The organism is Mycobacterium cookii (genome assembly GCF_010727945.1).
In the GTDB taxonomy this organism is placed as follows: domain Bacteria; phylum Actinomycetota; class Actinomycetes; order Mycobacteriales; family Mycobacteriaceae; genus Mycobacterium; species Mycobacterium cookii.
In genome coordinates this window covers 1,832,065-2,293,437 of the sequence record NZ_AP022569.1, presented here as the reverse complement: position 1 = coordinate 2,293,437, position 461,373 = coordinate 1,832,065, and the positions used below count along the sequence as shown (strand labels likewise).

The 461,373-nt window shown below is 66.2% G+C and carries 409 protein-coding genes, 3 tRNA genes, 3 rRNA genes, 4 pseudogenes and 1 riboswitch (2 of these 420 cut by a window edge); of the genes and pseudogenes, 235 read left to right on the top strand and 184 right to left on the bottom strand.

Going from position 1 to position 461,373, the window contains the following annotated elements:
- The 3 genes from rfbF to G6N27_RS10680 all read right to left on the bottom strand — a co-directional run.
- Positions 1-198, bottom strand: the 5' end (the start) of a protein-coding gene (gene rfbF / locus G6N27_RS10690) for a glucose-1-phosphate cytidylyltransferase (RefSeq protein ID WP_163776312.1). 579 nt of this gene lie to the left of the window's left edge; 198 of the gene's 777 nt are visible here — the first part of the coding sequence; it begins with the start codon at positions 196-198; its stop codon lies off the left edge, out of view.
- 22 nt (positions 199-220) lie between these two features.
- The gene (locus G6N27_RS10685) at positions 221-1,063 is read right to left on the bottom strand and encodes a glycosyltransferase family 2 protein (protein ID WP_163776311.1); all 843 of its coding nucleotides are present in this window, start codon (positions 1,061-1,063) and stop codon (positions 221-223) included.
- A gap of 345 nt (positions 1,064-1,408) precedes the next feature.
- The gene (locus tag G6N27_RS10680; protein ID WP_163776310.1) at positions 1,409-3,268 is read right to left on the bottom strand and encodes a putative bifunctional diguanylate cyclase/phosphodiesterase; all 1,860 of its coding nucleotides are present in this window, start codon (positions 3,266-3,268) and stop codon (positions 1,409-1,411) included.
- 201 nt (positions 3,269-3,469) lie between these two features.
- On the opposite strand from G6N27_RS10680, the gene G6N27_RS10675 reads away from it, so the two are divergent.
- The 6 genes from G6N27_RS10675 (at position 3,470) to G6N27_RS10650 (ending at position 11,390) form a co-directional block, all read left to right on the top strand.
- Positions 3,470-5,566 (top strand): Rv1355c family protein, encoded by a 2,097-nt coding sequence (locus G6N27_RS10675; protein ID WP_232064943.1) that lies wholly within the window; start codon positions 3,470-3,472, stop codon positions 5,564-5,566.
- Positions 5,567-5,591: 25 nt separating this feature from the next.
- Positions 5,592-7,436, top strand: a complete 1,845-nt coding sequence (locus G6N27_RS10670; protein ID WP_163776309.1) for a putative bifunctional diguanylate cyclase/phosphodiesterase — start codon at positions 5,592-5,594, stop codon at positions 7,434-7,436.
- Positions 7,437-7,666: 230 nt separating this feature from the next.
- Positions 7,667-9,376, top strand: a complete 1,710-nt coding sequence (locus G6N27_RS10665) for a fatty acyl-AMP ligase (RefSeq protein WP_163776308.1) — start codon at positions 7,667-7,669, stop codon at positions 9,374-9,376.
- The gene (locus tag G6N27_RS10660) at positions 9,373-10,236 is read left to right on the top strand and encodes an acyl-CoA desaturase (RefSeq protein WP_163776307.1); all 864 of its coding nucleotides are present in this window, start codon (positions 9,373-9,375) and stop codon (positions 10,234-10,236) included. Before G6N27_RS10665 ends, G6N27_RS10660 begins: the two co-directional genes overlap by 4 nt.
- On the top strand, positions 10,233-11,108 hold the full coding sequence (locus tag G6N27_RS10655; RefSeq protein WP_232064941.1) for a class I SAM-dependent methyltransferase: 876 nt from the start codon (positions 10,233-10,235) through the stop codon (positions 11,106-11,108). The genes G6N27_RS10660 and G6N27_RS10655 overlap by 4 nt, the downstream gene beginning before the upstream one ends.
- A gap of 39 nt (positions 11,109-11,147) precedes the next feature.
- Entirely contained in the window at positions 11,148-11,390 is a 243-nt protein-coding gene (locus G6N27_RS10650; protein WP_163776305.1) for an acyl carrier protein, read from the top strand.
- Here the strand turns inward: G6N27_RS10650 and G6N27_RS10645 are convergent.
- On the bottom strand, positions 11,387-12,127 hold the full coding sequence (locus G6N27_RS10645) for a hypothetical protein (RefSeq protein ID WP_163776304.1): 741 nt from the start codon (positions 12,125-12,127) through the stop codon (positions 11,387-11,389). The genes G6N27_RS10650 and G6N27_RS10645 overlap by 4 nt on opposite strands.
- A 552-nt stretch (positions 12,128-12,679) precedes the next feature.
- Positions 12,680-12,751, bottom strand: a tRNA-Gln gene (locus G6N27_RS10640).
- 153 nt (positions 12,752-12,904) lie between these two features.
- Between G6N27_RS10640 and G6N27_RS10635 the strand changes: the two genes are divergently transcribed.
- On the top strand, positions 12,905-13,498 hold the full coding sequence (locus G6N27_RS10635) for a TetR/AcrR family transcriptional regulator (protein WP_163781626.1): 594 nt from the start codon (positions 12,905-12,907) through the stop codon (positions 13,496-13,498).
- Positions 13,499-13,566: 68 nt separating this feature from the next.
- Here the strand turns inward: G6N27_RS10635 and lysA (G6N27_RS10630) are convergent, their stop codons facing one another.
- Positions 13,567-14,913 (bottom strand): diaminopimelate decarboxylase, encoded by a 1,347-nt coding sequence (gene lysA, locus G6N27_RS10630; protein ID WP_163776303.1) that lies wholly within the window; start codon positions 14,911-14,913, stop codon positions 13,567-13,569.
- Positions 14,914-15,018: 105 nt separating this feature from the next.
- Between lysA (G6N27_RS10630) and mfd the strand changes: the two genes are divergently transcribed.
- The 7 genes from mfd to G6N27_RS10595 all read left to right on the top strand — a co-directional run bounded on the left by mfd (position 15,019) and on the right by G6N27_RS10595 (position 23,982).
- Positions 15,019-18,639 (top strand): transcription-repair coupling factor, encoded by a 3,621-nt coding sequence (gene mfd / locus G6N27_RS10625; protein ID WP_163776302.1) that lies wholly within the window; start codon positions 15,019-15,021, stop codon positions 18,637-18,639.
- Positions 18,636-19,625 carry a nucleoside triphosphate pyrophosphohydrolase gene (locus G6N27_RS10620; RefSeq protein WP_163776301.1) on the top strand — a complete coding sequence of 330 codons (990 nt, stop codon included), beginning with the start codon at positions 18,636-18,638 and terminating at the stop codon, positions 19,623-19,625. The genes mfd and G6N27_RS10620 overlap by 4 nt, the downstream gene beginning before the upstream one ends.
- Before the next feature lie 174 nt (positions 19,626-19,799).
- A complete protein-coding gene (locus tag G6N27_RS10615; RefSeq protein ID WP_163781623.1) occupies positions 19,800-20,531 on the top strand; it encodes a lytic transglycosylase domain-containing protein in 732 nt (243 codons plus the stop codon).
- Between the two features lie 52 nt (positions 20,532-20,583).
- Entirely contained in the window at positions 20,584-21,864 is a 1,281-nt protein-coding gene (eno, locus tag G6N27_RS10610) for a phosphopyruvate hydratase (RefSeq protein ID WP_163776300.1), read from the top strand.
- A 21-nt stretch (positions 21,865-21,885) separates the two neighbouring features.
- Positions 21,886-22,554 (top strand): FtsB family cell division protein, encoded by a 669-nt coding sequence (locus G6N27_RS10605; RefSeq protein WP_163776299.1) that lies wholly within the window; start codon positions 21,886-21,888, stop codon positions 22,552-22,554.
- Complete coding sequence (locus G6N27_RS10600; RefSeq protein ID WP_179963371.1) at positions 22,547-23,038, top strand: DUF501 domain-containing protein; 492 nt, start codon at positions 22,547-22,549, stop codon at positions 23,036-23,038. Before G6N27_RS10605 ends, G6N27_RS10600 begins: the two co-directional genes overlap by 8 nt.
- Positions 23,035-23,982 (top strand): Ppx/GppA phosphatase family protein, encoded by a 948-nt coding sequence (locus tag G6N27_RS10595; protein WP_232064940.1) that lies wholly within the window; start codon positions 23,035-23,037, stop codon positions 23,980-23,982. Before G6N27_RS10600 ends, G6N27_RS10595 begins: the two co-directional genes overlap by 4 nt.
- 1 nt (position 23,983) lies before the next feature.
- Here the strand turns inward: G6N27_RS10595 and G6N27_RS10590 are convergent, their stop codons facing one another.
- The 15 genes from G6N27_RS10590 to G6N27_RS25505 all read right to left on the bottom strand — a co-directional run bounded on the left by G6N27_RS10590 (position 23,984) and on the right by G6N27_RS25505 (position 43,354).
- Positions 23,984-25,357 (bottom strand): PPE family protein, SVP subgroup, encoded by a 1,374-nt coding sequence (locus tag G6N27_RS10590; protein WP_163776296.1) that lies wholly within the window; start codon positions 25,355-25,357, stop codon positions 23,984-23,986.
- A 53-nt stretch (positions 25,358-25,410) separates the two neighbouring features.
- On the bottom strand, positions 25,411-26,820 hold the full coding sequence (locus tag G6N27_RS10585; protein ID WP_163776295.1) for a PPE domain-containing protein: 1,410 nt from the start codon (positions 26,818-26,820) through the stop codon (positions 25,411-25,413).
- Between the two features lie 618 nt (positions 26,821-27,438).
- Positions 27,439-29,193, bottom strand: coding sequence for an NAD-binding protein (locus G6N27_RS10580; RefSeq protein WP_163776294.1), 1,755 nt, complete (start codon positions 29,191-29,193; stop codon positions 27,439-27,441).
- Positions 29,194-29,432: 239 nt separating this feature from the next.
- Positions 29,433-30,113: a response regulator gene (locus G6N27_RS10575; protein WP_163776293.1), complete on the bottom strand. Its 681-nt coding sequence runs from the start codon at positions 30,111-30,113 to the stop codon at positions 29,433-29,435.
- On the bottom strand, positions 30,110-32,698 hold the full coding sequence (locus G6N27_RS10570) for a sensor histidine kinase (RefSeq protein ID WP_232064939.1): 2,589 nt from the start codon (positions 32,696-32,698) through the stop codon (positions 30,110-30,112). The genes G6N27_RS10575 and G6N27_RS10570 overlap by 4 nt, the downstream gene beginning before the upstream one ends.
- 23 nt (positions 32,699-32,721) lie before the next feature.
- Entirely contained in the window at positions 32,722-33,657 is a 936-nt protein-coding gene (locus G6N27_RS10565) for a potassium-transporting ATPase subunit C (protein WP_163776292.1), read from the bottom strand.
- A complete protein-coding gene (gene kdpB / locus G6N27_RS10560) occupies positions 33,657-35,735 on the bottom strand; it encodes a potassium-transporting ATPase subunit KdpB (protein WP_232065055.1) in 2,079 nt (692 codons plus the stop codon). The genes G6N27_RS10565 and kdpB overlap by 1 nt, the downstream gene beginning before the upstream one ends.
- Positions 35,736-35,835: 100 nt before the next feature.
- Positions 35,836-37,497 carry a potassium-transporting ATPase subunit KdpA gene (kdpA, locus tag G6N27_RS10555; RefSeq protein WP_163776290.1) on the bottom strand — a complete coding sequence of 554 codons (1,662 nt, stop codon included), beginning with the start codon at positions 37,495-37,497 and terminating at the stop codon, positions 35,836-35,838.
- On the bottom strand, positions 37,498-37,587 hold the full coding sequence (locus G6N27_RS10550; RefSeq protein ID WP_163776289.1) for a potassium-transporting ATPase subunit F: 90 nt from the start codon (positions 37,585-37,587) through the stop codon (positions 37,498-37,500). It abuts the gene before it with no gap.
- A 334-nt stretch (positions 37,588-37,921) separates the two neighbouring features.
- Entirely contained in the window at positions 37,922-39,427 is a 1,506-nt protein-coding gene (locus tag G6N27_RS10545; RefSeq protein ID WP_163776288.1) for a sensor histidine kinase, read from the bottom strand.
- 7 nt (positions 39,428-39,434) lie between these two features.
- Positions 39,435-40,208: a response regulator transcription factor gene (locus G6N27_RS10540; RefSeq protein WP_163776287.1), complete on the bottom strand. Its 774-nt coding sequence runs from the start codon at positions 40,206-40,208 to the stop codon at positions 39,435-39,437.
- Between the two features lie 220 nt (positions 40,209-40,428).
- Positions 40,429-40,713: a WXG100 family type VII secretion target gene (locus tag G6N27_RS10535; RefSeq protein ID WP_163776065.1), complete on the bottom strand. Its 285-nt coding sequence runs from the start codon at positions 40,711-40,713 to the stop codon at positions 40,429-40,431.
- Positions 40,714-40,749: 36 nt separating this feature from the next.
- Positions 40,750-41,046, bottom strand: a complete 297-nt coding sequence (locus tag G6N27_RS10530) for a WXG100 family type VII secretion target (RefSeq protein WP_163774793.1) — start codon at positions 41,044-41,046, stop codon at positions 40,750-40,752.
- 124 nt (positions 41,047-41,170) lie between these two features.
- A complete protein-coding gene (locus tag G6N27_RS10525; protein ID WP_163776286.1) occupies positions 41,171-42,358 on the bottom strand; it encodes a PPE family protein in 1,188 nt (395 codons plus the stop codon).
- 75 nt (positions 42,359-42,433) lie between these two features.
- Positions 42,434-43,354 (bottom strand): PPE family protein, SVP subgroup, encoded by a 921-nt coding sequence (locus G6N27_RS25505; protein ID WP_163776285.1) that lies wholly within the window; start codon positions 43,352-43,354, stop codon positions 42,434-42,436.
- Between the two features lie 242 nt (positions 43,355-43,596).
- Here G6N27_RS25505 and G6N27_RS10515 point away from each other — a divergent pair.
- Positions 43,597-43,670, top strand: a tRNA-Leu gene (locus G6N27_RS10515).
- Between the two features lie 147 nt (positions 43,671-43,817).
- Here G6N27_RS10515 and G6N27_RS10510 read toward each other — a convergent pair.
- Positions 43,818-44,360: a GNAT family N-acetyltransferase gene (locus G6N27_RS10510; protein ID WP_163776284.1), complete on the bottom strand. Its 543-nt coding sequence runs from the start codon at positions 44,358-44,360 to the stop codon at positions 43,818-43,820.
- 52 nt (positions 44,361-44,412) lie between these two features.
- Between G6N27_RS10510 and G6N27_RS10505 the strand changes: the two genes are divergently transcribed.
- Entirely contained in the window at positions 44,413-45,195 is a 783-nt protein-coding gene (locus G6N27_RS10505) for a glycosyltransferase family 2 protein (RefSeq protein WP_163776283.1), read from the top strand.
- Between the two features lie 11 nt (positions 45,196-45,206).
- On the opposite strand, the gene G6N27_RS10500 is transcribed toward G6N27_RS10505, so the two are convergent.
- The 3 genes from G6N27_RS10500 to G6N27_RS10490 form a co-directional block, all read right to left on the bottom strand.
- Positions 45,207-45,347, bottom strand: coding sequence for a hypothetical protein (locus tag G6N27_RS10500; protein WP_163776282.1), 141 nt, complete (start codon positions 45,345-45,347; stop codon positions 45,207-45,209).
- A gap of 101 nt (positions 45,348-45,448) precedes the next feature.
- Positions 45,449-46,219, bottom strand: a complete 771-nt coding sequence (locus G6N27_RS10495; RefSeq protein WP_163776281.1) for a hypothetical protein — start codon at positions 46,217-46,219, stop codon at positions 45,449-45,451.
- Positions 46,209-47,450: a class I SAM-dependent methyltransferase gene (locus G6N27_RS10490; protein WP_163776280.1), complete on the bottom strand. Its 1,242-nt coding sequence runs from the start codon at positions 47,448-47,450 to the stop codon at positions 46,209-46,211. The genes G6N27_RS10495 and G6N27_RS10490 overlap by 11 nt, the downstream gene beginning before the upstream one ends.
- A gap of 557 nt (positions 47,451-48,007) precedes the next feature.
- On the opposite strand from G6N27_RS10490, the gene G6N27_RS10485 reads away from it, so the two are divergent.
- The 6 genes from G6N27_RS10485 (at position 48,008) to G6N27_RS10460 (ending at position 54,066) form a co-directional block, all read left to right on the top strand.
- Positions 48,008-49,039: a YncE family protein gene (locus G6N27_RS10485; protein WP_163776279.1), complete on the top strand. Its 1,032-nt coding sequence runs from the start codon at positions 48,008-48,010 to the stop codon at positions 49,037-49,039.
- Positions 49,040-49,147: 108 nt separating this feature from the next.
- On the top strand, positions 49,148-50,779 hold the full coding sequence (locus G6N27_RS10480) for a long-chain fatty acid--CoA ligase (RefSeq protein WP_163776278.1): 1,632 nt from the start codon (positions 49,148-49,150) through the stop codon (positions 50,777-50,779).
- Positions 50,780-50,789: 10 nt separating this feature from the next.
- Entirely contained in the window at positions 50,790-51,848 is a 1,059-nt protein-coding gene (locus G6N27_RS10475) for an NAD(P)H-dependent amine dehydrogenase family protein (protein WP_163776277.1), read from the top strand.
- Positions 51,849-51,857: 9 nt separating this feature from the next.
- Positions 51,858-52,343 (top strand): SRPBCC family protein, encoded by a 486-nt coding sequence (locus G6N27_RS10470; protein ID WP_163776276.1) that lies wholly within the window; start codon positions 51,858-51,860, stop codon positions 52,341-52,343.
- A gap of 2 nt (positions 52,344-52,345) precedes the next feature.
- On the top strand, positions 52,346-53,209 hold the full coding sequence (locus G6N27_RS10465) for a class II glutamine amidotransferase (RefSeq protein WP_163776275.1): 864 nt from the start codon (positions 52,346-52,348) through the stop codon (positions 53,207-53,209).
- Positions 53,206-54,066: a patatin-like phospholipase family protein gene (locus G6N27_RS10460; protein ID WP_163776274.1), complete on the top strand. Its 861-nt coding sequence runs from the start codon at positions 53,206-53,208 to the stop codon at positions 54,064-54,066. The genes G6N27_RS10465 and G6N27_RS10460 overlap by 4 nt, the downstream gene beginning before the upstream one ends.
- Here the strand turns inward: G6N27_RS10460 and G6N27_RS10455 are convergent.
- Together G6N27_RS10455 and G6N27_RS10450 are read right to left on the bottom strand one after the other, a co-directional pair.
- The gene (locus G6N27_RS10455; protein ID WP_163776273.1) at positions 54,059-55,063 is read right to left on the bottom strand and encodes a patatin-like phospholipase family protein; all 1,005 of its coding nucleotides are present in this window, start codon (positions 55,061-55,063) and stop codon (positions 54,059-54,061) included. The two genes, G6N27_RS10460 and G6N27_RS10455, sit on opposite strands and share 8 nt — an antisense overlap.
- Before the next feature lie 73 nt (positions 55,064-55,136).
- Positions 55,137-55,565, bottom strand: a complete 429-nt coding sequence (locus tag G6N27_RS10450; protein WP_163776272.1) for a lipoprotein LpqV — start codon at positions 55,563-55,565, stop codon at positions 55,137-55,139.
- Between the two features lie 171 nt (positions 55,566-55,736).
- Between G6N27_RS10450 and G6N27_RS10445 the strand changes: the two genes are divergently transcribed.
- Entirely contained in the window at positions 55,737-56,318 is a 582-nt protein-coding gene (locus tag G6N27_RS10445) for a cysteine dioxygenase (protein WP_163776271.1), read from the top strand.
- Entirely contained in the window at positions 56,315-56,701 is a 387-nt protein-coding gene (locus tag G6N27_RS10440; protein WP_163776270.1) for a rhodanese-like domain-containing protein, read from the top strand. The genes G6N27_RS10445 and G6N27_RS10440 overlap by 4 nt, the downstream gene beginning before the upstream one ends.
- Here the strand turns inward: G6N27_RS10440 and G6N27_RS10435 are convergent.
- The 4 genes from G6N27_RS10435 to G6N27_RS10420 all read right to left on the bottom strand — a co-directional run bounded on the left by G6N27_RS10435 (position 56,698) and on the right by G6N27_RS10420 (position 60,624).
- Positions 56,698-56,985, bottom strand: coding sequence for a hypothetical protein (locus G6N27_RS10435; RefSeq protein ID WP_163776269.1), 288 nt, complete (start codon positions 56,983-56,985; stop codon positions 56,698-56,700). The genes G6N27_RS10440 and G6N27_RS10435 overlap by 4 nt on opposite strands.
- 112 nt (positions 56,986-57,097) lie before the next feature.
- Positions 57,098-58,792, bottom strand: coding sequence for an alpha/beta hydrolase (locus G6N27_RS10430; protein ID WP_163776268.1), 1,695 nt, complete (start codon positions 58,790-58,792; stop codon positions 57,098-57,100).
- Between the two features lie 9 nt (positions 58,793-58,801).
- Entirely contained in the window at positions 58,802-59,575 is a 774-nt protein-coding gene (locus G6N27_RS10425; protein ID WP_163776267.1) for an enoyl-CoA hydratase, read from the bottom strand.
- Between the two features lie 11 nt (positions 59,576-59,586).
- Entirely contained in the window at positions 59,587-60,624 is a 1,038-nt protein-coding gene (locus G6N27_RS10420; RefSeq protein ID WP_163776266.1) for an enoyl-CoA hydratase/isomerase family protein, read from the bottom strand.
- Between the two features lie 175 nt (positions 60,625-60,799).
- Between G6N27_RS10420 and G6N27_RS10415 the strand changes: the two genes are divergently transcribed.
- Both G6N27_RS10415 and G6N27_RS10410 read left to right on the top strand, forming a co-directional pair.
- On the top strand, positions 60,800-61,651 hold the full coding sequence (locus G6N27_RS10415; protein WP_163776265.1) for a Bax inhibitor-1/YccA family protein: 852 nt from the start codon (positions 60,800-60,802) through the stop codon (positions 61,649-61,651).
- A gap of 147 nt (positions 61,652-61,798) precedes the next feature.
- Positions 61,799-62,653 carry an endonuclease domain-containing protein gene (locus G6N27_RS10410; protein WP_163776264.1) on the top strand — a complete coding sequence of 285 codons (855 nt, stop codon included), beginning with the start codon at positions 61,799-61,801 and terminating at the stop codon, positions 62,651-62,653.
- A gap of 54 nt (positions 62,654-62,707) precedes the next feature.
- Here the strand turns inward: G6N27_RS10410 and G6N27_RS10405 are convergent, their stop codons facing one another.
- Together G6N27_RS10405 and G6N27_RS10400 are read right to left on the bottom strand one after the other, a co-directional pair.
- Positions 62,708-63,925, bottom strand: a complete 1,218-nt coding sequence (locus G6N27_RS10405; protein ID WP_163776263.1) for an acetyl-CoA C-acetyltransferase — start codon at positions 63,923-63,925, stop codon at positions 62,708-62,710.
- A 70-nt stretch (positions 63,926-63,995) separates the two neighbouring features.
- Complete coding sequence (locus tag G6N27_RS10400) at positions 63,996-64,937, bottom strand: SGNH/GDSL hydrolase family protein (protein WP_179963392.1); 942 nt, start codon at positions 64,935-64,937, stop codon at positions 63,996-63,998.
- 221 nt (positions 64,938-65,158) lie between these two features.
- Between G6N27_RS10400 and G6N27_RS10395 the strand changes: the two genes are divergently transcribed.
- The 4 genes from G6N27_RS10395 to G6N27_RS10380 all read left to right on the top strand — a co-directional run bounded on the left by G6N27_RS10395 (position 65,159) and on the right by G6N27_RS10380 (position 70,033).
- Entirely contained in the window at positions 65,159-66,211 is a 1,053-nt protein-coding gene (locus G6N27_RS10395) for an alpha/beta hydrolase fold domain-containing protein (protein WP_163776261.1), read from the top strand.
- 104 nt (positions 66,212-66,315) lie between these two features.
- Positions 66,316-67,710, top strand: a complete 1,395-nt coding sequence (locus G6N27_RS10390; RefSeq protein ID WP_163776260.1) for a cystathionine beta-synthase — start codon at positions 66,316-66,318, stop codon at positions 67,708-67,710.
- Positions 67,711-67,774: 64 nt separating this feature from the next.
- Entirely contained in the window at positions 67,775-68,413 is a 639-nt protein-coding gene (locus G6N27_RS10385; RefSeq protein ID WP_163776259.1) for an RDD family protein, read from the top strand.
- 465 nt (positions 68,414-68,878) lie between these two features.
- Complete coding sequence (locus G6N27_RS10380) at positions 68,879-70,033, top strand: cystathionine gamma-synthase (RefSeq protein WP_163776258.1); 1,155 nt, start codon at positions 68,879-68,881, stop codon at positions 70,031-70,033.
- 10 nt (positions 70,034-70,043) lie between these two features.
- On the opposite strand, the gene G6N27_RS10375 is transcribed toward G6N27_RS10380, so the two are convergent.
- The 3 genes from G6N27_RS10375 to G6N27_RS10365 form a co-directional block, all read right to left on the bottom strand.
- On the bottom strand, positions 70,044-71,558 hold the full coding sequence (locus G6N27_RS10375) for a hypothetical protein (RefSeq protein ID WP_163776257.1): 1,515 nt from the start codon (positions 71,556-71,558) through the stop codon (positions 70,044-70,046).
- Positions 71,559-71,778: 220 nt separating this feature from the next.
- Positions 71,779-72,273 carry a transcription elongation factor GreA gene (gene greA / locus G6N27_RS10370; RefSeq protein WP_163776256.1) on the bottom strand — a complete coding sequence of 165 codons (495 nt, stop codon included), beginning with the start codon at positions 72,271-72,273 and terminating at the stop codon, positions 71,779-71,781.
- 245 nt (positions 72,274-72,518) lie between these two features.
- Positions 72,519-72,950 carry a DUF4307 domain-containing protein gene (locus tag G6N27_RS10365; protein ID WP_163776255.1) on the bottom strand — a complete coding sequence of 144 codons (432 nt, stop codon included), beginning with the start codon at positions 72,948-72,950 and terminating at the stop codon, positions 72,519-72,521.
- A gap of 104 nt (positions 72,951-73,054) precedes the next feature.
- On the opposite strand from G6N27_RS10365, the gene mca reads away from it, so the two are divergent.
- From mca to G6N27_RS10345, 4 genes are read left to right on the top strand one after another with little or no spacing between them, the layout of a single operon-like run.
- On the top strand, positions 73,055-73,921 hold the full coding sequence (mca, locus tag G6N27_RS10360) for a mycothiol conjugate amidase Mca (RefSeq protein ID WP_163776254.1): 867 nt from the start codon (positions 73,055-73,057) through the stop codon (positions 73,919-73,921).
- A 5-nt stretch (positions 73,922-73,926) separates the two neighbouring features.
- Positions 73,927-74,181 (top strand): hypothetical protein, encoded by a 255-nt coding sequence (locus G6N27_RS10355; protein WP_163781621.1) that lies wholly within the window; start codon positions 73,927-73,929, stop codon positions 74,179-74,181.
- Positions 74,178-76,175 carry a thioredoxin domain-containing protein gene (locus tag G6N27_RS10350; protein ID WP_163776253.1) on the top strand — a complete coding sequence of 666 codons (1,998 nt, stop codon included), beginning with the start codon at positions 74,178-74,180 and terminating at the stop codon, positions 76,173-76,175. The genes G6N27_RS10355 and G6N27_RS10350 overlap by 4 nt, the downstream gene beginning before the upstream one ends.
- 10 nt (positions 76,176-76,185) lie before the next feature.
- Positions 76,186-76,557 (top strand): nuclear transport factor 2 family protein, encoded by a 372-nt coding sequence (locus G6N27_RS10345; protein ID WP_163776252.1) that lies wholly within the window; start codon positions 76,186-76,188, stop codon positions 76,555-76,557.
- 15 nt (positions 76,558-76,572) lie between these two features.
- Here G6N27_RS10345 and trhA read toward each other — a convergent pair whose 3' ends face one another.
- Complete coding sequence (trhA, locus tag G6N27_RS10340; RefSeq protein ID WP_372513028.1) at positions 76,573-77,322, bottom strand: PAQR family membrane homeostasis protein TrhA; 750 nt, start codon at positions 77,320-77,322, stop codon at positions 76,573-76,575.
- A 76-nt stretch (positions 77,323-77,398) separates the two neighbouring features.
- Between trhA and G6N27_RS10335 the strand changes: the two genes are divergently transcribed.
- The 3 genes from G6N27_RS10335 to G6N27_RS10325 all read left to right on the top strand — a co-directional run bounded on the left by G6N27_RS10335 (position 77,399) and on the right by G6N27_RS10325 (position 80,139).
- Positions 77,399-78,193 carry a (2Z,6E)-farnesyl diphosphate synthase gene (locus tag G6N27_RS10335; protein WP_163776251.1) on the top strand — a complete coding sequence of 265 codons (795 nt, stop codon included), beginning with the start codon at positions 77,399-77,401 and terminating at the stop codon, positions 78,191-78,193.
- A 20-nt stretch (positions 78,194-78,213) separates the two neighbouring features.
- Positions 78,214-79,578: a KOW domain-containing RNA-binding protein gene (locus G6N27_RS10330; protein ID WP_163776250.1), complete on the top strand. Its 1,365-nt coding sequence runs from the start codon at positions 78,214-78,216 to the stop codon at positions 79,576-79,578.
- 141 nt (positions 79,579-79,719) lie between these two features.
- The gene (locus tag G6N27_RS10325) at positions 79,720-80,139 is read left to right on the top strand and encodes a hypothetical protein (RefSeq protein ID WP_163776249.1); all 420 of its coding nucleotides are present in this window, start codon (positions 79,720-79,722) and stop codon (positions 80,137-80,139) included.
- A gap of 67 nt (positions 80,140-80,206) precedes the next feature.
- Here G6N27_RS10325 and coaA read toward each other — a convergent pair whose 3' ends face one another.
- Positions 80,207-81,145, bottom strand: coding sequence for a type I pantothenate kinase (coaA, locus tag G6N27_RS10320; RefSeq protein WP_163776248.1), 939 nt, complete (start codon positions 81,143-81,145; stop codon positions 80,207-80,209).
- Positions 81,146-81,211: 66 nt separating this feature from the next.
- On the opposite strand from coaA, the gene G6N27_RS10315 reads away from it, so the two are divergent.
- The 6 genes from G6N27_RS10315 to G6N27_RS10290 all read left to right on the top strand — a co-directional run bounded on the left by G6N27_RS10315 (position 81,212) and on the right by G6N27_RS10290 (position 88,498).
- Positions 81,212-82,423, top strand: coding sequence for a DUF885 domain-containing protein (locus tag G6N27_RS10315; protein ID WP_163776247.1), 1,212 nt, complete (start codon positions 81,212-81,214; stop codon positions 82,421-82,423).
- 103 nt (positions 82,424-82,526) lie between these two features.
- Positions 82,527-83,801 carry a serine hydroxymethyltransferase gene (gene glyA, locus G6N27_RS10310; protein WP_163781618.1) on the top strand — a complete coding sequence of 425 codons (1,275 nt, stop codon included), beginning with the start codon at positions 82,527-82,529 and terminating at the stop codon, positions 83,799-83,801.
- A gap of 105 nt (positions 83,802-83,906) precedes the next feature.
- Positions 83,907-84,737 carry an acyl-ACP desaturase gene (locus G6N27_RS10305; protein WP_163776246.1) on the top strand — a complete coding sequence of 277 codons (831 nt, stop codon included), beginning with the start codon at positions 83,907-83,909 and terminating at the stop codon, positions 84,735-84,737.
- A gap of 399 nt (positions 84,738-85,136) precedes the next feature.
- Positions 85,137-86,435 (top strand): PhoH family protein, encoded by a 1,299-nt coding sequence (locus G6N27_RS10300; RefSeq protein WP_179963390.1) that lies wholly within the window; start codon positions 85,137-85,139, stop codon positions 86,433-86,435.
- A gap of 97 nt (positions 86,436-86,532) precedes the next feature.
- Positions 86,533-87,336: a polysaccharide deacetylase family protein gene (locus tag G6N27_RS10295; RefSeq protein WP_372513029.1), complete on the top strand. Its 804-nt coding sequence runs from the start codon at positions 86,533-86,535 to the stop codon at positions 87,334-87,336.
- Positions 87,293-88,498, top strand: a complete 1,206-nt coding sequence (locus tag G6N27_RS10290; protein WP_163781616.1) for an MFS transporter — start codon at positions 87,293-87,295, stop codon at positions 88,496-88,498. Before G6N27_RS10295 ends, G6N27_RS10290 begins: the two co-directional genes overlap by 44 nt.
- A 116-nt stretch (positions 88,499-88,614) precedes the next feature.
- Here G6N27_RS10290 and G6N27_RS10285 read toward each other — a convergent pair whose 3' ends face one another.
- The 4 genes from G6N27_RS10285 to glpX all read right to left on the bottom strand — a co-directional run bounded on the left by G6N27_RS10285 (position 88,615) and on the right by glpX (position 94,816).
- Positions 88,615-91,785 (bottom strand): ATP-binding protein, encoded by a 3,171-nt coding sequence (locus G6N27_RS10285; protein WP_163776243.1) that lies wholly within the window; start codon positions 91,783-91,785, stop codon positions 88,615-88,617.
- Positions 91,786-91,881: 96 nt separating this feature from the next.
- Positions 91,882-92,346 carry an ester cyclase gene (locus G6N27_RS10280; protein ID WP_163776242.1) on the bottom strand — a complete coding sequence of 155 codons (465 nt, stop codon included), beginning with the start codon at positions 92,344-92,346 and terminating at the stop codon, positions 91,882-91,884.
- A 2-nt stretch (positions 92,347-92,348) separates the two neighbouring features.
- Complete coding sequence (locus tag G6N27_RS10275; protein ID WP_232065051.1) at positions 92,349-93,710, bottom strand: class II fumarate hydratase; 1,362 nt, start codon at positions 93,708-93,710, stop codon at positions 92,349-92,351.
- 74 nt (positions 93,711-93,784) lie between these two features.
- The gene (glpX, locus tag G6N27_RS10270) at positions 93,785-94,816 is read right to left on the bottom strand and encodes a class II fructose-bisphosphatase (protein WP_163776241.1); all 1,032 of its coding nucleotides are present in this window, start codon (positions 94,814-94,816) and stop codon (positions 93,785-93,787) included.
- Between the two features lie 55 nt (positions 94,817-94,871).
- On the opposite strand from glpX, the gene G6N27_RS10265 reads away from it, so the two are divergent.
- On the top strand, positions 94,872-95,528 hold the full coding sequence (locus G6N27_RS10265; protein ID WP_232064938.1) for a DUF4245 domain-containing protein: 657 nt from the start codon (positions 94,872-94,874) through the stop codon (positions 95,526-95,528).
- Positions 95,529-95,543: 15 nt separating this feature from the next.
- A complete protein-coding gene (locus G6N27_RS10260) occupies positions 95,544-96,341 on the top strand; it encodes a dienelactone hydrolase family protein (protein ID WP_163776239.1) in 798 nt (265 codons plus the stop codon).
- Here the strand turns inward: G6N27_RS10260 and G6N27_RS10255 are convergent.
- The 7 genes from G6N27_RS10255 to G6N27_RS10225 all read right to left on the bottom strand — a co-directional run bounded on the left by G6N27_RS10255 (position 96,322) and on the right by G6N27_RS10225 (position 102,206).
- On the bottom strand, positions 96,322-97,155 hold the full coding sequence (locus G6N27_RS10255; protein WP_163776238.1) for an SDR family NAD(P)-dependent oxidoreductase: 834 nt from the start codon (positions 97,153-97,155) through the stop codon (positions 96,322-96,324). The two genes, G6N27_RS10260 and G6N27_RS10255, sit on opposite strands and share 20 nt — an antisense overlap.
- Positions 97,152-97,907, bottom strand: coding sequence for an SDR family NAD(P)-dependent oxidoreductase (locus G6N27_RS10250; protein WP_163776237.1), 756 nt, complete (start codon positions 97,905-97,907; stop codon positions 97,152-97,154). The genes G6N27_RS10255 and G6N27_RS10250 overlap by 4 nt, the downstream gene beginning before the upstream one ends.
- Positions 97,904-98,959, bottom strand: a complete 1,056-nt coding sequence (locus tag G6N27_RS10245) for an NAD-dependent epimerase/dehydratase family protein (protein WP_163781612.1) — start codon at positions 98,957-98,959, stop codon at positions 97,904-97,906. Before G6N27_RS10245 ends, G6N27_RS10250 begins: the two co-directional genes overlap by 4 nt.
- 49 nt (positions 98,960-99,008) lie before the next feature.
- Complete coding sequence (locus tag G6N27_RS10240; protein WP_163776236.1) at positions 99,009-100,127, bottom strand: 3-beta-hydroxysteroid dehydrogenase; 1,119 nt, start codon at positions 100,125-100,127, stop codon at positions 99,009-99,011.
- A 63-nt stretch (positions 100,128-100,190) separates the two neighbouring features.
- Positions 100,191-100,418 (bottom strand): exodeoxyribonuclease VII small subunit, encoded by a 228-nt coding sequence (locus G6N27_RS10235; protein ID WP_163776235.1) that lies wholly within the window; start codon positions 100,416-100,418, stop codon positions 100,191-100,193.
- A complete protein-coding gene (gene xseA / locus G6N27_RS10230; protein ID WP_163776234.1) occupies positions 100,408-101,646 on the bottom strand; it encodes an exodeoxyribonuclease VII large subunit in 1,239 nt (412 codons plus the stop codon). The genes G6N27_RS10235 and xseA overlap by 11 nt, the downstream gene beginning before the upstream one ends.
- Complete coding sequence (locus G6N27_RS10225) at positions 101,643-102,206, bottom strand: lipid droplet-associated protein (RefSeq protein ID WP_163776233.1); 564 nt, start codon at positions 102,204-102,206, stop codon at positions 101,643-101,645. Before G6N27_RS10225 ends, xseA begins: the two co-directional genes overlap by 4 nt.
- A gap of 66 nt (positions 102,207-102,272) precedes the next feature.
- Here G6N27_RS10225 and G6N27_RS10220 point away from each other — a divergent pair, with 66 nt between their 5' ends.
- Positions 102,273-103,313, top strand: a complete 1,041-nt coding sequence (locus tag G6N27_RS10220) for a 4-hydroxy-3-methylbut-2-enyl diphosphate reductase (protein ID WP_163776232.1) — start codon at positions 102,273-102,275, stop codon at positions 103,311-103,313.
- A gap of 32 nt (positions 103,314-103,345) precedes the next feature.
- Here G6N27_RS10220 and G6N27_RS10215 read toward each other — a convergent pair whose 3' ends face one another.
- Entirely contained in the window at positions 103,346-104,413 is a 1,068-nt protein-coding gene (locus G6N27_RS10215) for a DUF6542 domain-containing protein (protein ID WP_163776231.1), read from the bottom strand.
- Between the two features lie 100 nt (positions 104,414-104,513).
- Between G6N27_RS10215 and ychF the strand changes: the two genes are divergently transcribed.
- The 3 genes from ychF to G6N27_RS10200 all read left to right on the top strand — a co-directional run bounded on the left by ychF (position 104,514) and on the right by G6N27_RS10200 (position 107,478).
- Complete coding sequence (ychF, locus tag G6N27_RS10210; protein ID WP_163776230.1) at positions 104,514-105,611, top strand: redox-regulated ATPase YchF; 1,098 nt, start codon at positions 104,514-104,516, stop codon at positions 105,609-105,611.
- Between the two features lie 41 nt (positions 105,612-105,652).
- Positions 105,653-106,675 carry a DUF6670 family protein gene (locus G6N27_RS10205; RefSeq protein WP_163776229.1) on the top strand — a complete coding sequence of 341 codons (1,023 nt, stop codon included), beginning with the start codon at positions 105,653-105,655 and terminating at the stop codon, positions 106,673-106,675.
- Positions 106,676-106,836: 161 nt separating this feature from the next.
- Positions 106,837-107,478, top strand: a complete 642-nt coding sequence (locus tag G6N27_RS10200; RefSeq protein WP_163776228.1) for a TIGR03085 family metal-binding protein — start codon at positions 106,837-106,839, stop codon at positions 107,476-107,478.
- Positions 107,479-107,552: 74 nt separating this feature from the next.
- Here the strand turns inward: G6N27_RS10200 and G6N27_RS10195 are convergent, their stop codons facing one another.
- Both G6N27_RS10195 and G6N27_RS10190 read right to left on the bottom strand, forming a co-directional pair.
- Positions 107,553-108,041: a DUF2781 domain-containing protein gene (locus tag G6N27_RS10195; RefSeq protein ID WP_163776227.1), complete on the bottom strand. Its 489-nt coding sequence runs from the start codon at positions 108,039-108,041 to the stop codon at positions 107,553-107,555.
- A 166-nt stretch (positions 108,042-108,207) separates the two neighbouring features.
- A complete protein-coding gene (locus G6N27_RS10190; RefSeq protein ID WP_163776226.1) occupies positions 108,208-108,702 on the bottom strand; it encodes a nitroreductase family deazaflavin-dependent oxidoreductase in 495 nt (164 codons plus the stop codon).
- Between the two features lie 169 nt (positions 108,703-108,871).
- Between G6N27_RS10190 and G6N27_RS10185 the strand changes: the two genes are divergently transcribed.
- A complete protein-coding gene (locus G6N27_RS10185; RefSeq protein ID WP_163776225.1) occupies positions 108,872-109,093 on the top strand; it encodes a hypothetical protein in 222 nt (73 codons plus the stop codon).
- A 6-nt stretch (positions 109,094-109,099) separates the two neighbouring features.
- Here the strand turns inward: G6N27_RS10185 and G6N27_RS25500 are convergent, their stop codons facing one another.
- A complete protein-coding gene (locus tag G6N27_RS25500) occupies positions 109,100-110,062 on the bottom strand; it encodes a peroxiredoxin (RefSeq protein WP_163776224.1) in 963 nt (320 codons plus the stop codon).
- A gap of 156 nt (positions 110,063-110,218) precedes the next feature.
- Between G6N27_RS25500 and G6N27_RS10175 the strand changes: the two genes are divergently transcribed.
- Both G6N27_RS10175 and G6N27_RS10170 read left to right on the top strand, forming a co-directional pair.
- Entirely contained in the window at positions 110,219-110,644 is a 426-nt protein-coding gene (locus tag G6N27_RS10175) for a limonene-1,2-epoxide hydrolase family protein (RefSeq protein WP_163776223.1), read from the top strand.
- Between the two features lie 96 nt (positions 110,645-110,740).
- Entirely contained in the window at positions 110,741-111,697 is a 957-nt protein-coding gene (locus tag G6N27_RS10170) for a DUF1214 domain-containing protein (RefSeq protein ID WP_163776222.1), read from the top strand.
- 1 nt (position 111,698) lies between these two features.
- On the opposite strand, the gene G6N27_RS10165 is transcribed toward G6N27_RS10170, so the two are convergent.
- Positions 111,699-112,199 carry a nitroreductase/quinone reductase family protein gene (locus G6N27_RS10165; RefSeq protein WP_163776221.1) on the bottom strand — a complete coding sequence of 167 codons (501 nt, stop codon included), beginning with the start codon at positions 112,197-112,199 and terminating at the stop codon, positions 111,699-111,701.
- 131 nt (positions 112,200-112,330) lie between these two features.
- Here G6N27_RS10165 and G6N27_RS10160 point away from each other — a divergent pair, with 131 nt between their 5' ends.
- From G6N27_RS10160 to G6N27_RS10135, 6 genes are read left to right on the top strand one after another with little or no spacing between them, the layout of a single operon-like run.
- Positions 112,331-113,764: a flavin-containing monooxygenase gene (locus G6N27_RS10160; RefSeq protein WP_232064937.1), complete on the top strand. Its 1,434-nt coding sequence runs from the start codon at positions 112,331-112,333 to the stop codon at positions 113,762-113,764.
- Positions 113,765-113,768: 4 nt separating this feature from the next.
- On the top strand, positions 113,769-114,209 hold the full coding sequence (locus tag G6N27_RS10155; RefSeq protein WP_163776220.1) for a VOC family protein: 441 nt from the start codon (positions 113,769-113,771) through the stop codon (positions 114,207-114,209).
- Positions 114,206-114,940, top strand: coding sequence for an SDR family NAD(P)-dependent oxidoreductase (locus tag G6N27_RS10150; RefSeq protein WP_163776219.1), 735 nt, complete (start codon positions 114,206-114,208; stop codon positions 114,938-114,940). The genes G6N27_RS10155 and G6N27_RS10150 overlap by 4 nt, the downstream gene beginning before the upstream one ends.
- A 38-nt stretch (positions 114,941-114,978) precedes the next feature.
- Positions 114,979-115,497, top strand: a complete 519-nt coding sequence (locus G6N27_RS10145; protein ID WP_232064936.1) for a restriction endonuclease — start codon at positions 114,979-114,981, stop codon at positions 115,495-115,497.
- A 37-nt stretch (positions 115,498-115,534) separates the two neighbouring features.
- Complete coding sequence (locus tag G6N27_RS10140) at positions 115,535-115,873, top strand: hypothetical protein (RefSeq protein ID WP_163776218.1); 339 nt, start codon at positions 115,535-115,537, stop codon at positions 115,871-115,873.
- Between the two features lie 41 nt (positions 115,874-115,914).
- Entirely contained in the window at positions 115,915-116,313 is a 399-nt protein-coding gene (locus G6N27_RS10135) for a VOC family protein (RefSeq protein ID WP_163776217.1), read from the top strand.
- A 15-nt stretch (positions 116,314-116,328) separates the two neighbouring features.
- Here the strand turns inward: G6N27_RS10135 and G6N27_RS10130 are convergent, their stop codons facing one another.
- Entirely contained in the window at positions 116,329-117,024 is a 696-nt protein-coding gene (locus G6N27_RS10130) for a guanylate cyclase (protein WP_232064935.1), read from the bottom strand.
- A 59-nt stretch (positions 117,025-117,083) separates the two neighbouring features.
- Here G6N27_RS10130 and G6N27_RS25055 point away from each other — a divergent pair, with 59 nt between their 5' ends.
- Entirely contained in the window at positions 117,084-117,242 is a 159-nt protein-coding gene (locus tag G6N27_RS25055; protein ID WP_170308165.1) for a hypothetical protein, read from the top strand.
- Positions 117,243-117,246: 4 nt separating this feature from the next.
- Here G6N27_RS25055 and G6N27_RS10125 read toward each other — a convergent pair whose 3' ends face one another.
- Entirely contained in the window at positions 117,247-118,056 is an 810-nt protein-coding gene (locus G6N27_RS10125; RefSeq protein WP_179963369.1) for an adenylate/guanylate cyclase domain-containing protein, read from the bottom strand.
- A 250-nt stretch (positions 118,057-118,306) separates the two neighbouring features.
- Here G6N27_RS10125 and G6N27_RS10120 point away from each other — a divergent pair, with 250 nt between their 5' ends.
- Both G6N27_RS10120 and gnd read left to right on the top strand, forming a co-directional pair.
- Positions 118,307-119,710 carry a glucose-6-phosphate dehydrogenase gene (locus tag G6N27_RS10120; RefSeq protein WP_163776215.1) on the top strand — a complete coding sequence of 468 codons (1,404 nt, stop codon included), beginning with the start codon at positions 118,307-118,309 and terminating at the stop codon, positions 119,708-119,710.
- Between the two features lie 14 nt (positions 119,711-119,724).
- A complete protein-coding gene (gene gnd / locus G6N27_RS10115; protein WP_163776214.1) occupies positions 119,725-120,753 on the top strand; it encodes a phosphogluconate dehydrogenase (NAD(+)-dependent, decarboxylating) in 1,029 nt (342 codons plus the stop codon).
- Between the two features lie 7 nt (positions 120,754-120,760).
- On the opposite strand, the gene G6N27_RS10110 is transcribed toward gnd, so the two are convergent.
- Positions 120,761-121,624 (bottom strand): alpha/beta fold hydrolase, encoded by an 864-nt coding sequence (locus tag G6N27_RS10110; protein WP_163776213.1) that lies wholly within the window; start codon positions 121,622-121,624, stop codon positions 120,761-120,763.
- Positions 121,625-121,727: 103 nt separating this feature from the next.
- Here G6N27_RS10110 and G6N27_RS10105 point away from each other — a divergent pair, with 103 nt between their 5' ends.
- Genes G6N27_RS10105 through G6N27_RS10085 form a run of 5 tightly spaced genes read left to right on the top strand, consistent with a single transcriptional unit; the run spans position 121,728 to position 124,563 of the window.
- The gene (locus G6N27_RS10105; RefSeq protein ID WP_163776212.1) at positions 121,728-122,201 is read left to right on the top strand and encodes a VOC family protein; all 474 of its coding nucleotides are present in this window, start codon (positions 121,728-121,730) and stop codon (positions 122,199-122,201) included.
- Positions 122,202-122,222: 21 nt separating this feature from the next.
- On the top strand, positions 122,223-122,750 hold the full coding sequence (locus G6N27_RS10100; protein ID WP_163776211.1) for a mammalian cell entry protein: 528 nt from the start codon (positions 122,223-122,225) through the stop codon (positions 122,748-122,750).
- Positions 122,747-123,247 carry a hypothetical protein gene (locus tag G6N27_RS10095; protein WP_232064933.1) on the top strand — a complete coding sequence of 167 codons (501 nt, stop codon included), beginning with the start codon at positions 122,747-122,749 and terminating at the stop codon, positions 123,245-123,247. The genes G6N27_RS10100 and G6N27_RS10095 overlap by 4 nt, the downstream gene beginning before the upstream one ends.
- Before the next feature lie 19 nt (positions 123,248-123,266).
- Complete coding sequence (locus tag G6N27_RS10090) at positions 123,267-124,166, top strand: alpha/beta fold hydrolase (RefSeq protein ID WP_163776210.1); 900 nt, start codon at positions 123,267-123,269, stop codon at positions 124,164-124,166.
- A gap of 46 nt (positions 124,167-124,212) precedes the next feature.
- On the top strand, positions 124,213-124,563 hold the full coding sequence (locus G6N27_RS10085) for a DUF732 domain-containing protein (RefSeq protein WP_163776209.1): 351 nt from the start codon (positions 124,213-124,215) through the stop codon (positions 124,561-124,563).
- Positions 124,564-124,593: 30 nt separating this feature from the next.
- Here the strand turns inward: G6N27_RS10085 and G6N27_RS10080 are convergent, their stop codons facing one another.
- Positions 124,594-125,955, bottom strand: coding sequence for an HNH endonuclease signature motif containing protein (locus tag G6N27_RS10080; protein WP_163776208.1), 1,362 nt, complete (start codon positions 125,953-125,955; stop codon positions 124,594-124,596).
- A 105-nt stretch (positions 125,956-126,060) separates the two neighbouring features.
- Here G6N27_RS10080 and G6N27_RS10075 point away from each other — a divergent pair, with 105 nt between their 5' ends.
- On the top strand, positions 126,061-127,287 hold the full coding sequence (locus tag G6N27_RS10075) for a WS/DGAT domain-containing protein (protein ID WP_163781602.1): 1,227 nt from the start codon (positions 126,061-126,063) through the stop codon (positions 127,285-127,287).
- Here G6N27_RS10075 and G6N27_RS10070 read toward each other — a convergent pair whose 3' ends face one another.
- Both G6N27_RS10070 and G6N27_RS10065 read right to left on the bottom strand, forming a co-directional pair.
- Entirely contained in the window at positions 127,288-127,869 is a 582-nt protein-coding gene (locus G6N27_RS10070) for a MarR family transcriptional regulator (protein ID WP_163776207.1), read from the bottom strand. It abuts the gene before it with no gap.
- Positions 127,870-127,915: 46 nt separating this feature from the next.
- Complete coding sequence (locus G6N27_RS10065; protein WP_163776206.1) at positions 127,916-129,493, bottom strand: pyruvate, phosphate dikinase; 1,578 nt, start codon at positions 129,491-129,493, stop codon at positions 127,916-127,918.
- A 153-nt stretch (positions 129,494-129,646) separates the two neighbouring features.
- Between G6N27_RS10065 and G6N27_RS10060 the strand changes: the two genes are divergently transcribed.
- Complete coding sequence (locus G6N27_RS10060; RefSeq protein ID WP_163776205.1) at positions 129,647-130,156, top strand: DoxX family protein; 510 nt, start codon at positions 129,647-129,649, stop codon at positions 130,154-130,156.
- On the opposite strand, the gene G6N27_RS10055 is transcribed toward G6N27_RS10060, so the two are convergent.
- On the bottom strand, positions 130,149-131,549 hold the full coding sequence (locus tag G6N27_RS10055) for a short-chain fatty acyl-CoA regulator family protein (protein WP_163781600.1): 1,401 nt from the start codon (positions 131,547-131,549) through the stop codon (positions 130,149-130,151). The two genes, G6N27_RS10060 and G6N27_RS10055, sit on opposite strands and share 8 nt — an antisense overlap.
- 127 nt (positions 131,550-131,676) lie before the next feature.
- On the opposite strand from G6N27_RS10055, the gene prpD reads away from it, so the two are divergent.
- The 3 genes from prpD to G6N27_RS10040 are packed head-to-tail and all read left to right on the top strand — an operon-like array spanning position 131,677 to position 135,196.
- Positions 131,677-133,182: a 2-methylcitrate dehydratase PrpD gene (gene prpD, locus G6N27_RS10050; RefSeq protein ID WP_163776204.1), complete on the top strand. Its 1,506-nt coding sequence runs from the start codon at positions 131,677-131,679 to the stop codon at positions 133,180-133,182.
- Positions 133,179-134,069, top strand: a complete 891-nt coding sequence (prpB, locus tag G6N27_RS10045; protein WP_163776203.1) for a methylisocitrate lyase — start codon at positions 133,179-133,181, stop codon at positions 134,067-134,069. The genes prpD and prpB overlap by 4 nt, the downstream gene beginning before the upstream one ends.
- Positions 134,066-135,196, top strand: a complete 1,131-nt coding sequence (locus G6N27_RS10040) for a bifunctional 2-methylcitrate synthase/citrate synthase (RefSeq protein ID WP_163776202.1) — start codon at positions 134,066-134,068, stop codon at positions 135,194-135,196. The genes prpB and G6N27_RS10040 overlap by 4 nt, the downstream gene beginning before the upstream one ends.
- Here the strand turns inward: G6N27_RS10040 and G6N27_RS10035 are convergent.
- Positions 135,180-136,037, bottom strand: a complete 858-nt coding sequence (locus G6N27_RS10035; protein WP_163776201.1) for an SDR family NAD(P)-dependent oxidoreductase — start codon at positions 136,035-136,037, stop codon at positions 135,180-135,182. The two genes, G6N27_RS10040 and G6N27_RS10035, sit on opposite strands and share 17 nt — an antisense overlap.
- Positions 136,038-136,087: 50 nt before the next feature.
- Here G6N27_RS10035 and G6N27_RS10030 point away from each other — a divergent pair, with 50 nt between their 5' ends.
- The 4 genes from G6N27_RS10030 to G6N27_RS10015 are packed head-to-tail and all read left to right on the top strand — an operon-like array spanning position 136,088 to position 139,405.
- On the top strand, positions 136,088-137,167 hold the full coding sequence (locus G6N27_RS10030; protein WP_163776200.1) for an NAD(P)H-dependent amine dehydrogenase family protein: 1,080 nt from the start codon (positions 136,088-136,090) through the stop codon (positions 137,165-137,167).
- A complete protein-coding gene (locus G6N27_RS10025) occupies positions 137,164-137,937 on the top strand; it encodes an SDR family NAD(P)-dependent oxidoreductase (RefSeq protein WP_163776199.1) in 774 nt (257 codons plus the stop codon). Before G6N27_RS10030 ends, G6N27_RS10025 begins: the two co-directional genes overlap by 4 nt.
- Complete coding sequence (locus tag G6N27_RS10020) at positions 137,934-138,530, top strand: TetR/AcrR family transcriptional regulator (RefSeq protein ID WP_163776198.1); 597 nt, start codon at positions 137,934-137,936, stop codon at positions 138,528-138,530. The genes G6N27_RS10025 and G6N27_RS10020 overlap by 4 nt, the downstream gene beginning before the upstream one ends.
- Entirely contained in the window at positions 138,530-139,405 is an 876-nt protein-coding gene (locus G6N27_RS10015; protein WP_163776197.1) for a DUF1295 domain-containing protein, read from the top strand. The genes G6N27_RS10020 and G6N27_RS10015 overlap by 1 nt, the downstream gene beginning before the upstream one ends.
- Here the strand turns inward: G6N27_RS10015 and G6N27_RS10010 are convergent.
- Together G6N27_RS10010 and G6N27_RS10005 are read right to left on the bottom strand one after the other, a co-directional pair.
- Positions 139,402-139,779, bottom strand: coding sequence for a thiol-disulfide oxidoreductase DCC family protein (locus tag G6N27_RS10010; RefSeq protein WP_163776196.1), 378 nt, complete (start codon positions 139,777-139,779; stop codon positions 139,402-139,404). The genes G6N27_RS10015 and G6N27_RS10010 overlap by 4 nt on opposite strands.
- Entirely contained in the window at positions 139,776-140,204 is a 429-nt protein-coding gene (locus G6N27_RS10005; protein ID WP_163774182.1) for a hypothetical protein, read from the bottom strand. Before G6N27_RS10005 ends, G6N27_RS10010 begins: the two co-directional genes overlap by 4 nt.
- Positions 140,205-140,349: 145 nt before the next feature.
- On the opposite strand from G6N27_RS10005, the gene G6N27_RS10000 reads away from it, so the two are divergent.
- Positions 140,350-142,074 carry a DUF3556 domain-containing protein gene (locus tag G6N27_RS10000; protein WP_163776195.1) on the top strand — a complete coding sequence of 575 codons (1,725 nt, stop codon included), beginning with the start codon at positions 140,350-140,352 and terminating at the stop codon, positions 142,072-142,074.
- A gap of 51 nt (positions 142,075-142,125) precedes the next feature.
- Here the strand turns inward: G6N27_RS10000 and metE are convergent, their stop codons facing one another.
- Positions 142,126-144,399 (bottom strand): 5-methyltetrahydropteroyltriglutamate--homocysteine S-methyltransferase, encoded by a 2,274-nt coding sequence (gene metE / locus G6N27_RS09995; protein WP_163776194.1) that lies wholly within the window; start codon positions 144,397-144,399, stop codon positions 142,126-142,128.
- A gap of 136 nt (positions 144,400-144,535) precedes the next feature.
- Positions 144,536-144,746: riboswitch (cobalamin riboswitch) on the bottom strand.
- Positions 144,747-144,821: 75 nt separating this feature from the next.
- Positions 144,822-145,475, bottom strand: a complete 654-nt coding sequence (locus G6N27_RS09990; protein ID WP_163776193.1) for an SDR family oxidoreductase — start codon at positions 145,473-145,475, stop codon at positions 144,822-144,824.
- 168 nt (positions 145,476-145,643) lie between these two features.
- On the opposite strand from G6N27_RS09990, the gene G6N27_RS09985 reads away from it, so the two are divergent.
- On the top strand, positions 145,644-146,798 hold the full coding sequence (locus tag G6N27_RS09985; RefSeq protein ID WP_163776192.1) for a thiolase family protein: 1,155 nt from the start codon (positions 145,644-145,646) through the stop codon (positions 146,796-146,798).
- Complete coding sequence (locus tag G6N27_RS09980) at positions 146,795-147,583, top strand: crotonase/enoyl-CoA hydratase family protein (RefSeq protein ID WP_163776191.1); 789 nt, start codon at positions 146,795-146,797, stop codon at positions 147,581-147,583. Before G6N27_RS09985 ends, G6N27_RS09980 begins: the two co-directional genes overlap by 4 nt.
- A gap of 55 nt (positions 147,584-147,638) precedes the next feature.
- Here G6N27_RS09980 and G6N27_RS09975 read toward each other — a convergent pair whose 3' ends face one another.
- From G6N27_RS09975 to G6N27_RS09965, 3 genes are read right to left on the bottom strand one after another with little or no spacing between them, the layout of a single operon-like run.
- Positions 147,639-148,652 (bottom strand): NAD(P)/FAD-dependent oxidoreductase, encoded by a 1,014-nt coding sequence (locus G6N27_RS09975; protein WP_163776190.1) that lies wholly within the window; start codon positions 148,650-148,652, stop codon positions 147,639-147,641.
- Positions 148,642-149,151 (bottom strand): isoprenylcysteine carboxyl methyltransferase family protein, encoded by a 510-nt coding sequence (locus G6N27_RS09970; protein WP_163776189.1) that lies wholly within the window; start codon positions 149,149-149,151, stop codon positions 148,642-148,644. The genes G6N27_RS09975 and G6N27_RS09970 overlap by 11 nt, the downstream gene beginning before the upstream one ends.
- 3 nt (positions 149,152-149,154) lie before the next feature.
- A complete protein-coding gene (locus tag G6N27_RS09965; protein WP_163776188.1) occupies positions 149,155-150,195 on the bottom strand; it encodes a type III polyketide synthase in 1,041 nt (346 codons plus the stop codon).
- Positions 150,196-150,435: 240 nt separating this feature from the next.
- On the opposite strand from G6N27_RS09965, the gene G6N27_RS09960 reads away from it, so the two are divergent.
- Both G6N27_RS09960 and G6N27_RS09955 read left to right on the top strand, forming a co-directional pair.
- Positions 150,436-151,575: an NAD(P)H-binding protein gene (locus tag G6N27_RS09960; RefSeq protein WP_163776187.1), complete on the top strand. Its 1,140-nt coding sequence runs from the start codon at positions 150,436-150,438 to the stop codon at positions 151,573-151,575.
- Between the two features lie 24 nt (positions 151,576-151,599).
- Positions 151,600-152,316 (top strand): CPBP family intramembrane glutamic endopeptidase, encoded by a 717-nt coding sequence (locus G6N27_RS09955; protein WP_163776186.1) that lies wholly within the window; start codon positions 151,600-151,602, stop codon positions 152,314-152,316.
- 18 nt (positions 152,317-152,334) lie between these two features.
- Here the strand turns inward: G6N27_RS09955 and G6N27_RS09950 are convergent, their stop codons facing one another.
- Positions 152,335-153,147, bottom strand: a complete 813-nt coding sequence (locus G6N27_RS09950; protein WP_163776185.1) for an enoyl-CoA hydratase — start codon at positions 153,145-153,147, stop codon at positions 152,335-152,337.
- Between the two features lie 90 nt (positions 153,148-153,237).
- Here G6N27_RS09950 and G6N27_RS09945 point away from each other — a divergent pair, with 90 nt between their 5' ends.
- Together G6N27_RS09945 and G6N27_RS09940 are read left to right on the top strand one after the other, a co-directional pair.
- On the top strand, positions 153,238-154,311 hold the full coding sequence (locus tag G6N27_RS09945) for a CaiB/BaiF CoA transferase family protein (protein ID WP_163776184.1): 1,074 nt from the start codon (positions 153,238-153,240) through the stop codon (positions 154,309-154,311).
- Between the two features lie 59 nt (positions 154,312-154,370).
- Entirely contained in the window at positions 154,371-155,123 is a 753-nt protein-coding gene (locus G6N27_RS09940) for a 3-hydroxyacyl-CoA dehydrogenase (protein WP_163776183.1), read from the top strand.
- Positions 155,124-155,253: 130 nt separating this feature from the next.
- Here the strand turns inward: G6N27_RS09940 and G6N27_RS25495 are convergent, their stop codons facing one another.
- Complete coding sequence (locus G6N27_RS25495) at positions 155,254-155,385, bottom strand: hypothetical protein (RefSeq protein ID WP_264072926.1); 132 nt, start codon at positions 155,383-155,385, stop codon at positions 155,254-155,256.
- A 304-nt stretch (positions 155,386-155,689) separates the two neighbouring features.
- Between G6N27_RS25495 and G6N27_RS09935 the strand changes: the two genes are divergently transcribed.
- From G6N27_RS09935 to G6N27_RS09925, 3 genes are read left to right on the top strand one after another with little or no spacing between them, the layout of a single operon-like run.
- Positions 155,690-158,068, top strand: a complete 2,379-nt coding sequence (locus tag G6N27_RS09935; protein WP_163776182.1) for an MMPL family transporter — start codon at positions 155,690-155,692, stop codon at positions 158,066-158,068.
- Positions 158,061-158,771 carry a TetR/AcrR family transcriptional regulator gene (locus tag G6N27_RS09930; protein WP_170308151.1) on the top strand — a complete coding sequence of 237 codons (711 nt, stop codon included), beginning with the start codon at positions 158,061-158,063 and terminating at the stop codon, positions 158,769-158,771. The genes G6N27_RS09935 and G6N27_RS09930 overlap by 8 nt, the downstream gene beginning before the upstream one ends.
- Positions 158,768-159,409, top strand: a complete 642-nt coding sequence (locus G6N27_RS09925) for a class I SAM-dependent methyltransferase (RefSeq protein ID WP_163776180.1) — start codon at positions 158,768-158,770, stop codon at positions 159,407-159,409. Before G6N27_RS09930 ends, G6N27_RS09925 begins: the two co-directional genes overlap by 4 nt.
- Here the strand turns inward: G6N27_RS09925 and G6N27_RS09920 are convergent.
- Positions 159,406-160,119, bottom strand: a complete 714-nt coding sequence (locus tag G6N27_RS09920; protein WP_163776179.1) for an NAD-dependent deacylase — start codon at positions 160,117-160,119, stop codon at positions 159,406-159,408. The two genes, G6N27_RS09925 and G6N27_RS09920, sit on opposite strands and share 4 nt — an antisense overlap.
- 208 nt (positions 160,120-160,327) lie before the next feature.
- Here G6N27_RS09920 and G6N27_RS09915 point away from each other — a divergent pair, with 208 nt between their 5' ends.
- Positions 160,328-160,693, top strand: coding sequence for a GntR family transcriptional regulator (locus G6N27_RS09915; RefSeq protein ID WP_163776178.1), 366 nt, complete (start codon positions 160,328-160,330; stop codon positions 160,691-160,693).
- On the opposite strand, the gene G6N27_RS09910 is transcribed toward G6N27_RS09915, so the two are convergent.
- A complete protein-coding gene (locus G6N27_RS09910; protein WP_163776177.1) occupies positions 160,681-161,223 on the bottom strand; it encodes a DUF1697 domain-containing protein in 543 nt (180 codons plus the stop codon). The genes G6N27_RS09915 and G6N27_RS09910 overlap by 13 nt on opposite strands.
- A gap of 53 nt (positions 161,224-161,276) precedes the next feature.
- Here G6N27_RS09910 and G6N27_RS09905 point away from each other — a divergent pair, with 53 nt between their 5' ends.
- Both G6N27_RS09905 and G6N27_RS09900 read left to right on the top strand, forming a co-directional pair.
- A complete protein-coding gene (locus G6N27_RS09905; RefSeq protein WP_163776176.1) occupies positions 161,277-161,720 on the top strand; it encodes a PPOX class F420-dependent oxidoreductase in 444 nt (147 codons plus the stop codon).
- 38 nt (positions 161,721-161,758) lie between these two features.
- Positions 161,759-161,929: a DUF5302 domain-containing protein gene (locus G6N27_RS09900; protein ID WP_163776175.1), complete on the top strand. Its 171-nt coding sequence runs from the start codon at positions 161,759-161,761 to the stop codon at positions 161,927-161,929.
- Here the strand turns inward: G6N27_RS09900 and G6N27_RS09895 are convergent.
- Positions 161,926-162,327, bottom strand: a complete 402-nt coding sequence (locus G6N27_RS09895; RefSeq protein ID WP_163776174.1) for a DUF4345 domain-containing protein — start codon at positions 162,325-162,327, stop codon at positions 161,926-161,928. The genes G6N27_RS09900 and G6N27_RS09895 overlap by 4 nt on opposite strands.
- Positions 162,328-162,409: 82 nt before the next feature.
- Here G6N27_RS09895 and G6N27_RS09890 point away from each other — a divergent pair, with 82 nt between their 5' ends.
- From G6N27_RS09890 to G6N27_RS09880, 3 genes are read left to right on the top strand one after another with little or no spacing between them, the layout of a single operon-like run.
- The gene (locus G6N27_RS09890; protein WP_163776173.1) at positions 162,410-162,805 is read left to right on the top strand and encodes a hypothetical protein; all 396 of its coding nucleotides are present in this window, start codon (positions 162,410-162,412) and stop codon (positions 162,803-162,805) included.
- Between the two features lie 9 nt (positions 162,806-162,814).
- The gene (locus G6N27_RS09885) at positions 162,815-163,405 is read left to right on the top strand and encodes an HhH-GPD-type base excision DNA repair protein (RefSeq protein WP_163776172.1); all 591 of its coding nucleotides are present in this window, start codon (positions 162,815-162,817) and stop codon (positions 163,403-163,405) included.
- On the top strand, positions 163,402-163,548 hold the full coding sequence (locus G6N27_RS09880; RefSeq protein ID WP_163776171.1) for a DUF1059 domain-containing protein: 147 nt from the start codon (positions 163,402-163,404) through the stop codon (positions 163,546-163,548). Before G6N27_RS09885 ends, G6N27_RS09880 begins: the two co-directional genes overlap by 4 nt.
- A gap of 66 nt (positions 163,549-163,614) precedes the next feature.
- On the opposite strand, the gene G6N27_RS09875 is transcribed toward G6N27_RS09880, so the two are convergent.
- The gene (locus G6N27_RS09875) at positions 163,615-164,589 is read right to left on the bottom strand and encodes an Rv1157c family protein (protein ID WP_163776170.1); all 975 of its coding nucleotides are present in this window, start codon (positions 164,587-164,589) and stop codon (positions 163,615-163,617) included.
- A 67-nt stretch (positions 164,590-164,656) separates the two neighbouring features.
- Positions 164,657-165,397, bottom strand: a complete 741-nt coding sequence (locus G6N27_RS09870; RefSeq protein ID WP_163776169.1) for a hypothetical protein — start codon at positions 165,395-165,397, stop codon at positions 164,657-164,659.
- A gap of 169 nt (positions 165,398-165,566) precedes the next feature.
- On the opposite strand from G6N27_RS09870, the gene G6N27_RS09865 reads away from it, so the two are divergent.
- Complete coding sequence (locus G6N27_RS09865) at positions 165,567-166,793, top strand: mannosyltransferase (protein WP_163781598.1); 1,227 nt, start codon at positions 165,567-165,569, stop codon at positions 166,791-166,793.
- On the opposite strand, the gene G6N27_RS09860 is transcribed toward G6N27_RS09865, so the two are convergent.
- Positions 166,780-167,064: a 4a-hydroxytetrahydrobiopterin dehydratase gene (locus tag G6N27_RS09860; protein WP_163776168.1), complete on the bottom strand. Its 285-nt coding sequence runs from the start codon at positions 167,062-167,064 to the stop codon at positions 166,780-166,782. The genes G6N27_RS09865 and G6N27_RS09860 overlap by 14 nt on opposite strands.
- Positions 167,052-167,627, bottom strand: coding sequence for a DUF4352 domain-containing protein (locus G6N27_RS09855; RefSeq protein ID WP_163776167.1), 576 nt, complete (start codon positions 167,625-167,627; stop codon positions 167,052-167,054). The genes G6N27_RS09860 and G6N27_RS09855 overlap by 13 nt, the downstream gene beginning before the upstream one ends.
- A gap of 133 nt (positions 167,628-167,760) precedes the next feature.
- Between G6N27_RS09855 and G6N27_RS09850 the strand changes: the two genes are divergently transcribed.
- The 3 genes from G6N27_RS09850 to G6N27_RS09840 all read left to right on the top strand — a co-directional run bounded on the left by G6N27_RS09850 (position 167,761) and on the right by G6N27_RS09840 (position 172,079).
- Positions 167,761-168,144 (top strand): (deoxy)nucleoside triphosphate pyrophosphohydrolase, encoded by a 384-nt coding sequence (locus G6N27_RS09850; protein WP_163776166.1) that lies wholly within the window; start codon positions 167,761-167,763, stop codon positions 168,142-168,144.
- A gap of 63 nt (positions 168,145-168,207) precedes the next feature.
- The gene (typA, locus tag G6N27_RS09845) at positions 168,208-170,097 is read left to right on the top strand and encodes a translational GTPase TypA (protein WP_163776165.1); all 1,890 of its coding nucleotides are present in this window, start codon (positions 168,208-168,210) and stop codon (positions 170,095-170,097) included.
- A gap of 137 nt (positions 170,098-170,234) precedes the next feature.
- Positions 170,235-172,079, top strand: a complete 1,845-nt coding sequence (locus G6N27_RS09840; protein WP_163781596.1) for an ABC transporter family substrate-binding protein — start codon at positions 170,235-170,237, stop codon at positions 172,077-172,079.
- 319 nt (positions 172,080-172,398) lie between these two features.
- Here the strand turns inward: G6N27_RS09840 and G6N27_RS09835 are convergent, their stop codons facing one another.
- Complete coding sequence (locus G6N27_RS09835; protein WP_163776164.1) at positions 172,399-172,995, bottom strand: TetR/AcrR family transcriptional regulator; 597 nt, start codon at positions 172,993-172,995, stop codon at positions 172,399-172,401.
- Positions 172,996-173,117: 122 nt separating this feature from the next.
- On the opposite strand from G6N27_RS09835, the gene mshB reads away from it, so the two are divergent.
- From mshB to G6N27_RS09820, 3 genes are all read left to right on the top strand, one after another.
- Positions 173,118-174,026 (top strand): N-acetyl-1-D-myo-inositol-2-amino-2-deoxy-alpha-D-glucopyranoside deacetylase, encoded by a 909-nt coding sequence (gene mshB / locus G6N27_RS09830; RefSeq protein ID WP_163776163.1) that lies wholly within the window; start codon positions 173,118-173,120, stop codon positions 174,024-174,026.
- A 94-nt stretch (positions 174,027-174,120) separates the two neighbouring features.
- Positions 174,121-174,582: a hypothetical protein gene (locus tag G6N27_RS09825; RefSeq protein ID WP_372512966.1), complete on the top strand. Its 462-nt coding sequence runs from the start codon at positions 174,121-174,123 to the stop codon at positions 174,580-174,582.
- A 130-nt stretch (positions 174,583-174,712) separates the two neighbouring features.
- Positions 174,713-177,316 (top strand): bifunctional FO biosynthesis protein CofGH, encoded by a 2,604-nt coding sequence (locus tag G6N27_RS09820; protein WP_276044572.1) that lies wholly within the window; start codon positions 174,713-174,715, stop codon positions 177,314-177,316.
- On the opposite strand, the gene G6N27_RS09815 is transcribed toward G6N27_RS09820, so the two are convergent.
- Positions 177,317-179,335: an NADPH-dependent 2,4-dienoyl-CoA reductase gene (locus G6N27_RS09815; protein ID WP_163776162.1), complete on the bottom strand. Its 2,019-nt coding sequence runs from the start codon at positions 179,333-179,335 to the stop codon at positions 177,317-177,319.
- Entirely contained in the window at positions 179,332-179,901 is a 570-nt protein-coding gene (locus tag G6N27_RS09810) for a PadR family transcriptional regulator (protein WP_163776161.1), read from the bottom strand. The genes G6N27_RS09815 and G6N27_RS09810 overlap by 4 nt, the downstream gene beginning before the upstream one ends.
- Before the next feature lie 193 nt (positions 179,902-180,094).
- Between G6N27_RS09810 and fdxA (G6N27_RS09805) the strand changes: the two genes are divergently transcribed.
- The 6 genes and pseudogenes from fdxA (G6N27_RS09805) to G6N27_RS09780 all read left to right on the top strand — a co-directional run bounded on the left by fdxA (G6N27_RS09805) (position 180,095) and on the right by G6N27_RS09780 (position 189,947).
- A complete protein-coding gene (gene fdxA, locus G6N27_RS09805) occupies positions 180,095-180,421 on the top strand; it encodes a ferredoxin (protein WP_163776160.1) in 327 nt (108 codons plus the stop codon).
- Positions 180,422-180,444: 23 nt separating this feature from the next.
- Positions 180,445-181,533 carry a succinyldiaminopimelate transaminase gene (gene dapC / locus G6N27_RS09800; RefSeq protein ID WP_163781591.1) on the top strand — a complete coding sequence of 363 codons (1,089 nt, stop codon included), beginning with the start codon at positions 180,445-180,447 and terminating at the stop codon, positions 181,531-181,533.
- A gap of 9 nt (positions 181,534-181,542) precedes the next feature.
- Positions 181,543-183,333, top strand: a complete 1,791-nt coding sequence (locus tag G6N27_RS09795; protein ID WP_163776159.1) for an acyl-CoA dehydrogenase family protein — start codon at positions 181,543-181,545, stop codon at positions 183,331-183,333.
- Between the two features lie 164 nt (positions 183,334-183,497).
- Positions 183,498-185,426: pseudogene (locus tag G6N27_RS09790) on the top strand (APC family permease); the annotation flags it as partial.
- A 130-nt stretch (positions 185,427-185,556) separates the two neighbouring features.
- A pseudogene (locus G6N27_RS09785) lies at positions 185,557-187,497 on the top strand (APC family permease); the annotation flags it as partial.
- 122 nt (positions 187,498-187,619) lie between these two features.
- Positions 187,620-189,947 (top strand): amino acid permease, encoded by a 2,328-nt coding sequence (locus tag G6N27_RS09780; protein ID WP_163776157.1) that lies wholly within the window; start codon positions 187,620-187,622, stop codon positions 189,945-189,947.
- Positions 189,948-189,954: 7 nt separating this feature from the next.
- On the opposite strand, the gene G6N27_RS09775 is transcribed toward G6N27_RS09780, so the two are convergent.
- Positions 189,955-191,418: a flavin-containing monooxygenase gene (locus G6N27_RS09775; RefSeq protein WP_163776156.1), complete on the bottom strand. Its 1,464-nt coding sequence runs from the start codon at positions 191,416-191,418 to the stop codon at positions 189,955-189,957.
- 66 nt (positions 191,419-191,484) lie between these two features.
- Here G6N27_RS09775 and G6N27_RS09770 point away from each other — a divergent pair, with 66 nt between their 5' ends.
- Both G6N27_RS09770 and G6N27_RS09765 read left to right on the top strand, forming a co-directional pair.
- A complete protein-coding gene (locus G6N27_RS09770) occupies positions 191,485-192,435 on the top strand; it encodes a class I SAM-dependent methyltransferase (protein ID WP_197746533.1) in 951 nt (316 codons plus the stop codon).
- 115 nt (positions 192,436-192,550) lie between these two features.
- Positions 192,551-193,798 (top strand): alpha/beta hydrolase fold domain-containing protein, encoded by a 1,248-nt coding sequence (locus tag G6N27_RS09765; protein WP_170308164.1) that lies wholly within the window; start codon positions 192,551-192,553, stop codon positions 193,796-193,798.
- On the opposite strand, the gene cysC (G6N27_RS09760) is transcribed toward G6N27_RS09765, so the two are convergent.
- The 4 genes from cysC (G6N27_RS09760) to G6N27_RS09745 form a co-directional block, all read right to left on the bottom strand.
- Entirely contained in the window at positions 193,799-195,715 is a 1,917-nt protein-coding gene (cysC, locus tag G6N27_RS09760) for an adenylyl-sulfate kinase (protein ID WP_163776154.1), read from the bottom strand. It abuts the gene before it with no gap.
- A 151-nt stretch (positions 195,716-195,866) separates the two neighbouring features.
- Positions 195,867-196,787 carry a sulfate adenylyltransferase subunit CysD gene (gene cysD / locus G6N27_RS09755; RefSeq protein WP_163776153.1) on the bottom strand — a complete coding sequence of 307 codons (921 nt, stop codon included), beginning with the start codon at positions 196,785-196,787 and terminating at the stop codon, positions 195,867-195,869.
- Positions 196,784-197,587: a trehalose 2-sulfotransferase gene (stf0, locus tag G6N27_RS09750; RefSeq protein ID WP_163776152.1), complete on the bottom strand. Its 804-nt coding sequence runs from the start codon at positions 197,585-197,587 to the stop codon at positions 196,784-196,786. The genes cysD (G6N27_RS09755) and stf0 overlap by 4 nt, the downstream gene beginning before the upstream one ends.
- 110 nt (positions 197,588-197,697) lie before the next feature.
- A complete protein-coding gene (locus G6N27_RS09745) occupies positions 197,698-199,284 on the bottom strand; it encodes a PucR family transcriptional regulator (protein WP_163776151.1) in 1,587 nt (528 codons plus the stop codon).
- An 84-nt stretch (positions 199,285-199,368) separates the two neighbouring features.
- Between G6N27_RS09745 and pruA the strand changes: the two genes are divergently transcribed.
- The 7 genes from pruA to G6N27_RS09710 all read left to right on the top strand — a co-directional run bounded on the left by pruA (position 199,369) and on the right by G6N27_RS09710 (position 209,427).
- Positions 199,369-201,000, top strand: coding sequence for an L-glutamate gamma-semialdehyde dehydrogenase (gene pruA / locus G6N27_RS09740; protein WP_163776150.1), 1,632 nt, complete (start codon positions 199,369-199,371; stop codon positions 200,998-201,000).
- Positions 201,001-201,969: a proline dehydrogenase family protein gene (locus G6N27_RS09735; protein ID WP_163776149.1), complete on the top strand. Its 969-nt coding sequence runs from the start codon at positions 201,001-201,003 to the stop codon at positions 201,967-201,969.
- A 117-nt stretch (positions 201,970-202,086) separates the two neighbouring features.
- A complete protein-coding gene (locus tag G6N27_RS09730) occupies positions 202,087-202,902 on the top strand; it encodes a universal stress protein (protein WP_163776148.1) in 816 nt (271 codons plus the stop codon).
- A 12-nt stretch (positions 202,903-202,914) separates the two neighbouring features.
- Positions 202,915-203,895: an Acg family FMN-binding oxidoreductase gene (locus G6N27_RS09725; RefSeq protein ID WP_163776147.1), complete on the top strand. Its 981-nt coding sequence runs from the start codon at positions 202,915-202,917 to the stop codon at positions 203,893-203,895.
- An 81-nt stretch (positions 203,896-203,976) separates the two neighbouring features.
- Positions 203,977-206,772 carry a cation-translocating P-type ATPase gene (locus tag G6N27_RS09720; RefSeq protein ID WP_163776146.1) on the top strand — a complete coding sequence of 932 codons (2,796 nt, stop codon included), beginning with the start codon at positions 203,977-203,979 and terminating at the stop codon, positions 206,770-206,772.
- A 33-nt stretch (positions 206,773-206,805) separates the two neighbouring features.
- Positions 206,806-207,600, top strand: a complete 795-nt coding sequence (locus G6N27_RS09715) for a ribosome hibernation promotion factor (protein WP_163776145.1) — start codon at positions 206,806-206,808, stop codon at positions 207,598-207,600.
- Between the two features lie 12 nt (positions 207,601-207,612).
- Entirely contained in the window at positions 207,613-209,427 is a 1,815-nt protein-coding gene (locus tag G6N27_RS09710) for an AMP-dependent synthetase/ligase (protein ID WP_163776144.1), read from the top strand.
- A 12-nt stretch (positions 209,428-209,439) separates the two neighbouring features.
- On the opposite strand, the gene G6N27_RS09705 is transcribed toward G6N27_RS09710, so the two are convergent.
- Complete coding sequence (locus G6N27_RS09705) at positions 209,440-210,288, bottom strand: universal stress protein (RefSeq protein WP_163776143.1); 849 nt, start codon at positions 210,286-210,288, stop codon at positions 209,440-209,442.
- Positions 210,289-210,414: 126 nt separating this feature from the next.
- Here G6N27_RS09705 and G6N27_RS09700 point away from each other — a divergent pair, with 126 nt between their 5' ends.
- Positions 210,415-211,137, top strand: a complete 723-nt coding sequence (locus tag G6N27_RS09700) for an SRPBCC family protein (RefSeq protein WP_308207523.1) — start codon at positions 210,415-210,417, stop codon at positions 211,135-211,137.
- On the opposite strand, the gene G6N27_RS09695 is transcribed toward G6N27_RS09700, so the two are convergent.
- The 6 genes from G6N27_RS09695 to G6N27_RS09670 form a co-directional block, all read right to left on the bottom strand.
- Complete coding sequence (locus tag G6N27_RS09695) at positions 211,112-212,503, bottom strand: bifunctional lysylphosphatidylglycerol flippase/synthetase MprF (RefSeq protein WP_163776142.1); 1,392 nt, start codon at positions 212,501-212,503, stop codon at positions 211,112-211,114. The two genes, G6N27_RS09700 and G6N27_RS09695, sit on opposite strands and share 26 nt — an antisense overlap.
- 26 nt (positions 212,504-212,529) lie before the next feature.
- A complete protein-coding gene (locus G6N27_RS09690) occupies positions 212,530-213,411 on the bottom strand; it encodes a slipin family protein (protein WP_163776141.1) in 882 nt (293 codons plus the stop codon).
- Positions 213,408-213,872, bottom strand: coding sequence for a hypothetical protein (locus G6N27_RS09685; RefSeq protein WP_163776140.1), 465 nt, complete (start codon positions 213,870-213,872; stop codon positions 213,408-213,410). The genes G6N27_RS09690 and G6N27_RS09685 overlap by 4 nt, the downstream gene beginning before the upstream one ends.
- A gap of 108 nt (positions 213,873-213,980) precedes the next feature.
- Positions 213,981-214,796, bottom strand: coding sequence for a universal stress protein (locus G6N27_RS09680; protein ID WP_163776139.1), 816 nt, complete (start codon positions 214,794-214,796; stop codon positions 213,981-213,983).
- Positions 214,797-214,825: 29 nt separating this feature from the next.
- Positions 214,826-215,716 (bottom strand): universal stress protein, encoded by an 891-nt coding sequence (locus G6N27_RS09675; RefSeq protein ID WP_163776138.1) that lies wholly within the window; start codon positions 215,714-215,716, stop codon positions 214,826-214,828.
- Positions 215,717-215,867: 151 nt separating this feature from the next.
- Positions 215,868-216,674 (bottom strand): lysophospholipid acyltransferase family protein, encoded by an 807-nt coding sequence (locus G6N27_RS09670; protein ID WP_163776137.1) that lies wholly within the window; start codon positions 216,672-216,674, stop codon positions 215,868-215,870.
- Between the two features lie 138 nt (positions 216,675-216,812).
- Here G6N27_RS09670 and G6N27_RS09665 point away from each other — a divergent pair, with 138 nt between their 5' ends.
- Positions 216,813-217,277 (top strand): pyridoxamine 5'-phosphate oxidase family protein, encoded by a 465-nt coding sequence (locus G6N27_RS09665; protein ID WP_163776136.1) that lies wholly within the window; start codon positions 216,813-216,815, stop codon positions 217,275-217,277.
- A gap of 35 nt (positions 217,278-217,312) precedes the next feature.
- Here G6N27_RS09665 and G6N27_RS09660 read toward each other — a convergent pair whose 3' ends face one another.
- The 3 genes from G6N27_RS09660 to G6N27_RS09650 form a co-directional block, all read right to left on the bottom strand.
- A complete protein-coding gene (locus tag G6N27_RS09660; RefSeq protein ID WP_163776135.1) occupies positions 217,313-217,453 on the bottom strand; it encodes a hypothetical protein in 141 nt (46 codons plus the stop codon).
- A gap of 184 nt (positions 217,454-217,637) precedes the next feature.
- Positions 217,638-220,037, bottom strand: a complete 2,400-nt coding sequence (locus G6N27_RS09655) for an HAD-IC family P-type ATPase (protein WP_163776134.1) — start codon at positions 220,035-220,037, stop codon at positions 217,638-217,640.
- Positions 220,038-220,095: 58 nt separating this feature from the next.
- Positions 220,096-220,989 carry a universal stress protein gene (locus G6N27_RS09650; protein WP_163776133.1) on the bottom strand — a complete coding sequence of 298 codons (894 nt, stop codon included), beginning with the start codon at positions 220,987-220,989 and terminating at the stop codon, positions 220,096-220,098.
- Positions 220,990-221,225: 236 nt separating this feature from the next.
- On the opposite strand from G6N27_RS09650, the gene G6N27_RS09645 reads away from it, so the two are divergent.
- Positions 221,226-222,218, top strand: a complete 993-nt coding sequence (locus G6N27_RS09645; protein ID WP_163776132.1) for an Acg family FMN-binding oxidoreductase — start codon at positions 221,226-221,228, stop codon at positions 222,216-222,218.
- A gap of 27 nt (positions 222,219-222,245) precedes the next feature.
- Here the strand turns inward: G6N27_RS09645 and G6N27_RS09640 are convergent, their stop codons facing one another.
- From G6N27_RS09640 to G6N27_RS09590, 11 genes are all read right to left on the bottom strand, one after another.
- On the bottom strand, positions 222,246-223,076 hold the full coding sequence (locus G6N27_RS09640; RefSeq protein WP_163776131.1) for a universal stress protein: 831 nt from the start codon (positions 223,074-223,076) through the stop codon (positions 222,246-222,248).
- Positions 223,077-223,087: 11 nt separating this feature from the next.
- Positions 223,088-224,065: an Acg family FMN-binding oxidoreductase gene (locus G6N27_RS09635; protein WP_163776130.1), complete on the bottom strand. Its 978-nt coding sequence runs from the start codon at positions 224,063-224,065 to the stop codon at positions 223,088-223,090.
- A 114-nt stretch (positions 224,066-224,179) separates the two neighbouring features.
- The gene (locus G6N27_RS09630; RefSeq protein WP_163776129.1) at positions 224,180-225,067 is read right to left on the bottom strand and encodes a universal stress protein; all 888 of its coding nucleotides are present in this window, start codon (positions 225,065-225,067) and stop codon (positions 224,180-224,182) included.
- Positions 225,068-225,164: 97 nt separating this feature from the next.
- Positions 225,165-225,779, bottom strand: a complete 615-nt coding sequence (locus G6N27_RS09625; protein ID WP_163776128.1) for a TetR/AcrR family transcriptional regulator — start codon at positions 225,777-225,779, stop codon at positions 225,165-225,167.
- Positions 225,780-225,790: 11 nt separating this feature from the next.
- The gene (locus G6N27_RS09620; protein WP_179963367.1) at positions 225,791-226,960 is read right to left on the bottom strand and encodes a lipid-transfer protein; all 1,170 of its coding nucleotides are present in this window, start codon (positions 226,958-226,960) and stop codon (positions 225,791-225,793) included.
- The gene (locus tag G6N27_RS09615) at positions 226,957-227,412 is read right to left on the bottom strand and encodes a MaoC family dehydratase (RefSeq protein ID WP_163776127.1); all 456 of its coding nucleotides are present in this window, start codon (positions 227,410-227,412) and stop codon (positions 226,957-226,959) included. The genes G6N27_RS09620 and G6N27_RS09615 overlap by 4 nt, the downstream gene beginning before the upstream one ends.
- A complete protein-coding gene (locus tag G6N27_RS09610; RefSeq protein ID WP_163776126.1) occupies positions 227,409-228,521 on the bottom strand; it encodes an acyl-CoA dehydrogenase family protein in 1,113 nt (370 codons plus the stop codon). Before G6N27_RS09610 ends, G6N27_RS09615 begins: the two co-directional genes overlap by 4 nt.
- 1 nt (position 228,522) lies before the next feature.
- On the bottom strand, positions 228,523-228,921 hold the full coding sequence (locus tag G6N27_RS09605; protein ID WP_163776125.1) for a Zn-ribbon domain-containing OB-fold protein: 399 nt from the start codon (positions 228,919-228,921) through the stop codon (positions 228,523-228,525).
- Positions 228,921-229,388: an FAS1-like dehydratase domain-containing protein gene (locus G6N27_RS09600; RefSeq protein ID WP_408632615.1), complete on the bottom strand. Its 468-nt coding sequence runs from the start codon at positions 229,386-229,388 to the stop codon at positions 228,921-228,923. The genes G6N27_RS09605 and G6N27_RS09600 overlap by 1 nt, the downstream gene beginning before the upstream one ends.
- A 71-nt stretch (positions 229,389-229,459) precedes the next feature.
- Positions 229,460-230,665 (bottom strand): acyl-CoA dehydrogenase family protein, encoded by a 1,206-nt coding sequence (locus G6N27_RS09595; RefSeq protein ID WP_163776123.1) that lies wholly within the window; start codon positions 230,663-230,665, stop codon positions 229,460-229,462.
- Positions 230,666-230,668: 3 nt separating this feature from the next.
- Complete coding sequence (locus tag G6N27_RS09590) at positions 230,669-231,886, bottom strand: cytochrome P450 (protein WP_163776122.1); 1,218 nt, start codon at positions 231,884-231,886, stop codon at positions 230,669-230,671.
- A gap of 167 nt (positions 231,887-232,053) precedes the next feature.
- Between G6N27_RS09590 and G6N27_RS09585 the strand changes: the two genes are divergently transcribed.
- The 3 genes and pseudogenes from G6N27_RS09585 (at position 232,054) to G6N27_RS09580 (ending at position 235,948) form a co-directional block, all read left to right on the top strand.
- A complete protein-coding gene (locus tag G6N27_RS09585) occupies positions 232,054-233,517 on the top strand; it encodes an aldehyde dehydrogenase family protein (RefSeq protein ID WP_163776121.1) in 1,464 nt (487 codons plus the stop codon).
- A gap of 26 nt (positions 233,518-233,543) precedes the next feature.
- A pseudogene (locus G6N27_RS25675) lies at positions 233,544-233,614 on the top strand (hypothetical protein); the annotation flags it as partial.
- A 69-nt stretch (positions 233,615-233,683) separates the two neighbouring features.
- Positions 233,684-235,948 carry a CaiB/BaiF CoA-transferase family protein gene (locus G6N27_RS09580; protein WP_163776120.1) on the top strand — a complete coding sequence of 755 codons (2,265 nt, stop codon included), beginning with the start codon at positions 233,684-233,686 and terminating at the stop codon, positions 235,946-235,948.
- Positions 235,949-235,971: 23 nt separating this feature from the next.
- On the opposite strand, the gene G6N27_RS09575 is transcribed toward G6N27_RS09580, so the two are convergent.
- The gene (locus tag G6N27_RS09575; RefSeq protein WP_232065047.1) at positions 235,972-236,763 is read right to left on the bottom strand and encodes a universal stress protein; all 792 of its coding nucleotides are present in this window, start codon (positions 236,761-236,763) and stop codon (positions 235,972-235,974) included.
- Positions 236,764-237,111: 348 nt separating this feature from the next.
- Between G6N27_RS09575 and dosR the strand changes: the two genes are divergently transcribed.
- From dosR to G6N27_RS09550, 5 genes are all read left to right on the top strand, one after another.
- Positions 237,112-237,759, top strand: coding sequence for a hypoxia response regulator transcription factor DosR/DevR (gene dosR, locus G6N27_RS09570; RefSeq protein WP_163776118.1), 648 nt, complete (start codon positions 237,112-237,114; stop codon positions 237,757-237,759).
- 97 nt (positions 237,760-237,856) lie between these two features.
- Positions 237,857-238,201 carry a ferredoxin gene (gene fdxA, locus G6N27_RS09565; RefSeq protein WP_163776117.1) on the top strand — a complete coding sequence of 115 codons (345 nt, stop codon included), beginning with the start codon at positions 237,857-237,859 and terminating at the stop codon, positions 238,199-238,201.
- A 93-nt stretch (positions 238,202-238,294) separates the two neighbouring features.
- A complete protein-coding gene (locus tag G6N27_RS09560; RefSeq protein WP_163776116.1) occupies positions 238,295-239,719 on the top strand; it encodes a WS/DGAT/MGAT family O-acyltransferase in 1,425 nt (474 codons plus the stop codon).
- Between the two features lie 16 nt (positions 239,720-239,735).
- Entirely contained in the window at positions 239,736-240,203 is a 468-nt protein-coding gene (locus tag G6N27_RS09555; protein ID WP_197746532.1) for a pyridoxamine 5'-phosphate oxidase family protein, read from the top strand.
- 115 nt (positions 240,204-240,318) lie between these two features.
- On the top strand, positions 240,319-241,992 hold the full coding sequence (locus tag G6N27_RS09550) for a sensor histidine kinase (RefSeq protein ID WP_372512965.1): 1,674 nt from the start codon (positions 240,319-240,321) through the stop codon (positions 241,990-241,992).
- A gap of 14 nt (positions 241,993-242,006) precedes the next feature.
- On the opposite strand, the gene G6N27_RS09545 is transcribed toward G6N27_RS09550, so the two are convergent.
- The 3 genes from G6N27_RS09545 to G6N27_RS09535 all read right to left on the bottom strand — a co-directional run bounded on the left by G6N27_RS09545 (position 242,007) and on the right by G6N27_RS09535 (position 244,431).
- Positions 242,007-242,453 (bottom strand): AMP-binding protein, encoded by a 447-nt coding sequence (locus tag G6N27_RS09545; protein WP_232064930.1) that lies wholly within the window; start codon positions 242,451-242,453, stop codon positions 242,007-242,009.
- Positions 242,446-242,691, bottom strand: a complete 246-nt coding sequence (locus G6N27_RS09540; protein WP_163776115.1) for a hypothetical protein — start codon at positions 242,689-242,691, stop codon at positions 242,446-242,448. The genes G6N27_RS09545 and G6N27_RS09540 overlap by 8 nt, the downstream gene beginning before the upstream one ends.
- Before the next feature lie 246 nt (positions 242,692-242,937).
- Positions 242,938-244,431, bottom strand: a complete 1,494-nt coding sequence (locus tag G6N27_RS09535; protein WP_163776114.1) for a bifunctional aminoglycoside phosphotransferase/ATP-binding protein — start codon at positions 244,429-244,431, stop codon at positions 242,938-242,940.
- 193 nt (positions 244,432-244,624) lie between these two features.
- On the opposite strand from G6N27_RS09535, the gene G6N27_RS09530 reads away from it, so the two are divergent.
- Together G6N27_RS09530 and G6N27_RS09525 are read left to right on the top strand one after the other, a co-directional pair.
- A complete protein-coding gene (locus tag G6N27_RS09530) occupies positions 244,625-245,512 on the top strand; it encodes a universal stress protein (RefSeq protein WP_163776113.1) in 888 nt (295 codons plus the stop codon).
- A gap of 205 nt (positions 245,513-245,717) precedes the next feature.
- On the top strand, positions 245,718-246,134 hold the full coding sequence (locus tag G6N27_RS09525; RefSeq protein WP_232065046.1) for a hypothetical protein: 417 nt from the start codon (positions 245,718-245,720) through the stop codon (positions 246,132-246,134).
- Between the two features lie 56 nt (positions 246,135-246,190).
- Here the strand turns inward: G6N27_RS09525 and G6N27_RS09520 are convergent, their stop codons facing one another.
- Genes G6N27_RS09520 through G6N27_RS09510 form a run of 3 tightly spaced genes read right to left on the bottom strand, consistent with a single transcriptional unit; the run spans position 246,191 to position 249,094 of the window.
- Complete coding sequence (locus G6N27_RS09520; protein ID WP_163776112.1) at positions 246,191-247,003, bottom strand: universal stress protein; 813 nt, start codon at positions 247,001-247,003, stop codon at positions 246,191-246,193.
- A 27-nt stretch (positions 247,004-247,030) separates the two neighbouring features.
- Positions 247,031-248,173 (bottom strand): site-2 protease family protein, encoded by a 1,143-nt coding sequence (locus tag G6N27_RS09515; protein WP_163776111.1) that lies wholly within the window; start codon positions 248,171-248,173, stop codon positions 247,031-247,033.
- 18 nt (positions 248,174-248,191) lie between these two features.
- Positions 248,192-249,094: a universal stress protein gene (locus G6N27_RS09510; RefSeq protein ID WP_163776110.1), complete on the bottom strand. Its 903-nt coding sequence runs from the start codon at positions 249,092-249,094 to the stop codon at positions 248,192-248,194.
- A gap of 371 nt (positions 249,095-249,465) precedes the next feature.
- On the opposite strand from G6N27_RS09510, the gene G6N27_RS09505 reads away from it, so the two are divergent.
- The 3 genes from G6N27_RS09505 (at position 249,466) to G6N27_RS09495 (ending at position 253,763) form a co-directional block, all read left to right on the top strand.
- A complete protein-coding gene (locus tag G6N27_RS09505) occupies positions 249,466-251,502 on the top strand; it encodes an erythromycin esterase family protein (protein WP_163776109.1) in 2,037 nt (678 codons plus the stop codon).
- A 114-nt stretch (positions 251,503-251,616) separates the two neighbouring features.
- The gene (locus tag G6N27_RS09500; RefSeq protein ID WP_163776108.1) at positions 251,617-252,003 is read left to right on the top strand and encodes a SpoIIAA family protein; all 387 of its coding nucleotides are present in this window, start codon (positions 251,617-251,619) and stop codon (positions 252,001-252,003) included.
- An 89-nt stretch (positions 252,004-252,092) separates the two neighbouring features.
- Entirely contained in the window at positions 252,093-253,763 is a 1,671-nt protein-coding gene (locus G6N27_RS09495; RefSeq protein ID WP_163776107.1) for a GAF domain-containing sensor histidine kinase, read from the top strand.
- Between the two features lie 31 nt (positions 253,764-253,794).
- Here G6N27_RS09495 and G6N27_RS09490 read toward each other — a convergent pair whose 3' ends face one another.
- The 5 genes from G6N27_RS09490 to G6N27_RS09470 form a co-directional block, all read right to left on the bottom strand.
- Positions 253,795-254,682 carry a universal stress protein gene (locus G6N27_RS09490; protein ID WP_163776106.1) on the bottom strand — a complete coding sequence of 296 codons (888 nt, stop codon included), beginning with the start codon at positions 254,680-254,682 and terminating at the stop codon, positions 253,795-253,797.
- A gap of 18 nt (positions 254,683-254,700) precedes the next feature.
- On the bottom strand, positions 254,701-255,285 hold the full coding sequence (locus tag G6N27_RS09485) for an Rv1733c family protein (RefSeq protein WP_163776105.1): 585 nt from the start codon (positions 255,283-255,285) through the stop codon (positions 254,701-254,703).
- 7 nt (positions 255,286-255,292) lie between these two features.
- A complete protein-coding gene (locus tag G6N27_RS09480; RefSeq protein ID WP_163776104.1) occupies positions 255,293-255,667 on the bottom strand; it encodes a SpoIIAA family protein in 375 nt (124 codons plus the stop codon).
- Between the two features lie 24 nt (positions 255,668-255,691).
- Positions 255,692-256,678, bottom strand: coding sequence for an Acg family FMN-binding oxidoreductase (locus G6N27_RS09475; RefSeq protein WP_163776103.1), 987 nt, complete (start codon positions 256,676-256,678; stop codon positions 255,692-255,694).
- 112 nt (positions 256,679-256,790) lie between these two features.
- Complete coding sequence (locus G6N27_RS09470) at positions 256,791-257,321, bottom strand: Rv1733c family protein (RefSeq protein ID WP_163776102.1); 531 nt, start codon at positions 257,319-257,321, stop codon at positions 256,791-256,793.
- A 217-nt stretch (positions 257,322-257,538) separates the two neighbouring features.
- Here G6N27_RS09470 and G6N27_RS09465 point away from each other — a divergent pair, with 217 nt between their 5' ends.
- Entirely contained in the window at positions 257,539-258,957 is a 1,419-nt protein-coding gene (locus G6N27_RS09465) for an acyl-CoA synthetase (protein ID WP_163776101.1), read from the top strand.
- A 107-nt stretch (positions 258,958-259,064) separates the two neighbouring features.
- On the top strand, positions 259,065-260,333 hold the full coding sequence (locus tag G6N27_RS09460) for an MFS transporter (RefSeq protein WP_163781573.1): 1,269 nt from the start codon (positions 259,065-259,067) through the stop codon (positions 260,331-260,333).
- A 5-nt stretch (positions 260,334-260,338) separates the two neighbouring features.
- Here G6N27_RS09460 and dapD read toward each other — a convergent pair whose 3' ends face one another.
- Positions 260,339-261,292, bottom strand: coding sequence for a 2,3,4,5-tetrahydropyridine-2,6-dicarboxylate N-succinyltransferase (gene dapD, locus G6N27_RS09455; RefSeq protein ID WP_163776100.1), 954 nt, complete (start codon positions 261,290-261,292; stop codon positions 260,339-260,341).
- A gap of 25 nt (positions 261,293-261,317) precedes the next feature.
- On the opposite strand from dapD, the gene dapE reads away from it, so the two are divergent.
- A complete protein-coding gene (gene dapE, locus G6N27_RS09450) occupies positions 261,318-262,382 on the top strand; it encodes a succinyl-diaminopimelate desuccinylase (RefSeq protein ID WP_163776099.1) in 1,065 nt (354 codons plus the stop codon).
- Positions 262,383-262,495: 113 nt separating this feature from the next.
- Positions 262,496-262,774, top strand: a complete 279-nt coding sequence (locus tag G6N27_RS09445) for a hypothetical protein (protein ID WP_163776098.1) — start codon at positions 262,496-262,498, stop codon at positions 262,772-262,774.
- Between the two features lies 1 nt (position 262,775).
- On the opposite strand, the gene G6N27_RS09440 is transcribed toward G6N27_RS09445, so the two are convergent.
- Positions 262,776-264,998, bottom strand: a complete 2,223-nt coding sequence (locus tag G6N27_RS09440; protein WP_232064928.1) for an ATP-binding protein — start codon at positions 264,996-264,998, stop codon at positions 262,776-262,778.
- Between the two features lie 91 nt (positions 264,999-265,089).
- Here G6N27_RS09440 and G6N27_RS09435 point away from each other — a divergent pair, with 91 nt between their 5' ends.
- The 7 genes from G6N27_RS09435 (at position 265,090) to G6N27_RS09405 (ending at position 270,779) form a co-directional block, all read left to right on the top strand.
- Positions 265,090-265,653, top strand: a complete 564-nt coding sequence (locus G6N27_RS09435; RefSeq protein ID WP_163776097.1) for a TIGR00730 family Rossman fold protein — start codon at positions 265,090-265,092, stop codon at positions 265,651-265,653.
- A 63-nt stretch (positions 265,654-265,716) separates the two neighbouring features.
- Entirely contained in the window at positions 265,717-267,498 is a 1,782-nt protein-coding gene (gene fadD6 / locus G6N27_RS09430; protein WP_163776096.1) for a long-chain-acyl-CoA synthetase FadD6, read from the top strand.
- 265 nt (positions 267,499-267,763) lie between these two features.
- Positions 267,764-268,588 carry a dihydropteroate synthase gene (folP, locus tag G6N27_RS09425; RefSeq protein WP_232065045.1) on the top strand — a complete coding sequence of 275 codons (825 nt, stop codon included), beginning with the start codon at positions 267,764-267,766 and terminating at the stop codon, positions 268,586-268,588.
- Positions 268,585-269,559 (top strand): glucosyl-3-phosphoglycerate synthase, encoded by a 975-nt coding sequence (locus tag G6N27_RS09420; RefSeq protein ID WP_163776094.1) that lies wholly within the window; start codon positions 268,585-268,587, stop codon positions 269,557-269,559. The genes folP and G6N27_RS09420 overlap by 4 nt, the downstream gene beginning before the upstream one ends.
- 33 nt (positions 269,560-269,592) lie before the next feature.
- Positions 269,593-269,934 carry a DivIVA domain-containing protein gene (locus G6N27_RS09415; protein ID WP_163776093.1) on the top strand — a complete coding sequence of 114 codons (342 nt, stop codon included), beginning with the start codon at positions 269,593-269,595 and terminating at the stop codon, positions 269,932-269,934.
- A complete protein-coding gene (locus tag G6N27_RS09410) occupies positions 269,921-270,508 on the top strand; it encodes a DNA-3-methyladenine glycosylase I (protein WP_163776092.1) in 588 nt (195 codons plus the stop codon). Before G6N27_RS09415 ends, G6N27_RS09410 begins: the two co-directional genes overlap by 14 nt.
- Before the next feature lie 103 nt (positions 270,509-270,611).
- Positions 270,612-270,779, top strand: coding sequence for a DUF3117 domain-containing protein (locus tag G6N27_RS09405; RefSeq protein ID WP_003406247.1), 168 nt, complete (start codon positions 270,612-270,614; stop codon positions 270,777-270,779).
- Between the two features lie 8 nt (positions 270,780-270,787).
- Here the strand turns inward: G6N27_RS09405 and glgA are convergent, their stop codons facing one another.
- Complete coding sequence (glgA, locus tag G6N27_RS09400) at positions 270,788-271,951, bottom strand: glycogen synthase (protein WP_163776091.1); 1,164 nt, start codon at positions 271,949-271,951, stop codon at positions 270,788-270,790.
- A gap of 171 nt (positions 271,952-272,122) precedes the next feature.
- Here glgA and glgC point away from each other — a divergent pair, with 171 nt between their 5' ends.
- Positions 272,123-273,337 (top strand): glucose-1-phosphate adenylyltransferase, encoded by a 1,215-nt coding sequence (gene glgC, locus G6N27_RS09395; RefSeq protein ID WP_163776090.1) that lies wholly within the window; start codon positions 272,123-272,125, stop codon positions 273,335-273,337.
- A 3-nt stretch (positions 273,338-273,340) separates the two neighbouring features.
- On the opposite strand, the gene G6N27_RS09390 is transcribed toward glgC, so the two are convergent.
- From G6N27_RS09390 to G6N27_RS09370, 5 genes are all read right to left on the bottom strand, one after another.
- The gene (locus G6N27_RS09390; RefSeq protein ID WP_163776089.1) at positions 273,341-274,015 is read right to left on the bottom strand and encodes a methyltransferase family protein; all 675 of its coding nucleotides are present in this window, start codon (positions 274,013-274,015) and stop codon (positions 273,341-273,343) included.
- A gap of 10 nt (positions 274,016-274,025) precedes the next feature.
- Positions 274,026-275,660, bottom strand: a complete 1,635-nt coding sequence (locus G6N27_RS09385; protein ID WP_163776088.1) for an ABC transporter permease — start codon at positions 275,658-275,660, stop codon at positions 274,026-274,028.
- On the bottom strand, positions 275,657-276,556 hold the full coding sequence (locus G6N27_RS09380; RefSeq protein ID WP_163776087.1) for an ABC transporter ATP-binding protein: 900 nt from the start codon (positions 276,554-276,556) through the stop codon (positions 275,657-275,659). The genes G6N27_RS09385 and G6N27_RS09380 overlap by 4 nt, the downstream gene beginning before the upstream one ends.
- Positions 276,543-277,187 (bottom strand): TetR/AcrR family transcriptional regulator, encoded by a 645-nt coding sequence (locus tag G6N27_RS09375; protein ID WP_163776086.1) that lies wholly within the window; start codon positions 277,185-277,187, stop codon positions 276,543-276,545. The genes G6N27_RS09380 and G6N27_RS09375 overlap by 14 nt, the downstream gene beginning before the upstream one ends.
- 73 nt (positions 277,188-277,260) lie before the next feature.
- Positions 277,261-277,929 carry an O-methyltransferase gene (locus G6N27_RS09370; RefSeq protein WP_163776085.1) on the bottom strand — a complete coding sequence of 223 codons (669 nt, stop codon included), beginning with the start codon at positions 277,927-277,929 and terminating at the stop codon, positions 277,261-277,263.
- A gap of 211 nt (positions 277,930-278,140) precedes the next feature.
- Here G6N27_RS09370 and sigE point away from each other — a divergent pair, with 211 nt between their 5' ends.
- The 4 genes from sigE to tatB all read left to right on the top strand — a co-directional run bounded on the left by sigE (position 278,141) and on the right by tatB (position 281,449).
- Positions 278,141-278,905 (top strand): RNA polymerase sigma factor SigE, encoded by a 765-nt coding sequence (gene sigE, locus G6N27_RS09365; protein ID WP_163776084.1) that lies wholly within the window; start codon positions 278,141-278,143, stop codon positions 278,903-278,905.
- Positions 278,906-279,015: 110 nt separating this feature from the next.
- A complete protein-coding gene (rseA, locus tag G6N27_RS09360; protein ID WP_276044318.1) occupies positions 279,016-279,483 on the top strand; it encodes an anti-sigma E factor RseA in 468 nt (155 codons plus the stop codon).
- Between the two features lie 86 nt (positions 279,484-279,569).
- A complete protein-coding gene (gene htrA, locus G6N27_RS09355) occupies positions 279,570-281,072 on the top strand; it encodes a serine protease HtrA (RefSeq protein ID WP_163776083.1) in 1,503 nt (500 codons plus the stop codon).
- Positions 281,073-281,098: 26 nt separating this feature from the next.
- Positions 281,099-281,449, top strand: coding sequence for a Sec-independent protein translocase protein TatB (tatB, locus tag G6N27_RS09350; RefSeq protein ID WP_232065043.1), 351 nt, complete (start codon positions 281,099-281,101; stop codon positions 281,447-281,449).
- Between the two features lie 3 nt (positions 281,450-281,452).
- On the opposite strand, the gene G6N27_RS09345 is transcribed toward tatB, so the two are convergent.
- From G6N27_RS09345 to G6N27_RS09325, 5 genes are all read right to left on the bottom strand, one after another.
- On the bottom strand, positions 281,453-282,184 hold the full coding sequence (locus G6N27_RS09345; RefSeq protein ID WP_163776081.1) for a DUF5642 family protein: 732 nt from the start codon (positions 282,182-282,184) through the stop codon (positions 281,453-281,455).
- A gap of 42 nt (positions 282,185-282,226) precedes the next feature.
- Positions 282,227-283,357 carry an Mrp/NBP35 family ATP-binding protein gene (locus G6N27_RS09340; RefSeq protein WP_163776080.1) on the bottom strand — a complete coding sequence of 377 codons (1,131 nt, stop codon included), beginning with the start codon at positions 283,355-283,357 and terminating at the stop codon, positions 282,227-282,229.
- Positions 283,358-283,437: 80 nt separating this feature from the next.
- The gene (locus tag G6N27_RS09335) at positions 283,438-284,805 is read right to left on the bottom strand and encodes a lytic transglycosylase domain-containing protein (protein WP_372512927.1); all 1,368 of its coding nucleotides are present in this window, start codon (positions 284,803-284,805) and stop codon (positions 283,438-283,440) included.
- 145 nt (positions 284,806-284,950) lie between these two features.
- Positions 284,951-285,484, bottom strand: coding sequence for a DUF1003 domain-containing protein (locus G6N27_RS09330; RefSeq protein ID WP_163776079.1), 534 nt, complete (start codon positions 285,482-285,484; stop codon positions 284,951-284,953).
- Positions 285,481-286,776, bottom strand: coding sequence for a magnesium transporter MgtE N-terminal domain-containing protein (locus G6N27_RS09325; RefSeq protein WP_163776078.1), 1,296 nt, complete (start codon positions 286,774-286,776; stop codon positions 285,481-285,483). Before G6N27_RS09325 ends, G6N27_RS09330 begins: the two co-directional genes overlap by 4 nt.
- Positions 286,777-286,811: 35 nt before the next feature.
- Between G6N27_RS09325 and G6N27_RS09320 the strand changes: the two genes are divergently transcribed.
- A complete protein-coding gene (locus G6N27_RS09320; RefSeq protein WP_163776077.1) occupies positions 286,812-287,783 on the top strand; it encodes an HpcH/HpaI aldolase/citrate lyase family protein in 972 nt (323 codons plus the stop codon).
- A gap of 69 nt (positions 287,784-287,852) precedes the next feature.
- On the opposite strand, the gene G6N27_RS09315 is transcribed toward G6N27_RS09320, so the two are convergent.
- On the bottom strand, positions 287,853-288,404 hold the full coding sequence (locus G6N27_RS09315) for a DUF4190 domain-containing protein (RefSeq protein ID WP_179963365.1): 552 nt from the start codon (positions 288,402-288,404) through the stop codon (positions 287,853-287,855).
- 213 nt (positions 288,405-288,617) lie between these two features.
- Positions 288,618-289,583: a PE-PPE domain-containing protein gene (locus G6N27_RS09310; RefSeq protein ID WP_232064926.1), complete on the bottom strand. Its 966-nt coding sequence runs from the start codon at positions 289,581-289,583 to the stop codon at positions 288,618-288,620.
- Between the two features lie 180 nt (positions 289,584-289,763).
- Between G6N27_RS09310 and G6N27_RS09305 the strand changes: the two genes are divergently transcribed.
- From G6N27_RS09305 to G6N27_RS09280, 6 genes are read left to right on the top strand one after another with little or no spacing between them, the layout of a single operon-like run.
- Positions 289,764-290,294 (top strand): general stress protein, encoded by a 531-nt coding sequence (locus G6N27_RS09305; protein WP_163776075.1) that lies wholly within the window; start codon positions 289,764-289,766, stop codon positions 290,292-290,294.
- Between the two features lie 3 nt (positions 290,295-290,297).
- Positions 290,298-291,704 carry an extracellular solute-binding protein gene (locus G6N27_RS09300; RefSeq protein WP_163776074.1) on the top strand — a complete coding sequence of 469 codons (1,407 nt, stop codon included), beginning with the start codon at positions 290,298-290,300 and terminating at the stop codon, positions 291,702-291,704.
- Positions 291,701-292,579 carry a carbohydrate ABC transporter permease gene (locus tag G6N27_RS09295; RefSeq protein WP_232064924.1) on the top strand — a complete coding sequence of 293 codons (879 nt, stop codon included), beginning with the start codon at positions 291,701-291,703 and terminating at the stop codon, positions 292,577-292,579. Before G6N27_RS09300 ends, G6N27_RS09295 begins: the two co-directional genes overlap by 4 nt.
- 4 nt (positions 292,580-292,583) lie before the next feature.
- Complete coding sequence (locus G6N27_RS09290; protein WP_170308194.1) at positions 292,584-293,408, top strand: carbohydrate ABC transporter permease; 825 nt, start codon at positions 292,584-292,586, stop codon at positions 293,406-293,408.
- A gap of 4 nt (positions 293,409-293,412) precedes the next feature.
- The gene (locus tag G6N27_RS09285; RefSeq protein ID WP_163776072.1) at positions 293,413-294,591 is read left to right on the top strand and encodes an ABC transporter ATP-binding protein; all 1,179 of its coding nucleotides are present in this window, start codon (positions 293,413-293,415) and stop codon (positions 294,589-294,591) included.
- Positions 294,588-295,178 carry a suppressor of fused domain protein gene (locus tag G6N27_RS09280; RefSeq protein WP_163776071.1) on the top strand — a complete coding sequence of 197 codons (591 nt, stop codon included), beginning with the start codon at positions 294,588-294,590 and terminating at the stop codon, positions 295,176-295,178. Before G6N27_RS09285 ends, G6N27_RS09280 begins: the two co-directional genes overlap by 4 nt.
- A gap of 4 nt (positions 295,179-295,182) precedes the next feature.
- Here the strand turns inward: G6N27_RS09280 and corA are convergent, their stop codons facing one another.
- Positions 295,183-296,304 carry a magnesium/cobalt transporter CorA gene (corA, locus tag G6N27_RS09275; RefSeq protein WP_163776070.1) on the bottom strand — a complete coding sequence of 374 codons (1,122 nt, stop codon included), beginning with the start codon at positions 296,302-296,304 and terminating at the stop codon, positions 295,183-295,185.
- Positions 296,305-296,514: 210 nt separating this feature from the next.
- Here corA and G6N27_RS09270 point away from each other — a divergent pair, with 210 nt between their 5' ends.
- The gene (locus G6N27_RS09270; RefSeq protein ID WP_163776069.1) at positions 296,515-297,504 is read left to right on the top strand and encodes a malate dehydrogenase; all 990 of its coding nucleotides are present in this window, start codon (positions 296,515-296,517) and stop codon (positions 297,502-297,504) included.
- Between the two features lie 9 nt (positions 297,505-297,513).
- Here the strand turns inward: G6N27_RS09270 and G6N27_RS09265 are convergent, their stop codons facing one another.
- Complete coding sequence (locus G6N27_RS09265) at positions 297,514-298,887, bottom strand: 13E12 repeat family protein (protein ID WP_163776068.1); 1,374 nt, start codon at positions 298,885-298,887, stop codon at positions 297,514-297,516.
- A gap of 137 nt (positions 298,888-299,024) precedes the next feature.
- On the opposite strand from G6N27_RS09265, the gene G6N27_RS09260 reads away from it, so the two are divergent.
- A complete protein-coding gene (locus G6N27_RS09260; protein ID WP_163776067.1) occupies positions 299,025-300,215 on the top strand; it encodes an NAD(P)-dependent malic enzyme in 1,191 nt (396 codons plus the stop codon).
- On the top strand, positions 300,212-301,069 hold the full coding sequence (locus tag G6N27_RS09255) for a glycine betaine ABC transporter substrate-binding protein (RefSeq protein WP_372512928.1): 858 nt from the start codon (positions 300,212-300,214) through the stop codon (positions 301,067-301,069). The genes G6N27_RS09260 and G6N27_RS09255 overlap by 4 nt, the downstream gene beginning before the upstream one ends.
- A 13-nt stretch (positions 301,070-301,082) precedes the next feature.
- On the opposite strand, the gene G6N27_RS09250 is transcribed toward G6N27_RS09255, so the two are convergent.
- The 5 genes from G6N27_RS09250 to G6N27_RS09230 all read right to left on the bottom strand — a co-directional run bounded on the left by G6N27_RS09250 (position 301,083) and on the right by G6N27_RS09230 (position 304,239).
- Complete coding sequence (locus G6N27_RS09250) at positions 301,083-301,913, bottom strand: SDR family NAD(P)-dependent oxidoreductase (protein ID WP_163776066.1); 831 nt, start codon at positions 301,911-301,913, stop codon at positions 301,083-301,085.
- A gap of 141 nt (positions 301,914-302,054) precedes the next feature.
- Complete coding sequence (locus G6N27_RS09245; RefSeq protein WP_163776065.1) at positions 302,055-302,339, bottom strand: WXG100 family type VII secretion target; 285 nt, start codon at positions 302,337-302,339, stop codon at positions 302,055-302,057.
- A gap of 36 nt (positions 302,340-302,375) precedes the next feature.
- Entirely contained in the window at positions 302,376-302,672 is a 297-nt protein-coding gene (locus G6N27_RS09240) for a WXG100 family type VII secretion target (protein WP_163774793.1), read from the bottom strand.
- Between the two features lie 54 nt (positions 302,673-302,726).
- Positions 302,727-303,929: a PPE family protein gene (locus G6N27_RS09235; RefSeq protein ID WP_163776064.1), complete on the bottom strand. Its 1,203-nt coding sequence runs from the start codon at positions 303,927-303,929 to the stop codon at positions 302,727-302,729.
- A gap of 7 nt (positions 303,930-303,936) precedes the next feature.
- On the bottom strand, positions 303,937-304,239 hold the full coding sequence (locus G6N27_RS09230; protein ID WP_163776063.1) for a PE family protein: 303 nt from the start codon (positions 304,237-304,239) through the stop codon (positions 303,937-303,939).
- A 335-nt stretch (positions 304,240-304,574) separates the two neighbouring features.
- On the opposite strand from G6N27_RS09230, the gene G6N27_RS09225 reads away from it, so the two are divergent.
- The 8 genes from G6N27_RS09225 (at position 304,575) to G6N27_RS09190 (ending at position 334,439) form a co-directional block, all read left to right on the top strand.
- Positions 304,575-305,279, top strand: coding sequence for a thioesterase II family protein (locus G6N27_RS09225; protein WP_232064923.1), 705 nt, complete (start codon positions 304,575-304,577; stop codon positions 305,277-305,279).
- Positions 305,280-305,939: 660 nt separating this feature from the next.
- On the top strand, positions 305,940-307,685 hold the full coding sequence (locus G6N27_RS09220; RefSeq protein ID WP_163776062.1) for an AMP-binding protein: 1,746 nt from the start codon (positions 305,940-305,942) through the stop codon (positions 307,683-307,685).
- Between the two features lie 292 nt (positions 307,686-307,977).
- Positions 307,978-313,227: a type I polyketide synthase gene (locus G6N27_RS09215; RefSeq protein WP_163776061.1), complete on the top strand. Its 5,250-nt coding sequence runs from the start codon at positions 307,978-307,980 to the stop codon at positions 313,225-313,227.
- Positions 313,228-313,273: 46 nt separating this feature from the next.
- Positions 313,274-318,031: a type I polyketide synthase gene (locus G6N27_RS09210; protein WP_163776060.1), complete on the top strand. Its 4,758-nt coding sequence runs from the start codon at positions 313,274-313,276 to the stop codon at positions 318,029-318,031.
- 5 nt (positions 318,032-318,036) lie between these two features.
- Positions 318,037-323,340: a type I polyketide synthase gene (locus tag G6N27_RS09205; protein WP_163776059.1), complete on the top strand. Its 5,304-nt coding sequence runs from the start codon at positions 318,037-318,039 to the stop codon at positions 323,338-323,340.
- Entirely contained in the window at positions 323,340-328,748 is a 5,409-nt protein-coding gene (locus tag G6N27_RS09200; protein ID WP_269474252.1) for a type I polyketide synthase, read from the top strand. Before G6N27_RS09205 ends, G6N27_RS09200 begins: the two co-directional genes overlap by 1 nt.
- Before the next feature lie 44 nt (positions 328,749-328,792).
- Positions 328,793-333,148, top strand: coding sequence for a type I polyketide synthase (locus G6N27_RS09195; RefSeq protein ID WP_232065039.1), 4,356 nt, complete (start codon positions 328,793-328,795; stop codon positions 333,146-333,148).
- A 31-nt stretch (positions 333,149-333,179) separates the two neighbouring features.
- Entirely contained in the window at positions 333,180-334,439 is a 1,260-nt protein-coding gene (locus G6N27_RS09190) for a phthiocerol/phthiodiolone dimycocerosyl transferase family protein (RefSeq protein WP_163776057.1), read from the top strand.
- Here the strand turns inward: G6N27_RS09190 and G6N27_RS09185 are convergent.
- Positions 334,432-335,262 carry a class I SAM-dependent methyltransferase gene (locus G6N27_RS09185; protein WP_163776056.1) on the bottom strand — a complete coding sequence of 277 codons (831 nt, stop codon included), beginning with the start codon at positions 335,260-335,262 and terminating at the stop codon, positions 334,432-334,434. The genes G6N27_RS09190 and G6N27_RS09185 overlap by 8 nt on opposite strands.
- Positions 335,263-335,358: 96 nt before the next feature.
- Here G6N27_RS09185 and G6N27_RS09180 point away from each other — a divergent pair, with 96 nt between their 5' ends.
- The 6 genes from G6N27_RS09180 (at position 335,359) to G6N27_RS09155 (ending at position 342,840) form a co-directional block, all read left to right on the top strand.
- Positions 335,359-336,057: a flavodoxin family protein gene (locus G6N27_RS09180; protein WP_163776055.1), complete on the top strand. Its 699-nt coding sequence runs from the start codon at positions 335,359-335,361 to the stop codon at positions 336,055-336,057.
- Positions 336,058-336,558 carry a DUF2505 domain-containing protein gene (locus tag G6N27_RS09175; protein WP_163776054.1) on the top strand — a complete coding sequence of 167 codons (501 nt, stop codon included), beginning with the start codon at positions 336,058-336,060 and terminating at the stop codon, positions 336,556-336,558.
- The gene (locus G6N27_RS09170; RefSeq protein ID WP_232064922.1) at positions 336,555-337,286 is read left to right on the top strand and encodes a nitroreductase family protein; all 732 of its coding nucleotides are present in this window, start codon (positions 336,555-336,557) and stop codon (positions 337,284-337,286) included. Before G6N27_RS09175 ends, G6N27_RS09170 begins: the two co-directional genes overlap by 4 nt.
- A gap of 166 nt (positions 337,287-337,452) precedes the next feature.
- Positions 337,453-339,012, top strand: a complete 1,560-nt coding sequence (locus G6N27_RS09165) for a hypothetical protein (protein ID WP_163776053.1) — start codon at positions 337,453-337,455, stop codon at positions 339,010-339,012.
- 245 nt (positions 339,013-339,257) lie between these two features.
- Positions 339,258-340,940 carry a hypothetical protein gene (locus tag G6N27_RS09160; RefSeq protein ID WP_163776052.1) on the top strand — a complete coding sequence of 561 codons (1,683 nt, stop codon included), beginning with the start codon at positions 339,258-339,260 and terminating at the stop codon, positions 340,938-340,940.
- A gap of 244 nt (positions 340,941-341,184) precedes the next feature.
- Complete coding sequence (locus G6N27_RS09155) at positions 341,185-342,840, top strand: hypothetical protein (RefSeq protein ID WP_163776051.1); 1,656 nt, start codon at positions 341,185-341,187, stop codon at positions 342,838-342,840.
- Position 342,841: 1 nt separating this feature from the next.
- Here the strand turns inward: G6N27_RS09155 and G6N27_RS09150 are convergent, their stop codons facing one another.
- Positions 342,842-343,672, bottom strand: a complete 831-nt coding sequence (locus tag G6N27_RS09150; protein WP_163776050.1) for an SDR family NAD(P)-dependent oxidoreductase — start codon at positions 343,670-343,672, stop codon at positions 342,842-342,844.
- A gap of 18 nt (positions 343,673-343,690) precedes the next feature.
- Positions 343,691-344,977 (bottom strand): PE-PPE domain-containing protein, encoded by a 1,287-nt coding sequence (locus G6N27_RS09145; RefSeq protein WP_232064921.1) that lies wholly within the window; start codon positions 344,975-344,977, stop codon positions 343,691-343,693.
- Positions 344,978-345,127: 150 nt separating this feature from the next.
- Between G6N27_RS09145 and G6N27_RS09140 the strand changes: the two genes are divergently transcribed.
- Together G6N27_RS09140 and G6N27_RS09135 are read left to right on the top strand one after the other, a co-directional pair.
- A complete protein-coding gene (locus tag G6N27_RS09140) occupies positions 345,128-345,934 on the top strand; it encodes an SDR family NAD(P)-dependent oxidoreductase (RefSeq protein ID WP_163776049.1) in 807 nt (268 codons plus the stop codon).
- 80 nt (positions 345,935-346,014) lie between these two features.
- The gene (locus G6N27_RS09135) at positions 346,015-346,800 is read left to right on the top strand and encodes an alpha/beta hydrolase (protein ID WP_163776048.1); all 786 of its coding nucleotides are present in this window, start codon (positions 346,015-346,017) and stop codon (positions 346,798-346,800) included.
- 11 nt (positions 346,801-346,811) lie between these two features.
- Here G6N27_RS09135 and G6N27_RS09130 read toward each other — a convergent pair whose 3' ends face one another.
- From G6N27_RS09130 to G6N27_RS09120, 3 genes are all read right to left on the bottom strand, one after another.
- Positions 346,812-348,128, bottom strand: a complete 1,317-nt coding sequence (locus G6N27_RS09130) for a cytochrome P450 (RefSeq protein ID WP_163776047.1) — start codon at positions 348,126-348,128, stop codon at positions 346,812-346,814.
- Positions 348,129-348,186: 58 nt separating this feature from the next.
- Positions 348,187-349,023 carry a phthiotriol/phenolphthiotriol dimycocerosates methyltransferase gene (locus G6N27_RS09125; RefSeq protein ID WP_163776046.1) on the bottom strand — a complete coding sequence of 279 codons (837 nt, stop codon included), beginning with the start codon at positions 349,021-349,023 and terminating at the stop codon, positions 348,187-348,189.
- 142 nt (positions 349,024-349,165) lie between these two features.
- Entirely contained in the window at positions 349,166-350,185 is a 1,020-nt protein-coding gene (locus G6N27_RS09120; RefSeq protein WP_179963388.1) for an AurF N-oxygenase family protein, read from the bottom strand.
- A gap of 497 nt (positions 350,186-350,682) precedes the next feature.
- On the opposite strand from G6N27_RS09120, the gene G6N27_RS09115 reads away from it, so the two are divergent.
- Positions 350,683-352,176, top strand: coding sequence for a flavin-containing monooxygenase (locus G6N27_RS09115; RefSeq protein ID WP_163776045.1), 1,494 nt, complete (start codon positions 350,683-350,685; stop codon positions 352,174-352,176).
- Between the two features lie 6 nt (positions 352,177-352,182).
- Here the strand turns inward: G6N27_RS09115 and G6N27_RS09110 are convergent, their stop codons facing one another.
- The 3 genes from G6N27_RS09110 to G6N27_RS09100 are packed head-to-tail and all read right to left on the bottom strand — an operon-like array spanning position 352,183 to position 355,172.
- Positions 352,183-352,989: a phthiotriol/phenolphthiotriol dimycocerosates methyltransferase gene (locus G6N27_RS09110; protein WP_163776044.1), complete on the bottom strand. Its 807-nt coding sequence runs from the start codon at positions 352,987-352,989 to the stop codon at positions 352,183-352,185.
- Positions 352,990-353,019: 30 nt separating this feature from the next.
- A complete protein-coding gene (locus G6N27_RS09105; protein ID WP_163776043.1) occupies positions 353,020-354,390 on the bottom strand; it encodes a cytochrome P450 in 1,371 nt (456 codons plus the stop codon).
- Positions 354,391-354,398: 8 nt separating this feature from the next.
- Entirely contained in the window at positions 354,399-355,172 is a 774-nt protein-coding gene (locus tag G6N27_RS09100) for a phthiotriol/phenolphthiotriol dimycocerosates methyltransferase (protein WP_163781551.1), read from the bottom strand.
- A gap of 541 nt (positions 355,173-355,713) precedes the next feature.
- Here G6N27_RS09100 and G6N27_RS09095 point away from each other — a divergent pair.
- The gene (locus tag G6N27_RS09095; protein ID WP_163781549.1) at positions 355,714-356,148 is read left to right on the top strand and encodes an MmpS family transport accessory protein; all 435 of its coding nucleotides are present in this window, start codon (positions 355,714-355,716) and stop codon (positions 356,146-356,148) included.
- The gene (locus G6N27_RS09090) at positions 356,145-359,066 is read left to right on the top strand and encodes an MMPL/RND family transporter (protein ID WP_163776042.1); all 2,922 of its coding nucleotides are present in this window, start codon (positions 356,145-356,147) and stop codon (positions 359,064-359,066) included. Before G6N27_RS09095 ends, G6N27_RS09090 begins: the two co-directional genes overlap by 4 nt.
- A gap of 22 nt (positions 359,067-359,088) precedes the next feature.
- On the opposite strand, the gene G6N27_RS09085 is transcribed toward G6N27_RS09090, so the two are convergent.
- The 3 genes from G6N27_RS09085 to G6N27_RS09075 form a co-directional block, all read right to left on the bottom strand.
- On the bottom strand, positions 359,089-362,772 hold the full coding sequence (locus G6N27_RS09085; RefSeq protein WP_163776041.1) for a multifunctional oxoglutarate decarboxylase/oxoglutarate dehydrogenase thiamine pyrophosphate-binding subunit/dihydrolipoyllysine-residue succinyltransferase subunit: 3,684 nt from the start codon (positions 362,770-362,772) through the stop codon (positions 359,089-359,091).
- A gap of 52 nt (positions 362,773-362,824) precedes the next feature.
- Positions 362,825-363,001 carry a hypothetical protein gene (locus G6N27_RS09080; protein WP_163776040.1) on the bottom strand — a complete coding sequence of 59 codons (177 nt, stop codon included), beginning with the start codon at positions 362,999-363,001 and terminating at the stop codon, positions 362,825-362,827.
- Positions 363,002-363,067: 66 nt separating this feature from the next.
- On the bottom strand, positions 363,068-363,823 hold the full coding sequence (locus G6N27_RS09075) for a hypothetical protein (RefSeq protein ID WP_163776039.1): 756 nt from the start codon (positions 363,821-363,823) through the stop codon (positions 363,068-363,070).
- A gap of 89 nt (positions 363,824-363,912) precedes the next feature.
- On the opposite strand from G6N27_RS09075, the gene G6N27_RS09070 reads away from it, so the two are divergent.
- Positions 363,913-364,554 carry a PadR family transcriptional regulator gene (locus G6N27_RS09070; RefSeq protein WP_163776038.1) on the top strand — a complete coding sequence of 214 codons (642 nt, stop codon included), beginning with the start codon at positions 363,913-363,915 and terminating at the stop codon, positions 364,552-364,554.
- Positions 364,555-364,556: 2 nt separating this feature from the next.
- On the top strand, positions 364,557-366,689 hold the full coding sequence (locus G6N27_RS09065) for an MFS transporter (protein ID WP_372513010.1): 2,133 nt from the start codon (positions 364,557-364,559) through the stop codon (positions 366,687-366,689).
- Here the strand turns inward: G6N27_RS09065 and G6N27_RS09060 are convergent.
- Both G6N27_RS09060 and G6N27_RS09055 read right to left on the bottom strand, forming a co-directional pair.
- A complete protein-coding gene (locus tag G6N27_RS09060) occupies positions 366,686-370,096 on the bottom strand; it encodes a TM0106 family RecB-like putative nuclease (RefSeq protein ID WP_163776036.1) in 3,411 nt (1,136 codons plus the stop codon). The two genes, G6N27_RS09065 and G6N27_RS09060, sit on opposite strands and share 4 nt — an antisense overlap.
- A 99-nt stretch (positions 370,097-370,195) precedes the next feature.
- Positions 370,196-370,780 (bottom strand): LppP/LprE family lipoprotein, encoded by a 585-nt coding sequence (locus G6N27_RS09055; RefSeq protein WP_179963363.1) that lies wholly within the window; start codon positions 370,778-370,780, stop codon positions 370,196-370,198.
- Between the two features lie 86 nt (positions 370,781-370,866).
- Here G6N27_RS09055 and G6N27_RS09050 point away from each other — a divergent pair, with 86 nt between their 5' ends.
- Positions 370,867-372,573 (top strand): DEAD/DEAH box helicase, encoded by a 1,707-nt coding sequence (locus G6N27_RS09050; protein ID WP_163776035.1) that lies wholly within the window; start codon positions 370,867-370,869, stop codon positions 372,571-372,573.
- Entirely contained in the window at positions 372,570-373,706 is a 1,137-nt protein-coding gene (locus G6N27_RS09045; RefSeq protein ID WP_163776034.1) for an acyltransferase family protein, read from the top strand. Before G6N27_RS09050 ends, G6N27_RS09045 begins: the two co-directional genes overlap by 4 nt.
- Here the strand turns inward: G6N27_RS09045 and G6N27_RS09040 are convergent.
- The 5 genes from G6N27_RS09040 to G6N27_RS09015 form a co-directional block, all read right to left on the bottom strand.
- On the bottom strand, positions 373,687-374,280 hold the full coding sequence (locus G6N27_RS09040; protein WP_163776033.1) for a TetR/AcrR family transcriptional regulator: 594 nt from the start codon (positions 374,278-374,280) through the stop codon (positions 373,687-373,689). The two genes, G6N27_RS09045 and G6N27_RS09040, sit on opposite strands and share 20 nt — an antisense overlap.
- Positions 374,281-375,441, bottom strand: coding sequence for a cytochrome P450 (locus tag G6N27_RS09035; protein WP_276044852.1), 1,161 nt, complete (start codon positions 375,439-375,441; stop codon positions 374,281-374,283).
- 504 nt (positions 375,442-375,945) lie between these two features.
- The gene (locus tag G6N27_RS09025; RefSeq protein WP_197746531.1) at positions 375,946-376,848 is read right to left on the bottom strand and encodes an SDR family NAD(P)-dependent oxidoreductase; all 903 of its coding nucleotides are present in this window, start codon (positions 376,846-376,848) and stop codon (positions 375,946-375,948) included.
- On the bottom strand, positions 376,845-377,294 hold the full coding sequence (locus tag G6N27_RS09020) for a hypothetical protein (RefSeq protein WP_163776031.1): 450 nt from the start codon (positions 377,292-377,294) through the stop codon (positions 376,845-376,847). Before G6N27_RS09020 ends, G6N27_RS09025 begins: the two co-directional genes overlap by 4 nt.
- 68 nt (positions 377,295-377,362) lie before the next feature.
- On the bottom strand, positions 377,363-378,961 hold the full coding sequence (locus tag G6N27_RS09015) for an MFS transporter (RefSeq protein ID WP_232064920.1): 1,599 nt from the start codon (positions 378,959-378,961) through the stop codon (positions 377,363-377,365).
- Between the two features lie 76 nt (positions 378,962-379,037).
- Here G6N27_RS09015 and G6N27_RS09010 point away from each other — a divergent pair, with 76 nt between their 5' ends.
- The 3 genes from G6N27_RS09010 to G6N27_RS09000 all read left to right on the top strand — a co-directional run bounded on the left by G6N27_RS09010 (position 379,038) and on the right by G6N27_RS09000 (position 380,871).
- The gene (locus G6N27_RS09010; RefSeq protein ID WP_163781538.1) at positions 379,038-379,772 is read left to right on the top strand and encodes a TetR/AcrR family transcriptional regulator; all 735 of its coding nucleotides are present in this window, start codon (positions 379,038-379,040) and stop codon (positions 379,770-379,772) included.
- A complete protein-coding gene (locus tag G6N27_RS09005; RefSeq protein ID WP_170308150.1) occupies positions 379,687-380,322 on the top strand; it encodes an oxidoreductase in 636 nt (211 codons plus the stop codon). Before G6N27_RS09010 ends, G6N27_RS09005 begins: the two co-directional genes overlap by 86 nt.
- 165 nt (positions 380,323-380,487) lie before the next feature.
- Positions 380,488-380,871 (top strand): hypothetical protein, encoded by a 384-nt coding sequence (locus G6N27_RS09000; RefSeq protein WP_197746529.1) that lies wholly within the window; start codon positions 380,488-380,490, stop codon positions 380,869-380,871.
- Between the two features lie 61 nt (positions 380,872-380,932).
- On the opposite strand, the gene G6N27_RS08995 is transcribed toward G6N27_RS09000, so the two are convergent.
- Complete coding sequence (locus G6N27_RS08995; RefSeq protein ID WP_163776029.1) at positions 380,933-382,300, bottom strand: FAD-binding oxidoreductase; 1,368 nt, start codon at positions 382,298-382,300, stop codon at positions 380,933-380,935.
- Positions 382,301-382,325: 25 nt separating this feature from the next.
- On the opposite strand from G6N27_RS08995, the gene G6N27_RS08990 reads away from it, so the two are divergent.
- Together G6N27_RS08990 and G6N27_RS08985 are read left to right on the top strand one after the other, a co-directional pair.
- On the top strand, positions 382,326-383,210 hold the full coding sequence (locus G6N27_RS08990) for a uracil-DNA glycosylase (protein ID WP_179963362.1): 885 nt from the start codon (positions 382,326-382,328) through the stop codon (positions 383,208-383,210).
- 7 nt (positions 383,211-383,217) lie between these two features.
- Positions 383,218-384,255, top strand: a complete 1,038-nt coding sequence (locus G6N27_RS08985) for an LLM class flavin-dependent oxidoreductase (protein ID WP_163776027.1) — start codon at positions 383,218-383,220, stop codon at positions 384,253-384,255.
- Here the strand turns inward: G6N27_RS08985 and G6N27_RS08980 are convergent.
- Complete coding sequence (locus G6N27_RS08980; protein ID WP_163776026.1) at positions 384,252-384,701, bottom strand: nitroreductase family deazaflavin-dependent oxidoreductase; 450 nt, start codon at positions 384,699-384,701, stop codon at positions 384,252-384,254. The two genes, G6N27_RS08985 and G6N27_RS08980, sit on opposite strands and share 4 nt — an antisense overlap.
- A 5-nt stretch (positions 384,702-384,706) precedes the next feature.
- Complete coding sequence (locus G6N27_RS08975) at positions 384,707-385,141, bottom strand: HIT family protein (RefSeq protein WP_163776025.1); 435 nt, start codon at positions 385,139-385,141, stop codon at positions 384,707-384,709.
- A gap of 38 nt (positions 385,142-385,179) precedes the next feature.
- Here G6N27_RS08975 and G6N27_RS08970 point away from each other — a divergent pair, with 38 nt between their 5' ends.
- Positions 385,180-386,571 (top strand): amidase, encoded by a 1,392-nt coding sequence (locus G6N27_RS08970; protein ID WP_163776024.1) that lies wholly within the window; start codon positions 385,180-385,182, stop codon positions 386,569-386,571.
- On the opposite strand, the gene G6N27_RS08965 is transcribed toward G6N27_RS08970, so the two are convergent.
- Positions 386,513-387,055: a DNA-deoxyinosine glycosylase gene (locus G6N27_RS08965; protein ID WP_163776023.1), complete on the bottom strand. Its 543-nt coding sequence runs from the start codon at positions 387,053-387,055 to the stop codon at positions 386,513-386,515. The genes G6N27_RS08970 and G6N27_RS08965 overlap by 59 nt on opposite strands.
- Before the next feature lie 38 nt (positions 387,056-387,093).
- On the opposite strand from G6N27_RS08965, the gene G6N27_RS08960 reads away from it, so the two are divergent.
- Both G6N27_RS08960 and G6N27_RS08955 read left to right on the top strand, forming a co-directional pair.
- Positions 387,094-388,218, top strand: a complete 1,125-nt coding sequence (locus G6N27_RS08960; protein ID WP_163776022.1) for an adenylate/guanylate cyclase domain-containing protein — start codon at positions 387,094-387,096, stop codon at positions 388,216-388,218.
- Between the two features lie 58 nt (positions 388,219-388,276).
- Positions 388,277-388,831 (top strand): hypothetical protein, encoded by a 555-nt coding sequence (locus tag G6N27_RS08955; RefSeq protein WP_163776021.1) that lies wholly within the window; start codon positions 388,277-388,279, stop codon positions 388,829-388,831.
- On the opposite strand, the gene G6N27_RS08950 is transcribed toward G6N27_RS08955, so the two are convergent.
- The gene (locus tag G6N27_RS08950; protein WP_163781537.1) at positions 388,828-390,723 is read right to left on the bottom strand and encodes an ABC transporter ATP-binding protein; all 1,896 of its coding nucleotides are present in this window, start codon (positions 390,721-390,723) and stop codon (positions 388,828-388,830) included. The two genes, G6N27_RS08955 and G6N27_RS08950, sit on opposite strands and share 4 nt — an antisense overlap.
- Before the next feature lie 8 nt (positions 390,724-390,731).
- On the bottom strand, positions 390,732-392,477 hold the full coding sequence (locus G6N27_RS08945; protein WP_163776020.1) for an ABC transporter ATP-binding protein: 1,746 nt from the start codon (positions 392,475-392,477) through the stop codon (positions 390,732-390,734).
- Between the two features lie 139 nt (positions 392,478-392,616).
- Between G6N27_RS08945 and G6N27_RS08940 the strand changes: the two genes are divergently transcribed.
- The 3 genes from G6N27_RS08940 to G6N27_RS08930 all read left to right on the top strand — a co-directional run bounded on the left by G6N27_RS08940 (position 392,617) and on the right by G6N27_RS08930 (position 394,433).
- Complete coding sequence (locus G6N27_RS08940; RefSeq protein ID WP_232064918.1) at positions 392,617-393,165, top strand: DUF3558 domain-containing protein; 549 nt, start codon at positions 392,617-392,619, stop codon at positions 393,163-393,165.
- Positions 393,162-393,716 carry a DUF3558 domain-containing protein gene (locus tag G6N27_RS08935; RefSeq protein WP_163776018.1) on the top strand — a complete coding sequence of 185 codons (555 nt, stop codon included), beginning with the start codon at positions 393,162-393,164 and terminating at the stop codon, positions 393,714-393,716. The genes G6N27_RS08940 and G6N27_RS08935 overlap by 4 nt, the downstream gene beginning before the upstream one ends.
- A 126-nt stretch (positions 393,717-393,842) precedes the next feature.
- Entirely contained in the window at positions 393,843-394,433 is a 591-nt protein-coding gene (locus tag G6N27_RS08930; RefSeq protein ID WP_163776017.1) for a hypothetical protein, read from the top strand.
- A 1-nt stretch (position 394,434) separates the two neighbouring features.
- On the opposite strand, the gene G6N27_RS08925 is transcribed toward G6N27_RS08930, so the two are convergent.
- On the bottom strand, positions 394,435-394,941 hold the full coding sequence (locus G6N27_RS08925) for a SixA phosphatase family protein (protein WP_179963361.1): 507 nt from the start codon (positions 394,939-394,941) through the stop codon (positions 394,435-394,437).
- A 193-nt stretch (positions 394,942-395,134) separates the two neighbouring features.
- Between G6N27_RS08925 and G6N27_RS08920 the strand changes: the two genes are divergently transcribed.
- Positions 395,135-396,301, top strand: coding sequence for a metallophosphoesterase family protein (locus tag G6N27_RS08920; protein ID WP_163776015.1), 1,167 nt, complete (start codon positions 395,135-395,137; stop codon positions 396,299-396,301).
- Positions 396,298-398,910: an AAA family ATPase gene (locus G6N27_RS08915; RefSeq protein WP_163776014.1), complete on the top strand. Its 2,613-nt coding sequence runs from the start codon at positions 396,298-396,300 to the stop codon at positions 398,908-398,910. The genes G6N27_RS08920 and G6N27_RS08915 overlap by 4 nt, the downstream gene beginning before the upstream one ends.
- Before the next feature lie 3 nt (positions 398,911-398,913).
- Here G6N27_RS08915 and G6N27_RS08910 read toward each other — a convergent pair whose 3' ends face one another.
- The 5 genes from G6N27_RS08910 to G6N27_RS08890 are packed head-to-tail and all read right to left on the bottom strand — an operon-like array spanning position 398,914 to position 405,663.
- Entirely contained in the window at positions 398,914-400,281 is a 1,368-nt protein-coding gene (locus tag G6N27_RS08910; RefSeq protein ID WP_163776013.1) for a cytochrome P450, read from the bottom strand.
- Between the two features lie 37 nt (positions 400,282-400,318).
- Positions 400,319-401,977: an ABC transporter family substrate-binding protein gene (locus G6N27_RS08905; protein ID WP_163776012.1), complete on the bottom strand. Its 1,659-nt coding sequence runs from the start codon at positions 401,975-401,977 to the stop codon at positions 400,319-400,321.
- Positions 401,970-403,820: a dipeptide ABC transporter ATP-binding protein gene (locus G6N27_RS08900; RefSeq protein ID WP_163776011.1), complete on the bottom strand. Its 1,851-nt coding sequence runs from the start codon at positions 403,818-403,820 to the stop codon at positions 401,970-401,972. Before G6N27_RS08900 ends, G6N27_RS08905 begins: the two co-directional genes overlap by 8 nt.
- Entirely contained in the window at positions 403,817-404,689 is an 873-nt protein-coding gene (locus G6N27_RS08895) for an ABC transporter permease (RefSeq protein WP_163776010.1), read from the bottom strand. The genes G6N27_RS08900 and G6N27_RS08895 overlap by 4 nt, the downstream gene beginning before the upstream one ends.
- Complete coding sequence (locus G6N27_RS08890; protein ID WP_163776009.1) at positions 404,686-405,663, bottom strand: ABC transporter permease; 978 nt, start codon at positions 405,661-405,663, stop codon at positions 404,686-404,688. The genes G6N27_RS08895 and G6N27_RS08890 overlap by 4 nt, the downstream gene beginning before the upstream one ends.
- Before the next feature lie 200 nt (positions 405,664-405,863).
- Here G6N27_RS08890 and G6N27_RS08885 point away from each other — a divergent pair, with 200 nt between their 5' ends.
- The 5 genes from G6N27_RS08885 (at position 405,864) to G6N27_RS08865 (ending at position 410,537) form a co-directional block, all read left to right on the top strand.
- A complete protein-coding gene (locus G6N27_RS08885) occupies positions 405,864-406,355 on the top strand; it encodes a beta-class carbonic anhydrase (RefSeq protein WP_163776008.1) in 492 nt (163 codons plus the stop codon).
- A gap of 141 nt (positions 406,356-406,496) precedes the next feature.
- Entirely contained in the window at positions 406,497-407,450 is a 954-nt protein-coding gene (cysD, locus tag G6N27_RS08880) for a sulfate adenylyltransferase subunit CysD (RefSeq protein WP_163776007.1), read from the top strand.
- Complete coding sequence (cysC, locus tag G6N27_RS08875; RefSeq protein ID WP_163776006.1) at positions 407,450-409,303, top strand: adenylyl-sulfate kinase; 1,854 nt, start codon at positions 407,450-407,452, stop codon at positions 409,301-409,303. The genes cysD (G6N27_RS08880) and cysC (G6N27_RS08875) overlap by 1 nt, the downstream gene beginning before the upstream one ends.
- Positions 409,300-410,028 (top strand): 3'(2'),5'-bisphosphate nucleotidase CysQ, encoded by a 729-nt coding sequence (locus G6N27_RS08870; RefSeq protein WP_163776005.1) that lies wholly within the window; start codon positions 409,300-409,302, stop codon positions 410,026-410,028. The genes cysC (G6N27_RS08875) and G6N27_RS08870 overlap by 4 nt, the downstream gene beginning before the upstream one ends.
- Positions 410,029-410,057: 29 nt before the next feature.
- Positions 410,058-410,537 carry an Rrf2 family transcriptional regulator gene (locus G6N27_RS08865; RefSeq protein ID WP_163776004.1) on the top strand — a complete coding sequence of 160 codons (480 nt, stop codon included), beginning with the start codon at positions 410,058-410,060 and terminating at the stop codon, positions 410,535-410,537.
- Here G6N27_RS08865 and G6N27_RS08860 read toward each other — a convergent pair.
- On the bottom strand, positions 410,534-410,923 hold the full coding sequence (locus G6N27_RS08860; protein ID WP_163776003.1) for a VOC family protein: 390 nt from the start codon (positions 410,921-410,923) through the stop codon (positions 410,534-410,536). The two genes, G6N27_RS08865 and G6N27_RS08860, sit on opposite strands and share 4 nt — an antisense overlap.
- 63 nt (positions 410,924-410,986) lie before the next feature.
- On the opposite strand from G6N27_RS08860, the gene G6N27_RS08855 reads away from it, so the two are divergent.
- The 5 genes and pseudogenes from G6N27_RS08855 (at position 410,987) to G6N27_RS08835 (ending at position 416,340) form a co-directional block, all read left to right on the top strand.
- Complete coding sequence (locus G6N27_RS08855; RefSeq protein ID WP_163781535.1) at positions 410,987-411,871, top strand: LLM class flavin-dependent oxidoreductase; 885 nt, start codon at positions 410,987-410,989, stop codon at positions 411,869-411,871.
- A complete protein-coding gene (locus G6N27_RS08850; RefSeq protein WP_163776002.1) occupies positions 411,864-412,250 on the top strand; it encodes a DUF2237 family protein in 387 nt (128 codons plus the stop codon). Before G6N27_RS08855 ends, G6N27_RS08850 begins: the two co-directional genes overlap by 8 nt.
- Positions 412,251-412,307: 57 nt before the next feature.
- Positions 412,308-412,895: pseudogene (locus tag G6N27_RS08845) on the top strand (cupin domain-containing protein); the annotation flags it as partial.
- Between the two features lie 39 nt (positions 412,896-412,934).
- On the top strand, positions 412,935-413,630 hold the full coding sequence (locus G6N27_RS08840; RefSeq protein ID WP_163781532.1) for a cupin domain-containing protein: 696 nt from the start codon (positions 412,935-412,937) through the stop codon (positions 413,628-413,630).
- Between the two features lie 76 nt (positions 413,631-413,706).
- Positions 413,707-416,340 carry an FAD/NAD(P)-binding protein gene (locus tag G6N27_RS08835; protein WP_163776000.1) on the top strand — a complete coding sequence of 878 codons (2,634 nt, stop codon included), beginning with the start codon at positions 413,707-413,709 and terminating at the stop codon, positions 416,338-416,340.
- A gap of 22 nt (positions 416,341-416,362) precedes the next feature.
- Here G6N27_RS08835 and G6N27_RS08830 read toward each other — a convergent pair whose 3' ends face one another.
- Complete coding sequence (locus tag G6N27_RS08830; protein ID WP_163775999.1) at positions 416,363-417,757, bottom strand: DUF2254 domain-containing protein; 1,395 nt, start codon at positions 417,755-417,757, stop codon at positions 416,363-416,365.
- A 143-nt stretch (positions 417,758-417,900) separates the two neighbouring features.
- Between G6N27_RS08830 and G6N27_RS08825 the strand changes: the two genes are divergently transcribed.
- Positions 417,901-418,422: a DUF4232 domain-containing protein gene (locus G6N27_RS08825; RefSeq protein ID WP_163775998.1), complete on the top strand. Its 522-nt coding sequence runs from the start codon at positions 417,901-417,903 to the stop codon at positions 418,420-418,422.
- Between the two features lie 5 nt (positions 418,423-418,427).
- On the opposite strand, the gene G6N27_RS08820 is transcribed toward G6N27_RS08825, so the two are convergent.
- Entirely contained in the window at positions 418,428-419,270 is an 843-nt protein-coding gene (locus tag G6N27_RS08820) for an FkbM family methyltransferase (RefSeq protein WP_163775997.1), read from the bottom strand.
- Between the two features lie 60 nt (positions 419,271-419,330).
- On the opposite strand from G6N27_RS08820, the gene G6N27_RS08815 reads away from it, so the two are divergent.
- Both G6N27_RS08815 and G6N27_RS08810 read left to right on the top strand, forming a co-directional pair.
- Complete coding sequence (locus G6N27_RS08815; RefSeq protein ID WP_163775996.1) at positions 419,331-419,654, top strand: hypothetical protein; 324 nt, start codon at positions 419,331-419,333, stop codon at positions 419,652-419,654.
- 21 nt (positions 419,655-419,675) lie between these two features.
- Positions 419,676-420,548 carry an FkbM family methyltransferase gene (locus G6N27_RS08810; RefSeq protein WP_163775995.1) on the top strand — a complete coding sequence of 291 codons (873 nt, stop codon included), beginning with the start codon at positions 419,676-419,678 and terminating at the stop codon, positions 420,546-420,548.
- Positions 420,549-420,558: 10 nt separating this feature from the next.
- On the opposite strand, the gene G6N27_RS08805 is transcribed toward G6N27_RS08810, so the two are convergent.
- Together G6N27_RS08805 and G6N27_RS08800 are read right to left on the bottom strand one after the other, a co-directional pair.
- Positions 420,559-421,104 carry a PAS domain-containing protein gene (locus G6N27_RS08805; protein WP_163775994.1) on the bottom strand — a complete coding sequence of 182 codons (546 nt, stop codon included), beginning with the start codon at positions 421,102-421,104 and terminating at the stop codon, positions 420,559-420,561.
- A 248-nt stretch (positions 421,105-421,352) separates the two neighbouring features.
- Positions 421,353-421,428, bottom strand: a tRNA-Arg gene (locus G6N27_RS08800).
- A 113-nt stretch (positions 421,429-421,541) separates the two neighbouring features.
- On the opposite strand from G6N27_RS08800, the gene argS reads away from it, so the two are divergent.
- The 22 genes from argS to G6N27_RS08690 all read left to right on the top strand — a co-directional run bounded on the left by argS (position 421,542) and on the right by G6N27_RS08690 (position 444,763).
- A complete protein-coding gene (gene argS / locus G6N27_RS08795) occupies positions 421,542-423,194 on the top strand; it encodes an arginine--tRNA ligase (RefSeq protein ID WP_163775993.1) in 1,653 nt (550 codons plus the stop codon).
- A gap of 83 nt (positions 423,195-423,277) precedes the next feature.
- Entirely contained in the window at positions 423,278-424,633 is a 1,356-nt protein-coding gene (gene lysA, locus G6N27_RS08790) for a diaminopimelate decarboxylase (protein ID WP_232065031.1), read from the top strand.
- Positions 424,634-424,778: 145 nt separating this feature from the next.
- Entirely contained in the window at positions 424,779-426,104 is a 1,326-nt protein-coding gene (locus G6N27_RS08785; protein WP_163775991.1) for a homoserine dehydrogenase, read from the top strand.
- Positions 426,101-427,183, top strand: a complete 1,083-nt coding sequence (gene thrC / locus G6N27_RS08780) for a threonine synthase (protein ID WP_163775990.1) — start codon at positions 426,101-426,103, stop codon at positions 427,181-427,183. The genes G6N27_RS08785 and thrC overlap by 4 nt, the downstream gene beginning before the upstream one ends.
- Before the next feature lie 5 nt (positions 427,184-427,188).
- Positions 427,189-428,124: a homoserine kinase gene (gene thrB / locus G6N27_RS08775; protein ID WP_163781531.1), complete on the top strand. Its 936-nt coding sequence runs from the start codon at positions 427,189-427,191 to the stop codon at positions 428,122-428,124.
- A gap of 261 nt (positions 428,125-428,385) precedes the next feature.
- Positions 428,386-430,200, top strand: coding sequence for a transcription termination factor Rho (gene rho / locus G6N27_RS08770; protein WP_163775989.1), 1,815 nt, complete (start codon positions 428,386-428,388; stop codon positions 430,198-430,200).
- A gap of 120 nt (positions 430,201-430,320) precedes the next feature.
- Positions 430,321-431,934: a fatty-acid--CoA ligase FadD1 gene (gene fadD1, locus G6N27_RS08765; protein ID WP_163775988.1), complete on the top strand. Its 1,614-nt coding sequence runs from the start codon at positions 430,321-430,323 to the stop codon at positions 431,932-431,934.
- 110 nt (positions 431,935-432,044) lie between these two features.
- Positions 432,045-432,287 carry a 50S ribosomal protein L31 gene (gene rpmE, locus G6N27_RS08760; RefSeq protein ID WP_163775987.1) on the top strand — a complete coding sequence of 81 codons (243 nt, stop codon included), beginning with the start codon at positions 432,045-432,047 and terminating at the stop codon, positions 432,285-432,287.
- An 81-nt stretch (positions 432,288-432,368) separates the two neighbouring features.
- Positions 432,369-433,445, top strand: coding sequence for a peptide chain release factor 1 (gene prfA / locus G6N27_RS08755; protein ID WP_163775986.1), 1,077 nt, complete (start codon positions 432,369-432,371; stop codon positions 433,443-433,445).
- A complete protein-coding gene (gene prmC / locus G6N27_RS08750) occupies positions 433,442-434,296 on the top strand; it encodes a peptide chain release factor N(5)-glutamine methyltransferase (RefSeq protein ID WP_163775985.1) in 855 nt (284 codons plus the stop codon). The genes prfA and prmC overlap by 4 nt, the downstream gene beginning before the upstream one ends.
- Positions 434,293-434,946 (top strand): L-threonylcarbamoyladenylate synthase, encoded by a 654-nt coding sequence (locus G6N27_RS08745; protein ID WP_163775984.1) that lies wholly within the window; start codon positions 434,293-434,295, stop codon positions 434,944-434,946. The genes prmC and G6N27_RS08745 overlap by 4 nt, the downstream gene beginning before the upstream one ends.
- Before the next feature lie 52 nt (positions 434,947-434,998).
- Positions 434,999-436,189 (top strand): glycosyltransferase family 4 protein, encoded by a 1,191-nt coding sequence (locus G6N27_RS08740; protein ID WP_163775983.1) that lies wholly within the window; start codon positions 434,999-435,001, stop codon positions 436,187-436,189.
- 224 nt (positions 436,190-436,413) lie between these two features.
- A complete protein-coding gene (locus G6N27_RS08735; protein ID WP_163775982.1) occupies positions 436,414-436,863 on the top strand; it encodes an ATP synthase subunit I in 450 nt (149 codons plus the stop codon).
- Positions 436,856-437,608, top strand: a complete 753-nt coding sequence (gene atpB, locus G6N27_RS08730; RefSeq protein WP_163775981.1) for a F0F1 ATP synthase subunit A — start codon at positions 436,856-436,858, stop codon at positions 437,606-437,608. Before G6N27_RS08735 ends, atpB begins: the two co-directional genes overlap by 8 nt.
- Positions 437,609-437,685: 77 nt before the next feature.
- A complete protein-coding gene (locus G6N27_RS08725) occupies positions 437,686-437,931 on the top strand; it encodes a F0F1 ATP synthase subunit C (RefSeq protein WP_163775980.1) in 246 nt (81 codons plus the stop codon).
- Positions 437,932-437,938: 7 nt separating this feature from the next.
- The gene (locus tag G6N27_RS08720; protein ID WP_163775979.1) at positions 437,939-438,442 is read left to right on the top strand and encodes a F0F1 ATP synthase subunit B; all 504 of its coding nucleotides are present in this window, start codon (positions 437,939-437,941) and stop codon (positions 438,440-438,442) included.
- A gap of 6 nt (positions 438,443-438,448) precedes the next feature.
- The gene (locus G6N27_RS08715) at positions 438,449-439,789 is read left to right on the top strand and encodes a F0F1 ATP synthase subunit B/delta (protein ID WP_163775978.1); all 1,341 of its coding nucleotides are present in this window, start codon (positions 438,449-438,451) and stop codon (positions 439,787-439,789) included.
- A gap of 48 nt (positions 439,790-439,837) precedes the next feature.
- The gene (gene atpA / locus G6N27_RS08710; RefSeq protein ID WP_163775977.1) at positions 439,838-441,493 is read left to right on the top strand and encodes a F0F1 ATP synthase subunit alpha; all 1,656 of its coding nucleotides are present in this window, start codon (positions 439,838-439,840) and stop codon (positions 441,491-441,493) included.
- 6 nt (positions 441,494-441,499) lie between these two features.
- The gene (locus G6N27_RS08705) at positions 441,500-442,408 is read left to right on the top strand and encodes a F0F1 ATP synthase subunit gamma (protein WP_163775976.1); all 909 of its coding nucleotides are present in this window, start codon (positions 441,500-441,502) and stop codon (positions 442,406-442,408) included.
- A gap of 24 nt (positions 442,409-442,432) precedes the next feature.
- The gene (gene atpD, locus G6N27_RS08700; protein ID WP_163775975.1) at positions 442,433-443,893 is read left to right on the top strand and encodes a F0F1 ATP synthase subunit beta; all 1,461 of its coding nucleotides are present in this window, start codon (positions 442,433-442,435) and stop codon (positions 443,891-443,893) included.
- 48 nt (positions 443,894-443,941) lie between these two features.
- Positions 443,942-444,307, top strand: coding sequence for a F0F1 ATP synthase subunit epsilon (locus G6N27_RS08695; protein WP_163775974.1), 366 nt, complete (start codon positions 443,942-443,944; stop codon positions 444,305-444,307).
- 12 nt (positions 444,308-444,319) lie between these two features.
- Positions 444,320-444,763 carry a DUF2550 domain-containing protein gene (locus tag G6N27_RS08690; RefSeq protein ID WP_163775973.1) on the top strand — a complete coding sequence of 148 codons (444 nt, stop codon included), beginning with the start codon at positions 444,320-444,322 and terminating at the stop codon, positions 444,761-444,763.
- Between the two features lie 9 nt (positions 444,764-444,772).
- On the opposite strand, the gene G6N27_RS08685 is transcribed toward G6N27_RS08690, so the two are convergent.
- A complete protein-coding gene (locus G6N27_RS08685) occupies positions 444,773-445,363 on the bottom strand; it encodes a cob(I)yrinic acid a,c-diamide adenosyltransferase (protein WP_163775972.1) in 591 nt (196 codons plus the stop codon).
- 70 nt (positions 445,364-445,433) lie between these two features.
- Here G6N27_RS08685 and murA point away from each other — a divergent pair, with 70 nt between their 5' ends.
- From murA to G6N27_RS08660, 5 genes are all read left to right on the top strand, one after another.
- Entirely contained in the window at positions 445,434-446,687 is a 1,254-nt protein-coding gene (murA, locus tag G6N27_RS08680; protein ID WP_163775971.1) for a UDP-N-acetylglucosamine 1-carboxyvinyltransferase, read from the top strand.
- A 274-nt stretch (positions 446,688-446,961) separates the two neighbouring features.
- Positions 446,962-448,494, top strand: a 16S ribosomal RNA gene (locus G6N27_RS08675).
- 307 nt (positions 448,495-448,801) lie between these two features.
- A 23S ribosomal RNA gene (locus tag G6N27_RS08670) occupies positions 448,802-451,915 on the top strand.
- Positions 451,916-451,992: 77 nt separating this feature from the next.
- Positions 451,993-452,105 (top strand): 5S ribosomal RNA (rrf, locus tag G6N27_RS08665).
- Together the 16S, 23S and 5S rRNA genes form the textbook arrangement of a ribosomal RNA operon.
- 396 nt (positions 452,106-452,501) lie before the next feature.
- Complete coding sequence (locus G6N27_RS08660; protein ID WP_163775970.1) at positions 452,502-452,954, top strand: DUF732 domain-containing protein; 453 nt, start codon at positions 452,502-452,504, stop codon at positions 452,952-452,954.
- 9 nt (positions 452,955-452,963) lie between these two features.
- Here G6N27_RS08660 and G6N27_RS08655 read toward each other — a convergent pair whose 3' ends face one another.
- The 4 genes from G6N27_RS08655 to G6N27_RS08640 form a co-directional block, all read right to left on the bottom strand.
- Entirely contained in the window at positions 452,964-453,461 is a 498-nt protein-coding gene (locus G6N27_RS08655; protein ID WP_163775969.1) for a methylated-DNA--[protein]-cysteine S-methyltransferase, read from the bottom strand.
- Entirely contained in the window at positions 453,458-454,945 is a 1,488-nt protein-coding gene (locus G6N27_RS08650; RefSeq protein WP_163775968.1) for a DNA-3-methyladenine glycosylase 2 family protein, read from the bottom strand. The genes G6N27_RS08655 and G6N27_RS08650 overlap by 4 nt, the downstream gene beginning before the upstream one ends.
- A gap of 68 nt (positions 454,946-455,013) precedes the next feature.
- Positions 455,014-456,606, bottom strand: a complete 1,593-nt coding sequence (locus G6N27_RS08645) for a chloride channel protein (protein ID WP_232064916.1) — start codon at positions 456,604-456,606, stop codon at positions 455,014-455,016.
- 91 nt (positions 456,607-456,697) lie between these two features.
- On the bottom strand, positions 456,698-457,153 hold the full coding sequence (locus G6N27_RS08640; protein WP_163775967.1) for a PAS domain S-box protein: 456 nt from the start codon (positions 457,151-457,153) through the stop codon (positions 456,698-456,700).
- 127 nt (positions 457,154-457,280) lie between these two features.
- Between G6N27_RS08640 and G6N27_RS08635 the strand changes: the two genes are divergently transcribed.
- The gene (locus tag G6N27_RS08635) at positions 457,281-457,892 is read left to right on the top strand and encodes a TetR/AcrR family transcriptional regulator (protein ID WP_163775966.1); all 612 of its coding nucleotides are present in this window, start codon (positions 457,281-457,283) and stop codon (positions 457,890-457,892) included.
- On the opposite strand, the gene G6N27_RS08630 is transcribed toward G6N27_RS08635, so the two are convergent.
- Complete coding sequence (locus tag G6N27_RS08630) at positions 457,889-459,493, bottom strand: adenylate/guanylate cyclase domain-containing protein (protein ID WP_163775965.1); 1,605 nt, start codon at positions 459,491-459,493, stop codon at positions 457,889-457,891. The two genes, G6N27_RS08635 and G6N27_RS08630, sit on opposite strands and share 4 nt — an antisense overlap.
- Positions 459,494-459,542: 49 nt before the next feature.
- Between G6N27_RS08630 and nucS the strand changes: the two genes are divergently transcribed.
- Together nucS and G6N27_RS08620 are read left to right on the top strand one after the other, a co-directional pair.
- Entirely contained in the window at positions 459,543-460,223 is a 681-nt protein-coding gene (nucS, locus tag G6N27_RS08625; protein WP_163775964.1) for an endonuclease NucS, read from the top strand.
- Positions 460,224-460,245: 22 nt separating this feature from the next.
- Positions 460,246-460,542, top strand: coding sequence for a hypothetical protein (locus G6N27_RS08620; protein ID WP_163775963.1), 297 nt, complete (start codon positions 460,246-460,248; stop codon positions 460,540-460,542).
- Here the strand turns inward: G6N27_RS08620 and mce are convergent.
- Positions 460,539-461,018, bottom strand: coding sequence for a methylmalonyl-CoA epimerase (mce, locus tag G6N27_RS08615; protein WP_170308193.1), 480 nt, complete (start codon positions 461,016-461,018; stop codon positions 460,539-460,541). The two genes, G6N27_RS08620 and mce, sit on opposite strands and share 4 nt — an antisense overlap.
- A gap of 79 nt (positions 461,019-461,097) precedes the next feature.
- Here mce and G6N27_RS08610 point away from each other — a divergent pair, with 79 nt between their 5' ends.
- Positions 461,098-461,373 carry the beginning of an acetyl-CoA C-acetyltransferase gene (locus G6N27_RS08610; RefSeq protein ID WP_163775961.1) on the top strand. 906 nt of this gene lie beyond the right edge of the window, so only the first 276 of its 1,182 coding nucleotides appear in the window; the start codon lies at positions 461,098-461,100; the stop codon falls past the right edge of the window.

The window sequence follows — 461,373 nt, the reverse complement described above, 5'->3', positions numbered from 1 at the left end:
GTTGCAGAAGTAGTTCTTGACGTATTCGCTCTTGTACCCCGTACACACCACGAATTCGGAAATGCCATGATGGCCAAGGATTTTCATGATGTGCCACAGCACCGGCCGACCGCCCACCTCGACCATTGGCTTGGGGCGGAACTCGGTCTCCTCACGCATTCGCGTGCCGAGACCACCTGCGAGCAGAACGGCTTTCATCGTCAGTCGTCCAATCTTGAGGTCATGCCGCGGTGGGTCGTTTGGCGGCGTTGCGTGCGGCTTGGTAGAGGTGTCCGGTGAGTCCGGTGCGGTGGTGGCGTAGGACGGTGCGTAGGACGCGGATGCCGTCGCGGATGGCGTGCAGGTTGGAGGTGCCGGTGCGGCGGGGCAGTTCGAGGCTGGGGACTTCGGCGATGCGCAGGCCGGCTTGCATGGCGCGCACGGTCATTTCGGCTTCGATTTCAAAGCCGGTGGCCGTGAGGCGGAGGTGGTCGAGGTAGCGGCGGTGAAAGGCGCAGTAGCCGTAGCACAGGTCGGTGAGGTGGGCGTGGTAGGCGGTGTTGAAGACGGTGAGCAGAAACCAGTTGCCCAGTCCGCGGAACGGGGTGATGTCGAGTGATCCGCCGCCGCTGATGAAGCGGGATCCTTTGACGAAGTCGTAGCCGTTGTTCAGGAAGTGCAGGTAGTGGCGGATTTCTTGGGGGGACATGCTGCCGTCGGCGTCCATCATGACGATGATGTCGCCGGTGGCGGCCAGAAAGCCGGTGCGTAGGGCGCTGCCTTTGCCGGGGCCTTGTTGGGGTATGACGCGGATGTCGGGGCGGGCGTGGCGGGCGGTGATGAGGGTGACGTCGGTGGAGTCGCCGTCGACGAGGATGATTTCGTCGATGTCGTGGGCGATTTGTTCGAGGACCCAGCCGACGTTGCGGGCTTCGTTGCGCACCGGGATGACCAGGCTGACACTGGGCCGGGTGGGCGATGCGACAGGGGCGGGTTTGACGTGCGCTGTCGGGGTGGCACTGGCCAGACGCAGCGTGGCGCCGTTGTCAGTGGGTTGGCCCGAGGCCGGGACCGTCGTCGTCATAGTCAGCTGCCAATCTGCTCGTGATGTGTTGGGGGTTTAGCGCTCGTGGTCTAGGCGCGCTCGGGATCAAGCCGACGGTGCCCGGGCGATGTCAAAGGAGTGGGGTGCAGGTTGACGGTGAGCAGCGCAGACTCAGTGACGGCCCTGTCGCAGATAATCGTGCCGACCAGCGATAACGTTGGCCAGAGCATATCGCTCTCCCTCATAGGGGGAGTATTCCATACAGAAAGAACGATACGCAACCGTTTTGTCGACTATTGGTATAACTGCTCGAATCTTCCCGGCTGCGGGGGGTCCGCCGGTCCTCGAGATGCTGGGCAGAGGGGCGTCACCGGTGCGCGCGCGTCAGGTCATCTCCGTCGTCAGCGCCTTGCTGTTGGCGAGAAACGGCATCGGCAGCCCGCGCGACGACAACAGCGACGCCATGACATCGCCGGTGACGGGCCGGGAGATCAGGTACCCCTGGGCCCGTCGGCAACCATGCCGCATCAGCTCCAAAGCCGCCGCGGGGGTCTCGACACCCTCGGCGATCAACTGGAGGTCGAACGCCTCGGCAAGCCCGATGATCGCTCGGACAACCGCCAGATCGTTGGCGTTGGTGCCGAGCTCGCGGACGAATCGCGGGTCGATCTTGAGCGCGTCAACGGGCAGCGTCTGCAGGTGCGACAAGACGGCGCGACCGCTGCCGAAGTCGTCGATGGAGGTCTGGACGCCAATGTCCTTGAGCTGACCGAGTGTTCGCGTCGTGTTGTCGATGTCGTGGACCACCGCCCGCTCGGTGACCTCGAGGCACAGGGAACCGTCAGCCATGTCGAAGTCGGCGATGGTTTCGGCAACCATGCCGATGAAACCGGGAGTGGTCAGCTGCAGCGGAGACACGTTGACCCGTAACGACGTACCTTGCCCGAGGCCGCGCGACCGCCACGTGCCGAACTCCTCGCATGCGGTTCGCAGGACCCAGCGGTCCAACTCGGCCGCGAGGTCCATCGATTCGGCCACGCCGATGAACGAATCCGGTAACAGCACTCCCCGATCGGGGTGCCGCCATCGCACGAGTGCCTCGGTGGCGACGATGGCGCCCGTCCACAGGTCGACCTCGGGCAGATAATGCAGCAGCAGGGAATCGTGGTCGATGTCGCCTTGCAGATGTCTTTCGATGTCGCTGCGGAATCGCTGCTTCAGCGAATTGGCGCTCGCCATCGTGAACCGGTCGCCGCCTGCGCGCTTGGAGGCCAGGACGGCTTCGTCGGCACGACGCAGCAGATCGCCGCCGTCGTCGCGGCCCGGTGTGCCGGCCGCCACGCCGACGCTCACGGTCCGGGTGACGGTCTGGCTCTCGATCACCAGACGACCGTGCAGAGTTCTGCACATCCGGTCTGCCAGCGATGCGGCGGCATGAGCGGACATCGGCTCATCCGGAACCACGACGAACTCGTCGCCGCCCAGCCGGGCAACCATGCTCTGGCTTCCGGCGCAGTCGCGCAGCCGGTCGGCGAAGTCCCGGATGAACCAGTCGCCGGCGGTGTGGCCGAAGGAATCGTTGATCGCCTTGAGGTGGTCCAGGTCGATGTACAGCAACGCGACCGGGCCCGGCCGCTGGACGGCCAGTCGGTCCGAAAGGTAGGCGAGCAGCGATCGTCGATTGCGCAGACCAGTCAGATCGTCGTGTTCGACGAGATGCCGCAGCCGTTGCTCGGCGGAGATGCGCGCCTGGAACTGCGCGAAGAGCGACGCGGTTGTCTCGAGTGTGTTGATCGCCCCCGACTTCCACTTCCGGCTACGGCCTTTGACGAAGCCGAGAACGCCGACGGTCATGGCGCCGGCGATCAGCGGGGCCGCGGCCACCGCCGGCGCACCGCCGGGGCCGCGCTGGACCAGCGGGCACGGGGAGGCGCCGTCGTCGAAGTCGTGGTGAACCGTCACCAGGTCCTTACCGTTTTCGCACAACGCCAACACCGGGTGGCTGCTGGCGAAGGGAAGGACCGCGAATGGATCCGGGTCGGCTACATCGGGCCGCGGTGGCCACTCCGCTGCCAGCACCGAAGTCCGCTTGTCGTGGTCGCTGTAGCGAAGGAACGCGTAGCGCAGATCGAAATGGTCGACGAGCTGGGCCAGCACCTGTTCGCTGGCCTGAGTTGCGGTTGTCGCGGTCGCTTCCAACAGCCGGTTGGCGATCGACGTGATGAGGCCCAGATTCCCCGCCATGTGGGTCCTCCGATCTGGGCACGATGCAGATCCGGGACGTCGCGCGTGCGAAAGTTCTATGGGCGTCGCAAATTTCCGCTGTGACTTCGTCGTGATTTCAGACCTTGGATAATACAGAATTTGGGCTATCGCGAAAGGCGTCGAGTTGACACCTCGATTACATCACCGAACGGGGAGGCGGCCATCGCAGAATTCGCGGCATTGATTCTCGACGCCGGGAACCCCGCCGACAAATTGACGTTGGAGCAACTCCGTGCCGACCCCGTCGTCGAGTTCGTCGACGAAAGCGCGAATCAAATCGCCGAATTGCGCGGGCTGCTGCCGCCGCCCAGCGCCGAGCTTGTCGACGAACCTTGCCGATGGGCGTATTACCCGTGGCGCCGGACGGTCGTCGCGGTGCTGGGTCCGCGGGGTTTCCGGGCGACGCGGCTGGACCGCAACCGCAACGTCGTCACCGCCGACGAGCAGGCGCGGCTCGGCGCATTGAAGATCGGTGTCGCCGGTCTGAGCGCCGGGCATGTCATCGCGCACTCGCTGGCGGCCCAGGGCCTGTGCGGCGAACTTCGGCTGGCCGATTTCGATCACCTTGAACTCACCAATCTCAATCGGGTTCCGGCGACCGTTTTCGACATCGGGCTGAACAAAGCGGAGGCGGCGGCCCGCAGGATCGCCGAGCTCGATCCGTACCTTTCTGTCACGATCATGAATGGGGGTTTGACGCTGGACAACATCGACGATTTTCTGGACGGGCTGAATATCGTTGTCGAGGAATGCGATTCGCTGGACATGAAAGCCACCGTGCGTGAGCGTGCCCGCGCCCGCGGGATTCCGGTGTTGATGGCCACCAGCGACCGCGGTCTGGTCGACGTGGAGCGGTTCGACCTCGAGCCCGGGCGGCCGATCATGCACGGACTGCTGGGCGACGCGGATCCCGCTTCGCTGTCCCGGATGACGAGCAGGGACAAAGTTCCGCTGCTGCTGCGTTTCCTGGAGGCGAAAGACATGTCGGCGCGCGGCGCAGCGTCGTTGCTGGAAATCGACCACACCTTGTCGACGTGGCCGCAGGTATTCGGGGATGTTGCGGCAGGAGCGCCGGTGATCGCCGAGGCCGTGCGACGAATCGGGTTGGGCGAACATCTGCCGTCGGGCCGGACGCGTCTCGACATCGGCGGAGCGCTCGATCGCGTGCGCGAGCCGGAGTTGCCTGAAGAACACGATGAAGAGGCGGACACGTATTCCGATCCGGTGTTTCCGGATGCGGCCGGCAGAATTGTTGCGGCGGCCATCAGAGCGCCGTCGGGCGGAAACTCACAGCCGTGGCGAATCGACGCCGACGCCGACCGCATCGCCATTCACCTTGTGCCCGAACACAGTTCGATGATGGACATCGGATACCGGGGTAGCGCCGTCGCGCTCGGCGCGGCCCTGTTCAATGCCCGGGCCGCGGCCGCCGCTTTACAGCTGCTGGGGCCGGTGGCTTTCACCGAAGATCCGACCTCCAACGCCGGGCCACTGCAGGTGACATTGCAGCTCGGCGACGGCGCTGACGCACAGCTCGCCGCGCTGTACGAAGGAGCCCTCGGGCGAGAAACCAATCGCCACGTGGGAGCGGCGCAACCGATCGCCGATGACACCGCTCGATTCCTGCGTGATGCTGCCGAGCGGGAAGGTGCACACCTGCACCTGTTGACCGAGCGGGCCGACATCGACAGGCTGGCAACGATTCTCGCCGCGTCGGACCGGGCTCGCTATCTGACCGCGGACCTGCACGCCGAGATGATCTCCGAACTTCGCTGGCCAGGTGATCCGTCACCGGACACCGGTATCGATATCCGAAGCCTGGAAATGGCGCCCGGCGATCTCGCCGTCGTGGACATCCTGCGGCGACCGGATGTGATGGCTAATCTCGCCCGCTGGAACGCGGGATCGGCCCTGGGCGAGGACACCCGCAGAAGTGTTTCGGCGAGCTCGGTGATGGCGATCATCTCGGTGGCCGGCGATTCGCTGACCGACTATGCGCGCGGCGGTTGCGCTGTCGAAGCCGTCTGGATCACCGCGCAGCAACAGGGATTGGCGGTGGCCCCGATCTCGCCGATCTTCTTGTACGCCCGCAGTGCCGCGGACCTCGTCGAGGTGTCCCCGGCTTTCAGCGACGACTTGCTGAATCTCCAAGACGAATTCGAGCGGCTGGCCGGGATAGCGACGGGTGGTGCCGCTGTTTTGGTGCTCCGGCTGGCAAACGCCGAACCGGCAACCGTGCGCAGCCGGCGCGATCCCGGCCGCGTCTATTTGCGGTAGCGTCAATCGGGGCTACCGTATTGGCATGTCGGGCGGCCTCGATGACCTGGTGACCGGTGCGGCTGCCGCGCTGATGGCAGCCTCCTCGGCCACTCATGTCTCGATCAGCGAACGAGTGATCGCTGATTTGGTCAGTCATTTCGGCGTGGACTTCGGATTCCTGCGGCACAATGACCACACCATTCACGCGACCGTCCTTGTCGCTGAATATCCGGTGCGCGAGAACGTTCCAGACCCCGACCCGATCGGGGTGGTCTACTTCGCCGGAGCTGATTCCATCTTCGCGCAGGCGGAAAACCTCAAGTTGCCCGACGTGGTTCGGCCCGACGCCGCGAACGAGGATTATCAGCGGCGGGTCGAAGAGGGTAGTGCCATTCCGCAGACCTCGCTGGCCTGCGTGCCGCTGCTCTCCGGGGACGTCACCACCGGCACGCTGGGCTTTGTCAAGATCGGCGACCGCGAATGGTTGCCGGAAGAACTCAACGCGCTCAAAGCGATCGCCTCATTGTTCGCGCAGCTGCAGGCCCGCATCGTCGCCGAGGACCGGGTGCTGTATCTCGCCGAACACGACGACCTGACCGACCTCCTCAATCGCAGAGCGCTGATCGCCCACCTCGACGAGCGACTGGTCGCCGGAGCTCGGGGCCCAGTTTCGTTGTTACTCCTCGATATTGATCGTCTCAAGGTGATCAACGACCATCTCGGTCATCACGTGGGCGACAGCTTCCTCAAAGCCTTCGTCGAGCAGCTCAAAGAGGCCGTCGACCTTCCCGCTGTCATTGCCCGGTTCGGCGGTGACGAGTTCACCGTTGTCCCCACCGCGGCGATGGAGATCGAGGCGGCCGAGGCCTTCGCCAAGCGGTTACAGGCCATGCTGCACAAACAGGTCGTGATCGACGGTGAATTGCTCGCCCGCACCGTCAGCATCGGTGTCGCGGTTGGCGAGCCCGGGCGCGACCGGGCGTCGGATCTGCTGCGCCGCGCCGACGAAGCGACCAGTGCGGCAAAGTCGTCTGGTGGAAGCAAGGTCGCCCCGTACAACCGCGAGATGTCGCAGCGATACGCGGTCCGCGACGACATCGAATTGCATCTGGAAGAAACCATCGACGGCAACACTGACGCGCTGGTGGTGCATTACCTGCCTGAGTTCGACCTCCGGACCGGCGAGGTGCTCGGGGCCGAAGCGCTCATCCGGCTGCAACACCCCACCCAGGGCCTGCTCATGCCCGACTCGTTCATCGGTGTCGCCGAGTCGATCAACCTCGCGGGAAAACTCGGTCGACTGGTCATGCGGTTGGCCTGTGCGCAATTCAGCCAGTGGCGCTCGCGCGGCGTCGGGTTGAATGCCGTACTGCGGGTGAATGTTTCGCCGATTCAGCTCGTCGCCGACGGGGTTGTCGAAACGGTCGCCACCACCCTCGATGAGTTCGGTCTGAACTCCGATGCACTGTGTCTGGAAATCACCGAAAGCGTTGTCGTTCAAGACATCGATGCCACGCAGAAGACCCTCACCGAACTCAAGAACCTTGGCGTGCACATCGCGGTGGACGATTTCGGCACCGGATACAGCGCACTGACGTACCTGAAATTCCTTCCTGTCGACACCCTCAAGGTGGACAAGGGATTTGTCCGTGACCTCGGCACGGATTCGGGTGATCTGGCGATCGTGCAGTCGATCATGGCTCTGGCGGACGCCTTTGGGCTTGACGTGGTTGCCGAGGGTATCGAGAGTCCGGACGCGGCCAAGATTCTGCTCGATCTGGGATGTCACCGAGCACAAGGCTTTCTGCTGTCTCCGCCGCTCGATGCCGCGGCCATGGAGTCATTGCTGACCAAGGGCGCTGTGCAGCTGGACTTCTCGAACGGATGATCCACCTGGTCGTGTGAGGCCCTCGAAGCCGAGTGCTCGACGCGGCGTGTAGCAATCCCACACCGGGTGGCATGGTGTTCCCGACCAGGCATACCATCGGTATGGACAATGACCGCAAACCCTGCTGGGGTATGTTCGAATTGTTAAGATGTCAAATGATTCGGGCCCCTTCAGCTCGGACGCGCGGTGGCTCGCGTCGACAGTTTTCCGACAGTTCGGGGGGGAGGGTGATGACGAATTTGGCTTGGGTAGGCGAACCGGACGCCTGCATAGAGAGCGCAACGCTTGCGCATCGGTTGCAGAGCCATGCCCGCACCAGGCGCGACGACCGCGCCTTCTCCTTCCTCGCAGATGACGGCGCCGTCGACATCCGGACCTGGGGCCGTATCGACGCCGGCGCGCGCGCCGTGGCAACCGTGCTGAACGACCTTCCGGCTAGCGGGAAGCAGCGGCGCGCTCTGTTACTCCTGCCCCAGGACGCATCGTTCCTCGACGCGTTGTTCGGTTGCTTTTACACCGCCACCTGCGCCGTTCCGGCGCATGTGCCGATCCCGTCGCGACTGGGCCAGACATTGCCGCGGCTGCGTGCGATCGTCGCCGAAGCGCGACCGGACGTCGTGCTCACCACGCAGGAGATACTGCCGGCCCGCGATCTGGTTCCCGAGCTCGCAGACACGACGTGTATCGCGGTGGACGAGCTCGTCCCCACCGACGCACCCTTGCTCGCATCGGCAGCCACCATCGATGACCTGGCGATCCTGCAGTACTCGTCGGGCTCGACCGGCTCGCCGCGCGGCGTCATGGTCAGCCACCGGAACCTGATGGCCAATGAGGCGTTGATCGAGGACGCTTTCGAGCACACCGCATCCACCGTGGTCCTCGGCTGGCTGCCTTTTCAACACGACATGGGGTTGATCGGCAACGTGCTGCAGCCGGTATTCACCGGGGCGGAATGCGTGATGATGACGCCGCTGCAATTTCTCAAGCATCCGCTGCGCTGGTTGCGAGAAATCAGCCGCCACGGCGCCACTACCAGTGGCGCGCCGAACTTCGCCTACGAGATGTGCGCCGCCGCTGCCCGGCGACGCGGCGGTGCCGGCCTCGACGAACTTGACCTGTCGAGTTGGAATCTCGCGTTCGTCGGCGCCGAACCGGTGCGCGCAGCCACGCTGGATCGGTTCGCGGAGACGTTCGCCGGCGTCGGATTTCGTCGCGAGGCGTTCTACCCGTGCTACGGGCTCGCGGAAGCGACGCTGATGGTGACCGGTGGGCAGCGCAGCCAATCGCCTACGCTCTGGCGTGACCCGCGCGGGATCACCCGGGTGAGCTGTGGCTACCCCCGCGGCGGCCTCGACGTCGCCATCGTCGACCATGCCGGAGCACGCTGCAACGACGGTGCCGAGGGCGAGATCTGGGTGCGGGGGAGCAGCGTCGCAGGCGGCTACTTCGGCCAACCGCAGGCCTCGCGCGACACGTTCGAGGCCACTTTGGACAGCGCATCATGGCTGCGTACCGGCGACGTGGGCAGCATCGTCGACGGCGAGTTGTACATCACCGGCCGAGAGAAGGACATCGTGGTCAAGAACGGCGTCAAGTACGCGGCTGAGGACCTCGAGCACACCGTCGAGCAGCTGCACGTCGAATCGCTGCATCCCGGCGGATGCGCAGCGTTCGGACACGACGACGGTAGCCGTGAGCGCCTGGTGATCGTCCAGGAGATCGGTCGCGACGCTGCCGACGACTGGGGCGATGTGGCCGACCGCATCGTGAGTGCGGTGGCGGCAGAGCAGGGGACGCCGCCCGACGTCGTTGTGTTAGTCCGGCGTGGCAGCATCCCGCGGACTACCAGCGGCAAGATCCGTCGCGGTGAGTGCCGCTCGGTCTATGGACGCGGCGAACTCGCCGAAGTCCACCACCACGGCGTCGGGCGAAGCGCATGACTCGTGAACGCGTCCTTGCGGCATTCGTCGTCGTCGCTCCGGCCATCGCGCTGATCACGGCAACGGCACTCTGGGCGAACGGAATCGGGCCGTCTCGGACGGATCTGATCGTCTTGGCGGTCGGCACGCTGGCAACCATGGCGGGCGTCGAGCTCGGCTATCACCGGTATTTCGCACACCGCGCGTTCACCGCGGCGCCTGTGCTGGTCTGGTTGCTCGGTGGGCTGGGATCGAGCGCGTTTCTCGGCCCGGTGATGTGGTGGGCGACCACCCATCGCCGTCACCACTCGGTCACAGATCGTGAAGGCGATCCGCACTCGCCGCACTGGCCGCACGGCGGCACCCGCGGCTTCGTGCATGCCCACGCCGGCTGGCTGTTCCATTCCGAGTACACCGGGATGACGGTGACCGCAGGTGAGGTCAAAGACCTGTGGCAGAACTCGCGGACGATCACGCTGCACCGCACGTACCTGGTGTGGGGCGCGCTGGGACTGGCGATCCCAACGCTGATCGGCTTCGCCGCAGGCGGAGCGCGTGGCGCGCTCACCGGCTTCCTCTGGGGCGGGATGGTGCGGCTGTTCCTGGTGAGTCACCTTGTCTGGGCAGTGAATTCGTTCGGTCACCTGCTCGGCGGTCCCGCACGGCTGGCGCATTCCGGGCAGGCCCGCAACAGCGTGTGGCTGGCGCTGCCCGCGTTCGGCGGCGGCAATCACGCCAACCACCACGACGCGCCGCGGGTGTACACCACGCGGGTGCGATGGTGGCAGATCGACATCGGCGGCATGCTGCTGCGCGGGCTGTCGATGCTTGGGCTGGTCAGCGACCTCAAGCGGCCTGTGAGCAAAGTGAGTTCCGATTGAGCGATACATATCTGGGCGCCAGTCCGTCCGCGATTCGCCATCACTACGACGTTGGAAACGACTTCTGGCGGATCTGGCTTGATCCGACGATGGCTTACTCATGCGCCATGTGGGAAGGCCCCGACGACGACTTGGAGCGCGCGCAGCGACGCAAACTCGACTACCACGTCCAGCAGGCAGGTGCGGCCGGCGCCGCGCGAGTGCTCGACATCGGTTGTGGCTGGGGTGCGCAGATCATGCACATGGTCGGCTCCCACGGCGTACAACACGCCGTGGGACTGACCCTTTCGGATGCGCAGGCCCAGTACCTCCGCGGTATTGCACCGGCGAATGTCGAGATCCACGAGCGCGGTTGGAGTGGCTACGAGCCGGCCGAGCCTTTCGACGCGATCATCTCGGTCGGTGCGTTCGAGCACTTCGCGCGTTTCGGGTTGTCCGGCGAGGAGCAGGTCGAGGCGTACCGCCAGTTCTTCAGCGCGTGCCGCGGTTGGCTCAAGCCGGGTGGCCGCCTGTCGTTGCAGACCATCGCCTATGGCGACATTCCGCGGGATCGACCGCTGCGCGACCGCTTCATCGTCGACGAGATCTTCCCGGAGTCGGAACTGCCGCGACTTGCCGATATCGCCCGCGCCGCGGAGATGGAGCTCGAAATCGAACGAGTGCGAAACGATCGCGATGACTACGTCAAGACGCTACGGGCGTGGTTCGATCGCCTGCGGGCACGGCGGGACGAGGCGGTCGCGGTGTCCAGCGAAGAACTCGTCGCCCGCTACGAGCGTTACCTGCGGATGTTCGCGTACTCGATGGAACTCGGCGCGTTCACGCTGCTGCGGGTGACCATGCGCCGGATCGACATGCCGGGCCGCTGGTGAGCTGGGACGGACGCGATTGGTAATCCAGGAGAGGTTGCGGTGAAGAGCTACGACGAGATCGAAGCGATGCTGGCCGAGCAGGTTGCCGACCGGACTGGCACGCCGGCCAACGAGGTCGATCGCACACGGCGTTTCGACAAACTGGGTCTGGATTCGGCGGACGCGGTCAGGCTGGTTGGCGAACTGGAAGACTTCGTCGGCCGCCCGCTGTCCGCCGCGCTGCCGTACAACTATCCGACGATCGAGCAGCTCGCCCGCTGCATCGCGAACGGCGACGACTAGCCCGACAACAACCTTCTCCCGCGACCCTGGTCGAATGCGTGGGCCAATCGGCTTGTCTCGGTGAGGATTTTCGCGACCTGAGCCGGCTCGGCGTGCGGCACGAAATCGCGCCGGTTCCACCAAATCATCTTGGTCTGATAGCGCTCGTCGGGGTAGGGCGTCGCGGGGATCCCCGCCACCAGCCCGCCAGAGCTGCGCCACCGGTTGAGTACGTAGGCTGCCGCTGTCGCCATGCAGAATTGCACATCGATCAGGGTCATCATGTGAAAGGCGCTGCGGGCCAGCGGGGTGGTCAGGTCGAGATCCCGATCCGCGTCGTCGGCCACCCACCCCGACTTCATCTCCAGGACGCCGAACGGTACGCGGGTGTTGATCATGTCCCGGACCGCTTGCTGGCTCGGCTGGCCGGCCCATTCGATGACAGCGTGCGATTCGTCTGCGGAGTGCAGCGGCCCCTTGGCGCGCAGCCCCGCCAGCATGCGGCCGGCGTCGTCGAGCACCGCGAAGAACATCACGGTGTCGGACCCGGTGCGCATCACGTCGATGTCCAGCGCGGCCTCTACGCCGCGCTTGCAGTAGCTGCGGTGTGCGCCCGCGACGAATTCCGACCACAACGCGCGGTCGGTAGATGGCTGTGCAACGACCAGCGTGCAGTTGATGTGGGTGTCTCGCCAGCTGAGGCTCTTGGGCAGAATGAACTCATCAGCGGACGTGAAATCCAGCGAAACAGTGGTCATGTGGGTCCCTTCCCTCGCGAGGGCGCCAACTTCCAGTTTGTTTCGTGGCACTTTTGGTGCTCATTGAATGAGTTCCGGCTGCTTCATGAACCTGGTACTCACAAACTCACTAGAAACGATATTCAATTATTGGAATAAGCCATTTGGAGAACGCAGGCGATCGTCGTCGCCAGCCAGGCTCAGGTCATAGTATTACACTTTCCACCCGCTGACCTGCAACGTAACGCCGAAATCGGCAATGCTGTGTCGCAGCTGAGAGCGCTGGCCCAGGCTTGGGAGCACGGTCCGCGCGCCTGCCGATTATCGCGCATTAGAACTACCGAATTTGCTCGGCAAATAGGCACAATTTCTCGTGGGCGCCAAGCTAACCGGTCTGCTGGGCGATACAAATGATCCACAGGTTGCAGTAATTCTCAATTGCTCATCAGCAATGCCTGAGAAAGGGCAAGGGCTATGTTCGAATTGAATTGACAGCGCTCGTAGTCAGCCTTTGCAGGGCGGGGAGCGGCTCGTGAACTATCTGAATCGGAGTGGTCGAGCTCACATGGGGAGCTCCGTCGCCAGGACTCGAACCTGAACTGTCTGAACCAAAATCAGAAGTGCTGCCGATTACACCACGACGGATCGTTACGACCAGCGGTTAAACCGCGTCCACTCTAGACGACCGGGCGGCCCAATCGCGGACCGCAGCCAAGGCGTCCGCTCCGGCGGGTTCGACCCGATAGCCTGTTAGGCGTGGCCGCGCCGGACAAGGAAACGCGGGCGCCCCGCACCAGGATGACCGGTAGCGAGCGCCGCCACCAACTCATCGACATCGCGCGATCGCTGTTCGCCGAGCGCGGTTACGAAGGTACATCGATCGAGGAGATCGCCCTTCGCGCGAACGTCTCCAAGCCCGTCGTCTACGAGCACTTCGGCGGCAAAGAAGGCCTTTATGCGGTCGTCGTCGACCGGGAGATGTCGGCGTTGCTGGACGGGATCACGTCCTCGCTGACCAACAACAGATCGCGGGTGCGGGTCGAACGGGTGGCGCTGGCGTTGCTCACCTATGTCGAAGAACACACCGACGGCTTCCGCATCATGATCCGCGACTCACCGGCGTCGATCAGTTCGGGCACGTACTCGAGCTTGCTCAACGACGCGGTCAGCCAGGTCAGTTCCATTCTGGCCGGTGACTTCGCCCGCCGCGGCCTGGACTCCGACCTCGCCCCGCTCTACGCCCAGGCGCTGGTCGGGTCGGTGTCGATGACCGCGCAGTGGTGGCTCGACACCCGGGAACCGAAGAAAGAAGTCGTCGCCGCGCATCTGGTCAATCTGGTGTGGAACGGGCTGACCCATCTGGAAGCCGACCCTCACCTGCAGGACGAGTAGTTCGGCGACGATGCGGGCCGCGAGCGGCCCGAGGAGAAGCCGAACAGTTAGACGACGGAGCGCAAATGTCAGCCACGGTCGCGGGACAACACGTCGGCCGTCGTTTCGCGGCGGACCAACTCGCGGGCCCGGCCGTCCTTGACCGCAATCAGTGGCGGCCGGCCGACCATGTTGTAGTTCGAGGCCATGCTGTGGTGATAAGCGCCGGTGCAGGCCACCGCGAGCAGGTCGCCCGGCCGCACATCGGCCGGTAGCTCGATGTCGCGGGCGATCTCGTCGCCCGCCTCACAATGCCGCCCCGCTATGGTGACCCGTCGTCTTGGCGCGAGGGAATGGCGATTGGCAAGCGCAACAGTGTATTTGGCCCCGTACAGCGACACCCGTGGGTTGTCACTCATCCCCCCGTCGATCGCGACGAAGGTGCGTCCGCCCGGCTGTGATTTGACGCCGCGCACCTGATACACCGTGACGCCGGCGCGCGCGCTGATTGCCCGGCCGGGTTCCACGACGATCGTCGGGCGCGGAAATCGCTCAGCAGCACAGGCCGAGTCCAGTGCGTCGTCGATCACCCGGGCCAGCTCGTCGAGGTTGAGCTGCGGGTCGCCGGCCAGATACGGAACTCCGTGGCCACCACCGATGTTCAGCTCGGTCAGGATGATTCCGTGCCGGGCCCGGACGTCGGCCATGGCGGCGATCATCCGGCGGATCGCCTCGGCGTAGATCGCCGCATCGGTGACCTGTGAGCCGAGGTGGCAATGCAATCCGATCAGCCGCAGGCTGGGGTGCGAGAGCACTCGCGTGACGGCGTCGGCGGCGTGACCACCGTCGAGGGCGAACCCGAACTTCTGGTCACTGACCCCAGTCGTGACCGCGCGGTGACCGTGGATGTCGAGATCGGGCGTCACCCGAATCAGAACTCGCTGCCGTTGCTCCGCCAGACCGGCGAGGTCGGTGATCTCGATGCTCGAATCGAGCACGACGCGCCCGACTCCGAAACGCACCGCGGCGCGTAGATCTTCGTGCGACTTCGCGTTGCCGTGCATGACGATGCGGGACTTTTCCACCCCGCCTGCCATTGCGACGGCCAGCTCGCCGGCCGAGCACACGTCGAGTCCCAGCCCTTCCTCGTGCACCCAGCGCGCCACGGCGATGGTCAGCAGGGACTTGCCGGCATAGAGCACCTCGATACCGCCCAGCGCTGCGCGATAGCCGCGGGCACGGCTCCGAAAGTCGGCCTCGTCGATCACATGGGTCGGAGTGCCGAACTCGTCGGCGATGTCGGTGAGAGGTATCTCACCGATGCAGAGGCGTCCGTCGTCATCGGCGTGGGCGGTCAGCGGCCAGATCGCCGGGTGAAACCGCGGCGGCGCCGCAAAACCTAAGCAGGGCAGTATGTCGGGCAAAGTCGATGTCATGACTTCAGCCTCCGCGCGGTGCGCTGGAATGTGGCGTCCCTTACGCGTCCTTGACGAAGCACGGCCGAAATTTGACGATCTCGTAACCCATACAATGGCGGCATCATGACCGCACCGGGGCCGGATTGCGTAGTTACCCCGATCGCGGGGTTGGTGGAGTTGGCGCTGCGGACGCCGACGCTCCAGCAGCTCGTCGACCTTTCCGCAGCTCAACCCGATGATTTGACGTTGGTCGGGCCGGCCAGCGCGCGGCTGTTCGTCACCTGCGCGTTGGCCCGGCGGGGCCCGTTGCTGGTGGTCACCGCCACCGGCCGCGAAGCCGACGACCTCACCGCGGAGCTGCGCGGTGTCTACGGCGACGCCGTAGGGATGTTCCCGTCCTGGGAGACGCTGCCGCACGAACGGCTGTCACCTGGTGTCGACACCGTCGGCGCACGAATGATGTTGCTGCGCAGGCTTGCCCATCCGGACGACACCCGGCTGGGCCCGCCGCTGCAGGTGGTGGTCACCGCGGTGCGCTCGTTGTTGCAGCCGATGGTGTCCGGGTTGGGCCGGCTGGAGCCGCTCACTATGACCGTCGGCGACGAGATGGTCTTCGAAGACGTCATCTCGAGACTGGTCGAGCTCGCCTACACCCGGGTGGACATGGTCGGCCGACGGGGCGAATTCGCAGTACGCGGCGGCATTCTCGACGTCTTCGCACCGACCGCCGAGCACCCGGTGCGCGTCGAGTTCTGGGGCGACGAGGTCAGCGAGATGCGGATGTTCGCGGTCGCCGACCAGCGTTCGATCCCGGAAATCAGCATCGACACCGTGATCGCGGTCGCCTGTCGCGAAGTGTTGCTGACCGACGACGTGCGGGCGCGGGCCGCCGAACTGGCCGGACACCAGCCGCCGGCCGAACACGGCGTCACCGGCGGCGTCGGCGACATGCTGGCCAAGCTGGCCGAAGGTATCCCGGTCGACGGCATGGAGGCCCTGCTGCCGGTGCTGCGGCCCGACGGTGTGGCGTTGCTGACCGATCAACTGGCGGAGGGCACGCCGGTGCTGGTCTGCGACCCGGAAAAGGTCCGCACCCGCGCGGCCGACCTGATCAAGACCGGCCGCGAATTTCTCGACGCGTCGTGGTCGGTGGCGGCGGTCGGCGGCGATTCGCCCATCGACGTCGAGCAACTCGGCGGCTCGGGTTTCCGTGAACTCGACGAGGTCCAGGCCGCCGCGCGGCAATCCGGTCACCCGTGGTGGACGCTGAGCCAGCTGTCCGACGAGTCGGCGATCGAGTTGGACATCCGGACCGCGCCGTCAGCCCGCGGCCACCAGCGCGACATCGACGAACTCTTCGCGATGCTGCGCGCGCACGTGTCGACCGGCGGGGTCGCCGCCGTGGTCGCGCCCGGTACCGGAACCGCGCACCGCGTCGTCGAGCAGCTGGCCGAATCCGAGACTCCCGCAACGATGTTGGAGCCGGGAGCGGAGCCCCGACCGGGAGTGGTCGGTGTGCTCAAAGGCCCGCTGCACGCCGGGGTGGTGTTCCCGGGTGCCGGGCTGGTGATCGTCACCGAGACCGATCTGACCGGCAACCGGATGGCCGCTTCCGAAGGCAGGCGCCTTGCCGCCAAACGTCGCAACACCGTCGACCCGCTGGCGCTGACCGCGGGTGACCTGGTGGTGCACGACCAGCACGGCATCGGGCGGTTCGTCGAGATGACCGAGCGCACCGTCGGCGGTGCGCGGCGCGAGTATCTGGTGCTGGAGTACGCGTCGAGCAAACGTGGCCAGAACCAGACCGACAAGCTCTACGTGCCGATGGATTCCCTGGATCAGCTGTCGCGCTACGTCGGTGGCCAGGCGCCCGCGCTGAGCAGGCTCGGCGGCAGCGACTGGACCAACACGAAAACCAAGGCCCGCAAAGCGGTCCGGGAGATCGCGGGCGAACTGGTGTCGCTGTACGCCAAGCGGCAGGCGAGCGCGGGCCACGCGTTCGGTCCGGACACTCCGTGGCAGGCCGAAATGGAAGATGCGTTCGGCTTCACCGAAACGGTGGACCAGCTGACCGCGATCACCGAGGTCAAGTCGGACATGGAGAAGCCGGTGCCGATGGACCGGGTGATCTGCGGCGACGTCGGCTACGGCAAGACCGAGATCGCGGTGCGGGCGGCGTTCAAGGCCGTGCAGGACGGCAAGCAGGTCGCGGTGCTGGTGCCGACCACCTTGCTCGCCGACCAGCATCTGCAGACTTTCACCGCGCGGATGGCCGGCTTTCCGGTCCGGATCAAGGGCCTGTCCCGGTTCACCGAGGCGACCGAATCCCGCGCCGTGCTCGACGGTATGGCCGACGGCACCGTCGACATCGTGATCGGCACGCATCGGTTGCTGCAGACCGGGGTGCGATGGAAGGACCTCGGGCTGGTGGTCGTCGACGAGGAGCAACGCTTCGGCGTCGAGCACAAGGAACACATCAAGTCGCTGCGCACCCACGTCGACGTGTTGACGATGAGCGCCACCCCGATTCCCCGCACGCTGGAGATGAGCCTGGCCGGGATCCGGGAGATGTCGACGATCCTGACCCCGCCCGAAGAGCGCTACCCGGTGCTCACCTACGTCGGCCCGCAGGACGACAAGCAGGTCGCCGCGGCCCTGCGCCGGGAACTGCTGCGCGACGGGCAGGTCTTCTACGTGCACAACCGGGTCAGCTCGATCGACGCGGCGGCGGCGCGGGTGCGCGAGCTGGTGCCCGAGGCCAAAGTCGCTGTCGCACACGGCCAGATGCACGAAGAGCTGCTGGAGACCACCGTCGAAGGATTCTGGAACCGTGAGTTCGACATTCTGGTCTGCACCACGATCGTCGAAACAGGCCTGGACATCTCCAACGCCAACACGCTGATCGTCGAGCGTGCCGACACCTTCGGGCTGTCGCAGCTGCACCAGCTGCGCGGGCGGGTCGGCCGCAGCCGGGAACGCGGCTATGCCTACTTCATGTATCCACAGCACGTGCCGCTGACCGAGACCGCCTACGACCGCCTCGCCACGATCGCGCAGAACAATGAGCTGGGCGCTGGAATGGCCGTTGCCATGAAAGACCTCGAGATCCGCGGCGCGGGCAACGTGCTCGGCGTCGAGCAGTCCGGGCACGTCGCCGGCGTCGGCTTCGACCTCTACGTCCGTCTGGTCGGCGAGGCGGTCGAGGCGTACCGAGCGGCGGCCGACGGGCAGACCGTCGTCAGCGCCGAAGAGCCCAAAGACGTCCGCATCGATCTGCCGGTCGACGCGCACCTGCCGCCCGATTACATTCCCAGCGACCGGCTACGGCTGGAGGGCTATCGGCGGCTGGCGGCCGCAGCCGACGACGCGGCCGTCGATGCCGCGGTCGAAGAGCTGACCGACCGCTACGGCGCGTTGCCGGAGACCGCCGAGCGGCTGATCGCCGTCGCGCGGCTGCGGCTACTGTGCCGGGCGGCCGGCATCACCGAAGTGTCGGCGCCGTCGGAGGCCACGGTGCGACTGGCACCGATGACGCTGCCCGACTCCGCTCAGGTGCGCCTGGCGCGGATGTATCCGGGTGCGCGTTACCGCGCCACCACCTCGACGGTGCTGGTTCCGATTCCGCGCGCCGGCGGTGTCGGCGCACCCCGAATTCGTGACCTCGAGTTGGTGCGAATGGTGGCTGATCTGGTGTCGGCGCTGGATGCTAAGCAAGGAGAACAGACGGCGAGGAGGGGCTCTTGACCGTCATTTTGGTCGACCCGCGGCGCCCGTCGCTGGTTCCGGTCGAAGCGATCGAGTTGCTCACCGGTGAGGTGCAGTACACCGAGGAGATGCCCGTCGCGGTGCCCTGGTCGCTGCCGGCGGCGCGCTCGGCGCACACCGGCGAGGATGCTCCGGTGCTGCTGTCCTCGGACCCCGACCATCCATCGGTCACCGCGCGACTGGCCGCCGGGGAGCGCCTGATAGCCGCGCCCGGCCAGCAACCCGGGGAGCGCCTGGTCGACGCCGTCGCGATGATGGACAAACTGCGAACCGCGGGCCCATGGGAGAGCGAGCAGACACACGATTCGCTGCGCAGGTTTTTGCTCGAGGAGACTTACGAGCTGTTCGACGCGGTGCACAGCGGCGACGCCGATGCCTTGCGGGACGAGCTCGGCGACGTCCTGCTGCAGGTGCTGTTCCACGCCCGGATCGCCGAAGATGCACCGCAACATCCGTTCACCATCGACGACGTCGCCGACGCGCTGCTGCGAAAGCTGGGCAACCGGGCTCCGGGAGTTCTTGCCGGCGAATCGATTTCACTCGACGACCAGCTCGCCCAGTGGGAAGAGCGCAAGGCGCTGGAGAAGCCCCGCACCTCGGTGATGGACGACGTGCCCACCGGCCAGCCCGCTTTGGCATTGGCGCAGAAGGTGATCCAGCGTGTCACTCGGGCCGGTCTCCCCATCGATCTGATTCCGGGCGAACTCACGTCGATCACCGTGACAGCTGAGATCGATGCCGAGAACTCCTTGCGCACAGCCGTTTTGGAATTCATGGACACCGTCCGCGGCGTCGAGAAGGCGATCACCGTCGAGCGACGGGCAGGTGACATCGCCGCAGACTTGGAGATCGCCCCGGCCGGTGCGATCAGAGAGCAGGAGTGGCGCGAACACTGGCCGGCGGTGGACGCCGACGACGAGGTGGCCGGTGAAGCCGGGGTTTCAGACGTCGGATCCGCGGAATGACGGTGATGTCCGACACGCCCGGGGCGCGTCCAGACCAGGGCTGAATACCGCCCCGGCGCTGATCATCGCTGCTGGATAGCCCCCATATCGCCGACATCGGCCGCCCGGGTGGCGGTGACCTGCTCGATTCGCGTGGGACCATGGTCGAGGAATCGTGTTTTAGGGGTGTTTGAAGTGTCGGCGGTCCGTTGGCTGCGCACGTTGGCCGTCTTAGGCGCAACGGCGCTGCTGTTGGCATCCAGCTGCAGCTGGCAGCTGGGCCCCTTCATTCCCAAAGGGGTTCCGCCACCACCGGGCGCCGCGGTCCCGCCGGTCGACACCCACGCCAAGGGACGACCCGCTGACCAGCTGCACGAGTGGGCGGCCGCTCATTCCGCCGCCCTGAAAATTCCGGTGACCGCGCTCGAGGCCTACGGCTACGCGGCCCGGGTCGCCGAGGTGGAGAACCCCAACTGCCACATCGCGTGGACGACGCTGGCCGGCATCGGTCAGGTCGAAAGCCATCACGGCACTTACCACCACGCGATCCTGTCTCCCAACGGCGACGTGCGTCCGCCGATCAGAGGTGTGGTGCTGGACGGCACCAACGGCACCATGCGCATCATCGACAGCGATCCGGGTGCCATGGGCAGCGAGTCGGACACCGTTCGGGCGATGGGACCGATGCAGTTCATTCCGGAGACCTGGCGGGAATACGGGGTGGACGCCAACAACGACAACAAGGCCGACGTCGACAACATTGACGACGCCGCGCTGTCGGCCGCGGGATACCTGTGTTGGCGAGGCAAGGATCTCGCCACACCACGGGGCTGGATAACGGCGCTGTGGGCCTACAACGACTCCGACGAATATGCTCGCGCCGTTCGTGACTGGGCCACCGCGTACGCGGCGGGACACCCCCTCTGACGCGCAGGCCTTAGGCTACTGGTTGCAGTGACGGACGACGCAAGGAGAACCAGTGCCGATTATCGAGCAGGTCGGGGCCCGCGAGATCCTCGATTCGCGCGGCAACCCCACGGTCGAGGTCGAGGTGGCCCTGATCGACGGGACGTTTGCCCGGGCCGCGGTGCCCTCCGGCGCGTCGACCGGTGAGCACGAGGCCGTCGAGCTGCGCGACGGCGGCGATCGGTACGGCGGTAAGGGCGTCAAGAAGGCCGTACAGGCCGTGCTCGACGAAATCGCTCCGGCCGTGATCGGGCTCAACGCCGACGACCAGCGGCTGATCGATCAGGCCCTGCTGGACCTCGACGGCACCCCGGACAAGTCCAGGCTGGGCGCCAACGCCATCCTCGGCGTCTCACTGGCGGTGGCCAAGTCCGCCGCCGACTCGGCCGAGCTGCCGCTGTTCCGCTATCTGGGCGGCCCGAACGCGCACATCCTGCCGGTGCCGATGATGAACATCCTCAACGGCGGCGCACACGCCGACACCGGCGTCGACATCCAGGAGTTCATGGTGGCCCCGATCGGGGCGCCCAGCTTCTACGAGGCGCTGCGCTGGGGCGCCGAGGTCTACCACGCGCTGAAGGCGGCGCTGAAAAAGCAGGGCCTGTCCACCGGACTGGGTGACGAAGGCGGATTCGCCCCCGACGTGCCGGGGACCAGGGCCGCGCTCGACGTGATCAGCCAGGCGATCGAATCGGCGGGATTCAAGCTCGGTGCCGAGGTGGCGCTGGCGCTCGACGCCGCGGCCACCGAGTTCTACACCGACGGAACGGGTTACGCGTTCGAGAAGCAGAATCGCAGCGCCGATCAGATGACGCAGTTCTACGCTGAGCTGCTCGACTCGTACCCACTGGTGTCGATCGAAGATCCACTCGCCGAAGATGATTGGGACGGGTGGGTGGCCTTGACGACAGCTATCGGCGACCGGGTGCAGATTGTCGGCGACGACCTGTTCGTGACCAATCCCGAACGCCTCGAAGACGGCATCGAGAAGGGTGCCGCAAATGCGTTGCTGGTCAAGGTCAACCAGATCGGCACGCTGACCGAGACGCTCGACGCGGTGTCGCTGGCGCACCACAGCGGATACCGGACGATGATGAGCCACCGCAGCGGTGAGACCGAGGACACCACGATCGCCGACCTGGCGGTCGCGGTCGGCAGCGGGCAGATCAAGACCGGTGCGCCGGCGCGCAGCGAACGCGTCGCGAAGTACAACCAGCTGCTGCGGATCGAAGAAGCCCTCGGCGACGCCGCGCGCTATGCCGGCGATCTGGCATTCCCCCGATACGCGCCGTAAACCGGATAGCCCCTAGCCCCGATGCCCGAATCCAAACGGCCAGAACCGAAGCGGCGCTCACCGGCCTCACGGCCGGGCCGAGGCGGCGATTCGGTTGCCGGGCGGCCGCGCAAGTCCGCGGGGGCCCGTCGCGCGCCCGGTACGGCGCGGGCCGCGCCGGAAGTCATCGAACCGATCAAGCAGGCGCTTGCGGAATCGGCCGAGCAGCGGTCCGACCAGCGACTCGGCCTGACCGCGCGGCGGGCGGCGATCCTGGCCGCCGTTGTCTGCGTGCTGACGCTGACCATCGCGGGCCCGGTCCGGACCTACTTCGCGCAGCGCACCGAGATGAAGCAGCTGGCCGCCTCCGAAGCCGCGCTGCGTGGTCAGATCACCGACCTCGAACAGCAGAAGGTCAAACTCGCCGACCCCGCATATATCGCGGCGCAAGCCCGCGAACGCCTTGGCTTCGTGAGGCCGGGGGAGATTCCGTATCAGATTCAACTGCCGCCGAATGCGGCGCTGCCCGCCGAGCCGGGGTCGACGCCGACCGCGGCGACCACGAACGACCCGTGGTACACGTCGCTGTGGCACACCATCGCCGACAACCCGCACGGGCCTCCAACGCCACCCGCATCCGATGCGCCGCCGCCACCGGTGCCTGGCCCGCCGGCTCGGCAGCCTAGTCCGGGGCCGCCGCCCGGTGGTTGACCGTGCTGACCTCGACGCGGTGGCCCGCCAGCTCGGTCGCGAGCCGCGAGGAGTATTGGAAGTCGCCTACCGGTGTCCCAACGGCGAACCCGGCGTCGTCCGAACAGCGCCGAAACTGCCTGACGGAACGCCGTTTCCGACGTTGTACTACCTGACTCATCCGGCGCTGACGGCCGGCGCCAGCAGACTGGAGTCGACCGGCATGATGCGGGAGATGACCGAGCGGCTGCACCGCGAACCCGAACTGTCCGCCGCGTATCGGCGAGCTCACGAATCGTATCTGGCCGAGCGCAACGCGATCGAACCGTTGGGCACCAACGTCTCCGCGGGCGGGATGCCTGATCGGGTCAAGTGTCTGCACGTGCTGATCGCGCATTCGCTGGCCGCAGGACCGGGAACGAATCCCTTCGGCGATGAGGCGCTGGCGGTGCTGGCCGCCGAGCCGGCGATGGCCGGAATCCTGACGCCGGGGGAGTGGATTTGAACGCGCGCGTCGCCGCAATTGACTGCGGCACCAACTCGATTCGGCTTCTGATCGCCGAGGAGGTCGACGGACGGCTGCACGATGTGCATCGCGAGATGCGCATCGTCCGACTCGGCCAGGGCGTCGACGCCACGGGCCAGTTCGCGCTGGAGGCGTTGCAGCGCACCCGTTCTGCGTTGGTGGATTACGCCGCGCTTTGCAGCTCCCACGGTGTCGGCCGGATACGCATGGTCGCGACCTCGGCCACCCGCGACGCCGCCAACCGCGACGTCTTTTTCGCGATGACCGCCGACGTGCTCGGCCACGTGGTCGAGGGCGCGATCGCCGAGGTGATCACCGGAGTGGAAGAGGCCGAGCTGTCCTTCCACGGGGCGGTCAACGAATTGGACTCCGCCGCGGGACCTTTCGTCATCGTCGATCTGGGCGGCGGGTCGACCGAGGTGGTGCTGGGCACCGACACCGTCACCGCGAGCTTCTCGGCCGACATCGGCTGCGTGCGGCTGACCGAACGCTGCCTGCATTCCGATCCGCCGACAGCCGCCGAGGTGGCCGCCGCCCGTGAGCTCGTTCGCGAGCGGCTCGGCGAGGCGCTGCGGGTGGTTCCGGTGGAGCAGGCCCGCACCTGGGTCGGGGTGGCCGGAACGATGACGACGGTCGCGGCACTTGCACAGGGCATGACGGCCTATGACTCTGCGGCCATCCATCTCCTCCGGGTCGGCAGCGAGCGGCTGCTGGAAGTCTGTGACGGTCTGATCGGGATGAGCCGGGCTGCGCGGGCCGCACTGGGGCCGATGCACGAGGGCCGGGTGGACGTGATCGGGGGCGGGGCGATTGTGATCGAGGAACTGGCGTTCGCGCTACGCGACCGGGCCGGCATCGACGCGCTGACCGTCAGTGAGCACGACATCCTGGACGGCATCGCGCTCTCGATCGCCGACGGTTAGCTCACGGTCGGTGCCGGACCGAGATTTCCAGCAGACGCTGCTTCTGCTCGTCGTATTCGCGTTCGCTCAGCAGGCCTTCGTCTCGCCGTCGGGCGATCTCGCGGATGGCGGCGGCCACCCCGGTGACCACCGTCCGGGGTGCCGGCGACGCCTCGACGTCGTCCGCGCCTGCTGTGCCGCGATTCGTCAGGCGGGGGTCGGTCACCGCCTTGCCGCTGTTCTGGCCGGCAGCCGGGTTGCCGGCCATGGCCTGCCCGGCCATACCCGCCAAGCCCAGCTGGCTGGACATGTTCGGCGGAGGCGCTTCCAGCGGTGTCGCCGCGGCGATGGCACTGGAATTGGCGATCGGGGAAACCTTTGCGACAGAGCGTATCTCCGGCGCGGCGACGGTCCAGTTGGACGGCACCGACAACGCCCCGATGGTGTCGGCCTGCCCGATGCTGGCCGACAGGCTCGGCGCCGCCGACCCGAGCGGGCCCGGATTGGTGACGATCGCCGGGAATTCCTCGGCGGGTGTCACGCCGGTGCCCGGCCAGTCGTCGACGCCTGCCCAGCCGCTGATGGTGTCGTCCGTGCGGGTACTGGTGATGCTGCTTATGTAGGCGGGAACAATGTCGACCGGACCCGACAGCGCATCCATCGGGATGATCAGGAACAAGGTCGCCAAGTCGGTTGGCGCACTGAGGAATACGCTGATCAGGTCGGCCAGCGTCGTCAGCGGGCTAGTCGCGGCCGGCGTGGTGGCACCCGAAACCGCTTGCGAAGCAGCCGATACGGTGCTCTGCGCGGTGCCCGCTGTCGAGCTGCCGGCCTGGCTCACCGCGGCGGCTTGGCCGCCGGCGGCGCCCGGGTCGGTGTTCTGATCCGGCGAGGTGAACGGTGTCAACACACTTGCCGTGGCGGAGGAAGTGGCGTAGACGTACATTGCGACCGCGTCCTGGGCCCACATCTCCCCGTACTGGGCCTCGGTCGCTGCGATCGCCGCGGTGTTCTGGCCGAAGAAGTTCGTCGCCACCAGGGTCATCAGCAAGCTGCGATTGGCCGCGATCACCGGCGGCGGCACCGTCGAGGCGAACGCTGCCTCGTAGCCGGCGGCTGCGGCTTTGGCCTGGGCCGCGGTTTGTTCGGCCTGCGCTGCAGTGGTGCTGAGCCAGGTCACGTAGGTTGCGGCCGCCGTCGACATCGACGCTGCCGACGGCCCAGACCAGGGCCCGCCGGTCAGCTCCGACGTCACCGACTGATACGAACCGGCCGCGGTGTACAGCTCATCGGCGAGCGCATCCCAGGCTTGTGCAGCGGCCAGCATCGGCCCCGATCCGGGTCCGGCGTACATCCGACCAGAGTTGATCTCCGGTGGATAAAGCCCGAAATCCATTGCTGCATATCCCCTTGCAGATAACTGGCGCGCTCGGTGAGGGCGGTATGTGGTCAGCGCCCGAGCAGGCGGTTCTTCTGTTCGGTGTATTCCTCGTCGGTCAGAATTCCCTCGTCACGCAGCTTGGCGAATTCGCGTAGCTCCGCGGCGACTCCGGTCACCACGGCGCGCGGTGTGGTTGGCTCGGCGTCACCGTCGGTCGCGGCAGGGGCACCGGCACGGCCGGTGCCTGCCGGGCGAGCCGCAGCCGGAGCGCCGGCGCCTTTGCCGCCGCCGGCGCTCAGCGTGCCGCCGATCGCACGTCCGGCCATGCTCGCCACGGCCATGTCGGCGAACACGCCGCTCGAGCCGGCTTCGCTGACTTCCGCGGCGGCCATCGCGGGCGCTGCGGTGTTCGGCGGCAGCGCGGGCAACGTCATCGCGACCGGGCGGACGGCGGGCGTGGCGATGGTCCACGTCGGTGGCACCGACAACGCCCCGACGGTGTTGGCCTCGCCGAGGTTCGCCGACAACGCTGCCGGTTCGATTGGGCCGGTGATTCTTGCGGGGAAGGCTGTGGGTGGCTGATATCCATCTCCCGGCCAGGCATCTTGACCTGCCCAGCCGCTGACGATCTTGTCGGTGTGCAGACCGGTTCCGGCCCCGACGATGTCCAGCGGCAGCGCCGTCACACCGACCACACCGAACGGGATGTCGGCGCCGAAGGTGGCGACAGCCGCGGGCGCATCGAGAAAAATGGCGATCAAGTTGCTCAATGTGCTCAGCGGGTCGGAGGCCGCGGGCGTGGCAGCTGCCGGCGCCGCGGTGGACAGGCTCTGCAAGGCGTTGGGCACCCCGGAGAAGGCCTGCTGAATCGACGAGACAGTGCTTTGCACATTGCCCGCCGACGAGCCGGTCGCGTTGCTGACCGCCGCGGCCTGGCCGGCCTCGCCGCCGGGGTTGGTGTTCTGCTGGGGCGGGGTGAACGGCGACAGCGACGTCGCGGCCGCCGACGACGCCGCGTAGCCGTACATCGCCGCGGCGTCCTGGGCCCACATCTCGGCGTACTGCGCCTCGTTGACCGCGATCGCCTGGGTATTGCGGCCGAACACGTTCGTCGCCACCAGCCTGGTCAATTGAGCGCGGTTGGTGGCGACCGTCTGCGGCGGCACCGTGGCGGTGAACGCCGACTGGTAGGCGCTGACGGCGGCTTTGGCCTGAGCCGCCGATTGTTCGGCCTGAGTGGCGGTAGTGCTCAGCCACGCGGCATAGGACGACGCCGCCGCGGCCATCGACGCCGACGACGGCCCCGACCACGATCCGCTGGTCAGACCGGAGACCACCGATCGATATGAGTTGGCCGCCGATTGCAGTTCGGCGGCCAGACTTTGCCAGGCTTCGGCGGCGGCGACCAACGGTCCCGATCCAGGACCGGTATACATTCGGCTGGAGTTGATCTCAGGCGGCAGAACCCCGTAGTCCATCGCTATGCAACTCCTCTAGTTCACCGCGATCGGGCAGGGCCTGTCGGGAGTGCCTTTCTTCCCGACTCGGGTTTGCGTGGTGGCCGGTATTGGCTCACGCCCTGTTGTGGTCACGCGACTGGCTATCGGGTGAATGCTGGCAGGCGTTACGGCCGTTGTCGCTTGCCGGTCCGGCGCGTCGGAGCGTGGAGTCGGCCTGCCTGCGCAGATCGTGCGCGGCGGAGTTGACGATCGGTGCCGTCGACAGGCGGGCTCAACACTCCCCGAAAGCATCGCGATCCCCTTCCGAAAATGGTCGAGTCGGCCACCCAATTTCGCGCGCTTATTTGTTGCCCAGATCACCCACCTGCAGAGCGTCTCGGCAGGTAGGCGACCTCATTATGAGCGATTAACGGGAGGCATACAAATCTATAACGCACCCTAAACAGCAATTTCGAGCGCAGCTCATGCTGATTTCTCAGGATCGCCACCCGAATTTCTCAGGTTCAGCGATTTGGTGGACACCCGCATGAGTCGGACCTCGATATTGCTACCGCACCGACCCCCTCGTCGATTTCGTCGATCGAGCGTATCGGCGGTGGCTGTGGAGTTGCTGTGGGTGCACCCGATCGACGGGGCTCAGCCCGCCCGCATTTCCCGCGCGACCTCGACCTGATGTTCGCCGGCGACGGGTTCCTTGGGCGGTAACCCTCGGCGCAGCATGTCCAGCAGCTCCCGGTGCGGGCCGACGAGGTAGACGGTGTCGCCGGCACACAGCCGCGCGTCGCGTTGCGGATGGAGCTGAATCTCGGCGTCCGCTCGGGTGACCGCGATGACCCGGGTGTTGGTCTCCACGTCGAGCAGTTGCTGCCCGTCGAGCTCGCTGCCCTGGGCGACGCACATCGCACCGATCATGAAGGAGCTCTGCCGGATCGAGAACGTGCCGAGCACGTCGAGACCCATCGCAGCCCCGACGAACCACGGCGCTGCGAGCGCGACGGTGGAGCGGACGTTCTCGAAACCGAATCGCTGTGCGACCGCAAAGCTGAGCGCGCGGTCGTACACCCGGAGCACCACCGAAACGTCGGCGCGTCGGCTGATCTTCGGCACCACTCGCGGTCCGAGCAGCTCGGCCAGCACGATCCCGGTCTCGATGTTGATCATGTCGTCGCGGGTCAGCACCGCCACGGCGCGGGCGCGGTCGACGCGCGCCAAGAGCAGAGTCTGCACCAGCGTCGCGTCGCCGAAAATCACCGGCACGTCGAGCTCCTGCGCCGCGGACAAGAACCGGTTGTCCTCGTTGATCTCGATGACCGCGACGTCGTATCCGGCCGCGACCAGATCGGTGACCACGCGCATCCCGAGTGCACTGAGTCCGACGACGATCACGTGGTTGCGCAGATGGCGCACCCGTGGGCGGGCGGCCGCGAAGACGAACCGACGCGACAGCAGCACGTCGGCAATGAAGGCCACCAGCAGGGCAATGGTCGTCGCGCCGCCGAACATCAGACCTGCGGAGAACAGCCGCAGCCACGTCTCCTGGTGGGCGAAGCTGAAGTCACCGTATCCCGTCGTCGTGATGGTCTCGATGGTGAAGTACAACGCGTCCACCCAGGTCATCCGCGGGTGCCGGTAGTTGTAGTGCAACAGCAGCATGGAGATGATGATCAGCGTCGAGGCTGCTGCCAATGCCGGATAGAACGCCGGGTTGAAGTCGTTGACGACGGTGCGCAGCGCGTCGAAGAATCGCCGGACCCGGGCTCGGCGTGACCGGGTGGCGACGGGACGGCGGGTCCTGATCCCGTGCTGAGCCGATTCCTCGGCGGTGCCGATCAGGACGGCTCGGTCGCCGGTGCGCACCTGCTGCTCCCGGCTGGGGCAGACGTCCATCTCGCCGGGCGTCGGCGAGTCGGGCCCGTGAATCACCGCGACCGGGGTGAGCTCGCCGAAGATCTCGCGAAGGGTCGCATCCTGGGGTGCCTCGGTGCCCGCGACCACAAACTGGATACCGGCCGCCTCGAACGGATGCGTCGGCTGCGCCAGACACGCTTCGACGACCGAAGACGCGGTCAACTCGGCGACATCCAGGATCGCGCCCGGCCCGTTGTCGGTGGCGACCGCCATCCGCAACACGTCGTTGGAGATGCGGGCGACAACGCGCACAGTGGGGTTGGCTCTTCTTGCCAGCAAAGCGATTTCGAGGTTCGCGGCATCATCGTCGCCGGCGCAGATGACGGCCTGCGCCTTGGACACCTCGGCGCGGCCGAGCTCCCGCGCGACCCCGGTGAAGTCGCTGCTACCCAGTCTGACCACGCTCGCGCCAGCGCTTTTCAACTCTCCGATGATTGTGGTGGCCAATGCATCGTCACCGCTGACAATGATGTGCTGATGCATGCTCTCGTCCGCCACTGAAGGTTATCTGCTCGCGATCGAGTCCGAGACTCCGCGCGGGTGGGCACCCGCTTTGCCGATGCCGTTAGGTTTAGAGGCTACACCACGGCCTGATCGCACTGGGCTTCTACGCTTAATTTTGCTGCCACGGAAAGCTACTCGTTACATCGCCGTTGTTACCCTGACTTCCCGACGCAGTAAGAATCATTGAGAAACTCTCTTGCGCACCGGCTTTCGAGCGGTCATTGCTCGAATCGATAGCCCATGCCCGCTTCGGTCAGCAGATGGTGGGGATGTGACGGGTCGTCTTCGAGCTTGCGGCGCAACTGCGCGAGAAAGACACGCAGATAATGAGTTTCCTTCGCGTACTTCGGTCCCCAGACCTCTTTGAGCAAGTCCTCGCGGCTGACCAGCTTGCCGCGGTTGCGCACCAGCATCTCCAGCATCCCCCACTCGGTCGGGGTCAGATGAACCTCCGCGCCGTTCTTGATCACCCTTTTCGCCGCGAGATCGACGAGAAACGACTTGGTCTCCACGACGGGGTTGTCCGCGCCGGTGGCCACCGTGGCCCGTCGCACCGCGGCACGCAACCGCGCCAGCAGCTCGTCCATGCCGAACGGCTTCGTCATGTAGTCGTCGGCGCCGGCGTCGAGCGCTTCGACCTTGTCGGATGAATCCGTGCGCGCCGACAGCACGATCACCGGCGCCGTCAGCCAGCCGCGCAGACCTGCCAGCACTTCGATACCGGGTATGTCGGGCATGCCCAAATCCAGGATCACCGCCTGCGGCGGGTGCTCGGCGGCGGCCGCCAATGCGCGCGACCCGGTGGCGGCGGTGATCACTTCGTAGCCGCGCACCGACAAGTTGATGCGCAGCGCACGCAGCAGTTGGGGATCGTCATCGACCACGAGCACGCGATTCATGGGCGCCGCTCCTCGTCATCACCACGCCCGTGGTCCGGCGCGGCCAGGTCGACGACAATGGTCAGGCCGCCGCCGGGGGTGTCGCTCGCCGTGACGGTGCCGTCCATCGCCTCGACGAAACCCTTGGCCACCGACAGGCCGAGGCCCAGGCCGGTCGTGGTGTCGAAATCACCGAGCCGCTGGAAGGGCTGGAACATCTGTTCGGCGGCACCTTTGGATACTCCCGGTCCTTCGTCGACGACGTTGATCAGCACCCGCGAGCCGACCTGACCCGCGTTGATCCGCACGACGCTGCCCGGCGCGTAGCGCAGCGCGTTGTCGATGAGGTTGGACAGCACCCGTTCCAGCAAGCCGGCGTCGCCCATCGCGATCGTTCCGCCGACCTCGACCTTGACCCGGTCCAGATTGCCCCGGCCGAACATCGTGCTGCGCCCGCCGATGCCGACGAGTGCGCGTTGCACCACCTCTTCGAGATAGACCTCGGTCAGCTCGGGTTTGACCACGCCGGCGGCCAGCCGTGACGAGTCCAGCAGGTTGGCCACCAGCAGCGTGAGCTGATCGAGTGACTCTTCCACGGTGGCAAGCAGCTCGCTGGTGTCCTCCGGCGAGAACCACACGTCTTCGGCCCGCAGGCTGGACACCGCGGCCTTGGCGGCGGTCAACGGAGTCCGTAGATCGTGGCCGAGCGCGGAGAGCAACAGGCGGCGCAGCTCGTCGGCTTCGGCAAGCGATTGCACCTTGCTGGCCTCTTGGGCGAGCTCACCGCGTTTGACCAAACCCGCGGCCTGCGTCGCGACCACCGACAGCACCCTGCGGTCGCGGCCGGTCAAGCCGCGACCGGACATCAGCAACCAGAATTCCTCGTCGCCGACCTTGACCGCGGTGTCCGCGGAATCGACCTTCGTGCAAGGATTTACGCCCACTCCCGCGACCACCTCGGGGTGGCCGTCGACGTCGCGCACGAGGCATACCGCGCGCTGCGAATAGGCTTCCCGCACCCGCTCCAGCAGCGTGTTGAGATCGGCGCCACGCAACACCGACGCGGCGAACAGCGACAGCAGCTCGGCCTCCTGGCCCGCCCGCCTCGCCTCGCGGGCCCGGCTGGCCGCCGCATCCACCAGGACGGCGATCCCCATCGCGACCCCGAGCAGGATCACGATGGTCAAGGCGTTACTCGGGCTGGCGACGGCGAAGGAATTGCGCGGCTCGGTGTGGAAATACACCAGCAGCGCACCCGATAACAGCCCCGCCAGCACGGCAGGAGCGACACCACCGAACAGCGCGACGGCGATCACGCCGGCGAAGAAGATGGCGGTCTTGCCGCCTACGTCGAGCGTCGGGTCCAGCCAACGCGACGTGATCGCCAGGATGGCCCACGGCAGCGTGAGCGCCGCCAGCCATGACACCACCTGGCGAGCACGCGGCGAGATCGACGAGAACGGCAAGCCGCGGTTGGCCTGCTCGTGGGTGACCATGTGGACGTCGATCTTGCCGGAGTTGTTGATGGTGGCCGCGCCGATTCCCTCACTGAACACGCTCGCCCACCTCGACCGCCGCGAGCTGCCGAGTACCAACTGGGTGGCATTGGTTTCGCGGGCGAAGTCGAGCAGCGCAGTCGGCACCTCGTCACCGACTACGACGTGCACCGAGGCGCCCAGGCTGGCCGCGAGTTCGCGGACCTTGCCCATTTCGCGCGGGGATGCGCCAGACAGCCCGTCGCCCCGCGCCACGTGCACCACCATGAGTTGTGCACTGGACTTCGATGCGATGCGAGACGCCCGGCGCACCAGCGTTTCCGACTCCGGACCGCCGGTGACCGCGACGACGACTCGTTCGCGCGCCTCCCAGGTGTCGGTGATGTTCTTGTCGGCGCGGTATTTCGCCAACGCCGCATCGACCTGGTCGGCGAGCCAGAGCAGTGCGATCTCGCGCAGTGCCGTGAGGTTGCCGGTGCGGAAGTAATTGGTCAGCGCCGCGTCGATGCGTTCCGACGGATAGACGTTGCCGTGTGCGAGCCTGCGCCGCAACGCTTCCGGCGTGATGTCGACCAACTCGATTTGAGCCGCTTTCCGGACGATTTCGTCGGGCACGGTCTCGCGCTGCTCGACGCCGGTGATCTGGGCGACGACGTCGTTGAGGCTCTCCAGGTGCTGGATGTTCAGGGTCGAGATCACCGTGATCCCGGCGTCGAGCAGCGTTTCGATGTCCTGCCAACGCTTCTCGTTGGTGCTGCCCGGAATGTTGCTGTGCGCGTATTCGTCGACCAGCGCCACTTCCGGTTTACGCCGCAGCACCGCCTCGATGTCGAGCTCCGGGAACATCGTTCCGCGGTAGGAGATGTAGTGCGGCGGAATGACTTCGATGCCCTTGATCAGCTCGCCGACTTTCTTGCGGCCGTGGCTCTCTACCACCGCCGCGACGACGTCGGTACCACGCTCCAGCCTGCGATGCGCCTCACCGAGCATGGCGCAGGTTTTGCCGACGCCCGGAGCCGCACCGAGGTAGATGCGCAGATCACCGCGGCGCTGCACCCGGTGGGCCAGCGGATCGTCGGCGCGTGCTGCCGTTTCTTCGGTCGAGGTCACATGGACATCATCCACCGGAGAGTTCAAGACTTCACCGGGGACTCGCGATCTAGCTCGAGATTCACGGCCAGCACGTTGACCACCGGCTCGCCCACAACGCCGAGTAGCCGGCCGTGCTGGTTGTGGCGCACCGCGTCACGCACCTGCCCGACGCTGATCCCTCGCGCGCGGGCCACGCGGGCCACCTGGATTTCGGCGTAGGCGGGAGAGATGTCGGGGTCCAGTCCGCTGGCGCTGGCGGTGACGGCGTCTGGCGGTACCTCCGGTTGATCCGGCGCCGAGCCGCGGATCGGCACAACCTGTCCGATTGAATAGTCTTGGCCGTACTGCGCGCACTGCACGCGCACGCCCTCGTAGAACTGCTGGAACACCGATGTCGACGCGCTGCCGGGCCGCGAGCAGGGCTCGTTGATGCTGATCACCTGGGTCGGATGTACGACGCGGCCGGACCGATCGCGCGGCCCGATCGCCGACAGCACCGCGCCGACGCCGCCGCCGGTGCAGAACGGGCGTGAGCCATCGACCTTTTCGAGTTGGCCGATCGCGATGCTGCGCGAGCACACCTGGGTGAGCAGGCTCGGCTTGAACCCTGCGGTGGTCGGATCGGCACCCGAGGCCAACTTGGCCGGGTCCGCCGGCGTATCGACAATGCTTTCCGGCCCCAGGTTGGTGGCGCCCGATGAAGTCGGGTCGTAGCCCGCTCCGGCGGCCGACGGTCTGCTCTGGAAATACCGCGGCAACGGGTTGCCGTCCTTATCGGTGAACGACTGCCCAATCAGCTTGCTGCCGACAGGCTTTCCCGAGGCATTGATGATCGATCCCTGTGCCTTGGCGTTCAATCCGGGGAGAAACGCGATGCCCCAGATGACCAGCGGGTAGAGGAAGCCGGTGATCACGGTCAGCGCCAGCAGCGCTCGCAGCGCCGCCCAGTGTTGGCGGATCAGATTCGAGAAGTTCATCAGCCCATCCCCGGAATGAATTGCACGAGTAAGTCGATCAGCTTGATACCGATGAACGGGGCGACAACGCCGCCCAGCCCGTAGATGTAGAGGTTGCGGCTCAACAGTTTTGACGCGCTACTCGGTGTGTATTGAACACCGCGCAGCGCCAATGGGATCAGCGCGATGATGACCAACGCGTTGAAGATCACCGCGGACAGAATCGCAGACTGCGGACTGTGCAGCCGCATCACATTGATCAGGCCGAGGCCGGGGAACAGCCCGACGAACATGGCCGGGATGATCGCGAAATACTTCGCGATGTCGTTGGCAATCGAGAAGGTGCTCAACGCGCCGCGCGTGATCAACAGTTGCTTGCCGATTTCGACGATCTCGATGAGCTTGGTCGGATCGGAGTCGAGGTCGACCATGTTGCCGGCTTCTTTGGCCGCGCTGGTACCGCTGTTCATCGCCACCCCTACGTCGGCCTGGGCCAACGCCGGCGCGTCGTTGGTGCCGTCGCCGGTCATGGCGACCAGCCGGCCACCCTCCTGTTCGCGCTTGATCAGCGCCAGCTTGTCTTCTGGCGTCGCTTCGGCCAAAAAGTCGTCTACCCCGGCTTCGTCGGCAATAGCCTTGGCGGTCAATGGATTATCGCCGGTGATCATCACCGTCCTGATGCCCATCTTGCGCATCTCGTCGAAGCGGTCACGCATGCCGTGCTTGACGATGTCTTTGAGGTGGATGACACCGAGCACATCGGCTTTCTTTGCCGCAGCACCGTCATTGCCGTTGTTGACCACGCCGACGACCAGTGGCGTGCCGCCGGCAGCCGAAATGCCGTCGACGATGTCGCCCAGCCCGGTCGGAATGGTGCCACCCTGTTCGCGGATCCAGTTGGTGACGGAGTTCGCCGCGCCTTTTCGCAGTTGCCGTCCGTCGAGGTCGACGCCCGACATCCGGGTTGTCGCGGTGAACTCGATCCACTGGGCGTGGTTGAGTTCACCGGGCGAGCGCTCCCGCAACCCGAAGGCCTGCTTGGCGTACACGACGATCGAACGGCCCTCCGGAGTTTCGTCGGCCAAGCTGGACAGCTGCGCGGCGTCTGCCAGTTCCTCGGGCGTAACCCCTTGCACCGGAATAAATTCCGATGCCTCGCGGTTGCCCAGCGTGATCGTGCCGGTCTTGTCCAGCAGCAGCGTGTCGACGTCGCCGGCGGCTTCGACCGCGCGACCCGACATGGCGAGCACGTTGCGCTGGATCAGCCGGTCGATGCCGGCGATGCCGATCGCGGACAGCAACGCGCCGATCGTGGTGGGAATCAGGCAGACCAGCAATGCGACCAACACAATGCCGGCGACGCCGTTGTTGGTCAGGGCCGAGCTGTCGTCCACACCGGGGTTGCTGATCTTGGAGTAGATCGCCAGCGGCTGCAGCGTTGCCACCGCGAACAAGAAGATGATCGTCAGCGCCGCGAGCAGAATGTTCAGCGCGATCTCGTTGGGGGTCTTCTGCCGGTTGGCGCCTTCGACGAGAGCGATCATCCGGTCGATGAAGCTCTTGCCAGGCTCTTGAGTGATCCGAACGACGATGCGGTCGGAGAGCACGGTGGTGCCGCCGGTAACCGCGGAGCGGTCGCCGCCGGATTCCCGGATCACCGGTGCTGATTCGCCGGTGATCGCCGATTCGTTGACCGACGCAATGCCTTCCACGATGTCGCCGTCGCCCGGGATCGTCTCGCCGGTCTCGACGACGACGATGTCGCCCTTTTGCAGTTCCGGTGCGCGGACGTCTTCCTCGGTACCCGGGTTGTCGGGCGACCAGCCGCGCAGCCGGCGAGCGATGGTGTCGGCCTTCGTCTTTCGCAAGGTGTCGGCTTGAGCTTTGCCCCGGCCCTCAGCGACCGCCTCGGCGAGGTTGCCGAAAAGCACGGTCAGCCAGAGCCAGAACACCACAAGCCAGCCGAACCACGACGAGTCGCGGGCCGTCAGCACGGTCGACCAGAGCGCACCGATCTCGACGACGAACATCACCGGGTTGCGCCACAACGTGCGTGGGTCGAACTTGCGGAAGGCGTCGGGCAACGCCTTGGCCAGCATGGCGGGGTCGATGAGCCCGGCCCGGACCGGCGCGTGTCCGCCGTGCGGCTGGCGCGGTGGCCGGATGGGCTGGGCCTTGGGTGCCGTTGATGTCGCCATGTCAGTGGATTCCTTCAGCGAGAGGTCCGAGCGCTAGAGCCGGCAGGAACGTCAGCGCGCACAGAATCACTGTGACGGCCGCGACCAGGCCGATGAACTGCGGTCGGTGGGTCGGTAGCGTCCCCGGTGACTCCGGCGTATGGCCTTGCCGGGCAAGGGAACCGGCCAACGCCAGCACCAGAATCATCGGCAGGAATCTGGCGAACACCATCGCCAGGCCCAGCGCGGTGTTGTACCAGGTGGTGTTCACCGAGAGTCCGGCGAACGCGGAGCCGTTGTTGTTGGACGCGGAGGTGAATGCGTAGAGCACTTCGGAGAGCCCGTGCGGTCCGGTGTTGTTCATCCCGGCTCGTGGGCCCGGCAAGGCCATCGCAAAGCCGGTGCCGAACAGCACCAGTAGCTCTGTCACCGGGAAATAGCTTGCGGCGAGCTTCATTTCGCGGGGCCGGATCTTCTTGCCGAGGTACTCCGGGGTGCGCCCGACCATCAGGCCGGCGACGAACACCGTGATGATGGCCATGATCAACATGCCGTACAGGCCCGAACCGACTCCGCCCGGGGCCACCTCGCCGATCTGCATGTTGAACATTTGGATCAGGCCGCCGAGGCTGGTGTAGGAGTCGTGCGCCGAATCGACCGCGCCGGTCGAGGTGAGCGTGGTGGCGTCGGCGAAGACCGCGGAATTGGCGACGCCGAACCGCTGCTCAACCCCCTCCATGGCCGCTCCGGTCGCGGTGGGCACCGTTCCGTGGTGGCTCAGCTGGAACAGCTCGGACAGGGTCAGGCTGACCACCGCCAGGAATCCCATCACCGCGGCGATGGCGAAGCCCTGCTTGGTGTTCTCGACCATGCGGCCGAATGTGCGGGGCAGCGAGAAGCTGATGGCCAGCAGCAAGAAGATCTCGACCCAGTTGGTCAGCCTGGTCGGATTCTCGAAGGGGTGAGCGGAGTTGGCGTTGAAGAACCCCCCGCCGTTGGTGCCGAGCTCCTTGATGGCCTCCTGGCTGGCGACCGGACCCCCGGTGATGGTCTGCTGCGCGCCGCTCAGCGTCGTGACGACCTGGTCGTGCAGGTGGAAGTTCTGGATCGCGCCACTGGCGATCAGCACGATCGCGCCGATGATCGAGATCGGCAGCAGGATGCGGATAGTTCCGCGGACCAGATCGACCCAGAAGTTGCCGACTTCGTTGGTCCGGTTGCGGGCGAAGCCGCGAACCAGGGCGACCGCCACGGCGATACCTGCCGCAGCGGAGACGAAGTTCTGCACGGTCAGACCGGCCATCTGCACCAGGTGGCCCTGGGTGGACTCACCGGAGTAGGCCTGCCAGTTGGTGTTGGTGACGAAGCTGATCGCGGTGTTCCATGCCAGTGCCGGCGTCATCTTGGTCGACGGATCATGCAGGTGCAGCGGGAGTTTGTCCTGCACCAGCTGGAAGAAGAACAAGAACAGCACGCTGACCGCCGAGAATGCCAGCAGGCTGCGTGCGTAGGCGTACCAAGGCTGTTCGGCTTTGGGGTCGGCGCCGATGATCCGGTAGACGAGCTTCTCCACTCGCCAGTCGCGCTCCGATGTGTATACGCGGTACATGTAATCGCCCAGCGGTACGTGCACTGCCACCAGTGCGAGTATCAGCAAGGCGATTCCGGCGGTTGCGGTGCTCACCTAAAACCTCTCCGGGAAGTACAAGGCCGCGACCAGGTACACGACGAAGACCGCCGAGAGCACAAGACCGATGCCGTTGTCGAGGCTCACAGTTTTTCGACCAGCTTCTGCGCGAGGCCCAGGACGGCGAACACAGCCACCGTCAGCAGGACGTAGCCGACCACTGCCATCACTTCTCCGTTCGTGACAAGCCGGTCAGATCGATCGGCGATCGAATCGTGGTACCGGCATGCAATTTAGCCCTCTCGATGAGGTCTGGAAAGAAGTTAAGCGCGCCCCGGGCGTAACGGACCACCCCTGACGTTTTCTTTACAGTGACGTAGCTTTCCCCGCTTTGCCAAGCGTATCGATCATGAGCGTACGGGCACTGATCTATCGAGTTCAACGAGCCGAGATGGCTGATTGGAGGACTGAATGTGCTTTGCTATTCGGAATGTGATGCAGCCAACTCGGCGAGCGGAAGGCGCACTCGGAAAGTCGTTTGGCCGTGGGCGGATTCGACCGCTACCGAACCGCCGTGCGCTTTGACGATCGAGTCGACGATGGCCAGGCCCAGTCCACTTCCGGATCCGTTATTCGGGGCGCCCTTGGCTCGCACGAACCGGTCGAAAAGGTGGGGGAGCAGATCGGGGTCGATATCGGGACCGTCGTCGGCCACTGTCAATTCCGCGTACGACGGGTCGGCTGTCGGGTGATGGCAGCTGATTGCCGTCGTCACCGTCACGCCGGGTGGGGTGTGCAGCCAGCCATTGGTCAGCAGATTGCTGACGAGTTGGTGCAGTCGGTCCGGATCGCCTCGCACCCACACCGGTTCGTCGGGCAGATGTCTGACCCACTGGTGGTCCGGTGCCGCCACGGCTGCGTCGTTGACCGCGTTGAGGACGACATCGCCCAGATCGACATCTTCGGTGCGCAGATCTTCGCCCTCGCCTAACCGGGACAGCAGCAGGAGTTCGTCGACGAGTGAGGTCATCCGCGTGGCTTCCGACTCGATGCGGGCCAACGCGTATTCCGTCGTGGGTGGAAGGTCGGCGCTGTCTTGGCGGGTGAGCTCGGAATAGCCCTGGATCGCCGCCAGCGGAGTGCGCAGTTCGTGGCTGGCGTCGGTGATGAATTGCCGCATTCGCCGGTCGGATTCGGCTCGATGCGCGAGTGCGCTGTCGACGTTGTCCAGTAGTTGATTCAAGGTGTATCCCACGATTCCGACCTCGGTGTCGGGATCGGTGTCGGCCGGCTGCACCCGGGTGGTGATGCGATGGTCGTCACCGGTCAGGCGGGTGCCGGCCACTTCGGCCGCGGTCGCCGCCACGCGACGCAACGGGCGCAGCGCGTAGCCGACCACCAGCGCGGTCAGTCCGCCTGTAATCAGCAGAGCAGCCACCAAAAGCACTACGGTACTGAGGATTCGGCGGTTGATCGTTCTGTTCGCCAGGTCCAGCGAGACCCCGACCACGAGTTGGTCGTCGGCGCCGACGTTTTGGCTGCTGACCCGGAACTCACCGAGTCGGGCCAGCTTTACCGTGCGAAGCTGCCCGTCATGCCAGGGCTGTGCTTTGAGCGTGGCGACGACATCGGGTGAGGCGGGACGCGGATCGTCTTCGAAGAAGACGGCCGAGCCGATCACGTCGCCGCGGTGGATCACGGCGATGATGTTGCCGGCGTTCTGTCCGGTGAATCCCAGCAGAGCGTGCTCGATGTCGCCGCGGTGGCCCGGTTCGCTGTTGTGATACCGGGCGTACGAATGCACAAGCGCGTCAAGGGATTCGTCGACCTCGGCGTCGTTCATCGCATTGAAATAGGTGCGCAGGCTCAGTATGGAGACGATGCCGACAGCCAGCACCACAATCGTGACGACCGTCGAGACACCGATGACCAGTCGGCGGCGCAAGGTGCGTGGGCGCCACCACGAAGTGTTCCGCGGCCCGGTCATCTCGGTGCTATGCCGGCGGGCGCAGCATGTATCCGACACCACGCACGGTGTGGATCATCGGCGCTCGGCCGGCGTCGATCTTCTTGCGCAGATACGAGATGTACAGATCGACAATGCTTGTGCGCCCGGCGAAGTCGTAATTCCACACTCGGTCCAGGATCTCGGTGCGGGTCAGTGCCCGGCGCGGGTTGCGCATCAGGAAACGCAGCAGCTCGAATTCGGTCGAACTCAGCGAGATCTGCGTGCCCGCGCGGGATACTTCGTGGCTGGCAACGTCGATCTCCAGGTCGCCGACCTTCAGGCTCTCTTCCGCGGGCGGAGCGAGCTGGTTGGATCGGCGCAGCAGCCCGCGTAAGCGAGCGACCAACTCCTCCAAGCTGAATGGCTTGGTCATGTAATCGTCGGCACCCGCGGTCAAGCCGGTGACCCGATCCATCACCGAGTCGCGCGCGGTGAGGAACAAGGTGGGCGTGTACGGCTCCGATTCGCGGATCCGCTGCAGGATCTGCAGGCCGTCGACGTCGGGCAACATGATGTCGAGGACCAGCACGTCGGGCCCGACTTCGTCGAACTTGCTGACGGCCTCTCGGCCGTTGTGTGCGACGTCGACGGTCCAGCCTTCGTAATGCAATGCCATCTTCACCAGGTTGGTCAACGCCGGCTCGTCGTCGACGAGCAACACCCGGATCGGTGACCCATCAGCCCGGGTGATCCGGGGTAGCTGACCGAGGATGGCTTGTCGCGGCCGTTGTTCGCGCGCAGTTCCCGACACGATTGACACGCTTCCTCATTCTTCCCGGCGCATACCCGATTGTCACCATGCTCATATCGTTCTCACATGTGTCGGCTATGTGGCGAACGCTGCGGATGTAGCGGGAACGTGGGCTGCGAATCGGATTGAGCCGCAACGTGCTTCTGCAATCGAGGGGTGATAGGACGGCTCGGAAATGGTTGTGGCCCGCACACCCTTTGGGTGTGCGGGCCACATGTACTCGTGGGTGTCAGGCCCAGCTGGAGCCGACCGCGGAGTCGGTGCTGCTCATGTTGTTGCCGGCGGTCTGCACCTTCTGGCCGTGGGAGTTGGCTTGTTCGTAGATGACCTGGAAGTTGCGACCCAACTGGGTGATGAACTCCTGGCAGGCCACCGAACCCGAGCCACCCCAGAAATCACCGGCAGCCAGCACATCGCGCACGATGGCTTGGTGCTCGGCCTCCAGGGAGGCGGCCTGGGCGCGGATCAGCGCGCCGTGGGCGTCGACATCGCCGAACTGGTAACTGATCGACATAACGTTCTCCTTTTACAAAGTCTGGTCGGTGGTGGGCTAGCTGGACAGGATCTGCTGCGAGGCCTGCTCTTGGCTCTCGTAGTTGTTGGCGTCGCGGATCAGTCCGTCGCGCACCCCGTGCAGCATGTTGACGATGTTGCGGAACGCGGTGTTCATCTGGCCCATGGTGTCGTAAGAGGTGGCCTGAGCGGTACCGCTCCAGCCGGCCCCGGCGATGTTCTGAGACGACGCCCACATCTTGCGGGCCTCGTCCTCCACCGTCTGCGCGTGCACGTCGAAACGGCCCGCCATCGACCGCATCTCGTGCGGGTCAGTCATAAAACGAGTAGGCATAGCTCTCTCCTTATTCTGTGAATTGATGGTACTGGTCGAGACGTCGTCGGCCGGTTAGGTCGAGGCGGCGGCGTCGAAATCAGCGGTCGGTCTCAAGCGGGCGGCACCGTCCCCCTCCCCGTCATCAGACGAATACCTGCTTCGGCATGACCTTGGGCTTGACGCCGTAGCGCGGCCCACCGATTCCCATGCCCGACTTGCCGCCGGCGGAAGCCATGCCCGGCATGATGCCCGGGGCGCCTCCGGCGCCGGTAGCGGCTTCGTCAACGGCGGAAGTCCAGCCGCTGCCCGCCAATGTCGCCTCGCTGGCTGTGGCAGCCGGGGCGGCCGCGCTCCACCCGGCCGGCACCGACATCCCGCCGATCTCGGCCGCGCCGCCCATGCCGGCGACCATCCCGCCGCCGCCGGACGTCGCGCCCGCCAGCGTCGTGCCGAAGCCCAAGCCCGCACCGAGTGGCTGGACATCGCCGATGGTGATACCGAAGGGGGCGCCCGCCACGAAGTGGTTCAAGGTGCCCATCGCAGACGCGAGCATCATGATGCACCAGGACAGTGTCACGTCGAGGGTGTTGACCGTGTCGCCGACCGCACCGATGCCCCAGAAGTTCTGAATGGCGCCGTACAGACTGCTCAGCGGGCCGCTGGCCGCACTGCTGGCCGCCGGAGTCGCGGCAGCACTCGACGTGCTCTGCAGGCTGCTGAGGATCCCGTTGAGCCCGGAGTTCGACGCGTTGCTGTTGACGGCGTTGGCGACCGCGGCCGACTGTGCGCCGGCGCCGCCGGGGCTGGTGCTCTGAGCCGGCTCGGTCAACGGCGTCACCTGAGCGGCTGTCGCCGCGTTGGCGGCGTAGGTGCTCATCGCGGTGGCGTCCTGCGCCCAGAACTCGCCGTACATCGCCTCGTTGGCGGCAATCGCCGGCGTGTTCTGTCCGAGGATGTTGGTCGCGACCAACGCCGCCAACTGTGCCCGGTTGGCGAACACCACCGGCGGCGGGATCGACGCCGTGAACGCCGCCTCATACGCCGCGGCCGAAGCGCTGGCCTTCGCGGCGGCTTCAGCCAGCTGCGCCGAGGTGGTTTGCAGCCATTCGATGTTCTGCTGGGCAGAGGCGGCGGCCGCGGTGGCGGATGTCCCCGTCCACTCCGAGCCGAGCTCCTGGATCACCGACTCGTAGGCGGCCGCGTTGGTGCTCAGCTCCGAACTCAGGGCGCTGAACGAGGACGCGGCGGCCATCAGGGGCCCCGCCCCGGCGCCGGAGTAGATGAGTGTGGAGTTGACCTCCGGGGGCCGCGCTGCGAAATCAAAAACCATTTCCTAGTTCCTGTCTATTAAGTGGTGTGAAAGCGCTTGGGTGGCTTGGCCGGCCAGCACTGGCCGCCTGGGTGGCTAGGTGAGCGTCGGCTTCGGGATAGCCGGCATGACCTTGGGCTTGACGCCGTAGCGCGGTGCTCCGAAGCTCGAGCCGCCGCGACCGCCGCCGTTGGCGACCGCGGGCATCCCGGCGATGCCGTTCGTCCCCATTCCGCCGGTGGCCGGCGGGGCGGTCCAACTCTGCGAGGCCAGCGTCACGGGCCCGCTCGCTGCCGGGATACCGGCGCCGGCTCCGCCTGCCCAGCTGGGCGGCACCGACAGGGCGCCGATCGACGACCCGCCGCCGGCAGAGGCCAGCACCGGTGCAGCGCCCATGGCGCCCGCTCCGCCGATGCCCGCTGCGGGGGTGACGTTGCCGGCCAGCGCCGAGCCCAGGCCGCCGATGTCGGCACCCGCCGTCGACGGACCGGCCAGCGCGGTCAACAGACCACCACCACCGAGGCCGATGAGGTCCGAACCGGCCGATGCCCAGTTACCGACCTGGATGTTGCCCAGGTTGACGATGTTGCTGTTCAGCATCGAACCGGTCAGTGCGCTGTTCAGGCTGCTGATCCAGCCGGTCAGGGTGTCGATCGGGTTGCTGGCTGCCTGGCTCGCGGCCGACCCGGCGTTCTGCGAGGCCCCCGACAGCGAGTTCGCGGCGGCGCCGGCCTGGTTGGCCTGCTCAGTGGCCTGGTACGAACCGGAGCTCTGGTTCAGCAGCTGGTTGTACTGCTGCTGAATGGCCTGGAACTGGGCGCTGACCGACTGGTAGAGCTGGCCATAGGTCGAGAACACCCCCGCCTGCATGATCGACACCTCGTCGGAGGCGGCGGGCACGACGTCCGTGGTCGAGGCAGCAGCACCTGTACTCGCCGCTTCGAACGAGTTGGTTATGCCCTCGAGCTGGGTGGCTGCCGCGCTGATCGCTGCGGGTTGTGTATTCAACAACGACATATGTCTCTCCTGGTGGCAAGAAACCGACCCCGCGAGGGGTCGGCCACGTTGGTCACTATCAGTGGATGCACGAAACCGGCGGCGGTTCCATGCGACTACCTTGGCGTAACCTGAGCGCCCCCGCATACCTCGTTAATGGCTTCTTAACGTGAGGTCCGAATTTTTAACACGCGACTTTCCGCGACCGGCCGATTCAGGCTCCCCATCAGGTCGTGGTCGTCGACGCGCTAAGTTCGTCGCTGGCCCCCATAGCCCAATCGGCAGAGGCAGCGGACTTAAAATCCGTCAAGTGTCGGTTCGAATCCGACTGGGGGCACCGTACGGGGCGAGCAGGCTTTCTCAGGTTTGATTCAGGTTTCTCTCAGGTCCTAGATGTCGAGGATGTGGACAACGATGTCCACCAATCCACCCTGAACCCGCCGTGGTGGGCGTGCTACCGCCCTAACGGTTTTTTAACGGCCGCTCACTCGATCGGGCGGGGCGCCCCGTCCGGTTCGCCGTCGTCGAGCAGATCGCGCTGCATCCACGCCACGTCGTGCCAGCCGCCGAATTTCCACAGCACCCGCCGGTACAAGCCGGCGTCGTCGAACCCGAGCGATCGATGAAAGGCGTTGCTGGCCTCGTTGGGTTGGGTGATGCCCGCGACTGCGCGGCGATAGCCGCGCCCGGCGAGCCGCCGCAGCAGTTCGGTGTACAGCGCGACGCCGCCACCGATGCGGTGCTGGGCGGCGTCGACGTAGATGCCGGTCTCGGCCGACCACTGCAGGGCGGGCAGTCGCTTGAGTGGCTGTGCGTACGCGAAGCCGACGACCCGATCGTCGTGCTCGAGGACAAGCCATTCGTGGGTGTCGCGCAGTCCGGTGATCCGCGCGGCCATCTCGCTGACCGTCGGAACGTCGATTTCCCAACTGATCGCGGTGTCCTCGACGTACGGACGGTAAACCGCCACGCACGCGGCGGCGTCCTTCGCCGATGCGCCGCGCACGCTGACGTCGCCCGCTCGCATGCCCGCAGCTTTCCAGCCGTGAGCCCTCACGTCGACGGCTTATAGTCGACCGGTGTTTGATCCGCTTCCGGGGACGGACCCCGCCGCTGGGCAAGCGCAGGGTTCAGGTCCGGCCGCGCCAACCGTCTTCATCGCCACACCCATGTACGGGGGAATGGCGATGGCGACCTACACCTATTCGCTGGCGCAAACACCCGCCGTCTTCATCCGTAACGGGCTCGGCCTGCTCTACCAGTACCGGATGAATGACGCTCTCGTGGCGAACGCCAGGAATCAGCTGACTCGGCAATTCCTGGAGTCCGAGGCCACTCATCTGATGTGGATCGACGCCGACATCGGATTCAACGCCCTCGACATCGTCGGCATGATATTGGCTGATCAGGACGTCGTTTGCGGCATGTACCCGATGAAGGCCATCGATTGGGAGCGGGTCGCCCAGGCCGTCAACGAGGGCGTCCCGGCCGCGGAGTTGAAGAGCCACGTCGGGTCATTCGTGGTCAGGCCGATGGAAGGTGCTGACGGCAGTGCGTCTGCTAACTCCGACGGTTTGGTGGAGGTCGCCGCCGGGGGCGCCGGATTCATGTTGGTCAAGCGCGGGGTGTTCGAGGCCTTGTCCGACCAGGTGTCGACGTATGTGGTCGACGGGATCGCCGTCAAGGAGTTCTACACGACGGGCATCGACGCCGAGACGAGCGAGCTGGTGGGGGAGGATTACTACTTCTGCAGGCTCGCCCGCAGCCACGGGTTCAAGGTGTATGTGGCCCCATGGGTCCGCCTGACCCATACCGGGCCGTACGTGTACGACAGCCAGCTCGAGCCGAACTGGCTGACCTAGGGCGAGCGGACTTAGCGGCCGCCGCCGGCGCCACCGCCGTAACGGCCGCCGCCGGCTCCGCCACCGAAACGGCCACCGCCGGCGCCACCGCCGTGGCGGCCGCCACCGGCTCCACCGCCGAGAATGATCGCTGCGCTGCTGGTCTGAGTCATGACGCCGATTTTATCGCCGAATTCGCCGTTGCGGCAATGCGATTCGTGGTGAACAACTACCTGTCTTTTAGGTGAACGGCGGCTTAAGACTTCGTCGGGGGTCAGGGGCCCGGGGGGCCGCTCGGATTGCCGAATATGTACGTCCCCATGTGGTTCAGGCGCACCCAGGGTGCGGCATAGATCTTGATGCCCCGGTCACGCGCCAGTCTGCAGAAGTGATAGTCCTCGGACAGCAAGCTGTTTGCCGAATCGGGGTCGATGCTCACGGCATAGAACGCCTTGAGCGCGATACCCGGCGTCGACCCGTCCGCGTAAGACGGCACGTCATCGGACAACGCTTCGAAAACGCCTCGCTTGATCAACATGAATCCGGTTCCCGCATTTGCGATTTCGACCAGGCCATCATCGCTTATTCGATCGGGGGAGTCGTCGATGAGGTTCACCACGTATGCGCGCTCGTGGTCACGCAGGCGCTCCGCCGGTACACCGTCGCGGGCGGCTTGCGCCACTTGCTGCCAGTGGATCTCTTTCTTCGGGTAAATGCCGCAGACGATGTCTTTGTCGGCCTGCACCATCCGGACGATGTCGACGGGGTCGAATCCGATGTCCGCATCGATCCACATCAGATGAGACGCCGGCGATTGCAGGAATTGGTAGGTGAGGTAGTTACGCGCGCGGGTGACGAGGCTGTCGTTCAAGACGCAGCTGTAGTACAGGCCGACCCCGTTCTTGAAGAAGGCGGCCGGCGTGTGGGCGAGCGCCATCGTGTATGTGCCCGCAGCCATCCCCCCGTACATCGGCGTGGCTATGAAGACGCTCGGGCCGGCGCCGACGGGGCCCATATCGAGGTTCTGCCCGCCGTCAGCCGTCACGCGTATCCTCCTGCGAGTCGGCGGTCAGGGCCATCGCAACAAAGTCGACGCGCCACAGCGCCTGAAACAATTCGCAAGCGAAGCCCTCCAGCTCGGGCGTCTGCGCGTCGGGCACCTCATGCTGCCGGATGACCTCCCAGATGATCTCGCGGATCGAGCGGCGGCCGTCGACGAGTTGAATGAAGGGCACCTGAGCCGGATTGAGGCTTGCACGCAAGCCGGGCCACACCATGTCCGTGCCGGACAACCCGCAACGGTAACGGAACACCGGTACGTAATCGAAGGCGGCCGAGCTCGAAAAGTCAATGCGATAGCCGTCTTTCGGACGTTCTGGATGGCACGCCATGAAGAAATGGCAGCCGTTCATTGTTTGCAGACGCTCCATCACCGACCAGATCGTGTTCTCCGGCAACGCATTCAGGGTCGAGAAATAACCTCCGGGCTGACCGCTCACATCTTGCGGATAATACGGCGTCTTGTGAAACCAGCCCTGGAATTCCAGGCCCGCGGCATGGACGAAGTCGATGCATTCGTCGACGGTGTAACTCCGCGCGCGACCGTGCAGAAATGTGTCCACCAGGGCGGCGTCGTCCTGTAGGTCGCGCGCCCGACTGAGGTAGCCCTGGACCGGGTGGTCCGGCGGTAGTGCAGCGATGGTGTCCTTGACGATCCGCACCGACTCCTCGTCCTGGCCGAGACCCATGTCGCGAAAAGCCGTCTCCAGCAACTCAACTCCGATCCGCCCGTGCTTGCCGTACAGCATCAAAGCCATGGCGCCGTCCGGACGCAGGCAGTGCGCAAGGGCTTTCAAGCCGGCCAGCGGATCCGCCATGTGATGCAGGACGCCGGTCGACACGACGAGGTCGAACTGGCGCCCCAGCGTCGGCAGCTCCTCGATCGGAAGCAGATGCAGCCGCAGGTTGTGCAGGCCGTGTTTGGTTTTCAGATAGTCCTGGTGATCCAGCGACGGCTGGCTGATGTCGACCGCGACGACGTTGGCGGCGGGGTTGTTGTAGGCGAAGACCGCGGCCTGGTTGGTGCCGCACCCGGCAATCAGGATGTCGAGGTCCGGGCGGTAATCCCGGTCGGGCCAGAGCACCCGGTGGGCATGCGTCGGATCGAACCACTCCCAGTTGGTGAGTGTCCACGTGGCGAGGTCGCGGATGGGAGGTGGATATCTCCACCGTTCGTATTGGCGACTGACAACATCGGCGCGTGCGTCGTCACTCACGTCTGCGGTGACTCCTTCGCGTGCACCGGGGAATTATCGGTTACCCCTGGTCGGCAGGCAATCCGGCAATTTCAGCGTCGCGGCGGCGGTCCGCATACGAACTCACTGTGATTCGCGACTCCTCCGGTGCGCAAAGGGTAAGAATTCCTTATTCGCAAGCAATGCGGCGCCGGATTGCACGCGGTTAGCGAACGGCGGAAACCGGCTGGCGAAACCGGTTGCAGTGTTTGCTGTTTGGCGCTCTGAATAATGTTCGAAGAATATTGTTTAAGGACACCCTGAGGTAATGACGTGACGTAGGCAACAATCGCTCGTGTCGCGCTATTTCGCGGCAATTTCCGTCGCTAGACTCGGCCGGAAGCGGCGCCCGAGCGCGCCATCCCAGGTGTCAGGGTCACGGTCTGCGGAACTATTGGACCGCTCGAAGTGTTGAACCGCCCAGATGCCGATGTCCGCCCACCACGGACCAACGAGTAGAGGCTGGTACCAGTGTGAGCGATGTTAGCCGTGTGAACGGAAATAAGGACTCTGCCAGAGGGTCGGTCGCCCCCCCGGGTTTGACACCGGTCACTGAGATCGCGGTCGAACGCGGCGCGGTCAGCGGTCTCGCCATCAGTGCGGACGGCGCCCTGATGATGGTCACGCATTACGGCGACGACAGCTTCTCGGTGATCGACGCCAACAGCGGCGCGGTCGTACAGACCGTCGTCGACGTCGACGAACCATTCGCCATCGCCATTTCCGACACCTCGGGCCGCGCCTATATCAGCAGTGCGTCGGCTGCCTACGACTCGGTGCTGGCCTTCGACATCGCGGCCAACCGGGTCCTCGAGACATACCCGCTGGCCTACAGCATCAGCGACCTGACCGTCAGCCCGAATGGGCGGTGCGTCTACGCCGGCCGCACCGGTGCCGACGGTGCCGACGTCGCGATCCTGGATACCGCGAGCGGTGCCGAACACGCGCTCAGCATCGCCGGTACTGGAACCGTCACCGAGCGCCTGCTGCTGAGCCCGGACGGCCGCCGACTCTATATCGCCGTCAACGGGGTCTCCGCCGCGGAGCTGGTCGTGGTCGATACGCGACGCAATCGGGTGCTGAGCCGCGTCGAAATCGGTTCTGCTATTCGGGATATCGCGCTCAGCCCGGACGGCGCCACCGCCTACGTCGGCAGTTGCGGCCCGGACTTCGGCACGGTGCTCGACGTGATCGACGTGCGGGACGCGCAGAAGTGCGCGATCACCGACACCCTCAAGATCGGCGATGCCGCCGGGATGCTGAGCGGGCTGGCGGTCAGCCGCGACGGCAGCCGGGTCTATCTGGTCGGCGACGCCGGCGTGACGGTGCTGGCCACTGCGACGCACGACGTCGTCGGCAGCATCGAGACCGGCGCGCAGCCGTCGTGTGCGGTCGAGAGCCCGGCCGGAAACCGGCTGTACATCGCCGACTACGCCGGCACGGTCGCCGTCCTGGCCGTTGATGCGGCAGGCACCCCCGCCACCGCGCCGGCATCGGACGACGCACCGACCACTCCGCACCCGTGGGCGGCGTTCGCCGACCTGCTGGCGTTGGAACCGACGCCGGCTTAGCCCCATCGCCGCCCGCGCGATTGAACGCGCGTGGAATGATCGCCACGAGGGCCGGCATCTGGCCGGCCCGCCCTGGCTAGTGGCGGCGCGACGTGAGGCGGTCCAGCGATGTACAGCACCATGCACAGCTTCCCCTTGACGATCACCGCCATCCTGCGGCACGCCTGCAACGTCCACGGCGCGCGCAAGGTCACCACCGCGACCGACGACGGCTACCGCGACTGCACCTACGCCGAGCTGGGTCGGCATGCGGCGCAGCTGGCGAACGCATTGCGCCGCATCGGCATCACCGGCGATCAGCGGGTCGGCACCTTCATGTGGAACAACACTGAACACCTGACGGCGTACCTTGCGCTGCCGTCGATGGGGGCGGTGCTGCACACCCTCAACATCCGGCTGTTTCCTGAGCAGATCGTCTACGTCGCCAACGAGGCCGAAGACCAGGTGGTGCTCCTCGACGTGTCGCTGGCCAAGCTGCTGGCGCCGGTACTGGCCGAGCTCGAGACCGTGCACACCGTGATCGCGGTCGGTGACGGCGACGTGGCAGAGCTCGAGAACTCGGGCAAGACGGTGTTGCGTTACGCCGATATCGTGGCCGGCGAATCCACCGAGTTCGACTGGCCTGACATCGACGAAGACTCCGCCGCCGCGATGTGCTACACCAGCGGCACCACCGGCAACCCCAAAGGCGTTGTCTACAGCCACCGTTCGAGCTACCTGCACACCATGGCGACGTGTACGACCAACGGCATCGGCGTCGGGACCAGCGACTGCGTGCTGCCGATCGTGCCGATGTTCCACGCCAACGGGTGGGGCCTGCCCTACGCGGCGCTGATGGCCGGCGCCGACCTGGTGCTACCCGATCGCCATCTGGATGCCGAGTCGCTGATCGACATGATCGAGAAGTTGCGGATCACCGTCGCCGGCGCGGTGCCGACCATCTGGAACGACGTCATGCACTATCTGGACAAGCATCCCGGCCACGACATCTCATCGCTGCGGATCGTCCCGTGCGGAGGATCGGCCGTGCCGGTATCGATGATGCGCACCTTCGAGGAAAAACACGGCGTCCAGATTCGCCAGCTGTGGGGGATGACCGAAACCTCGCCGATGGCCACCATGGCATGGCCGCCGCCCGACGCCTCGGAGGAGGAGCACTGGACGTTTCGCGCCACACAGGGCCAGCCGATCTGCGGCGTGGAAGCCCGGATCGTCGCTGACGACGGGCAGGTGCTCCCCAACGACAACAAAGCCGTCGGCGAGGTGGAGGTCCGCGGCCCATGGATCACCAGTTCCTACTACCGGGGCCAGGACGAGTCGAAATTCGACAACGGCTGGCTGCGCACCGGCGACGTGGGGCGCATCGACGACCGGGGCTTCATCACCCTGACCGATCGCTCCAAAGACGTGATCAAGTCTGGTGGCGAATGGATTTCGTCGGTCGAGCTGGAGAACTGTCTGGTCGGGCACCCGGACGTGATCGAAGCCGCTGTTGTCGCAGTTCCCGACGAGCGCTGGCAGGAACGGCCGCTGGCCGTCGTCGTCGCCCGGGAAGGAACCGACGTCAAACCTGAGAAGCTGCGAGAGTTCCTGGCCGACAAGGTCGTTCGCTGGTGGCTGCCGGAGCGATGGACCTTCGTCGACGAAATCCCCCGCACCAGCGTGGGCAAGTACGACAAGAAGACCATCCGGTCCCGATACGCCGACCACGAGTACGAGGTCAGCGAAGCGCGAGATTGAGTGGTGAGCGATGAGCCTGCGGGTCGTGCAATGGGCGACGGGATCGGTCGGTGTGGCCGCCATCAAAGGTGTACTCGAGCATCCTGAGCTGGAACTCGTGGGCTGCTGGGTGCACTCAGAAGCCAAGAGCGGCAAGGACGTCGGCGACATCATCGGCACGCCTGCGCTCGGTGTGACCGCGACGAACAGCGTCGACGAGATCCTCGCGCTCGACGCCGATGCGGTGATCTACGCGCCGCTGCTGCCCAACGCCGACGAAGTCGCGGCGTTGCTACGTTCGGGCAAGAACGTCGTCACGCCCGTCGGCTGGTTCTATCCCACCGAGAAGGAGGGCGCGCCGCTGGAGGTCGCCGCCCAGGCCGGCAACGCCACGCTGCACGGCGCGGGCATCGGCCCGGGCGCGGCGACCGAGCTGTTTCCGTTGTTGCTCTCGGTGATGTCGACCGCGGTCACTTTCGTTCGGGCCGAAGAGTTTTCCGATCTGCGAACCTACGGCGCCCCGGATGTGCTGCGCTATGTGATGGGCTTCGGCGGAACACCCGACGAGGCGCTCACCGGGCCGATGCAGAAGATTCTGGACGGCGGATTCTTCCAGTCCGTCCGGCTCTGTGTGGACCGGCTGGGCTTCGCCGCCGACCGCGAGATCCGCTCATCCCAGGAGGTCGCGGTCGCGACCGGTCCGATCGACTCGCCGATCGGGCTCATCGAGCCGGGCCAGGTGGCGGGCCGGCGCTTTCACTGGGAAGCGCTGGTCGGCGACACCGTCGTCGTCCGGATCACGGTCAACTGGTTGATGGGTGAGGAAAACCTTGATCCGCCATGGTCTTTCGGGCCGGCCGGAGAACGCTACGAAATCGAGGTTCACGGAAACCCGGACACCTTCGTCACAGTCAAGGGCTGGCAGCCGGAGAGCGTAGAAGCCGGGCTGAAGAGTAATCCCGGAATCATCGCGACGGCGGCGCACTGCGTCAACGCGGTCCCGGCCACCTGCGCGGCGCCGTCGGGTATCCAGAGCTTCTTCGACCTGCCGCTGATCACCGCCCGGGCTGCCCCGGGCCTGTCGCGGTAGCCTGCCCGCATGGCGAGAACACTGGCGGTCCACGAGTCCCACGACATCGATATGAAGTCCGACGATGTCTTCGCCCGCACCCTGCCGGTGCCGCTCACCACGATTTTCAGCCAGTGGTACGGACCCATACCGCCGGTTGCCGAAGTGCGCGAACAGCAAGGGCAGTGGGGCACCCCCGGGCAGACCCGGGTGGTGGTGTTCAAAGGCACCGGCGCCATGAAGGAAACGCTGACCAGTGTCGACCCGCCTCGGTCGTTCGCTTACACCATCACCGGTATCACCGGCCCGCTCGGGCTGCTGGTTGGCAAGGCAGAGGGCGAATGGTTCTTCACGCCCTTCGGGTGTACCAACGAGGAAACGCAGGTCACCTGGCAGTGGACCATTCACGCGGCCTCGGCGCTCACCGCGCCGCTGCTGCCGCTGTTGGGTGCCGTGTGGCGGGGCTACGCACGTCAGGCGCTGAAGAGCCTCGAGACCGAACTGCGCCACCGCTGACGATGTGTCGACTTTTCGGGCTGCACGCCGGGACCGACGTTGTCACCGCGACGTTTTGGCTCCTCGACGCTCCGGACAACCTGGCCGAGCAGAGCAGGAGAAACCCCGACGGCAGCGGTCTGGGCGTCTTCGACGGCCAGGGCCGCCCGCAGGTGGACAAGCAGCCGATCGCGGCGTGGCAGGACGTCGAATTCGCCACCGAGGCCCACGATTTGACCGGCACCACGTTCATCGCACATGTGCGCTACGCGACCACCGGATCGCATGAGGTGGTCAACGCCCATCCGTTCTTGCAGGACGGCCGGATCTTCGCGCACAACGGCGTGGTGGAGGGTCTCGACCTGCTCGACGAGCGACTGGGTGAACTGGGCACTGCGGACTTGGTTTTGGGGCAGACCGATTCCGAGCGGGTGTTCGCGTTGATCACCGCGTCGATCCGGAAGCGCGGCGATGTGACCGTGGGACTGGTCGACGCCATGCGGTGGCTGGCCGCCAATGTGCCGATCTATGCGGTCAACATTCTGCTCAGCACAGCCACCGACATGTGGGCCCTGCGATACCCGGAGTCGCACGAGTTGTATCTCTCCGACCGCCGGAACTTCCCGCCGGAACACCGATTCAACCTGCGCACCAACCGGATTCGGGCGTACTCGGAACATCTGCACACCAAGCCGTCGGTGGTGTTCGCCACCGAGCCGATGGACGGTGCGTCACGCTGGCAGTTGTTGGAACCCGGCGAACTGGTGCACGTCGACGCCGACCTGCAGATCCACCGCGACCTGGTGCTGCCCGATCCGCCGCGGTATCTGTTGCGTCCCGAGGACCTGACCGCAGCCGCGCAGGCGTCGCTGCACCCGTCGGTATGAGGGGGCAGCGCGCGCTGGTGCTCGGCGGCGGCGGGGTAGCCGGAATCGCATGGCAGACAGGGATTCTGCTCGGTATTGCCGACGAATCGCCCGCCGCGGCGCAGGCACTGCTGGAATCCGATGTGCTGCTTGGCACCTCAGCCGGCTCAGCCGTGGTCGCGCAGATCAGCAGCGGCCGTAGCCTTGCCGATCTGTATGCGCGCCAGGTGGCTGAGGAGTCGGCCGAAATCGATCCCGGCGTCGCCGTCGATGCCGTGACCGACCTGTTCCTGGCCGCCCTGTCGGATCCGGACGCCACGGTCCTGGAAAAACGGCAGCGGATCGGACAGGTCGCCCTGAAGACCGACACAGTCGACGAACCGGTGCGGCGCAACGTGATTGCGCAGCGACTACCGTTACACAGCTGGCCCGACCGGGTGCTGCGGGTGACCGCCGTCGACATCGCCACCGGCGAACTTGTGGTGTTCGACCGCGACTCCGGAGTCGACCTCGTCGACGCGGTGGCCGCCAGTTGCGCCATACCGGGAGCATGGCCGCCGGTGACGATCGGAGACACCCGTTACATGGACGGCGGCATCGGCAGCACGATCAACCTCCACCTCGCCCATGATTGCGGCGTCGCCGTGGTGCTGGTGCCCGCGGGCGAATCGGCCCCGTCGCCGTTCGGTGCCGGATCGGCCGCCGAGATCGACGCATTCCCCGGTGCGGCCCTCGGGGTGTTCGCCGACGACGAGTCGCTGGCGGCGTTCGGGGCCAATCCACTGGATCCGCGCTGCCGGCGAGGTTCGGCGGCGGCCGGGCGCGCGCAGGGCCGGCGGCAGGCGGCGCACGTCGCCGACTTCCTCGGTCTCAGGTGATCGGCGGCGGCGGCCAATCGAGGTTGTCCAGCGCTTGGGTCGCCAGCTCGCGGCCGATCTCGATCACCTCGGCGGCACGATGGAATTCCAGGCTGCGGCAGGCCGAGCGCGGAACCTCGATCAACAAATCCGGCGGGTAGGCGGCCAGGGTGTGCCGCGCCAGCGCGGCCTGGGCGATGTCGATGGTGCGGTTCATCACCTCGAAGCTGCCCAGCCTGGGCACCTCGGGTTCGTCGTCGGACACGTCTTCCGGTGTTTCGTCGACGTCGGCCTCGACGTCCTCGGCGTCCGAGGCCCCGAACCGACTGAACAGCGAGCGGGCCGATGCGCTGTCGAACAGCGCCGACGTGCTGCGCAGCATCCGGTTGAGCCAGTCTGTCGACAATCGGGATTCGGACTCGGAGTCGGCGATGGTTTCGCTACCGGACAAGCTGACCGCGATGGTCAGGTCGGCGTTGACAGCGGCGATGGGCGCCATCGGCAGCGGGTCCAGGATTCCGCCGTCGGCGAGCAGTCTGCCGCCGACGACGTGCGGCGCGATCACCCCAGGGATCGCGATCGATGCCCGGATGGCTTCGTCGACCGGCCCGCGCTGCAGCCACACCGACTTGCCGGTCAGCAGATCGGTGGCCACTGCGGTGTAGGGAATCGGGAGCTCCTCGATGCAGACGTCGCCGAGGATGTCGCGCACCGCGTCGAGGATCTTCTCAGCCCGCAGCACGCCGGCCGCCATGATCGACGGATCGAGTAGGCGCAGAATGGCGCGCTGCGTCAACGACCTTGCCCAGTCGGCGAATTCGTCGAGATGATCCGCCGCCTGCAGACCGCCGACGAGCGCGCCCATCGACGAGCCGGCGATTCCGGCGATCTGGTAGCCGCGGTCGCGCAGCTCGTGAATCACCCCGATGTGGGCGTAGCCGCGGGCTCCGCCGCTGCCGAGAGCCAACGCCACCCGGGGCGCATTGCCGGACGCGGGCAGCGGGTCGGGATCGGTCATGGGTCCATCTTGGCGGGTGGCGACCGGGTTTTCTCAACCGTGATCCGAATTGCGGTGCCGGCAGCGCGGGCGCTCAACCGCACTCGTCGTTGGCGGCCGCTTTGGCCGCGACGATCACCCCGGCCTGTTGCGGCAGCGACAGCGCCGCCCAAGGGGTGTTCCAGGTGCCCGGACCTACGGCACCCGGCTTCTGCACCGCGGCCAAGTAGGTCTCGACCAGCAGCCGGCGGTCGGCCGGATGACCCTTCATCCAGATAGACGCCGCGTGACAGGCCTGGAAGTACTCCTCTTCGGTCGAGTGCGCGGGCACGTCGATCTTGGTCGTGACGCCGGCAGGTGACAGCGAGACGGTGCCGGGCCGTGCCGGAGCGGCAGCGGTCAGCCCGGCCGCGGACGTTACGGCGGCCGACGGGGCGTTCTTCCCGCCGGTCGAGCAGCCCGGCGCGGCACCGATCACGGCGACCGCGCCCCAGACCAGGAGACGACGAGGGGCCGACCGCATGCGGTCAATCTATGCAACACTGGCGGCCGTGATGCTGCGAACCGGGTTTTGGGAGTGTTGTCGGCCCTGACCTCGGCGACGATGCGGGCCGCAACGGCCTGCGGAGGAGCCGGGAGATAGGGCCCATGCCGCCGTCCCCATCCTTCGCCCGTTCGCTTTGGAGATTCCTGAATGGTTTCCGCCAACCTGGTTTCCGCCCCTGCGCGGTCCGGCCCGCCTGCGCTGCGATCGGTTCCCGGTCCCACCCGGCTGCGGCTCGCCGACCTGTTGCACATCACGGACCGAACCGCCGACGACGTCCTGCGGGGCCGTTACGACCATGTGGTCCCGCCGGGCGGTGTGCCCACCGACGACCGGTGGTTCGCCCGGCTGCACGGCGACGACGAGGTCGACGTCTGGCTGATCAGCTGGGTGCCCGGGCACCGCACCGAATTGCACGACCACGGCGGGTCGCTGGGCGCACTGACCTTACTGTCCGGGTCACTGGACGAATTCCGTTGGGACGGTGAAAGATTGCGCTGCCGACGGTTGAAAGCCGGGGATCAGGCCGCGTTCCCGCTGGGCTGGGTGCATGACGTGGTGTGGGCGCCGACAGGTCCGCGTTCTTCGTCGCTGACCGACATCCGGGGGCCGTCGCTGAGCGTGCACGCGTATTCGCCTCCGCTGACCGTGATGTCGTACTACGAGGTCACCGCCGAGCAGCGGCTGCGCCGGCAGCGAACCGAGTTGACCGACCAACCGGAGAATCTATGAGCCGCATCGATCAGATCCTGGACACGGCACGTACCCGGTTGCACCGTCTGGCCGCCGAAGACGTGCCCGCGGCGGTGCGGCGCGGCGCGTTGCTGGTCGACATCCGACCGCAGGGCCAACGAGCGAAGGAGGGGGAGGTGCCCGAGTCGCTGCGGGCGATCGTCATCGAACGTAACGTGCTGGAGTGGCGCTGCGACCCGACCAGCGAAGCCCGACTGCCCCAAGCCGTCAGCGACGACGTGGAATGGGTGGTGCTCTGTTCGGAGGGCTACACGTCGAGTCTGGCCGCGGTTGCGCTGCAGGACCTGGGGCTGCACCGCGCGACAGACGTCGTCGGCGGCTTCAAGGCGCTGGCCGCCGCCGGAGCGCTGGCAGCGACTTAGCCGCCGCCTCCGCCTCCGCCACCTCCACCGTCGGAGCCCATGTTGTACCAGTCGTTGTAGTCCTGGGGGTTGTAGTACTCGCCGTGCCCGGGAGGCGCAGGGGGCGCAGGCGCAGGAGGCGGATCTGCCGGCGGCGCCGCCGGCAGCACGTTCGGTGTGTCGGCGAAGCCAGTCGCCGCGAACGCCGGTCCACCGAGCGCGGCGACGGGCGAGGCAAAAAGAACGCCTGCCGCCGCGACCTTGGTCACAGCGCGGCCCACTCCCGATGGAATAGTCCAGGTCATCGATCACTCCCCTTCATGGGATCCGATGACGGAGATATTGCCACTTGACTGATCGCGGTGCTAGGTATCCGCGCCAACCCTTGGCTCACTCACAGCGCCCGTTCATCTGGCGTTAGCCATCGCTGGCGCGCAGCATCGGGCGCAGCCTGGCGGTCTTGTCCGGCGTCCAGCCCGGCGGCCGCAGCACCGCCGCCCACCCGTCGGCGACGTCGGCGACATACACATGGCCATGGCCCTGGGGGACATCGGTCGCCACCGCCATGTCGGCCGAAACCTGCAGAAACGTCACTACCGGAACCCATTCGGTCTCGGGAAGCACGTCATAGCCCCGCTTTTCGCTGAGCCAGTCCGGTTTGCGGAACAACAAGCCGGGATTCCACCACGCGATCGGATCAGAGGCGTGCTGCAGATATACCACCCGTGGCGAATTCCACTGCGGATCAGGGCGATTCAAATCGACGGGCCGTGCCACAAAGCGGGCGTAGTGGCCGCGGTCGTAAATCGGAAGCCACTCCGGGCTTCCGCGGTCGCGGGTCGCGGTCAGATCGGTCCAGATGGTGTTCTTGAACGTCGGCCCGGAGAACAGCGCACCGTCGGTGCGGGCCAGCACGTTGTTGAGACTCATGAACGGGGCCTCGCCGCCGAACGAGCCGAGGCTTTCGCCGAACACAACGATCTTGGGGCGCTGGGCTTCTGGCAGCTGTCGCACCAGTCGGTCGACCGCTTCGAACAACGCCTGGCCGGCCTGGCGGGCGTTCTCCTTGTCCACCAGGAATGACAGCCAGCTGGGCAGGAACGAGTACTGCATGCTCACGACCGCGGTGTTGCCGTTGTACATGTACTCCAGTGCGTCGGCTTCCGCCTCGTTGATCCACCCGGTACCGGTGGTGGTGCCCACCGCGACGACGGCGCGACGTAATCCGCCCGTGCGCTGCAACTCTCGCGCAGCCATTTCGGCGGCCGCGGTGATGCCGTCTGCGGTATTCAGTCCCGCGTAGGCGCGGATCGGCTCGGTCGCCGGGGCACCGTTGAACGCGGTGAGCTGAGCGACGGTGGGTCCGCCCTTGATGAAGATGCGTCCCTGGTGTCCCAGCGATTCCCACGACACCAGAGATTGCGGCCCACCGGAACGCAGGGTGGTCTTGGGCGCGGCGGTGTCGGGATCCATTTCGTTGTTCACCGACGCGAAGGTGTTGTTCATGGTGCGCATCGCGAACTTCACCACCACGCCGTTGAGCAACGCGATGGTCAGCGCCACCAACAACGAGACCACGATGACGGCCGAAACCCGTGGCGGCGCGAAGCGATCCAAGCGCAGATCCAGAAAGTGCACCAGCCGTCGAAGGAGCTGGCCGGTTTCGACGACACCGAACAACACGATCAACGACAACGCGGCGCTCAACGGATAGTCCAGCGGTACCAGGTGTTTGACTCCCATCAAGTCGCGCACCCGGTCCTGCCAGACGTGAAACCAGACCACCATCGCGACCATGCTCACCGCGCCGACGCCGATCAGCACCAGCCACGCGGCTCGCGGTGCCGGCGGGCTGGAGTCGCGCGACAGCATGAAACGGACCAGCCAAACCGCGAAAACCCCGATGGAATAACCGAACGCTCCGGCGAAGCCGCTGACCAAACCTTGGAACAACGGCCCGCGCGGCAACAGCGACGGCGTCATCGACAACCAGATGAACACCAGCCCGGTCGCGGTGCCGGTGAAGGTGTAGTGCCGCACCCACCATGCTTCTGGACCGGCGGCCCGGGTGGGTTCCTCCGGGGCGGTGGTCTGGTCGGCGGGCGCGGTCACCGTGGCTCGCTAGCGGTGGGTGAAGTTCGGCGCCCGCTTCTCGACGAACGCGGCCATGCCTTCGGACTGATCGTCTGTCGCGAAAGTCGAATGGAACAGCCGACGTTCGTATAGCAGACCCTCGGCCAAGGTGGATTCGAAGGCGCGGTTGACCGCCTCCTTGGCCATCCGGGAAGCCGAGCGCGACATCTGCGAAATGGTGGTGGCGACGGCCTTGGCCTCGGTCAGCAGGTCGTCTGCGGGTACCACCCGGGAGACCAGTCCGCTGCGCTCGGCCTCTTCGGCGCCGATGGTGCGTCCGGTCAGGATCAGGTCCATCGCTTTGGCCTTGCCGATGGCCCGGGTCAGTCGCTGCGAGCCGCCCATGCCCGGCAGCACGCCGAGCTTGATCTCGGGCTGGCCGAATTTGGCTGTGTCGGCGGCGATCAGCAGATCGCACATCATCGCGAGTTCGCAGCCACCGCCGAGCGCATGGCCGGCCACCGCCGCGATCGTCGGCGTCCGCACCGCGGCCAGCTTGCCCCACGGCGCGAAGAAGTCGGCGTCGAACGCGTCGGCGAAGGACAGGCTGGACATCTCCTTGATGTCGGCGCCGGCAGCGAACGCTTTCGCCGAACCGGTGATGATGATCGCCCCGATGCCGGTGTCGCCGTCGAATTCGGCTGCTGCGGCGGTGACTTCGTGCATCACCTGGCTGTTGAGCGCGTTGAGTGCCTTGGGCCGGTTCAGCGTGATGATGCCGACGCGATCCTCGCGCTCGACCAGGATGGTCTCGTAACTCATGTGCTCTCCTCTTAGAACGTCAGTTCGTCTTCGACGGGTGCGAAGTACGCCTCGATGTCCGCTGCGGTGACCGCGGCCAGCGAAACCGGCGACCACTTCGGGTTGCGGTCCTTATCGACCAGTTGGGCGCGGATGCCCTCCACCAGATCGTGCGAGCGCAGCGACGCCGACGACACCCGATAGTCTTGGGCCAGAACGTCTTCCAGTGAGTCCAGCTTCGCGGCGCGGCGCACCGCCTCCAGCGTCACCGACAGCGCGATGGGGGAGCGGGTTTCGATCAGATCGGCGGCGTCGTCGGCGGGCCCCGCGCCGTGTTTCCGCAGCGCCGTGACGATGTCGGCAACGGTGTCGCCGGCATAGCACTCGTCGATCCAATCCCGTTGCGCGGCAAGCGCACTGGCTGGTGGCTCGATGGCGTGGGTGGCGATCGCCTGCGCGACGCCGTCGGCGGCGATCGCTTGGCGCAGCTCGTCCAGCTTGTCATGCGGCACGTAGTGGTCGGCAAAACCCAGCGCGATCGCGTCGGCGCCGGAGAACGGCGCGCCGGTGAGCGCGGCGTGCAGGCCCAACGCTCCCGGTGCCCGCGAGAGCAGGTAGGCGCCGCCGACGTCCGGGATGAAGCCGATCCCGACCTCCGGCATGGCCACCTTCGACGTGTCGGTCACCACCCGGGTGTTGGCGTGTGCGCCCACCCCCACGCCGCCGCCCATCACGATGCCGTCCATCAGCGACACGTACGGCTTGGGGAAGCGGCCGATCTTGGCGTTCAGGAGGTACTCGTCGTGCCAGAACCGTCTCGCCTCGACGCCGTCGGCGCGTGCGCTGTGGTAGATCGCCACCACGTCGCCGCCCGCGCACAACCCGCGCTCCCCGGCCCCGGACAGCACCACCGCGCCGACCGTGGCGTCCTGCTCCCACGCCGCGAGGACGACGCTGAGCTCGTCGATCATGGTCTGATTCAGCGAGTTGATCGCCTTCGGGCGATTGAGCGTCACGAAGCCGACACCGTTGTCGACGTGGCCGAAGACCTCGCCGGATTCGTCCGTCACTCGCGTGTTCTCCCCTCGACGTGGACTTGACCAGCAATCTAGATCGTTACCCGCATCACGACGCTCGCGGGTAAGGTCTTGGCAGGATGGCGCCCGGCCGGGAACCCGGCCGGACTGTTGTTCGTTGTCGATGTATTCGCAAGCTCGAAGTCACAGCTCAGGAGAGGAACCGACGGTGCGGGAGACTAGCAACCCGGTATTTCGCTCGCTGCCCAAGCAGCGCGGCGGATACGCGCAGTTTGGCAGTGGCGTCGCGGGAGCCGCGACTCAATACGGGCATCAGACGGATCCCTATGCCCCCTACACCGACCAGCGGGCCGGTGTTTCCCGCCCGCTGACCATCGACGACGTCGTCACCAAGACCGGTATCACCCTGGCGGTGCTGTCGGTTGTTGCCACCGTCTCCTACTTCATGGTGGCGGGCAACATGGCGCTGGCCGCCCCGTTCACGTTCGTCGGCGCGTTCGGCGGTCTGGCGCTCGTGCTGATCGGGACCTTCGCGCGCAAGCAGGACAGCCCGGTGCTCGTCCTGAGCTACGCGGCTCTGGAGGGGCTGTTCCTCGGGGCGTTTTCCTTCCTGCTGGCCCACTTCACGGTCTCCAACACCAGCGCAGGCACGATGATCGGGCAGGCGATTCTGGGCACCTTCGGCGTGTTCGCGGGCATGCTCGTGGTCTACAAGACCGGTGCCATCCGCGTCACCCCGAAGTTCACCCGGATGCTGGTAGCCAGCATGTTCGGCGTGCTGGCTCTGATGCTGGGCAACCTGGTGCTGGCGATGTTCGGCGTCGGCCACGGCGAGGGCATGGGACTGCGCAGCGGTGGTCCGGTCGCCATCATCTTCTCGCTGGTCTGCATCGGCATCGCGGCGTTCAGCTTCCTGGTCGACTTCGACGCGGCTGACCAGATGATCCGCGCCGGAGCCCCGGCCAAGGCCGCGTGGGGCATCGCATTGGGCCTGACCGTGACGCTGGTCTGGCTCTACATCGAGATCCTGCGGCTGCTCAGTTACTTCCAGAACGACTAGCTGCACAACGAAAAGCCGGCGCGTATGCAACGCGCCGGCTTTTTCGTTTTTGCGTTGACTCTGCGCTGACGGCGCATGTCACTCGTACTCTGCCGCCGCAGCCGCAGAGTCAACGGCGGTGTCGGTCCACGGTGTCACCATGCCCGCATGAGGCCCCGTCATGAACCCTTCATCGGCAGTGAAGCACTTGCCGCGGGCCAACTCAGTCGGCATGAGCTGCGCACCTACCACCGCGCGATCATGCCCAACGTCTACATCGACAAACGTGTGCAGCCGTCGCTGCGGCAGCGCACCGCAGGCGCGTGGCTGTGGTCGCGGAGGGAAGCGGTCATCGCCGGAGCCGCCGCGGCTGCGCTGCACGGAAGCAAGTGGGTCGACGACGACACGCCAGTCGAATTGATCTGGCGCAATGCACGGGCGCCTCACGGCGTCGTCACGCGCGACGAGTTGCTTTCCAGCGAGGAGATTCAGCAGCGCGACGGTCTTTTCGTCACGACACCGGAGCGCACCGCCTTCGACATCGGGAGGCGCGGCACCGTGGGCCAAGCAGTCGCCGGTCTTGACTCCCTTTGTGCCGCAACCGACTTCAAAGTGCGACATGTCGAAGAGTTGGCCGGCAACCATTGTCGTTCGCGTGGTCTGCGTCAATTGGAGGTGGCGCTGAATCTTGTTGACGGGGGAGCGCAATCACCGAAGGAAACGTGGCTGCGGATGCTGTTGATCGCTTCGGGGTTCCCAAAGCCGCGGACACAGATTCCGGTGCCGGATGCCGACGGCTTCCCCCGCTATTTCCTCGACATGGGTTGGGAGGAAATCCAGCTCGCCGTCGAATACGACGGCGCGCAGCATTGGACCGATCCGCGGCAATACGCGCACGATGTGGCCCGCCAGGAACACGTCGCCGGGCTGGGCTGGACGGTTGTCAGAGTGGTCTCGCAGCATCGTCCGGGCGACGTCGTCCGGAGAGTTCAGAATGCGTGGAACGCGTTGACTCTGCGCTGACGGCGCACGTCACTCGTACTCTGCCGCCGTAGACGCAGGGTCAACGCCGCAAAGTCAGCTGAGCCGTTCGATGATCAACGCCATGCCCTGGCCACCGCCTACGCACATGGTCTCGAGGCCGAACGTCTTGTCGTGGGTCTGCAAGTTGTTGAGCAGCGTGGTGGCGATGCGCGCACCGGTCATGCCGAACGGGTGGCCGAGGGCGATCGCGCCGCCGGAGACGTTCAGCTTGTCCTCGTCGATGCCCAACTCGCGGGCCGAGCCGAGCACCTGCACCGCGAACGCCTCGTTGATCTCGAACAGGTCGATGTCCTTGACCGACAGGCCCGCCCGCTGCAGGGCCATCTTGCTCGCCTCGATCGGACCCAGGCCCATGATCTCCGGGGACAGCCCGCTGACGCCGGTGGACACGATGCGGGCCAGCGGCTTGAGGCCGAGTTCCTTGGCCTTGGTGTCGCTGGTGATCACCACCGCGGCGGCGCCGTCGTTCAGCGGGCAGGCGTTGCCGGCGGTGACGGTGCCGTTGGGACGGAAGACCGGCTTGAGCTCGCTGATCTTCTCGTAGGTGGTGCCCGGACGTGGGCCGTCGTCGGTGCTGACCGTGCTGCCGTCGGGCAGGGTGACCGGCACGATCTCACGCTCGAAGAAGCCGCTCTTGATCGCTTCCTCGGCCCGGTTCTGGCTTCGCACACCCCAGTGGTCCTGGTCTTCGCGGCTGATCCCGGTCATGATCGCGACGTTCTCGGCGGTCTGACCCATCGCGATGTAGACGTCGGGGATGTTGTGGTCTTTGCGGGGGTCGTGCCAGTCCGTCGCGCCCTCGGCGGCCGTCGCAGTGCGCTGCGCGGCCTCGTCGAAGAGCGGGTTCTTGGTGTCCGGCAACGAGTCCGAGTTGCCCTTGGCGAACCGGGACACGGTCTCGACGCCGGCCGAGATGAAGGCGTCGCCCTCGCCGGCCTTGATGGCGTGGAAAGCCATCCGGATGGTCTGCAGCGACGACGAACAGTACCGGTTGACGGTGGTACCGGGCAGGAAGTCGTAGCCGAGCTCGATGGCGACGACGCGGGCCATGTTGAAGCCCTGCTCACCGCCGGGCAGACCGCAGCCCAGGATCAGGTCGTCGATCTGGTGCGGGCTGAGCGCCTCGACCTTGTCGAGTGCGGCGCGCACCATCTGCGTGGCCAGGTCGTCGGGCCGAATGCTGACCAGCGACCCCTTCATGGCGCGCCCGATGGGCGAACGGGCTGTTGAAACGATGACGGCTTCCGGCATGACGACTCCATCTTCTGCGAATGACTCGGCCCCGAATCTAGTCGCGTCGTGGAGCAGGCCGGTAAACGGCCTAGCCGGAGGCGTTGACGACGATCGGCGCGGGCACCCCGGTCGTCGGGCGTCGCCACAGCCGGGAGATCACTCGGAGCAACGTGAAACCAGGGCCGGCCTCGGTGGCCGACGACGACGGCAGCGCGGGCGTCGGCGCGTCGGGCCAGTCGCCGAGGCTGCTGCACAACGCCGGCAGCAGCTGGCTTGCGGCCAGCGCGTATCCGGCCGCCGACGGATGGAACTGGTCGTCGGACAGCATCAGATGCGGCGAATGCCGAAACTCGTCGTTGACCAGCGAGGCCAGCGGCACCGGCACGCCGCCGGCGGACCGGACCGCGCCGGCCTGGGCCCGGGCGAGTCGTAGTCCCAGGGTGCGCACCGTCCATCGCAGCGGCTGCGGAATCGCCTTCACCACACCGAAATCGGGGCATGTGGCGACGACGACCTCCGCGCCGCTGGCTCGCAGCCGTCGCACCGCTTCGCCCAGCCGGCGCGACGAGGCGCCGATGCCGTTCAGCTTCGTGACGTCGTTGGCGCCGATCAGGATGACGGCGGCATCGGGCGGCGGTCCGGCCACGAACATCGCGTCGACCTGCCCGGACAATCCCTTGGACGTCGCACCGACGATCGCCTTGGTGCTCAACCGGACTCGTTTCCCGCTCTGTTCGGCCAGCCCGCGGGCGATCAGCACGCCGGGAACCTCGTCAGCGCTGCGGCAGCCGTACCCGGTGGCCGTCGAGTCCCCGAAGATCATCAGGTGCAGGTCGACGGGCATCCCCCGTTGCCAGCGCTGCACCGGACCGCCGCCCGCGACGTACACGCCGTCGGCCCGCGGCGGGACGTCCCACGACTTCGGGATGAGGCTGCGGGCCTTCTCCGCCTGGCTGATCAGCAGGTTTCGTGCCCCTACATAGGCTGTGCCGGTCGATGCCAGCGCGCCTGCCGCGGCCAGCGCAACCATCGAACCCCGCGGTGCGCGTCGTACCACGCGAACAGTTTATGTTGCGGATCGTCGACCTTTCCGACGCCGGTCACCTGCGCGATCACGGGTCGGATCAAATTGGGTATCAAATCAGACTCTTTGATTGTTGAACATCTTTACAGTGTCAAGCTAAGTTCTCGAGGTTGGCTGAGCGCCATGACGCCTCGTCGACAGGACTACAACGACGTAGGAGTGTTGGCATGACTGCACCGAGCAAGGTTTCGGGCTCGCCCCGGGCCGCAATTCGCACCCGCGATGTGCTGCGGGCCCGTCGATTTCCAGCCAGCGACGGGGTGCCCGTCGAGGTCGTCGAAAGTGGACCCAGTCTTCCCGGGATGGCCGCGTCGCTGGCCTGCCGGCTGACCATCCGTCCGGCCCTGGGCATCGTCAGCCACATCCCGCACGTCCCTTTTCCGTTCGGCGTCATCGACTTCGCTGCCCGGGCGCTGCTGCCCCGCCCCGGCACCGTCCGCAAGACCGTCGGGTTGCCGCACGCCACCGCACAACTGGTGCGCGCGCCCGGCGTGCTGCCGGCGGACGGCAACCGCCGGGTAGTGCTCTACCTGCACGGTGGCGCCTTCCTGACCTGTGGGGCCAACTCGCACAGCCGAATCGTCAACTCGCTGTCGAAATTCGCCGACGCTCCGGTGCTGGTGGTCAACTACCGGCTGATCCCGAAGCACTCCGTCGGCATGGCGCTGGACGACTGTCACGATGGCTACCGATGGCTGCGGCAGCGCGGATACTCCCCGGAGCAGATCGTGCTGGCCGGCGACTCGGCCGGCGGCTACCTGGCTCTCGCTCTGGCACAACGCCTTCAGCAGGCCGACGAGGAGCCGGCGGCGCTGGTCGCGATCTCGCCGCTGCTGCAGCTGGCCAAGGAGCCCAAGCAAGCGCATCCGAACATCAACACCGATGCGATGTTCCCCGCCAAGGCATTTGACGCGTTGTTCACCCTGGTCGCCAAGGCCGCGCGCAAGCATGTCGTCGACGGCAAACCGGAGCAGCTCTATGAGCCGCTCGACCACGTCGAGCCGGGACTGCCCCGGACCTTGATCCACGTATCGGGCTCGGAGGTGCTGCTGCACGACGCGCGCGCCGCGGCTCGGGCCCTCGCCGCCGCCGGAGTGCCCACCGAGGTTCGGGTCTGGCCCGGGCAGATTCACGACTTCCAGCTCGCCGCGCCGATCGTGCCCGAGGCCGAGCGGTCGCTGCGCCAGATCGGCGAGTACATCCGCGAAGCGACCGGCTAAGCGAGACGGGCTGCGCGAGGTCGCGGCTCATGGCCCGCCTCCTCCGCGGGCCGCAATGCGGCCCGCATCGTCATCGGGCGGGCGGCACCTGAGACGATCTACGCATGCGGATCGCGCAGCACATCAGTGAAATCATCGGAAACACTCCACTGGTTCAGCTGAACTCGGTTGTGCCGCCGGGGTCCGGCCGGGTCGTCGCGAAGGTCGAATACCTCAACCCGGGTTTGAGCAGCAAAGACCGGATCGCGGTGAAGATGATCGACGCCGCCGAGGCCAGCGGAGAGCTCAAACCGGGCGGCACCATCGTCGAGCCGACGTCGGGGAACACCGGCGTCGGCCTTGCTCTGGTCGCCCAGCGTCGCGGCTACCGGTGCGTGTTCGTCTGCCCCGACAAGGTCAGCGAGGACAAGCAGAATGTGCTGCGGGCCTACGGCGCGGAGGTGGTGGTGTGCCCGACGGCGGTGCCACCCGAGCACCCGGACAGCTACTACAGCGTCTCCGACCGGTTGGTCGGTGAGATCGACGGCGCCTGGAAGCCCGACCAGTACTCCAACCCCCAAGGCCCGGCCAGCCACTACGAAACCACCGGTCCGGAGATCTGGGCCGACACCGACGGTCAGGTCACCCACTTCGTCGCCGGCATCGGCACCGGCGGAACGATCACCGGCGCGGGCCGCTACCTGAAGGACGTCTCGAACGGCCGGGTGAAGGTCGTGGGCGCCGACCCCGAAGGTTCGGTGTACTCCGGCGGCACCGGCCGGCCCTATCTGGTGGAGGGCGTCGGCGAGGACTTCTGGCCCGCGGCCTATGACCGGGCCGTGCCCGACGAGATCATCGCGGTCACCGACTCCGACTCGTTCAACATGACCCGGCGACTGGCCCGCGAGGAGGCCATGCTGGTCGGCGGCTCGTGCGGAATGGCGGTGGTGGCGGCCCTGAAGGTGGCCGAGCAGGCCGGGCCGGACGCGCTGATCGTCGTGCTGCTGCCGGACGGCGGCCGTGGCTACCTGTCGAAAATCTTCAACGACGCCTGGATGTCGTCCTACGGTTTCCTGCGCACCAGGCTGGACGGCTCGATCGAGCAGCCCACGGTCGGCGACGTGCTGCGCGGAAAGTCCGGTCATCTACCCGACCTGGTGCACACCCATCCGTCGGAGACGGTCCGCGACGCGATCGGCATTCTCCGCGAGTACGGGGTGTCGCAGATGCCGGTCGTCGGCGCCGAGCCGCCGGTGATGGCCGGCGAGGTGGCGGGCAGCGTCTCTGAACGCGAACTGCTGTCGGCCGTCTTCGAGGGCCGCGCCAGCCTGGCCGACGCCGTGGGCATGCACATGAGCCCGCCGCTGCCGATCATCGGTGCCGGTGAACAGGTCAGTGCGCTGGCCAAGACGTTGCGGGACCTGGACGCCGTGATGGTTGTCGAGGAAGGCAAACCGGTCGGGGTGATCACCCGGTACGACTTGCTGGGCTTCCTATCCGACGGCGCGCCCCGCAAGTAGCCGGACGCGTCGCGGGCAAATTAGTTCGAGTAGCAAATATCACTGTGCAGAGGGAAAGCCACGTATGACCGACCACATCCCACCTCCGCCCGGCGAGGCTCACATGCCGCCCCCGCCGCCGCCACCGCTGGGGGGTGGTGGTTATCCGCCACCGCCTCCGCCGTCGGGCGGATACGCGCCCCCGCCGCCCGGGCCGGTGCTCCGGGGTCTGGCCACCGAGTCCTACACGCCGTGGATCACCCGGGTCGCTGCGTACGTCATCGACCACCTGCCCGTCGCGCTCATCGTCGGCGTCGGGTTCCTGGTCCTGCAGAACTCCGTCGAGAGTGTCTGCCTGACCGATGTCACCCCGCACACCATCGACCAGATCTGCTCGGTCGGCCCGTCGTCGCTGGGCGTGGCGGTGATGTGGGTTGCGGCGTTGCTCGCGCTGGGTTACCTGATCTGGAATCTCGGCTACCGGCAGGGCACCACCGGATCGAGCGTCGGCAAGTCGCTGCTGAGATTCCAGGTCGTGAGCGAAAACACCGGCAAGCCAATCGGTTTCGGGTTGTCCGTGCTGCGCGAGATCGCTCACGCGGTCGACGCCGCGATCTTCTACATCGGCTACCTGTTTCCGCTCTGGGACGCCAAGCGTCAAACGCTGGCCGACAAGATCATGGCCACGGTGTGCCTGTCGATCGACCGGACGGCCGAGGCGTAGTCAGCTCACGGACACCACGGCGGGATTGGGCAGAAATTCAGGCCCGGCGGCGGCGGAGCCGGCGGCGGGGGCTGGTCGCCCTCCCAGATGGTCCGGGCGACGTTGCCCCCACCTCCGACGTACCAGTAGGTGTGACACACGGTTGCGTCCCAGCGGACCGGGTCCACTCGGAGGTTGCCCGTCTGCACCGGAGGATCGCCGGGGCACCAGCGGCACGGTCCTTCCGGGTGATCTGGAGGACAGCCCGGCCAAGACTGCGGCGCCGGGCCGGGGCGGGCCCCGGCGAGAGCCGAACCGACCACTCCCGCGACATTGCCGCACAGCAGGACAGCCGTTGCGGCACCTACAATCAATCGCCTCATAAATCTGCGATTCTGCTCTCCCGCAGGCTGCGTGCGCATGGGGCGATTGACCTAACTTTGCGCCGTTCGGTGCGACCTGATCGGATGGCTAGGCTGATCGTCGATGAGCAAACACTTCGAAGCAGCCGGACTTGCCACCAAGGCCATCCACGCCGGCTACCGGCCCGATCCGCAGACCGGAGCGGTCAACACGCCGATCTATGCCAGTAGCACCTTCGCCCAGGACGGGGTCGGCGGTCTGCGCGGCGGATTCGAATACGCCCGTACCGGCAACCCCACCCGGGTCGCGCTGGAAACCGCGCTGGCGGCGGTCGAAGACGGCAGGTTCGGCCGCGCGTTCGGCTCCGGCATGGCGGCCGGTGATTGCGCGCTGCGCGCGGTGCTGCGTCCCGGCGATCACGTGGTGATCCCTGACGACGCCTACGGCGGAACGTTCCGGCTGATCGACAAGGTCTTCACGCAGTGGGGTGTGCAGCACACCCCGGTCGCGCTGTCCGATCTCGACGCGGTCCGTGCGGCTGTCACGCCGAGCACCAAGCTGATCTGGGTGGAAACGCCCACCAACCCGCTGCTGTCGATCGCCGACATCGCCGGCATTGCCCAGATTGGTGCGGACAGCTCAGCAATAGTGTTGGTGGACAACACGTTTGCATCGCCAGCCCTGCAGCAGCCGCTGACGCTCGGCGCTGACATCGTGTTGCACTCGACGACGAAGTACATCGGCGGACATTCCGACGTCGTGGGCGGCGCGCTGATCACCAACGATGCCGAACTGGACGAGGCCTTCGCCTTCCTGCAGAACGGGGCCGGCGCTGTGCCCGGCCCGTTCGACGCCTACCTGACCATGCGCGGCTTGAAGACGTTGGTGCTGCGGATGGAACGGCACAGCGAAAACGCCGCTGCGATAGCCGAATTCCTGACCGGGCATGCCTCGGTGGACACCGTGCTGTATCCGGGTCTGGCCGACCATCCGGGCCACCAGATCGCCGCGCGGCAGATGCGCGGTTTCGGCGGCATGGTGTCGATGCGGATGAAGGGTGGACGACGTGCGGCCGAAACGTTGTGCGCCAACACCCGGTTGTTCATTCTGGCCGAGTCGCTCGGCGGCGTGGAGTCGCTGATCGAGTATCCCGGCGCCATGACCCACGCGTCGACGGCCGGTTCCCAGTTGGAGGTTCCCGACGATCTGGTCCGGCTCTCGGTGGGCATCGAAGACCTCGCCGACCTGATCGCCGATCTCGAACAGGCGCTGGGTTGATCGGTTGGCATCACCCTGCAGCCGGCGGGATGTGCCATTCCCACACGCCGCGGTAACTGGGGACGTCCAGCCGCAGAACGGCAGCATCGCTGGGTGCGCTCACGACCAAAGCCGTACTGGTGTGGGCACCGGCGACAATCGGTTCGGAGATCGCCTCGGTGCCGCGACCGCACTTCGCGTGCAGGTAGAGGCTCCCCGTGGAATTCCCGTGCGTATCGCGAACACTCCAGTGCGGCAGCGCCAGCGCGTGTGCGGTGGCGGGGTTGGCGAATTGATCGACGTCCGACCACACTTCGAGGTCGAACCGTAGATACTGCGGGTGGTCGATGAGTAGCCCGTGTGGTTCGACGCATTGCACATCTTGCTGGATGTTCGTCACCAGAAAAGACAACTGATTGGTGAGCCAGCCCCGTGCGTGGTCGCTGTCGTCGGGCTTAGGCGGGTACGTCGCGACCTCGCGTTGCCAGAAGTTGTTCTCGCGGTTGTGGATTCGTTCCCAGATCGGAAGGCTGACGAAGAGACTCGCCGACAAGACGGTCACCACGGCGAACGAAATTCGGGTGGCACGACTACGGCAATGAGCGGTGCCGTTACGGCGTTCGTGATAGCAGGCGCCCAACTCGATTCCGGCGAGCATCGTCAGCGCGACGGCGATGGCGCCGATCAGTACGCTGGCCGAATTCACCGAATGTGTTGCGAGGAACTGTGTCACGGCTTGCGTCACTGCTGCGACACCGAGCAGGGCGACTGCCGGAATCAGGAGCAGGCGGACAATCAGGTCGAGTTCGACGTCGTGGACGGTGCGAGCGCCGACGGCGCTGAATGCGCTGTTTTCCAGGTCGGCCAGCTGTGCTTTCTTGCGGCGGACGACGTAGAACGCAGGAAGCAGTGGCAGGATCGCCACAACAGCCGACCAGGCAACGATCATCGCCGCCCCCGCGAAAAAGTAAGCTTCGAGCGGGTGTTGTAACACCGCCAGGCGGTAGGCATTTTGAAAGGCAGCGATTGCGGCGGACCGGCTGACGCTGATAGCGGCGGCCATGAGATCTCCGAGCAGATTGCGGTAGCCGGCGTGGCACAACCATGCCAGTAGATAGGCAACGGCCAGGACCACCATCAATCCCGGCGCCACGAAGAGTGCCAGTCGTCGCCTTGGGGGCAGCGACTGTTCGAATTGCTCGAGCATCTCGAGGTTGCCGCGTTGTTCGTCCGCAGCGCCGGTCACAACGCCCAGCATCATCACGCCGGATTTGAGGGCGTCGACGCGTCGATACAGGTAACGCACGAAAAGGGTGGACACAAAATAGCGTAGGGCTGGAAACGCCAGCCAGCTTGGCAGCCTTGAGTTTTCGGGCTTCACCCAAGTGAGGACCGGCGCATCGTCGACGCTGTCCAGCGCATCGGTGTAGCCGGCGAGCAGAGCGCGCAGCGCCAGTGGGATGCCGGCGTGTCCGGGAGTATCAGCTTCGTACTCGGAGGCTCGCGCGGCAGACGTCGTGTCGGGGTTGCTGATTGTCGTGGTCATTGCCGGTTCCCGGGGGGTGCGTTCGAGTGATTTCGCGAGCGTATGGCGCGTGCTCTCGCACCAGCACCAGTAGCGGACTACTCAACTTTCGGCGCTATCGGCTCATCACACGCGCGCGACAAGGCCGCTACTCGTGCACGATGCGGGCGGATGCCCACGACAATCGAATCCTTGAACGTCCCAGTACGAGAACGGGCAGCGTTCCCGGCCCACTACCCGATCAGGAGTGGTACGGCTCCGCGCTGACCAGCGTGACCTTGACGGTGTTGCCGTTGGGCACGGTGTAGCTGCGGGTCTCGCCCTCTTTGGCGTCGATCAGGGCGCCGCCCAGCGGTGAGTTCGGCGAGTAGACCTCGAGCTTGCCGTCGTTGACGGCCTGCTCGCGGGTACCGATCAGGAACGTCTCGGTGTCGGACTTGTCGCCGTCGTAGTAGACCTTCACCACCGAGCCGGGCAGCGCAATGCCCGACTGCTTGGGCACCTCGCCGACCTTGGCGTTGTTCAGTAGGTCCTGCAACTGGCGGATGCGGGCCTCTTGCTGGCCCTGCTCTTCGCGTGCAGCGTGGTAGCCACCGTTCTCGCGGAGGTCGCCCTCCTCGCGGCGGTCGTTGATCTCCGCGGCGATGACCGGACGATTCGCGATCAACTGATCGAGCTCGGCCTTCAGTCGATCGTGTGATTCCTGGGTCAACCAGGTCACTTGGGTGTCCGTCATCTCGTCGTGCTCCTTGTGGTGTCGGTCAGGCGGTATCCGCCCCGGCAGTTGTCGGGCTGCTGCGGGCGGGTCCACACCTGTACTGCCGACCCCAGTAGTCGGGTGTACCCCCTGCGCGGCGGATCTGGCCGCTAATGCAGCAATACACGGTCCCAGCCGGAACCGTGCATCCGACGATCCTACACCTCTGCTGCGGATGCCGAGGACATTTTCCGCAGGCCGGTGTTTGCCAGAGCCGGCCCGCGTCAGGGCGCGCGAAGGTAGCCGGGAACGTCTGTGCCGCAGCCGTAGATGTCGCCGACCATCGGCGGCTTGCTGGACTTCACGATCGCCGTCACCTGCACTGTTGTCTGAGTCGACGGCGGAACCAGCACTTCACGTCGGCCCGTCTCGCTGCCGTCTTTCGCGCGCACCCGCACGATGCAGTCGACCGGCCGCGACGGGTCGGTTCGCGTCACGCTGATCGTTACTGACACGGTCTGGTTGTCGACCAACTGATAGCCGCCGAGCGTGCCCTCGACGTCGCTGCGGCCCAGTGATCGATAACCGATGACAGCCAGCGCGACCCCGACCGCGACCACCGTGACAGACAGCGCGACGAACCAGCGCCGGGACGGGCGGACCGGCCGGACACGTCCATAGCGGGACTGCGGCGGCGGCTGTGAACGTTCGGTCATGGTGTGGTGGGTTCGGTGCCGGGGGTTTCGGGACCCGGCGGCCGGGATGGAACTATTAGACCTGGAACTATAGGGCCCAAGAACAGCGGATAGTCAGGGAGCACGTGAGCGAGCTGCGGTTGATGGCGGTGCACGCCCACCCGGACGACGAGTCCAGTAAGGGCGCCGCCACCCTTGCCCGCTACTCGGACGAGGGCCACCGCGTGCTGGTGGTCACCCTGACCGGCGGCGAACGCGGTGACATCCTCAACCCGGCGATGGACCTGCCCGAAGTGCACGGGCGCATCGCCGACGTCCGCCGCGACGAGATGGCCAAGGCCGCGGAGATTCTGGGCGTCGAACACACCTGGTTGGGTTTCGTCGATTCCGGGCTGCCGATGGGAGATCCGCCGCCACCCCTGCCGGAGGACTGCTTCGCGCTGACGCCGTTGGAGGTGTCCACCGAGGCGCTGGTGAAGGTGGTGCGCGAATTCCGGCCGCATGTGATGACGACCTACGACGAGAACGGCGGATACCCGCATCCCGATCACATCCGTTGTCATCAGGTTTCGGTCGCGGCGTACGAGGCGGCCGCCGACCACCGGCGCTTCCCGGACGCCGGGCCGGTGTGGTCGGTGGCCAAGCTGTACTACAACCACGGGTTCCTGCGTCAGCGGATGCAGATGCTGCAAGACGAGTTCGCCAAGCGCGGGGAGACCGGGCCGTTCGAAAAATGGCTGAAGCATTGGGATCCGTCGCACGACGTCTTCGCCGGTCGGGTGACCACCAAGATCGAGTGCTCGGCGTACTTCAGCCAACGTGACGACGCGCTGCGGGCGCATGCCACCCAGATCGATCCCAAGGGCGACTTCTTCGCCGCACCGATCGAGTGGCAGCAGCGGCTCTGGCCGACTGAGGAATTCGAGCTCGCTCGCTCGCGCATTCCGGTGCGTCTTCCGGAAACCGATCTGTTCGCCGGAATCGAGGCATAGCCGTGATGCACGTTCACATGGCCGCGTGGGCGCTGCTCGCCGAGGGCGGGCCGCATAACAGCGGGCCGGACTTCGGCAAAGCCAGCCCGTTCGGGTTGCTGGTGGTGGTGCTGCTACTGATCGGCGTGCTGTTCCTGGTCCGCTCGATGAACCGGCACCTCAAGAAGCTGCCGGAGTCTTTCGACCCGCAACACCCCGAGCCCGATCAGGCTGTCGACGACGGAACGATCGACCAGCCGCCGCACGAGCCGCGCCCGTGAGTCCGGCGGGAAACCAGCTCGCCGGGGCCGCCAGCCCCTACCTTCGCCAGCACGCCGACAACCCGGTGCACTGGCAGCAGTGGTCGCCGCAGGCACTGGCCGAAGCCGCGCAGCGCGACGTGCCGATCCTGCTGTCGATCGGCTACGCCGCCTGCCACTGGTGCCATGTGATGGCGCACGAGTCGTTCGAGGACGACGAGGTCGCCGCCGCGATGAACGCCGACTTCGTCTGCATCAAGGTCGATCGCGAAGAACGTCCCGACATCGACGCGGTCTACATGAAAGCCACTGTCGCGCTCACCGGGCAGGGCGGTTGGCCGATGACGTGCTTCCTGACGCCCGACGGGCGACCGTTCTTCTGCGGTACGTTTTACCCGAAAGACGGTTTCCTGCAGCTACTTTCGGCGGTGTCGAGCACCTGGCGGGATCGTCGTGACGAGGTCGAGCAGTCGTCCGATCAGATCGCCGGCGAACTGCGCACGACGGCCGCCGTATTGCCCGGCCAAAGCCCGCCGGTGGGCCCCGCGCTCTGTGACCACGCCGTGGCCGCGGTCCTGCGAGACGAGGACACCGTTCACGGCGGCTTCCGCGGCGCACCGAAATTCCCGCCGTCAGCGTTGCTGGAAGCGTTGCTGCGGCACTGGGAACGGACCGGCTCAGCGCAGTCGCTGGATGCGGTCAGCCGTACCGGTGTCGCCATGGCCCGCGGCGGAATGTACGACCAGCTGGCCGGGGGTTTCGCCCGCTACAGCGTCGACGATGCTTGGTTGGTACCGCATTTCGAGAAGATGCTGTACGACAATGCGCTGCTGTTGCGGGCCTATGCGCACTGGGCCCGCCGCACCGGCGATCCGTTGGCGCGACGGGTCGCCGCCGAGACCGCGGGCTTCTTGCTCGAAGAGTTGCGGGCGGGCGACATGTTCACCTCGTCGCTGGACGCTGACGCCGACGGCAGCGAAGGCTCCACCTATGTGTGGACGCCCGCGCAGCTGACCGATGTGCTTGGCGGCGACGACGGGCGTTGGGCCGCTTCGTTTTTCGGCGTGACAGCGGCCGGCACGTTCGAAGCCGGCGCGTCGGTGCTGCAGCGATCCGGCGATTCGGACGACTCGGAGCGATTCGATCGGGTCCGGACCGCGCTGCTGAGCGCCAGGCGGACGCGACCTCAGCCGGATCGCGACGACAAGGTCGTCACCGCCTGGAACGGGTTGGCGATCACCGCGCTGGTCGAGGCCGGAATCGCGTTGGATTCGCCCGAATTACCCGACGCCGCAGCGCATTGCGCGGCGGCGCTGTTGCGGTTGCACATGGTGGACGGCCGGCTGCGTCGCGCCAGCCTCGGCGGACGGGTCGGCGAGAGCGCGGCGATCCTGGAAGACCACGCAATGCTCGCCACCGGTCTGCTCGCGCTTTATCAGCGGACCTCCAACGATGCCTGGTTGACCATCGCCACCGGGTTGCTCGATATCGCGTTGGCGCACTTTGCCGATCGAGACCGGCCGGGTCACTGGTTCGACAGCGCAGACGACGGCGAGCAGCTGGTGCTGAGGCCTGCCGACCCGTATGACGGCGCCACCCCGTCGGGCGCCTCGTCGATGGCCGAGGCGTTGCTGACCGCGGGATGTCTGACCGGCGCGGAGCGTTACACGCGAGCGGCCTCCGCCACGCTGCAGGCGCATTCGGTACTACTGGCCCGCGCGCCGCGCTCGGCGGGGCACTGGCTCGCCGTCGCCGAAGCCGCTGTGCGCGGGCCGTTGCAGATCGCCGTCGCGTGCGCTGACGGAAGCTCGTCGCTGCTGGCCAGTGCGCGCCGGCTGGCGCCCGGCGGGGCGCTCGTCGTCGGCGGCGCCGTGGACTCCTCGAAGCTGCTGGTCGGCCGCGACCGGATCGATGGTGGCGATGCGGCCTACGTGTGCCGCGGCCAGGTGTGCGATCTGCCGGTGACGAGCGCGGAAGCCTTGGCGGCATCAGTGGCGGTCAAACCCGCCCGGTAGCGTGCCTGATATGCCCAGCGCTGAGCACATCACCGAGACCGTCAACCGCTACATCAGTCTGGTTGCCAAGGGGACCGCGGACGACATCGTCGAGTTGTACGCCGACGACGCCACCGTGGAGGATCCGGTCGGCGCGGAGACCCACATCGGTCGGCAGGCGATCCGCGGCTTCTACTCCACCTTCGAGAACATGGAACGCGAGAACGAGCTGACGTTGCTCCGCGTGGCGGGCAACGAGGCGGCGTTCGGATTCCGGTTGACGGTGAAGGCGGGCGACGGCGGGATGGTCATCGAGCCGATCGTCGTGATGGCGTTCAACGACGAGGGCAAAGTCGCCGCGATGAAGGCGTACTGGTCGCCGGAGAACGTCACCCAGCTCTAGCGCGGGTAATCAGCTCTAGAAGACCGCGAACCAGATCGCGATGTAGTGGCAGATCGCGGCCACCGCAGTGCAGGCGTGGAAAAACTCGTGATAGCCGAATGTGTTAGGCCACGGGTCCGGCCAACGCAGGGCATAGAGAATGCCGCCGATGCTGTACAGGGTGCCGCCGACGGCCAGCAACACCATCGCGGTAACCCCGGCGTTGTGCAGGATCACCGCGATGTAGAACGCCGACACCCAACCGAGGATCAGGTACAGCGGCACGCCGACCCAGCGCGGTGCGGTCGGCCAGCACATCTTGAGCAGCACTCCGGCAAGCGCGCCGCCCCAGACGATGTAGAGCACCAACGTCCCTTGCTGCGGGGACATCGCCAGCAGCGCGAAGGGCGTGTAGGTGCCGGCGATCAGCACGAAGATCATCGAATGATCGAGCCGCTTCATCCATATCCGGGCCGTCGCCGATTTCCAGTGAACCCGGTGATACGTGGCACTCACGGTGAACATGCCGACCACCGCGCCGGTGTAGATGAAGGTCGCCAGGCCCGCTTTCAGCCCGGCCAGCGGCCAGGACACCGAGATCAGCGAGGCGCCTGCGGCGACGGCGACGACCGCCGACACCAGGTGAATCCAGCCGCGCGCCCTTGGCTTGACCAGCGCCTGGGCGGTGTCCTTGACTCCTTCGACGAAGTGCTCGGCGGCTCCTCCGGCGGCACCTGCTGCCTCGGTTCGGCCGGCCTTGGTGGCCACGTCGGTCTCGTGACTCACTGTCGCTCCTCATCGCTCCGGGCCGTTACAGCAGGATCGCCGATAACCAGTTGGACCCACAGTAATCTTGATCCCTGTGGAGATCATTCCGCCGCGCTTAAAGGAACCCCTGTATCGGGTTTACGAGTTGCGGCTGCGGCAAGGGCTTGCCGCATCGAAATCCGCGTTGCCGCGTCACATCGCGGTGCTGTGTGACGGTAACCGGCGCTGGGCGCGCGACGCCGGCTACGACGACGTCAGCTACGGCTACCGGATGGGTGCGGCCAAGATCGCCGAGATGCTGCGCTGGTGTCAGGAAGCCGGCATCGAAATGGCAACTGTCTACCTGCTTTCCACCGAGAACCTGCGCCGCGATCCGGCCGAGCTGGCCGCGCTCATCGAGATCATCACCGACGTCGTCGAGGAGATCTGCGCGCCCGCCAACCAGTGGAGTGTGCGCACGGTCGGCGACTTGGAGTTGATTGGCGTCGAGCCTGCGCGACGGCTGCGCGATGCCGTCCAGGGCACCGCCGCAACCGGAAACGGCAGCTTTCATGTCAACGTCGCGGTCGGCTACGGCGGCCGCCAGGAGATCGCCGACGCCGTGCGCGCGCTGCTGGCCAAGCAACTTGCCAACGGCGTCAGCGGCGAGGAATTGATCGAAGCCGTCACCGTCGAGGCGATCTCGGAGAACCTTTACACCTCCGGGCAGCCCGATCCCGATCTGGTCATCCGGACATCGGGGGAGCAGCGGCTGTCCGGATTTCTGCTGTGGCAGAGCGCCTACTCGGAGATGTGGTTCACCGAGGCGCACTGGCCCGCCTTCCGTCGCGTCGACTTCCTGCGGGCGCTGCGGGATTACAGCCAGCGACACCGTCGCTACGGGGTATGACCCCGTGCCACACTGAAAGCATGGCTGCGCTTTCGGCGTTGGTGTTTTCGCTGAGCTGGTGGCTGGGGCTGTATCTGTTGGCCCGCAACCCACGCAAGCCGGTGCTCGCCTTCTCCGCGGTCGGCCTGTGCAGTTTCGCCACGGCGGTGGCTCTGGACGCGGTGCGGACCGTGACGCACTCGGTGCTGCTTGGCCACATCGAGATCTACCTCGTCGCTGTCCCAGGGGTCGCCTGGTTCGCGGTGCTCCTCGAGATAGCGGGGGCGGGCGACACCGGGCGGTCACGCGCCGGCGAGCTGGTCGCCGTCGGTGGCGCCGGTGCGCTCACGTTGGTCGGTGCGGCGCTGGCCGGCACGGTCGAAGGGCCGCTGCGGCTCGGCCATGTGGTGATGTGCGCGGTGATCTCGACATCCACGCTGGGCGCGATGGTGTTGGCGCTGCGACGGCGTGCGCAGAAGATCCCACTGGTCGGGCTGATCATCACCGCGACGCTGTTCTTTGCGCTCGCGAACGCGATCCTGATCATTCCGCTGGGCGTGGTGCCGAGTTGGTTGGCGTTGGCGTCGACGAGTTGCGACGTGCTGGGACTCGGTGTGGCAGTGGCGCTGTGGGACGCTTTCGACGAGGGTCAGGCATTGCGCGCCGACATGCTGCGCTCGTTCACCGGGACCGGATTGGTGGTGTTGCTGCTCGGCGGCCAGATGCTGGTCGGTCTCGCATTGACCGCCCATCAGCCCACGGCACAGACCGCGTTGACGGTGCTGCTGTTCACCAGCTTGGCGGTCGTGGCTGCGGTGCAGGTGCTGGCCGACCCACTGGCCGGCCTGCTGGACCGGATGGTGTTCTCGCGGGCACCGGTGCTGCGTGCCTACCGGGCGACGTTGCGGCGCACCGAATCTGCGCTGCCGCTGCGGTCGGCCGATCCGCTCGACGACTTCGACGACGAGACGTTCGCCCGGCTGACCCGCCGCGCGCTGGGCCACTACGGCGACCTGTCCAAGCTGGTCGCCAACCCGTTGACCGCGCTGCCGGCCATCGACGAGCGACTGGCCGCCCGCGGCGCCCCGGACCAGCCGCTGGAGCGGGCGACCGAGCTCAAAGCCCTGCTCGCAGACCGCATCGCGCAACTGAAACCACGCGACGGCGGCGACTTCGGCACCACCGAGCAGTGGCGTCACTACAACGCGCTGTACTTCCCGTACGTCGTCGGCGTCCGGGCTTACGCCCAGAACGCCACCGCAGCCGGCCTCGACCCGACCGCCCGGCAGGCGTGGCAATGGTTCGTCACCGAGGTGCCGCAGCGTTCGCTGCACAACTGGCAGAACGCCGCGGCCCGGCTGATCGCCGCCGATCTGCGCGGCAGGGTGATGGTTTCCAGCGACTAGCTCGGCTAACCATGGAATACGTGGTGTAGATCACGTCGTTGAGCAGCGCATGGCAGTGCTTGGCAGTGCCTCGCGTCGATCTGGCAGGCCCGGAGCGGCACGCTCAGAAGTGTTCGACCCGACACCGCAAGGAGTTCCGACATGACCGCCATCACCGGACTGTCCACCCGACCCTTCGCCGATTCGACTGACTCACTGTTGCGGTTCGCCATGCGGCTCGACGCAACGCTGACCGGCCTGACCGGACTGTTCATCGCCGTCGTCGCCGACCCGCTGTCGTCGCTGACCGGCCTGAGTTCGCCGGCTGAATACGGTTTCGGAGCCTTCTTCGTGTTCTATGGGCTGGCCGTATTCACCTTGGCTGCAGCACCCGACCTGCGCCGCGCCGGTATTGCCGTCATCATCGCCAACATCGTCTTTACCGTCGCGGCGGTCGTGGTGGTCGTAGTGGGCGCGCTGCCGCTGACCGAGACGGGGATCAGCCTGATGCTGGCCAGCGGCTGCTACACCGCCGCGATCGGCTACCTGCAATACCTCGGAGTGCGCCGCCTGCCGGCGTGACTCCCATCCCGCCGGTGCGGGGCGCCACTGTCAGAGGTTGCGGTGTGCGTCTCCGCATCGGCTTGTGTCAGAGTTTGCGGAGCCGCAGCCGGTTGATGGAGTGATCGGCGTCCTTGCGCAGCACCAGGGTGGCGCGCGGCCGGGTGGGCAGGATGTTCTCGATCAGGTTCGGCCGGTTGATCGAACGCCAGATGTCGCGCGCGGCGACGTTGGCCTGCTGGTCGGTCAGCCCCGCATAGTGGTGAAAGTGCGACGCCGGGTTGGCGAACGACGTCGATCGCATCGCCAGGAATCGGGAGACGTACCACTGCTCGATGTCTTCGATGCGCGCGTCCACGTAGAGCGAGAAGTCGAACAGGTCCGACACCATCAAGGTCGGCCCGGTCTGCAATACGTTGAGCCCCTCGAGGATCAGGATGTCGGGGTGGCGGACGACCTGCTTGGCGCCGTGCACCCGGTCGTAGCGCAAGTGGGAATACACCGGCGCGCAGACGTAGTCCGAGCCCGACTTGACCGACGTGACGAACCGCATCAACGCCCGGCGGTCATAGCTTTCCGGAAAGCCCTTGCGGTGCATCAGGTTTCGACGGCTGAGCTCGGCGTTGGGGTAGAGGAAACCGTCGGTGGTGACCAGATCGACGCGCGGGTGGTGGTCCCAGCGGGCCAGCAGCGCCTGCAGCACACGGGCCGTGGTCGACTTACCCACGGCGACGCTGCCGGCCACCCCGATGATGAACGGCACCGGTCGGTCGGGGTGTTGTTGCGGCTCTCCGAGGAATTCGGCGGTGGCGGCGAACAATCCCTGCCGGGCGGCTACCTGCAGATGCAGCAGACGGGCCAGCGGCAGATAGACCTCTTCGACCTCGAGCAGGTTGATCTGCTCACCCAGACCACGCAAGCCGACGACTTCTTCTTCGGTCAGCGGCTGCGGTGTCGACATACGTAGCTCGCGCCACTGACGTCGATCGAACTCCACATAGGGGCTCGGCTCGCTGAGTCGCGGCATGACAGTCAGTGTGGCAGCCTTCGGCGCGCTGTGAGTGGCTGGGGCGAGCAAATAGACTCGGACCCTGTGGAACCTGCTGCGCTGATCCGCGAGTACCTCTTACTGGGTTTGCGCTTCGACCGGATCGAATCAGGCTACGTCGACGCCTTCACCGGCGATCCCACGCTGCGCCAGGCGGTGGCCGCCGAGCCCGCGCCCGACCCTGCGGACCTGGTCCGCCAGGCCCGTCGCTTGATCGACGCATTGCCAGATGTGCCGCGCCGCAACGGTTTTGATGATCAGCGCGCCGACTATGTTGGCGCTCATCTGCGCGCACTGGAATGCGCCGGTCGCAAGTTCGCCGGAGAACAGGTCGGTTTCGTCGACGAGGTGCACGACTACTTCGACGTGCGCATCAGCAAGGGCGACGACGAGACATACCGGCAGGCCCACATCCGGCTCGACGAGGCCCTGGGCGGCTCCGGCCCGCTGGCCGACCGGATGGCGGCGCACCGCAGAGCCGAGGAAATCCCGCCCGACCGGCTGGCCGAATGCATCGAGGCGTTCTCCAGCGCGCTGCGCGACCGGGTCCGCGCCGAGTATCCGCTTCCCGACAGCGAAACCGTCGAGTATCAGGTGGTGACCGACAAGCCGTGGTCGGGCTTCAACTACTACCTGGGCGACTACCGCTCCACGGTCGCCGTCAACGCCGACATCAAACAGTTGACGTCGAACCTGCCGCGGCTGGTGGCGCACGAGTCGTATCCGGGTCACCACACCGAGCACTGCCGCAAGGAGGTCGGGCTGGTCAACGGCAAAGGCCACGACGAGCAGACCATCTTCCTGGTGAACACCCCGCAGTGCCTGCTCGCCGAAGGTCTGGCCGACCTGGCGTTGTATGCGGCGATCGGCCCGCGCTGGGGACGCTGGGCCGCCGACATCTACGCCGATCTGGGACTGCGCTTCGACGGCGAACGGGCCGAGGCGGTATCCGAGGCGTCCTCAGCGCTGGCCGGCGTGCGTCAGGACGCGGCATTGATGCTGCATGACGAACACCGCGACGCCGACGAGGTCACGGGCTTCCTGCGGCACTGGCTGCTGGTCGACGACGTTCGCGCGAAGCAGATGCTCCGGTTTCTGTCGTCGCCGCTGTGGCGGGCCTACACCAGCACGTACGTCGAGGGATACCGGTTGTTGCGCGGGTGGCTGGACGATCGGCCGGCCGGGACGAGCGTCGTTGAACGGTTCGGCCGGTTGCTCGACGAGCCGCTGATCCCGTCGACGATCCAGAGCGCGTAGCGCGATGGGGAGGAGGCGGGCACATCGACCTAGCCCGTCGAGGTTGCCCGTTTAGACTGGCCGGGTGACTGCCGCACCGGACGCCCGCACCCAATCCACCGTGATGTCGGCCTCGTTGGCCGAGGTCGACCCCGATATCGCCGAGCTGCTCGGCAAGGAGCTCGGCCGGCAACGCGACACCCTCGAGATGATCGCGTCGGAGAACTTCGTGCCGCGCGCGGTGCTGCAGGCGCAGGGCAGCGTGCTGACCAACAAGTACGCCGAAGGTCTGCCCGGCCGGCGCTACTACGGCGGCTGCGAATACGTCGACGTGGTGGAGAACATCGCCCGCGACCGGGCCAAGGCGCTGTTCGGCGCCGACTTCGCCAACGTGCAACCACATTCGGGCGCCTCGGCCAACGCCGCGGTGCTGCATGCGCTGATGTCGCCGGGGGAGCACCTGCTGGGCCTGGACCTGGCCAACGGCGGACACCTGACCCACGGCATGAAGCTCAACTTCTCCGGCAAGCTCTACGACGCCGGCTTCTACGGTGTCGACTCGACGACGCACCGGGTCGACATGGATGCGGTCCGGGCAAAGGCGCTCGAGTTCCGCCCGCAGGTGATCATCGCCGGCTGGTCGGCCTACCCGCGAATCCTGGACTTCGCGGCGTTCAGGTCGATCGCCGATGAGGTCGGCGCGAAGCTCTGGGTAGACATGGCGCACTTCGCGGGCCTGGTCGCCGCGGGCCTGCACCCGTCCCCGGTACCGCACGCCGACATCGTGTCGACCACCGTGCACAAGACGCTCGGCGGCCCGCGGTCTGGTCTGATCATCGGCAAGCAGGAGTACGCGAAGTCGATCAACTCCGCGGTGTTCCCCGGCCAGCAGGGCGGACCACTCATGCACGTCATCGCCGCCAAGGCGGTCGCGCTGAAGATCGCGGGCACTCCGGAGTTCGTCGACCGGCAGCAGCGCACGTTGTCCGGCGCCCGGATCATCGCCGAACGCCTGTCGGCCCCCGACGTCGCCAAGGCCGGTGTCTCGGTGGTCAGCGGTGGCACCGACGTCCATCTGGTGCTGGTCGACCTGCGCGACTCGCCGCTGGACGGCCAGGCCGCCGAGGACCTCTTGCACGATGTCGGCATCACCGTCAACCGGAACGCGGTACCCAACGACCCGCGCCCGCCGATGGTGACGTCCGGCCTGCGGGTCGGCACTCCGGCGCTGGCCACCCGGGGTTTCGGCGACGCGGAGTTCACTGAGGTCGCCGACATCATCGCCGCCGCATTGGCAGCCGGTAGCGGCGCTGACGTTTCAGCGCTGCGCGAGCGGGTGACGCGACTGGCCCGGGCATTCCCGCTGTACGAGGGCCTGGAGGACTGGTCGCTGATCTGACCGCGTCTGACGACGATGCAGGCCGCGCAGCGGCCTCAGGTGGAGTCAGGCAAACAGCGCGCGTCAGATTTTACGGAACCTGTGTCTACGGGTTACAGTAACCGCATGGCACAGAAAACTGTCCCTAATGCGTTGATCCTCGAACTCGAGCCGGTCGTCGGCGAGAATCTCGACCGCCACCTGGCTACCGAGCAACTCTGGTACGCCCACGACTTCGTTCCGTTCGAGCAGGGCGAGAACTTCGCCTTGCTCGGCGGGCGGGACTGGGACCCGTCACAGGTGACGCTCCCGAAAACGATCACCGACGCATGCGAGATCCTGCTCATCACCAAAGACAACGTGGCGGGCTACCACCGGGAACTCGTCGAGCACTTCATCCTCGAGGACAACTGGGCCCAGTGGCTGGGCCGGTGGACCGCCGAGGAACACCTGCACGCGATCGCACTGCGCGAATACTTCGTCGTCACCCGCGAGGTCGACCCGACCGCCAATGAGCAGGTTCGGTTCGAACACGTATCGACCAAGGGTTATCGCGCCGACCAGTACTCCCAGGTTGAGACCCTGGTGTTCATGGCGTTCTTCGAGCGGGCCCATGCGGTGTACTGCAACAACCTCGCCGCCGAGATCGAAGAGCCGGTGCTGGCTGGACTCATCACCCACATCGCTCGCGACGAAGAGCGGCACGAGGAGTTCTTCGCGAACCTCGTAACGCACTGCCTGACCTTCACCCGCGACGAGACGATCGCCGCCATCGCCGCCCGCGCGGCCGAGCTCGACGTCATCGGCGCCGACATCGACGCCTACCAGGACAAGGTTCGAAGCATCGCCGAGGCAGGCATTTTCGGCCCGGACCAACTGCGCCGGGTGATCTCGGACCGCATCACCGCGTGGGGCGTCGCCGACGAACCCGCGCTGCGTCACCTCGTCATCAGCTAGCCCTCTGCATCGGCCGTCGTCGGCGCGCCTGCGCGGCGGACATGCGCGTACGGGAGTAGCGTCGTTTCCGATGGCTAGCGACATGCTCTGCTATCCGGGCGGCGCCTTTCGTCACTACTACGACAGGACCGCCGGCCCCGGTCCTGGCGCCGCGGCCCCCGCCGATTCGACCGTGCGGGCCGCACGGGTTTCCACCCGGCGACAATTCGGTTTGTCCATCAGGCAGCTGAAAAGCCGGATCATTCCACCCGCCCGGCGACAATGCGGCCCGTCCAACGGGCGGTTGAGGAGACGGGCAATCAAAACGAGTCCGGTGCTGTCCGCGCGTGCGGCAGCGAACCGGGCGATGAGCTCGAGGAGCCCTTCGTGACTGATTCCCCGGCGGTTTCCCAGGACAACATCAGGACCTACGTGCTCGACACGTCGGTGTTGTTGTCCGACCCGTGGGCCTGCTCCCGCTTCGCCGAACACGAAGTGGTGGTGCCGTTGGTGGTGATCAGTGAGTTGGAGGCCAAGCGCCACCACCACGAGCTGGGTTGGTTCGCCCGCCAGGCGCTGCGCTTGTTCGACGATCTGCGACTCGCGCACGGACGTCTCGATCAGCCCATTCCTGTTGGGACACAAGGCGGTACGCTGCACGTCGAGCTGAACCACAGCGACCCGTCGGTGCTGCCCGCCGGATTCCGCACCGACTCCAACGACTCGCGCATCCTGTGCTGTGCCGCCAACCTCGCCGCCGAAGGCAAGCGAGTGACGTTGGTGAGCAAGGACATTCCGCTGCGCGTCAAAGCGGGTGCGGTGGGCCTGCCCGCCGACGAATACCACGCGCAGGATGTCGTCACCTCCGGCTGGACCGGGATGACGGAGCTGGAAACCACCGCCGAAGACATCGACGCGTTGTTCGCCGACGGCGAGGTCGACTTGGCGTCGGCGCGAGATCTGCCCTGCCACACCGGCATTCGGCTGCTGGCGGGTAGCTCTCACGCGCTGGGACGGGTCAACGCCCACAAGCAGGTGCAGTTGGTTCGCGGCGATCGCGAAGTGTTCGGACTGCGCGGTCGCTCCGCCGAGCAGCGGGTGGCCCTGGATCTGCTGCTCGACGAGTCGGTCGGCATCGTGTCGCTGGGCGGCAAGGCCGGCACCGGCAAGTCGGCGCTGGCGCTGTGCGCCGGTCTGGAAGCCGTGCTGGAGCGACGCACCCAGCGCAAGGTGGTCGTGTTCCGTCCGCTGTACGCGGTCGGCGGCCAGGAACTGGGCTACCTGCCCGGCAGCGAAAGCGAAAAGATGGGCCCGTGGGCGCAGGCCGTCTTCGACACCCTCGAAGGACTGGCCAGCCCGGCGGTGCTCGAAGAGGTGCTCTCCCGCGGCATGCTCGAGGTGCTGCCGCTGACCCATATCCGCGGCCGGTCGCTGCACGACTCCTTCGTGATCGTCGACGAGGCGCAGTCGCTGGAACGCAACGTGCTGCTGACCGTGCTGTCGCGGCTGGGCGCGGGTTCGCGGGTGGTGCTCACCCACGACGTCGCCCAGCGGGACAACCTGCGGGTGGGTCGTCACGACGGCGTTGCGGCCGTCGTCGAAAAGCTCAAGGGTCACCCGCTGTTCGCACACATCACCCTGCTGCGCAGCGAGCGCTCGCCGATCGCGGCGCTGGTCACCGAGATGCTCGAGGAGATCAGCCAGGCCCCGCTGCCTTAGTCGGTAGGCTGTCGCCGTGCCGAGACGACCAGACAACCAGGCGTGGCGGTACTGGCGTACCGTCGCCGGCGCGGCGGCAGCGGCCCTCATCGTGGCGATCGGCGCGTTCACCGGGCATGTCAGGTTCGCGCACGCCAACGAAGTGGTCGACTGCACGCAGGTCAAATGTGTGGCGCTCACCTTCGACGACGGTCCGACGCCGTTCACCGATCGACTGCTGGGCATCCTGACCGCCAACAACGCCAAGGCGACGTTCTTCGAGATCGGCAACAAGGTCGCCGCCAACCCGGCCGGAGCGAAGCGTGTCGTCGACGCGGGCATGGAACTGGGCAGCCACTCTTGGGAACACCCGAACATGACCACGCTGCCGGCGGTCGACGTGCCGGCGCAGTTCTCGCGGGCCCGCGACGCGATCGTGGCCGCCACCGGTGTGACACCGAAGTTATGGCGACCGCCGGGCGGCCTGACCGATCCGGCAGTCAACGAGCAGGCCGCGAAAGCTGGGCTGGCCGGAATCCTCTGGGACGTCATCCCTTTCGACTGGATCAATGATTCCAACACCGCGGCCAGCAGGGCTCTGCTGATGAGCCAGATCAAACCCGGATCGGTGGTGCTGCTGCACGACACCTACTCCAGCACAGTCGATCTGGTGTACCAGTTCATTCCGGTGCTCAAGGCCAACGGCTACCACCTGGTGACGGTCAGCCAGCTGCTCGGGCAACGCGCCCCGGGCAGCGTCTACGGCGGTCGCGAGAATGGGCCGCCGGTCAACGACCTGCGCGACATCCCAGCGTCGGAGATTCCGTCGCTGCCCAATACGCCGTCGCCGGCGCCGATGCCCAACTTCCCGATCAATGATGTCCCCGGCCAGAATTCGGGTGGACCGAACAACGGGAGCTAGGCCGTGGGTGACACTTGCGGTCAGCGTCGCGGCGACGTCGTGTTCCTTTCTTTTCATCAACTGCGGGGTGTTCTTGATCCCGGCGCTGGAGACCAGCCGCCACACCTCGCTGACGGCGGCGGGTCTGTTGTCGTCGATGCCGAGTTTCGGCATGGTGCTGACACTGGTCGCCTGGGGTTACCTGGCAGATCGGCTGGGTGAGCGCGTAACACTCGCGTTGGGTACCGGTTTGGCGGGCGCCGCCGCATTCGCCGCTGCACCCATGCACTCACTCGTGGCGATCGGCGCATTGCTGTTCGTCGGCGGAATGGCGGCCGCCAGTAGCAATGTCGCCGGTGGCCGGCTGGTATCCGGGTCGTTCCCGCCACAAAAGCGTGGCTTGGCGATGGGAATCCGGCAGACCGCGCAACCGCTGGGGGTCGCGGTCGGCGCTGTGGCGATGCCCGAGCTGACCGAAATCGAGAACGGTTTCTTCGCCGCATTGTTGTATCCGGCGATCGCGTGCGCGGTGGCGGCGCTGGCCAGCTTCATCTTCTTGACCGATCCGCCCCGACTGCCTCGGGCGGCGGCGACCGCCGAACAGCTGGCCAGCCCCTATCAGGGCGCAAATGTGCTGCGGCGCATCCACTTCGCGTCGGCGTTGCTGATGGTGCCGCAGTCGGTGACCGTGACCTTCATGCTGGTCTGGTTGATCGTCGACCATCACTGGTCGGTCCCGGCTGCCAGTCTGCTGGTGACCGTCGCGCAGTTGATCGGTGCGGCAGGCCGCATCGTGGTGGGCCGGTGGTCGGATTACGTCGGTTCGCGGTTGCGGCCCAACCGGACTGTCGCCGTCGCGTGCGGCGTGGCGCTGTTGGTACTGGCGCTCACCGATTACCTGACGTCACCGCTCGCCGAAGCCGCGATGGTCGTCGCCACGGTGATCGCGGTGGGATACAACGGCTTGGCGGCGACTGCGATCACCGAGTACGCCGGACCGTTCTGGAGCGGACGGGCGCTGGGTGTACAGAACACGGCGCAACGGGTGATGGCGGCCCTGGCGCCCCCGGCGTTCGGCGCGTTGATCACCGCGGTCGGTTACCCGGTCGCTTTCGCCGTGTGTGCGTTTTTCCCGCTGTTGGCCGTCCCGGTGGTGCCGGTCACATCCGAGCGGACCGAATGAGCGGCAGTCGATCTGCCCGCCTCACAGCGACAATCGCGCCGCTACGGCAGAGTTGTCGCTCAGAGGCGGGCACAACGAACACGGCCGCCGGTCCGTTGAATGCGACCCCTCATGGGTCACTTCATCGCCTCGGCCCAAGCGATGTGCCCGTCGAAGCCAAGCGTTTTGGCCATGTCGCGGTAGCGATCCCGGAATTCCGCGTATGCGACAGCATCGCCGTGAGCCCGCGCCAGTAGGGCTTGTAGTCGCAGCAGCCAGATGTCACGAGTAACCCAACCCCCATCGGCTGGCGCAGTCGCTAACCGCTCGATGACGGCCTCGGCTTCGGCTACGTCACATTCGGCCCCGCGATCGAACAGTGTCTGCGCCAGAACACCCGTAGCCGGAATGCCCCACGCCAGCAGTTGTCCCTCGCGAGCCAGATGATCGGTGGCGGCGCGCATCAGCGGTATCGCCTCGTCGAGATCCCCGCGCCGAGCTTGTTCCCGTGCCATGTAGACCTCGACCAGCGGTCGATCCCCAAGGTTGTGCGCGTCGCGCGCGAACACATCGCTGACCTCCGCCATGAGCGTCAATCCTCGGTCACGTTCGGCAGCCGTCTGACGATGCACCAATGCAACGCCCAGCGCCATCCGGGCGAATGACGGCGCCATGTCGTTACCGGCTCGTTCGGCAATTCCCAGCGCATCCTCGATCTCATGCACCGCGCGGTCGTCGGCAGCCAAGGCACCACTCGATACTCCCGGGAAGTAACCCACAGCGGCCACCCCGGAGTAGGTCAGCGGGTCGGCACTGCGGGCCATCTCCAGGCCGTGGCGCAGATCCTCGCGCCAGCCGGGGTGTCCCAACGAATAACGGGCCGTGCCCCGCGCCGCCAAGGCCAGTGCCAACGGAGATCCGAAGATGAAGTTGCCCTTGAACGGATCACCGTCGGCCAGCTCGATAACCCTTTGCGACCACCGCAGCGCGTCAGGCCAACCACCACGTTCGATCTTGGCGTAGAGCGCCGGGAAGGACAGCCCCACAATCAAAGTCGGATCGCCAAGCGACTCGATGAGAGCCATGGCCTCCGATGCCAGCTTCGACGCCTCGCGAATCCGGCCCCGATAGGCGTGATCCATCACCAGTCCCGCCATGGCGACGGCCAGTGGCGCCTTGTCCCCTGTGACGGCGCACAACTCCCGCAATTCGTCGAAGCGGGTGCCGGCGTCGTTCGGATGGACCCGATAGGCGGTCCCGCACAGCATGGTGCGAGGGGCGATGCGCATGGCTACCTGGTTCGGGTCGTCGGTGGGCAATGTGTCGGCGATCGTTCGGGCGCGCTCCCAACTGGTTCGCGCTGCGGCCATGTTTCGGCTGGTTGCCCACGCCCCGGCGCGCAGGTGCCAGCCGTACGCGGCGTGCAGATCGGCGGCGGCCTCCAGATGTTCGGCGATCAAAGCGGCATGTTCCTCAGCCGCTGTCGGGTCACGTGCTTCGATTGCGGCTGCGACGCGGCGGTGCAGTTCGGCACGATCGGATTTGAGCTGTGACTCGTAGGCCACCGTCCGGATCAGCGGATGGTGAAACACATACTCCGGTGCTCCGGTAAATCGCACCTGATCGACAAGTTCGGCCAGCACAAGGTCCTCGACGATGGGTTCAATGCCGAGCGTTTCGAGCAGGTCCGGGTCGAATCGCGAGCCGATGACCGCCGCGGCACTCAAGGTGCGCTTTGCCACTGGGTCAAGGCGGTCGATCCGGGCGGCGATCGTCGCCTGCACGGTGGCGGGCATGCTGACCCGGGCCACACCGGCCGTCGAGACGTAGGCGCCGCGGTTGCCGCGCAGCACACCTCGCTCGGCCAAGTCGCGCACCATCTCCTCGGCGAAAAATGGATTACCGGCGGCCCTCTCGACGATCTGCCGGCCCAGCGTGTCAAGGGAGGGGTCGTTCCCGAGCAGCTCTGAGACCAGTGCGGCGGTTTCCGAATCGCTCAGCGGCACAAGGGCGATGCTCTGAGCACCGGGCACCCGGTTCAACGCGCCGGAATACTCGGGGCGGTAGGTGGTCAACACCACCGACCGCGTCTGCGGAATCACCGAGAGAAAATTCGCGAGTAGAGACTCGCTGGCCTCGTCAACCCAGTGGACGTCCTCGACGACATAGACAGCCGGGGCTTGGCGGGCCAGCGACGCCGAATTGACCAGCGCGGTCAACCGCCGTCGCCGAGCATCCGGATCGATCTTGGGCAGCTTCACGTCGGGATCGGCGATGCCCAGCAGGTCATCGAAGAGCAATAGGTCTTCCGGGTCGGCCTCGGGCACGCGGGTCCGAAGCTGCGTTCGGGCGGCCGCGGCGTCCAGTTCACCCACGCCGAAGGCTGCCCGCAATAGTCGCGCGACGGCATAAAACGGGATATCACTGGCGTGCGATTCGCAGAAGGCGACGAAAACGTCGACACCGCGGGCTGCTGCCATCGCGGCGACCTCACGCACCAGACGGCTCTTGCCGATGCCCGGTGATCCCACCACGCCAACCACTGCGCCGTGGCCCTCGACGGCACGGTCCAACACGCCCTCGACGGCGGCCATCTCCCAGCGCCGACCGACAAGATTGGATTCAGCACGTCCGGCAGCAGGTCGTTCGGCCATGCCCAACAACCGACGAGCAGGCACCGGATTCTCGGCGCCCTTGATGCGCACCATCTCGGTCTCACCCAATAACGCCCGACCCGCGACCAGCCGTGCGGTGGATTTGCTGAGCATCACCCCGCCCGCCGGCGCGACGGATTCCATCCGCTGAGCCAGGCCTACCTGCTGCCCGATCGCGGCGTAACCGAAAGCGCCCGAACCGATCTCACCGGCGACGACCTCACCGGAGTTAAGCCCCACGCGCAACCGCAGATCCAGGCCGTCCCGCTTTTTGACGTCGACGGCTAACCGGGCGGTCTCCGTTTGAATGTCCAGCGCCGCACGACAGGCGCGAACGGCGTGGTCTTCGAACGCCACCGGCGCACCGAACACCGCCATGATCCCGTCGCCGGTGAACTGTGCGACCGCGGCGCCGTAGCGCTGGACCACCTCGGCAGCGCGGTCGGCGAGCTCGGTCATGATCTCCCGCAGCCGCTCTGCGCCGACAGCCGCGGCGATGTCCATCGAGTGGACCACGTCGGCGAAGAGAACCGTTACCTGCTTGTACTCGGCGTGCGCGTCGCTGTCGTCGACTGGTGCGCCGCACGCGTGACAAAACCGGGCGCTCGCGATGGGCTCGGCGCCACACGTCCTGCACGCCGCTCCGGTCGCCATCCGACCTCCGCCTGTCCTGCCCCCAGCCTTCACAGAATAGGCCGTCGGGCAGTCCCACGAGGGGCTCTTGGCTCAGTGCGGGTCTTACCCCGACGGTTACTGCCCCGGTAGCTCGCCGGTCGCGGCCAGGGCCAACAGCTCCCCACGGCCGATCTGCGTCACCAGGCTCGCGCTGTCAAAGTAAATGCGCTCGTTGATGATTCGCTCGCCGTCGAAGAAGAACACCGCGATGATCGGCACCCGAAACGCTTTGCCGGTGGGTGGCATCCCGTAGAACTCGCCGAGATTGGTTCCCAGCAGATCGAATTCGGTGATCACCGCGTCGTCGCTGAAGTGGTAGCGCACGTTTTCGTGGCGCTGGTCGGGGAACGCGGTCCTGGTGGTGCGGTAGTAGTTCATCACCTCGTCATCGCCGTCGAAAACCTGCCCGGTGGCCATGATTTCGTAGCGAGGATGCCCGTTGAAGGTCGCGAGGGTGCGATCGAACTCCTTGGTCACCTCGGTGTTCATGTGCTCTTCGATGAGCGCGAGGCGCCGCTGGCGGAGTCCGTCGTCAAGCATGACTACTCCTCGCTGACCTTGGCCATGGCGAGCACGTCGAGGCGACGGTCGAGTTCTTCTTCGGACAGCTTGTCGCCGATCAACCCGCGGTCGATCACCGTTTGCCGAATTGTCTTGCGCTCCTTCAAAGCCTGCTTGGCCACCGCAGCCGCTTCCTCGTATCCGATCGCCGAGTTCAGCGGCGTGACGATCGACGGCGACGACTCGGCCAGCTCGCGCAGGTGCTCGACGTTGGCGTGCAACCCGGTGATGCATCGTTCGGCGAACAGCCTCGAGACGTTGGTGAGCAGCTTGAACGACTCGAGGATGTTGCGGGCCATCATCGGGATGTAGACGTTGAGCTCGAACGCGCCGGACAGCCCGCCCACCGCGACGGCGGCGTCATTGCCGATCACCTGTGCGGCGACCTGGGTAACCGCTTCGGGCAGAACGGGATTCACCTTGCCCGGCATGATCGAGCTGCCTGGCTGCAGATCCGGCAGCTGGATCTCGGCCAAGCCGGTCAGCGGGCCGGAGCCCATCCAGCGCACATCGTTGGCGATCTTGGTCAGCGACACCGCGATGGTGCGCAGCGCGCCGGACGCCTCGACCAGCCCGTCGCGGGCAGCCTGGGCTTCAAAAGAATTTGTCGCCGTCCGCAATTCGCTCAAACCGGTGTCGGCGACCAGCACCTCGACCACTTTGGCGCCGAAGCCGTCGGGGGCGTTAAGGCCGGTGCCGACCGCGGTGCCGCCGATCGCCAGCTCGCCCAGCCGGGGGAGGGACCCGCGCACCCTTTCTATGCCGGCTTCGATCTGCCGGGCGTAGCCGGAGAACTCCTGGCCCAGCGTCACCGGAACGGCGTCCATCAGGTGCGTGCGACCGGACTTGACCACGGTGTGCCATTCGCGGGCCTTACCGGCCAGCGCGTCATGCAGCACCTGCAGCGCCGGGATGAGATGGCGCACAGCGGCTTCGGTGGCCGCGATGTGGGTGGCGGTGGGGAAGGTGTCGTTGGACGACTGCGACATGTTGACGTCGTCGTTGGGATGCACGGTCACACCATTGGCGGCCGCGATGCTGGCGATCACCTCGTTGGTGTTCATGTTCGAGCTGGTGCCCGACCCGGTCTGGAAGACGTCGATGGGGAACTGGTCGTCGTGCTTGCCGTCGGCGATCTCGGCGGCCGCGGCGATGATCGCGTCGGCCTTATCGGCGGCCAGCAGCCCGAGGTCCTTGTTGACCTGGGCGCAGGCGCCCTTGAGCAGGCCCAGCGCGCGGATCTGGGTGCGCTCGAGGCCACGGCCAGAGATCGGAAAGTTCTCCACCGCACGCTGAGTCTGGGCGCGCCACAGCGCTTTTGCCGGTACCCGGACCTCGCCCATGGTGTCGTGTTCGATGCGGTATTCGGTGTCTTCTGCCACGGGCAGATCCCTCGCTATCCGTCGCTGGTTAGTGGTTACGGCAGTGGGTACGCGGCGGTGCTGTCGCCGGTGAAGTCGATGGCCGAGTACTCGTTGAGCTTGGTCAACCGGTGAAAGCCCTCGACCATCCGCAGCGTGCCCGACTTCGATCGCATCACGATCGACTGGGTGGTGCAGCCGCCCGGCTCGTAGCGGACGCCCTTGAGCAGGTCGCCGTCGGTGACGCCGGTGGCGCAGAAGAAGACGTTCTCCCCGGACACCAGGTCATATGTGGTGAGGACGGCGTCGAGGTCGTAGCCGGCGTCGATCGCCTTCTGTCGTTCTTCGTCGTCCTTCGGGGCCAGCTGCGCCTGGATCTCGCCGCCCATGCAGCGGATCGCTGCGGCGGTGATGATGCCCTCCGGCGTGCCGCCGATACCGGCCAGCATGTCGGTGCCCGAGCCCGGTCGGCACGCCGAGATCGCGCCGGCGACGTCGCCGTCGGTGATCAGCCGGATCCGGGCGCCGGTGTCGCGCACGTCCCCGATGAGCTGGGCGTGCCGCGGCCGGTCCAGGATGCAGACCGTCATGTCCGGCACGGACAGCCCTTTGACTTTGGCGACCGCCCGGATGTTCTCGGCGATCGGGGCGGTGATGTCCAGCACGTGCGCCGCGTCGGGTCCCACCGCGATCTTGTTCATGTAGAACACCGCAGACGGGTCGAACATCGCGCCGCGGTCGGCCACCGCGAGCACCGAGATCGCGTTGGGCATGCCCTTGCTCATCAGCGTGGTGCCGTCGATCGGGTCGACGGCGAAGTCGCACTCCGGCCCGTCGCCGTTGCCGACCTCTTCGCCGTTGTAGAGCATCGGCGCGTGGTCCTTCTCGCCCTCGCCGATCACCACCACGCCGCGCATCGACACCGAGTTCACCAGCTGGCGGATGGCGTCGACGGCCGCGCCGTCACCGCCCTCTTTGTCGCCGCGACCGACCCAGCGACCCGCGGCCATTGCGCCTGCTTCGGTGACCCGGACGAGCTCAAGGGCGAGGTTGCGGTCCGGGGCTTCGCGACGAGAACCTGCGGTCATGGTTGCCGATTGTCCCAGAGGCAGGTTGCCGCTCGGGAGCTGGGATACTCGTGCTGTGACGACGCAGCCGCAGCCTCCGGCAAAACAGCCTGAGCCGACGGCCAAACCGGCCAAGCCCCGGCTGCTCCAAGACGGCCGGGACATGTTCTGGTCGATCGCCCCGCTGGTGGCGGCCTGCATCCTGTTGGCCGGTGTGGTCGGGATGTGTTCGTTCGCCCCCAGCGGAGTCGAGCGCGGACCGGTGCCGTCCTACAACGCCGCGAGCGCGCTGCGGGCCGACGCGCTGACACTGGGCTTCCCGGTCCGGTTGCCGAAGCTGCCCGACGGCTGGCAGGCCAACTCCGGCGGCCGCGGCGGTATCCAGGACGGCCGGACCGACCCGTCGACCCGGCAGCGGCTGCACGCCGCCACCTCGACCGTCGGCTACATCAGCCCCAAGGGGATGTATGTGAGCCTGACTCAGAGCAATGCCGACGAGGACAAGCTGGTCGGCTCGATCCATCCGTCGATGTATCCGAGCGGAACGGTCGACGTGGACGGCACCAGGTGGGTCACCTACCAGGGCGACGGAACCGAGCCGGTGTGGACGGCGCGGCTGAACAGCCCGGCCGGCCCCGCTCAGGTTGCTGTCACCGGCGCAGGCAACGCCGACGAGTTCCGTACGCTGGCAGCGGCCACCCAATCGCAGCCGCCGTTGCCGGCGCATCGGTAGAAGGGAATCTCGGACATGGGCGCACCGGAGGCAGACCTCACTGGCTGGTCAGCGGCACCGTTCACCGGCGGCGGATACACCCACGACGTGTACCGCAAGGGCGAGGGGCCCGGTGTGGTGCTGATCCCCGAGGTCCCGGGCATCCACCCCGGCGTGCTCGCTCTGGGAAATCATCTGGTGGACAACGGTTTCACCGTGGCGATCCCGTCCCTGTTCGGCGAGCCCGGCCGCCCGGTCTCGGTCGGCTACACGGTCGATACTCTGCGACGTGTCTGTGTGGCAAGGGAGTTCGCGGCGCTTGCGACCAACAAGCACCGGCCGGTCGCAGATTTCCTGCGCGCGTTGGCAAGCGATCTGAACAAGACGACGCCCGGCAAAGGTGTCGGGGTGATCGGCCAGTGCTTCACCGGCGGCTTCGCGCTGGCCGCCGCGGTCGACGACAGCGTGCTCGCGCCGGTGCTCAGCCAGCCGTCGACGCCGTTCCCGTTCACCCCGCGCCAGCGGCGCGATGCCGGACTCAGCGACGTCGAGCTGAACGCGTTCAAAGACCGTGCCGCCACCGACGGCGTGTGCGCGCTTGGCCTGCGGTTCAGCAAGGACCTGATGTCGCCCGGCGAACGGTTCACCACGCTCAAAGAACGGCTCGGTGACGCGTTCGAGGTGATCGAGATCGACTCCGGCCCGGGCAACGAGCACGGCTTCAGCCGGGCGGCCCACTCGGTGCTGACCCTGGAGGTCCGCGAGGTCGACGGTCACCCCGCCTACGAGGCGCGCAAGCGGGTCGTGGAGTTCCTCAACGCGCGGCTGCGCTAGCGGCCTGCCTTCTTCGCTGATCGGTGATGAACCGAATCGACATGCGCTGTAACAGGTTTGGCGCCAGCCGGGCGAACACCCAGGACACGTAGGCCTGCCTGGGCTTCACCAGCAGTGCCTTGTTGCGACGGATCGCCTGCAGCGTGTCGCGGGCCAACCGGTCGGCGCTGTAGGCGTTTTTCATGCCCTGCCCGCGCAGGTAATAGTCGCGGCCGACGAAACCGCCGACCGCCCCCTTGTCCAGAATCGGCGTCTCGACGGCGCCCGGACACACCGCCAGCACACCGATCCCGCGGGACGCCGCCTCTGAGCGCAGCGCCAGCGACAGCCCTACGATCGCGTGCTTGGTCATCACGTAACTGGTGATCTGGCCGGCAGCCGCCAGCCCGGCCATCGACGAGGTGTTGACGATGTGGCCGTGGCCCTGCCTCAGCATCACCGGGTAGGCGGCGGACACGCCGTGCACGACGCCGCGGATGTTGACGTCGATGATCGCGTTCCACTGCTCCAGCGTCAGTAGTTCGGTGTCGCCGCCCCAAGCGATTCCGGCGTTGTTGAACATCAGGTCGAGCCGTCCGGTGCGCTCGACGACGGCGTCGACAGCGGCCTTCACCGCGGCCGGGTCGGTGACGTCGAGCGTGGCTGAGGTCGCCGTGCCGGGTCCGTGCAGGCTTTCCGCGGTGCGGGCGGCCGCCGCACCGTCGACGTCGGTGCAGACCACGTCGGCGCCCGCGGCGACCAGCGCGCGGCACAGCGCGGCGCCGATGCCCGAGCCCGCACCGGTGACGATCGCTTGCTTGCCGGTGAAATTCATTGCGCTGCAAGCTTCATGACGTGACTCATCAGATCGGGGTAACGCATCATGTGCGCGCCGCCGTTGAGGTCGAGCACTTCACCGGTCAGCCACGGCGCCTTGCACAAGAACAGCACCGCGTCGGCGATGTCCTCCGGAGTCCCGGCCCGGCCCAGCGGCGTGTTCTCCACGTATTCGTCGACGACGCCGGGAATGTGGGTGGCCGGCTCGGTCAGCGGGGTGTGCACGAACCCGGGTGCGACGGCGTTGACCCGGATGCCCCGCGGCGCCAATTCGAGAGCGGCGACCTGGGTCAGCATCGACAGCCCGGCCTTCGCGGCGCAGTAGGCGCTCATCGCCGCGGCGGGCTGGCGGCCGTTGAGCGAGCTGATCGACACCAGCGCCCCGCCGTCGTGCAGCCGCGGCGCGCCGTGCTTGATCACCAGGAAGCTGCCGGTGAGGCAGACGTCGACGACGGACCGGAAATCCTCCACCGGCAATTCGGTGATCAGCCCGAGCGAGCTGAAACCGGCGGTGTTGACGACGATGTCGAGTTCGCCGGCGCCGTCGAACAGGGCGCCCACCGAATCCTCATCGGTGACGTCGACGGTGGCGGCGCTGTGGGGTTCGCCGAGTTCGGCAGCCACGGCGTGGGCGCCGTCGGCGTTCCGGTCGGCAACGACCACCCGGTGGCCGTCGGCCGCCAGGGCGTGCGCCACCGCTTTGCCGATACCGGAGGCGCCGCCGACGACGACAGCGGATTGTTCGGTCATTCCGGTCTGAACCCTTCCCATTTGCGGCCAATCACGCTCCATAGGTCGGCGTAGCGACCGGGGTAGCGGTAGTACGGCGAGCGGCGCTTGAGCAGGGCGTGGGCCAGCGGTGCCCCCAGCCGCGCCGGGTAGCGACGCCAACCCATCCGGTTGGCGGTCTCGGCGAGCATCTGCGACCACGAAATCCGTTGGAAATCAAGCGCTTCGACCGAACGTTTGGTGTCCATCCAGTCGGTGCCGAACCAGTCGGTGTCGCTGTCCGGGTTGCCTTTGCGCCCAGCGGGTATGCCGCCGACCAATCCCATCGCGGCGGCCATCGACGGGGCGAGATCGCCCTGGACCAGTCGGTGCGAGTCGTCGCCGCCGATCAACAGTGTCTCGCCGACCACCGGCGCCGTGGTGGCCGCGATGAATGCGCGCGCGACGTCGCGCACGTCGACGGTCTGGATACGGCCGTCGACGGGCAGCGACGCCTCGAAGTAGATGGTGTCCAAGTCGAGGTCGAAGCGCGGCTCCGCGGTGAGCACGCCGCCGAGTCGCAGTATCACCCAGTCCAGCGCCGAGCCGCGCACCAGCTTTTCGGCTTCGACCTTGTGGGCGCCGTAGTTGTCGGAAGGCCGCAGCGGGGTGTCGGCGGTGAGCACGCCGCTGACGTGGTGCGGGTTGCGGGCGCCGTAGGTGGCGACGCTGGAGGCCTGGACGAAGCGCGGCGGCTGCGGCAACGTTGCGGCGGCCTCGAGCAGGTATCCGGTCGCGTCGACGTTGACGCGGCGGGCCAGCGCAGGCCGGGCGTAGCAGGCCGGCGGAATGATCGCGGCCAGGTGGATGATCACCGTCGGCGCAACCTTCTGCAGCAGCTCGGTGACCGCACCCGGGTCGGTGAGGTCGGCCCAGCGCACCGCGTCGGGTGGCAGCAGCCCGGCGGCGGCTTTGCGGTTGGCCGGCAGGTCGAGATCGGTGGCGATGACGCGGCGGCCACCGGCCTGCAATTGCCGCACGGTTTCCGAGCCGACAAGTCCGAATGCCCCGGTGACCAGAACAGTGTCGGTCATCGGCGAGTTCATGGCGGATTACGCTACACGCCGACGCGGAATGTCTTGGCTACTCGGCGACGACGGGTGCGACGACGGCCACCGGGTGCGGATGCGCGGTGGCCCTCATCTGGTCGAACAGCTCGACGTAGTAGGGCAGACATTCCTTCATCGCCTCTTCGGTGGTGAACAACGGCCGGTAGCCGAGATCGCGGGTGGCCTTGGCCACCGAGAAGTAGTTGTCCAGGTACAGCCGCTCGACGGCCAGCGGCTCCAGCGGCGGCTGCGGCAGCCCGAACCGGAAATGCAGCCGCTGCCAACCCAACATCACCGCACGGACCGCGGCGCCGGAGATCCGCAGCCGGGGCAGGCGCTCGCCGCACGCCGCGATCACCGGGCGGGCGAACTCGAACATGTTCACCGGTTCGGCGTCGTTGATGAAGTACGCCTGGCCGGGCGCGGTGCCACCCGGCACCAGGTGTTCGGCGGCCAGGATGAAGCCGTGAATCAGGTTGTGTACGTAGGAGTTATCCAAGCGGGCGGACTTGCGGCCGACCAGCACCTTGACGTGGCCGGCCAGCACGGATTCGAACACCTTGCGGAACATCGTCTGATCGCCGCGGCCCCAGATTCCGCTCGGGCGTATCGAGCAGGTCAGCAGTCCGTCAATCCCGTTCTGCGACAACACGAATCGCTCGGCGACGACCTTCGTCTCGGTGTAGAGGTCGTTGAATCGGTCGGTGTATGGCAGCGTCTCGTCGCCACCGGCGATGGGCTTGCCGCCCATCACCACGCTGTTGGACGCGGTGTAGACGAATCGCTGGACGCCGGCGCGTTGTGCGGCGTGCACCAGGTTCTTGGTTCCCTCGACATTGACGGCGAAGCTGCGCTGCCGGTACTCGTCGGTGACCGATGCGCCTCCCATCAGCTCGATCAGGGCAGCGGTGTGGAAGACGGTGTCGATGCCGTCGACTGCCCCCGCGACGACGTCGCGGTCGCAGATGTCGCCTTGCAGCACCTCGAGCCCGGGCTGGGCGGGCAGCGGGGAGGGCGCCCGGTCGAAGGAGCGCACCTGATAGCCGCGGTCGAGCAGGGTGGTGACGAGGTTGGCGCCGACGAATCCCGAGCCGCCGGTGACCAGCACCCGGCCCAGTTGGGTGGTCGGCGATTGTGCAGAGTTCTCAACCATGCCGCAGAGGATAACTGAAACGTGTTCCAGTTCCGAACAGATCCCCGAGAAATAGTTGCGCTGTCAAGAATCCTGCGGATCGCCGGCGGCGAGCGCGTCGGTAACCCGCTTACGGGCGCCGGCTAAGTGCTCTTCGCAGCGTTTTGCCAGCTGCTCGCCCCTTTCCCAGAGCGTCAGCGACGCATCGAGGTCCAGCCCGCCCTGCTCTAGCAGCCGCACCACCTCGATCAGCTCGTCGCGGCATTTTTCATACCCGAGCTGACTAATAGGCGTAGCCTCGTCACTCGCCATCGGCAGGTCCTTCGCTCACCGCCGCGATCGCGCCGTCGCCGACCCGTACCCGCAGCGCCGTCCCGGCCGGCGCATCGGCGGTGCTACGTAGCACCGCCGACCGACCCTCGGGCGTCACCGCCTGCACCACCGCGTAACCGCGCGCAAGGGTGGCCGCCGGACCCAACGTAGCCAGCCTGGCCGACAAGTGTCCGACGCGTTCGGTTTCGGCATCGATCACCCGGTTGATGTCGCGGCGAACCGCGGACCGGGCGCGGTGAATCTCGTCGGCCCGCGCCGTCAGCGCCGTCAGCGGTTCGGCCAGCACCGGACGGCTGCGCAGCTGGGCGAGTATCCGCTCCTCGCGCGTCACCCAGTGCCGCAGTGCCTGGGCGCTGCGCCGCCGCAAGTCGTCGAGCAGGTGCTGCTCGGCCGCGGTGTCCGGGACGATGCGTTTGGCGGCATCGGTGGGCGTGGCGGCGCGGACGTCGGCGACCAGGTCGCACAGCGGGTTGTCGGGCTCGTGGCCGACCGCGCTGACCACCGGTGTGCGGCACGCGGCGATCGCGCGGCACAGCGTCTCGTCGGAGAACGGCAGCAGGTCCTCCACGCTGCCGCCGCCGCGGGCCAGCACGATCACGTCGACGCACGTATCGGCGTCCAATTCCTTGAGCACAGCGACGATCTGGGCCACCGCGGTGGGACCCTGGACGGCGGTGTTCCGGACGGCGAACCGCACCGCGGGCCAGCGCGCGGCGGCGACGGTCGTCACATCCCGCTCGGCCGCGCTGGCCCTACCGGTGATCAGCCCAACGGTGTTGGGCAGGAACGGGATCGGCCGTTTGAGCCGCAGGTCGAACAGCCCTTCGGCGTCCAGCAGCCGGCGCAACCTTTCGATCCGGGCCAACAGCTCTCCGATGCCCACGGCGCGAATCTCGCTGAGCCGCAACGTAAGCGTGCCACGGCCGGTGAAGAAGTTCGCCTTGCCGCACACCACCACCTGCACGCCTTCGGCAAGCTTGACCGGTGCGCTCTCCACCAGGTCGCGCGGAGCGGTGACCGTCAGCGACATGTCGGCGGCCGGATCACGCAACACCATGAAGACGGTCTTGGCGCCCGGTCGGATGTTGATCTGGGTCAGCTGGCCTTCCACCCAGACCGTGCCCAACTTCTCGATCCAGCCGGCGATCCGGATCGCAACCGCGCGAACGGGATACGGGTTCTCGGCCGAATTGGCGTTGGCGGTCACTTCGCTGTCGCGCGCGTGATCCTGTTGGCGAGCAGCGTCTGGAACGGCGCACGGCCTTTGGTGGATTCCTCGTAGGCCAGCAGGGCTTCGAGCTCGTCGAGGTCGAGCGACTGCAGCCGGGCCCGCAGCTGTGCCAGCGTCAGCTGTTCGTAGTCCAGCTCCTCGACCACCGCGGGTGCGGGCGCGGCCTGCTGGCCCGGTGTGGCGGCCACCCGCGCCCAGTCGTCGCCTGCGCCTGCTTCAGGGGACGAATACAGCGCGAACCGTCCTTCGCCGCGACTCTCGGTGTCGATGGCGTCGTCGTCACCGTCGGCCAGGTCCTCGTCGAACGTCGCCCACTCCGGCTGCTCGTCCTTGGGCGGGAAGATGTGCTCCAGGGTGGAATCACCCTTGATCACCAGCTCGGCCACGTTCTGCTGGAATCGCATCACGACATGCGCGGCCGTGCTAACCAGCGTCATCGGATACATCAAGATCGTTTTCGGCAGCTTGATGGTCTCCTCGACGGCCATCGTCGCCGCTCCCACCAGCAGCCGGACCCCGTATGGTGCAGTAGCCATGCGGTCCAGCCTGCCCTAACCTGCGGTCAACTCCAAGCTGAGCGCGCGGGCAGTAGCCTGGTTGGCATGCCACCAACCGTCAATATGGGGCCTCATATAGGGATGAGGGCGGGCGCAACCAGGTCGGCGATCGAGCCGGTGACCGGTAAGCGTGTGCTGCTGGCCGAGCCGCGCGGTTATTGCGCCGGCGTGGATCGCGCTGTGGAGACAGTCGAGCGTGCGCTGGAAAGGCACGGCGCACCCGTCTACGTCCGTCACGAGATCGTGCACAACCGCCATGTGGTGGACACTCTGGCCAAGGCCGGCGCGGTATTCGTCGAGGACAACGACGAGGTGCCGGAGGGCTCGATCGTGGTGTTCTCCGCCCACGGCGTCGCGCCGACGGTGCACACGACCGCCGCCGAGCGGCAGCTGAAGGTCATCGATGCGACGTGTCCGCTGGTCACCAAGGTGCACAACGAGGCCAAGCGATTCGCCCGCGACGACTACGACATTCTGCTGATCGGCCACGAGGGCCACGAGGAGGTCGTCGGGACCGCCGGTGAGGCCCCCGACCATGTGCAGCTGGTCGACGGGCCCGAGGCTGTCGAGGGTGTGACGGTCCGCGACGAGAACAAGGTGATCTGGTTGTCGCAGACCACGCTGTCCGTCGACGAGACCATGGAGACCGTCCAGCGGCTGCGCGCGCGTTTCCCGAAGTTGCAGGACCCGCCCAGCGACGACATCTGCTACGCCACGCAGAATCGCCAGGTCGCGGTCAAGGCGATGGCGCCGGAATGCGAGCTGGTGATCGTCGTCGGATCGCGCAATTCGTCGAACTCGGTGCGGCTGGTCGAGGTCGCGCTAGGCGCCGGGTCGCAGGCCGCGCATCTGGTCGACTACGCCGACGACATCGATCCGGCGTGGCTGGACGGCGTCACCACGGTCGGGGTCACGTCCGGGGCGTCGGTGCCGGAGGTGCTGGTGCGTGGCGTGCTGGAGCGGCTGGCCGAGTACGGCTACGGCACGGTGCAGCCCGTGACGACGGCCAACGAGACACTGGTGTTCGCGTTGCCTCGGGAAATCCGGCCGGCGCGCGGCGACGATGCAGTCCGCGCAGCGGACTGAGGAGAAGCCGCGCCATTAGGCCCCGCAGCTAGTTAGCGGTCGTAGTCCCAGTTCTCGCCGGCGGCCTTGCGTGGCCGCGGTGGACGCGATGTGGGCTCGTCCTGCGATTCGTCATTCCGGTAACGCACCCGCGAGATCGGGTGGTGGGTTGCGGTCGCGCGCGATGACCCGTTCGGCCCGGGCCTGCGGCGCGGCGGCGGGGTGGCGTCGTAGGGCTCGACGGGCTCCCGCGGTTCGAAGCGACTCGTCGGCCGACCCCGGCGGGCCTGGGTTTCACGGCGCACTTCCCAGGGCGGCCGACCACGCTGTTCGAGGTCGCGGGGCAATCTGCCGCGGCGAGGCGGCTCGGGTCCGTCGATTTCGTGGGTGGGACGGCGACGCCGGGCACGGTCGCGGGCCGGGTCTGCCGCCTCGCCCAGCGGGGGCCGCGGGCGACGGGTGCGCGATGCTTCCGGACGGCCGCCGGTCCTTCGGGCGGAGGCGGACCTGGTCGAACGCTCGACAGCGTGGGTTCGCCGGGTGCGCTGCCGGGCGGGCTTCTCGACCGCCTCGTCGTCGTCGGACTCGCGGTTGAACAGCGCCGACAGCCGCGCCACCAATCCGAACGCTCCGCCGGTGCTCGAGGTGTCCTCGGCGGCAGCGTCGTCGGACGCGGACGACGAGCGGTGGACCACCCGGTCGAGGCCCCACCGGACCAGGCCGATCAGCAGCACCGCCGCCGAGGTGAACAACATCAGCGGGAAGCGCTCGATCAGCGGGTAGCCGCAGTTGATCAGGAGGTCCTTGATTCCGGTGAACTTCGCCCCATGGAAGAGGAAGTAGGCGCCGGGCACCGCGCAGAACAAGATCAGCGGCGGCTGGATCACCGCGGTGAAGATGCCGGCCTGTCGCACGGCGAGCACGGCAGCGAGGCAGCCCACCACGTAGAGCCCGGAGAAGACGCTGGTCAGCTCCTTGCCGGAGCCGGCGTCGAACGCGAAGCCGACGGCGGCTCCGGTCACGGCGATGACCACCGCGGCCCACCACGGCAGACCAGGAACCGACGGAACGATCGAGCGGTGATCTGCCGTTACCGCCGACCGCGTCTGCTCTGCTGACACACGTCGACCGTACCGGCTCAGCGCCGAAAGACGCGTAACGACCTCGTTAGCGTTTGCGCGGGCGTGCCACACGCGCGCCTTCTCCTACACTTGGTTCCCTGTGAGCCTGAGCCTCGGGATTGTGGGTCTGCCCAACGTCGGTAAATCGACCCTGTTTAATGCGCTGACCAGAAACAACGTGGTTGCCGCCAACTACCCGTTCGCGACCATCGAGCCCAACGAGGGCGTGGTGCCGTTGCCGGATCCGCGGCTGGCCACCTTGGCGGAGATGTTCGCGTCCGAGAAGATCGTCCCGGCGCCGGTGACCTTCGTCGACATCGCCGGCCTGGTCGCCGGTGCGTCCGAGGGAGCGGGCCTGGGCAACAAATTCCTCGCCAACATTCGCGAGTGCGACGCGATCTGCCAGGTGGTCCGGGTGTTCGCCGACGACGACGTGACCCACGTCGCGGGCAAGGTCGACCCGAAGTCGGACATCGAGGTCGTCGAGACCGAGCTGATCCTGGCCGATCTGCAAACCCTCGAGCGCGCGGTGCCGCGGTTGGAGAAAGAGGCCCGCAATAACAAGGAACGCAAACCGCTGTTCGATGCCGCCGTGGCCGCACAGCAGACGCTCGACGGCGGAACTACGTTGTTCGCCGCGGGCGCCGATGCGGCACTGCTGCGGGAATTGAATCTGCTGACAACCAAACCCTTCCTGTACGCGTTCAACGCCGACGAGTCGGTGCTGACCGACGCCGACCGGGTCGCCGAGTTGCGTGCGCTGGTGGCGCCGGCGGATGCGGTGTTCCTGGACGCCAAGATCGAGGCCGAGCTCATCGAGTTGGACGAGGAGTCGGCCGCCGAGCTGTTGGAGTCGATTGGCCAGACCGAACGCGGCTTGGATGCGTTGGCGCGGGCGGGTTTTCACACTCTGAAGCTGCAGACCTACCTGACCGCCGGGCCCAAGGAGTCACGCGCCTGGACCATCCACCAGGGCGACACCGCGCCGAAGGCGGCCGGGGTGATCCACACCGACTTCGAAAAAGGCTTCATCAAAGCCGAAATCGTGTCCTACGACGACCTGGTCGCCGCCGGATCGATGGCCGCGGCGAAGTCCGCCGGCAAGGTCCGCATGGAGGGCAAGGACTACGTGATGGCCGACGGCGACGTTGTCGAGTTCCGGTTTGGAACGACGTCTACATCGAAGGCCAAGGCATAGGGGAACGGTCGTCTAAGGAGCGAGCCAGTAGCGTCGGCGCCATGATTGCATCGGCGGTGTCTGCACTCGCCAAGCGCCTCAACCGGAACGGTCGGCGAATCGGCCGCCCGTTCGACCCGAGTACCCAGCTGACGCCTCCCCACGGTCTGCGGTCGAGTTGGGTGCATTACGGAGTGATGGTGCCCGATCTTCCCGAGCCGCATCGAACGTTCGGGGTGATGTCGATCATCGGGACGCCGGGAATCGCGATCTTCTCCAACGATCACGCGATTGTCACCAGCGCGAGCGATACCGCCTACCTGGTGTCAGCCACCGCTGCCATGCGGGGCGAGGGTTTGCACACCTACTCGATCGCACGGGACTGCGAAATTCTCCCAGACGGCAGCCTCGTTCGCCTCGGCGACGATCTCACCATCGAGGGCAGTTATCCCGACTTCCGGCTCCAGCGGTTCCACCGTGATGTTGTGGTGGACCTCGACATCCAGGCAACGGATAAGGTCACGTACTTCGTTGACCTCCCTGGTGGCCTTTACACGCACTGGAGCCTTTTGTGTCGGTACAACGGTGCGGTCGGCGGCCTTTTAGTCGCCGGGTTGTGCACGCTCGAATACGCCAGCGGAGTTGGGCTGCACTCGATCCCGATACCCGGCACCCCCAACCTTCCGGTGCCGTTCTTCACCTACCACGTTCTGAACATCGACGAGCGCACACAGGTTTTGACGTCAAAGGTGTTGGGTGCAGGCGGGATTGAACTCATTTCCGCGACATGGGTTCGGGGCCTGGACGACTACGGGAGCGAGTTGCTCGATACCAGGTTCGACGTCGAGGAATACGAGCCCGCCCCGCGATCAACGCCAAGCGGCCGCGACATGCGACTGCCCGCCACGCTGACGTGGTCGGCGTATCTCCGGGGATCCGAGGTCATCAGCATCACTGGACGATGTCACGGGGATTGGGTGTACGGGCTGGGAGCCGGATTCGTAGGCAGCTACCACTACACCGGAAGCTTTCGCGGCAAAGCGATCGAAGGTATTGCGTATATCGAATACATCGACCTCCGATAGAAGATGGCCGATTGCGACGCGGTGGAGTTCCGGTTCCAAACAACGTCTCGTGGCAAGTCTGCTGGTCACTAGCAACTGCTCTTTGCGAGATGTCGTTCGTTCTTTACGCATTCGGCCCAATCGGACCGCTGCCTTCCGGGTCGTCGGTATGCTCCGGCGACATGGCCGACCCGCTCTTCGACGCCATCGAGCGAAAGCGGCTCGCCAACCTCCTCGATGAACTCGGTCCCGATGCGCCGACCCTCCTGGACCCTTGGACGACGCGCGATCTGGCCTCGCACCTTGTGCTCCGAGAGCACGACCTCATCGCGGCACCTGGGCTCGTCATCCCGGGTGCGTGGAGCCGCTTCGCCGAACGGCGCAGAAATGCACTCGCACACAGGGATTTCTCCTGGCTCGTTGACACGATCCGATCGGGGCCGCCACGGGGCTTCTTCCGCATCAATTGGGTGCGGCGATTACCCAACCTCAATGAGTTCTTTGTCCACCATGAGGACGTGCGTAGAGCCAACGGCCTTGCCCCGCGGGCGAACTCCCCCGCGATGGACGCGGCTCTGTGGCGCAACGTCAGTTTCGCGCCATGGTTGCTCGCTCGGCGACTACGCGATACTGGCCTTGAGCTCGAGTGGGCTGGGACGGGAAAGACCCTAAGGGTCCGGCGAGGGAAACCCGCGGCTCGCATCGTCGGACTGCCGGGCGAGCTGCTGTTGTATCTCTTCGGTCGTCAGCGCGCAGCGCGAGTCGACGTCAACGGGCCGGCTTGCGCGATCGAAGCCGTCGGGCGCGCGCAATTCGGCATGTAAGGGAGTCTCGACCGTCGGCATGAGGATCTCGCTGGCGGAGCCGACGGAGACGTCGTGGAGTTCCGCTTAAACGTCTAGGTCGAAGCAGTAGCAGGCGGCGCCTTGGCTGCGAACTCGCTTCTTGGAGTTGATCCGTTGGCTCGTACCTGCTGCACAACGACCCAGATTGCCGCAAGTATGGGGACCAACGTGTAGGGCACGTTGAAGATGTAGAACCAGGTGAGATTTATCGGTGGGACATCGCCCGATAGGTCCTCGATCAGGTAGATGCCATTCGCCACGACGGCCATCCCGACAAGCGGGAGTACGACATAGGACAGCCAGGGTGACTTCCGGAATAGTCCGTACGCTGCTAGGCCATAGAGAGGTCCGAACGCGAAGCCAAACCAGCCGGAGGTGACGAGCCACGATGGCGGGTTGCGGAATATCGGGTCAACTTCGTTCGCATACCAACCGGTGGACCTGTCGATGAGGCCGAACGTCGCCCCACCGTCCGATCCGAGCCATCCGATGAACAGCGCCGCGAACAGAATCGCCAGGGCGCAATCGATTTTCCGGCTCATACGTTGCTCCTCGGACGATGATCTCGCTCGACAAAGCATGCAGCGATGGTCGAGTTTACGAAGAGAAATCCCGCGACTGGTACCGGCGGCTCGCGTCGAATAGCCGGTTGCCGACGGCGACGTGGTGGAGTTCCGCTTCAACGTCTGGTGGCAGGGCGGCGGGGCGCTAGCGGGGGTTGAGTCGGAAGAGCGGAATCTGGCGTCCGACCGGTGCGGTCTTGGCGCGATAATCGCGGTAACCGGCGTAGACGTGCTCTGCGAGCGCGTAGAGGCGGCGATACTCGTCGGCATCGGTTACCTCGGTCGCCACAAAGCTCTCGCCGCCAAACTCGCACTCCGCGTGCGCCTTGAGGTTGTAATACCACTGCGGGTGTTTCGCGCCGCCGTAGTTGGAGGCCATCAGGATCGGATCGCGCCCATCGTGAAAGTAGGTGAGCTGAACCACTCGTGGCTGACCAGACTTTGCACCCGTGGTCTTCAGAGGTGCGTTGATAACCAATCCCATATTCATCCGTCCTGCAGTTGCCCGATGCAGCCACGGGTCGACGCGAGGTGCAAGGTGGCGCGCAAGAGACTGTCCCGGACGGGACCGGCCGAATCGCACATTGGCCTCATAGATGCGGCCACGTTTCTTGTGGGGATCCACGTAACGCAGCGGCATGCGTTGACCATATCCCGCTTCAACGTCTAGTCAGCCGCACAACGACCTTCCCGAACTCCGGTGGGTGGGCGTAGCGTCAGAGCCCAGTGAGAGATCAGCCCGGTGAAGGGAATGATCGATGCCTTGGACAATGTCATCCGGCCTACGCAGCAACGTCAGGAAGATCGCCGTGGCGGGGGTGCTTATCGCCGCGCCCATGGCCGCAGTGAGCATCCCGGCGTACGCGACGCCCGTCGGCACGCCGACTCCGCAGGCTGTCCGCCCGGCGCCGCTGCCGGCGGATCCGCCACAGCCACCTCCTCCGCCGCCGGCCCAACCGTCAAATGGTGAGTACTACAACCCGAATGACTCAGAAGACTGGTGGCCGTACGCCGGCACTGGCAGTTTCTGAACTAAATCAAGCCGTGCCGCGGAGTGCCCGGAGGCCACGCACGGTCTTGCTGATCAGTTCGCGTCGTTCGTCGATGGTCATCGAATCACCGCGGGGGGCGTGCACCCGCAGATAACCCTGTGTCACCAGGTCGTCGACCAGGAACCGAGTCGCGCCGAGTGGCAAGGACAGCTGCGAGGCGATCTCGGCGACCGAGGGGTTGTGCGCGCACGACGTCAGGATCTGGCCGCGCACATCGTTTTTCGGCCATCGCGGCGGCTTTGCTGTGGTGTCCAGCGCTTCGACCGGTGCCTCGAGTGCCAGGTCGATACCTGCGTCGGTGCGGCCGGCCGTCAGCGTGTACGGCCGGACCAGGCTCGGCTCGTCCGCGGCTTCCGGCCCGGTGAACCAGTCGCCCTCGGAGTGCGTCGGCCGGACAGGCGGCGAACTATGCGACACCGCGCGGTTCTTCAAGAACCACAAGGTCTGGTCGGCGTGCACCATCGCGCGCACCTCGCTGGAGACGACCTTGAGGATGGTGCGGTCGGTGTCGATGACGAACGTGGTCCGTCTGACCGGCAGCAGCCGGGCCAGCAGGCCACGGCGCCGCGTGTGCCGGCCACGTAGGGCCTCGTCACGCGCCAGGACGGATCTACGCAGCGTGGCGATCCTGCCGCGGCGCACCCCGAACAGTTCGGACACCACCCCGTCCGCGTCGGAGAGCAGCGGATAGTCGAACGCGCGCTGTCGGGCGAAGTGGGCCTGCCTGTCGACGGTGTCGGTGCTGATGCCCACCCGCTGGGCGCCCACCCTGGCAAATTCGTCGCTCAGATCCCGGAAGTGACACGCCTGGGCCGTGCAGATCGGTGAGGACGCCAGTGGGAAGAAGAACAGCACGACCGGACCCTCGGACAGCAGCGCCGACAGCGTCCGAGGCCGACCGGTGTGGTCGTACAAAGTGAAGTCAGGCGCCTTCTCGCCCGCGAACATCAGCAAAGATTAACGCGGCGAAGCTCTGCCGCGGCACGACTCGGATAATTCGGTCGTTGACGCCGGCCACCGGCCTGTTAAGCGCGCCGTGTAACTGGACCCGGCAACCCATCGGTCGGTTTACCTTGAGGGTTTCGAGTGATCAGGAGCGGATCGATGAGCGCTGGAAACGAAAAGATCGTGCTCGACTTCGTGCATGCGGCATACGGCGAGCACATGGACGTCGAGGCCATGGCCGCGCTGATGGCCGAAGACTTCGAATGGCAGCTCAATGTGCCGCTTTCGCCGGTCATCCGCGGACGCGACGCGGCACGCGCGGAGCTGGAGAAGCACAACCAGCTGGCTTCGGGAATGGTCGACGGCAGCGAGATCCGGACGGTCGTATCCAACGACGACACCGTCGTGGTGGAGCGGCTCGACGTGAACCTGATCGCGGGCAAACGGGTCACGTTTCACGTCACGGCGATTTTCGACGTCCGTGACGGGGCGATCACCTGCTGGCGGGAGTACTGGGATACCGGCGACATCGCTCGCCAGCTCGGCAGCGATCCGGGTCAGATGTTCGACCAGATCGGGTCCTGATCTACGCTCCGGATCATGAGCTGGACACCTGAGCAGCGGGTCCCTGGCGACCAGGCCGCAGTGACGACGCTTCGGTTACGTGCGAGCTGAACTCCCATGTCGATCCCGGTCAACGCAGACAACTTCGTGAGGGCGGAGACGCACCGGATGTTCGCCGACATCCAAGCGGTCGCAGGGGGTGTCGGGATCTTTCGGCACAACCGGACACCCGCCCGCATCGACGAACAAACGGTCATCCGCCTCAACCGGGACACGTTGTACAGCTTCGCGGTCGTCGATCTTGCCCAACCCGCTCGCCTGACCTTGCCGGACGCGGCCGGCCGGTATCTGTCGGCCATGGTCGTCAACGAAGACCACTACGTGAACGGCGTCATCCACGAAGCCGGTGAACACATACTCACCAAGGAGGACTTCGGTTCTCGCCACATCTTGGTCGGCGTCCGAATTCTGGTGGATCCCAACGACTCTGCGGACGTTGACGCTGTCGCGGCCTTACAGGACCGTCTCACGATCGAGGCGGGATCATCTGACCCCTTTGTCAAGCCGGACTACGATGCCGACAGCCTCGGCGCAACCCGCGACGCGTTACTCGCGCTGGCCCGCGGGCTCAACAACTTCGACCGGACCTTCGGTACGCAGGCGGACGTCGACCCGGTGCGTCATCTGATCGGAACCGCAGCCGGTTGGGGTGGGCTGCCCACGTCTGAGGCGACGTACTTCGGTGTGGACCCGAACCTTCCGCCCGGCGAGTACCAGCTCGTATTCAAAGATGTTCCGGTCGATGCGTTTTGGTCGGTGTCGGTGTACAACGCGAAGGGATACTTCGAGCCGAATGCGAAGGGCCTGTACTCGGTCAACAGCGTGACCGGCCAACCCAACGACGACGGCTCGATCGCCGTCCGCTTCATCGCCACCACCGACGGCGAGGTCCCGCCGAACGCGATCGTCACGCCGGAGGGCTGGAATTACCTGATCCGTTTCTACCGGCCGCGGCCGGAAATCCTCGATGGCAGTTGGACGCCGCCGCCGGTGCACGCAGCCACGGCGACCTGAGTTAGTGCGCGTCGTCGGCAGAGAAGACGTCGATCGGCCGCCCAATCGTCAACATCACCAGCGGGATCTGGCGGCTGGTCGACTGCTGATAGGTGAGGTAAGGCGGATACAGGTGGGCCATGTACGACCACACCTGATGGCGCTCCTCGGCTTCGGGTTCCCGCCAGGTTGCCTCGAACGCCTGCGTCGCGATCTGCACACCGATCGTGTTGCTCTGCAAGACATTCAAGTACCACCCGGGATGCGTGTCGGCGCCACCCTTCGAGGCGACGATGACGATCTCGCCGCCGACGTTGCCGTAGATCAGCGGCTTGACGTACACCTTCCCGGACGTACGGCCGACGACCTTGATCAGGCAGTGCGTGGTCAGCTCACGCCCCCCGACCTCGGTCAGGTCCAAGATGTGGCCGCGGGTGCCGCCGGAGGTCAGATAGTCCTCGAGGTGCTCGCTGATCCAGTCACCTCGCGCCGCTCGGATCGCAGCGGCATCGGCGTCGGCCATAGGTGACTCCTGAACGTAGACGGGGCGAAGTCATGTAACCACACGCCCAACCAACTGGTCAGGGCAGCCGTTGCCGGCGATGTCGTCGAATTGCACATCAACGTCCGGGTTATCACGGCACACTCACTGCTGTGAGAGTCGCCGTGGTCGGAGCCGGGCCTGGTGGCATCGCGATGGGGATCCAACTCGCGGACGCCGGCCACGACTTCACCATCTTCGATCGTGCCGACGGCTTCGGCGGCACCTGGCGCAACAACACCTATCCCGGTGCGGCCTGTGACGTTCCGTCGCACTTCTACTCCTACTCGTTCGCGCTCAACCCGCGGTGGAGCAAGACCTTCGCCAACCAGCCGGAGATTCTCGCTTACCTGGAGAAGGTCGCCGCCGAATACGGGCTCGGCGGACATCTCGTCGCACACTCGCGCGTCACCGAATTGCGTTGGGCCGACGAGATACAACGCTGGCACGTCACCACCGCGGATGGAACCACCAACGAGTTCGACGCCGTCGTGACCGCAGTCGGCATGCTCGACGTGCCCAACATTCCCGAGATCCCCGGCGCCGACCGATTCCGCGGCCGCACATTCCATTCGTCGGAATGGGATCACACGAAATCGACCGCGGGAGAACGTGTGGCGTCGATCGGCACCGGCGCCAGCGCGATCCAGTATGTCCCCGAGATCGCCGCCGAAGCCGCGCACCTGACCGTCTTTCAGCGCACGCCGATCTGGGTCAGCCCCCGCTACGACGAACCGTTCACCCCGGAACAACAGGCGCTCTTCGAGAGCGACCCCGACGAGGCGCGCAAAGTCCGCCACGAGGCCTTCATCGCATACGAGTCCGCGAACTTCGACGCCGACTCCGAGATGACCCACGGCCTCACCGACATGGCCCGCGATTACCTGGCCCGCAAGGTCACCGACCCGGAACTGCGCGCCAAGCTCACGCCGTCGTATCCCGTCGGCTGCAAGCGGCCCCTGCAATCGCGGGCGTGGTTCCCGACGTTCGCGAGGCCGAACGTGACCCTGGAAACGACGCCGATCGACGCGTTCACCGAACGCGGCCTGTGCACCGCCGACGGAGTCGAGCACGAATTCGATACCGTCATATACGGCACCGGCTTTCACGCCGCCGACTACCTGCTCAGCCTCGATGTGTACGGCATCGGCGGCCGCCGATTGTGCGATGACTGGCGCGAGGGCGCCGAAGCGTATCTCGGCACCGTGGTCCCCGGCTACCCGAACCTGTTCACCTTGTATGGACCCAACACGAACGGGGTCACATCCATCATCTACATCCTGGAAGCGCAGGCCGAATTCGTCCGCCGGATCCTCGACGAGATGGCGGCGGCCGGGGTGCGTGCCATCGACGTCCGCCGCGACGTCCACGACGACTACAACGACGAGATCCAGCGGGCGATGCAGGGCACCGTGTGGATGGCGAACTGCAACAATTACTACCGGCACGCCAACGGCAAGGTGGTGACCCAGTTTCCCTACAGCGGAACCACATTCGTGGATATGTTGGCGCGGGTCAAACTCGACGAATTCGACCGGAAGGGATGATCGCGTGCAGGGAATTCACCACGCGGCGATAGTCACCGCGGACGTCGACGCCGCTATGCGGTTCTGGCGCGACGGACTGGGCTTTACCGAGTTGTTCGACCACACCTTCACCGGCGACTGGCAGACGCTGTTCGCGGCGCAGACCGATCAGCTGCGCTCGATCTTCCTCGGCGATCCCCAGAATCCGGAGACCGGCATCGTGGAACTCGTCGTACTGGAAGGAAGCGAGCAGGCTCCGCCAAAGCCGGACCGTCCGGCGTTCGGCTTCTTCCTGTTGTCGTTGCAACGCGACGTCGACTCGACGCTGACGACGTTGGCGGGCTTGGGATTCGACGATGGGGTGCGGCGGATCGTCATGCCCGCCCCCGGTGGGAAGCGGGTGGACATGGCCGTGCTCGACGCCCCCGACGGCGTCCGCGTCGAGTTGATCGGCCCGCCGCGATGACCGCCGTCGTCACCGGTGGCGGCTCCGGCATCGGCCGCGCGGTCGTCCAGCGGCTGCGTGCGGCCGGGGGAGATGTCGTGGTCTGGGACATCGACAGCGGTGACATCGATTGCGACATCAGCGATCCCGAGTCCGTGTCGGCGGCCATCGACCGCACCATCGCCGACCATGGTGCGCCGGACCGGCTGGTGGCCTGCGCGGGAGTCGGCGCATCGGGTCTGCTGCTCGACCAGACGCCCGCCGACTGGCAGCGGGTGATCGACACCAACCTGACCGGGATGTGGCTGACCATGCGCGCGGTCGCCCGAGCGATGGTCGATCAGGGTTCGGGCGGCTCGATCGTCGCGGTGTCCAGCATCAGCGGCACGCTTGCCGACCGGGACATGGGCGCCTACTGCGTGTCCAAGGCGGGCATCGACATGCTGGTGCGGGTTGCGGCGCAGGAGTGGGGCGGGCACGGCATCCGCGTCAACGCCGTGGGCCCCGGCGTGACTCGCACACCGATGCTGGCCAACCCCGAGCAGTTGCCCGGCTGGGTTGAGGGATTGACCGAACGCACCGCGTTGGGCCGGCTGGGCGAGGCCGACGACGTCGCTGAAGCGATCGTTGCGGTGCTCGAAATGTCGTGGGTGACAGGACAGACCGTGTTCGCCGACGGCGGACTGGCGTTGCACAGTCCCATCGACTCGTACGGCCAGCTGCAACGCGTGATGGCCCGCCGGAGTCGTTGAACCGAATTGTCGGTCGGCGTCTTTACGATCAGCACATCGTGAAGATCACCTACCTGTTCCTCCCGGTCTACTTCGGTCTGATCGCGGGCCTGCTCGGACACGGCGTCTGGACGGGTGCGGCCGGCGCCGTCGTCGGCGGCGTGCTGGCCGTGGTGTTGTCGGCCGAGGCCATCCGGCGGCCGGGGTCGAGCATGGCCTCGATCGACGCCATGACCGGGGTCGAATTCGAGGACTACGTCGCCGCGCGGTTGCGACGGGCCGGCTGGCAGGTCGACTTCACCTCGGCGACCGGTGATTACGGCGTCGACCTGATCGCAGTGAAAGACGGTAGGTCGGTGGCGGTGCAGTGCAAGCGTTACGGCAGCCCGGTCGGAGTGGCGGCGGTGCAGCAGGTGGTCTCCGGTGCCCGTCACCACGACTGCAACAAGAGCATCGTCGTGAGCAATCAGGAGTTCACCCAGGCGGCCAAGCGACTGGCGTACACCCATGGCTGCCAGTTGATCGGCCGCAAGACGCTGGAGTCCTGGGTGCCGCCTCCCGCGCGACGCGCGGTTTAGGCCATACCGGCGTGAAAGCTGAGGCACACTCGGGGACATGGCCCGACGAGCGAGCACCCTGACGGTCGCGCTGTCCGCACTGTGTTTGGCGGGCGGCGTGGCTCACGCGGCCCCGGCGCCCACGTATCACTGGTGCCCCGGCCAGCAATGGGATCCGGGCTGGAGCCCGGTGCTCGACTGGGACTGGAATCAGTGCCACGACTGGCAGCGCGCGGGTGGACCGGCCCCGTTCAGCGCGGGGCCCTGGGGACTTCCGCCGCCGTGGGCGCCGCCGGCGCCGGCCCCGCCATCGTGGGCGCCCGGAGCCAACGTGATGTGGAATCAGACCGCTCGCGCCTGGGGCTTCTGGAACAACGGCATCTGGATGACGATCTGACCCAGGGCATTCTTGTCGGAGGTGTTGCTTAGCATCGCCCCATGAGATTCGTTTCGACCAGGATCATCACCGGTGACGTCCCACGGCTTGTTGGCTTCTACGAGAGAGTGACCGAGACCGCGGCGGTCTGGGGCAACGAGCTGTTCGCTGAGATTCCAACGCCGGTAGGCACTTTGGCCATCGGCAGCGATAAGACCGTGCCGCTGTTCGGCGCAGGATCCGCTGAGCCGGAAGCAAACAGAAGCATGATCGTCGAGTTCATCGTCGACGACGTGGACGCCGAGTACGAGCGATTGCGTGCGCACGTCGGCGAGATCGTGACGGCGCCGACGACGATGCCGTGGGGTAATCGCGCATTATTGTTCCGAGATCCGGATGGCAACTTGGTCAACCTCTTCACACCCGTCACTGAGGAGGCGCGTGCGAAGTTCGGGGTGTGATCGCTGGCTGGACAGTCAGCCTGAAACGACGGCGATCTCGGCACCCAACTGGTACGGCGCAACCAATGGAAGGCCGTCTCCACTCCAAAACCGGCCAGGGTCAAACCAATTAGACCGCTTCTCGGTTTCGATCAGGCCCATCTCCTCATAGGTGACCGCGACGGTCTCGGCGCAGTACGCCGACTCGAAGCCGCCCTTGCGTTGTTCGGCGCGGCGTCGACGCGTCGCTTCGCGAACCTTGCCGTCTATGACCGGAATTCCGCGGACCCAGTCGTACCTCGTCGGGAGCTGACCACGTAGCCATCGCAGCGTCAGCCGAGTGGTGGACGGAAACGGCGTACCGTCCATCCGGGCGATGACGCGCAACAGCCGGTTTTCCTGCTCGTGGTCCGCGTGCGGGGTCAGTTGGCGAAACCAGCATCGTTGCCCGTAGCGAGTCAGCCAGCGCTCGACGGCTTCCCGTGCGTCGTTGAGCTGCACGCCGCGGTGATTGGTGCCGGTCCAGAAGTCGGTGAGTTTGTCGCCGAGTTCGGCATGCCACATCAGCGGCGGCAGATCCTCGATCGCGACCGTCATACCGACGTGGTTGACCGGGCTGTTCGACATGGTCTGAATCGCGCGGTCCGGTCCGGAGTGTCCGCGAAACAGCCAGACGTCGCCGGTCCTGGTCTCCTCCAGCGCCTGGTCCAAGGTCACCGTGTGCGTATCCACCAACGAACCATATGCAGATACCGCCGCTGTCGGCATGCACTCGCGAATAACCTGAGCCGATGCGCACGATCTGGAAGTTGCTGGGATTGGCCGGGGTCGTCGGGGTGGCGGCCGGGGGAGTGCTGGTGGTTCGCGACCAGCGGCGACGGCGTGCCTACACGCCCAACGAGATCCGCGAGCGGCTGCACCAACGGCTCGCCGAGGCTGGGGAAGCCTGACCGGTCAGGCGACGGCGTAGAGCCGGTGCTTGCCGGCGAAGCCTTTCAACTCGGCGTCCCGGCCGTCGTCGAAGGAGATGTCCTCGCAGTTCTTGAGGGCGTCGCGCACGGCATCGCTCACCAGGATTTCGCCGCCGCCGGCTTCCGCGGCGACGCGTGCCGCCATCGCGACGTTACGACCAAAGAGGTCGTCGCCGCGGCGCACCGATCGACCCGTGTGGACGCCGATCCTGACCCGAATCCCGTTGTTTCGCTTACGTTGCGCGTCTTTCTGCAGCGCGTCCTGCATGTCGATGCCGCATCGCACCGCCTGCTCGGCGCGGGCGAACGCGATCATGAACCCGTCGCCCTGACTTTTCACCACGTGGCCGTCGCGCTGCTTGACCAGCTTGCGGACCAGTTTGTCGTGTTCGCCGATCAACTTCACCCAGGCGCGGTCGCCCACGCGCTCGTTGAGTGCGGTCGACTCCTCGATGTCGGAGAACAGGATTGCCACCTTGCCGTCTGGTGTCACCCTGGCCAGGTCGGGCCGTTCGACCTCGGCCCAGTCGGCGAGGTCCTCGATGGAGCTGCGCACCGCGGCGCCGAAGCCCTCTTTGCGGACCAGGTTCGCCGTCTGCCACACCGTCTTGACCGCCTCGCGACCGCTGGAGATCAGCCAGCTGCGATTGTCGGCGGTCCGCCGTAGTTCGTCGGCTTCGCGGCGAAGACGGGTCAGCAGCACCCACCCGATGGCCAGGGCTACGGCTTCGATCAATGCGATGCCGGCCAGCCCGTATACCGCCGTCAACAGGTGGTCGTGCATGTCACGCATCTTCCCTGATCGTGGCGCGGCGAAATAGCATGCCCTCCCTGTGTTTCCGGCGGGGAATCGAAAGATCAACTGCGAGTGTATGTTCCGATAACCGGATCGGCGGGTGTTTGTCCGGTTGCGTGAGCGGCTACATATCTGCTCTGTTCTGGTTGTCGGGCCGAAGTGCAGTGTTTAGGGTTGAGGCTGGCCGCGGGATCGTTTGCAAGTGTGCAGTCCGTGCTGACTAGTCGACTTTTCGTGGAGGTCCCGATTGGCCGAAGGCGGCGATAGCGACTCAGACCTGCTGGTGATCTTCGGGATCACCGGCGACTTGGCCCGCAAGATGACCTTCCAGGCCCTCTACCGCCTCGAGCGCCGGGGATTGCTGCAGTGTCCGATCGTTGGGGTGGCCAGCGACGACATCAGCAAGGACGAGTTGGTCAAGCGGGCCCGCGAGGCGATCGCGGGGGCCGGCGAGAAGATCGACGACAAGGTGTTCGACAAGTTGGCCGGCAGGTTGTCCTACCTGCACGGTGACGTCGTCACCGACAGTGCACTGTACGACGCGCTGGCCAAGCAGATCGGTTCGAAGCATCAGTGCCTCTACTACCTGGAGATGCCGCCCTCGCTGTTCGCGCCGATCGTGGAGAACCTGGGCAAGGCCGGCCTGCTGAAGCGTTCCCGCGTCGCGGTGGAGAAGCCCTTCGGTCACGACCTGACCTCTGCCCGCGAACTCAACGCCCGGCTGCGTGCCCTGTTGGGCGAAGAGCAGCTCTTCCGGGTGGACCACTTCTTGGGCAAAGAGCCGGTCGTCGAACTGGAGTACCTGCGCTTCGGCAACCTGGCCCTGGTCGAGTTGTGGAATCGCCACGTCATCTCCGAGATTCAGATCACCATGGCCGAGGACTTCGGCGTCGACGACCGCGGCAAGTTCTACGACGGGGTCGGCGCGCTGCGCGACGTCGTGCAGAACCATCTGCTGCAGGTGCTTGCCGGCGTGGCGATGGAGCCGCCGGTCGGCCCGAGCGCTGACGACCTGAACGACAGGAAGGCCGACGTGCTGCGGGCGATAGCGGCGGTGGACCCGGACCGCTGCGTCCGGGGTCAGTACCGCGGCTACACCGACGTGGACGGCGTCGCCAAGAATTCGCAGACCGAGACCTTCGTCGCGATGCGGGTGGAGATCGACAACTGGCGATGGCACGGTGTGCCGATCTTCCTGCGAGCGGGCAAGGCGATGACGGAGCGCGTGACCGAGGTGCGGTTGTTCACCCACCGCGTCCCGTCGCTCAGTTTCCTGCCGGAGCGCAGGCGGGCCGAGCCCAACCAGATCATCCTGCGCATCGACCCCGATCCCGGACTGCGCATCCAGTTGACGGCACTGGACGGCGACCGCTGGCGCGACCTGCACCTGGATTCGTCGTTCATGGCCGACCTGGGCGAGCCGCTGCTGCCATACGAGCGGCTGCTGCACGGTGCGCTGACCGGGGATCACCAACTGTTCGCCCGCGAGGACGCCATCGAAGAGACCTGGCGGATCGTGCAGCCGTTGCTGGACAACCCCGGCGAGATCCATCGCTACGAACCGGGCTCGTGGGGGCCGGACGCGGCGCGCGATTTGTTACGCGGACATCGCAGCTGGCAACAGCCGTGGCTAGCCGACAACCACCACTAAGGAAGCGAGACACCATGCAACTAGGGATGATCGGTTTGGGCCGAATGGGCGGCAACATCATCCGCCGAGTGGTCGATGCCGGACATGAGGGCGTGGTCTACGACCATGATCCGGACGTGGTGAAGTCCTTCGCCGGCGTCGACAACATCACCGGAGCGTCGTCGCTGTCGGATCTAGCCGAAAAGCTCAGTGCGCCAAGGGTTGTCTGGGTAATGGTGCCCGCCGGCACAATCACCACCGGGGTGATCGACGAGCTGGCGACGACGCTGGAGAAGGGCGACATCGTCATCGATGGCGGCAACTCGTATTACCGCGACGACCTGAAACACGCGAAGACGCTGTCCGAGAAGGGCATTCACCTCATCGACTGCGGCACCAGCGGTGGCGTGTGGGGCCGCGAGCGCGGCTACTGCCTGATGATCGGCGGCGATGACTACGCCTTCGAGCATGCCGAGCCGTTGTTCTCGATCATCGCGCCGGGCGTGGACGCCGCACCGCGTACCCCCGGCCGCGAGGGGGAGGTCGCGCAGCCAGAGAAGGGTTATCTCCATTGCGGTCCGACCGGCGCCGGGCACTTCGTGAAGATGGTGCACAACGGGATCGAATACGGAATGATGGCCTCGCTCGCCGAAGGGCTGAACATCCTGCGTAATGCCGACATCGGCAAGCGCATCGAGGCCGGCGACGCCGAGACCGCGCCTCTGTCGAACCCCGAGTGCTATCAGTACAACTTCGACATCGCCGACGTCGCCGAGGTGTGGCGGCGGGGCAGCGTCGTCGGTTCGTGGCTGCTGGACCTGACCGCGATCGCGTTGCACGAATCGCCTGAGCTGAAGGAGTTCTCCGGGCGGGTCTCTGACTCCGGCGAGGGCAGGTGGACGGCGATCGCGGCGATCGACGAGGGCGTGCCCGCACCAGTGCTGACGACCGCGCTGCAGTCCCGTTTCGCCTCGCGGAGTCTCGACGACTTCGCCAACAAGGCGCTGTCGGCCATGCGCAAGCAGTTCGGTGGGCATGCCGAGAAGCCGGGCGTGGGCGGCTAAACAGTCGCTAACGCGTCGCGAATGCCACCACGACGTCGCTGAAGGCATCGTTGTCGTCGCCCGCCGCGGTGTGGCCTGCACCGGACAACTCGACGAACTCGGCGTTGGGCACGGTCTCCAGAAAGTGCTGGACGCCTTCCGGGCTGACCACATCGGAGAGCTTGCCGCGGATCAGCAACACCGGAATCGTCAGGCCCGCGGCGGCGTGCTCGAACTTCTCGGTTCGCAATTCCGGGTCGTCGCCGGGCTTGGTCATGAAGGCAGGATCCCAGTGCCAGTACCAACGGCCGTCGCGCAGCCGCAGGTTCTTCTTCAGTCCCTCGGGGCTACGCGGCTTCTTCCGATACGGGAGATAGGCGGCGACGGCGTCGGCTGCCTCGTCGAGTGAGCCGAAACCGTGCAGGCCGCTGAACATGAAGTCGCGGATGCGGGCGCTGCCGTTCTTCTCGAACCGTGGCACGACGTCGACCAGCACCAACCCCGTGATGCGGTCGGGTCCGGCCTGATCGGCGGCCAAGATGCCGGTCAATCCGCCCATGCTCGCTCCGATCAGCATCACCTGCCGGTCGATGGCGTCGAGCACCTGCATGACGTCGGCGGTCATCGTGTCGACGTCGTAATCGGCGTCGGGCGCGCGATCGCTGTCGCCGTGGCCCCGGCTGTCCAGCGCGACCACGTGGAAGCCCTCGTCGGCCAGGATCTGGCCGGTGTTCTTCCAGGAATGCCGATTCTGGCCTCCGCCGTGCAACATCAGCACGGTCGGCCGATCGGCCGCCGCGTCGGCGCCGCGATTCCACTCGTCGGCGATCAGGGTGAGCCCCTGAACACCGGAAAACTCGACTGTCTGCGGAGCGCTGCTCACGGTTGTCACGGGCGGTCCTCTCGTCGATCGCACTCTGACGTTACCGAGATGACTTTTCGCCGTCGCCGGGGTCTACCCATGAGACATATCCGACGATGAACAGGAGGCGGTAATGCCCGCGATCACGCCCTCGCTGTGGTTCGACCACAACTTGGAGGAGGCGGCGACGTTCTACACGTCGATCTTCCCGAACTCGAAGATCGAGTTCCTCAACCGAAGCACCGACGCCGGACCCGGCGAGCCCGGCTCGGTCCTGTCCGGCACCTTTGTGCTGGACGGCAACCGGTTCATCGGGATCAACGGCGGCCCGCACTTCACGTTCAACGAGGCGGTGTCGTTCACCATCAACTGCAAGGACCAGGACGAGGTCGACTACTACTGGGACCGGCTCACCGACGGCGGCCAGGAGTCGCAGTGCGGCTGGTGCAAGGACCGATTCGGTCTGAGCTGGCAGGTCGTTCCCAACCGGCTGTATGAACTGGTCAGCCACCCGGATCCGGCACGGGCCACCGCCGCCACCCAGGCGATGTACGGCATGCGCAAGATCGTTATCGCAGATTTGGAGAGCGCCGCCGCATCGGTCTGAGCGGTCGGTACGTTAGGACGTATGCCCGATGATGGCCCGGCAGACGTCGTATACCTGCGGCCGATCCGATCGCCGGGTCATGTTGAGCGGATCGCCCTCGTCATCGGTCTCGTGGCGGGCGTGGTGTTGGCCGGGTTGGTTGGCTGGCTGGGTTTCCGGACCTACGAGGCCGAGCACCGGGAGGCGCATCGCAACCTCTTCGTCCAGACAGCGCAGGACGTCGCGGTCAACCTCAGCACCGTCGACTACGAGCACGCCGATGCTGATGCGCAACGGATCGCGGACTCGGCGACCGGCGGGTTCGCCGACAGCTTCGCCCGTCGGCGGCAGGCGTACGTCGATAGCGCGAACCGGAGCCGGTCGCGGCTGCTGGGTACCGTCACCGACGCCGGGCTGGAATCGCAGACCGGCGACCAGGGCCGGGTGCTGGTTGCGGTAACGGTGAAGTCCGCCGATCCCGCGCACGAGCCGCGGTTCCTGCGGATGCGGGTAACGGTGCAGAAGGTGGGCGACGTCGCCAAGGTCTCCGACGTCGCGTTCGTGTCATGACACAACGTCGGTCGATCAATTGGTCGCGCGTGCTGGTTTACGGCTTGCTTCCGGGTTTTGCGTTGCTGCTGGCGATGTCCGCGGGCTTGTTGAAGTGGAAAGACTCATCGATTCGCGGTATCGATGATGCCCGGAGCCAATCTGTCACGGCCGCAACGGATTCGACGGTCTCGGTGCTGACATTCCGATTCGACACCGTCGACCACGATGTGGCGGTCGCGCGGGAGAAGTTGACCGGCGAGTTCCTCGACACGTACACCACGCGGACGCAGCAGGAGCTGATTCCCAACGCGAAGCAGCGACACGTCGCCGCGAGCGCCCACGTGGCCGCGGCCGCGCCGGAGGCGGTGACGCCGAACAAGGCGACCGTCCTGTTGTTCGTCGACCAAAGCGTCAAGATCGGCGACGCTGCCCCGGAAGCAACCGAATCCAGTGTTCGAGTGACCCTCGACAAGGTCGGCGAACGCTGGCTGGTCTCCGACTTCGACCAGTACTAGCCACGTGAAGGATCAGGTGATGACCCGACCCGGCTGGATCGACGTTCACACTCCTGCTGTCGAATTGAAGGCGCTGACCTGGGGTCCGCCCGACGGCCCAATCGCGTTGTGCCTACACGGCTTTCCTGATACCGCCTACGGCTGGCGCAAGTTTGCGCCGCGATTGGCGGGAGCGGGCTGGCGAGTGGTGGCCCCGTTCATGCGTGGCTACGCGCCGTCGTCGATACCGTCCGACGGCAGCTACCACGTCGGGGCGCTGATGTACGACGCGCTTCAGGTGCGCTCGGCGGCGGGCGGTACTGACCGTGACGTGGTGATCGGCCACGACTGGGGTGCGATGGCGGCGAACGGGCTGGCTGCGATCCCGGACAGTCCCTTCGTCAAGGCGGTGATCATGTCGGTGCCGCCTGCTGCGGCGTTTCGCGGGAAGGTGCCCGATGCGGGCAGGTTGCTGGCCCAGATCCCACCCCAGCTGCTGCGTAGCTGGTACATCATGTACTTCCAATTGCCCTGGCTGCCAGAGCATTCCGCGTCCTGGGTGTTGCCGCGGCTGTGGAAGCGCTGGTCGCCGGGCTACGACGCGAAAGAAGATCTGCGCCACGTCGACGCCGCGATCGGCACGCCGGAGAGCTGGCGCGCGGCCCTGGGGCCGTACCGGGCGACGATCCGAAATACCCGACCGCCAGCGCAGTACCGCGAGTTGCATCGGCAGTGGACGTCGGCGCCCAAGCTGCCGAGCCTGTACTTGCACGGACGCGACGACGGCTGCATGACATCGGCGTTCACCCACTGGACGGGCAGGGCGCTGCCGGAGGGCAGTGACGTGACGGTGGTCGACCATGCCGGTCATTTCCTGCAACTCGACCAACCGGACCGGGCGGCCGACTTGGTGCTGGACTTCATCGGCGCCGCTGGGTAACGGCACTTGGACTCGCGTTCCGCCGTGATCGGTGTCACTCTTAGCCATGACTGTCCGTCCTTTTCTTCCGGCCCTCGCCGTCGCCGCTGCGCTGATGACGGGAGCTGTTGCCCAGGCTGACCCGCAGGACGACCAGTTCTTGGCGCTGCTGGCAAGAGACGGAATACCCGGCGGCCCGCCGGATCAGTTGATCGCTCTGGCGCATGAACGGTGCAATGACGACAGCCTTCCCCGCTCGGCAATATTCACCCTCCACTTCGGCGCGCAGCCAAGCCCTTTCAGCAGTGCCATGTTGCAGCTGGCCGCGAAGCTGGAAGGCCAAGGCGTGCCGGGTCCGCAGGTGCGGCCGTTCTTGCTGGACGCCATCAGCGTCTACTGTCCCGACGCGCACAGCTAGTCGCGCGCCGGACTTCATCGGCCCAGCCTGTTAGGCCGCCTCGTCGTCTTCTGCCCGCAGCAGCTTTTCGGGATGGTGGAAGTTATTGACGCGGGGTTGTCCGCCGTCGAGGTGTGGTGGTGGGATCCATTCGGTTTCTCCGCGTTGGTTTTTGCGGGTGATCCAGCCGTTGTCGAGGAGTTTGTGGTGGGGTCCGCAGGCCAGTGTCAACTCGCGGATGTCGGTTCGCTTGGACTTGGCCCACGGGTCGGTGTGGTGCACTTCGGTGAGGTAACCGGGCACGTCGCAACCGGGGAAAGAACAGCCGCGGTCCTTGCCGTAGAGCACGATTCGTTGCCCGGCTGAGGCCAGCCGCTTGGTGTGGTAGAGCCCGACGGCTTTGCCTTTGTCGAAGATCGCGAGGTAGTGGTGCGCATGTCGAGCCAGTCGGATGACGTCGGCCATCGGTAGCAGCGTGCCGCCGCCGGTGAGTGCTTTGCCGCAACCGGCCTCGAGGTCTTGCAGCGTCGTCGTGACGACGATGCTCGCCGGTAGCCCGTTGTGCTGTCCGAGATCACCAGAGGCCATCGCTGCGCGGGCCAGCGCGAGCAGCGCGTCGTGGTTGCGTTGGCCGGCGGAGCGGGTGTCACCCTCAATGGCGGCCTGCGACGGAGTGCCGCTGAGGCACGGCGACTCATCTGCGGAATTGCACATTCCCGGCGCGGCCAACTTGACCAACACGGCATCGAGGGTGGCGCGGGCCTCCGGTGTCAGGTAGCCGGTAATAGGTGACATCCCATCGATGTCCTGCTTGCCAATGGTGAGACCCCGCCGCCGGGCTCGGTCGTTCTCGGTGAAGTCGCCGTCAGGGTTGAGGCAATCGGTGAGCTTGTCGGCCAGCTTGCTCAGTTCGTCGGGGCGATGCTCGCCGGCCAGCCGGGCCAGTTGCGCCTCGGCCCGCTGGCGGGTCTCGATGTCGACAAAATCGGGAAGCCGGTGCCAGAAACCGCGAATGACCGCGACGTGGCCGGGCCCGATCTTGCCGTTGCGCTGCGCTTCGGCGGTCGCCGGCAACACGGGTTCCAAAGGTTCGCCGGTCAGCGCTGTGCGCTCGCCAAGTTCGGCGGCCTCGTGGATGCGCCGCGATGCCTCGCCGCGGCTGATCAGCAGCCGGTTGGCCAATGCCGGCGCCAGTTTGCCGCCCAACTCGGTCTCGTCGGCCTGCCCGGCGAGCTGGTTGATCAACGAATGTTCGACCGCCGGCAACTGGCGGCGTAGCTCCTCGCAGCGCTGCAACAATGCCAGCCGTTCCGGGGTGGTCAGTGCGTCGAAACGCAGGTCCAGGGCACGCTTGAGGTATGACCGAAGCCCGTCGAACATCTCGACGATCTCCTCACGGCTATTCGAACGCATGTTCGAATTATAGCGAGAGGCGCCGACAGGAGGCCACCGGCAATCTCCGGTCTGTGGATAAACCCTCGACTGTGGATTGCCTAGGATGCAGAGATGCCGGCCCGCATGACCGCGGTCGACGCGCAGTTCTACTGGATGTCGGCCAAGGTTCCGAGCGACCAGTTCCTGCTCTACGCATTCGACGGTGTGCCAACAGATTTCGAGCGCGCCGTCGATGAAGTGAAGCGACGCGCCCAAGAGTGCCCAGCTTTAAGGCTTCGCATTGAGGACGGATCGCCGCTGACCTACCCGCGATGGGTACCGGCAACCGTCGGGCCCACGCGGCTACAGCGCCACCGACTTGACGACGATAGCTGGCAGGGCTGCCTCGACGCGGTGGTCCGGCTCGCCGATGATCAGCTCGATATTCGCCGGGCGCCGTGGCTCCTGCACATCTTCACGCCGGTTCAGGGCGTGCCGAAGAGCACCGGACCGGGCACGCTCGCCGTCGTGCAAGTCGCGCATGCGCTGGCGGACGGCACCCGCGCTTCGGCGTTAGCCGCCTGGCTGTTCGGCCGCCCCACGCCGGTACCCGAGATCAGCCCCGCGGCCACCGGCTTCCTGCCGCGGCGAGCCGTCGCCGCCGCCCGCGCCCATCGTCGACTCACCCGCGACATCGACGCCGGCTTGCTGATCGCGCCGCCGCGGCCGCGTCCTCCGCTGCCCACCAATGCCCGGCCCGGCAGCACCCGCGCCCTGCGTACGCTGGTGCGACAACGCTCGCCGCTACCCGGCCCCACTGTGACCGTGGCGGCGCTGGCCGCGGTGTCCGACGCCATATCCGCCCGCCTGGGTGACGAAGTGGCATCGCTGGCCGCCGAGGTGCCGATGGCCAAACCTGGTGCGCCGCAAGCCAACAATCACTTCTTCAACGCAACGGTCGGTTTGTATCCGAAGCTGGACCGGCCAGCCCGTGCCGAACGGATCGCCGCCGACCTCGCCCAGGCCCGTCGGCGCTCGCAACATCCGGCCGCACGCGCAGCCGACCGGGCGTTCGCCGCGGTGCCGGCTCCGCTGTTGCGTTGGGGGGTTGGCCATTTCGATCCCGACGTTCTTCCGACACAGGTATCCGGAAATACCGTGATCTCGAGCGTGAACCGCGGCGCCGCAGACCTGAGTTTCGGTGGCGCGCCGGTGCTGCTGACCGCGAGCTACCCTGCGCTGTCGCCGGCGATGGGGCTCACCCACGGTGTGCACGGGATCGGCGACACCATTGCGATCAGTGTGCATGCGGCGGAGTCGGCGATCGGCGACATCGACGACTATGTTGCGCTCCTAGACGCTGAGTTGTGATCAGGCGTCGTCGTTTTCGCGGGTCAGACCAGCGGCGAGGATCAGCTCTTCATGGAGTTCGAACCACACGGTGTGGTAGGAGTCGATCAGCGGGCGGGACAGCCATAGCGTCTCGCCGGCATGCACATTGTCCAGCGCTGTCTGCAGCTTCGTCGAGTAGCGGCTCAGTCGGGGGAGTTGGGCAGCCGCGGCGGCGACGATCGGCGTAACCCGTTGGTGTACAACGTCGAGCCGGGCCAGCACGGCGGCGTCGTAGTCGGGGTCGTCATGCGCGTTGGGCTGACCACTCCTGAGCTGCCAGTCGGTGACCAGCGCTTTGAATTCACCGTTCACGGCTCGAAAGTCGTTATATACAGCTGATATTGCGTCCTGGTCGACATGCGTGCGTTCGGCGGTCAGCAACTCGTCGAGTCGAACGCGGCCCTCAGGACTGAGGCGTAGCGCCGGACCGTCCAGCAGCAGACCCGCCGCGATGAGATCGCCTACCAGCTCACCCGGATCCTCAGCCAGCGTGGCGGCCAGGTCGGCGCGGCTCACCCGGCCCTTCAGCCGAACCGCTTGCAGCACAGCCAGGTCGGTCATCGGCGCCGCTCCTCAGCATCGGTTCGCTCTGCATCGTCGCCGGCGGTCACGACACCTCGTTGAGCCGTATCGCCTCCAGCATCGCCAACAACGGAGTCGCGGACACCACGTCGCACTGTCCACTGGCCAGCGCGGTCCGCACCGCGGCCTCGGAATGCCGGTCCAGCCGTGGGAAGTCACCGCGGGTATGCGCCCGTAATGGGCTGACGCGTCGAGCGATATCGGCCAGCTTCCGCAACTCGGGCGTGTTGTCCTCGGACCAGGCGGCCAATGGCAGGCTACCGTCGCGCACTTCGCCCGCACTGCCGTCGACGGTAACCATCTTGCCCGCCAGCGCTTCTGCCACGCCGCTGCCGCAGCCGACCACAGCCGGTCGGCCGAGTTCACGGCTGACGACCGCCGCGTGACTGGTGGCACCGCCGGTCTCGGTGACGATGCCGCGTGCGACCAACATGCCGTGAATGTCGTCGGGGCTGGTGTGGTTGCGTACCAGGATGACGTCCTCGCCCCGGTCGGCGGCGTCGATCGCGGCGTCCACCTCGGTGTAGGCCCGCCCGGATGCGATGCCGGGGCCGGCCGGCAGGCCCTGCGCCAAAAGCGGCGCAGCCAGCCGGGTTTCCGGCTGCAGCGACGGCTGCAGCAACGCTTCCACATGTGACGGCGTAACCCGCCGGAGCGTCTCGGCCTCGTCGATCAGGCCGTCGTGATGCAGTTGCAGCGCCAGCCGGACCGCCGCCTGTGCCGAGCGTTTCGCGGCGCGGGTCTGCAGCAGCCACAGCGTGCCGTCTTCGACGGTGAATTCGATCTCCTGAACGTCGGCCGCCAGTCGCTCCAACGAGCGGGCGGCGGCGATCAGCTCGTCGTAGACACCCGGCAGCCGGGCGCGCAGGGCGGCGATCGGCTCGACGTCGAGGGTGCCCGACACCACGTCGTCACCCTGGCCGCCGGGCAGCCACTCGCCGAACTCAGCGCGGGCCCCGGTCATCGGGTTCCGCGAAAACACCACGCCAGCGCCGGAATTCGCGTTGACGTTGCCGAAGGCCATCGCCTGCACCACCGCGGCGGTGCCGCCGCGATCGTCGATTCCGTGGTGCGCGCGGTAGGCCGCCGCCCGCGGGGAGCCCCACGACGCGAACACCGCCTCGATCGCGGCGCGCAGCTGACGGTAGGGGTCGTCGGGGGGCTCGGTCCCCACGATGCGCTGATACCAACTCGAGAACCGCTGTCGGGTGTCACGGGCGAATTCGGCTGTGCGCTCGCGGGCTAACGCGTCCTCGACGGTGTCGGTGAAGCCGAGATCCAACAAGGTGTCCATCATCCCGGGCATCGACACCGCGGCGCCCGAGCGCACGCTGACCAGCAGCGGACGCGGCCCGCTGCCGAACGTGCGGGACGTCGCCGCCTCCAGGGTGCGAATTCCGTCGAGCACGTCAGGCCAGACCGCGTCCATCGTCGCCTTGGGAGCGGTGCGATAGCGTGCGCCCACCTCGGTGGTGATGCAGAACGCGGGCGGCACCGGCAGACCGCTGCGCCGCATCGCATCGATGCCGTGCCCTTTGTGGCCCAGAATGTCGGACGGCGACGCGGCGTCACCGTCCAGCAGTACGACAGGCTGTGTGGACATGCGGATGGTCAAGCTCGACCGCGCAGCAGGCCAAGCCCGACGTTGCCGGCTCCGATGATCGCGATCTTGATGTGTGGCTCCTTTGCGGTCGCGTGCCGGGTCGCAGGATACCTGTGCTGATCCGTGCGTACCTGATGATCTAGGTTGACGTCTATGACTGCCTACGATGTCGGTTTACTGATCCTGCGGCTGGTACTGGGCTTGACTCTGGCTGCTCATGGCTTCAACAAGTTCTTCGGTGGCGGACGTATACCCGGAACTGCGGGCTGGTTCGAGAGCATCGGGATGAAGCACGGCAAATTTCAGGCTGTGGTCGCGGCCAGCACCGAGATCAGCGCCGGCCTCGGGCTGGCTGCGGGGCTGCTGACGCCGATCACCGCTGCCGGCTTCGTCGCACTGATGCTGGTCGCGGCCTGGACGGTGCACCGCAAGAACGGCTTCTTCATTGTCAAAGAGGGCTGGGAGTACAACCTGATCCTGGCCGCCGCGGCGGTCGCGGTCGCAACGACCGGGCCTGGGCAGTACAGCCTGGACTGGCTGATCTTCGGGCACAACTGGCACGACGGCTGGCATGGCCTGTTCGGTTCGCTGCTGTTGGGCCTCGGAGGTGCGCTCGGTCAGCTGGTGCTCTTCTACCGGCCGCCGGCTAAGCAAGTTAACTAGCCGGCGTGTAAGGCAGGCCGCTGCCGGTGTTCTCGTCGACGGCGACCCGCTCGCCGAGATAGGGAAACGCGCGCTGCGCGCAGACGGTGCGGTTGCAGATCTTGCAGCCCGCGCCGATCGGCACCGCGGTGCTCGGGTCGTGCAGGGCGACCCCGGTGGAGTACACCAGCTTGTCGGCGTGCATCAGGTCGCAGCCCAGCCCGATCGCGAAGCTCTTGTGCTGGCCCAGATAGCTCTGGCCTTCGGGTGCGGTGGTCTTGGCGAGCCAGAAATACGAACGGCCGTCCGGCATCTGGGCGACCTGCGTGACGATCCGGCCCGGCTGGGCGAAGGCATCGTGTACGACCCAAAGCGGGCAGCTGCCGCCGACCCGGCTGAAGTGAAATGCGGTGGCGGACTGACGCTTCGAGATGTTGCCGGCCTTGTCGGTGCGGACGAATATGAACGGCACGCCGCGTAGTTGCGGCCGCTGCAATGTCGAGAGTCGGTGACACACCGTCTCGAAGCCGACCTCGAAGCGCCGCGCCAGCAAGTCGATGTCGTACTGCAATTCGGCTGCTGCGCTGTGGAAGTCGCGGTACGGCAACAAGAATGCGCCGGCGAAGTAGTTGGCCAGGCCGATCCGTGCGACGCCGCGGGATTCGGAGCTGAGCTGGTCGTCGGTGGCCAGGATCGCCGACAGCAGTTCCCGCTGGCTGATCAGGGCCAGCTGGGTGGCGATCTGAAAGGCCCGCTGGCCCGGCAACAGCCAGTGCGCGATGCGCAGCACTTTGGCGCCCGGGTCATACGATCGCTTGGCGTGCTCGGCGAGCCCGGTGTCGATCACCACCCGCACCCCGAACCGGTCGTGCATCAGCCCCGACAGCTGGACGTCCAGCCCACCGACGGCCATCCCGTTCTCGACGAACATCTGCTCGGCCGCGATGTCGAGCTCGCCGATGTAGTTGTTGCGGTCGTAGAAGAAGTCCCGGACTTCCTCGAACGGCATAGGGCGCTCGGCGGGCAGCGACGTCTCGGTGGTCGCGTGCGAGCGATACGCCTCCAGCTCCTCGGTGGCGTCGCGCAGTCGGCGGTAGACGGCGACCAGGTTGCGGCCGACGTCCGGCATCCGGGCGGCCAGTTCCTCGATGTGCGCGGCGCTGACCGAACCGTCGGTGGCGGTGAAGACGTCGGACAGGTCGGCCACCAGCCGGGCGTCGGAGTCGGAAGAGAAGTAGTGCGAGGGCAGGTCGAACCGCTCGGTGAGGGCCAGTAGCACCGGGACCGTGATGGGCCGCTGGTCGTTCTCCAGTTGGTTGACGTAGCTCGTCGACAGGTCGAGCGCCCTGGCCAATGCGACCTGGGTGAGTCCGCGCTCTTCGCGTAACCGTCTCAGCCGCGCCCCGGAGAACATCTTCGCCACCGGGGAGATGCTACTCCGAGGCCTTTCGCAACATTCGCAAAATCAGCGGTGTAAGGACGCAGAATTACACACTTGCTGGGGGTTTTCTTTGCCGGACGGGTTGCATAGTGTGCGAATTATGTTGATCCACTTCGTCCGGACCCACCGCAGCGCCGACGACTTTCCGGTCACCGAGCACCTGGCCTACACGATCGCGCAGGTCGCCGCGGACCCGGTCGCGGTGCCGGCGGAGACCGAGGCCATGGTGATCAACCGGATCATCGACAACGCCGCGGTCAGCGCCGCGTCCGCGGTGCGGCGGCCGGTCGCCACCGCCCGTCAGCAGGCACTTGCACACCGGGCCCGCCCGGGCGCCACGGTGTTCGGCGTCGACGGCGGCTACTCGGCCGAATGGGCGGCCTGGGCCAACGGCGTCGCGGTGCGCGAGCTGGACTTCCACGACACATTCCTGGCCGCCGAGTACTCCCACCCCGGCGACAACATCCCGCCGCTGGTGGCGGTGGCCCAGCAGCTCGGCGTCCGCGGCAGTGACCTGATCCGCGGCCTGGCCACCGCCTACGAGATCCAGGTCGACCTGGTCAAGGGGATCTGCCTGCACGAGCACAAGATCGACCACGTCGCGCACCTCGGCCCTTCGGTGGCCGCCGGACTCGGGACCATGCTGCGGCTCGACGTCGACACCATCTATCAGGCGATCGGCCAGGCGCTGCACCTGACGACGGCGACCCGGCAGTCCCGCAAGGGAGCGATCTCCAGTTGGAAGGCCTTCGCACCCGCACTGGCCGGCAAGGTGGCCATCGAAGCCGTCGACCGGGCGATGCGCGGCGAGGGCTCGCCGGCACCCATCTGGGAGGGCGAGGACGGCGTGATCGCCTGGCTGCTGTCGGGTCCCGAGCACACCTACCAGGTGCCGCTGCCCGCGCCCGGCGAGCCCAAGCGCGCCATCCTGGACACCTACACCAAGGAACACTCCGCCGAATACCAGAGCCAGGCGCCGATCGACCTGGCCCGCCGATTGCGGGACCAGATCGGCGACCTCGACCAGATCGCGACGATCGTGCTGCACACCAGCCATCACACCCACCATGTGATCGGCAGCGGCTCGGGTGATCCGCAGAAGTTCGACCCGGACGCCTCGCGGGAGACGCTGGACCACTCGCTGCCGTATATCTTCGCCGTCGCGCTGCAGGACGGCACGTGGGATCACGAGCTGTCCTACGCCCCCGAGCGCGCCCACCGGCCGGACACCGTCGAGCTGTGGCACAAGATCTCCACTGTCGAGGATCCGGAGTGGACCCGCCGTTACCACTCGAACGATCCGGCCGAGAAGGCGTTCGGCGCGCGCGCCGAGGTGACGCTCAAGAGCGGTGAGGTGATCACCGACGAGCTGGCCGTCGCCGACGCACATCCGCTGGGCGCCAGGCCATTCGAGCGCGAGCAGTACATCGGCAAGTTCACTCACCTCGCCGACGGGGTGGTGGACCCGGCTGAGCAGCAACGCTTTCTGGACGCCGTGCAGCACGTCGGCGACCTGAAGGGCGATCAGCTGGTCGCACTGAACGTGCGGGTGCTGCCCGAGGTGCTGGATAAGGCGCCGACGATTCCGTCCGGGATCTTCCGGTGACCGGGCTGCTGGGGTCGGCGGCCAGCGCCGCCGACAAGCGGGCCGCGTTTCGGGCCGGGCTGAATTCGGGTCAACTGCAACGCTTCCCGGGCGCATTCTCACCGTTGGTGGCCAAGCTGGTCGCGGAGATCGGGTTCGAGGGAGTGTATGTGTCGGGTGCGGCGTTGTCCGCCGAGCTGGGATTGCCCGATATCGGGTTGACCACGCTGAGCGAGGTTACCGCGCGCGGCGGGCAGATCGCTTCGGTCACCGATCTGCCCACGCTGATCGACACGGACACCGGCTTCGGCGAACCGATGAGCGCGGCCCGCACCGTCACGCTGCTCGAGGATGCCGGGCTGGCGGGCTGCCACCTCGAAGACCAGGTCAACCCCAAGCGGTGCGGCCATCTCGACGGTAAGGCCGTGGTTCCGGCCCCGGAGATGGTCAGGCGGTTGCGGGCCGCCGTGGCTGCGCGCCGCGACCCCGGCTTCGTCATCTGTGCCCGCACCGACGCCGCCGGCGTCGAGGGCTTGGACGCCGCGGTCGATCGTGCCCGCGCCTACGCCGACGCCGGCGCCGACCTGATCTTCACCGAGGCCCTGAGGCGTCCGGCGGATTTCGAGAAATTCCGCGCCGCGGTGGACATTCCGCTGCTGGCCAACATGACCGAGTTCGGCAAGTCGGAGCTGCTGACCGTCTCGCAGCTCAGCGATATCGGCTACAACGTCGTGATCTACCCGGTGACCACGCTGCGCCTGGCGATGTTCGCCGTCGAAGAAGGCCTGCGCGAAATCGCCTCCAAGGAAACGCAAACCGGGCTATTGGACCGCATGCAGCACCGGTCAAGGCTGTACGAACTGCTGCGGTACGCCGACTACAACCAGTTCGCAGGAGGCAACCAATGAGCACCGCAGCGATTCACAAAGGACTGGCTGGCGTCGTGGTCGACACCACCGCCATTTCCAAGGTGGTGCCCGAGACCAACTCGCTGACCTACCGCGGCTACCCGGTGCAGGATCTGGCCGCGCACTGCAGCTTCGAGCAGGTCGCCTGGCTGCTGTGGCACGGCGAACTACCCACCGACGGCCAGCTTGCACTGTTCAGCCAGCGTGAGCGCGCCAGCCGCCGGTTGGACCGATCGATGCTGTCGTTGTTGGCCAAGCTGCCGGACAACTGCCATCCGATGGACGTGGTGCGCACCGCGATCAGCTATCTCGGCGCCGAAGACCCCGAGGAGGACGACAGCGCCGAGGCGGCCAACTTCGCCAAGTCGCTGCGCATGTTCGCGGTGCTTCCGACCATCGTGGCCGCCGACATGCGTCGCCGTCGGGGCCTGCCGCCGGTCGCGCCGCACAGTCACCTCGGCTACGCCGAGAACTTCCTCAACATGTGCTTCGGCGAGGTTCCCGACCCACTCGTCGTTTCCGCCTTCGAACAATCGATGATCCTTTACGCCGAGCACAGTTTCAACGCCTCGACCTTTGCCGCGCGGGTGGTGACGTCGACGCAGTCGGACATCTACAGCGCGGTGACGGCGGCGATCGGCGCCTTGAAAGGTCCATTGCACGGCGGGGCCAACGAGGCTGTGATGCACGACATGATCGAGATCGGCGATCCGTCGAAGGCCTCGGAGTGGTTGCACGGCAAGCTGTCTCGCAAGGACAAGGTGATGGGTTTCGGGCATCGCGTCTACAAGAACGGTGACTCCCGGGTGCCGACGATGAAAGCCGCGCTGATCCGCATCGCCGAGGCGCGTGGCGGCCGGCGCTGGCTGGACATCTACCGGACCCTGGAGGCCGAGATGTTCGCGGCCACCGGGATCAAACCCAACCTGGACTTTCCGACCGGCCCGGCCTACTACTTGATGGGCTTCGACATCCCCAGCTTCACACCGCTTTTCGTGATGAGCCGCGTCACCGGGTGGACCGCCCACATCATCGAACAGGCCGCGTCCAACGCGTTGATCCGCCCGCTCAGCGAATACTCTGGCCTGCCGCAACGCACACTCCGCGGAACTACAGCAGGTCGGTGATGGTCTTGAGGCCGGCGTCGTAGAGCACCCCGGGCAGCATGCCGCCGTCGCATTCGATGGTGGTGCCGTTGACGAAATCCGCCCCGCCGCCGGCCAGGAAGACGCATACCCGGCCGACTTCCGCGGGCTCACCCGCGCGGCGCAATGGCACCGCGGCGAAGTACTTTTCGCCGGCCGGATCGTCTTTCGGCAGCACGAACGAGCGGAAGTTCTCGGTCATCGTCGGGCCCAGCGCGATGCAGTTGACCCGGACCTTCGGGCCCCACTCCTGCGCGAGCGATCGGGTCAGCTGGTTGAGGCCACTCTTGGCCGCCCCGTAGGACACCAGGGTCGGTGAGCCCGCCGGATGCCCTGCCCCGCTGGAGATATTGATGATGCAGCCGGAGCTGTCCTGGACGGCCATCTGCCGATACACCCGGATCGCGAACCAGAGCGGGCTGATCAAATTCATCTGCACCGCGAAGGCGTGGAACAGTGCGGTCCGCTCGAAGTCGTCATCGCTGCGCGGAGCGCCCTGAATCCGTTGCACCAGTTCGGGAATGCATTCGGCGTGTGGAGCCGGGACCGTCCCGCCGGCATTGTTCACCAGGATGTCGATGCGGCCGTGGCCGGCCGCGACCTCGGCGACGAAGGAGTCGATCGAGTGGTAGTCGCCTTGATCGCAGACCTTTTGGGACGCCCGCGGAGCCCACTCGGCATCGATACCCGGGATGCCGTCCAACGGTGAACGCGAGCAGCCGACGACCGTGGCGCCGGCGCGCAGCAATTCGTGGGCGATGCCGACACCTACACCCCGGCTGGTTCCGGTGACGATCGCGACCTTGCCGTCCAGCACACCCATGAGCCGACCTCTCGTTGACAGTCACTGTCAGGAAGTCATACTGTGCCACGATGACCAATCTGTCCAGGCTTCGTGTCGTGCAATGGGCGACCGGAGGCGTCGGCAAGGCCGCCATCGAATGCGTGCTCAACCATCCGCAGCTCGAGTTGGCCGGCTGCTGGGTGCACAGCGCGGACAAGAACGACCGCGACGTCGGGGAGATCCTCGGGATCACTGAATCGATTGGCGTCACAGCGACTTCGAGCATCGACGACGTGCTGGCTCTCGACGCCGACTGCGTAGTGTACAGCCCGCTGATTCCCAACGACGACGAGGTCATCGCGATTCTGCGGTCCGGCAAGAACGTGGTCACCCCGGTCGGCTGGGTGTATCCGGACTTCAGCCACCCCGCCGTCGCCGCGATCGTCGACGCCGCCGTCACAGGCGGGGTGACGCTGCACGGATCGGGCATCCACCCCGGCGGCATCACCGAGCGTTTCCCGCTGATGGTGTCGTCGCTGTCGTCGGCGGTCACCCACGTGCGCGCCGAGGAGTTCTCCGACATCCGCACCTACAACGCGCCCGACGTGGTGCGCCACATCATGGGCTTCGGCGGCACTCCCGAGGAAGCCATCGGAGGCCCGATGGCCAGCCTGCTGGAAAACGGCTTCAAGATGTCGGTGCGAATGATCGCCGACCACATGGGATTCGACATCGAACCCAACATCAGGACTATTCAAGACATCGCCGTCGCGACCGCGGACATCGACTACGGGCCGTTCACCATCGAACCCGGGCAGGTGGCGGCGCGCCGATTCCGCTGGCAAGCCCTGTCCGGCGGAGAGCCGGTGATCACCGCGGCGGTCAACTGGTTGATGGGCGAGGAGAACCTGGAACCGGCGTGGGATTTCGGCGGGATCGGCGAACGCTTCGAGGTCGAGATCACCGGCGACCCCACGGTCAGCCTCACCTTCAAGGGCCTGCAACCCCCGTCGGTCGCCGAAGGGCTGCAACGTAATCCGGGTGTGGTCGCCACCGCCAACCACTGCGTCAACGCCATCCCGGACGTGTGCGCGGCCGAACCCGGCATCAAGACCTACCTGGACCTGCCGTTGTTCGCGGGCCGTCCAGCGCCGGGTCTGCAGTCGTGACCTACACGCATCGGGATTCGATGCGCGGCCACGTCGCGATCGTCACCGGGGCGGCACAGGGCGTCGGTAAGGGTATCGGCGAAGCGCTGCTCGAACGCGGAGCCGCGGTCCTGCTGGTCGACATCCAGGAGGACAAGCTTGCGGCGGCCACCGACGAGCTCAAGGCTTTGGGTTGCGTCGAGCAGGTCGTCGCCGATCTGCGCGATCCGCAAGCCGCTCAACGGATCGTCGCGGCGGCGGTGGATGCCTTCGGCACGGTGCACGGCCTGGTCAACAACGCCATCGCCACCAACGAGCCCAAGGCGTTCGTCGACATCACCACCGAGGACTTCGCCCTCGGTCACGACGTCGGACCGCGAGCGACATTTCTGCTCATGCAGGCCGTGTACCCGTTGATGGTCGCGGCGGGCGGTGGTTCCATCGTCAACCTCGGCTCTGGTACCGGAACCGGCGGCGAACCCAAATGGGGTGGTTACGCGGCAGCCAAGGAGGCCATCCGCGGGCTGTCCAAGGTCGCCGCACTGGAGTGGGGCCGCGACAACATCCGCGTCAACGTCGTCTGCCCGTTCGCCGAATCCGACGGTGTCCAGCTGTGGAAAGAGTTCGCGCCCAAGGATTTCGAGAAGTCGCTGCGACGGGTGCCGATGAAGCGGATCGGCCACGTGCGCGACGACGCGGGCGCGTTGGTGGCATTCCTGCTCGGCACCGACGCGACCTTCATCACCGGGCAGACCATTCACGTCGACGGCGGGATCGGCTCGTTCCGATGACCGAGTCGCTGCGCGATCGGCAGCGGGCGCAGGTCCGCGCCGACATCCGGCGCGCTGCCTTCCGGCTGTTCGTCGAACACGGATACGACGCGGTGACGACCGAGGAGATCGCTGCGGCCGCAGGTGTTTCGCCGCGGACATTCTTCCGGCACGTGCCGACGAAGGAAGAATTGTTGCTGGCACCGGTGCGTCACGGCGGAACCGCCATCGTCGGGCTTCTCCAAGACCGGCCCGCCGCCGAATCGCCCGACGAAGCACTGATCAACGCGATCGTCACCCGGACCCGTTCGTTCGGCGAAGCCGACACCGAGGACTGGCGCGCGGCGCTGCTGGTGGCACCGGACCTGCTCGGCAAGCTGACCGTGCACCTGCCCGCCGACAAGGAGCGGGCGACCAAGCTGATCGCCGCGCGGATGGGCGCCAATCCCGGCACCGACATCCGGCCCGGCCTGCTGGTCCACCTCGCCTTCGCAGCAGCGGATTTCGCGTTTCAGCAATGGGTCCGCCAATCGACGAAGAGGCCGAAGGCGCTGGATCGCTATGTCACCGAAGCGCTCGACGCGGTCAAGAGCCCGCATTGGAGGAGGCGCTGATGACCATGAGTAAGACGCGATCCCTGGCGCTCGTCACGCTCGCGTATGTCGTTGCTTTCGTGGTTGCTGCCGCGTGGCTGCTCTGGGGCGTGCACACCGGGCGGCTCTGGCTGGACACGTTGATCGCCGACGTGCTGGCCACTTTGGTGATTTTCGTGTTCAGCCGGGGGTACGGCAATTCCAGCTTCTACGACGCATACTGGAGCGTGGTGCCGCCGGTGATGTTGTTCTACTGGTGGAGTCAGTCTGGTCTGCAGCAGCTGCGTTGCTGGCTCATCTCAGCGGTGGTCCTGGTGTGGGCGATACGCCTCACCGCGAACTGGGTTTATGCGTTTCCCGGCCTGCACCATGAGGATTGGCGCTATCCGATGTTCCGGGAGAAGGCCGGGCGATGGGAGTTCATCGTCGACCTGGTGACCATCCACCTCATTCCGACGTTGCTGGTTTTCGCCGGCATGCTACCGGCGTACGTCGCGGTGACCAGACCTGGCGCCGACATCGGTTGGCTCACCGGCTTTGCGACCGTGCTGGGGTTGGCGGCGGTGGCTCTCGAGTTGATCGCCGACGTGCAGATGCACCGGTTCGTCGGGCGTAAAGCCGAGGGTGAGGCGATGGATCGCGGATTGTGGTCCTGGTCGAGGCATCCCAATTATTTCGGCGAATTCAGCTTCTGGGTTTCGTTGGCGCTGTTCGGTATTGCCGTCGCGCCGTCGGACGCGTGGTGGCTGGGCCTGGGAGCACTCGGGATGTTGGGTATGTTCCTCGGCGGCAGCATCCCGATGATGGAAACACGCAGCCTGGAACGACGTCCGGGGTATCAGGACGTCATCGACCGCGTGTCGCGGTTCGTGCCCAGGCCGCCGCGCAAGGCCTAACAGGCGGTCGGGTGCGTCTCGCAGTACGGCGTCGCGCCCGGAAAGCGGTAGCGGTGGGCGGCGACCCAGGTGTAGACGGCGTCCTCGATGAACCGGATTCCGGGAATCCGGTAGATGGCCAACGGGATTCGGGTCCCGACAGCCGCGCCGACCGCGGCGTTGGCGGCCTCCGCGCCGGAATAGACGGCGCCGGTGGCATCCAGCCAGCGCACCGAATCCAGCAGGCGTGCCGGCGCGACACCCAACCGGTCCGCGGCGCCGCGGCTTTGCAACGGCTCGGTGTGCACGTTGCCGGTCCGATCGAACTTCAGCAGGAAATCCCTGGAGCGAGTGCACATTCCACACGCTCCGTCGAAGAACAACGTGCCCTTCATCGTGCCACCTCCTCGACGGTCCGGCTGGCCCGCAGACCTGCCACGGCGAACACGATGCCGGTGCCGATCTCGGCGACCGCGCTCAGCCAGGAAAACCATGTCACGTTGATACGCGGGCCGGAGACGAAGCTGTCTTGGTAGGCCGGCCAGAACGACGGCAGCAGATGTGCGTAGGTGAACAGGATCGCGCTGCCGAAACCGACCACGATCGCGGTGCGGGGCGCCCACTGGTTTTGGGCGAGCGCCAGGACGACGGCGGCCACGACGAACAGCCCCTGGATCATGCCGCCGATCATGATTGCGTGTGGTGAGGCCGACATGCCTCGGCGCAGATGGTCGAGGACGTGAACGCCCCAGCCCCCGACGAATAGTATTGCCGCCCAACGCAGAGACCGGACCGCGGGTTGCGAGAGCTCGGTTGTCATCGCGGATCACCGTCCTTGATGCGGCTGATGATGTGAAGGCACCCCTAAATTCTGTTCTACTACTACGTCAAGTAGTAGTCAAGGGTGATGCCGCGATCCGGCGAACCGGAACCATCCGGCTAGAACACGTTCTAATCTTGCCGCCATGGGATTTCTCAAACAGGAAACTCCGCAGATCGATTTCGAGGAATGGAGCAAGGGCACCCGCGCAGAGAAGATCATCCCGATGGCCCGACATTGGGCGGAGGTGGGCTTCGGCACCCCGGTGTTGCTGCACCTGTTCTACGTCGTCAAAATTGCGCTCTACATCCTGGCGGCCTGGCTGCTGGCGCTCACCACGACCGGAATCAACGGGTTCACCAACGTCGTCCATTGGTACGCCGAGCCGATCGTCTTCGAGAAGGTGGTGCTGTACACCATGCTGTTCGAAGTCGTCGGCCTCGGTTGCGGATTCGGACCGTTGAACAACCGGTTCTTCCCGCCGCTGGGCTCGATTCTGTATTGGCTGCGGCCCGGCACCATCCGGTTGCCACCCTGGCCGGGACGCGTTCCGTTGACCAAGGGGGATAACCGGACGCCGCTCGACGCGGTGCTCTACGGCGCACTGCTGGTGCTTCTCGTCGTCGCGATCTTCTCCGACGGCACCGGCCCGGTTCCGGCGCTGCGAACGACGGTCGGCGTGTTACCGGCCTGGCAGATCTGGGCGGTGCTAGGCGTGCTCGCTGTCCTCGGCCTGCGCGACAAGGTGATCTTTCTGGCCGCGCGCGGCGAGGTCTACGCCTCATTCACCGTCGCGTTCCTGTTCGCCGGCTACGGCGTGGACATGATCATCGGCGCCAAGCTGGTGTGCCTGGTCATCTGGCTGGGCGCGGCGACATCCAAGCTGAACAAGCACTTCCCGTTCGTCATCTCGACGATGATGAGCAACAACCCGGTATTTCGGCCACGGTTCATCAAACGCAAGTTCTTCGAACACTTTCCAGACGATCTGCGACCGGGCCGGGCTTCGCGCTGGCTCGCGCATTTCAGCACCGCGATCGAGGGTCTGGTGCCGCTGGTGCTGTTCTTCAGCCACGGTGGCTGGCCGACGGCGATCGCGGCATTCGTCATGCTGTGCTTCCACTTCGGCATCCTGTCGTCGATCCCGATGGGTGTGCCGCTGGAGTGGAACGTCTTCATGATGTTCAGCGTGCTCGCGCTGTTCGTCGGGCACGCGTCGATCGGGCTGAGCGATCTGACCACCCCGCTGCCGCTGCTGTTATTCCTCGTCGTTGCAGGCACCGTCGTCACCGGAAACCTGTTCCCGCGCAAGGTGTCCTTCCTACCGGGCATGCGGTATTACGCGGGCAACTGGGACACCACGCTGTGGTGCATGAAGCCGTCGGCCGACGAGAAGATCGCCAAGGGTGTGGTCGCGATCGCGAGCATGCCCGCCGCGCAACTGGAGAAGTTCTACGGCAGCAAGGAGGCCGCGCAGATCCCGATGTACATGGGATATGCGTTCCGTGCCTTCAACACTCACGGCCGCGCGCTGTTCACCTTGGCGCATCGCGCGATGGCCGGCCAGAACGAGGACGACTACGTCCTGACCGACGGTGAACGCATCACCAGCACCGCCATCGGATGGAACTTCGGCGACGGGCACTTCAGCAATGAGCAACTCGTTGCGGCGCTGCAGAGACGCTGCCACTTCGAGCCGGGTGAAGTGCGCGTGGTGATGCTCGACGCGCAGCCCATCCACCGGCAGATGCAGCGGTACCGGCTGGTGGACGCCGCCACCGGGGAATTCGAACGCGGCTACGTGCGCGTCGCCGACATGGTGACCCGGCAACCCTGGGCCGACGACGTTCCCGTCCACGTGCAGTCGTAAAGACGAAAAAGCCGGGCGCACAAGCGACGCCCGGCCGTTTCGATCGCGTAACTACGCGTTGGCGCGAACTTCCCTGGTCGCCGCGACCAGGTTGGTCAGCGACGCGTTGACCTCTTCGGGGTTGCGCGTCTTCAGGCCGCAGTCCGGGTTGACCCATAGTCGCTCGGCCGGAACGGCTTTCAAAGCAGCGCGCAGCGACGCGGCGATCTCGTCGGTGCTGGGCACCCGCGGCGAGTGAATGTCGTAGACACCCGGCCCCACGCTGTTGGCGAAGCCGGCCGCGTTGAGGTCGTCGAGTACCTCCATGTGCGAGCGGGCCGCCTCGATCGACGTGACGTCGGCGTCAAGGTCGGCGATCGCACCGATCACCTCACCGAACTCCGAATAGCACAGGTGCGTGTGGATCTGCGTGGAGTCCGAAACACCCGAGGTCGCCAGCCGGAACGAGCCGACCGCCCAGTCCAGGTAAGCCTGCTTGTCGGCGTCGCGCAACGGCAACAGCTCACGCAGCGCCGGCTCGTCGACCTGGATCACGGCGATGCCGGCCTCCTGCAGGTCCACCGTCTCGTCTCGGATCGCCAGCGCCACCTGGTTTGCGGTGTCGGCCAGCGGCTGGTCGTCGCGGACGAACGACCACGCCAGAATCGTCACCGGACCGGTGAGCATGCCCTTGACCGGCTTGTCGGTCAACGACTGCGCGTACGTGATCCACTCGACCGTCATCGGCTGCGGCCGGGTCACGTCGCCGTAGAGAATCGGCGGGCGAACGCAGCGGCTGCCGTAGGACTGCACCCAGCCGTTGTCGGTGGCGAAGAAACCTTCCAACTGCTCGGCGAAGTACTGCACCATGTCGTTGCGCTCCGGCTCGCCGTGCACCAGCACGTCGAGGCCGAGATCCTCCTGCAGCTTGATGACGTCGGCGATCTCTTTGCGCATCCGCTTCTCGTATTCGGCTTGGTCGATCTCGCCGGACCGTAATGCCGCACGCGCCTTGCGAATTGCCGATGTCTGCGGGTAGGAGCCGATGGTCGTGGTCGGCAGTGGCGGCAGATGCAGCCGCTCGGTCTGCTCCTCGCGACGCTTGTCGGCCGGTCCACGCTCGGTGCCGCCGGACTTGGCGATCGAGTCGATCCGTTCGCGTACCTTGTCGACGTGCAGGCGCGGGTCGGCCGCACGCGACTTCACCGCGGCGTTGGACGCCTCGATCTCCTTGGCCACCGCGTCGCGACCGTCCTTCAACGCCCGCGCCAAAGTGGCGACCTCGTGCACCTTTTCGGCGCCGAACGCCAGCCAGCTGCGCAGCGCGTCGTCCAGGTCGGTTTCCGGCTCCAGCGAGTAGGGCACGTGCAGCGTCGAACACGATGTCGAAACAGCCACCGCGCCCACGCTTCCGACCAGGCCGGCCAGCGTGCTCAGCGCACTGTCCAGGTCGGTGCGCCAGATGTTGCGTCCGTCGACGATCCCGGCCACCAGCGTCTTGTCGGCTAAATCGGGAACCGTGGCGATGGCAGCGTCGGCACCGTAGACCAGATCGACCCCGATCGCCTCGACCGGTGTGCGTGCCAGCGCCGCCAACGCCGCGCCGGGGTCACCGAAGTAGGTGGCGACGTGAATCGCGGGACGCTTGGCCAGCCCGCCGAGCGTGTTGTAGACGCGTTCGGCCAGCGCGGGGGCGTCGGGGGAGATGTCGGTGACCAGAGCAGGTTCGTCGATCTGCACCCACTCCACGCCCTTGTCGGCCAGCTGGTCGAGCAGGTCGGCGTACAGCGCAGTCAGCTCGTCGATCCGTCCGATCGGTGCGTCCCCGCCGTCGACGGCCTTGCTCAGCAGCAGGAAGGTGATCGGACCGATGACGATCGGGCGCGCCGGAATACCTTGCTGCTGAGCCTCTTTGAGCTCCGACAGCACCTTCTCGGGATGCAGCGAGAACGTCGTCTTCGGCCCGATCTCGGGGACGATGTAGTGGTAGTTGGTGTCGAACCACTTGGTCATCTCCAGCGGCGCGACGTCTCCCGTGCCCCGCGCGGCGGCGAAATAGCGGTCGAGGTCGTCGGAGACGGCCTGCACCCGCGCGGGCAGCGCGCCGAGCAACACGGCGGTGTCCAACATTTGGTCGTAGTAGGAGAACGTGTTGATCGGTACCGAGTCCAGGCCGGCGTCCGCCAGCTGGGCCCAGGTGTCGTGGCGCAGGGTCGCAGCGATCTTCTCGAGCTCTGATCGGCTGGTCTTGCCCTTCCAGTAGCTCTCGGTGGCGCGCTTGAGCTCGCGTTTCGGGCCGATGCGCGGGGAGCCGGTGACGGTGGCGGTAAACGGTTTTGCGGTCACAATGGTTCTTCGTCCTTCAATCGACGGGGTGGTCGCCGCCAACGGACGCAGAACCGGTCCGGTGCAGCGCGCACATAGCCACTGCAACCGTTACGGCCAGACGCCCATTCCACGAGGCGGTGAACCGCCAGGCGCGGCGCACCCGGCACAGCCGGCAGGTCTTCGGACTCACAGGCGCGCACCGCGTGGTGCTCCTAATGGCCGTCGCTTCCCAGTCTTGCGACCAGTGCTGATGACGGCGGTCGTTCCTGCATACCGCTGCGGGACAGTCCCGGACTCCCACCGGGTTCCCTCTTACGAAGCACATCTAACATGCTTCGTTCGATGCCGACGGCGCCATCTACGGCGTTGCCGGCAAACCAGCTGCGGCGCTGAGATTACCCGATTGATGGCGGCGACCCGCCGCGCCCGGCTTCGCCGCGCTAGCGATCGCCGCTGCTAGCAAGCGCTTCAGGGATAAGCAGGTCACCGTTGTTGAAGTCGATGGTGCGCCGGATCGTCGCGTCGTCGTTCAGCACGGCGGCCGCCACCAACGCGACGTCTTCGCGTGAGACTTCTCCCTTGCCGGCGCCGACCGCGATCCGGCCGGTCGCCGGCTCCAGCGTCAGACGGCCCGGCCCCAGCACGGTCCAGTCCAGTTCGCTGGCACGCAGATGGGCGTCGGCCGCCGCTTTCGCCTCGGCATACGGGAAGAACGAATTATCCTGTGAGACGCCGTGATGCGGGCCAGCGCCGAAGTAGGACACCATGACGAAGCGCCGCACGCCAGCCCGGCCGGCGGCGTCGATCACCCGGATCGCGGCGTCGCGGTCGACGGCGTACGTGCGGGCCGGGTCACCGCCACCCGCGCCGGCGGAAAACACCACCGCGTCGTGGCCGGCGAGCAGATCGGCGAGCGCGCCGGTGTCCAGGTGCTCGACGTCGGCGACGGCCGGACGGGCCCCGGTGGCGGTGACGTCGTCGGCGTGGTCGGGGTTGCGGAACACCGACGTCACCTGGTCTCCGCGGTCGGACAGCATGCGGGCCAGGTGCAGGGCGACCTTGCCGTGGCCGCCGATGATGACAATGCGCGACATGTCTTCCAACGTACGGAGCGCGACGCTACCCGCCGGTAGGGCACCCCGGCGGCGGCCCAACTAAGCGGTTGGTCAACAATCGAGGGAAAGTACCGCGCGACGACGATGCGGGCCGCTGGGCCCGAGGCGGAGTCGGGCACAAAGGCCTGAGTTCAAAGGAGATACGTCATGGCTGAAGCCGTCATTGTCGAGGCAGTTCGTTCACCGGTCGGAAAGCGGAACGGCGGCTTGTCCGGCGTGCACGCCGCCGACCTGTCGGCCCAGGTGCTCAACGGGCTGGTCGAGAAAGCCGGCATCGATCCCGGGCTCGTCGACGACGTGATCTGGGGTTGCGTCATGCAGGCCGGGGAGCAGTCGATGGACATCGGCCGCACTGCGCTGTTGGCCGCGGGGTGGCCGGAGACCGTGCCCGGCGTGACCGTCGACCGGCAGTGCGGATCCAGTCAGCAGTCGATTCACTTCGCCGCTGCGGGCGTGGTTGCCGGGCATTACGACGTGGTGGTCGCCGGTGGCGTCGAGTCGATGTCGCGGACGCCGATGGGTGCCTCACTGGCCAACGGCGGCAACCCGTTCTCGCCGGGCTTCAAGGCCCGCTACGACCGGACGCCCAACCAGGGCATCGGCGCGGAGATGATCGCCGAGCAATGGGGATTCGATCGGACCGCGGTCGACCAATTCTCCCTCGGCTCTCACGAAAAGGCTGCGGCCGCACAGGATTCCGGTGCCTTCGATGACCAGATCGTCGGCATCAAGGTTACGGATGGCTCGGAGAGCTCAGTCGTGCTGAAGGATGAGGGCATCCGTCGCGGCACGCCGATCGAGAAGATGGCACAGCTCAAGCCTGCCTTCAAGGAAGACGGCGTGATCCACGCCGGCAACTCCAGCCAGATCTCCGACGGGTCGGCGGCGCTGCTGTTCATGACGGCGGAGAAGGCGAAGGAACTGAAGCTCACGCCGATCGCGCGGGTGCACACCGCGGTGCTGGCCGGCGCCGACCCGGTGATCATGCTGACCGCACCGATCCCGGCCACCCAGAAGGCGCTGAAGCGCTCCGGTCTGTCGCTGGACGACATCGGTGTCTTCGAGGTCAACGAGGCGTTCGCGCCGGTGCCGCTGGCCTGGTTGAAGGACATCGGGGCCGACGAGAAGAAGCTCAACCCCAACGGCGGCGCGATCGCGCTCGGTCACCCGCTCGGCGGATCCGGTGCCCGGATCATGACGACGATGCTCTACCACATGCGGGACAAGGGAATTCGTTACGGGTTGCAGACGATGTGTGAGGGCGGCGGCCAGGCCAACGCCACCATCGTGGAGCTGCTGTGAGCGAACCCGCGGTGCTCACCGAGCGCCGGGGCAACGTCCTGGTCATCACGATCAACCGGCCGGAGGCGCGTAACTGCGTCAACGGCGCGGTGAGCATCGGCGTCGGCGACGCGTTACAACAGGCCCAAGACGACGCCGACGTGCGGGCGGTGGTCATCACCGGCGCCGGCGACAAATCGTTTTGCGCCGGAGCGGATCTCAAGGCGATTTCGCGTCGGGAGAACCTGTATCACCCTGATCACGCGGAGTGGGGCTTCGCCGGTTACGTCCACCATTTCATCGACAAGCCGACCATCGCCGCGGTCAACGGCACCGCACTCGGTGGCGGCACCGAGTTGGCGTTGGCCAGTGATCTCGTGGTCGCCGAAGAACGCGCGCAGTTCGGTCTGCCCGAGGTCAAGGTCGGACTGCTGGCCGGCGCCGGTGGCGTGTTCCGCATCGCCGAGCAACTGCCCCGCAAGATCGGAATGCAGATGCTGCTCACCGGAGAGCCGATCAGCGCTGCCGAGGCCGCCAACTGGGGATTGATCAACCAGGTCGTCCCGGACGGCACCGTGCTGGACGCCGCGTTGGCCCTGGCCGAGCGGGTGACCGTCAATGCGCCGCTGTCGGTGCAGGCGAGCAAGCGGATCGCATGCGGCGCCGACGACGGCGTCATTCCCGACGAGGAGCCGAGCTGGGCCCGCACCGCCCGTGAATTCTCGACGTTGCTGCGGACCGAGGACGCCAAGGAGGGGCCGTTGGCGTTCGCAGAGAAGCGCAAGCCGGTCTGGAAAGCGCGCTAACGCGATCGTAAGCGCGGCGAAGCCGGGCGCAGCGGGTCGCCGGGTTGAGCCACGCTTAGCGTGCCAGTGCGTTGACCGCACGGCCGAACACGCTTGGCAGGCCGCACGACGCCGGGACGATCGCACGCCGCCCGGCACGGGTCGCGGTAGCCAAAACCAGGGCGCGGGTCAGTATCCGGTAGTCGCGGGTGATCCGGCGCCACTCCGCCTCGTACGACTGCGGGGCGTCGTTGACGATCGCAGCTACGGCCGCGCCGGCCTGCTTGACGGCCAAGCTGATGCCCTCGCCCGTCAACGCGTCCTCATACCCTGCTGCATCGCCGACCAAGAGCACCCGGCCGGCGACTCGACGCGAAATCACTTGTCGCAGTGGGCCGCAGCCCCGCGCCTGTCCGCGGTCGGCGTCGGCAAGGCGCTGCGCCAGCCGCGGGAACCAGGCGAGGTCGGGTTGGCCACCCGACAGGATCGCCACGCCGACCAGGTCGGGCTCGACCGGCGTCACGTAGGCCTCGCCCAACGGCGACCAGTACACCTCAACGAATTCCGACCATGCGGGCACCGAAAAGTGCCACCGGACGCCGTACCGTCGAGGCCTGCCCGCTGCCGCGCCGATACCGACGGCGGAGCGCACCGTCGAATGCAGGCCATCCGCCGCCACCAACCATTTCGCGCGCACCCCGGCCGCGGTGACGCCCGCTGCGTCTTGCTCAACGGTCGTAACTCGGGTCGAAATCCATTCGGTGTCTTGCTCTTTGGCGCGCGCGGCGAGCGCAGCATGCAGAGTGGTCCGCCGCACGCCGCGGCCCGGACCGGTCTGAATGCGCGCCTCGGCGCGTCGGCGCCCGTCCAGGTACGCGATGCCCCGAATCGGCAGGCCGGCCGGGTCGACGCCCAACGACGTCAGTTCGGCAAGACCGCCGGGCATCAGCCCTTCACCGCATGCCTTGTCGACCGGCGTGCCCCGCGGCTCGGCGACGATCACCGAAAGTCCTTGCCTGCGTGCGTATAACGCGGTGGCGAGGCCGCCGGGCCCACCACCGACAATCAACAGGTCGGCGTCATACGGCATGGGTGTAACCCAGCGCCGCGTTCTCCACCCGGATGCGCACCGTCAGCAGCAGCGCATTGGCCAGTGTGAAACAGAGCGCGGTCAGCCACGCGGTGTGCACCAGTGGAAGCGCGACACCTTCGGTGACGACAGCCAGGTAGTTCGGATGATGCAGCCATCGATACGGTCCCCGTCTGACCAACGGTGCCTCGGGGACCACGATCACGAGCGTGTTCCATCGCGGGCCCAGGGTCGTCACACACCACCAACGCAGCACCTGGGTCAACGCCACCAGTGCGAGCATCGGCCAGCCCAGCCACGGGATGAACGGCCGGTGCAACGCCCAGACCTCGAGGACGCATCCGAGCAGCAGCGCGGTGTGGATCGTGACCATCACCGGATAGTGTTGATGGCCGAATTCCTTGCCGCCCTGGGCAAACGCCCACCGCGCGTTGCGTTTGGAGACGATCAGCTCGGCGAGGCGCTCGAAGCCGACCGCCAGAATCAGCAGGTAGTACACGGCCTACCAGCCGAGCAGTACGAGTTCCGAGCAGAACGCCGGTCCCATCGCGATCATCAGCCCGAACGATCCGGGTGCGGGCGGGTCGGCCAGGTTCGCCCGGAGCACATCGAGCACCGACACCGACGACAAGTTGCCGTTGTCGCGCAACGATTTCCGGGTGTGGTCGAGGGCATTCTCGGGCAGGTCAAGTGTGTGTTCGATGGCCTCGATCACCTTGGGCCCACCGGGGTGGCAGATCCATGTCCCGATGTCTGCGGTGGTCAGGCCGTGATCACTGAGAAAGTTCCGGACGTCCTCGCCCACATACTTTTCGGCGACGTTGGCTACCTCGGTGGACAGCTTGATCTTGAAGCCGGTGCTGCCGATGTCCCAGCCCATCACGTCTTCGGTGTCGGGGTAGATCCGGCTGCGGGTGTCCAGCACCGTGGGACCGGCGGGCGTACGGTTGGCCCCCTTGGCGACGACTGCCGCCGCCCCGTCACCAAACAGGCTGGCGGCCACCAGATTGGCGATCGAGTAGTCGTCGCGCTGCAGCGTCAACGAACACAGTTCGACGGCGAGCAACAGCCCCACCTGATCGGGGAAAGCCAGCAGGTAATCGTGCATACGGGCCACGCCGGCGGCACCGGCGACGCAGCCGAGTCCGAACAGCGGCACCCGCTTGACGTCGGGCCGCATGCCGAGGCGCGTCGCCAACCGGGCCTCGATGGTGGGCACGGCCAGGCCGGTCACCGTCGTCGAGAAGACGACATCGACGTCGGTGGGTGTGATGTTGGCGGCGTCCAGTGCCGCGAGGATCGCGCGCTCACCGAGCGTCAACGCGACGTCGATGTAGGTGTCGTTGGCTTCAGTGAAACCACTCAACTTGCCGTACTCCGGCAGCGGTATCGCAAGGCGGCGTCTCTCGACTCCGGCGCTAGCTGCGAAACGGTCGAATTGCGGGCCGCCGAACCCGGTCAGGCCGGACAGTGCTTCCTGCTGGCCGACCTGGTGCGGCGGAAACTCGACGGCTACGGCCGCGATGGACGGGTTCGATGTCATGGCGTCACCACCTGCCGAAAGGGGTAGACGGGCGTTCGGTATTCGTGTTCATGTGCCTAGTGCGGGCTACGCCGCGGTCTTGATTGATCCGGTCAATTGGAACATAACAACAATATGCCGGAAATCTGAAGCACCTTCCGCCGGTCGGTGTGACGACCGACACTTCGGTTTGCCCAACTGGTCGCCGGGCAACAACTGAACGAAGTGTTCGGTACACATCACAATCGTTAGGTTGAAACTGTGCGCATTCTTGTGACCGGCGCGACCGGGTATGTGGGATCGCGGCTGGTCACGGCGCTTCTGGCGGCAGACCATGAGGTCCTCGCCGCCACCCGCGACCCCGCGCGGCTCGGCGATTTCGGATGGTTCGACGACGTCAAACCCCTACACCTAGATGCCTCCGATGCGGAGTCGGCTCGCGCGGCCCTGGCTGTGGCCGGCCCGGTCGACGTCATCTACTACCTCGTGCACGCCATCGGCCAGCCGGACTTCCGCGATGCCGACCGCATCGCGGCCGGCAACGTCGCGGCCGCGGCGAAAGATGCCGGCGTCCGTCGCATCGTGTACCTCGGTGGCTTCGTTCCCTCGGGCGAGGATTTGTCCGAACACCTGACCAGCCGGGCCGAGGTCGCCGAGGCGCTGACGATCGAGGGCGGCCCGGAAGTGGTGTGGATCGGCGCCGCGGTGATATTCGGCGCGGGCTCGACGTCGTTCGAGATGTTGCGCTACGTCGGTGACCGCTTCCCGGTGATCCCGATACCGAAGTGGATGGACAACCCGATCGATCCGATTTCCATTCGCGATGTGCTGCATTACCTCGTCGCTGCCGCGGACACCGAACAGGTTCCGGCGGGTGCGTATGACATCGCCGGTCCGGACACCACGTCGTACCGCGCACTGCTTAAGACATATTCACGCATTGCCGGCAAGTGGCATACCGGTGTGCCGGTGTGGGGGATCGACACCACGGTGGCCTCCTGGGTGACCGCGCTGGCGCTGCCGGTGCCCGACGGACTGGCCGCGGACCTGGTCGAGTCGCTGGACTATCCGATGAAAGCCAGCGGCGCCGGCCTGCGCGAGTTGGTTCCCGATCCGAAGGGCGGACTGCTGTCGATAGCCGACGCGATATCGCGCTCGCTGTCCAATGGTCGGCCACGGCCGGTGAACGCTCTCGCTGATCCACACCACCTCGCCGACAGCGATCCTGCGTGGACGGGCGGCGATGCGCTGCGGTTGCGGCGACTTGCGTGCATAGTGACACCATCGATCGCGCGACCCGGCCTCGGATTGGTGAAAGCTGTTCCCGGCCCGATTGCCGGAGCGCTGCGGACCGGTCTTGACATCCTGATCACCCTGACACCGAAGGTGCATTTCGCATGACACGAGCCGATGCAGAGCGAGTCGATGACTGAAGTCAGCCCCACGCCCAGCGCCCTGGAGGAGATCCGCCGCGGGATCGTCAATGTCGCTGTGCCGCATAACGAACCACCCGGCGTCGTACGACGCAGGCGGATCATCGTCGCGATCGTGTTGGTGCTCGGTGCCGCGGCGCTGAGCTTCGCCCTTCGAAGCCACCCCGGTGAGCCGAGCTTCTACTGGTGGTCGCTCACGCTTGCGGGCGTGTGGGCGCTCGGCGCGTTCTTGTCCGGACCTTTGCACCTCGGCGGCGCTCGCTGGCGTGGCCGAAACCAGCGTCCGGTGGTCAGCGGCACTGTCATCGGCCTACTGCTCGGCGGCGTCTTCGTGCTCGGCGGGTTGGTCGCCCGGCAGATCCCGGTTGTCGCCGAGCTCATCACCCGCGTGCTGCAGTACGCCGATCAGGGAGCGTGGCGGCCGACGATGGCCGTCGCACTCCTCGGTGCCATCGGCGAGGAGCTGTTCTACCGCGGCGCGCTGTACACCGCGGTGGTGCGATACCACCCGCTGGTGATCTCGACCGTGGTGTACGTCATCGCCACCCTGGCCAGCGGACAGCTGATGCTCGGATTCGCTGCGATCTTTCTCGGAACGGTGTGCGCAATGGAACGCCGCGCCACCGGCGGGGTGCTGGCGCCGATCCTGACCCACTTCGTGTGGACCTTGGTCGTGCTGCTCGCGCTCCCCCCGCTGTTCGGGCTGTGAGCGCTCGGCTGTCGGTGCTCAGATATCCGTGAAGGCGGGTTTGCGGCGCTGCTGGAAAGCTCTTGCGCCCTCGCGGAAGTCGTGCGAATTCAGCAGCACGGATTGACCCTCGAGTTCGCGCTGCAGAGTCGGCTCCAACTCGGTGAGCGTGGCCCCGTTGATGGCCTGCTTCGTCTTGGCGAACGCCACGGCGGGGCCGTTCAGCAGCCCGGCCACCACCTTGTCCACCTCGGCTTCGAAGCTGTCGGCCGGATAGACCGCGCTGACCAAGCCGCAGGCCAACGCCTCGCCGGCCGGTAGCCGCTCGGCCAGCAACGCCATCCGCATCGCACCGATCCGGCCGATCGCGGCGGCGATCAGCGCCGAGGCGCCGCCGTCGGGCATCAAGCCGATCTTGGTGAAGGCGAGCATGAAAAACGCTGCTTCCGAAGCCAATACCAAATCGCATGCCAACGCGATCGAGACGCCGACACCGGCCGCCGGGCCCTGAACGACGGCGACGACCGGGCGCGGTAGCGCCGTGATCGCCCGCACCACCCGGTTTGCCGCCAGGATCAGCTCGTCGCCGGGGCCGGCGCCCGCCACGTCGTCGGCGCTCATCCCCGCGCCCGAGCAGAAGCCGCGGCCCGCGCCGCCCAACCGCACCACTTTCACCCGCGGATCGTTCGCCGCCTGCTCCACGGCGTCGGCGAGACCCTCGAATACCGGCAGCGTCAGCGAATTCAGGCTGTCCGGACGGTCGATCGTCACCGACAGCACGCCGTCGGCCAGCGAGACGGCAAGCCCGTCCACGGGTGTGAGGGTGTCGATACCTGAGTCGATGGCGGTCATGAACTCGACTGTAAGCCACCAGGGTGCGGGGTCGATCAAGCCGACTGCGAAGATGCCAGTCAGCGTTGGTCGACAGAGAGGTCGGGTGAAATGGCGGGACCGCTGACAGGGTTGCGAGTCATCGAATTGGCCGGAATCGGCCCCGGCCCGCATGCTGCGATGATCCTCGGGGATCTCGGTGCCGACGTCGTTCGCGTCGACCGGCCCGGCGCCAGCGGCACCGACCCGATGCTGCGCAACCGCCGGTTCGTCGTCGCCGACCTCAAGTCCGAAGCGGGCCGCGACCTGGTGCTGAAGCTGGTCGCCAAGGCCGACGTGCTGATCGAGGGCTACCGGCCCGGCGTCACCGAACGCCTGGGCCTCGGCCCGGAGGACTGCGCCAAGGTCAACGACAAGCTGATCTACGGCCGGATGACCGGTTGGGGCCAGACCGGCCCCCGCAGTCAGCAGGCCGGCCACGACATCAACTACATCTCGCTCAACGGCGTGCTGCACGCCATCGGCCGGGTGGGCGAGCGGCCGGTGCCGCCGCTGAACCTGGTCGGCGACTTCGGCGGCGGGTCGATGTTCCTGTTGCTCGGCATCCTGTCGGCGCTGTGGGAGCGACAGACCTCCGGCAAGGGCCAGGTCGTCGACGCCGCGATGGTCGACGGCTCGTCGGTGCTGGTGCAGATGATGTGGGCATTCCGCGAGATGGGCATGTGGACCGACGAACGCGGCACCAACATGCTCGACGGCGGAGCGCCCTACTACGACACCTACGAATGCGCCGACGGCCGCTACGTGGCTGTGGGCGCCATCGAGCCGCAGTTCTACGCGGCGATGCTGGCCGGGCTCGGCTTGGACCCTGCCGACCTGCCGGCGCAGAGCGACCGCAGCCGCTGGCCCGAGTTGCGGGCCAAGTTCACCGAGGTGTTCGCCAGTAAGGACCGCGACCACTGGGCCAAGGTGTTCGCTGATTCCGACGCGTGCGTGACGCCGGTGCTGGCCTTCGGCGAGGTCGAGACGGAGCCGCACATCACCGAGCGCAACACCTTCTACCGGGCCGGCAACGGCCTGCAGCCGTTGCCGGCGCCGCGGTTCTCCCGCAGTGCCACGGACCAACCACGCCCGCCGCGGGAGCCAGGGTCCGACACCGAAGCCGTCCTCAAGGACTGGGTATAGTCCCGACCAACCAGTAGGTCGAACCCGTCTGAAAGCCTGACCCTTCGAAAGGATTGTGTGTGGAGATCAGAGATGCCGTAGCACTCGTCACCGGTGGGGCGTCCGGCCTCGGCCTGGCCACCACCAAGCGCCTGCTCGATGCCGGCGCACAGGTGGTGGTGCTCGACCTCAAGGGCGAGGACGTGGTCCGCGAGCTCGGTGATCGCGCGCGCTTCGCGCCCGCGGACGTCACCGACGAGAAGGCGGTCACCGCGGCGCTCGACATCGCTGAATCTCTCGGCCCATTGCGCATCGTGATCAACTGCGCGGGTACCGGCAACGCGATCAAGACACTCGGCAAGGACGGACCGTTCCCGCTTGAGCTGTTCCGCAAGGTGGTGGAGATCAACCTGATCGGCACCTTCAACGTGCTGCGACTGGGTGCCGAGCGGATCGCTGCGCAGGACCTGGTCGGGGAAGAGCGCGGCGTCATCGTCAACACCGCGTCAGTGGCGGCGTTCGACGGGCAGATCGGTCAGGCCGCGTACTCGGCGTCCAAGGGCGGCGTGGTCGGCATGACGCTGCCCATCGCACGTGATCTGGCCAGCAAGGCCATTCGGGTCGTGACGATCGCCCCCGGCCTGTTCGACACCCCGTTGCTGGCGGGCCTGCCCGAGCCGGCCCGGGAGTCGCTCGGTAAGCAGGTGCCGCACCCGAGCAGGCTGGGCAATCCGGACGAATATGGCGCGCTGGCCGTGCACATCGTCGAGAACCCGATGCTCAACGGCGAGGTCATCCGGCTGGACGGCGCTATCAGGATGGCGCCGCGTTAGCTGCCATTGCAAAAGCCCCCGCTCATGGCGGGGGCTTCTGCATGTCATGGAGGGAACGCCAAAGTACGGCTGAGGCTGGCGAACTCCTCGTTACCGGCACGCCCAGAGGTACCAGGGCGTGCCTCGCGAACTAGCTCGCGTTGGGTAGCGGGTGCCAATCGTCGAATTGTTCCGAGTTCTCACCCTCTACCAGCACGTCGCCGTTGTAGAGAGCCTCGAAATCACCTTTGATCACGTCGGCACTCGAATCATCGATCCACATGTAGTTGAGCGTATGGGCAACGTTTAAGGAATCTTTGAGTCACGATTCGGAAAATCGTGGCAATTGTTACCGCTCGGTAGGCTGCTCGCGGTCCGGACGTTGCGTCCGGATGGTTGGAACTGGCCTATTGGGCAGGCGTGCAATCGCATACGCTGCGAAAATGTGCCAGTTAATTGTGCGCTGCGATGAACTGTCGCGCGTTCGATTTCGTGTCAATCGGTGAGGGCAACGACGCACCGGACATGTTGCGCTGCTAACTTAGCGCTGATAAGTTAGCGTGGGTATCTCGAGGGGAAGGACGCCGATGCTGCAGCGAATCGCTCGCCTCGCCATCGCCGCTCCCCGGCGGATTCTCGCGGTGGCGATATTGGTGATGGCGGCAGCCGCCGTATTCGGACTGCCGGTCGCCAAGAGCCTGTCTGCCGGCGGCTTCCAGGACCCGGCATCCGAGTCGGCCCGGGCGATCGCGTTGCTCGGGGACAAGTTCGGCCAGAGCGATCAGCAGCTGGTCATGGTGCTGACCGCGCCGGGCGGCGCGCAGAGCGGCCAGGCCCGTCTCGCCGCCACCGACATCGTCGACAAGGTGCAGCGGTCGCCCGGGGTGTTCAACGTGGCCTCGGCGTGGACCGGGCCTGCCGCCGCGGGTCCGTCGCACCTGGCTGCCAGCCTGGTGAGCAAGGACGGTAAATCCGGCTTGATCGTCGCCAACCTCGAAGGCGGCGAGAACAACGCGCAGAAGTACGCCAAGAGCATTGCGGCGCAGGTCGCCCACGACCGCGACGGCGTAACGGTTCGTGCCGGCGGTGTGGCGATGGCCTACGACCAGATCAACCGCCAGAACGAGCGCGATCTGTTGTTGATGGAGTCGCTGGCGATTCCGCTGAGCTTTCTGGTGCTGGTCTGGGTTTTCGGAGGCCTGCTGACCGCGGCGTTACCGGTCGTCCTGGGCGGGCTGGCCATCGTCGGTTCGATGTCGGTACTGCGACTGATCAGCTTCAGCACCGACGTGTCGACGTACGCGCTCAACCTCAGCAGTGCGCTGGGGCTGGCCCTGGCGATCGACTACACGCTGTTGATCATCAGCCGCTATCGGGACGAGTTGGCCGACGGCAGCGAGCCGAACCTGGCGCTGATCCGGACCATGGCCACCGCGGGCCGCACCGTGTTGTTCTCGGCGACCACTGTCGCGTTGTCGATGGCCGTGATGGTGCTCTTCCCGATGTACTTCTTGAAGTCCTTCGCCTATGCGGGCGTGGCCACCGTGGCCTTCGTCGCGGTGGCGGCGATCGTTGTGACGCCTGCGGCGATCGTGCTGCTCGGGCCGCGGCTGGACGCGCTGGATGTACGCCGGCTCGGGCGGCGGATACTCGGCCGCCCAGACCCTGCTTCTAAACCGGTAGAGCAACTGTTCTGGTACCGGTCGACAAAATTCGTGATGCGGCGAGCCGTGCCAGTCGGTCTGGCGGTCGTCGCGTTACTGCTGGTGCTTGGGGTTCCCTTCCTTGGGGTGAAGTGGGGAATGCCCGACGACCGTGTGCTGCCGACTTCGGCATCGGCGCATGCGGTTGGTGACGAGTTGCGTCACGATTTCGCCGATGACTCGGCGACGGCGGTGCCGGTGGTCGTCCCGGATGTTCGAGGGGTGCGTCCGGGCGACCTCAACCGCTACGCCGCCGACCTGTCCCGCGTCGCTGACGTCTCCGCTGTGTCGGCGCCGACCGGGACGTTCGTCGGGGGCAAGCAAGTGGGTCCGCCGTCAGCTGCCACCGGCCTCGGGCGCGATAGCGCGTTTATCACCGTCGCCAGTACCGCACCGCTGTTCTCGCGGGCCTCCGACACCCAGCTCGACCGGCTGCACGCCGTGCCCGGTCCGGCGGGCCGGTCGGTGGAAATGGCGGGCGTGGCTCAGATCAACCGCGACAGTGTGCAAGCGATCACCGCCCGGCTTCCGCTGGTGTTGGGGCTGATAGCCGCCATCGCCTTCGTGCTGCTGTTCCTGCTCACCGGCAGTGTGGTGCTACCGCTGAAAGCGTTGGTGTGCAACATTTTGTCGCTGACAGCGGCGTTCGGCGCGCTGGTGTGGATCTTTCAGGACGGCCACCTCGACGCGCTGGGCACCACGCCCAGCGAGACGCTGGTCGCCAACATTCCGGTGCTGCTGTTCTGCGTCGCGTTCGGCCTGTCGATGGACTACGAAGTGTTTCTGGTTTCCCGGATTCGGGAGTACTGGTTGGCGTTCACCGCGGCCCGCCCGGCTACGGCGGACCGCCGACGGATTCGCGCCGAGAACGACGAGAGTGTCGCGCTCGGCCTGGCCCGGACCGGTCGTGTCGTCACCGCCGCCGCGGTGGTGATGTCGATTTCGTTCGCCGCGTTGATCGCTGCGCAGGTGTCGTTCATGCGGATGTTCGGTCTGGGCCTGACGCTGGCGGTGCTGACCGACGCGACGTTGGTGCGGATGGTCTTGGTGCCGGCGTTCATGCACGTTCTGGGGCGATGGAGTTGGTGGGCGCCCAAACCGCTGATGTGGCTCCATGATCGGTTCGGGATCAGCGAGTCGGATTCCGCGTCGGCGACTGTCGACCCCTCGGCCGGACGGCACCGCCTCGAAGACAGGTCTCCGTCCACGTCCGCCGCGTCCAGCGGCGCACGTGCTGCGGCGACGGTCGTCGACAGTGGCTAACCCGGCGACGGAGAATCTTCGCCGCAGGCGCGCGCCGCGCGGGTCCGGCGACCTGTTACGCGATGAGATTCTCGAGGCCGCGACCGAACTCCTGCTCGGCACCGGACATGCCAAGGCGGTGTCGATCCGCTCGGTGGCCGAACGCGTAGGCGTGACGCCACCGTCGATTTACCTGCATTTCCAAGACAAGGACGCTCTGCTCGACGCGGTGTGCGCCCGCTACTTCGAAAAGCTGGACGAAGAGATGCAGCGGGTTTCGGCAGCGCAGTCGAGCACGGTCGAGGTGTTGCGAGCTCAAGGGCTGGCCTACATCCGATTTGCCACCGAGACCCCGGAGCTCTACCGGATCGCGACGATGGGCGAGTGGCGGTCGGGCAGCAACGTCGATGCCGCACTGGCCAGTTCGGCGTTCGAGCACATATGCGCCACCGTGCAGGCGCTGATCGAAGAAGGCACATTCCCGCCCGGCGATGCCACCGCGATCGCCCTGGAGTTGTGGAGTGCCGCGCACGGCGTGGCCTCGCTGCTGATCGCCAAACCGCATCTGCCCTTCGGTGACGCGGAGGCCTTTGCCGACCGGGTGCTGCGCGCGGTCTTCACCGGGAATATGGTGACGGGACTGGTGGGTGCCGAGGCATCCCCCGACGACATGGTGGAGTGGCTGACGGCGATGGGACCTTCGTTGAAACGTCAATCGGTATGACGTCATCGACGACGCTCGACCATCCGTTCTTCGCTCGCATCTGGCCGACCATCGCCGCACACGAGACCGCGCAGATGCGGGAGTCGCGTCGGCAGAACCTCGCCGGGTTGACCGGGCGGGTCCTCGAGGTGGGAGCGGGCACCGGCACCAACTTCGAGCTGTACCCGGACTCGGTGACACAGGTCGTCGCCGTCGAACCCGAGCAGCGATTGGCTGTGCGTGCCCGCGTCGCTGCTGCCGGCGCAACCGTTCCGATCGAGGTGACGAATACCACGGTGGAAACGTTCGCGGTGGCCGAACCATTCGACGCTGTAGTGTGCTCACTGGTGCTGTGTTCGGTGGCTGAGCCCGATTCTGTTCTGCGGCAACTCTTCTCGCTGCTGCACCCCGGTGGCGAGCTGCGTTACCTCGAACACGTGGCCAGCGGGGGGATCCGGGGCAGGCTGCAGCGATTCGTCGATGTCACCACGCTGTGGCCGAGGCTGGCGGGTAACTGTCACGCCCACCGGCACACCGAGAACTCGATCCGCGCCGCAGGATTCGAAGTCGAACGCACCCGTACTGACCAGGCGTTGCCGGCGTGGGTGCCGCTGCCGGTGTCGGAATTCGTCTTGGGCCGCGCGCGCCGCCCCGGTTAGTTCAGCAGCGCGGGCAACCGCTGCATCAGCGTCGGCAGCGCCGTGCTGGCGCTTTCCCGCACGGTTACCGTGGCGCTGCTGGACAGCGGTGTCGGCTCGGGATTGACCTCCACGACAACCGTTCCGCGGGCCACCGCCAACTCAGGTAATCCGGCCGCGGGGTAGACGAGGCCTGAGGTTCCCACCACGACCAGCACGTCGGCGGTCGTGGTCGCCTCCACGGCGCGCTGCCAGGGCCCCTCGGGTAGCGCCTCGCCGAACCAGACGATGTCGGGCCGGATCAAGCCGCCGCAGTCGCAACCCGGCGGCTCGACTTCCAGTGCGGGCTCCGTCATCTGTGGAAGTTGACCGGTGTAGGGCAGATCGCATGTCGCACAACGGAAGTCGAATAAGCTGCCGTGCAGGTGATGCACCGGTGAGCTGCCTGCCCGCTCGTGCAGGTCGTCGACGTTCTGCGTGACGACGCTGACCTCGGCATGGTCCTGCCATGCGGCGACGGCGCGGTGGCCTGCGTTGGGCTCGACGGTGCCGACCAGGTAGTGCCGCCAGAGATACCAACCCCACACCCGCTCGGGATTGCGCTGCCAGCCTTGAACACTGGACAGCTCGTAGGGGTCGAACCGGGACCACAGTCCGTTCTTGTCGTCGCGGAAGGTCGGCACACCGCTTTCGGCGGAGATTCCCGCGCCGGACAAGACCGTGATACGCACCCCACCAAGATAGCCCGGCGACGATGCAGAGCGTGCGGCGCGATGCGGAGGAGCCGGGCAATGGATTCAGCCCGGCGACGATGCAGAGCGTGCGGCGCGATGGGGTGGGGGTACCTCCCGCTTGCGGGGGAGAGCCGGGCAATGGATTCAGCCCGGCGACGATGCAGAGCGCGCGGCGCGATGAGGTGGACTGCGGGATACTGAGCAGGTGGAACCCGGAGAGTGGCTGCGGGTTGACGGTCAGTCGGGACGACCGCTGTTCGACCAACTCCGCAACCAGATCATCGAGGCGATCCGGGCCGGCACCCTGTCGCCGGGGACCCGGCTGCCGACGGTGCGCGACCTGGCCGGCCGGTTGGGACTGGCCGTCAACACCGTCGCCCGCGCGTACCGCGAGCTGGAAGCCGCCGGGATTGTCGAAACCCGCGGGCGCTTCGGCACATTCGTCGCTCGGGCCGACCCGTCGGACAGTGCGATGGCAGAAGCGGCACGGACCTATCTCGACGTCGCGCACGGACTCGGACTCGGCAAGGCCGAGGCGGTGCGTTATCTCGAGGCCGCCTACGAAGACTGAGCGCCCAGCACCTTGACCAGTGTGCGCAGGTTGCGGGTTGTGGTCGACGATTTGTACCGCTTGTTACCCATCGTCTTGCCGATGGTGCTGTCCAGCGTCTTGTTCTTCGGTACCTGCCAATAGATCACGTCCGCGGACTTCGGGCCGCGCTTGATCTTCTCGTCGGGCCCGGCGTCTTTGGCCAGCGCTGCGAGTTCGTCGAGCACGTCGCTGTCGCTGACGAACGTGACGTAGGACTGGTAGCCGTCGACTTGCGCGTCGAACGGATACCCGTCGACGATGTTCTGCACCTTCTTGATCGGGTAGACCAGCACCCAGGCGTCGTAGCCGAATTGCTTGCGTAGGGCCTTCTCGGCTGTCGCCCGCACCGCCTCCGCGGTCTTCGGCGACTCGAGCGTGACGTTGCCGGTGGCCAGAATCGTCCGTACCTCGGCGAGTCCCGCATCGGTGAGCGCGGCCGCCACCTCGGCCATCTTCAGGTTGACGCCACCGACGTTGACGCCCCGCAGAAATGCCGCGTACCGGGTCATAGCGCGATGGTAGAACGCCGATGCCGACCGGATGGACTAAGTAGGCTCGTCGCATGAGCCGCCAAGTGTTCGACGATAAGTTGCTGGCCGTGATCGCGGACAATTCGCTCGGCGTGCTCGCCACTCTCAAGCGTGACGGTCGCCCGCAACTGTCCAACGTCTCGTACTACTTCGACGCCCGTCATGTCGCCGTCCAGGTGTCGGTCACCGAGCCGCGCGCCAAGACCCGCAACCTGCGCCGCGACCCGCGGGCCTCGCTGCTGGTCAGTTCCGACGACGGCTGGTCGTATGCGGTTGCCGAGGGCACCGCGACGCTCACACCGCCGGCGGCATCGCCCGGCGACGACACCGTCGAAGCGCTGATCGCGTTGTACCGCAACATCGCCGGCGAACACCCGGACTGGGATGACTATCGTCGCGCGATGGTCACCGATCGCCGGGTCGTGCTGACCATGCCGATCGCGCATGTATACGGCATGCCGCCCGGGGTGCGGTGAAGTACCCGGAACTGCGGCGGGACCGCTAGGCTTCGGCCATGGCTGAATCGGCGTCGGAGGACGACACGAAGCGCAAGTTCCGGGAGGCGCTCGAGCGTAAGAACGCGAAATCGTCGAACCGATCGGACCACAAAGACGGCGGCGACAAGAAGGTGGGCGCGCACGGCGCCGCCGGAAACCGCCGCGAGTTCCGTCGCAAGAGCGGCTAGGCGACCGGCGCAGCCTTCTCGTCGGCGTCGGCCAGGGTGAAAAATGCTGCCGGAACGACGAATTCGATGGCGGTCAGCACTTCCTGGAACCAGTGCGGCCGTCCGTTGGCGACCAGCGAGATCGCTCGCCCCACGGCGCTGATCAACATGAGTCCTGCCAGCGCGCGTACCTCGTTGGCGCGCACCGGAGATCTGCGGGCTGCCGCCAACCACGCGACGCCGTAGCCGGCGAAGTACGCGGAGTAGAACCGCTCACGGGAGTCGACGGTCGCGTTGGCGTCCGCCGCGCCGGGGACCGAGGCGGTGCCGAGCGCGAAGTGGTAGATGCCGATCACGAGACAGGAGAGCCCGGTGAACCCGGCGAGGTTTCTCAGGTAGCGGGCGGGTGTGCTGCTCATACGCCTATCCAACCCGCCCGACAGCCGGAAATAGGGAATTTGCCCCATGTGCCCGACACGGCAAACGAGGAACATTCGGCTCATGAAGCAGCGAGCCGCAGCGTGGGCGGTGACGATGTTGATGTCCGGCGGCGTGGCTGTGGTCGGCCTGGGTCCCGGTGTCGCCCGGGCGGACGACGATTGTCGGCCCACCGCGATGGTCAACGGGGTGTGCTGGGGACCGAACCATTGGTGCCCGGGCGATTCGTTGTTCCACCTCACCCAGAACCACGTCTATAACCCGGTGACGTGGGATATGAACGTCTGCCACACCTACTATCACGTGGCCCCGGACCGGGCCAATCAAGGTCAGGGCATTTATGAGGGGCCCAATCCTCCGCCACCGCAGAGCCTTCCGGCCCCTGCGCCGCCCGGGCTGCCACCGCCGCCGGGCATGTGTTGGAACATGTGGATTCCGGGGCCGTGCCCCGGCGGCTAGTCTTCATGCATGGCGGTGAAGCTCTGGCTGGCGCAGGAGTCCGAAGCGGATCAACTTCTGTCCGACAACCCGTTCGCGTTGCTGGTCGGCATGGTCTTAGACCAGCAGATACCGCTGGAGCGGGCGTTCGCGGGACCGAAGACCATCGCCGACCGGCTGGGCAGCCTCGACGCCGCCGAGATCGCCGACTACGACCCGGACAAGTTCGCCGCGTTGTGCTCGGAAAAGCCTGCGATACACCGGTTTCCGGGCTCGATGGCCAAGCGGATCCAGATGCTGGCGCGGATCGTCGTCGACGACTATGACGGCGATGCATCCGCGCTCTGGACCGCGGGCGACCCTGACGGTCCCGAGTTGCTGCGACGACTCAAGGGCCTGCCGGGATTCGGGGAGCAGAAGGCGCGCATCTTCTTGGCGTTGCTCGGCAAGCAGTACGCGGTGACCCCGAAGGGTTGGCGGGACGCGGCAGGCGAATTCGGCAAGGCCGGCTCGCACATCTCGGTCGCCGATATCTCCGACCCACGTTCGCTCGACAGGGTCCGGTCGTACAAAAAAGATATGAAGGCAGCCAAAAAGGCCAAGGGAGAGGCAGCGACGTGAAGACACATCTGAATTGCCCGTGTGGTGAGGCGCTTACCGGCAAGGACGAAGACGAATTGGTTGAGGTGACTCAGGCTCACCTGGCCAGTGCACACCCCGGCCTCGAGTACGACCGGGACGCGATTCTCTTCATGGCCTACTGACGGCTGATCCGCCGACGCGCACACGACGATGGGTGCGCGCCGGCGGCATCAACCAGGCTCAGGGCTTCAGGGCACCACCGTCGAACCGATGGTGGGCATGAACTGGCACTGCTTGTCCTTGGTTGTGACCTGCCCGAAGACCGTCGACATGATGCTGCCCGAACCGGTGTCGACGGTCGCGGTCAGCGTGGTCGGTCCCTGCGGGTTGATGTCCGCCTGCGGCTTGAGCGTCGCACTGCCCGACTTGCCGGTGGTCAGGTTGACCCAGGTGACATTGAGCGGCAGCTTCTGCACGTCGGCGGGTCCCGATGTACCGATTGCGGTGAACACGTACGCCGTCTGGCCGGCGGCCGGACCCGGCGCCGGAATCTTGGCGGGTCCAGCCACCGACAGAACGGGCGCCAGCACGTTGCCGCCATCGGACCCGCAGTTGTTGCTGATCGACGGATACATGAAGTCCTGTGTGGGCGGGGCGTCCGGGCTGAAACCCGGAGCCGCGGCCGGAGCCGGCGCCGGGGGTGCGGGTGCCGGGGCGGCGGCCGGCGCCGGTCCGGCGGGTGCCGGAGGAGTGGCTGCCACCGGCACGGCGTTCGCGGGAGCGGGAGCGGCAGCCGCAGCCGGTGCCGCCGCGGGCGCCGGGCCCGCAGCGTGTACCGGGTCGATGCCGGTCGGCAGGTGTGCTTGCGCACCAGGCTCCACGCCCGGCGGGACGACGTGCGCCGTCGAGGTGGCCTCCTGCGGCGACGCGACGAACTGATTCACCGACTCGGCAACGCTTTTCGACTGCTCGGGTGCCGTCGGGTTATGGCTGAAGGCCTGCGCCGCGGCCATCAGCAGCTGGGTCGCCTGCTCCGGGTTGCCTGCGGCCTGCTGGATGATCGGGCTCAATTCGGTCAACGCCGGCAGGCCCGGGATCTGCTGAGCGGGGATCGGTGCCGGCGGCGCCGGGTCGGCGGCGGCGGTGGGGCTGAGGGCCACGGCGGCGCTGGAGGCGATAGCCGTGGCGGCGAATGCGCTGATGAGATTCCGTGCGATGAACATGATGTTCTCCCGGTCGTCGGTGTTGGTGGCCGGCTAGCGCGGTCGCGCTAGCCGGCCAGGTTGTTCATCAGGGCAGCGCGGACACCGGGAACAGCGCCGCGCTCGGCGCTGTGACCGGGGCGACCGCCGCGGGCGCGGCGAGAGCCGGCAGGGACGCCACCGGCGCGGCAGCAGCCGGCAGGCCGGCCGCCGAGGCGAGCCCGCTGCCGAGCGGAGATCCGCTGCCGATCAGCGAGGTCAGGTCGCCGGGCAACGACACCTGCTGCGGCAACGGGAACGGCAGGCCCGGGATCTGCGGCAGGTTGAGCTGTGCCTGGGGCAGCATTCCCGCGGGGCCGCTCGCCGGTGCGGCCGCGGCCGGCTGCGTGAAGCCGGGAATTCCGGTGAGCGGCGAGGTGGAGGCCGGAGCGGTCGACGTCAATCCCGGGATGCCGGTGGTCGGCGCGGTCGCGGCAGGCTGCGTCAACCCCGGGATCCCAAGTGTGGGTGCGGAACTCGTCGCCGGGGCGGTGGCGCCGGGAATGAGCGATGACGCCCCGGGCACCGCGCTGGCGGCCTGCTGGGGCATCTTGATCGTTGCGCTGGCCAGCGGCGGCGGGGTGGCCGGCTGACCGCCCAGGGCGCCCGCAACGCTTTGCAGCATCTGCGGCGCCTGGGCCGCGGTGCCGACGAGTTGCTGGCCGATATCGGGGGTGGGCACCGGCACCGGGTCGGCGTGGGCCGTGCCCATCAGGCCGCCGATGAGCAAAGCTGCCGATGAGCCCACCACGATTGTGGTGGCTCGTAACAAAGTCCGAACGTTTGACATGACTCTCCCTGGTTATGGATGACAGGCGTCGGGGCTGATAGTTCGCCTGATACGAGAGTGGCTCAAGTGACACGTGTGGCATTTATGCGACCGTTATGGAACTGAGCGGCGGCGGTGACCGAACGCCGGAGCGCCTGCCGGCACCGGCGACCCCGTTAGAGTCGTTCGGATAGACGCCACCTCGGCCGCTCCGGCGGCAGCCACCAACCGCCGGCGCGTGATTTCTCTGAGCACGCTCGGGCCGGTGCTATTGGTCGTGAGCGTCGCCGCACGGCTGGCCTGGACATACCTCGCGCCCAACGGCGCCAACTTCGTCGACCTGCACGTGTACGTCGGCGGGGCCGCCATGATCGACCACCCGGGAAGTCTCTACCGCTACGTCTACGCCGACCAGACGCCGGATTTCCCACTGCCTTTCACCTATCCACCGTTCGCTGCGGTGGTCTTTTACCCGCTGCACCTGTTGCCGTTCGGCGTGGTCGCGTTCTGCTGGACGGTCGGCACGATGGCCGCGCTCTACGGCGTGGTGCGGATCAGTCAGCGTCTGCTCGGCGTGGCTGCCGGCGAAGGTCACCGGCTGGCGATGCTGTGGACCGGGGTCGCGATCTGGCTTGAACCGCTGCGCAGCACCTTCGACTACGGCCAGATCAATGTGCTGCTCGCGCTCGCCGTGCTGTGGGCGGTTTTCACCACCCGGTGGTGGTTGTCGGGCCTGCTGGTCGGGACGGCGGCCGGGATGAAGCTCACGCCGGCGATCGCAGGGCTGTATTTCGTCGGCGCCCGCCGGTGGGCGGCGGCGGCGTTCTCGGCGGTCGTTTTCTTTGCCACGATCGCGGTGTCGGCGTTGGTCGTCGGCGACCAAACCCGTTACTACTTCACCGAGTTGATCTTCAAGACCGACCGGGTCGGGCCGATCTGCACGATCTTCAACCAGTCCTGGCGAGGCGCGATCTGCCGGATCGCCGGCCATGACGCCGGCTACAGCCCAGCGGTGCTGATCGGGATCGCCGTCACCGCAATACTTTCCGTGCTCGCTTGGCGCGCCTTGCGTCGCAGTGGGACCGAACAGCTGGGCCCGCTGCTGATCGTCGAACTGTTCGGGCTGCTGCTCTCGCCGATCTCGTGGACCCACCACTGGGTGTGGCTGGTGCCGTTGATGATCTGGTTGCTGCACGGGCCGCGGTCCGACCGTCTCGGTTCGCGCATCCTCGGCTGGATGTGGTTGGTGCTCAACGTCATCGGCGTGCCGTGGCTGCTGAGCTTCGCCCAGCCGACCATCTGGCAGAACGGCAGACCGTGGTATCAGGCCTGGGGTGGGCTGGTCTACATCGTGGCGACGTTGGCCACCCTGGCCTGGATCGCGGCGAGCCGGAAGCGCGAGGCTACTCCGCGATAATCGCGTCGATGTCGTGCGCCATCGCGACGTCCTTGTCGGTGATGCCGCCTTCGGAGTGTGTCACCAGCGCGAAAGTCACTGTCCGCCAACGAATGTCGATGTCGGGATGATGGTCTTGTTCTTCGGCCCGCTCAGCCACCCGGCGCACCGCCTCGATGCCGGCCAGAAACTCCGGAAACTTCACCGATCGGCGCAGGGCACCCTCTTGGCGTTCCCACCCGTTGAGCTCAGGCAGTGCGGCGTCTACTTGGTCATCCGTTAACACAGCCATGCATCCGAGCCTACCGCTACGCCCAACAGTGTCTTCCCGGCGAAGCGCGGCCAGTCCCTATTGAGCCGCGTCGGCGAGCCGGAACCGGTGGCAGGACCACTTGGTGGCACGACCAGACTGACGGGTGCCCCGGGTGAGGATGGCGACTCGTGCAGCACGAGCTGGGTGCGGCGCCCACCTCGCGGCAAGTCGAACGCGAGCTTGAAGCTCACCTGGAGTCCTGGGTCGATGTTGTTGACCACCGGCGCCATAAAGCTTGCCGAATGCCCACGGCCATCGCTTTCCTTCAGCTTCTGCGCGGTCATCTCGAAAGCCCGCGCCTCGGTGCCGACATTCCTGACCGCCATCGACACGATTACAAAGACACCGCCGGCACGGGTGTCGTCGAAAGTGCGGGACGTACCGACTTGGTTGACGATGAAGGCGAAGTTTCCGTCGACGACTTCTTGCCCCACCCCAGCCGGTGGTGCGGAGGAATTGTGAAACAAGCTGCACGATGCAAGGAACAATGCGACGAGAACCGCGAGTAATGCGGCGGACCTTGCCCTGCGGCCAAAGAACATGCGGCTAACAGTATTTGGGTTTGTGCTGCTGCAGCGTCAGCTTCCGGTTCAGTTCATTTTTCGTTCGCCTGGCGGTTCGCCGAAGCGACCATCGCGACTGACGGTACGCGCCCAACGCGTACCGTCAGTCGCGATGGTCAACCAGATCGTTGTCGCCGGAGCGATCGTCGCCGGGTCGACAGTGCTGATCGCGCAACGCACCCGCCCCCCGGAATTGGCCGGCCGCTGGGAGCTGCCGGGTGGCAAGGTCGCACCGGGTGAGACCGAGCCCGAGGCCCTGGCCCGCGAACTAGCCGAGGAGCTGGGCATCCAGGTCATCGTGGGCCGACGTCTGGGTGAGGACGTCGAGCTCAACCCGACCATGACGCTTCGGGCCTACACGGCGACCCTGATCGGCGGCGAGCCGCAACCGCATGATCACGCCGCACTGCGTTGGGTTTCCGCCGCAGAACTGTATGAGATCGACTGGGTGCCGGCCGACCGCGGCTTCCTGGCGGATTTACGTCGCCTGCTGTGACGGGGCGCACGTCGCAGCTGTTCAGTTTCGCGATACACGACCTGCACTGAAACAATCACCGGCGTGGATTTCCGAAACGTCGCCATCGTCGCTCACGTCGATCACGGCAAGACGACCCTGGTGGACGCGATGTTGCGGCAGTCCGGCGCATTGACCCATCGCGGCGATGATGCGATCGAGCGGTTGATGGACTCGGGTGACCTGGAAAAGGAAAAGGGCATCACGATCCTGGCCAAGAACACCGCCGTGCACCGCCAGCACCCGGACGGCTCGATGACCGTGATCAACGTCATCGATACACCGGGCCACGCCGACTTCGGCGGCGAGGTGGAGCGCGGCCTGTCCATGGTCGACGGCGTGCTGTTGCTGGTCGACGCGTCGGAGGGGCCGTTGCCGCAGACCCGTTTCGTGCTGCGCAAGGCGCTGACCGCGCACCTCCCGGTGATCCTCGTCGTCAACAAGACCGACCGGCCCGACGCCCGCATCGCCGAGGTCGTCGAGGAGAGCCACGACCTGCTGCTCGACGTCGCCTCCGACCTCGACGAGGAGGCCCAGACGGCGGCTGAGAAGGCACTCGACCTGCCCACGTTGTACGCGTCGGGCCGCGCGGGCATCGCCAGCACGACCGCACCGGCCAACGGCGAGAACCCCGACGGCGACAACCTGGACCCGCTGTTCGACGTCCTGCTCGAACACATCCCGCCGCCGCAGGGCGACCCCGAGGCACCGCTGCAGGCGCTGGTGACCAACCTCGACGCGTCGGCGTTCCTCGGCCGGCTGGCCCTGATCCGGATCTACAAAGGCCGCATCAAGAAGGGCCAGCAGGTGGCCTGGATGCGGGAAGTGGACGGCCATCCGGTCATCACCAACGCCAAGATCACCGAACTACTGGTCACCGAGGGCGTCGAGCGCACACCGACCGACGAGGCCATCGCCGGCGACATCGTCGCCGTGGCGGGCATCCCCGAGATCATGATCGGCGACACGCTGGCCGACGTCGAGCACGCGCACGCGCTGCCCCGGATCACCGTCGACGAGCCCGCCATCTCGGTGACCATCGGCACCAACACCTCGCCGCTGGCAGGCAAGGTGTCCGGGCATAAGCTGACCGCGCGAATGGTGAAGTCGCGGTTGGATTCTGAGCTCGTCGGCAACGTGTCCATCAAGGTGGTCGACATCGACCGCCCCGACGCCTGGGAGGTCCAGGGCCGAGGTGAGCTGGCGCTGGCCGTGCTCGTCGAACAGATGCGTCGCGAGGGCTTCGAGCTGACCGTGGGCAAGCCGCAGGTGGTCACCCAGACCATCGACGGCAAGCTGCACGAGCCCTTCGAGGCGATGACGATCGATTGTCCCGACGAGTTCGTCGGCGCGATCACGCAGTTGATGGCTGCCCGCAAGGGACGCATGGAGGAGATGGCCAACCACGCCGCCGGGTGGGTGCGGATGGACTTCATCGTGCCGAGCCGCGGCCTGATCGGCTTCCGCACCGACTTTTTGACGCTGACCCGCGGCACCGGCATCGCCAACGCCGTGTTCGACGGCTACCGGCCGTGGGCGGGTGAGATCAAAGCGCGGCACACCGGCTCGCTGGTCTCCGACCGCAGCGGCTCGATCACCCCGTTCGCGATGATTCAGCTCGCCGACCGCGGCCAGTTCTTTGTCGAACCCGGCGAAGACACCTACGAGGGCCAGGTGGTCGGCATCAACCCGCGCGCCGAGGACCTCGACGTCAACGTGACCCGCGAGAAAAAGCTCACCAACATGCGGTCGTCGACGGCCGACGTGATGGAGACGTTGGCCCGGCCATTGGAGCTCGGCCTCGAGCAGGCCATGGAGTTCTGCGCCGAAGACGAATGTGTCGAGGTGACGCCCGAGGTGGTCCGCGTGCGCAAGGTCGAGCTCACCGCGACCCTGCGTGCGCGGGCGAAGGCGCGTGCCAAGGCCCGCGGCTGACGACGATCAAGCGGCGAGGTACGAGCCGCGGTGAGGAGTCAGCCCGGAGCAGTACGGCTGACGGCCGCGTTGGCCGTCGACGGGGACACCGGCCGACGGCCGCGTTGACCGTCGACGGGGTTACCGGCCCCGATACCCTGTGGGGCGTGCCGAAACCAGCTCGCCGCGTCTGCGCGACCGCCGGCCTGCTGGTTTCGCTGCTCGCGTTCGGCGGCTGCAGCGTCAACCCGCCGCCCGCCCCGCAGAGCACCGAGACCTCGCGTAGCACCGTTCCGCCGCCGCAGCGCAAGACGCAGATCATCATGGGCATCGACTCGATCGGCGCCGGGTTCAACCCGCACCTGCTGTCCGACCTGTCCGCGGTCAACGCCGCGATCAGCGCGCTGGTGCTGCCCAGCGCATTTCGCCCGGTGGCCGATGCGGGCACACCGACCGGCTCGCGCTGGGAAATGGACCCCACGCTGCTGACGTCGGCCGAGGTGACCAACGAAAGCCCGTTCACGGTGACCTACAAGATCCGCCCGGAAGCGCAGTGGACTGACAACGCACCGATCGCCGCCGACGACTTCTGGTACCTGTGGCGGCAGATGGTCGGCCAGCCCGGCGTCGTCGACCCGGCCGGCTACGACCGGATCACCGGGGTGCAGTCGATTGACGGCGGCAAGCAGGCCGTTGTCACGTTCTCGCAGCCCTACCCGGCGTGGCGCGAGCTGTTCAGCAACATCCTTCCGGCGCACATCGTCAAGGATGTGCCGGGCGGCTTCCCGGCCGGGCTGGCGCGCGCGTTGCCTGTCACCGGCGGACAGTTCCGCGTGGAGTCCATCGACCCGCAGCGTGACGAGATCCTGTTGGCCCGCAACGACCGCTACTGGGGGCCGCCGGCCAAGCCGGATCTGATCCTGTTCCGCCGGGCCGGGGCGCCGGCGGCGCTGGCCGACTCGGTCCGCAACGGCGACACCCAGGTGGCCCAAGTGCATGGCGGCTCAGCGGCTTTCGCGCAGTTGTCGGCGATTCCCGACGTGCGTACCGCCCGCATCATGACGCCCCGGGTCATGCAGCTCACGCTGCGTGCCAACGAGCCCAAGCTGGCCGACGTGCAGGTGCGCAAGGCCCTTCTCGGACTGCTCGACGTGGACCTGCTTGCCGCCGTGGGCGCCGGCAGCGACAACACCGTCAGCTTGGATCAGGCGCAGATCCGCTCACCCAGCGATCCCGGCTACGTGCCGACCGCGCCGCCGGCGCTGACCCGTACGGCGGCGCTGGGCCTGCTGGAATCGGCGGGCTACCAGATCGACACCGACACCGAGGGCGAGAGCACCCGCGGCCGGGTCAGCAAGGACGGCAAGCAGCTGTCGCTGAGCCTTGGCGTCGCGGCCAACGACCCGACCTCCCTGGCGGTGGCCAACACCGCCGCCGACCAGTTGCGCAACGTCGGCGTCGCCGCGACGGTGCTGGCGCTGGATCCGGTGGCGTTATTCCGCGATGCGCTGGTGAACAACCGGGTCGACGCTCTGGTGGGTTGGCGCGAGGCGGGCGGGAATCTCGCGACGCTGCTGGCCTCTCGCTACAGCTGCCCGGCGCTCGAGGCGACCGCGGTGTCCACCGCCGCGGCCCCCTCTGCCTCACCCGATCCGGCGCTGCCGGCCAAGCCGGTCCCGGGCACCACGTCGACGACGCCCACCTCGGCGCCGGCCCGTGCGCAGGAGCCCGGCGCGTTGGTGCAGGCGCCGTCGAACCTGACCGGTATCTGCGACCACAGCGTCCAGGCCGACATCGACGCCGCCCTCACCGGCAGAAGAGACATCAACGACGTGGTCAATGCGGTGGAGCCACGGTTGTGGGACATGTCCACGGTGCTGCCGATCCTGCAGGACACCACGATCGTCGGCGCCGGCCCGAGTGTGCGGAACGTCAGTCTTTCCGGCGCGGTGCCGATCGGCATCGTCGGCGACGCCGGACAGTGGGTGAAGACCGGACAGTAGGCGATTCGCGTCGGTAACGATTCGGTATCCGTTGGGCAGAAGTCGTCAATCTCGCTGCGTTAAGGCTTTTCTCAGATATCGTCCAATTTACCGGTTCAATAGAGTGCCGGAAGCGCCCATAAACCATTCACGATCTTGCTCGCGTTGACGCGGGCGGATTCTTCGCACAATCTCCCGATCGAAGATCGACCGTCTCATCGACGGTGTCTTCGTCGACCCATTCGCCAAAGGCGGACCGACCAGGGGGCGGCCCGCCTTTGGCTTTTTCCGGTTCGGTCGCTCGCCGCTCAGGGCACGAAAGCCGTTGTGCGGCTTGGAATCAAGCCCAGTCAGACCGGGACTTGGTCAGCACGGTGTCGACGATCTGGGCGAGCTGTCGTTTGGTCGGCGGCGCGCCGGTCAACAGGACCTGCTGGTTGATCAGCGCCGTGCCGACCCGCGCGGTGTACGGCGTCAGGGTGGCTTCGTCGATCTCGCCACTGGCCGCGGCGGCCTGCAACAGCGCCTCGACGATCCGCAGTCGGGGCCCCACGACGGCGTCGGCGAAGATCGCCCGCAACTCCGGCTCGTGCAGCAGCTGGTTGATCGTCCCCAGGCCGGGAAAATCGGTCTTGCCGGCGACGACGTCGCTGTGGGTGGCCAAGATGGCCAGCAGGTTTTCCCGTGCCGTCCGGTCCGCGCGCGGTTCGGGCAGCGGCGGCAGCGCGTACTGCAGGGTGGCGTGCACCAGATCGTGCTTGCAGGACCACCGGCGATACAGGGCGGCCTTGCCGGTGCGGGCGCGGGCGGCGATGCCCTCCATGGTCAGCGCGCCGTAGCCGACCGCGGCCAACTCGGCCAACGTCGCGTCGTAAAGTGCGTCCACGAGCTCTTTGCCCCGGCGACGGGTGCGAACCGAGACCGTCTCCTGTGCCATCCGACGATAGTAGCCGCTGGCGTTTCTTTCGGCAGTACAAGGCTTTGCCGCATCGTCGACTATTGCTGCAGCTCAGGCGTTTAGCGCCGGGAAATCCTTTGCCTCGGCGGTATGGTGCGACCATGCAGGAGACACCGCGGCTGCTGTTCGTGCATGCCCACCCCGACGACGAGACCATCACGAACGGCGTCACCATCGCGCATTACGTCGCGCGCGGTGCGCAGGTGCAGGTTGTCACCTGCACGCTCGGCGAAGAGGGTGAGGTGATCGGCGACCAGTGGGCTCAGCTTGCTGTCGACCACGCCGACCAACTCGGCGGCTACCGCATCGGCGAACTCACCGCGGCGCTGCGCGCGCTGGGCGTCGACGGCCCGACTTACCTTGGCGGCCCGGGCCGTTGGCGCGACTCGGGCATGGTCGGCAGCGAGCCACGCACCAGGCAGCGGTTCGTCGACGCTGATACAGCAGAGGCCGTCGGCGCGCTCGTCGACATCATCCGCACGCTGCGCCCGCACGTCGTGGTGACCTACGACCCCAATGGCGGATACGGGCATCCCGACCACATCCAGACCCACGTCGTCACCACCGCCGCGGTAGCCGCGGCCGGCTCGACTGATGACTATCCGGGCGAGCCGTGGCAGGTGCCGAAGTTCTACTGGACGGTCATCGCGCGAAGCGCATTCGAAGCGGGCTGGGAGGCACTCGATCCCGGTGACCTGCGGCCGGAATGGATCGTCCCGCCATCCGACGGCGACTTCGGCGAGCTGGGCTTCCCGGACGACGAGATCGACGCCGTGATCGACGACCACCGGTCCCTACCGGCCAAGGTGAACGCCTTGTCCGCGCACGCCACCCAGTTGACCCTCGGCCCCACCGGGCGGGCGCTGGCGTTGTCGAACAATCTGGCCCTGCCCGTCGTGGCGCAGGAGCACTACATTCTGACCGCCGGCGTGGCGGGCGATCGCGACGAGCGTGGCTGGGAGACCGATCTGCTCGCCGGACTCGATCTAGACGGGCCGACCGCACGGTAGGCTTCTTGCGACCAGGCAGCCACGGAAGGAGTCCGATGGACCCGGATCTGGACCAGAACCAGCAGCACTGGCAGGACCGACTGGACAGCTTCCAGTGGGTGATCATGTCCATCGCTTCGCAGCTGGACAGCGTTCCGAACTGACCACCACCAAGCCGCGCGTCAGCCAGATCGACGAGACCGGCGTGACGGCCCCCGCCTTCCGCGTCGTTGTGCTGACGTTGTTGGCGGTCGACGGTGTCTTGTCGGCAATCGGCGGCGCTCTGCTGTTGCCCTCCTACATCGGTGCGATCCCATTTCCAATCAGCGCGCTGATCAGCGGACTGGTCAATGCGGCCCTGGTGTGGGCGACGCAGCTGTGGACCACCTCGGTGCGGTTCGCCGCACTGCCGCTGTGGACCTGGCTGGCGACCGTCGCCGCAATGTGCCTCGGCGGGCCGGGCCACGACATCATCTTCGGCGGCCGCGGATTGATGGCGTACAGCCCGTTGCTGCTGCTCGTGCTGGGCGCCGGGCCGCCATTCTGGGTGCTGCTACGGCACCGCGCGGCACGCTGACACCGTGACCCGACCAGGCATTTCAATGTCACCAGGGCAGGGACCCGCTTTCGGACGCCGGAGGCTACTGTTGTCGCTCATGGCACGTGTCGGGGTCGGCAAATAGTGAGGACGTGCGGATGAAATTCGGATGGCCGGAAGTTACACCAACGTGCCATTGACTCAGGGGGAAGAACCGACCTTGCTGCCCAGCCCGTCGGTACCGACTCGACCCAGCGGGTCCGCGATGCGCCGGGTGTTGCGGCGCGCGCGCGACGGGGTGGTGCTGAACATCGATGAGGCGGCGGTCGCGATGACGGCCCGCGGTGAAGATCTGGCCGACCTGTGCCGCAGTGCGGCCCGGGTGCGCGACGCCGGCCTGGAGTCGGCGGGACGCCTGGGCGCCGCCGGTCGGTTGCCGGTCAGCTACTCGCGCAAGGTGTTCATCCCGGTGACGCATCTGTGCCGGGACAACTGCCGCTACTGCACTTTCGTCACCGTGCCCGGCAAGCTTCGCGCACAGGGCGCCGGTATGTACCTGGAATCCGACGAGATCCTCGACATCGCCCGCCGCGGTGCCGAACTCGGTTGCAAGGAAGCGCTGTTCACCCTCGGCGACCGACCCGAAGACCGCTGGCCGGAGGCTCGCGAGTGGCTGGACGAGCGGGGCTATGACTCCACGCTGTCGTATCTGCGCGCGATGGCGATCCGGGTGCTCGAGGACACCGGCCTGCTGCCGCATCTGAATCCGGGCGTCATGAGTTGGTCGGAGCTGTCACGGCTCAAGCCGGTGGCGCCGTCGATGGGAATGATGCTGGAGACCACGTCCCGTCGGCTCTTCGAGACGAAGGGGCTGGCTCACTACGGCAGCCCGGACAAAGACCCGGACGTTCGGCTGCGGACGTTGACCGACGCCGGCCGGCTGTCGATTCCGTTCACCACCGGTCTGCTGGTCGGCATCGGCGAGACGCTCACCGAGCGGGCTGAGACGCTGCATGCAATTCGCAAGTCGCACAAGGAGTTCGGCCACGTCCAGGAAGTCATCGTGCAGAACTTCCGAGCCAAGCAACACACCGCGATGGCCGCGACGCCCGACGCCGGTATCGACGAATTCCTGGCCACGATCGCGGTGGCGCGGCTGGTTCTCGGCCCGGCCATGCGCATCCAGGCACCACCGAACCTGGTGTCGGCCGACGAGTGCCTGGCGCTGATCGCCGCGGGTGTCGACGACTGGGGTGGTGTCTCGCCGCTCACCCCCGACCACGTCAACCCCGAGCGGCCGTGGCCCGCGCTCGACGACCTCGCCGAGGTCACCGCGCAGGCGGGCTACGACTTGGTGGAGCGGCTGACCGCGCAGCCGAAGTACGTGCAGGCGGGGGCGGCGTGGATCGACCCGCGGGTGCGCGGCCATGTCGTTGCGCTCGCCGACCCGACCACCGGCTGGGCCCGCGACGTGAAGCCGGTCGGTATGCCGTGGCAGGAGCCCGACGACATCACAGCGTCGTCGGGCCGGGTCGACCTGCACGAGGCGATCGACACCGAAGGTCGTCACACCGAGGCACGCAGCGATCTGGAGAGCGCATTCGGCGACTGGGACTCCATCCGTGCTCAGGTGCACGATCTGGTCGCCCAGGGCGCTAGTGCGCCCGAACGTCTAGCCACCGACGTGCTCGCCGCGCTGCGCTCGGCCGAACGGGATCCGGCGAGCTGCACCGACGCGGAGTACCTGGCGCTGGCCACCGCCGACGGTCCTGCGATGGATGCGGTTGCCGCACTGGCTGATTCGCTGCGTCGTGACGTGGTCGGCGATGACGTGACGTTTGTGGTGAACCGCAACATCAACTTCACCAACATCTGCTACACGGGTTGCCGGTTCTGCGCGTTCGCGCAGCGCAAGGACGACGCCGACGCCTACTCGCTGTCGGCGGACGAGGTCGCCCAGCGTGCGTGGGAGGCGCACGTCGCCGGCGCGACCGAAGTGTGCATGCAGGGCGGCATCGACCCTGAGTTGCCGGTCACCGGCTACGCCGACCTGGTCCGTGCGGTCAAGGCGCGGGTGCCGTCGATGCACGTGCACGCCTTCTCGCCGATGGAGGTCGCCAACGGAGTGACCAAGAGCGGCTTGAGCATTCGCGAATGGCTGACCAGCTTGCGGGAAGCCGGTTTGGACACCATCCCGGGCACCGCCGCCGAGATTCTCGACGACGAGGTCCGCTGGGTGCTCACCAAGGGCAAGCTGCCCACCTCGATGTGGGTCGAGATCGTGACGACGGCGCACGAGGTCGGCCTGCGGTCGTCCTCGACGATGATGTACGGCCACGTCGACGACCCGCGGCACTGGATCGGCCACCTCAACGTGTTGCGCGGAATCCAGGACCGCACCGGCGGTTTCACCGAGTTCGTCCCGCTGCCGTTCGTGCATCAAAATTCGCCGCTGTACCTCGCCGGCGCGGCGCGACCGGGGCCGACCCACCGCGACAACCGTGCTGTGCACGCGCTTGCGCGAATTATGTTGCACGGTCGCATCTCTCACATCCAGACCAGCTGGGTAAAGCTCGGCACCGAGCGCACTCAGGCGATGCTCAATGGCGGCGCCAACGACCTGGGCGGCACGTTGATGGAGGAGACCATCTCGCGGATGGCCGGCTCCGAATTCGGATCGGCGAAAACAGTCGCCGAGCTGACCGCGATCGCCGAGGGCATCGGCCGTCCGGCACGTCAGCGCACCACCGACTACACGCCGCTGGCCGCGTAGCTACAGCCGGGCCGCCAGCTCGGTGCCCTGCTTGATCGCGCGCTTGGCGTCCAACTCGGCGGCGAACGCGGCACCACCGATGATGTGCGGGTCGATTCCGATGCGCCGCAGGTCTTCTTCCAGCTCGCGCACCGGTTCTTGACCGGCGCAGACGACGACGTTGTCCACCTCGAGCAGCCGCGGGCGCTCGCGCTTCGGGCCGAAGCTGATGTGCAACCCGTCGTCGGCGATCCGCTCATAATTGACGCCCGACAGTTGTTGCACGCCTTTGGCTTTCAGCGACGCCCGATGCACCCATCCACTGGTCTTGCCGAGCTTGCGTCCCTGTGCGCCGTCGGTGCGCTGCAGGAGGTACACCTCGCGCGCCGGGGCCGCCGGGATCGGGGTGGTCAACGCGCCCGGGGCGTCCCACGGGTCGGCCACCCCCCATTCGGCCTTCCACTCTTTGAGGTTGAGCGTCGGCGAGTTGTCGGTGACCAGGAATTCGCTGACGTCGAAACCGATTCCGCCGGCTCCGATCACGGCGACGCTCGCGCCTATCGGCTTGGCGCCGGTGATGGCCTCGGCGTAGGTCAACACCATCGGATGGTCGATCCCGGCGATGGCCGGGATTCGCGGTGCCACTCCGGTGGCCAGCACCACGTGGTCGTAGTCGGCCAGTGCGGCGGCCGACACCCGCGTGTTCAGCCGCACCTCGACGCCGTTGGTGGCCAGCATCGTCGTGAAATACCGGATGGTTTCGTTGAATTCCTCTTTGCCCGGTATCCGCCGAGCCATGTCGAACTGGCCACCGATGACGTCGTTGGCCTCGAACAGCGTCACCTGGTGGCCGCGCGCGGCGGCGTTGACCGCGGTGGCCAGCCCCGCCGGACCTGCGCCGACGACCGCGATCGAGCGCGTGTGCCGCGTCGGCGCCAACACCAGTTCGGTTTCGTGACCGGCCCGCGGATTCAGCAGACAGGACACCGTCTTCTTCACGAACGCGTGGTCCAGGCAGGCCTGGTTGCAGGCGATGCAGGTGTTGATCTCGTCGGCACGGGCGGTCTGTGCCTTGAGCACCCACTCCGGGTCGGCCAGCAGCGGCCGCGCCATCGACACCAGCTGGACTCCGGTGTCGGCCAGGATCTGCTCGGCGGCCTGTGGCATGTTGATCCGGTTCGACGCCACCACCGGGATGTTGACGTGTCCGGCGACGGCATGGCTGATGTCGACGAAGGCGCTGCCCGGCACGGAGGTGACGATCGTCGGCACCCGCGCCTCGTGCCAGCCGAAGCCGGAGTTGATCATGGTTGCGCCGGCGGCCTCGACTTCGGTTGCCAGCGCAATGATTTCGTCCCAGCTCTGCCCGCCTTCAACATAGTCGGCCATCGACATGCGGTAGCAGATGATGAAGTCGGGGCCGGCGGCCGCACGGGCGCGGCGCACGATCTCCACCGGGAAGCGGCGGCGCTTCTCGGCGGTGCCGCCCCAATCGTCGTTGCGCTTGTTGGTTCGCTCGGCGAGGAACTGATTGAGCAGATACCCTTCGCTGCCCATGATTTCGACACCGTCATAGCCCGCCTCGCGGGCCAGCAGCGTGCACCGCGCGAAGTCGTCGATGGTGCTGCGCACGCCGGCCGACGAGAGCCGCCGCGGGCGAAATGGGTTGATCGGCGCCTTGATCGACGACGCGCTGACCGAAAGCGGATGGTAGGCATACCGACCCGCGTGCAGGACCTGCAGCGCAATCTTGCCGCCGGCGTCGTGCACCGCGCCGGTGACGCGGCGATGCCTGCGCGCCTGCGTGGACGAGGTCAGCTCCGAAGCGAACGGCAGCAGCCAGCCGGTCCGGTTGGGCGCGTAGCCGCCGGTGATGATCAGGCCGACGCCGCCGTGCGCGCGTTCGGCGAAATACTCGGCGAGCCGGTCGATATGGCGGGCGCGGTCTTCCAGACCGGTGTGCATCGATCCCATCACCACCCGGTTGCGCAGCGTGGTGAATCCGAGATCCAACGGGGACAACAGGTTTGGGTAGTTCATCGGCGCTCCCGCAATGCTGTGGTCACTTCGTCGAGCCAGTCGATAGTGCTTTCCTCGGCGCGGATTCCGCCGCGCAACACCAGATACTGATGCAGCGCGCTGCCGTCGATCGCAGCCGGATCGGGGAACTGTGTCTTCTCGAATCCCCGGTAGGTGTCCAGCAATTGGGCGCGCTCGCGGCGCAGGGCGGCTATCTGGGTGCGCAGCGCGGCGGTATCGCCGTACTCGGCGCCGCGCAGCTTGACCGCGATCTCGCGGGTGCGGGTGTCGCTGAGCGCCCCGCCGCGGCCGGTCCCGCCGTCGCCGAGCGGCGCCGCGATCCAGCGGGCCAACTCGGCCCGGCCGGCGTCGGTGACGTCGTAGACCTTCTTGTCCGGCCGTCCGCGCTGAACCACCACCTCGGCCGTCACCCATCGGTCGTCCTCCATCGTGCGCAGCGTGCGGTAGATCTGCTGGTGGGTCGCGCTCCAGAAATATCCGATCGAGCGATCGAACCGGCGCGCCAGCTCGTAGCCCGAGCCGGACTGTTCGCACAGCGACACCAGGATCGCGTGGGGAAGCGCCACCGGCGCAGCATAAGAACTCCCGTCCCCGCTATGCAACCAGTTGCAGTGCACCGACGCGCATAGCAGCCAGGTGCTTGCTTTGTATATGCAACGTCTAGTATCAGTAACCAAGACATCGCGCCGCCGGGAAGTTGCCTCAACCATCTGACCGGCTCAGCCAAACAGCCACCTGGAGACCGTGGAGGAGACGTCTGTGACGTACACGATCGCCGAACCCTGCGTCGACATCAAGGACAAGGCATGTATCGAGGAATGCCCGGTCGACTGCATCTACGAGGGCGCTCGGATGCTGTTCATCCATCCCGACGAATGCGTCGACTGCGGCGCCTGCGAGCCGGTCTGCCCGGTCGAGGCGATCTACTACGAGGACGACGTCCCCGAACAGTGGAGCCAGTACACGCAGATCAACGCCGACTTCTTCGCCGAACTCGGATCTCCCGGTGGCGCAGCGAAAGTCGGCTTGACCGAGAACGACCCGCAGTCGGTCAAGGATCTCCCGCCGCAGGGTGAGGGCGACTGAGCCGCCTGGCCAACCGCCGGCGCCTGTCGGCTCTGCTGCCGGAGTTTCCGTGGGACACCCTGGCCGATGCCACAGCGCTGGCCAGGTCGCACCCGGACGGCATCGTCGACCTCTCCGTCGGCACGCCCGTCGACCCGGTCGCACCGCTGATCCGCGACGCACTGGCCTCGGCCGGCGCCGAACCCGGGTATCCCACCACCGCGGGCACCCCGGAGCTACGCCAGTCGGTGGTGGCCGCACTCGAGCGCCGCTACGGCATCACCGGACTGACCGAGTCGGCCGTGCTGCCGGTGATCGGCACCAAGGAGCTGATCGCCTGGCTGCCCACCCTGCTGGGCCTGGGCGCAGACGATTTGGTCGTCGTTCCCGAGCTGGCCTATCCGACCTATGACGTCGGCGCGCGGCTGGCCGGAGCGCAGGTGCTCTACGCCGACTCGCTCACCCAGCTCGGCCCGCAGACGCCGGCGCTGGTGTTCGTCAACTCGCCGAGTAACCCGACCGGGCAGGTGCTCGGCGTCGACCATCTGCGCAAGCTGGTCGGCTGGGCCCGCGACCGCGGCGTGCTGGTGGCCTCCGACGAGTGCTATCTCGGCCTGCACTGGGACGCCGAGCCGGTGTCGGTGCTGCATCCGTCGGTGTGCGACGGCGACCACACCGGTCTGCTCGCGGTGCACTCGCTGTCCAAGAGCTCGTCGCTGGCCGGTTACCGCGCCGGCTTCGTCGCCGGCGACGAAGCCGTGGTCGGCGAGCTGCTCGCGGTGCGCAAACACGCCGGGATGATGGTGCCCAGGCCCGTGCAGGCGGCCATCGTCGCCGCGCTGGACGACGACGCCCATGAGCGCGAGCAGCGTGAGCGCTACCGCCGTCGCAGAGGCGTCTTACTGCCGGCGTTCCAGTCGGCCGGCTTCACCGTCGACCATTCCGAGGCCGGGCTTTATTTATGGGTGACGCGCGGCGAGCCGTGCCGGGACACCGTCGGCTGGCTTGCGCAGCGCGGGATCCTCGCGGCGCCCGGCGAGTTCTACGGTCCGCGCGGGGCCCGGCATGTCCGGGTGGCGCTGACCGCCACCGACGAGCGGATCGCCGCCGCCGTCGACCGTCTCACGGACTGAGGGTGTGCGATGAACGACTACAGCGTCGAGGCCGTCGACAGGCTGCCGTTCAGCACCGAGGAGAAGGCGCAGCGATACCGCACCGCGGACTACGCGGGAGCCGTCGGCCTCAACTGGTATCGCACCGATCCCACGCTGCGGGCCACCATGGCCTACTACCTGCAGCCCGACGAATTGGCCGTCGTCGAACCGCATCTGGACAGGATCGGCGCATTGATGGGCGGCCCGGTGGCGCGGTGGGCCGAGCAGACCGACCGAGCCCCGGCCCGGCTTGAGCGCTACGACCGCTGGGGCCACGACGTCAGCCAGGTGGTCCAGCCGTCGTCGTTCATCGAATCCAAGCGGGCGGTGCTGGACGCTCAGCAGGCCCTCAAGGACGACGCGCGGCAGGCCGGTTTCCGGTCGTCGATGCCGTTGTTCGCGGCCAACTACCTGCTCAATCAGGCTGACATCGGCCTGGGCTGTGCGCTGGGAACCGGTGGCGGCATGGTCAAGTCTCTGGTCGCCGCCTACGCCCCGGCCGATGTGCGCGAGCACGTCTTGAGCAAATTCGCCACCGGCGAGTGGGAGGGCGAGACCGCGCAGTTGCTGACCGAACGGGCCGGCGGCTCCGACTTAGGCGCCTTGGAGACAACCGCGACCCGGCACGGCGACTCCTGGTTGCTCAACGGCTTCAAGTGGTTCGCGTCCAACTGCGACGGCCAGGTGTTCGTCGTGCTGGCCAAACCCGAGGGCGCCGAGGACTCCAGTCGTGGTGTGGCGACCTTCCTGGTGCTGCGGACCCGCCGCGACGGCACCCGCAACGGCGTCCGCATCCGCCGGCTCAAGGACAAGCTCGGCACCCGCTCGGTGGCCTCCGGCGAGATCGAACTCGTCGATGCGGAAGCATTTCTGCTGTCCGGTGAGCCGAGCAGCGGCGAGCAGCCCGCCGACGGCAGGGGCCTGGGCCGGATGATGGAGCTGACCAACGCCGCCCGGCTGGGCATCGCCTTGTTCGCCCTCGGCAACGCGCGCCGCGCCCTGGTCGAATCGCTGTGTTACGCCCGGCAACGGCGGGCGTTCGGCGACCGGTTGCTGGACAAACCGCTGATGCGCAGCAAGCTCGCCGAGATGATCGTCGACGTCGAAGCCGCCCAGGCGCTGGTGTTCGACGGCGTCGGTATCGCCAATCACCGGCAGCCCAGAGCGGTCCGGCAGCGGATCGCGGTGCCGGTCACCAAGCTGAAGGTCGCCCGGCTGGGCATCACCATGGCCTCCGACGCGATCGAGATCCACGGCGGCAACGGCTACATCGAAACCTGGCCGGTGGCAAAGCTTTTGCGGGATGCACAGGTCAACACGATCTGGGAGGGTGCCGACAATATCCTCTGTCTCGACGTGCGGCGCGGTATCGAGCGGATGCAGGCCCACCAGCCGCTGCTGGAACGGTTGCACGACGCCGTCTCGGTGTCCGACGACGACGACACGACCCGGCTGGTGCGTCGCCGCATCGAGGATCTCGAGGCGGCGATCACTGCCTGGACGAAGCTGCCTTCCGAGGTGGCGGAGGCGCGGCTGTTCCCGCTGTCCCAATTCATGGGCGACGTCTACGCGGGCGCGTTGCTGACCGAGCAGGCGGCGTGGGAGCAGGCTGCCGGCCGAACGGACCGCAAGGCACTGGTGGCCCGGCTGTTCGCGCGTCGCTGCCTCGCCGAGCGTGGGCCGCTGCGCGGCATCGACGAGGAATCCGACGAGGGTATCGAGCGGTTCAACGACCTGGCCGAGGGGGCGTTGACCGGCGCTGACGCACCGCGACCGTAAAAGATGCCGCGGCAGTCGGAATGCATCAAGATTGCGTAAAGAACCTTTCGAGGCGGCTGTGGACACGCGTTCTGGCGCGCACGACGGGTTGTGCGACCGTAGGCTCTGTCCGGGTCCCGATATGGGTTTGTCCGAAATTTGCAGAATTGCGTAAGGAATTTGGTATGTCACAGCTGGCCGGCGAGGAGCGCATTTCGCCCTCGTTCTCCGACCGATGTAAGAGGATCTTCCTCGGACAGCCGATGATCAACGATCAACTCCAGCACGAGCGGTTGTCCAACCCGATCGCGCTAGGCGTGCTCTCACCAGATGCGATCTCCTCGACCGCGTACGGATCCGAGCAGATCATGATCGAGTTGCTGCCGGCTGCCGGCCTGGCCGCGTTCGCGTTGCTGCTGCCGATCACCGGCGTCATTCTGGTCATTCTGGTCTTGGTGGCTGCGTCGTATCGCCAGGTGGTGATGGCCTACACCCGAGCCGGTGGCTCATACGTCGTCGCCCGGGAGAACTTCGGACCCAAGATCGCGCAGATCGCCGCGGCGTCGCTGCTGATCGACTACGTCGTCACAGTCGCCGTGCAGTGCGCGGCCGGGACCGTGGCGGTGGTGTCGGCAATACCCGTCCTGGGGCCCTACAGCCTGGAAATGACCGTGGGGATCGTGCTCATCATGTGCTACGCGAATTTGCGCGGATTGCGTGAGGCTGGAGCCCCGTTTGCCATGCCGACGTATTTCTTTGTCGGCATGGTGTCGCTGACAATCGTTGTCGGAATCATTCGGGAGTTTGTCGGCGGTCTACCGCTGTACGACCCGGCGCACACCGATGGCGCGGTGGCGGTGCAACACGGCAGCGGCCTGATCATGGGAGCCACCCTGCTGATCGTGCTGCGCGCCTTCGCCAACGGCGGCTCGTCGCTGACCGGTGTCGAGGCGATCTCGAACACGGTCAACGCGTTCCGCCCGCCGGAGAGCACCAATGCGCGCAAAGTGCTGACGATCATGGCCTGCATCCTCGCCTTCCTGCTCTCCGGTGTGGCCTGGCTCGCCCACGTCACCCATGCTTTCCCGTACGAGAGCGGATACCCGTCGATGCTCTCCGAGATCGCTCGGGCGGTGTTCGGCGACGGCGCGATCGGCAAGGTGCTGTACTTCTGCGTCCAGGCGTCGACCGCGTTGATCCTCTACACCGGCGGTAACACCAGCTTCAACGGCTTCCCGGCGCTGGTGAGCTTTGTCGCCGAGGACAGCTTCCTGCCGCGCCCGCTGATGAAACGCGGTCATCGGCTGGTGTTCTCCAACGGCATCATCGTGCTGACCGTCCTGGCGGTGGCGCTGCTCATCGGGACGGGCGGCTCGCTGAACGCTCTGGTGCCGTTCTACGCGATCGGCGTGTTCACCGGTTTCTCGATGGCCGGCTACGGCATGACCAAGCACTGGCTGAACCATCGCGAGCCCGGTTGGCGTCACAAGCTCGCGATCAACCTGTCAGCGGGCATCTTGTCGACGATCGTGGTGGGGATCTTCGCGATCGCCAAGTTCACCGAAGGCGCGTGGCTGGTCGTGGTGGTCTTCCCGATCCTGGTCTTCTTCTTGATGAGGCTCAACAAGCAGTACCGCGCCGAGGCGTCAGTGCTGGAGATGTCGCTTGCCGAACCACTGGAGTTGGTGAAGCACGCCCATCACCACGTGCTGGTGTTCATCGACTCGGTCGACCTGGCCGAGGTCGAGGCGATCCGCTACGCCAAGGGATTGGACGCCGACGAGCTGACCGCGGTGCACTTCGTGCTCGACTCGGCCCACGCCGCCCGACTGCGGGAACAATGGCAGTACTACGGTCACGTCACCGAATTGCGGGTACTCGATTGCCTCGACCGCAACCTCAGCCGGGCCGCGCAGGATCTGGTCCAGCAGATGATGGCCGAGCAGCCCGACACCAAGGTGACGGTGCTGTTGCCACGCCGCGAGTATTCACAGCTACTTGGCAGGCTGCTGCATGATCGCACCGCGGATAGGATCGCGCGGGTGGTCAGTCGAATCCCGGGTGCGAGTGCGCAGATTGTCGCCTACGACATCGCCACCCGCATCGCGCGCGCGACCGCGGCCGGCAGCGGTTCACCGACTCCTGCGAGTCGCGCTGACCATCGGATAGGGTTGCCCCGGCTGGAGCAGGTCCACAGAGAAGACCTGACTCCGCAAGTCGTTGATTCCGGAGGAAAGTGACCACGTGGTAACCGCACCTGAGCGCAGCACAAGCCTGCCTCCGTCATTCGTCGACGGCTGGAAGCGGGTCTTTCTCGGCAAGCCGCTGACCAGCGAGCAACTCGAATCGGAGCGATTGTCGAACCCGGTTGCGCTCGGTGCGCTTTCGCCCGACGCGATCTCGTCGACGGCGTTCGGCCCCGAACAGGTCATGATCGAATTGCTGCCGCGCGCAGGGATGGCCGCGTTCACCCTGCTGTTGCCGATCATGGGCGTCGTCCTCTTTATTCTGTTGCTGGTCTCCGCGTCCTATCGCGGGGTTGTGATGACCTACGCCAGGACCGGTGGGGCCTACATGGTGGCGCGCGACAACTTCGGGCCCCGGATAGCGCAGATCGCCGCCGCGGCGTTGCTGATCGACTACGTGGTGACCGCCGCGGTGCAGCCCGCAGCCGGGACCGTGGCGGTGGTGTCGGCGATCCCTCAGTTGCGGCCTTACCACGTGGAACTCACGATCACCGTGCTGGTGCTGATCTGCATCGCCAACCTCCGCGGGCTGCGCCGGTCGGGCCGCATCTTCGCAGTCGCGACATACTGGTTCGTCGGCATGATTCTGCTGACGATTGTGACCGGCCTGATCCGCGAGGCCTTCGGGGGTCTGCCGCAATACGATCCGACGCATATCGACGGGGCCGTGCCAGTCCACCAGGGCAACGGGTGGGTGATGGGTGCCACCGTCCTGGTGGTGCTGCGCGCGTTCGCCAACGGCGGTACGTCACTGACGGGTGTCGAGGCGATTTCCAACACCGTCAACGTGTTTCGTGAACCGCAAGGCGTCAACGCCCGGCGGGTACTGACGCTGATGGCGTGCGTCCTGGGGGTATTGCTGGCCGGCGTTGCCTGGCTCGCCCACGTCACCCACTCGACGCCGTACCTGGACGAGTACCCGTCGATGCTCTCGGAGATCACCCGCGCGGTGTTCGGCACCGGTGTGATCGGCAACATCCTGTACGCCCTGGTCCAGGCCTCCAGTGCGGCAATCCTTTTCGCCGGTGCCAACACCGGATTCAACGGGTTCCCGGCACTGGCGAGCTTCGTCGCGGAGGACCGCTTCCTGCCGCGGCCGCTCACCAAACGTGGTCACCGACTGGTGTTCTCCAACGGAATCATCACGTTGACCGCGCTGGCTGTCGCGCTGCTGTTGGTGACTCGCGCCAAGCTCAGTGCGCTGGTGCCGTTCTTCGCCATCGGTGTGTTCACCGCGTTCGCGATGGCTGGCTTCGGGATGGCCAAGCACCACTACACCCGGCGCGAGCACGGCTGGCGCCGCAAAGTGGTGGTCAACTTCTCGACAGGGCTGATGTCGACGATCGTCGTCGGCATCTTCGTGGTGGCCAAGTTCACCGAAGGTGCCTGGCTGGTCGTCCTTGTGTTCCCGATCCTGGTGTACGGCTTGATCCGGTTGAACAAGCAGTACCGTGCCGAGGCGTCCGTCCTGGAGATGTCGCGCACCGAGCGACCGGAATTGGCCAGATACGCGCGGCTTCGGGTGTTCGTGTTCGTGGACTCGGTCGACCTGGCCGAGGTCGAGGCGCTGCGCTACGGCAAGGGCCTGCACGCCGACGAGTTGACCGCGGTTCACTTCGTGGTCGACGCCGATCATTCCGCCAAGCTGCAGGAGCGTTGGCAGCACTTCGAGCACGACACCCCGTTGCGGGTGATCGATTGCCCGGATCGGCACCTGAGTCGGTCCGCGCAGGAATTGGTGCTGCAGGTGAAGCGAGACCACCCGGACACCAAGGTCACCGTTCTGTTGCCGCGCCGGACGTACTCGGCAATGTTGGGCCGGCTGCTGCACGACCGCACCGCCGACAAGATGGCGCGTGCCGTCAGCCGGATCCCGGGCGCCACCGCGATCATCGTGCCCTACGACGTCGAGTCCCGAATCGCGCGCGTCGACCCCGACGCCCTGGCCACCGCGGGGCAGGCATAATCTCGCCCGAGGTCTAGCGAAGCCGTCGAACCCTGACGGCGGTTGCTGGACGCGTCCTAGACTTCCGTGGACGCTGAATCTCGGATGGGGTGGTCGTGACAGCAGAAGCCGAAGAGCAAGACATACCGCTGTCCTTCCCGGACTTGTGCAAGCGTGTCTTCCTCGGAAAGCCGCTGATCACCGAGGAGCTGGCCTCCGAGAATCTCTCGAATCCCGTTGCGCTGGGTGCGCTTTCGCCCGATGCGATCTCGTCGACCGCTTATGGACCCGAGCAGATCCTCACCGAGTTGCTTCCGCATGCCGGCCTGGCCGCATTCGTTCTCTTACTGCCCATCATGGGTGTCATCCTGCTGATCCTGGTGCTGGTGGCCGCGTCCTACCGGCAGGTGGTGATGGCCTACACCAGGGCCGGCGGCTCCTACATCGTCGCGCGGGAGAACTTCGGGCCGCGGGTGGCGCAGGTTGCCGCTGCCGCGCTACTGATCGACTACGTGGTGACGGTTGCGGTCCAGTCGGCGGCCGGCACCGTCGCGGTGGCCTCCGCCGTGCCCGCGCTGGGTCCTTACAGCCTGGAAATCACCGTCGGCGTGGTGATCCTGATCTGCTATGCGAATCTGCGTGGACTGCGCGAAGCCGGCCTGCCCTTCGCGATCGCGACGTACGCCTTCGTGGTGATGATCGGGGCGATGATCGTCACCGGCGTCATCCGCCACATCTTCTGGGGCCTACCGCAATACGACCCCGGCCACGTGGCCGGAGCGGTGCCAGTCCAGCAGGGCAACGGTCTGGTGATGGGTGCGACGATCCTGGTGCTGCTTCGGGCGTTCGCCAACGGCGGTTCGTCGCTGACCGGCGTGGAAGCGATCTCCAACACCGTCCAGGTCTTCCGTAAGCCGCAGAGCGTCAACGCGCGGCGGGTGCTGACCGCCATGGCCTGCATCCTGGGGTTCCTGCTGGCCGGCGTCGGCTATCTCACCTATGCCACGCACGCGGCGCCCTTCCTCAGCGAGTACCCGTCGGTGCTGTCGCAGGTCGCCCGCACGGTTTTCGGCAGCGGGTTCCTCGGCAACACCATGTACGTTCTGGTGCAGGTGTCGACGGCGGCCATCCTGTACACCGGCGCCAATACCAGCTTCAACGGGTTTCCCGCGCTCGCGAGTTTCGTTGCGGAGGACCGTTTTCTGCCGCGCCAACTGATGCAGCGGGGCTACCGGCTGGTGTTCTCCAACGGCATCATCACGCTCGCGGCGTTGTCGGTGGCGCTGCTGGTGTTCACCGGCGGGTCGGTCAACGCCCTGGTGCCGTTCTACGCGATCGGGGTGTTCACCGGTTTCTCGATGGCCGGCTACGGCATGAGCAAACACCACCTGACCGAACGCGAACCGGGTTGGCGACACCGGTTGGCGATCAACTTCACCGCGGCCGTGTTGTCGACGATCGTGGTGGGGATCTTCGCGGTGGCGAAGTTCACCGAGGGGGCTTGGCTGGTCGTCGTCGTCTTCCCGATCCTGGTCTTCGGCCTGATCCGGCTCAACCGCGAGTACCGGGCCGAGTCGGCGATCCTGCAGGCGTTCCGCACCGACCGGCCGGAGTTGGTGAAATACGCGCGGCATCAGGTGTTCGTGCTGGTCAACTCACTGGACCTGGCCGTGCTCGAGGCACTGCGGTACGGCAAGGGACTGCGCGCCGACGAACTGGTCGCGGTGCATTTCATGGTCGACGCGACGCATGCCAAGCACCTCCGAAAGCGTTGGGACGAATTCGATCTCGACACCAGCCTGCGGGTGGTGGACTGCCCGGACCGGCAGATCAACCGCGCCGCGCAGCAGCTGGTCTGCAAGGCTCGGGCCGACCATGAGCACACCAACGTGACGGTGCTGCTGCCACGCCGGACGTATGCGCCGCTGTTGGGCCGGCTGCTGCACGACCGGTCCGCGGACAAGATCGCCAAGGCGGTCAGCCGGGTTCCGGACGCGGCCGCCACGATCGTGCCGTACGACGTGCAGTCCCGGATCCGCGAAGCGTTCCCGGATACTTTCGAACAGCGGATCGCGCGGGAACTGGACAAGATCGAGACCCGAATCCTGCGTCACGACGGCGAGGAAGTCGAGGAGTACGAGCACCCGCAGCGGCCCGCGGCGGTGATCTCGGTGGACAGCGTGATCCCCGGACGTCGTGCCACCATCGAAGGGCGGGTCAACCAGGTCGAAGACGTCACCAAGGATCGAAAGACGTTCCGCTCGATCGTGATCGGCGACGACAGCGGCGAAATCAACGTCACTTTCCGGCCTGACGGCAGCGGCGCGGACATTCAGCCCGGGCAGGTGCTGCGGATCACCGGCAAGGTGCAGCAGAGCGGCAACCAGGACCCGGCGATGCTCGATCCGACCTATCAGGTGATCGAAGTGCCGCAGGAGCCGTGACGCGTCCTCAGCGGGTGAGGATGTAGTCGTCGTCGCTGGGCTGACTCAGCATGCGGTTCAACCGCTTTCGGTCGAACGGCCACAGGTCGATGTGGCTGTCGTCGGCGAAATACCAGGAGTTGCAGCCGGTGTTCCATACCGTCGGGACCATCGCCTCGGCGACGTCATCGGCGAAACGACTGGTGGCTTCTTCGGTGACTTCGACGGTGCTGATGTCGCCGTCACGAAAGCGGTTCAGCCAGGCCGTGATATACCTCGCGGTCAGTTCGGCGACATGCTGCAGTGAGATGGACCCGGTGGGCGAGTTAGGGCCGAGCACCATGAAGAGGTTGGGAAATCCAGGGATTGCGGTCATGCCCCAGGCCCGTGGACCCTTGGCCCAGGCATCGTTGATGGAGACACCGTCCCGGCCGCGCACCAGCATCGGGCGCATGTAGTTGTGCGCCTGGAATCCGGTGGCCAGCACGATCGCGTCGAGGTCGTGGTGGATGCCGTCGGTGGTGCGCAACCCGGTCGCGGTGATCTCGGCGATGGGCTCGTTGACGAAGCTGGCATTGGGCCGCGAGATTCGGCGGTAGTAGTCCCCGGACAGCACCTGCCGCTTGCAGAACGGCTGATAGTCCGGTGTCAGCTTGGCGCGAAGATCCTTGTCCCGCACCAGTGCCCGCAAACACATCCAGCCGTAGCGCTGGGCTGCCCGGCGGCGCCATGTCGGCCGGATGACCAAGTCGACCAGGTAGTCGGAGCCCACCCGCTGCGAGAGCCGTACCGTCTTGTCCTGCCTCGGTAACCGGCGGAGCAGCCGTCCGACGATGCGCGGCTGTCGCAGTCTCATCGGCATCCACATCACCCACTGTGGTGTGCGGGCGAAGTGGGTGATGTGCGATGCGTCGGGTTGTAGCGCTGAAAAGACCTGCACTCCAGTCGATCCGGTGCCGATCACCCCGACGCGCTTGCCGCTGGTTTCGATGCCGGTCCAGCGGGCGGTGTGCACGACGGGTCCGGAGAACGAGTCCAGTCCGGGAATGTCCGGGATAGCGGGGTGATGCAGGACCCCGGTGGCTGTGACGACGAAGTCGGCGTCGATTTCGTCGCCGTCGGCGGTCGTTATCCGCCAGCGGCTTCCGGTGAACTCCGCCGCAGTGACCTCGCAGTTCAGTCGCAGATGCGATCGCAGCTGCAGTGCGTCGACGAGGTCGTGATGGTACCGCTGGATTTCGTCACCGGTCGCCCAGATGTGGCTCCAGTCGGGTTTGGGCGCGAACGCGAACTGGTAACCGTAGGACGGTACGTCGCAGCGCAGGCCGGGGTAGCGGTTCCAGTGCCAGACACCGCCGACGTCGGAACCCTTCTCCAGGATGGTGAAGTCGCCGAACCCGTTTTGCTTCAGGACATGAGCAACGGCGATTCCGGCCATGCCGGCGCCGACGATGACGATCCGTGGGTCCCGCCGACCCGCCGTCGCGGTCATATGCGGACCTTATGCGGGGCGTAACACTGACGGCAAGGGTGAGAGTCCGTCGCCGTTCTCGTGGTCGTGCAGCAGTTTCTCGGGGTGACGGCAGGTGTTGATGTGGTGGACTTCGGTGAGATGACCGGGAACGTCGCATGCGGGTGCCGTGCAGTCACGGTCGTTGGTGTGCAAGTGTCAGTCATCGAACCCGCTCGAAAGGAAAGACGATCGAAATTGGAAAATGAAAGGATTTTGTACCGTTCATGTCCGCTGTGCGACTCGGCTGATATCCGTCCGGTAGCGACCGTGAATTGCAGCGGTCACGCGATGTGGCGGGAGCCATTGGAGCCGTTCATGTCCTGGGTATGTTGCGGGCAATGTGAACATGTATTCACTGAGGGATATTTTACTGACCAGGCATTAGATGTGCTGTTCGAGAATACACAACACCATCAAGTGGTGGGCGCCGAAATAGAGTTGCAGCGGCATATTTCTGCGAAGCTGGTAGAGCGAGTGATCGACACACTCGGACCACCAAACGATAGGCTATGGCTTGATGTTGGATTCGGAAACGGATCGCTGCTGATGACCGCCAGTGAATTCGGCTTTGATGTGTTTGGCGTCGATTTGCGGAAAAAGAATGTCGAGGATATCCGTGACCTCGGGATTCTCGCATATCACGGCACGCTGCAATCCGCGATGGAAAACGATGTGTTCAAATCGAAACCGACGGTTATCAGCATGGCCGATGTTGTGGAACATGAACCGTTTCCCCGCGATATTCTGCGCTGCGCGAGGAGACTCATAAACGACCCTGGGACGTTGCTCATTTCCATGCCGAACGCTGGTGCGCCACTGTGGGCCTTCTTGAATGCGACCAATCAAAATCCATACTGGTACGAGATTGAGCATTATCACAACTTCACGCGGGAAAAGATATATGCTGAATTACGAACGAGTGGATTCAGGCCATTTCATTACTCTGTTAGCGAGCGGTATCGTTGTTGCATGGAAATTCTGGCGGAGCCGGCATGAGATCGTGAACGTTGACAAGCCTGGATCGCGTCGAACACTTCGACGATTTCGTCACGACTACTTGAACACATGTCCAAATTGTGGCGACCGGGGCCCACGAAATCGCTGTGGTTAAGTGGTTGCCGTGAAGAAACTGACCGCCGCGCTGGCCTCGCTGGCCGGACTCGCGGTGACCGCCAACGGCTATCAGCCGCTGAGCAAGCGCGGCTACCTGTCGATCTACGCCTTCAGCTTCGGGGTGTTTGCGACCGAGTTGCCGCTGCAACTGATCGCTGCGCAGTTCGGCGTGCTGGCCGCCCTCACCCGAACGCTCTCGCCGCGGCTGCGGTGGTTCAGCTGGCTGGTGTCCGCGCTGTCCTGGTTGGGCCTGTTCGGTCTGCACCGCATCGGCGCGCAGGCCGGCCAGCCGCTCAAGTCCGCACTCGACGCCGGGTTGGGTCCCGATCGCCGCACCGAGTCGGTCGATCTGTGGAAGCGACCGGCCGGCGCGGGCACCGCCAAATCGCCGGGCGTGATCCGCATGGCGCGGATCTACGGCGACTACGCGCACCACACCGACATCAGCTACGGCGAGCACGGCTCCCGCAACCACCTCGACATCTGGCGACGTCGTGACCTCGACCGCGGCGGGCGGGCGCCGGTGCTGGTGCAGGTTCCCGGTGGCGCCTGGATGGTGGGAAGCAAACGGCAGCAGGCCTATCCGTTGATGAGCCATCTGGCCGAGTTGGGCTGGGTGTGCGTCGCGATCAACTACCGACTCAGCCCGCGCTCCACCTGGCCCGACCACATCATCGACGTCAAGCGCGCGCTGGCCTGGACCAAGGAGAACATCGCCGAATACGGCGGCGACCCGGACTGGGTCGCGATCACCGGCGGCTCGGCCGGCGGCCACCTGTCGTCGTTGGCCGCTCTCACCCCGAATGATCCGCAGTTCCAGCCCGACTTCGAGGATGCCGACACCACGGTGCGGGCCGCAGTTCCGTTCTACGGCCTGTACGACTTCAACGGCGAGGACAGCGCGATCCACCCGTTGATGGCGCCGATGCTGGGCAAGTACGTGTTCAAACGGACGCGCGCCGAGATCGCCGACGCGTTCCGCGTCGCCTCACCGCTCACTTATGTGAATCCCGACGCCCCACCGTTTTTCGTGCTGCACGGCCGCAATGACTCGTTGATCCCCGTGGAGCAGGCTCGGACGTTCACCAAGCGACTGCGCGAAGTCAGCCGTCAACCGGTCGCTTACGCCGAATTGCCATTCGCGCAACACGCATTCGATATCTTCGGGTCGGTGCGCGCCAGGCATGCGGCACTCGCCGTCGAGGAGTTCCTCGCCGAGATCTACGCCAGGCGTCCCGTCGGCTGACTACGGTCGCGGACTGCGCTCATCGAGCAGCGCAATGACCTTCGCGGCGAGATCCTCGGTGTCGGCGCCGGCGGTGTCCAGCACCAGATCGGCGTTCTCGGGCGGCTCGTAGGGTGCGTCGACACCGGTCAGTCCCTTGAGCTCGCCTTTGCGTGCACGCGCGTACAGGCCTTTGGGGTCTCGCTTTTCGCACTCTTGTAGTGAGGTCGCGACGTGGACTTCGATGAAGGGCAACTTCGCCGCGTCGCTGAGCGCGCGGGCGGTCTCCCGATCCGACTTCAACGGCGACACCAGCGAAGCCAGGGCCACCACACCGGCGTCGGCCAGCAGTCGCGTCAAATGGCCTACCCGCCTGATGTTTTCGGTCCGGTCGCCGGGGGAGAAGCCGAGATCGTCGGACAGGCCGTGCCGCAGGTTGTCGCCGTCGAGCAGATAAGCGACCCGACCGGATTCGACGAGCGCCCGCTCGACGGCCACCGCGATGGTCGACTTACCGGACGCCGGGAGTCCGGTGAACCAGATGGTCGCGCCGGCTTGTCCGGTGGCCTGCCAGCGGTGTTTGCGGTCCAGCGCCGACGGATGCCAGCGGATGTCGCTGCGCGAATGGGTGCCCGGCTTGACTTCGCGGGCCTCGATGATGGTGCCCGCGCCAATGGTGTCGTTGGTGACTTCGTCGATCAGGATGAACGCGCCGCTGTCACGGTTGTCGGCGTAGCTGTCGGCGATGACGACCGAGCTGGTCCGCAGCGTGACGGTGCCGATGTCATTGAGCGTCAACTCAACCGGGCCGTCGAGCTCGTCGAGCGTCTCGGGATCGAGCCGCGAGTGCAGCTCCTGCACGGTGGCCCGGACGGTCGTGGTGGTCTGTTTAAGAGCCAGTCGATCACCGGCCCGCAACGGCGAGTCGACGAACCAGCAGACGTTCGCGTCGATCTCGCGGGCCAGCACCGGCAGCACCGCGTCGTCGGCGCCGCTGACCAGCACGTCGCCCCGGCCGACGTCGATATCGTCGGCAAGCTCGACCGAAACCGACAGCGGCGCTACACCTGTCGTGCGCTCGTCGTCCAGGGTGTCCAGCGCGGTCACCGTAGATTCGGTTCCGGCGGGCAGTGAGATGACCGGGTCGCCGACGCTCAGCGTTCCGGCGGCGAGTCGCCCGGTGTAGCGGCGGCGTTGGTCGTCCGTCGGCCGCGAGACCCATTGGATCGGCAACCGCAACCGGGCCGGTTCGGCCTGCGGCGCGGCCAATTCGACGTCTTCCAGGTACTCCAGCAGCGTCGGTCCGTCGTACCACGTGGTGTTGTCGGAGCGGTGCACCACGTTGTCGCCGAGCTTGGCGGCGATCGGAATCACGGCGATGTCCAGGCCGCCGAGGCGGTTGCTCAGCTGATGCAGCTCGGCTTCCACTTCGTCGAACCGACCCTGGTCGAAGTCGACCAGGTCGATTTTGTTCACGGTCGCGACAAAGTGCTTTATGCCCAACAACTTTGCGATGCGGGCATGTCGGCGGGTCTGGCGCAGCACTCCTGCGCGCGCGTCGACCAACAGGATCGCGACGTGGGCGTTGGACGCGCCGGTGAACATGTTGCGGGTGTAGCGCTCGTGGCCGGGTGTGTCGGCCAGGATGTAACTGCGCGTGGCGGTGGAGAAAAACCGGTACGCCACGTCGATGGTGATGCCCTGCTCGCGTTCGGCGCGCAGACCGTCTGACAGCGCGGCCAGATCGGCGACGCCCTCTTCGTCGGTAACGGCTTCCAGGTGGTCCAGCGCAAGGCTGTCGGTGTCGTGCAGCAGCCGCCCGATCAGCGTGCTCTTGCCGTCGTCGACCGAACCCGCGGTGGTGATCCGCAGCAGCTGCCGCGTGATGCCACCGGCGGGCTGAAATGTCGCGGTCTCGGTTTGGTCAGTCGCGGTCATCTCAGCTCAGGCCCCTTTCGTTCTTCTTCGCTCACGCTCATCAGCTCAGGCCTTCTGTTCTTCTTCGCTCATGCTCATCAGCTCAGGCCTTCTGTTCTTCTTCGCTCATGCTCATCAGCTCAGGCCTTCTGTTCTTCTTCGCTCATGCTCATCAGAAGTAACCCTCTCGCTTGCGGTCTTCCATCGCTGCGGCCGAGGTGCGGTCATCGGCACGGGTTTCACCGCGCTCGGACACCGTCGCGGCGGAGATTTCTTCGATCACGCCGCTGATCTCGGTGGCCGTGGAACGCACCGCGCCGGTGATGGTCAGGTCGCCGACGGTGCGGTAGCGCACCCACTCGGTGGCCACGGATTCACCGCCCTGCGGTGCGGCGTACTCCGACACCGCCAGCAGAATGCCGTCGCGTTCGAACACCTCGCGTTCGTGGGCGTAGTAAATCGCCGGTATCTCAAGGCTTTCCAGCTCGATGTAGCGCCAGACGTCGAGTTCGGTCCAGTTGCTCAGCGGGAACACCCGTACCTGCTCGCCCTTCTTGATCCGGCCGTTGTACAGCGACCACGGCTCGGGGCGCTGAGCGCGCGGGTCCCACTGGCCGAACTCGTCGCGGAAGCTCAGGATTCGTTCCTTGGCGCGAGCGCGCTCCTCGTCACGGCGGGCGCCACCGAACGCCGCGTCGAACTCACCGGCGTCGAGCGCGTCGAGCAGTGTTCGGGTCTGCGCCCGGTTGCGTGAGGCGTTCGGGCCGGGGTCGGCGACCCGGCCGTTGTCGATCGACTTTTGAACGGAGGCGACGATCAACTTGTGTCCCTCGCCGGTGACACGGCGGTCGCGGAACTCGATCACCTCGGGAAAGTTGTGGCCGGTGTCGACGTGCATGACCGGGAACGGCAGCGGCAGGGGCCGAAACGCCTTCTCCGCCAACCGGAGTAACACGATGGAGTCCTTACCCGCGGAGAACAGCAGAACCGGACGCTCCAACTCGGCGACGACTTCGCGGATGATGTGTACCGCTTCGGCTTCGAGCAGCCGCAGTTCGTCGACGCGTTTTGCCTCGGTCACCGGAGCGGTCATAGCGGGAGCCCTTCCCTCTCGGCGTCTTCGCGGTAGCGGTCTACCCATTCATCGGAGCGCTTATCCGCCTGGCGCTCCAGCACCGGCCGCGGTGCCAACTGAGGATCGAGCCCCAACGTCTCGAGGATGGTGCCGACCACCTCGGTCAGGTTGCGCCACAACACCGGATACGGCACCTCAAACGGCTTGACATCTTCCTCGGCGAACCAGTTCTGCCAGCCCTTTTCCTGTTCGCGGAGCATCGTGACGACGTGTGCGATAGCGCCGGCGTGGTAAGTGGCACGGGCGTCGCGGATGGGGTCGGGCCTGCCGCGCCACACCCGCGTCTGCACCGCGCGCCAGAACGACACCGCCTGCGAAACCACGTCGGGTCGGTGAATGTGGATGAGCAACGGCTCCTGGCCGACCACGTCGCGAATTGCGGCCAGCAGTCCGTCGCCGGATCGATTCGGCAGTTGACTGGCCCGCTCCAGCAGCAGCGGTGTCTGGTTCCACATCAGCTTGCCGCCCCATACACCGTTGGGTGTCCGTCCGACGGTGCGGATGTAGTCGCGCCAGATCTCGGCTGGCGCCAGGTCCGGTTTGCCCGCGTCCAACGGATCGAGCAACTGGCGAATGGACTCGTCGTCGGCATCGGCGAACCACTCCCGCGGCTGCGGGGCCTGGCTGGTGGACGGCAGATACTGGAAAAACTCTTGCGGTTCGCCCGCGACGCCGGTTGCTCGCAGCGACTCGACGAGCAGGGTGCTGCCGCTCCGCTGAGAGGCCAGCACCAGGTAAGCCGACGGGTGGTCTGTCACCCAATGCAGCTTAGCTGAAGGAAAATTGGTGTGCCGCTTGAAGTTACGTTCATGCTGAAGATAACCATTGTCAATGCGAGATCACGTGATCGCGCTATGTTTGCTCGACGCTAGCTCTGATCAACTACGCGCAATCCGAGTGAGAGCAACAGCCGAGCGTCGGGATCGGCCAGCGACGTCGCCAGCAGCGTCTCGATGCGGCGAATCCGGTAGCGCACGGTGTTGGGGTGGACATGCAACCGCTCCGCCGCGGCGGCGACATCACCGAAACCGTCGAGATACACCCGCAGCGTCTGCGTCAACGCCGGGTCGTGGGCCTGCAATTCGCGAACTCGTGGATCGACGAGTCGCGGGTTGGCGCCGACCATCGTCATGATCTCGTCGAGCAGAACTGTGGTATGCGCCTCGGTCAGCGACGTCACAGAGGTGAACGAATCTGGATGGCGCTCAGCGCTATCCAGCACGCGGTCGACCTCTGCGCGCACCCCGGGCAAGCCCGCCAGACCGGGCAGCGGAGCCGCGACCACCGCCCGCAGTCGCAGTCCCAGCTCGCTGTGCAATGCGCTGATCGTGCCACGAATCCAGGACTGCAATGACGAGCGCTTTGTCGTGTCGGGCAGCAGCACATACACCCGCGAGCCGCGCGAACCAACCTGGGCATCAGCGCGAAAAGCATTGGCGCTCAACGCGAGAACATCGGCCAACCGATCATGAGGGCTGGGACTGTGAAAGGCGATCAGGGCGGCGTTGCCGTCGCTGACGATGCCCAGCTCCCGGCTGATCGCATCGACGTCGACCGGCCCGCCGTCGACCAGGCCCAGCAGCTGCTGGGCGCGTAACGCGTGCGTCGACGGCCTCGCCGTCAGCCGGGCCATGATGCGTGCTGCCAATACCGCCGCTCCCCGCATCACCTCCTCGGCGTCGTCTGCCAGCGGACGGGAGCCCTGCTGCACCCAGATGGTGCCGGCGAAGGCCGGTGTCCGGCGGGCGTCGACGCTGGGTTGGTGAACACCGACCGCGAGGCGCGGTCGCAGGCCCAGTTCGGGCCGCTCGGCGACCCGGACCACGTCGCCACCGGCGCGCAGCGCGTCGAAGATGCCCCATTGGCCGATCCACTTCAGGTGCTCGGGCGGCCCGGCGCGGCCCAGGATCGACAGCCGCCGCAACTCGTCGGCCTCGTCGTTAGACGCCGAATACGCCAGGACGTGCGACTGCGCGTCCTCGATGCTGACCATGCCGTGGACCCGGTCGGCCAGCGACTGCGCCAGGCCGAACAAGTCGGTGCCGGAGTCGTGCTGTGGGTCGGCCCGGTCGCCGTGGTGCGCGAGGACGTGATCGACCAGCCGATAGATCCGCTCCCAGCGGGCCTGCGGTTCCACGGCCACCACCGCCGTGCCCGCCGCGGCGGCCCGGGCCACCAGCACGTCGGTCGGATTCTTGGCGAAGACGGCCACCGGAGCGCGTCCCACCGGGCCGGTGTCGATCCAGCGCTGCGCCTCGTCGTCGGAGACGCCGACCAGGAAGAAGACATCCGCGGAGTCGGCGCCGCTGGCCAGGCCGAGCCGGACATCGTCGGAGTCGATCAGCGCGGCAGAAGCCACCGTCAGATCCAGACCGCGGGGCGCCTCGACGAGGCTCGCCACCGTGGTATCCAGGGCCAACAGCAGCTGACCAAGTCCGATCCCGGCCGACATCATCTTGTCCGATTTTACTAGCAAGACTGCAATTCGTTGTCCGATCAGCCAAGCTTGTGCATCTGTGTCACTGGGATCCTTGAGCACATGGACGCGATCACCGAGGTTCCACCACCCGTCAACGAACCGATCCATGACTACGCCCCGAACTCTCCGGAACGGGCGCGGCTGCAGACCGCGCTCGTCGATCTTGCGGAGAACCCGATCGACCTGCCGCACGTCATCGCCGGCTCGCACCGGATGGGCGGCGGTGAGCGGATCGACGTCGTGCAGCCGCACCGCCACTCGGCGACGCTGGGCACGCTGACCAACGCCCAACCAGCCGATGCCGGCGCCGCCGTCGACGCCGCGATGGCGGCCAGGATGCACTGGGCGGCAATGCCTTTCGACGAGCGTGCCGCGATCTTCCTGCGCGCTGCCGATCTGCTGTCGGGCTCATGGCGGGAGAAGATCGCGGCCGCGACCATGCTGGGCCAGTCCAAGACGGCCTACCAGGCCGAGATCGACGCGCCTTGCGAGCTGGCCGACTTCTGGCGGTTCAACGTCACTTTCGCCCGACAGATCCTGGCCCAGCAGCCGATGAGCACCCGAGGCGAGTGGAATCGCACCGACTACCGCCCCCTGGACGGATTCGTCTACGCGATCACGCCGTTCAACTTCACCGCGATCGCCGCGAATCTGCCGACCGCGCCGGCGTTGATGGGCAACACCGTGGTGTGGAAGCCGTCGATCACCCAGACGCTGTCGGCGTATATGACCATGCAACTGCTGGAGGCGGCCGGCCTGCCGCCCGGGGTGATCAACCTGGTCACCGGCGACGGCTACGCGGTTTCCGAGGTGGCGCTGGCTGATCCGCGACTGGCCGGCATTCACTTCACCGGGTCGACGGCGACGTTCCAGCGACTGTGGCAGCAGGTCGGCGTCAACATCGAGCATTACCACAGCTACCCACGGTTGGTGGGCGAGACCGGCGGCAAAGACTTCGTGGTCGCCCACGCCTCAGCGCAGCCGGATGTGTTGCGCACAGCCTTGATTCGTGGTGCCTTCGACTACCAAGGGCAGAAGTGCTCGGCGGCGTCGCGGGCGTTCATCGCGCACTCGGTGTGGCAGCAGATGGGCGACGACTTCTTGGCCGCCACCGCCGAGTTGCCGTTCGGCGACGTCACCGACCTCACCAACTTCGGCGGGGCGCTGATCGACGAGCGGGCCTTCGCCAAGAACGTCGACGCCATCGAGCGTGCGAAAAGCGCGGCCGGAATCACCATTGCCGTCGGCGGCGAATACGACGACAGCGAAGGCTATTTCGTGCGTCCGACGGTGCTGCTGTCCGACGACCCGACCGACGAGGCCTTCTCGACCGAATACTTCGGTCCGCTGCTGTCGGTGCACGTCTACCCCGACGACGAGTTCGACCGGATTCTCGACGTCGTCGACACCGGATCGCGGTATGCGTTGACCGGTGCGGTGATCGCCGACGACCGCGACGCCGTGCAGACCGCCCAGAACCGATTGCGGTTCACGGCAGGCAACTTCTACGTCAACGACAAGCCGACCGGAGCGGTGGTCGGTCGCCAGCCGTTCGGTGGCTCGCGCGGATCGGGGACCAACGACAAGGCCGGCTCCGCGCAGAACCTGTTGCGCTGGACATCGGCTCGCTCGATCAAGGAGAACTTCGTCCCGCCGACCGATCACCGCTACCCGCACATGGCGGGAGACTAAATGCCCGGTCTGTTTGCGAAGACGTTGCGGCCGGCGATCCTGTCGGCCGGCCGCTCCGACGGGCTGCGTCGCACCGCCGAACGCCTGCCCGTTACCCGCAAGGTCGTGCACCGGTTCGTGCCCGGCGCGACCCTCGATCGAGCGCTGGACAGCGTTGCCGCACTGCGAACTTCGCGCCGAATGGTCAGCATCGACTATCTGGGTGAAGACGTCACCGACGTCGGCGGCGCGAACGCCACCGTAGGTGCCTACCTCGAGCTGCTCGACGCACTGGGCCGGCGACCGGATGCCGTCCACACCGGGGTGCGCCCGCTGGAGGTGTCGCTGAAGCTGTCGGCACTCGGGCAGGCCCTGGACCGCGACGGCGAGAAGATCGCATTCGCGAACGCACACAGCATCTGCGAACGGGCAGAACAGGTCGGTGTCTGGGTGACCGTCGACGCCGAGGACCACACCACCACCGACTCCACGTTGTCGATCGCGGCCGATCTGCAGACCGAATTCCCTTGGCTGGGTGTGGTTCTGCAGGCCTACCTGCGGCGCACGCTCAGCGACTGCGCCCAGTTCGCGAAAACCGGGACCAGGGTCCGGCTGTGTAAAGGCGCCTACGACGAACCCGTGTCCATCGCGTACCGGGATCACGCGGCGGTCACCGACTCGTACCTGAGTTGCCTTGCGGTGCTGATGGCGGGCGCCGGGTATCCGATGGTCGCCTCGCACGATCCGGTGGTCATCGATGCCGTGCCGGCGTTGGTCCGCGAGTACGGGCGAAGCACAAGTGATTTCGAATATCAGATGCTCTACGGTGTGCGCGACGACGAGCAGTCGAGGCTGGCGGTGGACGGTGACCAAGTCCGGGTCTACGTGCCGTTCGGCACCCAGTGGTACGGGTACTTCATGCGGCGGCTGGCCGAGCGACCGGCGAACCTGACGTTCTTCATGCGGGCACTCGCGCGACGCGGCCACTGACAGCCGTGACCATCGGCGACGGGTTGGGGGACTAATGGCCCCTCAACGACGCCGCCGAAATCGATTAGCGTCAGACTCGACGCGAGGTAGTCGCGCTCTCGACTTCTGGAGGCCGGCATGCACTCTGTCGAGGCGCCGCCGTCGGTTGTGGTCGGTATCGACGGCTCCGCGGCCGCCGTGGGGGCCGCACTGTGGGGTGTCGACGAGGCAATTGCCCGCGATATCCCGCTTCGATTGGTGTACGCCATCGATCCACGCGAGCCCGTCCGCAGAGACGCCGACAGTTTCGCGCACCGGTTCGCGACCGCCGAGATCGCTGTCCGCAGCGCGTTCATGGCAGTCGAGGCGTCGCAGCAGGCGGTGAAGATCGAGATCGAGATCGTCCACGAGCACCCGGTCGCTACCTTGATGCGGGCGTCTCGATCGGCGGCGATGATGTGTCTCGGTGCAGCACGGCATTCCCGCCTGAAACGATTGGGCTCGACGGCCTCGGCATTGAGTGCATCTGCGCACTGCCCCGTAGCCCTGCTGCGCGGGCACGACAAGGTCGTACGCGGCGGCGGTGGATGGATCGGGGTAGGTCTTGACCGGTCATCCCAGAACCGGGTGCTGGTGCGGCGGGCGATGGGAGAGGCCCGGCTGCGTCGTGCGCCGCTGCGGATCTTGATACCGCGTCACCTCTTCGACGGTCCCGCAGCGGATGCCGCTGCGGACAGCTGCATCGGCCCGGAGCCAGACCTGGATTTTCACTCCGTACCGGTGCGCGGCAGTATCGCCGATTACCTCAACGATCACGCCCAGTCGGTGAAGCTGTTCGTGGTCGGCGCAGACGGTCTCGGCCAGCCAGACTCCGCCGTTCAGAGCGTCCTCTACGACACTGATTGCCCCCTGCTGATTCTCAGGGGCGACCCCGCCCAGGACCGACGACCCTAGGGAGGACGTTTCATGCCGCACGCGACGCCGACCCGCGAGGTCATAGCGAATGCGGTGCTGCTGGCAGGCCGTGCTCCGTCGGTGCACAACAGCCAACCCTGGCGGTGGGTATTCGCGGACGCGACGTTGCGGCTCTATGTCGACCCGAGCCGTCGGGTGCACCACACCGATCGCACAGGGCGCGAGGCGATCATCAGTTGCGGCGCGGTCCTTCACCATCTTTGTGTGGCCATGGTGGCAGCCGGCTGGCAGGCGCACGTCGATCGATTTCCCCACCCGCGCAACGAGAATCAGCTGGCATCAATCACATTCACCCCGCTCGACGTCGTTTCCGACGTTCAGCGCCGACGCGCCGATGCGATTCTGCAACGGCGGACCGATCGGCTACCGCTGGATTATCCGACCTACTGGGCTTCGTTCGAACCGGTGCTGTGCGGCAGCATCGCCGATACCGCCGCGACGCTCGACGTGTTGCCCGACGAGGCGCGCGCGGAGCTGACCGAAGCCTCGCGACTCACCGAATTGCTGCGCCAGGACGATCTGACTTACCAGGCTGAACTCCAATGGTGGACAGCGCCGTTCGTGGCCTACGAGGGGATGCCTCCGGAAACTCTGGCTTCGAGTCAGGAGTCGTATCGGGTCGACGTCGCGCGTGAGTTCCCGTCCCGAGGTGTCGGCGACCGTCGCGCCGTGATCGCAGAAGACCGGTCGAAGATCTTGGTGCTGTCCACCGAATCCGACTCTCCGGCTGATGTGTTGGGCTGCGGCGAGGCATTGTCGACTGTGCTGCTCGAATGCACGATGGCCGGCATGGCGACGTGCCCACTCACCCACCTTATCGAACTGGACGACAGCAGGGACGTCGTCCGCACGCTCATCGACGAACAGCGAGAACCTCAGGTGCTGATCCGGGCAGGCATTGCGCCGCCCATCGAAGACCTGCCCGCGGCCACGCCCCGGCGACCGCTAGAGGCGGTCCTCGAATTCGGTTGACCGACATAGGGGCCGAAAGTCACTCGATGTTGCGTCCGTCGGCTTCTACCCGATCAGCCCGGCCGTTGCCACGATGGCGCCGTGCAAAGCCAACACCACGATTGGGTTTCACCGCCCGGGCTCGACCCGGAGGAGGCGGCTGAGCGGCTGTTACGTGATCTGGACACCGGCCCCGAGGGCCTGTCGTCGAGTGAGGCGGAACGGCGCCTGCTGCAATACGGGCTGAATGAGCTGCGGCGCCGGACCGGCCCGCAGTGGCCGAAGGCATTGATACGTCAACTGACTCATCCACTGGCGCTTCTGCTGTGGCTGGCGGCGGGGCTGCTGGTGATCGTCGGATCGCACGTGGTGGCGACCGCGGTGGTGCTGATCATCATGCTGAACGCGGCGTTCTCGTTCGTGCAGGAGTTGCAGGCGGAGCGGGCGGTGGAGGCACTGGCCAAGTACTTGCCGCAGAAAGCGAAGGTCGAGCGCGACGGCGCGGTCAGCGAAGTCGACGCTTCGCACATAGTGCCCGGCGACATCGTCGTCCTCGAGGAAGGCGACCGCGTCGCCGCCGACATCCGATTGCTGGCCGGCGCCGTCGAAGTGGACATGTCGGCCCTGACCGGCGAGTCGGTACCTGCGCTGCGCTCGGCGGCGATGGTCGACGTCAATGTGCCGCTGCTGGCCGCGCACGACCTGGTATTCAGCGGAACCAACTGCACCGGTGGGCACGCTCGGGGACTTGCGTTTGCCACCGGGATGGGCACCGAAATCGGCCGGATCGCAGCGCTGTCAGAACGTGTCAAATCCGAGCCCAGTCCGTTGGAGCGACAGGTCAGGCGGGCGGCGTGGCTCATCGCCGCCGTCTCGGTGATGCTGGGATTGTCGTTCATCCCGGTGGCCACCCTCGTAGCGCATCTGACCCTGATCAACTCGTTGATCTTCGCTGCGGGACTGCTCGCCGGAATGGTGCCCGAGGGATTGCTGCCGGTGATCACCCTCGCGTTGGCGGTCGCGGTGCGGGATCTGGCGGGCCGCGGTGCGCTCGTGAAACGCCTCTCGGCGGTCGAAACCCTCGGTTCCACCGATGTGATCTGCACTGACAAGACCGGCACGCTGACCCAAAACCGGATGACACCCGTTGCCGTGTGGACCACCGCCGGCCAGATCGACCTTGATCCGGAGCGCAGTGACACGCTCGGTGGGGCGCCGCAATGGCCGTCCCCGGTCGGATCCCTGGGCCGCATCGCGGCCGATTGCAACAACGCCCGACTCGACGACGCCGCGGGCGCGACCGGGGATCCCACGGAAGTCGCGGTGCTCACAGCCGCCCGCATCCTCGGCGCCGAGACCGATTCAGCAACACGAGAAGCCAACCGGCGCTGGCAATTTCATTTCGATCCTGAGCTGAAGCTGATGTCGACCATCGACCGGTCTGAAGACGGATCACCGGTGGTGCACACCAAAGGAGCGCCGGAGGCGCTGCTGACGCGATGCAGCCACATCCTCGACGCCGACGGTCAACCGCTACCGCTTGATTCGCTGGAACGGCGCCAAGTCGACGGAGCGGTCGACGACCTGGCCGCGCAGGGTTTGCGCGTGCTCGGCTTCGCGCAGCGACAGCTACCGGCGAAAAAGCGGCCACCGCACCGGCGGGCCAGCGCCGAACAGGATCTGTGCTTCGTCGGACTGATCGCCATGCTCGATCCGCCGAGGCCAGGTGTTATCGAGGCCGTCGCGAAATGCCAGACCGCCGGTATTCGCATCATCGTGATCACCGGCGACCACCCGCTGACCGCCGCCGCCACCGCGGAGCGCATCGGCATCACCGGCCCACACCCGAAAGTCGTTGCCGCCGAGGACTTCGAGCAACTCGAAGATAGGCAACTCGCCACACTCATCCGCTCGTGCCCGGAGATCATCTTCGCTCGGGCGTCACCGGAAGCCAAACTGCACATCGCCGAGGCGCTACGCCATGATGGTCATGTCGTTGCGATGACCGGCGACGGCGTGAACGACGCTCCGGCGTTGCGCCGCGCCGACATCGGCGTTGCGATGGGCCTCTCCGGTACCGATGTCGCGCGGGAAGCCGCGACGATGGTTCTCACCGACGACGACTTCGGCTCGATCGTCACCGCGATCGAGGCCGGCCGTCGCATCTACGACAATGTCCGGAAATTCATCGTCTACATCTTCGCGCACGCCGTACCGGAAGTCGTTCCCTTCTTGCTCTTCGCTCTCAGCGGTGGCGTGATACCGATGCCTCTGACCATCATGCAGATCCTTGCTTTTGACGTTGGGAGTGAGACGTTTCCGGCGCTCTCACTGAGTCGGGAACCCGCGGAGCCCGGCATCATGCAACGCGCTCCTCGACCCCGTGATGAAGGAGTCATCCGGCTCCCAATGTTGCTGCGCGCGTGGATTTTCCTCGGACTGATGGTCGCGGGACTGGCCGCGGCCGGCTATTTCTGGGTGTTGCTCAGAGCAGGATGGCGACCGGGGACCTCGATCGATGTCGGCAGTCCGCTGCATCACGCGTATCGGCAGGCGACCACAATGACGCTGCTGGGCATGATCACCGGCCAGATCGGCACGGCCTTCGCGGTGCGCACGCAACGGACTTCGCTGTGGTCGGTCGGGGTGTTCAGCAACCGATATCTGCTCGCCGGTATCGCCGCCGAGCTGGCTCTGGCCGCCGTGTTCGTCTACCTACCGGTGTTTCAATCTCTCCTCGGTACCGAGGCGCCGGCGCCATCGGATCTGCTGATACTGCTGCCGTTCCCGTTCATCGTGTGGGGTGCCGACGAACTTCGCCGATACCTGCTGCGCCGCTGGAGCAAACGTCATCCGCGAGGTGATGTTCGACCGCTCGTCGGTGACCTTCGGCCCTAGGGCACCCATCCACTGCGGCGTAGGAACTGAATTATGGGATATGGAAACGGTTTACCGGTAGCTTTCGACATCGATGTGACGACCCAGGGTCAGCCACCAGGTATCGAGGACTATGTGCGGGAGAAGATCGGCGGGCTCAGCCGGTTCACGCATCAGCCGGTGCTGCACGCCAGGGTCAGGGTGAGCAGGCATGCCGATCCGGCGGTGGCGCGCCCGGTGATCGCTCAGGCGAACATCGACGTCAACGGCCGTCCTGTCCGAGCTCAGGTTCAGGCTGCGAACGCCCGAGAGGCGATCGATCGACTCGAGGCACGCCTGTGGCGCCGCCTCGAACGTATTGCCAATCGAGCAGAAGCCAAGCACGGCAATTCTTCTCATGCGAACGAGTGGCACCATCAATCCGAGCGCACGGACCGACCGAGCCACTACCCTCGGCCGTCTGATGAGCGCCGAATCATCCGGCGGAAGTCCTTCACGTTGGGCACCTGCACGGTCGACGAGGCCGCGCAGGAGATGGAGTTGCTGGACGTCGACTTTCACCTGTTCACCGAGAAGGGAACGGGTCAGGCCAGCGTGTTGTACCGAACAGATTCGGCCGGATACCGCATGGCGCAGGTCATGCCGCTGCCGAGGGAACTAGCGCCGCACGAGCTCCCGGTGAGCGTCAGCCCGCAGCCGGCGCCTCGGCTCACGATCGCGCGAGCCAAAGAGCGGCTCTCCCTGCTGGGCCTGCCCTTTCTGTTCTTCATCGACATGGATCAAGGTCGCGCGGGGGTGCTGTACCACCGCTACGACGGTCACTACGGATTGATTTCACCTGCCGGTTGACGGAGCATCGCAATGACTACCACCCTTTCTCACATTGCCCGCGGCGCAACGAATGTCGCTGCTCTTTTGTTCGAGCGGGTCGACGCGACTCCGGACAAGGAAGCATTTCGACACCAGCGTGACGGCGAGTGGATCTCGGTGACCTGGCGTGACACCGCGGCCAGGGTGGAGTCGCTGGCCGCGGGGCTACTCGCGTTGGGCATCGAGCCAGAGCAGCGGGTCGGTATCGCGTCCAGCACCAGATACGAGTGGATCGTGGCCGATCTGGCGATCATGTCCGCCGGGGCGGCCACCACGACTGTGTACGCGAACACCAACGCGACCGATACCGCCTTCATCCTCGCCGATTCCGAGTCCCGGATCGTATTCGCCGAAGACGCCGGGCAATTGGCCAAGCTGAGCGGACGCCGCGCCGAGCTGCCCGCTCTTACCACAGTGGTGATGTTCGACGGTTCGGCCGACGAAGACTGGGTGCTGACCCTCGACGAGCTTGCCGAACTCGGGGAGAAGTACCTGGCCGACCATCCAGAGTGTGTGCGCCACACCATCGCCGCAATCGCCCCGGAACGGTTGGCGACGCTCATTTATACGTCCGGGACGACGGGCCGGCCCAAGGGCGTTCGGTTGGACCATAAGGCCTGGGTGTACGAGGGCGAGGCGGTTGCTGCTCTTGATGTGATCGGCGAGGACGACCTGCAACTGTTGTGGTTGCCGTTGGCCCACTCCTTCGGGAAGGTCTTGCTGGCTGCTCAGCTGGCGTGCGGTTTCGTCAGCGCGGTGGACGGCCGGGTCGACAGGATCGTCGAGAACGCGGCGGTGGTGAAACCGACTTTCATGGCCGCTGCGCCCAGGATCTTCGAAAAGGCGCACGCACGCATCGTTCTCACCGCTCGGCAGGAGGGCGGTATCAAGGCCAAGCTTTTCGAGAGGGCCTTCGTGTTGGGCCTCGACATGGACCGGCGCCGGCGAGCCGGTGACATTCCAGGGCCACTGATGCGACTGCGGCACAAAGTGTTCGACCGCTTGGTGTTCAGCAAGGTGCGCAAGGTCTTCGGTGGGCGTATCCGCTTTTTCGTGTCGGGCTCGGCGGCGTTGAACCGCGAGATCGCGGAGTGGTTCCACGCGGCGGGTCTGCTCATCCTCGAGGGTTATGGACTCACCGAAACCGCGGCCGGTAGCTCCATCAATCGGCCGGATCACTTCAAGCTCGGCACGGTCGGTCTGCCCTTCGACGGAGTCGAGGTGCGAATCGCCGCAGACGGCGAAGTCCAGCTTCGTGGCCCCAACATCATGTCGGGTTATCACCACCTGCCTGACGCCACCGCGACGGCTTTCACCGAAGACGGCTGGCTGCGCACCGGCGACGAGGGACGGTTGGACGCCGAGGGTTTCCTGTCCGTCACCGGGCGCATCAAGGACATGTTCAAGACCTCGGGCGGCAAATACATTGTGCCGCAGGCCATCGAAGAGAAGTTCATCGCGATGTGTCCGTACGCCAGTCAGTTCCTGGTGTTCGGCGAAGCCCGCAACTACTGTGTCGCGTTGATCTCGCTGGACCCCGACTTGACGGCCGGCTGGGCCGCCGAGCAAGGGTTCCTCGCCGAGTCGTACGACAATCTGATCAGGCTGCAGGAAGTACGCGATCTCATCGACGACCACGTCCGTCGGCTCAATGCCGAGCTCAACAGGTGGGAGACGATCAAGAAGTGGGCATTCCTCGAGCGTGATCTGACCGTCGAGGGTGGCGAACTCACCCCGTCTCTCAAAGTCAAGCGGGCGATCGTCGCCGAGCGCAACAGAGAACTTCTCGACTCGCTTTACGTATAGGAACGCCAGCGGTCAGCGAGCGATCAGTACGGCAAAGTCGCTGCGCCCCAACGCGCGGTCCGCGGTCGGGCTGGAAAGCTGTTGCACCTCAATGCCTTGGGTGGCCCCGATGACGACCAGTTGAGCGGATTCCGCGTGGTCGGTGAGATAGTTGAGAAACGGGCCATATGCGACCACGGTATCCACGGTCACGTCGGGATAGTGCGGAGTCCACAACGCCGCATAGCGATCGAGCACGGCGCGCATGAGGCGTTCTTCTTCTCTGAGAACGCGATCGTTTTGGAGATTGTCGAATTCAGACCGCCACGCCGTCATCACGACCAGCGGAGCATGCCTGCGGTGGGCCTCCTCAAAGGCGCGCTCCAGGACGAGTTCGTCGTCGACTGACCCGACAACATGGGCGACCACCGACCGGCCCCGGACCGGTGCATCACTGTGGCCGCCTCTGACGACGGCCACCGAGCAATGCGCAGAGCGCATCAACGCGGTTGCCGTGGAACCGAAGCCGGCAGGGGAGGCCTGGCCTGAGCCAGTGTCGCCGACACACAGCAGCGGAGTCGATTCCGAGGCCTGCATCAGCGCCGACAGCGGGTAGCCCTCGATGATCTCCATCTCGACTTTCACCGGCTTACCCGCTTTGTTGATCGCGTCGTACGCGTCGTGCACCGCCTGCTCCGCCGCCTCCATTGCCGCTCGAGCTCCGGCGCAGCCGTCAGCGCTGCCGGGCTCTCGAATATAGATCAGCCGCAACGGGATATCGGTGCCGGCTACCTCGTCGACGGCCCAGAGTGCGGCCCGAAGAGCGGCGTGCGATCCGTCGATACCAACGACGACTGACTTCGGCGGAAACGGTTCTAACATCAGTACTCCTGAGTACGGGCTTATCGGAACGCTATCGCTTGCGTCGCAACTGATCAGGAGGCAATAGTCCTCGGCCGTGGGTCCGTTGTTCCCTTTCCGCTCGGGCCCGCGTCAGCGTCGCGCCAGGTGTCTCAGCAGGGACCAATGGCCCTGGCGATGGATTCCCGCACGTCGCAGACTGGCGTGATGAAGTACGCGTCGAGACGGTTGACCGAGATCGCAGGTCTTGTCGCGGTCCTGTACGCCGCGCGCCGGTACTACCGCAACTGGGGCACCAGCAAAGGGGAATGTCAGGCTCGGCTGTCGGGTGACGAGCTGATCGGCGACCCGGTCATCCAGGTCACCGAGGCGGTGTGGATCGATTCACCGCCATCGGTCACCTGGCCATGGCTTCTGCAGATGGGCCAAGATCGCGACGGGCTGCACAGCCGCAGGGCGCTGGAGAATGTCGTCGGTCTTCGGATGCATGATCCCGATGGTCCCAACCCGGAATGGAAACAGCTCGCTGTCGGAGATACGTTGCAGCTCAAACCGAAAGGCTGGATGGGTCTACCCGGCGGACTTTCCTTGAGGATCGACGAGATCACACCTGGACAGAGCATCGTGCTGCGCGCCACGTCGCCTGATCTTCCGAGCGTGGTCTGGTCATTCCACCTTCAGCCGCATTGGGCGACCCATACCCGACTGCTCGCACGGGTACGGATCGGCCTGCGGCACCCAGGCGAGGTAGTCGCCGTCGAGCTCGTCAGGCCCGTCATTGCGCTGGTGTTGCGAAAAGTATTGCTGAACATCAAGCGTCGGGTTGAGCGGCAGACGAATGACCTCACGACAGTGGATTTCGCTCCCTGACGCGCAGCTGCCGTCGCTGCGGCATGAACTCCAGCGAGAGCAGAACCACCAGCGCGACCGGTAGATGGCGTAGCGAGAGCAGGACGTAGCGGCGGTCGCCGAATGCGTGAAACTTGCGGAGGTATCGGTACAGCGACTCCAGCTTGATCAGCGAGTGACCCAGGTGGATGAGCACGTAGTAGACGCCCTCGATCAGGCCGCGGTGCTTGTTGTCGAAGAGTTCTGGGAAAGCGCCGAATGCCAACGAAAGCCGCTGGCCGCCAGAGCTTTTGCAATCTTCGATCATGTCGACGCTGAGTCGCTCATCGATCCCGTTCGGCGCGCCGGGGCGGCGCCACGGAACATCCAGGGTCATGTCGGTCCCCCCGCCGGACGATGCGTACCGCTGAAAGCCCTGCACGCGTCCTTGGCTGTCGCGCGCGATGATCAGTCGAACACCCGGGTAACGGCCCTCGAGCGCATGGTCGAGAATCATCGAGAATCCCCGCTGCACATGCGCGCCGCGGTGTGACGTGTACAGCACCTCGGCCAGCTCGTCGGCCAGCGTCTCGTCCAGTTGCTGCTCAGCCACCACCTCGGTGGTGATGCCCGCATTGTGGGTGCGCTGCACTGCCTGTCGGAGGTTTCGGTACTTCCGTCCGGTCATCGTGAAGCGGCGCACGTCGATGACGACGTCGCGCCCGATGGGCACCGGCCGCAGCGACTGGCCGATAGCCGCGCGATCGCGCCACAGGCCGAGACACCGCTCACCGCAACCCAACACCACGATGCGCCAGCCCCGGCTGCGACACATCGCCGCGAATTCGGTTGCGAGTTGGGGGAACCGGGCGCGCTGCCCGATGGGATCGCCGCTGACGACCGCGAGACCCAGACGCGCGCAATAGGCGATCGCCGCGCTGCCATCGGCGCTGAAGTAGTAGCTCTTCAACGATTGCATGGCGAATGGGGCAAGCGGATCATCATGGGTCGCTTCGATCAGCGGCCACACGCGCGCCAGCGCAGCAGGATCCCGCCGCGACGGCACCGGCCAGGTCAGCGCCAGGCCTGCGCACGCGATCAGTACATCGCCGGGCAATTGGTACGACAGCAGGTGGGTCGTCAAGCCGGTCGCCGCCAGCACGGTCGCCGCAGCGGCATGGCCCGCGGTCACGGGTCGCCGCAGCAAAATGCCGCGCGCGACCAGTAGTGCGGCCAGCGCGAGTGCATACCACTCGACAACGTCGTGAGTGTGCCCCACCAGCAGGATCATCCCACCGAATGCGCCGATGAGGGCCAATAATCCGATCTGGCGGGCGCGTTGCGACTCAGAGCCGATCACCACGCGATCGCGGACATCGACGCCGGCGATGTTTGTCACGTCGATCATCGCGGCTCTTTTCGTGCGACCGGAGGTCAGGCTTCAGCCTTGTGCGGCGTGGGTGAGCGTCTCGCGTATCTGGCCATTGGGCTCGTCTGTTGGCCTGTGGGCTCGGATATCTGGCCTGTCGGCTGGGGGGCGACCGCGGCCGACTCCCGCGTCAGGAAGCCGGTGAGCTCGCCGATCGCGCTCATCAACGGGGCTGGGAAAACCACGGTCGTGTTCTTCTCCACTCCCAGTTCCGCGAGCGTCTGAAGATTCCTGAGCTGCAAGGCGAGTGGATGCTTCATCATGGTGTCAGAGGCATCCCCGAGCGCCGCCGCTGCGCGCGCTTCACCCTCGGCGGCAATGATTTTGGCCCGCTTCTCGCGCTCGGCCTCGGCTTCTCGCGCCATAGCCCGCTTCATGCTGTCGGGCAGCTGGATATCTTTGAGCTCAACCAGAGTGACTTCGACGCCCCATTCGACCGTTGTGGTGTCGAGGATCTGGCGGATGCTGGCGTTGATCTTCTCCGTCTGAGCGAGCACCTCGTCGAGGGAATGTTGCCCGACGACGTTGCGCAACGTGGTCTGGGCGATCTGGTCGATTGCGGCTCGGACATTCTCGATGACGACGACCGACTTCCGGGCGTCGATGACGCGGAAGTAGGCGACCGCAGCGATGTCGACGCTGACGTTGTCGCGGGTGATGATCCCTTGCGACTGAATCGGCATGGTCACGATACGCATTGAGACCCGCCACAACCGGTCGATCACCGGGATGATCAGCCGCAGGCCAGGGTCGCGAACCGCGACAACTCGACCGAGCCGGAAGTGCACACCGCGCTCGTACTGCCAGACCACCCGGATCGAGGCGATCCCCACCAGCAGCACCACAACCACAGCGAAAACAATTGCCGATATTGCGCTTTGGTTCATGATGGGATCTCCGATCCGCTGACCACGTCAACCATTGCCGCTGGGCGGTGGGTTGTCGGCATCCAGCCGACGTAGGTCAGGTACAGGCCGATTGCGGCGAAGACGATACAGGTCGCGCGCCAGATATCGCCCGACTCGATCACCCAGCGGGCCATCGACATGAAGGCGGTGGGGAAGGCCACCAGCAGCAGCCCGCGCAGCGCGATGAGCCAACCCGAGATGGACACCACGACGGCGGCCGGGCCATGCCAGTTCGAGTGCAGCGCAATAATAATGAGGCCGCCGACGAGCACGAACGGACCCGCCGACCAGGACCACGACGTGTTTGCGGCGAAATCCGACAGCAGCGATGACATTTCAGTCGTGCGAGCTGCGGCGACGACGGAGACGACGGCGAAGAATGGGCCGAGAACCCGCGCGAACATGCGCGTCGTCGGCTGCGGCGGTTCAGCAAAACTCATCCGGGCGCCTCCATCCAGCGTTGCGGAACCCTGCAGTCATCCGACCATCACGGACGCGAGGCCGCTAGGGGCGGAAGTCCCGGCTGCCCGAGTCATTTGGCCACCCGATCAGGACGGTCGTATCAACAGGACCGAGCAATTCGGGTAGGCGGCGAGCGCAAAGCGGTGGGGGCCGACGAGTCGGGTGAGCTTGTTGGCGTCGGAGCATCCGGTGACAACCAGTTGGACGGATTCGTTGCGAGTCACCAGGTACTCGGTCGCCGTGTCAGTGATGCACTTCTGCACCGCCACGTCTGGATAGTCGGGGAGGCGGCGCTGCAGGTGCCGGGCAAGTTCAGACTCGGAAATCGCCCCGGCATCCCATCGCCGCACGCCGAGGACCAGCAGGGCAGCCCCGCGCAGCCGGGCTTCGTCGAGCGCGCGGTGTAAGACTTCATCGCTGTCGGAATGACGATCCACGACGGCCACGATTCTCTTTCGCTGCGACGAATCGCCGTCTGCGCGAATGATCGCCACGGGGCAGTGGGCATGTTGAGCCAGGGCGACCGCCGCAGAACCGACGAGTCTGCCGGCCGCGCGCCCGATCCCGACCGAGCCGACGCAGATCATCGCGGCTCGCTGTGACTCGTCTGTCAAGGTGAGGCTGATATCACCTCGACGCACAACTGGCTGTACGTCAACGGCCCCGCTGCCGGATTGCACAGCGGCACAAGCGGAATGCAACACCGCCTCGGCGTCTCGCGCCGCCGATAATTCATCCGCGCCGGCGGATCTCGACTCCCCGGCCGCGGGTATGACGTGAACCAATCGCAATGGGACAGCCCTACTGATGGCTTCGTCGATGGCCCAGCGCGCGGCATTGATCGCCGCGTCAGATCCGTCGATTCCGACGACGACCGGATGGGCGCAGTCCGTTGACCTCATCGAAGGCTCGTGGGCGGTTGCAGATCGTCCTACCGCCGCCGAGCGACGATCACCGGCGTGTGGACGGACTGAACGACGGCGTTGCCGACCGAACCCAAAAGGGCCCCGGCGAATACACCTCGTCCGTGACTCCCGAGGACGACAAGCTGCGCGGCGCCGGATGTTTCGACGAGGACGCGGGCCGGCCGATCGCAAACCAGAAGCCGCTGCACGGTCACGTCGGGGTAGCGCTCCTGCCAACCCGCCAACTGTTCGGCCAGCAAGCGCTCCTCCTCGCCCTTCACCGCCGACCAATCCAAACCCGGCAGCTCCATGATTTCGGAATCACTCCAGGCGTGCACGGCCACCACGTTGACGCGCCGTCGCGACGCCTCGTCGAAGGCGATCTGGGTGGCGAGTTTCGAGGCCGGCGAGCCGTCGATCCCCACGAGCACCGGGGCTGCGGCGGAGGGATGCGGAGTATGCGTTGGATCGTCGCGGATCACGGCGACCGGGCAATGCGCGTGTCGCACCAGACTCGAGCTGACCGAACCGAGCACGCCACGAGCCAGCGCTCCTCGTCCATGGTTGCCGACGACCATCAGCTCGGCGTCTGTGGACAGATCGATAAAAGTGGGAATCGTTGCCGATGAATACATTTCGCAGTCGACCGACACCGCCGGGTTGTCCTCGACGGCGTCTCGCGCGATTTTCAGCGCATCGGTGAGGATCCGGCGCCCCTCGTTTTCCTGCCACACCACGACCCCGTCCGGCAGCGGCCCGTGCGGCCACTGCGTGACCGCGGGGTTGATCACGTGAACCACCGTCAGCGGGAGATGATGCAGGGCGGCATCCTCGGCGGCCCACCGGACCGCAGCATCAGAGGCGGGTGACCCGTCGGCGCCGACAATGATGCCCCTGCCCTTGCCGTGTGCTGGCATTGCAATCCTCCTCGTGCGCTAGCACGAACGCTATGCCGGTTTTCGTCGAAGATCCGGGGGCGTTGGTCCTCAACCCCATGGCCTTCGGACTCTCTGCCGCATCGAGAGAAACGGCTCTTGGGGGCGCCCCGATGGGTGTGACTATTCCCGGTCAGCCCAAGACCGGGAAGCGGCGCTGGCGGGCAAGACGGTGCAGGGCGTGCTGCATCACCGAGCGGACGTGAGCGTCGACTTCAGCCACGTCGGGATTCTTGCCGAACCGGGCGATGACGTCGATCGGGTCGAGCGCTTGGTTGACGATCTTGGTGGGCAGTGGGAAGTTCGCCGGGAAGAACATCGTCATGCCGAACGGCAGACCGATGGTGATGGGCAGGATATCGAGGCGGATGCGATGCAGGCCCAAGCGCTTTGCGAGCCGATCGCCACGGCTGAGAAACAGCTGGGTCTCTTGAGCGCCGATCGACACCACGGGCACGATCGGCACGCCGGTTTCGATGGCGATCCTGACGTATCCCGTGCGACCGTTGAAGTCGATGACGTTCTGGCTCAGCGTCGGCCGGTACGCGTCGTAGTCGCCACCGGGATACACCAGGACGACTGCGCCGGAGCGCAGCGCCCTGGCAGCGTTCTCGGGATTCGCGTGAACCGCTCCGAGCCGGCCGAGGTAGTCGCGCAGCGGCGTGAAGAACACCCCGTAGTGGGCCAGGATGTAGAGCGGCCGGTCGTAGCCGAACGTTTTGTAGAAGGCCGGGCCGAAGACCAGGGGATCGGGCGTGAGCGCCCCACCGGAATGGTTGGACACCAACAACACCCCGCCGGCGGGTGGGATGGCCTGCAGGCCGCGCACCTCGACGCGAAACCAGCGATTGATCAGAGGCGCGGCGAGTTTCAGGGCCCGCGGTATGAATGCGGGATCCCATCTGTCGAGCTCTGAGCCGTCGATCAGGTTGTCACTCATACGGCTCCCCTGCAGGACCGGGATTGGCCACGAAGCTAATGTGCGTGATGCTCAGTGGGCCGGGCAGGGCCGGAAGTCCTCGACGTTGGGGACGAAAGACGCTGCAACGCCGCTGGGTGCCGTTGTAGCGTCCGGTATGTGAGCGAGCATGCGGCTACCACCACCACGACGCCGGACGCCGGCAACCCCGTCACCATTCTGTCGGCGAGCGAATGCTGGGACCTCTTGGCCAGCGCCGCATTCGGGCGGCTCGTCACAAGCGTCGACGGTCAACCGGAGATCTTCCCGGTCAACTTCGTCGTCCAGGACCGCACTGTGCTTTTCCGCACGGCGGAGGGCACCAAGTTGGTGAGCGCAGCAATCAACAATCATGTTCTCTTCGAGGCCGACGATCATGGCGTGGCCGAGGGCTGGAGCGTCATCCTGAAGGGCATGACCCGCACGCTTCGGACCAACGAAGAGGTTGCGCGGGCGGAACAGGCACAGCTGCTACCGTGGACCGCGACCCTGAAGCAGCATTACGTTCGCATTCAACCGCTTTCGATCACCGGTCGCCGGTTTCGGTTCGGCCCGGAGCCGGAGCGCGAGTCCTCGTTTGCCTGACGTTGGGGCACCGGTAATCCGACTGGCCGAGCTTTTCAACCCTCGACGCCGAAACGATCACGCAGCATCGCGGCGATCCGGGTGGGTTCGCGAACTTTGTCGGCCGGAGACGTCGCCTGCGGTGGCGTAGCCGGCGGGGGTTGATCGATGGGCTCGATCTCAGGCTTTGCGGTCACGAGGCCTCTCTAGAACGCGGAGTTGCTATTCAGAGCCCCGATCCCCGACGGCCTCCACGGCCACATTCCGCCGACCCTGGCCCGCCGAATCGACCGAACGGCGGCAATCGTACATCTGTCGAATAGATGCGGCAAGCATTGGTTAAGCAGCTGAAGAGAATTGGCCGACCCGCTCTGCGCGCAATCACGTCTCCGGCCGGCGCCACAGCTGTCGCGCCGCGCCATTGGCCGATCCGCGCAACCACCACAGTGCTTCGACGATCGCCGCACCCAACACGCCGATCGCCAGCGCGGTGGCAGTCAACGCGACGTTGGAGGGATCGAGCATGAACCGTTCGCAGGCGAGCGGGATGTTGAAGATCGCGACATACGCGCCACCCGACAGCGCGACCAGGATGACCCGCCACCAGGTATACGGTCTGGCGACGACCGCCAGCACCCACACCGCTATCACCAGAAGTGTGATCAACGCCGACGTCGACGCCTGCGTTTGTTGAGCGGCCGTATCCGCATGTCCGCGGAAGGCCAGCAGATAGCAGACGAATGTCCCGACGCCGGCGACAGCGCCGTTCGGTACCGCAGCCGTCACGACCCGCCGGACGAAATGCGGTTGCGCACGTTCGGTGTTGGGCGCCAAGGACAGCACGAACGCCGGAATGCCGATCGTGAACCAGCCCGCGACGGTCACGTGAATCGGCTCGAACGGAAACATGAACGACCTGACGCCCGACCATCGGGCCGCGAGTCCGGTGACACCGATCAGCAATGCCAGCAGCACCGAGTACACCGTCTTGGTCAAGAACAGGTTGGATACCCGCTCGATATTGCCGATCACCCGGCGTCCTTCGCCGACGACATAGGGCAGCGTGGCAAACTTGTTGTCCAGCAGCACAATCTGCGCGACGGCCCGAGAAGCCGAACTGCCCGATCCCATGGCGACGCCGATGTCGGCGTCTTTGAGTGCCAGCACGTCATTCACACCGTCGCCGGTCATCGCGACGATGTGACCGCGGTGCTGCAGGGCTCGTATCATCGCGCGCTTCTGGTCTGGGCGAACCCGTCCGAAAGTCGTGTATTGCTCAACTGTTTCGGCGAGTTCATCGGCATCGGCAGGCAGCATTCGCGCGTCGAGCGTCGTGCCGTTCAGGCCCAGGGTCGACGCTACCGCGCCCACCGATGCGGCGTTGTCGCCGGAGATCACTTTGACCGAGACATGTTGTTCGGCGAAGTATTTCAAGGTGTCGGCTGCGTCTGGACGCACCGCTTGCCGCAGCATGATCAGAGCGACCGGGGTGAGATGGCCTGGAGCGGAGGGGCTGTCGACCGCGAGGTCGGAAGACGCGAGGAGCAGCACGCGTAACCCCTGGGAACCCGCGGCTTCGGCTTGCACAGCAGCATCCGAGGAGGGCTCCTGCAACACGTCCGGCGCGCCCAGCACCCAGTTGCCGTGTCCGGCAAAAGATGAACCACTCCATTTCGTCGCCGATTTGAACGGTGCGGTGGCGGTGACGGTCCAGCCCGGCGGGTCGCGGTAGGCATCGGCGACCGCCTGCATGCTGGCGTTCGGGCGGACGTCGCCGGCGGCCATCGACGCAAGCACGTCGACGACGGTGTCCATCGCACACGTTGCATCGAGCGGATGCAGCCCGGCCACCTGCATCCGATTTTCGGTCAGCGTGCCGGTCTTGTCGGCGCACACCACACTGACCCGGGCCAGACCTTCGATGGCGGGCAGCTCCTGCACCAGGCACTGGCGTCGTCCCAGGCGAACGACGCCCACGGCGAATGCGATCGAGGTCATCAACACCAGACCTTCGGGGACCATCGGGACCAGCGCGCCGACCGTCCGCAGCACCGCCTGCTGCCAGCCGGCGCGGGTGGTGAACAACTGCGTGTAGATGACCAACAGCCCGGCCGGGATCAGCAAATACGTCACCAATGTGAGGATCTGGTTGATGCCGGCCCGCAGCTCCGATCGCACCAGGCTGAGCTTGCTGGCCTGCGCGGTCAGGGTGGCGGCGTAGGCGTCGCGGCCCACTTTGGTGGCCCGGTAGGCACCCGTTCCGGCGACGACGAAGCTGCCGGACATGAGCGATTCACCAACGCTTTTCAGGACGGGGTCGGCCTCACCGGTCAACAGCGACTCGTCGATCTCCAGCCCGGACTCCTCGACCGTCACGCCGTCCACCACGACCTGATCGCCCGGCCCGAGTTCGATGACGTCGTCGCACACCACCTCGCCGGGCGGCAGTGCCCGTGTCCCGTCCGCCCGGCGGACCAACGGCTTGACCTGCCCGACGATGGACAGTCGATCCAGTGTCAGCTTGGCCCGCAACTCCTGGACGACACCGATGACGCTGTTGAGAACGATCAACAGCCCGAAGAGCCCGTTGACCAGCGAACCGGTCGCCAGCACGATTGCGAACAACACCGCCAGAATGGCGTTGATCCGGGTGAAGACATTTGCCCGCACGATGTCGGCGACGCTGCGGGTCACCCGGCTTGGAACGTCGTTGGCCCTCCCGTCGGCAATCCGCTGAGCCACTTCAGCGGAGGTCAGCCCGGTGGCCCGCGAGCCGGTCATAGAGCGCAGCGTACGGAAATGCCGCCAGATGCACTGGCCATCAACGCAATCGCGGAACCTAGTTTGGTGATTGCCGCGTCACGATCACGGGTGTCTTTGCCAGCAGGGCGACCGCTTCGCTCACCGACCCCACCAGCATCGTGTCGAATCCGCCGCGCCCCCGGCTGCCGACGACGAGCAGTTGCGCTTCCGCGGAGTGCGTGATCAGCTGACGCGTCGGCTGATCACGGGTGACGATCCTGCGCACTTTTACGTCGGGGTACTGCTCTTGCCAGCCGACCAGGCTATCGGTCAGCATGCGCTCGGCCGTCGACTGCGCCGCCGGCCAATCGAGGTCGGGCCACTCCAACACGTCGACGTCGCTCCAGGCGTGCAGTACCACCAATTCCACCCTGCGCCGAGAGGCCTCGTCGAAAGCGATCGCGGCGGCCGATTCCGATGCCGGTGAGCCGTCCACGCCGACCACCACCGGCATCCGATCCCTGCGCGGCGCCGCGGATTTGCCGCTGTGGATGATCGCGACGGGACACGATGCGTGACGTAGTAACCCGGAGCTCACCGATCCCAGCCGTCGGCTCGACGACCTGCCGTCGCCGTAGCAGCCGGTGACGACCATCTCGGCATCCCTGGACATGTCGATCATCGTCGGAACCGCCGCCGCCGACAGCACGCGCGAGTTGATCTCGGTGGGACCGCCGTGCTGGCAGATCTTTTCGACGATCTTCGCCGCGTCGTCGAGCAATCGACGGCCATGTTCCTTCTGCCACTGCGCCAACCCCGGAGGTAACGGAGTGTCGCGCCACGACGTGAGGTTCGGCGAAATCGCGTGGACCAGTGTGAGCGGAGTGCGGCGCAATTCGGCATCGTGTGCCGCCCACTCCACCGCGGCCGCGGCGGTCGGTGAATCATCCACGCCGACGACTATTCCCAAGTGCGTGCTGCGTGACGACATGGCAACCTCCCAGGGAGCTGGTTCCGCATATGCCGCTGACGTTATGGGAGGCGGACGCGCACGTTGAGAGGCCATTGTCACTTGCCAGATGGACATAGGACCTGTCCGTCAAGGTGACGGCCAAGTAAACATGGCCTTCCAGATGTCTGTCCAAATGGAGCCTTTCGGCTCTAACGACCGCTGACCAGCTTGAAGCACCCTGGGATGACTTCACAGATTCAGGAGGCGGTGATCGTATGAGCGCCCACTTTCCCGACCGCGAGACCGTGCACACAGTCTTGTCGCTCGCGACTCGTGCGCCGTCAGTGCACAATACGCAGCCCTGGCGATGGCGGGTGGGCTCAACGAGCCTGCACCTCTACGCTGACCGCGGACTGCACCTGCCCAGCACGGACCCGGACGGCCGCGACTTGATCTTGAGCTGTGGCATGGCGCTGCATCACTGCGTCGTCGCACTCGCGGCGCTCGGCTGGCAGACGAAGATCCACCGACTGCCGAATCCTGATGAACCCGAACACCTTGCTGCCATCGAGGTCTACCGTCATCCGGCCGACGAGATCGACATCACCCTGGCGGCGGCGATTCCCCGGCGGCACACCGACCGGCGTCGGTACAGCGCATGGAATGTTCCGGCGAATTACATCGCTCTGTTGGGCGCCCGCGCGGCGCGCGGTGGCGTCGTGCTCCGCCAAATGGAGTCGCTACCCGAACTACGAGACATTGTGGCGCAATCGGTTCGCCGGCATGCGGCGAATCTCGATTACCTGACCGAGCTGACCACATGGAGCGGAAGATACGCGTCGCTGGCGGGTGTGCCCGCGCGCAATACGCCGGAACCTGATCCGACAGCCCCGTTGCCGCCCAGGTTGTTCGCCGGCCCGATACTGCCGCAGCCAGACGAGACCGAGCCGGTCGACGACCATGCGGTTGTGTTGGCGCTCGGCACCAAGGACGACAGCATGATGGCGCGGCTGCGCGCGGGTGAAGCCACCAGCTTGATCCTGCTCAGCGCGACCGCGCTGGGTCTGGCCACCTGCCCGGTCACCGAACCATTGGAAATCACGGAAACGCGTGACGCCGTGCAAGTCGAGGTTTTCGGGCTCAGTGCGATACCTCAGATGCTGCTCCGGGTCGGCTGGGCTCCGGTCAACGCCGACGCGGTGCCGGCCACCCCGCGACGCCCGCTCAGCGATGTCGTCGAGTATCTGGACGGATCAGCTTTCGAGTGAGATGTCCTGCAGAGCGTGTCGGCAGGATCAGGACCGGGCGATCAGCACCGAGCATTCCGCATGCCCGATGACGGGGTGACGGTGCGGCCCAATGAGCTTCGCGACTTGGTCTGCGTCGCTGCTGCCGATGACCGCAAGCTGTATCGTCCTGTCCATCACGGCGAGGAAGTCCGTGATCGCGGTCCGGGTGGCCGCGGCATAGATCTGGACTCCCGGGTGGCGCTTACCCCAAAGCTCGACCCGTCGGTCCAATTCGCCGCTGGGCATGTCAGCGGTGTCGGCTCGCAGGACACCGACCGCGAGAACCGGCGCATGGCGTAGTTGCGCCTCGTGAATGGCCGTGTCGATTACACGCTCGCCGTCCGGTGTGTCGCTGACGGCGGCCACGATCAACGGGCTGCCGGGTTTCGGCCGGCTTTGTCGGCTGCGGATGATGGCGACCGGGCAGTGTGCCGCTTCGGCGACTTCCGTTGCGGTGGAGCCCAGTAAAGCCCGCGCAAAGCGTCCGATCCCCACCGAGCCGATGCAAATCATTGCGGCGGAACGGGATTCATCGATGAGTATCTTCGCCGGATCGCCCTGAACCATCTCGGTTTCGACTTTGACGGGTTTGCCGGTCGCTTCCACCGCGGCGCTGGCGGTCCGCAGGGCGGTCTCGCCGTATTCGACTTCCATCTGCACGTTGCCGACCGCATTCCCGGGTGCCGGTTCGACATTGCCGGGGATGATCTCCAGCAGCCGAAGCGGGATCTCCCGACTGACCGCTTCATCGACTGCCCATTGCGCTGCGTGGATCGCGGCTTGCGAGCCGTCGATGCCGACGACTACCGCGGGGCGTGCTGCGTTGGACTCGCGCATCTGTTTCCCTTCTAATGCTTAACCCGGAGGACTTTGGCGAGGTCACGCCGCGGAGTGGCCGCCGGTTCCGGATCGGTACCCGGGGCCACGCCGACCCGGATCAGGATTTGGGGTACGTCATCGTTATCGACGACTGCCCGAATCAAGTTGCGGGTGACGTCGAGCTCAGTGAGGTGCGTAACCGGACACGTGGCCAGGCCGCTGATCGTGCATTCCAGCAAGACCGCCGAAAGCGCTTCACCGGCGGCCAATGCGTCGGTGCGGGCGTTGCCGGCGGTGGACAGCAGCAGGATTTTCGCGTGGTCCTCGGGAACCTCAGCCCGCCGTTCTCGTTGATGGGTGGCCGGGAACGTGCGGTCTATACCTACTCGCTCGCCTTCTTCTGCGGAAACCAAGGCGCTGTAGGGGATACCTTCGGCGGCCTCGAACGGCGCCGCCCACCAATGAATTTCGTCTTGATACGGGATGTCGTAGAAACGTAGCGACTCGGCGAGCTGGGTGGCGTAGACGAGTTGAGGGCGGGCCTCCTCGGGGAGCGCGTCCAGCCGCACGGGCGTGTCGCCGATCGCGGCGACCACCGAGTCGTTGACGGACTGCCAGTCCGGCGGCCCGGTAAACGGCAGCCGGTCGGTGTGCCGGGTCAAGATGGCCTCGGCCCGGCGGCGGTCCCGATCGCTCGCCGGCGCCGGGGTGAAGTCGACCGACGCCAGATGGTCGGCGGTCCCGGGATCGGGGAATCGCTTGATATGGGATTGCCAGCCCGTTGCGGCTATGGCCACCCGCAGATGATCGAGGGCGGCGCCGCAGCTGATCAGCGCTTGCCGGGCGGATCGGTCGGTGGCCATGACTCGACTCCGGTCGAGGAACAACTGCAGTTGTCGACCGTCGAGCACCCAGCTCCACGGTTGGCTGTTGTGCAGCGATGGTGCGCGGCACGCCGCGCGCACCGCATCTTCGATGACTGTGGTATCCACCATCGTGCTAAGCATCCTCCACCTCCAGACTGCGTTCCAGCCTCGTCCGATACAACCGGCAGGTGCAGGGCCATTGGTCCCCGATGCCGGCGCTGTTCGGCCCGCTCCGCCGTCATCGACCGGGGGTGCTCACGACCGGCGCGCCACGATCACCGGCCTGCGGACGGCTTGCACGACTGCGTTGCTGACCGAACCCAAGAGCATGCCGGCGAGCGCACCACTTCCGTGTGTCCCGACGACGACAAGTTGGGCGGATTCCGATGCGTCGACGAGCGCATGCGCTGCCCGGTCACTGACGACGCGGTTCTGCACCGACACGTCGGGATATCTTTGTTGCCAACCCGCCAGCGCCTCGGCCAGAACATGACCCTCTGCGGTAGTTGTCGGTGACCAGTCGTAACCAGGAATTGCGTTCATCTCGACGTCGTTCCACGCATGCAGCGCTATCAGTTCGGTGTGGCGAAGTGACGCTTCCTCGAATGCGATTGCCGTCGCGAGGTCAGAGGTTGAGCCGTCGATTCCCACGAGTACGGGACCCTGCGCGGCATCCGGCTGGAGCGGATCCACATCACGAATCAGGGCAACGGGACAGTGTGCGTGGCTGATGAGTCCAGCGCTGACTGAGCCGAGAATGCTGCGTGACAATGCCCCGCGCCCGCGAGAGCCGACGACGATGAGTTCGGCTTCTCGGGATTGCTCGACGAGGTTTGGTACCGGGGTGGTAGAAGACAGCAGTTCGCCGTTGATCTGTATCTGCGCGGTTTCGGCGACGGCGTCACGGGCGATCGTCGAGGCGCTTTCGAGGAGGCTGCGACCCTCGGCCACTTGTTGTTCTGGCGATTCTTCGAGGATCGCGGCCTGCGACCACGTCGCGGCGGCCGGACTCTCCACGTGCACAAGGGTCAGCGGTAAACCGCGGAGGGCAGCATCGTGCGCGGCCCAACTGACCGCGGCTTCTGATTCCGGCGATCCGTCTACGCCGACGATGATCCCGTAATGCTTCGTTGTCGAGACCATTCTGATCTCCTTCCGTCGAGGAGAACGCTAATGCAGCCGCGACCCGTGGGTCATGGGTCTTTCGTCCCGATCCGGGCGCCATCACGCCCGCCCGGCGTCAGCGAGCGTCGGTTGTGCGTCGCGACCGTGAACGGTCGTTGGCGAACCCCTGAACGACGTGTGCACGCACGAAGTCGGCGACGACTTCGGGGTCGTCCATGTCCAGGGTCGAGGACGGTGTGCTGAACAGCGAGAACAGGATTCGGGCGAACCATTCGCCCGCCGACTGGATGTCGAGGTCTTTGCGCACCTCGCCTGTGATCTTGGCCGCGGCGAGATGCGGAGCGAGGAAGTCGACGCATTCGCGCAGCAAGACGCCGGCGTCTTTGGTGAGCAGCAGGCTGACCGCTTCTTCGTCGAAGTACTTTTCGGAGGCGATCACCCGTCGGGCCTGGGTCACGAATACCGCTGCGCGGCTGAGCTTGTCCTCCAGCGAGCCGCCCCGGTCCATGGCCAGGGACATCTGCCGATAGAACTGCTCGGAGGTGTGTTCGGCGCACGCTTCGACGATGGCGGCCTTGTCGCGGAAGTACTCGTAGATGGTGCTGCGGGAAACGCCCGCCGCCTTGGCGATATCCACGATCGTCGCTTTCTGCATTCCTTGCTTGCGAAAGCAGGCATACGCGGACTCGACGATCAGTTCGCGGGTATCGGCTGCGGTGGCCTGCGTCATAAATGCGTTCCCTACCCGCCGGCGAGGATCAATCCGCTGGTGGGCACTCCGGTGCCCGAGGTGACCAGTACATGCTCGACGTTGTCGACCTGGTTACAGGAGGTTCCGCGAATCTGGCGAACGCCTTCGGTGATGCCGTTCATGCCGTGGATGTAGGCCTCGCCGAGCAGGCCGCCGTTGGTGTTGATCGGCAGCTCTCCGCCCAGCGACAGCCGCTCGACGGTGGCGAAGTCCTTGGCCTCGCCGCGTCCGCAGAAGCCGAGTTCCTCGAACTGGGTGAACACGAACGGCGTGAAATGGTCGTAGATGAACGCGGTTTGGATGTCGCTCGGGTTAAGCCTGGAGTCGCGCCACAGCTTGTCGGCGACGACGCCCATCTCGGGCAGCCCGGTGATGTCGTCGCGGTAGTAACTGGTCATCATCTCGCCGTTGTAAGCCGCACCCTGGGCGGCGGCCGCTAGCACCGCCGGCGGCTGTCTAAGGTCGCGGGCACGCTCGGCGCTGGTGACCACCAGGGCGACGCCGCCGTCACTCTCCTGGCAACAGTCCAGCAGTCGCAGAACGGGTTCGATGATCCACCGTGAATTCTGGTGGTCTTCCAGTGTGATCGGACGTTCGTAGAACCACGCGTCGGGGTTGGTGGCCGCGTGCTTGCGGTCGACGACGGCGATGCGGCCGAAGTCCTCGTTGGTCACCCCATAGGTCGACATGTAGCGCTGGGCGTGCAGCGCGACCCACGCTGCGGGAGTGAGCAATCCGAACGGGGCGTAGTGCGCCATGAACAACGGCGTCTCGGTGCTGGTGCGGCCACTGCCGCCGAAGCGCATGCCGGAGCGTTCGTTGAAGGCGCGGTAGCAGACCACGACGTCAGCCACGCCTGCCGCCACCGCCATCGCCGCATGCGCGACGGTTCCGGCGGCGGCACCGCCGCCGTGCGGAACGCGGGAGAAGAACGTCAGATCGCCGATGCCGACATTGCGGGCGACCTCGATCTCGTCGCTCGAATCCATCGTGAACGTGACCATGCCGTCCACGTCGCTGGGCGACAGGCCGGCGTCGTCGAGTGCAGAACTGACTGCCTCGCACGCCAATTGCAGTTCGCTGCGGCCGGATTCCTTGGAGAACTCGGTCTGGCCGATACCGGCGATGGCGGTGTTGCCGGCCAACAGCGAAGCGCTCACGCGCGGGCCCCGTCGAGCAGGCTGATCACCGCGGTGCCGGAGACATGGTCGCCGATGCTGTTGGACGCCTTGAAGGTCACCTCGATGAAATTCTCTCCGTCGGATCCCGGTGTCTTGCCGGTGACGTTGCCGGTGAAGCGCAGTGGATCATCCGGAAAGCACGGCACGCCAAGGCGAATCGAGAGCTTGGTGATCATCGCCTCGGGTCCGGCCCAGTCGGTCAGGAACCGCACACAGTACCCGTTGGACGTCAAGATGTTCATGAACAAGTTGGGGGAGCCCTGTTTGTTGGCGTAGTCGCGGTCGTGATGCACCGGCATGAAGTCGCGCGAGGCGATCGCGCCGGCGACGATCATCGTGGTGGTCACCGGGATCTCCAGCGGGGTGACCTCGTCGCCGACGTAGATGTCGCTCCAACGCAGGGTGTCGGTACGTGACTTGGCGGTCGTCATGGCCGTCCTTCCGGGTAGGTGCTGCCGAGGCGAACGAGTTGCTGGGTGGCCGAGCCCAAGGTGAGCTCTATGTGCTTGGCCCACAGGAAGTAGCGGTGCAGGGGATAGCTCACATCGATGCCGATACCGCCGTGCACATGCTGGGCGGTCGCGGCGATGCGCGCACCGGCCTCCGCGGCCCAGAACTTCGCGATGCCGGCCGCCCGCGCAGCCGGACGTCCCTCGGCGATCAGCCACGCCGCGTGCCAGGTGGTCCAGCGGATCGACTCCAGATCGATGAACCCGTCCGCCATCCGCTGCTGGACGGCTTGGAAACTGCCGATCGGGCGGCCGAACTGCTCACGGCCACTGGTGTATTCGGCGGCCATCCGCAACGCCCGGTCGGACACGCCGACCTGGAGCGCGCACAGGCCGACCAGGGCGCGGGTGTGCAGCGATTCGACCGGCTGATCGCCGTCGAGCTTGTCGCGGCCGGAAACGACTGCGCCGTCGAGGAATACGTCGGCATGTGGTTCGCGGTTGGTGGTTGGCACCGGTCGGACATCGACGCCGGTGGCGTCGGTCGCCAGCAGGAACAGTCCCACCTCGTCGTCCTCGACGGCGGCGGGAATCAGCACGGTGTCGGCGAGTTGTCCGGCCGGCACCAGCTCTTTGATGCCGTCCAGTCGCCAGTTGGCGCCGTCGCGTCGCGCGGTGGTGGCCGGTCTGGCCGGGTCGGAGCGGCCGGGTTCCTGCAGGCCCGCAGACAGGATGCGGGTCCCGTCGATCACACCGGGCAGAAAGCGTTGCTGTTGTTCAGGATTGCCGTTGCGGGCGATCGGGTCGGCGCCGAGCAGCAGCGTCGGATAGACCGGAACCGGCGCCACGCCGGCTCCCACCTCGGCCAGCAGCAGCCCGAGTTCCACGAAGCCACCGCCGTTACCGCCTAGCGATTCCGGCAGCGCGGTACCGAGCAGGTCGAGGCCGGCCAGTTCTTTCCACAACGTCGCGTCGTGGCGGATTTCACCGGCCTCGAGCTCGGTCAGCCGCTCGGGGGTGGCCCGCCGTTCGAAGACGTCGCGAGCCAGCTTCGTGACGGTCTCCTGCTCGTCGGTGAAGGTGAAGTCCATGTCAGCCCGCCGGCCGGAATTGGTGCAGCACAAGTTCCCCGTCGAATTGCTGGAAGTAGACCTGCACCGGCATTCCGGTCCGGACCTCTGCCGGGTCGATGTCGGTCAGGTTCGACACCAGCCGAACGCCTTCGGCTAGCTCGATCAGGGCGACGATGTAGGGATAGTCGAAAAACGGGAACTTGGGCTGGTGCGGCATCACGAAGCTGTAGATGGTGCCGCGTCCCGACGACTCGATCGCTTCCCAGTGCAGCGAACGGCATTTCGGACACATCGGTTGCGGCGGATTGCGCAGGGTGCCGCAGCCGCCGCAGCGCTGGATCAGCAATCTGTGCTCGCGCAGCCCGTTCCAGAAGAACTCCGTGTCCGGGCTGATGGTCGGGGCAAGTCGTGTCCTCATCAGCGGGCCGGCTTGAATCGCAGGACCCGGAACCTCTGTCGCCCAAGCACTTCGCCATGCTGGTCGGTGTAGGTCAGCACCCACGTCAGGAAAAATCCGGTGCCCAGCGCCGTGGTCTTCTCATCGGAGACCTCTTCGTAGACCGACGTCGCGCTGATGACGTCGCCCAGCTTGGGGTAGCGGTTGATCTCGAACTCCGAGTTGGTCGCCACGATGCTGGTGTATCCGGCTTCGTCGAGAAACGCGGTGGGGTTGTTCGTGATTTCGAGGGGGGAGCCGCCCCGCTCGCCGATGCCTTCCAGTTTCGGAGCCGGCATGGTCCAGGTCTGCAGCATCACCGGCGGCGACACGATGCCATCGAATCGCGAGTTCGCTGCGAATTCCGGGTCGAGATAAACCGGATTCATGTCGTCGAGCGCGTAGGCCCAGTGCCGGATCATCGGCTGATTGACCGGATCCGGCGCCAGCGAGGGCTTCGCGGAACCGCCGGTCGGTTGGCCGACGAGGGCCTTCAGTTGGGCGTGCAGATCGGTGTCGGTCACTGAGTGGATCCTCCTGATTTCTCGGTCACACGCAGATCGCGGGGAGCGCGCGGCATGCCCAGTCCCGCCATCGCGATGATGTCCCGCTGAATCTCGTTGGCACCGCCGCCGAACGTGCTGATGACAGCCAGGCGGTAGGCCGATTCCAATGCACCTCGCAGCGGCGCGTCGGCGCCGCGGCGTACACCGTTGTGGTCTAGTACTTCCAGCAGCTGGCGGGCGACCAACGGGGCCAGTTCGGTGCCGAACACCTTGGCCGCCGACGCTTCACCCATATTCAGCACACCTTTGGTCATCGCCGCGTTGACCCGCAGATTGATCAGCTTGTAGGCGGCGACCTCGGCCTCGACGCGGGCCAGCGCCTGCTGCACCCAGGGTTGGTGGATGACGGCGGCGCCGTCGAGTTCGGTGTCGCGCGCCCACTGCAGCGTCTGCTCGAACAACGGTTCCAGCGCGCCGAGGTTACCCAGGGCGGCGCGTTCGAAGTTCAACTGGGTGGTGATCAGCTGCCAGCCCTGGTTTTCGCCGGCCACGATGGCGCTCGCGGGCACCCGCACGTTGTCGTAGAACGTGTAGAACGTCGAGACGCCCGGCATGGTGTGCAGCGGCTGGCAGGAGAACCCGGGCGACGAGGTCGGCACGATGAAGATCGAAATGCCCTTGTGCTTCTTGGCATTCGGATCGGTGCGTGCGGCGAGCCAGATGTAGTCGGCGTAGGCGGCGCCGCTGGTGAACATCTTCTGCCCGTTGATCACATACTCCTCTCCGTCACGGACGGCGGTGGTGCGCAACGACGCCAGGTCGCTACCCGCTCCCGGCTCGGAGTAGCCGATGGCGAACTCGACGCTGCCGTCCAGGATGGCGGGCAGGAAATTCTGCTTCTGCTCCTCGGTGCCGTAGTGCATCAGGGTCGGCCCGACGGTGTTCAGGGTCACCAGCGGGATAGGCGCGTTGACCCGTCGCGCCTCCTCGGCGAAGATGAACTGCTCGATGGCCGAGAAGCCGCGCCCACCATACTCTTTAGGCCAACCGACACCCAGCAGGTCCGCCTGCGCCAGGGCGCGCACGCATTCGCGCACCGCGGGCCCGCCCTCCGCCCGTTCGCTCACCGCGGCCTGCCGCTCCGGCGTCATGACCTGTTGCATCGTCGCGCGGATCTCGTCACGCAGCCGCACCTGCTCGTCGGTGTACTCCAGCCGCATACGTCAGGCTCCCACCCGTACCGGCATCCGCTTGACGCCGGGAACCATGGTGGCCCGCATCCGGTCGACCGCCCCGACCAATTCGATGCGGGGGAAACGACGCAGCAGTTCCTCGAACATCACCGTCGCCTCGAGACGCGCCAATTGCGCACCGATACAGGAGTGTTCGCCACACCCGAACGCGATGTGCGGGTTGGGGTGGCGGGTGACCCGGAACTCCTCGGCGTCCGGACCGAAGACGTCCTCGTCGCGGTTGGCGGATCCGTACAACATCACCACCACGTCACCTTCGGCGATGTGCTGGCCGCGGATCTCGACATCGACGTTCGCGGTGCGGGCCATGTGCACCACCGGGCTGTTGAACCGCAACATCTCCTCGACCGCGGCGGGGATCAAGGACGGATCGTCGACCAGCAGCCGGTACTGGTCGGGTTGGTTGATCAGCGCCAGGGTGCCGAGCGCAATCAGGTTGCGGGTCGTCTCGTTTCCGGCCACCAACAACAGAAACGCGAAATTCAGCAGGTCCTCGTCGGTCAGCGAATCGCCGCCGATCTCGGCGCCGGCCAGCACCGACAACAGGTCGTCGCGCGGCTCGATACGTCGCGCCGCGATCAACTTCTGGAAGTACTCGTAGAGCTGGCCGGCGGCGACCAACGGGTCGAGTTCGATCTCCGGGTCGGCGGTTCCGGTGGCCGCATCGGACCAGGCCCGGAACTGCTCCCAGTCGTCCGGTGGTGCGCCGATCAACTCGGCGATCAGCCGGGTGGGCAGCGGCGCGGCGATCTCTTCGGCGAACTCGTGCACCGACCCCGGCTCCAGGCCGTCGAGAATCCCGCGTACCAGCTCGCGAATCTTGGGTTCGAGCACCGCGACACGACGGCGGGTGAAGCCGGAGTTGATCAGCTTGCGCATCTGCCGGTGCCGCGGCGGATCGGTGAAGATCAGGCTGCCGGGTTGTACCGGGCTCGGCATCGCCGGGTCCGGGATGGTGACGCCCTTGGTCGACGTGAAGATCGCCGGGTTGCTCGACACGAACCGGACGTCGTCGTACTTGAGCAGAGCCCAGAAATTGGTGACGTCGTTCCAGCACACGGGCATCGTCGCGCGCAGTTCGCGGTAGGCCGGATACGGATCGGCTGCGTAGAAGTCGGGGGAGTGCAACGGGATCGTCGAATGGAGTTTCGTGGGCACCCGGGGCTCCTTTGACGACCGATCGTACATTTTCTGGTGATTTGTCCGGTTCACTCTGTCTACTCCGACGATGTCGTTGGTGTCAATATGCTTGCTGTTGTTGGGAAATGCCGGATCATTCGCAGTGGGCATTGACGACACCAGTCGGACAGGTGTAGACCAAACGTTGAGCCGCCGGACCGTCCTAAGGAATCAACATGGCTGACCTACGCTCGCTGATCGACACCTACGCGGTCTACATCGACGGCCAATGGGTCGACCCCGATAAGGGCCGCTACGACGACGTCAACCCGGCGACCGAGACGGTGCTCGCCTCGGCTCCCGACTCGAGTCACGTCCAGGTAAGAAGCGCGATCGCGGCGGCACGCGCCGCCTTCGACTCCGGACCGTGGGCCGACGTCACGCCCGAGCAGCGGGCCGCGGTACTCAACCAACTGGGTGAGGCCTTGCTGGCGCACGCCGACGACTTCTTCGCGCTGGCGCAACGGGAGTGGGGTTGCACGGAGAACGAGCGGGTGATCCACGTCGAGGGGCCGGCGTTCGCGGCGCTGAACGCCGCCGAGCTCGCCACCCATCCAGTCGAGGAGCAGATCGAGGCATACGGCGCCGCGGGCAAGACGCTGTTGCGTTACGAGCCGCTGGGCGTCGTGTCGATCCTGACGCCGTGGAATTTCCCGCACACCCTCAACGTGATGAAGGTCTGCGCCGCGCTGGCCGCGGGCAACACCGTGGTGCTCAAGCCGTCGCCGCTGGCGCCACTGGCCGGCCTCGCGCTGGCCCGAATCATCGACGAGCACACCGATATTCCAGCGGGCGTGGTCAACGTGGTAGCGCCGACCGACATCGACTCCAGCAAGATGCTGACCGTCGATCCGCGGATCGACATGGTCAGCTTCACCGGCAGCTCCGCAGTCGGCCGCGAAGTGATGGCCGCGGCGGGCGGGACCATGAAACGGTTGCTGCTCGAATGCGGGGGCAAATCGGCCAGCATCGTCCTCGATGATGTATCGCTGAACGACGAACTGCTGCAACGTATGTTGTTCGAATCCTGTTCCTTCCACGCCGGGCAGGCCTGCATCCTGCACAGCCGACTGCTGCTGCCCGACACGATCCACGACGAGGTGGTCGACCGTCTGGTCGCGCTGGCCCAGGCGGTGAAGGTCGGAGATCCAATTGATCCGGGTGTGCAGATGGGTCCGCTGATCAGCGACACGCAGCGCAAACGTGTTCAGGCACACGTGGATCGGGCTCTGGACGACGGCGCCAAGCTGTTGACCGGTGGTGGCCGGCCCGCAGGTCTGGAGAAGGGTTTCTACTTCGAGCCGACGATCCTCACCGAGGTCACCCCGGATGCGGCAATCGCGCAGGAAGAGGTCTTCGGGCCGGTGCTGTCGGTGCTGCGCTACGACGGCGACGACGCCGCGGTGCGCATCGCGAACAACTCGCAATACGGCCTGTCCGGCGCGGTGTGGGGGACCGACGTCGACCGAGCGCTCGGCGTCGCCCGCCGCATCCGCACCGGACAGATCGCCGTCAACGGATTCGGCCCCGGCGGTGCGCCTTTCGGCGGATTCAAGCAGAGCGGGTTCGGCCGGGAGAGTGGCGGGATCATCGGTATTCGCCAATACATGGAGCCGAAGGCGATAGGGCTGCCGGCGTGACGCGCTGATGACCTGCGCCGGCGACGATGCAGAGCGAAGCGATGCTGAGGAGTGGCGCTGATGACCTGCGCCGGCGACGATGCAGAGCGAAGCGATGCTGAGGAGTGGCGCTGATGACCTGCGCCGGCGACGATGCAGAGCGAAGCGATGCTGAGGAGTGGCGCTCATGACCGGTGCCCTGGACGGTCTGCGCGTCGTCGAGATCGCCGACGAGATCTCCGGCCCATACTGCGGCAAGTTGCTGGCCGACCTCGGTGCCCAGGTCACGAAAATCGAAGCACCAGAGGGAGATCCGTTGCGACGATGGGGTCCGTTTCCCGGCGGCGAATCAGACCCTGACCGCAGCGGGCTGTTCGAGTATCTCAATGCGGGAAAGCGCGTCGTGGTCCTTGATGCCACCGGTGACAGCGCCCGTCGACTCATCGCCGACGCCGACGTGCTGATCGACACGGGAACCACGCCGTCGTCGCATCGGGGCCTGGTGGCAGTGCACATCTCGAATTTCGGACAGCACAGCCCGTTTCGCGACCGGGCGGAAACGCCGCTGACCATGCAGGCGGCAGCCGGCTGGATCAGCGCGCGCGATCCCGAACGACCACCCGTGCAGGCGGGCGCGCGGATCGCCGAATACGTCGCGGGCGCCTACGCCGCGCTGGGTGCGCTGACCGCGTTGCGCATCGCGCCCACCGATCAAGTGACCGAGGTCGACGTCTCCGTGTTGGAGGCGCTGCTGTCGACGCTGCCGTATCCGATGCTGATGGCCGAACGCATGCGCGCCCTGGGCCTGCCGTCGAACGTTCGGCAGGCGCCGATGCTCGGCGTGGTCCGGGCGGCCGACGGTTGGGTGGGGATCAACTGTCTGACCGGACAGCACTGGCTCGACGTGTGCGCGATGCTCGAGCTGCCCGACTACGGCGAACAACAATTCGCGATCATGATGGGCGGTCCGGAACGCGCCGAGTTCTTTGCGGCGGCCCAGCCGTGGCTGAGCGAACGTAGTGTCGTCGACATCGTCGAACTCAGCCAGGCGCTGCGGATCCCCGCGGCACCCGTCGCCGACGGCGCCGACGCCCTGCGCTGCCCGCAATACGTCAAGCGGGATTTCTTCGTCGACGGCGGCGCGGACGGCTGGTCGTTTCGGCGACCGGGCCCGCCGTTCCGCCTCTCGAAAACCCCCGCGGGCGCCGCGCACGCCACACCGTCGTCGAGGAGGCACCGGATCGCTCCGGTCGACGGTCCGTCGTTGCCGTTCGCGGGCCTGAAAGTGCTTGACCTGACCACGTTTTGGGCAGGCGGATATCTCACCTGCTACCTCGGCGCGTTCGGCGCCGACGTGGTCAAGGTCGAATCCATCCAGCGGCCCGACGGTTTCCGCTATTCCGGTGCGCTACCGATCGAGGGGGAGGACTGGTACGAGCGTGGCGCGCTCTGGCAGGCCACCAACCTGAACAAGCGTGACGTCACGCTCGACCTGACCTCTCAGCGCGGCCGCGAGATCGCCTACAAGCTGGCGGAGCAGGCCGACGTCGTCGTCGAGAACTTCTCCCCGCGAGTGGTCGAGCAGTTCGGGTTGGACTACGACTCACTGATCGCGCTGCGCCCCGACGTGATCGCCGTCCGGATGCCGGGATTCGGACTCGACGGTCCGTGGCGGGACTATGTCGGCTGGGCGCTGAACATCGAGCAGGTGTCCGGCATGTCGGCGGTGACCGGTTACCCGCAAGGTCCGCCGTGCAACGTGCAAGGCCCCGCCGACCCGATCGTCGGTGTGCACGCCGGGGTGGCACTGCTCGCCGCACTCGAGCATCGCCGTCGCACCGGCGAAGGCCAGCTGATCGAGGTCGCCCAAATCGAAGTCGGCGCAGCGGTCACCGCCGAACCGGTGATCGAGTACTCGATGAACGGGATCGTCCGTCCGCGAGAAGGCAACCGTCGGCGCGGCTACCGCCAGGGCGTCTACCCGACCGACACCGCCGATGCGTGGGTGGCACTGTCGGTGCGCGACGACAAAGACTGGTCACGACTCGTCGACGTGATGGATTGCCCCGGCCTGCCACGAGACGATCACGACGCCTTCGACGAGGCCGTCGCGGCATGGACCAGCGCCCGAGCGCCCACCGATATAGTTGCGGCGCTACAGGATCGCGGCATTCCCGCTGAACGTGTCGTGACGTCGGAGCTGATGTACGAGCTACCCGCGCTCGATGGCCGCGGGTACTACGAGGATTTCTGTCACGCGGTCACCGGGCGGCACCGCTATCCCGGCTGGCCGCTGCGGATCACGCCGGGGCCAACCCGCCACCATCGGTTCGCCCCGCCCACCCTCGGCCAACACAACGACGAGATACTCGGCGCCCTGGGACTATCCCGCGACGAACTCGCCGCGCTGCGCCGCGACCGGGTGATCGGCGAGCGGGTGCTGAGCTCGTGAGCGGCGCCGGTCGCAGGCTGGAGTCACAACCACCCTTGCCGATCGCACAGGACGAGCGTGCAACTCGCGGCGTCCAGCGCTGCACGACCGGCGGATCCGAGCAGCATGTCGGTCGTCCCCGGGCGCAGCGGATCCGTGACCACAATGTGGACCGGTTCGCCGCTCCGTAGCGAATGCGCCAGATAATTGGCGACGCCGCCATGCTGTGCGACCGAGCGGATGTCGACGTCGGGATTGCCCCGTCGCCACGGTGCCAGGTCCCGCTCCAGTCGCGCCGAAGCCCCCGGCGCTTTCTCGTCCGGCAGCCCGTCGCCTTGGTGCGACCGTGCTGTCATCACTTGCAACTGTGCGCCACGGAGACGAGCTTCGCGGACGGCGAGCTGCAAGACAGCTCTGCTGCAATGTGGTTCGTCCACGACCGCCAGGACGGCGCCGGACGCAGCGGGGTCGTAGGTGATCGGCACGACTGCCACCGGACAGTGGGCGTAATTCGCCAAAGCTGACGCCGTGGAGCCGATGTGTCCGTGTACCGCGTTCCGCAATCCCGTCGAGCCGACACAAACCATTGCCGCAGAACGTGATTCCGACAGCAGAATGCTGATCGGACGGTCGGGCACGATGTCGCTCTCGATCTCGACGTGCTTGCCCGTCGCGGCGACTGCGGCGACCGCATCGCGAATAGCGCGTTGTGCGTGCGTGATATCGAGGGACTCGGTCGCATACACGAATCGCATTGGCACGGAGCGGTCTACTGCTTCGTCGACGGCCCATAGAGCGGCGCGCAGAGCGGAGCGTGAGCCGTCGGTACCGACCACGACACACCGGGGCGATGGCTCGCGCACTGAGTATCTCCGATCTGATTTGTGGCCTTCATCGTGTTCGGGACGGCTCGGCACGGCCAGAGTCGTTGGTCACCGATGCGTGGGCGATCGGTCGGTTATCCGCCATCCGAGGACCAAAGGCCCTAAAGCACCCGGCGGTTCTGCGTTTAACGTGGGACGATCGGCAATAGGCTTACTACCAGCATCATGGAGCGACGTGGGGTGTGATGTCGCGTCGGCGATCGCCAACGGAGGCGTCGGCCGAACGCGTAACATGCAGCGTGCTCACCGTGCGCGGCCACCGCTGACAGGCGGCAGGCGCATCTTCGGAGGGGGTTGACTGTGGTCACGGTTTTCTTGGTGGACGATCACGAAGTGGTACGTCGCGGCTTGATCGAGCTGCTCAAAACCGATCCAGAACTCGACGTCGTGGGCGAGGCAGGTTCCGTCGCCGAAGCGCTCGCGAGGATCCCCGCGGTGCGTCCCGACGTGGCGGTGCTCGACGTTCGGCTGCCGGATGGCAACGGCATCGAGCTCTGTCGCGACTTGCTGTCCAGCGTGCCCGACCTGCGATGCTTGATGCTGACGTCGTTCACCTCCGACGAGGCGATGCTCGACGCGATCCTGGCAGGCGCCAGCGGCTACGTGGTCAAAGACATCAAGGGGATGGAATTGGCCCAGGCCGTCAAGGATGTCGGCGCGGGCAGGTCGCTACTCGACAACCGTGCCGCGGCCGCGCTGATGTCGAAGCTTCGTGGAGAAGCCGAAAAGCCGGATCCGCTCTCGGGTCTCAGCAGCCAGGAGCGCACGCTGTTGGGTCTGCTCAGTGAGGGCCTGACCAACAAGCAGATCGCAGATCGCATGTTCTTGGCCGAAAAGACGGTCAAGAACTACGTGTCCCGGCTGCTCGCCAAACTCGGCATGGAACGGCGTACGCAAGCCGCGGTGTTCGCGACCAAAGTCGGAAGAGCGCAGCAACCGAGCAGCTGAGACCGGTTATCCATAGCGATACCAAGGACTTTGGTCCCTGGATTGCGGGCCGTTCGGCCGCGGTCGGCAGCGCGATTTCGTTGCTAGCCTGACACGCATGACCTATGTGATCGGTAGTGCATGCCTCGACGTGATGGACAAGTCCTGCGCTCAGGAGTGTCCGGTCGACTGCATCTACGAAGGTGCCCGGTCGATGTACATCAACCCGGACGAATGCGTGGACTGCGGTGCCTGTAAGTCGGCCTGCCGGGTCGATGCGATCTACTACGAAATCGATTTGCCCGCCGACCAACAGCAGCACCTCGCCGACAACGCCGCCTTCTTTTACGAGCCGCTTCCCGGTCGCGCTGACCCGCTCGACTCCCCCGGGGGAGCTGCCGCACTGGGCCCGGTCGGGGTGGACACACCGCTGATCGCGGCTATGCCGCGACAGGATTCTTAGCATTGCGGCGGACCGGCCGAAGTCCTCTGTGCCCCTGGAGTTGTGACTTCTGGCTCTGCCGCGCAGATACTCCCGGAGAGCAGAGTTGCTGTCATGGAACACTTGTCGACGCTGGACGCTAGCTTCCTGCAAGCGGAGGACGCGGATCCGCATGTCAGCCTGGCGGTCGGCGCGTTGTCCGTTATCTCCGGCCCCGCACCCGAATTCGATGAGCTCGTCGCGGGTCTGGGTGAACGGCTGACCGGGATCCCACGCTTCAACCAAGTGCTGCACACGCATCCGCTCGACCTTGCCGCCCCGGAGTGGGTCGACGACGATGCCTTCGACCTTCGCCACCACCTGCGGCGGGCGGCGGTGCTGTCTCCGGGCGACGACACAGCCCTGTTCCGGTTGGTCGCAACTCTCATGGAGCGGCGACTGGACCGGGATCACCCGCTGTGGGAATGCTGGATGATCGAGGGCCTCGAGAACGGCCAGTGGGCGCTGTTGACGAAGATCCACCATTGCATCGCGGACGGGATCGCGACATCTCAACTGCTCGCCCGCCTCTCCGACGAGGGCACCCGCGACTCATTCGTCAGCAAAATCCATCCGACGCCGGCGCTATCCGACAGCGATCGCCCGCAGCGTTCGGTACTTGATCCTCGCCATTGGATCGACCAGATGTGGCGCACGTCGGTCGCCGTCTCCGGCGGTGCAGCGCGCGCGATCGAAGGTGTGCTGGAACTCGTTGGGGCACTTAGTCGTCCGGCTCAGTCCACGGGCCTGAATGGGCCGGTCACCGGCATGCGGCGCTACGCTGTCGCCCGGGTGCCGATGAAAGACGTTACGAAAGTCTGCAAGGGCTACGGCGTGACGATCAACGATGTTGCACTGGCTTCGATCACCGACAGCTACCGCGCCGCGCTGATCCGTCGTGGTGAACGGCCGGGAGCCCGCTCGCTGCGTACGTTGGTGCCGGTATCGGTGCGCCCCACCGATGCTCTCGACGCGGTCGACAATCGCGTGTCGCTGTTGTTGCCCTACCTTCCGGTCGAAGAATCCGACCCGGTCGAGCAGCTGCGGGTCATCCAGCGCCGCTTGACGAAGGCAAAGAGCAGCGGTCAGCGCGAGGCCGGCAGCCTGACTGTCGCGGCGACGAACCTCATTCCGTTCCCGGTGACCGCGTGGACCATGCGGGCGCTGACGCGTCTGCCGCAGCGGTCGGTGGTCACGGTGGCAACCAATGTCCCCGGCCCGCAGAAGCGAATCAGCATCATGGGCCGCCCTGTCGTGCAGCTGCTGCCGATTCTGCCGATCGCCCTGCAAGTCCGAACAGGTGTCGCGATTTTGAGCTACGCCGACGACCTGGTGTTCGGCATCACCGCCGATTTCGATGCGGCCTCCGACGTGAGCGAATTCGCGGCCGGCATCGAGCGAGCGGTGGCACGCCTGGCCTCGTCTGTCGCGGTCCCGCCGAAGTCCGTCACGCGCAGTAAGCGGGTACCCAAGGGTGCCCGGCTTGCGCGGGATGCGTAAGTAAGGAGTCACGCTGATGATGCTGCAAGAACTCGACCTGCTGAATCGCGCGGAATGGATGAAGCTGGTGCGGACGGCTTCGGTCGGCCGGCTCGTCTTCACCGCGCAAGCCCTGCCCGCCGTCCATCTCGTCGACTTCCGTTGGTGGCGTGGGGACGTGGTCATCCGAATCACCGACCCGGCGGTGCTGGCCGCCACATCGCGCAATCGCATTGTGGCCTTCGAGGCTGACGAGCTGGACATGGACCTGCAACGCGGGTGGAGCGTCACGGTGGTCGGTCATGCACAAGTGATCACCGAGGTCCCTGATCTGATGGAGCTCTCGACTCTTTTCTCCCGGCCGTCGGTCGGCGGCCGATGCGATTACTTCGTGCGGATCAAGACCGAGAAGGTGACCGGTCGTCAACTCGGGCGAAACCAACAATCTGACAGCACCTTTTCAGCGACCCAGTTCGGCGACGATCAGCTCGACGGGACAAGATAGCGCGGTAGCCGCCGCAGGCGGGACACCCCCAAGTCGTCCGGTATCCGGCCCGCCGCGTGCGGAGTTTCCTGTGTGCCGATGGCGATTGCTCAGCTGACCTGCTACTTTGCTCCGTATGGAGCGTGACGCGGAACAATCCGCGTTCACCCAATTGGGCAAGCGCGGCCTGGTCGGCCGCATGCACGTGCAGCTCGATGAGTTGCTGGCTGCTCGCGACCAGATGGAGCAACTGCTCCGTGTCATCGTCGACATCGGCTCCAGCGTGGAGAACCTCGATGTGACGCTGCACGGCATCGTCAAGGCGGCGATGGAACTGGCGGGCGCCCGGTACGGGGCGCTCCGCATGTACGAGGCCTACGGCAGCCCGGTGGCTTTCATCCAGGAGGGCATCGACGCTGCCGCAGCCGGGCGGCTCGGCGACCTGTCAATCAGCGAGCCCGTCCGCGTGGACCATCTGACCAGGTATTTGAAAGCACAGGGGCTCGCCGGCGAAGGTGTGTCGATCCGGGCGTTTCTCGGCATTCCGATCAGCGTGCGAGGAGCGGTCTTCGGTTGTCTGTACCTTGGTGACGACCGGCCTGACCGGGTGTTCTCCGACGCCGACGACATCGCCGCGCGGGCGCTGGCATCGGCCGCGGCGGTGGCGATCGACAACGCCCGGCTCTTCGAGCGGCAACGCACGTCGGCGAAGTGGATGCGAGCCAGCCGCGAAATCATGGCCGAATTGTTGTCGACCGGACCGGCGACACGCCCACTGCAGCTCATCGTCGACCGCGCGTTGGAGCTGACCGAAGCCGAGCAGGCGATCCTGCTGATTCCCACTGAGGCTGATCTTCCCGTCGACGAGGTCGACACCCTTGTCGTCGCTGCGACGGCGGGCCGGTACACGCCACAGGTGATCGGTCAGCGGGTACCGGTGCACGGATCCACGACCGGCGGCGTGGTGCGCAGCGGCGAGCCGGTGATCACCGATTCGTTCAAATACACGATCGAGGGATTCACCGACGTCGGCCAGCGCTCGGCGATCGTGATGCCGCTGCGAGCCGACGACACGGTCATCGGGGCGATCGCTGTTGCACGCTCCGCGCAGCAGCCGTCGTTCACAGCGAATTACCTCGACCTCGTCAGCGATTTCGCCCAGCACGCCGCCATCGCGCTGGCGCTGGCCAGTGGCCGCGAACACGCCCGCGAGCTGGCGATCCTCGCCGATCGTGAGCGGATTGCGCATGACCTGCACGATCACGTGATCCAGAAGCTGTTCGCCGCCGGACTCGATCTGCAGAGCACGATTGCGCGCGCCCGCTCACCGGAGATCACCGACCGGCTGACGGGCACACTCGACGATCTGCAAAGCACGATCGACGACATTCGTTCGACGATCTTCAAATTGCAGAACCCGGTGACCGAGAGCGTGGATTTTCGGCACCGGGCCCAGAGCAGGATCGCCGAGCTCACCGAAGACCGGGACATCGCGACCACGCTGGACATATCGGGAGATCTGCGCGCGGTCCCCAGCGCTCTCGCCGACCACGCCGAAGCCGTGATCACCGAATCGATCAGCAACGCTGTCCGACACGCCCGGGCACGCCACCTGACGGTGTGTATCCGCGCAGACGATCAGCTGACTGTCGAGGTGACCGACGATGGCTGCGGCATCCCGCAGGAGAATCGCCGCCGTAGCGGTCTGGCCAACATGGAGCGCCGGGCTGCGGAGGTCGGCGGCGAATGCGCAGTCAGCGCGGCGCCCGGTGGCGGCACCCGCGTCTCCTGGGCAGCGCCGCTAGCGTGACCGGGGGCTCTCGGTCACGCTGTGCTCGTCGACGCTGAGAACAGCGGTGAAACCACGCAGCCGTTGCGCAGTGCCCCCATGATGGTGATGTACAGCTCGGGTGCGCGATCCATGATCGTGAAGATTCGGCTACCGGGGCCGACGTCAAGGGAGCGAAGGACGTTGGTGAAGCGTCGCGAAAAATGGGCAAGCTCGCCATAACTGAGATCGCGGGTGGCTGTGACGCCGTCCCAGTCCTTGGCGACGAATCTCAGCGCCGTTCGTGTGGCGGTCGGGCCGTCAGCGTGTCGATCGACCGCCGCGTAGGCGATATTGCAACCGTCGCCGGCCATGCCCGAGCAGAGGGGCGGGATCTTTGTCCAGTCAAACGTCGCCCGAGTCTGCTGGTAGTCCTCCAGGTTCGGTCGGACAGTCCAGTCGCCGGATGTTTTGCGGATGAGTTTCACGCCGGCGCTAGTCATCCGGACCCAGCGCTCCGCTGACCGATGCGCACGAGATGTTCGCCATCACTCGATCCAGTAACGCCGCGAAGATCGTTCCGTCGTCGGCGAGGCTGCGCATTTCTTCGCGTCGTAGGTAGGCATCCAAGCGACGGTCGATCGGCCACTCGGTGAAGTTACGGCTGGCATACGCCGACCCGAGGAACGCCAGGGCGATAGCAACCAGTTCGGCATCGTCGAATGTGACGGCGGGTGACATGACGGTCGTCCTTTTCTTGTCCGAGGAATCGGTCACAAGGTTCCGGCGCGGCGCGCCGACTCCAGCAGCAGACGCTGTTCGACCGCAGCGATCGTGCGCCGCGCGGCGGTGGCGGCGTCGGGATTCGTCATGGCTTCTCTCCTCGACGGCAATGTCGGGCATCGTCGACGTTAATGACGTGGCGGGCGGTCTCGAACCGGCCAGGAGGCATCACTGAATGTGACGAAAGTCCCTCGCGGCGGATCGCTATTGCGAGTCGGCGGCGGACAGCCACAGCTTGGCGGCGGCGCCCGCGGATTCCGCGATGGGACGGCTGGTGTCGATGCAATGTGCCTGAGGCCACCGCTCACCGACGTCGGCCAAGGCGACCGCTATCTGCGGTGTGGCGTCGGACGCGCTTCCCGCAGGCCTGGCGGCCACTCGGCGCGCTGCGGTGGCCACCGGCGCTTCACAGACGAAATCAATTTCAGCAGAATGCGTCTGCGCGGCCAGTCGCCGGACCTGCTCGCGGCGGTCGAGGTCGCGCCAGGTGCCGTCGAGAATCACCGACCGGCCGTTGGTCAGCAAGATGCGGGCCTGCCGCAAGGTTTCGCGGTAGACCGCGGCGACGTTCTGCGGCGAGTACAGGCCGGCATTGAGCACACCGCTCTCGCCGGCTATGGCCCCTGAACTCTGGATGGTGTGCCGCACCTCGTCGGTGGAGATCACCGCGGCACCTACTTGTTCTGCCAGCGCGTTGGCCAAGGTCGATTTTCCCGTGCCCGGTCCGCCACCGACGACGGCCAGCCGTACGCGGCACGCGCGCAGGTGATCGAGCGCGATATCCAGATGGCGGGATGCGTCCGCGGCCGAGTCGCGGTGCCCTTGGTTGCACCGCACGCAGTCGACTTTGGCGCGGACGAGTGCACGGTAAGCGATGTAGAAATCCCGCAGTGAGCGTGGAGCCGAGTCGGCCGCCAGGTGGCTGTAATGCGCAAGGAAGAACTCGCCGAGGTCCTTGCGACCCAGGAACTCCAGATCCATGGCCAGAAATGCCGCGTCGTCGATCGTGTCGACGTATCGAAGGTTGTCGTCGAACTCGAGACAGTCCAAAATCTCCGGACCGCGAGGAAGGCAGAAGATGTCGTCGGCCAGCAAATCGCCGTGCCCGTCGACGATTCGACCGTCACGGACGCGTCTGTTGAACAACAATTCCCGGCCGGCGATGAACTCTGCGGACAAGCTCTGCACGGCCGCCATGCGGTGCTCGTCGACGATCGAGCCGACGAACTGCTGCATTTCTGCGATGTTGACCAGCCAGCGGTGTTCGACCGCATGCACCGAACCTTGCGCCTCGACACGCCGGCCCCTGCGGGCGCCGCGGTGGAATGTGGCCAGCACCCCGGCGATCTGCTCGAGCGGCCCGGCGACTGGTTTGCCACACCGCACCATCGTGCTCAGCCGGGAGGAGTCGGAATGGCGCTTCATGACGAGCACCGGCTCACGGATCCCAGACCACGGCGCATCGAGGTGGGCGACGCCCAGGTACGTGTCGGGTGCGAGTCGTCGGTTGAGTTCCAGTTCGCGCTGACAGACCTGCTCGCGCAGTTCCGGGGTGCGGAAATCGAGAAAGTCGGTACGGATGGGCTTCTTGACTTTGTATGCCGTGTCGCCGACGAGCACGACGAGCCCGGTGTGCGTCTCATGCACGGCGCCGTACGGCGCGACTAACCGTTCGGCGGTGGCCGCGGTACGTCCCATAAGGACATTCTGTTGTCTCCGATAGGCTTTTCGGAGTGGTCCGAGGGCCCCCACAACCGGGTAATGCGCCGCGCGTGGAAGGGACCAATGGCCCTGGATAGGCGAGCCCGAACCGGCAAAAGTCAGGGAGGGCAAAGCTGGTCGAGCCAATGACGACGGCGGTGGCCGGCCGAGCTTCATGAAGGAGCAGCAGATGTTGGAAACCTCAACGAAATTCGGCATCGTTGTCGGGGTCGACGGATCGCCGGGCTCCGATGCCGCCGTCTCGTGGGCTGCGCGCGAAGCTTCGCTGCGCGGCGAAATCGTCACCCTGATGCACGTGGTGCAACCGGTGGTCGTCAGTTGGCCGGTCAGCGCCGGCCAGGCGAGCGTTGCGGAATGGCAAGACGAGAACGCGCGCCAGGCCATCGATCGAGCGCGCAAAGGCGTTGACGCGGTGCTGGATCCGGAACGGCAACACGACGTCCGGTCGGAAGTGCTGTATTCGCATCCGGTCGATGCGCTCGTCGACGCGTCGAAGGATGCCCGGATGATCGTGGTGGGAAGTCACGGCCGGGGTGCGCTTGGCCGTCTGCTGATGGGCTCGGTCAGCAGAGGTGTGGCGGAGCATTCGCATTGCGTGGTGGCGGTCATCCACGCCAGTCCGGATCCGCGTCCCGATGACGCCGGTGCGCCGATCTTGTTGGGCATCGACGGATCGCCGGCCTCCGAGGCCGCCACGGCATGGGCATTCGAGGAAGCGTCGCGGCGTGCAGCGCCGCTGATCGCGCTGCACGCGTGGAGCGACGTCGGAGTTTTCCCGATCTTCGGTATGGATTGGCGAGACTATCAGGGCGAAGGTGAAGAAGTCCTGGCCGAGCGCCTGGCCGGCTGGCAGGAACACTATCCGGACGTGCACCTCACTCGTCGGCTGGTCTGCGACACCCCTGCGCACTGGTTGCTCGAGGAGTCTCAACGGTCTCAACTGGTGGTGGTCGGCAGCCACGGCCGCGGCGGATTCGGCGGTATGCGTCTCGGCTCGGTCAGCGCGGCGATCGCGCAGTCGGCGACGGTACCGGTGATCGTCGTACGTACGCCCTAGCAACGGTTTTCGGACCCGTGGCGGGCCGCCGACCTGATGACGAACGTCCCTGGTCAACAGGACTTCGGCCTCTGTGGAAATCCGCACCCGGGTGGTCGAATAGCTGCGCGGGATGTATGTCCCACATAGAAACGCCTTCAACGGAGGTAACGCTATGAAATCTTCACATCAACTACAGCACAGCACGCGCATGTTCGCGCGCGTGATGGGACCGTACCTGGCCATCATCGCGGCCAGCGCCGCGCTACGCCCGAACGATATGCGGGCGATGCTGTCGGGGTTCGAAGCAGACCCGTTGTGGTCGTGGGTAGTTGGCGCATTCATCATGCTGTTCGGCCTCACCGTCATCGCACTCCACCCGTACTGGCGGGGTGCGCCCGCGATCATCGTGTCGGCACTGGGTTGGCTTGTCGCGGTCAAAGGGCTGTTTCTGGTCGTCGGCTCGCACACCTATTTTTCGATGGCCAACTCCGCGGTCGACGCGATGGGTTGGTGGCGGACCGGTGCGGCTGTCGAGGTGCTGATCGGGCTGTATCTGGCGTACGTCGGTTGGATGCCCGAGCGCAGCCATTCGGTTGTGCACCAGAAGGATTCGGCTCCGGATCTCCCACGCGCCGCGTAGTTCAACGCACAAAGGTGGTGTCCTGCGGGGCACCACCTTTGTGCTGCCCGCAGGACTCATTCGCGAATGATGAGCGCTGACGACTGAGGATGGCGGAAGATCGGGTGGTCGTAGGGCCCGACGATCTGCGCGAGCTGGCCGGCGTCGGCGCTGCCGATCACCGCCATCGGAACCAGGTCATCGTGGTGCTTGACGAACCGCGCCACCCCGTCGTGCGTGGTGACCGGATAGATGTGGACATTCGGATACCATCGCCGCCAGGGCTTCAACCGGTTCTCGAGGTCGTGCGCCGCTGCCGCACGCCCGTCCGCTCGGTCGGTGCCGATGGCCAGCACCGGAAGCTTGTGCAGCTCCGCTTCTCTCATCGCTTCATCGATCACGATGTCGCGATCCGGCGAGTCGTCGATCGCCACCACGATCCAGTTGATCGCGGGGCCCGGCCCGTCCGGTTGGGAGCGGATCACCGCGACCGGACACAGGGCCTTCTCCGCGACTTCGGTTGCGGTGGAGCCCAATAGAGCCCGGGAGTAGCGATCGATACCGGTGCTCCCGACGCATACCATCTCAGCGCCGTCGGATTCCGACACGAGGATCGCACCGGGTTGGCCCCGGAGGATGTCGGTTTCGATCTTGACCGGTATTCCCTTTGCCTCGACCGCGGCTCGTGCTGCCAGCAACGAGGTCTCGGCGTGGGCGACATCTCGGTCGTAGTCCTCGGCGGAGGTATGGGTGCTCTTGAGGATGGCCAACATGAGTAACGGCACCTCGTGACCGACAGCCTCATCCGCTGCCCATTGCGCGGCATGGATCGCGGCGTGCGAACCGTCGATGCCGACGATGACTGTGGGGCCGATTCGACGATTAGTCATGGCTTCCTCCAGGTGCTCTCGAGTACATCACTGTCCGTAGGCAACGGCGGTGGGTCGGGCGATCCGCCGCACATCGACCAGGCGGGTGAGATCCGTTGCGGTGACGATGCCCACGACGCACCCGCCGTCGACGACCAGGGCCCGGTGTCCGTGACCGGACGCCAACCGCTCCAACAGCGTGGTGATCGCTTCGTCAGGGGCTGCGATCGTGACTTGATCCATCGGCAGGGCGATCTCACCGACCAGGGTGGTGGCGCGACTACCGGGCGCGACCCGACGGAGTTGGTCCAGCGTCACCAGCCCAGTGATTGATCCCTTGTGGTCCTTCACCGGATATGCCGAATGACGGTCGCCGAGTAGGTATCTCTCGATGAAATCCTGCACGGTCGCCCAGGCCGGGGCGGCATGCGGATTGGCCGTCATCGCGTCGGCGACGCGGACCCCGGACAGTGCGTCGCGCGTCATCAACTGCACCTCGTCGGTATGTGCGGCGGTGAAAATGAACCAGCCGATGAACGCCGACCAGATACCGGCGACGATCGCGCCGGCCAGGAATTCGAGCAACCCGAATGCGATGAGAGCGTAGGCGAGAGCGCGGCCGGCCCGCGCGGCACTCAATGCCGCCCTGTCCTGGTCGCCGTGGCGTTGCCAGAGCCACGCACGCAGAACCTGGCCACCGTCCAGTGGTGCACCGGGCAGCAAGTTGAAAAGGCCTAGCAGCGCATTGATTCCGGCCAGCCAAAACGCGACAGCGACGGCAATGGCCCCGGCACCCAGGGCGCGGAATTCCATGCCGGCAGCTGCGAACAGCGCGGCCAACAGCAGGCTGGTGGCGGGTCCCGCGATGGCGATACGTAACGCGGTCCGTGGCGTGGCGGCCTGGCCGCCCAGACGCGTGACGCCTCCGAAAAGCCACAGCGTCACGTCCAGAACTTGGACACCCGCGCGTCGCGCCACGATCGCATGCGCGAGCTCGTGGGCGAACAATGATGCGAGCAGGACAGCGGCGCCACAGACACCGGCCACCCAGTAGGTGCGGGTCGAGTACCCCGGGGCGGAGTTGGGCAGCGTCGAAGCCAGGCTCCAGGTGAACAGCCACAAGACGACCAGCACACCCCAGTCGACCTTGACCGGGAGCCCGGCGATACGTCCGATCGGGATGCCGTGCATGTCTTGACCTCCGAAGTTCTATTGACGGGCGACGATCACCGGTATTTGAGCGGCCTGTGCGACGGCCGTGCTCACCGAGCCCAGCAGCATGCCGGCGAATCCGCCGCGGCCGTGACTGCCGACGACGACGAGCTGTGCCGCCTCGGCCGCTTCCAAGAGATGAAGAGCCGGGGCATCCAGGACAATTCGGCGTTGCACGACGACATCGGGGAAGTGTTCTTGCCAACCTGCCAGGCGCTCGGCCAACGCTTCCTCGCCGACGGCTTGCAGCTTCAGCCAGTCATCGCCGGCCGCATCGGACATGTGCAGGTCTGACCAGGCGTGAATGGCGATGAGTTCGATTCCGCGGCACGACGCCTCCTCGAAAGCGATCGCCGTCGCCGACTCCGATGCCGGCGACCCGTCGATGCCCACCACCACCGGCAGCGCTGAGTGCGGCGAAGCGGACTGCGCTCCACCGTGCACCACGGCCACCGGACACCGAGCGTGGTGGATCAGCCCGGTGCTGACCGATCCGAGCAGGACGCGACCCACCTTGGTGTGGCCGCGGGAGCCGACCACGACCATCTGCGCCTGGGTCGAGAACTCGTAGAGGGTCGGACCGGTTGCCGAAAAATAGACCTCCGCCTGCAGGTCGGGAATCTCGCGATCTTGCGTGCTGTCCGTTGCGAGCTTGACCGCAGCCGAAATAATCTCTGCGCCTTCGGTTCTCTCCCATTCAAGGGTCTCAGAGGGTGGCTGGACAGCACCGCCGCCCAAAGCAAGAAGTCCCCACGGCGGACGCTCGATGACGTGAACGAGGCTCAGCGAAACGTGGCGCATCGCCGCCTCGCGCGCGGCCCAGCGCACCGCCGTGCTCGACGACGGCGACCCGTCCACACCGACGACGATGCCCTGATGCTTCCCCGAGTGCTTGGGCATTGCCCGTCCTCCCGTACCTGATGATCTCGCTGCAGCTGAGATTAGGGACGCCGGTCGGCTTCGAGCAGGAGTCATAGGTCCCGAAGTCGCTGCCTTAGGGCCCTTCAGGGCGAGAGCGCAAGCGAGCCGACGAATGGCCTCGCCAAGACGGGACTTCTTCCCCTACTGGGGCTTAACGGTCGAATGGTCGAATGTCTCAGTAGCGAAACCGACCTCACCAGATTGCAAGAGCCGGCCCGCGCCGCACCCCCCCTATGGCGGCGGGCCATAGCGGGCCCGCAGCCGCACCCCCCTATGGCTGCGGGCCCGCCCCATACCTTCAATTTCTGCCTGGACAGCGGAGCCGATCGCGAGGAAGCGAGGACCGCGTGATGAGTAGAGCGATCATCCTCGGCAAGGACACCCCGGATCGGCTGTTCCGCAACCGCCGCGAAGCCGGCCAGGTGCTGGCCGGCTTGCTGCAGGCCTATCGTGACCAGCCCGGCGTGGTGGTCTTGGGTCTGGCACGAGGCGGCGTTCCGGTCGCATGGGAAGTCGCGGCCGCGCTGCATGTGCCGCTGGACGCTTTCATCGTCCGCAAGCTCGGCGTTCCGGGCCACGAGGAGTTCGCGGCGGGCGCGCTCGCCAGTGGCGGCCGTGTGGTGATCAACGACGACGTGGTTCGAGGCCTCGGCATCACCCCGCAGCAGTTGCGGGATGTCGCCGAACGCGAGGGACGCGAGCTGATCAGACGAGAAGCGGCTTACCGCAACGGGCGCCCACCGGTCGATGTCACCGGCAAGACTGTCATCCTGGTCGACGACGGATTGGCCACCGGTGCCAGCATGCTCGCCGCGGTGCAGGCCCTGCGTGAGGCCGAACCGGCGCACATCGTGATTGCGGTGCCGTCGGCGCCGGAGTCGACGTGCCGGGAGTTCGCCGGTTTGGTCGACGACGTGGTCTGCGCGTCCATGCCCACCCCGTTTTTCGCGGTGGGCGCGTCCTTCTGGGACTTCAGTCAGGTCAGCGACGACGAAGTTCGCACGCTGCTCGCCACCCCCACTGCGGCGCAGTCGGTGATGCCCGCCGCGGAAACGGCGGCCGACGTCATTCGGCGCGTCGCCGTCGACGCCCCCGGCGGCGTGCCACCGCGAGAGATGTTGTCCGAGTTGATCGGTGACGCCAGGATCGTGCTCATCGGCGAGAGTTCCCACGGCACCCAAGAGTTCTACGAGGCCCGAGCTGAGATCACGAAATGGCTCATCGACGAGAAGGGGTTCTGCGCGGTCGCCGCGGAGGCGGACTGGCCCGATGCCTACCGGGTCAACCGCTATGTACGCGGGATCGGCGACGACGCCAACGCCGAGCAGGCATTGCGCGGCTTCGAGCGGTTCCCGTCGTGGATGTGGCGGAACACGGTGGTGCGCGACTTCGTCGACTGGTTGCGGAACCACAATCAGCTGTCTGACGCGCATCCAGGGCGTCAAACCGGTTTCTATGGACTGGATCTCTACAGCCTGCATCGTTCGATGCAGGAGGTGGTGAGCTTTCTCGACCGGGTCGATCCGATGGCCGCGGCCCGTGCGCGGTCTCGGTACTCGTGCTTCGACCACGTCTCGTCCGCCGACGACGGCCAGGCCTACGGATTCCGTGCCGCCTTCGGCGCCGGTCTGTCCTGTGAGGGGGAAGCCATCGACCAGCTGGTCGACATCCAGCGAAATGCGTTGGCCTACGCGCGCCGCGACGGGCTGCTGGCCGAGGATGAGCTGTTCTACGCCGAACAGAACGCACACGTCGTGCGCGACGCCGAGCGTTATTACCGGGCCATGTTCGGTGGGCGGGTGACCTCGTGGAACCTGCGAGATCAGCACATGGCTCAGACGCTGGACGCGCTGTTGGCGCATCTGGACCGGCGCCACGACGAGACGCCGGCGCGAATCGTCGTGTGGGCGCACAACTCTCATGTCGGTGACGCCCGTGCGACCGAGGTGTCGGCCGACGGCCAGCTGACGTTGGGTCAGCTTGTCCGCGAACGGTATCGGGATGACGCCCGGCTGATCGGGTTCAGCACCTACACTGGAACGGTGACTGCCGCCAGCGAGTGGGGCGGCGTCGCCGAACGAAAAACCGTCCGACCCGGGTTGCCGGGAAGCGTCGAAGAGCTGTTCCACGAGACCGGCAACCCGACCTTCGCCGTCTCGTCCGACGGTGCCGCCGGCGCTGCGCTGGATGTGGTCAGGTTGGCCCGCGCCATCGGCGTGATCTACCTGCCCGCGACCGAGCGGCAAAGCCATTACTTCCATGTCCGCCCGGCGGACCAGTTCGACGCGATGATTCACATCGAGAAGACCCAAGCGCTGCAACCGCTCGAGGTGACCAGTCAGTGGGTTGCCGGCGAAACCCCCGAGACGTACCCAACGGGCCTGTAGCCCAAGACATGCGATGAGCTTCCCGAACTCCTCCCGAGGAACGTCGGCCGCGGGTTGATCATGCCGTCGCCGGTCGACCGACCGGATTTCTTCCAAACACGAAGGGAAACTTAGATGATCGATGTGTTGCAGAACATGCCCGAGGGCGTGACCGGCATCCGCGTATCAGGTCGGCTGTGCGGTGATGATCTGCGGGAGTTCAAACCGGCAATGGACAGCCTGGTGAAAGACGATGAGATCAGGATCGTGGAAGTCATCGCTTCCGACTACGAGGGTTTCGGGCCCGGCGGCTTGGCCGAGGATCTGAAGTTGGGACTCGGCGCATTGTTCAAGCACCATTCGGCATTCAAGCGGATAGCTGTTGTCACGGACAAGGAGTGGGCCGTTCATATGCTGCATGCGCTGGCATGGATGGTCCCCGGAGAGCTCGAGTTGTTCGGTCTCGACGAACTCGAGCAAGCTAAGCAGTGGGCTGCCGGCACAGAGCCGACCTCGTCATAGGGCTGGGGGCGCAACGAGCTCGTCCTAAATGCGACGATAGCGGGGTGTCGGTCACAAAGCGGCCAGGTGGCGAGCGCGGTCCAGCGCCGATGCGTGAGACCCTGTCGCAACTGCGACTGCGCGAATTGCTTGCCGAGGTCCAGGACCGGATCGAGAAGATCGTCGAGGGTCGTGACCGACTCGACGGTCTGGTCGAGGCGATGCTGGTCGTCACCTCAGGACTGGAACTGGACGCGACCCTGCGCAGGATCGTGGACACCGCCATACACCTGGTCGACGCCCGCTACGGCGCGCTCGGCGTGCGCGGCCAGGCCCATGACCTGGTCGAGTTCGTCTATCAGGGCATCGACGACGAGACCCGGGCCCTCATCGGGAATCTCCCGCAGGGGCGGGGCGTCCTCGGAGTCCTGATCGACGACCCACAACCGATTCGGTTGGACAACATCCAGCAGCACTCGGCGTCGGTGGGTTTCCCGCCGAATCATCCGCCGATGCGGACTTTCCTGGGTGTTCCGGTGAAGATCCGCGACGAGGTCTTCGGCAACCTGTACCTGACCGAGAAGGCAAACGGTCAACCGTTCAGCGAGGATGACGAGATCCTGGCGCAGGCGCTCGCGGCGGCGGCCGGCATCGCGATCGCCAACGCGCGGCTCTACGCCCAGTCCCGGGCACGTCAGAGGTGGATCGAAGCGGCCCGCGACATCGCCACGACGATGTTGTCAGGCGCCGAGCCGGCCACGGTCTTTGCGCTTCTCGCGGAGAACGCGCTGAAGCTCGCCGACGCCACCGCCGCGATGGTCGCCGTGCCCGTCGACGTCGACGACGCCCCCGCTGGCGCGCCCGAATTGGTGGTGGCCGAAGCAGTTGGGGCAATCTCGATTCCAGCCGACGACGCGCTGGCGTTGACCGGCACCGTAGTCGGCGACGTGTTCGCAGACCGCACACCGCGTCGGCTCGACAACCTCGACATGGCGATCGGCGGACTGAACGGCCCCGCGTTGTTGCTGCCCTTGCCGGTGGCCGACACTGCCGCCGGTGTCCTTGTCGTGCTTCGGCGTGCCGGTCTGCCTGGCTTCACCGAGGAGCAGCTCGACCTGATGGCCGCGTTCGCGGGCCAGGCGGCGTTGGCCTGGCAGCTCGCGACATCGGAGCGGCGGATGCGGGAACTGGACCTGGTGACCGATCGTGACCGGATAGCGCGTGAACTCCACGATCACGTCATTCAGCGGCTTTTCGCCATCGGGCTCGCCTTGCAGGCGACCTTGCCGCTGGCAAAATCGTCCGACATGCAGCGGCGACTGTCGGAGCAAGTCGACGACTTGCAGCGCGTGATTCAAGACATCAGGACCGCGATCTTCGATCTGAACACCACGAGTTCGGGACCGGTCCGGCTTCGGCAGCGCCTGGAGGAGGCGATCGCCGAGAGCTCGGTGACCGGTCTGCGCACGATGGTGCAATTCGTTGGGCCGGTGTCGGTGGTCGACGCGACGTTGGCCGATCACGCGGAAGCCTTTCTGCGGGCAGCCGTCGGCGATGCCGCCCATCGACCCGATGTCACCAGGGTCAGCGTCGTCGTCGAGGTGGATGATGAGCTGAAAATCAGGGTTGCCGCTGACGGAAAGGACGCGCCGGCCGAGTCCATCGCCGACAGTCTCGGCACGATGCAGGCTGCCGCGGAAGAACTTCGCGGCAGCCTGGAGGTTGGGGCCGATTCCGGTGGTGAGACCACCTTGCTATGGTCGGTGCCGTTACCCGGTTAGTCGGCGGAGGGCTGAAATCCGCTGTGCGCGGCTAAGATTGACGCGCGACGATGACCGGCATCCGTGCTGAGTGTGCCACGGCGGCGCTGACCGATCCCAACAGCATGCCGGCGAACCCACCCCTTCCGTGGCTGCCGACCACCACTAGTTGGGCCGATTCAGATTGTTGGACAAGGTGATACGTCGGATGATCGCATTCCACCATGCGCCGAACCGTGACATCGGGATAGCGATCCTGCCAACCGGCCAGTCGCTCCGCGAGGATCTCCTCGGCGGCTGGTTTCATCGCGGGCCAGTCGATGGCCGGGTAGTCGTTGACCTCGACGTCACTCCAGACGTGCAGGGCGACGAGGTCGACGCCCCGCCACGACGCCTCGTCGAACGCGATCGCGATCGCCAGTTCCGACGCGGGCGACCCGTCGACGCCGACGAGAATCGGCGCATCGGCCGGATACGGCATCAGGGGATCCTCGTCGTGAATGACCGCCACCGGGCTGTGCGCGTGGCGGATGAGGCTCGAGCTCACCGAGCCCAGCAGGCTTCTGGCGACGGGCCCTCGGCCCCGTGAACCGACGACCACCAGATCGGCGTCTTTGGACAAGTCGACCAGCACCGGGACCACCGGTGAGAACAGCAGCTCAGTCTCGATCTGCTCCGGACCTCCACTGGGCGTCGTGGCCCGCGCGGTCTCGACCGCCTCGTCGAGGATTCGCTGCCCCTGCTCGACTTGCCAGCGCGAGAACGCCGTCGTCGCCGTCAGCGGAGGCAGGGTGAGCCCAATCGGCTGTACGGCATGGACGAGCGTGAGACGGACCTTGCGCATGGCAGCGTCGCGCGCCGCCCAGTCGACCGCGCACCTGGCGGCCGGCGACCCGTCGACACCGACGAAGACGCCCGAATCGGTTGTTGGAGCAGACATGTGCATCTCCTTGCTAGATCAGTGTGGACGGTTGGAACGTCCGCCGTCGACGAGTCCGCGGAGGTCTTGCTCCCACTGAGCGTCCCGCATGCGGCTGGCGTGTGCGCGTACGGCGTTAACCACCTGCGCGATGGCCATGACCACGACGAACCACCCCACGACGGCGGTGGACAGCGCGTCGACGGCTGCGCGCGCGACCGGACTCGGCGGCGCGACCCGACTGCCGTTGTCGTCGACCCAAATATCCAGCGGCGCACCGATTGTCACCGGCTTATTCCAGCCGAGCAGGTCGGTGTGCTCGACGCCGTTCAGCCGCCACCGGACATTAACGATGAACGCCCCGGCTTCGGGCGTTGGTTCGCTGTTCTGCACGGCTCTGGCCACGACGGCGTGCCGGGAGTGCGCCTGTTCGAGGTACTTCCGGGCTTGGACGTCGTGGATCATCGTGCCCGCCGCCCCTGCGCAGGCCGTCGCGATGACGACGAACATTACGGCCAGGGTGACGGCTGCGGCTTCGATACGGTCACTGACCCGGATGAGCGGGCTGCGATTGAACAGCCGCAGCACCGGCCAGGTCATCGGCCGGACTACGAAGCTCTGCATGGCGACCTCACTGGGGTGCGGACGACGTGATCCATTGCCGAGCTTGGTCGAGTTGCTCGCCGGGAAAGTGCCGGACCTCCGCCGAGACGAAGTGTGCCGCCAAGTGCTCCGCGACGTCCCCGAAGTGGGAGTCGGTGACGAGCGCGACTTTCTTGATGTGTTTCTGATGATCTTTGACGAAGCGAAAGTGTTTGACCATCGCTCCGAAACTGTCCCAGCCCGGGAATTTCGGGGCGTTGATGATCAGGCCGGCAAGGTCGCCGGTCTGCTGGATCTGGGGATCGATGACTTTCGCCATTTGAACGAAGTCGGCTGCCTCAAGCGATGATTCAGGTCGCACCAGCAGAATCGAATGTTCGGTATCCAGGTCGTAGTCGATCATCCTTTGCTCCTTTGGTCCGCGGTGTCAGTCGAACGCCCGCAGCCGCAGAACTTCGGACAGCGGTCGTCGTGGTGTGGGCTGTGGCGCTTTCTCGGTCACCGGCACCACACCCATCCGCACCAGGATCTGTGGTGACGCTTCCGGTCTGGTCAGCGATTGGAGGAGTTTGCGGGTTTCGTCGAGTTCAGTGAGGTGTGTCACCGTGCAGGTGGCGAAGCCAACCATGGTGCATTCCAACAGGATCGCGGAGAGTGCTTCGCCGGACGCCAAGGCATCCTCGCGGCTGTCGCCGTCGGTGGACAGCAGCAGGATCATCGCTTGATCCTCCGGAATCTCACTGCGCCGTTCCGGCCGGTGGACGACGGGAAATACCCGTTCGATGCCGACCCGGTCGCTTTCGGCTGCGGACACCAGGGCGCTGTGCGGGATACCCTCTGTCTTCTCGAAAGGTGCTGTCCACCAGTGCAGTTCATCGTGATATGCGCTGTCGTAGAGCCGTATTGACTCCGCGATCTGGGCCGCGTCGGTGAGCTTGGGCAGCAGATCGGTGGGAATCGTGTCGATGCGCACCGAGTTGCCGTGCATGCCGCCGGCCCATATCGAGGAAATCGATTGCCATTCGGTCGGTGCGCTGAACGGCAATCGGTCGGTGCGACGTGTCCAGATAGCCTGAGCGCGCAACCGGTCTCGCTCGGTCACATAGTCGATCGGGCCGAAACTCATCGACGCCAAGTGGTTGGAGCTGTCCGGATTCGGAAAGTACTCGACGTGTGTCTTCCAGCCGGCCGCGGCCATCGCGACCCGGAGATGGTCGATCGCTGCGCCGCACCCCATGAGGGCTTCGCGCGCCGATTGGTCGGTGTCCATCACTCGACTCGGATCGAGGAACAGCCGGAGTTGGCCGTCACTGTAAACCCATTGCCACGGTTGGCTGTTGTGCAGAGACGGGGCGCGGCACGCCGCCGTCACCGCGTCCTGGATGACTTTGCTGTCGAACAGAGTCGTAGGCATTGTTGTTGACCTCCCGATTTCGCCTGTCTTCGAGGTTTGTCTACTTGCGTTGGCGGTAGCAGGGCCATTGGTCCTCGATTCGACAGCCGACGGACCACTGTCCCGTTTCAGATCACTGCGAACTGTTGGTGCGTCCGCTGTCGTCGCCGACGAGGAGCCGGATGTCCCTTTCCCACTGAGCGTCCCGCATGCGACTGACGTGCACACCCGTGGCGGTGACGGCCAGAGCGACGACCGCGGCCGCGATCACCCACGCCGCCACTGCTACGGTCACCGCGTCGATGTCGACGGCAGCCATCGGTGTGGGCCAGTCCACCCGATTGCCGTTGTTGTCGACCCAGATCTGCAGCGGCTCACCGACTTTGAGAGCACCGTCGGTGAGAATCGCGTCGGCGTGGTCGATGCCGCTGAACTGCCACCGCACATGCACAGTGAACGCCGACGGGATGGGCGAAACTGCCGGTCTGCTGTCGTCGACCGTTTTCGCGGTCACCACATGTCGGCTTTGACCTTGCGCGAGCAGGGCCTGCGTCTCGTTGTCGTGGACGATCATGCCGATTCCCGCGGCGCAGGGGGCGGCGATCACGACCAGCAGAGCGGCCAGCGCGACGGCCGCCGCTTCGATGCGATCGCTGGTCCGCACGAGCGGGCTGCTGCTCAATAGCCGGGCGATCGGCCTCTTGATGGCGCGAATCACGAAACTGTGCACGGCAACCTCACTTCGGGGTCATTGCGACGTTGTTTCACAGCGTGGCAATGCCGCCGTCGTGTCCGTAGAGTCCAATGTCTACCGCCGATAGGGCCTAGGGCATCAGAGCTCTCTCGCGAGTCTGGACGGCCGATGAGCTAGCCTGCGGGACGTGCTGCTTAGCTCGCTGAATTCCGCCTCTCCCGACATCGGGGACGCCGTCCGCATCGGCGACGTGACGCTCAGCCGCAGCGACATCGTCGGGGCCGCGACGTCGGTGGCCGAACGGGTCGGTGGCGCGGACCGGGTCGCGGTGCTGGCCACGCCGACCGTGCCCACCGCATTGGCCATCGCCGGGTGCCTGATCGCCGGCGTCCCGGTCATTCCGGTACCCGCCGACGTCGGGCAGGCCGAGCGGCGCCACATTCTCACCGACTCCGGGGCGCAGGCGTGGCTGGGGCCCGAGCCTGACCATCCAGAAGGTCTGCCGCACATCCCGGTGCGGGTGCACGCCCGGTCCTGGCACCGCATCCCCGAGCCGTCGCTGCAGGACACCGCGCTGATCATCTACACCTCGGGCACCACCGGTCCACCCAAGGGCGTGCAACTCAGCGGTGCCGCGATCGCCGCGGACCTGGACGCGCTCGCGCAGGCCTGGCAGTGGACCGCCGACGACACACTGGTGCACGGTCTGCCGCTGTTCCACGTGCACGGCCTGGTGCTCGGTCTGCTCGGTTCGCTACGGGTGGGAAACCGCTTCGTGCACACCGGAAAACCCACACCGCAGGCCTACGCTCAAGCCTGTTCGGAAGCGCAGGGCAGCTTGTTTTTCGGGGTGCCGACGGTGTGGTCGCGGTTGGTTGCCGACCAGGCCGCCGCCGAGGCGCTGCGACCGGCGCGGCTGCTGGTGTCCGGCAGCGCCGGCCTGCCGGTCCCGGTGTTCAACGAGTTGGTGCGGCTCACCGGGCACGCGCCGGTCGAGCGGTACGGCGCGACCGAATCGTTGATCACGCTGTCCACCCGCGCCGACGGCGAGCGCCGGCCCGGCTGGGTCGGCCTGCCGCTGGCCGGCATCGAAACCCGGTTGGTCGACGACGACGGCGGCCCGGTGCCGCATGATGCGGAAACCATTGGGCGACTGCAGGTTCGCGGCCCGACGCTATTCGACGGCTACTTGAATCGCGCGGACGCCACCGCGGAGGCGTTCGACGCCGACGGCTGGTACCGCACCGGTGATGCCGCGGTCATCGACGGCGACGGCATGCACCGCATCGTCGGCCGCGAGTCGGTCGACCTGATCAAGTCCGGTGGATACCGGGTCGGAGCCGGTGAAATCGAGACGGTGCTGCTCGGGCATCCCGGCGTGGCCGAGGCGGCGGTGGTCGGGCTGCCCGACGACGACCTGGGCCAGCGCATCGTCGCCTTCGTCGTCGGCTCCGGTGCAGGCAAGGCCGTGCCGCAGGAGCTGATCGACTATGTGGCGAAGGAGCTTTCGGTGCACAAACGGCCACGCGAGGTGCGCGTCGTGACCGAGTTGCCGCGCAACGCGATGGGCAAAGTGCTCAAGAAGCAACTGCTCAGCCAGGGCTGACACCGCGCGCTGGTGTGACACCCGCGGCCTTTTTCCTTACCGTCATACCCGTGCATCGAAGCAGCCAGCCAACGATGACGGAGGCCACCGCGCCACCGGTCACGCCGATGAAACGCGTCGCGGGCGCGTGCCTGGTGGGGTCGGCGATCGAGTTCTACGACTTTCTGATCTACGGCACCGCTGCGGCGCTCGTGTTTCCCACGGTGTTCTTTCCGCAACTCAGCCCGACGATGGGCACCATCGCCTCGATGAGCACATTCGCCAGCGCGTTCGTGTCGCGGCCGATCGGCGGGGCCGCATTCGGCTACCTCGGTGATCGGGTGGGCCGCAAAAAAACGCTGGTTGCCACGCTGGTGCTGATGGCCGTCGCCACTGTCAGCGTCGGCCTGGTGCCGCGGACCGAGTCCATCGGCGTGGCCGCCCCGCTGATCTTGGTCGCACTGCGATTGGTGCAGGGGTTCGCCGCCGGTGGGGAGTGGGCCGGGTCGGTGTTGCTGAGCGCCGAATATGCGCCCGCCGGCAAACGCGGCAGGTACGGCATGTTCACCCTGCTCGGCGGCGGAACGGCGGCGGTGCTGTCCAGCCTGACGTTCCTGGGCGTGAGTTTCACCATCGGCGAGAACAGCCCGGCGTTTCTGGCGTGGGGCTGGCGGATACCGTTCCTGATCAGCGCGGTGCTGATCGCCATCGCCCTCTACGTGCGGCTGCGGATCGACGAGACCCCGGTATTCGTCGCGGAGAAGGCCCGCACCCCGGTGCCGAGGGCGCCGATCGCTGAATTGCTGCGGCTGCAACGCCGGGAGATCGTGTTGGCCGCCGGCAGCATTCTGGGCGGGATGTCGTTCGCCTACATGGCGAACACCTATCTCACCCGCTACGCCCACGCCGAACTGGGCTACTCCCGTAGCTTCATCTGGGCCGTCGGGGCCCTGGGCGGGCTGGTCAGCATCACGTTCGTCGCGTTGTCGGCGACGCTGTCCGACCGGGTCGGGCGACGCCGGATGATGTTGCTGGGCTGGGCGGGATGTGTGCCCTGGGGGCTGTTGGTGATTCCGTTGATCGACACCGGCAACCCGGCGTTGTACGCGGTGGCGATCGTCGGCATGTGCGCGATCGGCGGTATCGGGTCCGGGCCGACGGGCGCCTTCATTCCCGAACTGTTCGCGACCCGCTACCGCTACAGCGGATCGGCACTGGCGGTGAACTTGGCCGGAGTGGTCGGCGGCGCACTGCCGCCGTTGATCGCCGGAACGGTCCAGGCGACCTACGGCAGCTGGGCCGTCGGCCCGATGCTCGCAATCCTGGCCTTAGCGAGCTTCGTGTCCGCATATCTGCTGCCCGAGACCAAAGGCACCGATCTGCATTCCGGCGACTAGTTGACCTAGTTGGCGTGCAGGTCCTCGTTGAGCGCGATGCCGCGGCCGTCGCGGGACACCACCTCGACCGCGCCGGTCAGTGAATTGCGCCGGAACAGCAGGTTGCTGCTGCCGGCCAGTTCGCGAGCTTTCACTGACTTCCCGTCGGGCAGAGCAACTTTCGTGCCCGCGGTGACATAAAGGCCGGCTTCGACGACGCAGTCGTCGCCCAGCGGGATGCCCAGCCCGGCGTTGGCGCCGAGCAGGCAGTGCTTGCCGATCGAGATCACCTCGGTGCCGCCGCCGGACAGTGTGCCCATGATCGAGGCGCCACCGCCGACGTCGGACCCGTCACCGACCACCACGCCCGCCGAGATGCGGCCCTCGACCATCGATGCGCCCAGCGTGCCGGCATTGAAGTTGACGAAACCCTCGTGCATCACCGTCGTCCCCGATGCCAGATGTGCACCCAGCCGCACCCGGTCGGCGTCGGCGATCCGCACTCCGCTGGGCACGACATAGTCGACCATGCGGGGGAACTTGTCCACGCCGTAGACCGTGACCTGCCCGCGGCGGCGCAGCCGCGCCCGCACCGTCTCGAAACCGTCGATGGCGCACGGGCCGTAGTTCGTCCACACCACATTGGTCAGCACCCCGAACAGGCCGTCGGCGTTGAGCCGGTGCGGCGTGACCAGTCGATGCGACAGCAGGTGCAGCCGCAGATAGGCGTCGTAGGCGTCGACGGCCTTGTCGTCCAGCGAGCCGATCACGGTGCGAACGACGACGGTCTCGGTCTCGCGCTCGTCGTCGCGGCCGGCCAGCGCGGCGAGTTCTTCGGGTACCTCGGCCACCGACAGTCGTACCGTGCCGCTGTCGCCCGATTCGATCAGTTCCGGTGCGGGGAACCAGGTGTCGAGGACCGATCCGTTCGCGGCCAGCGTCGCCAGCCCGATGCCTGAAGCTGCAGTCACGGGCCCCACGGTACCCACCCACTAGGCTGAGATCGTGCTTGACCTACGCGGCGACCCGATCGAGTTGACCGCGGCCTTGGTCGACATCCCCAGCGAGTCGAGGCACGAAGAACGCATCGCCGACGAGGTCGAAGCGGCGCTGCGCGCACAGACCTCGCACTTCGAGATCATCCGCAACGGCAACGCGGTGCTGGCCCGCACCGCGCTGGGACGCGCCAGCCGAGTGCTAATGGCCGGGCATCTCGACACCGTCCCGGCCGCGGGCAACCTGCCGAGCCGCCGCGACGCCGACGTGCTGCACGGGTGCGGCACGGCCGACATGAAGTCGGGCGACGCGGTCTTCCTGCATCTGGCCGCCACGGTCGTCGAGCCCGCGCACGACCTGACTCTGGTGTTCTACGACTGCGAGGAAATCGATTCGGCCGCAAACGGTTTGGGCCGCATCGAGCGTGAGCTGCCGGACTGGCTGGCGGCCGACGTGGCAATCCTGGGTGAGCCGACCGGCGGCTATATCGAGGCGGGCTGTCAGGGCACCCTGCGGGTGGTCGTCCATGCGAGCGGAACCCGCGCGCACTCGGCGCGATCGTGGCTGGGTGACAACGCCATTCACAAACTCGGCGCCGTCCTGGACCGGCTTGCGGAATACCGGGCCCGTAGTGTCGACATCGATGGCTGCACGTACCGCGAAGGGTTGTCGGCGGTTCGGGTCCACGGCGGTGTCGCCGGCAACGTGATCCCCGACGCGGCGTCGCTGACGGTGAACTTTCGGTTCGCGCCGGACCGCTCGCCGGACGCCGCGCTGCAACACGTGCACGAGGCGTTCGACGGCCTCGACGTGCGGATCGAGCAGACCGATTCCGCGGCCGGGGCGTTGCCCGGGCTGTCCAGACCCGCTGCGAAGGCGCTCGTCGCTGCTGCTGACGGTCACGTGCGAGCAAAGTACGGCTGGACCGACGTGTCGCGGTTCGCTGCCAGGGGCGTCGCCGCGGTGAACTACGGACCCGGTGATCCCAACCTGGCGCACACCGTCGACGAACGGGTGCCCGTCGACCAGATCACCGCCGCGGTGAGCATGCTGCGGGCATACCTGAGCAGCTAATCGGGCGTTCACCGGCCAACCGTCGCTGCGCAACGAAATGGACGGCAAACTGCAATCAATCTGTTTGCGTTTATCTCGCTGAAACTTCGTAACACTGACGTAACGTAGATCACATGGCAAAGATGCCGGCGTTACGGGTCGCCCACGGCGCGACCTTTGGTGTTTATGCGCTGGTCGGTCTCATGCTCGCCGGCCCCGCGCCGTTTGCTCAGGCCAGTGTTTCCGCGACGGGCGCTGCGCCGATTCATCTCGCGTCGTCCGTCGATCCCGGCATGGATCCTGAGCCGCTGAGTCCGGACGTGCCCGGAGTCCAAGAACCAGCGAAGCCCGGCCAGACGCTGACCCCGTCGCACCACCACCGCAGCCACCACCGGGCGCCGACGAGTACCTGACTCAGAGCCGCTCCGCCTGTTTGGCCGCGTCGGCGGCTGCCGGATGCAGCCCCTGGTCGGCCAGGTCGGCCGCCACCTCGGTCAACGCCGTCGAATCGCCGGCGGCCAACGCCCGGGCGTGCGCCAGCGTCAGCCGTCCCAGCACGCAGTCCACTTCGACCGCCAGACGTTGGGCCCGCTGCACGGCGCGCATATCGCCGAGCCGGGTCGCGTCCTGCAGCGCGCGCAAGGCGATCGCGGACTGGCCGCCGCGTTCGGCGGTCTGCACCGCGTCCCGCGCCGCCTCGATCGCGCCCGTCGTATCGCCGCGGGCGGCCTTCGACCACGCTCGGGCCAGCGCCAACTCCGGAGCGAACAACGTCGACTTCAGGCCGTGCCGTGACTCCGCCCGGCTGAACACCTTTGCCGCTCCCAGCTGGTCGCCCTGCTGGCCGAGCGCCTGGGCCAGCAGGCTCAACGCCAGCGGCCCCCAGGAATAGCCGGTGCGGGCCAGCGGATCGGCGGCCCGGCTCAACAGCCGCACGGCGGCGTCGAAATCGCCCTGCGCGATCGCCACGTACCCCACCAATGTCTCGCCGATCGCCCGGCCGGGCTGCTGCAGTTCAGCGAAGTCGGTGAAGCGCTGGGCCAGTGTCCGGGCGTCGGTCAGCCGTCCGGCCATCACCAGCGCGGTGATCCGGCCGAAGCCGCTGGTGAACCGCAGCAGACCGGGATGGTCTGCTGCGGTCGCGCGACGGGCCAGCGCCTCGACGTCGTCGAACTGCCCGGCGCGCGCCGAGCTCAGCGCTGCCGCCGAGGCCGCCCAGCCCACGGCGACCTCGTCGGCGTGCGGGGAGGCCAGCACCTCGCGGGCGATCCGCAGCGTACGCAGCGGAGCGCCCGCGTTCATCGCGAAGGTCGCCGCCAACGCGTCGAGGGTGGCCTGCGCGGCCGGCGCCGCGACGTGGCCGCGGGTGGTCTGCAGAAAAGCGGTGGCCCGCTCCGGCTCGTTGAGCATCCAGAACTGGTTGGCCGCCCGCGGCAACGCCCACGCGATCAGCTCGGGCGGCGACAGCTGCTCGGGATTCACCGCCGCCAGCGCCGCATCGGCTTCACGTCCGCGGCCCTGCCAGGCCAGGGCGTAGGCCAGCGCCAGGCGCGCGGCCAGTCCGCCCGCGCGGTCCAGCGCCGCCTTGGCGAGTTGCTCGGCGAGTGTCAACTCGCCGAGCTGCAGCGCCCGCTGGGCGGCGGCCACGGTGTCGGCGACCTCGGCAGCGGAGTCGCTACCGAGGCTGAGTGCTGCCAGTCGCAGCTGATCGCCGACGTGGCCGGACGGCTGCGACGTCAGGTGGTCGACCAGCGACGTGCGCAGCGTGCGCTCGGCGTCGGGCGTGAGCCCGGCGCCGGCGCGGTCGGTGTAGAGCGGGTGCGCCGGGTAGACCATCGCGTCGCCGTCGACGACGATCACGCCGAGCGCTTCCGCGTGGTCGACGGCGTCGTTGTCGGCCAGCGTCGCCAGGTCGCCGCGGCGCAGCGGCTCGGCGATCGCCAGGTAGTCCAGCACCCCGCGCACCGGTGCAGGCAGGCCGGCCAGGTAGCCGTCGATCAGCTCGGTCAGCGATCCGCGGGCCCGCAGATCGCCCGCGTCGGCCAGGTGTCGCAGGTGCAGCGGGTTGCCGTGGCTGCGGGCGAATGCGTCGTTGATCGCGGCGTCATCGGGTGCCGTGCCCAGCGCCGATTCCAGCACGGTCGCCGTCGCCGCCCGATCCAGCGCCGCGACCTCGACCTGGATCAGCAGCTCGTCGGCCCACAGTGCGGCGATCGCGTCCGGCAGCTCGGTGTCGGCCCGGATCGTGACGATCAGCTGCGCCGAACCGCTCAGTGCCAACTGGTAGACGAGCGTGGCGGACAGGTGGTCGAGCAGGTGTGCGTCGTCGATAACGAACAGCTGCCGTGCGCCGTCACCGGTCAGGTAGTCGTGCGCGGCGCGCAGCAGTTCGGCCGGCCGCCCGTCGCCGGCGATGTGGGCGTCGGCCAGCAGCGCGCCGAACGCGCCGAACGGGACGGTGCGCTGCGCGGCGGTGCCCACCACCCAACGGGCACCGTCGCCCGCGGCGCGGCGGGCGGCCAGCGTCTTGCCGACGCCGTCGGCGCCGACCAACACCGCGCCGCAGCGCTCGGCCAGGCCGGCTGCCACCTCGCGCAACACCCGGTCCTGCGGCGCGGCAACCCAAGCACTCGGCACCGCCGGATTTTATGGCGCTTGCCCATGGCTATATGCCGTTAGGCCCAAATGCGCTCGGCGGCAAGGGTGGTAGATCTACTACGGTTCGACTGTGCACCCCAAACGCAACGCGCCTCACCCGCGGGCGGTCTGCGTGTACTGCGCATCCGGGCCCACCCACCCCGAGTTGCTGGCGCTGGCCGCCGAACTCGGCGAAGCGATCGCCGAACGCGGTTGGACCCTGGTCTGGGGCGGCGGCAACGTCTCGGCGATGGGCGCGCTGGCCACCGCCGCGCGGGCCCGTGGCGGCTGGACCGTCGGAGTGATTCCGAAGATGCTGGTGCGTCGCGAGGTCGCCGACCACGACGCCGACGAGCTGATCGTCACCGACACCATGCGGGAGCGCAAACAGATCATGGAGGACCGCGCCGACGCCTTCATCACGTTGCCCGGCGGCATCGGCACACTCGAAGAATTCTTTGAAGCCTGGACCGGCGGCCATCTCGGTGTGCACCACAAGCCGGTGGTTCTGCTCGATCCGCGTGGACACTTCGATGGGCTGCGCGCCTGGCTGTGCGGGCTGGTGGACAGCGGCTACGTCGCGCAGACCGCGATGGACCGCCTGGTGGTCGTCGACGACGTTGATGCGGCAATCCAGGCCTGCGCACCCAACTGAGTGGATTAGCTGCATACGGTTAGGCTGGCCGCCATCTGCCACAGCGCGAAACGGGGGTTAGCCATGTCCGAACACCAGTCTGGTTCTCATAGGTCGGTCGGGCTGCTCGACATCGCGACTCGGGTGCACACCGTGTTGGCCGACCTTCCGGTGATCGCCCGCGGGATGCTCACGTTGGTGCGGGCGCAGCCGAACTTCAAGGTGTCGATCGGCAAGGTCTTCCAAGACCGTGCCGCCCGCTACGGCGATCGGGTGTTCATCCGGTTCGGCGAGCAGCAGGTGACCTATCGCGAGGCCAACGAGACCGCCAACCGCTACGCGGCCGTGTTGGCCGCCCGCGGTGTCGGGCGCGGAGACGTCGTCGGGATCATGCTGCGCAACTCGCCGAATGCCGTGTTGATGATGCTGGCCGCAGTCAAATGCGGCGCGGTCGCCGGCATGCTCAACTACCACCAGCGCGGCGACGTGCTGGCGCACAGCATCGGCTTGCTGGAAGCCAAGGCGCTCGTCATCGAGTCCGACTTCGTGGATGCGGTGGACGAGTGCGGCGGCGCCACGATCAGCCCGACGACCATCGAGGAGATGGAGCGGCTGTCGGCCACCGCGCCGACCACCAACCCGCAGTCGGCGTCAGCCGTGTTGGCCAAGGACACCGCGTTCTACATCTTCACGTCCGGCACCACCGGTCACCCCAAGGCCAGCGTGATGACGCACAAGCGGTGGCTGTCCGCGCTGGCGGTGTTCGGTGGGCTGGGGTTGCGGCTGAAGGGCTCCGACACGCTCTACAGCTGTCTGCCGCTGTACCACAACAACGCGCTGACCGTCGCGGTCGGCTCCGTGATCAACTCCGGGGCGACGCTGGCGCTGGGGAAGTCCTTCTCCGCGTCGAGGTTCTGGGACGAGGTGATCGCCAGCCGGGCGACCGCCTTCATCTACATCGGCGAGATCTGCCGGTACCTGCTCAACCAGCCGGCCAAGCCGACCGACCGGGCACACAAGGTGCGCCTGATTGCCGGCAACGGATTGCGGCCCGAGATCTGGGAGGAGTTCACGTCTCGGTTCGGCATCCCGCGGGTCTGCGAGTTCTACGCGGCCAGCGAAGGCAACACCGCGTTCATCAACGTCTTCAATGTGCCGAGGTCGGCCGGGTGGGCGGCGCTGCCGGTGGCGTACGTCGCCTATGACGCCGACACCGGCGCTCCGGTGCGCGGTGAGGACGGCTGGGTGCAGCGGGTGCCCGCCGGCCAGCCCGGTTTGCTGCTCAGCCCGGTCAGCAGGGTGCAGCCGTTCGACGGCTATACCGATGCCAGCGCGAGCGAAAAGAAATTGGTGCGCGACGCTTTCCGCAAGGGTGATTGCTATTTCAACACCGGCGACGTGATGAGTCCGCAAGGCATGGGCCATGCCGCCTTCGTCGATCGACTCGGCGACACGTTCCGCTGGAAGGGCGAGAACGTCGCGACCACCCAGGTGGAGCGGGCGCTCGGGTCCGACAAGTCCGTCGAGGAGTGCACCGTCTTCGGTGTGGAGGTGCCGCGCACGGGCGGCCGCGCGGGGATGGCGGCGGTCAAGCTGCGCGACGGCGCCGACTTCGACGGGAAGTCGCTCGCCCAGACCGTCTACACGCAGTTGCCGGCGTACGCGATGCCGCTGTTCGTGCGACTGGTCGAGTCGATGGAGCACACCACCACGTTCAAGAGTCGCAAAGTGGATCTGCGCGAGCAGGCTTACGACTCCGGCATCGAAGACCCGGTCTACGTGCTGGCCGGCCGCGATGAGGGCTACGTGCCGTTCTACGACGACTATCCCGACGAAGTAGCGAACGGTGAGCGGCCACAGGGCTGAGGGCACCACCTGCCACACCAGTACCACGAGTTGGGTGGCACTCTTTTCCGAAATCGTCGGCACATGCGATATCAGCCCGCGGTGATATCGCATGTGCGTGCGAAATAAAAAAGGCGGGTCGACCCGGAGAGTGACCGAAGTGACTCGTGAGTCTTGTGAGCTTTTGCTCGCACCTCGGCCGTCGCCGGGCGAGAGCAGCAGGCACCATATAAGGGTGCAGTCCACCCTGTGCGGCCGCCCGGTCAGCGCCGATCGCCCGCTGATCATGGCGATCGTCAATCGAACGCCGGATTCGTTCTACGACCGCGGGGCGAACTTCAGCGACGACGCGGCCAAAGCGGCGGCCCACCGCGTCGTCGCCGAGGGTGCCGATGTGATCGACGTGGGCGGGGTCAAGGCCGGCCCGGGGGAGCGCATCGACACCCAGGCCGAGATCGCCCGCGTTGTGCCGTTCATCGCGTGGCTGCGAGACGCCTACCCCGATCAGCTGATCAGCATCGACACCTGGCGCTCGGAGGTGGCCGGGCATGCGTTGCGCGCCGGCGCGGACCTGATCAACGACAGTTGGGGCGGCTACGACCCCGCGATGCCTGAGGTGGCCGCCGAACACGGCGCCGGACTGGTGTGCTCGCACACCGGCGGCGCGCGCCCCCGCACCCGCCCGTTCCGGGTCAGCTACGGCACCAGCACCCGCGGCGTGGTTGACGACGTGATCGACGAAGTCACCACCGCGGCCGAGAAAGCCGTCGCCGCCGGCGTCGACCGCAGCCGGATTCTCATCGACCCGACCCACGATTTCGGCAAGAACACCTTCCACGGATTGGCGCTATTGCGCCACATGGAAGATCTTGTTAACACCGGGTGGCCGGTGTTGATGGCGTTGAGCAACAAAGATTTCGTCGGGGAGACTCTAGGCGTGGAACTGACCGAGCGGCTGGAGGGCACCCTGGCGGCCACCGCACTCGCGGCTGCCGCGGGCGCGCGGATGTTCCGGGTCCACGAGGTCGGGCCGACCCGACGGGTGCTGGAGATGGTCGCGTCGATCCACGGTCAGCGGCGGCCCGCGCGCACGGTGAGAGGACTCGCATGACGGCATCAGAGCTGGTCGATCTCACCGCTGAGGGCGCCCTGACCGCCCTGCCCGGTGACGTCTGGCTGGCCGATCGCTGCTGGACCAGGCCGCAGTGGACGGTGGAGGAGCTCCGGGCGGCCAAAGCCGAACGGACGATTTCGGTGGTGCTGCCCGCCCTCAACGAGGAAGACACCGTCGAATCGGTGATCGACAGCATCTCGCCGCTGCTCGGCGGGCTGGTCGACGAGCTGATCGTGCTCGACTCCGGATCCACCGACGACACCGAGATCCGGGCGATCGCCGCGGGCGCCCGCGTCGTCACCCGCGAGCAAGCCCTGCCCGAGATCGCGCCGCGGCCCGGCAAGGGCGAGGTGCTGTGGCGTTCACTGGCGGCCAGCAGCGGCGACATCGTGGTTTTCGTCGACTCGGATTTGATCGAGCCGCACCCGATGTTCGTGCCGCGGCTGCTCGGACCGCTGCTCACCGAGGACGGCGTTCATCTGGTCAAGAGTTTCTACCGGCGGCCCCTGAACGTCCATGACGCCAGCGGCCGCGAAGGCGCCACCGGCGGCGGCCGGGTGACCGAGTTGGTGGCACGGCCCCTGCTCGCGGCGCTGCGACCCGAACTGAGCTGTGTGCTGCAACCGCTCGGCGGCGAATACGCGGCCACCCGCGAGCTGCTCACCTCGGTGCCGTTCGCGCCCGGCTACGGCGTGGAGATCGGCCTGCTCGTCGACACCTACGACCGGCTGGGCCTAGACGCGATCGCTCAGGTCAACCTCGGCGTGCGGGCGCATCGCAACCGGCCGCTGGCCGAGCTGGGCCCGATGAGCCGTCAGGTCGTCGCGACGCTGCTGTCCCGCTGCGGCATTCCCGACTCCGGCGTGGGCCTCACCCAGTTCTTCGTCGACGGTGACGGCTACACGCCACGGACTTCGGCGGTGTCGCTGGCCGACCGGCCGCCGATGAACGCCCTCCGACCGCGCTGAGCGACGTCGTACCCATAAGGCAATATCGTCCCCGTGGCGTTGGTGTTGCTCTACCTGGTGGTGCTGGTCCTGGTGGCGATCGTGCTGTTCGGGGTGGCCAGCCTGCTGTTCGGTCGCGGTGAGCCGCTACCGCCGCTGCCGCGCGGGACGACGCCGACCGTCCTGCCCGCATCCGGCGTCACCGGCGCCGACGTCGACGCGGTGAAGTTCACCCAGACGATCCGTGGATACAAGACCAGCGAGGTCGACTGGGTGCTGGACCGGCTCGGCCAGGAGCTCGACCAGTTGCGCGGCGAGCTCTCGTCGGTGCACGCGGCGGCCGCTGCTGACGAGCCGGACGACGACCCGGAGGACGAGCCCGGTGACGACGCCTGACGACGACGGGCATGTCCGCTGCGACTGGGCGGTCGGCAAGCCCGGCAGCGCCGATTTCGAGCTCTACCGCGACTACCACGACCACGAGTGGGGCCAGCCGCTGGACGGGCGGGTGGCGCTGTTCGAACGGATGAGCCTGGAGGCCTTCCAGAGCGGCCTGTCCTGGCTGATCATCCTGCGTAAACGGGAGAACTTCCGGAAGGCGTTCGACGGTTTCGACGTCGACAAGATCGCCCGCTACACCGACGCCGACGTGGCCCGGCTGATGGCCGACCCGGGCATCGTTCGCAACCGGGCCAAGATCGAGGCGACCATCGCCAACGCGCGGGCCGCCGCCGACGACCGGGGCGATCTGTCGGAGTTGCTGTGGTCGTTCGCCCCGGCGCCCCGACCCCGGCCCGCGACGCTGGCCGACGTGCCCGCCACGACACCGGAATCCACCGCGATGGCACGCGAGCTGAAGCGCCGCGGATTCCGGTTCGTCGGCCCGACGACCGCGTACGCACTGATGCAGGCGACCGGGATGGTCGACGATCACATCCAAGCCTGCTGGGTCCCTCCAACCGCCAACTGAAACGCCGACGCGGAGGTCATGCACACTCACCGGCTGCGATAGGGAACAATGGGGGGGTGAATGTGCAGTTGACGGGCCAGCTCGAATTTGGAGGGAGTGCTCGATGGCGGCGATGAAGCCCCGGACCGGTGACGGTCCACTGGAAGCGACCAAGGAGGGGCGCGGCATCGTGATGCGGGTACCGCTGGAAGGCGGTGGCCGACTCGTCGTCGAGCTCACACCCGACGAAGCCGCCGCGCTCGGTGACGAACTCAAGGGCGTCACCAGCTAGACCCGCCGTTACGCGCACACTTTCTGGTAGATCTCCAGGGTCTGTTGCGCGATCTGCGCCCACGAGAATTCCGCGATGCAGCGCTGCCGTCCCGCCCGGCCGTAGCGCTCCGCCCGCGCCGGATCGGCGACGAGGGCGTTGACCGTGGCGGCGAGGCCGCTTCGGTAGCCGGCTGCATCGTCGGGGTCGTAGTGCACCAGCGAACCGGTCGACCCGTCGGCGACCACCTCGGGTATGCCCCCGACGTCGGAGGCCACCACGGCGGTACCGCAGGCCATCGCCTCGAGGTTGACGATGCCCAACGGTTCGTAGACCGACGGGCATACGAAAACTACTGCAGCCGAGAGTATTTCACGAATCTTTCCGATCGGCAGCATCTCTCTGACCCAGAAAACGCCGGTGCGCGAGGCGGCGAGGTCAGCGACCGCGGCGCTGACCTCGGCGGCGATTTCCGGTGTGTCGGGCGCCCCGGCGCACAGCACCAGCTGCACGTCCGGATCGAACTTGTGGGCGGCGGCCAGCAGATGTGCGACGCCTTTCTGCCGGGTGATCCGCCCGACGAACGCGACGATCGGCCGGTTGCGGTCGACGCCGAGGTCGGCGAGCACCGACTCGTCGGGCTGCGGTTGCGCTGGATACCAGACCGCGGTGTCGATTCCGTTGCGCACGACGTGCACCCGGTCGGGGTCCAGCGTCGGATAGACCTTCAGCACGTCCCCGCGCATACCCAGGCTGACGGCGATCACCGCGTCGGCGGCGTTGGCCGCCGTCTGTTCCACCCAAGACGAGATCCGGTAGCCGCCGCCGAGCTGCTCGGCCTTCCACGGCCGCAACGGCTCCAGCGAGTGTGCGGTCAGCACATGTGGGACGTCGTAGAGCAATGACGCCAGATGGCCGGCCATACCGGCGTACCAGGTGTGCGAATGCACGACGGTGGCCTCCGCGGCGGCGTTGGCCATCAATAGATCCGTCGACAGCGTCGACAGCGCCGGGTTGGCTCCGCGCAGTTGCTCGTCGGGCTGATACGCGTACGCCCCGAGTCGCGGCGCCCCCTGGCAGTGCACGTCAACGTCACACAGCCGGCGCAATTGCGCGACGAGTTCGGTGACATGTACCCCGGCGCCGCCGTAGACCTCCGGCGGATACTCCCGAGTCATCATCGCGACGCGCATACCCGGCACGGTAGTAGCCGTCCGCCGATGGCGCAGGGGGGGACCACCCCCTTACCGGTGTACCCAACGTAGATTCGCCGGTAGTCCAAAAAGGTTGATGGACAATCCGTCAGCGCGGGTATTCACCTATTTGATCTGGCAGGGGTCCGCAACGGCCGATAGGTTTGACGCATGAGGGAAGCGCCACACGTGCTGGGTATCGTCATGGCCGGCGGTGAGGGCAAGCGGTTGTACCCGTTGACCGCCGACCGGGCCAAGCCCGCGGTTCCCTTCGGCGGCGCCTATCGGCTCGTTGACTTCGTGCTGTCCAATCTGGTCAACGCCCGCTATCTGAGGATCTGCGTTCTCACGCAGTACAAGTCACATTCGTTGGACCGCCACATTTCGCAGAACTGGCGGTTGTCGGGATTGGCCGGTGAATACATCACCCCGGTCCCGGCCCAGCAGCGGCTCGGCCCGCGCTGGTACACCGGCTCCGCCGACGCGATCTATCAGTCGCTGAACCTGATCTACGACGAGGATCCCGACTACATCGTGGTTTTCGGCGCCGACCACGTGTACCGGATGGACCCGGAGCAGATGCTGCGGTTTCACATCGACAGTGGCGCGGGGGCGACGGTGGCCGGCATTCGGGTGCCGCGTGCCGAGGCGAGCGCATTCGGATGCCTGGACGCCGACGAGTCCGGACGGATCCGCAGCTTCGTCGAGAAGCCGGTCGAACCACCCGGCACCCCCGACGACCCGGAGTCGACGTTCGTCTCGATGGGCAACTACATCTTCACCACCAAGGTGCTGATCGACGCGATCCGCGCCGACGCCGACGACGATCACTCCGATCACGACATGGGCGGCGACATCATCCCGCGCCTGGTGACCGACGGCATGGCCGCGGTGTACGACTTCAACGACAACGACGTGCCCGGCGCCACCGACCGCGACCGCGGTTACTGGCGCGACGTCGGGACGTTGGATGCCTTCTACGACGCCCACATGGATCTGGTGTCGGTGCACCCGGTGTTCAACCTCTACAACAAGCGCTGGCCGATCCGCGGCGAGTCGGAGAACCTCGCGCCGGCCAAGTTCGTCAACGGCGGCTCGGCCCAGGAGTCGGTGGTGGGTGCGGGCAGCATCATTTCGGCGTCCTCCGTACGCAATTCGGTGCTGTCGTCCAACGTCGTCATCGACGACGGCGCGATCGTTGAGGGCAGTGTGATCATGCCGGGCGCGCGGGTGGGCCGCGGCGCCGTCGTGCGGCACGCCATCTTGGACAAGAACGTCGTGGTGGGGCCCGGCGAGATGGTCGGGGTGGACTTGGAGAAGGACCGCGAGCGCTTCGCGATCAGCGCCGGCGGCGTCGTCGCGGTGGGCAAGGGTGTGTGGATCTAACCGTCACCACAGGTAAGGCGCCAGGCGGTAGCGCACCCTGTGCTCGTACTCCTGGTAACCACTCAACTCCTGCTCGAGCAGGCTTTCTTCGTCGCGAATACGAACGACGAGCACTGCCACGCCCGGCAGCACGAACAGCAGCCCCCAATACGAGCCGAGCGCCAGCGGAACGCCCAGCATCATGACCACGTCACCCAGGTACATCGGATGGCGTACAAATCCGTACAGTCCGGTGGACGCCAGGGATTGACCCGACTCGACGGTGATATTGGCTGCCGCATAACCGTTTTGGACGACCACCAGCATCGCCAGCGTCAGCCCGAGCACGACCAGGACGTCGCCGATCACCGAGACCGCCTGCGGCACAACCGACCAGCCGAAGCGATGGTCCAGCACGCTGACCACGACCATGGCCGCCAGCGACGCGAACGCGATCACGATGATGGCCTTCTCGACCGGTCTGGTTTCCTTTGTCGGCCCGGCGTGCATCCGGCGTTCCAGGGCGGCCGGATTCGTCCGCATCAGGTAGATGGTGGGAATCCAGGTTGCCAGCGCGAACACCGTCAAGAAGACCCAGCCCTGCCAGTACCGGAAGGTACCGGCAGGCACAAACAGCAGCGCGAGCGATATCAGAATCCCCACAACGCCCGACAGCGACGCTCTCCCAAGCAGTTTCATGGCAACTCCCTCAGGCCCGGATGTCGCGACGACGGAACGCCAGCAACCCGGCGGCGATCAGCGCGGCGTCGATGGCCAGCAACCACAGCAATGGAACCGCGGTGAAATCTCCACCCGTCACCCGCGGAACATGCGCGAACGGCTCGGCGTCGAGCACCCACTGCGGAAATCCTGACAGCGAGCCGATCAGATACAGCGCGACGAACCCGACCAGCACGCCCCATGCCAGCGGGGTGAACCGTGGCGCAATGCCGAACAGGGCGACGGTCACCGCGGCGGGCAACCACACCGCCGGCAGCTGCACGAGTGCGGCGCCGACAGTCGTCCATAGTTTGCCGCCGACATCGCCGGCAGCAATGCCGTAGGTCAGGCCTGCTGCCACGCCGGCGACGACGATGGCGACGGCGGAACCGATCAATGCGGCGGCGAGATGACCTGTCAGCCAGCGACTTCGGCTCACCGCACCGGCCAGCAGCGTCTCGGCACGCTGGTCGGCCTCTTCTTGATGCAGCCGAAGCGCCAGCGAGATCGCGAAGGCGGCCGCGATCATGCCCAGCATGCAGAACGCCACCGCGACGAAGGCCTGCTCCAGTGCAGCGGTGCCGCCCATCTTGACGACGATGTCCTTGGCGGTGTCGCCGCCGAGTTCGCCACCGATGCCGTGCACGACACTGCCGATCAGCAGGCCGTACAAGCACAACCCGACGGTCCACAGCAGGACAGCGCCGCGATCCAGCCGTACCGTCAACCCGAACGCGTTGCGCAGCAACGAGTTTGCCCGGCCCGGGCCCGGACGTTCGGCGATCAGTCCCGCGCCGACGTCGCGGCCGGCCAGCAGTCGGTAGGCCAGCGCGGTCAGCAGAGCCGCCGTGACCAGGTGCAGCAGCAGCACCCACCACCGGTCGCCGGCATACGGGCGCACCTGCAGCGACCAGCCGAGCGGCGAGAGCCACGACAACCCACCCGACCCGGCGTCGCCGACCGCGCGCAGGGTGAACGCCGTGCCCAGCGCCGCGAATGCGGCGCCGCGAGCGAACCGCGCGCTCGCCGACAACTGGGCGGTCACCGCGGCGACGGCGGTGAACACCAGCCCGGAGCAGGCCAGCGCGGCACCGAACGCCAGCGACCCGCCCACCGGGACGCTGGTGCCCAGCAGGCCGATCGCGCCGAGCGCGCCGGTGGCCAGGGAGGCCCCGAACGACAGCAGCAGCGCCGCGGTCAGATTGGCATATCGGCCGACCGCGGTGGAGTCCAGCAGTTCGGCGCGACCGCTTTCCTCGTCGGCGCGGGTGTGACGGATGACGGTCAGGATGACCGCCACTGCGATCAGCGTGTGGAACATCCCGGCTTTCCAGATGCCGGTCGCACCGAGACTGTCGTTGTAGATCTGCCCGTAGATCGCCCGCTGCGCAGGGCTGGCCATGATGGTGGCAGCGAACGCGCCCCGGGACGCCAGGTCGGGGTAGATCTTTTCGATGCTGCCGATATAGACGGTCGCCAACGGGAGCGACAGCAGCAACACCCACAGCGGCAGAGTGATCCGGTCGCGACGCAAATACAGTCGCAGCATCGCCCGCGTCCCGGTGAAGGCCGAACCCCGTTGTGGCGCCTCGTGATGGTGCGTCCGCTCTAGGGTGGTCGTCATGAGCGTGCCAGCTCTCGGTCGACGCCGTAGTGGCGCAGGAAGAGCTCTTCCAGGGTGGGCGGCTGGCTGACCAGGCTGCGCACCCCGGTGTCGCCGAGTACCCGGATGAGTTCGCCGAGGCCTTCGCTGTCGACATGGGCGTGCAGCGTGGTGCCCTCGTAGCTGACGTCTTCGACGCCGCGAATCCGGGTGAGATCGCCTGGATCCCTGAGCAATTCGGCGGTGATCGACGTGCGGCTGAGGTGCCGCATCGACTCGAGCGTGCCGCTCTCCACGGTCTTGCCGGCGCGGATGATCGTCACTCGTTCACACAGTGCCTCGGTTTCGGCCAGGATGTGACTGGACAGCAACACCGTCGCGCCCCGATCGCGGGCCTCAGCGACGCATTGCTGGAATATGTTCTCCATCAACGGGTCCAGGCCGCTGCTCGGCTCGTCGAGCAGCAGGAGCCGCGCCCGTGACGAGAAGGCCGAGATCAGCGAGACCTTCTGCCGGTTGCCCTTGGAGTAGGTCCGCGCCTTCTTGTGCGGATCGAGTTCGAACCGCTCGATCAGCTCGGCGCGGCGCGCCTCGTCGATGCCGCCGCGCATCCGGGCCAGCAGGTCGATGGTCTCCCCGCCGGTCAGGTTAGGCCACAACGTCACATCGCCGGGCACATAGGCGATCTGCCGGTGTAGTTCGACCGCGTCGTGCCAGGGGTCGCCGCCGAGCAGCCGCACCGCCCCGCCGTCGGCTTTCACCACACCCAGCAGAACGCGGATGGTCGTGGACTTGCCGGCGCCGTTGGGGCCGAGGAAACCGTGCACCTCGCCCTCGCGGACGGTCAGATTCAGGCCGTCGAGCGCCTGAACCGAGCCGAAAGTCTTGGTCAGATCCCGGATCTCAATCGGGTGCATCCACTTCTCCTTTTTCTTCTTGGGCCAGGAAGGCTTCGTACATGTGGCTGTCGGTCATCAGGCCGTCGGTGTAGAGCTCGAGGGCGGGCAGCACCATGTCAGCGGCGTAGTCGCGCAGCACCGCCCGCAGATCGGTTGGGGTGTCGTGCATCTGGATGTACAGCAGGAAGCCGCCGCCACCGGTGATCGCCAGGTACTTGGCCCGGGCAGCCGGATCACGGCTGGGCTTCAGGATGCCGCTGCGGACGCCCTCGTCCAGGTAGCTCGCGGCATTGTCGATCATGGTGCGCCACAGCATTTTCGCAAGCTCACCACCGGTCTGCATGCTGCGCACCAGGTAGGCCATCAGCGGCGCGTACTCCTCGATCTCGGCCATCGCCGCGAACCAGGTCGCCGGGTCGCTGGAGTTCATCGCCTCGGACTTAACGCTGCGGATCTCCTCGGCGACGTAGTCGTCGCAGGCCTTGCGCAGGCCGTCTTTGGATCCGAAGTGGTGGATGACCAGCGCCGCGCTCACACCGGCCGACTCGGCGATCGAGCGCAGGCCGACATTGAACCCCTGCTCGCCGAAGCACTTGATCGCGGCGTCCCGAATCCGGGCCGCGGCGGTCAGATCGTCGGCTGAACGCATGTTTAGAATGCTAAACACTCGTTCAGTCACACGTCAAGGATTTGCACCGTCACGAATTCGTAAAAGGTCGGGATCAGTCCCGGACGGCGGCCAGCAGGCCGTCGCCGAGCGGCACCAGCGCGGGCGTGAGCAGCTCGTTCTCGGCGATCAGCCGCGCTGCCTCGCGTACCGCCGCCACCTCGGCATCGCGGGCCGCCGGATCGCCGGCCCGTCCGCCCAAGGCCGCGCCGTGCACGACGATCGCCCCGCCGGAGCGCAGCAGCCGGATGCCCTCGATCACGTATTCCGGCTGGTCGAGCGGGTCGGCGTCGATGAAGACCAGGTCGTAGGAGCCGTCGGCCAGCCGGGTCAGCACGTCCTGCGCGCGACCGCTGATCAGCCGGGTCCGCGACGGGCCGATGCCGCCGTCGGACAATGCCTCCTTGGCGATCCGCTGGTGTTCGGGCTCGATGTCGATGGTGGTCAGCACGCCGTCTTCGCTCATGCCCGACAGCAGCCACAGGCTGCTCACCCCGGCGCCGGTACCGACCTCGACGACGGCTTTGCCGCCGCTGAGCTTGGTCAGCAGGCTCAGCAGCGCGCCGACCGCGGGTGTCACCGCGCCGACGCCGATGTCGGCGGCGCGCTCGCGGGCGGCCAGCAGCACGGCGTCTTCGGAGATCGAGCCCTCGGCGTGCGCTGAGAGCTGTTCGGCCCGACTCGTCGGCGCCGACTGGCCTGGCGTGCGGTCGGTGGTGGCCATTCCCGCAGCGTAAGTCCAACCCCAGCCGAGTGCGATCAGGCGCGCCCGGCACAGGTTCTCGGGCGCATTGCGACACGCCGACGGCGCCGCTCTTATAGAAGTCTCATTGATATCCGATTCGGCCAGCGCAACGGCTTCGCGGGACGCCATTCTCAGTCAAAGCTCAGTGCGGTCACATATCGCACATACGCCGGTAGGCGACGGTATTGCCATGGAGCGTGGAGGCCGCTGGTCCGGGAATACATCTCGGCATCTTCGCGTTGCGCGCGGTGATGAATTGCCTAGTTTTGACGGCAGTCTGAACCCGGAGGATCTGAACATCACCACACTGATGAGCCCGGCCAGCATGTCGCACCCCGAAAGGTACCGCGACGCTGACTGGGTCGACCCCGCTGAGGAGCCCTACGGCACCGCGGTCTTCGACGCGACTGGAGACAAGACGGCCATGCCGTCGTGGGACGAGCTGGTGCGTCAGCACGCCGATCGGGTGTATCGGCTGGCTTACCGCCTCTCCGGTAATCAGCACGACGCCGAGGATCTGACCCAGGAGACCTTCATCAGGGTCTTCCGGTCGGTGCAGAACTACCAGCCGGGGACGTTCGAGGGCTGGTTGCACCGCATCACCACTAACTTGTTCCTGGACATGGTCCGCCGTCGCGGCCGGGTCCGGATGGAGGCGTTGCCCGAGGATTACGATCGGGTGCCCGCCGACGAGCCCAATCCCGAGGAGATCTACCACGACTCGCGGCTGGGCCCCGACCTGCAGGCCGCCCTGGATTCGCTGCCGCCGGAGTTCCGCGCGGCCGTGGTGTTGTGTGACATCGAAGGTCTGTCCTACGAGGAGATCGGCGCGACGCTGGGCGTCAAGCTGGGCACCGTGCGCAGCCGCATTCACCGCGGCCGTCAGGCACTGCGCGACTATTTGGCCGCGCACTCCGACAACGTGACCGGCGCGCTACCGGGCCTGGCCGACTAAGACACAAGCCCGTAGATCGGCTGTTCATTGGTGTTCCGCGACGCCCAGCGCGCTACATTCGAGGTAGTGCCCGACACTTCTGGACGCTGACATATCGAGGGGAGCTGGTGATGGCCGAGCGGGGTCATGTCTTCCGCCGCGCGTTCTCCTGGCTCCCCGCTCAGTTCGCCTCGCAGAGTGACGCCCCGGTGGGCGCTCCACGGCAATTCGGCTCCACCGAACACCTGTCGACCGAGGCCATCGCGGCGTTCGTCGACGGCGAGCTGCGGATGAATGCCCACCTGCGCGCGGCGCACCACATATCCCTGTGTCCGGATTGCGCCGCCGAAGTGGAGGGTCATCGCCGGGCCCGTGCCGCGCTACGCGACTCCCATCCGATCAGAATCCCCAGCTCGTTGCTGGGATTGCTGTCGCAGATCCCGCACTGCCCTCCCGACGACGATGCGGGCGGGCAGCAGCGCGGTCAGTGGGGGCCGCCCCGTGGCCGCGGACATGGTGCCCCACCACCGGAGCGTCGAGCCAGGCCGTCCGATCGATTCGCCGACGGCAACCCGCGCGATCACCCAGAGCCTCGGTAGGGTGGACACCAGTTTTGTCAAGCCGGTGCGCGGCGCCGTGCTCGAGTCCATAAAGCGCGTTTGCCCCGCGTTCGGAAGAGGATGACGTGAGCTCCGATCAAGACAACAACGGCGCCCCCCGGCTGGCGCCGCGACCCGTGTCCCGGCCGCCGGTCGATGCCGCGTCGCGCCAGGCTTTCAGCCGTCCCGATGGCGTGCAGGGCTCGTTCGTCGCCGAGCGGGTGCGCCCGTCGAAGTACCGCGACCAGGGCGAGTTCACCCCGCACGACGAACCCGCCGACCCGGTGCTGACGGAGGCCTTCGGACGGCCGTTCCCCGGAGCCGATTCGCTGCAGCGCCACCCCACCGATGCGGGCGCGCTCGACGACGGCAAGAACAGGGACCAGGACGAGGATCCCGAAGATCCCTGGCGTGATCCCGGTGCGGCCGCGGCGCTCGGTGAGCCGGCGGTTGCGCGTTCTGTCGCTCACGGCGACGGCGATGCCGGCGGCCGGCTCGGTGTGCGCGATGTGCTCTTCGGCGGGCGGGTCTCCTACCTGGCGCTCGCGGTCCTCGCCGTCCTGGCTTTGCTGATCGGCATGGTCGGCGGCGTGATCGGCCGCAAGACCGCCGAGGTTGTCCAGGCGTTCACCACCTCCAAGGTGTCGTTGTCGACCAATGGCAACAGCGAAGCGCCCGCCGGTCGGTTCGCCAAAGTAGCTGCGGCCATAGCTGATTCGGTGGTGACGATCCAGTCGGTCAGCGACCAGGAGGGCATGCAGGGCTCCGGCTTCGTCATCGACGGCAAGGGCTACATCGTCACCAACAACCACGTCATCTCCGAAGCGGCCAACAACCCGAGCCAGTTCAAGACCACCGTGGTGTTCAACGACGGCAAAGAAGTGCCGGCCAACCTGGTCGGCCGCGACCCCAAGACCGACCTGGCCGTGCTCAAGGTGGACAACGTCAACAACTTGACCGTCGCCAGGCTCGGCGACTCCGACAAGGTCCGGGTGGGTGACGAGGTGTTGGCCGCCGGTGCCCCGCTGGGTCTGCGCAGCACCGTCACCGAGGGCATCGTCAGCGCGCTGCATCGCCCGATTCCGTTGTCGGGGGAGGGTTCTGACACCGACACCGTGATCGACGGCATCCAGACCGACGCATCGATCAACCACGGGAACTCCGGCGGCCCGCTGATCAACATGGACTCTCAGGTCATCGGTATCAACACCGCGGGCAAGTCGCTGTCCGACAGCGCCAGCGGGCTCGGGTTCGCGATCCCGGTCAACGAGGCGAAACTGGTTGCGCAGACGCTGATCAAGGACGGCAAGATCGTCCACCCGACGCTGGGTGTGAGCACCCGCTCGGTGAGCAACGAGATCGCCCAGGGCGCGCAGGTCGCCAACGTCAAAGCCGGTAGCCCCGCCGAAAAGGGCGGGATCCTGGAGAACGACGTGGTGGTCAAGGTCGGCAACCGCGGGGTGGCCGACGCCGAGGAATTCGTTGTCGCGGTGCGCCAGTTGACGATTGGGCAGCCGGCGCCGATCGAGGTGGTCCGCGACGGCCGGCACGTCACCCTCACAGTGACTCCGGGGCCGGAAGGCGGCTAGTGTTCGCCAACGTCGGCTGGAGCGAGATGCTGGTCCTGCTGGTGGTGGGGCTGGTGGTCTTGGGGCCTGAACGACTGCCCGGCGCGGTCCGGTGGACGTCCAGCGCGCTGCGGCAGGCTCGCGATTACCTGTCCGGCATGACGACCCAACTGCGCGAGGACATCGGGCCCGAGTTTGACGACCTGCGTCAGCCGCTGAGCGAGTTGCAGAAGCTGCGCGGCATGACACCGCGGGCCGCTTTGGCCAAGCATCTGTTCGACGGCGACGACTCGCTTTTCACCGGCAACTTCGACCGGCCTGCGGTCTCGGATAACGTTGTGCCGCAACCGGTCACGCCGCCGCCATCGCCGGCGCCGTTCGACCCCGACGCCACGTAATCACTAGCCTCTTACGGCGTTGGTGGCCTTCACCAGAAGATCTGACAGCACCTGCTGGGGGTTGAGTTCATCGACGGTGCCACCCATGATCGCGATCGACGTCTGGTCCCCGAGTTCGGCGGTGAAGATGTACTCCGAAGGGGCGTTGTCGTCGGAGGGCGTGAGCTTGACCCCGGTCGTGGTGACGCCGTCGATCCGGGGTCCGGGAATGGACTCGGCGGACCCTGTCGCCTCGGGAGAGCCGGACAGCCCGACGTGGTCGCATCCTGCCGGTAGCGGAGTAGCCGGGATCGGCTTCGGCAAATTCATTGCGACGACAAAGATTTCGCCCTGATCGCCTTCTGCGCTCAGCCCCGCGGCCCGGGCGCCGACGGTCGGGTCGATGTAGGGCGGAATGACCAGCGCGCGGCATTGCGGCGGATCGAACTTCGCTTTGGTGAACGGGATGATCTTTGGGTTGTCGATGTCGCCCTGGTTCAAGATGATCTCGGGGCGCGGGTCCGGTTTGAAGCCCGGGGGCATAGCGTCTTTGACGCTATCGACCTTGGAGATGTCGTACTTGGAAGCCGGTGCTGCCGCAGTCGCGCCGCTCGACGACGGCTCCTGGGCGGCGGACGAACTCGGCGGCTTGGACTGGTCCGACGCTCCGCAGGCCGCGACGGTGAAGGTGATGATGCCGACTGCCGTTAGCGTCGACGCAATATGCCGCGTTGCCTGTTGCGGAGAAGTCAGCATGCGGCTCACCCTACCGCTGGAATGCCGTGGCACCCAGCAGCTTCAGCGGCGGCTGGTGTCCAGTCCCAGCGACATGCCGGCCAGGCCGCGACGCCTCGCCGAAAGCGTGTCGGCGACGCCGCGCAACTCCTTGCCGACCGGCGAGTCGGGGGCGCTGAGCACGATCGGCACCCCGGCATCTCCGGCCGCGACCAAGGCCGGGTCCAGCGGGATCTGCCCGAGCAGTGGCACGTCGACGCCCATCTGACGGGTCAGCCGCTCGGCGACCTGCGCGCCGCCGCCTTCGCCGAACACCTGCAACGTCGAGCCGTCCGGCAGCAGCAGACCGGACATGTTCTCCACCACGCCGACCACTCGTTGTTTGGTCTGCAGCGCGATACTGCCTGCCCGCTCGGCGACCTCGGCCGCCGCCACTTGCGGTGTTGTCACCACCACGATCTCGGCGTTCGGGATCAGCTGAGCGACCGAGATCGCGATGTCGCCGGTTCCCGGTGGCAGGTCGAGCAGCAGAACGTCCAGGTCGCCCCAGTACACGTCGGCCAGGAACTGCTGCAGAGCCCGGTGCAGCATCGGACCGCGCCACACCACCGGGGTGTTCTCCTGGACGAACTGGGCGATCGAGATGACCTTCACCTCGTGCGCGATCGGCGGCAGAATCATCGACTCCACCTGGGTGGGCCGGTCGGTGGTGCCCATCATCCGCGGGATCGAGTGGCCGTGAATGTCGGCGTCGAGCAGTCCGACCGCCAGACCGCGCGCGGCCATCGCCGCGGCAAGGTTGACCGTCACGGTCGACTTGCCGACGCCGCCCTTGCCGGACGCGACGGCATAGACCCGGGTCAGCGATCCGGGCTGGGCGAAGGGGATGACCGGCTCACGGGAGTCGCCGCGCAGCTGCTTGCGCAGCTCGGTGCGCTGCTCGTCGTTCATGACGTCCAGGCTGACCCGCACCGCTCCGGTGCCCGGCACGTCGGCGACGGCTTGCCGGACCCGGTCGCTGATCTCGGCTTTCTTCGGGCACGCGGACGTGGTCAGGTAGATCTCGACGTGGACGTCGCCGCCGGGGCCGACCTCGATGCCTTTGACCATTCCGAGCTCGGTGATGGGGCGGCGCAGCTCAGGGTCGATCACCTTGGCCAGCGCGGCGCGAACGCCTGAAGTTAGATCGGACATCACTGCCCGAGTCTAGTTCGCCGACGATGCGGACCGTTTCGGCCCGTTGAGGAGGCGGACCTTCAAGTCCAGCGTCTGCGTTAGTTGGCCGGAGCGGGCGCAGGCGGCGGGCCGGCCGGTGCGGCGGGTGCGTCGGCTGGCGGCGGTGCGGCCGGTGGCGGGGCGGAGAACAAATTCGGCGGCGGCGCCGGGAACATGTCCGGAGCGGGCGCCATCGCGCTGGACGGCGGCGTGTTGAACGTCTGCTGGGGTGCTCCGGTCTCGGTCCCGATGCAGATCACCGTGCAGGACGGCCCGTATGCCGACGCGGTCTGCTGCTGTTGCCACGGCAGTACCGGCTGGTTGATGCTGTTCGACGTACCGCTCAGGTCGATCAGCGGCACCCTGGCCAGCGGGTCGGTGGACGGCAGCCCGTGCATGTTCAGCGGCAGGTTCGGTCCCAGGCCCTCGGCGTTCTCCAGGTGCGCGTCGCCCAGCGGCGGCGGCGGTCCGGTGATCGGCGGCAGGTCGACCGGGATGACGCCGGTGGCATACGCCGCCGCCCAGCCCAGCACGTTCTGCGCGTACGGCATCGAGTTGTTGTAGCGCAGGATCGACGACAGCACCTGCGACTGGTCGCGCAGGTTGAGCCCGCCGCTGCACAGGTAGCGGGCGGCGGCCAGGGTGGAGTCGTAGAGGTTCTGCGGGTCGGCCTTGCCGTCGCCGTCGCCGTCGGCGGCGTAGCGCGCCCAGGTGCCCGGCAGGAACTGCATCGGCCCCATCGCGCGGGCGTAGCTGATCCGTCCACCGGTGTTGCCCTGGACGACGACCTCGTTGCCGGGCAGCGTCCCGTCCAGGGTCGGCCCGTAGATCGGTCGTACGGCGGTGCCGTGGACGTCGGTGGCGCCGTTGTTGGCGTGTCCGGATTCGATACGCCCGATACCGGCGAGCAGGTTCCAGCTGATGCCGCAGTTCGGGTCGGCGGTCGCCATCATCCGCTCGGCGTTGCGGTAGGCGGTCAGCGCCGTCATCGGAATGCCCAGTGCGCCCGGCGTATTCACGACGACTGTGGGCGGGGGAGCAGACGCCGTGGCCTCGGCGATGTGGAAGCCGACCTTCGGATGCAGGGCGGCGACCACCAGGGGCCCGGTCGGGTCGGTGGAGGCGCGGGTGACGGCGGCGACGGGAGTGATGGCGGCGCCGTGCACCGTCGACTTCGACATCGGGTACGGCGGCGCGGTGGCGCCCTCGACACCGGTGAAGATCAGGCTGGCGATGATCACCACCCCGAACGCCGGACTCCGCGCCGTACGGGTCAGCGCGTCCTGAATGGTCGTCGTCGCGGCCGTCACTGTAGACGCCGCGGAGACCACTGGGCGGGGGACTTTGGGGGGCTTGGGCATGCGGACGACCCGCTGCCGCAGTTGTGCAAGGGCCGGACGCGCGCCCATGCGTTCCCCTACCCGCACTCGATCGACCTTCCGTGGTATTCGAGCGCTCCCGACGACCTCTTCGTCGTCGTGAACTACGTCACCATACATAACAGCGGTGACGGGAGTGACAACAATGACGGACTTATCTGCCTGTGAAAACACGACTCTCGGGGCGAGAGTGTCAATTAGTCGTGGCGGCGTGTTCGTCTACCTCATCGTCACTGTCGTGCGCGCCGGTCGGGTGCCGGTCTCGCAGCAGATCGCGCAGGTCTTCCAGTTCGCGGCGCAGGTGCTCGCGGGTCTTCGCCACGTCGCCGATCGCCAGTCGTAACGCCGCCAGTTCCCGGGCCAGATATTCGGTGTCGGCCTTTGTCTCCTGGGCGCGTCGCCGGTCCTCTTCGAGCGTGACGCGGTCGCGGTTCTCCTGGCGATTCTGGGCCAGCAGGATCAGCGGTGCCGCGTAGGCGGCCTGAGTCGAGAACGCCAGGTTGAGCAGGATGAACGGGTAGGGGTCCCAGCGCAGGTGAATCGCGAAGACGTTCAGCACAATCCACACGATCACGATGATGGTCTGAATCAGCAGATAGCTACCGGTGCCGAAGAAGCGGGCGATCGATTCGGTGAACTGCCCGACGGCCTCGGCGTCCAGCCGCGGCGTGGGCACTCGGGAGCTGCGCGGGGTGTACAGCCGGGGGCGCGACGACGTATTGCTCATCGTTGTCCTAGGGCGGCGTCGAGCGACGGCTCCTCGTTGGTGGCCCGCCAGTCGTGTGGCAGTAGGTGGTCGAGCACGTCGTCGACGGTGACCGCGCCCAGCAGGTGATGCTGCTCGTCCAGCACCGGCCCGCACACCAGGTTGTAGGCGGCGAAGTAGCGGGTCAGCGCCCCCAGCGAGGTGTCAGGCCCCAGCCAGGGCAGGTCGGCGTCGACGATGCCGCCGACCAGCATGGACGGCGGCTCGCGCAGCAGCTTCTGCAGCGGCACGCAGCCCAGGTATTGGCCGGTCGGAGTGGCCGTCGGTGGACGCACCACCAGCACCAGCGACGACAGCGCCGGGGTCAGATCGGGGTCGCGGACGCGGGCGAGTGCCTCGGCGACCGAGGTGTCGGGCGTGAGCACCACCGGTTCACTGGTCATCAGGCCGCCTGCGGTGTCGGGCGAATGCTTCAGCAGCCGCCGCACCGGGTCGGACTCCTCGGGGTCCATCTCCCGCAGCAGGCGTTCGGCCAGCGTCGGGGCCATCGTGCCGAGCAGGTCGGCGGCGTCGTCGGGGTCCATCTCCTCGAGCACGTCGGCCGCGCGTGCATCGCCCAGTTGCATCAGCAGGTCGGCCTGTTCGTCCTCGGACAGCTCCTGCAGGATGTCGGCCAGCCGGTCGTCGTCCAGCGCGCTGGCCACCTCGTAGCGCCGCTTGGCGGGCAGTTCACGCACCGCGTCGGCGACTTCGATCGGCCGCCACTTCTCGAACTGGTGCAGTAACTGCGCCACACCCTGACCGGGCATGGCCAGCGCCGACGGCGTCAGTCCCTGCACACTGCGCCAGTTGACGATGTGGGTGGCGCTGCGCCGCCCGAGCCGCCGTGGGATGCGCACGGCGACGCGGGTGACCATCCAGTCGCGCGTTCGAGTTTGCTCCAAGCCCAAGTCGGTGACGACGACGTCGGTGTCGGCGAGCTGCGGCAGTTCTGGGTCTTTGACCCGCACCTTGGTGTCGATGATTTGCCCGAGCACCAGCACTTCACCGGGCCGTTGCTCGAACCGCAGCATCGAGATGCTGTTGGTGTTCAGCGTCACCGCGTCGGGGTCGATCGAGGAGACTCGCAGAATGGGTACGAAAATCCTTCTGCGCGAGGTCATTTCGACGACGAGCCCGAGGACCCGGGGTTGCTGACGCACGATGCTGATGCTGACCACGACGTCGCGCACCCGGCCGAGCGACTCGCCCATCGGGCCGAGCACCAACATTCTTGCCAGCCGAGCCGCGTACACCCTGTTGATCGAGGCCATAGGTAGACAGGGTATTCAAAAGGAGTGAGTGAGACGTGACCAACGCGTATCGGCCCCGCCGCACATGCCTGTCGGTGCCGGGCAGCAGCCAGAAGATGATCGACAAATCCAAAGGCCTTCCCGCCGATGAGGTCTTCCTGGATCTCGAGGACGCCGTCGCGCCGGATGCGAAGGCTGAGGCACGCAGCCGGGTCGCCGCCGCGCTCGCCGCGCCGGGATGGGCCGGACAGCTGCGTGGCGTCCGGGTCAACGGCTGGACCACACCGTGGACGCACGCCGACATCATCGAAGTCGTCTCAGTCGTCGGCGCCGCACCTGAGGCCAAACTCGACGTCGTAGTGCTGCCCAAGGTCTATGACGTCTCGCACGTGCAGGCGCTCGACCTGCTGCTGACCCAGCTGGAGACAATCCATGGGCTTCCGGTCGGCGAGATCGGCATCGACGCGCAGATCGAAGACGCCCGCGGCCTGCTGAACGTCGACGCGATCGCGGCCCACCCGCGGGTGCAGGCGCTGGTACTCGGGCCCGCCGACTTGATGGCGAGCCTGAACACCCGCACGCTGGTCGTCGGCGAGCAACCCGAGGGCTACGACGTCGGCGACGCGTATCACCACGTGCTGATGACGATTCTGGTGGCCGCCCGTGCCAACGGCATCGCCGCGGTCGACGGCCCCTACCTGAAAGTGCGTGACGTGGAAGCCTTCCGGCGGGTAGCCGGCCGGTCGGCGGCGTTGGGCTACGACGGGAAATGGGTGCTGCATCCCGATCAGATCGCGGCGGGCAACGAGATCTTCAGTCCGCGCCAAGCCGATTACGACCACGCTGAATTGATCCTCGAGGCCTACGAATGGCACACCTCGGCGGCCGGCGGCGCCCGAGGAGCGGTGATGCTCGGCGACGAGATGCTCGACGAGGCCAGCCGCAAGATGGCGTTGGTGATCTCGGCGAAAGGCCGCGCGGCGGGCATGCAGCGCCAGTCGGATCGCTTCACGCCGCCGACTGGCTAGCGCCGCGTCACCGAGATCGACGTTAGCGCGAAGAAGTGCGAGTGACCAGCACGCGGGCGTCGATCTCGTTCACCGCAGCATCGACACCGAATGCACCACCGCGGCCAGCACGGCGACCAGGATCACGAGCAGCGCCGTGGTGGTCGCTCCGATGGCGATGCCGGCGATCGCGAGCCCGCGGCCCTGCTGATTGGTCTGCCGGATCTGTCCGAGCGCGACGCCGCCCAGCACCGCGCCGACGATAGGGATCAGCACGCCCACGTAGCAGAAGATGGCCAGCGGAATGCCCAGGACGACGCCCGCGATCGAGGTCGTCAGCGACGCGATGGCCAGCCCGTTGGTCTGCTGATACCCGCCTTGGTAACCCTGGTAGGGGTCGTACGCGCCGGGGTAGTACGGCGCACCGCCGTAACCAGGCGGCGGCGCTGGCGGAAACCCATAGGACGGACCGGGGGGCGGCTGCATGGGATAGGGCGGCGGGTACTCCGGATAGTTGACTGGAGCCTGCGGGTCCACTGGCGCGTGCCGATACTGCTGCCAGGGCTGGGGTTCGGGAGGACGCGGGAACGGCGGAGTCTGGTCGTGGGACTCGTCCTGGTAGCCACCGCCTTGACCCGTCATGGTGTTCAACCTAGCCGGGTGACGATCCGGGCCGGGACGGCCCGGTGAGGAACCCGGCGATCGAGACCTAGCCGGGTGACGATCCGGGCCGGGACGGCCCGGTGAGGAACCCGGCGATCGAAACCTAGCCGGGTGACGATCCGGGCCGGTACGGCTCGGTGAGGAACCCGGCGATCGACACCTAGCCGGGTGACCAGCCCTGCTGGGGACGGGTCAGAAGGTGTTGGTCAAATACAGCTCGAGGGACTGGAACAAGCTCTCGAACAGTCCGCTGCTGCCGATGCCGTGCTCGAGCGCACCTATCCACGCCTCGGCGTTGTTGATGTTGTCGGAGATGTCCACCAGCGTGAGGTTGCCGTTGGTCGACGTGGTCGCATTTGCGATCTGCTCCGGCGTCAATCCCAGGTACTCCGCGTGCTGGATGAACAAATGCGAGATTCCGCTCAGCAGACCGCCTGACTCGAAGTCGGTTTGCCAGTCGGCGACCCCGTCGGTGGCGAGCGTGTAGATCGTCGTCGGGTACAGGTCGGTCGGCGTCAGGTTGCCCAGGACGCCGTCTAACCCGAGTCCGGTGAGGATCTTGTCCGTCAACGTCGTGCCGAAGATCGAGTCCAGATCGGGCACCAGATTGGGCCATACCCCGGTGCCTTCCAGGGAGGGGTCGCCGATGAACACGAAGTGCACGTCGTCGAGCGGGATTCCGTAGTCGTGCAACTGGGTCATGGCCAGCGACTCGGCGGTGGCGCTCTGCGAGTATCCGAACACCGTCAGCGGGTCCTCGGCGCTGAAAGCGCCCGGGTTGGCGTTGAATTCGTTCTCCACCGCCAGCGTGATGTCCTCGGCGTCGGTCAGACTGCTCGGGCCCTGCTGGATCAGTTCCGGTGTCGTCAGCACCTGCAGCGGCGCCGCGCACGGATCGGTCCCGACCATGTCGCACACCGTCGAGGACATCGCCCCGCCGTCGAACCCCAGCGGGTGCAGATACAGATTCTCGGCGGCTTGGGCGAACGCGAGGTCCGGCTTCGATTCGAACGTCCCGCCGAGGATGATCGCAGTGTCGCTTCCGGCCAGCGGACCCAGAGTCTCGTCGGCGCGAGCGGCCGGGCTCAATGCGGCGCCTGCAACGCCAACGCTCACACCGGCAGTGACGACATATGCCAGCAGCCTGTATGTGTTCACCGCGCAACTCCTTGGCTCTCGCAACCGTGCTCGCGCTCTGATCGGCGTGGTCCGCCTCTTCTTAGCTGAAGTTAATCTTCAATTCAAGAAATCCTCAGTTGCGCGGTCCGGACGCACTGCGGGTGTCCGCTTGTCGACGCTGAGTCACCTCGGCGGCACCCGACGGCGCACAATGGAACGATGAGCAGCCCCTTCCAACCTGGACAGGTTCCCGGCGCCGCACCCGGCGCCCCGGCCGGGAGTCGACGGGCTCCGGGCTTGCCGACACCGCCGAAAGGCTGGCCGGTCGGCTCGTATCCCACGTACGCCGAAGCGCAGAAGGCCGTGGACTTTCTGTCCGACCAGGAGTTCCCGGTGCAGCAGGTGACGATCGTCGGGGTCGACCTGATGCAGGTCGAGCGGGTCACCGGGCGGCTGACCTGGCCGAAAGTGCTCGGCGGCGGCGTGATCAGCGGTGCCTGGCTGGGCCTGTTCATCGGCCTGGTGCTGACCTTGTTGTTCTCCAGCCCGCACCCGTTGGAGGCGCTGACCACCGGCCTGGTCGCGGGGGTGTTCTTCGGCTTGATCACCTCGGCGATTCCGTATTCGATGGCGCGCGGCACCCGTGATTTCAGTTCCACCCTGCAACTGGTCGCCGGCCGATACGACGTGCTGTGCGACCCGCAGAACGCCGAGCAGGCCCGGGATCTGCTGGCCCGGTTGGCCATCTGATTCGTGGTGCTGGCGCGCGTACGCCGACTGGGCGCGGTCGCTGCGGCAGTGCTGTCGGCCGTCGCGGCGGTGACGTCCTGCGGAACCGGCGACGACGGACGGGTCGTCAGCTTCTACACCCCGGCCAGCGGCGCCGCGACGTTCGCCGCGATCGCCAGGAATTGCACTGAGCAGTCCGGTGGACGGTTCACCGTCCGCCAATTCAGCCTGGCGCGGTCGACGGACGACCAGCGAATACAGCTGGCCCGCAGGCTGAGCGCCAACGACCGCTCGCTGGACGTGATCGCGATGGACGTGATCTGGACGGCCGAGTTCGCCGAGGCGGGCTGGGTGCTGCCATTGTCGGACGACCCGGCAGGCCGCGCCGACGCCGACGCGGTCGCAGACACGCTGCCCGGGCCGCTCGCCACCGCGACGTGGCGGCACCGACGCTACGCCGCACCTGTCATCACCAACACCCAATTGCTCTGGTACCGGCCGGATTTGATGAACGAGCCGCCGACGACATGGAATGCGATGGTCGGCGAGGCCGCGCAATTGCACGCCGCGGGCAAGCCCAGCTGGATCGGGGTGCAGGCCAGTCAGAACGAGGGTCTGGTGGTGTGGTTCAACACGCTACTGGAAAGCGCTGGCGGCCAAGCGCTTTCCGACGACGGCAACACGGTCACGCTAACCGATACTCCCGCTCACCGCGCCGCGACCGTCAAGGCGCTGGAGGTCATGAAGAGCGTGGCCACCGCGCCGGGCGCCGACCCGTCGGTCACCCGGAGCGACGCGGGCTCCGCCCGGTTGGCGTTCGAGCAGGGCAAGTCCGCGCTGGAAGTCAACTGGCCCTACAACTTGGCCTCGATGCTGGAGAACGCCGTCAAGGGCGGTGTGCCGTTTCTGCCGCTGAACCGCCTGCCCGACTTGGCCGGCAGCGTCAACAGCGCCGGTGTGTTCGTGCCCACTGATCAGCAGTTCCGCGCGGCCTACGACGCCAGCAGGTCGGTGCTCGGGTTCGCGCCCTACCCGCGCGTGGATCCGAGTCAACCCGCCAAGGTGACGATCGGGGGGCTGAACCTGGCGGTGGCCGGCAAGACCCGCCATAAAGCCGAGGCGTTCGAAGCGATCCGGTGCTTGCGCGACCCGCGGAACCAGAAGTTCGCCGCGCTGGACGGCGGTATGCCGCCGGTGCGGACCTCGGTGTACGCCGACCCGCAGTTCCAGGTGAAGTACCCGATGTACGACATCATTCGACAGCAATTGACCAACGCCGCAGCGCGTTTCGCGTCGCCGGTCTATCAGTCGGTGTCCACCCGGATCGCCGCCACGCTGGCCCCGATCACCGAGATCGACCCGCAGAAGACGGCCGACGAACTCACCGCGCAGGTGCAGAAGGCGGTCGACGGCAAGGGGTTGCTGCCGTGAGCACCAGCCGCGGAGACAAGCGACTGGCCTTTGTTCTGGTGGCGCCCGCGGCGACGCTGATGCTCGCCGTCACCGGATATCCGATCGGATACGCGGTGTGGCTCAGCTTGCAGCGCAACAACTTAACCACCCCAAACGACACCCGGTTCATCGGCCTGGCCAACTACCAGACGATTCTGACCGACCGGTTGTGGTGGACGGCGCTCGCCGTGACGCTGGCGATCACGGTCGCGTCGGTGTCGATCGAATTCGTCCTCGGGCTGTCGCTGGCGCTGGTGATGCACCAAACCCTGATCGGCAGAGGATTCGTCCGCACCGCGGTGCTGATCCCGTACGGCATCGTCACGGTCGTCGCCTCCTACAGCTGGTACTACGCCTGGACGCCCGGCACGGGTTATCTGGCCAACCTGCTGCCGCACGGCAGTGCGCCGCTGACACACCAGATTTCGTCGCTGGGCATCGTGGTGATCGCCGAAGTGTGGAAGACCACGCCGTTCATGTCGTTGCTGCTGCTGGCCGGGCTGGCGCTGGTGCCCGCCGACCTGTTGAAGGCTGCTGAGGTCGACGGCGCCGGGGCGTGGCGGCGGCTGACGAAGGTCACGTTGCCATTGATCAAGCCGGCGATCCTGGTGGCGCTGTTGTTTCGCACGCTGGACGCGTTCCGGATCTTCGACAACATCTACGTGCTCACCGGCGGCACCGGCAACACCGAGTCGGTGTCGATCCTGGGCTACGACAACTTGTTCCGGGGCTTCAATGTCGGCCTGGGATCGGCGATTTCGGTGCTGATCTTCGGCTGCGTCGTGCTGATCGCGTTCATCTTCATCGCGGTCTTCGGCGCCTCGGCGCCCGGTGGTGGCGGCGATGGCCGCTGAACGGGTGGGCGCCGGGCGCGCCGCGGCGTGGGTGGTCGTCGACACCCTGGTGCTGGTGTACGCGCTGCTGCCGGTGCTGTGGATCCTGAGCCTGTCGCTCAAGCCGACCTCAATGGTCAAGGACGGCAAGCTGATTCCGTCGTCGGTGACATTCGACAACTATCGCGGCATTTTTCGCGGCAACTTCTTCAGCTCGGCCCTGGTCAACTCGGTCGGCATCGGGGTGCTGACCACGCTGATCGCGGTGGTGATCGGCGCGATGGCGGCTTACGCGGTCGCGCGTCTGGAATTTCCCGGTAAGCGGTTGCTGATCGGCGCCGTGCTGCTGATCTCGATGTTCCCGGCCATCTCGCTGGTGACGCCGCTGTTCAACATCGAACGGCGAATCGGCCTGTTCGACACCTGGCCCGGGCTGATCATCCCCTACATCACCTTCGCGCTGCCGCTGGCGATCTACACTCTGTCGGCGTTCTTCCGGGAGATCCCGTGGGATTTGGAGAAGGCGGCCAAAATGGACGGCGCCACACCCGGACAGGCTTTCCGGAAAGTGATCGCTCCGCTGGCCGCACCGGGCATCGTGACGACAGCCATCCTGGTGTTCATCTTCGCCTGGAACGACCTGCTGCTCGCCCTGTCGCTGACGGCCACCAAGGCCGCGATCACCGCGCCGGTGGCGATCGCGAACTTCACCGGCAGTTCGCAATTCGAGGAGCCCACCGGATCGATCGCGGCAGGGGCGATGGTGATCACCATTCCGATTATCCTTTTTGTTCTAGTCTTCCAACGACGGATCGTCGCGGGATTGACTTCCGGCGCGGTGAAGGGATAGCGCGATGGCCGAGATTGTGTTGGATCGGGTGACCAAGAGTTACCCCGACGGCGCGACGGCCGTGCAGGAGCTCAGCCTGACCATCGCCGAGGGCGAGTTCATCATCCTGGTCGGGCCGTCCGGCTGCGGCAAGTCCACGACGCTGAATATGATTGCCGGACTTGAAGACATCTCGTCAGGAGAGCTGCGCATCGGCGGCGAGCGGGTCAACGAGAAGGCGCCGAAAGACCGCGACATCGCAATGGTCTTCCAGTCGTACGCGCTTTACCCGCACATGACGGTCCGGCAGAACATCGCGTTCCCGCTGACGCTGGCGAAGATGAAGAAGGCCGACATCGCACAGAAGGTCGAGGAGACCGCGAGAATCCTTGACCTGACCGATGTTCTGGACCGCAAGCCCGCCCAGCTGTCCGGTGGTCAGCGTCAGCGCGTTGCGATGGGACGCGCGATCGTGCGCCAGCCCAAGGCATTCCTGATGGACGAGCCGCTGTCCAACCTCGACGCCAAGCTGCGGGTGCAGATGCGCGGCGAGATCGCCCGGCTGCAGCGACGGCTGGGCACCACCACGGTCTATGTCACCCACGACCAGACCGAGGCGATGACGCTCGGCGACCGCGTCGTGGTGATGCGCGGCGGCATCGTGCAGCAGATCGGCACGCCGGACGAGCTGTACGAGCGGCCGGCGAATCTCTTCGTCGCGGGCTTCATCGGCTCGCCGGCAATGAATTTCTTTCCCGCCACACTGACCGCGACCGGGCTGACGTTGCCGTTCGGCGAAGTGCTGCTCACCCAGCCCGTCTTGGACGTGCTCGCCGCGCACTCGGCGCCGGAGAACGTGATCGTGGGGGTGCGCCCAGAGCATCTGCAGGATGCCGCGTTGATCGACGCCTACCAGCGGATCAGCTCGCTGAGCTTCGAGGTGCAGGTCGACATGGTCGAGTCGCTGGGTGCCGACAAGTACGTGTACTTCACCACCGAGGGCGCCGTCGTGCAGTCCGACCAGCTGTCCGAACTTGAGGAGCTCGAGGCCGAATCGGGCGCCGGGCAGCACGAATTCGTGGCCCGGGTGCCCGCGGAGTCTAAGGCGGCGAAAGGCAAGAACATCGAATTGGCCTTCGACACATCCAAACTCGCCATCTTCGATGCCGAGACCGGGGCGAACTTGACTGTGTCGCCCGAGTGAGCTCCCCGCTGGACCGGGTTCGTCAGCATCTGGACGCTCACTTCGAAGGGGCCGAACCCGACGTCGCCAGCGTGACGTTCCTGGGCGCCGAGCCGCTCGACGTGCTGCGCTACCGAACCGGCGACGTCGTGCACTATGTCTCGTTGGGCTGCTCGCGGCATCCGATGGTCGACCCGGCCGCGGTGGTCGCCGACCCGCATCGCGGCCCGCGGGCCGAAGTGGTTCTGCGGCTGCGTGATCCGGGACATATGACCGGGCTGGCCCGCAGCCTGGCCGTCGTCGCGGCGGCGCCGACGGTCGAGGGCGTGGTGTTGGCGCCCGACGCGCTGGTCGATCTGGGCACGCCGCTGTGGGAGCGGCCATCGGGCCGCGCGCCGTTCACCGCGGTGCTGCTGGGCGACAGCGACATCGACGATCTTCCGCTGGAGCCGCCGAGCGACCCGGTGCGCTTCTTGTCGGCCACGCCGATCACCGCGACCGAGGCCGCCTGGGTCCGGCTCAAGGGCGCCGACGCGATGCGCGACGCGTGGCAAAGCGACGGGGTCGACGTGCTGGACCCCAATCGCCCTGCCGCACAGCCCAACTGATCAGCTACAGCCAGCCGTTGCGCCGGAAGTTGCGATACAGCATCAGGCAGATCGCCGCCGTGCCCAAGATGGTCGTCGGGTAGCCCCAGTGCCATTTGAGGCCGGGCATGTACTCGAAGTTCATCCCGTAGATGCCGGCGACCATCGTGGGTATCGCCAGCAGGGCCGCCCAGGCGGACATCTTGCGCATGTCGGTGTTCTGCTGCATTTCCACCCGGGCCAGCGCAGCCTGCACCAGCGAGCTGAGGTTCTCGTCGTAGCTGGCGATCTGGTCGGCGGCGTGGGTGTGGTGGTCGCCGACGTCGCGAAGATAGCGCCGGACCTCTTTGGAGATCAGGTCCTTGTGCTCGGTCTGCAGCCGGGCGAAAGGCACCGACAGCGGGTTGACCGACCTGCGCAGCTCGACGACCTCGCGCTTCATCTGATAGATCGGCTCGATCCGGGTGCGGTGGTCCGGCGCGAACGCCTCTTCCTCGATCGCGTCGATGTCGCCTTCCATCGACTGGGTGACCTCGAGATAGTGGTCGACAACCGCGTCGGCGATGGCGTGCATCACCGCGAACGGGCCCAGCCGCACGTGCTCAGGGTCGGAGTCCATGCGCTTGCGCACGTCGGAGAGCCGACCGTGTTCGCCGTGCCGGATCGTGACCACGAAGTCGCGATTGACGAAGACCATGATCTCGCCGGTCTCGACGATCTCGCGGGCTAGCAGCGTCGACTCGTGCGGCACGTAATTCAGCGTCTTGAGCACGAGGAACAGCGACTCGTCGTAGCGCTCCAGCTTGGGCCGCTGATGCGCGCAGACCGCGTCCTCGACGGCCAGTTCGTGCATGCCGAACGCTTCGCCGACTTCCTGCATCTGATACTCGGTGGGAGCGTGCAGGCCGATCCAGGCGAACGCCTCCTGACCGCCCAGCTGCAGTTCGGTCACTTTGGCCCGGGCTTCTGCGTAGCTGAAGGTGCCGGGAAGTCGCTCGCCGTCGACGTAGATCCCGCAATCGACGACGGCCTGATCGGCAGTCGGGTGGTCCGGCTGCGGCTGCGGATGGGGAGGCTCATCCCGCTGGGGCCGTGCCAGAGGACGCAGCGTTTCGGGTATGTCGCGTAGCTCGCGAAACGTAGGCATCCGTAACCTCCCATCTGCAGCGCGAATCCAATGAAGCCTGGGTCATGCTACGCGCCCAAGTTGGCTATCTCCTGTCCAAGAGTGCGCTGGCCAGCGTTGATCCGGGGCAGGGATTTACCGAGTAGGTGCGTGCGCTAGTTTCGACGCGACGCGATTGCGCATCGGGCGGATCTGACGCACGCCCCGAAATCTCCATAGGAGCGAATAGACGTGAGCACATCACCACTGAAGATCGCCGTGACCGGCGCCGCCGGCCAGATCGGCTACAGCCTGCTGTTTCGCTTGGCCAGTGGCTCGTTGCTGGGCCCGGACCGTCCGATCGAGCTGCGGCTGCTCGAGATCGAGCCCGCTCTCAAGGCGCTCGAGGGCGTGGTGATGGAGCTTGACGACGGCGCCTTCCCGCTGCTGTCCGGCGTGCAAATCGGCGCCGACCCGAACAAGATCTTCGACGGCGTCAACCTGGCGCTGCTCGTCGGCGCCCGGCCGCGTGGCCCGGGCATGGAGCGCGGCGACCTGCTCGAGGCCAACGGCGCGATCTTCACCGCGCAGGGCAAGGCGCTCAACTCCGTCGCCGCCGACGACGTCCGTATCGGCGTGACCGGTAACCCGGCCAACACCAACGCGCTGATCGCGCAGAACAACGCGCCCGACATCCCCAAGGAGCGGTTTTCCGCGCTGACCCGCCTGGACCACAACCGGGCCATCTCGCAGCTGGCCAAGAAGACCGGCGCCAAGGTGACCGACATCAAGAAGGTCACTATCTGGGGCAACCACTCGGCCACCCAATACCCCGACATCTTCCACGCCGAGATCAACGGCAAGAACGCCGCCGAGGTCGTGGGCGACGAGAAGTGGATCGCGGACGACTTCATTCCGACCGTGGCCAAGCGCGGCGCGGCGATCATCGACGCGCGTGGCAGCTCGTCGGCCGCCTCCGCGGCGTCGGCGACTATCGACGCGGCCCGCGACTGGCTGCTGGGCACCCCGAAGGGCGACTGGGTGTCGATGGCGGTGTTCTCCGACGGCTCCTACGGCGTTCCCGAGGGCCTGATCTCGTCGTTCCCGGTGACCACCAAGGACGGCAATTGGAGCATCGTGCAGGGCCTGGAGATCAACGACTTCTCCCGTGGGCGGATCGACAAGTCGACCGCCGAGCTCGCCGACGAGCGCAGCGCGGTCTCCGACCTGGGCCTGATCTGAGGCCAGCGGTTAAATTCGCTCGGCCTCGTCGTCATCCTCTTCGGAGAGCAGCAGCTTTTCCGGGTAATGGAAGGTGTTGACGCGAGGCTGGCCGCGGTCCAGGTGCGGGGGTGGTATCCATTCGGTCTCGCCTCTGCTGTTTTTGCGTGTCGTCCAGCCTTGTTCGGCGAGTTTGTGATTGGGGCAGCAAGCAAAAGTCAGCTCGTTGACGTCGGTGACCGGGTGCAGGGCGTAGGGGTTGCAGTGGTGCACTTCGCAGAGATATCCAGGGACGTCGCAGTTGGGAAACGAACATCCACGGTCCTTGGCGTGCAATACAATTCGCTGTGCTGGCGAGGCCAGTCGTTTGGTGTGATACAACGCGAGTGCCTTGCCGTTGTCGAAGATGGCCAGGTAATGATGCGCGTGCGAAGCCAACCGGATCACATCGGACATCGGCAACAACGTCCCGCCACCGGTCAACGCTTTCCCGGCGCCGGCCTCCAGTTCCTTGAGCGTCGTGGTGACGATGATGCTGGCGGGCAACCCGTTGTGCCGACCGAGATCTCCGGAGGACAGGGCCGCGCGCGCCAATGCGACAAGCGCGTCGTGGTTGCGCTGTCCCGCGCTGCGAGCGTCGCCCTGAATGGCAGCCTCGGAGGGTGTGCCGCTGATGCACGGTTCGTCGTCGGCGGAGTTGCACATGCCCGGTGCGGCTAGTTTCGCGAAGACCGCGTCGATGGTGGCCCGTGCTTCGGGGGTGAGGTATCCGTTGATCGGGCTCATCCCGTCGAGGTCTTGTTTACCGATGGTGATGCCGCGGCGCTTAGCCCGGTCGACGTCGCTGAAGTCGCCGTCGGGGTTGAGGCAGTCGGTGAGCTTGTCCGCGAGCTTGGCCAACTCATCGGGGCGATGCTCAAGGCTCAGGCGGGCCAGCTGCGCCTCGGCCTTCTGCCGGGTCTCGACGTCCACAAAGTCCGGCAGCCGATGGAAGAACCCGCGGATCACCGCGACATGGCCAGAGCCGAGCTCGCCGTTGCGCTGGGCCTCCGCGGTGGCCGGCAACACCGGCGCCAACGGCTCGCCGTTCAAAGCAGTGCGTTCGCCCAGATCTGCGGCTTCATGAATTCGTCGCGACGCGTCGGCGCGGCTGATCCGCAGCCGGTTGGCTAACGCCGGGGCCAACCTGCCACCCAGCTCCGTGGCGTCAGCCTGGGCGGCGAGCTGATTGATCAACGGGTGCTCAACCGCGGGGAGGCAGCGCCGAATCCATTCGCAAGCTTCCAGCAAGGCCAGCCGCTCAGGGGTCGTCAGCGCATCGCAGCGCAGATCCACAGCGCGCTTCATGCCGCCCTTGAGCACTTCGAAAGCGTCGGCGATCTCCTCGCAGGTACTCGAACGCATGTGCGAATACTATCCAGATTTGCCGACAGAATCCCACCGCCGAACCCTGGCATGTGCATGAAGCGCCAACTGTGAAAAACTCCTCGCCGAGCCCTGTCGATTAGGGCTACTAATGAGTAGTCAGTACGCTGGATGACGTGTCTGAATTGATTGAATCGATACAGATCGATACCGAGCAGAGCGCCATCACCGACGCGGAGATCTTCGACGCGCATTCGGGGGGCAAGCTGTCGATAGGGCTGACCACCGCGCTGGACACCCAGCGCTCGCTGTCCATCGCCTACACCCCGGGGGTAGCACAGGTCAGCCGCGCGATCGCCGGCGACCACACGCTGGCCGCGCGCTACACGTGGTCGGGTCGACTGGTGGCCGTCGTCAGTGACGGCAGCGCGGTCCTCGGCTTGGGCGACATCGGGCCCGCGGCGTCGCTGCCGGTGATGGAAGGCAAGTGCGGGCTCTTCAAAGAGTTCGCCGGTCTGGACGCCATCCCGATCGTATTGGACACCAAGGACCCCGACGAGATCGTCGAAACCCTGGTGCGGCTGCGCCCGACGTTCGGCGCGCTCAACCTCGAGGACATCGCCGCGCCGCGCTGCTTCGAGATCGAACGCCGGCTCGTCGAGGCGCTCGACTGCCCGGTGATGCACGACGACCAGCACGGCACCGCGATCGTGGTGCTGGCCGCGCTGATGGGCGCCGCAAGAGTGCTCGACCGGGACATGACCGCGCTGCGGGTCGTGGTGTCCGGCGCCGGTGCGGCCGGAGTCGCATGCGCCAATCTGCTTCAGGCCAAAGGCATTTCCGACATCACCGTGCTGGACTCGCAGGGCATTCTGCACCGTGACCGGGCCGGCATGAACGACGTCAAGGCTGAGCTCGCCTCCCGGACCAACCCGCTGGACCGCACCGGCGGCATGGTCGAGGCGCTCGACGGCGCCGACGTCTTCCTCGGGGTCTCCGGCGGGGTGGTTCCCGAGGAGTTGATCGCAACCATGGCGCCGAGAAGCATCGTGTTCGCGCTGTCCAACCCCGATCCCGAGGTCCACCCCGACGTCGCGGCCAGGCACGCCGCGATCGTCGCCACCGGGCGCAGCGATTTCCCCAACCAGATCAACAACGTGCTGGCCTTCCCGGGTCTATTCCGCGGCGCGCTGGACGCCGGTGCCCGCCGGATCACCGGAGAGATGAAAGTGGCTGCGGCCGAAGCGATTCTGTCGGTGGCCGCCGACAGCCTGACGGTCGATCAGATCGTCCCGAGTCCGCTCGACCCGCGGGTCGCCCCCGCGGTTGCCGCGGCTGTGGCGGCCGTCGCAGACAGCGCGGAGTGATCGCCGGCCGGCTATTCGTGACGGCGCTGACTGCGGCGCTGGTGATGTCGGGTTGTGGCCGCGGCGGCCAAACCTCCCATCGCTCAACCGATTTGGTGGTCGGATCACGGGCCGGGATCGAGTCGGCGTTGCTGGCCGACGTCTATACCGGGGCATTGCGCTCCTACGGTTTTCCGGCGCACAGCGAGCAAGCGCCCGACCCGCTGACCAAGCTGGATGCCGGGGCATTCGGCGTCGTGCCCAGCCTCACCGGCCGGGTGCTGCAGGCCTTTCAGCCCGGCGCCAACGCTCGTTCCGATGCGCAGGTATACAAGGCGATGATCGGTGCGCTGCCGGAGGGTATCGCCGCCGGTGACTACACGACCGCGGCCGAGGACAAGCCCGCGCTGGCGGTCACCGATGCGACGTCGAAGAGTTGGGGCGGCAACGACTTGGGAGCGCTGCCGCGGCACTGCGACGGCCTGGTGGTCGGTGCGATCGCCGCCGCCCCGACCCCGTCGGCGATCGGCAGCTGCCGCTTACCCGCTGCTCGCCAATTCGACAACGAAGCAACGCTTTTCGCTGCGGTCAAGTCGGGGGAGGTGACGGCGGCGTGGACCACCACGGCCGACCCGAATGTTCCCGCCGACCTCGTGGTGCTGACCGACGGCAAGCCGGCGTTGGTGCAGGCCGAGAACGTGGTGCCGCTGTACCGCCGTAACGCGTTGACCGATCGGCAGCTGTTGGCCGTCAACGAGGTGGCCGGCGTATTGGACACCGCGGCGCTGGTCGACATGCGTCGCCAGGTCACTGCCGGTGCGGACCCGCAAGCGGTGGCCGACGCCTGGCTCAACGAGCACCCGCTCGGCCGCTGACGCGACGGCGGCGTTAGCGCGATGGCGGCTTGATCCGGCCGATGACAGGCGCGAACAGTCGCTGGTAGCCGGAACCGGTGATGCGCACGATCAGGTCCAGCACGACGGCGTCCTGGCCGACGAGGACCCGTGCCTTGTTTTTGCGGACCCCGTCCAAGATGATCTCGGCCGCCCGCTGCGGGGTGGTGCTGGCCAGTCGCTTGTCGAAGACCTTGGACTGGGCCCCGGGATCCACCCCTTCCGCGGTCAGGCCGTTGCGGGCGATCGCGGTCTTGATTCCGCCGGGGTGCACCGACGTCACTTTCACCGGCTCACGGTTGAGCACCATCTCTTGTCGCAGCGCCTCGGTGAAGCCGCGTACCGCGAATTTGGCCGAGTTGTAGGCGGCCTGCCCGGGGATCGCCATCAGCCCGAACAGGCTGGAGACGTTGACGATGTGGCCGTCGCCGGAGGCGATCAGATGAGGAATAAAGGCTTTGGTGCCGTTGACGACTCCCCAGAAGTCGATGTCCATCACCCGCTCGATGTCCTTGAATGCGGTGATGTCGACGTCGCCGGTGAAGGCGATCCCGGCGTTGTTGTAGATCTGGTTGACCTTGCCGAAGTGTTCTTTGACCTGGTCGGCGTAGAGCTGGAAGGCTTCGCGCTCGGTGACGTCGAGTCGATCCGATTTGACCTGTGCGCCAATGGCTTTCAGCCGTTCTTCGGTCTCGGCAAGACCCTCGAGGTTGACATCGCTGATCGCCAGCGAAGCGCCCGAGCGAGCCAGTTCGAGGGCCAGCGCCTGTCCGATGCCTGAGCCGGCTCCGGTGACCGCGGCGACTTTTCCGGCGAAGCCTTCCATGGACGCTCCTTGCTAGAGGTGATGCCGTCCAGGCTAGCCGGGATCGTCGGTACCGGATTCGACCGGGTGGTTTCGGGCAACCCGGAAAAAGTTGTGGCCCGCACACCCTTTGGGTGTGCGGGCCACATGTACTCGTGGGTGTCAGGCCCAGCTGGAGCCGACCGCGGAGTCGGTGCTGCTCATGTTGTTGCCGGCGGTCTGCACTTTCTGGCCGTGGGAGTTGGCTTGTTCGTAGATGACCTGGAAGTTGCGACCCAACTGGGTGATGAACTCCTGGCAGGCCACCGAACCCGAGCCACCCCAGAAATCACCGGCAGCCAGCACATCGCGCACGATGGCTTGGTGCTCGGCCTCCAGGGAGGCGGCCTGGGCGCGGATCAGCGCGCCGTGGGCGTCGACATCGCCGAACTGGTAACTGATCGACATAACGTTCTCCTTTTACAAAGTCTGGTCGGTGGTGGGCTAGCTGGACAGGATCTGCTGAGAGGCCTGCTCTTGGCTCTCGTAGTTGTTGGCGTCGCGGATCAGTCCGTCGCGCACACCGTGCAGCATGTTGACGATGTTGCGGAACGCGGTGTTCATCTGGCCCATGGTGTCGTAGGAGGTGGCCTGAGCGGTACCGCTCCAGCCGGCCCCGGCGATGTTCTGAGACGACGCCCACATCTTGCGGGCCTCGTCCTCCACCGTCTGCGCGTGCACGTCGAAACGGCCCGCCATCGACCGCATCTCGTGCGGGTCAGTCATAAAACGAGTAGGCATATCTCTCTCCTTATATATTGGGCGTGGTGTCAAATATGTTGTACGACAGGGGTTTTACCCGCCGGCAGGCGAGCGGGGCATGACCTTGGCGGCGACTCGAGAGCCCATGGCGGTCATCCCGCGTCCGGCCAGCGCGCCCATCAACCCTTGGGAGAACGGGCTGCTGGGCAGGCCGTGCATCATGCTCGGCGGTGCGACGCTGGTGGCCGGCAGAGTCGGCATTGCACGTTCGATCCCGGCACCACCGTGCCAGGAGTGCGGTACCGACAAACCGCCCGCTTGCATCGCGTGTGCCATCTGCGCCTGGATGCCGGACTGGATACCCGCTCCCCACTTGGCCAGTTGACCGCTCACGCCGCTCATCACGCCGCTGGCTTTGCCGTCGATCATCTTGCCGACGTTGTCCAGCAGCGAATCTTTCATGCCGACCAGCACGTCCGCGCTGGCGCCGGCACCGCTGCTGCTGCCCGAGCTCATGAACATACGAGCGGGCGTGCTGCCCAGCATGCCCATGTAATACGTGCCCTGGATCGGCAGCAGGGCCGCCGTCGGGTTACCGGCAATTCCGAGAACCGCTGTGTCGAGCCAGCTCCCAAAACCCGCCACAGTCGGCGCCGACCCGTTGTAGCCGAACAGTTCCGCGACGGCCAGGGCAATTTGATCGAAGAACAGCTGGCCGCCCGTGTCGGCCGGCAAGGCGGCTGCCGCCGTTGCCGTCGGATTCACGCCGCTGGTCACCATCGGCGCCGCGGACTGGGCGGGCAATGCGCCGCTCGCCGCCGACGAATTCATGTGATAGGTGTCCATGCCCAGCGCGTCCTGGATCCACATGTCCAGGTATTCGGCCTCGTTCTGGGCGATCGCCCCGGTGTTCTGGCCCAGGAAGTTGTTGGCCACCAGCGTGGCCAGCTCGGTCCGGTTGGCCGTGATCAGTGGGGGCGGAACCATCGAGGTGTACGCGGTCTGGTAGGCCGCAGCGGCCGCCTTGGCCTGCGCTCCGGTCTGGGCAGCTTCGGCGGCGGTGCTTTGCATCCAGGCGATGTACGGCGCGGCGGCCGAGGCCATCCGCGCCGATGACGCACCCAGCCACGGGCCGGTGGTCAGGTTGGTGATGGCGGTCTGGTACTGCGTGGCCGTCGTCTCCAGGTCTGTGGCCAGCCCGTCCCACGCGGCGGCCGCCTCCAACAACGGAGACGATCCCGCGCCGGAATACATCAGCGCGGAGTTGATCTCCGGAGGTATCAGCGAAAAACTCATCGACTCACTACTCCACCACAGCAGCTGCGGCGTTGGCGGCCTCGGTCAGGTCGTAGGCACCGGCACCGGACCGCAGCGTGGCCACCAACTGCTCGTGCACCGCCGCGGCCTGGGCGGCGATCTGCTGGTAGGTCAGACCGTGCTGACCGAACTGGGCCGCCGTCATCGCGGACACCAGGTCTGACGCCGCGGGGGACAACGCCGTCGTCGGAGCGGCCGCGGCCGCGTTCCGCGCCGCCAGTGCCTCCCCGAGCCCGGACAGGCTTCCCGCCGCCCCCTGCAACACGTCTGGCTGTGTAGTAACGAACATTTCCAACCTCCACTAACATCCCCGCCGGCGCTGAAGTCGAACAGTACTTCAGACCGGGCTGTTTTGGGCGGACCTCCCCTAGAGCGACTGCCGTCCATGATGGCGTGGAAATCGTAAGCTTTTTTTGCGTTCAGCGATACTCAAATCGGGAAACATCTTGCCTGGAAACGGCATGTTTTCGTCTAAGCATTTTCACAGGTTGCGACCAGCTGACCGGGGCGTGAACGCGGCGCCGAATCCGCGTCGGAATCGGGCCCGGGTTCGTGCATTCGGCCGGCGTCGGTCGCTGTCGCGTCATGCGGTGCAGGCCAGAGGCGGGACGGTATCGTTGCCGCGTGACTGGGCAACCGCCGAAGCTCTACATCTTTCCGCACGCCGGGGGATCCGCAGAGTATTACGTTCCTTTTGCCAAAGCGTTTGCCGGTGATATCAAACGCATCGCCGTTCGGTATCCGGGACGGGGTGGTAATCACGATCTCGGGTCGTTTACCAGCATCACCGATCTTGCCGACAAAGTTTGCCAAATGCTCAAGCCGCCGGAGAGCCCGGACGAGAAGGTCGCCTTCTTCGGTCACAGCATGGGCGGTCTGCTGGCCTTCGAGGTCGCGCGCCGCTTCGAAGCGGCCGGCAGCCCGATCGCCGCATTGTTCGTGTCCGCGGCTGCGGCACCGGGCCGCGTCGGCTACGAGCACATCCCCGAGTCGGATCAGGGCCTGCTTGCCGCGGTTAGCGAGATGACCGGCGTCAACCCTGAGTTCTTGGAAAACGAAGAATTTGCCGCCAGCATCCTGCCGACGCTCCGCGGCCTGAAGGCGATCTCCAAATACGATTGCCCACCCGAGGAGAGATTGTCGTGCCCAATCTCGGCCTTCCTGGGCGATGACGACGAGGTCGCGACCTACGAGAAGGTATCGGGGTGGTCGGAGCGCACGACAGCGGACTTCAGTATCCGGGTATTTCCCGGTCACCATTTCTATCTCAGCGACCACATACCAGAGCTGGCTAAAGAGGTCGAGGGCAAGATCTTGTCCTCTTGTTGAGGTCGAGCAGACCTAAATAAAACGTTCGTTGCCAAAAGAGTTGACGTAATGGAAACAGGCAAACCCGTAATACTTTTAATGGCCGCAAACGTTAGTTAGCCGAAGAATTGGACATTAAGTCCGATTACTTGGATGACACGTCTGTTTGCCTTCCGAACGTTATTTTCAAGAGATCTGCGGAGGCGGCTGAGCTGGGCTTCTGCCGAAAAAGTGAATAACACCACACTTTGCGGCACGCGTGGCGAAACCCAGCAAACCCCCTCCTTGACGGAGGTTTTGTGGGTCCGGCATCACTGCGGCTCCATTGGGTCCCAGACGGGACGGTCGCATCACCGGCCGCCGATCGCCAGCTGGCCGACGCACCCCCTGTGACCTCGCAAAAGTCCTTTTATAGGGCATAACTCAGTTCGACTATGCAATCGAACTGACCGTCCGGTAAGATAGAGGTCGCACGACTGGTGAGGGAACGGATCTGGGCGCGATCCTCATAGCAAACCTATCGTCCCAGCAATGACGCAGGCAGGAACGGAGCTTCTGTTTGTCGCGCGTATTACATTCTTGGGTTTTCGGTCCGAGATGTGCGACGCCCCTGTTAATCTCCTGCATCACAAGCGCCCTTGTCATTGGTGTTCGGGGGACTAGAACTAAAGGGGTGGCCCGATGGCAGTAACTGAAGCCTCTATTGCCGCTGTACTGCGGGATTGGGCCCGGCAACAGCCGGATGCGCCCGCCTACACCTACATCGACTACGAGATCGACCCGGCCGGCTACGAGCAGAATCTGAGCTGGTCTGAGCTCTTCGGTCGCGTGCAGGCGTTGGCCGCCGAGATTTCGACCATCGGAGCGCCGGGCGACCGCGCTGCCATCCTCGCGCCACAGGGTCTGGAGTACGTCGTCGCGTTCTACGCGGCGCTGGAGGCCGGTCTGGTGGCGGTCCCGCTGCCCGTTCCGCAATTCGGCGCCCACGACGAGCGTGCCTCCTCAGCGCTGCAGGACTGCGCACCCACGGTGTTGCTGACCACCTCGGTGGTGGTCGACGACGTGGTCGGGTGCACCCGCTCGCTGCCCGGCACGCCCCCGGCCGTGATCGAGGTCGACAGCCTCGATCTGGAGGCCCCGCCGAACTTCCAGGCACCGCCCGCGCCGCGGACCAAGAACGCGGTGCTGCAGTACACCTCCGGCTCGACTCGTTCACCGGCCGCCGTCGTGGTCACCCACAAGAACATCCTGGCCAACGTGCAGCAGGTCCGGGAGGACTATTTCGAGGCCGAGGGCGCGGTACCGCCGTCGGACACCACGCTGGTGTCCTGGCTGCCCGTCTACCACGACATGGGACTACTGCTCGGCATCACCGGCGCGCTGACGATGGGCCTGCACTCGGTGCTGATGAGCCCGATGGCGTTCTTGCAGCGGCCTGCCCGGTGGATCCAGCAGTTGGCCGTCCACTCCCGCACCTTCACCGCGGTGCCGAACTTCGCCTTCGAGCTGGCCGCGCGGCGGACCACCGACGAAGACATGGCCGGCCTCGACCTGTCGGGCGTGCACACGGTCCTGTCCGGAAGTGAGCGCGTGCACGCGGCGACGATCCGCCGCTTCCTGGACCGGTTCGGCGAGTTCAACTTCCCGGCGAACTCGCTGAAGCCGTCCTACGGGCTCGCCGAGGCCATGGTCTACGTGAACTCGTCAGGTCCGGGGCGCCCGCCGACGGTCGCCACGTTCGACTACGAGAAGCTGTCCGCCGGGCACGCCGAGGCCTGCGACAACGCGAGCGGGGTCGAGTTGGTCGGCGTCGGCACGCCGCGCGCGTCGACCATCCGCATCGTCGACCCCGAGACCCGGATCGAGAACCCGGCCGGCATGGTCGGCGAGATCTGGCTGCACGGCGACAACATCGCCGCAGGTTACTGGCGCAAACCGCAGCAGACGCAGCGGACCTTCGGCGGGCAGCTCGTCGACCCGTCCACCGGTACGCCGCTGGGGCCGTGGCTGCGGACCGGCGACCTGGGCGTCATCTACGACAGCGAGCTGTTCATCATCGGCCGCATCAAGGACCTGCTGATTGTCGACGGGCGTAACCACTACCCCGACGACATCGAAGCGACCACGCAGGAGATCAGTGGCGGTCGTGTCGCCGCGATCTCCGTCGAGGGTGAGCGCACCGAGCGGCTGGTCGTGATCGCGGAGATGAAGCAGAAGGGCTCCGAGGCCGAGCAGCAGGAGCGGCTCCGCGACGTGAGACAGCAAGTGACGTCAGCGATTTCGAAGTCGCACGGGTTGCGGGTGGCCGACCTGGTGCTGGTGCCGCCTGGCTCTATTCCGATCACGACCAGCGGGAAGATCCGCCGTTCCTCGTGTGTCGAGGTCTACCGGCAGGATGAGTTCAGCCGTTTGGATTCCACCGCGTGATTTCCTGTCGGCATTGACGACAGGACCGCTTGGGGGGATCCGGACGGCTTTACACCGCAGCGGGGGGTAAAGCCGATGTCATCGAAGAGATTTTTTGTACCCGCTGTACAGGGGGGCTTGGTTCAGCACCGCCCGTTTGCCGGTAATATCGAACACTTCGGCTGGGCTGAACATCGTCGGTGCAACGAGGCGAACCGACCGGATACGCCCGGATGATCTCCGTGGGCGGGGCCGAGCTTCTCGCACACGGTGAAATACTGCAACGACTTTCCAACACACCGAGGGGAGCGCGATGACTGCTGCACCGTCGGACCGTCGGGCGATCATCACCGAGGCGTTGCGCAAGATCGACGACCTGACGGCGCGGTTGGAAATCGCCGAAAAGGGTGACACCGAGCCGATCGCGGTGATCGGAATGGGCTGTCGGCTGCCCGGGGGAGTGGACAGCACCGCGCAGTTCTGGCAGTTGCTCCAAGACGGCGTCAGCGGCATCGTCGAGGTTCCGTCGGAGCGTTGGGACGCCGACGCCTTCTACGCCGACGATCACTCGATACCGGGCACGATCGTCAGCAAAGAGGGCGGTTTTCTGACGTCCTGGCGGCCCAGCGAGTTCGACGCCGAATTCTTCGGGATCTCGCCGCGCGAGGCCGCGGCGATGGATCCCCAGCAGCGGCTGCTGCTCGAAGTCACCTGGGAGGCACTGGAAAACGCGGGTATCACCGCCCCGGAGATCCGCGGCACCCAGACTGCGGTGTTCGTCGGTATGACGACGTATGACTACACGCTGACCCTGGCCGGCCGACTGCCGCCGGAAGAGGTCGACCCGCATGTCCCGTTTGGGAACGCGGCGAACTTTGCTGCCGGACGCTTGTCCTATTTCCTGGGCGCGCACGGCCCCGCGGTCGTGCTCGACACCGCCTGCTCGTCGTCGCTGGTCACCGTGCATCTGGCCTGCCAGAGCCTGCGCAAGCGGGAGAGTGACCAGGCGCTGGTGGCCGGCGTGAATTTGATGCTGAGCCCGGAAAACAGCGTTGCCACCTCGCGGTGGGGGATGCTGGCCCCCGACGGCCGCTGCAAGACCTTCGATGCCGGCGCCGACGGCTATGTCCGCAGCGAGGGCTGCGGCGTCGTGGTGCTCAAGCGGCTCAGCGACGCGGTACGCGACGGCGATTCGGTGCTGGCGGTGGTGCGCGGGTCGGCGGTCAACCAGGACGGCCCCAGCAGCGGTCAGACGGTGCCCAGCGGGCCCGCTCAGCAGGCGGTGGTGCGCTCGGCGCTGGCGTCGGCGCGGCTGGAGCCCTCCGAGATCGACTACGTCGAGGCGCACGGCACGGGTACAGCACTGGGCGACCCGATCGAGTTGGGTGCACTGCACCAGGTTTTCGGCGAGCGCAACGGCTCGGCGCCGCTGGTGCTGGGGTCGGTGAAGACCAACTTGGGTCACCTGGAGTCAGCCGCCGGCATCGCCGGTTTCATCAAGACCGTCCTGACCGTGCAGCACGGCTACATTCCGCAGCATCTGCATTTCACCAAGCTGACCCCGAACGCCGTCGAAGGAGCGTCGAAGTTCACCATCGCGGCCGACGGGATGCCCTGGCCCGCGGTGGGGCGGGCACGGCGAGCCGGGGTGTCGTCGTTCGGTGTGAGCGGCACCAACGCCCACGTGGTGATCGAGCAAGCACCGGTCACCGAAGCTGTTGCACCGCAACCGGAGTCGGCGGTGACCACCCTGGTTGTGTCGGGCAGGACGCCGGCGCGGATCGCATCGACGGCCGGGGTGCTGGCCGACTGGATGACGGGAGCGGGCGCCGCCGTGTCGCTGACCGACATCGCCCACACTCTCAACCACCACCGCACCCATCACAAGACATTCGCCACGTTGTGCGCGCGCGACCGGGCCCACGCGGTAGCCGGGTTGCAGGCGCTGGCGGCGGGCCAGTCGGCGATCGGCCTGGTCGGCCCGCACGAAGGGTTCTGCAAGCCGGGCACCGTTTTCGTCTACTCGGGCCAGGGCTCGCAGTGGGCCGGCATGGGTCGGCAACTGCTGGCCGACGAGCCGGTGTTCGCCGAGACGATCGACGAGTTGGAGCCGCTGTTCGTCGAGCACATGCGGTTCTCCCTGCAGCAGGTGCTGACCGAGGGCCAGCGGGTATCCGGCGATGCGCGCGTGCAGCCGGTGCTGATGGGTCTGCAGTTGGCGCTGACCGCGTTGTGGCGCTCCTACGGCGTGGAACCCGATGCGGTGATCGGACATTCGATGGGGGAGGTGACCGCGGCCGTGGTCGCCGGTGCGCTCACCCCCGACGAGGGGCTGCGGGTCATCGGCACCCGATCGCGGCTGATGTCGCGGCTGGCCGGCCAGGGCGCGGTGGCGCTGCTGGAGATGGACGCCGAGACGGCCGAGGCCTTCCTCGCCGACTACCCGACGGTGAGCCCTGCCGGGTTCCTCTCGCCGCGGCAGACCGTGGTCGCCGGGCCGGTGGCGCAGGTCGACGAGGTGATCGTCGCGGTCAGCGCGCAGGAGCGTTTCGCGCGGCGAGTGAACATGGAAGTCGCCTCGCACACCGCGATGATGGATCCGATCCTGCCCGAATTGCGTTCGACCCTAGCCGATCTCACGCCCAAGACGCCGACGATCCCGTTCATTTCCACCGTCGCCGACGGCACACCGCCGCTGGACGCCGACTACTGGGTCGCCAATGTGCGCCAGCCGGTGCGGCTGCATCAGGCCATCACCACTGCCGCCGAGCAGCACGGCACCTTCATCGAGATCAGCCCGCACCCCACGCTGACGCACGCGGTCGCCGAAACGCTGGAGACCGACCACCATCACAGCGTTGGGACGTTGTCGCGCAAGGGCGATGACACGGTGAGCTTCCATACCAGCCTCAACAGCACCCACACCATCCGTCCGCCCGAGTTGCCGCACCCGCCCGAGCCGCATCCGGTGCTGCCCAGCACGCCGTGGCATCACTCTGAGCACTGGATCAGCGCCGAACACTTTGTCAAGACAGCCGAATCCGCGCCGAAGCCCGGCACGCTGCTCGGTCAGCACATCCCGGTAGCCGCGACACCGCCGGCACATCTGTGGCAGGCGCGGCTCGCGCCCACCACGAAGCCGTATCCCGGGTCGCACCACAACAACGGCGTCGAGATCATCCCGATATCGGTTCTGCTGCAAACGCTTTGCGAAGCCGCGGGGTCGAAGCTGTCCGGTGTCCGATTCGACTACCCGATCGTCATCGGCGAGCCGCGGGTCATCCAGGTGGTCGCCGACGGCGGATCGGTGACGGTGTCATCGAGCGCCTCCGAGGCGCAGCACTGGATTCGCCACGCCACCGCGCGCATCGCTGACGCCCCGGAGACCCAGTCGGACAACGCGGTTGCCGCTCCGGGTGCCACCGATACCGATTTCACCGACGAGTCGGTCACCGAATTCTGGCAGACGTGGGGCAGCGAAGGACGACCGTTCGGCTGGTCGGTCGGCTCCTGCCAGTCGAAGGCCGGTGTCCTGCATGCCGACGTCGAGCTGACCAAAGCATCGTCAGTTGCGTTGCTGGACGCCGCAATTCATCTCGGCCGGCTGCTGGACAGCGCCAACCCGCGGCTGATGGTGCCGGCCGCGGTCGCCGGCGTGCACTTCGGCGCCGAGCTCGCCGAGCCGCACGGCCACGTCGAGGTCCGCCGTCGCGGCGGCAACGACGAAGAGCTCGTCGTCGATGTCGCGGTCACCACCTCCGACGGCAGCACGTGCGTCGAGGTACACGGGCTGCGCTACACCGCGGTGGACTCGAGCGCGGCCGCCGGCCGGGCCGACGATCCCGCCACGATGGTGCACGCCATCGACTGGCAGCCGTTCACGCCCGACGCGGGTCACGACGACGGCCCGCGCACGGTCGCGGTGATCGGCGATCACACCGTGCGCGACGGGTTGGGCCGCGCCGGCTACTCGGCGGCGACCGTCGCCGACGCGCGCTACGTCATCTACATCCCGGAAATCCACACTGGCGAAACTGATTCCGACTTCGCGATCCGCACGTCGATGGAACTGGCCGAGCTGGTACGGGGTCTGGCCGAGCGGGACGACGACAACCCGGTCGCGCTGTGGATCATCACTCGCGGTGTACGCGAAGGCAGTTCCGACGCCGCCGTCACGCAAAGCCCGCTGTGGGGCACGGCCGGAGTGATCCGGGCCGAGCAGCCGCAATTGTGGGGCGGTCTGGTCGATCTGCCCGACGGTGTGGACATCGGCGAGCAGTTGCCCGCGCTGTCGACGATTCTGCGGACACCGGCCAAAACCATTCTGGCGCTGCACAATGGCGAATTCGTGACCCAGGCCCTTGCGCCGGTGGCCGGTGAGACGCAGCGGGAGCCGCTGCGCTGCCGGCCCGACGCGGCATATCTAATCACCGGCGGCCTGGGTGCGCTCGGTCTGCTGATGGCCGGCTGGCTGGCCGACCACGGCGCGCGTCGCGTCATCCTGGCCGGCCGTACCCCGTTGCCGCCGCGGCGGGAGTGGGACGCCGACACCAACGACGCCGACACCAAGCAGAAGATCGCCGCCATCCGGGCGCTCGAAATGCGCGGTGTCGCAGTCGAAGCCGTGTCCCTCGACATCGGTTCGGCCGACGCCGTGCAGGCCCTGCTGGCCAAGCGTGACGCCGAGGGAGCGGCGCCGGTCCGCGGCATCATCCACGGCGCCGGCATCACCGACGCGCAGCTGTTCACCGACGTCGAGGAGAGCCACCTGCGCCGCACCATCTGGCCGAAGATCGCCGGCGCGCAGGTACTGCACCGGGCGTTCCCGCCGGGCAGCGTCGACTTCTTCTTCCTGACGGCCGCGGCCGGTGCCGTTTTCGGTGTCCCCGGCCAGGGCGCGTATGCGGCGGCCAACGCCTACCTCGACGGCCTGGCGCGGGCTCGGCACGGCCAGGGCTGCCACACCGTCAGCCAGGACTGGGTCGCCTGGCGCGGCCTCGGTTTCGGCGCCGACGCGCAGATCGCGCTGCAGGAACTCGAACGACTGGGCTCGCGCCCGGTGACCGCCGAGGAAGCCTTCGCGGCGTGGGACCACCTCGAGCGCTACGACGTCGCGCAGGCCGTGATGGCGCCGCTGCCGTCGTCGGATGAGTCGACGGACGCCGAGCCGTCCGGGACGTCACCGGCATGGTCGGAGATGTCGGCCGACGACGTGCACCGCGAACTCCAGGATGGCCTGCGTGCGATCCTGGCCCGCGAACTCCAGATGCCCGAATCCGAACTCGAGCTGGACCGGCCGTTCGCCGAGCTTGGCATGAACTCCGTGATGGCGATGTCGGTGCGCCGGGACACCGAGCAATTCGTCGGCATCGAGCTGTCCGCCACGATGCTCTTCAACTACCCGACTATCGTTGCACTCGCGGGGCATCTCGCGAAAAAGGTTCTGCCGCAGACGGAATCGGACAGCGAGCTCGACTCGCAGGGCGATTCGGACGGCGGCGTCCTGAGTGAGTTGTTCGACAGCGTGGAATCGGCACCGGCCGGCAGTGAGAGGGGTTTGTGATGAGGCGCTACCGGGAAGGTGCATCCAGCCGACTGAAGGTCTGGTCATGACGTCGTCGTATGACGAAGGGGCGCTGCGACACTGGCTGGCCGACTATCTCGTCACGAACGTCGGGTGCAACCCGTACGACATCGACTTTGACGCCCCGATGAGCGACCTGGGTCTGGGTTCGCGGGACGTCGTCGTGCTCTCCGGCGAGTTGTCCGAGCTGCTCGGCCGCAAGGTGTCGCCGGTGGAGTTCTGGCAGCACCCGTCGATCGCCGAGCTGGCCCGCTTCCTGACCGACGCCGATGCCCTCACCGCTGCCGAAGCCGAAGATGAGCCGCACCGGGTGCAGAGCGACGAGCCGATCGCGGTGATCGGCCTCGGCTGCCGGTTCCCCGGCGGCATCCACGGGCCGGACGAGTTCTGGGAATTCATGGTCGACGGCAAGGACGCCGTCACCGAGGTGCCGCCGGACCGGTGGGCGCCGTTCGACGACGGCTCGCCTGAGACGACAGCGGCTCTGGCCCGCACCACCCGCTTCGGCGGATACCTGGACGACATCGACGCCTTCGACGCCGAGTTCTTCGACATCTCCAGCCGCGAAGCGACCAAGATGGACCCGCAGCAGCGGATGCTGCTCGAAGTCGCTTGGGAGGCACTGGAACACGCCGGCATTCCGCCGAGCTCGCTGCGCCGCTCGCAGACCGGTGTCTTCACCGGCGCGTGCTACACCGACTACGGATACGTGGCGGCCCTGGACCTGACCAACGTCGACGCGTGGAGCAATTCCGGTGGCGCGCTGAGCATCGTCGCGAACCGGCTGTCTTACTTCCTGGATCTGCGCGGCCCGTCGGTCACCGTCGACACCGCCTGCTCGTCGTCGATCGTCGCGCTGCACCTGGCCTGCCAGAGCCTGCGCACCGGGGACTCCGACGTGGCGCTGGCCGGCGGCGTCAACCTGATGCTGGCGCCCGCGGTCGTGCGCGCCTTCGATCAGACCGGCGCGTTGTCTCCGACGGGTGCCTGCCATGCGTTCGACGCGGATGCCGACGGGTTCATCCGCGGCGAGGGTTGCGGCATGGTGGTGCTCAAGCGGCTCAGCGACGCGGTGCGCGACGGCGACCGACTGCTCGCGGTGGTGCGGGGTTCGGCGGTCAACCAGGACGGCCGCTCCAACGGCCTGCTGGCGCCCAACCCCGCGGCGCAGATGGCGGTGCTGCGCTCGGCCTACGCCAACGCCGGTGTGCCGCCGCAAGAGGTGGACTACATCGAGGCCCACGGGACCGGGACGCCGCTCGGCGACCCGATCGAGGCCCGTGCGCTCGGTACGGTGCTGGGACGCGGGCGTCCCGAAGACGCGCCGCTGCTGATCGGCACGGTGAAGACGAACATCGGCCACCTCGAGGGCGCGGCCGGTGCGGCGGGCCTGATCAAAGCGGTGCTGGCCGTGCAGCGCGGGAGCATCCCGGCGAACCTGCACTTCCACAACCCCAACGAGCACATCCCGTTCGATCAGCTGCGCCTGAAAGTTGTTGACAAGCAACAGGATTGGCCGCAGACCGAGCACCCGAGGCGGGCCGGAATCTCGTCGTTCGGGTTCGGTGGCACCAATGCTCACGCGGTGATCGAGCAGGCTCCTGCAGCGGTGCCGGTTATCCGCGAGGCCGATCCGGCGGTGACCACTTTGGTCGTATCGGGCAAGTCGAAGGAGCGGATCGCGTCGCTGGCCGCGTCGCTGGCCGACTGGCTGGAGGGTGACGGCGCGAACGTGCGACTGCCCGACGTCGCGCACACACTCAACTACCACCGCGAGCGCCACCCGCACTTTGCCACCGTCGCCGCACGCGACCGTGCACAGGCGGTGGAGCGACTCCGGGTGCTGGCCGACGGCCGGGCGGCCGAGGGCGTGGTGGCCGCGCACGACGGGCCGTGCGGCCCCGGAACGGTTTTCGTGTACTCGGGCCAGGGTTCGCACTGGGCGGGCATGGGCCGGCAACTGCTTGCCGACGAACCGGTGTTCGCCGAGGCGATCGCCGAGTTGGACCCGATTTTCGTTGAGCAGGTTGGCTTTTCGCTGCAGAAGATTATCGAAACCGGTGAGCCGATCAGCGGTGATGCGCAGGTTCAGCCGGTGCTGATGGGGCTGCAATTGGCGCTGACCGAGTTGTGGCGCTCCTGCGGCGTGCACCCGGACGCGGTGATCGGTCACTCGATGGGTGAGGTCTCCGCCGCGGTGGCCGCCGGTGCGCTCAGTGTGGTCGACGGGTTGCGAGTGATCGCCATCCGCTCGAAGCTGATGTCACAGCTGGCCGGCCAGGGCGCGGTGGGGCTGCTCAAACTCGACGCCGAGGCCACCGAGGCATTGATCGCGGATTACCCCGATGTGACTGCGGCGGGCTATATCTCGCCGAAGGAGACGGTGATCGCGGGCCCGGTGGCCGCGGTCGATGCGGTGATCGCCGCGGTGAGCGCGCAGAACAAGTTCGCCCGTCGGGTCAACATGGAGGTCGCGTCGCACACCGCGTTCATGGACCCGATCCTGGACGACTTGCGCACGGCGCTGGCCGATCTGACGCCCGAGATCCCGACCATCCCGTTCTATTCGACGGTCACCGAAGGTCTCACGTCGCCGCTGCTGGACGCCGACTACTGGGTGGCCAACGTGCGCCGGCCGGCACTGCTCAGCCAGGCCGTCGCCGCGGCCGCCGATGAGCACACCACCTTCATCGAGATCAGCGCCCATCCGATCCTGACCCACGCGGTCACCGACACGCTGGATCCCGCGAACCACCACCACAGCACCGGAACGCTGTGGCGGGACGGCGACGACACGGTCATCTTCCACACCAACCTCAACACCGTCCACACCAACCATCCACCGCAGACCTCGCATCCGGTCGAACCGCACCCGGTGCTGCCGACCACGCCGTGGCACCACGGCCACTACTGGGTCAACCCGCGGCCGCTGTCTCCGGTCAGAAGTGTTGCGGGGCCAGTCGATTCGGCTGCCCTCGACGGTCCGATTCCGTCGGAGTGGTATCTGCAGCTGGACTGGCCGGTCCGGGAACTGTCCGCTGCCGAGGCGGATGCCGACAACTCGTGGCTGGTGATCACCGACTCCGGGCTGGGCGCCGAGATCGGTCATGTCCTCGGCGACGAATTCGCCGCGATGGTCGAACCGTCGTCGTTGCTGGCCGACGGGGCGGACCCGACGGCGATCACCGACGCGCTGGCCGGGGTGACGCATGTGCTGTACGCACCCGAGGTGACCGGCGGGCCGTTCGACTTTGAAGCGGGATACGCGTTGTTCAACGCCGCGCGGCGGTTGTCCGCCGCGATCGCCGACATGGGTGTCGCGCCGCGGCTGTATCTGCTAAGCCGTAACGCCCAACCGGTCAGCGAAGGCGACCGGGGCAACCCCGCCCACGCGGTGCTGTGGGGCTTGGGCCGCACGCTGGCCCTGGAACACCCCGAATTCTGGGGCGGCGTCATCGATGTCGACGAGTCGGTGCCGGACGGCGTGGTCGCCCGCTACGTGGTGGACGAGGCGCGCGCCGACGACGGCGAAGACCAGGTCGTCTACCGGGCCGGTCAGCGTCGAGTTCCGCGACTGCACAAGGGGTATCCGCCGGCCACGGAGCCGGCCACGCTCGACAAGGACCACAGCTATCTGGTGATCGGTGCGACCGGAAACATCGGGCCGCACTTGATTCGGCAACTGTCCGAATCGGGTGCGGGCACCGTCGTCGCGGTATCGCGCAACCCCGGTTCCAAGCTCGACGAGCTGGCGGCGAGCCTGGTACCCGCAGGCACTTCAGTGGTGACGGTTGCCGCCGACGCGGCCGACGAGTCGGCGATGAGCGCGGTGTTCGACCGTTTCGGCGCCGATCTGCCGCCGCTGGCCGGCATCTACGTGGCGGCGTTCGCCGGTGGTCCGATCACGTTGCTGGACATGACAACCGACGACGTGACCGCGATGTTCCGGCCCAAGCTGGACGTGGTGTCGCTGCTGCACCGGCTTTCGGTGCGGCATGCGATCGAGCAGTTCGTGTTGTTCTCGTCGATCTCCGGCCTGACCGGATCCCGTTGGTTGGCCCACTACACGGCGACGACCACCTTCCTGGACACCTTCGCGATGGCCCGCCGGGCCGCCGGCCTGCCGGCTACCGCGATCAACTGGGGTCTGTGGAAGTCGTTGTCCGACGGGCAATCCGAGGAGGAGCGTCAGGTCACGAGCGGTTCCGGTCTGCTGCCGATGGCCGACGACGTCGCGATCAAGGTGCTGCCGTTGCTGACCGGACCCGGTGCGCCGGCCCGCCCGACGGTGGTCGCCGCCGACTGGGGCCTGCTCGCCACCGCGTACCGCACCAGGGCGGCCCTGCACATCGTGGACGATCTGCTGACCGTGCACGACGGCGCCGACGACGGTGGCGCCGCCCACACGACCAAGCTACGGGAGACGTTGCGCGACGCCGAGCCGGCTCGACGCCGCGGCCTGCTGGTCGATCACGTCACCACGCAGGTTGTCCAGGCGATGGGGTTGGCCTCGCCGCAATTGCTCGATCCGACCGCGGGCTTCTTCCAGTCCGGGATGGACTCGCTGATGAGTGTGACCCTGCAGCGCGCCCTGTCGGACAGCCTCGGTGAAACGCTGCCCGCGTCAGTGGTGTTCGACTATCCAACCGTCGAGGCGCTGTCGGACTACCTGGCCACCCTGCTGCCCGAGCTGGTCGAGGCGGCCGAGGATGACGACGCCGACGCCTATGACGACTTCAGCGACGACGAACTGCTCAAACAGCTTTCGGACAGGTTGGGTTAAGCGCGATGACAGCACCGCCAGACCGTCGGGCAATCATCACCGATGCGCTGCGCAAGATCGATGACCTGACCGCCCGCCTCGAGATCGCCGAAAAGGCCGACACCGAGCCGATCGCGGTGGTCGGCATGGCCTGCCGGCTCCCCGGCGGAGTCAGCACGCCCGCCGACTACTGGCAGCTGCTGCAGGACGGGCGCAGCGGCGTGGTGCGGGTTCCCGAAAGCCGCTGGGACGCCGACGCGTACTACGCCGAGGACCACACCCGCCCGGGCAAGATCGCCAACCGCGAGGGTGGCTTCCTCACCTCGTGGCAGCCCGACGAATTCGACGCGGAGTTCTTCGGCATCTCCCCGCGCGAAGCGATCGCGATGGACCCCCAGCAGCGACTGCTGCTCGAAGTCGCTTGGGAGGCACTGGAAAACGCCGGCATCACACCCAAGTCGATCCGCAACACCCAGACCGGGATCTACGTCGGTCTGACCACCAGCGACTACTACTGGCTGTCCACCGACGGCGGGGTGCGGCCGGAAGACTTCGATCCGTACCTGCCGTTCGGCAACGCGTCGAACTTCGCCGCGGGACGGCTGTCGTACTTCCTCGGCGTGCACGGCCCCGCGGTGGTGCTCGACACCGCCTGCTCGTCCTCGCTGGTCGCGATCCACCTGGCCTGCCAGAGCCTACGCAAGCGCGAGACGGACCACGCGCTGGCCGCCGGCACCAACCTGATCCTGACCCCGGAGAACAGCATCGCCTGTTCCCGGTGGGGGATGCTGGCCCCGGACGGTCAGTGCAAGACCTTCGACGCCGCCGCCAACGGCTACGTCCGCAGCGAGGGTTGTGGCGTGGTGGTGCTCAAGCGGCTCAGTGATGCTGTGCGCGATGGGGATTCGATACTGGCACTGGTGCGCGGGTCGGCGGTCAACCAGGACGGCCCCAGCAGCGGGCAGACGGTGCCCAGTGGACCCGCGCAACAGGCGGTGCTGCGGGCGGCGTTGGCGTCGGCCCGGGTGCAGCCTTCAGAGATCGACTACATCGAGGCGCACGGCACCGGCACCGCCCTGGGCGACCCGATCGAACTCGACGCGCTGAGCGCGGTTTTCGGTGAACGCGACCAGTCGGCGCCGCTGGTGCTCGGCTCGGTCAAGACCAATATGGGCCATTTGGAGAACTCGGCCGGTATCGCGGGATTCATCAAGACGGTACTCAGCATCAACCACGGCTACATTCCGCGGCACCTGCACTTCACCGCGCTGACTCCGAACGCGGGCGCGGGCGCGTCGAAGTTCACCATCGCCGCCGACGGGATGGAATGGCCGGCGGTGAGCCGGCCACGACGCGCGGGCGTCTCGTCGTTCGGCGTCAGCGGCACCAACGCCCACGTGGTGATCGAGCAGGCACCTGTCACCGAAACGGTTGCAGCGCAACCGGAACCGGCGGTCAGCACCCTGGTGGTGTCCGGGAAGACATCCGCGCGCATCGCGCCGATCGCGGCGATGCTGGCCGACTGGATGGACGGTGACGGCGCCGACGTGCCGCTGGCCGACATCGCCCACACCGTCAACAATTACCGCGGGCGGTACCGCAGCTTCGCGGCCGTCGTCGCACGTGATCGGGTGCACGCAATCGAAGGTCTGCGCGCGCTGGCCGCCGGCGAGCCGGCGACCGGTGTCGTCGAGGCCCGCGAGAAGCCGCACGGTTCGGGCACGGTGTTCTTGTATTCCGGTCAGGGTTCGCAGTGGGCCGGGATGGGTCAGCAGCTGCTGGTCGACGAGCCGGCTTTTGCTGCGGCGGTGGCCGAGTTAGAGCCGGATTTCGTTGCGCAGGTGGGTTTTTCGCTGCGTGATGTGCTGGTTGCCGGTGAGCCGGTGGTCGGTATCGAGCGGATTCAGCCGGTGCTGGTGGGCATGCAGCTGGCGTTGACGGCGTTGTGGCGGTCCTACGGGGTGGAGCCCGACGCGGTGATCGGTCATTCGATGGGCGAGGTGACCGCGGCGGTGGTGGCCGGCGCGTTGAGCCCGGCTGACGGTTTGAAAGTCATTGCGACGCGGTCGAAGTTGATGTCGCGGCTGTCGGGTCAGGGCGCGATGGCGCTCGTCGAACTGGGCGCCGAGGAGGCCGAGCGGTTCGTCGGCGAGTATCCGGACGTCACGGTCGCGGTGTATGCGGCGCCGGAGCAGACGGTAATCGCCGGGCCGCCCGATCAGGTCGACGCGGCCATCGCGGCGGTGGACGCGCAGGGCCTGCTGGCGCGCCGCGTCGAGGTCGACGTTGCCTCGCACCACCCGACCGTCGACCCGATCCTCGACGAATTGCGCACGGCGCTGGCCGATCTGAAGCCGCAGGCCCCGAAGATTCCGTTGATCAGCACCGTCGGTCAAGACGGCGGGGCGCCGAAGTTCGATGCGGACTACTGGGTGGTGAACCTGCGTAACCCGGTGCGGTTCAGCCAGGCCGTCGCCGCCGCGGCCGAAACCCACGCCACCTTCGTCGAAGTCAGCCCGCATCCGTTGCTCACGCACGGCATCGGCGAGACGTTGGCCTCGGTGTCCTCGCGTGACCGCTTCACCGTGACCGCGGCGATGAAGCGCGGCGACGACGAAACCCTGTCCGTCCACGAGCAACTCGCAACCCTCGGCGTCACCGAGCCGGTGACGAAGGGGCGGCGGCGCGTCGACATTCCCGCATCGCCGTGGCTGCATGCCAGCTACTGGGTCGAGAAGAAACCCGCCAACCGGCAGTTGCTCGACGTGCACCCGCTGCTGGGTGTGCACGTCGAGATGCCCTCCGGTCACGAGCACGTCTGGCAGACCGACTTCGGCAACCAGGCCGTCTCGCCGGCGGCCGTCTTCGCCGAGATCGCCGTGGCGGCCGGTTCTCAGGGGCTTGGCTTGCCGGTGGACGGGATTCAGGTCAGCGCCCTGGCCATCGAGAAGCCGTTGATCGTTGACGCGCACACCCGCCTGACCACGCAGCTGTCGCAGGACGCCGGCGCCAATCGCGTTGAAATTCATGCCCGTTCGAGCAGCGGAACCTGGTCTCGCTACGCGGTGGCCGACATCGAGGCAGCCCCGCAGGCTGCGCCGCCGGCGAACCGCGACGTCGAGCAGAGCATTGCGATCGTGCTGCCCGACGAGGTCGCGCATCACCCCGAATACCGCATCCATCCCGTGCTGCTGGACGCCGCGTTGCGCCAACTCGCCGCCGCCGTGCCCGCCGAGGCGGACGACGACACGTCGTACCAGCCGGTGTCGATCGAGACGATCCGGGTGTTCGGCGCGATCGGCGACCGGGTGCACTGCCACACCGAGCTGGCCGAGGCGCAGGGCGGCTATCGGGGCAGCATCGTCCTCACCGACGAAACCGGAACCCCGGTCGCGGAGCTCACCGGCATCGAGTTGCGTCCCGTCGACCTCAGCTCGGTGCCGATGGACCTCGGGCAGCAGATCTTCGACGCAGCGTGGGTGGCGAGCCCGGTGCCCGCCGGCGGCGCGGTGCCCGACGGCACCTGGGTGGTGCTGGCCGAAAAAATCGCTGAGACAACCGCTTTCGCCGATCAGATCGCGGCCGGGTTGCAAGCGCCGACCCGTCGCGTGGTCACTGGACCGCTGTCCGGCTCGGTGTCGGACACCTTCGCCCAGACCGCGGGTGACGCGAACTTCCCGCCGGTCGGCATTCTCGTAGTGCTGGACAACCGGCCGTTCGGCGGCGACGACACCGATGCCGCGCTGAGCCGCGCGCAGGATTTGATCCTGGAGATCACCGCCGCTGCACACGCCGCGGTCGAAGGTTGGAAGGGCACCTCGCCGCGGTTGTGGGTGGTCACCCGCAACGGCCTGTCGGTCCGCGACGACGAACCCGGCGACCCGGCGGTCGGGGCGCTCAAGGGCCTGATCCGCAACTGGCGGTTCCCCGGGGAAGCGGCCCGCGTGCTGGCCGGCGAACCGGACTTGGGGGCCACCCTGCTCGACCTGGGCGACTCAGACGATCTTGTCGCGGCACTGACCGCCGAGTTGTCCTCGGCGGCGGACGATGACGTGGTTGCGCTGCGCGCAGACGGCCGTTACGCCGAGCGACTGGTGCGCGCGACGCTGGACCCCGGTCATGGCGAAGCGGTGGTCTGCGCCGACGGCTCCTACATCATCACCGGCGGCCTGGGCGGGCTCGGCACGGTCGTCACCCGCTGGCTCGTCGACCGCGGCGCCGGCCGCATCGTGCTCAACGGCCGCAGCGAACCGTCCGACGCCCAGCGCGCGGACCTCGACAAGCTGGCCGGCGACACCGAGATCGTGTTCGTGGCCGGCGACATCGCCACGCCGGGCGTCGCGGAGGAGCTGGTGGAGGCCGCCGAGCAGACCGGACGCCCGCTGCGCGGGCTGGTGCACGGCGCCGGCGTGACCGGCGACGGCCTGGTGGCCGCGCTGACCCGCGAAGGTATGGAACGGGTGTGGGCGCCCAAGGTCGCTGGAGCGCTGCGGCTCAACGCGGTGACTGTGACCCGGGAGCTGGACTGGTGGGTCGGCTTCTCGTCGATGGCCACGCTGCTGGGTCTGCCGGGCCAGCTGGCGTATGCGACCGGCAACGCGTGGCTGGACGCGCTGGTGGCGTGGCGACGCGCGTCGGGGCTGCCGGCCACCGCGATCAACTGGGGCCAGTGGTCGGGTGTCGGCATGAGCAAGTCGCTGACCTACAGCGTCCTGGACCCGATCACCCCCGACGAGGGCATCGAGGCGTTGCAGTCGCTGGTCGGCGGTCCGATCAAGCGGGTCGGCGTCGGGCGGCTGCGGCTCGACCGCGTCGTCGCGGCAACTCCGGAATTCCGCGAACTGGCCTACTTCGCCCAGCTGGTCTCCGAATTCGACGCGGTCACCGGTGTCAGCGCCGTCGAGCAGCGACCGGACGATGCGGACGGGTCGGTGGCCGCGGCGCCGGACTGGTCGCAATTGAGCGCCGAGCACCGGCTCACCGAGCTGCAGGCCAGGCTGCGCGCGATCCTGGCCCGTGAGCTGCGGATGTCGCCGTCGGCGGTCAACCTCGACGCACCGTTCCCCGAACTGGGTCTGGACTCGATGATGGCGATGACTGTCCTGAAAGAAACCCAGAAGCTGGTCGGAATCGACCTCTCGGCGAATATGTTGTTCAACCATCCGACCATCGCGTCACTGGCGACGTATGTGGCGGGCCTGCTTGCACCCCCGGAGGTGCCGGAGGAGGACGCTGACGATCTGGCAGCCGACTCGGCGGGCAGTGTGCTGGATGAGTTGTTCGACAGCGTCGAGTCCGCGTCGGCGGGCAGTGAGAGCGGAATCTTCTGATGGCGACGATTTACGACAGAGTCTCGGCGATGCCCGGCGACAAGCGGGACGCGCTGACGCAGCAGTTCGACAAGGCGTCGCGGGTCGCTTCTGCCGAGCCGATCGCGGTCGTCGGCATGGGCTGCCGGTTCCCCGGCGGCGCCGAGGGCCCGGAGGGCTACTGGAAGTTCCTGACCTCAGGTGGTGACGGGATCAGCGAAATCCCGGCGGACCGCTGGAACGCCGACGAGTTCTACGACCCCGACCAGTTCGCTCCCGGCCGGATGTCGTCGAAGTGGGGCGGCTTCCTGTCCGATGTGGCCGGCTTCGACGCCGACTTCTTCGGCATCTCTCCACGCGAAGCCGAAGCGATGGACCCCCAGCAGCGGCTGATGCTCGAAGTGGCCTTCGAAGCGCTCGAGCACGCCGGCATCGCGACCGAGGATCTGTCCGGCGTGCGGGCCGCCGTCATGATGGGCGTGTATTACGGTGAATACCAGACGATTTCGGCGGCCAACCCGGACGCCATCGATGCCTACTCGGCGACGGGCAACGCCCACGCTGTCGCGGTCGGCCGCATCGCCTACACACTGGGTTTGCGCGGTCCGGCGGTGGCGATCGACTCCGCATGCTCGTCGTCGCTGGTCACCATCCATCTGGCCTGCCAGAGCCTGCGGTTGCGGGAGAGCGACCTCGCCCTGGCCGGCGGCGTCAGCCTCATCCTGCGGCCGGAAACCCAGATCGCCATGGCCAAGTGGGGAATGCTGTCCCCGCAGGGCCGCTGTCATTCCTTCGACTCCCGCGCCGACGGGTTCGTCCGCGGTGAGGGCTGCGGCGTCGTGGTGCTCAAGCGGCTCACCGACGCGGTTCGCGACGGCGACCGGGTGCTGGCCGTGGTCCGCGGCTCGGCGGTCAACCAGGACGGCCGCTCCAACGGCCTGACCGCGCCCAACACCATCGCGCAGCAGGATGTCATCGCCCGGGCGCTGCGCAGCGCCGACGTGACGGCGGGCTCGGTGAACTTCATCGAGGCGCACGGCACCGGCACCGGGCTGGGCGACCCGATCGAATTCGAAGCGCTGGCCGACCAGTACGGCCGCGGCGACAAGCCGTGCGCGTTGGGCGCGGTGAAATCCAACTTCGGCCACCTCGAGGCGGCCGCCGGCATCGCCGGTTTCATCAAGGCCGCGTTGTCGGTGCAACGGGCTCAGATCCCGCCGAATCTTCATTTCGCGCAATGGAATCCGGCGATCGACCCCAAACCGACCCGGCTGTTCGTCCCGACCGAGCTCACCCCGTGGCCCGCCGAAGAAGGTCCGCGACGGGCCGCGATCTCGTCGTTCGGCATCGGTGGCACCAACGCCCACGTCGTCGTCGAGCAGGGCCCGGAACCGGCGCCGCTGTCGGAAGCCGAATCAGCTTCTCCGGTAACGACGTTGACGATCGCTGGCAAAACCGAGCAGCGCATCGCGTCGTGGGCGGCGGTGCTGGCCGAGTGGATGTCCGGCGACGGCGCCGGCGTGCCGCTGGCCGACATCGCCCACACCGTGAACCTCTACCGCACTCGCCACAACAAGTACGCCACCGTCTGCGCGCGTGACCGCGACGAGGCCGTGGCCGGGCTGCGCGCACTGGCAGCGGGGCAGCCCACGCCCGGTGTGGTCGGTCCGCGTGAGGCGCCTCGGGGTTCGGGCACGGTGTTCTTGTACTCGGGTCAGGGTTCGCAGTGGGCCGGGATGGGTCGGCAGTTGTTGGCCGACGAGCCGGCTTTTGCTGCGGCGGTGGCCGAGTTGGAGCCGGATTTCGTTGCGCAGGTGGGTTTCTCGCTGCGTGATGTGCTGGTTGCCGGTGAGCCGGTGGTCGGTATCGAGCGGATTCAGCCGGTGCTGGTGGGCATGCAGCTGGCGTTGACGGCGCTGTGGCGGTCCTACGGCGTGGAGCCCGACGCGGTGATCGGTCATTCGATGGGCGAGGTGACCGCGGCGGTGGTGTCGGGTGCCTTGAGCCCCGCCGACGGTTTGAAAGTCATTGCGACGCGGTCGAAGTTGATGTCGCGGCTGTCGGGTCAGGGCGCGATGGCGCTCGTCGAACTGGGCGCCGAGGAAGCGGAGAAACTGGTCGGCGACTACCCGGACATCACCATCGCGGTGTATGCGGCGCCGCAGCAGACGGTGATCGCCGGCCCGCCCGATCAGGTCGACGCGGCCATCGCGGTCGTCGACGCCCGCGGCCGGCTTGCCCGCCGCGTCGAGGTGGACGTTGCCTCGCACCACCCGACCGTCGACCCAATCCTCGACGAGTTGCGCACGGCGCTGGCCGATTTGATGCCGCGGGCCCCGAAGATTCCGTTGATCAGCACGGTCGGTCAAGGCGGCCGGGCGCCCTTGTTCGATGCGGACTACTGGGTGGTGAACCTGCGTAACCCGGTGCGGTTCAGCCAGGCCGTCGCCACCGCGGCCGAAAAGCACGCGAGCTTCGTCGAAGTCAGCCCGCATCCGCTGCTCAGTCACGCCATCGCCGGCACGCTCGAATCGGTTCGCCCGCGCGGCGGCATCCAGGTGGCCGCGACGTTGACCCGGGACAACCCGGAGACGTTGACGTTCCACACCCAACTGGCGACGGTGCGGCCACAATCGGCTGCCGCGGCCGACACCGGCGTCAAGCGAATCGCCGATCTGCCGCCGACCCCGTGGCAGCACGCCCGGTATTGGGCGGCGCCGACGGCGACCAACCGGCAACCGGCCAGCGCCCACCCACTGCTGGGCACGCACGTCGAATTGCCGTCCGGCCGCGACCACGTCTTCACCGCCGACGTGGGGACGGACCTCGTTCCCTACCTGCTCGATCACAAAGTGCACGGCCAACCGGTCATGCCCGGCACCGGCTTCGGCGAGATCGCGTTGGCGGCAGCCTGTGAGGCCCTTGGGTTGCCGGCGCAGTCGGTGTCCGTCGGCGTCGAGGTTGAGCAGATGCTGCCGCTCGGCGAGTCGACCCAGCTCACCACGCTGCTGACCCGCGGCGAGAAGGACGGTGACGAGATCCGCGTCGAGATCCACTCGCGCTCGGCCACCGGTGCCTGGATTCGTCACGCCGTCGCGAAAGTTGAAGTGGGACAGTCGGAAGCACCGACTGTGCCGCCCGCTTCGTCGGAACCCGGCACGGTGCTCTCGCCTGCCGATCTGTATGCCGCGCTGCGCGCCACCGGCCTGCACCACGGGCAGGCGTTCGCCGCGCTGACCCGCATCGTGCGGGGCCCCAACGGCACCTCGGAGACCGAGATCGTGCTGCCGGACGAGGCGACCGGCCATCGCGGATACCGCATTCACCCGGTGCTGCTGGATGCTGCGCTGCAGGGCCTTGCCGCAGCGCTGTCGAGCGAATCGTTGGCCGATTCCGACGAGGCGACCTATCTGCCGGTGTCCTTCGAGAAGATCCGGGTGTTTGGTGAAGTCGGACGCCGCGCCCGGTGCCGCGCCGAGTTGGTCAACCCAGACGCAGACGGGGCCGGCATCATGGGCCGCGTCCTGATCACCGACGACACCGGCAAGCCCACCGCCGAGATCAGCGGTATCTACCTGCAACGCGTGCAGCGCCGCACCGTGCCGATGCCGTTGGAGCAGAAGATCTTCAACACCGAGTGGGTGCACACCGAGGTCGACTCGGCGGCGCAGCCGGCCGACGGCAGTTGGCTGGTGCTGACCGACGGCGCCGAAGCCGAGGCAGTCGCGCGGGAATTCACCGCCGCATTCGGCTCACCGACCCGCCGGGTCGTCACCGCTGACCTGGCTCGGGAATCGGCTGTGCTGGAAGCGTTCTCGCAAGCCGCAGGAGACCCTGAGCTGCCACCGGTGGGCGTGGTCGTCTTCGCGGGCCGGGAGCCGTTCGACGGCTCGGAGTCCGACGACGCCGCGGGCCGCGGTCGCGACCTGACCTGGGCAGTCGCGTCGACGGTTCGCACGATCCTCACCGGCTGGCACGGCAAACCGCCTCGACTGTGGGTGGTGTCCCGCGACGGGCTGGCAGTCCGCGACGGCGAATCCGGCGATCCGTCGATCAGCGCATTGACCGGGCTGATCCGGGTGCTGGCCTACGAGCACCCGGACCTGCGCACCACGTTGGTCGACCTGCCCGGTGACGCAGTGGCCCGGCTGACCGACGAGCTCGGCCTGACCGGCGACGACATCATCGCCTGGCGCGACGAAAAGCGTTACGCCAAACGGCTTTCCCGCGCGACACTGAGTGACGCCAAGGCCGACACGGTGGTGCGGCCGGACGGTTCCTACATCATCACCGGTGGTCTCCGCGGGCTGGGCTTGGCCATGGCCCGATGGCTGGTCGACAGCGGCGCCGGACGCGTGGTGCTCAACGGCCGGTCCACACCGTCCGACGAGGCGCAGGCGCTGGTCGACGAATTGCAGCAGCGGGCGCAAATCGCCGTCGTGCTGGGCGATATCGCCGAGCCGGGCGTCGCCGAGAAGCTGGTGGACGCGGCTGAGGAGACCGGGCTGAGCTTGCGCGGCCTGATGCACAGCGCTGTCGTGCTCGACGACCAGATCGTCGCCGGCCTCAGTCAGGACAGCCTGGAGCGGGTATGGGCTCCGAAAGCCAATGGCGCGCTGCGGTTGCACTCGGTGACTTCGGGTGACAAAGGCGCAGAACTCGATTGGTGGCTCGGCTTCTCCTCGACGTCGTCACTGCTGGGGGCGCCCGGGCAGGGCGCCTACGCCGCCGCCAGCGCCTGGCTCGACGGTCTGGTCGACTGGCGACGGGCGTCGGGTTTGCCTGCCACCGCGATCAACTGGGGTCAGTGGTCCGATATCGGCGTCGCCCGTACCTTGACATTCAGTGCGCTGGACCCCATTTCACCGGCCGAGGGCATCGAGGCGCTGGAAGCCATCCTGGCCAGCCGGCCGGTCAATATCGGTGTGGCCCGGCTGCGGCTGGACCGCGCCGCGGCGGCGTTCCCGGAGATCCAGCAACTCGGCTACTTCGCGAAGTTGGCCGAGGAACTCGACATCGACAGCGAGGACGACGACTGGGCCGGTCCCGACGCGTTGCGCGAACTCGTTGCCGCCGAAGCCAACCAGGTCGTTATCGGGCGACTCGCCACCCGGATCCTGGCTATCATGGGTTACCCGAAAGACAGCACGATCGACGCCGATCGGCCGCTGACCGAGCTGGGCATGGATTCGCTGATGGCCGTGCGAATTCGGAACACGGTCCGCGGCGACTTCGGTGTCGAGCCGCCGGTGGCCCTGCTGCTGCAGGGGGCCTCGCTGGCCGCGTTGACCACCGACCTCATCCGCCAGCTCGGCCTGGAAGAAGTAGACAAGGCCGAAAGCGCAGGCGGAGTTCGTGATCGAGCCAAGCAGCGTGCCGCAGCCCGGCAGCGCGCCGCCGCGCGGCGAAAGGTAGGAGACCGAGTGTGACCAGCACCAGCGAACTGCCGCCCAACGCGATCGCGGTTGTCGGCATGGCGGCCAGGTTGCCCGGCGCCAACACGCTGTCGGCGTTCTGGGACAACCTGGTTCGTGGCGAGGAGTCCATCGTCACGCTGTCCGAGGATGACCTGCTGGCCGAGGGCATTCCGGAGAAGGCGCTGGCGAATTCCGCCTATGTGCGGCGCGCCGCGTTGATGGACGGAATCGAGGAATTCGACGCCGACTTCTTCGGCTTCACTCCGCAGGTGGCCCGCTCGACCGATCCGCAGCACCGGCTGTTCCTGCAGACCGCGTTTCACGCGATCGAGGACGCCGGCTACGACCCCGCCGAGATCGAGGGCACGGTGGGTGTCTATGCGACGAGCACCACCAGCGGGTATCTGCTGCACAACATCATGTCCAATTATGACCCCAATGTGGTTATGGGACAGGGCATCACGTTTGACATGGTCAACCTGTCGATGCAGAACGACAAAGACTACCTGGCCACCAAGGTGGCGTACGCGCTGAATCTGCGCGGCCCCGCGCTGTCGGTGCAGACGGCGTGCTCGTCGGCGTTGGTGGCGGTGCACCTGGCCTGCCAGAGCATCCTGAACGGCGAGTGCGAGGTGGCGCTGGCCGGTGGGGCGTCACTGCGCATCCCGCATCACGTCGGATACTGGTACGCCCCAGGCTCGATGGTGTCGCCGACCGGCCACTGCCGGCCATTCGACGCCCGCTCCGACGGCACGATTTTCGGCAGCGGTGTCGGAGTCGTGGTGCTCAAGGCGCTGCAGGATGCCGTCGACGACGGCGACCGGATCCACGCCGTGATCCGCGGTTCGGCACTGAACAACGACGGCTCGACGAAGATGACCTACGCTGCCCCGACCGCCGCCGGCCAGGCCGACGTGATCGCCGAGGCGCACGCGATCGCCGAAGTCGACGCGTCGGAGATCAGCTACATCGAGACGCACGGCACCGGCACGCCACTGGGCGACCCGGTCGAAATCGAAGGCTTGCGGCAGGCTTTCGAGGTTTCCGAAGAGCCTCGTCAAGGCCCCTGCTACGTCGGCTCGGTCAAGTCCAACATCGGTCACCTGGAATCGGCGGCCGGCATCGCCAGCCTGATCAAGGCGATCCTGTGCCTCAAGCACCGGGCCATTCCGGCGACGCTGCACTACACCAGCCCGAACCCCGAATTACACCTCGACCGTGGACCTTTCAAGGTCCGCAGCGAATACGGCCCCTGGGAGTGGGACGGTGTGTTGCGTGCCGGCGTCAGCTCCTTCGGTGTCGGCGGTACCAACGCGCACGTGGTGCTGGAGGAGGCGCCGCCGGTGCCGGTCTCGACCCCGAAGCCCGGCCCCCAGGTGCTGCTGATGTCGGCCCGCAGCCCCGAGGCGCTGCAGCAGTCGCGCACGGCGCTGGCTGCCGCGATCTCCGGCAGCGACGCGCTGAGCCTGACCGACGTCGCCTACACACTCGGCCGTCGCCGCAAAGAGAAGATCCGGATGGCCGCGGTCGTCAACGACGAGCAGCACGCGAGAACCGTGCTGGAGACCGCCGAGAACGACAACGTCTTCATCGGCGAATTCGCTGAGAACAAAGACAATTCGGATCAGGTCGTCTTCCTGTTCCCCGGTCAGGGTGCACAGCACATCGGGATGGCCCGCGGACTGTACGACGGCGAGCCGGTGTTCGCCGAGCACTTCGACCAGTGCGCCGCCGGCTTCAACGCGGAGCTCGGTGTCGACCTGCGCGCGGAGATCTTCGAAGGCACCGCACGCAATCTGGAGCGCACCGACCGCACCCAGCCCGCGCTGTTCACCGTGGAGTACGCGCTGGCCAAGCTGATCGAAAGCTACGGTGTGCGGCCGGCGGCGATGGTCGGGCACAGCATCGGCGAATACGTCGCGGGCACCATCGCCGGCGTCTTCGACATCGAGACGGCCATCAAGGTGGTCTCGATGCGCGCCCGGCTGATGCACGCCGCACCCCGTGGCGTGATGGTCGCAGTCGCGCTGGGCCCCGATGCGCTCGCCGAGCACCTGACCGGTGACGTCGACATCGCCGCGATCAACGAGCCGGGCGGCTGCGTGGTCGCCGGGTCCGAGGAAAGCATCAAGGCATTCAGCGATCGGCTCAAACAGAACGGCGTCGTTGCGCGTCGGGTCCGCACCTCGCACGCGTTCCACTCGCGGCTAATGGACTCGATGATCCCGGAATTCACCGGCTTCCTGTCCCGGCAGACGCTGCGTGAACCGCAGATTCCGTTGCTGTCCAACGTCACTGGGACCTGGCTGGCCGCCAGCGAGGCCACCAACCCGTCCACCTGGGCGCGCCAGGTCCGCTCGACGGTGCGGTTCTCCGACGAGATCGACGTGCTGCTCGGCGATCCGCGCCGCGTCCTGGTCGAGGTCGGCCCGGGTGGCACGCTGACCGCCTCGGCGACACGGCACCCCAAGTGGTCGACCGAACACCACGCCGTGCGGCTGATGCGCCACCACGCCCAGAACCGCGACGACCGCGACGCGTTCCTGTTGGCGCTGGGCCAACTCTGGGCCGCCGGGGTCGACGTCGACTGGGCGCCGCTGCGCGGCGGGCAGTCCGGCCGTCTTCTCACGCTGCCCGGTTACCCCTTTGAGCGGCAACGGCATTGGATCGAGCACCGCCAGACGACGTGGACGGGTGACGCCGCGGCGACCAACGGGGCGGCCGCCGCGTCGACCGGCGGTGCCGAGGCTGCGCAGGCCAGCGCGTCCGGCAAGTCGGCGATGGAAGCGACGCTGCAACGCATCTGGGGCCAGTGCCTCGGGCTGCCCAATGTCGAACGCAACGCGAACTTCTTTGAGCTGGGCGGTGATTCGCTGGTCGCGATCAGCGTCGCGATGAACGCCTCCAACGAAGGCCTGGACCTCACGCCGCAGGATCTTTACGAGAATCAGACGGTTGCCGCGTTGGCCAAGGCGCTGACGGCCCGCTACGCGGCCGGCGGCCTGGGCCGGCAGGCGCCGGGTGAGGTCACGCATCCGCCGGTGCCGCCGAACATCTCCTACTTCCTCGAGCACGGCGTGCGTGAGCATGAGCAGTGGCGTGTACCGCTGATCCTGCAACTGCGCCCCGACGTGCAGGTCGACGATGTCTGCGCGGTGCTGACCGCGCTGCGCAACCACCACGAGGCGCTGCGCCTGCGACTCGTCGAACGCGCAGGCACCTGGGAGCAGAATGTGAGCGAGCCCTCGGAAGGGGAGGCCTTCGCCGACTTGGCCACCCGCTCGCTGCCGGAAGACATCAAACCGGGCACGCCGCAGGAACGCGATGCGCTGCTGTCGACCCTGATCGACGTTGTCCGCCAACAAGACCCATCCAACCCGCTGATCGCGACGTATGTCCGCGGCGTACCAGGCGGCTCGTGCTACCTCGCGATCAGTGTGCGGGCGATCGTGGCCGACAACGCGTCGCGCGACATCCTGCTGACCGATACCTTCACCGCGTTCGGGCAACAACTGGCCGGCGAAGAGATTGCGCTGCAACCGGTCACGACGCCGTGGACCGAGTGGTCGCAGCGCTGCGCGGCACTGGCCGTGCACCCGGCGGTCGTCGAAAGCCGCGACTACTGGCTGAAGACGGCGACGGCGCCGACGCTGAGGGTGGCGGGCGAGCAGACCGCCGGAGCGCCGGGCCTGCAGGACCTGGCCCGTAGCGCGTTGTCGCTGACGGTCGCGGAGACGACCGAGATCGACGACGCCCGCCGGCGGCTGCGGGTGCCGATCGACGAAATGCTGTTGGCCGCATTGGGTCGGACGATCGCCCACCAGTTCGGCGACGGGACCGTCGCCGTCGACCTCAGCGGCGAGGGTCGCTCGGTGCTCAAGCCCGACGTCGACGTGCGTCGCACCGTCGGCTGGTTCAACACCGTTTACCCGGTCGCGCTGAGCTGCACCAAGCAGGACGGCGCCAAGCGGCTGCTCGACGACGTGCACGACACGCTGACTGCCGTCCCACACTACGGAATCGGCTACGGGCTGCTGCGTTACCTGTATGCCCCGACCGCGCGACAGCTCGGCGCCACCGGCCCGGCCGACATCTTCTTCTCCTACATCGGCACGATCCCGGATCTGCCGCCGCTGGGCGACGATGTCGCGGTCCGATTCGACTCCGACACCGCGCTACCGGTGCGCGAAGCGATCGCGGGGCTGGGTCACCCGATCGAATTACGGGTGTTCCGCACAGCGGGTGTGCTGCATCTGGACTGGTGGTACGACAGCCGCCGGGTCGACGCGGCCACCGTGCAGGCACTTGCCAGTGGCTTCTCCCAGACACTGCTGGAGCTGATCCGCGAGGCGCTCGCCGAGGACGAGATGGACTCCGGCAGCGATGAACTCGAACTGGTGGACTTGTCTTAGAAAGGACAGGTCCGGCTTAGAGAGGCGCAACGTGTTTCCATCGTCGGTCATCCGCAAGCTGGCGCTCAGCGAAGAGATGCTCGCCGAGACGCACAACTTCGTGGGTCTCGCCGCGCAAATGCAGGGTCCGATCGACATCGACGCGCTGTCGGACGCTTTCGACACCTTGCTCGAGGCGCACCCGGTGCTCACCGCGCGCCTCGAGCGTGGAGAGGACGGCCGCCACGAGTTGGTGGCCGATGATCTGCTTCACTCCGGCATCGAGGTCGTAGAGGTCGACGGTCCTGACGATGAGGGGCCCGCACCGCATTTCGACCAAGGCGAGGCGCTGGTTCACCTGCGGGTGACCATCCGCGACGGTCAGGCGCACCCGACGCTGTACGTGCACCACGCGCTGGCCGACGGGCACCACATGTACGGCCTGATCGAAGAGTTGCTGTCGTTCTACACCGACCTGGTCGGCAAAGGACAGACCGGTCCGGTCACCGCCCAACCGGCGCCGGAATCGATCGAGACGGTGCTCGCCGACCGGGGGATCCAGAAGGGGCCGCGCTCGGGGATCGAACGTTTCATGCCGGCGCTGTTCGCCTACGACCTCCCGCCGTCGCGGCGTGCCGACACCGGTGTCAAACCCTCTGAGCCGGTGCGTGTTCCGATGGTGTCAGCGCGGCTGAGCGAAGACCACACCCGCGCCCTGGTCGAGCTGTGCCGCGCGGAAAGGCTCGGGCTGCACTCGGTGCTGTCCGCCGCGATCCTGATCGGGGAGTGGGAGGTTCGAGGCAAGCTGAACATTCCGGTCCCGTTCATCTACACCGTCGACCTGCGGTACTTCCTGAACCCGCCGGTGTCGGCAACCGGATGCACGAACCCGGTCGGTCTGGGCACCTACCTCGCCGAAATCAACCACAAGACAACGGTTGTCGACCTCGCGCGCGATATCGCCTTGACCTTCAAGGCAGACCTCGACGAGGGCGTCATCCAGCAGTCCCGGCTGCACTTCAGTCCGCAGTATGTCGGCAACGCGCCGGGAATGCCCGACGTGGTCCTGCTGTCCGACAACGGTCTGGTACCTCCGGTGCGCACACCTCCGGGTGTGGAGGTGACCGCCACACACGGCGAGCTCTACTTCGCCGTCAGCGCCGGAATCGAGATCTACTTCACCCAGATCTACGCCGACCAGCTCAACATCGAGTACAACTCGCACGGGCCGGAGCCGGAGAAGTCGGTCGCGGCCATCCAGGCGCAGCTGGTCGCCGTCGCCGAGCAGCACGCCACCAGTGGTGTCAGCTGACCGGGCCGAAGGCGTAGCGGTGGTACTGGAATGTCCGGCGCAGCGGCGGCAGCGGGCGAACCAGCTGCCGCATCAACCGGAAGACGCCGGATGCCCGGCCGAAAGTGCTTGCGTCGAAGAAGGTTACGGCGCTCAACAACCGCACCCCGGACAGCTTGTTCACCACATCGGCGGCGTTGTTGACCGCCCAGTACAGCTTGGAACCGGACTGCCGCTGCAGGCGGTGCGTCTTCTGCGACCGAACGACGAGCCGACTGTAGTAGTCGATCTGTATCTCCCCGGACCCGAATCGGTCGACGACGTGCTGCAGCAACGCGATGCCGTCGGCTTCGGTCAGGTACATGCTGATCCCCTCGGCCAACAACAACGTCGGACGGTCGGCCGGGATCTGGTCGAGCCAGGACGGATCGGTCGCCGGTGTGGCCACCAGGTGGTAGTTTCCTCGGCTCGGAAAAACCTTCTCGCGCAGCGAGATGACCGCCGGATAGTCGACGTCGTACCACTCGACGCCGGGCCCGGGGTTCAAGCGGAAGACCCGGCTGTCCAACCCACAACCCACGTGGATGACCGTGGCCTGCGGATGCGCGGCCAGAAATTCGCCGGCCCAGACGTCGAACTGGGCCGTCCGTACCGTCACCAACGGCGTCCAGCGGTCGGTGACCTTCAGGCCGCTCCAGTCGTAGTCGATCCGTGCCACCGCGTCCTTGGCGAAGGTGTCACCCAGGATGGGCCGAGCCCAGTCGGCGTCGAGGGCCTTGCAGTACAGCGTGGTCAGCATTGTCTGCGAGGGACCGCTGAGGTCGACGGATACTTTGTCGGTCACGACCCCGAAGCTTAGTGGTGATCGCAAGCGCTGCGGAGCAGGGCGCAGCGGGTCACCACGGACGATAGTGTGCGACATTTGACAATGGAGGAAGCCATGACGGATACGACCGCTCGACCGCCACGGGTCTTGCTGCTGTACTACTCCTACACCGGGCAGTCGCAGAAAGTCCTCGACACCGCGGGTGAGGTGTTCCGCGGCCGGGGATGCGACGTGCAGACCGCCGAGATCAAGTTCACCGACCCGAAATACTCCGAGAAGTTCTCGCGATTCCCGATGCGCCGGGTGTGGCCCGACATGCTCAGCGTGCTGAACGCGCAGAAGCGCAACGAGACCGGTGAGATCCAAACCCCGGATACCGTGCGCGACGGCGACTACGACTTGATCCTGATCGGCTCGCCCACTTGGTGGGACAACGTCAGCATGCCGCTGCGCTCCTTCCTGAAATCCGATGAGGCACGTAAGCTACTGTCCGGCAAGCCATTTGCGGTCTTCGTCGTGTGCCGGACGTTTTGGCGCGAGAACCTCGAAGGCGTGCGTGAGCTCGCCGAGGCGCAGGGTGGTCGCTACGTCGACGAAATCCACTTCACCTATCCCGGCGACAATCTGCACTCGATGCTGGCGCTGACCAGCTATCTGGGCACTGGGGAGTACCGCAAGCGATCGCTGGGTCTCAAGCTTCCGCCGACGAACGTGCAGCCCGAACAGCTGGAGCAGGCGCGCGTTTTCGCGTCCCGCTTGGCGGATCGGTTGCTGTCCAAGACCTCGGCAGCGCCCGGCCAGGAAACGATCTAGATGCCGCGTTCATTCGACGTCGCCGTCGACTCGCCAGTCAGCGTCGACGAGGTGCTCACCGCATTCAGTTCCGAGGACTACTGGCTCTCCCGGATCGCGACCCAGAGCGGGCGCTCCACGCTGGAATCCGTCGTGGTCGACGACGGCCGCACCGTGCGGGTGACGACAGAGCAGGACCTCGGCCCTGACCTGTTGCCCGGGATCGTTGCCAAGTTCTATCGACATGACATCAAAATCCGGCACACCGAGACGTGGACGCCGTCGGGCGACCAATTGCGGGGCGAGATCAGCGTCGCGGTGTCCGGCGCGCCGGGTTCCGGTTTGGCCACCGCGTCGGTTGCGCCGACCGACGACGGTTCGGTGCTGACGGTGAATGGGACAGTCGAATTCAAGGTGCCGCTGGTCGGCGGCACGGTCGAAAGCTTCATCGCGCGCGAATTCGCCAAAGGGGTACCGGATCTCCAAGCCTTCACCGCGAGGTGGGTCACCGAGAACGCATGAGCGACGACTCCCACTACGCCGACGCATTTCGGGTGGCCCCCAGCACATCCGACGCGCTCGCCGGCCTGAGCATGCCGTTGGCGGATGCGATGCTGACCCAGCGGGCGGTACGGCGGGTGCATCCCGAACCGGTGGACGACGCCGTGGTGTTGAAGTGCATCGAATTGGCGTTGCACGCACCGACCGGTGCCAACGGCCAGAACTGGGAATTCATCGTCGTCAAGGACCGCCGCGTCATCAAGAAACTCGCCGGCCGCTACCGCAAAGGCTGGAAGTTCTCCTACGGCGGGTTGCTCAGCAGTGCGGGCGACAACGACGAGTCGCTGGCCAAGGTCATCCGCGCGGCACAGTGGCAGGTCGACCACTTCACCGAGATCCCGGTCTTGGTGGTCGCCTGTCTTCGCCTGACGGTCCGCGAGGGTCGCGCGCCGTATTCCCTGATGCCGCATGCCGCCCTGTCCGGGTACTGGGGATCGATCTACCCCAGCGTGCAGAACCTGCTACTGGCCGCCCGCGCAATGGGTTTGGGTGCGTCGCTGATCACCCTGCCGCTATGGGGGGTGTCGCGGGCGCGCAAGATTCTCGGTCTGCCACGCTCGGTGACACCGTGTTGCGTTGTGGCCCTTGGTTGGCCGCGCGGCCGCTACGGGCCGACCACTCGCGTACCCGTCGAGCAGGTGGTTCACCTCGATGCCTACGGCAACCGCGCTTGGCTCAGGCGAGGGTGACGACGTCGATACTGCCTGTCAGAGCAGACATTTGACGGTGAGTTGTTAGACACCCAACCAAATATGAGATTCACAAGAGTCCACACCCCAGCGGCGCGAGCTGACGTTCTCTGAGTCTAGTTTTAGAAACGCCGAAAGCTTTCACAACCGAAAAGGGGGGCCCGCCATGCAGATTGCTGCGCGTCCATATGCCATGGCGGGTGCGGTGCTCTTGGCGACCAGTCTCGTCGCCGTCACTCCGAGCGCGCAGGAAGCTCTGACGCTCCCGATACGCAGCATCGAAACCCAGCTGATGGACGCGTCGCTTCTCAACGTTCCGATCAACTTGCTCTACGACATCGCGAATATCCCGTTCAACGAGGTCGAGGCGCTCAACTCGGTTGCCGGATCACTGTTTTTCGGCGGGAACTGGTGGGTGCCGAGCTCGACGAACCTCTGGGGTATCGACCCCGGTGACCCGACGCACGTTGCGCTGTTGACGAATCTGTTCGCGCCGTTCCCGGATCTGAACGAAGGCCTCGGCGGATTGCAGTACCAACTCGACGGCTTTCTCGCCGCCGAACTCCCGGTGAGCGATTCGTGCGACGCCGAGACCTGCTTCCCGATGACCCCGCCCGAGGTCATCACCGGCAGCACCTCGTTCGACCGCGCCATCGGCTTCGTCAACGCCCTCACCGGTCAGGGCAGCGGGGAGAACTTCGGGCTGTTCCAGAACTGGTTCAAGGTGCCGATTCAGGACCTGATCAACGGTTACACGTTCAACGACGCGACCAGTCCCAGCGGGCCGGCGTACGCCGATCCGGTCTTCGGCTTCCCCAACGGTGGCGGAAACCCGTTCGAAGGAGGCACGGTCGGCGCCGACGAAATGCCCTGGAACGGCCACACGTTTTATTTCAATCTTCTCCAGCCGTTCGACAATTACTGGCAAAGCCTGCTGGAAGACCCGGCGACCGACGGCGACATTCCGGGCACCGATATTCAGCTGCCCACCTTCGAAAACTTTGGTCAGTCGCTGCAATCGGTCGCCGCATCGCTGATTGTGGCCTTCAATCCCTACACGGCGGGCAGCCCCGCGTGCCCGGCGATCTGCGACCTGCCCGAGAGCCTGACGACCCGGGCGCTCGTCGACATGCTGGACCCCAACGATTCCAACCCGATGATCCAGGCTTGGCTGAACGCGGACATCCCGAACAACAATGCGACGCCCGATCAGGTCAACGCGGCCATCGCTCTGCTGCAGACCGGGATTTTCAACTTGACTCCCGAGCAACTCGACGGGGTCATCGGACAACTGGAAGACATCAACCCGGCGCTGCCGGCATTGGCCGTCAACGCCGGGTTCATCACCGACCCGGGCTACCTGGCGTTTGTGACCGACCCCGGCGCCGAGTTCGACCCCGTTTACGGCGGCTACAACCCTGCGCTGGTCTGGCCGGACATCCTGCAACTATTCGGTGTCGACCCTGCCGGGACGGCCGTCGGTTTCGAGGCCGCATGGACGGCGGATCTGAGCGCTTTGTTCGGTGGCCTTGATCCAGCGGAGATATCGGAAGACTTCAGCGGATTACTGGCCGCGTTTGATCCGGCCGCGTTGTCGCTGGACTGGGCCACATTGTTGGGAGGATTCGATCCGGCCGCGCTGTCGGCGGAGTGGGCCAATTTGGTGGACGACCTCACCGCGGCGTTCATTCCCGACCTGGCGACCTCTGCGCTGACGATGTTCTGACTGCGGTTCTACCGCCGCGCTTACGTCCGGCTCAGGACACTTTCGACAAATCACGGTTGCGTTATTGGCCGTCGAGTCCAACATGTTGGATGGTTGGTTCATTTAGTTAAACGGAAGTGTTAATTTGCTGTGAGTCGAGCCAGGATGGACTTCAGCAACAATTTCAAATTCCGTAACAACTTAGAATTTCTTAGTGTATGTTCAGTCCCTGTTGAGGCATCGAACACTGAAGTGAAGGGGGAGCCGTGCTGGCTGCTTCACGTCCTTACGCACTGGCCGCGGCGGCACTCGCAGCGGTCAGCACTGTCGTCGTCACTCCGGTGTTGGCGCGTCAGGTCCCGCTCGCGGTTCGCCAGATCGAGACCAAGCTTGTCGACGTGGGCATCGACAACATCCCGATGAACCTGTTCGACGACATCCTGAACATCCCTTACAACGAGACCGTGGGCGGTGGCCTGGCCACCATGGCGAACTCCTTCTTGTTCACCGGGACCTGGTGGGTGCCCAGCTCGTCGAACCTCTGGGGTATCGACCCTGGTGACCCGACGCACATCGCGTTGATCGACAACTTCCTGCCGTTCACCGCTTTCACCGAGGGATTCACCAACTCCGCCGGCGTGTACGAGCCGGGCCTGAACTACGAATTCGCCGGCTTGCTGGCCGCCGAGCTCCCAGTGAGCTCGTCGTGCGACGCCGCGTCCTGTTTCCCGATGACGCCTCCGGAGGTCGTCACCGGCAGCACCCAGTTCGACCGCGACATCGGGTTCTTCGACGCGCTCATGGGGAAAGCCACGGACGCGAACGGCGAGCCCTTCGGGCTGTTCACCAACTTCTTCCACGTGCCGCTGCAGGAATTGATCAACGGTTACACGTTTGGGTCCAATGACCCGGGCATCGTCGATCCGAGCGGGCCGGTCCAATCCCTCTACGGCTGGGGTACCAGCGGCAATCCGTTCGAAGGTGGCACAGGTGCAGGCAACACCATGCCATGGGACGGCGTCACCTACCACCTCAACTTGCTGCAGCCGTTCCAGACCTTCTACGACAGCTTGTTGCAGACGCCTGCGACCGATGGCATCGGCGGGACCGGTATCGAGTCCTTCACGTCCACGGATGTCGCCCACACCTTCGAGAACCTGCTGGCCGGGTCGATCATCAGTTTCGACCCGTTCACCGAGGGCAGCCCGGCCTGCCCGGCGCTATGCAACATCCCCAGCCAGGACCAGGTCCCGGGGCTGATCGCGGAACTCTCCAAGATGGACCCGTCCAATACGACGCTGTCGGACTGGGTGACCAACTACGCGATCGACCCGTCGTTGGTCAACGAGCCGACGCAGGACCAGATCAACGCATCGGTGGCGCTGCTGCAGACGGGGGTCTACAACCTGAACATCCAGGAGCTGACCGACGTCGACAAGGGGTTGGCAAGCATCAACGCCGAGCTACCGCAGCTGCTCACCAACGCGGGCTACTACACCGATCCTGCTTACGTGCAATATTCCATCGATCCCAGCAGCGTCACCGACCCGACGACTGGCCAGATCGATACGGTGTACGGCGGCTACAACCCTCAAGAGGTCTTCAACGACATGATCATCATGTTCGGCACCCAGACCAACGTGAGCCAGTTGAGCAACGCCGAACTGCTGTGGTTCCTGGCCGACCCGCTGAGCAGCCCCGACCCGTACAACGGCGGAGTGGTCGACGGCGCCGCAGCGGTTCCCGGGTTGTTCAGCTCGGCCGCCGCGGACTCGGTCGGTGGCAGCTCAGCTCTCGGGCAGTTCTCGACGGACCTGAGCGCGCTGTTCGCGAGCTTCGGTACGACGGCCGGCGCGGACGCACTGAGTGCGGCGCTCTCCGAACTGTCGGCGCAGATCAGTGCGGACCTGGCGAGCTTCGTTCCGCAGTCGGTGCTGAGCATGTTCTAAACGCACAGCGCAACAATGGGGCCCCCCGCGAATGCTGGGGGCCCCATTGTTTATCGGCGCGATTGCATTAATTGTGCTCAGGTCGAATAGTCGGCTAGCAAATTCGCAAAATTGCATAGTGGTCTGCCATTCTCAATTCACTTACGGAATCTTGACGGTGATAGTCACCTCCCGAGTGGCACAGCACGGTGCATCCCCGGTACGTTCAGCGGGCATCGGTCCAACGGGGTGGAAGGGGGGCGCCGTGCTGGCTGCCTCGCGTGGGTATGTCCTGGCAGCTGCCGCGTTCGCGGCGACCAGCGCCGTCGTCGTCACCCCGGCCGTTCCGCGGCCCTCGCAGGTTCCCGTCCGTCACCTGGAGACCCGTCTGGTCGATGCCGAGTCGGTGCTCAACATCCCGGTCAACTTGTTCGACGACATCGCGAACATTCCCTACACCGAACTCCAAGGCTTCAACGTCCTCGGGGATTCACTGTTGTTCAGCGGCGACTGGTGGGTGCCGAGCGCCACCAACCTGTGGGGAACCGACCCGGGGGACTTGGGTCACTACATGGGACTGCTCGACGTGCTGATCCCCTTCCCGCAGATCTCCGGGCTGGACCAGCCGGAGATCGATCCGACCGCCGACGCGAGCGGTACCGCCGGGTTGGCACAGCAGATCGGTCTGCTCGCGGCTGCCGAACTCCCGACGAGCGCCTCCTGCGACGCGGAAACCTGCTTCCCGATGACGCCGCCGAACATCATCACCGGCAGCACCTCTTTCGACCGCGACATCGGCTTCCTGCAAGCCCTCTCCGGAAACGCAACCACCCAAGACGGATCGTCGTTCTCGCTGTTCTCGGACTGGCTCAAGGTGCCACTGTCGGACCTGACGAACGGATACACGTTCGGAAGCAGCGACACCGGCATCGTTGACCCCAGCCCCAACGCAACCAACGGCGGTGGGGTGCTCGGCGAATTCGGCTTCCCCGGCACCACTGGTACCGGCGGAACCGCCGGCGACATGCCGTGGGACGGCGTGACGTTCAAGCTGAACCTGTTGGGGCCCTTCCAGGACTTCTACAACAGCTTGCTCGCGACTCCCTCGACGTCGGGCATCGACGGCACCGGCATCGACCTTCCCGGCGCCACCGATCTCACCCAGTCCGTCCAGAATTTCCTCGGCGGGCTGGTCGTCGCCTTCGACCCGTTCGTCGAGGGAAGCCCGGCGTGCCCCGCAGCGTGCGACCTACCTGCGAGTGACACCCAGTTGGGCCTGATGCAGGACATCCTCGCGCTGGACCCGAGCAACCAGACCATCGCGCAGTACGTCGCGAACTTCCCCGACAACAACGCGACCATCACCGAGGCCGAACAGTCCGTCGCGCTGCTGCAGACGGGTGAATACAACTTGTCGCTGGACAACCTGCTGAACTACGACGCCTTGCTGGCACAGATCAACCCCGAGCTGCCGGTCCTGTTCACCAACGCGGGCATCGTCACCGACCCGAACTACGTGGAGTTCGCCAACGGCACGGCGGCCTTCGACCCCACCTACGGCGGTTACAACCCCTACGCCGAATTAGGGGACTACTACACACTTCTCACCAACAACGAGTGGAATTTCGGTGCTCTGGCCACCGACTTGAGCAACCCCAACACCTTGTACTACCTGTTCGATCCCGCGTCTGAGAACGTCACAACAGGCACGACGTCGCTGGCCGGGGCGGCCACGGATCTGAGCGGCGGGCTGGGCGGCTTCGATCCCAGCACGCTCTCGACCGACCTGACGTCGCTGTTGTCCGGCCTGGGCACGACCGCCGGTGCAGAGACCCTGAGCCAGCTGGTCTCAGAGCTCGGGACCCAACTCGCCACGGATCTCGGTGCTCAGCTGCCGGCGTCCCTTGCGACTCTGTTCTGACTCAGCCCTTGAGGCCCGTCGACATGACGCGGTCCCACATCCGGTCGCTGAGCAGCGCCCGGGCTAACACCGAGGCTTTCCCGGACGCCCCGACGATGTAGCGGGGTCTAGGGTTCTTGGCCTTGATCGCGCGCACCACCGCGCGGGCCACGGTGTCGGCGTCGACAGTCGCCCCGGGCGTGGTGGCCAACCGGCGGGTCGTTTCTGAGTAGCGAATCTTGAACTCGCCGTAGGGATCATCGTCGGGATAGGAGTGCACCGTGTCGAATTGCGAGGAGACAAACGGCGTTCGAACCCCGGTCGGATCGATCAACACGACCCGGACGCCGAATTGCGCCACCTCGGCACCCAGCGACAACGACAACGCTTCGACGGCATACTTCACCGTGTGATAGGCGCCGGCGCCCGGGCTGGTGAATCGTCCACCGGTACTGCCGATCGTGACGATCGTGCCGGACCTGCGAGCCCGCATGCCCGGCAACACGGCCTGCGACAAATGAAGTGTCGCAACCACATTGGTCTCGAATAGCGCTCGCAATTCGTCCAGCGCGACCTGTTCGAGCGGGCGGGGGAGTGGGTACCCGGCGCTGTTGACCAGAACGTCGACCCCGCCGTGCTCGGCCTGGATTTCCTCGATGACGAGCGACGCGGCGCTCTCATCGGTCACGTCGAGGGATCGAGCCTGTAAACCCTTGGCACGCAATGCATCCAGCGCTTCTGGGTTTCGGCCGGTTGCGAACACGGTATAGCCGCGGTCGTGCAGCCGGTAGGCGGTGGCCTGGCCGATGCCGCTTGTCGCACCCGTGATCAAGGCGACAGGCTTGGCGTTCAACGGATCGAGGTCAGCTTGTCAGAGCGAGCTGGCGAGCGTCTGGAAGAAGCCGGCCATATCCGTCGCCATCATCGGGAAGTACGAGCCGAATTCCACCGCTATCGGGTTGGTCGATTCCGACAGATCAGTCGTCAACAGAGCGAGCGACGTCGCCGCATCTGAAGCCGCTGAAGCGTCGGAAATGGTCGTACCAGCGGTAAGGGCGCCAGCCTCCAGTGCCGAAATATCCGGAACGTACGGGTACATGCCCGCAAGACCCGCCAGGTCGGATTGTGGCAGGATCCCGAGATCAACCAGATAATTGATCATGCCCTGGTCGGCGCCGGCGTTGAGATACGAGTCGACCGCGGTGAAGTCGATGTCGGGATTGGACAGCGTGGCGGGCGTACTCACATCCGCACCCCCCGTCCAGTTGTAGCCCAGGTCGACCAGTACCCGCATGTCGGGTTGGATCAGGTCGGCATACGCCGATGTCCCGTTGACGCCGTGGAGCCCGTCCAGTATCGGCAGATCTTGAGTGGGGATCAGGTAGTAGTCGGTGCTGCCGTCGTATCCCGCAGATGTGTTCTCCGCCACGGCATTAGCTACTGTCGACGGGTCGAAGTACGCCGGCCAGCCGGTCAGCAGGTAGGGATGCAGATCTAAGTAGCCGTCCGCGGCGTTCGCGTCCGCGAACAGGTTGCCGTAATACTGCGGGAAGTCGGAGGCCCCGCTGTACTCGATGGTGTAGATCGTGGTGTCGTACGGAGTATCCGCCGGTGTCGCAGGAAGATTCACGCCGAACATCCCCGGGAACCGGGTGAAGATTCCGCCGTCGGGATTGTTGAGGTTTTCCGCCAGCACGAATTTCAGATTGGGATCTTTGACCCCTGCCGCAGCAAGATTGATCATCTCCTGGGTGATGTCCGAGTCGCTCATCGAGTAGCCGGCGATTACGAGGTTGGCGTCGGGGTTGGCGGTCAGTAGCGGCGTGAGCTGGTTGTTCAGGTCCGTGACGCCCTGGGTCAGCCCCGAGCCGTAATCGGTTTCCGGCGTGTACACGCTGACCGGGTTGCCGACGATGTTGTACGCGGGCTCCCCTTGCGCATATGGAGGCGTGGGATCGACGTAGGTGTTGACCACTTCCTGCATGTACGTGGCATCCGGCTGGGCCAGAAACGCGTGGCCCAAGACCAGCGCGGTGTAGTCAGCACTGTCGTCGGCAAACGCCGGCGAAGCATTCAACACCGACGTCAGATCCAACAGACCTGCACACGCGCCCGCAAGTAGGCCAACACCCAGCCCCCGAATTTTCCAGGGTGTCATTCAAACTCCGTTCACGTGCGCCCCCGCGCATCGGGATACAAATTACCTTGTTTTGCCCTGTTCTGAAGGGTTCTAGAGATGACAAATCCGACGTGACGCAGTCAGTTTTTCGACTCGCCAACCCCGACAAGCCGAGTAAGGTCGTTTCGCGTGTCCCTTCCGCTACCGGCAGCTAACCGAGCGGCCATCGTCACCGGAGCCTCGTCCGGCATCGGCGAAGCCATCGCTCGCGAGCTCGCGCAGCGTGGCCACCAATTAGTCCTGGTCGCACGACGTGTCGACCGCCTCCGTGAGATCGCCGAAGAATTCGAACCGCCGGCTCATGTGCTGGCCGCCGACCTTTCCCGGCCGGCCGATCGCGCGGCTCTGCCGGGCCGCGTCGCGGCGTTGGGTTTGCAGCCGGACATTCTGGTCAACAACGCCGGCTTGTCGGTCGGCGCGCTCATCGCGAAATCAGTTCCCGAACAACAACTTAACTTGATCGAGGTTGATGTCGCCGCGGTGGTCGACCTGTGCAGCAGGTTCCTGCCGGGAATGGTGGAACGCAACTGTGGCGCGGTGCTGAACGTGTCGTCGCTGGCGGGTTTCCTCCCGGCGCCCGGCCAAGTCGTCTACGGAGCAGCGAAAGCCTTTGTGTTGTCCTACACCGACGGTCTGCGCAACGAATTGCGCGGAACGGGGGTCACGGCGACAGCGCTGTGTCCGGGGCCGGTTGCGACCGGGTTCGACGATGCGGCCGGCTTCGGCGAAGGGGAACGCGCCGCAGTGCTGCCCGGCTTCATGTGGAAGTCCGCCGACGAGGTGGCGCGGGCCGGTCTGGATGGGCTGGCCGCCAACAAGGCCCACGTCGTTCCGGGTCGGGCGAATCAGCTCGCCGCGGCTTTTTGTCGGGTTGCGCCGCACGAAGTGCTGCTACCGCTCCTCGCGCGGCGTGCTCGGCTGACAAAGCACGCCTGACGGTGTGGAGGTCGACACAACCAAGTACGGAAAGTTGGACACATCAGAGAGCGTGATGTGCAGGCAGATAGGCTAACGCGGTGCTCGAGGTCATCGAAAAGGGAAGCGCCAGTGAGGCGCACCCTGTTCCGTTGCTCTTCGTGCACGGGGCCTGGCACGCGGCGTGGTGTTGGGACGAGAATTTTCTCAGCTTCTTCGCCGACAAGGGCTATCGCGCTCTCGCGCTGAGCTTTCGCGGCCACGGCAACAGTCCGAGCAACAAGCCGCTGCGAAGCCTCTCGGTTTCCGACTACATCGAGGACGTCTTCTCGGTGGCCGACTCGTTGCCCACCCCTCCGGTGACCATCGGCCATTCCATGGGCGGCCTGATCGTGCAGAAGTATCTGGAGAAGCACCCCGCACCGGCAGGCGTCCTGATGACATCCATTCCTCCGCAGGGAAACCTTGGAAACGCGCTGCGCTGGATCAGGGAGAGCCCGTCGCAGTTCGCCAAGATGACCGTCACCGGTAAGGCGTTGCCCTACATCAATCCGCCGGAATTGGCTCGGCACCGATTCTTCTCCTCGCACACGCCCGAGGCCGACGTCCGCAAATACGCTGCTCGGCTGCAGGAGGACTCCTCGCGCATCGGCATCGACTGTCTGCTCCTGCGTCTGCCCCGGCCCAGGCGCGTCTCCACGCCGATATTGGTGCTCGGCGCCGAGGAAGATGGCGCGCACACCCGGGAAGAAATCGTTGCCACCGCACGTGCTTACAGCACCGAGGCGGAGTTCTTTCCCGGCATGGGCCACAACATGATGCTCGAGCCGGGGTGGATGGCCGTCGCTGAGCGCATCGACACCTGGCTGGGCAGTCGCGGGCTCTGACGCCGGGCGGATCACACGCCTTTGGCGGGGATCAACTCCAGCGGAAGGTGTTCCAGCCCACGCATCGTCGGGTTCTCCAGGTAGCGGTACTCCCCGTTGAGCCGGATCGACTCGACCCGGGGGAGCAGCTGCGAGAACACCCGGGCACCCTCCAGCCGGGTCAACGGCACGCCCAGGCAATAGTGAACACCGCCGCCGAAGGCGAGATGGTCGGTCGGATTGCGGTCGAGGCTGAAGGTGTCCGGATCGTCGTAGTGACGCGGATCGCGATTAGCCGCGGCGAACAGCAGCAGCACCCGTGCGCCAGCCGGAATCGTTTGTGCCCCAACGGTGTAATCGCGAGTGGCAGTGCGGTAGAAGCCTTGTACGGGCGAGCCCATCCGCAGCTGTTCCTCGACCGCGGCGGGAATAAGCTCGGGCTGCTCGCGTAGCCGGGCGTACAGCTCGGGCCGTTGCGCCAGCGTCAGCAGCAGCCCGGACAGCATGTTCGTCGTCGTCTCGCTGCCGGCGCCGATCAACATCGCGGCGCTCCAGAAGATCTCGTCGTCGGTGAGCACGTCGTCGGCGTCGGCCGGAGTCATCATCGAGATCAGGTCGTCGCCGGGATTGGCGCGTCGCTGCGCGATCAGCGGGTCGAGGCTGCGGCGCATCGCAGCGGTCGCGCTGCCCGAGCGAGCCGACAGCCGCATCCCGTGCGGAGTCAACGGTGCGAAGGCGCCCGCGACCATGTCGTCCGACCATGCCACGAATTGGGGCTGATCTTGCTGCGGGATGCCCAGCATCCTGGCAATCAGCCGGGTCGGCAGCGGCTTCGCGAGTTCGGTGACCGCCTCGGTGTGGCCCTGTCTGACCACGGTGTCGACGAGTTCGTCGGCGACCTCGTTGATGTTGGTCTGCCAGGCCGCCATCGCCCGTGCGGTGAAGGCGCGGGAGACGAATTTGCGCAGCCGGGTATGTGCCGGCGGATCGGCCGCGTTCATCGACGGCAGGTAGACCCGAAATCGGCTTTGGCTCTGCGCTGACGACAACGCCTCGTTGTCGCGCAATGCTTTTCGCACGTCGTCATAGCCCGCGATGATCCAGATTGCGCGCTTGCGGTTGTACCAGACTCCTGGCACCTCAGGGCCGGTCAGCAAGGAGCGATAACCCGGGTACGGATCGAGCATGACCTGTGCTGAGAACGGGTCGAAGTCGGTGGCGGGCGCGGTCTTTCGGCCGGTCAGGGAGTAGCCGTAGGAGGTGGCTTTGTCCCGCGCCACCCCGAGCGCGCCGTCGACGCCGACCTTCATCAGGCTGGCACGGAACCGCAGCCTGCGAGCCAGCGTCATGCGGACTAACCCTCCCGTGAAGACTTACCGACGCAAGGGCGATCGCCCGGGAAGGACGTCAGTCCTTCGTGAGATGGTATGCGCGGTAGTCGATTTCGCCGCGTTCGAGGTCGTTGTAGAACCACGAGCCGTCGACCACGGCGAACTCACGGCCGAACTTGCGCAGGAAGGCAGGCAGCCGGGTGTTGATGATCTCGTTCGAACGAGCCGAGTTCTTCTTCAGGCCGCGCAGCACCTCGTCGTTGATGACCCGCGACGAGACCTGCCGCAGGCCTGAGTTCGCCAGATCCGACTCCCAGTTCGCGAAATTGTCGCGGTTGCGGAAGTCGACATGGAGGAAGTGGCCGCCGGGACGCAGCACCCGCTTGACCTCACTGAGGAAACGGTCGAAGTGCGGGTAGATGTGTGACGCCTCGACGTTGACCACCGCGTCGAAGGATTCGTCCGGGAACGGCAGGTTCTCGGCATCGCCGTGCACGAAACTCAGGCCCGGCACCTTGTGTCGCTCATTGCAGAATTTGACGCCGGCCGCATTGAAATCGAGACCGGTGTAGGACGCCGGCTTCAGCGTGCGGGACAGATACGAGGCGCCGCCGCCGTGGCCGGAGCTGCACTCCAGGACCTTCTTGCCGGCGAGGTCGACACCGTCCTGTGTCGCGCACTGGTGGTAGAGCTGAATGCTGTATCGGTTCGGCTCGTCGGCAGGGTCGAGCGGCAGGGCCAGCGGTGGGTCCTCCTCGTAGCCCCAGTTCAGGAACTGAACGTCGTCCTGGTTGTGCAGCCGCTTGGTCATCAGCGGGTACCAGTACCGGAACAGCTTCTTGTACGTCGCCGTCGACCCGATGCGATAGACGAGACTGGCGCCGACGTTGTCCAGGGATGGGCTACGAACCATCCTGGAAGTATCGCACAGCATCGCCTGGGGGTGTTGTGGCATGCCTGTTTTGGGCGTTGTGACCGGGTAATTCACAGCACGCCAACGAAAGGTGATCACGCGATTACCGCGCAGTTCCCTAATGTGTTGTGCGGCAGGGGATTTAGGCCGCGTTGACCGGAGCGGGCAAGTGTGCGCGTTGCGGCTCACTGCGATAACGCGAGGCGCTGCCGCTGATTCTGCAGATCCGCCACATCAGCAGCGCGAACGGATTCATCAACCCCAGTTCGTCGCACAGCATTCGGATGTCGCCGAACATGTTGCGCAGCGTCTGCCGCGAGTCCGGTGAACCGGAATACAGCTCCCTGCGCACCGAGCGCGGGATGCCGAACTTCCGGAAGAATCGGCGGGGCGGGACGACCATCGCCTGTCCCAGCATCCGCATCACGACCGGCACGTACAGCGACAACCAGAACCGCGTGTACCACGCCAGCCGCGGAACGCGCCGGTGCAGGTATTCGTGCGCAAACGAGATGTGGCGGGCCTCTTCGGCGACGTGGATCGCGATCAGATCCTGCATGATCGGGTGTATCGACCGGGGCTCGGGTTCCCGCAACAGATTCGTCTGGAGGTAATCGAACGGCACTTCGCCGGCGAGCACCCCGAAGAAGAAGGCATTCGGCAACGGGCCCGCATAGAACGGGACCAGCGGCGACAGCACACGCAGCCAGCGCGGCATCCCGGGCACGTCAACGCCGATGCGGTTGACAATCTCCTGGAACATCAGGCTGTGGCTGCACTCCTCGATGGACTCATGCACGCAGTAGCGGTACTCCGGCGACCCGTTGGGCACCCAGAACGCGTAATGCAGTAGGCCGCGGACCAGAATGCCTTCGAACTGGGTGCCGACCTTGGCCATGTTGGCCTGACGCCACATGCCGATCGCCACTCGCTTGTCCAGCGGCTGGGCCTGATACCACGGGTGGCTTCCCAGCGGGTCTGACGTCGACAGCACCCAGCGCGGGTCGTTCTCGGTGACGGAGAACAGCGGCGCTTCCCAGTCGACGTCGGTGTAGGGGTTGAAATGACGCACCGATGCTTCGGAAAGCGACGTGAGGGTGGCGGCGTAGTCGGCGTCGTCACCGACATCCATGCCGCGCTTCAACCGCTTGACCAAGCGCATGAAGGCGAACAGCAAGACCAGGCTCACCAGCAGAACAACGGCCAGCGACCAGAGGATAGTGCCCAGCGCACCCGGCAAACCGAGGCCTCCCCTCTGGCTCTGCACCGCGTGCGCTCTGCTGCACACGCCCCATGTGGACACAGATGGGCTCGAAGTCTACCGGTGTGACAATCAAAGACCTAGTACGGAACGGCCTCATTCTCGCGTCTATATCTAGGCCCGGTAAACCGAGATCAGCCTGGTTCTGCCCCACGAACAACCAGTCCCCATTAGACAGGACACTTGCGCTGTCCGCTGGCTGGCCGTTCGGCGTTCAGCCTAGGGGATCAGGTGCGCGATGTTGCGTAGGGTGCCCTGAATTGCATCCATGGGCGCGGCCAAACTCGCTGTTGGACAGCGTTACAATTGGCAAACCGCCGTCCCGTGGCCGGTGGGCCGCGTCAATCACCTTCGGTGTCGTGCCCCGCAGATCCAGCAGAAGGTACCGTTTAGTTCTTATGGGTGAGCAGCAATTCGATGTGATCATTGTGGGGGCGGGTTTCGGCGGGATCGGTGCCGCGATCCAACTGAGCAACCTGGGCTACCAGAGAATCCTGATCCTCGACCGCGAGGACGATCTCGGCGGAACGTGGCACGTCAACCACTATCCCGGTCTGTCGGTCGACCAGCCGTCGCCGACGTTCTCATACCGGTTCGAGCCGAACCCGTACTGGTCGCGGATGTATGCGCCGGGTTCGGAATTGAAGAGCTATGCGGCGCACGTGGCAGAGAAATACGACGTCCGCCGTTTCATGCGCTTCAACACCACCGTCGAAGGCGCGCGGTGGGACGAAGACGCCCAGGTCTGGCGGGTCGCGCTGGCCGACGGCGAAACCTTGAGCACCCAATTCTTGATCGCCGCGACCGGATTTCTGTGCCAGCCGAAAACGCCGGACATCGACGGCATCGAGACGTTTGCCGGACGCGTGATCCACACCGCGCAGTGGGACGACGACGTTTCGCTGACCGGCTGCCGCGCCGCGGTGATCGGGACCGGCTCGACCGGCGTGCAGGTCGTGCCGGAGTTGGCGAAGGAAGTCGCCGAGCTGACGGTGTATCAGCGCACCCCGATCTGGGTGCTGCCGAAGTTCGACGTGAAGTTCTTCCCGGCGGTGCAAAAGTTGTTCGCCCGCTTTCCGGCCACCCAGCGGATGGTGCGCTGGTACACCGACACCATTCTGGAATGGTCGATGGTGATCACCATGTGGAAGTACCGGTACTTCAAGGTGTTCAACAAGGGCATCTCGCAGTTCTCCCGGCTCTACCGGATGCTGCTGGTGCGCAACCGCGAGCTGTCCCGAAAACTGGACCCCGACTTCGACTTCGGTTGCAAGCGACCGACCATCTCCAACGATTTCTACCCGGCGTTCACCAAATCCCATGTGCACCTGGACACCAACGGCATCGAGCGGATCGAGCCGGACGGAATCGTCTCCAAAGACGGCACCAAGCGGATCATCGACACCTTGGTGCTTGCCACCGGATTCGATGTCTGGGAAGCCAACCTGCCGGCCATCGAGGTGATCGGACGCGACGGCCGTAACCTCGGAAAGTGGTGGCGGGAGACGCGATTCCAGGCCTACCAAGGCATTTCGATGCCCGGCTTCCCAAACTTCCTGTCGATGGCCAGCCCGTACGCGTGGGTCGGTCTGTCCTGGTTCAACACGGTGGAATACCAGATGAAGCACATGGAGCGGCTGTTCGGCGAGATGCAGCAGCGCGACGCAAGCACCTTCGAGGTCACCGAAGCGGCGAACGCCCAGTTCCTCGACCGGATGCTCAAGCTGATGGAGGACTCAGCGTTCGAACTCGGCAGCTGTGTCACGTCACGGTCGTACTGGTTCCGGGATCACACCGGCAAAGGTGAGGCGCCGCTGTTTCGGCCGACGTCGGTGCGCAGTGCAGTCAAAGAGCAGGAGCGATTCCCGATGTCGGACTACGCAATTCACTGATCGCGGTTAATCCTTGATGAATTGGTAGATGCGGTATTCCGCGCCGCCGCTCTCGATGACGTTGTAGATCCCGGTACCCGGCACCCCGGCGAAGTGGCGGCCGAACGGCCGGAACCACTTGGGCAGCTGCGCACTGATCAGGTCGAGCTTGTGCTGCGCGCTGGCATCCAGTGAGCGGATCACGCCGTCGTTGATGACCCGCATGGACACCTGACGCAGCGGCATCGCGTCCAGAGCGCCCTCCCAGACCGGGAATTCGGGACGGCCGCGGAAGTCGGCGTAGAGCAGGCTGCCGCCCGGCTTCAGCACGCGCGTGACCTCGGAGAGGAACTTCGACAGGTTCGGATAAGCATGTGAGGCTTCGACATTCACGATCGCGTCAAATGTGTTGTCTCCGAACGGCAGGTCTTCGGCGTTGCCGTGCACAAAGGTCAGGCCGGGCAGCTTGTGATGCGCATTGCAGTAGGCGATACCGTCCGGGTTGTAATCCAGCCCGGTGTACTCGGCGGGCTTGAACGTGCGCATGATGTACGAGGCGCCGCCGCCGTGGCCGCAGCTGCACTCCAGCACCTTCTTGCCGGCGAGGTCGATCTGCGAGGCAACTTGGTTGTACAGGTTGATCGAGTACCGGTTGGCCGCGTCGTTGTCGTCCAGCGGAAGGTTCAGCGGCGGGTCGGCTTCGTACCCGTAATTGAGGAAGGTGACGTCCTGGGTGTTGAGCCGACGGGTCAGGAACGGGTACCAGACCTTGTTCATGAAGGCCTTGTAGCCGCGGTAGCCGATGTCGGTGACGCGTTCCTTAGTCGTGGGCATGCCAGGCAGTATGCCAGGCGAGGCTTCGACTCAGCTGCTGTGGTCGGCCACCGCGACCGAGTCGCGATCGCTCTGCTTGGCTTGCGGTCGCCGGTAGACCACGGCCAGCGCGCCCTTCGACGGCGCGATCGCCACGCCACGGAAATTACGGCCCTCGTCGGGCGCATCGGTTGGCGCGAAACGGAATTCGCGGAGCAGCGTGCGCAGGGTGATGTCCATCTCCATGTTGGCGAACGCCGCGCCGACGCATCGGTTTATGCCGCCACCGAACGGAAGCCACCGGAATGACGGGGGAGTGGTGCCGATGAACCGGTCCGGGTTGAAGGTCTCGGGGTCGGTGTAGTTGACGTCCGACTCGTGGGCCAGCTGGAAGTCGACCATCACGTTGGTGTCCGCCGGCAGAACCCATTCGCCGAGGCGGACTTTGGTCTTGGTGGTTCGCAGCGAGGCCGCGATCGTCGAGCGGAGGCGCTGCACTTCATAGATCGTCGCCTGCCGCAGTTCGGACCCGCCGGCGTCGACTTCCTCGGTCAGCCGCGACAACAGCCGAGGGTGGCGGCGCAGCCGCTCGACGGCCCACGCCAACTGCGAGGCGGTCGTCTCGTGGCCGGCGGCGACCAGCGTCAGCAACTCGTCGGCGATGTGTCGATCGGAGATCGGTTGACCGTCTTCGTAGCGGACCTGCAACAGCAACGCCAGCATGTCGCCGCGCTCGGGCAGGGCGTCGATGTCGGCGCGCGCTTCGGCGATGAGTTCGTCGATCACCGCGTCGAAACGACGCCGGTAACCCGCCAGCCTGCTACCGGGACTCCAGCGGCCGTATTCGCCGCGCACGATCGGCGGCATCCGCTGCATCAGCGAACCCAGCGTGATCAACGGCGGGATGACAACCCGAAGCTCATCGAGGGCGTCCGCCCGTTCGCCGAATGTCGCGCGCATGATCGCGTTGAGCGTCAGGTTGGTCATCGTCGAGAGCGTCTCGAACTCTTTGCCCTCCGGCCACTTCGCGGTCTCGCGCAGCACCTCGTCTTCGACGATTTGCTCGTAGTTCTTCAGCCGCCGACCCTGGAAGTTCGGCAACACCAGCTTGCGGCGCTCGGAGTGCTCCTTGCCGAGCAGGCTGAACGTCGACCCCGGTCCGAAAGCCTGGCCCAACACCTTGGTCGGACGCTCGATCAGATCGAAGCTGGTGCTGAAGACGTCCTTGACGAGGTCACGGTCGTGGATCACGACGGTCTTGCCGAACACCGGAAGGTTGATCGTGAACGGACCGCCGTAGTGCCGGCTCAGTCTCGGCGCCACCCGGTACTGCAACGCGGTCAGGAACAACACGGCCTGCACCATCTTCGGCAGCCGCAACGCAGGAGGCAGCCGGACCGGCTCGGTTGTCGCCGTTGCCATGTCGCCCCCTAGTCCTTGACGAACGAGTACACCCGGTAGGTGTACTCGCCGCCGCGCAGCGCGCCGTTGAACGCCCAGTCGGTCATGTCGCTGGCGGCACGGGCGAAGGTGCGCGGGATCGCGGACCCGTGCTGGCTGATCCGCGCGTGCTTACGCGGGGCGTTCTTCTCGTTGCCGCGCAGAACGTTCTGATCGATCACCGACATGGACAGCTGCCGCAGCGGAGCCTTGGCCAACGCCGCCTCCCACTCCGCGACCTCCTGGCGCGGCCGGAAGTCGGTGTAGAGGAAATGCCCGCCCGGGCGCAGCACCCGCGCCACTTCGGCGAGAAAGCGCGGGAAATCCGGGTAGAGGTGCGACGCTTCGACGTTGAGCAGCGCGTCGAAGGATGCGTCGGCGAAGGGCAGCTCCTGGGCGTTGCCCTCGACGAAATCCAGGCCGTCCAGGTGGTGGCGGTTCTTGGCGAATTCGATGCCGGCCGGGTTCAGGTCCAGCCCGGTGTAGGACGCCGGGTGCAGTGTGCGCACGAGGTAGGAGGCTCCACCGCCGTGGCCGCAGCTGCACTCCAGCACCTTCTTGCCGCTGAGGTCCGCCTGGGTGGCCGTGCGGTGGTAGAGCTGGATGAAGTAGCGGTGCGGCTCGTCGGCAGCGTCGAGCGGGATGCCCAGTGGCGGGTCTTCCTCATATCCGTAGTTGAAGAACAACCAGTCGTCGCCGCCGAGCAGGCGAGTCTGGGAAGCGAACCGTGTGGTGGCGAACGACGTGAATATCAGCCGAAACATGAAGGGGTTAATGACGAGACGGTGAATCGGATTGCGTACCAGGCGGTTCGTGGTGGCCATCGCGGCAGTATGTCATGAATGGGGGTGCGCGGTGCAACGCGCCCTGGGTCGTCGATCGGACGAGTGCACGAAAACCCCAGGTACAGATCACGACCGAGGTCGGCGGGGGCCCGGCCCGTCGCCGGTGCCGGCGAGGTCCGGATTAGACCAACTCAGGGTGCGCGAAAGTGTTGGCGCGAATTCGCATTGTGCTCCGGTCGGCAGCTAGCGGTTCCGCGCCCGTATACCCGTTTATCGCCCTTTCATGTCAGCAATGTTAAATCGCCAATTAAATGCGTCGGAACGTGCGATTCATGATTTGCCACTCAGCCGCCGAAGTCTGCATAACCGCAGGTCAAGCAGGTGCTTACGGACCGAGTCCAATTCTTAGATAATGCACCAGAAGATCTCAACATTGGCATTCTGCAGCGTGGTTTACTTCAAGTCCCTGCGGGTCGCGCTCGTATCGAGGGGCCACGAGCGTTCGGGACAGGGCAAGCAGATGGCGTTCGCCGGGGTGCTCAAACGGATGTGGATGCCGCTGGTCGTCGTGGCGGTAGCCGGCGGCGGCGCGTACACCGTGTCACGCGTGCGCGCGGACTTCGGCTCGGAGCCCTACCCGCACCCGTACGCCAGGGCCGAGGACACCAAACTCGCCAATCCGAAGTCCGTGGTTTACCAGGTGTTCGCTCCGGTGGGCACTATCGCGGGCATCAGCTATTTTGATGTGAACTCCGATCCACGGCGGGTCCACGGGGCCCGGCTGCCGTGGTCGGTGACGCTCACGGTGAGTGCGCCGGCTGTCGCGGGTAACGTTGTGGCACAGGGGGACAGCGACAGCATCGGCTGCCGCATCGTGGTAGACGGTCAGATCAAGTCCGAGAGGATCTCGAACGAAGTGAACGCCTACACGCATTGCTTGGTCAGAGGCGCATGATCAACCATCACGGCCGCAGCCAAGAGACCAAACAGCCCTTTGTGGCGAGGATGGTCCGGCTGCTCTCGGTGCCCATCATCCTCGGATGGTTGGCGCTCACTGTTGTGGTGACACTTGCGATTCCGTCCTTGGAGCAGGTCGCCCGTGAACACGCGGTCTCGATGGGCACCAAGGACGCGCCGTCGATCAAAGCCATGGCGCGCATCGGTCGGGTGTTCAAGGAATCCGACTCCGACAGCATGGCGATGGTCGTCATCGAGAGCGATAAGACTCTCGGTCAAGACGCTCACCGGTATTACGACCAGTTGATTCGGGGACTGCGGGCCGACCCGAAGGACGTGCAGCATATCCAGGACTTCTGGAGTGACCCGCTCACCGCGGCCGGCGCCCAGAGCGCCGACGGCAAAGCTGTCTACGTCCAACTGAATCTCACCGGAAACCAGGGTGAGACGCGGTCCAACGCGTCCGTCGACGCCGTCCGCAAGATCGTCGACGGCGTCCCGGCGCCGCAGGGCATCAAGGCCTACGTCACCGGACCGGCCGCCGTCGCGGCCGACGGAAACAGCAGCGGCGACAAGACAATTGTGAAGATCATGATCGCCACGGTCATGGTGATCTTCGTGATGCTGCTGTTCGTCTACCGCTCTGTCGTCACGGTTGCCCTGCTGCTGGCGATGGTGGGCATCGAATTAGCCGCTGCCCGAGGCATTGTCGCGTTCCTTGCCCTGAACGACGTCATCAAGCTCTCGACGTTCGCCACCAACATGCTGGTGTCGCTCGCGATCGCGGCGGGTACTGACTACGGCATCTTCTTCCTCGGGCGCTACCACGAGGCCCGACAGGCGGGCGAAGATCGCGAGCGTGCCTTTTACACGGCGTATCGCGGTGTCGCGCATGTGGTTCTGGCGTCCGGCCTGACTATCGCGGGCGCGACGTACTGCCTGAGCTTCGCCCGGCTGCCGGTCTTTCAGACCATGGCCGCTCCGTGCGCAATCGGGATGCTGGTCGCGGTCGCCGTCGCATTGACGCTGATCCCCGCGGTGATCACCGTCGGTGGGCGTTTCGGCCTGCTGGATCCCAAGCGGCAGTTCGATGTTCGCGGATGGCGTCGGGTCGGCACCGCAGTGGTCCGCTGGCCGGCGCCCATCTTCGCCGCGACGGTCGCGGTCACCATGGTCGGCCTGCTGGCGCTGCCCGGCTACAAGGTGAGTTACATCGATCGCGACTACATCCCGAAGAGCACGCCCGGCAATGTCGGCATGGCGGCCGCGGAGCGGCACTTCTCCCAGGCGCGGATGATGCCCGAGATGCTGATGGTGGAATCCGATCACGACCTGCGCAACTCGGCCGACTTCCTGGTCCTGGACAAGTTGGCCAAGGGCATTTTCCGGGTCGAGGGCATCGCGCGGGTACAGGCCGTGACCCGGCCGCAGGGCACCCCGCTGGAGCACACGTCGATACCGTTTCTGCTCAGCATGCAGAACGCCGGTCAGCTGCAGAACCTGCAGGTCGCCGAGAGCCGGCTCGATGACATGACCAAGCTGGCCGATCAGCTCAACGGCACCATCAATTCGCTGCAGCGGATGAACGGCCTGATGAACCAGCTCGTCGGAACGACCCACCACGTCGCGGGCACCACCCACGACACATTGGCGATCACCAACGAGGTGCGCGACGACATCGCCAACTTCGACGACACCTTCCGGCCGCTGCGCAGCTACTTCTACGCCGATCCGCACTGCTACAACATCCCCATCTGCTGGGCGATCCGGTCGGCCTACAACGCCACCGACGGGGTGGACAAGCTCAGCCAGAAGCTGGGTGAGCTGAGCAAGGACATCGACTCCGTCGACGTGGTGGTGCCACAACTGGTCGCGCTGCTGCCGCCGCAGATCGACACCATGAAAAGCCTGCGGAGCATGGTGCTGACCATGCACAGCACGATGTCCGGCATGGTCGACCAGGCGAACGAGTTGAGCGGCGACGCGACCGCGATGGGCAAGGACTTCGACGCCGCGAAGACCGACGAGTCGTTCTACCTGCCGCACGAGGTGTTCTCGAACCCCGACTTCCAGCGGGTGGAGAAGCTGTTCCTGTCCCCGGACGGCAAGGCGGCGCGATTCATCATCTCGCACAAGGGAGATCCCGCGACCGGCGAGGGCATGTCGCGCATCGACGCCATCCGGACGGCGGCCTACGAGTCGCTCAAGGGAACAGCGCTGGAGGACTCCAAGGTCTACATCGCCGGCACCGCAGCGACTTTCAAGGATCTGCGCGAGGCCTCGAGCTACGACTTCCTGATCGCGGGCATCTCGTCGCTCTGCATGATCTTCATCATCATGTTGATCATTACGCGAAGTCTGGTCGCCGCGTTGGTGATTGTCGGCACCGTGGCGCTCTCGCTGGGCGCGTCGTTCGGGATGTCGGTGCTGTTGTGGCAGTACCTCATCGGCGTCAAACTGCACTGGCTCGTGATGGTGATGTCGGTGATCATCCTGCTGGCAGTGGGATCCGACTACAACCTGCTGCTGGTCGCACGGTTCAAAGAAGAGATCGGCGCGGGGCTGAAGACCGGCATCATCCGGGCAATGGGCGGCACCGGCAAGGTGGTGACGGCCGCTGGGCTGGTGTTCGCGTTCACCATGGCCTCGATGGTGGTCAGCGACAACCGGGCGGTCGGCCAGGTGGGCACCACCATCGGTCTGGGCCTGCTGTTCGACACGCTGGTGGTGCGGTCGTTCCTGATGCCGTCGATTGCGGTGCTGCTGGGGCGCTGGTTCTGGTGGCCGACGAACGTCCAGTCACGTCCGCCGCGGATCCGGCGCACTGCCGCACCGGAACTCGTGCGCGAGCTGCGAGCCGAAGGCGATATCACTGCGCCGCTCGCGACGGTCGGTCACGGCTCGCATCGCCGCTGAGGCTTCCGGCGGGCTCAGCGGCTCAGCGGAACGCCTCGTCGAGGATCTCCTGCTGCTCGACGGCGTGCACCTTCGACGAACCCGACGACGGCGCCGACATGGCGCGGCGTGAAATCCGTTTGATGCCAGTCAGTTTGCCGGGGAACATCTCGGGCAGCTCCAGGCCGAACCGGGGCCACGCCCCCTGGTTGGCCGGCTCTTCCTGCACCCAGAAGAATTCGGTGACGTTCGGGTAGTGGTCCAGCGTTTCGCCGAGGCGGGTCCGCGGCACCGGAGCAAGCTGTTCGATCCGCACAATCGCGACATCGTCACGGTTGTCCTTGGCTTTCCGGGCGGCCAGTTCGTAGTAGATCTTTCCGCTCGTCAGCAGCATGCGGGTGGCTTTGCTGCGGTCGCCGATGCCTTCTTCGTAGGTGGGCTCCTCGAGCACCGAATGGAATTTTGCCTCGGTGAAGTCGCGGATGTCGCTGACCACGGCTTTGTTGCGCAGCATCGACTTCGGGGTGAACACGATCAGCGGCCGCTGCACCCCGTCGAGGGCGTGCCGGCGCAGCAGATGGAAGTAGTTGGCGGGCGTGGAGGGAACCGCGATCGTCATCGACCCCTCGGCCCACAACTGCAGGAAGCGTTCGATCCGGCCGGACGTGTGGTCGGGGCCCTGGCCTTCGTGCCCGTGCGGCAACAGCAGCACGACGCTGGACAGCTGGCCCCACTTCGCCTCGCCGGAGCTGATGAACTCGTCGATGATCGACTGGGCGCCGTTGACGAAGTCGCCGAACTGGCCCTCCCACAGCACCAATGCGTCCGGGTTGCCGACCGTGTAGCCGTATTCGAAGCCGACGGCCGCGTACTCCGACAGCGGCGAGTCGAACACCATGAACCTGCCGCCGGTCGGGTTGCCGTTGCGATCGATCGTCAGCAGCTGCAACGGGGTGAACTCTTCGCCGGTGTGGCGGTCGATGATCACTGAATGCCGCTGGGAGAACGTGCCGCGGCGGGTATCCTGCCCGGACAGTCGGACCAATTTGCCTTCCGCCACAAGCGAACCCAATGCCAACAACTCGCCGAACGCCCAGTCGACCTTGCCCTCGTAGGCCATTTCACGGCGCTTCTCCAAGACCGGGGTGACCCGGGGGTGTGCGGCGAATCCCTCTGGTAGAGCAAGGAATGCATCGCCGATGCGGGCCAGCAGAGCCTTGTCCACCGCGGTGTCCAGGCCGGTGGCCAGCATCTGGTTGGACTCGACCGACAAACTCGGCTGCACGCCGTGCTTCTCCAGCTCGCGGACGTCGTTGAAGACCCGTTCCAGCTGGCCCTGGTAGTCGCGCAGCGCGTCCTCGGCCTCTTTCAGCGAGATGTCACCACGGCCGATCAGCGCTTCGGTGTAGGTCTTGCGAACGCCGCGCTTGACGTCGACGACGTCGTACATGGCGGGATTCGTCATCGACGGATCGTCGCCCTCGTTGTGTCCGCGCCGGCGGTAGCACAGCATGTCGATCACGACGTCCTTCTTGAACTTCTGGCGGAAGTCCACAGCCAGCTTCGCCACCCACACACAGGCTTCCGGGTCGTCGCCGTTGACGTGAAAGATCGGCGCCCCGATCATCTTGGCGACGTCGGTGCAGTATTCGCTGGATCGCGAGTACTCCGGCGCGGTGGTGAAGCCGATCTGGTTGTTGCAGATGATGTGGATGGTCCCGCCGACGCGGTAGCCGGGCAGGTTCGCCAGGTTCAGCGTCTCGGCGACCACGCCCTGACCGGCGAAGGCGGCGTCGCCGTGCAGCATCATCGGGACCACGGAGTCACCGTCTACGCCGTCGCCCTTGTCGAGCAGGTCTTGCTTGGCCCGGACCAGACCTTCCAGCACCGGGTCGACGGCCTCCAGGTGTGACGGATTGGCGGTCAGCGAGACCTGAATGTCGTTGTCGCCGAACATCTGCAGATAGACGCCGGTGGCACCGAGGTGGTATTTGACGTCACCGGAGCCATGCGCCTGCGCGGGATTCAGGTTGCCCTCGAACTCGCTGAAAATCTGCGAATACGGCTTGCCGACGATGTTGGCCAGCACGTTGAGCCGGCCGCGGTGCGGCATGCCGATGACCACCTCGTCGAGTCCGTACTCGGCACACTGGTCGATCGCGGCGTCCATCATCGGGATCACGCTTTCGGCACCCTCAAGTGAGAACCGTTTCTGCCCAACGTATTTGGTCTGCAGGAAGGTCTCGAAGGCCTCGGCGGCGTTGAGCTTGCTGAGGATGTACTTCTGTTGCGCCACAGTCGGTTTGACGTGCTTGGTCTCGACGCGGTGTTCCAGCCATGCCAGCTGCTCGGGGTCGAGGATGTGGGTGTACTCGACACCGATGTGGCGACAGTAGGCGTCGCGCAGCAGACCCAGGATGTCGCGCAGCTTCTTGTACTCCGAACCCGCGAATCCGTTGACCTTGAAGACCCGGTCCAGGTCCCACAGCGTCAGCCCGTGGGTAATCACCTCGAGGTCGGGGTGACTGCGGAATCGGGTGTTGTCCAACCGAAGCGGATCGATATCGGCCATCAGATGCCCGCGGTTGCGGTACGCCCCGATCAACTCCATGACGCGGGCGTTCTTGTCGACGATCGAGTCCGGGTTGTCGGTGCTCCACCGGATCGGCAGATAGGGGACACCCATCTCCCGGAAGATCTCGTCCCAGAAGTCGTCGGCGAGCAGCATCTCGTGGATGGTGCGCAAGAAATCGCCCGACTCCGCGCCCTGGATGATGCGGTGGTCGTAGGTCGACGTCAGGGTGATCAGCTTGCCGATGCCCAGTTCGGCGATGCGTTCCGGGCTGGCGCCCTGGAATTCGGCCGGGTACTCCATCGCGCCGACGCCGATGATCGCGCCCTGGCCCGCCATCAGACGCGGCACCGAGTGCACGGTGCCGATGGTGCCGGGGTTGGTCAGCGAAATCGTCACGCCGGAGAAGTCTTCGGCGGTCAGTTTGCCATCGCGGGCCCGCCGGACGATGTCTTCGTAGGCGGCGACGAACTCGCCGAAACTCATGGTCTCGCAACGCTTGATGCCGGCGACCACCAGGGAGCGCTTGCCGTCTTTACCCTGCAAGTCGATGGCCAGACCGAGATTGACGTGCGCCGGTGTGACCGCGTTGGGCTTCCCGTCGATCTCGGCGTAGTGCCGGTTCATGTTGGGGAACACCTTGAGCGCCTGAACCAGCGCGTAGCCCAGCAGATGGGTGAACGAAATCTTGCCGCCGCGAGTGCGTTTGAGCTGGTTGTTGACGACGACGCGGTTGTCGATCATCAGCTTGGCGGGGATGGCGCGGACGCTGGTCGCCGTCGGCAGGTCCAGCGATTGGGACATGTTCTTCACGACGGCGGCGGCCGCTCCACGCAGCACCTGGTTTTCATCACCCTCGGCCGGCGGCGGCCCCGACTGCTTGGCGACGGGCGGCGGCGCGCTCACCGAGCCGTTGCCGGATGCGGCGGTCTTGACCGACTCCGGCGCGGGGCCGGGTGCCGGAGCGGGCGCCGCCGGGCGGGCCTGCGCGGGCGGCTTGGGCTCGGTGTGACTGTCGCCCGTGGACTCCGGGTTGTAGTCGACCAGGAAGTCATGCCAGCTCGGGTCGACCGAGGAGGGGTCATCGCGGAATTTGCGGTACATCTCCTCGACAAGCCATTCGTTTTGGCCGAATGGTGAACTCGTACTGCTCACAGCAGCTACTCGCCTCGATTCCTCTTCCGAAAGCGCCACGCCGCGCTTGCCATTACCTGGACATGGTGTCGGCGCGTCTCAGTTGACTGTCCGGCTCCTTCTCGGGACCACCCGCATCGTCGCCGGACGGCTGACTGTCCGGCTCCTCCTCGGGACCACCCGCATCGTCGCCGGACGGCTGACCGTCCGGCTCCTCGTCGCCGGACAGCTGCGGCGCCCCGACAGTCACCGCCTCATAAAGGCTAACCCTTTGCCGACGATCCGCCATGTGACTTCGCACCGGCTCGGTCTGCCGTTACGTCGCGTCGGAAGCGGTACGCAGCAGGTGCAGGGTGCCCGGCCATCGCGCGGGTGGCTTGCCGAAGGCGTTGCGGGCGTTGCGGGCGATCTTCTTGCCCGCGAGCCGGTTCCCGACGGCGCCGATGATGGCGCCGATCCCGACGGGCAGGACCTTGCCGAACAGCAGTGCGCTGCGGCGCAGCGTGAACCGCCGCACCGCCCGCTTGAGCAGCCGCGAGTTGAGCTGCGACAACGACGCCATCGGCAGCGACGCCACGCCCTCCGACAACCACGCCCCACTTGTCCGGCCCGGGCCGAGCAGCTCGGCCATGGCGTGCTTGCTGTCGTCGCCGACCAGCACCGATAGCACCAGCGCGCGGCGCCGTTCCCGGTTCTCGGCCGAGACCCCGTAGACCGACGCGGTCGCCAACGCGTAGAACGCGGTGGCTTCCAAGAACACCGCGGTCTCGCCGGCGGCGGCGGACAACGCGGCGATCGTGCCGAGCCCCGGCAGTACGGCCGCCGACCCGACCGCTGCGCCGCTGGCCGTCACGGCCGCGATGAAGCGCTTCTCCAGCTTCTTGGCGATCGTTGCGGGGTCGGCGCCGGGATCTGCCCGTCGGAGGCGTTCGACGTACGCCTCGGCGGCGGGGCCCTGAATGCGTGAACTGCGCTCGATGATGTTCGCCAGCGCCCGCGCCGATGCCTTTGGCTTGCCGTCGGTGGTGGCGGGCGACGAATCAGACGATGACCGTTTCCATCGGGCGCTCATGCGTTCAGGCTAGCGCCGGTGCCGGAAAATGTGGGGCCAGGCGTCCTCGCCATTACTCCATTGGGAATAATCCGGAGGGGACACATTCGATGACGACGCGGGGTCACGTCCCGCCCGACGATGAGCCGGGGCGGCCCGCCAGGCACGACGGGCAGTCGATGGCCTACCAACTCACCGCGCTGGGCATCTCGGTCTTGGCGCTGCTCCGAGCCCGCCCGATGCACGGCTACGAGATGTTCCAGACCCTGGTCGAACGGCACGCCGACCGCATCGTGAAGGTCCGGCCCGGGTCGCTGTACCACGTTGTGGACCGGTTGACGGAGGAGAAACTGATCCGCCGGGCGGCGACCATCAGGGACGGCAGACGCCCGGAACGCGCCGTCTACGAGATCACCGACGCCGGTGCCGAAGCCCTCCAACAACGGGTGGGTCAACTGATCGGAACCCCGGTGAACGAGTTTCCGCAGTTCGCCGTCGCCCTCGCCGAGATCGATACCCTGGGTGACGACGCTGCGGTCGACTCGGTCGGCGACCGGGTCGGGGCCTTGGAGGCGCAGGCCGCCGAGATCATGGCGATTCGCGATGTCGGTGTCACGCCCGCCGGTTATTTGGCGGCGTTCGATTATTTGCTGGCAATGGTGCAAGCTGAGTTGACGTGGTTGCGAAGCTTCGCCGACTCGATGCGATCCGGTCGGCCGGAGCGACAACAGACGGACGGGGTGGGGGTATGACCGTGGCGACTGCTCGGCGGCGCGCGGGCGGCGGCCCGGCAGCTTCGGGCCGCGTCGGCGACGTCAACCCGTGGAACGCGCTCTGGGCGATGATGGTCGGCTTCTTCATGATCCTGCTCGACTCGACGATCGTCGCCGTCGCCAACCCGAGCATCATGAACAAGCTCGGCACCGGCTACGACACGGTGATCTGGGTGACCAGCGCCTATCTGCTGGCCTATGCAGTCCCACTGCTGGTGGCCGCGCGACTCGGCGACCGGTACGGCCCGAAGAACCTCTACTTGGCCGGTCTGGCCGTCTTCACGCTCGCCTCACTGTGGTGTGGGTTGTCCGGCAGCATCGGCATGCTGATCACCGCGCGGATGGTGCAGGGGATCGGCGCCGGGCTGCTGACCCCGCAGACCCTGTCCACGATCACCCGCACGTTCCCGGCCGAGCGCCGCGGGGTGGCGATGAGCATGTGGGGCGCCACCGCGGGCGTCGCCACGCTGGTCGGGCCGCTGGCCGGCGGCATCCTGGTCGACGCGCTGGGCTGGGCGTGGATCTTCTTCGTGAATGTTCCGATCGGCATCATCGGGCTGGGGCTGGCGTACTGGCTGGTGCCGTCGCTGCCCACGCACAAACACCGCTTCGACCTGATCGGTGTGGGGTTGTCCGCGGTCGGCATGTTCCTGATCGTCTTCGCGCTGCAGGAAGGCCAGTCCGGCGGCTGGGCGCCGTGGATCTGGGCGGTACTGGTCGCCGGTATCGGATTCATGAGCGCTTTCATCTACTGGCAGTCGCTGAACACCCACGAACCGCTTGTTCCACTTGGTATCTTCCGCGACCGCGGGTTCAGCCTGGCCAACGTCGGTGTGGTGGTGATCAGCTTCGTGGCCACCGCGATGGTGCTGCCGTTGATGTTCTACGCGCAGGCGGTGTGCGGACTTTCGCCGACGCGCGCGGCCCTGCTGACCGCGCCGATGGCGGTCACCAGCGGTGTGCTTGCGCCGTTTGTCGGCCGGATCATCGACCGCGTCCATCCGCAGCCGCTGGTCGGCTTCGGTTTCTCGGCGCTGGCCATCGGGGTGACCTGGTTGTCGTTCGTGATGACCGCGACCGTGCCGATCTGGGAACTGGTTCTGCCGTTCTTCGTGCTGGGTATCGGCATGGCCTTCATCTGGGCGCCGCTGGCGACCACGGCGACGCGCAACCTGCCGGACCAGGTGGCCGGTGCCAGTTCCGGCGTCTACAACGCGACGCGTCAAGTCGGGGCCGTGCTGGGCAGCGCCGGCATGGCCTCGTTCATGACCTCGCGGATCAGCTCGCACCTGCCACCGATGCCCGACGGGGTCGGGTCCCAAGGCGACAAGGGCGCTGCGCTGCAGTTACCGGAATTCTTGCGCGAGCCGTTCGCCACCGCGATGTCTCAGTCGATGTTGTTGCCGGCGTTCGTCGCGCTGTTCGGCGTCGCGGCGGCGTTGTTCATGCTGGATTCCGCTGGGCCGGCGCGCCGCGGCCGGCAGCAACGCGCCGACGACGCGACATCCGAACACGGCGACGTGCAGACCCGGCGCGTTCGGGTAAGGCCCAGTGCCGCAGACAGTTTCGAGAACGACGGCATCCGAGGCGGCTTCGACGACGATGACGACTACGTGGAGTACACGTTGACGCCCGCGCCCGCAGCCCCGCCTCGGCGGCCCCGTGCGGCAGTGCGGCCGCCTATCCGGGAGGACAGAACCGAACCGCTGCCCAAACACGTCGACCACCCCCGGCCGTCGCCCGCCGAGAACTGGCGCGGCGCACCGGTCGAGTCGTGGCAGAGCTTGCTGGAAGACCTGGGTTCCGAGCCGGACGATGAGCCAATCGGGCTCGCCGACAACGGCTTGCATGTTGACGACGAGCAGCGTTTCCGGCCGGTCGAGGAGTTCTCGCCGCGCGAGTACCGCCCCATCGACCGCGTGCCGGATTTCGACGAGCCGTTCTTCGACGACATCGACACTTACGGCGGCGGCACCGACCGTCCGCGGCATTCAGGACCGGCAGGTGACCGCGGCGACAAGGGCAACGGGTACCACCCGCCGCCTCGCGGGGAGCGCCGTCGAGCGGATCCGGACGACGGGCCGCGTTACGGACGGCATTCGCACCTCGATTAATCGGACGCTGTCAGGGCGAGGAATGCTCCCAGTTCCACCAGGCCCGTGGGTGCGGCGGGCAGGTAGTCGGTCAACGTTTCGGCCCGCACTATCACGGCCGCGTACTGTGCGCGGCTGACTGCCACGTTCAACCGGTTTCGGTTGAGCAGGAACGGGATTCCCCGCGGAATGTCCTCGACCGACGAGGCGGTCATCGAGATGATGGCCACTGGCGCCTCGGCGCCCTGGAACTTGTCGACGGTGCCGACCCGGACATCGCCGAGCCCTGCTTCGGCCAGGTGCCGGCGCAGCAGCACCACCTGTGCGTTGTAGGGCGCGAGCACCAGCACGTCGTCCTGCGTCAACGGCCGGGTGCCGTCTTCGGTCGTCCACGCCGCGCCCATGATGCGCATGATGTGGTCGACGATCGCCGCGGCTTCCTCGGGGCTTTCCGTGGCGTTGCCTTCGTGGTGGACGCGCACGACGTGCACCCCGGGCGGGTATCCGCTGAGCTCACGCGCGGCGGTGAGTTCGTCGTTGGACTGCAGCCTGCCCTCGTAGGCCAGGACCGACACGGGTGTGCAGACGTCAGGATGCATGCGATGGGTGCGGTCAAGAAAGTAGCCGCGCTCGGCGGGCAACGTGCGGTGACCCTCGACCAGCCAGCCCAGCGCGGACCCGTCGACGGGCTCAGGATGGGTGCCCTGGCTGACCTGCGGCAGCTGCTGCGGGTCGCCCAGCAGCAGCAGGTTGGCGGCCGCCGGTGCGACCGCGATGGTGTTGGCCAGGCAGAACTGGCCGGCCTCGTCGATCACCAGCAGGTCGAGGCTGCCCGGCGGAACCCGGCGCGGGTTGGCGAAATCCCAGGCCGTGCCACCGATCACACAGCCGTTTGTGCCGGCGATGAATCCGGCGTATTCGCTCTCGCTGATCTGCTGCCAGCCGATGTTCTCGCGGTCGGATCGCTTCTTGGCGACGCGCAGCGGATCGATACCGGCGTCGATCGTGCAGCGCAACAGGTTTTCCACCACGGTGTGCGATTGCGCGACGACGCCGACCCGCCAACCATGATCGGCGACAAGTCGTTTGATGACGTGTGCGCCGGTGAAGGTCTTACCGGTGCCTGGGGGTCCGTGCACGGCCACATACGACGAGTCGAGGTCGAGCAGGGCGGCGATGATGTCGTCGACACGATCTCCGGCTCTGGGCAGCTCTGCGCCACTGCGGGTGCGGGGCCGGCGGCGTAGCAGGATGTCGAACACCGCGGAGCGCGGCAGTTGCGGTAATCCGGCCGCGACGGCCGTGGCGACCTCGTGGATCGACTCCCGCAGCGGCGTCGTCGATATCGGCTGTCCCGGAGTCAGAGCGAACGGCAGTTGATGAAAGGTACTGCCGTCCTTGGGTGTTCGCTCCAAGATGATCACGTCGGTCGGCGCGGCCAGATCGTCGGCCTCGAGCACCTCGGCGCGGCCGGCCGCCCGCCGATCCGGGTTGTCGGTGAGACCGGCCGGTGCCGGCGGCTCGTAGAGCGCGAAGACCTCGCGGTTGAGCACGCCACGGGCCAATTCGCCGGTCAACTGCAGCTGACGTTGCAGTTTGCGCTTTCGCGGCGGGAGGTCCCAGTCGACCGCGACAGTCGCCCCGTTGACGATGAAAACGTCCGTCTCGTCGGCCCATTCGTCGACGGGATAGTTCAGCCGGTCGAAATGCGCCCACCAGAACGGCTTGTCCTCGCGGCGGTGATAGCCGCGAGCGGCGGAAACCAGTGCGACCGCCGTCTGCTCGGGGGTGCGGTCAGCCGAGGCGGCGTCGCCGGTGAACGCGTGCAGAGTGTCGGCCAGCGGGTCGGCCTCGTCGATGATCCCGCTGTCGGAAACCGGCTGTGCGCCAATGGGTGTGACGCCGGATTCGAATGCCCGCAACATCAACCAGTCGCGCAGGCCGCGGGTCGACCGGCAGTCGTAGTGGTTGTAGTCCTCGATCTCCTTGAGGACGGTCGCCGCCTCGTCGAGCCTCCCGCTGCCGCGCAGCTCGCTGTATCGGGCGTACTGCGTGATCGAGTCGGCGGCGGTGGTCACGTCGCCCGACCGCAGCTGCGCGCCCATGTACAGCGGCTCCAACGCCTTCAGGCTGATCGATTCGGCGCCGACCCGAGTGCTCTTGCGCACGATCGGATACAGGTCGACCAGCGTGCCGCTGCGCAGTAGGTCGTCGACGTCGTCCTCGCCGACGCCGTGGCGGCCGGCCAACCGAAGCAGCGCCGTCTTCTCGTACGACGCGTAGTGGTAGACGTGCATGTTCGGATAGCGCTTGCGTCGTTTGGCCACCAGCGCGAGGAAGTCGATCAGGGCCCGGCGCTCGTCGGGGCGATCATGTGCCCACAGCGGGTGGAAGGTGCTCGACCGTCCGCCTTCCAAGACGCCGAATAGATACTCCAGGCCCCAATCGACGCCGTCGGCTGTCCAGAGCGGATCACCTTCGAAGTCGAAGAACAGATCGCCCTCGTCGGGGTTGGGCAGCAAGGTCAACGGTTGCGGGTCGACCACCTCGTACTGCGGTGTGCCGCTATCACGTTGACGTACTTGTAGTTTGGCCTGCGAGACCAGCTTGTCGACGGCGCGAACGGCCAGGTCGGCAACGGGCCCGGTGTGTGCGGCCAAACCCGCGACAGTGGAAAGGCCCGCATCGATCAGCTTGGCGCGCTGGCTGACCCGCATGCCCGCGACCAGCAACAGGTCGTCGGTGGCACGCACCTGCTCGTCGCAGACCGGGCACCGAAAACATGCCCGCACCCGCTCGTCGTCCCAGCGAACCGGGGCGCCGCCGGCGTGATGCTCGTCGAGTAGGTGCTGCAACCGGGTCCGCTGCTCGAGGTACACCGGGATCAGTTCGTCGACGCGGTAGCCGACTTCTGTGCCGTTGCCCAGAATCAGCTCGGCCTCTCCGAATACCGGAATGCCGGCGCGGTGCAAGGTGTCGGCGTACGCCGCGATCTGGAGCAACGCGGTGACTTTCGCCGAGCGGGCCAGCTTGGTGTCCGACACCTGGTACTGCCCGTCGCGGCGGACCAGGAAGTCGGCGAACCCGACGAAGCGGCCGTCGAACATCGCGGCCTGGTAGATCACCGGCGCTTCGTTGTCGACGGCGCGATGGGTGGCCGCCGCGGCGGCGGCGATGCCCTCCACGGTGAATGCCGGACGGCCGATCACGACCATCTCGCCGCCGTGCGCCTCGCGCAACTTGTCGAGCCGGCGCCGCTCATGCTCGTCACCGAGAGCGGCCGTGCGCGCGAGCAATTCGTCTTCGACGGCTACGCCGGGACCCCAGCCGAGTTTCGCGTCGAACGCCCGCAGCAGCGCGTACTCACAGCGGGCGGCGGATGCGAGATCCGAGGCGCTGTAGATGATGCGATCGCCTGCCAAGAACACAGCAGCCACTGTAAGCGGCTACACCGACAACGTCGGACGACGATGCGGGCCGGACGGCCCGGGGAGGAGCCCGACCATCAGAGGCGGCGCTCGCGCCGACTAGCGTCCGGCGTTGGCGACGAGTTCCACGCCGTTGCCGTTCCAGCGGAACTTCACCACGCTGGGCAGGCCGATGCCGCCGGAGTACATCAACGCCACGGTGTCGCCGGTGCACTGCGAGAGGTCGAGCCCGTTGAAGCCATAGGTGTCGGGCACGCCCTGCGGCGGTATGAGCTTGCCGAGATGGAACATCACCGCCCGGGTGTTGGGGCTCTCGGCGTTGGTGTTGGCCTTGACGATGACCGCGGACAGCTGGGCGCATTCGTTGAAATTGCCGGCCATCGGCTCGGGATTCCACGGCTGCTGACTGCGGGGATCGTGGGGCAGCTCGGAGATTCCCCGGGCGATTGCGGGGTCGGCCAGGTTGACCGCGCACGGGTCGACCGGCGCCGAGCTGGTCGGCGTCGCTCCGGCGACGGGAGGCGGCGACGCGGCGGGGTGTGATGTGGCGGTCGGTTGGGCCGTGGCCTGCGGAGTCTTGGCGACGGTCGAATCCCCTGATCCGCAGCTGCTCAGCGTCGCGGCCAGCACCGCGGCAGCGACCAGACCGACCGGTCGCCAGATAGGGCGCTGACGTGTCCACACAACGCCGCACGGTACCTTGACCAGCCCTGTCGAAGCGGCAGGCGTGGCCGAGTGGCAGCCGATCACCCCGTAAACTTTTTTCCGACATGGACTCCCCAGATGATGGCCCGGTGACCTTCGCCGACCTGCAGATTCACCCGTCGGTGCGGCAGGCGCTCGTCGACGTCGGCTATGAAACCCCCTCCGCGATCCAGGCAGCGACGATCCCGGCGCTGATGGCGGGCTCGGATGTGGTCGGCCTGGCTCAGACCGGCACCGGCAAAACGGCCGCGTTCGCGGTCCCGATCCTGTCGAAGATCGACACCGCCAACAAGGCCACCCAGGCCCTGGTGCTGGCACCGACGCGGGAACTGGCGCTCCAGGTGGCCGAGGCGTTCAGCCGGTACGGCACGCACCTGCCGCAGATCAACGTGCTGCCGATCTACGGTGGGGCGTCCTACACGACGCAGCTGGCTGGCCTGAAGCGCGGCGCGCAGGTGGTGGTCGGCACGCCCGGCCGCGTCATCGACCACCTCGAACGCGGGACGCTGGATTTGTCCCACGTGGACTACCTGGTGCTCGACGAGGCTGACGAAATGCTCACGATGGGTTTCGCCGAGGAAGTCGAGCGGATCCTGGCCGAGACGCCGGAATACAAACAGGTCGCCTTGTTTTCCGCGACGATGCCACCGGCGATCCGCAAGCTCAGCAACAAGTATCTGCACGACCCGACCGAGGTCAAGGTCGAGGCGAAAACCACTACGGCAGAAAATATTTCGCAGCGTTTCATCCAGGTCGCCGGGCCGCGCAAGATGGACGCGCTGACCCGGGTGCTGGAGGTAGAGCCGTTCGAGGCGATGATCGTCTTCGTTCGCACCAAGCAGGCCACCGAAGAGGTCGCCGAAAAGCTACGCGCCCGAGGGTTTTCCGCAGCGGCGATCAACGGTGACATCCCGCAGGCCGTACGTGAGCGGACCATCGCCGCGCTCAAGAGAGGTGGCGGCAACGGAATCGACATCCTGGTGGCCACCGATGTCGCCGCCCGCGGGTTGGACGTCGAGCGGATCTCGCATGTGCTGAACTACGACATCCCGCACGACACCGAGTCCTACGTGCACCGGATCGGGCGTACCGGCCGGGCGGGACGGTCGGGCTCGGCACTGTTGTTCGTCTCGCCGCGAGAACGACACCTGCTCAAGTCAATTGAGAAGGCGACCCGGTCAAAGCTGATCGAGGCCCAGCTGCCCAGCGTCGATGACGTCAACGCCCAGCGGGTGGCGAAGTTCGCTGATTCGATCACGGACAGCCTTGGCGCGCCCGGTCTCGAGTTGTTCCGCCGTCTGGTCTCCGATTACGAGCGCGAGCACGACGTGCCGATGGCCGATATCGCGGCGGCGCTGGCGGCGCAATTGCGTGACGGCGAAGCGTTTCTGCTGTCGCCGGAGCCGCCGCCTGAACGTCGCAAGGAGCGCCCGGACCGGCCGGCCAAATTCGACCGCGGCCCAGGTGACGGTCCGAAGAAGGGTTTTGCCACCTATCGCATCGCGGTCGGCAAGCGGCACAAGGTTGGCCCCGGGTCGATCGTCGGCGCGATCGCCAACGAAGGAGGCTTGCACCGCAGCGACTTCGGCCACATCACCATCAGGCCGGATTTCTCGCTGGTGGAGCTGCCGGCCAAGTTGTCCCGCGAGACGCTGAAAAAGCTTGGAAAAACCCGTATTTCCGGTGTGCTGATCAACCTGCAGCCGGATCGGGCCAACGAGAAGAATCGTGGCGGGGGCCGCGGCGGGCCACGCCGGGACCACAAGGGATGACCCAGGCCGACACCACGGCCCAGGGCGGCCTGGAACAGGTCGCCGGACCCGACCGGGTCGCGTCATTGACGGGTATCCGTGCCGTTGCCGCAATCCTGGTGGTCGCGACGCACGCCGCGTACACCACCGGAAAGTACATCCAGGGCTATTTCGGCTTGGTGAGCGCGCGGATGGAGATCGGTGTTCCGATTTTCTTTGTGCTGTCGGGGTATTTGTTGTTCCGGCCGTGGGTGAAGTCGCTTGTCACCGGCGGCGCCGAGCCGTCGATCCGCCGCTATGCCTGGCACCGGGTCCGCCGCATCATGCCGGCTTACGTCGTGACGGTGTTGATCGCATACGTCATCTACCACTTCCGAACCGCCGGGCCCAACCCCGGCCACACCTGGTTCGGGCTCTTCCGCAATCTGACGTTGACGCAGATCTACACCTTCAATTACCTCCGGGGATACTTGCATCAGGGGCTGACCCAAATGTGGAGTCTCGCAGTGGAAGCCACGTTCTACGTGGTTCTTCCGCTGCTGGCCTACCTGCTACTGGTGGTACTGTGCGGGCGGCAGTGGCGGCCGCGGCTGTTGCTTTTCGGTATCGGCACACTGGCGCTGATCTCGCCGGTGTGGCTGGTCGGGGTGCATCTGACAACGTCGATCCCCAACGGCGCCCGGCTTTGGTTACCCACATACCTGATCTGGTTTCTCGCCGGCATGAGCTTGACGGTGCTGCAGCAGATGGGTGTGCGGTGTTATGCGTTCATCGCGTTGCCGCTCGCGGCCATCTGCTACGTCATCGCCTCCACGCCGATCGCCGGCGATCCGACGACGTCGCCGCTCGGGCTGTCGCAAGCGTTGTACAAGGCGGTGTTCTACGCAGCCATCGCCGGACTCGCCGTCGCGCCGCTGGCCCTGGGCAACCAGGGCTGGTACTCGCGATTTCTTGCGACCCGGCCGATGGTGTGGCTCGGGGAGATCTCCTACGAGATCTTCCTGATCCACTTGATAACAATGGAATTCGCGATGGTCTACATCATGCGGGATCACGTGTACACCGGCTCGATGCCAGGGCTGTTCGTGGCGACGATGGTAGTCACCATTCCGCCGGCCTGGCTGCTGCACCGCCTCACCCGGGTGCGGAGCTGACCTTCTCGACGGGGACCACGACCGGGGCGACGAACTCGGCCAGCATCGCCCTCTCGTCCGCCTCGTCGCGGCCGGGAAAGATCAGCAGCGACGTGATGATGCGGACCAGCCAGCGGCTGCGGCCTGCCACATTCGCCGGGTGGTCGGCGCCGAGCGAATCGACGAACGCGGTGGACAGCGCTGCGATCACGTCGGACTGCTCGGCCAACTCGGCGCCGATCGGCGGGGCTGCCGTCGCGAACCAGGCTGACAGCGCGGGGCTTTCGCGGACGAGACGGAGTGCCGTGACGATACCGGCCACCAACCGCTCTCGCGGATCCTCGACGTCGTTGATCTGGTCGCCGACCGCCTCGAACAGCCGATGGGTTTCGCGGCTGACGTAGGCATTGCGCAACGCCTCCCGATTTTCGTAATAGCGGTACAGCGTCGCGCGGGAACAGCCTGCGGCCTTGGCGATCTCGTTCATCCCCACCGAACTGGGATCGTGACGGGTGAACAGCTCTGCGGCGGCGTCAAGGATCCGGTCGGCCGCCACCTCGGTGCGACGCTCCGAGAGCCAGTCGTTGGCCGCCATCTACATCACTCGGAACGGTACCGATAGCGGGCGGCGTACGTAGCTGCCGCCGGCCCACACGATGTTGTCCTCGTCGACGTCGAAATCAGGGCAACGCGAGAGCAATTCGGTCAACGCCACCCGAGATTGCATGCGTGCCGCAGCCGCGCCCAGGCAGTGGTGGGCGCCGTGGCTGAACGTCAAGATGTTGCGGGGACGGCGCTGTACGTTGAGTTCTCCTGCATCCGAACCGAATTGGCGCTCGTCGCGGTTTCCGGAGCCGTACACCAGCAATACCCGGCGATCGGCGGGCACAGTAGTGTCACCGATGGTCACGTGGCGGGTGACGGTGCGGGCCAACGCTTGGGCCGGCGTGGTGAGCCTCAGGAACTCGTCGACGGCTCCGGGGATCAGCTCGGGCTGTTCGACCAGCACACGCCGCTGGTCGGGCCACTGATGCAGGAGCTGCACCGAACCGCCCAACATGCCGGTGGTGGTGTCGTTTCCGCCGGTCACCATCGTGAACGTGAACGCGAGCACTGACAGCACGCCGGCGACGTCGCCGTCAGCACCGACACCCGCGGATACCAGATGCGAGATGGTGTCGTCTTCGGGCTCGGTGCGACGTCTTTCGATCAGCTCGGTGAAGTAGGCCATCATCGAGCCGACCGCCTCGCCAACCGATTCCAGCGCGCCCGCGATGCCGCCCTCAGTGGTGTTGGCCGCGACGATGGCTTCGGTCCAGCCGTCGAACTGTCCGCGGTCCTCCTCCGGCACACCGAGATAATGCGCGACGACCATCGACGGCAGCGGCTTGAACAGCTCGGCGACGATGTCGCCGCCGCCGTCGGCGATGAGCCGGTCGAGACGCTCGACGACGAACTCGCGGACCTTCGGCTCCACCGCCTCCACCTGGCGTGGGGTGAATCCGCGCGCCACCAGCTTGCGGAACTCGGTGTGCACCGGCGGATCTGTCATCACCATCGGCGGATTATCTTGCAGTCCAATCATTTCCAGGTCGTTGTAGTTGACGGTCAGGCCCTTTGCCGATGAGAACGTCTCGTGGTCGCGCGCGGCGGACCAGATGTCGGCGTGCCGCGTCAGCACGTAGTAGTCGCCGTCGGGATTGTGCGCCGGCACCACGTGGTGCACCGGGTCGTGGTCGCGCAGTGCGCGGTACATCGGCCACGGGTCGCCCCACGTCTCGGCGGTAGCCAGGCGGAACCGAGGCTCGCGAGACAAAGTCGTCGTCACGTCTTATTGGTACGACACAAGCTCGGGTATGTCAATGGTCGAGGACGAACTGGTGAACGAGCCGGGCCGCCGCGCGGCACACGGCGCTACAACTACACGCTGTGGTTGCAGGACTGGCATTTTCAGCGGCGGAATGCCTGTGCCACCAGGGCGTCTGCGTAGGCTTCGGTGAGCGGTTCGTGCCGCATCAGGAACCATCGCGGTCAGCGCCGAGCAGCTGAGCGGCAACGCCCGCCAGCTTGCGTGGCGCCAGATCACCAGCACCGCAAAACGTTTCGCGAACTACGAGCAGAAAACCGACCGCGAACTGCCGGTCATCCGCCTGCGCACCCAACCCCAAGCCGTAGGTCCAGGACGCCAACACCACAGCACGGGTCCACGAGACTTGACGAACGTGGGGGTTAGTCGTTGGGAGCGCAGTGACGGTAACTGTTATGGCGTGGTGCCCGCTATCTGTGCTTTGGTGCGCTGATGGTCGGCGGTCATTCCGGCCATCACCGTGCCCATGATGCGGACGCGGGCGCGGCGCGGCAGTGGGGCCAGGGAGTATTGGAGTACCCGGCTGAGCGGGCCGGGTAGTGCGGTGGGTCGGCGCCCGAGTGCGGCGAGGGTGCCCTTTGCGACATCCTGCGGGGACAGCGCGTAACTCATTGTCATGCTGGCTCGGTCGGCGAACCCGCTGTGGGTGGGCCCGGGAGCGGCGGCGAGCACGTCCACGCCGTGCGCGCGCAGCTCGACGTGCAGTGCCTCGGCAAGGGTCTGGACGTAGGCCTTCGTGGCGGCGTAGTGCGCCGCGTTCGGTGTTCCCTGGAAGCCGACGATCGAGCTGAGCAGGACCAGGCCGCCGCGGCCGCGTGCGGCGAACCGTCGGCCGAACACGAGGCTGGTGGCGAGAACGGCTTCGCAGTTGAGCCGCAGCATGTCGCGTTCCTGATCGAGGGTCGAGTCGAGGAACGGGCCCGAGGTCCCGAACCCGGCGGAGGCGACATAGAGTCCGATCTCGGTGCTGGTGGTAGCGGTAGTGAGTTCGTCGACGCCGTCGCCGCTGGCGAGGTCGATCGGTAGCACCTGGATGGCGATGCCATGTTGGGCGATCAGCTCGTCGGCGAGCTGGTGCAACGGCGCCGCGCTGCGGGCGACCAGCACCAGGTCAAGTCCGGAGGCTGCCAGCTGACGTGCGATCTCCCGTCCGATGCCCGAGGAGGCGCCGGTGACCAGCGCGCACGGGCCGTAGCGCTCATGCAGGCGCTGTTGGCGGCGGCTCATGCCTGTGGCGCCGGGTCGATGGGTCGGCGCGAATTGGCCTTTGACCGGTGGTGTGTGGGGCCTGGTCATGGCGTGCTGCCTTTCTGCGTGTGGCTGAACTTCGTGGAGGGGCGAGACTCGGTGGTTGTGCTCGTTGTGGAGGTGGTGGTGAGCGTCATTGCGGCCCGGGCGCGCGGGACGTCAGCCCATGTGGTGGGGACGTCGCGGCCGGCGAGCACGCCGTGACGGGAGCGCACCCGACCTAGCCTGTGGTGGAGCCGCCGGGAGAGGTCACCGTGGGCGCCGCCTCTGACGAATTCTGCTGCGGCGGTGTCGGTGTCGAACACTGCAATGGTGTCGAACCGCAGCCGCCACCAGGAGATGTTGAATCCGAAGCGGACCATGCCGGGTTGGGTCATCGCTTGGTCGATGACGGCGGGGATGGCGGCGACGAAGCGGGGAACATGCCATACCCGCAGGATCTGCGACTCGACGAGGACCACGGTGAACGCTTGCGCCGATTCGAGCCGAGGCACTCTCGGAGGGTCGATTCCGTGGTCTGCCAACTGACCGGGGTGGTCGGGCTCGGGGGTGAACATGACCTTCACGGCGCCACCGGTGACGCGGTGTCGGGGTGGGTGGGATGCGCGGGCAGGACGGCGAACGCGAAGAGCGATCCGGCCAGGCACACCGCGGCCGCGGTCAGGCAACCGGCGTGCATCCCGGCCACGAATGCGTCACTGACGGTGTCGCGCAGAGCGGTGGCCGCTCCGGCCGTGGCGTGGTCGGCGACGCCCAGGCCTTGGGCCAGGCCTTGGCGGGCGAGGGACCGGGCCCGTTCTGGTGCTGCGGACAGGATGTGGCTGGCGTCGAGGCGGTGCACGTAGAGGGTGGTGTAGATGCTGCCGAGCACGGCGACGCCGAGGGTGCCGCCGACTTGGCGGGTGGCGTCGTTGATCGCGGAGCCGGCGCCGGCCTGCTCGGGTCGCACGACGCCCATGATGGAGTCGGTCGCGGGTGCGGTGGTCAGCCCGAGCCCGCCGCCGAGCAACACCATCTGGGCGGCCATCTGCAGGTAGCCGATGTGGGTGTCCATGGTCGCGGCCCAGCCGAACGCGGCGGTCAGCAGCAGCAGCCCGACGGACACGACCGCCTTGGTGCCGACTCTGGTGACCGCGATGCGGGTGCCCAGTACCGAGCCGACGGCGATCGCCAGCGCGACCGGCAGGATCCGCAGGCCGGTGCCCAGGGGGCTGAAGCCTTGCAGCTCCTGCATGAACTGGGTGATTAAGAAGATGAACCCGAACAGGGCGAAGAACGCGACGGTCACCGCGCCGCTGGCGGCGCTGAATCGTAGGTTCGCGAACAATGCGACATCGATCAACGGGTCGGGGTGGCGCCGTTCGATGATGACGAAGGCTGCCAGCGCCACCGCCGCGACGGCGAACCCGGTCAGCGTGGCTGGCGAGAGCCAGCCGCGGGTCGGGGCCTCGATGATGGTGTAGACCAACGCGCCCAACATCACCACCGAGAGCCCCAACCCCATCTGATCCAGCTCGGGGCGCCGTTCCGCGCTGCTTGCAGGCACCACGAACCATGCCGCGACGGCCGCGGCGACCGCCGCCGGCGCCAACGCCAAAAACAGGCTGCCCCACCAGAATTGCTCTAGCAGCGCCCCGCCGAGGATGGGGCCGATCGCCACCCCGAGACCGGCCACCGCGCCCCACGCCCCGATCGCCGCGGCCCGTTGTTTGGGGTCGCGGAAGGTGGCGGTGATGATGGCCAACGTGGTCGGGTAGATCAGCGCCGAGGAGGCGCCCATCGCGAACCGGGCGGCGATCAGCGCCTCGGTCGAGGTGCACAGCGCGGCGGCGGTGCTGGTCACAGTGAACAGCACCAGACCGGTGATCAGGGTGCCCCGTCGACCGAACCGGTCCCCGACCGTCCCGCCGGCTAGTACCAGCCCGGCAAAGGACAGGTTGTAGGCATCGACGATCCATTGCAGACCGCGGGTGGAGGACCCGAGCGCGGTGTTCAGCGTGGGCAACGCCACGTTGACCACCGTGGTCTCCACGTTGATCGCCAACGCGGCCAGCAGCACCACCACCAGTACCCAGATGGGTCGGGCACTCTGACCAGTCGGTAGTCGATGCCGCCCGGGCGGCAACGACACAGTGTCTGGGGATAACTCGATAGCGGTCACGATCAACTCCTTGTGTTAGCACCGTCAACATGCCGATCGTGCCATGCCGGTGTTAACGGTGTCAACATGGATTACGATGGCGTTCGTGGTCAGCGAGATTCCCGATACCGAGGGTGCCGGCGGATATCACCATGGACATCTGCGGGACACTTTGCTGCGGTACGGCATCGAGCTGGCCCGATCCGGCGGACCCGAGGCAGTCAGCATTCGGGCCGTGCAACGTCTCGCCAGGGTGAGCAACGCCGCGGCATACCGGCACTACGCCGACCGCTACGCCCTCCTGCAGGCCATCTCCGACCACGCTTCGCGATGCATGGCCGACGCGATGACCGATGCCATCGACGCCGCTGGCGAAGGCGATACCCCGGCAGATGCCGCGCGAGCACGGTTCCGGGCATCTGGGGCGGCCTACCTGAACTTCGCCCTCACCGAACCCGGCCTTTTCGCCATCGCCTTCCTCACCGACCTGCCCTCCAAAGACCCCGCGAACCCCCGACCCGGTGCCCGCAATGCCGCGGGGCTCGGCCCATTCCAACTGCTCCAACGCTGCGTGGACGAGCTCGAAGCCACCGGGGCGCTGAGCACCGAAACCAAACCGTTCACCGACATCGCCGCCTGGTCAGCCGTGCATGGTCTCGCCGTCCTCATCAACCACGGACCACTGGCGCAGCTACCCCAAGCAGCCCGTCACAGCGCCATCAATCGCCTGCTCCAAATCATCGAAGATGGCCTCGAAACCGCTGCGCGTCACGGTGATTCGGTTGCGCCACCGACCTCGCCGGGAGGGCGGCAAACCCGAGCCGGTCGATGAAGGTGGTGAGCCCCGGCCTGTCCGGTTGGCCGCCGAGGTCTGCGGTGACGTCGCAGCTGCTGTCGGTGCGGACATGGCCGTCGGTATCCGCATCTCCCAAGGAAAGGTTTCAGACAACTATCATCGGTGGGCCGGCCGAGAGGACGACGCAGCCGCCATCTTCACCGCACTGTCGGGCACCGGCATCGACTACATCCACACCACCGAATACCATGCTCTGGCACCGGCTTTCGACGAGGTCGGCCCAACGCTGGCGCAGCTTGCCAAGCAATACAGCGGGCTGTCTGTCATCGCCAACAGCCACCTCGACGACCCCCGCGATGCCGCCGCGATCATCGACTCCGGCACCGCTGATGTCGTCGCACTGGCCAAACCCGCGCTCGCCAACCGGGACTGGCCACGCCGCGTGCGAACCGGCCAACCGCTCTCGCCTGACCTGCCCGCCGATCTCTTGGGGCCCGTCGCGACCGTCAAAGACTGGGAAACGTTCGCAGGCGACTCCGCCCGCAGCGATCCCCGGAAGTTTTCCGGATCGACCATCGACGAATGAAAGGCAGCCCATGAGCATGGGACTCGCGATAAATAATGTCTCAATATTCTGGTTGCAGCTTTTCTGAGTTGTGTCGTCTGCGCCGTTGTCGTGGCGTGGTACGTGTGGCCGTCACTAACCAAACGTTCTCGTAATTCCGCGCTGATCCCACTGATCTTTGTGCACATGTTTCGCTATGTGGGAATGACGTTACTGGTTACAGGTATGGTTGATCCGAAAATACCCAGAGACTTCCTTTCCGCTGCTGCCTACGGCGATCTCTTGGCAGCGGCTCTGGCTCTTGCTTCCATCGTTGCTCTACGGAGCAAATGGCGTATCGCCATTCCGCTGGTGTGGGTGTTCAATACGTGGGGATTCGTGGACCTGCTCAACGGAGTGCGCGGCGTCGTTCAATTAAACGTGCCGAGCTTCAATCTGAGCACCGTTTGGTATATCTATACGTTTTACGCCCCGTTGGTCATTGTTTCACATTTGATGATCTTCTGGATTTTGATCAAATCCAAGTCGTGGAATAACGCTTCGTATTCTGCAGGGGCCGAATCACGTTGACGAAGTGAGGCGTCCCATTCTTCGAGAGGCGGCGCATGCGGGCGGATGTGACCGCCACGGGTCAGACGCCCGCGCCGGGGTTCAGAATGCCCAGCGGGTCGAGTGCGTCTTTGATGCGCTGGTTCAGCGCCATGGCGTCGGGCCCCAGATAGCCGGGCAGCCAGGGTCGCTTCAATCGTCCGACGCCGTGCTCGCCGGTGATCGTGCCACCCAATTCCATGGCGAGGTTCATGATCTCGCCGTAGGCTAGGTTGGCCCGTTCGAGCTCCGCGGCATCGTTGGGGTCGTGGACGATCAGAGGGTGGGTGTTGCCGTCGCCGGCGTGCGCGATCACCGCGATCATCAGATCGTGCTGCGCGGCGATGCGCGCGATCCCGCTGACCAGATCGGCCAACGCCGGCACCGGCACGCCGACGTCTTCGAGCAGCAACGGCCCCTTCTCCTCGACGGCCGGGATGGCGAACCTGCGCGCGGCGATGAACGCCTCGCTCTCGTCCGGGTCGCCAGTCGAAAACACTTCCGTCGCACCGTATTCGGTGAATGTCGCCGCCATCAGCTCGGCGTCCTCGCTCCCGGCTTGTCCGCGTTCGTCGGATGCGGCGACCAGCATTGCGGCAGCGCTGCGGTCCAGACCCATCCGCAGTTTGTCCTCGACGGCGTTGATGGTGGCCGAGTCCATGAACTCCAGCATCGCCGGGCGCAGCCGTGACGTGACCCCGAGCACGGCTTGAGCGGCAGCCTCCACCGACGCGAAGTAGGCGACCACCGTGGCCAGCGGCTGCTGCGGCGGCACCAATCGCAGTGTCACCTCGGTGATCACGCCCAGTGCGCCTTCGCTGCCGACGAACAATTTGGTCAGGCTCAGACCCGCGACGTCCTTGAGTCGTGGCCCACCCAGCCGGACCGCGGTGCCGTCGGCCAGCACCACCTGAACCCCGAGCACGTAGTCGGTGGTGACGCCGTATTTCACGCAGCACAGACCGCCCGCGTTGGTCGCGATGTTGCCGCCGATGCTGCAGATCTCCCACGACGACGGGTCGGGCGGGTACCACAGCCCGTACTCGGCCACCGTCTTCTTGACCTCGGCATTGAGCAGCCCGGGCTGACAGACCGCGGTGCGGGTCACGGGGTCCACCGCGATGTCGCGCATCTTCTCCGTCGACAACACGATGCCGCCGTCGACCGCGGTGGCGCCGCCGGACAGGCCGGTGCCCATCCCGCGCGTCACCACCGGAACGTGGTTGGCGGTCGCCCACCGCAAGACGGTCTGAACCTCTTCGGTCCGCCGCGGACGCACCACGGCCGCCGGCTTTCCGGCCGACGGATCGAAGGCGCGGTCCTGCCGGTAACCCTCGGTGACCGCGGGGTCGGTGACGACCATCCCCTCGGGCAGCTCGGCGATCAGTGCGGCCAGCGCATCAGCGGGCATGAGGGCGATCCTACGGACACCGCGAATGGCGTTCGTGCACAGTGGAGCCGTGACGCTCGCTCACCCGCGCACCGGTGCGCCGTTCAAATCTCCAGTGCCGCCCGGTACCGGATGGCCAGGCGATCCTGCGACTGCCCGCACGGCTGTGGCGTCGGAGCCGGCCCAGGTGACCGTGATGGCCGACGCCGCGAGATCGCTCGCGCAACTCGACGCCGAGGTGTCGGTCTGCCGGGCCTGCCCGCGGCTGGTCGAGTGGCGCGAAGACGTGGCGGTCACCAAGCGGCGGTCATTCGCCGACCAGCCGTACTGGGGCAGGCCAGTCCCGGGTTGGGGTGCGCCGCAACCGCGGATCGTCGTCGTCGGTCTGGCGCCGGCGGCCAACGGTGCCAACCGGACCGGCCGGGTGTTCACCGGCGACCGCTCCGGCGACTTCTTATATGCGGCACTGCACCGCGCCGGGTTGGCGAACTCACCGATCGCCGTCGACGCCGCGGACGGCCTCGCGCTCATCGGAACCCGGGTGGTCGCCGCGGTGCGCTGTGCGCCACCGGCCAACGCGCCGACACCGGCCGAGCGCGCGACCTGCGCGCCGTGGCTGACCGCGGAGTGGCGGCTGACCGGCAACGAGGTGCGGGTGATCGTGGCGCTCGGCGCCTTCGGCTGGCGCTCGGCGCTGGACATGATCCGCGCTGGCGGCGGTCAGGTGCCTCGGCCGCAGCCCAAGTTCGGCCACGGCGTCACCGCGACGGTCCAGGCCGCCCACGGCGACGTGGTGCTTCTCGGTTGCTATCACCCCAGCCAGCAGAACACCTTCACCGGCAAACTCACGCCGACGATGCTCGACGACGTCTTCAGCCGGGCACGCGAGATGGCAGGTATGCGGGAACGTTCGGCCGACGGTAGGCGTTGACCTGCTCATGCGGCTTTCCGTCCTCGACCTCGTCCCAGTCCGCACCGACCAGACCACCTCGGATGCGCTGGCGGCCACCGTGCGGTTGGCGCAGACCGCCGACCATCTGGGCTTCACCCGCTACTGGGTCGCCGAACACCACAACATGCCGTCGGTCGGCGCCACCAGCCCACCGGTGCTGATCGCCTACCTCGCGGCGCAGACCTCGCAGCTGCGGCTGGGCTCGGGCGGGGTGATGCTGCCCAACCACGCGCCGCTGGCGGTCGCCGAGCAGTTCGCGCTGCTGGAAGCGGCCGCGCCCGGCCGCATCGACCTCGGCATCGGCCGCGCGCCCGGCTCGGACCAGGTGACGTCGTTCCTGCTGCGCGGCGCTGCCGGACGCGACGACCGCGACATCGACCAGTTCCCCGAATACCTCGACCACGTGCGCGCGATGATGAGCGCACGGGGAGTATCCGTGCAGCTGCGCGACGGCGACTACAACCTCAAAGCCACTCCGGCCGCGGCCAGCGAGCCGCGGCTGTGGCTGCTCGGCTCGTCGATGTATTCGGCCCGGCTGGCGGCGGCCAAAGGCCTGCCCTATGTGTTCGCCCACCACTTCTCGGGCAACGGAACCGAGGAGGCGCTGGCGCTGTACCGCTCGGAGTTCGTGCCCAGCGAGCTGACCGCCGAACCGGTGACCTTCCTGACCGTCAACGCCGCGGTGGCTGACACCCGCGACGAGGCAACAGCATTGATGCTGCCCAACCTGCACATGATGGCCCGGCTGCGAACCGGGCAGCCGCTGGGGCCGGTAGAGCTCGTCGAAGATGCGCGCGGCGCCGAGTTGACACCGCAGCAGCAGCACATCGTCGACAGCGGGCTCGCCCGGGCGGTCGTCGGCACGCCTGCAGAGGCCGCCGAACAGCTGACCGCGCTGGCGCAGCGCTTCGACGTCGACGAGGTGATGGTGCATCCGGTCGCATCGGCGCACCGCGGCACCGACCCGAGAACCGCGCCGGCGCGCGAGACGACGCTGGAGCTGCTGGCCAAAGAGCTGTTCTAAACCGCCTCGAGTCGCACCACCGGGATCGGCCGCGACGTCCGCTTCTGGTACCCCTCGTAGCGGTTCGCGTTGTTCTTGTTGACGATCTGCCACAGCCGTTGATAGTCGGGGTCATCGGGCAGCACGGGTTTGGCCGTGACACCGAAACGCTTTGGCCCGACGTTGATTTCGACGTTCGGATTGGCTTTCAGATTGTGATACCAGCCGGGCGCTTTCGGGTCGCCACCTTTCGATGCGACGACGAGGTACGCGTCGCCGTCGCGCGCATAGGTGAGTGTGTTGTCCCGAACCTTGCCGGTCTTGGCGCCGACCGTGTGCAGGATCAGGTTGACCGGGCCGAAGGGTATCTTGTGCCCGATTCGACCGTCGGTGCGTTTGTAGATCTCGTCGTGCAAGCCCAGTAGCCGGTGACCGATCTGCTTCTCGATCCACAGAGATATGTCCATGGGGCTCAGTCTTGCGGACTGGCCCGCAATTGTGCCAGTGCGTCCCGCAGGATCTGGCCGGTTGCCTCCCGGTCGGGGTCGCGGCGCAACACCAGGCCTTTGGCCACCGACAGCTTGTCGCCGTTGCGCCGGAGCAGCACATGCAGATGTATGTGGAAGACCGTCTGAAAGGCCGCGCGGCCGTCGTTGATGCCGATGTTGGTGGCGTCGGCCAACTCGGTGGCACGTGCGGCCTTGGCGATGCGCTGTCCGATCGTCAGCATGCCGGCCAGCGTCTCGGCGGGCGTGTCGGTGAGGTCGACCGAATGTTGCTTGGGCACCACCAGGGTGTGACCGCGGGTGAAGGGGCGAATGTCGAGGAAGGCCAGATAGCCGTCGTCCTCGTAGATCCGGATCGCCGGAGCCTGGCCGGCGACGATCGCGCAGAACACACAGGACATGTCGTCACGGTAGCGGTAGGTGAGTAGTCTCCCCGCACATGGACCTCGGAGAACTGGCCTTCGCTGGAGCAGCAGAACAGGCGCGGCTGCTGGCCGCGGGTACCGTCACCGCGCCGGCGCTGCTCGATCTCTACCTCGACCGCATCGCCCGTCTGGATCCTCAGTTGCGCAGCTACCGCACCGTGCTGACGCAGACCGCGCGCCAAGAGGCTGCGGCCGCGCAACACCGCATCGACACCGGCGAGCGGCTGCCGCTGCTCGGCGTCCCCGTCGCGATCAAAGACGACGTCGATGTCGACGGGGAAGTGACAGCCTGCGGCAGCGGTGCGGTGTCGACCGCCGCGGTCCGCGACGCCGAAGTGGTCAGCCGGTTGCGCGCCGCCGGCGCAGTCATCATCGGCAAAACCAATGTGCCCGAACTGATGATCTTCCCGTTCACCGAATCGCTGACGTTCGGCGCGACCCGCAACCCGTGGAACACCGCGCTCACCCCGGGCGGCAGCAGCGGGGGCAGCGGTGCGGCGGTTGCTGCCGGCCTGGCGCCGTTGGCGCTGGGCTCCGACGGCGGTGGCTCGATCCGCATCCCGTCAGGCTGGTGCGGTCTGTTCGGTTTGAAACCGCAACGCGGTCGGGTGCCGCTGGCGCCCCACGACGACGCGTGGTGCGGGTTGTCGGTCAACGGCCCGATCGCACGCTCGGTCGAGGACGCGGCCTTGTTCCTGGACGTCACGACCTCGACGCCCGGTCCCGCCGGCGGATTCGTCGACGCTGCGCGCAAGGATCCTGGCCGACTGCGAATTGCCTTGAGCACCAAGGTCCCACCGCCGCTGATCGCCAAGGTCGGCGCGGAGCAGCGCGCGGCTGTCGACGCGGCAGGCGCACTGCTGCGCGACCTCGGCCACGACGTCGTCGTGCGCGATCCGGACTATCCACCGGCGGCCGTCTACGGCAACTTCCTGCCGCGGTTTTTCCGGGGGATTTACGACGATGTGCGCAGGCTGCCGCACCAGGACCGGCTGGAGAAGCGGACCCGGAACATGGCGCGCATCGGATCGCTGCTCTCCGATCGGCGGATGGCGACCATCCGGGCAGCGGAGTCGGCGCTCGCCGGGCGGATTCAGTCGATCTTCGACGACGTCGACGTCGTCATCACTCCCGGCAACGCGACCGGACCGTCGCGGGTCGGGGCTTATCAACGCCGCGGCGGCATTTCGAGTCTGCTGCTGGTGTCGCAGCGGGTGCCGTTCTTCGAGATGTGGAATCTCACCGGTCAGCCCGCGGCCGCGGTGCCGTGGGCGCTCGATCGCCACGGCGTTCCGCTGTCGATTCAGCTGGTCGGCCGCCCGCACGACGAGGCGACCCTGCTCGCGCTCAGCGCGCAGATCGAGGAGGCTCGCCCCTGGGCGCAGCGGCGTCCGCCGGTGTCATGACGGTGCGCCGCCACGCGGCCAGCTTCTGACCCGCGGGCATCGCGCGGGCCGGGCTGCTCGACGGCAGCAGCTGATAGCTGACCGGCGCCTCGATGTCGACCAGCTTTTCGAACAATCGCTGCGCCACACGTCCGTTGAAGCACACCCGATCAATCGACCGGTGTGATGCGAAGAATCGACGAAAGTCGTTGACCACCAGGCTGTGAGCGTCGAATTCAGCGTCTGAGCTGCCCGCACGGCGACACTTGTGCAGCACATCCCACAACGCGACGCCACGGGATTGCAATGCGGTCAAACGGTTTTCGTACGGCATCGCGGCGTCGAATCCGAAAAGCTCACCGGCGATCGGCCAGAACGCATTTCGCGGGTTGCCGTAATACTGCCTGACCGCCAGCGACTGGACGCTCGGGAACGATCCGAGGATCAACAACCGTGCGTCATCGTCGGCGACCGGGGCGAAACCCTGCAGCAGCGGTGTGGACATCGACCCCATGATGCCTTGCTGCGTTATACGTTGGCGGAGTGGATGAACCCCGAGATCCGGAAGTCGAGAAGCTGCTCGACGGTTTGGAAGGCAGCGCACGCGCAGAGCGCGCCGAGCTGATCGAGTGGCTTTTCGAGCAAGGGATCACCGCCGACGAGATCCGTACCGCGCCGGTTCCGATGCTGGTGGCGTCGCGCCGGCTGATGGGTGACGACGGCGATTACGTTTCGACGCGCGAGATCAGCGAGTCGGCCGGCATCGATCTGGAACTGCTGCAACGCGTGCAGCGCGCCATCGGGTTGGTCCGTGTCGACGACCCTGACGCAGCCGTCCATCTGCGCGCCGACGGGGCCGCTGCGGCGCACGCCAAGGACTTCCTCGCGCTCGGCATTCACCCCGATCAAGTTGTGCAGGTCGTTCGTGTTCTCGCCGAAGGACTTTCGCACGCCGCCGAGGTGATGCGATACACCGCGCTGTCGGCCATTCTGCAGCCCGGCGCCAGCGAGTTGGAGACGGCCAAGGCGTCCCAGGCGCTGGTGAGCCGTATTACGCCGCTGCTCGGGCCGATGATCGAAGACATGCTGTTCATGCAGCTGCGGCACATGATGGAGACCGAAGCGGTCAACGCCAGCGAGCGGGCGGTGGGCGCACCGCTGCCGGGGGCGCGGCACATCGTGGTGGCCTTCGCCGATCTGGTCGGCTTCACCCGGTTGGGCGAGGAGCTGCCGCCCGAAGAGCTCGGCCAGCTGGCCAACCGGCTCGCCGACGTCGCCCGCGACGTCGCCACTCCACCGGTGCGCTTCATCAAGACGATCGGCGACGCGGTGATGTTCGTCTGCACCGAACCGGCGCCACTGCTGGACGCCGCGCTCAAGCTCGTCGACATCGCCGACAGCGACAACGACTTTCCCCGGCTGCGGGCCGGCATCGCCTCGGGGGCTGCGGTGAGCCGGGCCGGCGACTGGTTCGGTAGCCCGGTCAACATCGCAAGCAGGGTGACGGCGGCGTCGCGGCCGGGCGCGGTGCTGGCCGCCGAGTCGGTGCGCGAAGAACTCGGCGATTCCGCTGGTTTCAGCTGGTCGTTTGCCGGTGCGCGACACCTCAAGGGGATCAAGGGCGAGGTGAAGTTGTTCCGCGCCCGCCGCGGCGAGGGCGAGGGTTGAGTGTTCGCCGGCAGTGAACCGACGTTGCTTTGCTTTGTAATGATGTAATCATGTAAATATGAAACACCAACATGGACACGGGCGGCGCTACGGCCGCTCCGGCGGCTGGCAGCAAGCCGGCCAACCCGACGCCGGCGACGCCGCGGACTGGTTCGCCGGTCGGCTGCCCGACGGCTGGTTCGCCGGCGACCCGACCGTCGTCGTCGACCGCGAAGAGATCACCGTCATCGGCACGCTGCCCTCGGAGGAGAGCGAGAGCGACGCCCACGCATCAGGGCGGGCGTCGCGGTTTCGCGAGGAGACCCGGTCGGAGCGAATGCACATCGCCGACGAGGCGCAGGCCCGCTATGGCCGCAAGGTGTCCTGGGGCGTCGAGATCGGCGGCGAGCCGATCCTGTTCACCCACATCGCCGTTCCGGTGATGACGCGGCTGAAACAGCCGGAGCGCCAGGTGCTCGACACCCTGGTCGACGCCGGCGTGGCCCGGTCCCGTTCTGATGCGTTGGCCTGGTCGGTGAAGCTGGTCGGCGAGCACACCGAAGAGTGGCTGGCCAAACTACGCGATGCGATGTCCGCGGTCGACGATCTGCGCGCCGAGGGCCCCGAACTCTAGGCCTGGGTCATCCGGTAGTAGGCGCCACGGCGGGCCAGCAGTTCGCCGTGGTTGCCCTGCTCCACGATCTTGCCGGCCTCCATCACCAGGATGACGTCTGCATCGCGGATCGTCGAAAGGCGATGGGCGATAATGAAACTCGTTCGGTCGCGACGCAACTCGTGGGTGGCCTTGGCGATCAGCAGCTCGGTGCGGGTGTCCACCGAGCTGGTCGCCTCGTCCAGGATCAGCAGCTGCGGGCGAGCCAGAAACGCCCGCGCGATGGTGATCAGCTGACGCTCGCCGGCGCTGATGTTGCCGCCGCCGTCGGCCACCCGGGTCTCGTAACCGTTCGGCAGCGTGTGCACGAACCGATCCACGTAGGCGGCCTTGGCCGCATCGATGATGTCGTCGTCGCCGGCGTCCGGTCGGCCGTAGGCGATGTTCTGCGCGATCGTCCCACTGAACAGCCAGGTGTCCTGCAGCACCATCCCGATCCGCGAGCGCAGCGAATGCCGGTTGACGGTAGTGATGTCGACGCCGTCGACAAGGATGCGGCCGGAATCGACGTCGTAGAAGCGCATCAACAAGTTCACCAGCGTGGTCTTGCCCACCCCGGTGGGGCCCACGATGGCCACGGTGCTGCCCGGTTGGGCGGTGAACGAGAGATCCTCGAGCACCGGATGGCCGGGGTGGTAGCCGAAGCTCACCTGGTCGAATTCCACTCGCCCCGTCGGGCCTTCGCCGTTGAGCGACGGCAGGGACAGCTCGCGGTCGGGTGCTTCCTCGGTCTCGTCGAGCAGGTCGAAGACCCGCTCGGCGCTGGCCACACCGGACTGCAGCGTGTTGTACATAGAGGCCACCTGATTGACCGGCCCGTTGAACTGCCGCACGTATTGGATGAACGCCTGGATGCTGCCGACCGTGATCTGCCCGGTCGCCACCTGCACGCCGCCGACCACCGCCACCCCGACGTAGCTGAGGTTGCTGATGAACGTGGTCGCCGGTGACACCAGCCCGGAGAGCAGCTGAGCGCCGAAACTCGCGTGGTAGACCTCGTCGTTGAGCCGGCGGAACTCGTCTTCGATCCGGTCGCGCTGGCCGAATGTCCTGACCAAGGTGAAACCGCTGTAGCTCTCCTCGATGTGAGCGTTGAGCCGGCCGGTATTCCTCCACTGCGCGAAGAACATTCGCTGCGAGCGTCGCGCGATCGCCCGGGTCGCCAGCACCGACACCGGGACCGTCACCAACGTGATCCCGGTCAGCACCGGCGAGATCGTCACCATCATCACCAGCACTGTCACCACGGTCAGCACCGCGCTGAACAGCTGAGCGATCGTCATCGACAACGACGTCTGCAGGTTGTCGATGTCGTTGGTGACCCGGCTGAGCACTTCGCCGCGCTGCCGGTTGTCGAAGTAGGCCAGCGGCAGCCGGTGCATCTTGTCCTCGACTTGCGACCGCAGCCCCTGCAGCGTCCGCCGCACCGTCACGTTGAGCAGCCGAGCCTGAACCCAAATCATCAGCGCGGCAACCAGATACATGATCAGACCCAGCGCCAACGTGCGGGCGACCGCATCGAAGTCGACACCGCGTCCGGGGACCACGTGCATCCCGGAGAGCAGGTCGGCGAAGGCGTTGTTGCCGCGCGCCCGCGCAGCCGCGACAGCCTGATCCTTGGTGATGCCCGCGGGCAACTGCCGACCGATCACCCCGTTGAACAGCAGATCGGTGGCGTGGCCGAGGATCCGTGGAACCACGACGCCGATCACCGTGCCCAACAGGCTCAGGGCGATCACCGCAATGGCCGTACGGCGTTGCGGTGCGAGCAGTTTCACCAGACGAACGGTCGACGCTCTGAAGTTCCGCGGCCGGGTGGCCGGGGGAGCGGCGGCGCGGCGCACGTCACCCATCGACGCGGTCACCGGAGATCACCCACTTCGGCGCCCAGCGACTGCGATTCCGCGAATTCCCGATAGGTCGGGCAGTCGGTCATCAGCGATTCATGGGTGCCCGCGCCGACCACCCGCCCGTCGTCGAGGACGATCACCCGGTCGGCGCCGATGATTGTCGAAATACGTTGTGCCACAATGATGACCGTCGACTCGGCGGCGGCTTCGGCGAGTTGGGCGCGGACCTTGGTGTCGGTGTGGACGTCGAGAGCGGAAAACGAGTCGTCGAAAATGTAGACGGCCGGCCGGCGGATCACCGCCCGCGCGATCGCCAGTCGCTGGCGTTGTCCGCCGGAGAAGTTGACGCCGCCCTGCGCGACGCGCATCTGCAGGCCGTCGGGGTGTGTGCGGACGAATTCGTCGGCCGCCGCGATTCGCAACGCGTCCCACATCTCGTCTTCGGTCGCGTCCGACTTGCCGTAGCGCAGGTTTTCGGCGACGGTGCCGGAAAACAGATAGCCGCGTTGGGGTATCAGCCCGATGCCCGACCACAGCTCGTCGACGACCCGGTCGCGCACGTCGACACCGTCGACAAGGACGGTGCCGGCGGTCACGTCGTACAACCGGCAGATCAGCGCCACCAGCGTCGACTTTCCCGAACCGGTGCTGCCGATGATCGCGGTGCTGGTGCCGGGCCGTGCGGTCAGCGAAATATCCTGCAGCACAGGCCGGTCCGCGCCGGGATAGCGGAATGACGCGCCGCGCAGCTGCACGACGCCGCGCTGATCGCCGGACGGCGGCACCGGGTTGGCCGGATTGCCGACTGCCGGGATCGTCGTCAGCACCTCGGTGATCCGTTCTGCGCACACCGCCGCCCGTGGCAACACCATCACGGTCATCGTCGCCATCAGCACCGCCATCAGGATCTGGGTGAAATAGGCGAGGAACGCGACCAGCGAGCCGACCTGCATCCGGCCGCTGTCGATGCGTAAGCCGCCGAACCAGATCAGCGCGACGCTGGAGCAGTTGATGGTCAACGTGGTCACCGGCAGCATCAGCGCCTGCCAGTTGCCCGCGGTCTGCGCGGTGTCCGACAGCGCGACGTTGACCTCGTCGAAGCGGCGACGTTCGTAGGATTCACGGGCGAACGCCCGCACCACCCGCACACCGGACAGCTGCTCGCGCATCACCCGGTTGATGTTGTCGATCAGCCGCTGCATGCTGCGGAAGATCGGCAGCGTGTTGGAGATGATCCAGTAGTTGGCCGCGACCAGCACCGGGACGCTGATCACCAGCAGCCAGGACAGCTCGGCGTCCTGGTGGATCGCCATCGCGATTCCGCCCACGCACATGATCGGCGCGGCGACCAGGACAGTCGTGGCCATCTGCACCAGGAACTGAATCTGGCGGACGTCGTTGGTGGTGCGGGTGAGCAGTGACGGCGCGCCGAACCGGGCGGTCTCGTGTTCGGAGAACGACGTGACGTGATGGAACACCGCGGACCGCAGATCACGGCCGCACCCCATCCCGGTCCTGGAGCCGAAGTACAGCGCGCCCACCGAACACAGCACCTGCAGCGCGGTGACCACGAACATCAGCCCACCGAGCCGGACGATGGTGGCGGTGTCGCCCTTGGCGATGCCGTCGTCGATGATCGTGGCGTTCACGGTCGGCAGATAGAGCGACGCCAGCGTGCTCACCGATTGCAGCGTCATCACCGCCGCAACCAACCAGCGGTACGGCCCGACGAACTGGCGTAGCAGGGCCAGGAGCATCTGGTAACTGTTGCATATCCGCCGATGTCGGGTCTCGGCGATCATTGATAAGAAACCACAGCTCACCGCGTGTGCGATGGTTGCCCAAAGGCGGTGCCGCTACAGTGCAACCTGTGATCACCAGAAGGTGCGGGTAGCGGTGCGGCGGAACGTGGCGGCGCTGGCGTGCGCGGCAGCGACTTTGATTCCGATTGCGGCCGCGTGCTCTGATTCCGGCTCCAATCAATCCCAGTCATCCGGGTCGACGGCGCCGGCGTCGGGGCAGGGCAATCACGGTCCGATGTTCCCGCAGTGCGGCGGCATCAACGACGAGACGGTGACCAAGCTGACTCAGATAAACGGGCTGGTCAACACCGCCAAGAATTCCGTGGGCTGCCAGTGGCTGGCCGGCGGCGGGATCCTCGGCCCGCACTTCTCGTTCTCCTGGTACCGCGGCAGCCCGATCGGCCGGGAACGCAAGACCGAAGAGCTGTCCCGCTCCAGCGTGGAGGACGTCAACATCAACGGCCACGGCGGTTTCATTGCGGTCGGCAACGATCCGCAGCTCGGAGACTCGCTGTGCGAGGTGGGCATCCAGTTCTCCGACGACTTCATCGAGTGGTCGGTGAACTTCAGTCAGAAGCCGTTCCCTGATGCCTGCAACGTCGCCAAAGAGCTGGCGCGTCAAACGATTGCGAACTCGAAATGAGCGTGCGCCGTCGGGTCCTGGTGGGTGTCGCGGTGCTGGCCACCGCGCTGTCGGCGTCGACCGGCTGCACGAGGTCGGTGGACGGCACCGCGGTGAAAGCGGGCGCCGGTGACAACGTGCCGCGCAACAACTCCTCCGAGCAGCAGTACCCGAATCTGCAAAAAGAGTGTGAAGTCCTGACCACCGATGTGTTGGCCAAGACGGTGGGCGCCGACCCGCAGGACATTCAGAGCACGTTCGTCGGGGCGATCTGCCGCTGGCAGGCGGCTAATCCCGGCGGCCTGATCGACATCACCCGCTTCTGGTTCGAGCAGGGCAGCCTGGCCAACGAACGCAAGGTCGCCGAATTCCTGAAGTACCAGATCGAGCAACGGGCGATCGCCGGTGTGCCATCCATCGTGATGCGGCCGAACGATCCCAACGGCTCCTGTGGCGTCGCCAGCGACGCCGCGGGCGTGGTCGGATGGTGGGTGAACCCGCAAGTGCCCGGTATCGACGCCTGCGCGCAGGCGCTCAAACTCATGGAGTTGACGCTCTCCACCAACTCCTGATTCCCGAGGTGTCTATGCAGGTCGAAGGTGGATTCCGGGGCGGTTCGCCAAAGCGATTGAGACAGTTAAATATTCTGAACACACAAAGGCTCACCAGCTGCCAGACGCGTTCGCTACGATCGCACGATGTCTGAAACGCCTGAACACGAGCCTTCCTCCGCAGCGACGGAAACAACCGAAGCCGCCCCTGCGACCACGCCCGCGCCGGCGTCTCATGCCGCACCTGCCCGCGTCGCCCAGCCTTCGAAGGCGTCGGGGCTAATTCCGTTGGCGGCCTTGGTGCTTGCCGTGCTGGCCATCGCCGGCGCCGCGGTCGGATGGTTCTACCCGCACAAGACCGCCGGAACACCGGGGAACTATTCCGAGCAGCAGGTCAAAGATGCGAAAAAGCACATCTGCGAAACCTTCAAGATCGTCGACCGCGCCGTGGTCAGGAACTCTCACCTGAAGAACCCCGACAACGGCGGGCCGATCGGCGCGCTCTCGGTGGCGACGGCGCAGCGTTTCGCGTTCTACGACGGCGGCGCCTTCCTGCGTGACCGGGTGGCCTCTGAGCCCGCGACCCCGAAAGACCTGGCGGATAACGCCAACGCTCTCGGAACGCAGCTCGAGGAACTGAGCATCGGCTACCTCGCCGGTGCGCAGGACTTCGTCCAGGACGAACTGCGGCAAAACCTCGACGAGAAGATCAAGAAGATCGTCGAGATCTGCAAGTAGCTCAACGCGGCACGTGAAAGGCGTCGAGCTCGGCTGAACCGAGTTCGACGTCTTTCCAGCTGCGGGTGAAGCGCAACACCGCCATCGCCGACGTCGGGAACTTCGACGAGATGCGTTCGGCGGCATCGGTGTTGGTGGTGTCGGTGCGGGTCAGTCCCAGCGCCAGCTGAGTCATCGTGGGCTCGTGCGCGACGAGCAGCAAGACGGTGGCATCGTCGCCGACGCCGTTGATCTCGTCGATCACCGTGCCCGGGGTCGCGTCGTAGAGCCGGTCGACGTAGCGCACGGGTGCGTCGATGCCGGTGTGCGCCAAGGTTTCGCGTGCGCGGGTCGCCGTCGAGCAGAGCACCGCGTCGATCTTCGGCAGGCTGGTCCGCAACCAGTCGCCGGCCAGGGCGGCTTCGCGCTTTCCACGGGGTGCCAGCGGCCGATCGTGGTCGGCCACGCCCGCCGGATAAGCCGACTTGGCGTGCCGCAACAGGACGAGTGTGCGGATGTGGTCGCTCACCCGGTTGACGTTACCCGGCGCACTCCGAGGCTTGTGTGGCTGATGTGGCGCCTGGGTAGCGATGAGGTTCGGTGCTTTTGTTGTCCGCCGGACCTGCCGGTCGAGGTCCACGGACTTGTCGGTGAACGGTTCTACACTTCGCGGTGGCCTCCTCGCCCAAGGCCGGACATCACGCAGAAGGGACGGGACCGCAATGCGATTCGTGCACACCGCCGACTGGCAGCTCGGCATGACCCGTCACTTCCTCGCGGGCGATGCGCAACCGCGTTATTCGGCCGCCCGGCGTGACGCGGTGGCCGGGCTCGGTCCGCTTGCAGCCGGTGCCGGCGCTGAGTTCGTGGTGGTCTCCGGGGACGTGTTCGAAGATAACCAGTTGGCGCCGACGATCGTCAGCCAGTCACTGGAAGCCATGCGCGCCATCGGGATTCCCGTCTACCTGCTGCCCGGTAACCACGATCCGCTGAACGCCGCGTCGGTGTACACCAGCGCGCTGTTCAAGACCGAATGTCCGGCCAACGTTCGGGTGCTCGATCGGCCCGGCGTTCACGAGGTCCGGCCAGGCCTGCAGATCGTCGCCGCGCCGTGGCGGTCCAAGGCGCCGACCACCGATCTGGTCGCCGACGTGCTCGACGGGCTGCCGGCCGACGGCGTCGTCAGGGTGCTGGTTGCGCACGGCGGTGTCGACGCGCTCGACCCCGATCCGGCCAAGCGGTCACTGATCCGGCTGGCCGGTGTGGAGAATGCACTGGCCCGCGGCGCAATCCATTACGTGGCGCTCGGCGACAAGCATTCGTTGACCGAAGTCGGTGGCACCGGCCGCGTCTGGTATTCGGGTTCGCCGGAGGTCACCAACTACGACGACGTCGAAGCCGATCCCGGTCACGTGCTGATCGTCGACATCGACGAGGCGGACCCGCAGCATCCGGTGACCGTCGATGCTCCCCACGTCGGGCGCTGGCGATTCGGCACGTTGAACCGGGATGTGAACAACAGCCGTGACATCGCTGACCTGGACATGAACCTCGACCTGATGCCCGACAAGGACCGAACTGTGTTGCGGCTGGCGCTGATTGGTTCGCTGACTGTCACTGACCGCGCCGCGCTGGACGCGTGCCTGGACAAGTATTCGCGACTGTTCGCATCGCTGCGGGTGTGGGAAAGTCACAGCGATCTGGCGGTGATTCCCGCCGACGGTGAATTCAGCGACCTGGGTATCGGCGGGTTCGCCGCCGCAGCGGTTGAGGAGTTGGTGACGGTCGCCCGCGCCGGCGACGACGAGACGGCCGGCGACGCGCAGGCGGCGCTCGCGCTGTTGTTGCGGCTGAGCGATCACGGCGAGCAGGGGCGGGGTGCGGCATGAAACTGCATCGGTTGGTCTTGAAGAACTATCGCGGAATCGACTACCGCGAGATCGACTTTCCCGATCACGGGGTGGTCGTCGTGTCCGGCGCCAACGAGGTCGGCAAGTCGTCGATGGTCGAGGCGCTTGATCTGCTGCTGGAATCCAAGGACCGTTCGACCAAGAAAGAGGTCAAACAGGTCAAGCCCACGCACGCCGACGTCGGATCGGAGATCACCGCCGAGATCAGTGCGGGCGCTTACCGTTTCATCTATCGCAAGCGCTTCCACAAAAAGCCGGAGACGCAGCTGACGGTGCTCGAACCGCGGCGCGAACAACACAGTGGCGACGAGGCGCACGACCGTGTGCAAGCCATGCTGGCCGAGACCGTGGACACCGAATTGTGGCATGCCCAACGGGTTTTGCAGTCGGCGTCGACGGATGCGGTGAACCTCTCGGGTTGCGACGCGCTCACCCGGGCGCTCGACGTCGCAGCAGGCGATGCGGCCGCGCTGTCTGGAACCGAGCCACTACTGATTGAGCGGATCGACGCCGAGTTCGCCCGGTATTTCACCCCGACCGGCCGCCCCACCGGCGAGTGGGCGGTCGCGATCAAGGCGCTGGAAGCGGCCAATCAGGAAGTCGAACGGTGCGCCGCCGCTGTCGCCGAGGTCGACGACCGGGTGCAACGGCACGCCGCGCTGACCGTCGAGCTGGCCGAGATCACCGGACAGCAAGGTGCTGCCGCTACCCGACAGACCGCGGCGCGGGCGGCCGCCGACGCCATCGCCCGGCTCACCGAACAGGTCCGGGAGGCCGAGCTGATTGCCGCGGCCGCGACCGCAACCAGCGCCGCGTCAACGGCCGCGCACACCGAGCGGACCCGGCTGCGCAGCGAAAGTGATTCGCGCACAGCCGCGGTCGTCGCCCTGGAGGAGGAAGCCCGCGAGGCAACCGAGGCCCAGGCGGTCGCGCGCGAGGTGACTGTCGAGGCCGACGCTGCCGTCGAGCGGGCCGACCAGAGTCTGGTCGCCGCCCAGCGGCGCGCCGAGACCGCACGCGGTCAGGTCGACGATCTGGCCCGCCGCGACGAGACGCAACGCCTGACCACTAGGCTCGCGAAAATCGATGCCGCGCTGAGTGGACGCGACGAGGTGGCGAAAGAGCTGTCGATGATCACCGTGACCGACGACCTGCTGCGCCAGATCGAGCAGCACGCCGCCGCGGTCGACCGGACCGAAGGCCAGCTCGCATTGGTCTCGGCGACAGTCGAATTCGTTGCCGCCGCCGACATCGAACTGGTCGTCGGCAGCCAGCGGGTGACGTTGCCGGCCGGCGACAGCTGGTCGACCGTCGCGAATGCCGAGACCGACATCGAGATTGCCGGCGTCGTGACTGCCCGCGTCACGCCGGGCGCGTCGGCGCTCGAGGTTCAAGAGAAACACGCTGCGGCGCAAGAGAAGTTGACCGCAGCGCTGGCGGCGGCACAGGCCGTGGATCTGGAATCGGCACGACAGGCCGACCGTCGGCGCCGCGAACTGCAGAGCACCCGCGCTCAGCTCACCGCGACGTTGGCCGGACTGTCCGGCGACGACGACATCGACAAGCTGCGCTCCCGGCTCGCTGAATTGCAAGCTTTGCCAGCTGTTTCCGACGATATCGACGCCGGCGCCGCGCGTGCCGAACTGCTCGAGGCAGTCGCGGCCCGCGCCCAGGCCGAAGTCGACTGCGATACCCACCGCAAGGTTGCGGCGCTGGCGATGAACAAACTCAACGAGATCACCGCGCAGGTAACGCGGGCAGACGACAAGCTGGTCACCCAGCGCGCCGAGTTGGTCACCGTCGCCGGCCGGCTGGCCGAACAACGGGCGGCGGTCTCCGACGAGCAACTGACCGCGGCGGTGGAGGCCGACGCAACGGCGGCGCGGGCCGCTGCTGGCCGCGTCGCGGAACTGTCTGAAGAGTTGGCTGCCAAGGCGCCCGAGATCGTCGCGGCAGAGCTGACTGATGCCGTCGAGGCGGTCGCGGCCCTGCGTCAGCGCCACGATGAGGCGGAACGCATGTTGCACGAGATCGCGGCGCAGCTAGCGGTATTCGGCACCGAAGGCCGCAAGGGCAAGCTCGACGCGGCCGAGATCGACGCCGAGCACGCCCGTGGCGAGCACGACCGGGTCGGGCGGCGGGCCAGGGCGGTGCAGCTACTGCGCGACGTGATGACGCGTCACCGCGACGCCACCCGGCTGCGCTACGTCGAGCCGTTCCGCGCCGAACTTGAGCGGCTCGGAAAGCCGGTCTTCGGGCCAAGTTTCGAGGTCGACATCGACACCGACCTGTGCATCCTCAACCGCACCCTCGACGGTCGCACCGTTCCCTACGAGTCGCTGTCGGGTGGGGCCAAGGAGCAACTCGGCATCCTCGCGCGGCTGGCCGGAGCGGCACTGGTCGCCAAAGAGGACGCCGTCCCGATCCTGATCGACGACGCGCTCGGCTTCACCGATCCCGAGCGACTGGTCAAGATGGCCGCGGTGTTCGACACCTTGGGGGAGCACGGACAGGTCATCGTATTGACGTGCACGCCGGCCCGATACGACGGCGTCAAGGACGCGCGGCGAATCGAGCTGTGCGCCTGAGGGTTAGCGTCGCGCGTCGACGCGGGCCGGGATCGGCCCCTTGGCGACAGTGGTGCATGGCGATTCGAGCGGAAAGTCCTTGTCCGTCGAACCGACCCGGACAGTCCGGACGATGGTGGCCAGCGCAAGGGTCGACACCAGCATCGCGAAGTGTTCCCCTATGCACGAACGTGGCCCGGCGGCGAACGGGATGAACTGCCAGCGGGCACGGTTCGCGGAGTTCTCCGGGCTGAACCGATCGGGGTCGAACACCTGCGGCCGATCCCACAAGGCCGGATCCCGGTGCAGCGCACTGATTGCGACCGCGACGATGGTGCCCGCTTCCACCCGGTAGCCGTCCACCTCGATGTCACTCAGCGCCAACCGGCCGACCCCCGCGGCCGGCGGGCACAGCCGCAACGACTCGTTGAGCACCTGGGCGGTGTATGCCAGCCGCGGCACATCGTGGGGCGTCAGTTCTCGGTCGCCGATCTCGGCAACCTCGGCGGCGACTCGGTCCTGCATGTCGGGATGGTGCCCGAGTTGCCACAACGCGTAGGTCAGCATCGTCGCCGTCGTGTCGTGGCCGGACAGCATGAAGATCAGCAGCTCGCCGCAGATGTCGTCGTCGGACAGCGTCCGGCCAGTGTCCGGGTCGGTGGCCGCGATCAACGCGTGCACCAGCGGTGCATCGCGGGTCGGATCTGCACGGCACGCCTGCAGGATGTCCCTGGTGACCCGGCGCATCGTCGCAACCGCGGCGCGGGCGCGGCGGCGTGACGGCGTCGGGAGCCACCGCGGCGCACGGACAGGCCGTAATGCGCGGTCGGTCGCGTAGGTCGATGCCACGTGCATGTTCTGCGCGATGTCGTCGCCGAATTCGTTGACGTCGACACCGAGAATCGAGCGGCCGAGCGACCGCATGGCGAGGCGGCGGCACTCAGCGTCGAGGTCGATGTCACCTACCTCGCGCCAGTGATCGGCGAACGTTTGCGCCGCCTGCGTCATGTGCCCGCCGAAGCCGTCGACGTTGTGTCGGGTGAACACCGGTTGCAGTGCGCGGCGGCGCGGAGCCCACTCTTTGTTGAGCAGCACAAAGAGGTTGTCGCCCGCCACGTTCCGCACTTCCTGGTGGATCAGGCATCGCTCGGTGAGCCCGTCCGCGCGTCCCAACACGTCGCGCACCCCGCTGGGCGAGCTGACCAGCACCAGGGCCGGGGCAAGGAACTTGGGCAGCGGGACGAACCGGGTCACCGGCCCGCCGGCCTCGCTCAGCAGGGTCAGACCGGTGTGCAACTCCCGCGCTGCCTTCAGCACCTGCCGAATGGGCAGCGGGTTTTTCGGCGCCAGCGGAAGCGCACCAACCTGAAGTCTGTCGACCGTCGCGGTCACGGGACCAAGAATACCGTCGCGGTCACCGCAGACCACCTCAGCGCATGAACCCGACCGCGGTGTAATCGACGTCGGCCAGTCCGGGCGCGCCGAAGTTGGCCAGATCGGTGCGGACCGCGATATCGCCGGGCGACTGGAACAGCGGCAGGTTGAAACCCTCTTGCCACAACATCGTGTCGACCTGGTTGGCCAGGTCGCGCGCCCGGCCCTCGTCCAATTCGGACATCGTCTGGTCGATCTTGGCGTCGATCGCGGGATTGCCAATCTTGCCGAAGTTCCCGTCGCCGTCGGAGGCGTAGATCTGCGGCAGCGCGGACAGCGGAAATGCGTTGCCCATCCACCCGAATTGCACGACGTCGAAGTCGCCGACGCTGACGTGCTGATTGAAGAATCCGTTGCCCGCCTTGACGTCGAGCACCAGCTTGACACCGATGTCCGCCAGGTTCTGCTGTGCGACCAGAGCGATCTGCCGACCTGACGGTGAGTCGTAGAGCACGTCGCGGATAACGAGCTGACGGCCATCTTTCTCCCGCCAGGCCCCGAGCCGCCGCCAGCCCAGCGCATCCAGATCCTTGCCGGCCTGCTCGGGGTTGTAAGCGGCTGGCGCGCTGTTGTTTTGGTAGCCGACCTGGCCGACCACGTAGATGTGGTTGTCCAGCGGCAGCGGGTGATCGGTCAGGCCATGCTGTACGACATTGACGATCGTCTGACGGTCGATGCCGCGACAGATCGCCAGGCGCAGCTTCTCGTCGGCCAGCACCGACCCGGGCGCGCCGTTGAAGGTGAAGTGATACCAGGTCGGTGCGGGCGCACTGCGGATCACCACGCCCGGGGTTCGGTCGGCGGTGACCATGTCGTCGAGCGTGCCCACACCGGCGGCATCGATCGCGTTGTTCTGCAGCGCGGGGATGACCGCGGACGAGTCGAGCACCAGGAACGTGATCGAGTTCAGCCGTGGTTTGCGTCCCCACCACCGGGGATTGCGGGTCAGCACGATCCGCTGCGCGCTGCGCTCGACCCGCGACACCAGGAACGGCCCGGCCGACGGTCCGGGCGCGTTGAGTTGACCGTTGTTGAACGCCTCCGGATCGCGGGTCATGCTGCGTGGCTGCATTCCGCCGGCGAACATCCCGCGCCACTCCGCGTACGGGTGGTCGAACGTGACCACCGCCTGGCGGTCGTCGACGCCCTCGGTGACCGATGCGACCCGCTGGAACCCGGCCTTGCTGGCCATCAGATAGCGCTTGTCGCGGCCGCTGCACGCGTCGACCTCGGCCTTGAGGTCTTCCCAGGTGATCGGCGAGCCGTCGCTCCACACCGCTTTCGGGTTGATCGTGTACGTGACGACTTGCGGGCTGGAACTGGTCAGCTCCGCGGCTGTGAAGTAGTCGGTGTTGAGTCGCAGCGTTCCGTCCGCCTGCGTGATGAATGCCCCGGGCAACGTCGGAGCGACGATCGACGCGACGTTGGCGGTGTTGCCGTCGATGTTGAGCTCGTTGAAGTTCGCCGGAAACGCGCTGATCGCCAGCCGCAGATCGCCGCCGTCGCGCAGGGTCGCCGGGTCCTGCGGGTTGATGTCGCTGGTCGTCCCGACTTGCACCGCCCGCCGGCCGACGACGTCGCGGTAGCCGTCCGAACATCCCGCCGCGACCACGCACGCGACGACAAGCAGCGCGAGCCTGCGAACGCTAGCCACCGGTCACCTCCGGATGTGCCCGCGGGACGGCCGCCAGCAGCCGCCGGGTGTATTCGTGCTGCGGGTCGGTGAACACCTGCTCGCCGTCGCCCTGCTCGACGATTTTCCCCCGATACATCACCGCGACGCGATGGGCCAGATGCTTGACCACCGAAAGATCGTGCGACACAAAGACATAGGACAGCCCGAACTGCTGCTGCAGGTCGAGCAGCAAGTTGATGATGCCCGCTTGGATCGACACGTCGAGCGCCGAGACCGGCTCGTCGAGCGCGAGGATCTTGGGCTGCAACGCCAACGCCCGGGCAATGCCGATCCGCTGCTTCTGCCCGCCGGAGAACTCGGCGGGATAGCGGCTGGCGTGCGCGTTCTCCAGGCCGACGATCTCCAGCAGCTCAGCGACCCGCTGCTCGCACCGGCGTCGGTCGAAACCGTTGGTGATCAACGGTTCCGCGATGATGTCGAACACCGGCAGGCGGGGGTCCAGCGATGCCACCGGATCCTGGAACACCACCTGCAGCTCGGTCCGCAAACGGCGCCGCCCAGCCGCATCGAGGGCCGCGACGTCGGAGCCGAGAATCTCGATCGACCCGGCCTGCGGGGCGGCAAGTTCGAGAATCTGGCTCAACGTCGTCGATTTGCCCGACCCGGACTCGCCAACGATGCCAAGTGTGCGGCCCTGCTCGAGGATGAAACTGACGCCGTCGACGGCGCGGACTTCACCGACCTGCCGTCGCAGCACCACGCCCTTGGTCAACGGGAACGTCTTGGCCAGGTCGGTGACGCGCAGCACCACCGACGCTGCGCTGGCGACGGTGTCGACCGAAACCGGTTCTGTCGACACCTGATAGATCTCCGCCGCGCTGCGTCCCGCGACGTCGCCGGCCCGAATGCACGCCGCCCAGTGGTCGTCGCTGATCGCGACGAGCTCCGGCTCCGCCGACCGGCAGTCGTCGATCACCAACGGACAGCGTGGCGCGAACTGGCAGGCATGCGGCGCCACCGACGTCATCGTCGGCGGGGCGCCCGGGATCGGGACCAGCCGAGTGCCCTGCGGCGACTCCAGCCTGGGCACCGAGCCCAACAGGCCGACGGTGTAGGGCATCCGGCGATCACGGTAAAGGTCTGCGACAGTAGCGATCTCGACCGGCCGCCCGGCGTACATGACCAGCGCGCGGTCGGCGAACTCCGACACCACGCCCAGGTCGTGGGTGATGATCAGCACGCCGGCGCCGGTCACGTCGCGGGCCGTTCGCAGCACGTCGAGGATCTGCGCCTGCACGGTCACGTCCAGCGCGGTGGTCGGCTCGTCGCAGATCAGCAAGTCGGGATCGTTGGCGATCGCGATCGCGATCACCACCCGTTGACGTTCGCCGCCGGACAGCTCGTGCGGGAAGGCCCGCGCCCGGCTGTCCGGCTGCGCGATGCCGACCAGCTTGAGCAGCTCGACGGCTCGCTTACCCGCAGCGGCCCGACTGACCTTGGGATTGTGAACTTTCACGGCTTCGGCGATCTGGTCGCCGACGGTGTAGACGGGTGTCAGCGCCGACATCGGGTCCTGAAACACCGTGCCGATCGACTTGCCGCGGATGCGTGACATCGCCGGGTCGGACAGTCCGAGCAACTCGTCGCCGTGCAGGCGCACCGATCCGGACACATCGGTGTACTCGGGCAGCAACCCGACGATGGCCATCGCGACAGTGGTTTTGCCCGAACCGGATTCGCCGACGATGGCCACCACCTCGCCCGGGTCGAGGTGGAAACTGGTCGAGCGCACGGCGGCGACCCGCGCGCCACCGGTGTCGAAGGTGACGTCAAGATCGGTCACCTCGAGCAGTGCCGTCACCGCCGCTGCCCCGGTGACCGGCTGCCCGGATCCAGCGCATCCCGCAAACCGTCACCAGTCAGGTTGGCGCACAACACGATCAGCACCAACGCTCCGGCCGGAAAGAGAAACACCCAGGGAAACGTCGTCGTCGACGGGGTGCCGTTGGCGATCAAGGTGCCCAGCGAGACGTCGGGTGGCTGAATGCCGAATCCCAGGAAGCTCAACCCGGTTTCGGCCAGGACGGCGAAGCCGACGTTGAGCGTCGCGTCGATGATGAGGATCGAGGCGACGTTCGGCAGAATGTGACGTGAAATCACCCGGTGGTTCGGTACACCCATAAACCTTGCCGCGCGGACGAATTCGCGCTCTTTCAAACCCATCGTCAAACCGCGGACCATGCGCGAGCTGACCATCCAGCCGAACGCCGCCAGCAGCACAATCAGCCACAGCATGCTGCTGGACTGTTTGATCCGCGGGGTGATGATCGCGATCACCAGGAAACCCGGAACCACCAGCAGCAGATCCACCAGCCACATCAGCGCCTGGTCGCGCCAGCCCCCGAAATAACCGGCGACCGAACCGACTGTGGCGGCGATGCTGGTCGATATCAGCGCCACACAGAAGCCGATCAGCATGGACTTCTGCATGCCGCGCAGCGTGCGGGCCAGCAGATCCTGGCCGAGCGCATTGGTGCCGAACCAATGCTGCAGCGACGGCGGCTGCAGGAGCGCGTGGTAATCGAGCGCGGTGTAGTTGTAGGGAAGTAGCGGCGGCAAGCCGTAGCAGCCGACGAACAACAGCACCAACACGCTCAGGGCCGCAACCGCGGGCCGATTGCGCAGGAAGCGACGGATCACCAAGCTGCGTCGCGAACTGAAATCGGTCATGACACCCGCACTCTGGGGTCCAGCGCCGCATAGATGATGTCGGACAGCAATCCGGCGAACAGCAGCGCGGCGCCGGTGAACAAGGTGATCGTCGCGACGACATGGGTGTCCTGACTCGAAATGCCTTCGACCACCCATTCGCCCATGCCGTGCCAGCCGAAGATCTTCTCGACGAACACCGCGCCGACGACCAGGCCGCTGACCCCGTAGGCGAACAACGTCGCCAGCGGAATGAGCGCGGTGCGCAGACCGTGCTTGAACAACGCCCGCCGGCGCGTCAAACCCTTGGCCCGCGCGGTGCGGATGAAATCCTCGCCGAGCACGTCCAACATCGCGTTGCGCTGGTAGCGGCTGAAGCTCGCGGCCGCGCCGAGGGCCAGCGTGAGGGTCGGCAACACGATGTGCCGGGCGCGGTCGACCAGGTCGTCCCAGACGCCTGTCGGCGGAATCGGCGACGTCTCCCCGGTGTAGGAGAAGACCCGCACACCGGTGAGCATGTTCACCCGCAGCGCGGCCAGGATGAGCAGACCGGCCAACACGAACGACGGAATGCTCAGGGTGACCAGCGACAAGACGGTGATCACCCGGTCGCTCAGCCGGTATTGCCGCACCGCACCCCACGCTCCCAGGACCACCCCGGTCACCGTGCCGAGCAGCGAGCCGAGGACCACCAGGCGAAAACTCACGCCGACCCGCGGCCACAGATCCTGGGCCACCGGGTGACCCGTCACGGTGCTTCCGAAGTCGCCGTGGACCACACCCGCGGCCCATTGCGCGTAGCGGACCGGCACCGGCTTGTCCAAACCGAGCTCGACGGCTTTGGCGTGGATTGCCTCGGCGGGCGGCTGAGGATGACGTTCGATGAAACTGTCCAGCGGGTGAAACGTCACCGACGCCAGGCAGAACGCGAGAAACGAGGCCAGCAGCAACAGCACGAGGTAATTCAGCAGGCGACGCAGCAGGAAGCGGGTCATGCCCGTCGGCCCCGGCTGTCTCGCATCCGCTCAGGGTAGGAGATCCGGCCCGGGACGTCGCTGCACAGGGTTGCCTCGCAACCGACCCGGCCTTTCGATCTCGGTGATCGGGACCGGTGAAACCGGGCGGCCGGCTCGCTAGGCTAGTCGCCGGGATCGGGACTGTGCAGCAAACGACACTGCGACACAAGGAGATTGGCGTGACGGTTACCGACGACTACCTGGCCAACAACGCCGAGTTTGCGAAGTCATTTCAGGGTCCACTGCCGCTGCCGCCCAGCAAGCACGTGGCCGTCCTGGCCTGCATGGACGCCAGGCTCGACGTCTACCGCGCACTTGGGCTCAACGAAGGCGAGGCGCACGTCATCCGCAATGCCGGCGGCGTGGTCACCGACGACGCGATCCGGTCGCTGGCGATCAGCCAGCGCTTGCTGGGCACCACCGAGATCATCCTGATCCACCACACCGACTGCGGGATGCTGACGTTCACCGACGACGACTTCAAGCGTGCGATCCAGGATGAGACCGGGGTGAAGCCGCCGTGGTCGGCCGAGTCGTTCCCCGATATCGCCGAGGATGTCCGGCAGTCGTTGCATCGCATCAAGAACAGCCCGTTCGTCGTCAAGCACACCTCGGCGCGCGGGTTCATCTTCGATGTCGCCACCGGCGAGCTCACCGAGGTCACCGGCTAGCCGGGTTTTCCCCCGGTCCCGGCCTGGTCACCGGGTATTTCAGCGAATTCGTTGACAGCTGTGCGGTCTGCTGGTTTCATACTGGGTAATGCCTGTAAATTTGACCAAATCAACCCACTTTACCGGGAATCGGGGGCGTCGATGACAGAGGTGACAGCCAGTCCGGCGACGGGGGCGCACGATCACGGCCCGGTTGCCGGGCAATATGAGCTCAGCCATCTGCGCTCGCTGGAAGCCGAGGCGATCCACATCATCCGCGAGGTGGCTGCCGAGTTCGAGCGGCCGGTGCTGCTGTTCTCCGGCGGCAAAGACTCGATCGTGATGCTGTATCTGGCGTTGAAGGCGTTCCGGCCGGGTCGGCTGCCGTTCCCGGTGATGCACGTCGACACCGGCCACAACTTCGACGAGGTCATCGCGACCCGCGACGCGTTGGTCGCCGAAACCGGGGTGCGGCTCATCGTCGCCAAGGTGCAGGACGACATCGACGCGGGCCGCGTCGTGGAAACCATCCCGTCGCGCAACCCGATCCAGACGGTGACGCTGCTGCGCGCCATCCGGGAGAACAAGTTCGATGCCGCGTTCGGCGGCGCGCGCCGCGACGAGGAGAAGGCACGCGCCAAGGAGCGGGTGTTCAGCTTCCGCGACGAGTTCGGCCAGTGGGACCCCAAGGCCCAGCGCCCCGAGCTGTGGAACATCTACAACGGCCGGCACCACAAGGGCGAGCACATCCGGGTGTTCCCGCTGTCCAACTGGACCGAATTCGACATCTGGTCTTACATCGGCGCCGAGAAGATCCCGCTGCCGTCCATCTATTACGCTCACCGCCGCAAGGTATTCAAGCGTGACGGCATGCTGCTGGCGGTCGACCGCCACCTGCAACCACGCGCCGACGAGAAGGTGTTCGAGGCGACGGTGCGTTTCCGCACCGTCGGCGACGTGACCTGTACGGGCTGTGTGGAATCGAATGCGGCCACCGTCGCCGAGGTGGTCGCCGAAACCGCGGTGTCCAGGCTGACCGAACGGGGGGCAACCCGCGCCGACGACCGCATCTCCGAGGCCGGCATGGAAGACCGCAAGCGGCAGGGGTACTTCTGATGAGTACGTCAACCACGTTGCTGCGCATCGCAACTGCCGGCTCCGTCGACGACGGCAAGTCCACGTTGATCGGACGGCTGCTGTATGACTCCAAGGCCGTCATGGACGACCAGTGGGCTTCGGTCGAACGGACGTCCAAGGACCGCGGCCACGAATACACCGACCTGTCACTGGTCACCGACGGGCTAAGAGCCGAGCGCGAGCAGGGCATCACGATCGACGTCGCCTACCGCTACTTCGCCACTCCCAAGCGCAAATTCATCATCGCCGACACCCCGGGCCACATCCAGTACACCCGCAACATGGTGACCGGTGCGTCCACCGCACAACTGGCCATCGTTCTCGTCGATGCCCGTCACGGCCTGCTCGAGCAGTCCCGCCGGCACACCTTCCTGGCGTCGCTGCTGGGCATCGAGCACATCGTGCTCGCCGTCAACAAGATGGACCTGATCGACTGGGACAGAGACGTTTTCGAGGCGATCCGGGACGAGTTCTACGCCTTCGCCACCCGGCTCGACGTGCAAGACGTGCTCACCATCCCGATGTCGGCGCTGCACGGCGACAACGTGGTCACCAAGTCCGAGCGCACCCCGTGGTACGACGGACCGGCCCTGCTGTCGCATCTCGAAGAGGTCTTCATCGCCGCCGACCGCAACCTGGTCGATGTCCGATTCCCGGTGCAGTACGTCATCCGTCCGCAGACCCGCGAACATCAGGACCATCGCAGCTACGCCGGCACTGTGGCCAGCGGGGTGATGCGTCCCGGTGACGAGGTGATCGTGCTGCCGGCCGGCAAGCCCAGCCGGATCACCGCCATCGAAGGTCCCAGTGGCCCAGTGGACGAAGCGTTTCCACCGATGGCGGTCTCGGTGAGCCTCAGTGACGACATCGACATCTCGCGTGGCGACATGATCGCGCGGTCCGGCAACGCGCCGAGGGTCACCCAGGAGTTCGACGCGACGGTGTGCTGGATGGCCGACGCCGCAGCACTCGAGCCCGGGCGTGACTACCTGATCAAACACACCACCCGGACCACCCGGGTGCGGGTCACCGCACTGGATTACCGGCTGGACGTCAACACCCTGCGTCGGGACAAGGACGCAACGGCCTTGCAGCTCAACGAACTCGGCCGTATCTCGCTGCGTTCCCAGGTGCCGCTGCTGCTCGACGAGTACACCCGCAACGCCAGCACCGGATCGTTCATCCTGATCGACGCCGATACCAACGGGACCGTGGCCGCTGGCATGGTGTTGCGTGAGGCGTCGACTGCCACCGCGAGCCCGAATACGGTGCAGCACGAATCGCTGGTGACCGCCGAGGACCGGATGTCACGCGGCCGCACCGTGTGGTTCACCGGACTCTCAGCCTCCGGCAAGTCGTCGGTGGCGATGCTGGTCGAGCGCAAACTCCTCGAAAAAGGAGTCCCGGCTTATGTTCTCGACGGCGACAACCTTCGCCACGGCCTGAACGCCGACCTGGGCTTCAGCATGGCCGACCGGGCCGAGAACCTTCGTCGGCTGGCGCACGTCTCCGCACTGATCGCCGATTCCGGCCACACCGTGCTGGTGCCGGCGATCAGCCCGCTGGAAGAGCATCGCGCGTTGGCCCGCAAGGTACACGTGGACGCCGGACTCGACTTCGTCGAGGTGTTCTGCGACACCCCGATCGAAGACTGCGAGCAGCGAGATCCCAAGGGCCTCTACGCCAAAGCGCGTGCCGGTGAAATCACCCACTTCACTGGTATTGACAGCCCCTATCAGCGGCCGAAGAATCCGGACTTGCGGCTCACCCCAGACCGCAGTCTCGACGAACTGGCGCAGCTCGTCATCGACCTCATCGAGGCGAGGCCATGAGTGATCACGAGGTGGCTCACCGGCTGGCCACCGAAGCGGGCAAGCTGTTGCTCGAAGTGCGCGAAGAGCTCGCCGATGCGGGAGAAGCCGACCGAAAGGCCGCCGGAGACAAGCGGTCTCACGATTATCTGATGGAAGAGTTGGCCCGCGAACGTCCCGACGACGCGGTGCTTTCCGAAGAGGGCGTCGACGACCCGGTGCGGCTGCGCGCCGAGCGGGTGTGGATCGTCGATCCGCTGGACGGCACCCGGGAGTTCTCCGAACTCGGTCGCGAGGACTGGGCCGTGCACGTCGCGCTGTGGCAATCCGGTCAGCTGGTCGCCGGCGCGGTGGCGCTTCCGGCTCAGGGCGTCACGCTGGCCACCCCCGATCCCGCGCCGCCGCCCCCGCACGCCGGTAAGCCTCGCATCGTCGTGTCGCGCACCCGTCCGCCGGCGATCGCGTTGCAGGTCCGCGACCGGCTGGACGGCACGCTGGTCGAGATGGGTTCGGCCGGGGCGAAGGTCGCCGCCGTCATCCAGGGACTGGCCGACGTGTACGTGCACGCCGGCGGGCAGTACGAGTGGGACTCGGCGGCGCCGGTCGCAGTCGCCCGCGCGGCCGGTCTGCACACCTCGCGTATCGACGGCTCGCCGCTGGAGTACAACCGGGCCGATCCGCTGCTGCCCGACCTGGTGGTATGCCGCCCGGAATACGCCGACGCGGTGCTCGCGGTCACCGGCTAGTCTGGCCACCAGTGGGAGGTTCCACATCCATGCGGATGTCTGCCAAGGCGGAGTACGCGGTGCGGGCGATGATTCAGCTCGCCACCGCCGGCGAGGGTGCGCGGGTCACCACCGACGACCTGGCCACCGCCCAGGCCATCCCGCCGCAGTTCCTGGTCGACATCTTGTCCGAGCTACGCACCGCCCGGCTGGTCCGTAGCCACCGCGGCCGCGACGGTGGCTACGAGTTAGCCCGTCCCGCAACTGAAATCAGCATTGCCGACGTGCTGCGCTGCATCGACGGGCCGCTGGCGAGTGTGCGCGACATCGGCCTGGGGGATCTGCCCTACACGGGCCCGACCGCAGCGCTGACGGACGTCTGGCGGGCGCTACGGGCCAGCATGCGCTCGGTGCTGGAACGAACCAGCGTGGCCGATGTCGCGGCCGGATCCCTGCCCGAGCATGTCGGGCGGCTGGCCGACGACTACCGCGCGCAGGAAAGCCATCGCCGCGGGCGCAGTGCCGGTTAGCCGCCCGAGCCGTAGGGCCGGGTGAGGATCTCCAGGTAGTGGCCGGCGGGGTCGCGAAAGTAGACACCGCGCCCGCCGTCGTTGGTGTTGATCTGACCCGGCCGTTGCCCGCCGGGGTCGGCCCAATGTTGCAGGCCGCGCGACTCGATCTTGCCGTAGATCGCGTCGAAGTCGTCCTCGGAGACGAGGAACGCGTAGTGCTGCGGGTGGATCTGCTCACCGTCGGCGACATCCATGTAGTCCAGCGTCGCGCCGTGCTCGAGCGCGACGGCTAGGAAGCGGCCGAACGGCACCGGGTTGGCCAGCCCGAACAACTCGCTGACGAACTCGGCGGACTCCCGCTTGTCGTGGGCGGCGACGATGGTGTGGTTGAAGGCGATCGGCATTGTGCTTGCCAGTCAACCACTCTGCGGGGTGGGCGTGCCAGAATCACGGTCGTGCGGGTAGCGATGACCATGCCGGTCATGGAGCCGGATCTGGATGCCGGCGTGCTGCGGTCGTGGGCGCGCGCGATCGACGACGGCCCGTTCTCGTCGCTGTGCTGGGGCGAGCGGATGGCCTTCGACAACCCGGAGACGCTGACGCTCATGGGCGCGCTGGCCGCGTGGACCGATCGGGTCCGGTTGGTGACGACGGTGATGGTTCCGCAGTTGCACGACCCGACGATGCTGGCCAAGGCGCTGGCGACGGGCGACATGCTGTGTGGGGGACGGCTGACCGTGGGCCTCGGAATCGGCGGCCGCGTCGAGGATTACCGGGCGGTGGGCGCGGATCCGGCAACGCAGACGATTCGCGGCATGGCCGATCGGGTCGCCGTCATGAAGCGGGTGTGGGCCGGCGAGAAGATCACCGAGTCGGTGCTGCCGGTCGGGCCGCCGCCGGTGCAGACCGGTGGGCCGCCACTGCTGGTCGGCACGATCGGCCCCAAAACCGTTCGCGGCGCCGCGGCGTGGGCCGACGGCCTGGCGGGGATCACCCTGGACCTCGACATCGGCAGCCAGAATGAATTGTTCGACGTGGCGCGCGCCGCCTGGGCGCAGGCCGGCAAGCCGAAACCCCACCTGGCCACCTCGTTCTGGTTCGCGCTCGGGCCGGTCGACGAGGCCCGCGGCCAGGTCCACCGGCACCTGCGGCGTTACATGAACTGGATACCGGCCGAATACGTCGACGCGATGGCGCCGACCACCGGCTTCGCCGGTAGCGAGGACGACCTGGTTGCGGTGCTGCGCAAGTTCGAAGCCATCGGCACCGACGAAATCCAGCTCATTCCAACAAGTTCCGACGTCGATCAACTGCGGCGCGTAGCGGAGACAGTGAGGGCGATCGATGTCTGAGCGCAATGTGCTGGGCGGGCCGCTGGAGCCGTGCAGTAGCGAGCCGCTGACCGGCTTCTACCGCGACGGCTGCTGTTCGACCGGGCCGGAAGATCTGGGACTGCACACAATTTGCGCGGTGGTGACCGCCGAGTTCCTGGAACACCAGCGGGTGATCGGCAACGACCTGTCAACGCCGATGCCGCAGTTCCGGTTTCCCGGCCTGGTGCCCGGCGACCGGTGGTGCGTCACCGCGGGCAACTGGCTGCTGGCCTACCGGGACGGCTTCGCCGCACCGGTGGTATTGGCGAGCACGCACGAGCGCACCCTCGACGTCGTGCCGCTGGCCGCCCTGCGGGAGCACGCGGTCGACGTGCCCGACGACCTCGGCGGCCTGTAGCGGCCGGGCCGCTGAGTCTGTAGACCGATCTTGGCCGCCCCGGTAACATCCCGAAATCCGGTCTCACACCGCGAGGAAGAGCCAATGACTGACGACGCGGCCCGCTTCGGCGATCCCCGCTTGCCCGCAGAAACCATCACATCGAAATCGCATCTGTTCCGTCTCGCCGCGCTGCCGCCCACCACCTATGACGGCGGCACCCAGCAGCAGGCACACGAAGACAACTTTCCGATCCTTCAAGGTCAACAGGCCAGCATCCAGCTGATCACGTTGCAGCCGGGCGGTATTCGCGAGCCGCACTGGCATCCCAGCGCGTGGGAGATCAACCTGGTCACCAAGGGGGTGGCAACGTGGGTCCTCATCGACGGCAACGGCAACCACGAGAGTTTCGACGCCCACGTCGATGACCTCGTCTTCGCACCTCAAGGCTCTCTGCATTACTTCGAGAATCGCGGCGCGGAGGATTTGGATGTGCTGATCGTCCAGAACGCCAGCGCAGCCGAAGACAAGGACAACATCGGTATCGGCGAGACCGTGAGTCAGCTCCCGCCCGAAGTGCTGTCCGCCGTGTTCGGCGTTCCCGTGGAGACGTTCCGCTCCTTCAAAAAGCTCGACAACGCGGTCACCATTCTGCGGTCGCAGTGAATCGAATGACTGTCCGCGCAGCATGATTCGAGGTAATGCCTGATGTCGATCAATCGTCGCAAGGTCTTGGGCGGTGCGGGCCTGGCCGGCGCCGCGGCCGCGACCGGTGTAGGCGTCGACCGCCTGGTCGCCGGCGGCCCCTCCGGCTTCCGAGCCGACAAGGAAGAGTCGGCGTTCGATGATGCGGCACGGTTCGGCGATCCCCGCCTACCCGATGAGACGATCACCTCGCAGTCGCATCTATTCCATCTCGGCGAACAACCGCACACCACGTATGACGGAGGCTGGTTCCAGCAGGCGGACGAGCAGAATTTCCCGATACTCAAAGGCGAAGAGGCCAGCATCGTCCTGCTCACGTTGCAGCCCGGCGGCATTCGTGAGCCGCACTGGCATCCCAGCGCGTGGGAGATCAACCTGGTCACCAAGGGAGTGGCGGCGTGGGTCGTCGTCGACGGAAACGGCAACCATGAGAGGTTCGACCAACACGCCGGTGACGTCGTGTTCGCCCCTCAGGGCTCGTTCCACTACTTCGAGAACCGTGGCCCGGACGACATGAAGATCGTGATCATCCAGAACACCAGCGCGCCGGAAGCCAACGACAACATCGGCATCGGCGAATCCCTCAGCAAGCTTCCACCCCGGGTGCTGGCGGCAGTCTTCGGCGTTCCGGCAGAGGCATTCAAGCCGTTCAAGACCATCGACAAAGCGATCGTCGTGCTGCGCCGATCCCGCTGAAACCAATCGAGCCGCCAAAAAATAACGTTCGCGCAAACGGGGCGACGGGCGGCACCTGTGGATATACCCTTCCGCCATGATGCGCGTCGCGATCGTGGGCGGGGGAGCCGCAGGTGTACTGGCCGCGGTGCATCTGCGCCGCCGCAGACCGGACGCTCAGATCACGTTGATCGACGCTTCGGGGCGCCCTGGTACCGGCGCGGCCTACGGCACCCACGACTCGACGCACCTGCTGAACGTTCCCGCTCCGCGGATGTCGGCCTGGCCCGATGATCCCGATCACTTCACCCGCTGGCTCGACCAACGGGCTGTCACGCCGGCCGAAAGCTTCGCGCCGCGACTCGCTTACGGGCGGTACCTGCAAGATCAACTCGTCGGTGCCGACGTGCGAATCGAGACTGCCGAGGTTGTCGATCTGACGCCGGGCGATCCGGTGCGACTGGCACTCAACGACGGACGTTGTCTGTCGGCCGACGCGGTAGTGATCGCCTCTGGACGCCCGCAGGGCGGCATGCCCGACTCGTTGGAACGCGCCTTCGCCCCGGCGCTGGCCGAAGGCGCCGACGGCAGGATCGTGTTGGACCCATGGGCGCCGGGCGCGCTGGATGCGCTCGGAGCGCGTCGGCCCGCCAGCGTTCTGGTGATCGGATCCGGGCTCACCGGCGTCGACGTCGCGCTGCATCTCACCGTGCGCGGTGCCACCGTCACCCTGCTCTCGCGGCACGGTGCACTGCCGCGTCGATTCCGTGCCACCGGTCCGCCGACGGAGTTGCCGAATCTGGACGGGCTGGCCGAGGAGGTGTCACTCGAGCAGTTGCGCGCCGCGCTCGCCGCCGACCTCGCGCACGCAGCCGAAACCGGCGTCGACTGGCGCCAGGTGATCGACGCGGTGCGGCCCCGCACCGCGCGGTTGTGGCAGTCGTTGGGGTGGGAAGACCAGCGCCGGTTCCTGCGCGAGGACCTGCGGGAGTGGGAAGTGTTGCGGCACCGGATGCCGCCGACGATCGCTGATGCGATCTACGCGGCGATCGACAGCGGCCGGCTCATCATCGAGGCCGGTGAGGTCGCCGACGTAGTGCTGCGCCGAAAGGGCGTCGAGCTGGTGGTGACCACCACTGACGGATCGGTGCGCCGCCGCGGTGACGCCGTCGTAGTCGCCGCCGGCGCGGCGTGGGACCGGCGGTCGCTGCAACGCTCGGCGCTGTGGGCGAACCTGCTCGCCGCAGACATCGCGTCGCTGCACCCGTGTGGCGTGGGCGTGCGACTCACCCCGGATGGCTTCCTCATCGACGCCGCGGGCGAGACGGTCCCCAACGTCGTCTGTATCGGCTCGATCCGGCAGGGCGAGGAGTGGGAGACCACCGCGATCCCCGAAATCCGTAGCCAGGCCGCCGCTATCGCGACGCTGCTCGCCGATGACACTCGCGATCAACCGGTGCGGGCGCCCAGCCTCATCAGAACTGCGCCCGAATTGACCGGTGCCGCAGCGTCATACGCCGAAGGTGTGCGCCGCCTGCTCGCGGTCCAGGACGGCGCCTCGACCGCCTTCGCCGCCGCGGTCGCCGAAGATCCAGGCCACGCCCGTGCACATGTCGCGTTGGCGATGATCGCGACGGAACGGCCCGACCGGGCCGGCGGCCCCGACGCCGTCACCGGACATCTCGCCCGGGCGCGTGAAGCACTCGCACACGGCAGCGACGAGGACCGAAGCCACGTCGAGGCCATCGCGACCTGGTGTGAGAAGGGCAACGAGGCCGGAACCGACGCACTCATCGACCATCTCGACCGCATCCCGGACGACGCGGTCGCATTGCTGGTGCTCGCACCGTCGATCGCCTTCGCGGGGGCCGGCGATGCGCTGCCCGATGCCTGGCAATACGTCGAGCGCTTCACCGGCGTGCACGGCGAAGCGCCGTGGTATCTGGGCTTGCGCGCCTACGGTCGAACCGAGCAGGGCCTCTGGTATGACGCGGCCGACCTGGCGGATGCCGCGCTGGCACTCGATCCGGGCAACGGCAATGCCGCGCATGCGCTCACCCACGTGCACTACGAGACCGACGCGCACGGAGCGGGCCTGAAATGGCTGGAAGATTGGATTCCGAGCGACGGCAGCACGCAGCGTTACGTACCGCACTTTCAATGGCACGCCGCGCTACACGAACTCGCGATGGGCGACGCGGCCGCCGCGGCGCGCCGGTACAACGCGTCGCTTGCGCCCCCGCATTCCAACGGTGTGCGGTGTCTTGTCGACGCGGGGTCGTTGGCCTGGCGGGCACGCCTGCATCCGGATTGGGTTACGCCGCCCGACCCGATGCTGGTGCTCAATGAAGCTGGCTCCCTTGCCTTCAACCCGCAGACGCCGTTCATCGCCTTCCATGCGCTGCTGGTGCTGGCCGCGGCGAACGATCCCGCCGCGATCCGGGCCATCCATGTTCCGGGTGCCAGCGATGCGCAAGCCGCGACCCTGCGTCTCATCGGCGAAGGCCTCATCGCGCTGACGGCGGGCGAGCCCAGAGCCGCACTGGACTATCTGCTCGAATCGATGGGCGGGCTCGCCTCGATCGGCGGCAGCCGCGTGCAACAAGAGGTGGTCCTCGAAACGGCTTTGGCCGCAATGCTTCAACTCGGCGCGCCGGGTCAGGCGGCGCGGCTGCTGTCGCGGCATCGCGCCGCGTCCGCACCGCAGGTGACTCGCGGCGCCGTGAACTGAGCGCGCGAGTTCGCCCCCCGCATCAGCGAGAGTCGTAACTCGCGTCGACCTTTGCGAAGCTGTCGGCATCGTCGCTCAATCTCGCGTAGACGCCGGCCACTGCGTCGTAACGACTTTCGACGTCGGCACGGTCGGATGCTTCGGGCACCGATTCGAGGTTGGCGCGCTGGATCATCGCCGCCTGATCCATCAGCACCCGGGCATGTTCGGGATCTGTGGTCTGCTCCATGATCGCCTTGAGCGCCTCGAGTTGACGCATCAGCAGCGCGGGCATGCCGCGGCTGGCCTGGCGGATTTTGTCGAATGACCGCCCCACCAGATTTTCGAAGGTGACTTGTTCACAGATCACCCGGATGGCGCCGTCTTGGTCGGTGTAGGTCTGCGCCGGGCTCCACACCCGCCCTAACTTGCACAACGTGTTGGCGAGCCAGTCCACGCACGTCAGTGCCGTGTACGTGTCGTTGACAGCGGGCGAGAGCGCCCGAATGGCTATCTCGACGAGTTGGTCGACGCCGAAGGCGGGATCTTGGGCGAGGGTGCGGACCGGACCGGTGACTTGCGCGCGTTTCAGGCAGCGGGTTATCGAGTCGACCGCTTCCGGGGGCCACACCGCGGCCAGTTCCCCGTCCTCCACCAAGAAATTTCCCGGTCGGTAGGGCAGGCTCACGACCGCGTTGGCGGCCGAGGCCTTCCGAACCAACAAGTCGTAGCGGATCGCTTGCAAATAACCACCTTTCGGAGTCCGGATCATTGCGCCGGATGTCTCGATCTGGTGGACCAGCGCTGCGATTTCTTCGGGATCCTCTGGTTCATCGGGTGTGGACATCCGGATGTCGGGCTTTTTCACCCTGAGGTAGCGGGTCAAATCGCCCGCGATACTGGCGATGACAAAGGGAAGCTGGATCTGGATGGCGATGTGGTGCAGGAAATAGATGAGTACTGCCAGATCGAGTAGCACCAGCAGGAACACGACCGAGACCGACAAATGCGGGACGAACACGCCTTGGTCTGCCGGACCGATTGCCAATAGCACAAACACGCAGTAGACCGCTGTCGCGACGAAAGTCCCCAGCGTCAACTGTGTGCCACGATCGCGGATGAAATTGCGCAGCATCCGAGGCCCGAATTGCGTCGACGCCAGCGTCAAAGTGACGATGGTCACCGAGAAATTGATTCCGATCACTGTCATGATCGCTGCCGCGACCGCCAACAGAATCTCCCGCGCGGTGTCAGCGCTGCCGGCTTCCACCCACGCTGGCAGCCAGAGCTTGTGATGGTAAACGGCGCGGTCGATCTCGAGCGTGAAGCAGAACAAGGCGATCGCCGCGAGCACTTCCATGCTCGGGACCAGCCAGAAGTTGGTCCGGAGCACTTCGCGCCGCCACTGCGACAGGGACATTCCTGAAATCCATGGCATAAATCCAGGCTAGAGGACCGAGCTAGTCGCCGCGGAACCCTGACATTATTGATTCGAGCACATGATGACGCCTAAACTGTCGGGCAATGTCCCAAATTGAATAGTCACACGGCATCCGCATGCCACGAGCAATTGGGGAAATCATGAAGCCGTCAGGGACATTGGCCGCCGCGCTCGTCGTTGCGACCTCAACACTCGTTTTGCCTGCGAGCGCCCACGCCGGTGGACCGCCCAACAACGGCGACGGTGGCGGCGGGGGCAGTGCCGCCGTGACGCCGGGCAGCTGCGCCGACGGCGATCTCGCGGTCACCAACGGGCCGATCGAATCGGCCAACACGCTGCGCCGCGTCGTCGTGTCGTTCAAGAACACGTCGTCGAACATGTGCATGCTTGTCGGCTACCCCGACGCGAATTTGGTAACCGCGGCAGGCGGTGTCCTGGTTCACGTCGAGCCGGAGCCGGCCAATGCGGCGCATGTGCTGCACCTCAACCCGGGTGATGTCGCGACCTCCGCCGTGCAGGCTTCTGCGCTGGACATCAACGGGTCGGGAAATCCTTGCCCCCGCGAGGGGACATTGGTGGTCACCGCGCCGAAAGGCTCTGTCGCACATACCCTGCCGATCGCACTGCCGATCTGCCACGCGACGATCAGCTCGGTGGACTGAGGCCGCTATTCGAAGAGTTGCATCAACTGCGTGACTGCGTCCTCCGCCGCGCGCCCGCGCTGTTGCAACTCGATGAGGCAGAACACGGCAAGGTCGACTGAGCCATAGATGTGGAACGCGATCATCGCCAGATGCGAAAGCTGTTCGCTGGTCATCCGTTCCGGGTGTGCGATGTCGCGGATGTAGACGATGTCGGCCTCGAGCACTTGATTGCCGGGTGTCCAGACGTCGTCGTCGAACACCGTCGGCGCGATCGCCCATTGCTGCACCTGCGGCATCGAGTGCGGCACAAAACCCTGGGCGCGCAACTCGGCATCCACCTCACCGAAAGTCGGCTGACCCACATACAGCGGGACGAACGACGCCGCGGTGTGCACTGCCACCGCCTCACGTAGGCGCTGCCGGCCGTGTTGGAACACCATCAGTTCCGCGCCCCGGACGTCGATCTTGAGCAGATCGAAGTCGTCGATGTCGAGATCGTCGAGGCGATGCGTGTGAACGTCGGCTTCCTCGACCACCGAAGCCCAGTCCGGTAACGCGTTGAACAAGCGGAGCTGATTCAGGTCCGGACTGAGAAGGCTTGTCATCCGTTCGGCTTTGGTGATCTTCAACTGATGCTCACGGCCATCGCCCACCACGAGCGGAAGGTAGCGCTCCAGCGGCCCCTTGCGCTCCTGCAGTTGTGTCAGCGGGCGTTGCAAGGGCTCGAAGCCGGTCACCGTGCACAGGCCGTAATGGAGCATTTCTCTGTACGGGGGATCTCCGTCGATCGGGCTGGCGCCGACGTCGACGATGCTGGTCGGCCGGGAGCAGCGCACCAGGTCGCGAAGTACCTGCGGGGAGGTCATCTGCGCATCGTCGCACGGGTGGGGCGCGGCGATGACGTCGACCGAAATAGGATGCCGAGCATGAAGCTCGTGATGACCGTGGCGCTAATCGCCACCGCCATGCTCACCGCGCCGCTGGGCCACGCCGACCCTGACCCGCACAAGCCTGATCCCGGTAACCACTTCTGCCCGGGTGGCGGCACGGTGGACCAGATGTCACCGCTCGAGCCGTCGTGTGACGGCATCCCCTACGACGACGGCGCCTACTGGCGCGCGATCAACCGCGGCGCCCCGGGGACGGCGTCGCTGGTGGTGGTTCAGTGCGTCAAGCCGCCACCACCGCCGGGCCTGTTCGGCCCGCAGATCATCGGTGTGGTGCCGGCGCCGCCCGGCAGCTGCCAGTAGGACGCGCACGTCGCGGCTGGCATGCAGACATTCCTCAAAGATTGTCGCTGGGGACGCTTTCTGCTGGTGCGCGGCGACATGATCAGTACCTACGCCGACGTCTACGGCGAGTGGTGCGAGCTGGAGGTGTCGCTGTACCGACGCCTGCTCAAAACCGACAGCGTGGTCGTCGAAGTCGGCGCCAACCTGGGCCTGCACACCGTGCCGCTGGCCAAGATCGCCGCATCGGGCCGGGTCATCTGTTTCGAGCCGCAGCGGCTGATCTTCAACGTCCTGTGCGGCAATCTCGCGCTCAACAATCTGACCAACGTCGACGCCTATCGTGTGGTGGTCGGTGAGCGTCGCGAGACCATCACCATCGAAGCCACCGACTACACCGTCCCCTGGAACTACGGCGCGTTCTCCGTGGCGGCCGGCTTCAGCGGCGAAAGCCACTTTCCCGGCCGGCTGACGTCCGAGTCCACCGAAGTCGCGGTCCTCGACGAGTTCGCCGCGACCGCGGCCCTCGAGCGCCTCGATCTCCTGAAAGTCGATGCCGAAGGATTCGAGCTGGCCGTGTTGCGCGGCGCGGGTCAGCTGATCGCCCGCACGCGGCCAACTCTGTTCGTGGAGAACAACAACCCGGCCAGTGGCGACGAGCTGATCCGGCACATCCGCGGGCTCGGCTACGACTGTTACTGGTATTGCACCGCGCGTTTTCAGCCCGACAACTACAACGGCGTCGAGCGGTCGTCGCAGGTCGTCGGTAACGGCGTCGCCTGGAATCCGGCCGGGACCGACGCCAACATGGTCTGTTTCCCCGACGGCGTGCCACCGATCGAAGGGTTGCCCAAAGCCGAGAGTTTCGCCCAGCTTGTTCACGGTGAGGTAGCGCTGCTCGAGAAGCTGTCCTGACTCCAGACACTCAGCTCGATTCGAGGTGGTTTGACCACATCAGTTCGGTGATGTCGGTGACGCCGATCAGCAGTATCTGGTCAGTGGCGCGGGCGAATACCGACTCGAATATCACGCTGCGTACCGGGAAGCCCTCGGCGTGCAGCCAGTCGACGACCAAGGTACTGGCGGCGCGCAGTGCGGTCACACAGTCGCGCGGCGGGGTCGCCGAATATCCGTCCAGCAGCGCGGAAAGCTGTTGTCCGGTAAGCGTGATGGTGTCCGGGTGGTAGCCGAGCATGATGGCGAACGCGGGGTTGGTGTAGACGACGACGCCATCGAGTCCGGTGGCGAGCATGGGTATCGGCAATCGGTTCAGTAGCGCCAAAGCGGGCAGTGCCTGCAAGTACTCTTCCGGGCTGCCTGGCGGGGGGCGACGGCGGCGTTCGGTGTCTAGCGTCTTAGTCCCAACAAAATTGCCGTAGCCGTTGCCGTTGGTTTCGGCGTTATGGGGTGCGGCGGGGTACCCGACAGTCTGATCGGGTCGGTGCTTGGCAAAATCAGGCGAAACGGTCATCGCGATCCCGGCGTTCAAACGATCGCCGTACATGTCGGGTACGGGGCGGGTGCCCCTCAGAGCTCTGCGGCGGCGGTGCGCGCGGCGGAACCTTTTCCCGGACCAGCTGTCATCCCAGCCGAGCCAAATTTACCGGATGTGGTCCTGCGGGGAGGGCGGACCAGATCAAATTCTCTCCGATTGACCGGATGCGTGGCCCCCCGGGCTGGACTAAGTATCGCATTCGACCACGTTTGCGCAGTTCAGAGTGGTGCCCCCGGCAGGATTCGAACCTGCGGCCTTCTGCTCCGGAGGCAGACGCTCTATCCCCTGAGCTACGGGGGCGCACGCGAAACATGCTGCGCCAACGGGCCACGACAGACTAACGCATCAAAGCGACCAGCTGAGCACCGGAATGGATTCGGGGCCAGGCCACCGCAGACCATAGGATGGCCTGCGTGAATCCCGCCGACCTGGCCGAGCTGCTGAGGGCCACCGCGACCGCGGTGTTGACCGAGCACGCGCTCGACACCGCCGCTCTGCCGGCGACGGTCACCGTCGAGCGGCCGCGTAACCCCGACCACGGCGACTATGCCAGCAACCTGGCCCTGCAGCTCGCCAAGAAGGTCGGCGTCAATCCGCGTGACCTGGCCGGCTGGCTCGCCGACGCACTGGCCCGGGCCGACGGCGTCGCCTCGGCGGAGATCGCCGGACCCGGCTTCATCAACGTGCGGCTGGACGCCTCGGCGCAGGGCCTGATCGTCAGCAACGTCATCGACGCCGGGAACACCTACGGCAACTCCGACGCCCAGGCCGGCCACCACATCAACCTCGAGTTCGTCTCGGCCAACCCGACCGGTCCGATCCACATCGGCGGCACCCGGTGGGCCGCGGTCGGCGACGCGCTCGGCCGGCTGCTCACCACGCAGGGCGCCGACGTGGTACGTGAGTACTACTTCAACGACCACGGCGCGCAGATCGACCGGTTCGCCAACTCGCTGATCGCCGCGGCCAAAGGCGAACCCACACCCGAAGACGGTTACGCCGGTGACTACATCGCCGACATCGCCGCGCAAGTCGTGGCGCAGGCGCCTGACGCGCTCAGCCAGCCCGACGCCGAGCAGCACGAGACGTTCCGGCGGATCGGCGTCGACCTGATGTTCACTCACATCAAGGAGTCGCTGCACGAATTCGGCACCGACTTCGACGTCTACACCCACGAAGAGTCGATGCACACCAGCGGTCGCGTCGAGCAGGCGATCGCCCGGCTGCGCGAGAACGGCCACATCTACGAAAAGGACGGCGCAACCTGGTTGCGCACCAGTGCTTTTGGCGACGACAAAGATCGCGTCGTGATCAAGAGTGACGGCAAGCCCGCCTACATCGCCGGTGACCTCGCCTACTACCTGGACAAGCGGGAACGCGGCTTCGACCTGACCATCTACATGCTCGGCGCCGACCATCACGGCTACATCTCCCGGCTCAAGGCCGCCGCGGCCGCGTTCGGTGACGACCCAGCATGCGTCGAGGTGCTCATCGGCCAGATGGTCAACCTGGTCCGCGACGGCCAGCCGATGAAGATGAGCAAGCGGGCCGGCACCGTGATCACCCTCGACGACCTGGTCGAGGCGATCGGCGTCGACGCGGCGCGCTACAGCCTGACGCGGTCCTCGGTGGACACCCCGATCGATATCGACTTGGCGCTGTGGTCGTCGGCATCCAACGAAAACCCGGTCTACTACGTGCAATACGCCTACGCGCGGCTCTCCGCGCTGGCCCGTAATGCCGCCGAGCTCGGCCTGATCGCCGACACCGGCCACCTCGAGTTGCTCACCCACGACAAAGAGGGCGCGCTGATCCGCAACCTCGGCGAGTTCCCCCGGGTGCTGAAAACCGCTGCGGCGCTGCGTGAACCACACCGCGTGTGTCGTTATTTGGAAGACCTCGCCGGCGACTATCACCGGTTCTACGACTCCTGCCGGGTGCTGCCGCAAGGCGACGAGGAGCCCAATGAATTGCACACCGCCCGGTTGGCGCTGTGCCAGGCGACCCGCCAGGTGATCGCCAACGGGCTAGGCGTCCTGGGCGTGAGCGCTCCGGAGCGAATGTGAGCGCCCATCCCGCCGGCCCGCGGCACGCCGAAGAATTCCACCATGGGAGCGTCCCGCCGTGCCCCGCATCGGCTGAGGAGCTTCTGCAACTCGCGCCGAATGTGTGGCCGCGCAACGCAGTTCGTGGCGACGACGGGGCGGTCAGCATCGCCGGTGTCTCGCTGACGTCGCTCGCCCAGGATTACGGCACACCGTTGTTCGTCATCGACGAGGACGACTTCCGGTCGCGCTGCCGCGAGATCGCGGCGGCGTTCGGCGGTGGCGCCAACGTGCACTACGCCGGTAAGGCGTTCTTGTCCAGCGAGATTGCGCGCTGGATCGACGAGGAGGGCTTGTCGCTCGACGTCTGCACCGGCGGCGAACTCGCCGTCGCCCTGCACGCCGACTTCCCGCCCGAGCGAATAGCGCTGCACGGCAACAACAAATCGGTCACCGAGTTGACCGCAGCCGTCAAGGCCGGAATCAAGCACGTCGTCGTCGACTCCATGCTCGAGATCGAGCGTCTCGACGCCATCGCGGGCGAGGCGGGCGTCGTCCAGGACGTGCTGGTCCGCGTCACGGTCGGCGTCGAAGCCCACACACACGAGTTCATCTCCACCGCCCACGAAGACCAGAAGTTCGGTCTGTCATTGTCCAACGGCGCGGCGATGGCGGCGGTTCGCAAGGTCTTCGCCAGCGACCGCCTCAGACTGGTGGGCTTGCACAGTCATATCGGCTCGCAGATCTTCGACGTCGGCGGCTTCGAGATCGCCGCGCACCGGGTGATCGGTCTGCTTCGCGACGTGGTCGCCGAGTTCGGTGTCGACAAGACCGCGCAGATCTCCACCGTCGATCTCGGTGGCGGGCTGGGTATCTCGTATCTGCCCAACGATGATCCGCCACCGGTGAGCGAACTGGCCGACAAACTCGGGTGCATCGTGCGCAACGAATCCGCGGCGGTGGGGTTGCCGCCGCCGCGTCTGGTCGTCGAACCCGGCCGCGCCATCGCCGGACCGGGGACCGTCACCCTCTACGAGGTCGGCACCGTCAAAGACGTCGGGGTGAGCGCGACCGCGAATCGGCGATACGTCAGCGTGGACGGCGGGATGAGCGACAACATCCGCACATCGCTCTACGGCGCCGACTATGACGTACGGATGGTGTCGCGAGGTACCGACGCGGCGGCCACGCTGGGTCGCATCGTCGGAAAGCATTGTGAGAGCGGCGATATCGTCGTGCGGGATACCTGGGTGCCGGATGACATCGCGCCGGGCGACCTGATCGCCGTGGCCGCGACCGGGGCGTACTGCTATTCGCTGTCGAGCCGCTATAACTTGATTGGCCGCCCGGCGGTGGTGGCGGTGCGTGACGGTGAGACGCGGCTGATCCTGCGCAGGGAGACGGTCGACGACCTGCTGAGTCTTGAGGTGAGGAGGAGCGGCGCACATGAGCCGCGCTGACGACGATGCAGAGCGCAGCGATGAGGAGGAGTGGCGCACATGAGCCGCGCCGGTGACGATGCAGAGCGTAGCGATGAGGAGGAGTGGCGCACATGAGCCGCGCTGACGACGATGCAGAGCGTAGCGATGAGGAGGAGTGGCGCACATGAGCTCAGATGAAAAGCCGGTCGGTGTCGCGGTATTGGGACTGGGCAATGTGGGCAGCGAGGTTGTCCGCATCATCGAGGAGAGTGCCGACGACCTCGCCGCCCGGATCGGCGCGCCGCTGGTGCTGCGCGGCATCGGGGTGCGCCGAGTGGCCGCCGACCGTGGTGTGCCTGTCGATCTGCTGACCGACGACATCGACGCGCTGGTCTCCCGTGAGGACGTCGACATCGTCGTGGAAGTGATGGGTCCCGTCGAGCCGTCACGCAAGGCGATCCTGTCGGCGATCGAGCACGGTAAGTCCGTGGTGACGGCGAACAAGGCGCTGCTATCGGTCGCCACCGGCGAACTTGCGCAGGCCGCTGAAAACGCCCATGTGGACCTCTATTTCGAGGCTGCCGTCGCCGGTGCGATCCCGGTGATTCGTCCGCTGACCCAGTCGCTGGCCGGCGACACCGTGCAACGGGTGGCCGGCATCGTCAACGGCACCACCAACTACATCCTGTCCGAAATGGACAGCACCGGGGCCGATTACGACAAGGCCCTGGCCGATGCGAGCGCGCTCGGCTACGCCGAAGCCGACCCCACCGCCGACGTCGAAGGCTACGACGCCGCGGCGAAGGCGGCCATCCTGGCGTCGATCGCGTTCCACACCCGGGTCACCGCCGACGACGTGTACCGCGAGGGCATCACGAAGATCAGCCCGGACGACTTCGCCTCGGCGCGCGCATTGGGCTGCACCATCAAACTGCTGTCGATCTGCGAACGGATCACCACCGACGATGGGCAACAGCGGGTTTCGGCTCGCGTCTATCCCGCGCTGGTCCCGCTGCAGCATCCGCTGGCGACCGTGAACGGCGCGTTCAACGCCGTCGTGGTCGAGGCAAAAGCCGCGGGCCGGCTGATGTTCTACGGCCAGGGCGCCGGTGGAGCGCCGACCGCCTCCGCGGTCGCCGGTGACCTGGTGATGGCGGCCCGCAACCGTGTTCTCGGCAGCCGCGGACCGAAAGAATCGAAATACGCCCAGCTGCCGGTCGCCCCGATGGGACTGATCTCGACCCGCTACTACGTCAGCATGAACGTCGCCGACAAGTCGGGTGTATTGGCCACGGTCGCAGCGGAATTCGCCAAGCGTGAAGTCAGCATCGCCGAGGTCCGCCAAGAGGGCGTCGTCGGCGAGGGTGGAAAGCGGATCGGCGCCCGTGTCGTGGTCGTCACGCACAGCGCCACCGACGCCGCCCTGTCCGAAACCGTCGATGCGCTGGCCGATCTCGACGTCGTGCAAAGCGTGGCCAGCGTGCTGCGTTTGGAGGGAACCAACGCATGAGTTCGTCACACGCCGCCACGCATCGGCAGTGGCCGGGATTGATCGAGGCGTACCGGGACCGGTTGCCGGTCGGCGACGACTGGGTTCCGGTCACCTTGTTCGAGGGCGGCACCCCGCTGATCCCCGCGCCCCGGCTCTCGGCGAAGACCGGCTGCACGGTTCATCTCAAGGTCGAAGGACTGAACCCCACCGGCTCCTTCAAAGACCGCGGCATGACGATGGCCGTCACCGACGCCGTCGCGCGCGGGCAGCAGGCCGTGCTGTGCGCGTCGACCGGTAACACCTCGGCGTCGGCGGCCGCCTACGCCGCCCGGGCCGGCATCACCTGCGCGGTGCTGATCCCGCAGGGCAAGATCGCGATGGGCAAGCTCGCGCAGGCTGTGATGCACGGCGCCAAGATCATTCAGGTCGACGGTAACTTCGACGACTGCCTGGAGGTCGCCCGCAAGATCGTCGCCGACTTCCCGACGATCTCCTTGGTCAACTCGGTCAACCCGGTTCGCATCGAGGGCCAGAAGACCGCAGCGTTCGAAATCGTCGACGTGCTGGGAACCGCGCCGGATGTCCATGCCCTGCCGGTGGGCAACGCGGGCAACATCACCGCGTATTGGAAGGGCTACACCGAGTACCACGCTGACGGTGTGATCGACAAGCTGCCGCGGATGCTGGGCACCCAGGCGGCCGGCGCGGCGCCGTTGGTGTCGGGGGAGCCGGTGAGAAACCCCGAGACGATCGCCACCGCGATCCGGATCGGCTCGCCGGCGTCATGGGCACAGGCCGTCGCGGCCCAGCAGCAGTCCAACGGCCGGTTCCTGGCCGCCACCGACGACGAGATCCTCGAGGCCTATCACCTGGTCGCCGGCACCGAGGGCGTCTTCGTCGAGCCTGCGTCGGCGGCAAGCATCGCCGGTTTGCTCAAAGCCGTCGAGGACGGCTGGGTGCAGCGGGGCTCGACCGTGGTGTGCACGGTGACCGGCAACGGATTGAAGGATCCCGACACCGCGCTGCGCGACATGCCGACGGTGGAACCGGTTCCCGTCGACCCCGTGGCCGTCGTCGCGAAGTTGGGATTGACGTAGTGACGATGCTGCCTGCCGGGCTGCTGGGCAGCTCGGTCGTCGCGGCGTCCAGCGCCAACCTCGGCCCGGGCTTCGACAGTCTCGGGCTCGCCCTGAGCCTGTATGACGAAATCGCCGTCGAGACAACCGATTCCGGGTTGCACGTCGAGGTCGAAGGAGAAAGCGCCGGCGAACTGGTGCTCGACGCCGGGCATCTGGTGGTCCGCGCAGTCGAACGAGGGCTGCAGGCGGCCGGCGCGAGCGTGCCGGGCCTGCGGGTGCGATGCCGTAACGCGATCCCGCACTCCCGCGGGGTCGGCTCGTCGGCGGCGGCGGTCGTCGGTGGCCTCGCGGCGGTCAATGGCCTTCTCGCGCAGGCAGGTTGGACGCCGTTGAGCCACGCCGACCTGATCCAGTTGGCGTCGGAATTCGAGGGCCACCCCGACAACGCCGCGGCGGCGGTGCTGGGCGGCCCCGTGGTGTCGTGGACCGACGTCAGCGGCCTGCCACCGAAGTTCTCGGCGGTACCGGTGCGCCTGCATCCCGACATCCGGTTGTTCCCCGCGATTCCCGAGCAGCGCTCGTCGACGGCGGAGGCGCGGGTACTGCTTCCCGCTCAGGTCAGCCACCAGGACGCCCGTTTCAATGTCAGCCGTGCCGCACTGCTGGTCGTCGCACTCACCGAACGCCCGGACCTGCTGATGGCCGCCACCGAGGACGTCCTCCACCAGCCGCAACGCGCGCACGCGATGCCGGCATCGGCGGAATACCTGAGGCTGTTGCGCCGTTACGACATGGCAGCTGTGCTCTCCGGTGCCGGTCCAACGGTGATTGCCCTGAGCACAGCGGCCGAGCTGCCTGCTGAAGCGTTGGAATATGCCGCTGCAAACGGGTTTGCTGTCAGCGAGATGACTGCGGGCGAAGGGGTCCGCTGGAGTTCGGGAACGGCTGTTCCCAGCTAGCGAACCCGCCACGGCGGAGGGCCTCCTTGCTTCCGGCATCGAAGCACGTTATTCTCGAAGCCGTCCAGCAATCGCAGCGTCTGTATCTGCGTCGACACTAGGACGAAATACCAAATTCTTCTCGTGGACGATGGGTCGCCATTAATTGCGCCAATTTCGGCGATCACCGTTGCAGAGACGATTCTTGGCAGCACTCGGCGACTTGGCTGAATGCAACGAACCCTGGCTTGATTCGATCAGCGAGGGAAAGAAAGGAAATCCGTGACCGATACGGACCTCGTTACGGCTGGCGACAGCACCGAAAATGACAAGCTGCCCAACCCCGTGACCCCAGAGACTTCCAGTGACTCCGGCGCCAAACAGAATGCGCCCGACGGCTCGCTGGCAACCATGGTGCTTCCCGAGCTGCGCGCGCTGGCCAACAAGGCCGGCGTCAAAGGCACGTCGGGAATGCGCAAGAACGAATTGATCGCCGCGATCCGGGAAAGCCGGCAGGGACACACCAACGGCACCGCTTCCAACGGAGGCGCCGCTGCCGAAGCGGACAACCACGACGCGAGCGCCGCGGCCAACCACGCCGATGCCGCGCCGCAATCCGACTCCAACGGACGGAACTCCGCCACCGAAGTCGCGGAGGAGCGCACCGAGCGGGCCGACAAGAACGACCAGAACCAGAACGACAAACCCAAGCGCGACCAACAGGACAGCAAGTCCGAGGACCGCGATTCGGACAAAGACTCCGACAAGGGCGGCGACCAGCAGAACTCGGGTGGCCAGCAGAACCGCGGCGGCTCGAACCAGAACCAGCAAGACGACGACGGTGACGGGCGCGGCGGACGTCGCGGCCGCCGGTTCCGCGAGCGCAGGCGCCGCGGCGAGCGGTCCGGCGAAGGCGGCGGCGGTGACACCGAACTGCGCGAAGACGACGTCGTCCAGCCGGTCGCCGGCATCCTCGACGTGCTCGACAACTACGCGTTCGTCCGCACCTCCGGCTACCTCGCCGGCCCCAGCGACGTCTACGTCTCGATGAACATGGTGCGTAAGAACGGTTTACGCCGCGGTGACGCCGTGACCGGCGCGGTGCGGGTGCCCCGCGAAGGCGAAGGCGGCGACAAGAATCCTCGGCAGAAGTTCAACCCGCTGGTGCGCCTGGACAGCGTCAACGGCGGGCCGGTCGAGGACGCCAAGAAGCGCCCCGACTTCTCCAAGCTGACGCCCCTGTACCCCAACCAGCGGCTGCGCCTGGAAACCACCGGCGATCGTCTGACCACCCGCATCATCGACCTGATCATGCCGATCGGTAAGGGTCAGCGCGCGCTCATCGTGTCGCCGCCCAAGGCCGGTAAGACCACGATCCTGCAGGACATCGCGAACGCGATCACCCTCAACAACCCGGAATGCCATCTGATGGTCGTGCTCGTCGACGAGCGACCTGAAGAGGTCACCGACATGACCCGCTCGGTCAAGGGTGAGGTCATCGCCTCGACGTTCGACCGACCGCCGACGGACCACACCGCGGTCGCCGAGCTGGCCATCGAGCGGGCCAAGCGACTTGTCGAGCAGGGCAAGGACGTTGTGGTGCTGCTCGACTCGATCACCCGGCTCGGCCGTGCGTACAACAACGCATCACCGGCTTCGGGCCGCATCCTGTCCGGTGGTGTCGACTCCACCGCGCTCTACCCGCCGAAGCGTTTCCTCGGCGCCGCCCGCAACATCGAAGAAGGCGGATCGTTGACGATCATCGCCACGGCGATGGTCGAAACCGGATCCACCGGTGACACCGTCATCTTCGAAGAGTTCAAGGGCACCGGTAACGCCGAGCTCAAGCTCGATCGCAAGATCTCTGAGCGCCGCGTGTTCCCGGCCGTCGACGTGAACCCGTCGGGTACCCGTAAGGACGAATTGCTGCTGTCGCCAGACGAGTTCTCGGTCGTGCACAAGCTGCGTCGCGTGTTGTCCGGTCTGGATTCGCACCAAGCCATCGACTTGTTGATGTCGCAGCTGCGAAAGACCAAGAACAACTACGAGTTCCTTGTTCAGGTGTCCAAGACGACCCCGGGCATGGACAACGACTGATCGGTGACGATGCCGGTTAGCACACCGGCTCGGCCGGCCAACTAGGGCAGTCTCGCTTTGAGGCGGTTGCCGCGACGGTAATCTGCGCCTGTCGAATACCGACAGGGAAAGCGGTGAGCCGTGGCGGACACTATTCAGCAGTTGCTTCGCGCACGCAGCGACGACACCACGCCGGCGGTCAAGCACGGCGATCAGGTATGGACCTGGCAAGAGCATCTGAGCGACGCCTCGGCGGCCGCCGCCGCACTGATCGGTATCGCCGACCCCGAGCGACCGCTGCACGTCGGTGCGCTGCTGGGCAACACACCCGAAATGCTCACCGCGATGGCCGCGGCAGCACTCGGCGGATACGTGTTGTGCGGCATCAACGACACCCGGCGCGGTGCGGCGTTGGCCAAAGACATCCTGCGGGCGGACTGTCAGATACTGCTCACCGATCCGGCCCATCGCGGGCTGATCGACGGACTGGAGCTGCCGGGAGTCCGCGTAGTGGACGTCAGCACCGACGAGTGGTCGGATCTGCTCGCGACGGCGGGTCCGCTGGTGCCGCATCGCGAGGTCGCCCCCACCGACACGCTCATGATGATCTTCACGTCGGGCACCAGCGGGGAGCCGAAGGCCGTCCAGATCACGCATCTGACCGTTATCTTCGCCGGTGCCAACCTGATTGACCGGTTCGATGTCGATTCGTCGGGCGTCTGCTACTTGTCGATGCCGCTCTTTCATTCCAACGCCCTGCTGGCCGGCTGGAGCGTGGCTGTCGGCTCCGGTTCGGCGATGGTGCCGGCCACCTTCTCGGCGTCCGGCTTACTCTCGGACCTCCGTCGCTACGGCGCGACCTATATGAACTACGTCGGCAAGCCGTTGGCGTATGTGTTGGCCACCCCCGAGCAGCCTGACGACAACGACAACCCGCTGCGGGTCGCGTTCGGCAACGAGGCCAGCGACCGCGACATCGCGGAGTTCAGTCGACGTTTCGACTGCACGGTGTGGGACGGCTTCGGCTCCAGCGAAGGCGCGATCATCATCACCCGCGAAGACGGCTGCCCGCCGGGCTCTCTGGGCCGCGGCTTTCCCGGGGTCGGCATCTACAACGCCGACACTCTCGCCGAATGCCCGGTGGCCGAGTTCGACGACGACGGCGCGCTGACCAATGCCGACGAGGCGATCGGCGAACTGGTCAACACCACCGGAGCCGGGCTGTTCGCCGGCTACTACAACGACAGGGACGCCACCGACGCACGGTTGCGCAACGGCATGTTCTGGTCCGGCGACCTGGCTTACCGCGACGCCGACGGCTGGATCTACTTCGCCGGGCGCAGCGGCGACTGGTTGCGCGTCGACGGCGAAAACATGACGGCAGCGCCGATCGAGCGGATCCTGCAGCGATTACCGGCCCTCAGCCATGTCGCGGTATACGCGGTTCCCGACGAGCAGGTCGGCGATCAGGTGATGGCGGCCGTCGTGCTCAAAGACGGCACCGAGCTGACACCCGTTGAATTCAGCAATTTCCTGGCTGACCAGCCCGATCTGTCGCCCAAGGCCTGGCCGCGGCACGTGTGGATCGTCGACAGCTTGCCGACCACGGCCACCAACAAAATCCTGAAACGTGAGCTCAGCGCACTCGGCAGCAGCCCGCACGGCGGCACCTTGTGGACCCGGCCCGGCCGTGGGACCAGCTATGCCGTCGTCGAACGCACTGGCGGGAATGTGCAGCCCCACGCAGGCGTTTAGGGACAGAGCGGCTGACCTGGCATAATCAGCAGCCGACATTCAGGTTCCGGTTCACGTCCGATATTCAGCACCACAGGGCGACCCGGCGACCGCCGATTGAAGAGGACACCATGAAATCTGACATTCATCCCGCCTACGGCGAGACCACCGTGGTCTGCGGTTGCGGTAACACCTTCCAGACCCGCAGCACCAAAGAGAGCGGCCACATCGTGGTCGAGGTCTGCTCGCAATGCCACCCGTTCTACACCGGCAAGCAGAAGATCCTGGACAGCGGTGGCCGGGTCGCGCGCTTCGAGAAGCGCTACGGCAAGCGCAAGGCCGGCGCCGAGACGGACGCTTCGGCCGACAAGTAGCACGACCGACGCCCGATCTGTTGCGGACACCGCGCAGGCCGGGCGTCGTTTTGCGTTCGGGCAACGACAGAGGAGGTGAGCATGACGCAGAGCGTGCACGCGATTGACGCTCTGGTGGCTGAACACGCCGCCCTCGAGCGTCAGCTGGCCGATCCTGAGCTGCACAGCAATGCCGGCAATGCGCGCAAGGTCGGGCGCCGGTTCGCGCAGCTGGCCCCGATCGTGGCCACCCACCGCCAGCTCATTTCGGCCCGTGACGATCTGGAGACCGCACGCGAACTCGCCGTCGATGACGCGTCGTTCGCCGACGAGGTCACTGAGCTGGAAACTCAGGTCGATGAGTTGGAGACCAAGCTCAGCGACATGCTGGCGCCGCGTGACCCGCACGACGCCGACGACGTCGTCCTCGAGGTCAAATCAGGTGAGGGCGGCGAGGAATCGGCGCTCTTCGCTGCGGACCTGGCCAGGATGTACATCCGCTACGCCGAGCGGCACGGCTGGAATGTGACGGTCTTGGACGAGACCTACTCGGATCTGGGTGGCTATAAAGACGCAACGCTGACGATCGCGAGCAAGGGTGACTCGGCCGACGGCGTGTGGTCGCGGATGAAGTTCGAGGGCGGCGTGCACCGCGTGCAGCGCGTGCCGGTCACCGAATCTCAAGGCCGCGTGCATACTTCGGCGGCCGGCGTGCTGGTCTACCCGGAGCCCGAAGAAGTGGGTGAGGTGCAGATCGACGAGTCGGATCTGCGCATCGACGTCTACCGGTCGTCGGGGAAGGGCGGGCAAGGTGTTAATACCACCGACTCGGCGGTCCGAATCACCCACCTGCCCACCGGAATTGTCGTCACCTGTCAAAACGAGCGGTCGCAGCTGCAGAACAAGGCCCGCGCGATGCTGGTGCTGGCGGCGCGTTTGCAGGCGCTGGCCGAAGAGCAGGCGTCGGCCGACGCGTCGGCGGACCGCGCCAGCCAGATCCGCACCGTCGACCGCAGCGAGCGCATCCGCACGTACAACTTCCCGGAGAACCGGATCACCGACCATCGCATCGGCTACAAAGCGCACAACCTCGATCAGCTTCTCGATGGCGACCTCGATGCGCTGTTCGACGCGCTGGCCGCCGCCGACAAGCAGTCTCGGCTGCAGCAGCAAGCATGACGATCCAGTTCGAGTTGAGGTCCGCGATCGACTCGGCCACAACGCAACTCGCTGATGCCGGCATCGACTCCGCGCGCCACGACGCCGAGGAACTCGCCGCGCACGTCGCAGGTACCGAGCGTGGGCGGTTGCTACTGGTCGACTCGGCGGACGAGGCGTTCTTCGATAGCTACCACGATGTGATCGCGGCGCGGTCGCGCCGAATTCCGTTGCAGCACCTGACCGGTACCGCCGTATTCGGCCCGCTGACGCTGTCCGTCGGTCCCGGCGTGTTCATCCCGCGCCCCGAAACCGAGGCGATGCTGGAATGGGCGACGGCGCAACCCCTTCCCGCTGCGCCGGTGATCGTCGACATCTGCACCGGGTCGGGTGCCTTGGCCCTGGCTCTGGCGCGACACTGGCCCGACGCGCGGGTGTTAGGTATCGACGATTCCGTTGCGGCACTGGACTATGCGCGGGCGAATTCGGCCGGCACCGCCGTGGAGTTGCTGCGGGCAGACGTCACCGGTGCCGACGTCTTGCCCGAACTCGACGAACTGGTCGACCTGGTGGTCGCGAACCCGCCCTACGTGCCCGACGGAACGGCGCTCGAACCCGAAGTGCTCCAGCATGATCCGGCTCACGCGGTGTTCGGGGGACCGGACGGCATGGCGGTGATCGACGCGATCGTTCCGCTCGCGGCGCGCTGGCTGCGGCCCGGAGGCTGGTTCGCCGTCGAGCACGACGACACCACATCAACGCTGACATGCGAAGGTCTTTGTGAAACAGGACTTTTCGACGCTATCGAGTCCCGGACCGACCTGACCGGACGGCCGAGATTCGCAACGGCCCGCAGGAGGGGTGGCGAATGAGTGAACTGTTCGACTGCTCCGATCCCGACCAGCGCTCCCGCGGAATCATGAAGGCTGCTGCAGCCGTGAAAAACGGTGGGCTGGTTGTTCTTCCGACAGACACGGTGTACGGCGTAGGCGCGGACGCGTTCGACAGCGCGGCCGTGGCAGCGCTGCTCTCGGCCAAGGGTCGCGGGCGGGACATGCCGGTGCCGGTGCTGGTCGGCTCCTGGCACACCATCGACGGCCTGGCCATGTCGGTGTCCACCGCGATGCGCGACCTGGTGCGCGCATTCTGGCCCGGTGCGCTGAGCCTCGTGGTCCGCCAGGCGCCGTCAGTGCAGTGGGATCTCGGCGATGCCCGCGGCACGGTCATGCTTCGTATGCCGCTGCACCCGGTCGCGATCGAACTGCTGCGCGAGGTCGGACCGATGGCAGTGTCCAGCGCGAACGTCTCCGGCCAGCCGCCAGCCGTCGACGCCGCCAACGCCCGCGAGCAGTTGGGTGACCTCGTCGACGTCTACCTCGATGCCGGTCCGTCAGCGCAGCAGGCCGCCTCGACCATCCTCGATCTGACCGGCGGCCAGCCGCGGATCCTTCGATCCGGACCGGTCAGCGCAGAGCGGATCGCCGAGGTGCTCGGCGTGGACGACGGGAGTTTGACCGGCTGACCGGCCGGGTCACCTCAGATCGATCTCAGGGCGGTGAAGTACCTTTCCTCAGATGGTTAGCGGTGCCGACACCCTCGCGGGCGGTCTGCTCGCGTTATCCGATCGTGGCGCCGGTGTCCCGCTGCGCGAGCTCGCCCTCGTCGGGCTGACTGCTGCGATCATCACCTACTTCGCGACCGGCCCGGTTCGCCTGCTGGCCACCCGATTCGGTGCGGTGGCCTATCCCCGCGAACGCGACGTGCACGTGACGCCCACGCCCCGGATGGGCGGGCTGGCCATGTACATCGGAGTCATCGCCGCCGTCTTTCTGGCATCGCAGCTACCCGCGCTCACCCGCGGTTTCGTCTACTCCTCGGGTATGCCCGCGGTGGTGGTGGCCGGCGCGCTGATCATGGGCATCGGTCTGATCGACGACCGCTGGGGCCTGGACGCGCTGACCAAGTTCGCCGGTCAGATCACCGCGGCCAGTGTGCTGGTCACGATGGGAGTCGCCTGGAGCGTGCTCTACATTCCGCTGGGCGGCGTCGGGACCATCGTGTTGGATCAGGCGTCGTCGATTCTGCTCACGCTGGCGCTGACCGTGTCGATCGTGAACGCGATGAACTTCGTCGACGGCCTCGACGGGCTGGCTGCGGGGCTGGGACTCATCACGGCGTTGGCGATCTGCATGTTTTCCGTCGGCCTGTTGCGCGACCACGGCGGCGACGTGCTGTTCTATCCGCCTGCTGTCATATCGGTGGTGTTGGCCGGCGCGTGCCTGGGCTTTCTGCCGCACAACTTCCACCCGGCGAAGATCTTCATGGGCGATTCCGGTTCGATGCTGATCGGACTGATGCTGGCGGCGGCGTCGACGACGGCGGCGGGACCGATTTCGCAGTCCGCGTACGGGGCTCGCGATGTGTTTGCTCTGCTGTCGCCGTTCCTGTTGGTTGTCGCGGTCATGTTCGTGCCGATGCTCGATCTCCTGCTGGCGATCGTGCGACGAACCCGGGCGGGCCGCAGTGCGTTCAGCCCCGACAAGATGCATCTGCACCACCGACTGCTCCAGATCGGTCATTCGCATCGGCGGGTCGTGCTGATCATCTATTTGTGGGTCGGCATCGTCGCCTTCGGCACTGCGAGCACGATCTTCTTCAACCCGCGTGATACCGCCGCAGTGATGTTGGGCGCAATCGCGATCGCGGCTGTCGCGACTTTGATTCCGCTGTTACGACGCCGCGACGACGTCTACGACGAGGAGTAGTAGGGTCATCGTCGATGTGGTACGGTGCTGGTAGAACCCGAATTAACCTCGCGGGTTGCCGGCCACTGGCCAACGGATTCACCTCCGATTGTGCCGACTGACGACCGACAAAGGGGAGTAGTCCCTTGGGTGATGCGAGTGCGAAGAATGCGCTCCGATACGCTCAACGGGCCACGCAACAATCGACCCGGCAACTCCCCCCGAATGAGGACTGAGGTGCAGCAGTGACAACACCAGCGCAGGACGCGCCGTTGGTGTTCCCCTCCGTTGCTTTCCGGCCCGTTCGGCTCTTCGTCACTTCGCTCGTGCTGACCGCCGTCGCGATCGCAGTCGCCGGTTCGCTCGGCCATCCGAAAGTCGGCGCGTTCTTCGGCGTGGGCCTGCTGTTGGGTTTGCTCAACGCGCTGGGAGTGCAACGTTCGGTGGCCGCGATCACCGCGGATGCGCATCCGCTGAAAAAGAAAATGGCCTTGAACTCGGCAACCCGGCTGATGGTCATCACCGTCGTCGGACTGACCATCGCATTCGTCTTCCGGCCGGCCGGGCTCGGTGTGGTGTTCGGGTTGGCGCTCTTTCAGGTGTTGCTGGTGCTGACGACCGCACTGCCGGTGATGAAGAAGCTGCGTACCGGGACGGCCGACGCGATTGAAGGGACAGGAAGCAGCGATGACTGAGGCGTTTCTGGCTGAGGGCGCGATCGAGGTCGGCCATCACGAAACCGCCAACTGGTTCGGCTTGACCGTCAATGTCGACACAGTTACCTCGTCGGCGATCGCGGCCGTCATCGTCATCGGACTCGCATTCTTCCTGCGCGCGAAGGTCACCTCGACCGGCGTTCCGGGTGGTGTACAGCTGTTCTTCGAGGCGATCACCATTCAGATGCGCAACCAGATCGAAAGTGCCATCGGCATGCGGATCGCGCCCTTCGTATTGCCGCTCGCCGTAACGCTTTTCATCTACATCTTGATCTCCAACTGGTTGTCGGTGCTGCCGCTGCAGTACTCCGATCACGGGAAAACGACCGAGTTGCTGTCGTCGGCCGCGGCGGACATCAACTACGTGCTCGCCCTGGCCCTGTTCGTGTTCGTCTGTTATCACGCGGCGGGCATCTGGCGCCGCGGCATCATCGGACACCCAGTCGCGGTGCTCAAGGGGCACGTCGCGGTGCTCGCGCCGATCAACGTGGTGGAGGAACTCGCCAAGCCGATCTCGCTGTCGCTCCGACTCTTCGGCAATATCTTCGCCGGCGGGATCCTGGTCGCGCTGATCGCGCTGTTCCCGCCGTACATCCTGTGGCTGCCCAACGCAGTCTGGAAGACCTTCGACTTGTTCGTCGGCGCGATTCAGGCGTTCATCTTCGCGCTGCTGACGATCTTGTACTTCAGTCAAGCGATGGAGCTGGAAGGGGAACACGAGTAAGACCGCAAGACGACTTCTGGCTCCCAACAACACGACGGACTTGGTAGACCGCTACCAAATATCAAGGAGGATAAGCAATGAACCCCACAATCGCTGCCGGCGCCCTCATCGGCGGCGGGCTGATCTTGGCAGGTGGCGCGATCGGCGCCGGTATCGGTGACGGTGTCGCCGGTAACGCGCTGATCTCCGGCATCGCCCGGCAGCCCGAGGCGCAGGGCCGACTGTTCACACCGTTCTTCATCACGGTGGGTCTGGTCGAGGCCGCCTACTTCATCAACCTGGCCTTCATGGCGCTGTTCGTCTTCGCCACTCCGGTCAAGTAACAACACGATGGGTGACATGAGCGCGATGGTCCTGGCTGAGGGAGGCAGCAACTTCCTCGTCCCTAACGGCACGTTCTTCGTCGAGCTGATCATCTTCTTGATCGTGCTCGGCGTGATCGGCACCTTTGTGGTTCCGCCGATCTCGAAGGTGCTGAAAGAGCGCGACAACATGGTCACCAAAACGGCTGCTGACAACAAGCAATCGGCCGAACAGTTCGCTGCCGCACAGGAAGACTACGAGAAGGCGATGGCCGACGCTCGGGTCAAGGCCTCGGCGGCTCGCGACGAGGCGCGCGCTTCGGGCCGCAAGGTCGTCGAGGAGAAGCGCGGCGGTGCTGAGGAGCAGGTGTCGGCGACACTGCAGGACGCCAACGAGCAACTGAAGCGGGAAGGCGACGCCGTCGCGGGAGAGCTTCGCGCGAAGGTGGACACGATCTCCGCCACGTTGGCGAGCCGCATCCTCGGTGTCGACATCTCGACCTCGGTCACGGCCACGGGGTCGGGGCGGTAGGGAGACATGTCAACATTCCTCGGACAGCTGGCCGGCTTCGCGGTCATCGTGTGGCTGATCTGGCGTTACGTGGTGCCACCAGTCCGCAAGTTGATGTCGGACCGCCAGGATGCGGTGCGCAAGGATCTTGCTGACTCGGCGGCTGCCGCCGACCGGCTGGCGGAAGCCAGCCGTGCCCACAGCAAGGCGAAAGAAGATGCCCACGCTGAGGCAAAGCGGATCACCGAAGAGGCGCAGGTCGACGCCAAACGCATCGCTGAGCAGTTGGCCGAACAGGCCGACAGCGATGTCGAGCGGATCAAAGCGCAAGGCGTCAAGCAGGTCGAGCTGGCCCGCGCACAGCTGATCCGCCAGCTGCGCCAAGACGTCGGTGCCGAATCCGTGCGGCGGGCGGGCGAATTGGTGCGTGGCTACGTTGCCGATCCGGCGCAGCAGGCCGCCACCGTGGACAGGTTCCTCGATGACCTCGATGCGATGGCACCTTCGGAGGCAGAGGTCGAGTATCCGATCGCGGCCAAGATGCGCTCGGCCAGCAGGGCCGCGTTGGCTGACCTGTTGAAGCACTTCGGTGAGGCAGCCGAAAGCCTCGACGACAACGGACTGTCGACGCTTGCCGACGATCTGACGGCGGCCGCAGCGATGTTGATTCGCGAAACCGTCGTCACCCGCTATCTGACGTTGCCGGCCGAAGACGCGTCGCCCAGAGTTCGTTTGATCGAACGCCTGTTGTCGGACAAGGTCGGTCAGCCCGCGCTGGACTTGCTGAAGAATGCCGTCGCCCAGCGCTGGTCGGCCCAATCCGATCTCGTCGATGCCGTTGAACTGGTGTCGCAGTCGGCAGTGTTGGTCCGGGCCGACCGGGCCGGGCACCTCGACGACGTCGAAGAACAACTGTTCCGGTTTTCCCGAATTCTCGACGCCCAGCCTCGTCTCGCCATCTTGCTCGGCGACTACGAGGTAGCCGCCGACGCACGAACTGAGCTGTTACGCAACGTGCTTGGCGGTGCAGGAACAAGCATCGACTCGGTCACGGCTGATCTGCTCTCCAAGACGGTCGAGTTGTTGCGCGGGCAGTCGGCCGAAGACGCAGTGCTGGGACTGGCAAAAGTCGCGGTGGCTCGCCGGGGAGAAGTCGTCGCGCAAGTGAGCGCGGCGGCCGAACTCAGCGACGCCCAGCGCACTCGGCTGACCGAAGTGCTGAGCCGGATCTACGGCCATCCGGTTGCGGCGCAATTGCACATCGACCCCGAGCTGCTCGGCGGGCTGGCGATAACCGTCGGCGACGAGACCATCGACGGAACACTGTCGTCTCGTCTCGCCGCGGCCCAAAGCCAGCTACCGGACTGAAACACCACCTAACTCAACACCATCGACAAGCAGGAAGAACGAAAAGCCATGGCAGAGTTGACGATCTCCGCTGAAGATATCCAAGGCGCGATCGAGGAATACGTAAGCTCCTTCACCTCCGACACCGCCCGTGAAGAGGTGGGCACGGTGGTCGACGCCGGAGACGGCATCGCACACGTCGAGGGCTTGCCATCGGTGATGACCCAGGAGCTGCTCGAATTCTCCGGTGGCGTCCTGGGTGTCGCACTGAACCTCGACGAGCACAGCGTCGGCGCGGTGATCCTGGGTGACTTCGAGAAGCTCGAACAGGGCCAGCAGGTCAAGCGAACCGGCGAGGTGCTCTCGGTGCCCGTCGGTGATGGCTTCCTCGGCCGGGTCATTAATCCGCTCGGGCACCCTATCGACGGCCAGGGCGACATCGAACCGGACGCGCGGCGCGCCTTGGAGATTCAGGCCCCGTCGGTGGTGCAGCGGCAAAGCGTGAGCGAGCCGCTGCAGACCGGTATCAAGGCCATCGACGCGATGACCCCGATCGGCCGCGGCCAGCGCCAGCTGATCATCGGCGACCGCAAGACCGGCAAGACCGCCGTATGCGTGGACACCATTCTCAACCAGCGCCAGAACTGGGAATCCGGTGATCCGAAGAAGCAGGTGCGTTGCGTCTACGTGGCGATTGGCCAGAAGGGCACCACGATCGCTTCGGTCCGTCGAGCACTGGACGAAGGTGGCGCGATGGACTACACCACCATCGTCGCGGCGCCCGCGTCCGACGCCGCCGGGTTCAAATGGCTTGCGCCGTACACCGGTTCGGCGATCGCTCAGCACTGGATGTATGACGGCAAGCACGTGCTGATCGTCTTCGACGACTTGAGCAAGCAGGCCGAGGCCTACCGTGCGATCTCGCTGCTGCTACGTCGCCCGCCGGGTCGCGAGGCGTACCCCGGTGACGTCTTCTATCTGCACTCACGGCTGCTGGAGCGCTGCGCGAAGCTGTCCGATGAGCTCGGCGGCGGCTCACTGACCGGTCTGCCGGTCATCGAGACCAAGGCAAACGACATCTCGGCGTACATCCCCACCAACGTCATCTCGATCACCGACGGGCAGTGCTTCCTGGAGTCCGACTTGTTCAACCAGGGTGTGCGGCCGGCGATCAACGTCGGTGTGTCCGTGTCGCGTGTGGGTGGCGCCGCGCAGATCAAGGCGATGAAAGAGGTGGCCGGAAGCCTCCGGTTGGACCTGTCGCAGTTCCGCGAGCTGGAGTCGTTCGCGGCGTTCGCCTCAGACCTGGACGCGACATCGAAAGCACAGCTGGAGCGCGGCGAGCGACTGGTGGAGTTGCTCAAGCAGCCGCAGTACCGGCCGTTGCCCGTTCAGGAGCAGGTGGTCTCGATCTTCCTCGGGACCGGCGGTCACCTGGACTCGGTGCCCGTCGAAGACGTCAGCCGATTCGAGGCCGAGTTCCTCGACCACGTACGCGCCTCGCACGAGGGGCTGCTGTCCGACATTCGGGACTCCGGGAAGCTCAGCGAGGAAAACGAGACGAAGCTGACCGACGCGGTCAAGGACTTCAAGAAGGGCTTCGCGGCCACCGGCGGTGGCTCGGTGGTGCCCGACGAGCACGTGGAACCGCTCGACGAAGACCAGGTTGCGAAAGAGTCGGTGCAGGTGCACAAGCCCGCGCCGCCGGAGCAGAAGAAGAAGTAATCGAGAATGGCTGCCACACTTCGCGAACTGCGGGGTCGAATCCGTTCCGCCGGGTCGATCAAAAAGATCACCAAGGCCCAGGAAATGATCGCGACGTCGCGCATCGGCAAGGCGCAGGCCCGGCTGCAGGAGGCCCGGCCGTACTCCGACGAGCTCACCCGTGTGCTCACCACGCTGGCCGAGGAGGCCGCGCTGGACCATCCATTGCTGGTCGAGCGTCCTGAGCCGAAACGGGCCGCCGTGCTGGTGGTTTCGTCTGACCGCGGCCTGTGCGGTGCGTACAACTCCAGCGCCTTCCGGCGGGCTGAGGAGCTTTTCTCGCTGCTACGCGAGAGCGGCAAGAAGCCTGTGCTGTACACCGTCGGGCGCAAAGCGCTGGGCTACTACAGCTTTCGCAACTGGGACATCACCGAGTCGTGGACCGGCTTCTCGGAGCGGCCCAGCTACGAGAACGCCGCGGAGGTGGCAGAGACGTTGGTGTCCGCCTTCACCAGCGGGTCCGAAGGCGGCGACGACGCCGAGGAGCCCGGAGTCGACGAGGTGCACGTCGTCTATACCGAGTTCAAGGGCATGATGTCGCAGTCAGCCGAGGCGCACCGCATCGCCCCGATGGTCGTGGAGTACGTCGAAGACGACAACGAGCCACGCACGTTGTACTCGTTCGAGCCGGACGCGACGACGCTGTTCGACGCGCTGCTGCCGCGTTACCTGGCCACCCGGATATACACGGCGCTGCTGCAGTCCGCTGCCTCAGAATTGGCATCACGCCAGCGGGCGATGAAATCGGCCAGCGACAATGCCGACGACCTCATCAAGTCGCTCACGTTGGAAGCCAACCGTGAGCGGCAAGCGCAGATCACTCAGGAAATCAGCGAAATCGTCGGTGGCGCCAATGCGCTCGCCGACGCCAAATAGGCCCCATCAGGAAGCGAAGAGGACATGGCTGCTACCACCAAACAGGCTGAGAAGTCGACGAACTCGAAGGGTGGCGACACCAACGGCCGCGTGGTGCGGATCACCGGACCCGTCGTCGACGTCGAATTCCCGCGCGGCTCCATACCCGAGTTGTTCAATGCGCTGCACGCCAAGATCACCTACGCGGATCTCGCGAAGACGCTGACGCTGGAGGTCGCGCAGCACCTCGGTGACAACCTGGTTCGCACCATCTCGATGCAGCCGACCGACGGACTGGTCCGCGGCGTCGAGGTGACCGACACCGGCAAAGCGATCTCCGTTCCGGTCGGCGACGGGGTCAAGGGCCACGTGTTCAACGCCCTGGGCGACTGCCTGGACGAGCCCGGCTACGGAGAAGACTTCGACCACTGGGGGATTCACCGCAAGCCGCCGCCGTTCGACGAGCTGGAGCCGCGGACCGAGATGCTCGAGACCGGCCTAAAGGTCGTCGACCTGCTGACGCCCTACGTGCGTGGTGGCAAGATCGCGCTGTTCGGCGGTGCGGGCGTCGGCAAGACCGTTCTGATCCAGGAGATGATCAACCGCATCGCCCGAAACTTCGGTGGTACTTCGGTATTCGCCGGCGTGGGGGAGCGCACCCGCGAGGGCAACGACCTGTGGGTGGAGCTCGCGGACGCCGACGTGCTCAAGGACACCGCGCTGGTGTTCGGTCAGATGGACGAGCCGCCCGGCACTCGTATGCGGGTTGCGTTGTCGGCCTTGACCATGGCCGAGTTCTTCCGCGACGAGCAGGGCCAGGACGTGCTGCTGTTCATCGACAACATCTTCCGGTTCACTCAGGCCGGGTCCGAGGTGTCGACGCTGCTCGGCCGGATGCCGTCGGCGGTGGGCTACCAGCCCACGCTGGCCGACGAGATGGGTGAACTGCAGGAACGGATCACCTCGACCCGCGGTAAGTCCATCACGTCGATGCAAGCGGTTTACGTGCCCGCCGACGACTACACCGACCCGGCGCCGGCGACAACGTTCGCGCACCTGGACGCCACCACCGAGTTGTCGCGAAACGTGTTCTCCAAGGGCATCTTCCCCGCGGTCGACCCGCTCGCGTCCAGCTCAACCATTTTGGACCCGGCGATCGTCGGCGACGAGCACTATCGGGTGGCGCAGGAAGTCATTCGAATCCTGCAGCGCTACAAGGACCTTCAGGACATCATCGCGATTCTGGGTATCGACGAGCTGTCCGAAGAGGACAAGCAGCAGGTGAACCGGGCGCGACGCATCGAGCGGTTCCTGTCGCAGAACATGATGGCGGCCGAGCAGTTCACCGGTCAGCCCGGCTCCACCGTTCCGCTCAAGGAGACCATCGAGGCCTTCGACAAGCTGGCCAAGGGCGACTTCGACCACATTCCCGAGCAGGCTTTCTTCCTCATCGGCGGTATCGACGACTTGGCCAAGAAAGCCGAAAGCTTCGGCGCCAAGCTGTGATGTGTGCTCGCCGGCGGCAAGGGTTGAGCGCGGAAGGACGGGTGTGAGATGGCCACGATGAACGTGGAGATCGTTGCCGTCGACCGGAAGATCTGGTCGGGCGAGGGAACGTTCCTCTTCACCCGCACCACCGTGGGGGAGATCGGTATTCTGCCGAGCCACATCCCGTTGGTCGCACAATTGGTCGACGACGCCATGGTCCGCGTCGAGCGCGAGGGCGAGGACGACCTTCGAATCGCGGTGGACGGCGGCTTCCTATCGGTCACCGAGGAAGGCGTCAGCATCCTCGCCGAGTCGGCGGAATTCGCTTCGGAGATCGACGAGTCCGCTGCCAAAGAGGATTCGCAATCCGATGATCCCCGCACAGCCGCCAGAGGTCGCGCCAGACTGCGTGCCGTCGGCGCGCTCGACTAGCGGGCCGCGGCGATGAGCACGCTCATGGTTGTCATGGTCGTGCTCGTCGCCTTGCTCGGTCTTGCGGTTGTCGCGCTGAGCTATCGGCTGTGGAAGCTGCGCCAAGGTGGAACTGCGGCGATCATGCGGGACATACCTGCGGTCGGCGGTCATGGCTGGCGTCACGGCGTCATTCGTTACCGCGGTGGAGATGCCGCGTTTTATCGACTGTCCAGCGTCCGCCTCTGGCCGGACCGTCATCTCAACCGGCGCGGCGTCGAGGTCGTTTCGCGACGGGCACCACGCGGCGACGAATTCGACATCATGACTGAAGAGATCGTCGTGCTCGAGTTGAGCGACACCACGCAAGACCGCCGGGCTGGTTACGAAATCGCCTTGGATCGAGGCGCATTGACCGCATTCCAGTCTTGGTTGGAGTCACGCCCGTCGCCGCGGGCGCGCCGCAGCAGTACCTGAGCTACCCGGCTACTTCTTGGGCTGGTCGGTTCTGCCGCCGCCAGGCCGCCAGAGCACATCGCCGTCAGGGTTGACCACCCGACACAAGATGAACAGCAAGTCCGACAACCGATTCAGATATTTCGCGGGAAGTGGGCTGACGTCGGACGCATGCTGATCGATGGCGTCCCAAGCCGACCGCTCGGCGCGCCGCACCACGGTACGGGCAACATGCAGCAGCGCCGACAGCGCCGAACCACCAGGCAGCACAAACGAATTCAGTGGCGGAAGGTTCTCGTTGAACTCGTCACACCAGCCCTCGAGCCGGTCGATGTAGGGCTGCGTGATGCGCAGCGGCGGATACTTCGGGTTCTCCACGATCGGAGTCGAGAGGTCCGCTCCGGCGTCGAACAGGTCGTTCTGGATCTGCCGTAGGACGTCAGCGATCTGCTGTTCGGGTTTTCCCAGCGCGATCGCGGTGCCGATCGCCGCGTTGGCCTCGTCGCAGTCGGCATACGCCACCAGCCGCGCGTCGCTCTTGGAAACCCGCGAGAAGTCGCTCAACCCGGTGGTTCCGTCGTCGCCGGTCCGGGTATAGATGCGGGTCAAGTGCACTGCCATGACTAAAAACGTACCGCTCCGACTGCCGCAGCCGACTGACAGGGCGATGGGGCTTCACTAAACTGGCCGCGTGGCTGAGCGTTTCGTGGTGACCGGTGGCAGTCGGTTGTCGGGCGAAGTCGCTGTTGGGGGCGCCAAGAACAGCGTCTTGAAGCTGATGGCAGCGACATTGCTTGCTGAGGGCACCAGCACGATCACCAACTGCCCCGACATTCTTGACGTGCCGTTGATGGCCGAGGTGCTGCGAGGCCTGGGCGCCACGGTCGAGCTTTCCGGCGCCACCGTTCGCATCACGTCACCGGACGAGCCGAAATACGACGCGGACTTCGCCGCAGTCCGGCAGTTCCGGGCGTCGGTCTGTGTGCTTGGCCCGCTGGTTGGACGGTGCAAGCGAGCCAAAGTCGCACTGCCCGGCGGTGACGCCATCGGGTCGCGGCCGCTCGATATGCACCAGGCCGGGCTGCGACAGCTCGGAGCCGTCTGCAACATCGAGCACGGCTGCGTCGTCGCCCATGCGGATGCACTGCACGGTGCGGAGATTCAGCTGGAGTACCCGTCGGTCGGCGCCACCGAGAACATCTTGATGGCCGCGGTTCTGGCCGAAGGCGTCACGACGATCCACAACGCCGCGCGCGAACCCGACGTGGTCGACCTCTGCACGATGCTGAACCAAATGGGCGCTCAAGTCGAAGGCGCCGGTTCGCCGACGATGACGATCACCGGAGCGCCGCGGCTCTACCCGACCGAGCATCGCGTGATCGGCGACCGCATCGTCGCCGCGACATGGGGCATCGCCGCGGCGATGACCCGCGGCGACATCACGGTGACCGGTGTTGACCCGGGACATCTTCAGGTCGTGCTGCACAAATTGCACGACGTCGGCGCCACGGTCACCCAGACGGACGACAGCTTCCGGGTGACCCAATATGAGCGGCCGAAGGCGATCAATGTCTCGACGCTGCCGTATCCGGGTTTCCCGACAGATCTGCAGCCGATGGCGATCGGCTTGGCGGCGATCGCCGACGGCACGTCGATGATCACCGAAAACGTCTTCGAGGCGCGGTTTCGGTTCGTCGAGGAGATGATCCGGCTCGGCGCAGATGCCCGGACCGATGGGCACCATGCCGTGGTGCGAGGCCTTCCTCAACTATCGAGTGCCCCGGTCTGGTCCTCCGACATTCGGGCCGGCGCCGGACTGGTGCTCGCCGGGCTGGTGGCCGACGGTGACACTGAGGTGCACGACGTCTTCCACATCGACCGCGGCTACCCGCTTTTCGTCGAGAATCTGGTCAGTCTCGGCGCCGAGATCGAGCGCGTAGACTAGTTCGCACATAGCGTCGCAGCCCGACTCCGAGAGGAGCGGTTAGCGAAGTTGACGGTGCAACTACCGCGGAGTACAGTAGCAGGGTTGCCCGAAAACGGGTGTTGTTTGAGAACTCAATAGTGTGTTTGGTGGTTTTGTTTTTGTTGTTGTTTTTTGCCGCATTCTGACTTCCCGTGTTGGGGTGTGGTGTTTTTGATGCCAGTTTTTGGTGTCGTTTGTTAGGTCAGATTGTTCTGATTGAATTCTGCCTGCACTGTTGTGGTGTGGGGGTTTTTGTTTGGAGAGTTTGATCCTGGCTCAGGACGAACGCTGGCGGCGTGCTTAACACATGCAAGTCGAACGGAAAGGCCCTTTCGGGGGTACTCGAGTGGCGAACGGGTGAGTAACACGTGGGTGATCTGCCCTGCACTTTGGGATAAGCCTGGGAAACTGGGTCTAATACCGGATAGGACTACGGACTGCATGGTCTGTGGTGGAAAGCTTTTGCGGTGTGGGATGGGCCCGCGGCCTATCAGCTTGTTGGTGGGGTGATGGCCTACCAAGGCGACGACGGGTAGCCGGCCTGAGAGGGTGTCCGGCCACACTGGGACTGAGATACGGCCCAGACTCCTACGGGAGGCAGCAGTGGGGAATATTGCACAATGGGCGCAAGCCTGATGCAGCGACGCCGCGTGGGGGATGACGGCCTTCGGGTTGTAAACCTCTTTCACCATCGGCGAAGCCGGGAGCTTTTGTTTCTGGTGACGGTAGGTGGAGAAGAAGCACCGGCCAACTACGTGCCAGCAGCCGCGGTAATACGTAGGGTGCGAGCGTTGTCCGGAATTACTGGGCGTAAAGAGCTCGTAGGTGGTTTGTCGCGTTGTCCGTGAAATTCCCTGGCTTAACTGGGGGCGTGCGGGCGATACGGGCAGACTGGAGTACTGCAGGGGAGACTGGAATTCCTGGTGTAGCGGTGGAATGCGCAGATATCAGGAGGAACACCGGTGGCGAAGGCGGGTCTCTGGGCAGTAACTGACGCTGAGGAGCGAAAGCGTGGGGAGCGAACAGGATTAGATACCCTGGTAGTCCACGCCGTAAACGGTGGGTACTAGGTGTGGGTTTCCTTCCTTGGGATCCGTGCCGTAGCTAACGCATTAAGTACCCCGCCTGGGGAGTACGGCCGCAAGGCTAAAACTCAAAGGAATTGACGGGGGCCCGCACAAGCGGCGGAGCATGTGGATTAATTCGATGCAACGCGAAGAACCTTACCTGGGTTTGACATGCACAGGACGCCGGCAGAGATGTCGGTTCCCTTGTGGCCTGTGTGCAGGTGGTGCATGGCTGTCGTCAGCTCGTGTCGTGAGATGTTGGGTTAAGTCCCGCAACGAGCGCAACCCTTGTCTCATGTTGCCAGCGCGTTATGGCGGGGACTCGTGAGAGACTGCCGGGGTCAACTCGGAGGAAGGTGGGGATGACGTCAAGTCATCATGCCCCTTATGTCCAGGGCTTCACACATGCTACAATGGCCGGTACAAAGGGCTGCGATGCCGTGAGGCTTAGCGAATCCTTGAAAGCCGGTCTCAGTTCGGATCGGGGTCTGCAACTCGACCCCGTGAAGTCGGAGTCGCTAGTAATCGCAGATCAGCAACGCTGCGGTGAATACGTTCCCGGGCCTTGTACACACCGCCCGTCACGTCATGAAAGTCGGTAACACCCGAAGCCAGTGGCCTAACCCTTGTGGGGGGAGCTGTCGAAGGTGGGATCGGCGATTGGGACGAAGTCGTAACAAGGTAGCCGTACCGGAAGGTGCGGCTGGATCACCTCCTTTCTAAGGAGCACCACGAAAAACATCCTCAATTGGTGGGGATGTGAGCCGTGAGGAGCCGGTCGCCTGTAGTGGGTGTCGGCTTGGTGCGCAACAGCAATTGTCTTGTTGAGGCAGCAGAATCGCCGGCACACTATTGGGTCCTGAGGCAACACCTGGTGTTGTCCCGGGCCAAGGGATTGGTTCGGGGTCAGGTGGTGTCGCTCCATCTTGGTGGTGGGGTGTGGTGTTTGGTAATTGGATAGTGGTTGCGAGCATCTAAGCAAAATTGCTGATTTGTAGCGTTTTTGTTTGAGTTGTTTTCTTGTGTTTGTAAGTGTTAAAGGGCGCATGGTGGATGCCTTGGCATCAGGAGCCGATGAAGGACGTGGGAGGCTGCGATATGCCTCGGGGAGCTGTCAACCGAGCGTGGATCCGAGGATGTCCGAATGGGGAAACCCGGCACGAGTGATGTCGTGTCACCCGTATCTGAATACATAGGGTGCGGGAGGGAACGCGGGGAAGTGAAACATCTCAGTACCCGTAGGAAAAGAAAACAAGTGTGATTCCGTTAGTAGTGGCGAGCGAACGCGGAGGATGGCTAAACCGTGCGCATGTGTAACCGGGTAGGGGTTGTGTGTGCGGGGTTGTGGGGATGATGCGTCTGGTTCTATCCGACCGGAGAGCAGCAGTGTGTGGTTAGTCGAAGTGGCCTGGGATGGTCTGCCGTAGACGGTGAGAGCCCGGTAGGTGAAAACTGCATGCCTGTTTTGTGTCGTTACCCGAGTAGCAGCGGGCCCGTGGAATCTGCTGTGAATCTGCCGGGACCACCCGGTAAGCCTGAATACTTCCTGATGACCGATAGCGGATTAGTACCGTGAGGGAATGGTGAAAAGTACCCCGGGAGGGGAGTGAAAGAGTACCTGAAACCGTGTGCCTACAAGCCGTCAGAGCCTTCGACTTGTCGTGGGGTGATGGCGTGCCTTTTGAAGAATGAGCCTGCGAGTCAGGGACATGTCGCGAGGTTAACCCGGGAGGGGTAGCCGCAGCGAAAGCGAGTCTGAATAGGGCGTATCCACCTTTGGGTGGTGTAGTGGTGTGTTCTGGACCCGAAGCGGAGTGATCTACCCATGGCCAGGGTGAAGCGCGGGTAAGACCGCGTGGAGGCCCGAACCCACTTAGGTTGAAGACTGAGGGATGAGTTGTGGGTAGGGGTGAAAGGCCAATCAAACTCCGTAATAGCTGGTTCTCCCCGAAATGCATTTAGGTGCAGCGTTACATGTTTCTTGCCGGAGGTAGAGCTACTGGATGGCCGATGGGCCCTACTAGGTTACTGACGTCAGCCAAACTCCGAATGCCGGTAAGTGAAAGTGTGGCAGTGAGACGGCGGGGATAAGCTCCGTGCGTCGAGAGGAAACAGCCCAGATCGCCGGCTAAGGCCCCTAAGCGTGTGCTAAGTGGAAAAGGATGTGCAGTCGCATAGACAACCAGGAGGTTGGCTTAGAAGCAGCCACCCTTGAAAGAGTGCGTAATAGCTCACTGGTCAAGTGATTGTGCGCCGATAATGTAGCGGGGCTCAAGCACACCGCCGAAGCCGCGGCAACAACCTTGTGTTGTTGGGTAGGGGAGCGTCCTGCATCCAGCGAAGCCACCTAGTGATGGTGTGGTGGAGGGTGTGGGAGTGAGAATGCAGGCATGAGTAGCGATAAGGCAAGTGAGAACCTTGCCCGCCGAAAGACCAAGGGTTCCTGGGCCAGGCCAGTCCGCCCAGGGTGAGTCGGGACCTAAGGCGAGGCCGACAGGCGTAGTCGATGGACAACGGGTTGATATTCCCGTACCCGTGTGTGCGCGCCCGTGACGAATCCATTCTGCTAACCGCCCAAAAGGTGGTTCATCAATCCCTTCGGGGTGCGAGAACTCACCGGCTGCGCGGGACCCGGATGGGTAGTAGTCAAGCGATGGGGTGACGCAGGAAGGTAGCCGTACCAGTCAGTGGTAACACTGGGGCAAACCGGTAGGACGACATCTAGGTAAATCCGGGTGTCATATCAGTCCGAGAGGTGATGCATAGCCGGATGAGGTGAATTCGGTGATCCTATGCTGCCAAGAAAAGCCTCTAGCGAGCACACACACGGCCCGTACCCCAAACCAACACAGGTGGTCAGGTAGAGAATACCAAGGCGTACGAGAGAACTATGGTTAAGGAACTCGGCAAAATACCCCCGTAACTTCGGGAGAAGGGGGGCCCACACACCGTCATGGCCTTCGCGGCCGGCAGCGGTAGTGGGTCGCAGAAACCAGTGAGAAGCGACTGTTTACTAAAAACACAGGTCCGTGCGAAGTCGCAAGACGATGTATACGGACTGACGCCTGCCCGGTGCTGGAAGGTTAAGAGGACCCGTTAACCCTTTCGAGGGTGAAGCGGAGAATTTAAGCCCCAGTAAACGGCGGTGGTAACTATAACCATCCTAAGGTAGCGAAATTCCTTGTCGGGTAAGTTCCGACCTGCACGAATGGCGTAACGACTTCTCAACTGTCTCAACCATAGACTCGGCGAAATTGCACTACGAGTAAAGATGCTCGTTACGCGCGGCAGGACGAAAAGACCCCGGGACCTTCACTATAGCTTGGTATTGATGTTCGGTACGGTTTGTGTAGGATAGGTGGGAGACTGTGAAACAATTACGCCAGTAATTGCGGAGTCGTTGTTGAAATACCACTCTGATCGTATTGGACCTCTAACCTCGAACCGTCTATCCGGTTCAGGAACAGTGCCTGGTGGGTAGTTTAACTGGGGCGGTTGCCTCCCAAAATGTAACGGAGGCGCCCAAAGGTTCCCTCAACCTGGACGGCAATCAGGTGGCGAGTGCAAGTGCACAAGGGAGCTTGACTGCAAGACTGACACGTCAAGCAGGGACGAAAGTCGGGACTAGTGATCCGGCACCCCCGAGTGGAAGGGGTGTCGCTCAACGGATAAAAGGTACCCCGGGGATAACAGGCTGATCTTCCCCAAGAGTCCATATCGACGGGATGGTTTGGCACCTCGATGTCGGCTCGTCGCATCCTGGGGCTGGAGCAGGTCCCAAGGGTTGGGCTGTTCGCCCATTAAAGCGGCACGCGAGCTGGGTTTAGAACGTCGTGAGACAGTTCGGTCTCTATCCGCCGCGCGCGTCAGAAGCTTGAGGAAACCTGTCCCTAGTACGAGAGGACCGGGACGGACGAACCTCTGGTCCACCAGTTGTCCCACCAGGGGCACCGCTGGATAGCCACGTTCGGACAGGATAACCGCTGAAAGCATCTAAGCGGGAAACCTTCTCCAAGACCAGGCTTCTCACCCATTCAAGTGGGATAAGGCCCCCCGCAGACCACGGGATCAATAGACCAGACCTAGAAGACCAGCAATGGTTGCAGGGAACTGGCACTAACCGGCCGAAAACTTACACACACGCAACCACTACACCAAATAACCACAAAACTGCCGCACCCCACCACCAATAACAACCCCACAATTTTATATAAAGTTACGGCGGTCATAGCGACAGGGAAACGCCCGGACCCATCCCGAACCCGGAAGCTAAGCCTGCCAGCGCCGATGATACTACCCACCCGGGTGGAAAAGTAGGACACCGCCGAACACAACCACAAAACCCTCGGCCCCCCATATCGGGGGGCCGAGGCATTTGTATTTAAAGACCAAATGTATTTCTCCGAATACGTATTTCCTTGGTTACTTATAACTGGGCGCTTTTCCCATTCGCCTAAAGGCTGCGCCGGCCGGCTGGCCCCATCGAAGCCGGCGATCATCGCACTTCGGTCTCGGAAGTCGCGGTAGCGCAACGCTCAGGTTGCAAAGAGTTACCTTTCTGTGTTGCTAATGTTATAAAACAGCCCTACCGTTACCGAAGTGATACTTGTGCTCTATGGGGCACAAGCTACTGAGGAGGGGACCCGACATGACGGTAGTTGGTGGAGCAGCTCGAATGCGCAGCCCGCTGAGGGGACGGACGGGCGCAGATGACCGGCGGACCATGATGGACGCTGCCGTAGCGGTCTCGACGCGGGCACTGCGGCCCGTCATCGTCACGGCGGCGGTCTTCGCCGCGGCCACGGGCGTCAGCCCCCATGCGCACGCCGACTCGGTCGGCGACGCCATGGCGCCGGTGCTCAATAGCGCAGGTATCGGCAACAACGGTCCGGTGAGTGGCGCCATCGCGCAGGTGGGGCAGTCCATCTGCCCAATGCTGGTCCAGCCCGGCAGCGGACTGGCCAGCAGCGCCGCCCAGATCAGCGGCAACGGTGGGCTGGCACCGCCACTTGCCGGCTTCCTCGTCGGGATGGCGATCCAGTCGCAGTGCCCGTCCTTCATGACTTCGGTCGCGAACGGCGACATGCCCTTCCCGATACCTGGGGCACCGGGCGCCGCGCCGGCCGGCCTTCCGTTCGGCCCGCCTGCGCCGTCGCCGCTGCAGCTGCCGGGGTTCTAACGGCCCGGCTCAGTCGAAAAGGGTCAGTGTCGCGGAGGTCTGCGACCGCTCCATATCGAGGAGCCACCGTTTTCGACCAAGCCCGCCGCCGTATCCGGTGAGGCCGCCGCTCGCGCCGATAACCCGGTGGCACGGCACGATGATCGCAATTGGATTGCGGCCGTTGGCCAAACCGACCGCACGGGCGGCGCCGGACGCGCCGATCTGTTCGGCGATCTGCCCATACGATCGGGTTTCGCCGTACGGAATCGTCAGCAGCGCCTGCCAGACCCGGCGCTGGAATTCGCTTCCCACCAAATTGAGGTCGACTTCGAAATCGTTGCGTTCTCGGGCGAAGTAGGCCTCCAATTGCTCGACCACCTGTGGGAAAGCTTGCTCGTTGGGCACCCAGTCCGACCGATTCGGCTCGTACGTCTGATCCAGCATGCGCAGATGGGTCAGCACGGTGCCCTGACCGGCCAGCGCCAGCGGCCCGATCGGACTGTCGATGGTTCGGAAATGCATCATGCGGCCTCCTTCGGCGGCCAATGGTTCACCGCGTGCTCCAACGTGGTCCAGAGATGTTGGGTCGCATACGACCTCCACGGGCGCCACCGCCTGCTTCGCGCGGTCAGCCCTCGTTGCTCAGTAGGCAGACCCAATTCCTTTGCCGCCAGACGCAATCCCAGATCACTGGCCGGAAAGGCGTCGGGGTCACCGAGACCACGCATGGCGATCACTTCCGCCGTCCACGGTCCGATTCCGGGAACTGCCAGCAACTGGCTGCGGGCAGCGTTCCAGTCACAGCCGGAATCCAACACGACGCTGCCGTCGGCCAGCCCGGCGACCAGGGCAGTGACGGTGCGACGGCGCGCTCGCGGAACGGCCAGGTGGTCTGGGTCGATCTCACCGAGCTGCTCGACGGACGGAAAGGTGTGCGTGAGTCCGCCGTCGGCGTCGGGAACTGGTTCGCCGTAAGCGGCGACCAACCGGCCGGCATGCGTCCGCGCGGCCTTGATCGACACCTGCTGGCCCAGGACAGTCCGAACTGCGAGCTCGGCCTCGTCGACGGTGCGGGGTATGCGCTGACCGGGTGCCTTGGCTATCACCGGGGCAAGCTCTGGGTCCGAACCCAATGCATCGATCACCGCGTCAGGATCGGCATCGAGGTCCAGCAGCCGACGGCAACGCGAGATGGCCGACGTCAGGTCGCGGAAATCCTCGAGCGCCAGCGTGCAACGGACGTGGTCAGGCGCCGGCGTCAGGCTGACGACGCCGTTGCCGAACGGTAGCCGCAAGGTTCGGCGATACGCGCCGTCGCGTACCTCCTCGCATCCCGGTACCGCGCTCGCGGCAAGGTGGCCGAACACCCCCTCGTACGCGAACGGAACTCGTACCGGTAAGCGGAGCGACACCGTTCCCGTCGACGTGATGTTGTGACCAGACCGCGCGGTCGCGCGTCTGCGCAACTCGCTCGGCGTGCTGTCGTATACCAGCCGCAGTGTGTCATTGAATTGCCGGATGCTGGAAAACCCTGCGGCATAAGCGATATCACCGAAAGGCAGTACTGTCGTCTCGATCAACACCCGCGCGGTCTGCGCGCGCTGTGCGCGAGCCAGCGCGAGTGGTCCGGCGCCGGTCTCTGCGTGCAGCAGCCGCTGAAGCTGTCGGGTGGTGTAGCCGAGGTGTGCGGCCAGGCCCCGCACGCCATCGCGGTCGACGATGCCATCGGCGATCAGCCGCACGGCCCGCGCGACGAGGTCACCGCGAACGTTCCATTCCGGCGATCCCGGCGACGCGTCTGGACGGCAGCGCTTGCACGCCCGGAAACCGGCGCCCTGCGCGGCGGCCGAGGTGGGAAAGAATCGCACGTTGCGGGCGAACGGCGGCCGGACGGGGCAGCTGGGGCGGCAATAGATTCCGGTGGTCAGCACCGCGGTGACGAACCAGCCGTCGAACCGAGCGTCCTTGGATTGGACGGCTCGGTAGCAGCGGTCGAAATCTTCGTACACAGCTCGACATTTACACCCCGCCAGTGACATTTCTAGCGGAAAAGCGACATCGTGGTCGCCGGCGCCGCTCAGTCGGACGGCGCCGTCCGGACCCGGGTGAACGCGGCGAAATGTCGGGTGCGCAAAGTGTCCTCGTTGAGATCATGGAGTCGGGCCGGAAGAAGGTCGTCCATCACCAGATGCCCGCACTCGGCACCGTCTGGCAACACCACCAGCAACGGCCGGCCACCCGCTTCAGCGAGAACATTCGCCGCGTGCCGCAACGTGTCGCGGGTACCGACCGTGCCGCCTGTCGGCATCCGCGGCGGCCCAGGGCGCATCACTTCTTCGACGAAGAAGGCCTCCAGCGGGTCGGTGGTGTAGTCGCACGTCAGGTGCAGTCCACGCCGGGCGATCTTCTCGGTGAGTATCGAGCGGTCGAGGGTCAGCACCGACACGCCGTAGGCGGTGATCGAGGCAATGATCAGCGGGAACAACGCGGGCCAGGCGTGGGTGAGTTCGAGGGTGAACACGATTCCGGTCAACGGCGCGCGCATCGCGGCGCCGACCACGGCGGCCAATCCCAGCAGAGCCCAGAATCCCGGAAACACGGCCGGGAACCATTGTCCGACAAAGGCTCCGAGCGCACCGCCGATCATGAACAACGGTGCCAGCACGCCGCCCGATGTCCCCGAACCCAGCGACAACGACCAGATTGCCGTCTTCACAATGAGAATCCCGACGATCAGTGACACGGTGGCGTGGCCGGTCAGCAGCTCACCGATGACGTCGTAACCGACGCCCAGGGCGCGGGGTTGGATCAGTCCGCCGACCCCGATCACGGCTCCTCCGATCGCAGGCCACCACATCCAGTGAAATGGCAACCGCGAGAACACGTCCTCGGACAGATAGACCAACCGGGTGGCCAGGATTGCGATGGCCGCTCCGCACACGCCGGTGACGAACGCCAACAAGTCGATGTTCCAGGGGATTTGGGTGGCGTGCACGCTCACCGGGAACACCGGGCCGCCGCCGAGGATGAATTGGCGCGCCACTGTCGCGACGGCGACCGCGGCGGTGACGGGAACCGTGCTGCGGGGGCGCCACTCGAACAGCAAGAGCTCGACCGCCAGCAAGATGGATGCCAGCGGAGAGTTGAAGGTCGCCGCCATTCCGCCGCCGGCGCCGGACACCAGCAAGATCTTGCGCTCGTCGGCGGTCAGGTGCAGATACTGCGCGAGAATCGAACCGAGCGCGCCTCCGGTCATGATGATCGGGCCCTCGGCGCCGAACGGCCCACCCGTCCCGATGCTGATCGCCGCCGAAATAGGCTTGAGGACAGCGACTTTCGGATCGACCCGGCTGCCCTGGGTCAGAATGGCCTCGATCGCCTCGGGCATGCCGTGGCCACGGATCTTCTCTGATCCGAGCCGCGCCATCACACCGATCACCAGACCGCCGGCAATGGGCGCACCCAGAACCAGCCACCACGAATGATGCTGCGCTCCCGGTGCCACCAGGTCGACGGCCCACCGCTGGTAGAAGACGAGGTTGGTGACCAGCCCGATGAGTCGAAGCAGACACCACGCCGCGCCCGCCGAGAGTGCGCCGATGGGCAGCGCGAGCGCCACCATGATCAGCATCCGCCGATCGACGACGAAGTCGGCCAGCCGAGTACTCACGATCGGAAGTCGAGATAGTCGATCACGCTGGCAGTATCGCGCACCCTACCTGTGACGATCCTGCGAGGCTCCTGGGAGCCGACCTCGCCGACTACCGACCAGGCAGCATTTCGTCGTAGGGCGATGTGTGCCAAGCGATCTCAGTCAAATCTGTGAACGCCACGACGGCCAGTTTCTCGTTCTCACGGATCAGCACCGAGTCGCTGATCAACGCCGGCATGGTCCAGCCATCGGCGTGCTGCAGTCGAATCACCGTGTTGGCGTGCTCCCGCAGGACCGAGACCACTTTTGCGCCCGGCACCTGAATGCAGGCCACCAGCGACTGTGCCGTCATCGTGACCAGTTCGTCGCACGAGTGGCCGACCATCGCCGCGAACGCCTCGTTCGCGAATTCGATCGCGCCGCTGTCGTCGACGGCGAGGATCGGAACGGCAAGGCGGCTGAGTGCGACCAGGGCAGGAAAGTCACGGAGGAAATCGGTCGCCGATTCGTCGCGGGGACGCGTCTGACGTTTGTCGATGACCGACGTCGCAGTGTGAGAGCCCATGCCGCGTTCCTTCCGGAGTTGTCAGCAAACGCGTCCTGACTGAAGGCCCCCGCGCACGACGCACTTACTCTTGGGGTGAGAGAGTACTTACTTACTACTCAGGTTGCAATCGAGTAGCGTTAACGAAATGCAAACGGCTGACACACCCAGTCGCGACCGGCTTCTGGACACCGCGCTGGTCCTGTTCGCCAGCCGGGGATACGCCGCGACCTCGACCGCCGAGTTGCAGAAAGCGTGCGGAATGTCGCCGGGCTCCGGCGCGCTTTACCGGCATTTCCGCAGTAAGAACGAGGTTTTGCGGGCTGCGCTGCGGCGCGGACTGGACCGGATGCGGGCCTCGCGCGCATGGCGGCAGGCGACCACGCCGGCCGACAGACTCGAAGCGCTCACCAACGTCGCCACCGCAGCGCAGCAGACCATCGCCGAAAACGCCGATCTTGTGCGGCTGATGCTGCACGAACCTGATGCCGCACCCGACCTGGTCGACGAACTGTGGGTGCGCAACCTCGCATTCGCACACACGATCATGGGGCAGGCGTTGCGTGCCAGCGCCGAGGAAGCCGGAACGCAGATCGCCGACCCGGAAGCGATCAGTGCGGTGCTGCTGGCCGGTCTGAGCTACATGCCGGTCATCGAAGTTCTGCTCGGCCGTCCACCTGGTGACATCGATCCCGCCCGTTTCCGAGACGCCTGGCTGCGGCTCAGCCGTGCGGTGTTCACGCACGGGGTCCCGGACTAGACCGGCGTCGCCAACTGCGTGGGCTGGTCATGACCGCGCAGCGTCACCGTGTCACCCAACGACCAGTGGGCCTGCTCGTCGTCGCTCGCGGCATTGACGGTGTCCGCGGACGCCAACAGCCGGCTTGACTCGTTCTTCGCCAACTCGCACAGCCTGGCCGCCTCGTTGACCGGTTCGCCGATCACCGTGTATTCGAATCTCTCCTTCGCGCCGACATTTCCGGCGACGGCCTTTCCGGCGGTGACCCCGACGCCTGCTTTGCACTCGGGCACTTCGCTGTCGAGACGACGGGCGATGGCGCGCGCCGCGCCGAGGGCCTGATCTTCCGGCCGGTCCAGGTGATTGGGCGCACCGAACACCGCCAGTACGGCGTCGCCCTCGAATTTGTTGACCAGTCCGTGGTGTCGGTCCACCTCTTCGACGATCACCGCGAAGAACCGGTTGAGCAGCTGCACGACTTCGGCGGCCGGCCGGCTCGTCACCAGCTGCGTCGAGCCGATGACATCGATGAAAACCACTGCGACGTGGCGCTCTTCACCGCCGAGCTGCGGCATATCCCGCTCCGCGGCGGCGGCGACTTCGCGTCCCACGTGCCGGCCGAACAGATCACGCACGCGCTCGCGCTCACGCAAGCCGTCGACCATGGAGTTGAACCCGCGCTGCAGCTCGCCGAGCTCGGTGCCGTCGAACACCACCAGATCGCCGCGCAAATCACCGTCTTCGGCTCGTTTGAGTGCTGCGCGCACCACCCGCACCGGCGTCGCCGTCAGCCAGGCCAGAATCCACATCAACACGAAGCCGAAGATCAGCGCCGCGGTCGCGATGACCAGCACCGCCACCGCGAACTGGGTCAGGCTGAGATTGCCCAGCGCCAAGACGAACAGCGCGGTGATCGCGATGCCCAGAACCGGAACACCGGAACCGAGGAACCAGACGGTCAGGGTCCGGCCCATGATGCCGGGCGCCAACCGGCGCGGTACATTGCCCGCCTCGAGTGCCTGCGCGGCGACCGGGCGCAGCGCGAACTCGGTGAAGAGGTAGGACGCGGTGGACACCAGGATGCCGCAGATGCTCACGGAGAAACCGACGATCGGGATGAAGGTGCTGTTGGCCATCCCGTAGAGCGTCGTCAACAGTCCAGCGCCGACGGCCCATAGGACTAGCACGCCGAAGGCCAACCAGAACGGCGCCTGAAACACGCTGCGTTCGTTGTCCGGGGTGGGCTCGCGCTCCTCGATCGCCCAACGCAGCGCGCCGATGGTCCGTTGCGTTATCCACGCCGTGCCCAGCGCGAGCGCGACGACGCAGTACACCGGTACGGCGATGAACGAGATCCACAGCGGCGCATCGCTGAAGACGCTCGGCTCCGGGAAGGCGACGGTCAGCAGCAGCGTTGCGACCCCGATACCGATGACATTGGCCGCGACGATGAAGACCGTGCTGATCAGCTGGATGCGGACGCGCCTGCGAGCCTGACTCTCCGACGGCCGCCCGAGCAGCCACGACCCGTACGCCGGGGTTTCTGACAACCGACCGCTCTGCTGCGTAACCCGCTCCAGCAATCGCCCCAGCCGTTGCGCGGTCGTTCGTTTCGCCATCATGGTGGCGTCAGCCTAATTGTTCGCACGCCTCGCGCTTAAGGTGTGTTGCGTGCGCCTCGTCATCGCCCGCTGCACCGTGGATTACGTCGGACGCCTCACCGCCCACCTGCCTTCGGCACGCCGATTGTTGCTGTTCAAGGCGGACGGCTCGGTGAGCGTGCACGCCGACGATCGTGCCTACAAGCCGCTGAACTGGATGAGCCCGCCGTGCTGGTTCACCGAAGAGCGCGAGGGCAGCGAAGGTGAAGCACCGGTGTGGGTGGTGCAGAACAAGGCGGGGGAGCAGCTGCGGATCACCGTCGAGGACATCGAGCACGACTCGAGTCACGAACTGGGGATCGATCCGGGGCTGGTCAAAGACGGCGTCGAGGCCCATCTGCAGGTATTGCTCGCCGAACACGTGGAGTTGCTGGGCGCCGGCTACACGCTGGTGCGCCGCGAATACATGACGCCGATCGGGCCGGTCGATCTGTTGTGCCGCGACGAACAGGGCCGTTCGGTCGCCGTGGAGATCAAGCGGCGCGGCGAAATCGACGGGGTCGAACAGCTCACCCGATACCTGGACCTGCTGAACCGGGACAGCCTGCTGGCGCCGGTCAGTGGCGTGTTCGCGGCGCAGCAGATTAAACCGCAGGCGAAAACTTTAGCGACGGACCGTGGAATTCGTTGTCTGACATTGGATTACGATAAGATGCGCGGGATGGATTCCGACGAGTTCCGGTTGTTCTGAGCGGGCTCACTAGACTGCTGACATGGCTCGACGCCGCACGACGCCGCGTCGGCAGCAGCCGCTTGGGCCGCTGCCGGCCCCGCGCCGGGTGGAGACCGGGCCCGACGGCTATGACTACGAAGTTCGGCAGGTCGCGGGCGCGTATGCGGTCAAGACGTATCGCTGCCCCGGCTGCGATCACGAAATACGCTCGGGCACAGCCCATGTGGTGGTGTGGCCGACGGACGACGGTGAAGTGGCCGTCGAGGACCGACGACACTGGCACACACCGTGCTGGACCAATCGGGCGACCCGCGGGCCGACCCGGAAGTGGAGCTAGTTCTCTGAATCGTCGGCGGGTTCGACCAATTCGATCAGCACGCCGCCGGCGTCTTTGGGATGAATGAAGTTGATCCGCGAGTTCGCTGTGCCGCGCCGCGGTGCCTCATAGAGCAGCCGGACGCCCTGCTCGCGAAGGCGCTCGCTGAGGGTGTCGAGGTCGCTGACCCGGTAGGCCAGCTGCTGGATCCCTGGACCGCGCTTGTCGAGGAATTTCGCGATGGCCGACGAGTCGTCGATCGGGGCCATCAACTGGACCTGCGCGCTGCCCACCGCGGCCCCTCGCACCGACAGCATCGCCTCGCGAATTCCCTGATCATCGTTGACTTCCTCGTGCAGAACAATCATGCCGAGGTGGTCGTGGTACCACGCGATTGCCGCATCGAGGTCGGGCACCGCGATGCCGACATGGTCGACTGCCGTGACCAGAGCAGTGCCGAGTACTCGACGGGTGTCAACTTGATCGGTGGTCATCACGTAACGGTAACCTGACGGGAAAGAATCCGCCTCTGCCGATTTGTCGGATCGGCCGTTGAACCCCGCTCTGGAGGTAGTCATGACGACATCGGTGATCGTTGCTGGGGCACGGACGCCCATCGGCAAGCTGATGGGCTCGCTCAAGGATTTCAGTGCCAGCGATCTCGGTGCCGTCGCGATCAAAGGCGCGCTGGAGAAAGCCAACGTGCCTGCCTCGCTGGTCGAGTACGTGATCATGGGCCAGGTGCTGACCGCGGGGGCCGGCCAGATGCCCGCGCGGCAATCCGCCGTCGCGGCAGGCATCGGCTGGGACGTGCCATCGCTGACCATCAACAAGATGTGTCTGTCCGGCATC

Coding starts and splice junctions, on each gene's coding strand:
- G6N27_RS10685 (WP_163776311.1), bottom strand. CDS start 1,063: ATGACGACGACGGTCCCGGCCTCGGGCCAACCCACTGACAACGGCGCC.
- G6N27_RS10680 (WP_163776310.1), bottom strand. CDS start 3,268: ATGGCGGGGAATCTGGGCCTCATCACGTCGATCGCCAACCGGCTGTTG.
- G6N27_RS10670 (WP_163776309.1), top strand. CDS start 5,592: ATGTCGGGCGGCCTCGATGACCTGGTGACCGGTGCGGCTGCCGCGCTG.
- G6N27_RS10665 (WP_163776308.1), top strand. CDS start 7,667: ATGACGAATTTGGCTTGGGTAGGCGAACCGGACGCCTGCATAGAGAGC.
- G6N27_RS10660 (WP_163776307.1), top strand. CDS start 9,373: ATGACTCGTGAACGCGTCCTTGCGGCATTCGTCGTCGTCGCTCCGGCC.
- G6N27_RS10645 (WP_163776304.1), bottom strand. CDS start 12,127: ATGACCACTGTTTCGCTGGATTTCACGTCCGCTGATGAGTTCATTCTG.
- G6N27_RS10635 (WP_163781626.1), top strand. CDS start 12,905: ATGACCGGTAGCGAGCGCCGCCACCAACTCATCGACATCGCGCGATCG.
- lysA (WP_163776303.1), bottom strand. CDS start 14,913: ATGACATCGACTTTGCCCGACATACTGCCCTGCTTAGGTTTTGCGGCG.
- mfd (WP_163776302.1), top strand. CDS start 15,019: ATGACCGCACCGGGGCCGGATTGCGTAGTTACCCCGATCGCGGGGTTG.
- G6N27_RS10605 (WP_163776299.1), top strand. CDS start 21,886: ATGCCCGAATCCAAACGGCCAGAACCGAAGCGGCGCTCACCGGCCTCA.
- G6N27_RS10590 (WP_163776296.1), bottom strand. CDS start 25,357: ATGGATTTCGGGCTTTATCCACCGGAGATCAACTCTGGTCGGATGTAC.
- G6N27_RS10585 (WP_163776295.1), bottom strand. CDS start 26,820: ATGGACTACGGGGTTCTGCCGCCTGAGATCAACTCCAGCCGAATGTAT.
- G6N27_RS10580 (WP_163776294.1), bottom strand. CDS start 29,193: ATGCATCAGCACATCATTGTCAGCGGTGACGATGCATTGGCCACCACA.
- G6N27_RS10575 (WP_163776293.1), bottom strand. CDS start 30,113: ATGAATCGCGTGCTCGTGGTCGATGACGATCCCCAACTGCTGCGTGCG.
- G6N27_RS10565 (WP_163776292.1), bottom strand. CDS start 33,657: ATGAACTTCTCGAATCTGATCCGCCAACACTGGGCGGCGCTGCGAGCG.
- kdpB (WP_232065055.1), bottom strand. CDS start 35,735: ATGCTGGCCAAGGCGTTGCCCGACGCCTTCCGCAAGTTCGACCCACGC.
- G6N27_RS10545 (WP_163776288.1), bottom strand. CDS start 39,427: ATGACCGGGCCGCGGAACACTTCGTGGTGGCGCCCACGCACCTTGCGC.
- G6N27_RS10535 (WP_163776065.1), bottom strand. CDS start 40,713: ATGTCGATCAGTTACCAGTTCGGCGATGTCGACGCCCACGGCGCGCTG.
- G6N27_RS10530 (WP_163774793.1), bottom strand. CDS start 41,046: ATGCCTACTCGTTTTATGACTGACCCGCACGAGATGCGGTCGATGGCG.
- G6N27_RS10525 (WP_163776286.1), bottom strand. CDS start 42,358: ATGGTTTTTGATTTCGCAGCGCGGCCCCCGGAGGTCAACTCCACACTC.
- G6N27_RS25505 (WP_163776285.1), bottom strand. CDS start 43,354: ATGTCGTTGTTGAATACACAACCCGCAGCGATCAGCGCGGCAGCCACC.
- G6N27_RS10510 (WP_163776284.1), bottom strand. CDS start 44,360: ATGCGAGCGGGCGACGTCAGCGTGCGCGGCGCATCGGCGAAGGACGCC.
- G6N27_RS10500 (WP_163776282.1), bottom strand. CDS start 45,347: ATGACTCAGACCAGCAGCGCAGCGATCATTCTCGGCGGTGGAGCCGGT.
- G6N27_RS10480 (WP_163776278.1), top strand. CDS start 49,148: ATGTACAGCACCATGCACAGCTTCCCCTTGACGATCACCGCCATCCTG.
- G6N27_RS10475 (WP_163776277.1), top strand. CDS start 50,790: ATGAGCCTGCGGGTCGTGCAATGGGCGACGGGATCGGTCGGTGTGGCC.
- G6N27_RS10470 (WP_163776276.1), top strand. CDS start 51,858: ATGGCGAGAACACTGGCGGTCCACGAGTCCCACGACATCGATATGAAG.
- G6N27_RS10465 (WP_163776275.1), top strand. CDS start 52,346: ATGTGTCGACTTTTCGGGCTGCACGCCGGGACCGACGTTGTCACCGCG.
- G6N27_RS10460 (WP_163776274.1), top strand. CDS start 53,206: ATGAGGGGGCAGCGCGCGCTGGTGCTCGGCGGCGGCGGGGTAGCCGGA.
- G6N27_RS10455 (WP_163776273.1), bottom strand. CDS start 55,063: ATGACCGATCCCGACCCGCTGCCCGCGTCCGGCAATGCGCCCCGGGTG.
- G6N27_RS10450 (WP_163776272.1), bottom strand. CDS start 55,565: ATGCGGTCGGCCCCTCGTCGTCTCCTGGTCTGGGGCGCGGTCGCCGTG.
- G6N27_RS10445 (WP_163776271.1), top strand. CDS start 55,737: ATGGTTTCCGCCAACCTGGTTTCCGCCCCTGCGCGGTCCGGCCCGCCT.
- G6N27_RS10440 (WP_163776270.1), top strand. CDS start 56,315: ATGAGCCGCATCGATCAGATCCTGGACACGGCACGTACCCGGTTGCAC.
- G6N27_RS10435 (WP_163776269.1), bottom strand. CDS start 56,985: ATGACCTGGACTATTCCATCGGGAGTGGGCCGCGCTGTGACCAAGGTC.
- G6N27_RS10425 (WP_163776267.1), bottom strand. CDS start 59,575: ATGAGTTACGAGACCATCCTGGTCGAGCGCGAGGATCGCGTCGGCATC.
- G6N27_RS10410 (WP_163776264.1), top strand. CDS start 61,799: ATGAGGCCCCGTCATGAACCCTTCATCGGCAGTGAAGCACTTGCCGCG.
- G6N27_RS10405 (WP_163776263.1), bottom strand. CDS start 63,925: ATGCCGGAAGCCGTCATCGTTTCAACAGCCCGTTCGCCCATCGGGCGC.
- G6N27_RS10400 (WP_179963392.1), bottom strand. CDS start 64,937: ATGGTTGCGCTGGCCGCGGCAGGCGCGCTGGCATCGACCGGCACAGCC.
- G6N27_RS10395 (WP_163776261.1), top strand. CDS start 65,159: ATGACTGCACCGAGCAAGGTTTCGGGCTCGCCCCGGGCCGCAATTCGC.
- G6N27_RS10390 (WP_163776260.1), top strand. CDS start 66,316: ATGCGGATCGCGCAGCACATCAGTGAAATCATCGGAAACACTCCACTG.
- G6N27_RS10385 (WP_163776259.1), top strand. CDS start 67,775: ATGACCGACCACATCCCACCTCCGCCCGGCGAGGCTCACATGCCGCCC.
- G6N27_RS10380 (WP_163776258.1), top strand. CDS start 68,879: ATGAGCAAACACTTCGAAGCAGCCGGACTTGCCACCAAGGCCATCCAC.
- G6N27_RS10375 (WP_163776257.1), bottom strand. CDS start 71,558: ATGACCACGACAATCAGCAACCCCGACACGACGTCTGCCGCGCGAGCC.
- greA (WP_163776256.1), bottom strand. CDS start 72,273: ATGACGGACACCCAAGTGACCTGGTTGACCCAGGAATCACACGATCGA.
- G6N27_RS10365 (WP_163776255.1), bottom strand. CDS start 72,950: ATGACCGAACGTTCACAGCCGCCGCCGCAGTCCCGCTATGGACGTGTC.
- G6N27_RS10355 (WP_163781621.1), top strand. CDS start 73,927: ATGCACGTTCACATGGCCGCGTGGGCGCTGCTCGCCGAGGGCGGGCCG.
- G6N27_RS10345 (WP_163776252.1), top strand. CDS start 76,186: ATGCCCAGCGCTGAGCACATCACCGAGACCGTCAACCGCTACATCAGT.
- G6N27_RS10330 (WP_163776250.1), top strand. CDS start 78,214: ATGGCTGCGCTTTCGGCGTTGGTGTTTTCGCTGAGCTGGTGGCTGGGG.
- G6N27_RS10325 (WP_163776249.1), top strand. CDS start 79,720: ATGACCGCCATCACCGGACTGTCCACCCGACCCTTCGCCGATTCGACT.
- coaA (WP_163776248.1), bottom strand. CDS start 81,145: ATGCCGCGACTCAGCGAGCCGAGCCCCTATGTGGAGTTCGATCGACGT.
- glyA (WP_163781618.1), top strand. CDS start 82,527: ATGTCGGCCTCGTTGGCCGAGGTCGACCCCGATATCGCCGAGCTGCTC.
- G6N27_RS10305 (WP_163776246.1), top strand. CDS start 83,907: ATGGCACAGAAAACTGTCCCTAATGCGTTGATCCTCGAACTCGAGCCG.
- G6N27_RS10290 (WP_163781616.1), top strand. CDS start 87,293: ATGTCCCCGGCCAGAATTCGGGTGGACCGAACAACGGGAGCTAGGCCG.
- G6N27_RS10285 (WP_163776243.1), bottom strand. CDS start 91,785: ATGGCGACCGGAGCGGCGTGCAGGACGTGTGGCGCCGAGCCCATCGCG.
- G6N27_RS10280 (WP_163776242.1), bottom strand. CDS start 92,346: ATGCTTGACGACGGACTCCGCCAGCGGCGCCTCGCGCTCATCGAAGAG.
- G6N27_RS10275 (WP_232065051.1), bottom strand. CDS start 93,710: ATGGGCGAGGTCCGGGTACCGGCAAAAGCGCTGTGGCGCGCCCAGACT.
- glpX (WP_163776241.1), bottom strand. CDS start 94,816: ATGACCGCAGGTTCTCGTCGCGAAGCCCCGGACCGCAACCTCGCCCTT.
- G6N27_RS10260 (WP_163776239.1), top strand. CDS start 95,544: ATGGGCGCACCGGAGGCAGACCTCACTGGCTGGTCAGCGGCACCGTTC.
- G6N27_RS10255 (WP_163776238.1), bottom strand. CDS start 97,155: ATGAATTTCACCGGCAAGCAAGCGATCGTCACCGGTGCGGGCTCGGGC.
- G6N27_RS10250 (WP_163776237.1), bottom strand. CDS start 97,907: ATGACCGAACAATCCGCTGTCGTCGTCGGCGGCGCCTCCGGTATCGGC.
- G6N27_RS10245 (WP_163781612.1), bottom strand. CDS start 98,959: ATGACCGACACTGTTCTGGTCACCGGGGCATTCGGACTTGTCGGCTCG.
- G6N27_RS10240 (WP_163776236.1), bottom strand. CDS start 100,127: ATGGTTGAGAACTCTGCACAATCGCCGACCACCCAACTGGGCCGGGTG.
- G6N27_RS10235 (WP_163776235.1), bottom strand. CDS start 100,418: ATGGCGAGTGACGAGGCTACGCCTATTAGTCAGCTCGGGTATGAAAAA.
- G6N27_RS10225 (WP_163776233.1), bottom strand. CDS start 102,206: ATGGCTACTGCACCATACGGGGTCCGGCTGCTGGTGGGAGCGGCGACG.
- G6N27_RS10220 (WP_163776232.1), top strand. CDS start 102,273: ATGCCACCAACCGTCAATATGGGGCCTCATATAGGGATGAGGGCGGGC.
- G6N27_RS10205 (WP_163776229.1), top strand. CDS start 105,653: ATGATTGCATCGGCGGTGTCTGCACTCGCCAAGCGCCTCAACCGGAAC.
- G6N27_RS10200 (WP_163776228.1), top strand. CDS start 106,837: ATGGCCGACCCGCTCTTCGACGCCATCGAGCGAAAGCGGCTCGCCAAC.
- G6N27_RS10195 (WP_163776227.1), bottom strand. CDS start 108,041: ATGAGCCGGAAAATCGATTGCGCCCTGGCGATTCTGTTCGCGGCGCTG.
- G6N27_RS10190 (WP_163776226.1), bottom strand. CDS start 108,702: ATGCCGCTGCGTTACGTGGATCCCCACAAGAAACGTGGCCGCATCTAT.
- G6N27_RS25500 (WP_163776224.1), bottom strand. CDS start 110,062: ATGTTCGCGGGCGAGAAGGCGCCTGACTTCACTTTGTACGACCACACC.
- G6N27_RS10175 (WP_163776223.1), top strand. CDS start 110,219: ATGAGCGCTGGAAACGAAAAGATCGTGCTCGACTTCGTGCATGCGGCA.
- G6N27_RS10170 (WP_163776222.1), top strand. CDS start 110,741: ATGTCGATCCCGGTCAACGCAGACAACTTCGTGAGGGCGGAGACGCAC.
- G6N27_RS10165 (WP_163776221.1), bottom strand. CDS start 112,199: ATGGCCGACGCCGATGCCGCTGCGATCCGAGCGGCGCGAGGTGACTGG.
- G6N27_RS10150 (WP_163776219.1), top strand. CDS start 114,206: ATGACCGCCGTCGTCACCGGTGGCGGCTCCGGCATCGGCCGCGCGGTC.
- G6N27_RS10140 (WP_163776218.1), top strand. CDS start 115,535: ATGGCCCGACGAGCGAGCACCCTGACGGTCGCGCTGTCCGCACTGTGT.
- G6N27_RS10135 (WP_163776217.1), top strand. CDS start 115,915: ATGAGATTCGTTTCGACCAGGATCATCACCGGTGACGTCCCACGGCTT.
- G6N27_RS25055 (WP_170308165.1), top strand. CDS start 117,084: ATGCGCACGATCTGGAAGTTGCTGGGATTGGCCGGGGTCGTCGGGGTG.
- G6N27_RS10125 (WP_179963369.1), bottom strand. CDS start 118,056: ATGCGTGACATGCACGACCACCTGTTGACGGCGGTATACGGGCTGGCC.
- gnd (WP_163776214.1), top strand. CDS start 119,725: ATGCAACTAGGGATGATCGGTTTGGGCCGAATGGGCGGCAACATCATC.
- G6N27_RS10105 (WP_163776212.1), top strand. CDS start 121,728: ATGCCCGCGATCACGCCCTCGCTGTGGTTCGACCACAACTTGGAGGAG.
- G6N27_RS10100 (WP_163776211.1), top strand. CDS start 122,223: ATGCCCGATGATGGCCCGGCAGACGTCGTATACCTGCGGCCGATCCGA.
- G6N27_RS10095 (WP_232064933.1), top strand. CDS start 122,747: ATGACACAACGTCGGTCGATCAATTGGTCGCGCGTGCTGGTTTACGGC.
- G6N27_RS10090 (WP_163776210.1), top strand. CDS start 123,267: ATGACCCGACCCGGCTGGATCGACGTTCACACTCCTGCTGTCGAATTG.
- G6N27_RS10085 (WP_163776209.1), top strand. CDS start 124,213: ATGACTGTCCGTCCTTTTCTTCCGGCCCTCGCCGTCGCCGCTGCGCTG.
- G6N27_RS10080 (WP_163776208.1), bottom strand. CDS start 125,955: ATGCGTTCGAATAGCCGTGAGGAGATCGTCGAGATGTTCGACGGGCTT.
- G6N27_RS10075 (WP_163781602.1), top strand. CDS start 126,061: ATGACCGCGGTCGACGCGCAGTTCTACTGGATGTCGGCCAAGGTTCCG.
- G6N27_RS10070 (WP_163776207.1), bottom strand. CDS start 127,869: ATGACCGACCTGGCTGTGCTGCAAGCGGTTCGGCTGAAGGGCCGGGTG.
- G6N27_RS10065 (WP_163776206.1), bottom strand. CDS start 129,493: ATGTCCACACAGCCTGTCGTACTGCTGGACGGTGACGCCGCGTCGCCG.
- G6N27_RS10060 (WP_163776205.1), top strand. CDS start 129,647: ATGACTGCCTACGATGTCGGTTTACTGATCCTGCGGCTGGTACTGGGC.
- G6N27_RS10055 (WP_163781600.1), bottom strand. CDS start 131,549: ATGTTCTCCGGGGCGCGGCTGAGACGGTTACGCGAAGAGCGCGGACTC.
- prpD (WP_163776204.1), top strand. CDS start 131,677: ATGTTGATCCACTTCGTCCGGACCCACCGCAGCGCCGACGACTTTCCG.
- G6N27_RS10040 (WP_163776202.1), top strand. CDS start 134,066: ATGAGCACCGCAGCGATTCACAAAGGACTGGCTGGCGTCGTGGTCGAC.
- G6N27_RS10035 (WP_163776201.1), bottom strand. CDS start 136,037: ATGGGTGTGCTGGACGGCAAGGTCGCGATCGTCACCGGAACCAGCCGG.
- G6N27_RS10030 (WP_163776200.1), top strand. CDS start 136,088: ATGACCAATCTGTCCAGGCTTCGTGTCGTGCAATGGGCGACCGGAGGC.
- G6N27_RS10020 (WP_163776198.1), top strand. CDS start 137,934: ATGACCGAGTCGCTGCGCGATCGGCAGCGGGCGCAGGTCCGCGCCGAC.
- G6N27_RS10015 (WP_163776197.1), top strand. CDS start 138,530: ATGACCATGAGTAAGACGCGATCCCTGGCGCTCGTCACGCTCGCGTAT.
- G6N27_RS10010 (WP_163776196.1), bottom strand. CDS start 139,779: ATGAAGGGCACGTTGTTCTTCGACGGAGCGTGTGGAATGTGCACTCGC.
- G6N27_RS10005 (WP_163774182.1), bottom strand. CDS start 140,204: ATGACAACCGAGCTCTCGCAACCCGCGGTCCGGTCTCTGCGTTGGGCG.
- G6N27_RS10000 (WP_163776195.1), top strand. CDS start 140,350: ATGGGATTTCTCAAACAGGAAACTCCGCAGATCGATTTCGAGGAATGG.
- G6N27_RS09990 (WP_163776193.1), bottom strand. CDS start 145,475: ATGTCGCGCATTGTCATCATCGGCGGCCACGGCAAGGTCGCCCTGCAC.
- G6N27_RS09985 (WP_163776192.1), top strand. CDS start 145,644: ATGGCTGAAGCCGTCATTGTCGAGGCAGTTCGTTCACCGGTCGGAAAG.
- G6N27_RS09975 (WP_163776190.1), bottom strand. CDS start 148,652: ATGCCGTATGACGCCGACCTGTTGATTGTCGGTGGTGGGCCCGGCGGC.
- G6N27_RS09965 (WP_163776188.1), bottom strand. CDS start 150,195: ATGACATCGAACCCGTCCATCGCGGCCGTAGCCGTCGAGTTTCCGCCG.
- G6N27_RS09955 (WP_163776186.1), top strand. CDS start 151,600: ATGACTGAAGTCAGCCCCACGCCCAGCGCCCTGGAGGAGATCCGCCGC.
- G6N27_RS09950 (WP_163776185.1), bottom strand. CDS start 153,147: ATGACCGCCATCGACTCAGGTATCGACACCCTCACACCCGTGGACGGG.
- G6N27_RS09945 (WP_163776184.1), top strand. CDS start 153,238: ATGGCGGGACCGCTGACAGGGTTGCGAGTCATCGAATTGGCCGGAATC.
- G6N27_RS25495 (WP_264072926.1), bottom strand. CDS start 155,385: ATGTGGATCGATGATTCGAGTGCCGACGTGATCAAAGGTGATTTCGAG.
- G6N27_RS09935 (WP_163776182.1), top strand. CDS start 155,690: ATGCTGCAGCGAATCGCTCGCCTCGCCATCGCCGCTCCCCGGCGGATT.
- G6N27_RS09925 (WP_163776180.1), top strand. CDS start 158,768: ATGACGTCATCGACGACGCTCGACCATCCGTTCTTCGCTCGCATCTGG.
- G6N27_RS09910 (WP_163776177.1), bottom strand. CDS start 161,223: ATGACCCGGTACGCGGCATTTCTGCGGGGCGTCAACGTCGGTGGCGTC.
- G6N27_RS09905 (WP_163776176.1), top strand. CDS start 161,277: ATGAGCCGCCAAGTGTTCGACGATAAGTTGCTGGCCGTGATCGCGGAC.
- G6N27_RS09900 (WP_163776175.1), top strand. CDS start 161,759: ATGGCTGAATCGGCGTCGGAGGACGACACGAAGCGCAAGTTCCGGGAG.
- G6N27_RS09895 (WP_163776174.1), bottom strand. CDS start 162,327: ATGAGCAGCACACCCGCCCGCTACCTGAGAAACCTCGCCGGGTTCACC.
- G6N27_RS09890 (WP_163776173.1), top strand. CDS start 162,410: ATGAAGCAGCGAGCCGCAGCGTGGGCGGTGACGATGTTGATGTCCGGC.
- G6N27_RS09885 (WP_163776172.1), top strand. CDS start 162,815: ATGGCGGTGAAGCTCTGGCTGGCGCAGGAGTCCGAAGCGGATCAACTT.
- G6N27_RS09875 (WP_163776170.1), bottom strand. CDS start 164,589: ATGTTCATCGCACGGAATCTCATCAGCGCATTCGCCGCCACGGCTATC.
- G6N27_RS09870 (WP_163776169.1), bottom strand. CDS start 165,397: ATGTCAAACGTTCGGACTTTGTTACGAGCCACCACAATCGTGGTGGGC.
- G6N27_RS09860 (WP_163776168.1), bottom strand. CDS start 167,064: ATGGCTGTGTTAACGGATGACCAAGTAGACGCCGCACTGCCTGAGCTC.
- G6N27_RS09855 (WP_163776167.1), bottom strand. CDS start 167,627: ATGTTCTTTGGCCGCAGGGCAAGGTCCGCCGCATTACTCGCGGTTCTC.
- G6N27_RS09850 (WP_163776166.1), top strand. CDS start 167,761: ATGGTCAACCAGATCGTTGTCGCCGGAGCGATCGTCGCCGGGTCGACA.
- G6N27_RS09835 (WP_163776164.1), bottom strand. CDS start 172,995: ATGGCACAGGAGACGGTCTCGGTTCGCACCCGTCGCCGGGGCAAAGAG.
- mshB (WP_163776163.1), top strand. CDS start 173,118: ATGCAGGAGACACCGCGGCTGCTGTTCGTGCATGCCCACCCCGACGAC.
- G6N27_RS09820 (WP_276044572.1), top strand. CDS start 174,713: ATGGCCGGAAGTTACACCAACGTGCCATTGACTCAGGGGGAAGAACCG.
- G6N27_RS09815 (WP_163776162.1), bottom strand. CDS start 179,335: ATGAACTACCCAAACCTGTTGTCCCCGTTGGATCTCGGATTCACCACG.
- G6N27_RS09795 (WP_163776159.1), top strand. CDS start 181,543: ATGAACGACTACAGCGTCGAGGCCGTCGACAGGCTGCCGTTCAGCACC.
- G6N27_RS09775 (WP_163776156.1), bottom strand. CDS start 191,418: ATGACCGCGACGGCGGGTCGGCGGGACCCACGGATCGTCATCGTCGGC.
- cysC (WP_163776154.1), bottom strand. CDS start 195,715: ATGACCGCGACTGACCAAACCGAGACCGCGACATTTCAGCCCGCCGGT.
- cysD (WP_163776153.1), bottom strand. CDS start 196,787: ATGACCGCTCCGGTGACCGAGGCAAAACGCGTCGACGAACTGCGGCTG.
- G6N27_RS09745 (WP_163776151.1), bottom strand. CDS start 199,284: ATGATGTCGGCCGGGATCGGACTTGGTCAGCTGCTGTTGGCCCTGGAT.
- pruA (WP_163776150.1), top strand. CDS start 199,369: ATGGACGCGATCACCGAGGTTCCACCACCCGTCAACGAACCGATCCAT.
- G6N27_RS09735 (WP_163776149.1), top strand. CDS start 201,001: ATGCCCGGTCTGTTTGCGAAGACGTTGCGGCCGGCGATCCTGTCGGCC.
- G6N27_RS09730 (WP_163776148.1), top strand. CDS start 202,087: ATGCACTCTGTCGAGGCGCCGCCGTCGGTTGTGGTCGGTATCGACGGC.
- G6N27_RS09725 (WP_163776147.1), top strand. CDS start 202,915: ATGCCGCACGCGACGCCGACCCGCGAGGTCATAGCGAATGCGGTGCTG.
- G6N27_RS09715 (WP_163776145.1), top strand. CDS start 206,806: ATGGGATATGGAAACGGTTTACCGGTAGCTTTCGACATCGATGTGACG.
- G6N27_RS09710 (WP_163776144.1), top strand. CDS start 207,613: ATGACTACCACCCTTTCTCACATTGCCCGCGGCGCAACGAATGTCGCT.
- G6N27_RS09705 (WP_163776143.1), bottom strand. CDS start 210,288: ATGTTAGAACCGTTTCCGCCGAAGTCAGTCGTCGTTGGTATCGACGGA.
- G6N27_RS09695 (WP_163776142.1), bottom strand. CDS start 212,503: ATGATCGACGTGACAAACATCGCCGGCGTCGATGTCCGCGATCGCGTG.
- G6N27_RS09690 (WP_163776141.1), bottom strand. CDS start 213,411: ATGAACCAAAGCGCAATATCGGCAATTGTTTTCGCTGTGGTTGTGGTG.
- G6N27_RS09685 (WP_163776140.1), bottom strand. CDS start 213,872: ATGAGTTTTGCTGAACCGCCGCAGCCGACGACGCGCATGTTCGCGCGG.
- G6N27_RS09680 (WP_163776139.1), bottom strand. CDS start 214,796: ATGAGGTCAACGGACTGCGCCCATCCGGTCGTCGTCGGAATCGACGGA.
- G6N27_RS09675 (WP_163776138.1), bottom strand. CDS start 215,716: ATGCCAGCACACGGCAAGGGCAGGGGCATCATTGTCGGCGCCGACGGG.
- G6N27_RS09670 (WP_163776137.1), bottom strand. CDS start 216,674: ATGAGTGACAACCTGATCGACGGCTCAGAGCTCGACAGATGGGATCCC.
- G6N27_RS09655 (WP_163776134.1), bottom strand. CDS start 220,037: ATGACCGGCTCGCGGGCCACCGGGCTGACCTCCGCTGAAGTGGCTCAG.
- G6N27_RS09650 (WP_163776133.1), bottom strand. CDS start 220,989: ATGTCGTCACGCAGCACGCACTTGGGAATAGTCGTCGGCGTGGATGAT.
- G6N27_RS09645 (WP_163776132.1), top strand. CDS start 221,226: ATGAGCGCCCACTTTCCCGACCGCGAGACCGTGCACACAGTCTTGTCG.
- G6N27_RS09640 (WP_163776131.1), bottom strand. CDS start 223,076: ATGCGCGAGTCCAACGCAGCACGCCCCGCGGTAGTCGTCGGCATCGAC.
- G6N27_RS09635 (WP_163776130.1), bottom strand. CDS start 224,065: ATGCTTAGCACGATGGTGGATACCACAGTCATCGAAGATGCGGTGCGC.
- G6N27_RS09630 (WP_163776129.1), bottom strand. CDS start 225,067: ATGGTCTCGACAACGAAGCATTACGGGATCATCGTCGGCGTAGACGGA.
- G6N27_RS09625 (WP_163776128.1), bottom strand. CDS start 225,779: ATGACGCAGGCCACCGCAGCCGATACCCGCGAACTGATCGTCGAGTCC.
- G6N27_RS09615 (WP_163776127.1), bottom strand. CDS start 227,412: ATGACGACCGCCAAGTCACGTACCGACACCCTGCGTTGGAGCGACATC.
- G6N27_RS09610 (WP_163776126.1), bottom strand. CDS start 228,521: ATGGACTTCACCTTCACCGACGAGCAGGAGACCGTCACGAAGCTGGCT.
- G6N27_RS09605 (WP_163776125.1), bottom strand. CDS start 228,921: ATGAGGACACGACTTGCCCCGACCATCAGCCCGGACACGGAGTTCTTC.
- G6N27_RS09595 (WP_163776123.1), bottom strand. CDS start 230,665: ATGCGGCTGGAGTACACCGACGAGCAGGTGCGGCTGCGTGACGAGATC.
- G6N27_RS09590 (WP_163776122.1), bottom strand. CDS start 231,886: ATGTACGATCGGTCGTCAAAGGAGCCCCGGGTGCCCACGAAACTCCAT.
- G6N27_RS09585 (WP_163776121.1), top strand. CDS start 232,054: ATGGCTGACCTACGCTCGCTGATCGACACCTACGCGGTCTACATCGAC.
- G6N27_RS09580 (WP_163776120.1), top strand. CDS start 233,684: ATGACCGGTGCCCTGGACGGTCTGCGCGTCGTCGAGATCGCCGACGAG.
- fdxA (WP_163776117.1), top strand. CDS start 237,857: ATGACCTATGTGATCGGTAGTGCATGCCTCGACGTGATGGACAAGTCC.
- G6N27_RS09560 (WP_163776116.1), top strand. CDS start 238,295: ATGGAACACTTGTCGACGCTGGACGCTAGCTTCCTGCAAGCGGAGGAC.
- G6N27_RS09555 (WP_197746532.1), top strand. CDS start 239,736: ATGATGCTGCAAGAACTCGACCTGCTGAATCGCGCGGAATGGATGAAG.
- G6N27_RS09550 (WP_372512965.1), top strand. CDS start 240,319: ATGGAGCGTGACGCGGAACAATCCGCGTTCACCCAATTGGGCAAGCGC.
- G6N27_RS09545 (WP_232064930.1), bottom strand. CDS start 242,453: ATGACTAGCGCCGGCGTGAAACTCATCCGCAAAACATCCGGCGACTGG.
- G6N27_RS09540 (WP_163776115.1), bottom strand. CDS start 242,691: ATGTCACCCGCCGTCACATTCGACGATGCCGAACTGGTTGCTATCGCC.
- G6N27_RS09535 (WP_163776114.1), bottom strand. CDS start 244,431: ATGGGACGTACCGCGGCCACCGCCGAACGGTTAGTCGCGCCGTACGGC.
- G6N27_RS09530 (WP_163776113.1), top strand. CDS start 244,625: ATGTTGGAAACCTCAACGAAATTCGGCATCGTTGTCGGGGTCGACGGA.
- G6N27_RS09525 (WP_232065046.1), top strand. CDS start 245,718: ATGGGACCGTACCTGGCCATCATCGCGGCCAGCGCCGCGCTACGCCCG.
- G6N27_RS09520 (WP_163776112.1), bottom strand. CDS start 247,003: ATGACTAATCGTCGAATCGGCCCCACAGTCATCGTCGGCATCGACGGT.
- G6N27_RS09515 (WP_163776111.1), bottom strand. CDS start 248,173: ATGCACGGCATCCCGATCGGACGTATCGCCGGGCTCCCGGTCAAGGTC.
- G6N27_RS09510 (WP_163776110.1), bottom strand. CDS start 249,094: ATGCCCAAGCACTCGGGGAAGCATCAGGGCATCGTCGTCGGTGTGGAC.
- G6N27_RS09505 (WP_163776109.1), top strand. CDS start 249,466: ATGAGTAGAGCGATCATCCTCGGCAAGGACACCCCGGATCGGCTGTTC.
- G6N27_RS09500 (WP_163776108.1), top strand. CDS start 251,617: ATGATCGATGTGTTGCAGAACATGCCCGAGGGCGTGACCGGCATCCGC.
- G6N27_RS09495 (WP_163776107.1), top strand. CDS start 252,093: ATGCGTGAGACCCTGTCGCAACTGCGACTGCGCGAATTGCTTGCCGAG.
- G6N27_RS09490 (WP_163776106.1), bottom strand. CDS start 254,682: ATGTCTGCTCCAACAACCGATTCGGGCGTCTTCGTCGGTGTCGACGGG.
- G6N27_RS09485 (WP_163776105.1), bottom strand. CDS start 255,285: ATGCAGAGCTTCGTAGTCCGGCCGATGACCTGGCCGGTGCTGCGGCTG.
- G6N27_RS09480 (WP_163776104.1), bottom strand. CDS start 255,667: ATGATCGACTACGACCTGGATACCGAACATTCGATTCTGCTGGTGCGA.
- G6N27_RS09475 (WP_163776103.1), bottom strand. CDS start 256,678: ATGCCTACGACTCTGTTCGACAGCAAAGTCATCCAGGACGCGGTGACG.
- G6N27_RS09460 (WP_163781573.1), top strand. CDS start 259,065: ATGAAACGCGTCGCGGGCGCGTGCCTGGTGGGGTCGGCGATCGAGTTC.
- G6N27_RS09445 (WP_163776098.1), top strand. CDS start 262,496: ATGGCAAAGATGCCGGCGTTACGGGTCGCCCACGGCGCGACCTTTGGT.
- fadD6 (WP_163776096.1), top strand. CDS start 265,717: ATGTCCGAACACCAGTCTGGTTCTCATAGGTCGGTCGGGCTGCTCGAC.
- folP (WP_232065045.1), top strand. CDS start 267,764: ATGGCGATCGTCAATCGAACGCCGGATTCGTTCTACGACCGCGGGGCG.
- G6N27_RS09420 (WP_163776094.1), top strand. CDS start 268,585: ATGACGGCATCAGAGCTGGTCGATCTCACCGCTGAGGGCGCCCTGACC.
- G6N27_RS09405 (WP_003406247.1), top strand. CDS start 270,612: ATGGCGGCGATGAAGCCCCGGACCGGTGACGGTCCACTGGAAGCGACC.
- glgA (WP_163776091.1), bottom strand. CDS start 271,951: ATGCGCGTCGCGATGATGACTCGGGAGTATCCGCCGGAGGTCTACGGC.
- glgC (WP_163776090.1), top strand. CDS start 272,123: ATGAGGGAAGCGCCACACGTGCTGGGTATCGTCATGGCCGGCGGTGAG.
- G6N27_RS09390 (WP_163776089.1), bottom strand. CDS start 274,015: ATGAAACTGCTTGGGAGAGCGTCGCTGTCGGGCGTTGTGGGGATTCTG.
- G6N27_RS09385 (WP_163776088.1), bottom strand. CDS start 275,660: ATGACGACCACCCTAGAGCGGACGCACCATCACGAGGCGCCACAACGG.
- G6N27_RS09380 (WP_163776087.1), bottom strand. CDS start 276,556: ATGCACCCGATTGAGATCCGGGATCTGACCAAGACTTTCGGCTCGGTT.
- G6N27_RS09375 (WP_163776086.1), bottom strand. CDS start 277,187: ATGCGTTCAGCCGACGATCTGACCGCCGCGGCCCGGATTCGGGACGCC.
- G6N27_RS09370 (WP_163776085.1), bottom strand. CDS start 277,929: ATGGCCACCACCGACCGCACGCCAGGCCAGTCGGCGCCGACGAGTCGG.
- sigE (WP_163776084.1), top strand. CDS start 278,141: ATGGAGCGTGGAGGCCGCTGGTCCGGGAATACATCTCGGCATCTTCGC.
- rseA (WP_276044318.1), top strand. CDS start 279,016: ATGGCCGAGCGGGGTCATGTCTTCCGCCGCGCGTTCTCCTGGCTCCCC.
- tatB (WP_232065043.1), top strand. CDS start 281,099: ATGCTGGTCCTGCTGGTGGTGGGGCTGGTGGTCTTGGGGCCTGAACGA.
- G6N27_RS09345 (WP_163776081.1), bottom strand. CDS start 282,184: ATGCTGACTTCTCCGCAACAGGCAACGCGGCATATTGCGTCGACGCTA.
- G6N27_RS09340 (WP_163776080.1), bottom strand. CDS start 283,357: ATGTCCGATCTAACTTCAGGCGTTCGCGCCGCGCTGGCCAAGGTGATC.
- G6N27_RS09330 (WP_163776079.1), bottom strand. CDS start 285,484: ATGAGCAATACGTCGTCGCGCCCCCGGCTGTACACCCCGCGCAGCTCC.
- G6N27_RS09325 (WP_163776078.1), bottom strand. CDS start 286,776: ATGGCCTCGATCAACAGGGTGTACGCGGCTCGGCTGGCAAGAATGTTG.
- G6N27_RS09315 (WP_179963365.1), bottom strand. CDS start 288,404: ATGACGGGTCAAGGCGGTGGCTACCAGGACGAGTCCCACGACCAGACT.
- G6N27_RS09305 (WP_163776075.1), top strand. CDS start 289,764: ATGAGCAGCCCCTTCCAACCTGGACAGGTTCCCGGCGCCGCACCCGGC.
- G6N27_RS09285 (WP_163776072.1), top strand. CDS start 293,413: ATGGCCGAGATTGTGTTGGATCGGGTGACCAAGAGTTACCCCGACGGC.
- corA (WP_163776070.1), bottom strand. CDS start 296,304: ATGCCTACGTTTCGCGAGCTACGCGACATACCCGAAACGCTGCGTCCT.
- G6N27_RS09265 (WP_163776068.1), bottom strand. CDS start 298,887: ATGCGTTCGAGTACCTGCGAGGAGATCGCCGACGCTTTCGAAGTGCTC.
- G6N27_RS09250 (WP_163776066.1), bottom strand. CDS start 301,913: ATGGAAGGCTTCGCCGGAAAAGTCGCCGCGGTCACCGGAGCCGGCTCA.
- G6N27_RS09245 (WP_163776065.1), bottom strand. CDS start 302,339: ATGTCGATCAGTTACCAGTTCGGCGATGTCGACGCCCACGGCGCGCTG.
- G6N27_RS09240 (WP_163774793.1), bottom strand. CDS start 302,672: ATGCCTACTCGTTTTATGACTGACCCGCACGAGATGCGGTCGATGGCG.
- G6N27_RS09235 (WP_163776064.1), bottom strand. CDS start 303,929: ATGAGTTTTTCGCTGATACCTCCGGAGATCAACTCCGCGCTGATGTAT.
- G6N27_RS09230 (WP_163776063.1), bottom strand. CDS start 304,239: ATGTTCGTTACTACACAGCCAGACGTGTTGCAGGGGGCGGCGGGAAGC.
- G6N27_RS09220 (WP_163776062.1), top strand. CDS start 305,940: ATGGCAGTAACTGAAGCCTCTATTGCCGCTGTACTGCGGGATTGGGCC.
- G6N27_RS09215 (WP_163776061.1), top strand. CDS start 307,978: ATGACTGCTGCACCGTCGGACCGTCGGGCGATCATCACCGAGGCGTTG.
- G6N27_RS09210 (WP_163776060.1), top strand. CDS start 313,274: ATGACGTCGTCGTATGACGAAGGGGCGCTGCGACACTGGCTGGCCGAC.
- G6N27_RS09205 (WP_163776059.1), top strand. CDS start 318,037: ATGACAGCACCGCCAGACCGTCGGGCAATCATCACCGATGCGCTGCGC.
- G6N27_RS09200 (WP_269474252.1), top strand. CDS start 323,340: ATGGCGACGATTTACGACAGAGTCTCGGCGATGCCCGGCGACAAGCGG.
- G6N27_RS09195 (WP_232065039.1), top strand. CDS start 328,793: ATGGCGGCCAGGTTGCCCGGCGCCAACACGCTGTCGGCGTTCTGGGAC.
- G6N27_RS09180 (WP_163776055.1), top strand. CDS start 335,359: ATGACGGATACGACCGCTCGACCGCCACGGGTCTTGCTGCTGTACTAC.
- G6N27_RS09175 (WP_163776054.1), top strand. CDS start 336,058: ATGCCGCGTTCATTCGACGTCGCCGTCGACTCGCCAGTCAGCGTCGAC.
- G6N27_RS09170 (WP_232064922.1), top strand. CDS start 336,555: ATGAGCGACGACTCCCACTACGCCGACGCATTTCGGGTGGCCCCCAGC.
- G6N27_RS09165 (WP_163776053.1), top strand. CDS start 337,453: ATGCAGATTGCTGCGCGTCCATATGCCATGGCGGGTGCGGTGCTCTTG.
- G6N27_RS09145 (WP_232064921.1), bottom strand. CDS start 344,977: ATGACACCCTGGAAAATTCGGGGGCTGGGTGTTGGCCTACTTGCGGGC.
- G6N27_RS09130 (WP_163776047.1), bottom strand. CDS start 348,128: ATGACGCTGGCTCGCAGGCTGCGGTTCCGTGCCAGCCTGATGAAGGTC.
- G6N27_RS09125 (WP_163776046.1), bottom strand. CDS start 349,023: ATGGTTCGTAGCCCATCCCTGGACAACGTCGGCGCCAGTCTCGTCTAT.
- G6N27_RS09120 (WP_179963388.1), bottom strand. CDS start 350,185: ATGCGCTTGGTCAAGCGGTTGAAGCGCGGCATGGATGTCGGTGACGAC.
- G6N27_RS09115 (WP_163776045.1), top strand. CDS start 350,683: ATGGGTGAGCAGCAATTCGATGTGATCATTGTGGGGGCGGGTTTCGGC.
- G6N27_RS09110 (WP_163776044.1), bottom strand. CDS start 352,989: ATGCCCACGACTAAGGAACGCGTCACCGACATCGGCTACCGCGGCTAC.
- G6N27_RS09105 (WP_163776043.1), bottom strand. CDS start 354,390: ATGGCAACGGCGACAACCGAGCCGGTCCGGCTGCCTCCTGCGTTGCGG.
- G6N27_RS09100 (WP_163781551.1), bottom strand. CDS start 355,172: ATGTTTCGGCTGATATTCACGTCGTTCGCCACCACACGGTTCGCTTCC.
- G6N27_RS09095 (WP_163781549.1), top strand. CDS start 355,714: ATGGCGTTCGCCGGGGTGCTCAAACGGATGTGGATGCCGCTGGTCGTC.
- G6N27_RS09090 (WP_163776042.1), top strand. CDS start 356,145: ATGATCAACCATCACGGCCGCAGCCAAGAGACCAAACAGCCCTTTGTG.
- G6N27_RS09075 (WP_163776039.1), bottom strand. CDS start 363,823: ATGAGCGCCCGATGGAAACGGTCATCGTCTGATTCGTCGCCCGCCACC.
- G6N27_RS09070 (WP_163776038.1), top strand. CDS start 363,913: ATGACGACGCGGGGTCACGTCCCGCCCGACGATGAGCCGGGGCGGCCC.
- G6N27_RS09050 (WP_163776035.1), top strand. CDS start 370,867: ATGGACTCCCCAGATGATGGCCCGGTGACCTTCGCCGACCTGCAGATT.
- G6N27_RS09045 (WP_163776034.1), top strand. CDS start 372,570: ATGACCCAGGCCGACACCACGGCCCAGGGCGGCCTGGAACAGGTCGCC.
- G6N27_RS09040 (WP_163776033.1), bottom strand. CDS start 374,280: ATGGCGGCCAACGACTGGCTCTCGGAGCGTCGCACCGAGGTGGCGGCC.
- G6N27_RS09035 (WP_276044852.1), bottom strand. CDS start 375,441: ATGTACCGCGCACTGCGCGACCACGACCCGGTGCACCACGTGGTGCCG.
- G6N27_RS09025 (WP_197746531.1), bottom strand. CDS start 376,848: ATGACCAGGCCCCACACACCACCGGTCAAAGGCCAATTCGCGCCGACC.
- G6N27_RS09010 (WP_163781538.1), top strand. CDS start 379,038: ATGGCGTTCGTGGTCAGCGAGATTCCCGATACCGAGGGTGCCGGCGGA.
- G6N27_RS09005 (WP_170308150.1), top strand. CDS start 379,687: ATGGCCTCGAAACCGCTGCGCGTCACGGTGATTCGGTTGCGCCACCGA.
- G6N27_RS09000 (WP_197746529.1), top strand. CDS start 380,488: ATGTTTCGCTATGTGGGAATGACGTTACTGGTTACAGGTATGGTTGAT.
- G6N27_RS08995 (WP_163776029.1), bottom strand. CDS start 382,300: ATGCCCGCTGATGCGCTGGCCGCACTGATCGCCGAGCTGCCCGAGGGG.
- G6N27_RS08990 (WP_179963362.1), top strand. CDS start 382,326: ATGGCGTTCGTGCACAGTGGAGCCGTGACGCTCGCTCACCCGCGCACC.
- G6N27_RS08985 (WP_163776027.1), top strand. CDS start 383,218: ATGCGGCTTTCCGTCCTCGACCTCGTCCCAGTCCGCACCGACCAGACC.
- G6N27_RS08980 (WP_163776026.1), bottom strand. CDS start 384,701: ATGGACATATCTCTGTGGATCGAGAAGCAGATCGGTCACCGGCTACTG.
- G6N27_RS08975 (WP_163776025.1), bottom strand. CDS start 385,141: ATGTCCTGTGTGTTCTGCGCGATCGTCGCCGGCCAGGCTCCGGCGATC.
- G6N27_RS08970 (WP_163776024.1), top strand. CDS start 385,180: ATGGACCTCGGAGAACTGGCCTTCGCTGGAGCAGCAGAACAGGCGCGG.
- G6N27_RS08965 (WP_163776023.1), bottom strand. CDS start 387,055: ATGTCCACACCGCTGCTGCAGGGTTTCGCCCCGGTCGCCGACGATGAC.
- G6N27_RS08955 (WP_163776021.1), top strand. CDS start 388,277: ATGAAACACCAACATGGACACGGGCGGCGCTACGGCCGCTCCGGCGGC.
- G6N27_RS08950 (WP_163781537.1), bottom strand. CDS start 390,723: ATGGGTGACGTGCGCCGCGCCGCCGCTCCCCCGGCCACCCGGCCGCGG.
- G6N27_RS08945 (WP_163776020.1), bottom strand. CDS start 392,477: ATGCTCCTGGCCCTGCTACGCCAGTTCGTCGGGCCGTACCGCTGGTTG.
- G6N27_RS08935 (WP_163776018.1), top strand. CDS start 393,162: ATGAGCGTGCGCCGTCGGGTCCTGGTGGGTGTCGCGGTGCTGGCCACC.
- G6N27_RS08930 (WP_163776017.1), top strand. CDS start 393,843: ATGTCTGAAACGCCTGAACACGAGCCTTCCTCCGCAGCGACGGAAACA.
- G6N27_RS08920 (WP_163776015.1), top strand. CDS start 395,135: ATGCGATTCGTGCACACCGCCGACTGGCAGCTCGGCATGACCCGTCAC.
- G6N27_RS08915 (WP_163776014.1), top strand. CDS start 396,298: ATGAAACTGCATCGGTTGGTCTTGAAGAACTATCGCGGAATCGACTAC.
- G6N27_RS08895 (WP_163776010.1), bottom strand. CDS start 404,689: ATGACCGATTTCAGTTCGCGACGCAGCTTGGTGATCCGTCGCTTCCTG.
- G6N27_RS08890 (WP_163776009.1), bottom strand. CDS start 405,663: ATGACCCGCTTCCTGCTGCGTCGCCTGCTGAATTACCTCGTGCTGTTG.
- cysD (WP_163776007.1), top strand. CDS start 406,497: ATGACAGAGGTGACAGCCAGTCCGGCGACGGGGGCGCACGATCACGGC.
- cysC (WP_163776006.1), top strand. CDS start 407,450: ATGAGTACGTCAACCACGTTGCTGCGCATCGCAACTGCCGGCTCCGTC.
- G6N27_RS08870 (WP_163776005.1), top strand. CDS start 409,300: ATGAGTGATCACGAGGTGGCTCACCGGCTGGCCACCGAAGCGGGCAAG.
- G6N27_RS08865 (WP_163776004.1), top strand. CDS start 410,058: ATGCGGATGTCTGCCAAGGCGGAGTACGCGGTGCGGGCGATGATTCAG.
- G6N27_RS08860 (WP_163776003.1), bottom strand. CDS start 410,923: ATGCCGATCGCCTTCAACCACACCATCGTCGCCGCCCACGACAAGCGG.
- G6N27_RS08855 (WP_163781535.1), top strand. CDS start 410,987: ATGACCATGCCGGTCATGGAGCCGGATCTGGATGCCGGCGTGCTGCGG.
- G6N27_RS08850 (WP_163776002.1), top strand. CDS start 411,864: ATGTCTGAGCGCAATGTGCTGGGCGGGCCGCTGGAGCCGTGCAGTAGC.
- G6N27_RS08835 (WP_163776000.1), top strand. CDS start 413,707: ATGATGCGCGTCGCGATCGTGGGCGGGGGAGCCGCAGGTGTACTGGCC.
- G6N27_RS08830 (WP_163775999.1), bottom strand. CDS start 417,757: ATGCCATGGATTTCAGGAATGTCCCTGTCGCAGTGGCGGCGCGAAGTG.
- G6N27_RS08825 (WP_163775998.1), top strand. CDS start 417,901: ATGAAGCCGTCAGGGACATTGGCCGCCGCGCTCGTCGTTGCGACCTCA.
- G6N27_RS08820 (WP_163775997.1), bottom strand. CDS start 419,270: ATGACCTCCCCGCAGGTACTTCGCGACCTGGTGCGCTGCTCCCGGCCG.
- G6N27_RS08815 (WP_163775996.1), top strand. CDS start 419,331: ATGAAGCTCGTGATGACCGTGGCGCTAATCGCCACCGCCATGCTCACC.
- G6N27_RS08810 (WP_163775995.1), top strand. CDS start 419,676: ATGCAGACATTCCTCAAAGATTGTCGCTGGGGACGCTTTCTGCTGGTG.
- G6N27_RS08805 (WP_163775994.1), bottom strand. CDS start 421,104: ATGACCGTTTCGCCTGATTTTGCCAAGCACCGACCCGATCAGACTGTC.
- G6N27_RS08785 (WP_163775991.1), top strand. CDS start 424,779: ATGAGCTCAGATGAAAAGCCGGTCGGTGTCGCGGTATTGGGACTGGGC.
- thrC (WP_163775990.1), top strand. CDS start 426,101: ATGAGTTCGTCACACGCCGCCACGCATCGGCAGTGGCCGGGATTGATC.
- thrB (WP_163781531.1), top strand. CDS start 427,189: ATGCTGCCTGCCGGGCTGCTGGGCAGCTCGGTCGTCGCGGCGTCCAGC.
- rpmE (WP_163775987.1), top strand. CDS start 432,045: ATGAAATCTGACATTCATCCCGCCTACGGCGAGACCACCGTGGTCTGC.
- prfA (WP_163775986.1), top strand. CDS start 432,369: ATGACGCAGAGCGTGCACGCGATTGACGCTCTGGTGGCTGAACACGCC.
- prmC (WP_163775985.1), top strand. CDS start 433,442: ATGACGATCCAGTTCGAGTTGAGGTCCGCGATCGACTCGGCCACAACG.
- G6N27_RS08745 (WP_163775984.1), top strand. CDS start 434,293: ATGAGTGAACTGTTCGACTGCTCCGATCCCGACCAGCGCTCCCGCGGA.
- G6N27_RS08740 (WP_163775983.1), top strand. CDS start 434,999: ATGGTTAGCGGTGCCGACACCCTCGCGGGCGGTCTGCTCGCGTTATCC.
- atpB (WP_163775981.1), top strand. CDS start 436,856: ATGACTGAGGCGTTTCTGGCTGAGGGCGCGATCGAGGTCGGCCATCAC.
- G6N27_RS08725 (WP_163775980.1), top strand. CDS start 437,686: ATGAACCCCACAATCGCTGCCGGCGCCCTCATCGGCGGCGGGCTGATC.
- G6N27_RS08720 (WP_163775979.1), top strand. CDS start 437,939: ATGGGTGACATGAGCGCGATGGTCCTGGCTGAGGGAGGCAGCAACTTC.
- G6N27_RS08715 (WP_163775978.1), top strand. CDS start 438,449: ATGTCAACATTCCTCGGACAGCTGGCCGGCTTCGCGGTCATCGTGTGG.
- atpA (WP_163775977.1), top strand. CDS start 439,838: ATGGCAGAGTTGACGATCTCCGCTGAAGATATCCAAGGCGCGATCGAG.
- G6N27_RS08705 (WP_163775976.1), top strand. CDS start 441,500: ATGGCTGCCACACTTCGCGAACTGCGGGGTCGAATCCGTTCCGCCGGG.
- atpD (WP_163775975.1), top strand. CDS start 442,433: ATGGCTGCTACCACCAAACAGGCTGAGAAGTCGACGAACTCGAAGGGT.
- G6N27_RS08695 (WP_163775974.1), top strand. CDS start 443,942: ATGGCCACGATGAACGTGGAGATCGTTGCCGTCGACCGGAAGATCTGG.
- G6N27_RS08690 (WP_163775973.1), top strand. CDS start 444,320: ATGAGCACGCTCATGGTTGTCATGGTCGTGCTCGTCGCCTTGCTCGGT.
- G6N27_RS08685 (WP_163775972.1), bottom strand. CDS start 445,363: ATGGCAGTGCACTTGACCCGCATCTATACCCGGACCGGCGACGACGGA.
- G6N27_RS08660 (WP_163775970.1), top strand. CDS start 452,502: ATGGACGCTGCCGTAGCGGTCTCGACGCGGGCACTGCGGCCCGTCATC.
- G6N27_RS08655 (WP_163775969.1), bottom strand. CDS start 453,461: ATGATGCATTTCCGAACCATCGACAGTCCGATCGGGCCGCTGGCGCTG.
- G6N27_RS08640 (WP_163775967.1), bottom strand. CDS start 457,153: ATGGGCTCTCACACTGCGACGTCGGTCATCGACAAACGTCAGACGCGT.
- G6N27_RS08635 (WP_163775966.1), top strand. CDS start 457,281: ATGCAAACGGCTGACACACCCAGTCGCGACCGGCTTCTGGACACCGCG.
- G6N27_RS08630 (WP_163775965.1), bottom strand. CDS start 459,493: ATGATGGCGAAACGAACGACCGCGCAACGGCTGGGGCGATTGCTGGAG.
- G6N27_RS08620 (WP_163775963.1), top strand. CDS start 460,246: ATGGCTCGACGCCGCACGACGCCGCGTCGGCAGCAGCCGCTTGGGCCG.